420 protein-coding genes, 28 tRNA genes, 9 rRNA genes, 2 other RNA genes, 7 pseudogenes, 1 CRISPR repeat array and 1 riboswitch (1 of these 468 only partly in view) are annotated in these 461,373 nt (G+C 41.8%); of the genes and pseudogenes, 74 read left to right on the top strand and 392 right to left on the bottom strand.

What is annotated here, in order from left to right; all coding sequences use genetic code 11:
• The 3 genes from FGK98_RS02385 to FGK98_RS02370 all read right to left on the bottom strand — a co-directional run.
• Positions 1 to 43, bottom strand: the start of a protein-coding gene (locus FGK98_RS02385; RefSeq protein ID WP_138099870.1) for a TIGR00341 family protein. 1,007 nt of this gene lie to the left of the window's left edge; only the first 43 of its 1,050 coding nucleotides appear in the window; the start codon lies at positions 41 to 43; its stop codon lies off the left edge, out of view.
• 469 nt (positions 44 to 512) lie between these two features.
• On the bottom strand, positions 513 to 1,487 hold the full coding sequence (locus FGK98_RS02375) for a HAMP domain-containing histidine kinase (protein ID WP_138099868.1): 975 nt from the start codon (positions 1,485 to 1,487) through the stop codon (positions 513 to 515).
• Positions 1,480 to 2,157 carry a response regulator transcription factor gene (locus FGK98_RS02370; RefSeq protein WP_138099867.1) on the bottom strand — a complete coding sequence of 226 codons (678 nt, stop codon included), beginning with the start codon at positions 2,155 to 2,157 and terminating at the stop codon, positions 1,480 to 1,482. Before FGK98_RS02370 ends, FGK98_RS02375 begins: the two co-directional genes overlap by 8 nt.
• 413 nt (positions 2,158 to 2,570) lie before the next feature.
• Between FGK98_RS02370 and FGK98_RS02365 the strand changes: the two genes are divergently transcribed.
• The 4 genes from FGK98_RS02365 (at position 2,571) to FGK98_RS02350 (ending at position 5,917) form a co-directional block, all read left to right on the top strand.
• On the top strand, positions 2,571 to 3,140 hold the full coding sequence (locus FGK98_RS02365; protein WP_049549829.1) for a TetR/AcrR family transcriptional regulator: 570 nt from the start codon (positions 2,571 to 2,573) through the stop codon (positions 3,138 to 3,140).
• An 85-nt stretch (positions 3,141 to 3,225) separates the two neighbouring features.
• On the top strand, positions 3,226 to 4,002 hold the full coding sequence (locus FGK98_RS02360) for a ferredoxin reductase domain-containing protein (RefSeq protein WP_138099866.1): 777 nt from the start codon (positions 3,226 to 3,228) through the stop codon (positions 4,000 to 4,002).
• A 127-nt stretch (positions 4,003 to 4,129) separates the two neighbouring features.
• Complete coding sequence (locus FGK98_RS02355) at positions 4,130 to 5,203, top strand: DUF2974 domain-containing protein (RefSeq protein WP_138099865.1); 1,074 nt, start codon at positions 4,130 to 4,132, stop codon at positions 5,201 to 5,203.
• 84 nt (positions 5,204 to 5,287) lie between these two features.
• On the top strand, positions 5,288 to 5,917 hold the full coding sequence (locus FGK98_RS02350; protein ID WP_138099864.1) for an MBL fold metallo-hydrolase: 630 nt from the start codon (positions 5,288 to 5,290) through the stop codon (positions 5,915 to 5,917).
• A 38-nt stretch (positions 5,918 to 5,955) separates the two neighbouring features.
• Here FGK98_RS02350 and FGK98_RS02345 read toward each other — a convergent pair whose 3' ends face one another.
• Entirely contained in the window at positions 5,956 to 7,848 is a 1,893-nt protein-coding gene (locus FGK98_RS02345) for a M13 family metallopeptidase (protein ID WP_138099863.1), read from the bottom strand.
• A 170-nt stretch (positions 7,849 to 8,018) separates the two neighbouring features.
• On the opposite strand from FGK98_RS02345, the gene FGK98_RS02340 reads away from it, so the two are divergent.
• The 6 genes from FGK98_RS02340 (at position 8,019) to FGK98_RS10030 (ending at position 12,677) form a co-directional block, all read left to right on the top strand.
• The gene (locus FGK98_RS02340; RefSeq protein WP_138099862.1) at positions 8,019 to 8,741 is read left to right on the top strand and encodes a metal ABC transporter ATP-binding protein; all 723 of its coding nucleotides are present in this window, start codon (positions 8,019 to 8,021) and stop codon (positions 8,739 to 8,741) included.
• On the top strand, positions 8,738 to 9,586 hold the full coding sequence (locus FGK98_RS02335) for a metal ABC transporter permease (RefSeq protein WP_138099861.1): 849 nt from the start codon (positions 8,738 to 8,740) through the stop codon (positions 9,584 to 9,586). Before FGK98_RS02340 ends, FGK98_RS02335 begins: the two co-directional genes overlap by 4 nt.
• 26 nt (positions 9,587 to 9,612) lie before the next feature.
• Positions 9,613 to 10,545, top strand: coding sequence for a metal ABC transporter substrate-binding protein (locus FGK98_RS02330; protein WP_138099860.1), 933 nt, complete (start codon positions 9,613 to 9,615; stop codon positions 10,543 to 10,545).
• Between the two features lie 382 nt (positions 10,546 to 10,927).
• The gene (tpx, locus tag FGK98_RS02325) at positions 10,928 to 11,422 is read left to right on the top strand and encodes a thiol peroxidase (protein WP_000206539.1); all 495 of its coding nucleotides are present in this window, start codon (positions 10,928 to 10,930) and stop codon (positions 11,420 to 11,422) included.
• An 83-nt stretch (positions 11,423 to 11,505) separates the two neighbouring features.
• Positions 11,506 to 12,156, top strand: coding sequence for a metal-dependent transcriptional regulator (locus tag FGK98_RS02320; RefSeq protein WP_138099859.1), 651 nt, complete (start codon positions 11,506 to 11,508; stop codon positions 12,154 to 12,156).
• A 107-nt stretch (positions 12,157 to 12,263) separates the two neighbouring features.
• Positions 12,264 to 12,677, top strand: a complete 414-nt coding sequence (locus FGK98_RS10030) for a hypothetical protein (protein ID WP_138099858.1) — start codon at positions 12,264 to 12,266, stop codon at positions 12,675 to 12,677.
• A 31-nt stretch (positions 12,678 to 12,708) separates the two neighbouring features.
• Here FGK98_RS10030 and dtd read toward each other — a convergent pair whose 3' ends face one another.
• From dtd to FGK98_RS02205, 22 genes are all read right to left on the bottom strand, one after another.
• Entirely contained in the window at positions 12,709 to 13,152 is a 444-nt protein-coding gene (dtd, locus tag FGK98_RS02310; protein WP_138099857.1) for a D-aminoacyl-tRNA deacylase, read from the bottom strand.
• Positions 13,153 to 13,170: 18 nt separating this feature from the next.
• The gene (locus tag FGK98_RS02305) at positions 13,171 to 15,387 is read right to left on the bottom strand and encodes a RelA/SpoT family protein (RefSeq protein ID WP_138099856.1); all 2,217 of its coding nucleotides are present in this window, start codon (positions 15,385 to 15,387) and stop codon (positions 13,171 to 13,173) included.
• A gap of 143 nt (positions 15,388 to 15,530) precedes the next feature.
• Positions 15,531 to 16,661 (bottom strand): ABC transporter ATP-binding protein, encoded by a 1,131-nt coding sequence (locus FGK98_RS02300; RefSeq protein ID WP_000229945.1) that lies wholly within the window; start codon positions 16,659 to 16,661, stop codon positions 15,531 to 15,533.
• Between the two features lie 113 nt (positions 16,662 to 16,774).
• On the bottom strand, positions 16,775 to 17,644 hold the full coding sequence (locus FGK98_RS02295) for a helix-turn-helix domain-containing protein (RefSeq protein ID WP_131200839.1): 870 nt from the start codon (positions 17,642 to 17,644) through the stop codon (positions 16,775 to 16,777).
• 3 nt (positions 17,645 to 17,647) lie between these two features.
• Positions 17,648 to 18,034: a Mini-ribonuclease 3 gene (locus tag FGK98_RS02290; protein ID WP_138099855.1), complete on the bottom strand. Its 387-nt coding sequence runs from the start codon at positions 18,032 to 18,034 to the stop codon at positions 17,648 to 17,650.
• On the bottom strand, positions 18,027 to 19,370 hold the full coding sequence (gene cysS, locus FGK98_RS02285; protein ID WP_138099854.1) for a cysteine--tRNA ligase: 1,344 nt from the start codon (positions 19,368 to 19,370) through the stop codon (positions 18,027 to 18,029). Before cysS ends, FGK98_RS02290 begins: the two co-directional genes overlap by 8 nt.
• Positions 19,371 to 19,387: 17 nt before the next feature.
• Positions 19,388 to 19,909 carry a dihydrofolate reductase family protein gene (locus FGK98_RS02280; RefSeq protein ID WP_138099853.1) on the bottom strand — a complete coding sequence of 174 codons (522 nt, stop codon included), beginning with the start codon at positions 19,907 to 19,909 and terminating at the stop codon, positions 19,388 to 19,390.
• 8 nt (positions 19,910 to 19,917) lie between these two features.
• On the bottom strand, positions 19,918 to 20,682 hold the full coding sequence (locus FGK98_RS02275; protein ID WP_138099852.1) for a nucleoside phosphorylase: 765 nt from the start codon (positions 20,680 to 20,682) through the stop codon (positions 19,918 to 19,920).
• Between the two features lie 4 nt (positions 20,683 to 20,686).
• On the bottom strand, positions 20,687 to 21,553 hold the full coding sequence (locus tag FGK98_RS02270; protein WP_138099851.1) for a GNAT family N-acetyltransferase: 867 nt from the start codon (positions 21,551 to 21,553) through the stop codon (positions 20,687 to 20,689).
• Positions 21,554 to 21,564: 11 nt separating this feature from the next.
• A complete protein-coding gene (cysE, locus tag FGK98_RS02265; protein WP_138099850.1) occupies positions 21,565 to 22,182 on the bottom strand; it encodes a serine O-acetyltransferase in 618 nt (205 codons plus the stop codon).
• 15 nt (positions 22,183 to 22,197) lie between these two features.
• Positions 22,198 to 24,411 (bottom strand): polyribonucleotide nucleotidyltransferase, encoded by a 2,214-nt coding sequence (pnp, locus tag FGK98_RS02260; RefSeq protein ID WP_138099849.1) that lies wholly within the window; start codon positions 24,409 to 24,411, stop codon positions 22,198 to 22,200.
• A 545-nt stretch (positions 24,412 to 24,956) separates the two neighbouring features.
• Entirely contained in the window at positions 24,957 to 25,823 is an 867-nt protein-coding gene (metF, locus tag FGK98_RS02255; RefSeq protein WP_138099848.1) for a methylenetetrahydrofolate reductase [NAD(P)H], read from the bottom strand.
• A 94-nt stretch (positions 25,824 to 25,917) separates the two neighbouring features.
• On the bottom strand, positions 25,918 to 28,167 hold the full coding sequence (gene metE / locus FGK98_RS02250) for a 5-methyltetrahydropteroyltriglutamate--homocysteine S-methyltransferase (protein ID WP_138099847.1): 2,250 nt from the start codon (positions 28,165 to 28,167) through the stop codon (positions 25,918 to 25,920).
• A 244-nt stretch (positions 28,168 to 28,411) separates the two neighbouring features.
• Positions 28,412 to 28,774 carry a TIGR02328 family protein gene (locus FGK98_RS02245; protein ID WP_138099846.1) on the bottom strand — a complete coding sequence of 121 codons (363 nt, stop codon included), beginning with the start codon at positions 28,772 to 28,774 and terminating at the stop codon, positions 28,412 to 28,414.
• On the bottom strand, positions 28,758 to 29,162 hold the full coding sequence (locus FGK98_RS02240) for a YbgA family protein (protein WP_138099845.1): 405 nt from the start codon (positions 29,160 to 29,162) through the stop codon (positions 28,758 to 28,760). Before FGK98_RS02240 ends, FGK98_RS02245 begins: the two co-directional genes overlap by 17 nt.
• 152 nt (positions 29,163 to 29,314) lie before the next feature.
• Positions 29,315 to 30,400, bottom strand: coding sequence for a HigA family addiction module antitoxin (locus tag FGK98_RS02235; RefSeq protein ID WP_138099844.1), 1,086 nt, complete (start codon positions 30,398 to 30,400; stop codon positions 29,315 to 29,317).
• Entirely contained in the window at positions 30,393 to 30,731 is a 339-nt protein-coding gene (locus FGK98_RS02230; RefSeq protein ID WP_000767874.1) for a type II toxin-antitoxin system RelE/ParE family toxin, read from the bottom strand. The genes FGK98_RS02235 and FGK98_RS02230 overlap by 8 nt, the downstream gene beginning before the upstream one ends.
• Before the next feature lie 134 nt (positions 30,732 to 30,865).
• A complete protein-coding gene (locus FGK98_RS02225) occupies positions 30,866 to 31,870 on the bottom strand; it encodes a hypothetical protein (RefSeq protein WP_000048910.1) in 1,005 nt (334 codons plus the stop codon).
• Complete coding sequence (locus FGK98_RS02220; RefSeq protein ID WP_138099843.1) at positions 31,863 to 32,492, bottom strand: hypothetical protein; 630 nt, start codon at positions 32,490 to 32,492, stop codon at positions 31,863 to 31,865. The genes FGK98_RS02225 and FGK98_RS02220 overlap by 8 nt, the downstream gene beginning before the upstream one ends.
• 21 nt (positions 32,493 to 32,513) lie before the next feature.
• On the bottom strand, positions 32,514 to 33,737 hold the full coding sequence (locus FGK98_RS02215; RefSeq protein WP_138099842.1) for a restriction endonuclease subunit S: 1,224 nt from the start codon (positions 33,735 to 33,737) through the stop codon (positions 32,514 to 32,516).
• On the bottom strand, positions 33,730 to 35,334 hold the full coding sequence (locus tag FGK98_RS02210) for an HsdM family class I SAM-dependent methyltransferase (RefSeq protein ID WP_138099841.1): 1,605 nt from the start codon (positions 35,332 to 35,334) through the stop codon (positions 33,730 to 33,732). Before FGK98_RS02210 ends, FGK98_RS02215 begins: the two co-directional genes overlap by 8 nt.
• Positions 35,334 to 38,396 carry a type I restriction endonuclease gene (locus FGK98_RS02205; RefSeq protein ID WP_138099840.1) on the bottom strand — a complete coding sequence of 1,021 codons (3,063 nt, stop codon included), beginning with the start codon at positions 38,394 to 38,396 and terminating at the stop codon, positions 35,334 to 35,336. Before FGK98_RS02205 ends, FGK98_RS02210 begins: the two co-directional genes overlap by 1 nt.
• Positions 38,397 to 38,628: 232 nt before the next feature.
• On the opposite strand from FGK98_RS02205, the gene FGK98_RS02200 reads away from it, so the two are divergent.
• Positions 38,629 to 39,246: a TVP38/TMEM64 family protein gene (locus FGK98_RS02200; protein WP_138099839.1), complete on the top strand. Its 618-nt coding sequence runs from the start codon at positions 38,629 to 38,631 to the stop codon at positions 39,244 to 39,246.
• A 46-nt stretch (positions 39,247 to 39,292) separates the two neighbouring features.
• Here FGK98_RS02200 and scrK read toward each other — a convergent pair whose 3' ends face one another.
• Both scrK and FGK98_RS02190 read right to left on the bottom strand, forming a co-directional pair.
• Complete coding sequence (gene scrK, locus FGK98_RS02195) at positions 39,293 to 40,180, bottom strand: fructokinase ScrK (protein ID WP_138099838.1); 888 nt, start codon at positions 40,178 to 40,180, stop codon at positions 39,293 to 39,295.
• Between the two features lie 157 nt (positions 40,181 to 40,337).
• The gene (locus FGK98_RS02190) at positions 40,338 to 42,287 is read right to left on the bottom strand and encodes a sucrose-specific PTS transporter subunit IIBC (RefSeq protein ID WP_138099837.1); all 1,950 of its coding nucleotides are present in this window, start codon (positions 42,285 to 42,287) and stop codon (positions 40,338 to 40,340) included.
• Positions 42,288 to 42,665: 378 nt separating this feature from the next.
• Between FGK98_RS02190 and FGK98_RS02185 the strand changes: the two genes are divergently transcribed.
• Both FGK98_RS02185 and FGK98_RS02180 read left to right on the top strand, forming a co-directional pair.
• Complete coding sequence (locus FGK98_RS02185) at positions 42,666 to 44,120, top strand: sucrose-6-phosphate hydrolase (RefSeq protein WP_138099836.1); 1,455 nt, start codon at positions 42,666 to 42,668, stop codon at positions 44,118 to 44,120.
• Entirely contained in the window at positions 44,101 to 45,066 is a 966-nt protein-coding gene (locus FGK98_RS02180) for a LacI family DNA-binding transcriptional regulator (protein WP_138099835.1), read from the top strand. The genes FGK98_RS02185 and FGK98_RS02180 overlap by 20 nt, the downstream gene beginning before the upstream one ends.
• Positions 45,067 to 45,100: 34 nt before the next feature.
• Here the strand turns inward: FGK98_RS02180 and FGK98_RS02175 are convergent.
• The 35 genes and pseudogenes from FGK98_RS02175 to FGK98_RS02000 all read right to left on the bottom strand — a co-directional run.
• A pseudogene (locus tag FGK98_RS02175) lies at positions 45,101 to 45,331 on the bottom strand (hydroxymethylglutaryl-CoA reductase, degradative); the annotation flags it as partial.
• A 656-nt stretch (positions 45,332 to 45,987) separates the two neighbouring features.
• A CRISPR array of direct repeats spans positions 45,988 to 47,300; the repeat unit is 28 nt; unit sequence GGATCACCCCCGCGAGTGCGGGAAAAAC.
• A gap of 23 nt (positions 47,301 to 47,323) precedes the next feature.
• The gene (gene cas2e / locus FGK98_RS02160; protein ID WP_138099833.1) at positions 47,324 to 48,226 is read right to left on the bottom strand and encodes a type I-E CRISPR-associated endoribonuclease Cas2e; all 903 of its coding nucleotides are present in this window, start codon (positions 48,224 to 48,226) and stop codon (positions 47,324 to 47,326) included.
• 1 nt (position 48,227) lies between these two features.
• Positions 48,228 to 49,169 (bottom strand): type I-E CRISPR-associated endonuclease Cas1e, encoded by a 942-nt coding sequence (gene cas1e, locus FGK98_RS02155; protein ID WP_138099832.1) that lies wholly within the window; start codon positions 49,167 to 49,169, stop codon positions 48,228 to 48,230.
• Positions 49,163 to 49,810 carry a type I-E CRISPR-associated protein Cas6/Cse3/CasE gene (cas6e, locus tag FGK98_RS02150; RefSeq protein ID WP_125449331.1) on the bottom strand — a complete coding sequence of 216 codons (648 nt, stop codon included), beginning with the start codon at positions 49,808 to 49,810 and terminating at the stop codon, positions 49,163 to 49,165. Before cas6e ends, cas1e begins: the two co-directional genes overlap by 7 nt.
• 4 nt (positions 49,811 to 49,814) lie before the next feature.
• Positions 49,815 to 50,534 carry a type I-E CRISPR-associated protein Cas5/CasD gene (gene cas5e / locus FGK98_RS02145; protein ID WP_138099831.1) on the bottom strand — a complete coding sequence of 240 codons (720 nt, stop codon included), beginning with the start codon at positions 50,532 to 50,534 and terminating at the stop codon, positions 49,815 to 49,817.
• A gap of 9 nt (positions 50,535 to 50,543) precedes the next feature.
• Complete coding sequence (cas7e, locus tag FGK98_RS02140) at positions 50,544 to 51,617, bottom strand: type I-E CRISPR-associated protein Cas7/Cse4/CasC (RefSeq protein ID WP_000210567.1); 1,074 nt, start codon at positions 51,615 to 51,617, stop codon at positions 50,544 to 50,546.
• A complete protein-coding gene (casB, locus tag FGK98_RS02135; RefSeq protein WP_138099830.1) occupies positions 51,607 to 52,200 on the bottom strand; it encodes a type I-E CRISPR-associated protein Cse2/CasB in 594 nt (197 codons plus the stop codon). Before casB ends, cas7e begins: the two co-directional genes overlap by 11 nt.
• A gap of 9 nt (positions 52,201 to 52,209) precedes the next feature.
• Positions 52,210 to 53,877, bottom strand: a complete 1,668-nt coding sequence (locus FGK98_RS02130) for a type I-E CRISPR-associated protein Cse1/CasA (protein WP_138099829.1) — start codon at positions 53,875 to 53,877, stop codon at positions 52,210 to 52,212.
• Complete coding sequence (cas3, locus tag FGK98_RS02125) at positions 53,864 to 56,644, bottom strand: CRISPR-associated helicase Cas3' (RefSeq protein WP_138099828.1); 2,781 nt, start codon at positions 56,642 to 56,644, stop codon at positions 53,864 to 53,866. Before cas3 ends, FGK98_RS02130 begins: the two co-directional genes overlap by 14 nt.
• A gap of 482 nt (positions 56,645 to 57,126) precedes the next feature.
• The gene (locus FGK98_RS02120) at positions 57,127 to 58,401 is read right to left on the bottom strand and encodes a hydroxymethylglutaryl-CoA reductase, degradative (protein ID WP_138099827.1); all 1,275 of its coding nucleotides are present in this window, start codon (positions 58,399 to 58,401) and stop codon (positions 57,127 to 57,129) included.
• Positions 58,401 to 59,573, bottom strand: coding sequence for a hydroxymethylglutaryl-CoA synthase (locus FGK98_RS02115; RefSeq protein ID WP_138099826.1), 1,173 nt, complete (start codon positions 59,571 to 59,573; stop codon positions 58,401 to 58,403). Before FGK98_RS02115 ends, FGK98_RS02120 begins: the two co-directional genes overlap by 1 nt.
• A gap of 118 nt (positions 59,574 to 59,691) precedes the next feature.
• Complete coding sequence (locus tag FGK98_RS02110; RefSeq protein ID WP_138099825.1) at positions 59,692 to 60,147, bottom strand: threonine/serine exporter family protein; 456 nt, start codon at positions 60,145 to 60,147, stop codon at positions 59,692 to 59,694.
• 1 nt (position 60,148) lies between these two features.
• The gene (locus tag FGK98_RS02105; RefSeq protein ID WP_000344542.1) at positions 60,149 to 60,907 is read right to left on the bottom strand and encodes a threonine/serine exporter family protein; all 759 of its coding nucleotides are present in this window, start codon (positions 60,905 to 60,907) and stop codon (positions 60,149 to 60,151) included.
• 87 nt (positions 60,908 to 60,994) lie between these two features.
• Positions 60,995 to 62,878: a Stk1 family PASTA domain-containing Ser/Thr kinase gene (pknB, locus tag FGK98_RS02100; RefSeq protein WP_138099824.1), complete on the bottom strand. Its 1,884-nt coding sequence runs from the start codon at positions 62,876 to 62,878 to the stop codon at positions 60,995 to 60,997.
• Positions 62,875 to 63,615: a Stp1/IreP family PP2C-type Ser/Thr phosphatase gene (locus tag FGK98_RS02095; protein ID WP_000401537.1), complete on the bottom strand. Its 741-nt coding sequence runs from the start codon at positions 63,613 to 63,615 to the stop codon at positions 62,875 to 62,877. Before FGK98_RS02095 ends, pknB begins: the two co-directional genes overlap by 4 nt.
• 15 nt (positions 63,616 to 63,630) lie before the next feature.
• Positions 63,631 to 64,944, bottom strand: coding sequence for a 16S rRNA (cytosine(967)-C(5))-methyltransferase RsmB (gene rsmB / locus FGK98_RS02090; RefSeq protein ID WP_171011099.1), 1,314 nt, complete (start codon positions 64,942 to 64,944; stop codon positions 63,631 to 63,633).
• Complete coding sequence (gene fmt / locus FGK98_RS02085; protein WP_138099822.1) at positions 64,937 to 65,872, bottom strand: methionyl-tRNA formyltransferase; 936 nt, start codon at positions 65,870 to 65,872, stop codon at positions 64,937 to 64,939. Before fmt ends, rsmB begins: the two co-directional genes overlap by 8 nt.
• Positions 65,873 to 65,884: 12 nt before the next feature.
• On the bottom strand, positions 65,885 to 68,281 hold the full coding sequence (locus FGK98_RS02080) for a primosomal protein N' (protein ID WP_138099821.1): 2,397 nt from the start codon (positions 68,279 to 68,281) through the stop codon (positions 65,885 to 65,887).
• A 65-nt stretch (positions 68,282 to 68,346) separates the two neighbouring features.
• On the bottom strand, positions 68,347 to 68,661 hold the full coding sequence (gene rpoZ, locus FGK98_RS02075) for a DNA-directed RNA polymerase subunit omega (RefSeq protein ID WP_002875802.1): 315 nt from the start codon (positions 68,659 to 68,661) through the stop codon (positions 68,347 to 68,349).
• A 24-nt stretch (positions 68,662 to 68,685) separates the two neighbouring features.
• Positions 68,686 to 69,312: a guanylate kinase gene (gene gmk, locus FGK98_RS02070; RefSeq protein WP_049521923.1), complete on the bottom strand. Its 627-nt coding sequence runs from the start codon at positions 69,310 to 69,312 to the stop codon at positions 68,686 to 68,688.
• Positions 69,313 to 69,446: 134 nt separating this feature from the next.
• Positions 69,447 to 71,060, bottom strand: coding sequence for a ribonuclease Y (locus FGK98_RS02065; protein WP_138099820.1), 1,614 nt, complete (start codon positions 71,058 to 71,060; stop codon positions 69,447 to 69,449).
• A gap of 127 nt (positions 71,061 to 71,187) precedes the next feature.
• Complete coding sequence (locus FGK98_RS09890) at positions 71,188 to 71,703, bottom strand: hypothetical protein (RefSeq protein WP_206750892.1); 516 nt, start codon at positions 71,701 to 71,703, stop codon at positions 71,188 to 71,190.
• Positions 71,669 to 72,847, bottom strand: coding sequence for a P-loop NTPase fold protein (locus tag FGK98_RS09885; protein ID WP_241993319.1), 1,179 nt, complete (start codon positions 72,845 to 72,847; stop codon positions 71,669 to 71,671). Before FGK98_RS09885 ends, FGK98_RS09890 begins: the two co-directional genes overlap by 35 nt.
• 201 nt (positions 72,848 to 73,048) lie before the next feature.
• On the bottom strand, positions 73,049 to 73,303 hold the full coding sequence (locus tag FGK98_RS02055; protein WP_138099819.1) for a Txe/YoeB family addiction module toxin: 255 nt from the start codon (positions 73,301 to 73,303) through the stop codon (positions 73,049 to 73,051).
• A 3-nt stretch (positions 73,304 to 73,306) separates the two neighbouring features.
• Positions 73,307 to 73,561, bottom strand: a complete 255-nt coding sequence (locus FGK98_RS02050; RefSeq protein WP_025171799.1) for a type II toxin-antitoxin system Phd/YefM family antitoxin — start codon at positions 73,559 to 73,561, stop codon at positions 73,307 to 73,309.
• Positions 73,562 to 73,693: 132 nt separating this feature from the next.
• On the bottom strand, positions 73,694 to 74,791 hold the full coding sequence (locus FGK98_RS02045; protein WP_138099818.1) for a nucleotidyltransferase: 1,098 nt from the start codon (positions 74,789 to 74,791) through the stop codon (positions 73,694 to 73,696).
• Between the two features lie 9 nt (positions 74,792 to 74,800).
• Positions 74,801 to 75,541 carry a class I SAM-dependent DNA methyltransferase gene (locus FGK98_RS02040; RefSeq protein WP_277871339.1) on the bottom strand — a complete coding sequence of 247 codons (741 nt, stop codon included), beginning with the start codon at positions 75,539 to 75,541 and terminating at the stop codon, positions 74,801 to 74,803.
• Between the two features lie 207 nt (positions 75,542 to 75,748).
• Positions 75,749 to 76,102 (bottom strand): ribosome silencing factor, encoded by a 354-nt coding sequence (gene rsfS, locus FGK98_RS02035; protein ID WP_138099816.1) that lies wholly within the window; start codon positions 76,100 to 76,102, stop codon positions 75,749 to 75,751.
• Complete coding sequence (gene yqeK, locus FGK98_RS02030; protein WP_138099815.1) at positions 76,103 to 76,696, bottom strand: bis(5'-nucleosyl)-tetraphosphatase (symmetrical) YqeK; 594 nt, start codon at positions 76,694 to 76,696, stop codon at positions 76,103 to 76,105. It abuts the gene before it with no gap.
• A complete protein-coding gene (locus tag FGK98_RS02025; protein WP_000963695.1) occupies positions 76,696 to 77,325 on the bottom strand; it encodes a nicotinate-nucleotide adenylyltransferase in 630 nt (209 codons plus the stop codon). Before FGK98_RS02025 ends, yqeK begins: the two co-directional genes overlap by 1 nt.
• Positions 77,326 to 77,376: 51 nt before the next feature.
• Complete coding sequence (gene yhbY, locus FGK98_RS02020) at positions 77,377 to 77,688, bottom strand: ribosome assembly RNA-binding protein YhbY (protein WP_000060169.1); 312 nt, start codon at positions 77,686 to 77,688, stop codon at positions 77,377 to 77,379.
• 214 nt (positions 77,689 to 77,902) lie between these two features.
• Positions 77,903 to 79,009 (bottom strand): ribosome biogenesis GTPase YqeH, encoded by a 1,107-nt coding sequence (gene yqeH, locus FGK98_RS02015; protein WP_138099814.1) that lies wholly within the window; start codon positions 79,007 to 79,009, stop codon positions 77,903 to 77,905.
• A 2-nt stretch (positions 79,010 to 79,011) separates the two neighbouring features.
• Positions 79,012 to 79,539, bottom strand: coding sequence for a YqeG family HAD IIIA-type phosphatase (locus FGK98_RS02010; protein WP_138099813.1), 528 nt, complete (start codon positions 79,537 to 79,539; stop codon positions 79,012 to 79,014).
• Positions 79,540 to 79,556: 17 nt separating this feature from the next.
• On the bottom strand, positions 79,557 to 80,465 hold the full coding sequence (locus FGK98_RS02005; RefSeq protein ID WP_000899717.1) for a magnesium transporter CorA family protein: 909 nt from the start codon (positions 80,463 to 80,465) through the stop codon (positions 79,557 to 79,559).
• Between the two features lie 57 nt (positions 80,466 to 80,522).
• Positions 80,523 to 81,083 (bottom strand): mechanosensitive ion channel family protein, encoded by a 561-nt coding sequence (locus FGK98_RS02000; protein ID WP_138099812.1) that lies wholly within the window; start codon positions 81,081 to 81,083, stop codon positions 80,523 to 80,525.
• Between the two features lie 150 nt (positions 81,084 to 81,233).
• Between FGK98_RS02000 and sstT the strand changes: the two genes are divergently transcribed.
• Positions 81,234 to 82,439: a serine/threonine transporter SstT gene (sstT, locus tag FGK98_RS01995; RefSeq protein ID WP_138099811.1), complete on the top strand. Its 1,206-nt coding sequence runs from the start codon at positions 81,234 to 81,236 to the stop codon at positions 82,437 to 82,439.
• 67 nt (positions 82,440 to 82,506) lie between these two features.
• The gene (locus FGK98_RS01990; RefSeq protein WP_138099810.1) at positions 82,507 to 83,460 is read left to right on the top strand and encodes an aromatic acid exporter family protein; all 954 of its coding nucleotides are present in this window, start codon (positions 82,507 to 82,509) and stop codon (positions 83,458 to 83,460) included.
• 478 nt (positions 83,461 to 83,938) lie between these two features.
• On the opposite strand, the gene FGK98_RS01985 is transcribed toward FGK98_RS01990, so the two are convergent.
• On the bottom strand, positions 83,939 to 85,483 hold the full coding sequence (locus FGK98_RS01985; protein ID WP_138099809.1) for a peptide chain release factor 3: 1,545 nt from the start codon (positions 85,481 to 85,483) through the stop codon (positions 83,939 to 83,941).
• Positions 85,484 to 85,625: 142 nt separating this feature from the next.
• On the bottom strand, positions 85,626 to 86,318 hold the full coding sequence (locus tag FGK98_RS01980; RefSeq protein WP_138099808.1) for a YwaF family protein: 693 nt from the start codon (positions 86,316 to 86,318) through the stop codon (positions 85,626 to 85,628).
• A 165-nt stretch (positions 86,319 to 86,483) separates the two neighbouring features.
• On the opposite strand from FGK98_RS01980, the gene gatC reads away from it, so the two are divergent.
• The 6 genes from gatC to nusB all read left to right on the top strand — a co-directional run bounded on the left by gatC (position 86,484) and on the right by nusB (position 91,209).
• Positions 86,484 to 86,786 (top strand): Asp-tRNA(Asn)/Glu-tRNA(Gln) amidotransferase subunit GatC, encoded by a 303-nt coding sequence (gene gatC / locus FGK98_RS01975; protein WP_138099807.1) that lies wholly within the window; start codon positions 86,484 to 86,486, stop codon positions 86,784 to 86,786.
• Positions 86,786 to 88,252, top strand: a complete 1,467-nt coding sequence (gatA, locus tag FGK98_RS01970) for an Asp-tRNA(Asn)/Glu-tRNA(Gln) amidotransferase subunit GatA (RefSeq protein ID WP_138099806.1) — start codon at positions 86,786 to 86,788, stop codon at positions 88,250 to 88,252. Before gatC ends, gatA begins: the two co-directional genes overlap by 1 nt.
• Positions 88,252 to 89,694, top strand: a complete 1,443-nt coding sequence (gene gatB / locus FGK98_RS01965; RefSeq protein WP_138099805.1) for an Asp-tRNA(Asn)/Glu-tRNA(Gln) amidotransferase subunit GatB — start codon at positions 88,252 to 88,254, stop codon at positions 89,692 to 89,694. Before gatA ends, gatB begins: the two co-directional genes overlap by 1 nt.
• A 128-nt stretch (positions 89,695 to 89,822) precedes the next feature.
• Positions 89,823 to 90,383, top strand: coding sequence for an elongation factor P (gene efp, locus FGK98_RS01960; protein ID WP_000568642.1), 561 nt, complete (start codon positions 89,823 to 89,825; stop codon positions 90,381 to 90,383).
• 21 nt (positions 90,384 to 90,404) lie between these two features.
• Positions 90,405 to 90,794: an Asp23/Gls24 family envelope stress response protein gene (locus tag FGK98_RS01955; RefSeq protein WP_084945541.1), complete on the top strand. Its 390-nt coding sequence runs from the start codon at positions 90,405 to 90,407 to the stop codon at positions 90,792 to 90,794.
• Positions 90,787 to 91,209 carry a transcription antitermination factor NusB gene (gene nusB, locus FGK98_RS01950; RefSeq protein WP_084945542.1) on the top strand — a complete coding sequence of 141 codons (423 nt, stop codon included), beginning with the start codon at positions 90,787 to 90,789 and terminating at the stop codon, positions 91,207 to 91,209. Before FGK98_RS01955 ends, nusB begins: the two co-directional genes overlap by 8 nt.
• Before the next feature lie 49 nt (positions 91,210 to 91,258).
• Here nusB and FGK98_RS01945 read toward each other — a convergent pair.
• The 14 genes and pseudogenes from FGK98_RS01945 to FGK98_RS01880 all read right to left on the bottom strand — a co-directional run bounded on the left by FGK98_RS01945 (position 91,259) and on the right by FGK98_RS01880 (position 102,698).
• Positions 91,259 to 91,973, bottom strand: a pseudogene (locus FGK98_RS01945) (CPBP family intramembrane glutamic endopeptidase).
• Positions 91,974 to 92,128: 155 nt separating this feature from the next.
• A complete protein-coding gene (locus FGK98_RS01940; RefSeq protein WP_138099804.1) occupies positions 92,129 to 92,896 on the bottom strand; it encodes an acetyl-CoA carboxylase carboxyl transferase subunit alpha in 768 nt (255 codons plus the stop codon).
• Complete coding sequence (gene accD / locus FGK98_RS01935) at positions 92,893 to 93,759, bottom strand: acetyl-CoA carboxylase, carboxyltransferase subunit beta (RefSeq protein WP_138099803.1); 867 nt, start codon at positions 93,757 to 93,759, stop codon at positions 92,893 to 92,895. The genes FGK98_RS01940 and accD overlap by 4 nt, the downstream gene beginning before the upstream one ends.
• Positions 93,760 to 93,794: 35 nt before the next feature.
• Positions 93,795 to 95,162, bottom strand: coding sequence for an acetyl-CoA carboxylase biotin carboxylase subunit (accC, locus tag FGK98_RS01930; protein ID WP_138099802.1), 1,368 nt, complete (start codon positions 95,160 to 95,162; stop codon positions 93,795 to 93,797).
• Between the two features lie 11 nt (positions 95,163 to 95,173).
• On the bottom strand, positions 95,174 to 95,596 hold the full coding sequence (fabZ, locus tag FGK98_RS01925; RefSeq protein ID WP_000565515.1) for a 3-hydroxyacyl-ACP dehydratase FabZ: 423 nt from the start codon (positions 95,594 to 95,596) through the stop codon (positions 95,174 to 95,176).
• Complete coding sequence (gene accB, locus FGK98_RS01920) at positions 95,593 to 96,081, bottom strand: acetyl-CoA carboxylase biotin carboxyl carrier protein (protein ID WP_138099801.1); 489 nt, start codon at positions 96,079 to 96,081, stop codon at positions 95,593 to 95,595. Before accB ends, fabZ begins: the two co-directional genes overlap by 4 nt.
• A gap of 2 nt (positions 96,082 to 96,083) precedes the next feature.
• A complete protein-coding gene (gene fabF / locus FGK98_RS01915) occupies positions 96,084 to 97,319 on the bottom strand; it encodes a beta-ketoacyl-ACP synthase II (protein ID WP_138099800.1) in 1,236 nt (411 codons plus the stop codon).
• Between the two features lie 28 nt (positions 97,320 to 97,347).
• Positions 97,348 to 98,079 (bottom strand): 3-oxoacyl-[acyl-carrier-protein] reductase, encoded by a 732-nt coding sequence (fabG, locus tag FGK98_RS01910; protein WP_138099799.1) that lies wholly within the window; start codon positions 98,077 to 98,079, stop codon positions 97,348 to 97,350.
• 45 nt (positions 98,080 to 98,124) lie between these two features.
• Positions 98,125 to 99,045 (bottom strand): ACP S-malonyltransferase, encoded by a 921-nt coding sequence (gene fabD, locus FGK98_RS01905; protein WP_138099798.1) that lies wholly within the window; start codon positions 99,043 to 99,045, stop codon positions 98,125 to 98,127.
• Positions 99,038 to 100,012, bottom strand: coding sequence for an enoyl-[acyl-carrier-protein] reductase FabK (fabK, locus tag FGK98_RS01900; RefSeq protein WP_125827468.1), 975 nt, complete (start codon positions 100,010 to 100,012; stop codon positions 99,038 to 99,040). The genes fabD and fabK overlap by 8 nt, the downstream gene beginning before the upstream one ends.
• 119 nt (positions 100,013 to 100,131) lie before the next feature.
• Complete coding sequence (locus tag FGK98_RS01895; protein WP_000257839.1) at positions 100,132 to 100,356, bottom strand: acyl carrier protein; 225 nt, start codon at positions 100,354 to 100,356, stop codon at positions 100,132 to 100,134.
• Positions 100,357 to 100,412: 56 nt separating this feature from the next.
• Complete coding sequence (locus FGK98_RS01890; protein ID WP_138099797.1) at positions 100,413 to 101,387, bottom strand: beta-ketoacyl-ACP synthase III; 975 nt, start codon at positions 101,385 to 101,387, stop codon at positions 100,413 to 100,415.
• On the bottom strand, positions 101,387 to 101,821 hold the full coding sequence (gene fabT / locus FGK98_RS01885; protein WP_138099796.1) for a fatty acid biosynthesis transcriptional regulator FabT: 435 nt from the start codon (positions 101,819 to 101,821) through the stop codon (positions 101,387 to 101,389). The genes FGK98_RS01890 and fabT overlap by 1 nt, the downstream gene beginning before the upstream one ends.
• A 91-nt stretch (positions 101,822 to 101,912) precedes the next feature.
• Positions 101,913 to 102,698 (bottom strand): enoyl-CoA hydratase, encoded by a 786-nt coding sequence (locus FGK98_RS01880; protein WP_138099795.1) that lies wholly within the window; start codon positions 102,696 to 102,698, stop codon positions 101,913 to 101,915.
• A gap of 276 nt (positions 102,699 to 102,974) precedes the next feature.
• Between FGK98_RS01880 and FGK98_RS01875 the strand changes: the two genes are divergently transcribed.
• From FGK98_RS01875 to serS, 3 genes are all read left to right on the top strand, one after another.
• Entirely contained in the window at positions 102,975 to 104,339 is a 1,365-nt protein-coding gene (locus tag FGK98_RS01875; protein WP_138099794.1) for an aspartate kinase, read from the top strand.
• 2 nt (positions 104,340 to 104,341) lie between these two features.
• Positions 104,342 to 104,713, top strand: coding sequence for a DUF956 family protein (locus tag FGK98_RS01870; protein ID WP_138099793.1), 372 nt, complete (start codon positions 104,342 to 104,344; stop codon positions 104,711 to 104,713).
• 213 nt (positions 104,714 to 104,926) lie between these two features.
• Positions 104,927 to 106,201, top strand: coding sequence for a serine--tRNA ligase (serS, locus tag FGK98_RS01865; protein ID WP_138099792.1), 1,275 nt, complete (start codon positions 104,927 to 104,929; stop codon positions 106,199 to 106,201).
• Positions 106,202 to 106,226: 25 nt separating this feature from the next.
• Here the strand turns inward: serS and FGK98_RS01860 are convergent, their stop codons facing one another.
• The 6 genes from FGK98_RS01860 to zapA form a co-directional block, all read right to left on the bottom strand.
• Positions 106,227 to 107,126, bottom strand: coding sequence for a TDT family transporter (locus FGK98_RS01860; protein ID WP_038804096.1), 900 nt, complete (start codon positions 107,124 to 107,126; stop codon positions 106,227 to 106,229).
• 108 nt (positions 107,127 to 107,234) lie between these two features.
• Positions 107,235 to 107,783, bottom strand: a complete 549-nt coding sequence (locus tag FGK98_RS01855) for a carboxymuconolactone decarboxylase family protein (protein ID WP_000196657.1) — start codon at positions 107,781 to 107,783, stop codon at positions 107,235 to 107,237.
• Between the two features lie 130 nt (positions 107,784 to 107,913).
• Entirely contained in the window at positions 107,914 to 109,236 is a 1,323-nt protein-coding gene (locus FGK98_RS01850) for an alanine/glycine:cation symporter family protein (RefSeq protein WP_138099791.1), read from the bottom strand.
• An 89-nt stretch (positions 109,237 to 109,325) separates the two neighbouring features.
• A riboswitch (glycine riboswitch) is annotated at positions 109,326 to 109,414 on the bottom strand.
• A gap of 165 nt (positions 109,415 to 109,579) precedes the next feature.
• Positions 109,580 to 111,916, bottom strand: coding sequence for an endonuclease MutS2 (locus FGK98_RS01845; protein WP_138099790.1), 2,337 nt, complete (start codon positions 111,914 to 111,916; stop codon positions 109,580 to 109,582).
• Between the two features lie 113 nt (positions 111,917 to 112,029).
• Positions 112,030 to 112,578 (bottom strand): CvpA family protein, encoded by a 549-nt coding sequence (locus tag FGK98_RS01840; RefSeq protein ID WP_138099789.1) that lies wholly within the window; start codon positions 112,576 to 112,578, stop codon positions 112,030 to 112,032.
• Positions 112,575 to 112,877, bottom strand: a complete 303-nt coding sequence (zapA, locus tag FGK98_RS01835) for a cell division protein ZapA (protein WP_138099788.1) — start codon at positions 112,875 to 112,877, stop codon at positions 112,575 to 112,577. Before zapA ends, FGK98_RS01840 begins: the two co-directional genes overlap by 4 nt.
• A gap of 86 nt (positions 112,878 to 112,963) precedes the next feature.
• On the opposite strand from zapA, the gene rnhC reads away from it, so the two are divergent.
• The 3 genes from rnhC to recD2 all read left to right on the top strand — a co-directional run bounded on the left by rnhC (position 112,964) and on the right by recD2 (position 116,979).
• Positions 112,964 to 113,845 (top strand): ribonuclease HIII, encoded by an 882-nt coding sequence (gene rnhC, locus FGK98_RS01830; RefSeq protein WP_138099787.1) that lies wholly within the window; start codon positions 112,964 to 112,966, stop codon positions 113,843 to 113,845.
• Positions 113,846 to 113,848: 3 nt separating this feature from the next.
• On the top strand, positions 113,849 to 114,463 hold the full coding sequence (gene lepB, locus FGK98_RS01825; protein WP_138099786.1) for a signal peptidase I: 615 nt from the start codon (positions 113,849 to 113,851) through the stop codon (positions 114,461 to 114,463).
• 149 nt (positions 114,464 to 114,612) lie between these two features.
• Positions 114,613 to 116,979: an SF1B family DNA helicase RecD2 gene (gene recD2 / locus FGK98_RS01820; RefSeq protein ID WP_138099785.1), complete on the top strand. Its 2,367-nt coding sequence runs from the start codon at positions 114,613 to 114,615 to the stop codon at positions 116,977 to 116,979.
• Positions 116,980 to 117,026: 47 nt separating this feature from the next.
• Here recD2 and tig read toward each other — a convergent pair whose 3' ends face one another.
• The 17 genes from tig to FGK98_RS01730 all read right to left on the bottom strand — a co-directional run bounded on the left by tig (position 117,027) and on the right by FGK98_RS01730 (position 132,895).
• On the bottom strand, positions 117,027 to 118,310 hold the full coding sequence (gene tig / locus FGK98_RS01815; protein WP_138099784.1) for a trigger factor: 1,284 nt from the start codon (positions 118,308 to 118,310) through the stop codon (positions 117,027 to 117,029).
• Positions 118,311 to 118,402: 92 nt separating this feature from the next.
• Positions 118,403 to 119,059 carry a DNA alkylation repair protein gene (locus tag FGK98_RS01810; protein WP_138099783.1) on the bottom strand — a complete coding sequence of 219 codons (657 nt, stop codon included), beginning with the start codon at positions 119,057 to 119,059 and terminating at the stop codon, positions 118,403 to 118,405.
• The gene (locus tag FGK98_RS01805) at positions 119,060 to 119,692 is read right to left on the bottom strand and encodes a response regulator transcription factor (protein ID WP_138099782.1); all 633 of its coding nucleotides are present in this window, start codon (positions 119,690 to 119,692) and stop codon (positions 119,060 to 119,062) included.
• A gap of 10 nt (positions 119,693 to 119,702) precedes the next feature.
• Positions 119,703 to 120,701, bottom strand: coding sequence for a sensor histidine kinase (locus FGK98_RS01800; RefSeq protein WP_138099781.1), 999 nt, complete (start codon positions 120,699 to 120,701; stop codon positions 119,703 to 119,705).
• A complete protein-coding gene (liaF, locus tag FGK98_RS01795) occupies positions 120,698 to 121,396 on the bottom strand; it encodes a cell wall-active antibiotics response protein LiaF (RefSeq protein ID WP_138099780.1) in 699 nt (232 codons plus the stop codon). Before liaF ends, FGK98_RS01800 begins: the two co-directional genes overlap by 4 nt.
• A 118-nt stretch (positions 121,397 to 121,514) precedes the next feature.
• Positions 121,515 to 122,516 (bottom strand): type 2 isopentenyl-diphosphate Delta-isomerase, encoded by a 1,002-nt coding sequence (gene fni, locus FGK98_RS01790; RefSeq protein ID WP_138099779.1) that lies wholly within the window; start codon positions 122,514 to 122,516, stop codon positions 121,515 to 121,517.
• Entirely contained in the window at positions 122,500 to 123,507 is a 1,008-nt protein-coding gene (locus tag FGK98_RS01785; protein ID WP_138099778.1) for a phosphomevalonate kinase, read from the bottom strand. The genes fni and FGK98_RS01785 overlap by 17 nt, the downstream gene beginning before the upstream one ends.
• Positions 123,494 to 124,447 (bottom strand): diphosphomevalonate decarboxylase, encoded by a 954-nt coding sequence (gene mvaD / locus FGK98_RS01780; RefSeq protein ID WP_138099777.1) that lies wholly within the window; start codon positions 124,445 to 124,447, stop codon positions 123,494 to 123,496. The genes FGK98_RS01785 and mvaD overlap by 14 nt, the downstream gene beginning before the upstream one ends.
• Positions 124,429 to 125,307 (bottom strand): mevalonate kinase, encoded by an 879-nt coding sequence (gene mvk / locus FGK98_RS01775; protein WP_138099776.1) that lies wholly within the window; start codon positions 125,305 to 125,307, stop codon positions 124,429 to 124,431. Before mvk ends, mvaD begins: the two co-directional genes overlap by 19 nt.
• Positions 125,308 to 125,535: 228 nt before the next feature.
• A complete protein-coding gene (gene cbpF, locus FGK98_RS01765) occupies positions 125,536 to 126,564 on the bottom strand; it encodes a choline-binding protein CbpF (RefSeq protein WP_138099775.1) in 1,029 nt (342 codons plus the stop codon).
• Between the two features lie 98 nt (positions 126,565 to 126,662).
• Positions 126,663 to 127,352, bottom strand: a complete 690-nt coding sequence (locus FGK98_RS01760; RefSeq protein ID WP_000517997.1) for a response regulator transcription factor — start codon at positions 127,350 to 127,352, stop codon at positions 126,663 to 126,665.
• A gap of 11 nt (positions 127,353 to 127,363) precedes the next feature.
• Positions 127,364 to 128,788 carry an NADP-dependent phosphogluconate dehydrogenase gene (gndA, locus tag FGK98_RS01755; protein ID WP_138099774.1) on the bottom strand — a complete coding sequence of 475 codons (1,425 nt, stop codon included), beginning with the start codon at positions 128,786 to 128,788 and terminating at the stop codon, positions 127,364 to 127,366.
• 75 nt (positions 128,789 to 128,863) lie between these two features.
• Positions 128,864 to 130,312, bottom strand: a complete 1,449-nt coding sequence (gene mapZ / locus FGK98_RS01750) for a cell division site-positioning protein MapZ (RefSeq protein WP_138099773.1) — start codon at positions 130,310 to 130,312, stop codon at positions 128,864 to 128,866.
• Between the two features lie 12 nt (positions 130,313 to 130,324).
• Positions 130,325 to 131,482 (bottom strand): THUMP domain-containing class I SAM-dependent RNA methyltransferase, encoded by a 1,158-nt coding sequence (locus FGK98_RS01745; RefSeq protein ID WP_138099772.1) that lies wholly within the window; start codon positions 131,480 to 131,482, stop codon positions 130,325 to 130,327.
• 84 nt (positions 131,483 to 131,566) lie between these two features.
• Positions 131,567 to 131,948, bottom strand: an RNA gene (gene rnpB / locus FGK98_RS01740) — RNase P RNA component class B.
• Positions 131,949 to 131,968: 20 nt separating this feature from the next.
• The gene (gene gpsB, locus FGK98_RS01735; RefSeq protein WP_000146526.1) at positions 131,969 to 132,298 is read right to left on the bottom strand and encodes a cell division regulator GpsB; all 330 of its coding nucleotides are present in this window, start codon (positions 132,296 to 132,298) and stop codon (positions 131,969 to 131,971) included.
• 69 nt (positions 132,299 to 132,367) lie between these two features.
• The gene (locus FGK98_RS01730) at positions 132,368 to 132,895 is read right to left on the bottom strand and encodes a DUF1273 domain-containing protein (protein ID WP_138099771.1); all 528 of its coding nucleotides are present in this window, start codon (positions 132,893 to 132,895) and stop codon (positions 132,368 to 132,370) included.
• A gap of 66 nt (positions 132,896 to 132,961) precedes the next feature.
• Here FGK98_RS01730 and recU point away from each other — a divergent pair, with 66 nt between their 5' ends.
• Together recU and pbp1a are read left to right on the top strand one after the other, a co-directional pair.
• Entirely contained in the window at positions 132,962 to 133,558 is a 597-nt protein-coding gene (gene recU, locus FGK98_RS01725; RefSeq protein ID WP_093586733.1) for a Holliday junction resolvase RecU, read from the top strand.
• A complete protein-coding gene (gene pbp1a / locus FGK98_RS01720; RefSeq protein WP_138099770.1) occupies positions 133,555 to 135,702 on the top strand; it encodes a penicillin-binding protein PBP1A in 2,148 nt (715 codons plus the stop codon). Before recU ends, pbp1a begins: the two co-directional genes overlap by 4 nt.
• A 173-nt stretch (positions 135,703 to 135,875) precedes the next feature.
• Here the strand turns inward: pbp1a and FGK98_RS01715 are convergent, their stop codons facing one another.
• From FGK98_RS01715 to FGK98_RS01615, 20 genes are all read right to left on the bottom strand, one after another.
• Entirely contained in the window at positions 135,876 to 144,200 is an 8,325-nt protein-coding gene (locus FGK98_RS01715; RefSeq protein ID WP_138099769.1) for an SIALI-17 repeat-containing surface protein, read from the bottom strand.
• Between the two features lie 173 nt (positions 144,201 to 144,373).
• Positions 144,374 to 150,916, bottom strand: a complete 6,543-nt coding sequence (locus tag FGK98_RS01710; RefSeq protein WP_138099768.1) for a SpGH101 family endo-alpha-N-acetylgalactosaminidase — start codon at positions 150,914 to 150,916, stop codon at positions 144,374 to 144,376.
• 342 nt (positions 150,917 to 151,258) lie between these two features.
• Complete coding sequence (locus tag FGK98_RS01700) at positions 151,259 to 153,241, bottom strand: peptide ABC transporter substrate-binding protein (protein WP_138099766.1); 1,983 nt, start codon at positions 153,239 to 153,241, stop codon at positions 151,259 to 151,261.
• 176 nt (positions 153,242 to 153,417) lie between these two features.
• The gene (locus FGK98_RS01695) at positions 153,418 to 154,446 is read right to left on the bottom strand and encodes an acyltransferase family protein (protein WP_138099765.1); all 1,029 of its coding nucleotides are present in this window, start codon (positions 154,444 to 154,446) and stop codon (positions 153,418 to 153,420) included.
• Complete coding sequence (glf, locus tag FGK98_RS01690; RefSeq protein WP_138099764.1) at positions 154,433 to 155,542, bottom strand: UDP-galactopyranose mutase; 1,110 nt, start codon at positions 155,540 to 155,542, stop codon at positions 154,433 to 154,435. The genes FGK98_RS01695 and glf overlap by 14 nt, the downstream gene beginning before the upstream one ends.
• A gap of 14 nt (positions 155,543 to 155,556) precedes the next feature.
• On the bottom strand, positions 155,557 to 156,555 hold the full coding sequence (locus tag FGK98_RS01685) for an acyltransferase (RefSeq protein ID WP_138099763.1): 999 nt from the start codon (positions 156,553 to 156,555) through the stop codon (positions 155,557 to 155,559).
• 1 nt (position 156,556) lies between these two features.
• A complete protein-coding gene (locus FGK98_RS01680; RefSeq protein WP_138099762.1) occupies positions 156,557 to 157,972 on the bottom strand; it encodes a flippase in 1,416 nt (471 codons plus the stop codon).
• Positions 157,973 to 158,076: 104 nt separating this feature from the next.
• On the bottom strand, positions 158,077 to 159,093 hold the full coding sequence (locus tag FGK98_RS01675; protein ID WP_138099761.1) for a glycosyltransferase family 2 protein: 1,017 nt from the start codon (positions 159,091 to 159,093) through the stop codon (positions 158,077 to 158,079).
• The gene (locus tag FGK98_RS01670; RefSeq protein WP_138099760.1) at positions 159,086 to 160,189 is read right to left on the bottom strand and encodes a glycosyltransferase family 4 protein; all 1,104 of its coding nucleotides are present in this window, start codon (positions 160,187 to 160,189) and stop codon (positions 159,086 to 159,088) included. The genes FGK98_RS01675 and FGK98_RS01670 overlap by 8 nt, the downstream gene beginning before the upstream one ends.
• A 15-nt stretch (positions 160,190 to 160,204) precedes the next feature.
• Entirely contained in the window at positions 160,205 to 161,005 is an 801-nt protein-coding gene (locus FGK98_RS01665; protein ID WP_138099759.1) for a LicD family protein, read from the bottom strand.
• A 136-nt stretch (positions 161,006 to 161,141) separates the two neighbouring features.
• Complete coding sequence (locus FGK98_RS01660) at positions 161,142 to 162,320, bottom strand: polymerase (protein ID WP_138099758.1); 1,179 nt, start codon at positions 162,318 to 162,320, stop codon at positions 161,142 to 161,144.
• A 19-nt stretch (positions 162,321 to 162,339) separates the two neighbouring features.
• A complete protein-coding gene (locus tag FGK98_RS01655) occupies positions 162,340 to 163,146 on the bottom strand; it encodes a DUF4422 domain-containing protein (protein WP_455164703.1) in 807 nt (268 codons plus the stop codon).
• Complete coding sequence (locus FGK98_RS01650) at positions 163,133 to 164,500, bottom strand: sugar transferase (protein ID WP_138099756.1); 1,368 nt, start codon at positions 164,498 to 164,500, stop codon at positions 163,133 to 163,135. Before FGK98_RS01650 ends, FGK98_RS01655 begins: the two co-directional genes overlap by 14 nt.
• Before the next feature lie 21 nt (positions 164,501 to 164,521).
• The gene (locus FGK98_RS01645) at positions 164,522 to 165,205 is read right to left on the bottom strand and encodes a tyrosine-protein kinase (RefSeq protein WP_138099755.1); all 684 of its coding nucleotides are present in this window, start codon (positions 165,203 to 165,205) and stop codon (positions 164,522 to 164,524) included.
• Between the two features lie 9 nt (positions 165,206 to 165,214).
• Positions 165,215 to 165,907, bottom strand: coding sequence for a capsular polysaccharide biosynthesis protein CpsC (gene cpsC, locus FGK98_RS01640; RefSeq protein WP_138099754.1), 693 nt, complete (start codon positions 165,905 to 165,907; stop codon positions 165,215 to 165,217).
• An 8-nt stretch (positions 165,908 to 165,915) separates the two neighbouring features.
• A complete protein-coding gene (gene cps4B, locus FGK98_RS01635) occupies positions 165,916 to 166,647 on the bottom strand; it encodes a capsular polysaccharide biosynthesis protein Cps4B (protein ID WP_138099753.1) in 732 nt (243 codons plus the stop codon).
• Between the two features lies 1 nt (position 166,648).
• Positions 166,649 to 168,094: a capsular polysaccharide--peptidoglycan transferase Cps4A gene (gene cps4A, locus FGK98_RS01630; protein ID WP_138099752.1), complete on the bottom strand. Its 1,446-nt coding sequence runs from the start codon at positions 168,092 to 168,094 to the stop codon at positions 166,649 to 166,651.
• 189 nt (positions 168,095 to 168,283) lie between these two features.
• Positions 168,284 to 170,242 (bottom strand): peptide ABC transporter substrate-binding protein, encoded by a 1,959-nt coding sequence (locus FGK98_RS01625; RefSeq protein ID WP_138099751.1) that lies wholly within the window; start codon positions 170,240 to 170,242, stop codon positions 168,284 to 168,286.
• 149 nt (positions 170,243 to 170,391) lie between these two features.
• Positions 170,392 to 172,359: a peptide ABC transporter substrate-binding protein gene (locus tag FGK98_RS01620; protein WP_138099750.1), complete on the bottom strand. Its 1,968-nt coding sequence runs from the start codon at positions 172,357 to 172,359 to the stop codon at positions 170,392 to 170,394.
• 168 nt (positions 172,360 to 172,527) lie between these two features.
• Positions 172,528 to 174,138 carry a glycoside hydrolase family 13 protein gene (locus FGK98_RS01615; RefSeq protein WP_138099749.1) on the bottom strand — a complete coding sequence of 537 codons (1,611 nt, stop codon included), beginning with the start codon at positions 174,136 to 174,138 and terminating at the stop codon, positions 172,528 to 172,530.
• Positions 174,139 to 174,290: 152 nt separating this feature from the next.
• On the opposite strand from FGK98_RS01615, the gene FGK98_RS01610 reads away from it, so the two are divergent.
• Positions 174,291 to 175,775, top strand: coding sequence for a DUF1846 domain-containing protein (locus FGK98_RS01610; protein WP_138099748.1), 1,485 nt, complete (start codon positions 174,291 to 174,293; stop codon positions 175,773 to 175,775).
• 132 nt (positions 175,776 to 175,907) lie between these two features.
• On the opposite strand, the gene FGK98_RS01605 is transcribed toward FGK98_RS01610, so the two are convergent.
• The 5 genes from FGK98_RS01605 to FGK98_RS01585 are packed head-to-tail and all read right to left on the bottom strand — an operon-like array spanning position 175,908 to position 179,836.
• Entirely contained in the window at positions 175,908 to 176,939 is a 1,032-nt protein-coding gene (locus FGK98_RS01605; RefSeq protein WP_138099747.1) for a sensor histidine kinase, read from the bottom strand.
• Positions 176,906 to 177,604, bottom strand: a complete 699-nt coding sequence (locus FGK98_RS01600) for a response regulator transcription factor (protein ID WP_138099746.1) — start codon at positions 177,602 to 177,604, stop codon at positions 176,906 to 176,908. Before FGK98_RS01600 ends, FGK98_RS01605 begins: the two co-directional genes overlap by 34 nt.
• A 12-nt stretch (positions 177,605 to 177,616) precedes the next feature.
• The gene (locus FGK98_RS01595; protein WP_138099745.1) at positions 177,617 to 178,339 is read right to left on the bottom strand and encodes a lantibiotic ABC transporter permease; all 723 of its coding nucleotides are present in this window, start codon (positions 178,337 to 178,339) and stop codon (positions 177,617 to 177,619) included.
• Positions 178,339 to 179,127, bottom strand: a complete 789-nt coding sequence (locus FGK98_RS01590) for a lantibiotic ABC transporter permease (protein ID WP_138099744.1) — start codon at positions 179,125 to 179,127, stop codon at positions 178,339 to 178,341. The genes FGK98_RS01595 and FGK98_RS01590 overlap by 1 nt, the downstream gene beginning before the upstream one ends.
• Before the next feature lies 1 nt (position 179,128).
• Positions 179,129 to 179,836, bottom strand: a complete 708-nt coding sequence (locus FGK98_RS01585; protein ID WP_138099743.1) for an ABC transporter ATP-binding protein — start codon at positions 179,834 to 179,836, stop codon at positions 179,129 to 179,131.
• A 276-nt stretch (positions 179,837 to 180,112) separates the two neighbouring features.
• Between FGK98_RS01585 and FGK98_RS01580 the strand changes: the two genes are divergently transcribed.
• On the top strand, positions 180,113 to 180,595 hold the full coding sequence (locus tag FGK98_RS01580; RefSeq protein WP_138099742.1) for an S-ribosylhomocysteine lyase: 483 nt from the start codon (positions 180,113 to 180,115) through the stop codon (positions 180,593 to 180,595).
• Positions 180,596 to 180,651: 56 nt separating this feature from the next.
• On the opposite strand, the gene FGK98_RS01575 is transcribed toward FGK98_RS01580, so the two are convergent.
• Both FGK98_RS01575 and pflB read right to left on the bottom strand, forming a co-directional pair.
• Entirely contained in the window at positions 180,652 to 182,757 is a 2,106-nt protein-coding gene (locus FGK98_RS01575) for an ATP-dependent Clp protease ATP-binding subunit (protein ID WP_138099741.1), read from the bottom strand.
• A gap of 394 nt (positions 182,758 to 183,151) precedes the next feature.
• The gene (gene pflB / locus FGK98_RS01570; protein WP_138101019.1) at positions 183,152 to 185,467 is read right to left on the bottom strand and encodes a formate C-acetyltransferase; all 2,316 of its coding nucleotides are present in this window, start codon (positions 185,465 to 185,467) and stop codon (positions 183,152 to 183,154) included.
• A gap of 236 nt (positions 185,468 to 185,703) precedes the next feature.
• On the opposite strand from pflB, the gene dinB reads away from it, so the two are divergent.
• Entirely contained in the window at positions 185,704 to 186,765 is a 1,062-nt protein-coding gene (gene dinB / locus FGK98_RS01565; RefSeq protein WP_138099740.1) for a DNA polymerase IV, read from the top strand.
• A 33-nt stretch (positions 186,766 to 186,798) separates the two neighbouring features.
• Here the strand turns inward: dinB and FGK98_RS01560 are convergent, their stop codons facing one another.
• Together FGK98_RS01560 and FGK98_RS01555 are read right to left on the bottom strand one after the other, a co-directional pair.
• Positions 186,799 to 187,644 (bottom strand): undecaprenyl-diphosphate phosphatase, encoded by an 846-nt coding sequence (locus tag FGK98_RS01560; protein WP_138099739.1) that lies wholly within the window; start codon positions 187,642 to 187,644, stop codon positions 186,799 to 186,801.
• Positions 187,645 to 187,705: 61 nt separating this feature from the next.
• Positions 187,706 to 189,595: a DUF2207 domain-containing protein gene (locus FGK98_RS01555; protein ID WP_138099738.1), complete on the bottom strand. Its 1,890-nt coding sequence runs from the start codon at positions 189,593 to 189,595 to the stop codon at positions 187,706 to 187,708.
• A 133-nt stretch (positions 189,596 to 189,728) separates the two neighbouring features.
• On the opposite strand from FGK98_RS01555, the gene FGK98_RS01550 reads away from it, so the two are divergent.
• Together FGK98_RS01550 and FGK98_RS01545 are read left to right on the top strand one after the other, a co-directional pair.
• On the top strand, positions 189,729 to 191,291 hold the full coding sequence (locus FGK98_RS01550) for an ABC transporter substrate-binding protein/permease (protein ID WP_138099737.1): 1,563 nt from the start codon (positions 189,729 to 189,731) through the stop codon (positions 191,289 to 191,291).
• On the top strand, positions 191,291 to 192,031 hold the full coding sequence (locus FGK98_RS01545; protein ID WP_138099736.1) for an amino acid ABC transporter ATP-binding protein: 741 nt from the start codon (positions 191,291 to 191,293) through the stop codon (positions 192,029 to 192,031). The genes FGK98_RS01550 and FGK98_RS01545 overlap by 1 nt, the downstream gene beginning before the upstream one ends.
• Positions 192,032 to 192,125: 94 nt before the next feature.
• Here the strand turns inward: FGK98_RS01545 and FGK98_RS01540 are convergent, their stop codons facing one another.
• The 24 genes from FGK98_RS01540 to FGK98_RS01420 form a co-directional block, all read right to left on the bottom strand.
• Positions 192,126 to 192,341, bottom strand: a complete 216-nt coding sequence (locus tag FGK98_RS01540; protein ID WP_001130035.1) for a capsule biosynthesis transcriptional regulator — start codon at positions 192,339 to 192,341, stop codon at positions 192,126 to 192,128.
• Between the two features lie 102 nt (positions 192,342 to 192,443).
• Positions 192,444 to 193,340, bottom strand: coding sequence for an SPFH domain-containing protein (locus tag FGK98_RS01535; protein ID WP_084974060.1), 897 nt, complete (start codon positions 193,338 to 193,340; stop codon positions 192,444 to 192,446).
• A 77-nt stretch (positions 193,341 to 193,417) separates the two neighbouring features.
• Positions 193,418 to 194,668, bottom strand: a complete 1,251-nt coding sequence (ilvA, locus tag FGK98_RS01530) for a threonine ammonia-lyase IlvA (RefSeq protein ID WP_138099735.1) — start codon at positions 194,666 to 194,668, stop codon at positions 193,418 to 193,420.
• A gap of 78 nt (positions 194,669 to 194,746) precedes the next feature.
• A complete protein-coding gene (gene ilvC / locus FGK98_RS01525) occupies positions 194,747 to 195,769 on the bottom strand; it encodes a ketol-acid reductoisomerase (protein WP_138099734.1) in 1,023 nt (340 codons plus the stop codon).
• A 91-nt stretch (positions 195,770 to 195,860) separates the two neighbouring features.
• The gene (ilvN, locus tag FGK98_RS01520) at positions 195,861 to 196,337 is read right to left on the bottom strand and encodes an acetolactate synthase small subunit (protein WP_125398613.1); all 477 of its coding nucleotides are present in this window, start codon (positions 196,335 to 196,337) and stop codon (positions 195,861 to 195,863) included.
• Positions 196,330 to 198,030, bottom strand: coding sequence for an acetolactate synthase large subunit (locus tag FGK98_RS01515; protein WP_138099733.1), 1,701 nt, complete (start codon positions 198,028 to 198,030; stop codon positions 196,330 to 196,332). Before FGK98_RS01515 ends, ilvN begins: the two co-directional genes overlap by 8 nt.
• Before the next feature lie 264 nt (positions 198,031 to 198,294).
• Positions 198,295 to 200,376, bottom strand: a complete 2,082-nt coding sequence (fusA, locus tag FGK98_RS01510; RefSeq protein WP_138099732.1) for an elongation factor G — start codon at positions 200,374 to 200,376, stop codon at positions 198,295 to 198,297.
• Between the two features lie 315 nt (positions 200,377 to 200,691).
• The gene (gene rpsG / locus FGK98_RS01505; protein ID WP_000087873.1) at positions 200,692 to 201,162 is read right to left on the bottom strand and encodes a 30S ribosomal protein S7; all 471 of its coding nucleotides are present in this window, start codon (positions 201,160 to 201,162) and stop codon (positions 200,692 to 200,694) included.
• Between the two features lie 19 nt (positions 201,163 to 201,181).
• Entirely contained in the window at positions 201,182 to 201,595 is a 414-nt protein-coding gene (gene rpsL / locus FGK98_RS01500) for a 30S ribosomal protein S12 (protein ID WP_001142332.1), read from the bottom strand.
• Positions 201,596 to 201,913: 318 nt separating this feature from the next.
• Positions 201,914 to 202,513: a response regulator transcription factor gene (locus FGK98_RS01490; RefSeq protein ID WP_138099731.1), complete on the bottom strand. Its 600-nt coding sequence runs from the start codon at positions 202,511 to 202,513 to the stop codon at positions 201,914 to 201,916.
• Between the two features lies 1 nt (position 202,514).
• Positions 202,515 to 203,612, bottom strand: a complete 1,098-nt coding sequence (locus tag FGK98_RS01485) for a sensor histidine kinase (protein WP_138099730.1) — start codon at positions 203,610 to 203,612, stop codon at positions 202,515 to 202,517.
• Between the two features lie 4 nt (positions 203,613 to 203,616).
• On the bottom strand, positions 203,617 to 204,351 hold the full coding sequence (locus FGK98_RS01480) for an ABC transporter permease (RefSeq protein WP_138099729.1): 735 nt from the start codon (positions 204,349 to 204,351) through the stop codon (positions 203,617 to 203,619).
• A gap of 12 nt (positions 204,352 to 204,363) precedes the next feature.
• Positions 204,364 to 205,239, bottom strand: coding sequence for an ABC transporter ATP-binding protein (locus tag FGK98_RS01475; RefSeq protein WP_138099728.1), 876 nt, complete (start codon positions 205,237 to 205,239; stop codon positions 204,364 to 204,366).
• Positions 205,226 to 205,420 carry a hypothetical protein gene (locus FGK98_RS01470; protein ID WP_138099727.1) on the bottom strand — a complete coding sequence of 65 codons (195 nt, stop codon included), beginning with the start codon at positions 205,418 to 205,420 and terminating at the stop codon, positions 205,226 to 205,228. Before FGK98_RS01470 ends, FGK98_RS01475 begins: the two co-directional genes overlap by 14 nt.
• Positions 205,417 to 205,623 carry a hypothetical protein gene (locus FGK98_RS01465; protein WP_000390738.1) on the bottom strand — a complete coding sequence of 69 codons (207 nt, stop codon included), beginning with the start codon at positions 205,621 to 205,623 and terminating at the stop codon, positions 205,417 to 205,419. Before FGK98_RS01465 ends, FGK98_RS01470 begins: the two co-directional genes overlap by 4 nt.
• 124 nt (positions 205,624 to 205,747) lie before the next feature.
• Entirely contained in the window at positions 205,748 to 207,412 is a 1,665-nt protein-coding gene (locus FGK98_RS01460) for a DAK2 domain-containing protein (RefSeq protein WP_138099726.1), read from the bottom strand.
• Positions 207,413 to 207,414: 2 nt separating this feature from the next.
• The gene (locus FGK98_RS01455) at positions 207,415 to 207,780 is read right to left on the bottom strand and encodes an Asp23/Gls24 family envelope stress response protein (protein WP_000216441.1); all 366 of its coding nucleotides are present in this window, start codon (positions 207,778 to 207,780) and stop codon (positions 207,415 to 207,417) included.
• A gap of 152 nt (positions 207,781 to 207,932) precedes the next feature.
• Complete coding sequence (rpmB, locus tag FGK98_RS01450) at positions 207,933 to 208,121, bottom strand: 50S ribosomal protein L28 (protein WP_001140948.1); 189 nt, start codon at positions 208,119 to 208,121, stop codon at positions 207,933 to 207,935.
• 105 nt (positions 208,122 to 208,226) lie between these two features.
• Complete coding sequence (locus FGK98_RS01445) at positions 208,227 to 208,901, bottom strand: LiaF transmembrane domain-containing protein (protein WP_138099725.1); 675 nt, start codon at positions 208,899 to 208,901, stop codon at positions 208,227 to 208,229.
• Between the two features lie 5 nt (positions 208,902 to 208,906).
• Positions 208,907 to 209,353 carry a LytTR family DNA-binding domain-containing protein gene (locus FGK98_RS01440; protein ID WP_000776591.1) on the bottom strand — a complete coding sequence of 149 codons (447 nt, stop codon included), beginning with the start codon at positions 209,351 to 209,353 and terminating at the stop codon, positions 208,907 to 208,909.
• A gap of 113 nt (positions 209,354 to 209,466) precedes the next feature.
• The gene (locus FGK98_RS01435; protein WP_138099724.1) at positions 209,467 to 209,970 is read right to left on the bottom strand and encodes a phosphatase PAP2 family protein; all 504 of its coding nucleotides are present in this window, start codon (positions 209,968 to 209,970) and stop codon (positions 209,467 to 209,469) included.
• Positions 209,971 to 210,067: 97 nt separating this feature from the next.
• Positions 210,068 to 211,828, bottom strand: coding sequence for an ABC transporter ATP-binding protein (locus tag FGK98_RS01430; protein ID WP_138099723.1), 1,761 nt, complete (start codon positions 211,826 to 211,828; stop codon positions 210,068 to 210,070).
• Positions 211,818 to 213,587, bottom strand: a complete 1,770-nt coding sequence (locus FGK98_RS01425; RefSeq protein ID WP_138099722.1) for an ABC transporter ATP-binding protein — start codon at positions 213,585 to 213,587, stop codon at positions 211,818 to 211,820. The genes FGK98_RS01430 and FGK98_RS01425 overlap by 11 nt, the downstream gene beginning before the upstream one ends.
• Positions 213,571 to 214,032: a MarR family winged helix-turn-helix transcriptional regulator gene (locus FGK98_RS01420; RefSeq protein WP_138099721.1), complete on the bottom strand. Its 462-nt coding sequence runs from the start codon at positions 214,030 to 214,032 to the stop codon at positions 213,571 to 213,573. Before FGK98_RS01420 ends, FGK98_RS01425 begins: the two co-directional genes overlap by 17 nt.
• A gap of 213 nt (positions 214,033 to 214,245) precedes the next feature.
• Here FGK98_RS01420 and FGK98_RS01415 point away from each other — a divergent pair, with 213 nt between their 5' ends.
• Complete coding sequence (locus tag FGK98_RS01415; RefSeq protein ID WP_138099720.1) at positions 214,246 to 214,923, top strand: DUF308 domain-containing protein; 678 nt, start codon at positions 214,246 to 214,248, stop codon at positions 214,921 to 214,923.
• Positions 214,924 to 214,970: 47 nt separating this feature from the next.
• On the opposite strand, the gene FGK98_RS01410 is transcribed toward FGK98_RS01415, so the two are convergent.
• A complete protein-coding gene (locus FGK98_RS01410) occupies positions 214,971 to 215,687 on the bottom strand; it encodes a YebC/PmpR family DNA-binding transcriptional regulator (RefSeq protein ID WP_125827836.1) in 717 nt (238 codons plus the stop codon).
• A 102-nt stretch (positions 215,688 to 215,789) separates the two neighbouring features.
• A complete protein-coding gene (locus tag FGK98_RS01405) occupies positions 215,790 to 217,154 on the bottom strand; it encodes an MATE family efflux transporter (protein ID WP_138099719.1) in 1,365 nt (454 codons plus the stop codon).
• Between the two features lie 109 nt (positions 217,155 to 217,263).
• Between FGK98_RS01405 and FGK98_RS01400 the strand changes: the two genes are divergently transcribed.
• A complete protein-coding gene (locus FGK98_RS01400; RefSeq protein ID WP_138099718.1) occupies positions 217,264 to 217,818 on the top strand; it encodes a GNAT family N-acetyltransferase in 555 nt (184 codons plus the stop codon).
• A gap of 56 nt (positions 217,819 to 217,874) precedes the next feature.
• Here FGK98_RS01400 and recA read toward each other — a convergent pair whose 3' ends face one another.
• The 8 genes from recA to rpoB all read right to left on the bottom strand — a co-directional run bounded on the left by recA (position 217,875) and on the right by rpoB (position 230,711).
• Positions 217,875 to 219,023 (bottom strand): recombinase RecA, encoded by a 1,149-nt coding sequence (gene recA, locus FGK98_RS01395; RefSeq protein ID WP_138099717.1) that lies wholly within the window; start codon positions 219,021 to 219,023, stop codon positions 217,875 to 217,877.
• A 54-nt stretch (positions 219,024 to 219,077) separates the two neighbouring features.
• Positions 219,078 to 220,334, bottom strand: coding sequence for a competence/damage-inducible protein A (locus tag FGK98_RS01390; protein WP_138099716.1), 1,257 nt, complete (start codon positions 220,332 to 220,334; stop codon positions 219,078 to 219,080).
• A gap of 73 nt (positions 220,335 to 220,407) precedes the next feature.
• Positions 220,408 to 221,442: a glycopolymer--peptidoglycan transferase LytR gene (gene lytR, locus FGK98_RS01385; protein WP_138099715.1), complete on the bottom strand. Its 1,035-nt coding sequence runs from the start codon at positions 221,440 to 221,442 to the stop codon at positions 220,408 to 220,410.
• 4 nt (positions 221,443 to 221,446) lie between these two features.
• Complete coding sequence (locus tag FGK98_RS01380) at positions 221,447 to 221,968, bottom strand: GNAT family N-acetyltransferase (protein WP_138099714.1); 522 nt, start codon at positions 221,966 to 221,968, stop codon at positions 221,447 to 221,449.
• Positions 221,958 to 222,401, bottom strand: a complete 444-nt coding sequence (gene tsaE, locus FGK98_RS01375; protein WP_138099713.1) for a tRNA (adenosine(37)-N6)-threonylcarbamoyltransferase complex ATPase subunit type 1 TsaE — start codon at positions 222,399 to 222,401, stop codon at positions 221,958 to 221,960. Before tsaE ends, FGK98_RS01380 begins: the two co-directional genes overlap by 11 nt.
• 103 nt (positions 222,402 to 222,504) lie before the next feature.
• Positions 222,505 to 223,125: a hypothetical protein gene (locus FGK98_RS01370; protein WP_455164708.1), complete on the bottom strand. Its 621-nt coding sequence runs from the start codon at positions 223,123 to 223,125 to the stop codon at positions 222,505 to 222,507.
• A gap of 285 nt (positions 223,126 to 223,410) precedes the next feature.
• Complete coding sequence (gene rpoC, locus FGK98_RS01365; protein WP_171011097.1) at positions 223,411 to 227,076, bottom strand: DNA-directed RNA polymerase subunit beta'; 3,666 nt, start codon at positions 227,074 to 227,076, stop codon at positions 223,411 to 223,413.
• Positions 227,077 to 227,108: 32 nt separating this feature from the next.
• On the bottom strand, positions 227,109 to 230,711 hold the full coding sequence (rpoB, locus tag FGK98_RS01360) for a DNA-directed RNA polymerase subunit beta (protein ID WP_138099711.1): 3,603 nt from the start codon (positions 230,709 to 230,711) through the stop codon (positions 227,109 to 227,111).
• A gap of 442 nt (positions 230,712 to 231,153) precedes the next feature.
• Here rpoB and FGK98_RS01355 point away from each other — a divergent pair, with 442 nt between their 5' ends.
• Complete coding sequence (locus FGK98_RS01355) at positions 231,154 to 234,864, top strand: pullulanase (protein WP_138099710.1); 3,711 nt, start codon at positions 231,154 to 231,156, stop codon at positions 234,862 to 234,864.
• 388 nt (positions 234,865 to 235,252) lie between these two features.
• Positions 235,253 to 236,270, top strand: a pseudogene (locus tag FGK98_RS01345) (IS30 family transposase).
• A gap of 37 nt (positions 236,271 to 236,307) precedes the next feature.
• Here FGK98_RS01345 and FGK98_RS01340 read toward each other — a convergent pair.
• The 19 genes from FGK98_RS01340 to pbp2a all read right to left on the bottom strand — a co-directional run bounded on the left by FGK98_RS01340 (position 236,308) and on the right by pbp2a (position 246,155).
• Positions 236,308 to 236,381 (bottom strand) — tRNA-Pro (locus FGK98_RS01340).
• 16 nt (positions 236,382 to 236,397) lie between these two features.
• Positions 236,398 to 236,471 (bottom strand) — tRNA-Arg (locus FGK98_RS01335).
• 11 nt (positions 236,472 to 236,482) lie between these two features.
• Positions 236,483 to 236,568: transfer RNA gene (locus FGK98_RS01330), tRNA-Leu, on the bottom strand.
• A 7-nt stretch (positions 236,569 to 236,575) separates the two neighbouring features.
• Positions 236,576 to 236,647: transfer RNA gene (locus FGK98_RS01325), tRNA-Gly, on the bottom strand.
• A gap of 21 nt (positions 236,648 to 236,668) precedes the next feature.
• A tRNA-Thr gene (locus tag FGK98_RS01320) sits at positions 236,669 to 236,741 on the bottom strand.
• A gap of 12 nt (positions 236,742 to 236,753) precedes the next feature.
• A tRNA-Leu gene (locus tag FGK98_RS01315) sits at positions 236,754 to 236,835 on the bottom strand.
• Positions 236,836 to 236,840: 5 nt separating this feature from the next.
• Positions 236,841 to 236,913: transfer RNA gene (locus tag FGK98_RS01310), tRNA-Lys, on the bottom strand.
• Between the two features lie 22 nt (positions 236,914 to 236,935).
• A tRNA-Asp gene (locus FGK98_RS01305) sits at positions 236,936 to 237,008 on the bottom strand.
• Positions 237,009 to 237,010: 2 nt separating this feature from the next.
• Positions 237,011 to 237,083 (bottom strand) — tRNA-Val (locus FGK98_RS01300).
• A gap of 29 nt (positions 237,084 to 237,112) precedes the next feature.
• Positions 237,113 to 237,228, bottom strand: a 5S ribosomal RNA gene (gene rrf, locus FGK98_RS01295).
• Positions 237,229 to 237,304: 76 nt separating this feature from the next.
• Positions 237,305 to 240,206: ribosomal RNA gene (locus FGK98_RS01290) — 23S ribosomal RNA — on the bottom strand.
• 129 nt (positions 240,207 to 240,335) lie between these two features.
• Positions 240,336 to 240,408, bottom strand: a tRNA-Ala gene (locus tag FGK98_RS01285).
• Between the two features lie 51 nt (positions 240,409 to 240,459).
• Positions 240,460 to 242,008 (bottom strand): 16S ribosomal RNA (locus FGK98_RS01280).
• Together the 16S, 23S and 5S rRNA genes with 11 tRNA genes alongside form the textbook arrangement of a ribosomal RNA operon.
• Positions 242,009 to 242,240: 232 nt before the next feature.
• A tRNA-Glu gene (locus tag FGK98_RS01275) sits at positions 242,241 to 242,312 on the bottom strand.
• A 68-nt stretch (positions 242,313 to 242,380) separates the two neighbouring features.
• Entirely contained in the window at positions 242,381 to 242,854 is a 474-nt protein-coding gene (locus FGK98_RS01270) for a sigma-70 family RNA polymerase sigma factor (protein ID WP_138099569.1), read from the bottom strand.
• Between the two features lie 120 nt (positions 242,855 to 242,974).
• Positions 242,975 to 243,511 (bottom strand): transcription termination/antitermination protein NusG, encoded by a 537-nt coding sequence (gene nusG, locus FGK98_RS01265; protein WP_000376728.1) that lies wholly within the window; start codon positions 243,509 to 243,511, stop codon positions 242,975 to 242,977.
• Between the two features lie 57 nt (positions 243,512 to 243,568).
• Positions 243,569 to 243,745: a preprotein translocase subunit SecE gene (gene secE, locus FGK98_RS01260; RefSeq protein ID WP_000505776.1), complete on the bottom strand. Its 177-nt coding sequence runs from the start codon at positions 243,743 to 243,745 to the stop codon at positions 243,569 to 243,571.
• Between the two features lie 9 nt (positions 243,746 to 243,754).
• The gene (gene rpmG / locus FGK98_RS01255; RefSeq protein ID WP_001809375.1) at positions 243,755 to 243,907 is read right to left on the bottom strand and encodes a 50S ribosomal protein L33; all 153 of its coding nucleotides are present in this window, start codon (positions 243,905 to 243,907) and stop codon (positions 243,755 to 243,757) included.
• A gap of 52 nt (positions 243,908 to 243,959) precedes the next feature.
• Positions 243,960 to 246,155, bottom strand: a complete 2,196-nt coding sequence (pbp2a, locus tag FGK98_RS01250; RefSeq protein ID WP_138099709.1) for a penicillin-binding protein PBP2A — start codon at positions 246,153 to 246,155, stop codon at positions 243,960 to 243,962.
• 86 nt (positions 246,156 to 246,241) lie between these two features.
• On the opposite strand from pbp2a, the gene FGK98_RS01245 reads away from it, so the two are divergent.
• Complete coding sequence (locus FGK98_RS01245) at positions 246,242 to 247,117, top strand: RluA family pseudouridine synthase (RefSeq protein WP_138099708.1); 876 nt, start codon at positions 246,242 to 246,244, stop codon at positions 247,115 to 247,117.
• 78 nt (positions 247,118 to 247,195) lie between these two features.
• Here the strand turns inward: FGK98_RS01245 and gap are convergent, their stop codons facing one another.
• From gap to tgt, 24 genes are all read right to left on the bottom strand, one after another.
• Positions 247,196 to 248,206, bottom strand: coding sequence for a type I glyceraldehyde-3-phosphate dehydrogenase (gap, locus tag FGK98_RS01240; RefSeq protein WP_138099707.1), 1,011 nt, complete (start codon positions 248,204 to 248,206; stop codon positions 247,196 to 247,198).
• A 319-nt stretch (positions 248,207 to 248,525) separates the two neighbouring features.
• Positions 248,526 to 251,177 (bottom strand): bifunctional acetaldehyde-CoA/alcohol dehydrogenase, encoded by a 2,652-nt coding sequence (adhE, locus tag FGK98_RS01235; RefSeq protein ID WP_138099706.1) that lies wholly within the window; start codon positions 251,175 to 251,177, stop codon positions 248,526 to 248,528.
• Positions 251,178 to 251,491: 314 nt separating this feature from the next.
• On the bottom strand, positions 251,492 to 251,905 hold the full coding sequence (locus FGK98_RS01230; RefSeq protein WP_138099705.1) for an MORN repeat-containing protein: 414 nt from the start codon (positions 251,903 to 251,905) through the stop codon (positions 251,492 to 251,494).
• Positions 251,892 to 252,335: a low molecular weight protein-tyrosine-phosphatase gene (locus FGK98_RS01225; RefSeq protein ID WP_138099704.1), complete on the bottom strand. Its 444-nt coding sequence runs from the start codon at positions 252,333 to 252,335 to the stop codon at positions 251,892 to 251,894. Before FGK98_RS01225 ends, FGK98_RS01230 begins: the two co-directional genes overlap by 14 nt.
• 48 nt (positions 252,336 to 252,383) lie before the next feature.
• The gene (gene yajC, locus FGK98_RS01220; protein WP_138099703.1) at positions 252,384 to 252,704 is read right to left on the bottom strand and encodes a preprotein translocase subunit YajC; all 321 of its coding nucleotides are present in this window, start codon (positions 252,702 to 252,704) and stop codon (positions 252,384 to 252,386) included.
• 118 nt (positions 252,705 to 252,822) lie between these two features.
• A complete protein-coding gene (gene tkt / locus FGK98_RS01215) occupies positions 252,823 to 254,799 on the bottom strand; it encodes a transketolase (RefSeq protein WP_138099702.1) in 1,977 nt (658 codons plus the stop codon).
• Between the two features lie 117 nt (positions 254,800 to 254,916).
• A complete protein-coding gene (locus tag FGK98_RS01210) occupies positions 254,917 to 255,540 on the bottom strand; it encodes a ribonuclease P (protein ID WP_138099701.1) in 624 nt (207 codons plus the stop codon).
• A gap of 50 nt (positions 255,541 to 255,590) precedes the next feature.
• Complete coding sequence (gene jag / locus FGK98_RS01205; protein ID WP_138099700.1) at positions 255,591 to 256,580, bottom strand: RNA-binding cell elongation regulator Jag/EloR; 990 nt, start codon at positions 256,578 to 256,580, stop codon at positions 255,591 to 255,593.
• Positions 256,581 to 256,597: 17 nt separating this feature from the next.
• On the bottom strand, positions 256,598 to 257,410 hold the full coding sequence (locus FGK98_RS01200; protein ID WP_000728102.1) for a YidC/Oxa1 family membrane protein insertase: 813 nt from the start codon (positions 257,408 to 257,410) through the stop codon (positions 256,598 to 256,600).
• The gene (gene rnpA, locus FGK98_RS01195; protein ID WP_138099699.1) at positions 257,385 to 257,756 is read right to left on the bottom strand and encodes a ribonuclease P protein component; all 372 of its coding nucleotides are present in this window, start codon (positions 257,754 to 257,756) and stop codon (positions 257,385 to 257,387) included. Before rnpA ends, FGK98_RS01200 begins: the two co-directional genes overlap by 26 nt.
• Before the next feature lie 159 nt (positions 257,757 to 257,915).
• Positions 257,916 to 259,106: an acetate kinase gene (locus FGK98_RS01190; protein ID WP_084925120.1), complete on the bottom strand. Its 1,191-nt coding sequence runs from the start codon at positions 259,104 to 259,106 to the stop codon at positions 257,916 to 257,918.
• A gap of 49 nt (positions 259,107 to 259,155) precedes the next feature.
• Positions 259,156 to 260,109, bottom strand: a complete 954-nt coding sequence (locus FGK98_RS01185; RefSeq protein ID WP_001008566.1) for a class I SAM-dependent methyltransferase — start codon at positions 260,107 to 260,109, stop codon at positions 259,156 to 259,158.
• Positions 260,110 to 260,167: 58 nt separating this feature from the next.
• A complete protein-coding gene (locus FGK98_RS01180; RefSeq protein WP_000679771.1) occupies positions 260,168 to 260,758 on the bottom strand; it encodes a class I SAM-dependent methyltransferase in 591 nt (196 codons plus the stop codon).
• A 32-nt stretch (positions 260,759 to 260,790) separates the two neighbouring features.
• Positions 260,791 to 261,204, bottom strand: coding sequence for a competence type IV pilus minor pilin ComGG (comGG, locus tag FGK98_RS01175; RefSeq protein WP_138099698.1), 414 nt, complete (start codon positions 261,202 to 261,204; stop codon positions 260,791 to 260,793).
• Positions 261,182 to 261,643, bottom strand: a complete 462-nt coding sequence (comGF, locus tag FGK98_RS01170; RefSeq protein ID WP_000531552.1) for a competence type IV pilus minor pilin ComGF — start codon at positions 261,641 to 261,643, stop codon at positions 261,182 to 261,184. Before comGF ends, comGG begins: the two co-directional genes overlap by 23 nt.
• On the bottom strand, positions 261,606 to 261,908 hold the full coding sequence (gene comGE, locus FGK98_RS01165; RefSeq protein WP_000413373.1) for a competence type IV pilus minor pilin ComGE: 303 nt from the start codon (positions 261,906 to 261,908) through the stop codon (positions 261,606 to 261,608). The genes comGF and comGE overlap by 38 nt, the downstream gene beginning before the upstream one ends.
• Positions 261,871 to 262,305, bottom strand: a complete 435-nt coding sequence (gene comGD, locus FGK98_RS01160; RefSeq protein ID WP_038805743.1) for a competence type IV pilus minor pilin ComGD — start codon at positions 262,303 to 262,305, stop codon at positions 261,871 to 261,873. Before comGD ends, comGE begins: the two co-directional genes overlap by 38 nt.
• On the bottom strand, positions 262,268 to 262,591 hold the full coding sequence (comGC, locus tag FGK98_RS01155; RefSeq protein ID WP_038805744.1) for a competence type IV pilus major pilin ComGC: 324 nt from the start codon (positions 262,589 to 262,591) through the stop codon (positions 262,268 to 262,270). Before comGC ends, comGD begins: the two co-directional genes overlap by 38 nt.
• Before the next feature lies 1 nt (position 262,592).
• Positions 262,593 to 263,609 (bottom strand): competence type IV pilus assembly protein ComGB, encoded by a 1,017-nt coding sequence (gene comGB / locus FGK98_RS01150; protein ID WP_138101016.1) that lies wholly within the window; start codon positions 263,607 to 263,609, stop codon positions 262,593 to 262,595.
• The gene (gene comGA / locus FGK98_RS01145; protein WP_138099697.1) at positions 263,557 to 264,498 is read right to left on the bottom strand and encodes a competence type IV pilus ATPase ComGA; all 942 of its coding nucleotides are present in this window, start codon (positions 264,496 to 264,498) and stop codon (positions 263,557 to 263,559) included. Before comGA ends, comGB begins: the two co-directional genes overlap by 53 nt.
• 61 nt (positions 264,499 to 264,559) lie before the next feature.
• Positions 264,560 to 264,925, bottom strand: a complete 366-nt coding sequence (locus tag FGK98_RS01140; RefSeq protein WP_000286399.1) for a DUF1033 family protein — start codon at positions 264,923 to 264,925, stop codon at positions 264,560 to 264,562.
• Between the two features lie 148 nt (positions 264,926 to 265,073).
• Positions 265,074 to 266,225 carry an N-acetylglucosamine-6-phosphate deacetylase gene (nagA, locus tag FGK98_RS01135; RefSeq protein ID WP_138099696.1) on the bottom strand — a complete coding sequence of 384 codons (1,152 nt, stop codon included), beginning with the start codon at positions 266,223 to 266,225 and terminating at the stop codon, positions 265,074 to 265,076.
• A 140-nt stretch (positions 266,226 to 266,365) separates the two neighbouring features.
• Positions 266,366 to 268,183 (bottom strand): acyltransferase family protein, encoded by a 1,818-nt coding sequence (locus FGK98_RS01130; RefSeq protein WP_138099695.1) that lies wholly within the window; start codon positions 268,181 to 268,183, stop codon positions 266,366 to 266,368.
• Between the two features lie 134 nt (positions 268,184 to 268,317).
• A complete protein-coding gene (gene tgt, locus FGK98_RS01125; protein ID WP_001285237.1) occupies positions 268,318 to 269,460 on the bottom strand; it encodes a tRNA guanosine(34) transglycosylase Tgt in 1,143 nt (380 codons plus the stop codon).
• 115 nt (positions 269,461 to 269,575) lie between these two features.
• On the opposite strand from tgt, the gene FGK98_RS01120 reads away from it, so the two are divergent.
• Complete coding sequence (locus FGK98_RS01120) at positions 269,576 to 270,433, top strand: DUF975 family protein (protein WP_138099694.1); 858 nt, start codon at positions 269,576 to 269,578, stop codon at positions 270,431 to 270,433.
• 40 nt (positions 270,434 to 270,473) lie between these two features.
• On the opposite strand, the gene FGK98_RS01115 is transcribed toward FGK98_RS01120, so the two are convergent.
• The 31 genes from FGK98_RS01115 to FGK98_RS00960 form a co-directional block, all read right to left on the bottom strand.
• Complete coding sequence (locus FGK98_RS01115; protein ID WP_138099693.1) at positions 270,474 to 270,836, bottom strand: DUF1304 domain-containing protein; 363 nt, start codon at positions 270,834 to 270,836, stop codon at positions 270,474 to 270,476.
• Positions 270,837 to 270,846: 10 nt separating this feature from the next.
• Positions 270,847 to 271,272, bottom strand: coding sequence for a MarR family winged helix-turn-helix transcriptional regulator (locus FGK98_RS01110; RefSeq protein WP_000723483.1), 426 nt, complete (start codon positions 271,270 to 271,272; stop codon positions 270,847 to 270,849).
• A gap of 158 nt (positions 271,273 to 271,430) precedes the next feature.
• Positions 271,431 to 272,294, bottom strand: a complete 864-nt coding sequence (locus FGK98_RS01105; RefSeq protein WP_138099692.1) for a DUF2262 domain-containing protein — start codon at positions 272,292 to 272,294, stop codon at positions 271,431 to 271,433.
• Positions 272,295 to 272,443: 149 nt separating this feature from the next.
• Positions 272,444 to 273,535, bottom strand: coding sequence for a LysM peptidoglycan-binding domain-containing protein (locus FGK98_RS01100; RefSeq protein ID WP_138099691.1), 1,092 nt, complete (start codon positions 273,533 to 273,535; stop codon positions 272,444 to 272,446).
• Between the two features lie 161 nt (positions 273,536 to 273,696).
• Positions 273,697 to 274,320: an HAD family hydrolase gene (locus FGK98_RS01095; RefSeq protein ID WP_138099690.1), complete on the bottom strand. Its 624-nt coding sequence runs from the start codon at positions 274,318 to 274,320 to the stop codon at positions 273,697 to 273,699.
• Positions 274,321 to 274,323: 3 nt separating this feature from the next.
• Positions 274,324 to 275,604, bottom strand: a complete 1,281-nt coding sequence (locus tag FGK98_RS01090; protein ID WP_138099689.1) for an MATE family efflux transporter — start codon at positions 275,602 to 275,604, stop codon at positions 274,324 to 274,326.
• Positions 275,605 to 275,664: 60 nt separating this feature from the next.
• Positions 275,665 to 277,149, bottom strand: coding sequence for a threonine synthase (gene thrC / locus FGK98_RS01085; RefSeq protein WP_138099688.1), 1,485 nt, complete (start codon positions 277,147 to 277,149; stop codon positions 275,665 to 275,667).
• A gap of 74 nt (positions 277,150 to 277,223) precedes the next feature.
• The gene (locus tag FGK98_RS01080; RefSeq protein ID WP_138099687.1) at positions 277,224 to 278,501 is read right to left on the bottom strand and encodes a gamma-glutamylcysteine synthetase; all 1,278 of its coding nucleotides are present in this window, start codon (positions 278,499 to 278,501) and stop codon (positions 277,224 to 277,226) included.
• Positions 278,502 to 278,681: 180 nt separating this feature from the next.
• A tRNA-Leu gene (locus tag FGK98_RS01075) sits at positions 278,682 to 278,765 on the bottom strand.
• Between the two features lie 9 nt (positions 278,766 to 278,774).
• Positions 278,775 to 278,846 (bottom strand) — tRNA-Gln (locus FGK98_RS01070).
• Between the two features lie 13 nt (positions 278,847 to 278,859).
• Positions 278,860 to 278,932: transfer RNA gene (locus tag FGK98_RS01065), tRNA-His, on the bottom strand.
• A 14-nt stretch (positions 278,933 to 278,946) separates the two neighbouring features.
• Positions 278,947 to 279,017 (bottom strand) — tRNA-Trp (locus tag FGK98_RS01060).
• Between the two features lie 5 nt (positions 279,018 to 279,022).
• Positions 279,023 to 279,103, bottom strand: a tRNA-Tyr gene (locus FGK98_RS01055).
• 17 nt (positions 279,104 to 279,120) lie between these two features.
• A tRNA-Phe gene (locus FGK98_RS01050) sits at positions 279,121 to 279,193 on the bottom strand.
• A gap of 3 nt (positions 279,194 to 279,196) precedes the next feature.
• Positions 279,197 to 279,270: transfer RNA gene (locus tag FGK98_RS01045), tRNA-Met, on the bottom strand.
• Between the two features lie 12 nt (positions 279,271 to 279,282).
• Positions 279,283 to 279,372: transfer RNA gene (locus FGK98_RS01040), tRNA-Ser, on the bottom strand.
• Positions 279,373 to 279,377: 5 nt separating this feature from the next.
• Positions 279,378 to 279,449, bottom strand: a tRNA-Glu gene (locus FGK98_RS01035).
• 11 nt (positions 279,450 to 279,460) lie between these two features.
• Positions 279,461 to 279,534 (bottom strand) — tRNA-Ile (locus FGK98_RS01030).
• Between the two features lie 33 nt (positions 279,535 to 279,567).
• A tRNA-Gly gene (locus FGK98_RS01025) sits at positions 279,568 to 279,638 on the bottom strand.
• A gap of 5 nt (positions 279,639 to 279,643) precedes the next feature.
• A tRNA-Val gene (locus tag FGK98_RS01020) sits at positions 279,644 to 279,716 on the bottom strand.
• Positions 279,717 to 279,745: 29 nt separating this feature from the next.
• Positions 279,746 to 279,861 (bottom strand): 5S ribosomal RNA (gene rrf / locus FGK98_RS01015).
• Between the two features lie 76 nt (positions 279,862 to 279,937).
• Positions 279,938 to 282,839 (bottom strand): 23S ribosomal RNA (locus FGK98_RS01010).
• A 129-nt stretch (positions 282,840 to 282,968) separates the two neighbouring features.
• A tRNA-Ala gene (locus FGK98_RS01005) sits at positions 282,969 to 283,041 on the bottom strand.
• Between the two features lie 51 nt (positions 283,042 to 283,092).
• Positions 283,093 to 284,641, bottom strand: a 16S ribosomal RNA gene (locus FGK98_RS01000).
• A 234-nt stretch (positions 284,642 to 284,875) separates the two neighbouring features.
• Positions 284,876 to 284,947 (bottom strand) — tRNA-Glu (locus FGK98_RS00990).
• Positions 284,948 to 285,062: 115 nt separating this feature from the next.
• Positions 285,063 to 285,497, bottom strand: coding sequence for a cytidine deaminase family protein (locus tag FGK98_RS00985; protein WP_138099686.1), 435 nt, complete (start codon positions 285,495 to 285,497; stop codon positions 285,063 to 285,065).
• 12 nt (positions 285,498 to 285,509) lie between these two features.
• Complete coding sequence (gene gltX, locus FGK98_RS00980; RefSeq protein ID WP_138099685.1) at positions 285,510 to 286,970, bottom strand: glutamate--tRNA ligase; 1,461 nt, start codon at positions 286,968 to 286,970, stop codon at positions 285,510 to 285,512.
• A gap of 127 nt (positions 286,971 to 287,097) precedes the next feature.
• Positions 287,098 to 288,447, bottom strand: coding sequence for a glucose-6-phosphate isomerase (locus FGK98_RS00975; protein ID WP_000018246.1), 1,350 nt, complete (start codon positions 288,445 to 288,447; stop codon positions 287,098 to 287,100).
• A 167-nt stretch (positions 288,448 to 288,614) separates the two neighbouring features.
• Positions 288,615 to 289,304, bottom strand: coding sequence for a gamma-glutamyl-gamma-aminobutyrate hydrolase family protein (locus tag FGK98_RS00970; RefSeq protein ID WP_138099684.1), 690 nt, complete (start codon positions 289,302 to 289,304; stop codon positions 288,615 to 288,617).
• Positions 289,305 to 289,443: 139 nt separating this feature from the next.
• On the bottom strand, positions 289,444 to 291,210 hold the full coding sequence (locus FGK98_RS00965; protein WP_138099683.1) for an ABC transporter ATP-binding protein: 1,767 nt from the start codon (positions 291,208 to 291,210) through the stop codon (positions 289,444 to 289,446).
• A 1-nt stretch (position 291,211) separates the two neighbouring features.
• The gene (locus FGK98_RS00960) at positions 291,212 to 292,918 is read right to left on the bottom strand and encodes an ABC transporter ATP-binding protein (RefSeq protein ID WP_138099682.1); all 1,707 of its coding nucleotides are present in this window, start codon (positions 292,916 to 292,918) and stop codon (positions 291,212 to 291,214) included.
• Positions 292,919 to 293,124: 206 nt separating this feature from the next.
• Here FGK98_RS00960 and FGK98_RS00955 point away from each other — a divergent pair, with 206 nt between their 5' ends.
• Entirely contained in the window at positions 293,125 to 294,141 is a 1,017-nt protein-coding gene (locus FGK98_RS00955; protein WP_138099681.1) for an NAD(P)H-dependent glycerol-3-phosphate dehydrogenase, read from the top strand.
• Between the two features lie 21 nt (positions 294,142 to 294,162).
• Positions 294,163 to 295,062: a UTP--glucose-1-phosphate uridylyltransferase GalU gene (gene galU / locus FGK98_RS00950; protein ID WP_138099680.1), complete on the top strand. Its 900-nt coding sequence runs from the start codon at positions 294,163 to 294,165 to the stop codon at positions 295,060 to 295,062.
• A 198-nt stretch (positions 295,063 to 295,260) separates the two neighbouring features.
• Here galU and FGK98_RS00945 read toward each other — a convergent pair whose 3' ends face one another.
• From FGK98_RS00945 to pbp1b, 6 genes are all read right to left on the bottom strand, one after another.
• Complete coding sequence (locus FGK98_RS00945; RefSeq protein WP_138099679.1) at positions 295,261 to 295,941, bottom strand: rhomboid family intramembrane serine protease; 681 nt, start codon at positions 295,939 to 295,941, stop codon at positions 295,261 to 295,263.
• Complete coding sequence (locus tag FGK98_RS00940; protein ID WP_138099678.1) at positions 295,925 to 296,464, bottom strand: 5-formyltetrahydrofolate cyclo-ligase; 540 nt, start codon at positions 296,462 to 296,464, stop codon at positions 295,925 to 295,927. The genes FGK98_RS00945 and FGK98_RS00940 overlap by 17 nt, the downstream gene beginning before the upstream one ends.
• Positions 296,465 to 296,475: 11 nt before the next feature.
• Positions 296,476 to 297,606 carry an N-acetyldiaminopimelate deacetylase gene (locus FGK98_RS00935; RefSeq protein ID WP_138099677.1) on the bottom strand — a complete coding sequence of 377 codons (1,131 nt, stop codon included), beginning with the start codon at positions 297,604 to 297,606 and terminating at the stop codon, positions 296,476 to 296,478.
• A 61-nt stretch (positions 297,607 to 297,667) separates the two neighbouring features.
• Positions 297,668 to 298,366 (bottom strand): 2,3,4,5-tetrahydropyridine-2,6-dicarboxylate N-acetyltransferase, encoded by a 699-nt coding sequence (gene dapD / locus FGK98_RS00930; protein ID WP_138099676.1) that lies wholly within the window; start codon positions 298,364 to 298,366, stop codon positions 297,668 to 297,670.
• Between the two features lie 85 nt (positions 298,367 to 298,451).
• On the bottom strand, positions 298,452 to 299,360 hold the full coding sequence (locus FGK98_RS00925; RefSeq protein ID WP_138099675.1) for a DMT family transporter: 909 nt from the start codon (positions 299,358 to 299,360) through the stop codon (positions 298,452 to 298,454).
• A 76-nt stretch (positions 299,361 to 299,436) separates the two neighbouring features.
• The gene (gene pbp1b / locus FGK98_RS00920) at positions 299,437 to 301,884 is read right to left on the bottom strand and encodes a penicillin-binding protein PBP1B (RefSeq protein WP_241993318.1); all 2,448 of its coding nucleotides are present in this window, start codon (positions 301,882 to 301,884) and stop codon (positions 299,437 to 299,439) included.
• 140 nt (positions 301,885 to 302,024) lie between these two features.
• Here pbp1b and tyrS point away from each other — a divergent pair, with 140 nt between their 5' ends.
• Complete coding sequence (gene tyrS / locus FGK98_RS00915; protein ID WP_138099674.1) at positions 302,025 to 303,281, top strand: tyrosine--tRNA ligase; 1,257 nt, start codon at positions 302,025 to 302,027, stop codon at positions 303,279 to 303,281.
• Positions 303,282 to 303,358: 77 nt separating this feature from the next.
• On the opposite strand, the gene FGK98_RS00910 is transcribed toward tyrS, so the two are convergent.
• Together FGK98_RS00910 and FGK98_RS00905 are read right to left on the bottom strand one after the other, a co-directional pair.
• A complete protein-coding gene (locus tag FGK98_RS00910) occupies positions 303,359 to 305,419 on the bottom strand; it encodes a heavy metal translocating P-type ATPase (RefSeq protein ID WP_138099673.1) in 2,061 nt (686 codons plus the stop codon).
• Between the two features lies 1 nt (position 305,420).
• Entirely contained in the window at positions 305,421 to 305,699 is a 279-nt protein-coding gene (locus FGK98_RS00905) for a DUF6110 family protein (protein WP_000910903.1), read from the bottom strand.
• 151 nt (positions 305,700 to 305,850) lie between these two features.
• Here FGK98_RS00905 and FGK98_RS00900 point away from each other — a divergent pair, with 151 nt between their 5' ends.
• Entirely contained in the window at positions 305,851 to 306,699 is an 849-nt protein-coding gene (locus FGK98_RS00900) for a putative RNA methyltransferase (protein WP_138099672.1), read from the top strand.
• 69 nt (positions 306,700 to 306,768) lie between these two features.
• Here the strand turns inward: FGK98_RS00900 and glgP are convergent, their stop codons facing one another.
• Together glgP and malQ are read right to left on the bottom strand one after the other, a co-directional pair.
• Complete coding sequence (gene glgP, locus FGK98_RS00895) at positions 306,769 to 309,027, bottom strand: glycogen/starch/alpha-glucan family phosphorylase (RefSeq protein WP_138099671.1); 2,259 nt, start codon at positions 309,025 to 309,027, stop codon at positions 306,769 to 306,771.
• A 22-nt stretch (positions 309,028 to 309,049) separates the two neighbouring features.
• Positions 309,050 to 310,567 carry a 4-alpha-glucanotransferase gene (malQ, locus tag FGK98_RS00890; protein WP_138099670.1) on the bottom strand — a complete coding sequence of 506 codons (1,518 nt, stop codon included), beginning with the start codon at positions 310,565 to 310,567 and terminating at the stop codon, positions 309,050 to 309,052.
• Between the two features lie 476 nt (positions 310,568 to 311,043).
• On the opposite strand from malQ, the gene FGK98_RS00885 reads away from it, so the two are divergent.
• From FGK98_RS00885 to FGK98_RS00865, 5 genes are all read left to right on the top strand, one after another.
• A complete protein-coding gene (locus FGK98_RS00885) occupies positions 311,044 to 312,315 on the top strand; it encodes an extracellular solute-binding protein (protein WP_138099669.1) in 1,272 nt (423 codons plus the stop codon).
• Between the two features lie 124 nt (positions 312,316 to 312,439).
• Positions 312,440 to 313,732: a carbohydrate ABC transporter permease gene (locus tag FGK98_RS00880; protein ID WP_171011096.1), complete on the top strand. Its 1,293-nt coding sequence runs from the start codon at positions 312,440 to 312,442 to the stop codon at positions 313,730 to 313,732.
• A gap of 1 nt (position 313,733) precedes the next feature.
• Complete coding sequence (locus FGK98_RS00875) at positions 313,734 to 314,576, top strand: sugar ABC transporter permease (protein WP_138099667.1); 843 nt, start codon at positions 313,734 to 313,736, stop codon at positions 314,574 to 314,576.
• Positions 314,577 to 314,827: 251 nt separating this feature from the next.
• Positions 314,828 to 315,628, top strand: a complete 801-nt coding sequence (locus FGK98_RS00870; RefSeq protein ID WP_138099666.1) for a DUF1189 domain-containing protein — start codon at positions 314,828 to 314,830, stop codon at positions 315,626 to 315,628.
• A 9-nt stretch (positions 315,629 to 315,637) separates the two neighbouring features.
• Positions 315,638 to 316,624: a LacI family DNA-binding transcriptional regulator gene (locus FGK98_RS00865; protein WP_138099665.1), complete on the top strand. Its 987-nt coding sequence runs from the start codon at positions 315,638 to 315,640 to the stop codon at positions 316,622 to 316,624.
• A 30-nt stretch (positions 316,625 to 316,654) separates the two neighbouring features.
• Here FGK98_RS00865 and FGK98_RS00860 read toward each other — a convergent pair whose 3' ends face one another.
• The 14 genes from FGK98_RS00860 to FGK98_RS00790 form a co-directional block, all read right to left on the bottom strand.
• A complete protein-coding gene (locus FGK98_RS00860; RefSeq protein WP_138099664.1) occupies positions 316,655 to 317,596 on the bottom strand; it encodes a YitT family protein in 942 nt (313 codons plus the stop codon).
• Positions 317,597 to 317,618: 22 nt separating this feature from the next.
• On the bottom strand, positions 317,619 to 319,385 hold the full coding sequence (gene aspS / locus FGK98_RS00855) for an aspartate--tRNA ligase (RefSeq protein ID WP_138099663.1): 1,767 nt from the start codon (positions 319,383 to 319,385) through the stop codon (positions 317,619 to 317,621).
• 151 nt (positions 319,386 to 319,536) lie between these two features.
• A complete protein-coding gene (locus FGK98_RS00850; RefSeq protein WP_138099662.1) occupies positions 319,537 to 319,755 on the bottom strand; it encodes a hypothetical protein in 219 nt (72 codons plus the stop codon).
• 17 nt (positions 319,756 to 319,772) lie between these two features.
• Positions 319,773 to 320,414, bottom strand: a complete 642-nt coding sequence (locus FGK98_RS00845; RefSeq protein WP_138099661.1) for a CPBP family intramembrane glutamic endopeptidase — start codon at positions 320,412 to 320,414, stop codon at positions 319,773 to 319,775.
• Between the two features lie 9 nt (positions 320,415 to 320,423).
• Positions 320,424 to 321,122, bottom strand: a complete 699-nt coding sequence (locus tag FGK98_RS00840) for an ABC transporter permease (protein WP_138099660.1) — start codon at positions 321,120 to 321,122, stop codon at positions 320,424 to 320,426.
• Positions 321,115 to 321,939 (bottom strand): ABC transporter ATP-binding protein, encoded by an 825-nt coding sequence (locus FGK98_RS00835; RefSeq protein ID WP_138099659.1) that lies wholly within the window; start codon positions 321,937 to 321,939, stop codon positions 321,115 to 321,117. The genes FGK98_RS00840 and FGK98_RS00835 overlap by 8 nt, the downstream gene beginning before the upstream one ends.
• Positions 321,940 to 321,949: 10 nt before the next feature.
• Entirely contained in the window at positions 321,950 to 322,684 is a 735-nt protein-coding gene (locus tag FGK98_RS00830; protein ID WP_171011095.1) for a DUF3169 family protein, read from the bottom strand.
• Between the two features lie 18 nt (positions 322,685 to 322,702).
• The gene (locus FGK98_RS00825) at positions 322,703 to 323,053 is read right to left on the bottom strand and encodes a PspC domain-containing protein (protein ID WP_138099657.1); all 351 of its coding nucleotides are present in this window, start codon (positions 323,051 to 323,053) and stop codon (positions 322,703 to 322,705) included.
• Complete coding sequence (locus FGK98_RS00820) at positions 323,050 to 323,253, bottom strand: hypothetical protein (protein ID WP_138099656.1); 204 nt, start codon at positions 323,251 to 323,253, stop codon at positions 323,050 to 323,052. Before FGK98_RS00820 ends, FGK98_RS00825 begins: the two co-directional genes overlap by 4 nt.
• Complete coding sequence (locus tag FGK98_RS00815) at positions 323,253 to 323,456, bottom strand: helix-turn-helix transcriptional regulator (protein WP_084945484.1); 204 nt, start codon at positions 323,454 to 323,456, stop codon at positions 323,253 to 323,255. Before FGK98_RS00815 ends, FGK98_RS00820 begins: the two co-directional genes overlap by 1 nt.
• Positions 323,457 to 323,599: 143 nt before the next feature.
• Entirely contained in the window at positions 323,600 to 324,880 is a 1,281-nt protein-coding gene (hisS, locus tag FGK98_RS00805) for a histidine--tRNA ligase (RefSeq protein ID WP_138099655.1), read from the bottom strand.
• 76 nt (positions 324,881 to 324,956) lie between these two features.
• A complete protein-coding gene (locus tag FGK98_RS00800) occupies positions 324,957 to 326,204 on the bottom strand; it encodes an MFS transporter (RefSeq protein WP_138099654.1) in 1,248 nt (415 codons plus the stop codon).
• Positions 326,205 to 326,424: 220 nt separating this feature from the next.
• Positions 326,425 to 327,696, bottom strand: coding sequence for an MFS transporter (locus FGK98_RS00795; protein ID WP_138099653.1), 1,272 nt, complete (start codon positions 327,694 to 327,696; stop codon positions 326,425 to 326,427).
• Positions 327,697 to 327,729: 33 nt separating this feature from the next.
• Positions 327,730 to 328,581 (bottom strand): helix-turn-helix domain-containing protein, encoded by an 852-nt coding sequence (locus FGK98_RS00790; protein WP_138099652.1) that lies wholly within the window; start codon positions 328,579 to 328,581, stop codon positions 327,730 to 327,732.
• A gap of 122 nt (positions 328,582 to 328,703) precedes the next feature.
• Here FGK98_RS00790 and FGK98_RS00785 point away from each other — a divergent pair, with 122 nt between their 5' ends.
• Entirely contained in the window at positions 328,704 to 329,045 is a 342-nt protein-coding gene (locus FGK98_RS00785; RefSeq protein ID WP_001204052.1) for a metal-sulfur cluster assembly factor, read from the top strand.
• A 166-nt stretch (positions 329,046 to 329,211) separates the two neighbouring features.
• On the opposite strand, the gene ilvD is transcribed toward FGK98_RS00785, so the two are convergent.
• The gene (ilvD, locus tag FGK98_RS00780) at positions 329,212 to 330,915 is read right to left on the bottom strand and encodes a dihydroxy-acid dehydratase (protein WP_138099651.1); all 1,704 of its coding nucleotides are present in this window, start codon (positions 330,913 to 330,915) and stop codon (positions 329,212 to 329,214) included.
• A gap of 220 nt (positions 330,916 to 331,135) precedes the next feature.
• On the opposite strand from ilvD, the gene rpmF reads away from it, so the two are divergent.
• Together rpmF and rpmG (FGK98_RS00770) are read left to right on the top strand one after the other, a co-directional pair.
• Positions 331,136 to 331,318 (top strand): 50S ribosomal protein L32, encoded by a 183-nt coding sequence (gene rpmF, locus FGK98_RS00775; RefSeq protein WP_000290417.1) that lies wholly within the window; start codon positions 331,136 to 331,138, stop codon positions 331,316 to 331,318.
• Between the two features lie 15 nt (positions 331,319 to 331,333).
• A complete protein-coding gene (gene rpmG / locus FGK98_RS00770; protein ID WP_001265622.1) occupies positions 331,334 to 331,483 on the top strand; it encodes a 50S ribosomal protein L33 in 150 nt (49 codons plus the stop codon).
• Positions 331,484 to 331,561: 78 nt separating this feature from the next.
• Here rpmG (FGK98_RS00770) and FGK98_RS10025 read toward each other — a convergent pair whose 3' ends face one another.
• Entirely contained in the window at positions 331,562 to 331,747 is a 186-nt protein-coding gene (locus tag FGK98_RS10025) for a FanG protein (RefSeq protein ID WP_117280643.1), read from the bottom strand.
• Between the two features lie 28 nt (positions 331,748 to 331,775).
• On the opposite strand from FGK98_RS10025, the gene FGK98_RS00760 reads away from it, so the two are divergent.
• The 11 genes from FGK98_RS00760 (at position 331,776) to FGK98_RS00710 (ending at position 340,313) form a co-directional block, all read left to right on the top strand.
• Complete coding sequence (locus tag FGK98_RS00760) at positions 331,776 to 332,390, top strand: CadD family cadmium resistance transporter (protein WP_006152989.1); 615 nt, start codon at positions 331,776 to 331,778, stop codon at positions 332,388 to 332,390.
• A gap of 11 nt (positions 332,391 to 332,401) precedes the next feature.
• Positions 332,402 to 332,740: a Cd(II)/Zn(II)-sensing metalloregulatory transcriptional regulator CadX gene (gene cadX, locus FGK98_RS00755; protein ID WP_000711085.1), complete on the top strand. Its 339-nt coding sequence runs from the start codon at positions 332,402 to 332,404 to the stop codon at positions 332,738 to 332,740.
• 50 nt (positions 332,741 to 332,790) lie between these two features.
• Positions 332,791 to 334,206 (top strand): helix-turn-helix domain-containing protein, encoded by a 1,416-nt coding sequence (locus FGK98_RS00750; protein ID WP_171011093.1) that lies wholly within the window; start codon positions 332,791 to 332,793, stop codon positions 334,204 to 334,206.
• A gap of 318 nt (positions 334,207 to 334,524) precedes the next feature.
• Positions 334,525 to 334,974 (top strand): RNA polymerase sigma factor, encoded by a 450-nt coding sequence (locus tag FGK98_RS00745; RefSeq protein WP_117280649.1) that lies wholly within the window; start codon positions 334,525 to 334,527, stop codon positions 334,972 to 334,974.
• Between the two features lie 200 nt (positions 334,975 to 335,174).
• Positions 335,175 to 335,495 (top strand): hypothetical protein, encoded by a 321-nt coding sequence (locus FGK98_RS00740; protein ID WP_000874693.1) that lies wholly within the window; start codon positions 335,175 to 335,177, stop codon positions 335,493 to 335,495.
• Positions 335,495 to 336,595, top strand: a complete 1,101-nt coding sequence (locus FGK98_RS00735; protein WP_138099649.1) for a type IV secretion system DNA-binding domain-containing protein — start codon at positions 335,495 to 335,497, stop codon at positions 336,593 to 336,595. Before FGK98_RS00740 ends, FGK98_RS00735 begins: the two co-directional genes overlap by 1 nt.
• Positions 336,592 to 337,197 (top strand): hypothetical protein, encoded by a 606-nt coding sequence (locus tag FGK98_RS00730; protein ID WP_000182709.1) that lies wholly within the window; start codon positions 336,592 to 336,594, stop codon positions 337,195 to 337,197. Before FGK98_RS00735 ends, FGK98_RS00730 begins: the two co-directional genes overlap by 4 nt.
• 205 nt (positions 337,198 to 337,402) lie before the next feature.
• The gene (locus tag FGK98_RS00725; protein WP_138099648.1) at positions 337,403 to 338,008 is read left to right on the top strand and encodes a replication protein; all 606 of its coding nucleotides are present in this window, start codon (positions 337,403 to 337,405) and stop codon (positions 338,006 to 338,008) included.
• Entirely contained in the window at positions 338,001 to 338,249 is a 249-nt protein-coding gene (locus tag FGK98_RS00720; protein WP_084871079.1) for a MerR family transcriptional regulator, read from the top strand. The genes FGK98_RS00725 and FGK98_RS00720 overlap by 8 nt, the downstream gene beginning before the upstream one ends.
• Before the next feature lie 89 nt (positions 338,250 to 338,338).
• Positions 338,339 to 339,604, top strand: coding sequence for a tyrosine-type recombinase/integrase (locus FGK98_RS00715; protein ID WP_138099647.1), 1,266 nt, complete (start codon positions 338,339 to 338,341; stop codon positions 339,602 to 339,604).
• Positions 339,605 to 339,794: 190 nt separating this feature from the next.
• A complete protein-coding gene (locus FGK98_RS00710) occupies positions 339,795 to 340,313 on the top strand; it encodes an HXXEE domain-containing protein (RefSeq protein WP_138099646.1) in 519 nt (172 codons plus the stop codon).
• A 131-nt stretch (positions 340,314 to 340,444) separates the two neighbouring features.
• Here FGK98_RS00710 and rpsD read toward each other — a convergent pair whose 3' ends face one another.
• The 10 genes and pseudogenes from rpsD to FGK98_RS00665 form a co-directional block, all read right to left on the bottom strand.
• Complete coding sequence (gene rpsD / locus FGK98_RS00705; RefSeq protein WP_138099645.1) at positions 340,445 to 341,056, bottom strand: 30S ribosomal protein S4; 612 nt, start codon at positions 341,054 to 341,056, stop codon at positions 340,445 to 340,447.
• A gap of 194 nt (positions 341,057 to 341,250) precedes the next feature.
• Positions 341,251 to 342,303 carry a sensor histidine kinase gene (locus FGK98_RS00700; protein WP_138099644.1) on the bottom strand — a complete coding sequence of 351 codons (1,053 nt, stop codon included), beginning with the start codon at positions 342,301 to 342,303 and terminating at the stop codon, positions 341,251 to 341,253.
• Positions 342,300 to 342,998 (bottom strand): response regulator transcription factor, encoded by a 699-nt coding sequence (locus tag FGK98_RS00695; RefSeq protein ID WP_138099643.1) that lies wholly within the window; start codon positions 342,996 to 342,998, stop codon positions 342,300 to 342,302. The genes FGK98_RS00700 and FGK98_RS00695 overlap by 4 nt, the downstream gene beginning before the upstream one ends.
• Before the next feature lie 123 nt (positions 342,999 to 343,121).
• Positions 343,122 to 343,244 (bottom strand): annotated as a pseudogene (locus FGK98_RS10245) (LPXTG cell wall anchor domain-containing protein); the annotation flags it as partial.
• Between the two features lie 198 nt (positions 343,245 to 343,442).
• A pseudogene (locus FGK98_RS00690) lies at positions 343,443 to 344,375 on the bottom strand (SSURE domain-containing protein); the annotation flags it as partial.
• Between the two features lie 156 nt (positions 344,376 to 344,531).
• The gene (locus FGK98_RS00685; protein WP_038806509.1) at positions 344,532 to 345,197 is read right to left on the bottom strand and encodes a potassium channel family protein; all 666 of its coding nucleotides are present in this window, start codon (positions 345,195 to 345,197) and stop codon (positions 344,532 to 344,534) included.
• Positions 345,198 to 345,210: 13 nt separating this feature from the next.
• Complete coding sequence (locus tag FGK98_RS00680) at positions 345,211 to 346,590, bottom strand: TrkH family potassium uptake protein (protein ID WP_138099641.1); 1,380 nt, start codon at positions 346,588 to 346,590, stop codon at positions 345,211 to 345,213.
• A 33-nt stretch (positions 346,591 to 346,623) separates the two neighbouring features.
• The gene (locus tag FGK98_RS00675) at positions 346,624 to 347,388 is read right to left on the bottom strand and encodes a nucleoside phosphorylase (RefSeq protein ID WP_138099640.1); all 765 of its coding nucleotides are present in this window, start codon (positions 347,386 to 347,388) and stop codon (positions 346,624 to 346,626) included.
• Positions 347,389 to 347,513: 125 nt separating this feature from the next.
• Complete coding sequence (locus FGK98_RS00670) at positions 347,514 to 348,749, bottom strand: carbohydrate-binding domain-containing protein (RefSeq protein ID WP_138099639.1); 1,236 nt, start codon at positions 348,747 to 348,749, stop codon at positions 347,514 to 347,516.
• A gap of 268 nt (positions 348,750 to 349,017) precedes the next feature.
• Positions 349,018 to 349,581 (bottom strand): sugar O-acetyltransferase, encoded by a 564-nt coding sequence (locus FGK98_RS00665; RefSeq protein WP_138099638.1) that lies wholly within the window; start codon positions 349,579 to 349,581, stop codon positions 349,018 to 349,020.
• Positions 349,582 to 349,768: 187 nt separating this feature from the next.
• Between FGK98_RS00665 and FGK98_RS00660 the strand changes: the two genes are divergently transcribed.
• Genes FGK98_RS00660 through FGK98_RS00650 form a run of 3 tightly spaced genes read left to right on the top strand, consistent with a single transcriptional unit; the run spans position 349,769 to position 352,039 of the window.
• Entirely contained in the window at positions 349,769 to 350,077 is a 309-nt protein-coding gene (locus FGK98_RS00660) for a rhodanese-like domain-containing protein (RefSeq protein WP_045616666.1), read from the top strand.
• Between the two features lie 20 nt (positions 350,078 to 350,097).
• Entirely contained in the window at positions 350,098 to 351,753 is a 1,656-nt protein-coding gene (locus FGK98_RS00655; protein WP_138099637.1) for an FAD-dependent oxidoreductase, read from the top strand.
• Positions 351,743 to 352,039: a rhodanese-like domain-containing protein gene (locus FGK98_RS00650; protein ID WP_138099636.1), complete on the top strand. Its 297-nt coding sequence runs from the start codon at positions 351,743 to 351,745 to the stop codon at positions 352,037 to 352,039. Before FGK98_RS00655 ends, FGK98_RS00650 begins: the two co-directional genes overlap by 11 nt.
• A 40-nt stretch (positions 352,040 to 352,079) precedes the next feature.
• On the opposite strand, the gene FGK98_RS00645 is transcribed toward FGK98_RS00650, so the two are convergent.
• The 13 genes from FGK98_RS00645 to FGK98_RS00575 form a co-directional block, all read right to left on the bottom strand.
• Entirely contained in the window at positions 352,080 to 352,568 is a 489-nt protein-coding gene (locus FGK98_RS00645) for a prolyl-tRNA synthetase associated domain-containing protein (protein WP_138099635.1), read from the bottom strand.
• A gap of 132 nt (positions 352,569 to 352,700) precedes the next feature.
• Entirely contained in the window at positions 352,701 to 352,979 is a 279-nt protein-coding gene (locus tag FGK98_RS00640) for a hypothetical protein (protein ID WP_138099634.1), read from the bottom strand.
• 31 nt (positions 352,980 to 353,010) lie between these two features.
• Positions 353,011 to 354,324, bottom strand: a complete 1,314-nt coding sequence (locus FGK98_RS00635) for a DUF6630 family protein (protein ID WP_138099633.1) — start codon at positions 354,322 to 354,324, stop codon at positions 353,011 to 353,013.
• Positions 354,325 to 354,377: 53 nt separating this feature from the next.
• The gene (locus FGK98_RS00630) at positions 354,378 to 354,635 is read right to left on the bottom strand and encodes a metal-sensitive transcriptional regulator (RefSeq protein ID WP_138099632.1); all 258 of its coding nucleotides are present in this window, start codon (positions 354,633 to 354,635) and stop codon (positions 354,378 to 354,380) included.
• A gap of 449 nt (positions 354,636 to 355,084) precedes the next feature.
• Positions 355,085 to 355,939, bottom strand: coding sequence for a VOC family protein (locus FGK98_RS00620; RefSeq protein WP_138099631.1), 855 nt, complete (start codon positions 355,937 to 355,939; stop codon positions 355,085 to 355,087).
• Positions 355,940 to 356,045: 106 nt separating this feature from the next.
• Positions 356,046 to 357,083 carry an aldose epimerase family protein gene (locus tag FGK98_RS00615; RefSeq protein ID WP_138099630.1) on the bottom strand — a complete coding sequence of 346 codons (1,038 nt, stop codon included), beginning with the start codon at positions 357,081 to 357,083 and terminating at the stop codon, positions 356,046 to 356,048.
• A gap of 146 nt (positions 357,084 to 357,229) precedes the next feature.
• Complete coding sequence (gene lacD, locus FGK98_RS00610) at positions 357,230 to 358,225, bottom strand: tagatose-bisphosphate aldolase (protein WP_138099629.1); 996 nt, start codon at positions 358,223 to 358,225, stop codon at positions 357,230 to 357,232.
• Positions 358,226 to 358,235: 10 nt separating this feature from the next.
• Positions 358,236 to 359,402, bottom strand: a complete 1,167-nt coding sequence (locus tag FGK98_RS00605) for an SIS domain-containing protein (RefSeq protein ID WP_138099628.1) — start codon at positions 359,400 to 359,402, stop codon at positions 358,236 to 358,238.
• 271 nt (positions 359,403 to 359,673) lie between these two features.
• Positions 359,674 to 360,078, bottom strand: a complete 405-nt coding sequence (locus tag FGK98_RS00595) for a PTS sugar transporter subunit IIA (protein ID WP_138099626.1) — start codon at positions 360,076 to 360,078, stop codon at positions 359,674 to 359,676.
• Positions 360,079 to 360,081: 3 nt separating this feature from the next.
• Complete coding sequence (locus FGK98_RS00590; protein ID WP_000185283.1) at positions 360,082 to 360,903, bottom strand: PTS system mannose/fructose/sorbose family transporter subunit IID; 822 nt, start codon at positions 360,901 to 360,903, stop codon at positions 360,082 to 360,084.
• Positions 360,890 to 361,795: a PTS mannose/fructose/sorbose/N-acetylgalactosamine transporter subunit IIC gene (locus FGK98_RS00585; RefSeq protein WP_138099625.1), complete on the bottom strand. Its 906-nt coding sequence runs from the start codon at positions 361,793 to 361,795 to the stop codon at positions 360,890 to 360,892. Before FGK98_RS00585 ends, FGK98_RS00590 begins: the two co-directional genes overlap by 14 nt.
• A gap of 26 nt (positions 361,796 to 361,821) precedes the next feature.
• Positions 361,822 to 362,298 carry a PTS sugar transporter subunit IIB gene (locus FGK98_RS00580; RefSeq protein ID WP_000156962.1) on the bottom strand — a complete coding sequence of 159 codons (477 nt, stop codon included), beginning with the start codon at positions 362,296 to 362,298 and terminating at the stop codon, positions 361,822 to 361,824.
• Positions 362,295 to 364,082: a glycoside hydrolase family 35 protein gene (locus tag FGK98_RS00575; protein WP_138099624.1), complete on the bottom strand. Its 1,788-nt coding sequence runs from the start codon at positions 364,080 to 364,082 to the stop codon at positions 362,295 to 362,297. Before FGK98_RS00575 ends, FGK98_RS00580 begins: the two co-directional genes overlap by 4 nt.
• A 316-nt stretch (positions 364,083 to 364,398) precedes the next feature.
• On the opposite strand from FGK98_RS00575, the gene FGK98_RS00570 reads away from it, so the two are divergent.
• Both FGK98_RS00570 and strH read left to right on the top strand, forming a co-directional pair.
• Positions 364,399 to 365,115, top strand: coding sequence for a GntR family transcriptional regulator (locus FGK98_RS00570; protein WP_138099623.1), 717 nt, complete (start codon positions 364,399 to 364,401; stop codon positions 365,113 to 365,115).
• A gap of 302 nt (positions 365,116 to 365,417) precedes the next feature.
• The gene (gene strH / locus FGK98_RS00565) at positions 365,418 to 369,428 is read left to right on the top strand and encodes an LPXTG-anchored beta-N-acetylhexosaminidase StrH (protein ID WP_138099622.1); all 4,011 of its coding nucleotides are present in this window, start codon (positions 365,418 to 365,420) and stop codon (positions 369,426 to 369,428) included.
• Between the two features lie 57 nt (positions 369,429 to 369,485).
• Here the strand turns inward: strH and purB are convergent, their stop codons facing one another.
• The 25 genes from purB to FGK98_RS00430 form a co-directional block, all read right to left on the bottom strand.
• Positions 369,486 to 370,784, bottom strand: a complete 1,299-nt coding sequence (purB, locus tag FGK98_RS00560) for an adenylosuccinate lyase (protein ID WP_138099621.1) — start codon at positions 370,782 to 370,784, stop codon at positions 369,486 to 369,488.
• Positions 370,781 to 371,593: a hypothetical protein gene (locus tag FGK98_RS00555; RefSeq protein WP_138099620.1), complete on the bottom strand. Its 813-nt coding sequence runs from the start codon at positions 371,591 to 371,593 to the stop codon at positions 370,781 to 370,783. The genes purB and FGK98_RS00555 overlap by 4 nt, the downstream gene beginning before the upstream one ends.
• Positions 371,586 to 372,521, bottom strand: a complete 936-nt coding sequence (locus tag FGK98_RS00550) for a hypothetical protein (protein ID WP_138099619.1) — start codon at positions 372,519 to 372,521, stop codon at positions 371,586 to 371,588. The genes FGK98_RS00555 and FGK98_RS00550 overlap by 8 nt, the downstream gene beginning before the upstream one ends.
• Positions 372,522 to 372,604: 83 nt before the next feature.
• Complete coding sequence (locus FGK98_RS00545; RefSeq protein ID WP_138099618.1) at positions 372,605 to 372,832, bottom strand: phosphoribosylaminoimidazole carboxylase; 228 nt, start codon at positions 372,830 to 372,832, stop codon at positions 372,605 to 372,607.
• Between the two features lie 9 nt (positions 372,833 to 372,841).
• Entirely contained in the window at positions 372,842 to 373,933 is a 1,092-nt protein-coding gene (gene purK / locus FGK98_RS00540; RefSeq protein WP_241993317.1) for a 5-(carboxyamino)imidazole ribonucleotide synthase, read from the bottom strand.
• Positions 373,920 to 374,408, bottom strand: coding sequence for a 5-(carboxyamino)imidazole ribonucleotide mutase (gene purE / locus FGK98_RS00535; RefSeq protein ID WP_138099616.1), 489 nt, complete (start codon positions 374,406 to 374,408; stop codon positions 373,920 to 373,922). The genes purK and purE overlap by 14 nt, the downstream gene beginning before the upstream one ends.
• 188 nt (positions 374,409 to 374,596) lie before the next feature.
• On the bottom strand, positions 374,597 to 375,862 hold the full coding sequence (purD, locus tag FGK98_RS00530) for a phosphoribosylamine--glycine ligase (protein ID WP_138099615.1): 1,266 nt from the start codon (positions 375,860 to 375,862) through the stop codon (positions 374,597 to 374,599).
• 121 nt (positions 375,863 to 375,983) lie between these two features.
• On the bottom strand, positions 375,984 to 377,531 hold the full coding sequence (gene purH / locus FGK98_RS00525) for a bifunctional phosphoribosylaminoimidazolecarboxamide formyltransferase/IMP cyclohydrolase (protein WP_138099614.1): 1,548 nt from the start codon (positions 377,529 to 377,531) through the stop codon (positions 375,984 to 375,986).
• Between the two features lie 200 nt (positions 377,532 to 377,731).
• Positions 377,732 to 378,277, bottom strand: a complete 546-nt coding sequence (gene purN, locus FGK98_RS00520; protein WP_138099613.1) for a phosphoribosylglycinamide formyltransferase — start codon at positions 378,275 to 378,277, stop codon at positions 377,732 to 377,734.
• On the bottom strand, positions 378,274 to 379,296 hold the full coding sequence (purM, locus tag FGK98_RS00515) for a phosphoribosylformylglycinamidine cyclo-ligase (RefSeq protein ID WP_138099612.1): 1,023 nt from the start codon (positions 379,294 to 379,296) through the stop codon (positions 378,274 to 378,276). The genes purN and purM overlap by 4 nt, the downstream gene beginning before the upstream one ends.
• A 318-nt stretch (positions 379,297 to 379,614) precedes the next feature.
• Positions 379,615 to 381,057: an amidophosphoribosyltransferase gene (purF, locus tag FGK98_RS00505; RefSeq protein WP_138099611.1), complete on the bottom strand. Its 1,443-nt coding sequence runs from the start codon at positions 381,055 to 381,057 to the stop codon at positions 379,615 to 379,617.
• 304 nt (positions 381,058 to 381,361) lie between these two features.
• Entirely contained in the window at positions 381,362 to 385,087 is a 3,726-nt protein-coding gene (locus FGK98_RS00500; protein ID WP_138099610.1) for a phosphoribosylformylglycinamidine synthase, read from the bottom strand.
• Positions 385,088 to 385,143: 56 nt separating this feature from the next.
• Entirely contained in the window at positions 385,144 to 385,851 is a 708-nt protein-coding gene (gene purC, locus FGK98_RS00495; RefSeq protein ID WP_171011092.1) for a phosphoribosylaminoimidazolesuccinocarboxamide synthase, read from the bottom strand.
• A 168-nt stretch (positions 385,852 to 386,019) separates the two neighbouring features.
• Positions 386,020 to 387,369: a competence pheromone export protein ComB gene (comB, locus tag FGK98_RS00490; RefSeq protein WP_138099608.1), complete on the bottom strand. Its 1,350-nt coding sequence runs from the start codon at positions 387,367 to 387,369 to the stop codon at positions 386,020 to 386,022.
• Between the two features lie 12 nt (positions 387,370 to 387,381).
• Complete coding sequence (comA, locus tag FGK98_RS00485) at positions 387,382 to 389,535, bottom strand: peptide cleavage/export ABC transporter ComA (RefSeq protein WP_138099607.1); 2,154 nt, start codon at positions 389,533 to 389,535, stop codon at positions 387,382 to 387,384.
• Between the two features lie 163 nt (positions 389,536 to 389,698).
• On the bottom strand, positions 389,699 to 389,893 hold the full coding sequence (locus FGK98_RS00480; protein ID WP_138099606.1) for a hypothetical protein: 195 nt from the start codon (positions 389,891 to 389,893) through the stop codon (positions 389,699 to 389,701).
• 324 nt (positions 389,894 to 390,217) lie between these two features.
• Positions 390,218 to 390,427 carry a bacteriocin immunity protein gene (locus tag FGK98_RS00470; protein WP_138099604.1) on the bottom strand — a complete coding sequence of 70 codons (210 nt, stop codon included), beginning with the start codon at positions 390,425 to 390,427 and terminating at the stop codon, positions 390,218 to 390,220.
• A gap of 24 nt (positions 390,428 to 390,451) precedes the next feature.
• Positions 390,452 to 390,640 carry a hypothetical protein gene (locus FGK98_RS00465; RefSeq protein ID WP_138099603.1) on the bottom strand — a complete coding sequence of 63 codons (189 nt, stop codon included), beginning with the start codon at positions 390,638 to 390,640 and terminating at the stop codon, positions 390,452 to 390,454.
• Positions 390,641 to 390,711: 71 nt separating this feature from the next.
• Complete coding sequence (locus FGK98_RS10020) at positions 390,712 to 390,936, bottom strand: bacteriocin immunity protein (RefSeq protein WP_138099602.1); 225 nt, start codon at positions 390,934 to 390,936, stop codon at positions 390,712 to 390,714.
• Between the two features lie 3 nt (positions 390,937 to 390,939).
• Positions 390,940 to 391,122 (bottom strand): Blp family class II bacteriocin, encoded by a 183-nt coding sequence (locus tag FGK98_RS00455; RefSeq protein WP_000808857.1) that lies wholly within the window; start codon positions 391,120 to 391,122, stop codon positions 390,940 to 390,942.
• Positions 391,123 to 391,146: 24 nt separating this feature from the next.
• The gene (locus tag FGK98_RS00450) at positions 391,147 to 391,338 is read right to left on the bottom strand and encodes a class IIb bacteriocin, lactobin A/cerein 7B family (RefSeq protein WP_138099601.1); all 192 of its coding nucleotides are present in this window, start codon (positions 391,336 to 391,338) and stop codon (positions 391,147 to 391,149) included.
• A 453-nt stretch (positions 391,339 to 391,791) separates the two neighbouring features.
• The gene (locus tag FGK98_RS00445; protein WP_138099600.1) at positions 391,792 to 392,028 is read right to left on the bottom strand and encodes an acyl carrier protein; all 237 of its coding nucleotides are present in this window, start codon (positions 392,026 to 392,028) and stop codon (positions 391,792 to 391,794) included.
• Positions 392,029 to 392,032: 4 nt separating this feature from the next.
• The gene (gene plsX / locus FGK98_RS00440; protein ID WP_138099599.1) at positions 392,033 to 393,025 is read right to left on the bottom strand and encodes a phosphate acyltransferase PlsX; all 993 of its coding nucleotides are present in this window, start codon (positions 393,023 to 393,025) and stop codon (positions 392,033 to 392,035) included.
• Entirely contained in the window at positions 393,022 to 393,792 is a 771-nt protein-coding gene (recO, locus tag FGK98_RS00435) for a DNA repair protein RecO (RefSeq protein WP_138099598.1), read from the bottom strand. The genes plsX and recO overlap by 4 nt, the downstream gene beginning before the upstream one ends.
• Positions 393,789 to 394,958, bottom strand: a complete 1,170-nt coding sequence (locus tag FGK98_RS00430; RefSeq protein WP_138099597.1) for a pyridoxal phosphate-dependent aminotransferase — start codon at positions 394,956 to 394,958, stop codon at positions 393,789 to 393,791. Before FGK98_RS00430 ends, recO begins: the two co-directional genes overlap by 4 nt.
• 150 nt (positions 394,959 to 395,108) lie before the next feature.
• Between FGK98_RS00430 and FGK98_RS00425 the strand changes: the two genes are divergently transcribed.
• Positions 395,109 to 396,119, top strand: a complete 1,011-nt coding sequence (locus FGK98_RS00425) for a YeiH family protein (protein WP_138099596.1) — start codon at positions 395,109 to 395,111, stop codon at positions 396,117 to 396,119.
• 27 nt (positions 396,120 to 396,146) lie between these two features.
• Here the strand turns inward: FGK98_RS00425 and FGK98_RS00420 are convergent, their stop codons facing one another.
• The 54 genes from FGK98_RS00420 to FGK98_RS00150 all read right to left on the bottom strand — a co-directional run bounded on the left by FGK98_RS00420 (position 396,147) and on the right by FGK98_RS00150 (position 433,812).
• Positions 396,147 to 396,584: a CoA-binding protein gene (locus FGK98_RS00420; RefSeq protein WP_138099595.1), complete on the bottom strand. Its 438-nt coding sequence runs from the start codon at positions 396,582 to 396,584 to the stop codon at positions 396,147 to 396,149.
• Positions 396,585 to 396,704: 120 nt separating this feature from the next.
• Positions 396,705 to 397,673 (bottom strand): ribose-phosphate diphosphokinase, encoded by a 969-nt coding sequence (locus tag FGK98_RS00415; protein ID WP_084933666.1) that lies wholly within the window; start codon positions 397,671 to 397,673, stop codon positions 396,705 to 396,707.
• 214 nt (positions 397,674 to 397,887) lie between these two features.
• Positions 397,888 to 398,382: a beta-class carbonic anhydrase gene (locus tag FGK98_RS00410; protein ID WP_042768894.1), complete on the bottom strand. Its 495-nt coding sequence runs from the start codon at positions 398,380 to 398,382 to the stop codon at positions 397,888 to 397,890.
• Between the two features lie 72 nt (positions 398,383 to 398,454).
• Positions 398,455 to 399,816 (bottom strand): DNA repair protein RadA, encoded by a 1,362-nt coding sequence (gene radA / locus FGK98_RS00405; protein ID WP_138099593.1) that lies wholly within the window; start codon positions 399,814 to 399,816, stop codon positions 398,455 to 398,457.
• Positions 399,817 to 399,829: 13 nt separating this feature from the next.
• Complete coding sequence (locus tag FGK98_RS00400) at positions 399,830 to 400,387, bottom strand: histidine phosphatase family protein (protein ID WP_171011091.1); 558 nt, start codon at positions 400,385 to 400,387, stop codon at positions 399,830 to 399,832.
• On the bottom strand, positions 400,347 to 400,790 hold the full coding sequence (locus tag FGK98_RS00395) for a dUTP diphosphatase (RefSeq protein WP_084880021.1): 444 nt from the start codon (positions 400,788 to 400,790) through the stop codon (positions 400,347 to 400,349). Before FGK98_RS00395 ends, FGK98_RS00400 begins: the two co-directional genes overlap by 41 nt.
• Positions 400,791 to 401,075: 285 nt before the next feature.
• Complete coding sequence (locus FGK98_RS00390; protein WP_138099591.1) at positions 401,076 to 402,041, bottom strand: N-acetylmuramoyl-L-alanine amidase family protein; 966 nt, start codon at positions 402,039 to 402,041, stop codon at positions 401,076 to 401,078.
• Between the two features lie 2 nt (positions 402,042 to 402,043).
• Positions 402,044 to 402,376, bottom strand: a complete 333-nt coding sequence (locus FGK98_RS00385) for a phage holin (RefSeq protein WP_007518800.1) — start codon at positions 402,374 to 402,376, stop codon at positions 402,044 to 402,046.
• Positions 402,377 to 402,379: 3 nt separating this feature from the next.
• Positions 402,380 to 402,679: a hypothetical protein gene (locus tag FGK98_RS00380; protein WP_001810279.1), complete on the bottom strand. Its 300-nt coding sequence runs from the start codon at positions 402,677 to 402,679 to the stop codon at positions 402,380 to 402,382.
• Positions 402,680 to 402,690: 11 nt separating this feature from the next.
• Complete coding sequence (locus tag FGK98_RS00375) at positions 402,691 to 403,296, bottom strand: DUF1366 domain-containing protein (RefSeq protein ID WP_007518796.1); 606 nt, start codon at positions 403,294 to 403,296, stop codon at positions 402,691 to 402,693.
• A 9-nt stretch (positions 403,297 to 403,305) separates the two neighbouring features.
• Positions 403,306 to 405,348: a DUF859 family phage minor structural protein gene (locus FGK98_RS00370; RefSeq protein ID WP_138099590.1), complete on the bottom strand. Its 2,043-nt coding sequence runs from the start codon at positions 405,346 to 405,348 to the stop codon at positions 403,306 to 403,308.
• Between the two features lie 10 nt (positions 405,349 to 405,358).
• Positions 405,359 to 408,106: a collagen-like triple helix repeat-containing protein gene (locus FGK98_RS09950; protein WP_197733253.1), complete on the bottom strand. Its 2,748-nt coding sequence runs from the start codon at positions 408,104 to 408,106 to the stop codon at positions 405,359 to 405,361.
• A gap of 8 nt (positions 408,107 to 408,114) precedes the next feature.
• Positions 408,115 to 408,456, bottom strand: coding sequence for a hypothetical protein (locus FGK98_RS00355; protein WP_138099589.1), 342 nt, complete (start codon positions 408,454 to 408,456; stop codon positions 408,115 to 408,117).
• A 9-nt stretch (positions 408,457 to 408,465) separates the two neighbouring features.
• Positions 408,466 to 411,642, bottom strand: a complete 3,177-nt coding sequence (locus FGK98_RS00350) for a hypothetical protein (RefSeq protein WP_138099588.1) — start codon at positions 411,640 to 411,642, stop codon at positions 408,466 to 408,468.
• Positions 411,643 to 411,655: 13 nt separating this feature from the next.
• Positions 411,656 to 411,949: a Gp15 family bacteriophage protein gene (locus FGK98_RS00345; RefSeq protein WP_239682736.1), complete on the bottom strand. Its 294-nt coding sequence runs from the start codon at positions 411,947 to 411,949 to the stop codon at positions 411,656 to 411,658.
• A gap of 34 nt (positions 411,950 to 411,983) precedes the next feature.
• Entirely contained in the window at positions 411,984 to 412,286 is a 303-nt protein-coding gene (locus FGK98_RS00340; protein WP_084911549.1) for a hypothetical protein, read from the bottom strand.
• A complete protein-coding gene (locus FGK98_RS00335; protein WP_138099587.1) occupies positions 412,286 to 412,483 on the bottom strand; it encodes a hypothetical protein in 198 nt (65 codons plus the stop codon). The genes FGK98_RS00340 and FGK98_RS00335 overlap by 1 nt, the downstream gene beginning before the upstream one ends.
• 41 nt (positions 412,484 to 412,524) lie before the next feature.
• Entirely contained in the window at positions 412,525 to 412,968 is a 444-nt protein-coding gene (locus FGK98_RS00330; protein WP_138099586.1) for a phage tail tube protein, read from the bottom strand.
• The gene (locus tag FGK98_RS00325; RefSeq protein ID WP_138099585.1) at positions 412,968 to 413,372 is read right to left on the bottom strand and encodes a phage tail terminator protein; all 405 of its coding nucleotides are present in this window, start codon (positions 413,370 to 413,372) and stop codon (positions 412,968 to 412,970) included. The genes FGK98_RS00330 and FGK98_RS00325 overlap by 1 nt, the downstream gene beginning before the upstream one ends.
• A 2-nt stretch (positions 413,373 to 413,374) precedes the next feature.
• On the bottom strand, positions 413,375 to 413,755 hold the full coding sequence (locus FGK98_RS00320; RefSeq protein ID WP_138099584.1) for a hypothetical protein: 381 nt from the start codon (positions 413,753 to 413,755) through the stop codon (positions 413,375 to 413,377).
• Positions 413,756 to 413,759: 4 nt separating this feature from the next.
• The gene (locus tag FGK98_RS00315; protein ID WP_138099583.1) at positions 413,760 to 414,098 is read right to left on the bottom strand and encodes a hypothetical protein; all 339 of its coding nucleotides are present in this window, start codon (positions 414,096 to 414,098) and stop codon (positions 413,760 to 413,762) included.
• Positions 414,098 to 414,472: a head-tail connector protein gene (locus tag FGK98_RS00310; protein WP_138099582.1), complete on the bottom strand. Its 375-nt coding sequence runs from the start codon at positions 414,470 to 414,472 to the stop codon at positions 414,098 to 414,100. Before FGK98_RS00310 ends, FGK98_RS00315 begins: the two co-directional genes overlap by 1 nt.
• A 5-nt stretch (positions 414,473 to 414,477) precedes the next feature.
• Positions 414,478 to 414,693, bottom strand: coding sequence for a hypothetical protein (locus tag FGK98_RS00305; RefSeq protein WP_138099581.1), 216 nt, complete (start codon positions 414,691 to 414,693; stop codon positions 414,478 to 414,480).
• An 18-nt stretch (positions 414,694 to 414,711) separates the two neighbouring features.
• On the bottom strand, positions 414,712 to 415,611 hold the full coding sequence (locus tag FGK98_RS00300; RefSeq protein WP_007518769.1) for a hypothetical protein: 900 nt from the start codon (positions 415,609 to 415,611) through the stop codon (positions 414,712 to 414,714).
• A gap of 19 nt (positions 415,612 to 415,630) precedes the next feature.
• Positions 415,631 to 416,215: a hypothetical protein gene (locus tag FGK98_RS00295; protein WP_084911563.1), complete on the bottom strand. Its 585-nt coding sequence runs from the start codon at positions 416,213 to 416,215 to the stop codon at positions 415,631 to 415,633.
• 214 nt (positions 416,216 to 416,429) lie between these two features.
• Positions 416,430 to 416,681: a DUF6275 family protein gene (locus FGK98_RS00290; protein ID WP_084911565.1), complete on the bottom strand. Its 252-nt coding sequence runs from the start codon at positions 416,679 to 416,681 to the stop codon at positions 416,430 to 416,432.
• Between the two features lie 2 nt (positions 416,682 to 416,683).
• On the bottom strand, positions 416,684 to 416,947 hold the full coding sequence (locus FGK98_RS00285; protein WP_084911568.1) for a hypothetical protein: 264 nt from the start codon (positions 416,945 to 416,947) through the stop codon (positions 416,684 to 416,686).
• A 53-nt stretch (positions 416,948 to 417,000) separates the two neighbouring features.
• A complete protein-coding gene (locus tag FGK98_RS00280; RefSeq protein ID WP_084911570.1) occupies positions 417,001 to 417,258 on the bottom strand; it encodes a peptidase in 258 nt (85 codons plus the stop codon).
• A gap of 2 nt (positions 417,259 to 417,260) precedes the next feature.
• The gene (locus FGK98_RS00275) at positions 417,261 to 419,030 is read right to left on the bottom strand and encodes a phage minor capsid protein (protein ID WP_084911572.1); all 1,770 of its coding nucleotides are present in this window, start codon (positions 419,028 to 419,030) and stop codon (positions 417,261 to 417,263) included.
• A gap of 131 nt (positions 419,031 to 419,161) precedes the next feature.
• Positions 419,162 to 420,703 (bottom strand): capsid protein, encoded by a 1,542-nt coding sequence (locus FGK98_RS00265; RefSeq protein WP_241993315.1) that lies wholly within the window; start codon positions 420,701 to 420,703, stop codon positions 419,162 to 419,164.
• A gap of 31 nt (positions 420,704 to 420,734) precedes the next feature.
• Positions 420,735 to 422,075 carry a terminase gene (locus tag FGK98_RS00260; protein ID WP_084911575.1) on the bottom strand — a complete coding sequence of 447 codons (1,341 nt, stop codon included), beginning with the start codon at positions 422,073 to 422,075 and terminating at the stop codon, positions 420,735 to 420,737.
• Positions 422,059 to 422,556, bottom strand: a complete 498-nt coding sequence (locus FGK98_RS00255; protein WP_084911577.1) for a terminase small subunit — start codon at positions 422,554 to 422,556, stop codon at positions 422,059 to 422,061. Before FGK98_RS00255 ends, FGK98_RS00260 begins: the two co-directional genes overlap by 17 nt.
• A gap of 339 nt (positions 422,557 to 422,895) precedes the next feature.
• A complete protein-coding gene (locus FGK98_RS00250; protein ID WP_049479278.1) occupies positions 422,896 to 423,255 on the bottom strand; it encodes a DUF1492 domain-containing protein in 360 nt (119 codons plus the stop codon).
• 129 nt (positions 423,256 to 423,384) lie between these two features.
• Positions 423,385 to 423,651: a DUF3310 domain-containing protein gene (locus FGK98_RS00245; protein ID WP_049493552.1), complete on the bottom strand. Its 267-nt coding sequence runs from the start codon at positions 423,649 to 423,651 to the stop codon at positions 423,385 to 423,387.
• Positions 423,648 to 424,055 carry a YopX family protein gene (locus FGK98_RS00240; RefSeq protein ID WP_084911578.1) on the bottom strand — a complete coding sequence of 136 codons (408 nt, stop codon included), beginning with the start codon at positions 424,053 to 424,055 and terminating at the stop codon, positions 423,648 to 423,650. Before FGK98_RS00240 ends, FGK98_RS00245 begins: the two co-directional genes overlap by 4 nt.
• A gap of 22 nt (positions 424,056 to 424,077) precedes the next feature.
• The gene (locus FGK98_RS00235) at positions 424,078 to 424,752 is read right to left on the bottom strand and encodes a DNA methyltransferase (RefSeq protein ID WP_049493549.1); all 675 of its coding nucleotides are present in this window, start codon (positions 424,750 to 424,752) and stop codon (positions 424,078 to 424,080) included.
• Positions 424,749 to 424,904, bottom strand: coding sequence for a DUF7204 family protein (locus FGK98_RS09880; protein ID WP_171011090.1), 156 nt, complete (start codon positions 424,902 to 424,904; stop codon positions 424,749 to 424,751). Before FGK98_RS09880 ends, FGK98_RS00235 begins: the two co-directional genes overlap by 4 nt.
• A gap of 379 nt (positions 424,905 to 425,283) precedes the next feature.
• Entirely contained in the window at positions 425,284 to 426,684 is a 1,401-nt protein-coding gene (locus tag FGK98_RS00230; protein WP_132974055.1) for a virulence-associated E family protein, read from the bottom strand.
• Complete coding sequence (locus tag FGK98_RS00225; protein WP_138099579.1) at positions 426,668 to 427,495, bottom strand: bifunctional DNA primase/polymerase; 828 nt, start codon at positions 427,493 to 427,495, stop codon at positions 426,668 to 426,670. Before FGK98_RS00225 ends, FGK98_RS00230 begins: the two co-directional genes overlap by 17 nt.
• A gap of 11 nt (positions 427,496 to 427,506) precedes the next feature.
• Positions 427,507 to 427,899, bottom strand: a complete 393-nt coding sequence (ssb, locus tag FGK98_RS00220; protein ID WP_007518739.1) for a single-stranded DNA-binding protein — start codon at positions 427,897 to 427,899, stop codon at positions 427,507 to 427,509.
• The gene (locus FGK98_RS00215) at positions 427,899 to 428,189 is read right to left on the bottom strand and encodes a hypothetical protein (protein WP_138099578.1); all 291 of its coding nucleotides are present in this window, start codon (positions 428,187 to 428,189) and stop codon (positions 427,899 to 427,901) included. The genes ssb and FGK98_RS00215 overlap by 1 nt, the downstream gene beginning before the upstream one ends.
• Entirely contained in the window at positions 428,189 to 428,899 is a 711-nt protein-coding gene (locus FGK98_RS00210; protein ID WP_132974049.1) for an ERF family protein, read from the bottom strand. The genes FGK98_RS00215 and FGK98_RS00210 overlap by 1 nt, the downstream gene beginning before the upstream one ends.
• Before the next feature lie 11 nt (positions 428,900 to 428,910).
• A complete protein-coding gene (locus tag FGK98_RS00205) occupies positions 428,911 to 429,225 on the bottom strand; it encodes a hypothetical protein (protein WP_084911785.1) in 315 nt (104 codons plus the stop codon).
• 11 nt (positions 429,226 to 429,236) lie between these two features.
• Positions 429,237 to 429,452, bottom strand: a complete 216-nt coding sequence (locus FGK98_RS00200) for a hypothetical protein (RefSeq protein WP_138099577.1) — start codon at positions 429,450 to 429,452, stop codon at positions 429,237 to 429,239.
• A gap of 10 nt (positions 429,453 to 429,462) precedes the next feature.
• Positions 429,463 to 430,638, bottom strand: coding sequence for a DEAD/DEAH box helicase family protein (locus FGK98_RS00195; RefSeq protein WP_084911788.1), 1,176 nt, complete (start codon positions 430,636 to 430,638; stop codon positions 429,463 to 429,465).
• On the bottom strand, positions 430,607 to 431,074 hold the full coding sequence (locus FGK98_RS00190; RefSeq protein WP_138099576.1) for a hypothetical protein: 468 nt from the start codon (positions 431,072 to 431,074) through the stop codon (positions 430,607 to 430,609). Before FGK98_RS00190 ends, FGK98_RS00195 begins: the two co-directional genes overlap by 32 nt.
• Positions 431,074 to 431,433 carry a hypothetical protein gene (locus FGK98_RS00185; RefSeq protein ID WP_007518727.1) on the bottom strand — a complete coding sequence of 120 codons (360 nt, stop codon included), beginning with the start codon at positions 431,431 to 431,433 and terminating at the stop codon, positions 431,074 to 431,076. The genes FGK98_RS00190 and FGK98_RS00185 overlap by 1 nt, the downstream gene beginning before the upstream one ends.
• Positions 431,433 to 431,912, bottom strand: a complete 480-nt coding sequence (locus tag FGK98_RS00180; RefSeq protein WP_138099575.1) for a siphovirus Gp157 family protein — start codon at positions 431,910 to 431,912, stop codon at positions 431,433 to 431,435. The genes FGK98_RS00185 and FGK98_RS00180 overlap by 1 nt, the downstream gene beginning before the upstream one ends.
• The gene (locus tag FGK98_RS00175; protein WP_138099574.1) at positions 431,905 to 432,627 is read right to left on the bottom strand and encodes an HNH endonuclease signature motif containing protein; all 723 of its coding nucleotides are present in this window, start codon (positions 432,625 to 432,627) and stop codon (positions 431,905 to 431,907) included. The genes FGK98_RS00180 and FGK98_RS00175 overlap by 8 nt, the downstream gene beginning before the upstream one ends.
• Positions 432,628 to 432,640: 13 nt before the next feature.
• On the bottom strand, positions 432,641 to 432,871 hold the full coding sequence (locus FGK98_RS00170; protein ID WP_000252079.1) for a hypothetical protein: 231 nt from the start codon (positions 432,869 to 432,871) through the stop codon (positions 432,641 to 432,643).
• On the bottom strand, positions 432,853 to 433,086 hold the full coding sequence (locus tag FGK98_RS00165; RefSeq protein ID WP_138099573.1) for a hypothetical protein: 234 nt from the start codon (positions 433,084 to 433,086) through the stop codon (positions 432,853 to 432,855). Before FGK98_RS00165 ends, FGK98_RS00170 begins: the two co-directional genes overlap by 19 nt.
• Entirely contained in the window at positions 433,083 to 433,277 is a 195-nt protein-coding gene (locus tag FGK98_RS00160) for a hypothetical protein (protein WP_049479656.1), read from the bottom strand. The genes FGK98_RS00165 and FGK98_RS00160 overlap by 4 nt, the downstream gene beginning before the upstream one ends.
• Entirely contained in the window at positions 433,274 to 433,546 is a 273-nt protein-coding gene (locus FGK98_RS00155; protein ID WP_049479657.1) for a hypothetical protein, read from the bottom strand. The genes FGK98_RS00160 and FGK98_RS00155 overlap by 4 nt, the downstream gene beginning before the upstream one ends.
• 74 nt (positions 433,547 to 433,620) lie before the next feature.
• Positions 433,621 to 433,812 (bottom strand): DNA-binding protein, encoded by a 192-nt coding sequence (locus FGK98_RS00150; protein WP_001112858.1) that lies wholly within the window; start codon positions 433,810 to 433,812, stop codon positions 433,621 to 433,623.
• 296 nt (positions 433,813 to 434,108) lie between these two features.
• Here FGK98_RS00150 and FGK98_RS00145 point away from each other — a divergent pair, with 296 nt between their 5' ends.
• The 4 genes from FGK98_RS00145 to FGK98_RS00130 all read left to right on the top strand — a co-directional run bounded on the left by FGK98_RS00145 (position 434,109) and on the right by FGK98_RS00130 (position 437,325).
• Complete coding sequence (locus FGK98_RS00145) at positions 434,109 to 434,492, top strand: helix-turn-helix domain-containing protein (RefSeq protein ID WP_049479658.1); 384 nt, start codon at positions 434,109 to 434,111, stop codon at positions 434,490 to 434,492.
• A 2-nt stretch (positions 434,493 to 434,494) separates the two neighbouring features.
• The gene (locus tag FGK98_RS00140) at positions 434,495 to 435,253 is read left to right on the top strand and encodes an ImmA/IrrE family metallo-endopeptidase (protein WP_049493523.1); all 759 of its coding nucleotides are present in this window, start codon (positions 434,495 to 434,497) and stop codon (positions 435,251 to 435,253) included.
• A 134-nt stretch (positions 435,254 to 435,387) separates the two neighbouring features.
• Positions 435,388 to 436,059, top strand: a complete 672-nt coding sequence (locus tag FGK98_RS00135) for a zinc ribbon domain-containing protein (RefSeq protein WP_084912048.1) — start codon at positions 435,388 to 435,390, stop codon at positions 436,057 to 436,059.
• A 123-nt stretch (positions 436,060 to 436,182) separates the two neighbouring features.
• Positions 436,183 to 437,325, top strand: a complete 1,143-nt coding sequence (locus FGK98_RS00130) for a tyrosine-type recombinase/integrase (protein ID WP_084912050.1) — start codon at positions 436,183 to 436,185, stop codon at positions 437,323 to 437,325.
• An 82-nt stretch (positions 437,326 to 437,407) separates the two neighbouring features.
• On the opposite strand, the gene ffs is transcribed toward FGK98_RS00130, so the two are convergent.
• From ffs to comW, 4 genes are all read right to left on the bottom strand, one after another.
• Positions 437,408 to 437,502, bottom strand: an RNA gene (gene ffs / locus FGK98_RS00125) — signal recognition particle sRNA small type.
• A gap of 32 nt (positions 437,503 to 437,534) precedes the next feature.
• Positions 437,535 to 438,002 (bottom strand): tRNA adenosine(34) deaminase TadA, encoded by a 468-nt coding sequence (gene tadA, locus FGK98_RS00120; protein WP_138099572.1) that lies wholly within the window; start codon positions 438,000 to 438,002, stop codon positions 437,535 to 437,537.
• Positions 438,003 to 438,202: 200 nt separating this feature from the next.
• The gene (locus FGK98_RS00115) at positions 438,203 to 439,489 is read right to left on the bottom strand and encodes an adenylosuccinate synthase (RefSeq protein ID WP_138099571.1); all 1,287 of its coding nucleotides are present in this window, start codon (positions 439,487 to 439,489) and stop codon (positions 438,203 to 438,205) included.
• Between the two features lie 244 nt (positions 439,490 to 439,733).
• Positions 439,734 to 439,967 carry a sigma(X)-activator ComW gene (comW, locus tag FGK98_RS10015; protein WP_138099570.1) on the bottom strand — a complete coding sequence of 78 codons (234 nt, stop codon included), beginning with the start codon at positions 439,965 to 439,967 and terminating at the stop codon, positions 439,734 to 439,736.
• A 292-nt stretch (positions 439,968 to 440,259) separates the two neighbouring features.
• On the opposite strand from comW, the pseudogene FGK98_RS00105 reads away from it, so the two are divergent.
• Positions 440,260 to 440,756 (top strand): annotated as a pseudogene (locus FGK98_RS00105) (IS630 transposase-related protein); the annotation flags it as partial.
• 102 nt (positions 440,757 to 440,858) lie between these two features.
• Here FGK98_RS00105 and tnpA read toward each other — a convergent pair.
• From tnpA to dnaA, 21 genes and pseudogenes are all read right to left on the bottom strand, one after another.
• A pseudogene (gene tnpA, locus FGK98_RS00100) lies at positions 440,859 to 441,106 on the bottom strand (IS200/IS605 family transposase); the annotation flags it as partial.
• Positions 441,107 to 441,294: 188 nt separating this feature from the next.
• A tRNA-Asn gene (locus tag FGK98_RS00095) sits at positions 441,295 to 441,368 on the bottom strand.
• 5 nt (positions 441,369 to 441,373) lie between these two features.
• Positions 441,374 to 441,489: ribosomal RNA gene (gene rrf, locus FGK98_RS00090) — 5S ribosomal RNA — on the bottom strand.
• 76 nt (positions 441,490 to 441,565) lie between these two features.
• Positions 441,566 to 444,467 (bottom strand): 23S ribosomal RNA (locus FGK98_RS00085).
• 129 nt (positions 444,468 to 444,596) lie between these two features.
• Positions 444,597 to 444,669, bottom strand: a tRNA-Ala gene (locus FGK98_RS00080).
• A 51-nt stretch (positions 444,670 to 444,720) separates the two neighbouring features.
• Positions 444,721 to 446,269: ribosomal RNA gene (locus FGK98_RS00075) — 16S ribosomal RNA — on the bottom strand.
• Positions 446,270 to 446,501: 232 nt separating this feature from the next.
• Positions 446,502 to 446,573: transfer RNA gene (locus FGK98_RS00070), tRNA-Glu, on the bottom strand.
• Between the two features lie 68 nt (positions 446,574 to 446,641).
• Complete coding sequence (locus FGK98_RS00065) at positions 446,642 to 447,115, bottom strand: sigma-70 family RNA polymerase sigma factor (RefSeq protein ID WP_138099569.1); 474 nt, start codon at positions 447,113 to 447,115, stop codon at positions 446,642 to 446,644.
• Between the two features lie 120 nt (positions 447,116 to 447,235).
• Positions 447,236 to 449,194 (bottom strand): ATP-dependent zinc metalloprotease FtsH, encoded by a 1,959-nt coding sequence (gene ftsH / locus FGK98_RS00060; RefSeq protein WP_138099568.1) that lies wholly within the window; start codon positions 449,192 to 449,194, stop codon positions 447,236 to 447,238.
• A gap of 15 nt (positions 449,195 to 449,209) precedes the next feature.
• A complete protein-coding gene (gene hpt / locus FGK98_RS00055; protein WP_138099567.1) occupies positions 449,210 to 449,752 on the bottom strand; it encodes a hypoxanthine phosphoribosyltransferase in 543 nt (180 codons plus the stop codon).
• Positions 449,753 to 449,756: 4 nt separating this feature from the next.
• Complete coding sequence (gene tilS, locus FGK98_RS00050; protein WP_138099566.1) at positions 449,757 to 451,034, bottom strand: tRNA lysidine(34) synthetase TilS; 1,278 nt, start codon at positions 451,032 to 451,034, stop codon at positions 449,757 to 449,759.
• Entirely contained in the window at positions 451,031 to 452,302 is a 1,272-nt protein-coding gene (locus FGK98_RS00045) for a serine hydrolase (RefSeq protein WP_138099565.1), read from the bottom strand. Before FGK98_RS00045 ends, tilS begins: the two co-directional genes overlap by 4 nt.
• Positions 452,295 to 452,417, bottom strand: a complete 123-nt coding sequence (locus FGK98_RS10140; protein ID WP_000429345.1) for an SP_0009 family protein — start codon at positions 452,415 to 452,417, stop codon at positions 452,295 to 452,297. The genes FGK98_RS00045 and FGK98_RS10140 overlap by 8 nt, the downstream gene beginning before the upstream one ends.
• A 4-nt stretch (positions 452,418 to 452,421) precedes the next feature.
• Positions 452,422 to 452,790 (bottom strand): septum formation initiator family protein, encoded by a 369-nt coding sequence (locus FGK98_RS00040; RefSeq protein WP_138099564.1) that lies wholly within the window; start codon positions 452,788 to 452,790, stop codon positions 452,422 to 452,424.
• Positions 452,783 to 453,049: an RNA-binding S4 domain-containing protein gene (locus FGK98_RS00035; protein ID WP_001234973.1), complete on the bottom strand. Its 267-nt coding sequence runs from the start codon at positions 453,047 to 453,049 to the stop codon at positions 452,783 to 452,785. The genes FGK98_RS00040 and FGK98_RS00035 overlap by 8 nt, the downstream gene beginning before the upstream one ends.
• Before the next feature lie 57 nt (positions 453,050 to 453,106).
• Complete coding sequence (gene mfd, locus FGK98_RS00030; RefSeq protein ID WP_138099563.1) at positions 453,107 to 456,610, bottom strand: transcription-repair coupling factor; 3,504 nt, start codon at positions 456,608 to 456,610, stop codon at positions 453,107 to 453,109.
• Positions 456,611 to 457,180 carry an aminoacyl-tRNA hydrolase gene (gene pth, locus FGK98_RS00025; RefSeq protein ID WP_138099562.1) on the bottom strand — a complete coding sequence of 190 codons (570 nt, stop codon included), beginning with the start codon at positions 457,178 to 457,180 and terminating at the stop codon, positions 456,611 to 456,613.
• A 72-nt stretch (positions 457,181 to 457,252) separates the two neighbouring features.
• Entirely contained in the window at positions 457,253 to 458,368 is a 1,116-nt protein-coding gene (gene ychF, locus FGK98_RS00020) for a redox-regulated ATPase YchF (protein ID WP_001218700.1), read from the bottom strand.
• Positions 458,369 to 458,452: 84 nt separating this feature from the next.
• The gene (locus tag FGK98_RS00015; protein WP_000285183.1) at positions 458,453 to 458,647 is read right to left on the bottom strand and encodes a DUF951 domain-containing protein; all 195 of its coding nucleotides are present in this window, start codon (positions 458,645 to 458,647) and stop codon (positions 458,453 to 458,455) included.
• Between the two features lie 68 nt (positions 458,648 to 458,715).
• On the bottom strand, positions 458,716 to 459,852 hold the full coding sequence (gene dnaN / locus FGK98_RS00010; protein ID WP_138099561.1) for a DNA polymerase III subunit beta: 1,137 nt from the start codon (positions 459,850 to 459,852) through the stop codon (positions 458,716 to 458,718).
• 159 nt (positions 459,853 to 460,011) lie between these two features.
• Positions 460,012 to 461,373, bottom strand: a 1,362-nt coding sequence (gene dnaA / locus FGK98_RS00005) for a chromosomal replication initiator protein DnaA (RefSeq protein ID WP_241993314.1), incomplete at its 5' end; no start/stop codon positions are given.

Here is a 461,373-nt window from a genome sequence, read left to right as displayed (position 1 = left end):
ATAATTTCTCACGGTATTCACGTGTTGAATAGTTTCCGGTCATCGGTTACTCCTTTTATTTCATATAATCTTATTTCTGCATGGATGATGGTAGAAGGACTTCTGTCCAATCTTACGTATTTTTAATCCTCGCCTGTTATTCTTTTGAAAATTATCCTTTAAGTATCCGTCAGTCCATCCTTAACATTATATCAAAAATTTTACAGTCTTTCTCTGAAGAAATCTATCAATTTAATAGATATGTAAAGCAAGAAATTTTAGATTCCTTATCCGAAGAATAAAAAACGTTTTGAGTTGAAAAGTATTAAACTTTTTCACACATCTCCTCTTTCTCATTTTTAAATTTTATCAGAAATATTACTGTTATATCGTACAGTTATCTTACATTTAAAATAGTAATCTTACATTTTTGTGAGGAAACCATATTTCTACTAGATAAAACAATTTACTAGAATATATAGTTAAAGATAAAAAAGCCCAGTTGTTTTATCCTGGGCTCTTATCCACTCTTCTCACTCAAGGACTAGATTCACTTGAGCAAACTGAATCCGCACTGTCGTTCCTTTCCCGACCTCAGACTCGATACGAATTTGATGGCCAAGTTCTTCAGAGATTTTCTTGGATAGGTAGAGTCCAAGCCCAGATGACTGCTGGGTTAAACGCCCATTGTAGCCTGAAAAGCCACGTTCAAAGACTCGGAGTACATCACTGTTTTTAATACCGATTCCCGTATCCTTGATACAGAGCTCTTGATTCTCCATATAGATTTCCAAACCACCTTCCTTGGTGTATTTAAGGCTGTTTGAAAGGATTTGTTCAATGACTACTAACAACCATTTCTTATCGGTCACGATTGTTTGATCAAGGTCATGCAGATTGACAGTCAAACCTTTTTGAATAAAGAAAAGTGCGTACTTGCGAACCATCTCCTTGACCAAGTCCTCCACTTGGACCTGTTCAAATACCAAGTCATCGTGAAAACTCTCTAAACGTAAGTACTGCAAAACCAGATTGGTATAGGAGTCAATCTTGAAAATTTCCTGTTCCAGTTGCTGCTTGACCTCACGATCAGAGACTTCTGCTACTAAAAGGCGACTAGCAGCAATGGGCGTCTTAATCTGATGGACCCACAAAGTATAGTAATCAAGCAAATCCGTCAGCTTGCTTTGGGCTTCCGACTTCTTTTGATACAATTCAGACTCCCGCTCTTCGAGTTTCTCTGCCAACGCACATTCCAGAGGAGACTTGGGATTTCTCTCAGCATAGAGAACTGCCTGTCGGTAAACCTGAGCTTCTGCAAACATGTCCCAAGCCAAAAATAAGAAAGTCAAAAAACTACTGAGCAGCAAAAAATAAAGAAAATAAGATCCTAGACTAGCAAACAGAAATTGAAAGAGAAGGATAAGAAACCCTAGAGAAAAAATATAGGCAAAAATGCGACTGCGAGAGCGCAGATAGGCTAAAAAAAATGGTTTCCAATCAAGCATGTTTCAGTCCGTATCCTATCCCTTTCTTGGTTTCGATAAAGCCAGCTAATCCTTGTTCCTCAAGCTTTTTGCGCAAACGAGCAACATTGACAGACAGGGTATTGTCGTCGATAAAAAAGTCGCTGTTCCAGAGTTCCCGCATCAGGTCATCACGCGCCACGATATTGCCAGCATGCTCAAACAAGACTCGCAAAATTTGAAATTCATTCTTAGTTAAGCTCAGGACTTCACCCTGATAGTGCAGGTCCATAGACTTGGTATTGAGGATAACACCTGCATACTCTAGCAAACTTTCATCTCGTCCAAACTCATAGGAACGGCGCAGTAATCCCTGAACCTTAGCCAAAAGAACCTGCTGGTCAAAAGGCTTGGTCACAAAGTCATCCGCCCCCATATTGATCGCCATGACAATATCCATAGCCTGATCTCTCGAAGACAGAAACATGATCGGTACCTTGGAAATCTTGCGAATCTCCTGGCACCAGTGATAACCATTAAACAGAGGCAGACCAATATCCATGAGGACCAGATGAGGTTCCGACTGGACAAATAAACTCAACACTTGCATAAAGTCTTCTACCAAAACGACCTCAAAGCCCCACTCTGAGAGCAGTTTCCCCACTTGTTGCCGAATGACTTGGTCATCTTCTACTAGTAAAATCTTGTGCATGCGCTCCTCCTTTACTCTTGTTCAAAATATCAAATACCTTAATAAAAAATCTATGGATTAGTATCCCTACTGTTTATCAACCTATTTTTCAAATCCAAATTCGGAAACGAAAGCTAAATAGAGAACAACCCCACTGATATCATACCTTATTTTTAACTATAGTTCCAGCCTTATCCTATTTTTCCCTTTTTGTACTCATTTAGCCAATATTTCTTTTACCCATCTGATAGTCTTAAAAATTAACCATCTAGTTGGAGTAAACGCCTTATAAGCTTATGTTACTCCTCTGTTCATAAAAGTAATCACTTTAAACAACTAGATCTAGCTTTCTTATTGACAGACCAGTTAGGATTTGTTAGAATATGAATGAATGAACGAATAAATTTATTCATTCATTAAATAAAGGAGGTTAAATCATATTGGACAAAAAACAATCTTTAAAGACAGCAGCCTATGAAGTTTTTTCGAAAAAAGGTTACAAGGCAACAGGTATTTCAGAAATTGCTAGGCAAGCTGGTGTTGCAGTTGGTTCTTTTTATAACTATTACGAGAGTAAAGAAGCCATTTTTCTAGACATCTATATAGATGAAAACAACCGTGTTCGCCAAGCTATGATCGAAGAACTGGATTGGGAAATTGACATGATCGACCTCATTGGTCAACTATTTGCTCAGTCCAGAACTCTCGTTTCTTCCAATAAAATCCTTGCAGAATGGTACAATCCTGCCATCGCAGATGAGTTGCACAGCTACTATTCCTCGGAAGAAGGCAAAGTCGCGAATCCTTTTCATCAGTTTCTAGTTAAAACTTTTACAAATCGTATGCAGGCTGAAGGGTACTCGCCAGAAAAGATTCAAGATATTTTACAGGTTTATAATCTGTTTTACTATATGGATATGCATATCACGGAAAAAGATTTTCCAGATATTGGCAAAACTGTCGAAATACTTGCAACCAACTTCATTAAAGGAGTTCTAAAATAAAGAATGGATTTCTTTATTTTTTGGAAAAATATGAATGAATTTGTTTTTAGTTCATTCATAAAATTGAGAACAGGAGTCATAAAAAATGAAAAGAGGTAAAAAAATGTTTATTATCATTCTATCAACACTTGGATTACTAGCCCTTATAACTTGGGGTGGCATCGCCTATCTTGGACGAAGTCAGACATTATCAATAAAATCCATCGAAAACCCCGACGGAGATCTGTATTTAATTCATATCACAAAGCCGAGTCATCAAACCTGGAAAGCGGGGGCTTATGCTAAGTTTACACTCCCGGATACGTCGTCCGCTTCTAGGAAAAACGAAGCTAAGGGTGAGCAGACCAGTCGATGGCTAACTATTGCCTCCACACCTGATGAAGATGAAATCCTCATTTTAACGCATAATAGTGGTAGCCACTTTAAGGAAACTTTGACACATTTACCGGCTGGCAGTGAGATTGAGATGAGTTGGTTGGATTCCTCTTTAACCATTAAAGATACGAATCAGCCACTAGTTTGCTTTGCATCTGATGTTGGTATTTCTGCTCTACGTCCCCTTATCAAAGAATCGGCTGGTAAATGTCCGATTGTTTTCAACCATTTTGACAAAGGAGTTACTATTTTCGATAATGAGATGAAGGAACTGGCTCAAAAGACATCAAATTTTACTTATAAAACTAGCGATGATTCTTCTCAAAGTCAAGAATTTTTAAAACGTGCTATTGATGAATACGGCAATCAAGCCAGCTATCTCATCACAGGTCAGCCTGATGATGTAAATGAGATGAAGAATTTTTTAAAGGAAAATGGGATTGATAGCAAAAACATACAAGTAAGCTCGTTTAGAGGTTTGAAATAAAAGCAATCTGTCTTCTGTATATCTGAATCAATCCCTAACTACTAGGTCATTATGCAGAGCGACTAAACAAGCCTACTAGCTAATTCTATGTAAATGTGGTAGGATAAACATAGAGAAAGGAGTTTTTATGGCCAATATTTTTGACTACTTGAATGATGTAGCATACGATTCCTTTTATGACCTTCCCGTGAACGAGTTAGATATTCTTGCCTTGACTGAATTAACCTATCTTCCTTTTGATGATTTAGTCGCTCAAGAACCAAAGCGTCTCATAGATCTAGCACCTCAAATCCCTAGAGAAACGACTATGCTGACCAATAAGAACCGCCTCCAGTTGTTGGATCAACTCTCTCAACACAAACGGTTTAAAAATTGCAAGCTCTCAAACTTTATCAATGATATCGATCCTGAATTGCAAAAACAGTTTGCAGCTATGACTTATCGTATCAGTCTCGATACTTATTTACTTGTTTTTCGTGGGACGGATGACAGTATCATCGGTTGGAAAGAAGATTTCCACATGACCTATATGAAAGAAATTCCAGCTCAAAAACACGCCCTTCAGTATTTACAGGACTTTTTTGCTCAACATCCTAACCAAAAGGTTATCCTAGCAGGACACTCAAAAGGGGGCAATTTAGCTGTCTATGCTGCTAGTCAACTCGACCCACTTTTACAAAAAAACATTGTCGCCGTCTATACTTTTGATGCGCCTGGTCTTCACAAGGAACTGACCGAAACAGCTAGCTATCAAAACATGATGGAAAGAACAAAAGTATTTGTCCCACAAGGTTCTATCATCGGAATGATGCTGGAAATCCCTGATAAGAAAATAGTCGTTCGAAGCACTGCCCTAGGTGGTCTTGCCCAGCACGACACCTTTAGTTGGCAAGTTGAAGACAAACACTTTGTCCAACTGGATGAGACCAATAGTGATAGTCAGCAAATCGATACTACTTTCAAGGAATGGGTTGAGACGGTCCCTGATACGGAACTGGAGCTCTACTTCGACCTCTTTTTTGGAATCATTCTTGATGCAGGCATCTCCTCTATCAACGATCTTTCTTCCTTCAAGGTCATTGAACACATTCACCATCTCTTTGTCCAAGCTCAAACCCTCACTCCCGAAGAAAGAGAAACCATGGGACGCCTAACCCAACTCTTGATCGACACCCGCTACCAAGCTTGGAAAAATCGTTAAGGTAGGAAAAATACCTTCTGATAGCCTAAGCCCTCTCTTCTGTGTTATACTGATATCAGTACATTCTTTGAGATTGGAGCCATTATGAAAATCCATAAAACCGTGAATCCCGTTGCCTATGAAAACACCTATTACCTAGAAGGAGACCAACACTTGATTGTGGTTGACCCTGGTAGCCATTGGGAAGCTATCCGCAAGACCATCGAGAAAATCAACAAACCAGTCTGTGCGATTCTCCTGACCCACACCCACTATGACCATATTATGACTCTTGACTTAGTCAGAGATACTTTTGGAAATTCACCAGTCTACGTCGCAGAAAGTGAAGCCAGCTGGCTTTACACTCCAGTCGACAATCTCTCTGGCCTCCCACGACACGACGATATGGAGGATGTCGTCTGCAAACCAGCTGAGCATACCTATGTCTTTCATGAGGAATACCAGATCGAAGAATTCCGTTTTACAGTATTGCCAACACCTGGTCACTCTATCGGTGGTGTTTCTATAGTCTTTCCTGACGCCCATCTAGTCTTGACCGGAGATGCTCTTTTCCGCGAAACCATCGGACGGACAGACCTTCCTACAGGTAGCATGGAACAACTTCTCCATAGTGTCCAGACTCAACTCTTCACTCTTCCTAACTACGATGTCTATCCAGGGCATGGTCCAGCTACAACCATCGCTCACGAAAAGACCTTTAATCCCTTTTTCTAGCAAGCAAAAAACCAAGGATTTTCTCCTTGGTTTTTGTCTTACCAAATAATCACACGATCCTCGGGTGCACGCCACATGCCATCGCCTTCTTTGACATCATAAGTTGTAAAGAAGTCATCGAAGTTTGGTACTTGGACATTGACACGGAGTTTGGCAGGCGCGTGCACATCAACACTAGCCATGAGTTTCATCAACTCCGGACGACCTTTCATACGCCAGATACGAGCAAAGTTGTGGAAGAATTCTTCAGCAGAGAAGTCTGGTTCTCTCTTGGCAGCTTCAAGGGCTGCAGCAATCCCTCCCAAGTCCGCAACGTTTTCTGATACGGTTAGTTTCCCGTTGATCCTTGCGCCGTAAGATTCTTGGCCATCAAACTGGTCAATGACCTTTTGTGTTTTTTCTTTAAAGGCAGCATAGTCGCTTTCTGTCCACCAATCCTTGAGGCTACCATTTTCATCAAAGGAAGCGCCATTTGTATCAAAGGCATGAGAAATCTCGTGGGCAATAACCGCACCAATTCCACCGTAGTTGGCTGAGGACGACTGATGCAAGTCATAGAATGGAGCCTGTAAAATAGCCGCTGGGAAGACAATCAAGTTCTTCTGAGGATTATAGTAGGCATTAACCATGTGAGCAGGCATGCCCCACTCCTTGTAGTCAACCGGTTGGTTCCACTTGCTCCAGCTGTGCTTGATTTCCACACGCGCAAAGGCTAGGGCATTCTCAAAGAGACTGGCAGTTTCGTCCACTACTTTGTCCTTATAGCGTTCTGGCAATTCCTCTGGATAACCGATATAAGGCTTGATGACATTGAGTTTGACAATGGCCTTGTCACGCGTTTCAGGTGTGAGCCAATCGTTTTTAGCCAAGCGTTCCTTATAAACGTCAATCATGGTCGCTACTTTTTTCTCTACGTCTGCCTTAGCTTCTGGAGAGAATTTTTCATGCGCATACCAGAGACCCAGAGCCTGCTTAAAAGGACCTTGGGCCAAGTGATAAGCCGCCTTGACCTTGTCCTGAGCTTCTGGCACACCTGAAAGAGCACGACCATAAGCACCTGACAAGATACGAATCTCGTCTGTGAGATAGCTTGTTGAGAGATTGACCACACCCAAAATCAAGGTTGCTTTGAGTAGAGGCCACGCTTCTTCACTATAGAATTGATCTGCTGCTTGCCAGAAACGTTCCTCATCTACGATAATCTTGTCAGGCACTTGCCCAAGAACAGCTTGGAAGAAGTCATCTAGAGGTAGGGCAGGGGCGAATTTCTTGAAATCTTCATAAGCATATGGATGGTAGAGTTTGGCATATTCTGAACTTTCTTCGTTAGAAAGCACCACAGCTGCAATACGACGGTCCAATTCCAATCGTTTCTCTAGTAAGTCTGCAATTTCCTCATCTGAAAAATCATAGGCTTTGAGAAGTTTCGTAGTACTTTCCTTCCAAAGAGTCAAGAGTTCCTCACGTTGAGGATGGTCTTCAGCATAGTAAGTCGTATCTGGCAAAATCGTCCCTGGTGCACTGGCCCAGAGAACATTGGTTCTGGCATCCATAAAGTCTGGTGATACACCAAATGGAAGGAAGTTTGGCTTACCAGCTAGTTCAAATTCTGCCAGTTTGCTGGTAAAATCTGCAAAGCTCTCCAAATCTTGGTATTCCTTGAGTAGAGGAAGGACAGCCTTGATCCCATCTGCTTCTCTCTTATCAAAATCACGTACCATGCGATGGTACTTAACAAAGTTGGCTAGGATAGTATCCTCTGGAACCTCTTCACCTGCCAACCACTTGTCCGTAGTTGCTAGCATCAACTCTTCAATTTCCTCGTCAAGGTCAATAAAACCACCTGTTCGTGATTTATCAGCTGGAATCACAGCTGTTTTTTCCCATTCGCCATTGATTGCATCATAAAAATCGTCTTGATAACGTGTCATCTTGTTCTCGCTTTCATATTTTCACTTATTCCTAGCTTAGCAAAAAAATCTAGGGAATGCAATCAAAAATAAATTTCTTGTATCTTTCATTTTATTGTTATTTTATTAAAAATTAACTTGACTTAATTTTTTTTTTAATGTATATTAAAAGGCAGGAGGAAAACAACTGTATGATACGTATCGAAAACCTCAGTGTCTCCTACAAAGAAACGTTGGCACTAAAGGATATTTCACTAGTGCTCCAAGGACCGACGATTACCGGAATTATTGGTCCAAACGGTGCTGGAAAATCAACTTTATTAAAAGGTATGTTGGGAATTATCCCACATGAAGGTCAGGCCTTTCTCGACGACAAAGAAGTCAAGAAATCTTTACATCGAGTTGCCTATGTCGAGCAAAAAATCCATATCGACTACAATTTCCCTATCAAGGTCAAGGAATGTGTCTCACTGGGACTCTATCCATCTATCCCGCTTTTTCACACTTTAAAGGCCAGCCACTGGAAAAAAGTGGCGGAGGCACTTGAAATCGTTGGACTTTCAGACTATGCTGATCGCCAAATCAGCCAGCTCTCAGGTGGTCAATTTCAACGTGTGTTGATTGCCCGCTGTTTAGTGCAGGAAGCTGACTACATCTTTCTAGATGAGCCATTTGTCGGGATTGATTCGGTTAGTGAAGAGATTATCATGAACACACTGAGAGACCTTAAAAAAGCTGGGAAAACAGTTCTCATTGTCCATCATGACCTCAGCAAAGTCCCCCATTATTTCGATCAAGTTTTGCTTCTCAATCGAGAATTAATAGACCTTGGTCCGACTAAAGAAACCTTTACCGAAGCCAATCTTAAGAAGGCCTACGGTAGCAAACTCTTTTTCAATGGAGGTGACCTATGATAGCAGAATTTATCGATGGATTGCAACATTTCCATTTCCTACAAAACGCCTTGATAACAGCTATAGTCATCGGAGTGGTTGCTGGAGCCGTGGGATGTTTTATCATCCTACGTGGGATGTCTCTCATGGGAGATGCTATCTCTCATGCAGTTTTGCCCGGCGTAGCCCTTTCCTTTATCCTGGGAATTGATTTCTTTATTGGAGCTATCATCTTTGGTTTGATGGCTTCCATCATCATTACCTACATCAAGGGAAACTCTATCATCAAGAGTGACACTGCCATTGGTATTACCTTTTCATCTTTCTTAGCCCTAGGTGTCATCTTGATTAGTGTTGCCAAGAGTTCGACAGACCTCTTCCATATCCTTTTCGGGAATATCCTCGCTGTCCAAGACATGGACATGTGGATTACTATTGGTGTGGGCGCAGTCATTCTTTTGATTATCGGGATTTTCTTTAAACAACTATTGATTACATCCTTTGACGAGCTCCTGGCTAAAGCCATGGGAATGCCCGTTAATTTCTACCACTATCTGCTCATGGTGCTCTTGACCCTTGTGTCAGTCACTTCCATGCAAAGTGTTGGAACCATTCTTATCGTGGCCATGTTGATCACCCCAGCTGCGACGGCTTACCTTTATGCTAATAGCCTAAAGTGCATGATTTTTCTTTCATCAGGCCTAGGGGCTCTGGCTTCTGTTGTAGGGCTCTTTATCGGCTATAGTTTCAATCTCGCAGCAGGATCCAGCATCGTGCTCACATCCGCCAGCTTCTTTCTAATCAGTTTCTTTATCTCTCCTAAGCAACGATACTTGAAACTGAAAAACAAAAAAATCATTAAATAACGGGGAAACCCTTCTGGAGGAATCTAATGAAAAAATTAGGTACTTTGCTTGTTCTTTTTCTTTCTATCATTGGATTAGCTGCCTGTGCTAGCGGGAAAAAAGATACAGCATCTACAAACCAAAAACTAAAGGTTGTAGCGACTAACTCAATCATCGCTGATATTACCAAAAATATCGCTGGTGACAAGATTGATCTTCACAGTATCGTTCCTGTTGGTCAAGATCCACACGAATACGAACCACTTCCTGAAGACGTTAAGAAAACTTCTCAAGCTGATTTGATTTTCTATAACGGTATCAACCTTGAAACTGGTGGCAATGCTTGGTTTACAAAATTGGTCGAAAATGCCAAGAAAACTGAAAACAAAGACTACTTTGCAGTCAGCGAAGGCGTTGATGTTATCTACCTTGAAGGCCAAAACGAGAAAGGCAAAGAAGACCCACACGCTTGGCTCAACCTTGAAAATGGGATGATTTATGCTAAAAATATCGCTAAACAGCTGATCGCTAAGGATCCTAGCAACAAGGAATTCTACGAAAAAAATCTCAAAGACTATACTGAAAAACTAGACAAACTAGACAAGGAAGCCAAAGAGAAATTTAACAATATCCCTGCTGAAAAGAAACTCATCGTAACCAGCGAAGGATGCTTCAAATACTTCTCTAAAGCCTACGGTGTCCCAAGTGCCTACATCTGGGAAATCAACACGGAAGAAGAAGGTACACCTGACCAAATCAAGACCTTGGTTGAAAAACTTCGCCAAACAAAAGTTCCATCACTCTTTGTTGAATCAAGTGTCGATGACCGTCCAATGAAGACTGTTTCACAAGACACAAATATCCCAATCTACGCACAAATCTTTACTGACTCAATCGCTGAAGAAGGTAAAGAAGGTGACAGCTACTACAACATGATGAAATACAACCTTGATAAGATTGCTGAAGGTTTGTCTAAGTAATCTAGCCATTCAACTATCTTATCCTAGATTATAAACTTGCTTTATCGTTCTTTTTGTTTCTGCTTTGATAGCTCAATCATTATACATGTAAACGAGATCAAATTTTAACAGATATTTCTTTCCGTAGTGGTATCCTAGATAAGAACTCTGTACTTATCTAGGACGAAATTTTTGAGACGTTAGGCTCAAAAATTAGGGATGAAATTCCGAAGGAAGTTGCTTCCGTCCGCACTACTTAAAAGAAATATCATAATAAAACTAAAATTTAAAAAACGTCGTTCTCACATGAACTGGCGTTTTTTTTGTTTTCATTTTCCAGTCAAATCATTGGAAAAATCTGATAATTCTCGGTAGAATAAAAGAAAAAAGAATGGAGTAGTTTATGACCACTTTTCTCGGAAATCCTGTAACCTTTACAGGTAAACAACTGCAAGTCGGAGACAAGGCACTTGACTTTTCTCTCACTACAACAGATCTCTCTAAAAAAACGCTAGCCGACTTTGACGGAAAGAAAAAAGTCTTGAGTGTTGTCCCTTCTATCGATACTGGCATCTGCTCAACGCAAACACGTCGATTCAACCAAGAACTAGCCAACCTTGACAACACCGTCGTTCTTACTGTTTCTATGGACCTACCTTTTGCCCAAGGACGCTGGTGTGGAGCTGAGGGTCTTGACAATGCCATCATGCTTTCAGACTACTTCGACCATTCTTTCGGACGTGACTATGCCCTCTTGATCAACGAATGGCATCTCCTTGCACGTGCCGTCTTTGTTCTCGATACTGACAACGTCATCCGTTACGTAGAATACGTTGACAACATTAACACGGAACCAGACTTTGAAGCTGCCATTGCTGCAGTGAAAGAACTGGACTAAAATCAAAGCCATTATGGCAGAAGGCTAGAGAAATCTAGCTTTTTTTGATATACTAGATGGAGAGAAAAGACAAGAGGGAACGAATGACGCCAAATAAAGAAGACTACCTAAAATGTATTTATGAAATCGGTACGGAAATGCAAAAAATCACCAATAAAGAAATTGCTGCCCGTATGCAGGTCTCTCCACCTGCTGTAACAGAGATGATCAAACGCATGAAAAGTGAAAATCTCATCCTCAAGGACAAGGAGAACGGCTATCTATTGACAGATATTGGCCTCAAACTGGTCTCTGAGCTCTATCGTAAACACCGGTTGATTGAAGTCTTTCTAGTTCACCATCTGGACTATACTAGCGATCAGATCCACGAAGAAGCTGAGGTCCTAGAGCACACTGTCTCTGACCTCTTTGTGGAGAGATTGGATAAACTGCTTGGCTTCCCTCAAACCTGTCCCCACGGTGGAACCATCCCAGCCAAGGGAGAGCTCTTGGTTGAGATCAACAACCTACCACTAGCAGAGACCAAGGAAGCTGGAACCTACCTCCTGACTCGGGTTCATGATAGCTTTGATCTGCTCAAATACTTAGAAAAGCATGAAATTCATATCGGTGACCAACTCCAAGTCAAACAGTTTGATAATTTTTCCAATACTTTTACACTGGTCAACAAGGGTGAAGACCTCCAAGTTGGTATCGATATCGCCAAACAACTCTATGTCGAAAAAATCAGTTAACCCCTTATTCCTGAAAGAAGTTCCTTTCAGGAATTTTTTATTATTTTAGTTGTAAGTCCCATTCGTTTGGTGTAAAATGAAGATAGATAAAAGAGGGAGGTCTTCCTATGAAAAAGCTCTTTAGACTACACTTCACAGCCATTGCACTCAGCGATTTGCTACTGTTGGTAACTTTCAGACCCCGATACGAACTTTCTTTGGAGAGAGGCCTGATTTTTTGCTTCATTTTCATCCTTGCTCAGGGACTACTGCTGTCTCGCTTGGTCTTCCGACTCAAAAAACATTTCTCAGAGATTTATCCTCAGATGAACAAAAAAATTCGCCTTTACTACTTAGAGATTCTCTCCGTTGATCTTCTATTATTTGTCTTTTTAGCCATCACTGGCCCTCAATATTTCTACTCTCTTACTCCAGTCTTTACTTCCTGTCATTCTACTTTTTATTATATAATGGCTAGCCACATAAGAGAAAACTATCCAGACTTTTACGACAAACATATCTCTTTCTGGGAGTGTCTATAAACAAAAACCAAGCCAGCTGGGCTTGGTTTTCTTATCTATTTTTAGTATCAAGGATAATGGTGACTGGTCCGTCATTGACCAGCTCAACCTGCATATCTGCTCCAAAGATGCCTGTCTGAACGGGCACTTCCTGAGCTAGCTTTTGGTTGAAAGTGTCATAGAAGGCAGTTGCCATATCCGGCTTGGCTGCACCTGTAAAGGCTGGACGATTGCCTTTCTTAGTGTCCGCAAAGAGGGTAAACTGAGAAATAGAAAGAATTGCGCCCTCAATATCCTTAACAGACAGATTCATCTTGCCTTCTGCATCAGAAAAAATTCGCATGTTGACGAGCTTTCGGACAGCATAGTCCAGATCTTCCTCTTGGTCCTCTGGTCCTACTCCGACCAACAATAAGAGCCCCTGATTGATTTTTCCCTGAACCTGACCTTCAATACTCACTTGAGCTTTCTTAACTCGTTGAACGACGATTTTCATAAAAATCCTTTCTAGATCTTAGCCATTGGTCCGTTTGACAGAGTAGACCTCTGGCACACTCTTAATCTTATCCACGACTGTGGTCAGTGTAGAGAGGTTGGAAATACCAAAGGAGACATGGATATTGGCAAATTTCATATCCTTGGTTGGTTGGGCGTTAACGGTTGAGATATTCTTAGTTGTATTGGAAAGAACTTGCAGAACATCATTTAAGAGACCTGTACGGTTGAGGCCGTAGATATCGATGTGGGCAATATATTCCTTGCTTGAGAATTGATCTTCCCATTCCACATCAAGGAGACGTTGCTCGTAGTTTTCTTGGGCGCGAAGGTTCATACAGTCCACACGGTGAATGGCTACACCACGACCCTTGGTAATATAGCCAACAATGTCATCACCAGGAACGGGATTACAACACTTGGCAATCCGAACTAGGAGACCTGAGGCGCCTTCAATCACCACCCCACCCTCATGCTTGACCTTGAGGGTTTCTTTGTTTTCAACCTTAACCTCGCCACCTTTGACAAGCTCTTCTGCCTCAGCCCTAGCTTTGGCACGTTCCTCCTCACGGCGTTCCTTTTCAGTCAGACGGTTAAAGACGGTAATAGCACTGATTTCTCCAAAACCGATAGCAGCAAAGAGGGAGTCTTCTGTCTTGTAGCTGGTCTTTTGAAGGACTTGGTCCATGTGCCGCTTGTCCATATACTTATTAGCTACATAGCCATTCTCTTGGAGTTGATTAATCAGCAGTTCGCGTCCCTTATTAACAGACAATTCCTTGTCTTGATTTTTAAAGAACTGACGAATCTTGTTGCGTGCCTTGCTGGTCTTAACCATGTTGAGCCAGTCACGACTCGGGCCAAAAGAGTTGGGGTTGGTTACAATTTCGACCTGATCCCCAGTTTTAAGCTTGGTTGTCAGAGGAACCATACGGCCATTGACCTTAGCACCAGTTGCTTTTTCACCGACCTTCGTATGGATTTCATAGGCAAAGTCGATCGGACCTGAATCTTTTGGAAGGGAGCGAACTGCACCATCTGGGGTAAAGACGTAAATCTCCTCCGCCAGATACTCTTCCTTAACAGACTCGACAAATTCCTTGGCATCGTCAGCCTGGTCTTGTAATTCCATCATTTCCTTGATCCAGTTCATACCAATCGCAGACTCTTTGCTGTTGACCTGCCCTTTGATTCCTTTCTTATAGGCCCAGTGAGCTGCTACCCCGTACTCAGCCACCTCGTGCATTTCCTTGGTACGAATCTGGAATTCAATCGGCCCTTTTGGTCCATAGACAGTCGTATGGATAGACTGGTATCCATTGGCCTTACGATTGGCGATATAGTCTTTGAAGCGACCTGGCATAGGTTTCCAAAGTTCATGCACATAACCCAGCATGGCGTAAACATCACTCTGGGTATCTAAGATACAGCGAATGGCAATCAGGTCATAGATTTCCTCGAAGCGTTTCTTCTTATCCTGCATCTTGCGATAGATAGAGTAGATATGCTTGGGACGGCCATAGATTTTCCCTTTTAGATTGCGTTCGGAAGTGTAGTCCTCTAACTTTGTCACGACTTCATCGACCAAAGCCTCTCGCTCTCTGCGTTTTTCCTTCATCATGTGAGTGATCTTGTAAAACTCAGTTGGATTGAGATAGCGGAAGGACAAGTCTTCTAACTCCCACTTGACGCTAGAAATACCCAGACGATGAGCAAGTGGTGCATAGATTTCCATAGTTTCTCTTGAAATGCGTTCCTGCTTGTCTTTTCGTAGGTGGTTAAGCGTTCTCATGTTATGCAAGCGGTCAGATAGTTTAACCAAGATAACGCGGATATCCTCAGACATGGCCATGAGCATCTTGCGGTGGTTTTCCGCTAATTGCTCCTCAATCGATTTGTACTCAACCTTACCAAGCTTGGTCACCCCATCAACGATAATCCGAACATCATGACCAAACTCCCGCTCCAAATCATCCAGTGTCGCCTCTGTGTCCTCAACCACGTCATGCAAAAAACCACAGGCAACAGTTACAGCATCCAGCTTGAGCTTAGCCAGAATCCCTGCCACCTGAATGGGATGAATAATATAGGGCTCGCCAGATTTACGGTATTGACCACTATGGCATTCAACTGCGTAATTCAAGGCTTTATGTACAAATGCAACATCTTCTTTCGATAAATATTTTTGCGTTAAAGCGACAACCTCATCGCCCGACAAATTCACTTCTTTCGGCATCTATTTTCTCCAATTCTTCCTACCATTTTATCACTTTTTTAAGAATATTAAAACTAGAAAAGCCTGTTTTCATGCCTAGCCTAAGCAATTAAAAGAAAAACACTGCAAGAGAGACTCTGCAGTGCTTTGTTATTTTATTTATCTTAGTAAACTGTTTTTTCAGTTTCTACATCGAAGAAGTGTGCTTTGTTCAAGTCGAATCCAAGTTCAACCGTTGCACCTGTTTGCAAGTAGTCACGAGCATCCACTTTTGCAACAAATTCATCTTTACCAACTTGGCAGTAAAGGTGAGATTCTGAACCAAGCAATTCTGATACTGAAATAGTAGCTTTGACAACTGATTCTGGGAATGTTTCAAGGAAAGCAGGTTCTGCATTCACATCTTCTGGACGAATACCGAAGATCAATTCTTTTCCTTCGTAGCCTTTTTCACGAAGAACTTTCAAAGCACCTTCTGGAACTTTCAAGCGGAAACCGTCAGAAACAATTTCGCTACCAACCAATTTCACGTTGATGAAGTTCATAGCTGGGCTTCCGATGAATCCTGCAACGAACTTGTTAACTGGGTTTTTGTAAACTTCTTGAGGTGTACCGATTTGTTCAACACGTCCGATAGTACCTGTACCAGCAGGGTTCTTAGTTGCTGACATGATAACGATACGGTCAGCAAGAGTCATTGCTTCTGTTTGGTCGTGAGTTACGTAGATAGTTGTAGCTCCGATACGGCGGTGGATTTTCGCAATTTCAGCACGCATAGATACACGAAGTTTGGCATCCAAGTTTGACAAAGGTTCGTCCATCAAGAATACTTTTGCATCACGGACGATGGCACGACCCATGGCAACACGTTGACGTTGACCACCTGAAAGGTCAGCAGGTTTACGATCCAAGAATTCTTTCAAACCAAGGATTGCTGCTGCTTCTTGCACACGTTTATCGATGTCTTCCTTGCTGTATTTACGCAATTTCAAACCGAAAGCCATGTTGTCATACACAGTCATGTGTGGATAAAGAGCGTAGTTTTGGAATACCATAGCGATGTCACGGTCTTTTGGAGCTACGTCATTGACAACCACGCCATCGATAGATGCAGTACCTTCTGTGATGTCTTCAAGACCAGCAATCATACGAAGAGTTGTTGATTTACCACATCCTGAAGGACCTACGAAAACGATAAATTCTTTGTCTTTGATGTCCAAGTTGAAGTCTTCAACTGAGTAGTGTTCGCTGTTTGGATATTTTTTGTAGATGTTTTTAAGATTTAATTCTACCATCGAGGTGAACTCCTTCTGTCTTTTGATAGTTTTATTATAGATGAAAACGCTTTACATTTCTATGGCAAGGTGACCAAAAAAATTAAAAAGTTCTGTGCAACTTGCACAAAACTTTAGAGAATATCTGGTAAAATCAACTGATAACACAAGGTGAGATCCGTCAACTCCTTCAACTGAAGTCCTGTCAATTCTTCCCATTTGTCAATCTTGTATTGAAGAGAATTGCGATGCAGATATAGTTGCTGGGCTGTTTTAGTTAAGACAGCACTATTTTCCCAAAGGGAGAGAATGATTTCCTGAATCTGATCCTGATCCAAGATCATCTGGTGCAGGCATTCTTTAATGACCCTCAGGTCCACTAGTCTTTCTCCCATACTCCAAAGATAGAGCTGTGAAAAAGCATGAACACCTTGGTGACCCTGACGCCACCAAGTCTTAAACAAGTCTCGCTCTGCTTTGATCAAGTCTGATAGGGCTTGAGGGCCTGTCTGAAACCACACCTGCCCCAACATGATAGACAGACGAAGACCAAAGTCATACTCAACTGCTTCAATCGTATCAGATAAAATTGATCGTACAGAGGTGTACTTATCTTGTTGAAGCACGAAAACATAATCCTGAGCCCCGACCTGTAGCACTGTTTGGCAGTTGGGAAAAAGAGTCCGCATCATGTCTAGCCAAGAGGATAGATTTTCCTGTTGGAAATAGGAAAGATGGCAATAAGCCAGCTGAATCTTTTTGAAAGCTTGCGGTGCCTGCCCCTTCCCCTCAATCAGATAGGGATACCAAGGATTGAGTGAACGAGCCTGCTCCTGCTGAGTCAAAAGGGCAACCAGCTGCTTTTCACGCTCGCTGAGCCCAGCTTCCTCCAGTAAAATCCACTGCTGAGAGGCTAAAGGGAGAGTGAGATAGCCTGGTTTCTCTACTGGCTGATCTGAAATCTGAGCCTCAGGAAACCAGTCCTGTAGTTCTTTTGCAATCATATCCTAGCCCTCCACTTTTTGGATGCACCAAGCAATTATGGTCTCTAGACGCTCCACATTTTCAGTCAGATGGAGATAGCCCATCACTGCTTCAAAACCTGTAGACATGCGGTAAGTCACCACATCCGCATTTTTAGCCTTTGTATGACTATTGGTATTGCGACCTCGTTTGTAGATTTCTTCTTCTTTTTCCGTCAGGACTTGCTCCTCCAACATGAGGGCAATCAAGTGAGCTTGAGCCTTGGCAGATACATACTTAGTCGCCTCTTGGTGGAGTTTATTGGGCTTGGTCATGCCTTTAAGGATGAGATGGCGACGGATATACATGGAATAAACTGCATCTCCCTCAAAAGCTAGCGCAATCCCGTTAATGAGATTGACATCAATCACGAGTCCACCTCACTCCATCCTTGGTGTCAAGGAGCTTAATTCCTTGAGCCGCCAATTGGTCACGGATTTGGTCTGCTGTCGCAAAGTCACGATTAGCACGCGCTTCTTGGCGCTTTTGAATCAAGGCTTCAATGTCTGCATCCAAAACTTCCTCAACAAAGACAATCCCAAAGACCTCTAACATGGCCGCAAGAGCTTGCTTAACATTTGCATCATAGTTGCCAGAGTTGATCCACTTGGCCATTTCAAAGACAACTGTGATACCGTTGGCAGAGTTGAAATCCTCATCCATAGCAACTACAAACTTATCTTTAAAGGCTTGTAATTCTTGGGTATCCACCGTTCCTGTAAATAGTTGCTCATAAGTATTCTTTAGATACTTGAGATTGGTCTCGGCATCCCGCACTGCTTTTTCCGTAAAGTTGATAGGTTTACGGTAGTGTTGAGTCGCAAAAAAGAAACGAAGCACTTGCCCATCAATGGTCTTAAGGGCATCGTGTACAGTTATAAAGTTGCCCAAGGACTTAGACATCTTGACATTGTCGATGTTGACAAAACCATTGTGCATCCAGTAGTTGGCGAAAGTCTTGCCTGTTTTTGCTTCTGACTGGGCAATTTCATTGGTATGGTGAGGAAACTCAAGGTCGGCTCCACCACCGTGGATATCAATGGTATCACCTAGAATCTCTGTTGACATGACTGAACACTCGATATGCCAGCCCGGACGACCAGGTCCCCAAGGACTGTCCCAAGAAATCTCGCCTGGCTTGGCAGCTTTCCAAAGGGCAAAGTCTACAGGATTTTCCTTGCGAGCCGTTTCTTCATCGGTACGACCTGAAGCACCCAGCTCCAAATCTTCCAAGGTTTTATTGGCCAACTTAGCATAGTTGTGAGATTTTTCCACGCGGAAATAGACATCCCCCTGGCTCTCATAGGCATAACCTTTTTCAATCAAGTCTTCCACAAAACGAATGATGTCAGCCATAAACTCCACTACACGCGGATGGCGAGTCGCAGGCTTGACACCCAAGGCAGTCACGTCCTCACGAAAGGCCGCGATATACTTGTCCGCAATCTCCTGAGGCGTGATGCCTTCTTCCCTTGCGCGATTGATAATCTTATCATCCACATCCGTGAAATTGGAAATATAGGCAACTTCGTAGCCACGGTATTCAAAGTAGCGACGAATGGTATCAAAGGCTACTGTTGAGCGGGCATTGCCGACATGGATATAGTTGTATACAGTTGGCCCACAAACATACATCTTGACCTTGCCGTCCTCGATTGGGACAAATTCTCGCAAATCACGAGACATGGTGTCGTAAATTTTAATCATGCGGTCCACTCCCTTCTCTATTTCTGACTTTTTCGGCTGAAAACCAGCTCTGCAAAAGGGCCAAATTGTCTGAGGCTATCCAGTTGGTAAAAGCGCTGCCCTTCCTCTTGGGTAAAGAGGGAAACCCCCTTTCCTAGGATAAGGGGCGCTATCTGAATAATGAGGTGGTCGAAAAGATCCGCATCCAAGAGCGGTCCTACCAAGGAATTACCACCAACCACAAAGACATTTTTACCTTTGTCAATCTGGTGAACAAAGTCCACCACATCCCCAGCTACTGGCTGATAATTGCTGACAGGCAGGTGCCTATCATGCGTAAAGACATAGTTTTCCGTAGCTTGATAAAAACTTTCTACATCTTGCAAATCTTGGATTTCCTCAAAGGTCCGCTTGCCCATGATGGTGATATCCATTTGCCTGTAAAAGTCATCATAGCCTGTATCCTCTACAGAACCAAGCTGATGCAGCCAGTCTATCCTGTGCTGGCTGTCTGCCAAGTAGCCATCCATGGTGATACAGCCGTAAAAATATACTGCCATTCTTGTAGTTACCTTTCTAGTTCCTTTGCTATTGTCAAAGCGATAGTGAAAAAAGTCATGGCATCAGCTGTCCGCTCTTCTTGGCGGGCATCCCAGGTTCGGTTATGATGATCCACATAGTCAGCTGTGTAGAAGAACTGATAGACCTTGGTCTTGCGAAATTGACTCCAAGCCATGATAGCTGAAGCTTCCATGTCCACCACTTGGGCTACAGCAGCCAAGCGACGCTTGACCTTATCAGGCGTTTCTCGATAAAAGGCATCAGTCATCCAAGACTTGGTGCGGATATGCTCAATGCAAGATTTGTTCAAAGCTTCTTCCATGGTTAAGAGCAAAGTTTCGTCATAAGCTATCTCATCACTTGCAGGAGCGTAATGGTAACTTGTACCTTCATCACGTAGAGCTGAACTTGGTAGGATAATCTTATCTGCCTGAATAGACTGATCTAGAACTCCGCAAGAACCCAAAATAATAAAGTTCTTAAATCCTCTTGCTTTGAGTTCTTCTAAGAGTCCAACAACCATCGGGGCTCCAATCGTAGCTATAGCAACGGCTACCTTACTCCCATCTTTTTCATAGATATACCATGGAAGTTTGCCATTTAGATTGGTTAAATATCCACCTTCGTAAACATTTTCAAACTGCTTTACTCGTTCAACGATTTCTCCATTAAAAGATAAAATAATTGTGTCACAGATTTCTCCACCACCACGAATACTTCGATCAGTTGGTTCGATAACAGCAGGTACATTTTCGAATTCTTCTAATAGCATTTTTCTATTCTTTCTCATTCAGATAAACTACCTGAGTCTGTTTGACAAAGCCAATTTTTTCATACAAGCGCTTGGCACCTACATTGCTATCTTCCACAGCAATCTGAAATTCCTTATCATTTTGCTCAATTAGTTGGTTGACAAGGGATTTTGCTAAATAGCTTCCATAGCCTTTTCCACGTTCAGGTTCCGATATTGCTAAACCGTAGAAGTAATTCGTATCGCTCGATAAATCAATGGTGCAAGTTCCAATGACCTGACCGTTTTTTAATAAAATATATAGGCGACTTTCTGGATCTTTCAGAGCTTCAGCGACATATCTATCCACAACTTCTCTCGATTCATGTTCCTCTGAAAATACCTGAAATTTCAACTGACTAATTTGATCTTGATACGAACTATCTGCTAACAAAACTTCAAGATTGGAAAGCTTTTCTAACAGATAAGGCCTTCTATCCTTACCTAACCAAGTTTCTGTATCCTCGTCCTCGACCAATCCCCAGTTGCTGACAAAATCAGGATAACGGTCTAGAAAAATACGTTCTGTCTGAAAAGTGACTGACCGAATGGGGAAAGAAGCCGTTTCTTTCTCAAAACTAGTAAACAATGCACGCGCAATCCCCTGACGGCGATGATCTGGATGAACCAGTATCGTCACTTCCACATCTTGGTCATCTGCATAGACAGTTAATAAACCAAGAAGTTCGCCTTTTTCATAATAAAGGAAAAAGGCGGGCATGTTTGGGTCAAAATTAAGCATGTTAGAAAGATAGGGATCACGATAGGTAGCGTCATAGGCTTGGCAACAGTTAATTAGTTTTTTCGCCTCAGATAACTCCTCTTGGCTTAACTTGTTTCTTGCTTGAATCATATGGCTATCCTCTACAAACCAGACGATCTGTGGCTGGCTTCACGGGCATGCTCTAGCTTGTCTAGATAGTATTTCCGTTTCTCCTCTACCTCGTGAATGGTCGGCTCATCCTTCTGTCCATGAACTCGGACAATTTTAGCAGGAATTCCGACAACTGTCACATCACTAGGAACATCTGCCACAACAACTGCTGCTGCACCGACTTTGGCATTTTCACCGATTTCCACCGGTCCGATAACTTGGGCATGAGCCGATATGAGAGCTCCCTTACGAACGGTCGGATGGCGTTTGCCACAGTCTTTCCCTGTTCCCCCAAGAGTCACCCCATGATAGAGAAGAACTCCCTTCTCAACAATCGCTGTCTCTCCAATCACCAAGCCAGAACCATGGTCGATAAAGACACCTGAGTCTATCTGGGCACCCGGATGAATCTCAATCTGGGTCCAAAAGCGCCAAAACTGACTGTGCATACGAGCCAGGAGTTTGAAGCCATGATTCCAGAGAAAATGCGAGAGACGGTGGGCAGCCAAGGCCTTGACACCTGGATAGGTCAGTAGAACCTCCAAACTGTTGCGTGCCGCTGGATCATTTTCTTTTACAATATCAATGGTTTCGCGCCACCATCCCATACATTTCTCCTTTTCTTATTCTGAATCTTTTGGTGTTTCTGTAAATTCTTTCTTAGGTTTGTGGTCCTTGTGATGACGTGGACGGTGAGGTCGCTCAGATTTTTCGCCTTTTTCATCATGCTCAGGTTTTGGCGGACGAGGAAGAAGCGCCTTCATAGAGGCATCGATACGGCCTTTTTCATCAATCTTGATAACCTTAACATCGACTTCATCACCGATAGCTACCAAGTCCTCGACACGGTTGGTACGAGTCCAAGCCATTTCAGAAATGTGCACAAGTGCATCTGTCTTATCAAAGAGGTTGACAAAGGCACCAAATTTCTCGATACGAACAACCTTAGCATGGTAAACTTCATCAACTTTGGCTTCACGAACCAAGCCAGCAATGATTTCTTTGGTACGGTTAATGGCATCTTGGTCGCTAGAGTAGATGGACACATTACCTTCTTCGTCAATATCGATTTTAACGCCTGTTTCAGCGATAATCTTGTCGATAGTTTCTCCACCTTTACCGATGACAATCTTAATCTTGTCCACATCAATCTTGATGGTATCAATTTTCGGTGCAGTTGGAGCCAATTCTGGACGAACTTCTGGAATGGTTGCTTCAATCACATCAAGGATTTCAAAACGGGCTTTCTTGGCTTGGGCAAGAGCTTCTGTCAAGATTTCTGCAGTAATCCCTTGGATCTTGATATCCATTTGAAGGGCTGTAATCCCGTCACGAGTACCAGCAACCTTAAAGTCCATGTCTCCAAAGTGGTCTTCCAAACCTTGGATATCTGTCAATACTGTGTAGTTGTTTCCATCTGAGATAAGTCCCATAGCAATACCAGCTACTGGCGCCTTGATTGGCACACCACCAGCCATAAGGGCAAGCGTTCCCGCACAGATAGAGGCTTGAGATGAAGAACCGTTTGATTCCAAGACTTCTGCTACCAAACGGATAGCGTATGGGAATTCTTCCAAACTTGGCAAGACTTGAGCAAGGGCACGCTCACCGAGAGCACCGTGACCAATTTCACGACGACCTGGTGCACCGTAACGACCCGTTTCCCCTACAGAGTATTGAGGGAAGTTGTAGTGGTGCATAAAGCGTTTCTTGTACTCTGGATCCAAACCATCAATGATTTGAGTTTCACCCATTGGGGCCAAGGTCAAGACTGAAAGAGCCTGAGTTTGTCCACGAGTAAAGAGACCGGAACCGTGCACACGAGGAAGGAAGTCAACCTGCGCATCTAAAGGACGGATTTCATCGACCTTACGACCGTCAGGACGAACCTTGTCTTCTGTGATCAAACGGCGCACTTCAGCGTGTTCCATTTGTTCCAAAATTTCAGCCACATCACGCATGATACGGTCACATTCTTCGTGGTCTGCATATTTTTCTTCGTAAACTGCGGTTACGTGGTCTTTGACTGCTTGAGTTGCAGCTTCACGAGCCAATTTTTCTTCTACTTGAACCGCTTTTTGGAGGTCGCTGTTGTAGGCTGCGATGATTTCAGCCTGCAAGTCAGCATCCACATGAAGCAGTTCCACTTCTGCTTTTTCTTTACCGACAGCAGCAACGATTTCATCTTGGAAGGCAATCAATTCTTTAACGGCTTCATGTCCTTTAAGAAGGGCTTCCAACATGATTTCTTCTGACAATTCTTTGGCACCAGACTCTACCATGTTGATGGCGTGCTTGGTACCAGCTACTGTCAATTCAAGAAGAGATTGCTCTGCTTGTTCTTGAGTAGGGTTGATGATGATTTGACCATCGACATAGCCCACTTGTACCCCAGCGATTGGTCCGTCAAATGGAATATCTGAGATAGACAATGCCAAAGATGAACCGAACATGGCTGCCATTGGTGCAGAGGCATTTTCATCATAAGAAAGCACAGTGTTGATCACTTGCACTTCATTACGGAAACCTTCCGCAAACATAGGACGAATTGGACGGTCAATCAAACGCGCTGTCAAAGTTGCATCAGTTGAAGGACGTCCTTCACGTTTCATAAAGCCACCAGGAAACTTCCCAGCCGCATACATTTTTTCTTCGTAGTTTACTTGAAGTGGGAAGAAATCCCCAGTTGCCATCTTCTTAGACATAACGGCAGCAGTCAAGACAGTTGACTCACCGTAACGCACGACAACAGAGCCATTTGCTTGCTTAGCAACCTGGCCAGTCTCTACAACCAACTCACGACCCGCAAAAGTCGTTTGAAACACTTGTTTTGTCATTAAAATCCCCTTTGGATTGATGAAATTATACGCCTTGCCTACAAAGATCAAGATATTTTGGACGGTTCGGCTTGCCGAACATTTCTGTAGAAAAATAGGAAGGTGACGCCGCACTCGATGAGTGCTAGGAAGCTTATCTTTTTTCCTAAGAAATGAGGCCAAAATTCAATTAAGTATCTTTTTGATCTTTCCCTGAAATAGTGCGGACGGGAGGTAAAATTATCCAGTGGGTGATTTTAGAAATCCAGTGGAATTTCATCCCTAATTTTTGAGCCAAATGTCTCAAAAATCCCGTCTTAGATAATAACATTGTTATCATCTAAGATACCACTATAGCGTGAAATATCTTTTAATACTCACTTCGTTCGTATTTTTTATAGACACCTATTATCAGGTTTTAATAAAAAACTTCTATAACTTCAATACCCTCATCTTTGTATCAAGTACGTACAGAGTCTATTTTATCATATTTTTCTTAAAAAGTGCGGGCTTTTCTATTAAAAAGGAACCATCCCCCTCGCTTGAGAAGAATGGTTTGCTTTTTATTACCCTAAAGACTGATGATTAAACAAGGCATTGGTTGCTTGGTGGATGTATTTCGCTGTTTCAGCATTGTTCATGGTGTAGAGATGCACACCTGCGACATCCTGAGTGACCAAGTCCACGATTTGATCCACTGCGTAGGCAAGTCCTGCTGCTCTGAGCGACTCAGGGTCATGCTCATACTTGTCTAAGATGGCCTTAAATTTACGTGGAAGGTGGATATTCTCACACGTTTTCAAGAGACGAAGCGCTTGGTTACGGTTAAGAATAGGCATGATTCCCGCATGAATGGGAACATCAATACCTGCCAAGGTACACTTATCTTGGAAATCATAGAAACGCTCATTATCAAAGAAAAGTTGAGTTACGAGACTTGAGCAACCTGCATCCACTTTCTTCTTGAGATTTTGAATATCTGAGATTTGGTTTGGTGAGTCTGGGTGCCCTTCTGGATAGCAAGCTCCTACAATATCAAAATGCGGCGCTTGTTCCTTGATGAACTCAATCAAGTCCGTTGCGTAGTGGAAATCCTTTTGCGGTTCCACATCAGGAATGATGTCCCCACGTAGAGCCAAGATTTTTCGCACACCAACCTTGTCCAAGTCCGCAAGTGTCTCTGCAACCTTCTCCTTGGTCAGATAGATAGCTGGCAAGTGGGCAATAGTTGGAATCGCCAAGTCATTCTGGATAAAGTCAGCCAAACGAACCGTTGTTTCCTTGATATTAAATTTATTATTGCTGGCAGTCACACTGATAAAGTGCGGTGTCAACTCCCGCATATCCTGCAAGGCTGAAATAATTTTATCATTACCCACTGCTGGGTTTGGAGGGAACACTTCAAATGAAAGTGACGGCGTTTGGCGTGACATAGTCATTATCCTTTTCTTTTTGATTTCATTATTGCTGAGCCAGCTAGGGCCAAGCTGTTCCTTGATCAGTCAGGGTCAAGAGAGAAATCGAATCTTACAATTTCTCACGCGCAGCTTTAGCTGCTTCAACAAGGCGGATCAAGCTTTCTTTTGTTTCTGGGATACCACGTGTTTTCAAACCACAGTCAGGGTTAATCCAAACTTTCTTGCTTGGTACTTTGGCAAGGATGGCTTCGATGGTGTGGTCGATTTCGCCTTCGTTTGGCACACGAGGTGAGTGGATATCGTAAACCCCAGGTCCCACTTCTGTTTGGAAGTTTTTCGCTTTTAGTTCATCCAAGATTTCAAGGTTTGAACGGCTGGCTTCAAAGGAAATAACGTCCGCATCCATGTTGTCGATAGCTGGGATGATATCTGTAAATTCTGAGTAACACATGTGAGTGTGGATTTGTGTGTCTGGCGCTACTGTTGAGTGTACCAAGCGAAAGGCTGGAATAGCCCAGTCAAGGTAGTCTTCGTACCAGTCGCTACGACGGAGTGGCAATTTCTCACGAAGAGCAGCCTCGTCGATTTGAATGATTTTCACACCTGCAGCTTCAAGGTCAAGAACTTCATCCTTGATGGCAAGAGCGATTTGAAGAGTTGAGTCCTTGATAGAGATGTCTTCACGTGGGAATGACCAGTTAAGGATGGTAACCGGTCCAGTCAACATACCTTTGACAGGTTTGTCAGTACGGCTTTGAGCGTAGCTAGACCATTTGACAGTGATTGGGTTGAGACGAGTCACATCACCCCAGATGATTGGTGGTTTCACCCCACGCATACCGTATGATTGTACCCAACCATTCTTAGAGAAGAGGTAGCCAGAAAGGTTTTGACCGAAGTACTCAACCATGTCGTTACGCTCGAACTCACCATGTACCAGTACGTCAAATCCTACTTCTTCTTGCCATTTGATCCATTCGTCGATAGTTTCAGCAAGAAATGCATCGTATTCTTCTTGTGACAGTTCACCCTTACGGTAAGCCAAACGTTTGGCACGAACTTCCTTAGTTTGAGGGAATGAACCGATAGTTGTTGTTGGAAGGGCTGGAAGTTTGAAGGTTTCTTCTTGGATCGCTTCACGTTCTGCAAAGGCTGGTAAACGAGTGTAGTCTGCATCTGTCAATCCAGCGATACGCGCACGAAGTTCAGCATTTTCACCCACACGCTCAGTCGCAAAGAGAGCTTTGTTAGCAGCAAGAGCTTCTGCACCTTGACCGTTGCGAATAGCATCCAAGTCACGAATTTCATCTAATTTTTCAACTGCGAAAGCAAAGTGGTTCAAGATAGCTGGTTCAAATTCTTCGTTAGCAGTTGTAAATGGCACATGAAGAAGTGAGCATGAGCTTGTCAATACGATGTTTTCAGCTGGAATTTGCTCAAGAATAGCCAAGCTCTTTTCGTAGTTGTTACGCCAAATGTTTTTACCATTGACAATACCTGCATAAAGAGTCTTGTCAGCTGGGAAGCCACCTTTAACGAGTTCAAGAGTTTTCTTACCTTCAACGAAGTCCAAACCGATGGCATCTACTGGCAAGTTCACAAGGTCAGAGTAGACGTCACGCACATCACCGAAGTATGTTTGAAGCAAGACTTCAAGACCTTTTTTATCAGCCAAGAGTTTATTGTAGAGGTTCAAGAAGAGAGCTTTTTCTTCAGCTGTCAAGTCTTTGACAAGAGCCGCTTCGTCGAGTTGGATGCGAGTCGCACCAAGTTCCGCCAATTTAGCAAAAACTTCTTGGTAAGCAGCTACTAAGCTGTCTACGAAGTCTTCTGCTTTCACGCCTTCTTCAAAGTCTGATAATTGAAGGAAAGTGAATGGACCTACAAGAACTGGACGAGTGTTCAATCCAAGTTCTTTTGCTTCTTGAAACTCATCAAAGATCTTGTGACCTGCAAGTTTAACTTGAGTGTCTTTTTCAAATTTAGGAACGATGTAGTGGTAGTTGGTGTTGAACCATTTCTTCATTGGAAGGGCACGAACATCCCCTTTTTCTCCTTGGTAACCACGACCCAAAGCAAAGTAACGCTCAAGGTCAGACAAGTCCAAGTTTTGAACGGATGCAGGTACCACGTTGAAAAGGAAAGCTGCATCTAAGAAGTTGTCATAGTGAGAAAAGTCATTTGATGGAATTTCAGTGATGCCCTTTTCTTTGACAATGTTCCAGTGTTTAGCACGCAATTCTTTAGCCGTAGCCAAGAGTTCTTTTTCTGAGATTTCTTTTCTAAAGTATTTTTCAGTTGTAAATTTTAATTCGCGGAATTCACCCAAACGAGGGAAACCGATGATCGTAGTTGACATGATGTGTCCTCCAAAATTTGTTGTTGAAACTATCTTAACAGAAAAGAAACTGTCTGTATAATTGTAAATAATTAGGCTTTGATATAGTTTGAAACTATATCACTTTTTTGAACAAAAGAAAAAGACTTGAGACCAGTGTCTCAAATCCTTTGTATAGCTTGTTTAGTGGCTGTATTTTAGTTAGAATGCTCAAACGAGCTATTGATGATTCTCATCAGTGACTATGACTTGCTATTAGAAAAGACTATAGGTCTATCCCCTTCTCTCGGAGATTTGCCAGACACTCCTCATAGTATCTTGCATCATGTTCGCTATAGATAGGATTCCCCAACTTTTCCTCAGGCAAGTCTTCATAAGCTGGACAAATTTTACCTCGGTAGTTTTTATCCAGCCACTCTGGACTGACCTTATAGCCTCGGTTAGCCATCTCCTTCATGATCAAGTCATGGTAGGCATAGAGACGATAGGGCGAATGGGTAAAGACATAGTCCACTGTCGCATGCTTTCTACCCCAGCCATTGCCACGCAGGGCGCAACACTCCCGATGTTGCCCCAAAAGTTGAGGACGGGGAAGGTGTGAAATCAAAGCCTCATGCCAAAGTCTCATGGGCGTCTCCTTTCAGTAAAGTCGAATGTTGCAAGTAGGTATTGGGATAGCGATCCAGCAAGTCTCGAGTCTTAGCGATCAAGTCTTTCTTAGAAGTTTGACCAAAGCGGTAGCGATCCAGCAAGAGCATATAGTCCTTGCACTCAACATCTGTCGCTTTCTTTTTGAAATAGCCCCAAATATGCTGAAAGGCATTGCAAACCTGACCCCTGTGTTCTGGGATTTGACAGGCACGGTCGATTAGTTCTTGAACATGACTTACCTCCACCACTTCATTCTTGAGATATTGGCGAATCTCATTGTAAATATTGCTGGAATGGCTCAAAACAAGGTATTTATTTCTAGCCCAGAGTTGTTGACACTGGGATTTTTGATTAGTTTGTTCCATGTTTCTCTTTACTTTCTATCAGTTTCCAGGAAATATGGAAACAAAATTGTATCTTGGTCTTATTTCAAAAAATAAGCGAATTATGAGCGAATAAAGAAGCTATCATTACTAACTGTATGGAACATTTTCATCTTCTACAAATTTCCATAGATTCAAGAAACAAAGTAATAATTTTCTTTTAATTCACGAAAACGGTCAAAACTGAGAATACCCTCATTTTGTAGTCTGCCTAAAACGACGCTAGGATGAATATCTATCTCCTCTGCAAAACGTATGATATCCGACTTATCAAAGTTTCCTTTTTCAACAAAAGCCTGATAGTCTTCTGATCTTATTAAAAGATCTTTTGCAAACTGATCTGCCTCTTCCTCAGAAAGTCGGTAGGATTCGCTATTTCCATCATCAGATGAAAAATCATTCTCCAGAATATGTCCTATCTCATGGAAAAGTGAGAACCAGAAAATATCTGATGCTTTGTTTCGATCCGTGAGTAAAAGCAAGGCACTGCCATTACTGAATTTTTTAGTTGCTCCATTCAGATTGGCATTTGGCAAAGCAGGTAGACCGACTAAAACAACACCACAATCAAGTAAGATATCGTACAAGCGCTGTGGAAAGATTTCTGGGTCCTGTCTGGTCAACTCTCTCAAGGCAGGCAAGCTTTTCTCTAACTTTCTGCGATTGAGCTTGATAGTTGTTGTATCACGTGCTTTTTTAGATGCCAACTCCAGCATGATATTGGAGTTGACTATACTTTTAGTCGTAAACTCACGCGTATTCCGATAGCTGACTAGATGGTTAAACGATGTAAGGTTTTCTAGACTTGCCACACCTAAAATCTTGCGAAGCTCGACAATCTTTTCCTTCAAACTATAGCGTTTTTCTGGAACGTAGCCTTTTTCCTTAAAATACTTGAAATCAATCATCTCACCGATTTCTTTCTCGCTACCTTCTTCAAGCTCTCTTTCCTCTGCGATCTCAGCCACTTTTACATCATAAGCATTTTGAAGATTGAGCCAAGTTTGCATGGAAACTCCGCTTAGCTTGGCTAACTTATGAGCCGTTTCTTTACTAATGGACTCCTCAGCATTGACGATCTTGCTGACAGTCTTTGCTGAAACTCCCAAACGCTCCGCAAATTCTTTCTGCGTTACGTTATAATCTTCAATCAACTCTTCAACATACTGACCTGGATGAAAAGCAATCAGGTCTTTGTATTCAACAATTTTATTACTCATAGTGATTGCTGACCTCCTCTATTTTTAGGATTTCGATTTCAATAGGATTTGGAAACACCTTTTCTAGGTCCTCCTCACGAAAACCGACAATCAACCGATAGGAACTTTTCCGACCATCTATATCCAAAGCAAACTGTCCCTGTCTCTTTCCCTTGAGTTGGTGAAAGTGGTACTTAGGAAAAGCTGTCACACTAGCCAAAGAATCTGCCACTTCCAAAAAGTTAATCAGCTGATGCAACTTTACAGCAACCTTATCCGAAAAATCCTTTTTCGCCTGTCTTAGCTCTGTGCACTGCTTTTTAACAGTTTTGTTTGTATAGATAAGCTTCATAAGTCCCTTTCTGTCAAATTAAATTACCTTTTTGGTAATTTAATTATAACATAAATAAAAAATAAAAGCCAGCCAAAGGTTGATTTGGCTGGGATTAATTTGATAGAAAACCACTGCTAATATCGATTTAAAAATCAATCAAAATACGGAAGTTCGATCTGGTTATTGAGAATTTTTTCTACAATTTGGTTATTTAGTAAAGCCACAAATATTCTAATCTGGTTTCCTGAGACGGTAAGTTTATCATTTTCATATTTTGGAATGTCTTCCAAAGTATATTTGTTATTTTCATCTTCAACATGATCTTGCAAACTATTTATAGCCAACAATAATTTCTCACCCGTTATTTGATTAATCATTTTATTACCATGACCACTATAAAATGATAGTGATTTCGATAAAGCCTCATTATCAGTAACAACATTCATTATTGAATCAATATTATCAATTTGAACTTCAATTTTATCAGTTGTTAACAAAAATTTATTTTGATCACTGCTGTTAAATCGATTTAAAACTTTTTTAGCATAGTCATTTATATGAGCATAGAGTTGAAATTGTTTATCAACTTTAAAAGTATCATAAACATTTATTGAAAAAGTAGTATCATTTTCTTTAGAAATCATACAAATAAAACTTGACATAGGTAATTCTATGCTATCTTTAATTTCATGAGTAATCATATCAATTCCATTATTAACACCAGTTCGTTTTTTAAAACCTAAAAATAATTTATCTTTCACCAATAATTTATTTAAATTTAAAGGCGTAATTAAAATGATTTCTTCTTTATCCTTCAAAAAATAGTATAAAACAAGATTTGGTTTGAATCCATTTTGAGAATTTGAAAACTCAATATCATCAATACTCTTCAATCTGCTTTCTGGCTCTGAGTAATCAATATCAAAAAAATCAATCAGCTTATAATAAGGACTTCCTGCAGTCAATTTTTCAATTGAAAAGCTCTTTGGATTATCAAAAATTCCTAAATCACTTATCTCTTTTAATTTATCATTATTTGGAAATTCTATATTCTTCTGTATATTCTCTAATTCATTATCTGCAGTATTTAAATACTTCACAACAATTTCATCTTCTTTTACTTGAGCTAAAACAACTCTTTTTAACACTTTACTCATCTCCAATTTCCTCACCGACAATACCTAGATTACTATCTGTAACTGTTCCTAAATAAACAAAATTTATATTTTTACCTAATAATTTTTTTAAATCTTGTTTTTGAATAAATAGTAGTAAATCTTGATTACCTTTCTTTCCTACAATCAACGAATAGCCAAAGACCATTAGGGGGACATTAACAAACAGTTCATTTGAGTTCCAGAAAAAATAACCTAAAATTATTTGAATCAGTAACACCCCAACAATTCCTGTTATAGGAGCTTCAGGAACTGAAATTGTTGTAACTACTGGTAATAAAACTCCTAAAATAAATTCCCTACTTCCATTATTATAGGAGTATCCTAACCGACCCTCTTCTGAGTTAATTCTCAAATAGCTCCTGCTCTCTGAAATCTTACGCTTTACATAGAATAATGAACTTAATGAGCATAAAGATAATATAATTAGAAAAATGAAGGCTATCTTTTTTGTAGTTACCAACATTTGAAAATCGGGAAATATTTTTCCATTTGTCTCTACATATTGAACATACATAATTATAATAAGAAATAAATAGCTTAATAAAAACGATGAGATAAAGTATGCTAATTTAAACTTTTTGCTAACATTATCATTAAACATTTAAACTACCTCCTATTATTCCTACTCCACCTTCACCTGTCCATTCATCAGCATTGGCAAGAGCCAATCGCGCAGTTGGGTGAGTTCTTGGTTTTGTTTTTGAACATTTTTCATTTGTTCAAGTAAGTTATCAATGATTGAATTAAATTTCAACAGAACATTTTGGGGAGGAAGTGAAATAACCATATCAGTAAGAACTGATTGAGAAATGTTTTTCATGATAGTCCCTGCTGATTGATTTTTTAATACTTCTTCAACATTTTTTAAGTAGCAGAAAATCAAATTTTTATAAATCAAATCATTAACTTCTGATGCAATAATAAATCCAGAATATACAGTTTTTGCTTCAAGTTCTGACACTAAGCGTGTAGCTCCTGGGATACCACTTCTTGTGATTAAAATCATTCTCTCATTAACAATAAAATTTGTTGATTTATCATTCTCTAAAAATATTTCATCTAAGTCTGCTTGGTTGATAAATATTGTTGATGATGAGATATTTCTAACATTAATGATTTTAACCTTTTCACTTCCACTAGAAATTTTTTCATAGTTAATACCATTTTTAAATTGTGCCAAATCCCCCAACTTCTCCACTCCCCACCCTTCTGGGATTTCGCGTTTGAGTTCTGGGTGATAGACCATCTTTTCGCCTGATGATTTATAGGGTTTGCCATTCTGGTCTGGGAAATCAAACTGGACAAACCAGTAGTCATAGAGGGTCTTAGCCATGGCTTCCAACTCTTGGTTGATTTGGTTGTTGGTTTGGATTTTTTTGTCTAAAGCACCCAAAATATCTGTTATTTGATTTTGTTGTTGGATTGAAGGAACATTCGGTATCTTAGTATCTCTTAAATTATCGTTATATAATCTTTTTATGGTACTTCCATTTGTGGTAATAAAAGGATTTGTCTGTAAAAAATAATAAAGAAACTGATTTGTTACCTTTGATTCATCATTTTCTATCCATACTATATTGGAATCCTGAAAATAAGAATCTTCTCCATCAAATATTACTGTTTTCCCAATTGTTCCAGCAGCAGAAATTAAAATATCACCTTTTTTAGGATATGAATATTTTTCTTTGTATTCACGATAAATCTTTTCATCAATATAGACTGTCGGAGTAGCACCGAACGTTGAGATTTTATAAAAAGGGATTCCTGAAAATTCATTTGTCTGAGATTTCAATATTCTCTTACACATTGAAATTTTTCCAATCTCCCCTAGCCTTATACTACTCATACTTGATCCCCTTCATCTGCTCTTCAATCTCCTGCTCCAGTGCATGCGATTGCTGGAAGAGGTCTGAGAGTTTGTTTTGAAAGGCGGTCATCTTGGCTTCAAACTCTTCTGCTGTGATATCTACATAGTCGATCTTGATGTCAAAGTATTGACCTGCGCTGAGAGAGTAGTTTTTCTCCTTGATATCCTCATAAGAGACCGTGACAGAAAAGTCTTCGACGGCTTCTTTCTTGATAAAGGTCTCGACGACTTTCTGCTCTTCCTCAGGAGAGAGCACGGTCTTTTGGTTCTTGCCCTCCTTGACCTTGGTTCCGAGGCTTGAGGCATCGATGAGGACGACATCTCCCTTGTTTTTCTTATCGATAAATAGGATGGAAACGTTGGTACCTGTTGTCGCAAAGATATTAGACGGCATAGAAACGACACCTGCCAGCATTTGATTGTCCACCAGGTGTTGGCGGATAGTCTTGTCAATCCCTGACTGGGCAGTGATAAAACCTGTCGGCAAGACAACAGCTGCCTGACCATCTGGTTTCAGGGAGTAGATGATATGCTGGACAAATAGCTCATAGATCGCCATCTTGTCCTTAGACTTGGCTGGAACCTTTGGCACCCCTGCAAAGAAACGCTCACTGGCTTCTGGCAAGGTCTCCACTTGGTCACGCCACTCTGAAAAGTCCAGCTTGAAAGGAGGGTTAGACACGATATAGTCCATTTTTTCAGGATGACGATTGGCGATGATAGTATTTCCCTGTACGATATTATGAATGGAGTGCTGTAGTCCATTCAAGATCAGATTGAGACGGAGGAGATTGGATGACTTTTGCGAGATATCCTGACTATAAACAGTGGTCTTATTCACACCGATACGACTAGCCAGATTCATCAGCAAGGTTCCAGAACCAGCAGATGGGTCATAGATGCGCACGTTTGATGGCTGGTCATTTCCTACCAAGATATCCGCGATAATCTTAGCTACAGAGTGAGGCGTATAGTACTCGGCATACTTGCCACCTCCATCTTTATTGTAGTCCTTGATCATATACTCAAAGAGAGTCGAGAAAAAGTCGAAGCCTTGTGAAAAGATATCTTCGTCAAACTTGACACGAGCAAGGAGATTGATGATAGATTTTGCCACTTCGTTGCGCTTACTGCTATCTGATATGGTATCTGTAATCAAACGCTCATCAAAGAGACGAATAGATATGTCGCCGTCTGTATGCACAGAGAAGATATCGTTATTGTCAATGGCTATCTGGTTGAGGGTATTTTCAAAAGTTTCGTAGAAAGTCGGCTCATTTTGCTGACGGTGGAGGGTTTCGATCAACTGGTCTGGCTTGAGCCAAGCGGTGCTGGTACCGATATCCTCCAAGAGCCAGTCGTAGTCTTCCTCACTCATAGCCAACAAGTTTTCATAGGTGTTGGACTCATCTAGGATCTTGGCTTGATACAAAAACTTGTCATTTAAAAATTTGTAGAGGAAGGACTGGGTGAGGAGTTTGTACTCACCCGCTTCTCCTCCTAGTCCCGCGTGGGTAAAGACAGCTTTCAAATCATCTACCAAGTCTTTGACTTGGGCTTTGTATGTTTCATTCATTAGTGTTGGTATTCCTCTTCATATCCTTCAAATAGTGACTCGACGATATAATTAAAATCCTCTCTTGTCAAACTACTTGCAGATTCGTTAGTTTTCATTTCAATCCGAGCTTCTTCTCGAATCATTTTCTTGAGAAAGTCCTCGTTATCGAGTACTCCTTGATTTTGACCGATTTTACGGTCTAGTCTGACTTTAGAACCCTTGATGACATGGTAAATAGCAGGAAAATCACTGACCATAGTCGAGTTGGTCACGTGCTTGTAGGAACGAGCTGCCATCTCATCTCCGTTAAAGTTCATGGTTAGGCGTCTCATACGAGTATGATAGTCCTCCACAGACTTAAAGAGTTCTTCATAGTCTTTTTGCGTTTCCTTGATATTTTCCATGGTAAAGCCTTCTTGGCCATGGATCAAGTGTTTCTTCATGATGCGCTGGAATTCCTCATAGAGGGAGACCCACTCAGGATCCTTTTCATCACGTTGTTTTTTAATCCCACCTGCCACTCGACGTTTCAAATCTTCCAGGTCATTGGCTGCTAGACGAAGTTCTTCTTCTGCAATCTTGACAAAGCTGAAGCTGGTCTCAGACATAGCCAAGTTTAAAAGGGTTCGGCTTGAAAACTCATCTGGTTTGTCAATCAAGGACAAGGTTAGTAAGCGTCTGGAGAGGATATTGAGCAGAGTTGCGATCTGAGCAATATCAATCTGTTGGAGCAGATGTTCATAGCCTAATAAACGAGCGATATTGTAGTACTGCTTGATAGACTCTAGGGCTTTACGAAGGTCATTTAACTCCTTTCTATCCTTAATATCATTGATAACTTGAGAAAAAAACTCTAGATTAGAGGTTGGATAGTCCATGAGAATGCGCTCTGTCTTGCTGAGTTCCTGAGAAATTTCCTCAGCTGGCACAAATAGAGAACCAAAGACATCTTCCCCATTTTCTCCAGTCAGAGTAATGTCGTATTCTTGATTTAACTCCTCTAGATAGGCGCGGTTGGTCTTGTCGAACTCCTTTGAGATGTCTGCAAAGTCAATAACATAACCAAAGATATAGTCCTTGTATGGACGATTGACACGAGTCAAGGTCTGAAGGAGATTGTGGGCCTTGATCTTGCGCCCTAGATAGAGGCGCTTGAGACGAGGGGCATCAAAACCTGTCAGGAGCATGGAGTATACGATGATCAGATCAATCTTACCTTCCTTATAGGCATCTACCTTGTCCTTCTTCTCTTCCTTGTCTCCCTCATCATGGAGGATAAGAGCGGAGGTCAAGTTGGTTGTTCCAGCTTTGCGTCGTTCTACTAACTGCTTTTCAAGCTGACGAGCCTGCTTGGAAGAATCACAGACAATCATGCCCCCGATGGTCTGGTCATCAAAGACCAAATCACGCGCTCGATTAAAATCTTCAATGATAAAATCAAGCATGGGCTCTACATAATGAGGATGAGCAAAGATATCTTCCTTGGACAGATCGCCTCGTTGAATTTCTTCATTGATAGATCTGAGATTATCTTTATAAGAAGTCTCAATATCTTCTCGCATCAGGCGTAGGGTAAAGCCGTCATCAATGGACTGGTTGTAGTAGTATTTATGGATGTAGTCTCCAAAAATATCTCGCGTCGTCGCATGACTTTCCTTAGTCTTGCCATCTTTCTTATAGGTGATGAGGGGCGTTCCCGTCAAAGCAATCTTGATAGCATTGGTATCTGCATGATAGAGATTTGGCAGGTAGGAGCCTCGTTCATTGTATGAACGGTGGGCTTCATCAATAAAGTAGATATTTTGACGATTGAGGTCATAGCCCGAGCGGTCAGTCAGGTCTGAATCATCCTTAAACTTCTGGATATTAACCACAGCTACGTCATAGCCGTCTTGTTTTTGATTCAGTTCTTGTGGGTTATTGATGCGCTTAACCTTGAGTCCTCGTTTGGTGAATTCCTTAAAGGCCTGGTCAGCTAGGTCTAAACGGTCCACGACAAAGTAAAACTGAGGTACAATCCCTTGTTTTGAAAAATAATGAGTTAAATAGCGGATATTGAAATATGCCAAGGCAGTCTTACCTGAACCTTGTGTATGCCAGATAACCCCTTTCTTGATACCTTTTGCAATTGTTTCTTCGATAGCACGTGTTGCAAAATACTGAGGATAGCGCATGACGTGCTTTTGCAATTGCATCTGCCCGTCCTTGCTTTCTTCTTCGACATAGACCAGACCAAAACGAAGCATAAAGAGCAGACGTTCCTTCTGGTACAAAGAAGACAGAAAGGCATTGCAAGGTGTATCAGGGTTTAGGTTTGTTGTAAACTCTGGCTGAGATTTGAGGGCAAAGCGCTTCATATCTTCTAGGACAAAGTCGATTTGGTCCTCGGTTAGCATGGCAAGGGAATGAAGGAAATCTTCTTCTCTTTCTTCCTTGAAAGCATTAAATTTTGTTTTTGAATAGGCATTTGAACCATAGTAAGAACCTTGCTTCTGTTGCCCCTGTCCGCTGATGTAGGACAAGTTATCAGAAAGGGCAATGAGCTGGGTAATGTTGTTAAAACGACGGAATTTACGGTTTTCAAATCGGTATCTGGTTCTGTCCTGCTCTGACTGGATGCCTGTCTTACCATCTCGGATAGCATTGGGCTGTTTAACTTCGATATAAGAAAGGGGCAGGCCATTGATAAAGATGACAATATCTGGACGGAACTCATCCTGACCATTTTGACAGGTTACTTCAAGTGCCAGATGGAAGGTGTTTGCTTCTGGGTGTTCCCAATCAATATATACGGTATTTTCCTGACCTTGTATTCGTTTAAAGAAAGAACGTCCCAGATCATTTTGGTCTAGTTCCAACTTGATATTAGCCAGTTCTCTCTCAAAGTCATCCTCTGTCAAGTAGTTGTTAAATTTTAAAAATTGCTCCTTAAAAACAGATACAAGAATATTGGTATCTGGATCTCTTTCTATCATTTCTTTGCTGTTTCGAGGCAGATAAGTATAACCCAGGCGCATGAGATGCAAGGCCGCTGGGATCTGAACTCTCGTTAATTCAGAAAAATCTTTTCTTTTTGCCATAAAAAACCTTCCTTTGTTGTTAGAACAGGCTATTTTGTTATCTATTTTACTTTAGCTGTTCCAACCGTGCTATGTCCCTATTTACCCTTTTCTTACAGGTTCACTATCCTCATTATTATATCATATTCCCTTCAAAAAACCTTATGCTCACCAAACTTCACCCCAATAATCTAAATAGTTTTTCTTCCCAAAATATGGTATAGTAGTATCATACTATCTATGAGGAGTTTACATGTCACAGGATAAGCAAATGAAAGCTGTTTCTCCCCTTCTGCAGCAAGTCATCAATATCTCATCTATCGTCGGGGGAGTCGGCACCTTGATTTTCTGTATTTGGGCCTATCAGGCAGGAGTGTTACAATCCAAGGAAACCCTATCGACCTTTATCCAGCAAGCTGGGGTTTGGGGACCGCCACTCTTTATCTTTTTACAGATCCTACAAACCGTTGTTCCGATCATTCCGGGAGCTTTGACCTCAGTGGCTGGGGTCTTTATTTACGGTCACATCATCGGAACCATCTATAACTATATCGGCATCGTGATTGGCTGTGCCATTATCTTTTACCTTGTGCGCCTCTACGGAGCTGCCTTTGTCCAGTCCGTCGTCAGCAAGCGCACCTATGATAAGTACATCGGTTGGCTCGATAAGGGCAATCGCTTCGATCGTTTCTTTATCTTTATGATGATCTGGCCAGTTAGCCCAGCTGATTTTCTCTGCATGCTGGCAGCACTGACCAAGATGACCTTCAAGCGCTATATGATTATTATCATTTTGACCAAACCCTTTACCCTAGTGGTTTATACTTATGGTTTGACCTATATTATTGATTTCTTCTGGCAGATGTTTTGAGAATAGAAAAATCCGTTTGGAAAACCAAACGGATGTTTTGTTTGTTTTATTTTGCGACACTCTTAGCAAGGACAAAGTTCCCAAGTGTGGCGGAACCATTGCCTGCGACTGCTGGAGTCACGATGTAGTCACGCACGTCTGGTACTGGTAGATAGCCGTTGAGAAGAGCTGTGAATTTTTCACGCACACGGTCCAGCATGTGTTGTTGGGCCATGACTCCACCACCAAAGACGATGACATCTGGTCGGAAAGTCACTGTCGCGTTGACAGCAGCTTGAGCGATATAGTAGGCTTGGACGTCCCAGACAGAGTTGTTGAGTTCGATGTTTTCACCTCTAATACCTGTACGAGCTTCCAAACTTGGACCAGCAGCAAAGCCTTCCAAACAGCCCTTGTGGAAAGGACAAACACCGTTAAACTCTTTCTCCTCGTCCATTGGGTGTTTGGCTACATAGTAGTGCCCCATCTCAGGATGACCTACACCACCGATAAACTCACCACGTTGGATAACACCTGCACCGATTCCTGTACCGATTGTGTAGTAGACCAAGTTCTCGATACGGCCGCCAGCATTGTTACGGGCAACGACTTCACCATAGGCAGAGCTGTTTACGTCTGTGGTGAAATACATGGGCACATTAAGGGCACGACGAAGGGCACCAAGCAAGTCGACATTTGCCCAGTGAGGTTTTGGAGTAGTGGTGATAAAACCGTAAGTTTTAGAATTTTTGTCGATATCAATAGGACCAAATGAACCGATGGCAAGTCCTGCAAGGTTATCGAATTTTGAGAAGAACTCAATGGTTTTATCGATAGTCTCGATAGGAGTTGTTGTAGGAAATTGTGTTTTCTCTACAATGTTAAAATTTTCATCTCCGACAGCACAGACAAACTTTGTACCGCCTGCTTCTAAGCTTCCGTATAATTTTGTCATGATAAACCTCTTATCTTTGTTTTCTCTATTATATCACATTTTGAAGAGCTACATTTCTCTATATTTTAGATTTTCCTCTGTAAATCTTACCATCTAACAAAAACGAACAAACCTGACATTTGTTCGTTTTGTTTTTGGATTTGATTCTTGAAGAGGATTAGGCTTTCACTTCGATGATCGCGTCGCCCTTGACAACTGAACCACTTGCGACTGGTGTCACAGAAGCATAGTCTGCCGTGTTGGTTACGATAACCATTGTTGTGTCGTCAAGACCTGCAGCAGCGATTTTGTTTGAGTCAAAGGTTCCGAGAATGTCACCAGCTTTGACCTTGTCGCCTTGAGCAACTTTTGCTTCAAAGCCTTCACCGTTCATAGACACAGTGTCAATACCAACGTGGATCAAGATTTCAGCTCCCTTGGCTGTCTTCAAACCAAAGGCGTGACCTGTTGGAAATGCGATAGATACTTCTGCATCAGCTGGTGCGTAAACCACGCCTTGGCTTGGTTTTACAGCGATCCCTTGTCCCATTGCACCACTTGAAAAGACTGGGTCATTCACATCAGCAAGCGCTACGACATCACCAACGATAGGAGTTTGGATTGTTTCGTTTTTGTTAGTTACAGATTCTTCAGATACTGACGCTTCAGCTGTTGCTTCAACCTTAGTTTCAGCTACACTTGCAGCCGCTACTGTTGCGGCCTCATCAGCAAATACACCTGCCGCTTTTGTTTTACCATAGAAATAAGTCAAAGCAAAGGCTGCAGCAAAGGAAATGAGTTCTGCAATCACATACATAGGGATTGATCCTGCCTTAATGGAAAGGAATCCGATAAAGCCAGCTGCTCCCAAAGAAACTGCAATGACATGAGTTAATCCTGCCACAAAGGCACCAACTGCTGAACCAGCAAGAGCACAGAAGAATGGGAATTTGTATTTCAAGTTTACCCCAAAGAGAGCAGGCTCAGTGATACCAAGGAAGGCTGAAACAGCTGCTGAACCTGACAAGCCTTTAGTTTTAGCATTTTTAGTCAAGAAGTAGATAGCAAGTGTGGCTGCACCTTGTGCCACGTTTGCCATTGAGGCAACAACAAAGATATAGTCACCAAATCCAGTACCGTTATTATTGTAAGCTGATAGCAACTGTGTTTCAATCGCAGGGAATGATTGGTGAAGACCAGTCATAACGATCAATGAGTAGGTTCCACCAAAGAGACCCATACCAAAGGCACCTGTAGTATTGTATAGCCATACAATCGCATTGGTAATCGCATCAGATACTACCAACATCACAGGACCGATAACTGTAAAAGTTAGGAATCCTGTAATCATAACAGACAAAAGCGGTGTGAAAGTAAAGTCAACTGCAGATGGCAATTTCTTGTGGAAGAATTTTTCCAGAGTCGCCAATAACCAGACAGCCACAAGAACTGGAATAACTTGGTAAGCATAGTTTGTTTGTGTAACATGGTAACCTAAAATATCCCAAAAAGCTTCTTTACCACCCAAATCTGGAGTGGTCATGATCATACCAATAGCTGCACCAAGGAATTGGTTTGCTCCAAAGCGTTTAGCTGCTGAAATACCTACCAAAACAGGCAAGAACATAAATGGAGCTGCAGACATCAATTGAACCATAGCTGAGAAGCCTTTGATTGCAGGGTACATATCTTCAATTGATTGAGGTCCAAACAAATCTGGCGATGTCAAGAAGTTACGCAATGCCATCAAAAGACCACCTGCAACCAGAGCAGGAATGATTGGAACAAAGATATCTGACAAGAGCTTAATCAAATCCATCAAAGGATTGAACTTTTTATCTTTATTAGCAATCTCTTTCAAATCATCTGTTGAAGCTTCTTTCAAACCTGTTTTTTTGATGATTTCTGCGTAGACAAAGTTAACGTCACCGGGACCAATAATAATTTGATATTGTCCGTTTGTGCTAAATGTACCTTTCACATCAGCATTATTATCTAAAGCTGCTTGATTCACTTTTGATTCGTCTTTTAATACAAGACGAAGACGAGTGGCACAATGCGCTGCAGCTACTAGATTATCTTTTCCAACAGCCTCTATGACCTCGGAAGCTACTTTATTATAATCCATAGCAATAATCTCCTTATATAAAATTTTGTAAAGTGTTTGAAAGCGATTTTATCCGCCCTACGACTATTATTTTATCATGTTTCTAAAATATGTCAAGCGTTTTGCAGAAATTTTTATTTTCTTTCTCTTGCTTAGGATCGTTTATGGTAGTTTTTGAGTGGGTTCTGTCATTTTCTCATAAAAATATCCTTATATTAGAGGGTTCAAAGCTTTTATTTTTCATTTTTTTTCATCTTTTCGTGAAAATCAGCTGAATTTTTTCTTTTATTTTATGATAATCGTTTGACATTTTTTTGCTATTTTTTAACATAAAAGACTTGCTTTTTTGGCCGAAAACGTTTACTATTAAGATAGTAGAACTTTAGGAGGAAAGATAAAATGGAATGGACAACAGAGCGTCGCTACAGACGCTATGAAGATTGGACAGATAATGAAATCAAGCAAATCAAGGAAAAGATGGCACAATCTCCATGGCATACTCATTACCATGCCGAGCCTAAAATGGGGCTTCTCAATGATCCGAATGGATTTTCTTACTTTGATGGCAAATGGATTCTCTTTTACCAGAATTTCCCCTTTGGTGCAGCTCATGGTTTGAAGTCTTGGGTGCAGCTTGAAAGTGATGATCTGGTGCACTTTACAGAAACTGGAGTCAAAATTTTGCCAGATACTCCATTAGATAGCCACGGTGCCTACTCTGGATCCGCCATGCAGTTTGGCGATCAGTTGTTCCTATTCTATACAGGGAATGTCCGTGATGAAAACTGGATTCGTCACCCATACCAGGTTGGTGCTCTTTTGGGAAAAGATGGTAAGATTACCAAGATTGATAAGATCTTGATTGACCAACCAGCAGACTCTACCGACCACTTCCGTGACCCGCAAATTTTTAACTTCAAGGGCCAATACTATGCTATCGTGGGTGGTCAGGACTTGGAGAAAAAAGGCTTTGTTCGTCTCTACAAGGCTATTGATAATGACTACACCAACTGGCAGGAGATTGGTGACCTAGACTTTGCTAACGACCGTACTGCCTATATGATGGAATGTCCAAATCTGGTCTTTATCGGTGAACAACCTGTCCTTCTCTACTGCCCACAGGGATTGGACAAACAAGTTCTGGATTATGACAATATCTATCCAAACATGTACAAAATCGGGGCATCCTTTGATCCTGAAAAGGCGCAAATGGCAGATGTGTCACCCCTTCACAACCTAGACTACGGTTTTGAAGCCTATGCGACTCAAGCCTTTAACGCTCCAGACGGACGTGCTCTGGCAGTTAGCTGGCTTGGGCTACCAGATGTAGCCTACCCATCTGATCGTTTTGACCACCAAGGAACTTTCTCATTGGTCAAGGAACTCACTATCAAAGATGGCAAACTCTACCAATACCCTGTCGCAGCTATCAAGGACCTTCGTGTCTTTGAAGAACCCTTTTCAAATCGTGCTCAAACGAATAACAGCTATGAACTGGAGCTCAACTTGGAAGCCAATAGCCAGAGCGAGATTGTCTTACTTGCTGATAAAGAAGGAAAAGGACTTTCAATCAACTTTGACCTTGCAAATGGTCAAGTGACAGTGGATCGTAGCCAAGCTGGTGAACAGTATGCCCAAGAATTTGGTACGACTCGTTCTTGCCCAATCGACAAGCAAGCTACTACTGCTAACATCTTCATCGACAACTCAGTCTTTGAAATTTTCATCAACAAAGGAGAAAAAGTATTTTCTGGTCGCGTCTTTCCGCGTGCAGACCAAAATGGTATCCTGATCAAGTCTGGAAAGCCAACCGGAACCTACTATGAATTAGATTATGGTCGCAAAACTGACTGATGTCGCCAAACTTGCTGGCGTCAGCCCCACTACCGTTTCACGGGTTATCAATAAAAAAGGTTATCTGTCTGAAAAAACCATTCTCAAGGTCAATGAAGCCATGCGAGAACTAGGCTACAAGCCCAATAATCTGGCTCGAAGTCTCCAAGGAAAATCTGCCAAGTTGATTGGACTCATTTTCCCAAACATTAGTCATGTCTTTTATGCTGAGTTGATTGACAAGCTGGAACACCAGCTCTTCAAGAATGGCTACAAGACCATCATCTGTAACAGCGAACACGATTCTGAAAAAGAACGTGAGTACATTGAAATGCTGGAGGCCAATCAGGTGGACGGTATCATTTCTGGAAGTCACAACTTGGGAATCGAAGACTACAATCGTGTGACAGCCCCAATCATTTCCTTTGACCGAAACTTGTCTCCAGACATTCCTGTTGTCTCCTCTGACAACTACGGTGGCGGGGTTCTCGCTGCCCAAACCTTGGTCAAGACCGGTGCCCAGTCTATCATCATGATTACAGGGAACGACAATTCCAACTCGCCTACTGGACTGCGTCATGCTGGCTTTGCCTCTGTTCTCCCAAAAGCTCCTATTATCAATGTTTCGAGTGACTTTTCTCCCGTCAGAAAGGAAATGGAAATCAAGAATATCTTGACCCATCAGAAACCAGATGCTATCTTTGCTTCAGATGATCTGACAGCTATCCTAGTTATCAAAATCGCCCAGGAACTGGGAATCTCTGTTCCTGAAGAGCTCAAAGTCATCGGCTATGACGGGACTTACTTTATCGAGAACTACTATCCTCACCTGACAACGATTAAGCAACCTATGAAAGAGATTGCCCAACTCACTGTTGATCTCCTCTTGCAAAAGATCGAAGGCAAGGAAGTTGCGACAACTGGTTACTTCTTACCAGTCACCCTATTGTCTGGAAAAAGTATATAAGTACAAAAAACTCAGACTGATTCGTCTGAGTTTTTTATGTTCTGAAGTTTTCTAGATAGCGCTGGGCTGTCTCTAAGTTAAAGGTTTTCTCTGCGATAAGGCGCTCAACGAGGGGAGCAACTTCAGATTCACTAGCACCAGCTAGGAGAGCTAAGGATTTGGCCTGCAACTTCATGTGGCCTTGCTGGATGCCCGTACTCACCAAGGCTTTGAGGGCCGCAAAGTTTTGTGCCAGTTCGATAGAAACGATAATTTGAGCTAAGGATTTTAGTCTCGTTTTTCCAATCAAAAAATGTTGAGCATTTAGTTCTGAAACTCTCTAAGACAACAGATGCAAGACAAATTTTCTTATACTCTGCTACAAGTTTTTTACCCAACTGATGTTATTGTTACCAAATGTCTCCATGATGACTTCATTCGATTTACTTGTCTTTTCCTTTGTTATGTAAGATATCTTCATTGACACAAAATATGCTTTTTTCCTATAAAAAACACTCCTATCTCTAATTTACCAGTTTTCAATAGGGATATTTTCTTATATCTCATTTTATGTAGTCAATCCCCCGCGTGTGCGGGAAAAACTCACCTTGCCATAAGCATGGGTAAGCATGCTCCCGGGATCACCCCCGCGTGTGCGGGAAAAACCAACACGACTGAGGCAGAAACTCTGTACTCTGTAGGATCACCCCCGCGTATGCGGGAAAAACCAAGGTTTCTATTTCAACGGTCAGAAGCGAATGGGATCAATCCCACGTCTGCGGGAAAAACTAAAGGCTGGGTTAAAAATCGTGAAACATGGTAGGAGCACCCCCGCTTCTGCGGGAAAAACTTGTTTCATCAATTTTAGTGCCAGCAACAGTGAGGATCACCCCGCATATGCGGGAAAAACATTCTCCTTTTTTATTGTTTATTTTGAATCAAGGGATCACCCCCGCTTCTGCGGGAAAAACTTGAAGGAATTGAACTTGCAACCTAAAGGTGTGGGATCACCCCCGCTTCTGCGGGAAAAACAACTCAAATTGTAACTACATATTATAGATTCTGGGATCACCCCCGCATGTGCGGGAAAAACCGGTACATCTTATGCTCCTCAACGAAAACCTTAGGATCACCCCCGCGTGTGCGGGAAAAACGCTTCCTGAGCAAGCCAACTACTTGCACCAGCGGGATCACCCCCGTATGTGCGGGAAAAGCTTACGAGCGACTACAAAGCCCTCAGTCGGATCAGGATCACCCCCGCGAGTGCGGGAAAAACTATCCACGACTGTCGAAGTAGAACCATGATTTGGGATCACCCCCGCGAGTGCGGGAAAAACCGAACGTACTACGCTTTTGTGTTTGATGCTGTAGGATCACCCCCGCGAGTGCGGGAAAAACTTCGGGGTATGGTAACATTTGATGAAATGATTAGGATCACCCCCGCGAGTGCGGGAAAAACTGTCGCATGACTGGTATGATGTCGTAGGTTTTAGGATCACCCCCGCGAGTGCGGGAAAAACCAATTAGCATGTGCTGATATAAAATCTACGATTGGGATCACCCCCGCGAGTGCGGGAAAAACGTTCTGAAAAGCCAACCAGCACCACGTTTCTTAGGATCACCCCCGCGAGTGCGGGAAAAACTTTAAATTCAACGTTACCATCTTTGTCCTTTTGGGATCACCCCCGCGAGTGCGGGAAAAACCCCCACTTTTATGTAAGTGGTTCAGCCAATCCAGGATCACCCCCGCGAGTGCGGGAAAAACTAAATACTACTTTGCCCATTGATAAGTTGCTCAAGGATCACCCCCGCGAGTGCGGGAAAAACTGAAATTTCTATGTCAGAAACATCTGGTAGGGGGGATCACCCCCGCGAGTGCGGGAAAAACGGCATTTGCACTAGCTTTGCCAATTCTCGCCTAGGATCACCCCCGCGAGTGCGGGAAAAACGCCAGAGTGATGTGCCTGTCCAGATGTTTGATAGGATCACCCCCGCGAGTGCGGGAAAAACGGCTATCTTGGCGCGTGGGATCTTTGCAATGTAGGATCACCCCCGCGAGTGCGGGAAAAACGTAACGGGCAATGTTACGGGCTAGTCGCCTTGTAGGATCACCCCCGCGAGTGCGGGAAAAACATAGAGCGTATTGTCTTCGGTGTCTTCGGGACAGGATCACCCCCGCGAGTGCGGGAAAAACAACGTTTAGAACCCCACTAGCTCCCTCAGTCCAGGATCACCCCCGCGAGTGCGGGAAAAACACTAAAAGATCCCATTGAAATCGCTAATCCCGATTGATTCTATCCAAAAATTTATTCACTTTTGTTGATAACTGATAGATTAACTTAGCGTCCGGTAAAGCTCTATGAGGAACTACCTCTTCAATTCCATATTCCTTAAGAGCTGTCTGTAATTGATAGTTAGCCAGAAATAGTTTTTCACTCTTGACAAATTTCTTTAAATCATGAGTTTTATTTGATAATAAAGGCAAGCCCAACTTGTTAAGCTCATTGTTAATAAACTTAACATCAAAATTGATACCATAGCCAACTAAAGCTGATTCACCTATAAAAAGCAAAAAATCGGAAAGTACTTCTTTTAAATTTCGACCATTTTGTTCTAATAGAGCCTGAGAAATTCCCGTTAATTTAGAAATCTTCGTAGGCAAGATTCCGTCATGTTTGATAAGAGCATTAAACTCTTCTGTAGTGGATGGAGTAACCTTAAGTGCCCCAATTTCTATAATGGTATGTTCATTCTCATCTAAACCATCCGTCTCAATATCAATCACAATATAGGAACTCTGTGGTTTTGAAGAAACTTCTGAATGACGGCCAAAACGCTTGATCCGTCTAAACTTAGCAGCATCACTGTATCCAAAACTGGATATTTTCCCATCGCTGTCTGTTTGGCTAGGTAATAGAATTAATGGGATTCCATCATAGTCTAGTACACTCCGCTGAGCATTTACGGTATCAAATTGATAGCCAATTTCATTTCTAAAGGCGTAACTAATTGTAGCCTCACCTTTTCCAACATTCGCCTTAATACGATCCCATAACTTTTCACGAACCCTAGTATTGATATTTCCAACGTAAACCCCTGTAGCAATTTCTTGCATCCACTTGGTTAAATCCCCTTTTAAAGACGGCGGAACATTTTTTAAAGTTAAAACAGTCAGTGGCATATTATAAATTCTCCGTATAACTAACTCCATGTTTAACAAGTTTATCCTTATCATCCCATAAAGAAAGCGTATCAATCACTAACTCTTCTTCATCATCTATTTCAAATAGATATTGAATGTCAGTAACTATCCGAGCCATTAACTTGCCATCTACGAAGGAATCTCTTGTTTTCAATCGAGCAACCTTACCAATATCATCATCCTCAGTATAGTTAGCTGCAATTTCAAAAGCTAAGGGAATAGTCAATTCAGCTTTATATAAGTCCGCAATATCATAAATAAAGGATAAATCATGGCCGGTATGTACAAAACCAAGACCTGGAGAAACACCTAGCGCTACCACTATACTGTACACCAAACCGTAAAGTGCTACATTAGCTGCGGATAGCGCCTGATTCACTACCGTCCCTCCTTCAAAATCATCGGGTCTGTAGTCCCTTTTATCCCAAGGAACCTTGAATTTTTCAGATTGCATCCTATATGCTTTTCTCACCCTAGCTCCTTCACGACCCCGTAGTTGCTGCATTGTTAATGTGGTGACATCTTCACCAGGAAATCGCATTTGATACATTTTACGGGCAACAGCTAAACGCGACCGAGAATTTGAAACCAGCTTAGCCTGTCTCTCTAAGAATTTTGTTGAATGTGCTAAGGATCTTCCATGAGCATACTGACGAACACCTCGCTCACCAACCCAAACCATACTGGTTCCAGCATCTCCTATCAACTCTACAGCACGATGGCTAATATCAGTACCCGGTCCTAACAATAATACACCAATCATAGCAACAGGTATTCTAACTGTTCCGTTGCTATCAAGCACTGTAATAGCGCTATCCACACGATTTATCTTTGCGTGTTCTACGTAAATAAAACTGACACGATCGCTTATTTTAGGAAGTTCTCGCAGAGATGTTTTCTTCGTTCCACTTTTTTTTACCATGATTCATTTCCCAATGGAATAACGGTCATTAAACCAAAACCGTATGCTTTTTTCTTTCCCATTCCTTCAGTCAAAAGCTTCTTAAAAAGATCTGCATCACTAACTGTTAAGATCCCTTCATAAACAACCTTTATCAATCGGATAGGTTTAACAGCTTTTTTAAACACCTCATAACCACGTTCAACGATTGAAAAATCTTCTTTTATCAGTGAAAATCCATTTTTGTCAGAGCGGTCTATTAGATAATTCATCTGATATTCACTCGTAACATGAGGTTTTACAATACCTCTTTTAAGATTATCTGGTGATACTAAGGAAATAACTGGATTAAGCACCACTCGAAATTTCATTCGGCTACCAGTATAGATATTATCTAAAAATTGTTGATAATCCTTAGTTTGAGCACTACCAGAAACCCCGTATTTTTCTAATCGTTGTAAATCAGGTTTATTTTCACTAACAATAATCAGGTAATCTTTATCTTGGATACGATCTATACGCCATAATTTCCTTGTTCGAATAGATTGTTCCATTTCTTCTGGAAAACTCTCTTCTACCCAAGCATGGTAAGCGCCTATATGTGTTAAGCGCCTAATCTTTCGGCGATTGGTCCGATCAATTTCTACTCTTGAGATATACATACCATCAATCTCCTATACTCTTAAAAACATCATGTGCCGTATTTTTATCTCGAAACGAATTCCGAACTTGAACCAGTTCTCTAGTTTCATACCTATAGCCAAACCTTCTCCCCTTTTGTGAAAAAGACTTGACAACATCTTGTCTCAGTTGATAAATACCTCTATCGGTTAAATGTCTATCAGAATAGATTTCTAAAGTTACGGCATCCATAAGCTTTCTCTTCATAAACCATGGTGAAGCTTGCCACTCAAGAGTTCTCAAACTTTCAACTGCTCCAATATCAGTCTCACCTAAGATAAAATCTGCAGTCAACGGCAGAGCCCTTCTTCCCATAAATGGTTGAAAATAGGGATTTCTCAAAGCTTGTAAAATCATTTCCAAAAACTGCTCATTATTATGAGAAAGAGCCACTACAAAAACAGCATCTTCTAAATAATAACGATTCGTGACATAATTTCGTTCAAACTTTCCTTTTTCTGTATACTTTTGTGCAATATGAAAATCTCTGAGTAAATTTCCTTGTTGATCCACTCGAACTGCAAAATCCAGCTCGTTTAACCGAGTAATTTTTTCATCATCGTCTCGACGATGTCCTAGACTTGAAGCAATCAACCCAATAACAGAACTCTTAGAAGGATAAAAATCCGTATGTCTTGTTTCGAAATGTGAACTTGTCCCCCAAGATTGCAAAGGGCCAGCAAATTTCAACAAAATAGTCTTCATGCCATTCACCTATTTTTTGAGGACTTGTCCTAAGGTTTCCGAAAAATCTTTTAATAATTCTGAAACTGAATATTTTTCCTCACCTATTTGTTTTAAACTCTCATTCTCATCCAAAGTCACATAGAAAGTCAAAAGTGGTTTATTCACGAATTTTTCAACTCTTGTATACTCTTTAGACAGTTTTTCAATAGATTTTGCCACATAACCATCTGTTGATTTAACTGGTTCTTCAAAAGCACTGACAAGATTAACAGGACGATCATCACGCAAAGAAACGATTAGAGCCTGCGGTAAAGTTTGATTGGCAAAGGTATTCACTTTTCCTGTTGGGAGTGAATTTGCAAATGCTTCGATGAATAAATTCAAACTGTTCTTTAAGGATTTCTCATCCTCTAGTTGTTTTGATAATTCATGAATCGCAACATTGGCATAACGATAGAGCGTAGAAGAGTTAAATTCGATGGTTCCCAGCATACCTGCACCTGCATTATCCTCTGGAGCTAAATCATCAATAGCAGTAAAGAAATCAAATTCAGTTTGTACAGCATGTGTTGAAATAGCATGGGCAACTTGAGAGGAAGCATCCTCGTTTAGAGTTGGATCTTCAGCTACCATTCGACCGAACATAGCAACATCAATGGCTGGATTTGAGTTAGCTAGTTTTTGAAGTTCTTTTTTATCAGTCAGATTTTCATAGGCCGCTTGAGCTAATTTCTCAGCTTGTCTATCCCCCATAAAGTAAAGCGCCTTGACTTCACCTTTTTTCTTAATTCCAGTAGCTATCAAGACTGTATCTGCTTTGGTTAGTGCATCTTCAAAACTGATAGAATTATCTAGTTCTACAATTTTACCTGCAACATATCTTACAATGTCTTTTGTTCGGACACCGACATTAGACTGTTCTCCATAAGTATTAAAATAGTCTCTTATAGCTCTCTTCCAAGCTTGAGAACTCACGCGCGATCTTTTTACACCCCCGTACTGAGCGGTCTTTGGGCTACCTGTATCATCTCTATTCATATTTGAAGGTGGCAAGGTTTGTATAGCATGAATATCTAAAAATAAGCGTTGGTTAGTTGTCATTGTGTTTTTCTCCTTTGATTTGTTTATAATATGATCTTGCCCAATTTAGGCGAAGATTTTCTTGTACATTTTTTAAAAACCAATACAAGTCCTCAGCTAACTTAGCATAATCAACCTTTGTAGCAGGAGACTTTGTTTTGAGTAACATCATCATGTGGCGTAAATGGTAGATCAACTCTTCAAAAGTTGATGATGTAATCATAACATTGAACCTTCTGTCAATGGCTGTCGTATCATCTCCTTTTCGAAGTTGACTAAGAGCAGAACCGATATTTTGATAAGTATCGGGCTCATCTAACATCACACCAGTTGAAGTTCCCTGTTGATGTAAGGCGTAAAATTGGATAGCTGTATAAATTGCTAACTCCTCATAGCTAGGCTGCTGGTATGGATTAACAAACTCCTCTGGTAAATGCTCAAATAAAATCGGCCAGATATCTGTTGCATCGCTCAAGGGTTTACCCAACGTTTTTCTAATTTTTGCCAGTGCAGCTTTACTCGATGGTGACTCCAACTCATAACTCAATTGTCTAATAATTCTTTTTGTGACAGAACCAACTGTCTGTTTGGATTGTTCCAACATACACACCTCCTATTTTAATTGTTGATGAAGCAAATATTCAAATGAATTATAGGCAGTTGCAATATTTTTTATTCGACCATCTTTTTCAATACCGAGGTAGTCCCTCGTTCCTCCTTGACCTAAGATGCTCTTTGCTTCAGCTTTAACCATTTTTTTCAGTAAGTCTCTCCATTCTTTGATTTTAGGATCCTTTTCATCATCTGGTAGGATACTGGATAACCATTCACGAAAAGGGTGATCGATTTTGAAATAGAGCATTTCAACCATCTGATTAGTATAATTGTTGTTTGAGATATTCCTGATTTCTTTTAGATCCTCTATATAGCGTTTATATACTTTAGAAATGACAGCTTTTGTTTCTTCCACCACCTCATTAATACGTGGTACCCAACCACTCTCATTAAAATCAGCCAAAACTAAATCATTGATAAGTATAGAGTCAATAACTTCATCAGTTGGAACCCTTGAACGAGGATCCCCATCGTCCTGCATACTAATGGAAATAATATTAAATAATCTATTTCCTATTGTGTCACCTATATCTCCTAGCCAATCAATAATTCCCGGTCTTCTAAAGTGCCCTGTTCTATCTTCTACTGCTAGCAAACCAAAAGACCGCCACAACGATTGATTCAAGAGATGTTTCCTAGGAGTATAGCTATCTTTATTTTCTCCTGTAGTATTATACTTCCATGTTGTCATTGGCTCTAAAAAATTGTCCTGATGATTGATATCGGGTAATTTTACAATCTCAAAAAAGAAAGGCTTATTTAAATCATATTCTGGATCAATATAAATCCCTCTGCTCCAAATCGTATACAGATTAGCTAAATTTGTACATTCACTACCAAACAAATAGCGATCAATATTATCAGAACTAGCAAATTCCCAACAGGGACATTGAATACTTTCTAAATTACCATAGTCATAGAATGGCAAGATACAATTTAGTAACAGCGTTTCAAATAAAGAAGTTCCCTGTATAAAAACTGCACCGATATCAAACAACCAGCCTTTTGAGGCTTTATATTTTTCTTTTCCAAAAATAACTTTATCGGATAATCCTGAGTACCCTTGAAAAGTTAAAAGCCATCGTGTAAGTTCGGAAGGAGTCAGTTGTTCTTTATTTTTACTATTCTTTGGAGAAAATAAGGCTAACTTATTCCCACTCTCTGAAATCGTTCTATTGATATTTTTCCCAGAGATACTGCTTGCTTTTACTTTACTAATTTTGTCTGCTGCAATATCCTCTTTTCTAACTTGAAAAAATGGATATTCCTCATCAAATAAGTAAAAGCGATCCCGCCATTTTTCTAGGTAATGACTAACAATGTCTGGGAACTTACCACTTTCCCAAAGATCTATCCATGTATCATATAAATCATCCTGATAGTCAGCAATATCAGATTCTTCCACAGGCTCAATTTGTTTAAACCGCTCATCTACTGCCAGATACTCATAGACATTACCATCTGCATCAAAGCGTGAAAAGACAGTATGTAACACAGCCAGCAAAACTCGCAGCACAGCAAAATCTTGCGTTTTTGTATCTCCTGCTAAATCTTTGTACTGATGAGCATTTATAAACAATTCCTGCAAGGAAACTTCTTTTGTTGTTCCTTTTTCATCATAAACGACAGAAATCCAGGGTTCATCTAGCAAATTAAATCGACTCATTCTTATTCAACCTCTCCGTTGTAATTCCATATTTTTTATCATATAAGAGTTTAAACCCATTGAGAATAAACTCATTGTTTTCATCAAAAACAATCCCGAGAGCTCCTTTTAACCACGATGAATTTCGCCATTGACTTAAATAGCTGTTGTTATACCTTTCAAGCTCTTCAATAGTTTGATCGATATTATAGCCCTTGGATAAACTCATCGGAAGTTGTAAAGTATTTTGTGCTACTTTTTTAGCGACCGAAGGATCATCAATATTCTGAGATATATCTTGATTTTCAATAAATAAGCTATAGCCATCAGACATTTTCTTTAAAGCAATCACTTCAATTGTATCTTCAATATCACGAACCTGGGCATTAGATTTTTCTTCACTATCGTTTGGATGCAGGTTCTTCAACCAGCCAATCAAACTATTGTTTCTATGTCTCGATATTTTTAAGATAGGATCATCGATACGATATGTTCTTGCCCTTGTTTCCTTATTTTTAATCGTGACATCATGCTCCGTCTTAGCATCTAAATATTTTTGCTGAAATTCCTGACTTGAAAACTCAATTGTAAAATCTGAACTATAAACTTTCTGGACTAATGGTGAAATATCATCTGGTAATCTCATGATATCTGGTAAAAAGTGCTGAGTTCTGGCCAACAGATAATCACTATAAACAAAACTACTTCCTTCTTCAAAAACCAACTCTTCGGAAGTTCCTAAAATGTAAAACCTAGCTATTTCATGCTTTTGAGGCCGCTCTATTTGGTGTCGATGAAGTCGTCCAATACGTTGTATTAGCAAGTCCATAGGCGCCAGATCACTTATCATCACATCGAAATCAATATCCAAGGATTGCTCAATCACCTGAGTTCCAATGATAACTTTCTTATGTGGACGTTCTACATTTTTTCCGATTTGTTGTAATAATTCTTTCTCTTTTTGGATTCTTTCGGTCGCAATAAAACTAGAATGAAGCAATTCCACCATATCATCTCCAAAAATTTCCGAAAAGTTTCTTGCCAACTCTTGGGATCTTCTCACTGTATTAACAATAATTCCAACTACGCCACCGCCCTCAAGGCCATCTTTAACGGTTTCCAATAACTGCTCTTCTTGTAAACGAATGATGTGAATGTCTTTTATGTTTTGCTTATTGAATGTTGTAACTTGATGAATCTCTGAGCCATCATTATAAGTGATTAAAGGATAAGCGTCTGTCTCTAATTGGTCCGTATTTTCAATATCTCGCCATTTAATCCCCATCCCAGCCATATAGCTTTTAAGTATATTTTCTCTTTGTTGAGAAGGTAATGTCGCTGACAAAATGACTACTGGAACGCCATAGGCTCCCATCCATTTTATCGCCTCCATCAAATATTGACTCATATAAGCATCATAGGCGTGAACTTCATCAATAATAACAACCTTTTTACTAAAACCTAGATGACGTAAAGCTAAATGTTTTTGTTTCAATGCTAACATTAAGAACTGGTCAACAGTCCCCACTACAAAATCATCTAAAGCCGAAGTCTTTCTCCCAGAAAACCATTCATTAATGATAACACTACCATTTTCTACATCGTCAAAATTAAATGTACTAGCTTTAAGTTTTAAAAAATCTTCATTCAGAGCTGCTTTCCCGTGTACCAACTGAATAGATAGTATGTCTTCAGAATCATCTTTTAAACTTTCAACCCATTTTTCAATACGATTAAAAATCCCATTCGATGTCGCTTGAGTTGGTAAACCAAAAAAAAGACCGCTTCTTCCCGTCTTAGTAGCTAACTGCTCTGCTGTAATCAATGAAGCTTCTGTCTTCCCTAACCCCATTGGTGCTTCTAGAACTACAATCCCAGGTTTAGATATTTGAGCAGTAACATGAGATAAGATTGATTGAACATTATTAGGTTCAAATCCAAATCTTTCCTTATAGAGACTATCTGGTTTTGAGATATATTTAGCTTGCCACAAACTAGTTTTTTTCCACCTTTCAAACCCATCTTGAAGGCGTCTTGACTTATCTACCACCTCTTTTTCATTGACACTCAATAAAGGAAAGTAGTGCTCATTACTAGCAATCCAGTCAGCCATAATCAGCAATCCTGATAAGATAACTTGAGCTGGCTGTTTAATTTTAGGAAGCTCTCTCACAGAGTCAAACCCCAACTCATCTATAGCACAGTTGAAGATTTCTTTTTGAACCAAATCCCAGTTCTTATGGATAGCACTCTCCTTACTTTCATTTTGAAAATAGTTTGAAAGATAGCTCCCTTGATTTTTTACATCCTCGATCGTATCAATCGGTCGTCCATGGTGTCCACCAATAATAGTCGAAATATCCTCTTGAACACCATAACTAGAAAGCAAATATTGACCTGCAAGGCTATGATGGCTCTTTTTCGGTGATGATAGTTGAAGTGAACTAATTTTAGTAAATCCTGACTGCTCCAATTTTTCTAATAGTTGAATATCCAAATCATCTGAATTAGCAAATCCTCTTTGAGTTTGAAAGGCTGGAGTTGCTTTCCCGATATCATGAACAGCAGCTAAAAATTGTGCAACTCGTTTCCCTAAATCTCCATCATATGTTACTGAATCCAGAGAATCCTCAATCAGTTTTTTTTGTCCCTCACTTAACCAATGCTCCCAGAGAAGTCCAGTTATATTTTTTGTGTCTTCTAGATGCTGAGACAAGGGTAACCAAAAAAATCTACCATTTTCTTCCTTTTTCTTAGCCCAAAGCGTATCGGACTTTTTCTTAAACATGATTCATCCCCTCTACATCCCATTCTATATACTTCCATTTTATACCTAAAAGTTTTAAAAGACAACAACAAACATGGAAGGGGTTACAAAAAGATGCTATTTTCTAAAGTAGTGTAAACATAAGAATGGGGAAATCATTTTTAGAGGAGTTTTAAAACATTACTAGAATGCTCTTTATTACTATAAAACCATTCACCATATAATTGCTTCACTTCCATACCCTAAAGTAAGAAATGGATGATTTTTCCCTTGAATTAACTGCAAAGGATTGTATTGTTGAAAAACGACTATATTAGTTATGAGGCATAATAACAAGGAAAGTAATAATCATAATGGGTACATTCTCTGTGATACAATTATCAAAAAAGAGAGAATAATGTAATCCTCTCTTGTTCATCGTTATATGTGAGACTTTTCAATTGACAATAAACTTGTTTTCCTTATGTTTCATTTTTTGAGACTAATACCACGGTTTCAACTGGTTAAGACCGCAAAACTTTTAAAAATTGCTGGGCTGTCTCTAAGTTAAAGGTTTTATCTGCGATGAGGCGCTCAACTAGGGGAGCAACTTCAGACTCACTAGCACCAGCTAGGAGAGCTAGGGATTTGGCCTGCAACTTCATGTGACCTTGCTGGATGCCCGTACTGACCAAAGCTTTCAGAGCCGCAAAGTTTTGTGCTAGTCCGATAGACACGATAATTTGAGCTAATTCTTTGGCAGAAGGATTTCCCAGTAGTTCGTGACTAAGAGCTACTCGGGGATTGAGACCGATAGAGCCACCCTTGGTCGCTACAGGCATAGGTAGGGTCATCTCACCAACCAATTCTTCTCTTTCCATGTCCAGCTTCCATTGACTAAGACCTCGATAGCGTCCATCTCGACTGGCAAAGGCATGAGCCCCTGCTTCGATGGCACGCCAATCATTACCCGTGGCGATTAAAATAGCATCGATACCATTAAAAATCCCTTTATTGTGAGTAGCCGCTCGGTAAGGATCAGCCTGCGCAAACTGGCTGGCCAAAGCTATCTTCTCTGCAATTTCTCTGGCTTCATCCTTTTGTCGACTCAAGTAACGAAAGGCAATTCGACAGCTGGCAGTCACCAGAGAATCTGTTGCGTAATTGGATAGGATTCCCATGAGACTCTGTCCCTGACTGAGTTCTTCTAAGACTGGCTTCAAGGCTTCAAGCATGGTATTGAGCATATTGGCCCCCATGGCTTCCTGAGTATCGATATGGAGATAGACGACGAGAAAGTCTGTTTCTCCCTTGATCTGCTCTACATGCAAATCACGCGCCCCACCTCCTCGTTTAACGATAGAAGGATAGGCTTGATTGGCAAGTTCCAAGAGTTCGGCTTTCTTACTGGCAATCTTCACTTGCGCTTGTTCAGGATCAGCAACTTGATAAAGGGCTACCTGACCAATCATCTGGCGCTGATGAACCTGAGCAGTAAAACCGCCTGCTCGCTTGATGATTTTGCTGGCATAGCTAGCCGCTGCAACCACTGAGGGTTCTTCTGTCACATAAGGAACTGTATAATCCTGACCATTCACCAAAAGTTCTGGAATGATGGAATAAGGCAGAGAAAAAGTTCCTACCACATTCTCACTCAGCTGGTCTGCGACAGACAAGCTGACTTGTTCATCCTGCTCCAGACTGGTTTGCTTTTCAGGACTAAGGAGCGCCTGAGCTCGCAACAACTCAAGGCGCTCATGGTATGATTTTTTAGAAAATCCATTCCAACTTATCTTCATTATTTTTCAACCTTGCTATAACGGCGTTGGTGGTCGACAATCTCCACCAAGGCATAGTCTTGATTCTCAAAACCTGCAAATTGGGCTGAACCAGATTCATCCAACTGCACCTCTTCAAAGAAGACTTTTTCATAGTCTGCAACGGATAGGACTGTCCGTTGCTTGAGTTTGCTCAAGCGCTCTTTGTCGAGATAGGCCTCATAGCCTTCAACCAATTCACCACTAAAGAACTCTGAAACAGCTCCACTTCCGTAACTGTAAAGGGCAATTTTATCGCCAGCCTTCAAATTCTCTGCATTTTCCAAAAGGGAAAGGAGGCCGAGGAAGAGGGAACCTGTATAGATATTCCCAATCATCTGACTATAGAGAATTGATTTGTCAAAGTTTTCTTGCAAACTATCCTGTTTTTCTTGAGATAAGGTCTTGTCCATCATCTTGCGCAAGCCTTTTAGGGCCAGCTTAGGATAAGGCAAGTGAAAACAGATGGCTGCAAAGTCACCCATGGTCCAATCGTAGCGCTTCTTGTATTCGTCCCAAGTCGTTGTTAGACTGTCCAGATACTGCTGGGTTGAATAAACACCATTGACATAAGGGGTGCTTGAATAATTTGGTCGCCAGAAATCCATGATGTCTCGAGTTTGAGCAACATTATCATTGTTAAAGGCCATGGTACGCGGATTTTGCGTAATCAACATCGCCACACTCCCAGCTCCCTGAGTTGGTTCACCTGGAGTCCCTACACCATACTTGGCAATATCGCTGGCGATGACCAAGATCTTAGACTCTGGAGAATTTTCCACATGCAACTTGGCATAATGGAGGGCAGCTGTTGCTCCATAACAGGCTTCTTTGATTTCAAAGCTACGAGCGAAAGGCTGGATACCTAATAGGCCGTGAACAAAAACCGCTGCTGCCTTACTCTGGTCAACCCCTGACTCGGTCGCCACAATAACCATGTCGATTTCTTCTTTTTCCTTATCTGTGAGGATAGAGTTGCTTGCACTGGCAGCTAATGTGACAACATCCTCAGTCAATGGTGCAATGCTAATTTCGTTTAATAAGAGACCCTTACTATATTTATCCGGATCAACTCCTCTTGCTTCTGCTAGGTCTTGTAATTTCAAGACATATTGACTGGTCGCAAAACCAATCTTATCAATACCGATTGTCATATTTACCTCTGTTTTTTCATTCATTGTAAAAAATCGTTCTATTCTATTTTATCACAAATAGGAACAAATGAGAGAAAAAAGACTTGATTCACCAAATCAAGCCTTTTCTTTGACAGCCTTAGGAGGAGATTCCTCGCTGTTTTCGGATATAGTAATAAAGTTTTAAAATCACCGTTCCACTCGCCATCCCGATAGAAATAACGAGAGCCAACATAACCACTAAAGTTGCACTGGCAAGGGCATGGCTGTAATCGCCTGTCACAAAGAAGGCAGTCGTCCGATAGGAAAGATAACCTGGTACCAGGGGGGCAAGAATAGCCAAGACAAAAACCACTGCTGGTGTCTTATAGATGATACTTAAAATCTGGCTGATACAAGAACCTACCACCGCCGCGATAAAGGTCGCAACAATAACATTGGTCGGTTCTTTGAGCACGAGATAGAGGAGCCAGACACCCATTCCCAGAACACCACCAGGTAGGAGCATAGAGCGTTGAACATTCAGTACGATTAGAAAGGTGATAATGGCGAGTAAACTCGCCACTGCTTGGAGTAAAATACTTGTTAGAGTCATCTTATGTCATCAAAACCAGGGCGACAGAAGTGCCGGCCCCTAAAGCGAGGGTAATGAGCAAAGATTCAAACATCTTGCTCATACCAGAGTTGATATGATTGGTCATGATATCCCGTACCGCATTTGTCAGAGCAATCCCTGGAACAAAGGGCATGACCGCTCCTGCTATAATCAGGTCTGCCGTCGAAGGAAAGCCTGTATAGCGGGCCCAGAACTGGGCGATCAATCCGAAAACAAAGGCACCCGCAAAGGCCGTTACAAAAGGAATGCGGACAAACTTCTCGACGTAGAGAGAGAAGGCAAATCCAAATAAAGTTGCAATAGCTGCACCAAAAGCGTCATAAACATTGCCCCCAAACATAATCGAGAAGAAAGGGGCACTGAGGGTCGCTGCTACAGTCACTTGGAACTTTGTATAAGGAAGGGCTTGATTACCAATTTCTTTGAGCTTTTTAAAGGCTGTCGAGAGATCAATCTGCCCGCCCACAAGCTCCCGTGATACTTGGTTGACATCGCAAACTTTTTCAATGTTATAAGAGGATGAGGTCACCCGTTTCATCCGAGAAATATTGGTATTTTCAATAGAAAAGAAAATAGCAGCGGGCATGGCAAGCACATTACAGTCCATAATCCCTTGTGAATGGGCAATACGAATCATGGTATCCTCAACCCGATGAATCTCCGAACCACTTTTCAAGAGAATGGTTCCAGCTAACATAATTACATCAATGACGGCATTCAACTCTCTTGATTCGTCCATTTTCTCCTCCTTTTTTCTACTCCCTATATTTTATCACAAAATCTTGTTAAAAAAAATCTTTGTCATGATTTCATGACAAAGATTGGGTTAATTTCGTTCATTGCTTGACGTTCTACTGCCATCTGAAGAATCCGTTGTAGAGTTGCTACCTTGATTGTTACTCTGAGAAGGCGTCGTGTCTGTTCCTGGATTTCTGTGTTGAGACGAACTTGAGGAAGAAGGAAGTGGTTTTGGTTTATAAATCGAAATCTTAACACGTGTTTTATTGAGATCTACCTTTTCTCCAGGTTTAGGGTCCTGACTAACAACGGTTCCTGCAGTAGTTCCTTCAGGAGCAGTCGATACTTCCACAACTTCGATATTGGCCTCTTTTACACCAACAATTTGAATCAAATTATTTTTCGTAAATTCGAGACTGGAGCCAATGTAACTTGGCATGGAAACGCTGGTTACTTTCTTAGCGACTGTCAAAACAATACTGGTTGCCTTGGTCAAATCATACGTACTTCCTGCAGCTGGGGTTTGTCTAATAACTGTGCCCGGATCGCTCTCACTTGTTTCTTCTTCCTCAATTTTGATAAGATTTTCCGGAACCTTTTTCTCTTTGAGCTCTGCGACAACATCTGAAGACCTGCGTCCTACATAGTTACTTAGTTGAAAGGATTGCTTGCCTGATGATACAATCAAGTTGACCTTGGTCCCTTCTTTTCGACCGCCGCCAGCTTCTGGATCGGTTCGAATAACGCGTCCTTCCGCTACTGTATCACTAGCTTCCGATTTCTCTTCACCAGCTTCAAACTTGGCCTTTTTAAGGGCTTCTTTTGCCTCTGCTACTGTCTGTCCCGATACATTTGGAATAGCAATAGTCGCTGGAGTTCGGGAGAAGATCCAAATCAAAGAGGCTGCAACTAGCAAGGCACTGGCTAGTAAAATCATGTAGCGAGCTTTAAACTTCCGTTTTTTCGCTGGTTTTGGTACAGGTGCTTCATCTACCACCTGCTGAGTCTGCTGTTTTGATTGAGGTCGATCTAATTGTGGCTTAGCCTTCGGAATAGAAGTCAGAGTGCTTTGTGGAACCTTAGGCAAGGTCTTGGTATCAACCTTGCTTGCCTCATCGAAGACTAGCTTTGGTTCTCTCCTACGATTGTGAGACAAACAACTCGACAAGTCTACATACATTTCCGAAACAGACTGATAGCGATCCGTCAATTTCTTAGCTGTTGCCTTGATAACGACATTTTCCAAAGCTTGCGGTACTGCTGGATTCTCAGCAATAACAGATGGGAGTGGTTTTTGGAAATGCTGGAGGGCAATAGTCACGGCACTATCCCCATCATAAGGGATATGTCCAGTCAACATTTCATAGAAAATAATCCCCATAGCATAGATGTCACTCTGCACAGTTGCCTTGGAACCACGGGCCTGCTCAGGTGAGAGATAGTGGACTGAACCGAGCATGGAGTTGGTCTGTGTCAGACTGGTCTCTGCAAAAGCCACGGCAATCCCAAAGTCTGTAACTTTGGCAGTTCCATCTGGTGTCAAGAGGATATTTTGAGGTTTCAAATCTCGGTGGATAATCCCTCTCGTATGCGCCAGACGCATCGCCAAGAGAATCTGTCCCATAATACGGACGGCTTCTTCATTTGAGAGAGGGGAGTGTTCTTTGATATAACGTTTGAGGTCAAGCCCTGCCACATACTCCATAGCTAGATACTGCTGACCGTCTTCCTCACCGATATCTGTTATTCGAACGATATGGGGATGATCCAGATCCGCCATGGCTCTCGCTTCACGTTGAAAACGTGCCACAGCAATCGGATCTGTCTGATAGTTAGTCCTCAGGACCTTAACCGCCACTTCTTCCCCGTCTAGGATCAAATCCTTGGCCAAGTAAACATCCGCCATGCCTCCTCGACCAATCTGTTTGACAATTCGATATCGTCCGGCAAAAATCTTGCCGATCTGGATCATTCTACTTCCTCCTCATTCATGTGAACAAGGGCAACCGTGATATTGTCTAAACCACCTGCATTGTTGGCAAAACGAATCAAAGTTGCCGCCTTGTCTGCCAAGGAAATATCACTCGTTACAATATCGTAGATATCGCTTCCTGAGATCATATTGGTCAAGCCGTCACTGTTGAGCAAGAGGTAGTCTCCTGGCTCTAGGCTAACCATGCCAAAATCTGGTTGAATTTCATCTTTTTGCCCAATGGATTGGGTAATGATATTTTTCTGCGGATGAACTTCTGCCTCCTCTGGAGTTAGCTGACCAGCCTTTAGCAGAGCATTAACCAAAGAATGATCACTTGTGAGCTGGCGATAATCTTCACCACGGATCAAACCGATACGAGAATCACCAATATGGGCATAAATAGCTTGATTTCCAATAATGGCTACTGCTTCAAGCGTTGTTCCCATCCCCTTATAGGCTTCGTCTTTCCCCATCTGATGAATTTTTTGATTTTCAAGTTCCAGATAGTGGGCAAACCATTCACGGATCTCATTGACGGTGTCGATTTGGGTATCAACCCAAGCCACGCCCAGATCTGTCACCGCCATCTCACTAGCGATATTGCCTGCACGGTGTCCTCCCATCCCATCAGCCAAGAGGATCATGGTGCGTCCTGCTCGGTTGACAAAGTGATTGACATAGTCTTGGTTATTTGTTCGTTTCTGACCAACATCTGTTAATAATGCTATTTCCATTGTGTCAGTTCCTTCCTAATCAGATATCTTGCGGAATTGGCTGATAAAGAATCCATCACTTCCGTACAATTCAGGAGTGATCAAGATACAGCCGTCCTTCAAAATATCCTTGCATTCATGTTCTAGTTTAACCTGCTCAAACTCGGGGTGACTTTCTAAAAATGCCTCAACGACGTGAAAGTTCTCCTCTGAGACGATAGTGCAGGTACTATACGTTATTATACCACCTTTTCGTAAGGTTTGACAAACACTACCTAGTATTTCTAGCTGAATTTGCTGTAATGATGCGAAATCCGCCGTTTCTTTATTGTATTTGATATCTGGTTTGCGGCGCAAAAGACCAATTCCAGAACAAGGAGCATCTACTAAAATCTTGTCAAAAGAGTCTTTTTCAAAAAACTCATGCACTTTTCTGGCATCCAATTTTTTCGTTTGCACTCTATCCGCCACACCCAGACGTTGGGCATTTTCTTGGATCAAGTCCAACTTGTGATCATAAAGATCCAAAGCCGTCACCTTACCGGATGTGAGGTAAGAAGCTATATGGGCTGTTTTTCCACCCGGAGCCGCACAGGCATCTAGAACCTGCTCATCGCCTTGCAGATCAAGAGTGGGAGCAACCAGTTGACTGGACTCGTCTTGGATGGTAATGGCTCCCTCTGAAAACAAATCATGTCCCGCAAAGTGTCCCTGCTCCTTGACCAAACCAGAAGCGGCCAAAGGTGAATCACTCGCCTCTAACACGGCCTTGATTTCCTCTTTTCGGCTCAAGTCGGTCACTCGGATGCTGGCTTTGTTACGCACCAATAGGCTGTCAAAGATGGCTTGGGCTCGCTCTTCGCCATATTCTTCCTTGAGCTTAGACACCAACCAGACTGGGAGAGAATAAGCAATGGAATCACGCTTGTTTTTGCGTTTGATAGTTGCAATATCTGGCCACCCTTCTCGCAAGATACGACGAAGGACAGCATTGACCAATTTTTCACTGCCTTTTTTACGAGCTTTTGCCAATTCTACCGCTTCATTTACGACGGCATGATCAGGTACCTTGTCTAGGTACTGGAGTTGGTAGGCGCTCATAAGAAGCAGGATATAGAGCCAGTTATCTAGCTTGTCTCGGTCTTCTATAAAGTGGGACAAGTACCATTCTAAGGTGAGTTTGCGGGCTACCGTTCCGTAGACAATCTCTGTCACCAAGCCCTTGTCTGAAGCTAAAAGTTTGCACCCCTTGAGATATTTGTTTAAGGCAATATTCGAATAGGCTTGATTAACAAAAACATCCTCTAACACTGTTAGAGCTAGATTTCTAGCCGTTTCTACTTTAGTCACCAAATCGTTCTCCTACAGTCAAAGTCCGTCCAACACCGTTGAGGAAGGAAGCAATATCCATCTTAGGCTTGCCTGCTGGCTGCACTTGTTTGAGAGATAGAGCTCCTTCAGCCGTTGCGACGATCAATTCTTTCTTGCCAATAGAGAGGAGCTCACCTGGATTTCCCTGACCTTCTACTGGTAGGGCTTCATAAATCTTAAAGCGGTCGCCTTTGAGAAAAGTATGGGCAACTGGCCATGGGTTCATTCCACGGATTTGGTTGAAGAGTTGGCGATTGGTCTTGGTCCAGTCCAGCTTTTCTTCCTCTGGCTTGATATTTGGCGAGAAAGTGACCTGACTTGGATCCTGAGGCACAGGTTTGATCTCCCCAGCAATATAGGCAGGTAAGGTATCCAAAAGCAAATCACGACCAACGATCGCCAATTTTTCAAACAAGGTACCAACATTGTCCTCATCTGTGATGGGAATACTGCGACGGGAAATCATATCTCCTGCATCCATTTCCTTGACCATTTCCATAATAGTCACACCAGCTTCCTCATCCCCTTGAATCAAGGCATAATGAATGGGGGCGCCACCACGGTGTTTGGGGAGAAGGGAAGCGTGAACGTTGACCGCAAAATCCATGCTATCAAGAAGTTTACTTGGGAGAAACTGCCCAAAAGCAGCGGTCACAATCCCATCCGCTCCTAAATTCATAATAGCTTCCAGCTCTGGGCTTCCAGATAATTTTTCAGGTTGGTAGATAGGGAGACCCGCTTCTTTGGCGGCCTGCTTGACTGGAGTTTCTTGGATAACTTTTTTACGGCCGACAGCGCGGTCTGGCTGGGTCACAACAGCTAGGATCTCGTAACGATCATCTGATAACAACCCCTTCAAAACTGTTGCTGAAAAGTCGGGAGTCCCCATAAAGATTAGTTTTGTCATTTCTTCTCCTTCTTATAAAAATTGCTGCGGTTCATGATCAATGCTGAGACGAAGCTCGCTATTTTCACGTTCTTGAGTCAAGGCCAAAACCTGATTGAGGGTTGGACCCAGCTCATCTTCTAAACGGTATTTAATCAAAATCTGGTAATGATAAAGGTTGTGGGTACGGGCAATGGGTTTTGGCGTTGGTCCAAGGATTTTACTAGTTTCCGATAAACCTGAGCGCAAAATTCCCATGACCTCATAGGCACGTTTGACAACCTCTTCTTCTTTCTTGTGAGAGAGGGTAATCCCAATAGTGAAATAATAAGGCGGATAACCGAGTTGGCGCCTGATGCCCATTTCATAGGCATAAAAACCTTCATAGTCCTGATCTTTTGCAAATCGAATGGCATAGTGCTCAGGATTGTAAGACTGGATCAAGACCTGACCTGCTTTCTCCGCTCGACCTGCACGGCCAGCCACCTGGGTCAAGAGTTGGAAGGTTCTCTCAGAAGAACGGAAATCAGGCAAATTCAAGGCCGTATCCGCATTAAGAACTCCGACTAGGGTCACATTGGGAAAATCCAAGCCCTTGGCAATCATCTGAGTTCCCAGCAAGATATCCGCTTCCCCTCGCCCAAACTGGTCAAGAAGAGCTTGGTGACTGCCTTTTCTACGGGTCGTATCCACATCCATCCGCAGAATGCGAGCCTGAGGAAAGAGTTCTGCTAGCTCATCATATGCTTTCTGAGTCCCTGTCCCGTAGTAACGAATACTGCTGCTCTGACAGTTGGGACAGACATGAGGAATTCCCTTAGAAAAGCCACAGTAATGGCAATTCATGGTCTTTGTATCCATATGGAGAGTCAGAGAAATATCACAGTTGGGACAAGTATCCACAGTCCCACACTCCCTACACATAACAAAGCTAGAATAGCCCCGACGGTTGAGCATGAGGACTGCCTGCTCTTTTTTATCCAGTCGGTCTTGGATAGCTTCTAGCAAAGGAGGGGTGAAGTTTGATGTCTCATTTTGTCCGATATAGTCCCGAAAGTCAATCACTTGAACCTCTGGAATCGTAGCCATAGGATTGGCTCGTTGGGTTAGACGTAAGTGGTGGTAGACACCTTTTCCAGCCCTCGCACGGCTTTCTAAGCTCGGTGTGGCAGACCCAAGTACGAGAGCTGCTTGATTGTACTGGGCCCGTAGAATGGCGACCTCTCTAGCATGATAACGCGGATTGCTGTCTTGCTTGTAACTGGCTTCATGTTCTTCATCAATAATCATGACACCCAGATTTTTCAGAGGAGCAAAGATGGCCGATCTGGCCCCAACCACAACTTGAGCATCTCCACGCTCAACCTTGCGCCATTCATCGTACTTCTCACCATTAGACAAGCCTGAATGAAGGATGGCCACTTTCTCGCCGAAACGAGAAATAAAGCGCTCGGTCATCTGAGGTGTCAGAGAAATCTCAGGTACCAGCAAAATGGCTGTCTTGCCCTTGTCCAAGGTTCCTTGGATAATCTGCAAATAAACCTCTGTTTTCCCACTTCCTGTAATCCCTTGAAGGAGGAAAGGAGGTTGCTGACTGCCAATAGCACTGATAACAGCATCGCGAGCTTGTCTTTGCTCTGGGTTCAGCTCCAAAGGTCTACTTACTTCAATGCCTTCGAAATAAGCAGCTGAACGTTGCACTTCCTTTTGAACTAGGGTTAGCGCTCCTTGATCCACAAAAAAGTTGACTTGCTCCCTCGAATAAGACTCTAGCAAGCTAGCCAGAGGAGCACTTTCCGCATGAGCAAGCAGATAGTCTCTCAGCTCTGCCTTTTTCTTAGCACGCGCAGAAATCTCAATACCTTCCAACTGTTCAACATGGACCTCATACCAAGACTGGGTCTTGACCTTCTTTTGATCGACAGCCTGGTACTCTAAGCGGAGCAGACCTTTTCTGGTCAAGCGCATCATTTCTGCCTGCTTGGCTAAATCTAGAGAAGAAAAGGCTAGCGAATCTTCAGAACCAAACAAGCGCTCTCTGTCTGCCTGACTTAGGCCTTCTAAAGGATAGAGAATCTTATCATAACTGGAGTTTAAAAATCCTGGAAGCATGGCTTTTAGGATGGAGATTTTGTAAGAAAAGACAGACTTACGTAGCTCCTCAGCTAGCCAGAGTTGCTCCTGAGTCAAGACGGGAGAAAAGTCCAGCACTTCTGCAATCTCTTTCAAGTCCTGATCTGCCATCTCTTCATCCGACTGGGACTCCAAGCCTAGCACAATCCCTTGGATCAAACGATTGCCTTTACCAAAAGGAACGTGAACCCGCATACCGACTTCTAGCATGTCTACAAATTCCTCAGGGACCTTGTAGCTATAGGGCTGGTCCGTCTGCATCAGGGGAACATCCACTATAATCTTTGCGATAGCCATCTTCTCACCTCCTCCTTGTCAGTAAATTCTTGCAATAGAAAAAATAAGATTGAGTCCCCCCAACCTTAAATTTTTTCACCATCTTCTTTTTCTTTAGCAATTTGCTCTTTGATTTTCTTTTCTTCTTCTTCTCTGCGGCGTTTTTCTTCTTCGATACGGAGACGAACCGCTTCACGTTTTCCTTCTGGATCTGGGTGAATGGTTACATTTCCAGACTCGATTTCTTCCAAAGCGCGAAGAGTTGATTTTTCAGACTTAAACTCTTGAGTTGCTGGCGCACCTGCTTCTAGTTCGTGGGCACGCTTTGCTTCCAAGATTACGAGTGAATATTTTGATGGTACCTTGTCGAGCAAGGTATCAATAGAGGGTTTTAACATCATTTGCTTGTACCTGTTTCCTATAGTTTATCGAGTAGTTGGAGATTTTGGCAACATCTCCTGGTAGTGACCAATGACACGGTCCACACGGAAGTGTTCTGCTTCGATCACACGCTTGACACGTTCAGCGGCGAGGGGCACCTGATCGTTGACAATGGCATAATCATACTCACGCATGAGGGCAATTTCTTCCTTGGCTTTTTCGATTCGTTGGGCAATCACTTCAGCGCTATCTGTTCCACGACCTACCAAACGATCTTGTAATTCATCCAAATCTGGTGGTGTTAGGAAGATAAAGACAGCATCTGGAACCTTTTTCTTAACCTGAAGAGCTCCCTGCACTTCAATCTCCAGAAAGACATCGATTCCCTTATCTAGGGTTTCGTTGACATAGGTCAGAGGAGTTCCATAGTAGTTACCGACATATTCTGCATATTCCAACATCTGACCTTGACGGATCAGCTCTTCAAACTCTTCACGAGTACGGAAGAAATAGTCCACTCCGTCCACTTCACCAGGACGTTGCGCACGCGTCGTCATCGATACAGAGTATTGAAATTGATTCTCAGAATTCTCAAAAATCTCTCTTCTAACCGTCCCTTTCCCAACTCCTGAAGGACCAGAAAAAACGATTAGCAAGCCTCGGTCTGCCATTATGTCTCCTTTAGTTAGTCTGTGAAATAAAGTAAAATTTCTCTCGGATACTGATGATAGCGTCAGTTATCCTTCTACAGTCTTTCTATCTAGTGTAACAAAAAAGCAGTAATATTTCAACTGCTCTTTCTTATTTATTTAGCATAATCTACTGCACGAAGTTCGCGGATCACGGTTACCTTGATATTTCCTGGGTAATCGAGATTGTTTTCAATTTTCTCACGAACTTTGTGAGCCAAGATTGTGACTTTGTCGTCTTTGATTTGTCCTGGATTTACCATGATACGGATTTCACGTCCTGCTTGAAGGGCAAAGCTATTTTGCACTCCTTCAAAGCCATTGGCGATTTCTTCCAAATCATGGAGACGTTTGATGTAGCTTTCAAGAGATTCACTACGAGCACCTGGACGCGCTGCACTCAAGGCATCTGCTGCAGCAACAATTACTGCAATGACACTTTCGGCTTCGACATCCCCGTGGTGGCTAGCAATCGTATTCACCACAACTGGGTGTTCCTTGTACTTACGAGCCAACTCTGTACCAATCTCAACGTGGCTACCTTCAACCTCGCGGTCAATAGCTTTCCCTATGTCATGAAGGAATCCAGCACGACGGGCAAGAGCTGCATTTTCACCAAGTTCACTGGCGATGATACCAGATAACTTAGCAACCTCAATCGAATGACGCAAGACATTTTGTCCATAAGAAGTACGGAACTGCAAGCGTCCCATGATCTTCATCAAGTCTGGATGAAGGTTTGGCGCACCAATCTCATAGGCAGCAGCCTCACCGTATTCACGGATCTTATTGTCAATCTCCTGACGGTTTTTCTCCACCAACTCCTCGATACGAGCTGGGTGGATACGTCCATCCTTGAGCAACATTTCCATGGTCATACGAGCAATTTCACGACGAATCGGATCAAATCCTGACAAGGTTACCACTTCTGGTGTGTCGTCGATGATAACATCTACCCCTGTCAAACTTTCAAAGGTACGAATATTGCGTCCTTCACGACCGATAATGCGTCCCTTCATGGTATCGTCTGGTAGATGAACTGTAGAGTTTGTTGACTCCGCTACATACTCACCAGCGATACGCTGCATAGCCTGAGCCAAGATATCTTTCGCAATCTTGTCTGAACGCTCCTTCACTTCTTGCTCAGCCTCGCGAATGCGGCTAGCAATTTCCTTGGTCAAGTTTTCCTCTGTCTGAGCCAAGATAATATCTCGAGCCTCAGTTTGAGAAAGGGAGCCGATACGTTCAAGTTCAGCTTCTTTTTGTCTTTCGACTTCCTCTAATTGCTCTTCACGTGCATCAAGGTTTTTTGCTCTATCAGAAATACTTTGTTCTTTTTGTTCAAGTGTTTTTTCTTTGTTCGTCAAATTGTCGTCTTTGCGGTCAAGGCTCGTAGCTCTCTCCGTCAAACGACTTTCAATTTGCTTGAGCTCCTGACGTTCTGACTTAAATTCAGCGTCCACTTCTTCACGGTATTTTCTGGCTTCCTCTTTGGCCTCCAATAGTGCTTCTTTTTTAAGAGACTTGCTTTCGCTCTTGGCTTCATTTAGCAATAAATCCGCTTCGCGCTCAGCTTGTCCTCGTAAATTAGTTGCTTCTTGTTCAGCATTTAGAAGCATCAACTCTGCAGCCTCTTGAGATGATTTCATCTTAGCTGAGATGCTGACATATCCAATGACTAAACCAATGATGACGGCAAAAACAACAATCGCAATTGTCATGATTTCCATGTTTTTACCTCAATTTATTTGTTTATCCGAATGACATACATTCTTTAATATTCTATCATAAAAAAACAATTTTCACAAACCCAAATTGAAGAGTTTTGTGTGAATTTTGGACAAAAAGATTTCTAGTTCAGCTATCACTTAATACTAATTTATCTATTGGAATTTGATTAATTGTAATTTGCCCTTTTGATTCCAAAGGTAGATATTTTTTTATAAAGTTTTGATATTCTGGATCTTCTAATCTCTCTATGTTATTAATTCGATAATCATCTTTTATATTCTTGTCTAAAACATCATAGTATATTTCAACTAGACGCTCCTCTATTTCATAACTAGAATGATTATAGTTACTATAAAATACCTTCTTAGTTTTTTTTGATAAAAATAAATTTCTTAGCCCTATCTTCCATAAACACGATAAAAGTTGAGAAAGATAGGCCTTTTTCTTATTACATAATTTTCCATCTACGTTCGAAAAACCATATGAAATTGCTATAAGATCCTCAATATTAAAATCTACAATCTTTGCTAACATTTCAAAATGAAAATATCCGTCAAACTCAAATAACTTGTCATACTTATCTATCCCATTAAGATACATATAACATTCAAAAAAGAATACTATCAGTTTCTTCCCAACCATTCATCCAATTGATAATGTAGTCTGCTTTCTTCTTATTATTAGTTATATTTGAAAGTTCTTCTAATGACTTCTGGAACTCTCTTAAACTTGGTTTTTTTATTCCTGAATTATTATTTTTATCTTGTACAACTCTTTCATCTATATCTACATAATAAATTTTAAAAATGAATGATAGAATAAGCCCAAGGTAATCATTCTTCAACTTACTTTTTTCCAAAATGTTATTTATGACCACTTCTGTAGATACCATTTGATATTGATTTAGCTTAAATTTATTATCAATTAGATTTTTCTTTGTTGATTTTATTTCCTCACTATTTAAAATTACAATAATTTTAAATCTTTTATTCTCAGAAAGATAGTCAATATAACCCAATAAATCATTATAATCTGAAGGGTTATCTGATGTTTCTGCATACGAAACCCGTTCAAAATCATCAAAAATAATGATAGAATCTCGCTTCATCAAATCCGTTCCAACTGTTTTAAAGAACCATTTAAAAACTCCTCCAACAAGTGGAATAAAGTCCAAATTTCCAAGTATGGATTGTTTTTCTATTTCATTGATCAATATTTTCTCGGCTTGCTCTCTTGTTTTTATCCCAAAGCAGGAAATATAGTAGATTTCTTTCTTCTTGTAAATTTGATTTTCAAAAAACGTCTTTATAAAAAATGTTTTCCCACTTCCCCAAGAACCATCCAACCAGAAGACATTATGAATAGAATCTGAACTATTTAAAAACTCCACCAGATGAGTTTGATAAGGATAGTCATCCAAGTCATATTCTGGAAATAGCTCTGGGTCCAGTTTCTTATAATTAACTTTTTTAAAAATTATGTCTAAAAACCAGAATAGTATTGTTGGTATAGTCAGTGCTAACAATATTATTACACGATTCACATACAAAATCGAAATAATATCTTTTAAAAAATTATAATTAGATACAAATTTATAGATAGGTAAAACAAAGCGTTTAAATTGTTCAATCTCAAGTGCAAGATACAGTACCCACATACTAGCTATAAATATTTTGTACCACTCAACAACTCTAACATTACTACTCCATGATGGCCTTTTCAATAAATATTTCAATGGCTTGAAATTCAGAAAAAAATTAAGAATCCTCGTCATTATATTTTTCATATATACCCCTTTTAATCTATATTATCATGATTATACCACAAAATAAGAGTCATAAAGCGGATTCAAGGGACAAGAATCTAGTTATTATACTAAAAATTTTCACTGATTTTTTAACTTAGGAAGTCTATCATTTTCCAAAGACTTTATCTTCAATTTGCTATCTAAAATTTCTAAAATAAAAAAGCCCACTTTTCAGTAGACTTAGTAATGATCTTTGAAGGACAAGAAAGCCACGCTATCCCCATCTATCATATAAATCAAGCGATTTTCTGCATCAATGCGCCGTGACCAGGCTCCTTGATAGTCATATTTGAGTGGCTCTGGTTTCCCCATTCCTACAAAAGGATCGCGTTGAATATCTTTGATTAATTTATTGATTCTTTTTAGTGTTTTCTTATCTTGGTTTTGCCAATAGCAATAATCCGCCCAGGAATCTTCTGTAAATTTGAGCAGCATTTCTCACTCCTCAATCACATGTACCTGAGTGCCTCCAGCACGAACTTGAGCCATTCCTCGCAAGACCTTGTCAGAAAGTTCCTTGTTCTGAGCGATTCTCAGGGTTTCTTGAATACTGTCCCATTCGCTCTTTGAAAGAACTACAATGTCCTCATCTGGATTTTTATTAACCACCGTCAAAGGTTCAAATTCATCGTTTACCTTTTTCATGTAGTCTTTTAAATGATTTCGAAATGTTGAGTAAAGAACTGCTTCCATAACCATACCTCGTTTTACCTCTTTTCCACTATTATACACAAAAAGAAAGAAATTGTCAGGAACTTGTACAAGATTTTTCTTTTCTATCTATTTATTCGAAAATCTTCTAAAAAAGCCTACCTTTCAGTAGACTTAGTTTGTTTCTATTCTAATGGGCACTCTGCCGAAATTCTGCTCTGCGATACTTGGCTGTCCTAGTTGGTAAATCTGGTCTGCTTTTTGGGTCATGGCATCCCAAGGTTCTTTGCCAATTCGGCTGACTAGAGAGACCTGCCCTTTCAGAGACTTGAGGTGTTGCCTGCCTTTTTCGGTAAAACCGAGAACATGAATACCTTCTGGCAGATCACTTTCTCTAGCCTGCACCAAGATATAGGTCAAGAGGCGTCTGACACGCGCCTTGGTGTAACGTTTGGTCGCAACCGCCTCGACCAATTCTTCCACAGACTGGGCTGTTTTGATAGCTTCCTTGATACGCACTGCCATTTCTTGATTGACCTGATAGATGGTGGTTAGGTCTGGATTTGAAAAGATTTGATAGCGGAGTAAGGGATAATAGTCATTCCAGCTCACCTTACTGGACCGCTCAAAGAGGGCAACAGAAGGCATAAAGCGTTCTAAGAAATCTTGGTCCCTCTGGTGCTGACGGAGGGCTGTCGCCGAGGAAAAGTCCGCGTCTTTGTCCACAGAATGGTAACCTGCGCCTTGACGTTTAATTGGATGAAGCTTGATGTTTCGTCCTGCAACTGCCTTAGCATAGGCCAAAGCAAGGACATGATTGGGCGTATCACCCGAAAAATCAAGACCTGCAAATTCCTTCCACATGGCTTGGGTTTTCTGAGGATAGGAGAGAGAATCAGGCAGATTATCCACAAATTTCTCCATCTCAGCACCTTGCTCTGTGAATAAGTCAGTGATTTTTTGATAATCCAGAACTTCTTCTGTTCCAAAAGCCAGCCTATCAATGCCCAACCGAGCCAAGATATCCACAGCTCCTTGACCAAAGAAATCTGCTGCCTGAACACTGACTGAAAAGGGCAATTCCACTACCAGATCCGCTCCATTTTCCAGTGCCATCTGAGCCCGTGTCCACTTGTCCACGATAGCAGGTTCTCCACGCTGCATGAAATTCCCTGACATGGCAACGATTTTCAGCCCCTTCGCCTGATCAAGCAGGTATTTGTGCCCATTATGAAAAGGATTGAACTCCGCGATAATACCTGTGATGGTCATGATGTTCTCCTACTTCTGCGCGACAAAAAACCAACGGGTGCTAGTTTCTGTCGGCTCCTTGTCCTCAAAGTCCGCATAGAGTTTGAAGGACTTGAATCCAGCCTGTTCCAGCAAAATATCATAGGTCAAGACTTCGTATGTACGCTCCTCGTGTACCTCATCGTGGCGACTAAAGGAACCATCGGCCTCCTTGATAAAGAAAGTCAACTCATGCACGATAGAGTGAGGTGCTGCGTCCTCATAGGTATCCCAGAGCATGGCGAAGTCTTCTGCATTTTCATGGTAGGAATAGCCTGGAAAAACTTCATCTGTCTGGTAGGTCGAATGCACATCAAAGATAAATACACCATCTTCGTTGAGGACATTATATACTTCCTTAAAGACGTCTCCTACCTCCACCTCATCCTGCATGTAGCAGATAGAGTCAGAGTAGCAAGTCACAAAATCATATTTACCAGCCTTGGACAAATTCAACATATTGCCTTCAATAAAATCAATCTTTTGCTTAGCTGATGTCGCTCTCTTTTCAGCAATTTTCAGCATATCCGCGCTCAAGTCAAGTCCTGTCACATCAAAACCAGCCTGAGAAAAGCGGACAGACTGGATACCTGTTCCACAAGCCAATTCCAAAAGCTTCTTTCTCTCCTTGGTCTTAGGCAAATTACGAAGCGAAAAATCCGTCCATTTATCGTATAAACTATCATCCATCACAGCATCGTAAACAGCCGCAAAGGTTTCATATGTCGCCATAATTAATATACAAAGAGCGTTAAAAGCTAAGAGAAAATAGGAAACTTTCTGCCGTATCATCAGATACAAGGGAAGGTTATCTTTTTCTCACAGCTTTTAGCTCGTGTTCAGTTTCAACATCAACCAAACACGGCGCCCTTTACCTTTCTATCAATTTTCTTCTAAAATAAGCAAAGAAACCCAGTTGACTGCAACTGAGTTCATCTACTAGGCCAAGGCTTCTGAAATATCTACAGAAACAGCCTCATGCCATAGTTTTTCAAGGTTATAGTGGGCACGCATTTCTTCTGAGAAGATATGCACAACGACACCGCCGAGGTCCAGCAAGACCCAGCCTCCAGCTGCATCGCCTTCAACATGGCTACCTTTAAAGCCAGCTTCAGCTACTTTTTCACGGATATTATCAGCGATAGCGTCCAACTGACGGCTATTCATCGAGCTAGTGATGACAAAGTAGTCCGTCACGCTGGTCAAATCTTGTACGTCAAGTGCGAGGATATCTTCCGCGCGTTTCTCATCAGCCGCTTTCACGACTAGTTCTAGTAATTCTTTTTCGTTCATTTAGTCCTCTTTCAAATAGTGCACAAAGGCGTTATAGGTTTCAAGGGTTTGGGGATAGATGGGGAATCCCTGATGAGCTAAATGCTCCACAGTTCGTGCCGTTTCGTAGGCCACTGCCTTATTGAGCGATAAACTTGCAATCTCACGCGCCACATCCACTCCCGGAAATGCTCGGTTATGCTCGATATAGTCTGCGACATAGATAACCTTGTCTAGGTCGCTCATCTGGTCAGCCCCGACCGTATGGATTTCAATAGCCCGCAGGATCTCAGAATCTTTCAAATTCAAATCTTCCTGAATCTTGTAGATGCCAACCATGCCATGCCAGACATTATTGCCCCAGTTTTTGAGGTCAGGGTCTAGCTGGTAACGGTCAATCAAATCCAGAAATTCCTGATCTGACAACTTTTTAGCATAATCATGAAGAAGGCCTGCTAGACCAGCTTTCTCGGCATCGACTCCGAATCGCTTCGCTAGCTCTATAGCTGCACGCTCCACACCTAGACAGTGGGTTAAGCGTTTTTCAGGTAGAAGCTCTGCCATTTTTTCCAACAAAGCCTCACGGGAGCAGTTGATATAGTCTTGATAGGCCATCAGTAAAGCCCCTCCTTCTCAATGTAGTCAAGCACTGGCTGAGGTAGGAGAAAGTTGGGTTTCCGACCTTGGGCAATGAAGTCACGCACCATGCTGGACGAGATGTCCATGAGAGGCACATCCACCCAGATAACTGGATAGGAAGTCCCTGCCTTGTAGCGTGGGCGCTGAACTCCAACAAACTGAACCATGTCAACCAGTTCATCAATTCGGTACCACTTGGGCAGATAGTCCACCATATCAGCTCCGATGATGAAGTAATAATCCGTATCTGGATGTTGCTCTGTCAAAATCTTCATGGTGTCGTAGGTGTAAGAAATACCCTTGCGCTCTAGCTCAATAGTTTCAATGGCTAGTCCTTCAATCCCCTCAATCGCCAACTCAAGCATCTTGAGACGGTGGTGTTCAGGGATGGTTTCTTTTTTATCTACGTGAGGGGGTTGGTATTCAGGCATGAGCAGGACCTGGTCCAGTCCTAACTGTTGTCGTACTTGGTCCGCCACAACAAGATGGGCATGGTGAACGGGGTTAAAATTCCCCCCTAAAATCCCAACTTGTTTGCGTTTTTTCTCCTTGATTTCTGGCTCCAACTCTACCTTGGTAAAGGGAGTCAATAATTCGATTGCCATAGGCTAGTCTCCTTTAATTCTCTGTAAAAACAGTTTCTTGGAGTTTCGGTCTTAGATTTCTTTGACTTTCTTGGAAATCTTGCGGTTTTCTTTCTTGCTGGATTGTTTAAATAAGATCAAGATGCGTCCGATTTTTTGGACTGTATCCACACCGATTTCTTCTTCCAAAATTTCAGCTACTTCGTGGATGTTTTCATCTGTGTTTTGTAAGAGAGTAACCTTGATCAATTCACGCGCGTCAAGAGCTTGACGGACGCTGGTCTTGATTTGGTCGTTGAGACCATTTTTTCCAATTTGAATGATGGGTTTGAGGGTGTGTGCCTGGCTGTTGAGGAAGGCACGTTGTTTTGATGTTAATGACATAATCTTTCTTCCTTGTTTTTTGATAGTTATTTTAGGTGGTGAGGGACGGTCGGAACTAATTTTCCAAAGATCTCATCTTTGCAAAATGGATTTCCTGACCTCACAATTGAGCCTAGGTCTCAATTGTGCCCCTTGCCAATCAAGAGATTGGCAATCACACCGCGGCAATAACTATCTTTTTATGAGCTCACTTTGTTCGCTCAGTGATTTTATTTTAAATTATTGCTTTTCGTGTGACGACGGCGACGCCTTCTGGTGCCCAGACGGCGACTTTGGCAGTGCCTGTTACTCGGATCCAGCCTAGTCCTGAGATGACTAGGTCAGTCTTGTCCTTGATATTAAATACATGCTGGACTAGTTTTGGAAAATCTTCTTTTTCCTTACTATTTGGTGGTGTGAGGAGAGTTCCGAGGTGCTTGTCGTAAAAGGCAGTTGCTCCTTCTAGCTTGGTACGGTGGAGTTTGAGTTCATTGTCAAAGAAAGCAGTAAATCCTTGCTTTTCACCTGCAATGAAGTCAAAGCGTCCTAAACCACCTAGAAACAGGGTTTGTTCAGGGTTAAGTTGATAGGTTTTGGGCTTGATTTCCTTTTTAGGACTGACATACTTGAGGTTTTTAGCCGTCAAGTAGTGGGCCATCTGGTGGCGATGGATAATCCCCGGCGTATCATAGATATAAGATCCGTCGTCAAGCGGAATCTCAATCTTGTCCAAGGTTGTCCCTGGGAAACGCGAAGTCGTGATGACATTCTGATCACCCGTTATTTCTTGGATAATAGCGTTGATAAGGGTTGACTTTCCAACGTTGGTCACCCCAACTACGTATACATCACGGCCCTTGCGGTAGTGTTCAATCTTGTCAATGACTTCCTTGATGGCATGTTTATTTTGCGCCGAAGTTAGGACGACATCGACAGGACGAAGTCCTTCTTCGTGGGCACGTTCCATGAGCCACTGGCTAATCTTGCCAGCCTTTACGGACTTAGGTAGAATATCTTTTTTATTTCCAACCAAGAGGACATCATTGCCCGACACAAAACGTGGCAAACCTGGGATGACAGAGCCATTAAAGTCAAAGATATCAATGACATTGACCACCAAGGCATCACTGTCTCCCACCTCGTGCAAGAGCTTGAGGAAGTCATCGTCTGTCAACTGAACATCTGTAATTTCATTGTAATGGCGGAGACGGAAACAGCGTTGGCAATAAACTTCACCAGTCTCCAAACCTTTTTCAAGTGCTGACTGGGGTGTAAATCCAAAACCAGCCTTATCTGTCGTCTGAATGGTTGCTCCACAACCAATACAGAGAATTTCTTCCATAGTTAAATTCCTTTTTTATATGTAATTGGTCCGTACTTTTCCGTTATTTTTCGCATGACACGGCGCTCGCGAGCTCGGTTAATCTGTGTTTTGATCGAGTCGTGTTGGACCAAGGGTTTGACCAAGATTGAGCGAATTCCTGCACGATGCGCTGCACGAATATCCGTCATGAGTTGGTCGCCGACCATGACCACTTCATTTTTCTCATAGTGGAATTCCTTCATGGCACGGTAAATCCCAAAGGTGAAGGGCTTCAAGGCCCAATAAACGTAGTCAATCCCAAACTTTTCAACTGCTCGTTGAACCCGTTTTTTGGTATTATTTGAGACCACGATGACACGAATACCTGCGTCACGAAGGTCATGTAGCCATTGCTTCATCTCTGGCGTTCCATCAGGGTTATTCCAAGCAATGAGGGTATTGTCCAAATCGACCAAAACAGCCTTGATTCCCTGCGCCTGCAGGCTTGGGACTGTCAGATCATAGACTGCTTCCACAGCAAAATCTGGCATATAGTTTTCAATTGCCATTCTGGCTCCTTTTCTTTTTAATTTCTAGCAATTTTCTTTAAACATTGGGCTAAGACTGCCCATAAAATTAGACTAGCTATCAAAATATAAATCCAAGCATTCGGTTCATCTGTAAACGGTAAAGGGACATTCATTCCGAAGAATCCTGTAATAACCGCAAGGATAGCCAGCAAGACTGAGATAATTGTCAAAGTTGTCAAATTATCATTCAAATTATTATTTAGGATGTTGTTGTAAGAGGCTGAGAGTTGTTGCAAAACTTGAGAAATCAAGTCTGTCATCGAAACCAACTGATGGGCTTCAATCATGGCATCGTCAAACTGCTCTCTTTCTACCTCATTAAGATTGCGATAAAGAGCATGCCCTTGGATGTGTTCCAAGAGGAGACGATTTTGTTTGGCAGCAGCTGTCAAGTAAACCATACCAGTTTCCAAGTCAGAGAGGGCAAAAAGATTTTTTTTAGTTGTTTTTTGACGAAGAAGTGCACTGATTTCATCCTTACTTTTATCCATCTCTTCAATAACTGGATAATAAGCATTGCTAATAATCTCTAAACTGGCAAAAAGAAATTTGTAGATTGAAATAATTTCATGGCTTTCAAGATAGGTCGCCATGCGTTTAATCACATAAGTATTCTTGTGATTGCTGATAGTGATCAACCGTTGTTTTTCAACGATAAAGGTCATCGGAATCGCTTCATAGTATTCCTTGTCTTTTTCTAAATCAAGAACATTATAAATGAAGGTTACCGTCCCCGTTTCACGGTTATAATCCATGTGGGCTCGTTCATTTCTATCTAGAGCATACTCAATGGTTTCCTTGTCCAATCCATAGACGTCAGAAAGATCTTCCATGTTTTTAATCTTGTCCACATCAAGGTCTATCCAGGTACAATCATGACCTAGTTTTTTCTCTACAAATAGCATACTCTCTCCTTTGCCAAACTCTTTCTATTGTACCACAAATCTGCCAAAATAGCAGACTTACTCTGGGCGGGAAAAGTTGCTGACAACAGTGATATTTCGGTTGGGAACAAAGTGAAGAGCTTGGTCATCGCTGCGAAGTTGGGTCGTACGGATTCCTACACTGACAACCTTGCCAGATACGGTAATCGGTCCATTTGTGAGAACCACTTCGTCGCCCACATCGATCTGGCGTTCAAAGAGGATGAAAAAGCCATTGATGACATCAGATAGAAAACCTTGTGCTCCCATACCGATAGCCACTCCAGCAATCCCTGCCCCAGCAAGGAGGCTGGAAACTGGCAAACCTAAAATGGACAAGATACAGTAGATTAAAAAGAAATAAAGGCTATAGTTAAAGATATTCTCAAGCAAACGAGAAATGGTTTTTTGTCTGCCAGCATCTCGATTGGAAAATTTAAGTGAGGGCTTGACAATCTTTCGTACAGTCGCGTGAAGCATCTTTTTAGCTATATAAAATAGCAGAAACAAAATCAAAAGAGAAATCAGTTTGGTCAAGAGATTCTCTAATAGACTTGTTACATCCAATTTATCAAGATAACGTTGAAAAAATTCTTGCATACAAAACTCCTTTCTAGTATTATACCACAAATCATCCCGTTCAATTCCCTCATAAATATTCCAATATTCCCCCAAACTCAAATAAAAAGACTTGCCTCAACGGCATATTTATACTATAATCATAAACAATACATTTTGAAGGAGACTATTATGAAAAGAATTATTCGAGCCTGGAACAAGGCCAGCCTCATCAAACGTATCCTAATCGGCATGCTTCTTGGAGCCTCTCTAGGGCTACTTTTTCCTAGTCTGTCAGGGCTCGGCATTCTCGGTGACCTATTCGTTGGGGGTCTGAAAGCCATCGCTCCTGTCTTGGTCTTTACCCTCGTCGCAAATGCCCTCTCACAACATCAAAAAGGGCAAGATACCAATATGAAGACCGTTATTTTTCTCTATCTACTCGGTACCTTTGCAGCTGCCTTGATTGCCGTACTGGCTAGTTTTCTCTTCCCCGTCCAGATTACTCTCAGCAGTGCGAGCACAGAGATTGCCCCACCAGATGGCATCGGTCAAGTTCTCAGCAACCTCCTACTGAATCTCGTGGACAATCCCCTCAATGCCATCGTCCAAGCTAATTATATCGGGATCCTATCCTGGGCTGTTGTCTTTGGACTTGCTATGAGAGAAGCTAGCAAAAACAGCAAGGAATTGCTCAAAACCATGGCTGGTGTAACTTCCAAGATTGTGGAGTGGATTATCAATTTGGCACCTTTCGGAATTATGGGCTTGGTCTTCAAGACCATCTCTGATAAAGGAATTACCAGCCTTGCTAACTACGGAATTTTGCTAGGGCTCTTGATTGCAACTATGGCTTTTGTGGCCCTTTTCATCAATCCCCTCATTGCCTTTTTCTTTATGAGAAAAAATCCTTATCCCCTTGTTTTTAAATGTTTGCGTGTCAGTGGAATTACAGCTTTCTTTACTCGTAGTTCTGCCGCTAATATCCCTGTCAACATGAAACTCTGCCAAGATCTAGGACTCAATCCAGATACCTACTCTGTTTCTATCCCCCTTGGCTCCACTATTAACATGGCTGGCGCTGCCGTAACCATTAACATTCTGACTCTAGCTGCAGTCAATACGCTAGGAATCTCTGTCGACTTTGGTACAGCTTTTGTGCTCAGTGTAGTGGCTGCTATTTCTGCCTGCGGAGCTTCTGGAATCGCTGGTGGATCACTCCTCCTCATTCCCGTCGCTTGTAGTCTCTTTGGGATTTCAAATGACGTTGCTATGCAGGTAGTCGGAGTTGGTTTTGTCATCGGTGTCGTCCAAGACTCCTGTGAAACTGCCCTGAACTCTTCTACCGACGTTCTCTTTACAGCAGTGGCTGAGTACGCGTCGGCACGTAAAAAATAGATTTTTTAAGACAAGTCTTCCAAGTCTTGTCTTTTATACTCTTATTCTAGTATTATAGGAAATTCTCATGTCTATCACCCAACGTACGACAAAACTGATCTTAGCGACCTGCCTCGCTTGTTTTCTAGCTTATTTTTTAGATTTATCATCAGCGGTTTCAGCTGGAATTATCTCCCTCTTAAGCCTATCCGACACGCGCAGAAGCACACTGAAATTGGCACGTAACCGCCTCTTTTCCATGCTCCTAGCGCTCGCTATCGGTGTTCTAGCCTTTCAGCTGACAGGCTTTCACATCTGGAGCCTAGGCCTCTATCTGGCTCTCTATGTCCCTCTTGCTTACAAAATGGGCTGGGAAATCGGCATCACCCCTAGCAGTGTCTTGGTCAGTCATCTTTTGGTACAAGAGTCTACCTCTCCAGAGCTCTTGCTTAATGAAGTGTTCCTCTTTCTCATCGGGACAAGCTTTGCTCTATTGGTCAATCTTTATATGCCCTCTCGTGAGAAAGCCATCCAAAGCTACCACCTTCAGGTCGAAGAAAAGTTAAAAGATATCCTCCTTCGCTTTAAGTACTATCTGTCAAGGGGAGACGGACGCAATCAAGCCCAACTCGTTGACGAATTAGACAGCCTCCTCGATGAAGCCCTCAAGCTGGTCTATTTGGATCACTCAAATCACCTCTTTCACCAGACGGACTACCATATCCACTACTTTGAGATGAGGCAACAGCAAAGTCGTATCCTGCGAAATATGGCCCAGCAGATCAATACCTGTCACCTAGCTGCTAGTGAGAGCTTGATCTTGGCCCAACTCTTTTCTAAGATTGCTACCCAGCTAAGCCAAACCAATCCTGCTCATGACTTACTTGATGACATCGAACGCTATCTGCAAGTCTTCCGCAATCGGAGTCTCCCTAAAACACGTGAGGAGTTTGAGACCCGTGCCACCCTCCTGCAGCTACTACGCGAAGCCGAAACCTTCATTCAGGTCAAGGTCGATTTTTATCAGAAATATGGAAACTAGAAAAACCTCAGAAGAATTCATGTAACATGATTTCTCTGAGGTTTTTAATTTACCTTTGACTTCAATTACCTTCACTAGGAAAAGTCCACGAATCGATATTATTCGCGGACTTTTCCTAGTGAAGCGTTTAGGTAAGCAGATTTTTACACTACGACACGAAGTTTGGCAAATCGATTATATTTGCCAAACGTAGTTAGTAAGGCAGTTAGCTAGACCACTCACTACCCGTTACGACGTAAAGTTTTACGAATCGATATTATTCGTAAAACTTTACTAGTGGAGCGCCTAGCCAAGTTCCATAGAACTTGGCGTTAGTTACTTAGATTGTTACACAATCATCAAAATTCAGTTTCCTACGACACGAAGAGGCGAAAACGATTATTTTTCGCCGATGAGTTAGTAAGGCAGTTAGCTAGTTCGCCAAATAGCGACTAGCGTCCAACAATTAGGAACTTTAGTTCCAATTGTTGGTGCTGAGTTACATCTTCTCTTCCAACTCTACATCTGGGTACTTATCCGCAAACCAGCGGAGGGCAAAGTCGTTTTCAAAGAGGAAGACAGGTTGGTCGAAGCGATCCTTGGCCAAGATGTTTCGACTTGAAGACATGCGTTCGTCTAGGTCCTCTGGCTTGATCCAACGGACTGTCTTTTTACCCATTGGAGTCATAACAACTTCAGCGTTATACTCGCCTTCCATGCGGTGCTTGAAGACTTCAAACTGGAGTTGTCCGACTGCGCCTAGCATGTACTCGCCTGTTTGGTAATTCTTATAAAGCTGGATGGCTCCTTCTTGTACCAACTGCTCCATGCCCTTGTGGAAGGATTTTTGTTTCATGACATTCTTAGGCGAAACCTTCATAAAAATCTCTGGAGTAAAGGTTGGCAGTGGTTCAAATTCAAACTTGTTTTTTCCAACCGTCAAGGTATCCCCAACCTGATAAGTACCTGTATCGTAAACCCCGATGATATCTCCAGCTACGGCATTGGTGACATTCTCACGACTTTCCGCCATAAACTGAGTAACATTAGACAGCTTGGCACCCTTACCAGTACGAGGCAGGTTGACACTCATACCACGTTCAAATTCACCCGAAACGATACGGACAAAGGCGATGCGGTCGCGGTGACGAGGGTCCATGTTGGCTTGAATTTTAAAGACAAAGCCTGAGAAATCCTTGTCGTAAGGATCCACAATTTCACCGTCTATTTTCTTGTGTCCATGTGGCTCTGGCGCAAACTTGAGGAAAGTCTCAAGGAAGGTCTGCACACCAAAGTTAGTGAGAGCTGACCCAAAGAATACCGGAGTCAAATCACCTGCAAGAATGGCTTCCTCTGAGAATTCATTTCCTGCTTCATTTAAAAGTTCAATATCATCTTTGACTTGCTCATAGAAAGGATTGCTCACAAAAAGTTTGTCGCCATCTTCTAGGCTGGCAAAACGTTCATCCCCTTTATAGAGTTCCAAGCGTTGATTATAGAGGTCATAGAGACCTTCAAAGGCTTTCCCCATCCCGATTGGCCAGTTCATCGGATAACTCGCAATACCTAGAACTTCTTCTAGTTCTTGCAAGAGGTCCAGTGGCTCACGACCATCACGGTCCAACTTGTTCATAAAGGTAAAGACTGGAATGCCACGGTGTTTAACAACTTCAAACAATTTCTTGGTTTGGGCCTCGATACCCTTGGCAGAATCCACCACCATGACCGCAGCATCCACCGCCATCAAGGTACGATAGGTATCTTCTGAGAAGTCCTCGTGTCCTGGTGTGTCTAGGATATTGACACGTTTGCCGTCGTAGTCAAATTGCATCACAGATGAAGTTACCGAAATCCCACGTTGTTTCTCAATATCCATCCAGTCAGACTTGGCAAAAGTCCCTGTCTTCTTCCCTTTTACAGTACCAGCCTCACGAATCTCGCCCCCAAAGTAGAGCAACTGCTCAGTGATGGTTGTTTTCCCCGCGTCCGGGTGGGAAATGATGGCAAAGGTACGGCGTTTCTTAATTTCTTCTTGAATAGTCATATCTTCTCTCTCTTTTTTTAGGATAATAGTGAATGCTATATTTTATTTTATATTTTTACATCGGAATATTCCAATCCTTTCAACTCTCCATTATATCGGATTTTGGGGAGTTTTTCAATTGCTCATCTGATGAAAAGGCAAGCTAGAGCACAGATTGCGCCTGATTTCTCTTTTTCCACCGTTTCTTGAACAAGATATCAAAGAGAAGCAAAGCTAGAGAAAGAATAACCGACACAAGGAGGTACTTTATCCATAGAGGAGCATTCGGGATAAACGGTGTATCTCTTAAGAGGCCATAATTTCCACCAGTCACCTGATTAACCCCAACTAGAAAGAGATTGAGAACAAAGGTGTAGGCTACTATCATATATTTCTTGAGCAGGCTCTTGTCATAGTGATTCATCAAGTAGACCAAGGAATTGACCAAAAGGGCATAGTGCCCAATCAAAAATGAAAAACTAGTGATATGGGGGAAGTCATAGGGGTCAAAAACCGGATAAACCAAGGCAAAGACCGCTCCACTTACTCCTAAGAGGGCAAAATATTGCTTGCTCCGCCATTTATCTGGTAAGAAAACCACTGCAAACATAGCCAAACGGCAATGATAAAATGGAAGGCTATTAGAAAATGGAATCTCCAAACCAACATACCAGCTATATAGGGCTAGCAACTGGAGGATCTGAATCCCCTTAAACAAGCGGACAAATTTCGGATTCTTGTGATAAGCAAGTGCTCCATAAATACAAAGTACTAAGAGAAACATCATAACCCCATACCAAAAGAGTGAAATGGGAGGAGGAACCGTTTGAAATCTGGTGATAAATTGATGGAACATATTTCTATCCTAACTCTTATTTTTTCTATTCTCTAGTTTAACCATTATAGCGAATTAAAAGCGATTTTTCAATTTCTATTTCTTTTTAGTTCGGCTCCCTTATTTATAGGAAAATATGGTAAAATAGAACAGACTAAAAATCATCATTTCACGAAAGGATGCAAGATGAAAATTACGCAAGAAGAGGTAACACACGTTGCCAATCTTTCAAAATTAAAATTCTCTGAAGAAGAAACTGCCGCCTTTGCGACAACCTTGTCTAAGATTGTTGACATGGTTGAATTGCTAAGCGAAGTCGACACAACTGGTGTCGCACCTACTACAACCATGGCTGACCGTAAGACCGTACTCCGCCCTGATGTGGCCGAAGAAGGAACAGACCGTGATTGCTTGTTTAAAAACGTACCTGAAAAAGATAACTACTATATCAAGGTACCAGCTATCCTAGATGATGGAGGAGATGCCTAATGACTTTTAATAACAAAACCATTGAAGACTTGCACAACCTCCTTGTCTCTAAGGAAATTTCTGCAACTGAATTGACACAAGCAACGCTTGAAGATATCAAATCTCGCGAGACGGCTATCAATGCTTTTATTACCATCGCTGAAGAGCAAGCCCTCGCTCAAGCTAAGGCTATTGATGAAGCTGGAATTGATGTGGATAATGTCCTTTCAGGAATTCCGCTGGCCGTTAAAGATAATATCTCTACAGATGGTATCCTGACAACTGCAGCCTCAAAAATGCTCTACAACTACGAGCCTATCTTTGATGCGACAGCCGTTTCCAATGCCAAAACTAAAGGTATGATTGTTGTTGGGAAAACTAACATGGACGAATTTGCCATGGGTGGATCAGGTGAAACTTCTCACTATGGTGCCACTAAAAATGCTTGGGACCACAGCAAGGTTCCTGGTGGTTCATCAAGTGGTTCTGCCGCAGCTGTAGCCTCAGGACAAGTCCGCTTGTCACTTGGTTCTGATACTGGTGGTTCTATCCGCCAACCTGCTGCCTTCAACGGGATTGTTGGTCTCAAACCAACCTACGGAACGGTTTCACGTTTCGGTCTCATTGCTTTCGGTAGCTCACTAGACCAGATCGGACCTTTTGCACCAACTGTTAAGGAGAATGCCCTCTTGCTCAACGCTATTGCCAGCGAAGATGCAAAAGACTCTACTTCTGCTCCTGTCCGCATTGCCGACTTTACTTCCAAAATCGGTCAAGACATCAAGGGCATGAAAATCGCTTTGCCTAAAGAATACCTTGGTGAAGGAATTGACCCAGAGGTTAAGGAAACAATCTTGAACGCGGCCAAACACTTCGAGAAACTTGGCGCTATTGTCGAAGAAGTCAGCCTTCCCCACTCTAAATACGGTGTTGCCGTTTACTACATCATTGCTTCATCAGAAGCTTCATCAAACTTGCAACGCTTTGACGGTATCCGTTACGGCTACCGCGCAGAGGATGCAAGCAACCTTGATGAAATCTATGTAAACAGCCGCAGTCAAGGTTTCGGTGAAGAAGTGAAACGTCGTATCATGCTAGGTACTTTCAGTCTTTCATCAGGTTACTACGATGCCTACTACAAGAAGGCTGGACAAGTCCGTACCCTCATCATCCAAGATTTTGAAAAAGTCTTTGCGGATTACGACTTGATTTTGGGACCAACTGCTCCAAGCGTTGCCTATGATTTGGACTCCCTCAACCATGACCCCGTTGCCATGTACTTGGCTGACCTTTTGACCATCCCAGTCAACTTGGCAGGTCTTCCAGGGATTTCGATTCCTGCTGGATTTTCTCAAGGTCTACCTGTCGGTCTCCAATTGATTGGTCCTAAATACTCTGAGGAGACCATTTACCAAGCTGCCGCTGCTTTTGAAGCAACAACAGACTACCACAAACAACAACCCGTGATTTTTGGAGGTGACAACTAATGAACTTTGAAACAGTTATTGGACTTGAAGTCCACGTAGAGCTCAACACCAATTCAAAAATCTTCTCACCAACTTCTGCCCACTTCGGAAATGACCAAAACGCCAACACCAACGTGATTGACTGGTCTTTCCCAGGAGTTCTGCCAGTTCTCAATAAAGGTGTTGTTGATGCCGGTATCAAAGCTGCTCTTGCCCTCAACATGGACATCCACAAGCACATGCACTTTGACCGCAAGAACTACTTCTATCCTGATAATCCAAAAGCCTACCAAATTTCCCAGTTTGATGAGCCAATCGGTTATAACGGCTGGATTGAAGTGGAGCTAGAAGACGGTACGACCAAGAAAATCGGTATCGAACGTGCCCACCTAGAAGAAGACGCTGGTAAAAACACCCACGGTACAGATGGCTACTCTTATGTTGACCTCAACCGCCAGGGAGTTCCCTTGATTGAGATTGTATCTGAGGCCGATATGCGTTCACCTGAAGAAGCCTACGCTTATCTGACAGCCCTCAAGGAAGTCATCCAGTACGCTGGTATATCTGACGTTAAGATGGAAGAAGGTTCCATGCGTGTGGATGCCAATATCTCTCTTCGTCCTTATGGTCAAGAGAAATTCGGTACCAAGACTGAGTTGAAAAACCTCAATTCCTTCTCAAACGTTCGCAAGGGTCTCGAATACGAAGTCCAACGTCAAGCTGAAATCCTTCGCTCAGGTGGCCAAATCCGCCAAGAAACACGCCGTTACGATGAAACTAACAAAGCAACCATCCTCATGCGTGTCAAGGAAGGAGCTGCAGACTACCGCTACTTCCCAGAACCAGACCTACCCCTCTTTGAAATCTCAGATGAGTGGATCGGAGAAATGCGTACAGAGTTGCCAGAGTTTCCAAAGGAACGCCGTGCGCGCTACGTATCTGACCTTGGCTTGTCAGACTACGATGCTAGCCAGTTGACTGCAAACAAAGTCACTTCTGACTTCTTTGAAAAAGCTGTTGCCCTCGGTGGTGATGCCAAACAAGTCTCTAACTGGCTCCAAGGTGAAGTCGCTCAATTCTTGAACGCAGAAGGCAAAACTCTCGAACAAATCGAATTGACACCAGAAAACTTGGTTGAAATGATTGCCATCATCGAAGACGGCACTATCTCATCTAAGATTGCCAAAAAAGTCTTTGTCCACCTGGCTAAAAATGGTGGTGGCGCGCGTGAATACGTGGAAAAAGCAGGCTTGGTGCAAATCTCTGATCCAGATGTTCTGATTCCAATCATCCACCAAGTCTTTGCGGATAACGAAGCTGCCGTTGCCGACTTCAAGTCAGGCAAACGCAACGCAGACAAGGCCTTCACAGGATTCCTTATGAAGGCAACCAAAGGCCAAGCCAACCCACAAGTTGCCCTTAAACTGCTTACACAGGAATTGGCCAAGTTGAAAGAAAACTAGATAGAAAAAAACCAGCCCTAAGGTTGGTTTTTTCTTCTCTACCAACTCCCAATAACTATTTTGGCTTTATTTCCAGAGTATTTTATGGTAAAATGAAGAGTAATAATATTTATTAAAGAGGTAAAAACATGATTGAAGCAAGTAAATTAAAAGCTGGTATGACATTTGAAACTGCAGACGGAAAATTGATCCGCGTTTTGGAAGCTAGCCACCACAAACCAGGTAAAGGAAACACGATTATGCGTATGAAATTGCGTGATGTCCGTACTGGTTCTACATTTGACACAAGCTACCGTCCAGAGGAAAAATTTGAACAAGCCATCATCGAGACTGTTCCAGCTCAATACTTGTACAAAATGGATGACACAGCCTACTTCATGAATACAGAAACTTACGACCAATACGAAATCCCTGTAGTCAACGTTGAAAACGAATTGCTTTACATCCTTGAAAACTCAGAAGTGAAAATCCAATTCTACGGAACTGAAGTGATCGGTGTTACGGTTCCTACTACTGTCGAATTGACAGTTGCAGAAACTCAACCGTCTATCAAAGGCGCTACTGTAACAGGTTCTGGTAAGCCTGCAACTATGGAAACTGGACTTGTCGTAAACGTTCCAGACTTCATCGAGGCAGGGCAAAAGCTCGTTATCAACACTGCAGAAGGAACTTACGTTTCTCGTGCCTAATCTCTAGAAAGAGGTCATTCTATGGGAATTGAAGAACAACTAGGCGAAATCGTTATCGCCCCACGTGTACTTGAAAAAATCATTGCTATCGCAACAGCTAAAGTTGACGGTGTCCACTCTTTTTCAAACAAATCAGTATCTGACACCCTTTCAAAACTTTCTCTTGGTCGCGGTGTTTATCTACGAAATGTTGATGAAAAACTAACAGTGGACATCTACCTCTATCTTGAGTACGGGGTAAAGGTACCAAAAGTCGCTATGGCTATTCAAAAAGCTGTCAAAGATGCTGTTTACAATATGGCTGATGTGGAATTAGATATTGTTAATATCCATGTTACAGGTATCGTTCCAGATAAAACACCAAAACCTGACTTGAAAGACTTGTTTGATGAGGACTTCCTCAATGACTAGTCCACTATTAGAATCTAGACGTGAGCTCCGTAAATGCGCTTTTCAAGCTCTTATGAGTCTTGAGTTTAGTACAGATACCCAAACTGCTTGTCGTTTCGCCTACACACACGATCGGGAAGATTCGGATGTGCAACTTCCAGCCTTTTTGACAGAGCTCGTTTCTGGTGTTCAGGCTAAAAAGGAAGAACTAGACAAGCAAATCACACAGCATTTAAAAGCAGGTTGGACCATTGAACGTTTAACGCTCGTGGAGAGAAACCTCCTTCGCTTGGGAGTCTTTGAAATCACTTCATTTGACACCCCTCAGCTAGTTGCTGTTAATGAAGCTATCGAGCTTGCAAAGAACTTCTCAGATCAAAAGTCTGCCCGTTTTATCAATGGACTGCTCAGCCAGTTTGTAACAGAAGAACAGTGAATAGAAAAAGTGTTTGATATTTGTCAAACACTTTTTTCGTTGCCTTCCACTATCTAAAAAAGTGGTAATAGACATAATTATAAACAAAAATCCAGATGGGTTTTGCATAAATGAGAAAGTTGAAAAAACTATGGCACAGGATTGTGATTTTTAGATTCTTTGTCCAACGGTAGACTAGGGCAAAGAAAAGACCTGAAAAACTATAAACCATCAAACTGATGGGACCGCGATGGGACAATACCAAATGACTGAGCCCAAATATAAGAGATGATAAGATGACATCCAAATAGTATTTGGATTTAGGGAAGAAAGTATTCATAAAATAGCCTCTATGAACTACCTCCTCCAATATAGGCCCCAAAATGACAATTGAAAGAAATGAGAAGCAAGTCGTTAAAATAGTAGATTCCCCACTGAAGGATAGGACTGAAAGAAGGTCTTCAAAGATATAGTGATTATTAATGAAGCGACTAAACTGTAAGTAAAAAGCACTTAACAACTGACGGACAAAATAAGCAGCCACTAGACTAACTACAAGGTAACAGAATCTGGATTTCTTCGAGCCCTTTTTCTCAAAAATATAGAGTATTTTTTTCTTTTTAAGCCAATAGATAAATAGTCCTAAAAGAGATAATTGCTCTACTGCTACAATAATAGAATAGCCATCCATACCCCAGACAAACATCTTAGCCAGATAAAGACTACTGAAATCTAGTAGATAAATTGAGTAATGTATAGGTTCCCAAATGACCTAGTTTTTTCATACTTACTCCTAAAAATCCTTGTTGACTTTTTTTAACAGTATACATATTTTTTTGATTATTTTAGCATTTATTTCTTCAACAGTCAATTGTTAATCCTGAAATGTATTTTATAGAATCCAAAAAGCTAGAACCATTTCTTAGCTCTAGCTTTCTTTTTAATATTTTCTAAAGCGTTGGTAACGTTCTTCGAGGAGCTGTTCCAAGGCTAAGCCTCCCAAGCGGTCAAGCTCTGCACGCAATTCATTTTTTACACGAGCTTGCAGTTCCTTACTGGAAAGCCCTGCTTCTGAGATTACCTTGTCAACGATACCCATTTCGAGGAGTTCGTGAGAAGTGATTTTCATCAACTCTGCCGCTTCCATAGCACGACTTCCATCCTTCCATAGGATAGAGGCAAAGCCTTCTGGACTGAGCACGGCATAGATCGAATTTTCCAGCATCCAGACGCGGTCAGCAACGGCTAGTGCTAGGGCACCTCCAGACCCTCCTTCACCGATAATAATGGCGATGATTGGAACCTTGAGGTCGCTCATTTCCATCAGGTTTCGAGCGATTGCTTCCCCTTGTCCACGTTCCTCAGCTCCAACACCTGGGTAAGCTCCCGCCGTATTGATAAAGGTCACAACTGGACGACCAAACTTTTCTGCCTGTTTCATCAAGCGAAGAGCCTTGCGATAGCCTTCTGGATGGGGTTGCCCAAAATTTCGTTTGAGGTTATCATGAAGACTCTTCCCCTTTTGGATACCGACGACTGTTACTGCTTGGTCACCTAACCAGCCAATTCCGCCAATGACCGCACCATCATCTCTGAAAGAGCGGTCTCCATGCAATTCGATAAATTCATCGAAGATGCCATTGGCAAAATCAAGGGCGGTCAAGCGACTTTGCTCGCGTGCCTCTCTGACTATTTTTGCAATATTCATCCGCGACTTCCTCCATGCAATCTCACTAATTTAGCAATTGTTTCTGGTAGTTCTCTACGTTTGACAATTGCATCAACAAATCCATGTTCAAGCAAAAATTCTGCTTTTTGGAAATCATCTGGCAAGGTCTCACGAACTGTATTTTCGATAACACGACGTCCTGCAAAACCAACCAAACTTTGGGGCTCTGCTAGAATAATGTCGCCTTCCATAGCAAAAGAAGCTGTCACACCACCTGTTGTCGGATCCGTCAAAATCGTCAGGTAAAAAAGTCCTGCCTTGGAATGACCTTGAACTGCTGCAGAAATCTTAGCCATCTGCATCAAGCTCATAATCCCTTCTTGCATACGAGCACCGCCAGAAGCCGTAAAAAGTACAACTGGCAACTTTTCAACTGTCGCATATTCAAACAAGCGCGTGATTTTTTCACCCACAACGGTTCCCATCGACGCCATGATAAAGTTGGAATCCATGATCCCAAGGGCAACTTTTTGCCCCATGATGCTAGCTGTGCCAGTCAGGACAGCTTCATCCAGTCCAGTTTTTTCACGCATGCTAGCCAGTTTTTTCTGGTAACCAGGAAAGTTCAAGTGATCTTGAGTTTCAATACCTGTAAACATCTCCACAAAGCTGTCAGAATCAATTGTCAGAGCCAAGCGCTCTTGGGCTGAAATACGGAAAGTATAGCTACAATAGGGACAAATGCGCTCACTCCCAAGGTCCTTTTGGTAAATGGTGTGTTTACATCCGGGACACTTGGAGAAGAGTTCATCAGGAACCTCAGGCTTAGCTTGCGGTTTCTCCTTTACGGAACGATTAGGATTGATCCGAATATACTTATCTTTTTTACTAAATAGAGCCATAAATCCCCCTTTTAGTTCTCATACTCTTTGAAAGTCTATTCTTTTTCTTGATATTGTGGCAAGAAAGTTTCCATCAGGAAGGAAGTATCGTAGTCACCAGCAATAACACGACGGTCTGAAATCAGATCCAATTGGAAATCTGCATTGGTTTGTACTCCTTCAATCTCAAGCTCATATAGTGCTCGTTGCATCTTCATAAGAGCGTCAAAACGATTCTCCCCATGAACAATGATTTTGGCAATCATACTATCATAGTAAGGAGGAATGGTATAGCCTGGATAAACTGCTGAGTCCACGCGCAAGCCAACTCCACCACTTGGTAGATAGAGATTGGTAATTTTACCTGGGCTTGGAGCAAAGTTAAATGCTGGATTTTCTGCATTGATCCTGCACTCGATAGCATGACCTCGTAGGACGATATCTTCTTGTTTGAAAGGTAAAGGTTGCCCGGCTGCAATGCGAATCTGTTCCTTCACGATATCAACACCTGAAACAAACTCTGTGACTGGGTGCTCCACTTGCACACGAGTATTCATTTCCATGAAGTAGAAATTGCCACTCGCTTCATCGAGAAGAAATTCAATCGTCCCTGCATTTTCATAGCCAACAGACTCTGCTGCACGAACGGCTGCAGCACCAATTTCATTACGAAGTGTTTTGCCAATCGCAATGGACGGACTTTCTTCTAAGACCTTTTGGTTATTCCGTTGAAGTGAACAATCCCGTTCACCAAGATGGACAACATGACCCTCTTGGTCCGCAAGGATCTGAACTTCGATATGACGAGCTGGATAAATCACACGCTCAAGATACATAGCGCCATTTCCAAAGTTGGCCTTGGCTTCACTGGATGCTGTCTCAAAAGCTGCGACCAAGTCTTCTGCCTTTTCAACCTTACGAATTCCTTTTCCACCACCGCCTGCCGATGCCTTTAGCATGACTGGATAGCCAATTTTTTCTGCAACCGCAAGTGCCTCTTCAGCCGTGTGAACTTCACCATCAGATCCTGGGATAACTGGAACTCCAGCCTTGATCATTTGCTCACGCGCATTGATCTTATCTCCCATGGTATCCATTACAGCCCCAGAAGGACCGATAAACTTAATCCCCACTTCATCACACATCGTGGCAAACTTGGAGTTTTCGCTAAGAAAACCAAAACCTGGGTGGATGGCTTCTGCTTCTGTCAAGACTGCAGCAGATAAAATAGCGTTGATATTGAGATAAGATTCTGTCGCCTTACCAGGTCCGATACAGATAGCTTCATCCGCTATGAGTGTGTGAAGAGCTTCCTTATCAGCAGTTGAATAAACTGCTACGGTTGCAATGCCCAATTCACGCGCAGCTCGAATAATGCGAACCGCAATCTCACCACGGTTGGCAATCAAAATTTTACGAAACATGGAGAACCTCCTTAGTTTCCAATTGCAAAGGTAAGAGTACCACTCGCTGCAAGCTTACCATCTACTTCAGCCTTTGCTTCAACCACGGCAATCGTACCACGACGTTTAACAAAAGTAGCCGTCATAACTAATTGGTCACCTGGTACAACTTGCTTCTTGAACTTAACCTTGTCCATGCCAGCGTAGAAGACCAGTTTCCCTTTATTTTCAGGTTTGGACAATTCCAAGACACCCGCGGTCTGGGCCAATGCTTCCATGATAAGAACACCTGGCATGACTGGGTATTGTGGAAAATGACCATTGAAGAAAGGTTCGTTGATGGTCACATTTTTAATGGCAACAATAGTATCCTCGCTCACTTCCAAGACACGATCCACTAGGAGCATGGGGTAGCGATGAGGTAGAGCTTCTTTGATTCCTTGAATATCGATCATTTGATACGTACCAATCCTTTACCGAACTCAACCATTTCTTCATTTGAAACGAGAATTTCTGTCACCACACCATCCTTAGGTGCAGGAATCTCATTCATGACCTTCATGGCTTCGATGATCACCAAAGTCTGGCCTTTTTTAACACTGTCTCCAACTGTGACGAAGGCAGGTTTATCTGGTCCAGCAGCCAAGTAAGCCACCCCTACAAGTGGGCTCTCAACAACATCACCCTCCGGAGCAACCGTCGTTTCAGCTGGTACTGGAGCTTCTTCCACTGCACTCTCTACTGGAGTTGAAGGGGTAGAAACTACTGTACTTGCCGCTACTGCAGTTGGTGCTGGAACAACTTGAGCTGGAGCTTCAGAAGCCATTCTTGCTTCATTCTTACTGAACTGCAATTCGTCCGCTCCGTTTTTATAAGAAAATTCTCTCAAACTTGATTGGTCAAATTGAGCCATCAAGTCCTTGATCTCATTTAAATTCATAATTATTTATTCTCCCAACGTTTGAAAGCAAGAACCGCATTGTGTCCACCAAAACCAAAAGTATTTGAAATAGCATAAGGGATTTCTTGCTCCAAGCCTTGTCCATAAACGACATTCGCTTCGATATAGTCTGACAACTCGCTTGTTCCAGCTGTTTTTGGCACAAAGTTATGGCGCATTGCTTCGATTGTAGCGATTGCTTCTACCGCTCCTGCAGCTCCAAGCAAGTGTCCTGTAAATGACTTGGTGGAAGATACAGGTACTTCTTTACCAAGAACAGCTACGATCGCACCACTTTCACCTTTTTCATTAGCAGGAGTTGAAGTTCCGTGAGCATTGACATAAGCCACTTGCTCTGGAGAAATCTCTGCCTCTTCCAAAGCCAACTTAATTGCCTTGATGGCACCTTGACCTTCTGGATGTGGAGAAGTCATGTGGTAGGCATCACAAGTATTGCCGTAGCCAACTACTTCAGCCAAGATCGTTGCTCCACGTTTTTCAGCATGTTCAAGGCTTTCAAGCACCAACATACCAGAACCTTCTCCCATGACAAAACCATTACGGTCTTTATCAAATGGAATAGAAGCACGAGTTGGATCTTCTGTCGTAGAAAGAGCTGTCAGAGCTTGGAAACCAGCAATGGCAAATGGAGTGATAGAAGCTTCTGATCCGCCAACTAACATGACATCTTGGAAGCCAAACTTGATAGAGCGGAAAGCATCTCCAATGGCATCATTTGATGAGGCACAAGCTGTATTGATTGATTTACAGATACCGTTTGCTCCGAAGCGCATAGCAACATTTCCTGAAGCCATATTTGGCAAAGCTTTTGGAAGAGTCATTGGCTTAACGCGTTTTGGACCTTTCTCATGCAATCGAATGACTTGATCTTCGATTTCCTTGATACCACCGATACCAGAAGCAACGATGACACCAAAACGGTCTTTATCGATTGCTTCTACATCAAGATTGGCATTTGTCACCGCTTCTTGAGCTGCATACAAGGCATACAAAGAATAGTTGTCAAAACGGTTAGTATCTTTTTTGACAAAGTATTTATCAAATGGGAAATCTTGAACTTCTGCCGCATTGTGCACAGCAAAATCGCTGTGGTCAAACTTAGTGATTTCTCCAATTCCAATCTTCCCAGTTTGCAAACTGTTCCAAAATTCTTCTGGAGTATTTCCGATAGGAGAGGTCAATCCGTAACCTGTTACTACAACTCGATTTAGTTTCATCTGTCTTACCTATATCTTTCCTTATTTTTTACATGCTAAGTCCGCCATCAACAGCGAGAACTTGTCCAGTCAAATAATCCTGTCCAGCCAGGAACACTGTAGCATCTGCAATATGTTCTGCTTGACCGAAATGTTTCATTGGGATTTGGGCCAATGTCGCTTCCTTGACCTTATCAGACAAAACAGCAGTCATATCTGACTCGATCATCCCTGGTGCAAGAGCATTTACGCGCACATTACGATTGGCAACTTCACGTGCAACTGACTTGGTAAAACCAATCAAACCTGCTTTAGAAGCTGCATAGTTAGCTTGTCCGATATTTCCCATCAAACCGACCACACTAGACATGTTGATAATCGCACCTTCACGTGCCTTGATCATCTGTTTCAAGACTGCTTGCGTCATGTTGAAGGCACCTGTCAAATTGATCTTAATCACTTTTTCAAAGTCTTCTTCGGTCATCTTGAGCATAAGCGTATCTTGAGTGATCCCAGCATTATTGACTAAGACATCGACAGAACCGAGTTCTGCAATCGCTTGATCTATCATACGCTTGGCATCTGCAAAGTCTGAAACATCACCTGATATCGGTACTACTTTGACACCGTAGTTTGAAAACTCAGCCAGCAATTCTTCTGAGATTGCTCCGCGGCTATTCAAGACTACATTCGCACCTAGTTTAGCAAATTTGTGAGCAATGGCAAGTCCGATACCACGACTTGAACCTGTTACAAAGACATTTTTGTTTGTAAGTTGCATTCTATTTCTCCTGTTTCCTGTTGTATTTTGTGGGAGAAGGGATCATTAGTTTCCTAACAAAGCATCCAAGCTTGCTTGGTCTTCAACGTTAGCTAGCTGAGCTGTTTTATCGATTTTTTTGACAAAGCCTGATAGGACTTTTCCAGGGCCGATTTCAATAAAATTGGTCACACCAGCATCCTGCATCACAGCAATACTTTCATAAAAACGAACAGGTTCTTTCACCTGACGCGTCAAAAGCTCTTGGATTCGATCTTTTTCCATAACAGCAGCTTCCGTATTGCCGACTAGTGGGCAAGTAAAATCAGAGAAACTCACTCCATCAAGAGCTTCAGCTAGTTGCTGACTGGCTGGCTCAAGAAGGGCTGTATGGAAAGGACCCGACACATTTAGGGGGATCAATCGTTTAGCTCCTGCTTCCTGCAAGAGTTCAACTGCGCGGTCAACTGCAACCACCTCACCACCGATGACGATTTGGCTTGGGGTGTTGTAGTTGGCTGGAGTCACTACTCCAACTTTAGAGGCTGTTTCACAAGCTTCCTCAATCACTTCAACTGGAGTATTAAGAACGGCAACCATCTTTCCAGAGCCTGCAGGTGCAGCCTCTTCCATATAAGCACCACGCTTAGCAACCAAGGCAACTGCATCTTCAAAGTCCAAGGCACCACTTGCTACAAGAGCAGAATATTCTCCGAGAGACAATCCTGCTACCATATCTGGCTGGTAGCCCTTTTCTTTCAATAGTCGGTAAATAGCAACAGAAGTCGCTAAAATAGCTGGTTGCGTATAGCGAGTCTGGTTTAACTTAGTTTCTTCCTTATCAATCAAGTCACGAAGGTCATAACCCAAAACCTGACTGGCTTGGTCAATTGTTTCCTTGACGATAGGGTAGCTATCATAGAGATCACGTCCCATCCCTAGATACTGAGCACCTTGACCCGCAAATAGAAAGGCTGTTTTAGTCATTTCTTACAACTCCTGCCCAACGAGAGGCTTCTTCTTGAATTTTTTTGGCTGCGCCATAGTATAGATCTTTTAGAATTTCTTCGACGGTTTCCTCTTTAGAAACCAAACCAGCGATCTGACCTGCCATGACAGATCCACCTTCTACATCTCCATGAACAACGGCTTTAGCAAGAGCACCAGCTCCCATTTGTTCAAAGATTTCTAAATCTGGATTTTCTTGTTTAAAGGCATCTTTTTCAGCCTGCTCAAAGTCACGTGTCAACTGGTTTTTAATAGCACGAACAGCATGTCCAAAGTGTTGAGCGGAAATTGTCGTATCGATATCACGCGCTTTTAAGATTTTTTCTTTATATTTTGGATGGGCATTAGATTCCTTAGCTACTACGAAACGTGTACCAACTTGAACGGCCTCAGCACCAAGCATAAAGCCTGCAGCGACACCTTCACCGTCCGCAATTCCTCCAGCTGCGATAACTGGAATTGAAACAGCTGCAGCAACTTGGCGAACCAGGGTCATAGTTGTTAATTTACCAATGTGTCCACCGGCTTCCATTCCCTCTGCAATAACTGCATCTGCACCGATTTTTTCCATGCGTTTTGCCAAAGCAACACTTGGAACAACAGGAATAACTGTAATTCCTGCATCATGGAAACGAGCCATGTATTTACTTGGATTTCCTGCACCAGTTGTAACCACCTTGACCCCTTCTTCAATCACGAGATCAACGATGTCTTCTACAAATGGAGACAGGAGCATAATGTTAACACCAAAAGGTTTATCCGTAAGTGATTTGATTTTATCGATATTAGCCTTTACGACCTCTTTAGGTGCATTCCCACCACCGATGATCCCTAGACCACCAGCTTTAGAAACAGCTCCGGCCAAGTCGCCATCAGCAACCCATGCCATTCCTCCTTGGAAGATAGGATAATCAATGTTCAATAATTCTGTAATACGTGTTTTCATAGTGCCTCCATCAGTCCTTGCTTACGTAATAGTTCGATTGGTGTATTATTTGAGTTTCAAACTATTACCTAAACAAGAGGGAGTGGGTTTCCCCAACTCCTTCTATATCTTATTCGTTTTTATTTTGTTTTCTCTTCAACGTAGGCAACCAAGTCACCAACTGTTTTCAAGTTATCTTCTGCTTCAATTTGGATGTCAAAAGCATCTTCGATTTCAGAGATTACTTGGAACAAGTCCAAAGAATCTGCATCCAAATCATCAAAAGTAGATTCAAGTGTTACTTCTGATGCATCTTTCCCAAGTTCTTCAACGATAATTTCTTGTACTTTTTCAAATACTGCCATGATAGGACTCCTTTAAAATATAAAAATTTATAACAATGTGTTTATCACATGATTACCTAGATTGTAAGAATGAGCGTGCCCCAGGTCAAGCCTCCACCGAAGCCTGATAGGAGAATCGTCTGGCTGCCATCTAAACGAATCTTGCCATTCTCCACACACTCTGAGAGCAAAATCGGGATACTTGCTGCACTGGTATTTCCATACTCCATCATATTGGCAGGAAGCTTGTCTCGGTCTACACCGATTTTCTTAGCCATCTTATCCAAAATGCGGATATTTGCCTGATGAAGCAAGAGATAATCCAATTCCGATGCTGCGATTGGACCATTTTCAATGGTTTCTTTGATCGATCTAGCAACATCTCGATTTGCAAAATCAAAAACTGCTCGTCCATCCATCTTCAAAAAAGCAGGAACTGCTTCTTGATCTGAGAAAGGAGAAGCCAAAGCCGTTTGACCATAGGTCAAACACTCGCTCCGAGAGCCATCTGTATAGAGACTTTCCACAAGGAAGTGCCGTGTTTCGCTCGCTTCCAAGAGAACCCCACCAGCACCATCCCCAAAGAGAACGGCTGTCGAACGATCTGACCAATCAACTGCCTTGGATAAGGTCTCAGCCCCGATAACAATCCCTTTTTTGAACTGTCCAGATGTCAGAAACTTCTCAGCAGTTGAAAGTGCAAAGATAAAACCACTGCAGGCAGCTGTAAGATCAAAAGCAAAGGCTCTGTCAGCACCAATATTGGCCTGAACTCGCGCTGCCGTAGAGGGCATCATTGAGTCAGGTGTAATTGTCGCTACAATGATAAAATCAATCTGCTCAGCTTCTATGCTCGCCTTAGCCAGTAAGCTCTTGGCTACTTCTGTCGCCAAATCACTCGTTGACTCCGTTTTTGAAATATGTCTCTGTTTAATTCCTGTACGACTTGAAATCCACTCATCGCTTGTATCCATGATTTGAGCCAAGTCTTGATTGGTGACCACTTGCTCGGGTACATAATGAGCAACCTGGCTTATTTTAGCAAAAGCCATTATTTCAAATCCTCCAAAAATTGGTAAAGGTTAGTCAAGCCCTTGCCCATAACCTCCATTTCCTCAGGACTCATCCCGTCGATAATTTTTTCGACCATAGCCTTGTGGAAACGTTTATGAAGGCGGTGAACTAAACGACCTTTCTTTGTCAAATGTAGATAGACCACACGACGGTCTTGGTCAGAACGGATACGTTCAATATAACCCTTTCTTTCTAGGTTATTCAAGCTCGTCGTAACTGTCCCTAAGGTTACCATCAGTTCTTTGGAAACCTTACTAGGAGTCACCTCAGGGAATTTTCCAATCACATCGATTGTGTGCATTTCTTTGATGGAGATGTCTTTGAATCGACTACCTCGCAAGCTAACCTCCTCAATCACAAGGACATTATTAAAAATGGATGTTAAATAATCATTTACTCGTTGGTAGTCCAAACTTTTCCCCTCCTCTTCAAAAAAACTTTTACAATCAAAACATTTGATATAGAAAGTATAACAGACTTCAAAGTTTTGTGCAAGTATTTTTTTACTTTCCTGAAAATTTTGGTCGTCTTCTTTCTGAATGAGCCCGAACTCCTTCTTTGAAATCTTCGGTTTGAGCCAAGGATTCTTGCAACTTCAACTCCAATTTAGCATAATCTTGCCAATCCTTAAATTGACTTTCCCAAACCAGCTTTTTAATCGCTGCATAGGAATTAGCTGAACCACGTCTGAGTTTTTTTAGAACTTGGTCTCGTGTTTTTTCCAGCTTATCTGCCTCACAGACTCGATAAACCACGCCCCACTCCAGAGCTTTTTCCGCTGTCAAGGCTTCTCCTGTCATGGCAAGCTGGGCTGCTCTTGTCACTCCTATACTACGACTTAGGAGATGAATACCTCCTGCATCGGGAGCCAAGCCAACCCCGACAAAGGCCTGAATGAACTTGGCCTTATCTGTTGCTATACAGAAATCAACCGCTACTGCCATATTTGCCGCAGCTCCTGCAACGGCTCCATCTACCTCCATCAAAACAGGTTTGGGTATTTGCTTGATCTTAAAGGAAATTATATTGACCAACTCTGCGATTTTTGTCAGTGAAGGAATATCATCCTCATCCACCGCCCGCTTCATCTCGACCAGGTCTCCCCCCACTGAAAAGACCTTCCCATTAGCATTTATCAAGATATACTGTACAGCTTGTTCCTGCTCTGCCAAGGTCAAAGCTTCTAAGATTTCCTCACACATTGGGATGTGGAAACCATTTGCCACTTCAGGACGATTCAGAGTAATAATAGCTAGATCATCTACGATCTGGTATAGGATATGATTCATAGCTTCTCCTTTTGTATGAACATAAAATTATTTTATTATCAAAGTATACTTTTTTTTGGATAAAGAGGCAAGAAAAAACCAATCGAAAGTGTCTCAGCCGATTATTTCACCTTCGTTTATGAATTTGAGAAAAATTGACTTTCTTACTTTTAATCTTTTATCGATTCCCAGAATAAATTAACATTTACTTCTATTAAAATAGGAAGATGTTTTCTTCATTGAAAAAAGCCCCTCTTTCTGCTATAATCGTATAAAATACTTACTTGAGGAGTCCCTATGAAGGTTGTAAAGTTTGGTGGAAGCTCTCTTGCCTCTGCTAGTCAGTTAGAAAAAGTTTTAAACATCGTTAAAAGCGATAAAGAGCGCCGTTTTGTGGTTGTTTCTGCACCGGGTAAACGCAATGCTGAGGATACCAAGGTTACAGATGCCTTGATCAAATACTATCGTGACCATGTGGCTGGCAATGACATCAGCACTAGCCAAAATTGGATTATCGACCGCTATGCAGCTATGGTGAGCGAACTAGGCTTAAAACCAACTGTTTTAGAAAAAATTTCTAAAAGTATCCGTACTCTAGCGACTCTTCCTATTGAAGATAATGACTTTCTCTATGACACTTTCCTAGCGGCTGGAGAAAACAACAACGCCAAACTTATCGCGGCCTACTTTAACCAAAATGGCATCGATGCGCGCTATGTTCACCCTAGAGAAGCGGGAATTATCGTGACAAGCGAACCTGGAAATGCTCGCATCATTCCATCTAGTTATGACAAGATTGAAGGCTTGGCTGACAGCAATGAGGTCCTTGTTATTCCTGGTTTCTTTGGGGTTACTAAGGAAGATCAAATTTGTACCTTCTCACGTGGTGGATCCGACATAACAGGTTCCATTATCGCTGCGGGTGTCAAAGCTGATCTCTACGAAAACTTTACGGATGTTGATGGTATCTTTGCTGCCCATCCTGGTATCATTCACCAACCGCACTCTATCCCTGAATTGACCTACCGTGAGATGCGGGAATTGGCCTATGCAGGTTTCTCAGTCCTTCACGATGAAGCCCTGCTCCCTGCCTACCGTGGGAAAATTCCTCTGGTTATCAAAAATACCAATAACCCTGACCATCCGGGCACTCGTATCGTTCTAAAACACAGTAGTGATAAATTCCCAGTTGTGGGAATTGCTGGTGACTCAGGCTTTGTCAGCATCAACATGTCGAAATACCTCATGAACCGCGAGGTCGGATTTGGTCGCAAGGTTCTGCAAATCCTTGAAGACCTCAACATCGGTTGGGAACATATGCCAACTGGTATCGACGATCTTTCAATCATTCTCCGTTCTCGCGAACTAACTCCTATCAAGGAAGAAGAAATCCTGCGTCAGTTGGTTCAAAAGGCTGAAGTAGACCATGCAGAAATTGAACATGACCTTTCGATCATTATGATTGTCGGAGAAAAAATGAAGAGTCATATCGGAGTAACTGCTACTGCGACACGAGCTCTATCTGAAAACAAGATTAACATCCAAATGATGTCACAAGGCTCTAATGAAGTTTCTATTATGTTTGTTGTCAATAAAGACCAAGAAAAAGCAGCTATCAAGGCTCTCTACCATGCCTTTTTCGGTGAAAGTAAGGAAGATTAATCATGGCCCAATCTCTCAATAAAGTCATTGACCTCCAAACCACTGGAACATCTTATCTCTCTATCTCTGGAAAAGTTGGAAAATTTCTAGTCGGGGATCAAGCCTTGGAGTTTTATCCTGATGTCAATGTCGAACAATATATCCAAATCCCTTGGTCTAGCGTCAATCAAATCGGAGCCAACGTAAGTGGACGAAAAATCAGCCGTCACTTTGAAGTCTTCACCGATCAAGGTAAATTCCTCTTTGCCTCAAAAGACTCTGGGGCTATCCTCAAAATCGCTCGGGAAAAATTAGGAAACGAAAAGGTTGTCAAACTTCCTACGCTAATCCAGACCATTGGACAAAAACTGAAGAATCTATTTGCAAAAAAGTAGAAACTTTAGTATAATCATAGCAACGGATAAGTAGGTTATCCTCTTCTTTCAGAAAGTCTGCGGTTGCTGCGAGCAGATAGAGGAGATAAGTGAAATTCTACCGTTGCTTACAACAAAATACACAATCAAGTGCACACCTGTGAAGTTGGATGGAACCGTGGCCCTGCCACTCCAACGCTTTGTTAGGTGTGCTTTTTTCATAAAGGAGTTCTTATGTTAGATATCAAACGTATTCGTACAGACTTTGATGCCGTCGCTGAAAAATTGGCTACACGTGGTGTAGATGCTGCTATCCTTAACGAGATGAAAGAAATCGACGCTAAACGTCGTGATATCTTGGTCAAGGTTGAAAATCTCAAGGCAGAACGCAACACTGTTTCTGCTGAGATTGCCCAAGCCAAGCGCAACAAGGAAAATGCCGATGACAAAATTGCTGCTATGCAAACCCTATCTGCTGAAGTAAAAGCCTTGGATACTGAATTAGCGGAAATCGATGCTAAGTTGACAGAATTCACCACTACTCTTCCAAACATCCCAGCTGACAGCGTTCCTGTTGGTGCTGACGAAGATGACAATGTGGAAGTTCGCCGTTGGGGTACTCCACGCGAGTTTGACTTCGAGCCAAAAGCTCACTGGGACCTTGGTGAAGACCTTGGAATCCTTGACTGGGAACGTGGTGGTAAAGTGACTGGAGCTCGTTTCCTCTTCTATAAAGGTCTTGGCGCTCGTTTGGAACGTGCTATCTACAACTTTATGTTGGATGAACATGGCAAGGAAGGCTATACCGAAGTCATCACACCTTACATGGTTAACCACGACTCTATGTTTGGTACTGGTCAATATCCAAAATTCAAGGAAGATACTTTTGAACTCAGCGATACTAACTTTGTATTGATTCCAACAGCTGAGGTGCCTCTTACAAACTACTACCGTGATGAAATCCTCGATGGCAAGGATCTTCCAATCTACTTTACGGCTATGAGTCCATCATTCCGTTCTGAAGCGGGTTCTGCTGGTCGTGATACACGTGGCTTGATCCGTTTGCACCAATTCCACAAGGTTGAAATGGTCAAATTTGCCAAACCAGAAGAATCATATGAAGAATTAGAAAAAATGACAGCCAACGCTGAAAATATTCTTCAAAAGCTTAATCTTCCATACCGTGTGGTCGCGCTCTCTACTGGAGATATGGGCTTCTCAGCTGCCAAGACTTACGATTTGGAAGTTTGGATTCCAGCACAAAATACCTACCGTGAAATCTCAAGCTGTTCAAATACAGAAGATTTCCAAGCTCGTCGTGCTCAAATCCGTTACCGTGATGAAGCCGATGGCAAGGTTAAACTCCTTCACACCTTGAACGGTTCTGGACTTGCAGTTGGACGTACGGTGGCTGCTATTCTTGAAAACTACCAAAATGCAGATGGTTCTGTAACTATTCCAGAAGCACTTCGTCCATACATGGGTGGAGCTGAAGTTATCAAACCATAAAAAATAAGGCCTAGCTAGATAATAGCTAGACCTTTTTTCGTAACCAAATCAGATAACCACTCAAGACAAAGAGTAAAATAGTGAGGCATATAACCGTTTCAGCAAACACCAGATAATCCAGAAATGGAAGTTTCAAAATTCCCTGAGCCATCTTGAGCGAGGTAGCTGTGATAATGGTTGGGAAGGTGAGGGCTGAGAAGGCTGGTTGAAAGCCTTGTTTTAAAATATTAGGCAAGCGAGTCAAAACGAAGAAAAAGAAAGATTGAGACGCCAAAATCATGACGATTAAGAGCCATGTTGGCAAGCTTGCCCCTCCAACTCGAACTAGTGAGGCCAAGAGTAGGGAAAAGGGAGCACAATAGATTCCTTCCTGTCCAAGCAAGGCTACTGGGAGTGGAGTTTTCTTTAAATCCCTATAAATAAGGGGATAAAGATAGAAAGTCAAGACAAAACCAAAACTCAAGGTCGTATTGGCAATTTCAACGATGCCTACCAGAGGATAGGTCAAGGCAGCTACTGCTATCCCCACATAGAGCACCGTCCAGCTAGGAGTCGCATTGACTCTCTTGCCTGGACAGGCAAATTTAATGGTAAAGTAAGTGATTAAAGCGAGGTCCAAGAGAAAGGAAAACCACCAGAGCCCTTGTGATATCAAAGGAAGATGAGGGAACAAACGAAAGACATAGGTCGATAAAATCATCCCCGCCATAGGAAAGGTAGCTATACCAGATAAAAGAGGGGGCTTGGTCAATTCTTTCTTGGTTTCTTCCCAATTAAAAAGATGAAGAATCAGAAAGAAAATCCATAAGACCAATCCAGTCAAACTAAATAGGTGCGAAAGAACAGGCCAAGTATCCGCAATCAAGTTTCCTGCACCTGCCAAACCTAACAAACAACCAGAAAATACCAAGGGGAGTTTTTTCATGGCAACCTCCGTTAATCATATTATTATCAGTATAGCATAAAAGCCTTTAAAATAGCATAGAAAAATGAAGACTGGATAAATCAGCCTTCATTTTATTTATGATTCGAACTAGGCATAAGGTTGCAATTCTGGATTAATGGGCGTATTGGCTAGGTTGTTGGCATAGTTGCAAAGGCTGGCTAAGCTGACACCGAGAACCACGTCCAAGGCATTTTGTTGTGTATAGCCGGCTTCTAAGAATTCAGCCAAGGCTTCATCTCCTACACGACCCTTGGTATTGATGACCGCCAAGGTAAACTTAGCTAGAGTATCTAGTTTTGGATCTGTCTCGATTGGAGTACGGTTGCGGAGGGCTTGGAGAAGATCATCATTCATCTGGATTTGTTTGATCGAAAAGGCGGTGTGACCTGCAACGCAGAAAGCACAACCATTAGTTACAGCTGCCGTGATTTGCACCACTTCCCTCTCAACTGGGGTTAGGCTATTGCGGCGGTTGATGGCTCCGACAGTTCGATAGGCTTCTAGGGCGGTAGGAGCATTGGCCAAGAGACCGATCAGATTGGGAATATAGCCATTGTTATCTTTTTGTACTGTTTCCAGAACTTCTTTCACTTCTGCTGGTGCTGATTCTACTGTATGGATGGTAAATCTTGTCATAAGAAACCTCTTTTCATTTTATTGACATTTAGTCTATCATAGAATTTCTTCTTTGGATAATATATATTTTCAATTGCCATGATAGGAAATGTTTATGAAATGAAAAAATCACACTAAAAGTGTGATTGGATTAGTTCTTAAAATACTTCTTAGTCTCAGCAACAACTACTGGCGACAAAACCAAAAGAGCAATCAAGTTAGGCAAGGCCATCAAGGCATTGACGATATCTGCAATAATCCAGACCATGTCCAACTCGATAAAACCTCCCAACAAGACCATGAGTACAAAGACCACTCGATAAAGCCAGATAAAACGAACGCCAAAGAGAAACTCGAAACAGCGCTCTCCGTAGTAATTCCAGCCGAGAATTGTCGTAAAGGCAAAGAGGACCAGAAATATGGTCAAAAGAGCAGGCCCAAAATGTGAAAAAACTGTTGAAAAGGCTGACTGAGTAAGCGCTACTCCGTTCAAATCACCACTCCAAACACCAGTTACCAAGATGGTCAAACCTGTCAGAGTACAGATAATGAGGGTGTCAATAAAGGTTCCTGTCATGGAAATCAAGCCTTGCTCAACAGGCTCATTTGTCTTAGCCGCAGCAGCTGCAATCGGAGCTGAACCAAGACCAGATTCGTTAGAAAAGACTCCTCTCGCCACACCATTTTGAATCGCAGTACGGATAGTCGCACCAGCAAATCCTCCTACTGCAGCTACAGGGCTGAAAGCAGAGGTAAAGATTAGGGCAAGAGTGGCTGGAATTTTCTCGATATTAAAGAGAATAACTGTAAGAGTTCCCAAAATATAGACAATAGCCATAAAAGGAACAACTGCTGTTGAAACCTTGGAAATGGATTTGAGGCCACCAAAGACTGCAATCGCTACAAAAACAGACAAAACGAGAGCTGTGATAGCTGGTTCAACTTGAGCTGTATTTTGAATGGATTCTGTAATCGAATTGACTTGGGTGAAGGTACCAATCCCTAGAAGAGCTACCAATACACCCGCTAGGGCAAAGAAGATAGCAAGGGGGCGCCACTTTTCCCCCATTCCCAAAAGGATGTAGTGCATGGGCCCTCCAGCTACAGCGCCGTTTGCATCCTTGCTACGGTATTTGATAGCCAGTAAACCTTCTGCATACTTGGTTGCCATCCCAAAGAAGGCAGCCATCCACATCCAAAAGAGAGCGCCTGGTCCCCCAACCTTAATGGCTGTCGCGACCCCGATGATATTTCCCGTACCAACAGTGGCTGCTAGAGCCGTACAGAGAGCAGCAAAGCTCGACACATCACCGTGCCCCTTATCCTTGGTAAAGATCAACTGAAAGGCCTTAGGAAGACGAGCCACCTGCAAAAGGCTTAGTCGGATGGTCAAATAGATACCCGTTCCGACCAATAAGATCAAGAGGGGAGGCCCCCAAACGAAAGCATCAAGCGCTTTTAGCAATTCTAACATATCCTACTCCTATCCTTCAACCCCAAAAGAAAGAGCACATGCAAGATACATGTACTCTGGAATGCTTAGATAAATGCCTAAAAGCGGTCTATCTTAGCTCTGTCCTTTTACCTGAGAGTTTGAGCAGTTGCCTGCCTTGCCCCTTCGGTGCCTTTACGGTCTCTCCAGAGTTCCGTCCATTTACAGTCATGGAAAACAAACTTTTCTCCATTTCTATTAAACTTCATTCGGTGTTGGTATTTTATTTTTTATTATTTTATAAGAAAAGTTAGCTTTTGTCAATATATTTTTTGAAAAAGATGGATTTTCACTTCTTTTTCAAATAAAGAGAAGCACTCTTTTTCTAACCTTTAAAGGTCACAATGGTTGCGCCACTGCCTCCAGCATTCTGTGGGGCATAGCCAAAACTCTTGACATGCTTGTTTCTTTGTAGGTATTTGGTGACGCCCTCACGGATGACTCCCGTTCCGATACCATGGATGATATCGACTTGCGCCATGTTATTGAGCAGGGCTTGGTCGATAAAGGCGTCCAGCTCATTCATAGCCTCTTCGTACCGTTTGCCTCGGAGATCCAGTCTTGCTTGCGGGCCACGGCCAGAAGCACGTTTCACGACATTAACTTGTTTTTTCTTGACTGGGGCTTCTTGTTGGGCCTGAACAAGGTCAAATTCTTTCTCTTCCAAGGTCATCTTGATCAAACCGACTTGGGCTTCCCAACGGCCGTCCTTAAGCTGATTGGTCAAGGTTCCACGTTGGCCATAACTGAGAACCACGATATCATCTCCAACCTTTGGAGCTCGTTTTTTCTTGGCTTTTTGAAGGACCTTGTTTTTAGACAAGTCGACTTTTTCAGGGGCCAGTTTTTTCAGCTCAGCCTTGGCTTCAATGATTTCATGGGGCTTGAGCTGAGACTTACTGTGAAGATTTTTCAGTATCTGATCACTCTCACTTAGCGCTAGTTCCACAATTTCAGCAGCTTGTTCACGCGCCTTGTTGAGCTCAGTTTCCTTTTCACGATTTAGTTCATTGTAGAGTTTTTTGAGCGCTCGGTTCATCTTAAGGTTTTCTTGCTCCACCTCACGGATATTGTCCAAGCGTTTACGACTTTCCAGTGTTTGCTCTTCCAATTGTTCAATGATGCGGTTGACATCATTATCTTGGTTGACCTGCTGACTGGCATCCCCGACGATGACATCTGACAGTCCTAGGCGTTTGGCAATTTCAAAGGCATTACTTCGACCAGGAACTCCCTGCATGAAGCAATAGGTCGGACGCAAGCTGGCTGTATCAAACTCCATGCTGGCATTTTGCACAAAGGCTGTCTCGATACCATAAGCCTTGAGTTCTGGATAGTGGGTCGTCGCCATAGTCTTGACCTGACGTAAACGAAGATCCTCCAAAATGGCCATGGCAAGGGCTGCTCCTTCCTGCGGATCGGTACCTGCGCCAAGCTCATCTAGTAATAAAAGTGAGTGTTGGTTGACCTTGCCCAGAATATCTACGATATTGGTCATGTGACTGGAGAAGGTAGACAAGCTTTGCTCGATAGACTGCTCATCCCCAATATCTGCGAAGATTTCTTCGAAAATACCGACACGGCTTCCCTTGTCTGCTAAAATGGGCAAGCCTGACTGGGCCATAAGTTGAGTCAAGCCCAAGGTTTTGAGCATGATGGTCTTCCCACCCGTATTGGGACCTGTAATGACAATGGCCGTTAATTCCTTACCGAAGTGTACATCGTTTGCGACTGCATTTTTAACCAAAGGATGGCGAACATGAAGGAGTTGAATTTCTTGATTCTCTGAAAGTTGAGGAACGACTGCTTGTCTTTCTTGAATGAAACGCACCTTGGCACGAATCAGATCCAGATGGCCGATAATCCAAGCGTCATTAGCAATCTCTGCCGCATGAGGGCGGACGCGTTCTGAGAGCTCCTGTAGGATACGAATCATCTCATAGCGTTCGTCTGCTCGCAAACTAGCGATTTCTTCGCTCAGTTTCACGACCTCACGTGGCTCGATATAGACCGTGTTTCCGCTGGCAGAGATGTCATGAACAACACCCGCAATCTTGTTACGATAGGTGTTCTTGACAGGTAAAACCTGACGGCCATTTCTGCTAGCAATGATTCCTTCGGTCAACATCTGCGCTTTTTGTTTAAGTAAGTCTTGCAAGACATCTCGAACTTGACTCTCGCTATCATGGATTTTCCGACGGATACGTGCTAATTCTTCGCTGGCGAAATTTTCGATAAAACCTGCGTCATTTAGGGCTTGGAGACTCCCTTGCAAGTGTGGAAAATCATGCAGTTTTTCAAACCATCTCGCCAACTGTTCCAAGCGTACGTTTTCGAGATTGGCATAAAAACTTTGCAACTCTCTGCTAGCAAGCAAGACCCGTTTGAGGAGTAGGAACTCCTCGATATTGAGATCCGCCCCCATCTCCAGACGCTTGCAGACAGCTGAGATTTCACGTGTCGCTAGGATGGTAAAGTGAGGCTGTTCCACAAATAGGGCTTGCATTTCCTCCATCTCTGTAAAGGCTTGTTTAATCTTATCCGCTTTGGCAGTTGGAGCCAAGCCTTTTAACTCCTCTAGCCCTTGTTCTGTCAAGATATGAGGTTCAAACAAGGCTTTTATTTTATTAAATTCTAAGGTTTCTAGTATTTTTGTATTCATATTCTTTCCTTGTGTATTTGTTTACAAGATTGTAGTGCCTAGAGATTTTTGGCCTTTACTTAAGCCTAGTCGTCCAATCTGTAAACAAAGGGCTAGGAAAACTCCCGCCCTTTTTATCCGATTAAATTTGTCACCCAGAGTTGTTTGATAAAGTTTGTCGTAAAAGGGACACTTTGGATGATATGCTTGGCTACTACGCTCTTTTCAAGGGGATTTTGCACAGCTGGCATAGGCACAGTTGCAAGAATGGTTAGAGCCATTTGCAAGGCAAATAAGGTTACCAATAGCGACAATAGGCCTGCTCCGATACGGAACCATTTGACATCGAGCTTTTTAGTTGGAATCAAGTGTAGGAACAAACCGATAAAACGTCCGATACTGTAACAAATTCCGAAAACTAGAAGGTAGGCGAGACCCGCATAAAAGACCTTGTCTAGCTGAAAAAGCTGGTCTGAAGGGAAGAAAAAGGTGCCCTGTCCTTCCTGAGGATTGGCATAAGGGACAAGCAAGTGGAAGTGATCTCCCAGTGATTTATAAAACTGTCCAGCAACAAAGGCTGAAATCACTGCCACGAGAAAATAATAAACTTGCAGCACCAAACCTCTACGGTAGCCGATGTAAAAGCCCCAAGCAAGAACCAGCAAGAGAAGGATTGAAATCATAGGGAATCCTCAATCTTGCTCTGCTCTTGCTTAACAGCCACTAACTTATTTCGAAGGTCTTTAAGCTCCTGCTCCTTATCGTCAAACTCAATCTCACGACTAAGCTGCGTCGATAGGCTGTTAATCGCTAAAAGAAGGGCAATCGTTTCATCATCTGCCCCAGGCATTTGGTCTTTAATTGCTTGGTATTTTTCAGTCGCAACCTTGGCAATTTCCTCCATAAAGAGGTTTTCATGCTCGGTTGTCAAGGTTAATGTCTTTTTCCCGAATGTAAACTTATATCGATTTAGATTTGCCATAAAATTCACCTCACGATATTATACCAAATTTCGCTAATTTTGTCAGTTTTTACCAATTCCCTTGCTTTTATGGTACAATAGAGACTATGGCAAGTATCACACTCACACCAAGTGAACAAGAAATTCAGAGCTTTTTAAGTCAGTATCAGAAGGCTCTCAGTCCTAGTAACAATCCCTATATCCGCTACTTTTTGCGCCTGCCTCAAGCAACGATTTCCATCTATACTTCTGGAAAAGTCCTCCTGCAAGGCGAAGCTGCTGAGCAGTACGCCAGTTTCTTTGGCTACCAAGTTCAACAAGAAAAGAGCGGACAAGATTTTCCTATGATTGGGACTGACGAGGTGGGAAATGGTTCCTACTTTGGTGGGCTAGCTGTCGTGGCTTCCTTCGTGATACCAGACCAGCATGACTTCTTGCTAAAACTCGGAGTGGGAGATTCAAAGACCCTGACAGACCAAAAGATTCGTCAGATCGCCCCTATCCTCAAGGAAAAGATCCAGCATCAAGCACTGCTTCTCTCACCGAGCAAGTATAATGAAGTTATCGGAGAGCGTTACAATGCCGTTTCTGTAAAGGTTGCCCTTCACAATCAGGCTATCTTTCTTCTTCTCCAAAAAGGAGTCCAGCCAGAAAAAATCGTGATTGATGCTTTTACAAGTCCTAAAAACTATGACAAATACTTGACGCAAGAAGCCAACCGTTTCCCAAACAAGATTAGCTTGGAAGAAAAAGCCGAGGGAAAATACATGGCTGTTGCGGTTAGCTCCGTCATCGCGCGTGATCTCTTCCTCGAAAACTTGGAAAATCTCGGACGAGAACTAGGCTATCAACTGCCAAGTGGCGCTGGAACTGCATCTGATAAGGTTGCTAGCAAAATCCTTCAAGCCTATGGTATGAAAGGGCTCAACTTCTGTGCCAAACTACATTTTAAAAATACTGAAAAAGCTAAAGCACTGCTAGAAAGGTAAGTTATGAATTATTTTAAAACATTTCTAAAAGAGTGGGGACTTTCGTTCCTTATCGTTATAGTAGTTGGTCTCAGTCGCCTCTTTCTCTGGACCAATGTCCGCGTGGAAGGACACTCTATGGATCCGACCCTAGCTGATGGAGAGATTCTCTTTGTCGTCAAACACCTCCCTATTAACCGCTTTGATATTGTAGTTGCCCATGAGGATGATGGAAATAAAGACATCGTTAAACGCGTCATTGGCATGCCTGGTGATACCATTCGCTACGAAAACGACAAGCTCTTTATCAACAATCAAGAAACCGATGAACCTTACCTAGCAGACTACCTCCAACAGTTTAAAAATGATAAACTACAAAGCGCCTATTCAGGGAAAGGCTTTGAAGGGGATAAGGGTGTTTATTTTAGAAGTCTAGCTCAGAAGGCTCAGGCCTTTACTGTCGATGTAAATTTCAACACCAGCTTCAGCTTTACAGTACCTGAAGGTGAGTACCTCCTCCTTGGAGATGACCGTTTGGTTTCTAGCGACAGTCGCCATGTTGGAACCTTTAAGGCCAGTCAAATCAAAGGGGAAGCCAAATTCCGTTTCTGGCCACTCAACCGTATCGGAATCTTTTAAAACCAGCAACCAGATGCTGTGATAGTCTTTTTGAGTTAGCCTTTTAGGATTAGATTGCAACTTGGCGATATCTTGTACCAAGCCCCAAATCCAAGGAAAGCCTAACTGAGAGCTCTATCCCAGCTCTTTTTCTATCAAAAAGGAAACCTATGGAAGTTTATTTTTCAGGCACCATTGAACGCATTATTTTTGAAAATGTCAGTAATTTTTATCGCATCCTCCTCCTAGATATCCAAGATACCAATGCGGAGGACTTTGATGATTTTGAAATCATCGTTACAGGAACCATGGCGGATGTGATTGAGGGCGAAGACTACACTTTTTGGGGGCAAATCGTTCAGCACTCCAAGTATGGTGAACAGCTACAAATCAGTCGTTACGAGCGAGCAAAACCCACTAGCAAGGGCTTGGTCAAGTATTTTTCCAGCAGTCATTTTAAGGGAATCGGTCTCAAAACTGCCCAGAAAATCGTTGATACCTATGGCGAAAATACCATAGACGAAATTCTGGAGCATCCTGAAAAGCTGGAAAGCATTGCTGGACTCTCTGCCAAAAACCGTGAGGCTTTTGTCTCTACCCTCCGTCTCAACTATGGGACAGAAATGGTCTTGGCAAAACTTGCCAACTACGGCATTCCTAATAAACTAGCCTTTCAGATTCAAGACTTTTACAAGGAAGAAACGCTGGATATTGTCGAAAACTATCCCTATCAACTGGTTGAAGATATCAAGGGCTTGGGCTTTACCATTGCTGACCAATTAGCCGCCGAACTAGGCATCGAAAGCCAAGCTCCCGAGCGCTTTCGTGCAGGTCTTGTCCACAGTCTCTTTCAAGGTTGTATGGATACGGGTGATACCTATATGGAAGCCCGTGATTTGCTGGAGCAGACCCTGACCCTCCTCGAGTCTTCCCGTCCCGTGGAACTGGATCCCAGCCAAGTTGCTCAAGAACTTTCCTACCTAATTGAAGAAGACAAGGTTCAGCAGATTGACACTAAAATCTTTGATAATAGCCTCTTTTTCGCTGAAGAAGGCATCCGCAGTCACTTGGTTCGTATCCTTGAAAAAGGAAAGAAAAAGAACTATGATTTAGAAATCATTCAAAAGCATATCGCTAGTGTTGAGGAAGAACTGGGTATCCAATACGATAGCATCCAAAAACAGGCTATCTGTGATGCCATCCAGAACAAGGTCTTTATTCTAACAGGTGGACCTGGTACTGGTAAGACGACTGTTATCAATGGGATTATCGCTGTCTATGCCATCTTAGAAGGACTTGACCTCAGGAAAAAAAGCAACCTGCCCATTCTTCTTGCTGCACCAACTGGTCGAGCAGCTCGTCGCATGAATGAATTAACAGGCTTGCCTAGCGCGACCATACACCGCCACTTGGGAATGACGGGTGACGATGATACCAGCCATCTGGAAGATTATCTTGATGCCGATTTTGTCATTGTAGATGAGTTTTCCATGGTGGATACTTGGCTAGCCAACGAACTTTTCTCCAACATCTCCTCAAACAGTAAAATCCTCATCGTGGGTGATAGCGACCAGCTACCTTCTGTCAGTCCTGGACAAGTCCTAGCTGACCTTCTCCAGATACCTCTGATTCCGCAGACTCGCTTGGAAAAGATTTATCGTCAGAGTGAGGAATCAACTATCGTCACCTTGGCTAGCCAGATTCGACAAGGCATCTTGCCAGCAGACTTCACTCAGAAAAAGGCAGACCGCTCCTACTTTGAAATCATGAGTAGCCATATCCCTGCAACCATTGAGAAAATTCTTGGCGCCGCCCTCAGAAGTGGCATCCCAGCTCGCGATATTCAAGTTCTGGCGCCTATGTATCGAGGAACTGCTGGTATTGATGCCATCAACCAACTCATGCAAGATCTGCTCAATCCTCCACAAAAAGACCAAGTGAGCTTTGAAGCAACTCAGTGTCACTATCGAACTAGAGACAAGGTCATTCACCTAGTCAACGACGCTGAAGTCAATGTCTTTAATGGAGACCTAGGCTACATCACAGATTTGATTTCTGGAAAATACACCGAGTCCAAACAAGACGAGATCATGATTAATTTTGATGGCAATGAGGTCATCTATCCACGAAACGAGTGGTACAAGATTCGACTGGCCTATGCCATGAGTATCCACAAGTCGCAGGGAAGTGAGTTTCCCGTTGTCATCCTACCCATCACCAGTGCTAGCAAGCGCATGTTGGAACGCAATCTCATCTATACGGCTATTACACGGGCTAAGAGCAAGCTCATCCTACTAGGTGAATTACAGGCCTTTGACTATGCAGTCAAACATATCGGAACTGCCCGTAAGACCTATCTGATTGAACGCTTTAAAGATCTGGTCGATTCGATCGACCAAACCAGCCCAGCTCCTAGCGAAACAACAAATCAAGAGGATTCTCCTCTATCCTACATTCTCACTGAGGAAAACTGGTCTAGTATCCCAGCCATGATTGGGATTACAGACGCAGATCTCAAAGAGATTTTTGGAAAATAGACCATCAGAAAACCCACCAAATCAGGTGGGCTTTTTATCTTTTAAGATTATTTTACTGTTGCTGTGCTTGTGATCAATTCAACAGCTTTTTTGATTGCGATATCGTGTTTCAACATATCAGCTGAAAGCAAGTTTTGAACTTGTGCCACTTCCATGTTGTAATCTGCAGCCAATTGCTCGATTTCTTTTTGGATTTCTTCTTCAGAAGCGTCAAATCCTTCAGCCTTGGCAACTGCTTCGATTACAAGGTTAGTCTTAGTACGTGACTCAGCTTCTGCTTCGTATTGTTTGTGAAGGTCTTCTTGAGTAGTTCCAGTGATTTGGAAGTACATGTCAGGGTTGATACCTTGACGTTGCAAGTTTCCAAGGAATTCGTTTACTGAGCGGTGAACTTCTTCGTGGATCATTTCTTCTGGAAGTTCTACGATTTCAGCGTTTTCTACAGCTTTATCGATTGCTGCACCTTCTACTGCATCTTTGTATGCTTCTTCTTTAGCAGCAGCCAATTCCTTGCGGTATTTTTCTTTCAGTTCAGCAAGTGTTTCCACTTCTTCGTCGATATCTTTTGCAAGTTCATCGTCAAGAGCTGGAACTTCTTTAGCTTTGACTTCGTGGATAGTTGTTACGAATTTAGCTTCTTTACCTGCAAGGTCTTCTGCTTGGTAATCTTCTGGGAATGTTACGATAACATCAACAGTTTCGCCAGCTGAGTGTCCAACCAATTGGTCTTCGAAACCAGGGATGAATTGACCTGAACCAAGTCCAAGTGAGAAGTTTTCACCTTTTCCGCCATCAAATTCAACACCGTCGATAGAACCAACGAAGTCAATGACAACAGTGTCACCATTTTCAGCAGCAGCTTCCTTGATAACCAATTCAGCCAAGTTGTTGCGTTCACGTTCGATACGTTCTTCAACGTCAGCGTCTGTTACTTCTTTTTCTACATCTACTGATACTTCAAGGTTTTTGTAGTCACCCAATTTTACTTCAGGTTTTGTCACGACTTCAGCTGTGATAACCCAGTCTTGACCTTTTTCCATTGAAGTCACGTCAATTTTTGGTTGCGCAACCACTTCAAGACCAGCTTCTTTTACAGCTGCTTCATAAGCGTTTGGCAAAAGAGCGTTCAAAACATCTTGGTAAAGTGTTTCTTCACCAAATTTTTTGTCGAAGATAGGACGTGGAAGGTGACCTTTACGGAAACCTGGAACGTTAAGAGTTTTCTTTACTGAGTTGAAGACACGGTCCAATTCTGGTTTGATTTGGTCTTGAGAGATAGTGAAAGTCAAGACACCACGGTTTGTTTCTTTGTTTTCAAATGATACAGACATTCTGTCATTTCTCCTTAAAATTTTTTAAATACAGTCTATTATAACATAAACAGGCGACTTTTTTCAAGTCATGAACGCGCTTTTCAATGATGCTAAAGGTACTTGCTGGCTTCCTGGATACTGAGTTCAGCCATTCTTTCCTTGTTTTTTTCGATGAAGCTTGCTACCCAGTCTGGATTGGTTTTGGAGTAGTCTCTTAGAGCCCAGCCAATGGCTTTATTGATAAAAAATTCGGTCTGGTCCAGATTATTGAGTAGGATCTTTTCCATTAGTTGAACATCCGTTTTTTCTTTTCTTAGGAGCTGGTGGTCAATAGCAACGCGTCTCAGCCAGATATTGTCTGATAGACTCCATTGGAGAATTCTTTCTTCAAGTTCTGGCTTGTCATATACCAAACTTCCTACTACTCGATCTAGGATGTCCACCGTATCCCACCAGGACTTGGTCACGACCAGACGCTCAAGCTTAGGCAAATCCTCCTTCGTTAGATAAGACTGCATAGCTTTCAAATAGTTGGCAGCCACATATTGGTATTCTCTAGGCTCCTTTTTCCAGCAAGTGTCTACAAAATCCCAATCGATGATCTTTGTTTTTTTCTCACTTGGAAAATACTTTTTATAGAGTGCATTTCTTTCAGGACCTGCAACGCCTAGAAAGGGAAATTGATGGCGCATATAGGCTTCCATGGGAGTGGCTTTTTCTGGATTTTTTGCCGCATCCAACTCCATAAGTAAATCTGCAAGACTCATCTAAAAGTCCTCCTGCCTCATCAAGTGGTGCTTAAAGGCATAGACTGCAGCCTGGGTGCGATCGCTGACCTCAAGCTTGGCTAGGATATTGGACACATGAGTCTTGACCGTCTTGAGAGAGATGAAGAGTTCATCTGCGATGCGCTGATTTTCATAGCCCTTGGCGATGAGTTGGAGCACGTCTCGTTCACGCGCAGTCAAATCCTCATGAAGCTCCATATGATTGCGGTGGTATTCGACCTTCTTGCTGACCTCTTGCTCAATAGCCAGCTCTCCAGCGGTAACCTTACGAACAGCGTGGAGCAGTTCGTCTGCACTTGAAGTCTTGAGCATATAGCCCCTAGCCCCAGCATTTAAGACAGGCATGATTTTTTCATTGTCTAGGTAAGAGGTCACAATCAAAATCTTGGCTTCAGGCCATTCTTTGAGGATAGCCAAGGTTGCATCAATCCCATTCATCTCAGGCATGACGATATCCATGACAATGACATCTGGGCGCAATTCCAAGGCCAAGGAAATCCCTTGAACACCGTTGGCCGCCTCGCCCACAACTTCTACATCGTCTTGGAGGTCAAAGTAGCTTTTCAAGCCCAATCGGACCATTTCATGGTCATCTACCAGTAAAATTTTCATCTATACTCCTTTATGATTCCTTGTCTAGCAGGGGAATACGGATATCGACCGCCAGTCCTTGCTTAGGTGCCGTCAAGAGTTGAACAGTCCCTGCCATATCCTCGACCCGCTCCTTAATATTTCTCAGTCCATAACTCAAGTCGTCTAAGCTCCCTAACTGGAAACCAATCCCATTGTCCACCACCTTTAGCTGCAATTCAACATCTGTCTGATAGAGATAGACATCCAAACAAGATGCCTGGGCATGGCGGAGGGTATTACTGAACAACTCCTGCAGAATACGGAAGATATGCTCCTCGATTTTCTTAGGCAATTTCGTCACATTTTGCTTGAGACTTACCTTGAGTTCACTTTTGTCCTCAAGCTCTTTTAAGAGGATTTGAATTCCCTCAATCAGACTCTTCTGCTCCAGCTCAACTGGTCGCAAATGCAAGAGCAAAACCCGCAAATCCTTCTGGGCTGTTTCTAATATGGCTGCGACACTTTGCAACTGGGTCTGCATCTTTTCTCTATCAAGCTTCAAGGCCTGCTGACTGACACCTGATAAAATCATATGGGCCGCAAACAACTCCTGACTAACCGTATCATGTAAGTCACGTGCTATTCGCTTCCGTTCTTTCTCGATGATTGCTTCTTCCTTGACTAGGCTTTGATTTTCAGCCTTTTGAACAGCTTCTGTCAAGAGATTGAGCTTGCCAGATAAGAACTTGAAACTCGCATCCAAGTCTGGATCTGCAAAAGAAACTACTTCTTTCCCTGCTAATAAGCGCTTGAGATTGACCTGCATTTTTCTGCGAGAAATTTCTTCCATCACGCGCCAAAAGAGGACAAAAAAGAAGGTCACGGAAAGGCTAAATACCAAAATTAAGAAGATTAACTTTTCTGTTTTCTCAATATCTTGTAGCAAATAGGACAAATCAAGATTTAAAATGTCAAGTAGACTATTGGTCAAAAAGAGGATAAAGAGGAGAGAAGTCAGGCCGATTAACAGATACGATTGCTTTTTCATCCTCTGACCACCTCCACATCTCCAATCATACTGGTTAGGAAAATTTTGACGCTCTTGTTACTCTTGAGGTAGTCCCTGGTTTCCTGATGATAGTGTTCATTACGAAGGGCTCGCTTGGGTTGATGGAGGAAAGATAAATCTCCATAGAGACAGTTGACACTGAGACTGATTTCCACATCTACAGGCACGATAATCCTAGTCGTCCCAACCATCTTACGGAGAATGATGACATTGTCATGATTGGTTAGGATAACTCTTTCTAAATGAATGGTGTCCTTACCCATGAGGCGAAAGAGATTAATATCGTCAAACTGACAGGTCTGGTGACTAGAGAAATGATGGAGATTGCCAAACCAAGGATTCCGTTCATTTTTAACCGTCACCACCTCTTCAAAGACCAAGTCGGTCTCCTCTCTTTCTTGATTCATCATCGGATAGAGAAGAAAGAGGCTGTATATGACCGCTACAAAGATCGCTAGAATCACAAAGGGATTGAGCATGACGATGAAAAAGAAAAGAATAGTCGCTACAAGGAGGAAAACGTTATTTCCCTCCTTGCCTGTATAATAGCGTAGCAGGAGCAAAAAGAGGAATAGAATCAGCAGAAAACGCGAAAAATGCTCTGATACCATCAAAATCAGAGCTCCTGTCAACAGACAAGCTTCTATAAACAAAAAGATTTGAAATTTTTTCATAGCTGTATCCTCTCTTTTCTATTTTATCACAATTCAAAAAAGTTACCTCAGTCTGAGGATGGAAAAAAGCGGTTGACAAAGAGATACAAAAAAGGTCGGGATTCTTGTCCCGACCTCTCTACATCTGATCTTTAGCTTCTTTGAGTTTTCCATATAGAATGTAGTCTACTTTTTGCAGATCAGCTATGGTGGCACAATTAAGGGCGCACATGATCAAACGTAGATCTTCTTTCCAGCCTTGGATGATGCTAATCACTTCCTCGACTGAGTAGGTTTCAACCAACTCCAGAACGGTTCGTGACAATCCCACAGCCTTGGCTCCAAAGACCAAGCTCTTAATCATATCAAGCGGGTTCCGAACACCTCCACTGGCCAAGAGTTCGACCTTATCTTTCCAGTCTTGGGCGTTGATAAGGGCTTGCATAGTAGACTGCCCCCATTGATTAAGGTAATCACGCTGACCACTGCGACGGTTTTCGATATAGGCAAAGCTGGTTCCACCACGACCTGATAGGTCAAAGATTCGAACACCCAGTTCATAGGCTCTCTCGATGGTCTTAGCATCCAGGCCAAAACCGACTTCTTTTAAAACAAGAGGAACAGGGATGCGCTTACTGTAATCTGCTAGATGCGATTGCCAGCTTCTGAACGCTCTTTCTCCTTCGGGCATGAGTAATTCTTGCATGACATTGACATGCACTTGTAAAAGGAGAGGATTCATCGCTTGCACAGTTTGTAGTCCCAACTCAACAGATTTGTCCAATCCAATATTGGTCCCAAGGAGGAGATTTGGATGGCTAGATTTGACAGAAAAAGAGGCATCTGTTGGATCTTTGAGGGCTGCGCTATAAGAACCCGTCACAAACAAAATCCCACAGGTTTCTGCTACCTGAGCTAGCTTTTGATTGATTTCTTTTCCCTTATCGCTTCCACCCGTCATGGCATTGATATAAAAAGGAAAGTCCCACTTGCGCCCTGCAAATTCTGTAGACAAATCAATCTCATCTAGGTCATAGAGCGGTAGCGAGGAGTGGATTAACTCGACCTCATCAAAGCTATTATAAGAACTTCTCTGCTCAAGGGCATAGCGGATATGCTCATCCTTACGATTTGTCGTCATGTCCTATCCTTTCTTGATATAAGAGCTCAATCCCCAGATTGGCCCAACAGTTTTTTAGGGTTTCAGTTGATTGCTCATCAAAACTCAAGGCAATGCCACAGTCGCCACCACCAGCGCCACTGCTCTTGGCAGCGGCTTGCAAACCTTGACTGGCCATTTTTAACTCTCTAAGCGAAGGCGTGTAAATATCTGTGCTCAAGCCTTCTAAAAGTTGGCTGGCTGTTTCCACCTGCTCGATAATTTTTTCTGACTTCCCCTGCTCCAAGGCTTCTACCAAAGTAACCACTGTTTCTTTTGAGGAAGTTAAAAAATTCTGGTCTATATTTTGTTTGATTTGATGGACCATATCACTAGACACAGCTACTTCCTTGGTCCATCCCACTAGGAAATCACATTCTAGGGCTGGTGGCACTTGTGAGATAGAAAAGCCCCAATCACGCTCCAAAACTGTAGCCAAGTTTTCTTCTTCCAACCAAGCAGCCACCTTCTGGCGATCAAATGACTGGTAGAGAACCAAATCCTCTGCCACGATACAGGCAAGGTCTCCCATGGAACCATTGTCTCCTCTCTTGAGCAAGACAGCACTGGCTAACTTGAACAATAGACCCTGATCAATCGAAAAATCATACAGAGCCAGCAGAGCCTTGACAACCAAGACAACAACGCTACCGCTAGAGCCTAGACCAAACTTTTTCCCTTCTCGTTCCATTTTGCCACGGATTTCCAAAGAAAAAGGTCGCAAGGTCTGACCACGATCAGCGAGGAAGTCATTCATCAAAGCAATTGTTTCTTGAATCAAGCTGTAGGCAGGATTTGGCGTCAAGTCCACTGCGAAATCAAACATATCTGAATAGATACGGTAACTATCAGAAAAGGCAATCTCAGCCTTCATATAGATAGGAATGGCCTTTATCAAGGCCAACTGTCCTGGTTCTAAAATAGCATATTCACCTGCCCAATAGAGTTTTCCGCAAGTTTTAACAGCAATCATCTTGACTCAAATCCTTTGTTTTTGACACAATCAAGCGATAGCGTTGACCGAAGATTTCTGAGAGGTGTTCCAAGTCTTTCTCTAGACAAAGAACCTTGATATTGGGACCAGCATCCATGGTAAAGTAGCAGGCTTCCCCTTGCTTGCGGAGCTGGCGAACAAAATCCATGGCATCATAAGTCGCATCCGTTAGATAAGAAAAGGCTGGCGATGCTGTTTTCGTCGTAGCGTGCATAGCAAGGGCATTTTTCTCCGTTAATTCCCCAACCTTGGCAAAGTCATTTTCTTTGAGATAAACCAGCATCTCCTGATAGTCTTTTTCAGACTGACGCACCCAGTCATCAAAGGTCGTCGAGGTTTCCACACAGAGTTTCATCCCATCACGGCTAGAGATTGGTTTTTTCTTGTCTTCTAGCACCAACATAATCATAGCTAGTTTCAAGTCAGTCTCTACAGGGTAAATTTCCCCACTATCCTTATCCCAGGCACCTAGTGGTCCATAAAAACTACGAGAGGAAGAACCTGAGGCAAACTTAGCCTCCTGCGCCAACTGACTTCGATCCAAACCAAGCTGGAAATAAGCATTGCAAGCCTTGACCAAGGCGGACAAACCACTGGAACTTGAGGACAAACCCGCTGCGGTCGGCATGTTGTTTTGGGTATCGATACGAACAAAGCCCTCACCTGCTGGACGGTAGCGGTCAATGATCTTGCTCATCTTGGCATGCTCCGCCTCATTTTGGAGGTGACCATTGATATAGAAGGCATCAGCCGTCGCATGGGCTGGTAGAGGAGATAAGGTCGTCTCTGTGTACATGTTTTCCAAAGTCAGAGAGATGCTGCTAGTAGCAGGAACCATCTCTTTTTCTTTTTTCTTTCCCCAATATTTGATAATGGCAATATTTGCGTAGGAACATACTGTTACAGGCTTTCGATCCATGTCTGAACAGCTCCTTTCTCTTCTAATCGTTTTGCTAGTTCTTCTGCTTGGTCCAGATTGGCTACCAAGGCTATGATACAACCTCCTAGCCCACCACCACTCATCTTGGCGCCCAGAGCACCGTCGCTCAGAGCCGTTTCAACGAGGGAATCTGCCTCAGGGCTACTAACACCAATTTCTTTCAGATGTAAATGCGCCTGACTGAAGATTTGTCCCAGTTTTTCAGCATCTTTTTGTCTAATCGCATCTTCTGCCTGCTTGGTCAATTCTCCCAAGGCATGCAAAAACGGTAGGGCATCCTTCCCCTTGCTTTGAACCACTTGGATGGCTTCACGAGTGTGACCATACACGCCCGTATCTGCAATGACCAAATAGGCGGATAGTTCCATCTTAAGCTCTGTAAATCCAACGTTTTTAATAAAGCGAATAGGTTGATCACTGAGACAGGTCTTGGCATCCAAACCACTCGGATTCATATGGGCAATCATCTCAGCCCGATTGACCAAGATCTCCAAAACATCATGAGGCAGTTCAGCTTGATAGTAGTCAAAAACAGCTCGAATGGCTGCTATGCTGATAGCTGCTGACGAACCCATCCCTCGTTTTTCAGGGATAGCCGAGTCAATCTGACAACGAATACAAGCATCCTTGATATTTAGATGCTCAAGCGAAGCGTACACTGCCATAGACAAGGTATCCTCCTCATAAAGACGCCATGGACTTTCAGCTGGGACCACCTTACAAGTCACCTCCACCTCTAAGAGAGGCAGGGAAATGGCAGGGTAACCGTAAACAACAGCGTGCTCTCCTATTAAAATAATCTTACTATGTGCCTGACCGACACCAACTTCTTTTGTCATTTTTTCCTTTTACTAGACGAAAAGACCGTCTCATACTCAATGAAAATCAAAAAGCAAACTAGGAAGCTAGCCGCAGGCTGTACTTGAGTACGGTAAGGCGACGCTGACGTGGTTTGAATTTGATTTTCGAAGAGTATTATTTTTTCATACAAGTATTTATTCTCTCCTATCTATTTTATTATATTTTCACAAAAAAAGCGATTGTTTCCCTCACAATCGTCTCTTTCATTATTGAACCCATTCGCCATTATAGTTGACGTAGTAGCCATCTACAGCGGTATTCACTGCTAAGGCACCTGAGTTATAGGCGTAGTACCATTTCCCTCCGACCTGGAACCAGCCTGTTTTCATATCACCATTACTTGCATGTAGGTAATACCAAGTTGAACCGTCTTGATACCAGCCAGTTGCCATAACTCCTGATGAACGGAGGTAGTACCACTTATTACCGACATAAGCCCAACCTGTCTTCATATCTCCATTTTGAGCATCTAGATAATACCAAGTTGAACCGTCTTGATACCAGCCAGTCGCCATAGCTCCTGATGAACGAAGGTAGTACCACTTGTTGCCAAGTTGTTTCCAACCCCTTTGCATTGCAGCGGTTGTTGGATCTAGATAATACCATGGAGCAGCTTTTAGCTTATCTTCATCATATGTAAGAGGAAAATCCTTAACCCAACCACGTGCTAGCTCCCCAACAGTCAATCTGTTGATGCGAGAATCAAAGCCACCATCCTTCAGTAAATAATACCAGTGCCCCTCATCATAAACCCAACCAGTTTTTAAGGTGTGATAGCTACGCTGATCTTCAAAATAATAGACTCGTTTCTCTGCTGGACTATCATATTGTTCCCCATGATGCTTGTTGACATTTGTAGCTGTTTTTGCTTCTAAGACTTGCTTGCCAACAAACTCTTGTAGTACCCCATCTTGACCAAAGTAAAACCAATCTGGTCTAAGAGCAATCTCTTGCCTTGGAGAAGGACCAATCGTAACTCCTTTGTGTGGAGCAGGTATATATTGCCAGCCGACAACCATCTCTCCATTTAGAGGATCAAAATAATAGTACTTACCATCAATCACTCGCCAGTAGGTTTCTTTGAGTTCCCCCTTCTTGTAGTAGGTTCTACCATTTTCTTGGACAAATTGCCAGCCTTCTGAATCAGCATCATCCGCCAATACTACACTTGTCGCTAGCAAACCAAAGAAAAAGACTGCTAATGCAATTTGCATCAATTTTTTTATTGTTTTCATTAGACGTATCCTCCATAACTGATTGTAGCAAAGACCTGACTGCATGTCAATATATAGAAATCCCTCAAAAAAAGCAGTTCACAACTGCAACTGCTTTTCTATTCTTGCATGGTGTAACCAACACCACGCACGGTTTTAATGTAGCTTTTTTGACCTTTTACATCAAGCTTGCTACGTAGATAACGGATATAAACATCCACGATATTAGTCTCTGTCGCACTTTCGTACTTCCAAACACTTTCCAATAACTGCTCACGAGTCAAGACTTTCTTGCTTCCCATGAGAGTAGCCAAGAGGTCATACTCACGGCGCGTCAGAGCAATCATCTCCTCGCCACGATAAACGGTATGATGTTCTACATCCATACGTAGGTTGCGGTAAGATGTTGGAACCTTCATCTGACTACAGTGTTGGTCAATGAAGTCCCGACCTCGAAAAATCGCTGAAATACGAGCCACCAGATTATCAATAATCACTGGCTTATAGATGTAAGAAACGGCGAAGCGCTGGATTGTCTCAATCTGGTCTTGCAATTCTTCGCGATGGTCCAAGACCATGATCACTGAGGCTGGTTTAGTCCGACTCAGCTTGTCTGCAAAATCCTGGGCTGTCATATCCCCCAGATGAGCATTCAGTAAAATCAAGTCATAGTCCGTCTGGAGAGCCATGGAGAGGGCTTTTTGCCCTTCATCTACCAGATCAACACGGTATTGCTCTTTTTGGAGTTCCAGACTGAGAAAATGAGCGAGATTTCGTTCTTTCTCAAGTAATAAAATCCGTTTCCCCATGGCAGACCTACTTATTTTTCGTCATACCAAGAGTAGTGGAATGTTCCTTCTTTGTCTTTACGTTGGTAAGTGTGGGCACCAAAGTAGTCACGTTGTGCTTGGATCAAGTTAGCTGGGAGGTCAGCTGAACGGTAGCTATCAAAGTAAGTAATGGCTGCTGAGAAAGTTGGCACTGGCACACCAGCTTGAACCGCAAGAGCTACGATATCACGCACTGCTTGTTGGTACTGAGCAGTGACATCCAAGAAGTATTCATCCAAGAGAAGGTTGGCAAGATCTGCATCACGGTTGTAAGCATCAGTGATCTTCTGCAAGAAACGTGAACGGATGATACAACCATCACGCCAGATAGAGGCGATGTCCGCAAATGGCAAGTTCCAGTTGTTTTCTTTAGAAGCCACACGCAATTGCGCAAAACCTTGTGCGTATGAGATAATTTTTGAGAAGTAAAGGGCTTGACGGATCTTTTCAATCAACTCAGCCTTGTCTCCTTCAAACTTGAAGGCAGCTGGTTTTGGAAGCACCTTGCTAGCATGTACACGCTCTTCTTTATAAGTAGAGATATAGCGGGCAAATACGGATTCAGTGATGAGTGACAATGGTACACCAAGATCAAGTGATGATTGACTAGTCCATTTACCAGTTCCCTTGTTGCCTGCAGCATCAAGGATGTAGTCTACGATTGGTCCATCTTGGCCTTCATCGTCTTTACGGCTCAAGATATCAGCTGTGATTTCGATTAGGTAGCTGTCCAATTCACCCTTATTCCACTCAGTAAAGATTTCAGCCATGTCTTCTGCAGAAAGACCGAGCAAGTGTTGCATGAGATCATAGCTTTCTGCGATCAATTGCATGTCACCATACTCGATACCGTTGTGGACCATTTTTACATAGTGACCAGCCCCATCAGGACCGATATATGTCACACATGGTTTGCCATCTTCTGGTGCTTTAGCTGAGATTTCTTCGAGAACATCAGCAACCAATTCGTAAGCTTCTTTTTGTCCACCAGGCATGATAGAAGGACCTTCAAGGGCACCTTTTTCACCACCAGAAACCCCTGTACCGATAAAGTTGATACCAGAGTTTGCCAATTCTTCATTACGACGGATAGTATCTTTGTAGAAAGTATTTCCTCCGTCAATCAAGATATCACCCTTATCAAGGTGTGGAAGAAGGGCTTGGATAGTAGCATCTGTACCAGGTCCAGCTTGAACCATGAGCATGATACGACGAGGTTTTTCGATAGATTGAACGAAAGACTCTACATCGTAGCTTGGTACAAAGTTCTTTTCTGGATGGCAAGCAATCACGTCTTCTGTTTTTTCTTTGCTACGGTTGTAAATGGCAACTGTATAACCACGAGATTCGATATTTAGGGCAAGGTTACGACCCATTACGGCCATACCTACGACACCAAAGTTAGCTTTTGTCATGTGACACTCCTCTTGTTTAATATGTTTTATTTTATCATTTTTACCTATGAAAGGAAAGAATTTTGTAACGGACTCCTAGTAGTCCAAGTCATCTGCGTGACCAGCTCCATTACCAACAAAGTATCCAGTCTTACAGTTGAGGGTGAAGAGATAGGTTCCATCTGGTTTGTAGAGGTTGTAATAACCATTTCCGTTTACGATATTGACACGTTCTAGGATATATTGATTGCCAGTGATATAGCCACGAGCACGTGATGTTGCTAGGATTTGTTCCAAAACACCATCAGCAAAATTCCAGGCAGGGTTGTTGCTATCGTCTACAGCGGATTGGTTGTACGGTACACGACTAGCACTTCTTTGAAGATTGACACCATCGCTAGACAAACCTCCACTTTCTGGTCTGCTGGCAGGTGCTGAACTTGATGAAGCAGACGAACTGCTCGTACTGCTATCAGTCGTTGTACTTGAACTTTCCTGACTACTGCTACTTGAACTTGAACTAGAGGCGCTTGTTTGCTGGCTCTTACCAAGGCTAATGGCCTTATCTAACAGTTTATCTAGCTCTGTATTTCCTGTTTTAATTTCTGTAAATTTAGCATCTGCCTTGACCTTTGCATTAGTATCCAAGACACCGTCAGTAATTGCTGGAGTTTCAAACTGATTATTCACTTCTTGCACAGCCTTGATTTGAGCTTCTAAACTATCATACTTAGACTTGGCCAGAGTGTGCTCTCGGCTACCTTCGAGTTTATCTAGTTGAGCCTTGAGTCGGTCCAACTTGTCAAACCGACTATTTTTCAAAGCCGTTTTATTAGCATCTGTATAAAAAGCATCGTAGAGGGCATTAAACTCTTGTAGGGCTGTTTGTGTTTCTTGATTACTAGAAGAAGACTGGGAAGACTGGATGGCTTGGTTGGAGCGATTTACTTGACGATAGATATAGTAACTACCTGCCAAGATAAGGGCTGCTGCCAAGGCTGAACCGATAACAAACACGCGCTTCTTTTTAGAATTAGAAACTGTTTCTGGTTCTGCCTGAGCTGAGCGTGAAAGTAGAGCTGTCTCTTCCTCTTCTTTCTCATCAGCAATCTCTGCTGGCTCTTGCTTTTCCAACACAAGCGGTTCCAAGTCTTGATTTTCCTCTCCCAAAGGAGGCAAAATCACATCCGAGCTTGTAGTTTCAGCTGAGTCTGATACCGTTTCTTCTGAAACTGTCTCGGGCTCCTCTACGATTGGTGCCGACTCTTCAGTGATTTCTGGAACTTCCTGTGTCAATTCTTCTTGAGCCTGAGCTTCCTGCAGTTCTTCTTTTTTAAATTGACGTGTTTCAAACTTATCGGCTTCGATTTCCTCGCGGTGCTGTTTGATGTATTTATCCAAGATATTGTCTTCAGGCAATACTCCAGCCTCAACCTCTTCATTCTTACGAATTGCTTGACCAACAGTCAAATCTTTTGCTTCGTCAAAGTCGAATTGTGGCTCTTGCTGTTCTTTTTTATGACGATCATGTCTTTCCTTGCTCATGAGTTTACCTTTCTATTTTATCTCTTGGCGTTTCACACGCTGACCAAAGTATTGATACAAATCCACTTTCAAGGTCCCGTTATAGAGTTTTCGTTTTTTATCTGCTGGACTTCCGTACTTACTTTCAAAAGCTTCGTCACTCGTCAGGATAAACTTACTCCAGGTTTTCAGTGGTGCAAAGACCTGTCCCATCTCAGCATAAAGTTTCGTAACTCCTACATCATCGGACAAGCGCTCCCCATATGGTGGATTGGAAATGATGACACCATTTATCTTGTCTGAACGCAAGTCCTGTACCCGCATTTGCTTAAAGGTGATATCACCTGCCACGCCTGCTGCTTGAGCATTGGCCTTAGCAATCTCAACCATCCGAGCATCAATATCACAGCCCATAATATCCAGCTCAAGTTCACGATCGATTTTCTTAGCAGCCTCTGTGCGAACTTCCTGGATTAACCGATCGCTGACCCAGTTCCATTCCTCAAAAGCAAAGGAACGGCGAAGCCCAGGGGCCATCTTTTTAGCTATCATAGCCGCCTCAATACAGAAAGTTCCTGAACCACAGGTCGGATCAATCAAAGGCTTGTCTGGATACCAGTTAGAGAGTTGTAAAATGGCTGCTGCCATATTCTCCTTGATAGGTGCTCCACCCTTTTCCGTACGATAACCACGCTTAAAGAGGCTAGAACCTGTCGTGTCAATCATGACAGTCGCCATATCTTTAAGGATGGACACCTCTATCTTAAACTCGGGACCAGTTTCCATCAAGGGAACCCCTTCTGGACGGGCATAGTGCTTTTGCAGTTTCTTCACAACAGCCTTCTTGGAAATCGCCTGAACACTAGGCTCATTATGAAGTTTAGACTTGACACATTTGGCCTTTGAGATAGGGAACCGCGCTCCAAGTGGGAGATAGTTTTCCCAATCTAGGGCAAAAACTCCTTGAAAGAGCTCTTCGAAGGTCTTTGCAGGAAAGCTTCCCACTACAATCTTGATGCGATCGGCCGCCCGAAGCCAAAGATTGGTCTCGATGATTGCCTTCACATCTCCTTGAAAACGGACACGGCCATTTTCAACCTGGCAGTCATAACCGAGCTCTCGCACCTCGCGTCCAACAACAGCCTCAAGACCCGCTGCAGCAGTTGCGATTAAATTAAATTCTTTTTTCATTTTACAGTCTTGCAAGACCTTTCTTTTGTTCACTTTAAAAAATGAGGTTGAGAAAGATTTCTCAGCCCCAACCTATATGCAATTTTCTATAAGCCATGTTTTGTTCCAGAAGTGACTAGGACCACTTCCTTCGATAATCATCTGTCTACTGCTAACAGCCTATAACCGATAGCAGTCAGAGTACTACGTTCGTTTCCGTGCACTCCATGCCCCGACCAAAATTTGGGTTGCTAGCTTGAGGGGTTTACCGCGTTCCACTCTCTCTGTTTCCAGAGAGACTCCGTCACTGTGGCACTTTCAAGCCTACTCTGACCTATCCGAAGACTTAGCCATTTCGACTGCCGTAACGATTTCTCGTCCCTAGGCTTATGGTTTCGCCTAGCACAAACACTACAGGCATCACAGCCTGTGCTAGCATGGACTTTCCTCATGAGAAGTCTCGCTTCTCACGCGATTATCCAAAAATTGCATCTAATAGACACCTGATTATAACTCAGAATTGTCTACGATTTGCTTACCGAATACTTCTTTTTCAAGTCGATTCAATCGTTTCAAAATATCAAAATTTGTCATTGGAGTAGAACTTGTTACTTCGATAGAACTTTGTTGAGTAGAACTTGCCTGTGGCTTGTTAGACAATTCCTCCTTCAAATCGGCAATCTCCTGACGAAGAGATTTGACCAAAGCTGCGTAAGTCTCATAATCCTTGATCACATCATCTAGGAACTCGTCTACCTCTGCCTTACTATATCCGCGAACTTCACGTCCAAACTCTTGTTCAAAAATATCTTTTGCTGAAAAAATAATACTTGCCATTTCTCTCTCCATTCTTGATTGCTATTCTTATTATATAAAAAAAGACAAACAAAAATCAAGGTCAAAGCCTCATTTTTCGGAAAAATTTTCCACTATTTCGTTCAGATCCTCAAATGTTAATCTTTTTGTAACATAGCCTTCTTGATTTTTCATCATCTGGTAAAAATACTGTAACTTGGTTTCATTTTCTTCGTCATAAAAGAGATAGCACCCTTCCGTATTTTCCAGCAGAAATTTCTGATAATCGCGTAATTGTCCCTTGTGCTCATACTGTAGATAGGCGTATTTGACAAAATCAACCTGCTTGAACTCACTGAGTTTGATTTGATTGGCCTCATTCCAGTTACTACCATGGGTTTCAAAGGCAAAAATGGTCGCCAGCTGAAATCCATAGTCTGCTTTCATATCCTGTGCCACTTCCAGCACCCAGTACTCAAAGCCCAGAGTCCCTGTAAAAACAAGCCAGGTCACCCCTTCTTCTGCTAGACGTTCTAGGTCTCTCCGAATAGCTGTCTTGATAATATCAACGCGAATATCCTTGTCATTAAAAAGACCAAGGTCGAAGGCTGAATAGCCTAAAATCAAGGCTGTTGTCATTTTTAACCCTTTCTTTGTAAATTTATGATATAATAAAGTGATGTTATTGTACCAATAAGGAGAATTATGGTCAACTATCCACATAAACTTTCATCACAGAAGAGACAAGCACCCCCGTCACAAACTAAAAATTTCGCAAATCGGGGAATGTCTTTTGAAAAGATGATCAACGCTACGAACGACTACTATTTGTCACATGGGTTAGCAGTGATTCACAAGAAACCGACACCCATCCAAATCGTACGTGTCGACTATCCCCAAAGAAGTCGAGCCAAGATCGTTGAAGCCTACTTTAGACAAGCCTCAACTACTGACTATTCAGGGGTTTATGATGGATACTACATCGACTTTGAAGCAAAGGAAACCAGGCAAAAACATGCGATTCCGATGAAGAATTTCCATCTTCACCAGATCCAGCATATGGAACAAGTTCTTGCCCAGCAAGGAATCTGCTTTGTCCTCCTTCACTTTTCTTCTCAGCAAGAAACCTACTTATTGCCGGCCATTGATTTGATTCGTTTCTATCATCAAGATAGAGGACAAAAGTCAATGCCACTTGGATATATTCGAGAAAATGGATATAGGATTGAGCCTGGTGCCTTTCCACAGATTCCCTATCTCGAAGTTATCAAAGAACATTTACTAGGTGGTAAAATAAGATGAACAAACAAACTTTCCTGCGAATAGTTAAGTATGTCAGTATCTGCCTCTTAACTGTATTTATCGCAGCTATTATGCTAGGTGGAGGCCTCTTTCTCTACTATGTAAGCAAGGCTCCAGCCCTATCCGAAAGCAAATTAGTCGCTACAACGTCTAGTAAGATCTATGACAGCAAAAATGAACTTATCGCTGATCTGGGTTCTGAGCGCCGTGTCAATGCACAGGCTAATGAAATCCCTACGGAACTGGTCAATGCAATTGTCTCTATTGAAGATCATCGTTTCTTCAGTCACCGAGGAGTAGATACGATTCGTATCCTAGGCGCCACTCTACGAAATCTTCGTGGTGGCGGAGGACTCCAAGGTGCTTCAACTTTGACACAGCAGTTGATTAAATTAACCTATTTCTCAACGTCAACATCTGACCAGACACTTTCACGTAAGGCACAGGAAGCTTGGCTAGCCGTTCAGCTAGAACAAAAAGCGACCAAACAAGAGATCTTGACCTACTACATCAACAAGGTCTATATGTCCAACGGTAACTACGGAATGCAGACAGCTGCTCAAAGTTACTATGGCAAAGACCTCAAAGATTTGAGTATTCCTCAATTGGCCCTCCTTGCCGGAATGCCTCAGGCTCCAAACCAGTATGATCCATACTCGCATCCGGAAGCCGCCCAAGAACGACGCAATCTCGTCCTTTCTGAGATGAAGGGACAAGGTTACATTACAGCCGAACAATACGAAAAAGCGATTAATACTCCCATTACAGATGGACTTCAAAGCCTAAAATCGGCTAACAGTTATCCTCCATACATGGATAATTACCTCAAAGAGGTGATTGACCAAGTTGAACAGGAAACAGGTTACAACCTTTTAACTACGGGTATGGAAGTCTACACAAACGTTGATTCTAAGGTCCAACAACGTCTCTGGGATATTTACAATACGGACGAGTATGTCAACTATCCAGATGATGAGTTACAGGTGGCCTCTACTATCGTTGATGTCACAAACGGGAAAGTCATTGCCCAATTAGGTGCTCGCCACCAATCAAGTAATGTTTCCTTTGGAATAAACCAGGCTGTAGAAACTAACCGTGACTGGGGTTCTACCATGAAGCCTATTACAGACTATGCTCCTGCTTTGGAATACGGCGTTTATGACTCAACTGCTTCAATTGTTCACGATAATCCTTATAATTACCCTGGAACCTCTACCCCTGTCTATAACTGGGATAAGAGTTACTTTGGAAACATAACACTCCAGTATGCTCTCCAGCAATCACGGAATGTGCCGGCTGTAGAAACGCTAGAGAAAGTAGGACTTGATCGTGCCAAGACGTTTCTAAATGGACTCGGTATTGACTACCCAAGCATACACTATGCTAATGCTATTTCAAGTAATACAACTGAATCTGACAAAAAGTATGGAGCAAGCAGCGAAAAGATGGCTGCTGCTTACGCGGCTTTTGCTAACGGTGGTATCTACCGCAAACCGATGTATATCAACAAAATTGTCTTCAGTGATGGTAGTTCAAAAGAGTTTTCTGATTCAGGAACACGCGCTATGAAAGAAACAACTGCCTACATGATGACAGAGATGATGAAAACAGTTCTGACCTACGGAACAGGACGTGGAGCCTACCTTTCATGGCTACCACAAGCTGGTAAGACTGGAACATCAAACTATACAGATGATGAAATCGAGAAATACATCAAGAACTCTGGTTATGTAGCTCCTGACGAAATGTTTGTTGGCTATACTCGTAAATATTCAATGGCTGTCTGGACCGGTTACTCTAACCGACTTACTCCTATCGTGGGTGATGGCTTCTACGTTGCAGCTAAGGTCTACCGTTCTATGATGACCTACCTCTCAACAGATGACCATCCAGGGGATTGGACCATGCCTGAAGGCCTTTACAGAAGCGGAGAATTTGTCTTTAAGAATGGAGCACGCAATACGTGGACCCCTTCATCTTCTACCCAACAAAGTTCTACATCTGAAAGTTCTAGCTCAACATCTGAGAGTTCTAGTACACAAGCAAGTACAACAACTCCAAACACAAGTCAAACGCAGACGATTCCTCAACAATCAGGAACTGCACCTGCTGAGCAAAATCAACCAAGTCAATCGCAACAATAAGTAAAATCCTGAGAAGTAAAATTCTCAGGATTTTTATTCTTTATAGCACACTAGTTTATCCCAACAGCACCATAACTTTTTTAATAGTTTCTCTAACTATTATAGAGGTTATAGAGCTCGCTTTTCACTTCCTCTCAATACTAAAATGTGTCAAAAACAAAGGTAATCAAAAGCTATTCCTTTTTCCCTTTTGCGATAAAAATAGCAGATAGGGCTAGACTTACGCCTGCTAGGAAGAGAGCTGTGTCAGATTTGCTTTCACCTGTTGCCGGAAGCTCCTTCTGATCATCATGTTTAACTTCTGGAGTCTTAGTATCAGCGAGTGGACTTAAGTTCAATTTGTACTCTGGTTTTTCAACTGTCGGTGCTGGTTGGTCTCCGGCTGTTCCAAGCGGACCTGTGTACTCTGGTACTTCATGTACTGCTGCTTCTACCGCGTTCACACCACCTGTAAACTCTAGTTTCTCAACTATCGGTGCTGGCTGATCTCCTGCTGTACCAAGCGGACCTGTGTACTCTGGTACTTCATGTACTGCTGCTTCTACCGCGTTCACACCACCTGTAAACTCTAGTTTCTCAACTGTCGGTGCTGGTTGGTCTCCTGCTGTACCAAATGGACCTGTGTACTCCGGTACTTCATGTACTGCTGCTTCTACCGCGTTCACACCACCTGTAAACTCTAGTTTCTCAACTGTCGGTGCTGGCTGATCTCCTGCTGTACCAAGTGAACCTGTGTACTCTGGTACTTCATGCACTGCTGCCTCAGCCGCATTGACACCACCTGTGAATTCAGGAACCTCCAGAACTGGTGGTTGTTCTTCACCCTTACTTGATTGAACCGATTCTTCTGTTAATTCTTGATGGAAGCTTGCCAATTCATAAAACTCAGCCTTGCCACCTTCCCAGACTAATTTGACGTCTAGAAGAGAGCCACCATTTCGGATAGCGAAGGTTTGGAGACTAGATGTAATGGCACCGAGGTCTGTCCAACTGTCTTGACCATCCTTGAGTGTTCTAGCAAGAATGCGTGCTTTCGCTCCTTCAGGAAGACTAGAGACAAGACGAAGATGGTTGGCATTAGTTGGCTCAGACAAGTGATACACCAACTCTCCCTTGTCTTTTTCAGACTTATAGCTGGTCAAGACTTTGCCGTCTACAAGATTGTTGTAGAGGTTGCCTTGGCTTTCTCCACCGTTTCCTTCTACTGTTGGATCATTGATTGGTTTGACAAATTCACCATCGTTGATGACCAATTCTGTAAAGCCTACAAAACGAGCATCATAGTCTGCAGTATAGAGAACACGGAGATAGTTAGCTTTGACTAGTGTCGTCAATTCACCTTCGATGTAACGATTTCCTGGCATCTTAGAATCATGTGTCCAACCATCTGTCAATGAATCATCGTGTTGGCTATTGGCCACACCATCTCCTACTGTCACGACATCTGTCCAAGTTTTACCGTCTTGGCTGACTTGGATCTTACCATCACGAAGGTAGTTTTGAGTTCCGTCTTGGATGTAGGCTCTAATCTTCTTGATAGTGCGTTCGCTACCAAGTTTCAAGGTCACGTGGCCATCTTTATGGGCATAGTCTGAAAACTCAACGAAGTTGTTGTAAACACCGTCAAACAATTGATCTAGATTGTTCAGTTTACGAACATCATTGCTGCCGTATGCTGGGTGAATTCCCATTGAAGTTGATTCCAATTTTGTTGGTTGCACTTCTTTAGTCGTCACAAGAAGAGAAGTGGCTGTCACAGCTTGTTCCTGATCTGTTTTGTTGACCAGACGCACATAACGTACTAAGTGGGTTGCCACAGATCTATCAGTCAACTGGCTAGCTGGCGTCCATTCTTGCGCATTTGCAGAGTACTCAAGGCTAAGAGCAGGGTTGGCCTGACCTTGGAGCTGGATGCTCTTGACCTGATGGATACGGTCAAGCTTCATACCTAGATAGCTATTCGCAGGGAGTTTGGTTCCAGCTGGAATTTGAAGCTCGTAACGTCCTAAACTATCCACTACTGGCGTTTCCTTCAAGGCATCGACGTTGGTGTCCGTTAACTCACTGCTTCCAGAGCGTGTCTCAACAGAGAAGTCTTGGATACGCCACCAGAGGTCAAGAGCCTTGGTATTGCGCACTCGAATGTATCGAGCATTGATAGCTCTGGTCACTTCCTTGGTTTGTTCTCCTGATAGGCGATCCAACTCTTGCCATGCAGTTCCATCTGTAGAGTACTCAAGTACACCTGCTGCAAGTTTATCACCCGTTCCTTGGCGAAGTCGAACTTTAGTGACTGACTTGACTTCACCGAGGTCAAGCTGTGCCCAGGCATCTACTGGAGTTGTATTGCTACCGTCAGCATTTGCCATCATGGCTTCTGTATTGTCCTTGCCATCAGTGATTTGACGAGCTGAGGTATTTAGTTTATAAACTAAGTTTGAGCTAAGACTAACTGTCGTTGCTTGTTGGCTACGAGCTTTTTCAACTGGCCGGTTGACTGCAATTTCCTGAACTGCAAACCAAGTATTTTCACGATCTGCTGTCGCAATCATGCGAACTGCCTTGGCCTTGATATTGAGATTTTCAAACTTAAGAAGGGATTCATTTCCGACATAGCTTGGCTCTTTCAAGGTTACCCAGTTGTCATTTTCATCTTGATACTGTACTTCTGCCTTACTAAAGGTATCACGTGGATTTGCCTGCGTTCCCATAGCAAAAGTCAAAGTTTGAATCGCTACCGGCTTGTTGAACTTCATACCAATATAATCACCTGTCTTGATGCTGTTTGGTGATTTAATAATCGCATGGGTTGCCAAGTCGCCATCCGTTACTTCTGCCAAACCACCTTCTACACCTGTTCGATTGGTGATAAAGGTGCTGATGATTTGATCTGGATGCAAGACTTTTTGAACTTCAGACGCCAGAACTTCTTTCAGGGATAGGATAAATGGACGAATATGTTGAACACCCAATTCAGCCTTTTCCATATGGTCTACATAATGGAAGGTATGAGTTTGAGACTGTTCGTAGAACTTCAAGCCTTTATAGTAGCTGTCCCAAAGTTTGGCTGCATCGTTTGTAGCCATGGCTTCAGTTCCTGTAAGGAAGGCATCGAGAGCATTCATTTGATCGATTGCATTATCCAACCAATAGTGAATTTGCGCAACCATTTTTTTATCGCCTGATGCTTTATAGAGTTCAGCAGCTTCTTTAATCTTGGCAAATTCAGCTCGCAAGGCTGCACGCTCGGCAGTCACATCCTGACCTGCTTTGAGCTTGGTCATGAAGTCTGTTAATTTTGGAGCCAAGTCTACCGATTCTTCTAGTTTGACGACACGATTATCCATGTTTTGGTTAATCATGTGCTTACCAAGTTCGCGGAAGGCTGCTGATACCTTGCTATCTTCAAAATGACCATTTTCTACAAAGTTGAAGGCAATATCATTGATTTTCTTAGCTTCTTCTTCTGATTTCCACTGTTTCCATGAGTATTGAGCTCCTGAAAAGAGGGCAATCTTAGATGGTTCAGACTGTTGCATTGGGTTCAACATGATACCAGATAGCAAGCTAGGATCTACATTCGGATGAAGGAATTTCTCTCCACCACCTAAAATCAAGTGTTGTTTAGAGTTGTCTGTCACCGGCCAGTTCACCCAAAGTGATACTGGACGATAAGTCTTCCCACCTGCAGTTAGATTCTTCTTAAGTGTTGAGAGGAAGCTTTCAGAGACTTCACCCCAAATCTTACCACCAGTCAAGGTCATGGATGTTGAACTTGGGAGATTTTCATTCAGAGACTTCAACTCATCCTCACGTCCATTGCCCCAATACTGACCAGGAACAAAGATCATTTCTTTGCGAAGACCACTGTAGGTTCCCTGCATTTCTGTCAACCAATTGGTCATATCTCGCATCAAGCGGTTGTAGCTATTGTAGCCTCCGACTGGGCTTGGCGCATCATCTGCTAGAATACCAAACTCACGGACACCCACTTTCATCAACTGGGTAAATTTGGCTTTGATGGTAGCCAGGTCTTCTTGGTAGTCCGCTTCATTTCCAAAGCGGATACGGTTGTTCATGAATGGATGGATGGTCCATACATAACGAGTTTTGTTTTGATTTCCGACGCGAGCGAGTTCTCGGATTTCAGCTAGTTTTTCTTCTGGATAGAGTTCACGCCATTTCTTGTTGTGGTATGGATCATCTTTTGGTGCAAAGAAGTATTGAGTCAATTTCAAATCGCCACCAAATCGCATCAATTCTGCACGATCTGCATTTGACCATGGGTTTCCATAGTAACCTTCGATGAAACCACGGTTCTTGATTTCAGCGTAATCTTCCACCGTCACATTGCGAAGAACTGGAACTTGACTTTCCTTGAGCATATGTTTCAAGGTTGTCAAGCCATAGAAGACCGCATCTGTATCTTTCCCGACGATAGAAATCGAGTTATCCTTAATGGTCAAGGCATAGGCATCAATCTTGTCAAAGAGACCTGCTGAAACGTTGGACAAGTTTTGTTCTGCTTGTGAACCTTGTCCATGCACTCCAAGATAGATATTGGTTGCACCTGCAACTGCAGATTTACCAGTTGTATAAGATACTTGATTATCCTGCAAGACACTCTTCAAGCGATTGCGAGTATAGATATCGAGTTGATCCCCCATAACCAGATTGACTTGCTTACGAAGAGCCGTAACACCTTCGCCATAGGTCACTTTTTGTGGAGTTGGGAAGATCTTGTACTCTTTCTTAAGATAGTCATTGCTCTTGCTAGCAGCTGCAATGCTGTCTTCGCTAGCTGGTTTGCTTGCAGTGAACTGATCTGCCAATTCAACTGTTCCATCGCCGGTTTGGTCTACTTCTGGTTTGTTAGGAGTAGATGGTGGTTGAGGCTGACTTGGTTCAGGTGTTTCTTGTCCTTCTTTGGCAGGTTTCAATAGATGAACTTCAGCTGCACTTGCAAAACCACCAACGCCTTCCAATACTTTCAACTCAATCTTGTTGGTATCTACCGCCGCAAAGTTGACTGTTTTTTCTTGGGCGTTGTTGTCCCAGCTTCCTTCTGAAACCTTGACCATTTGGCCATCTTTTTGTGCGTAGATTTCGTAGCGCGTCACGACACCATTTCCACCACCTGGGCGTGGAAGATAAGTCAAGCCATTGACTTTTTCTGCTTCTTTCAAGGTCATAGTAAGGGTGTATGGCGCAGTGTCACCAGTCCATTTAGTATGCCAGAAGGTATTTGGATCATTGTCAAAAGCCTTTTCAACAGCTCCTTCAGTCGCGTTTCCTGGAAGTTGCTGACTGCTTGCGGTTGCAGTAAACTTATCATTTGAAATCAAACGAGGATTTACAAATGGTTTGTCTGACAACTCTGCACTATGCAAGATTCCTTTGAAACCACCGATTCTTTCAAGCGGTAGTACCAAGCTATTGTGGGCAAAGCGAGGGTGGGCTGGATTTGCAATACGCTCAATCTTTTCACCATCCACATAAACTTCCGTTAATTGTGGTTTGGTTACGATGGAGATTTGATAACGTTTGTTCTTTTCAAGTTTTTTCTTGAACTGGATATGGAACTGTTCAAATTGATAAGCAAGGTAGCCGTCTTTATCAGCTAGATAGATACGGTTGTCTCCACTTGTTGAGAAGGTTTGTTCACCGTCACCAGTGACAGTCACATCAAACTTCAAGACATGACTTGGACCAACATCACCAACCAAGCCTTCGATGCTGCTGTCTTTCTCAAATGCCAATCCTTGCTCGCTTGTCTTCACCTTCTTACTTGCATAGTTCTTCACTGTTTCAGGATTGATAGTAAACAAATCACTTTGATCAATCGCTCTATCAGGATTTGACTGTGGTGCATAAGGGCTAGTTGGTAGGGTACGTTCTGCAAAGGTCGCAGCTGCACGATCAGATCCCCAAGTACGTTCTGCAGTAGTTTGCATGCTCTTGAAGAAGCGTTTAAAGATATCATAAGAGGTCAAACCGGTCTCATGAAGGTCGATATTGTCATTCCAAACTGCGTGCCCGCCACCAATAATGCTTGGATGAGAAGCTGCTAGAAGCGGACCTCCACCTGTTCTGAAATCATTCGGTGTCCAGCTATTGTACTGACGTTCGTAGTTAGCATAGTCTCCATAAGCTGCTTGACTATTGCTTCCACTTGGTACACTATAGGTAGGCACATCCGTGATGTTGATAATCTTGGCTCCCTGAGCAATGGCTTCATGAGGTCGTTGCCAATGAATACTCCAAATATCAACTTCTACTCCGTTCCAATCAACAGGAGTGTTCCCACGTTTCGCACTGAGCGAGCCCCAGATACGAGGTGTATAGCCTTTAGACTTGATATATTGGATCAAGTCATTGACATAGCGACGGTAGCTTTCTCTGCTGCCATAGTATTCATCCGTTCCGATATGAACAGTGGATACACCATGCAAAGGAGCATCTGGTCCATCTAGGAGTTTGTCATAGACGGATTTGACAAATTTAAGAGTTTCTTCATACTTAGTATCCAAGTCTAGCATGGCAACTCGTTCGACATTGTGCTTGCCCGCGTAATCGCTCAAACTACCTTGATACATGAGGTCTGGACGAACTTTAACAAATGAAAGTGCGTGTCCTGGTGTATCAATTTCTGGTACTAGGTTGATATGAAGAGCCTTGGCCAATTTAATCAGATTTTGCATTTCTTCCTTGGTATAATGCTCATCTGATGTCAATTTCTGCCCATTCTTACCGACAATATCTGTCTCTAAACGGAAACCAGTCTTGGCATGTTCAAGTACATACTTGAGTTGTTCTTCTGGAGTTAAATTCTTACCTACCAAGTGTTCCTTGAGGAAGATATAGTTATCATTAAGGTGCAACTGCAAGTCGTTCATCTTGTAGTAGGCCATGTTGAGCATGATGTCTACAAGGGTGTCATAAGGGATAAATTTACGACCTGTGTCCAGCATAAAGCCACGGTGGCTGAAACTTGGGAAATCGCGAATTTCGCCATTTTGTAGGTCTGTTTCTCCCATTTGAAGAAGAGTACGAGTTGCGTAAAACGCTCCTGTGTTCGTTGCAGCTTCGATGGTAATCACATCATCTTGGATAGTGATGCCGTAGCCTTCTTTACCATAGCCCTTATTTTCAACCTTTTTAAACTCGATTCGTTTTTGAGCCTGTTTGTCACCTGTTGCAAGTTCCAATCCACGGCTTGCAAGGTCTGTCTGGTAGAAGCTTGCAGCCTGATCAAAGCCTGAATCTCCTGTCGCAAGAACTGTATCTGAAGTGATAGAAGATTGACCTTCTTTTCCATACCATTGTTGAACAGCTGGTGCTACTTTTGGTTTTACACCCACACCCTCGTCCTGATGTAGCCCCTTGATGACTACTTCAAATTCCTTAGTGAAAGTATGGCTGTCTTTGATTTGTTGCACCATAACCTTAACGCGTTGATCTGTCAGAGGTTTATGGATACGATTTTGAAGGTCAATTACACCTTGTTTATTGCTTCCGATGAGGCTGACTTCCCCTGGTAGACTAGGCAAGACAAGAGACTGTCCATCTTCTGCTACTATTAGTTCTGTTACTTGGCGGATATCCGTTACCTTGCTTGTATCAGGAATATTTGAATAGGCTCGAATTTCTTGGATTCCAACGTTTCTCCAGTTCATGGTTCCCGCTTGGTAATCATTGACCTCAAGTTTGAGATACTTAGCTTTGATACTGTCAGCTAGGTCTACTTTATCGTCTAAAACTGGATCTCCAGTCTTGGTATGAGCTAGTTTCCATTGTTTTTCTCCATTAGCGCCCACGTCTTCTTGACCTGCATAGTAGAGACTCCAAGATTTGATATTGGGGTCATTTTGCCCATTACGAAGACGACGATCCCAGTCAATTTCAACATGTTTAATCAAGGTAGTCTTTGGCAGAGTTAGTTCAAAAGTTGGTTTTGGTACATCTTTGTCTGTGGCCCAACGAGTATTGTCATCTCCGTCGATAGCCTTATCTGCAGTAAAGTTGGTACCAGTCTCATGGTTGCTTGCCTGAGCAGTAGCACCTTCGAGATGATTCACATCTTCTCTATCTTCTATTTGCTTTTCAGCTGGTTTTGGTGCAGGTGTAGCAGTTTCAGCTGGTTTATTGTCAGGTTTTGCTATCTCTGCTGGCTTTGGAACTACAGGACTTGTCTCAGTTTTTGCCTCTTTGCTTGATGGAGGATTGGTTCCTTTGTCAGTCGCTGGAGTCTCCCCATGACTTGCTTCTGTTGCAGATTCTGCATCCGCCTTTTCAAGCGCAGCGGCTAAATCATCAGGTAACTTATCCAGTGCTTGAACATGGGTGATGCTTCCCTCTGATTCTGAAGGTGTTGCTGTTTCTGCTGCCTGAACCATATTGGCTCCAAAGATACTAGCACCAATCATGACTGAAGCTGCACCAATTGCAAATTTGCGGATACTATAGTGACAGCGTTTCTCAAAAAAGTGTTTGGCCATATTTCTCCTATTTCCTTTCATACGCTTATACTAGTAAGCGTTATCATTTCTCCTTTTAAAAAGGAGAGAACCAAGAGGTCCTCTCCGGGTGTTTGATTCATTTTCCGACTCTGATTTCTATAGAGTTCGAGTCATTTATCCAAACAAGGTAAGTATAGTATAGAATAGAATATCTATTCTTTTTTACTTTTAGCGGCATAGAGGGCTGCTGACAATGCTAGGCTGATTCCTGCTAGGAAGAGGGCTGTATCAGACTGGTCTTCTCCTGTTTCTGGGAGTGTCTTTTTGCTTTCTTCATTTTTCAGAGTATCTTTGATTTCTGATGTCTTTGTATCAGCTAGTGGAGCTGGTGTCAACTTATACTCTGGTTTCTCAACAGTTGGTGCTGGTTCATCACCTGCTGTACCTAGTGGGCCTGTGTACTCTGATTTTTCATGTAGGGCTGGCTCAACTCCATTAACACCACCAGTGTATTCTGGCAATTCGTGTACCAAGGCTTCAACTGCATTGACTCCTCCCATGAACTCAGGTAGGTCATGTACAGCTGCTTCAACCGCATTAACGCCGCCCTTGAACTCAGGGACTTCATGTACAGCTGCTTCTACTGCATTGACGCCTCCCATGAACTTAGGGACTTCATGTACAGCTGCTTCAACCTCATTAACTCCGCCCTTGAACTCAGGGACTTCATGTACAGCTGCTTCAACCGCATTAACTCCGCCCTTGAACTCAAGGACTTCATGTACAGCTGCTTCTGCTGCATTGACGCCACCTTTGAACTCAGGTACAGCAAAAACTGGTGGTTGTTCTTCACCCTTGCTACTTGTTGGAGCGTCTGGTTTCGTAGCAGAATCTTTTAATTGATTGAGATAATCTGCAAAGTATTTCACCATTCTTTCCGTCAAGAGATGGTTATCCGTCGCATATTTCATGCTCGCCTGAACTCCAGCCACTTCCTCTTGATTTTCTTTGTCTGTCAATTTTTGAGCCTTAGCTAAAGCTGCTTCATATCCTGACAAGTCAAGCGGTGTCTCTGCTACCTGTGGACGGGTAAAGATGAGTTCCGCTGCAGATTGGTATTTATCTCCACCGTCTCCGTAAGTCTTTGTTCCCGTAAGGACGATTTTCTTAGCCTTGATTGTCTTACCAAAGTTAATGTCTTTTGGCTTATTGTTATCAGGCCAGTCCGTTGCAGTAAAAGTGTGCTCCTTGCCAGACTCATCTGTTACAACCAGTTTCACATCTCTCAAGTTACCGTTTGAACCTGAACCACGTGGTACATAACGAAGTCCTGTAATTTCAGTAGGCTCTTTCAAGACCATAGTTGCAGGCTTGCCTACATCTCCTCCATCCCAAGATGTATGCCATAGGCTAGATGCATTACCATCAAAGGCATTTTCCAAGCCTTCACCAGCTTGAGCAGGCGCATCCAAACTTTCAAAGTCTTCTGCTACCAAGGCTGTTTTCTTTTGAACCAAAGCATTCTTCAAAGCTTCAATCTTGGCAATCTCTGCACGTGCTTCTTCAACACTGATATCATCATCGGCCTGACTAAGGTTAAAGACCGCCTCCTTCAAAGCATCCATAGACTCTTTGGTGTAGTTAGTCATGGCTACAGTTGGCAAGTAGTTCTTCAGAGCATTTTCTGTCAACATCTTACCTGTTAGGGTAATTTCTTCGATTTGAAGATTGTCCATCATGAAGTCGTTATAACCACGGAAGTTGGCATTTCCACCAGAATCACCACGAGTATTGCTTGCATTTCCAGTTGAATAGATACCTACCCAAGTATCGCCTGTTTCTGCACCTGTCACGAGGAAGGTTGCCCTCTTGGCTTTCTTAGAATCCGTCCAGGTATTTGGCAACTCATGCATTTCCAAGTTGCTTGCTTTCGTACCACGGCTGCCAGATTGGAATTCTCCCTTACCAACTACAAAGGCGTAGGTATTGTCAGAACCTGCTTCGTATTCAAAGGTTACACGGTAGGTCTTACCAGCTTCAAAGCGGAAGTTTTGTGGGATAGTTTGGTAAACCAAGTTACGACGGCTAACCAGTCCATTGGTCTTGAGTGACCAATTTCCATCGATAACATCATCAACTTTCTTGCCGTTCCAACCACGCTGTGTATATGGATCATGCTTTTCAGACAAGTGAGTGCGGTTGTCTTCAACACCTTCGACACCGCCCACTACGAATGGGAAGATACCCTGAGCAACATTTTCAAAGTCTTGTTTGAAGGTGCCTTTACCTGTATCATGGTTTTCTCCGTACATGCTTGAATTATTTTCAAAGGTACGAATTTCATCAAAGTAAGTTGCTTCATCACCAGCTTCGCGACTCAAAGTAAGAGTAACATTTGATACGTCAGATCCAGTTGTAAAGAAAGCGTACATGTTTTGGAAGTAACTTGTATTGTCAACTGTCGCATTGTCACGACGTGTATTGTGAGCGTAGGCCTTAACATAGTTGAGAGCGAGAGACTTATTGGTATAAGTAGTCACTTCTTTTTCACCAGTGTTTACAGTGATGCTCGCCTTGGCATTACTACGATTATCGACACCTACATAAACGGCATACTTGGTATTTGGTTTCAAACCAGTTAATTTCTGAGTGAGACTAACTTTTTCTTTGTTTCCTTGAATACGAAGCATATCGTTTGCCCCTTGAGACTTGACAATTTCTGCCTTAGAAGCATCGCCCGAAATATTCCAATGCTTCAAGGTTCCGCTATTAAATCCTTGGTCATAGATGTGCATGCCTTCGCTCCATGACATTTCAGGATTGCTTTGTTTCGAACGGTAAAGTACGTATGGTTGATTAGCTAGAAGGTCTAGGCTAATCTTACCATCTGTTACAGTGAGTTCCTGCTCTTCTGTCTTACCTTGGTCAGTTAGCTTGTAAAGGTAAACCTTGCTCTTTGCCCAATCGCTCGGAAGGGTCCAAGTTGTTGCACCAGCCTGCGTATTGAAGTAGTACATTTTTTCCTTATCAGTAGGAAGTTTCTTACCATTCGCATCCCAGTTCCAAGGAGTCAAGTAAGCTGAACCATCTTGGATCACACGTCCGTTGAGAGTTACTGTACGTTCACGGTATTGTGGGCTATTGACATCATTTGACTTACGAGTCACAACCACTTTATTCTTGTCAGCATCTACCAATTCCACTCGCATTTCTGGAGTCCATTTATAGGTACTACCATTATCGGTCATGGTTACTGGCGTACCATTTTCCCATTTACTTACAGTGAAGTGTTGGAAGTACTTAGTCATGACATCATGGGTAAACAAGTTGGTTACATAGCCATTGTAGTCGCTTCGTCCTTGCCATCCTTCAAAGTCCTTCATGCTATAGCCACCTAGAAGTGGGTAGTCTGCAGCACCTCCGTAACTTCTGTAGTCCCCTACCCAAGCATCTTTTTGGTGGTTACGGATAAAGCGCGTGATGGCACTGTTGATACCTTTATTGGTGTAGCCACCGTAGGTCAAGTCAGCTGCCCAGTGATGGAAGGTAGAGTCGTACTCACCACCATGGCCCCACTCAATCGCAAAGCGCCAGCCTTGTTTGTTAATCTCTTTAGCGAGAACGTGAGTAGCCCAGGCACCGTTGTCACCTGATTGGCCATTTCCCCAAACGTCCACATAGATAAAGTCGAGACCTTCACCAAGTTTATTCTTCAAATCTTCCCAACGTGCCAAACGACCATGAGCCAAGTCATAAGCTGCATCAATGTTGATACCTTGGTCTAGCCAGTTCCAACCATAACTATAGCTACCATCTGGATTCTTGCGAAGAATTTTTTCATTGAAGTATTTAGACTCTGGATAGGTTTCAGAAGCGTTAACGTGAATACCAAGATAAGCTCCGTACTTCTTAGCCTTCTCAATCAGGGTCTTGAAATCTTCGACACCACCGATACGTTTACCAATATCAGCATAGTTCAAATGACCAGAGTCATGTCCCTCACTACCATATCCTTTAAGGAGAACACCTTGTCCAAGACCATCTGTATGGAGATTAATCTTCTTGATACCATCTAGAGTCATGAGGAATGGGTTTTGTGCTTGAGAACCAAAGTTCATCGCGATACGATAAGCTGTGATATCCTTGACTTTTTCCCAACCTTGAGGGTTGTTCATGATGCTACGATAAGCAATGGCTCCATCCTGCCAATCGACTTTGTTATCCGCATTGGCATCTTCAGTGATAACAACTTTAGCACTTGGAAGTTCCTTGGTGTATTCTGGGAAGACAATGCCCTTATAAGCTTTTTCCCATTGCCATTCAGAACTATGAATTCCTACATAGTTGGCATTTCCGACTGTTTCTTTGTAAGCTGTTAAGCGAGTCCAGTCATAAGAACCACCACCGTAGCTGTTTTGAGAGTTGCTCCAGACCCCTGCAGCAAGCTTATCTGTAGAAACAAATCCATACATGTAACCCTTAGCCAAATCCTTCATTGGATTGGTTACATCAATATGATCATCCCCGCTGACATGGGTATTGTTTGACATGGTTGCCCCATCAAACTTAGCACCAGCTTGGTCACTTGAAACAGATACCAAAGCATTGCCAAGGAAACTAATAGAAGAAAGCAGTTTTCTTTCATCATCAATCTTTTGACCTGGAGTGACTTGATTATGGTTGACAATCTTGGTCACATCAAAGTGCAACTGATTGTCCACAACTTGCAAACGAACTGTCATTTCCGCATTGATAAGATTAGCATCATCGCGAAGCTTCATCAAGTACTCTGCTGTTGTCTCATTGATTTTTTTGTAGGTAACTTCAGGTGTGACTTCGTGTTTGTTGATAAATACTTTATTGAATTGTTGGACTTGTCCTGGCAAGGTATGCCCGTTCAAACTGTATTCTTTAATACGTGGGAAGGCTTGGTCAATCACTGCTTTGAGGACCTTAGACTGAATAGTGTCATAAGTCACCTTGCTATCATCAACTTCAGGACCTGTTTCTTTTTCAGCAGGGGTATCCTCTGTTTTTACCCCCTCTTGGTTATCCGTCTTAACACTAACAACTGTTCGCTCATCACCATAGGAGCCCGCCTTGAGAAGAATTTTCTTCTCATTTTTAAGATGGTCATTGACCGCAGCTGGTAGAGTTACTGTATCAAAGAGCTTCACATCATTATTCGTTGCATTGAGCTGACCATCTGACTTGAGAGTGATAGAAAGACGGTTTACAGAACCTGATTCTGGTGCTGCTACACGGTTGCCCTTATACCAGGTGCTATCGGTTGGAGATTTATACTCCCAGAACCAGCCGTCCTTGTCATAACCAACAAAAACATTGTTCTTGGTGTCTTTAAATTTCAAGAAGACACCAAAGCGTGATTTGCCCTTTTCAGAATCATCTTTGAAGGTTAGATCAACAGTCGCATTTCCATTAGCATCAACGGTCAATCCTTGTTTTTCAAACAAGGCTGGTTTATCGCCATTGTCGTTCTGTGCAGTTGAGGATAGTTGGTTGTAGCGGACACCTTTTTCTTCTCGGATAGTGACTGTTCCCTGTTGTTCTTTTTTCTCTACCGTTTGCCATTCAGCTGTCACTTTTTCAGGTGTTTCAGGTTTAGCAGCTGGTTTGTCCTCTTTTGGTTTGTCTTCAGCTGGTTTTTCTTTCTCTTCCAAGTCTGCTGGTTTGACACTTGAAATTCCCTTCATGTGATCTTGGATCCATTTCAATTGAGCAGGTGAGAAGAGAATACCACCACTACGTTGGCCAACAACTCCATTTTGATGAACACCGACGAGTTTTCCTTCTGTATCAAAGATACCACCACCGCTAGCACCTGGATGGCTACCTTGATAACCGATCCCTTTTACGCCCTCACCGTAGGATTCGACTAATTCAACAGTTGTATTGAGGACTGGTGATAATTTTCCAGTTGGGTAGCCAAAGACATGCAATTTATCTCCAACCTTTTTCACTGCAGGTTTTTCAGTCACTTCTGCTGGAGCATTTTCCAGAACTGTTCGCAATCGAACAAGAGCCAAATCATTCTTGTAGCCTTTTAGGAAACCTTCACGATCCCAGTGAATAATGTCTTTTTTACTAAATTTAACATCTGGTAGTCCTGGATAGGAAATACTGTAGATATCCCCTTCACCATTATCATTGTCAACGACCTTGCGATTATTCCCATCTGGAACGTCTTTTATAAAGTTATGTGAAACAGTTAAAACAAGATTTTCGCCAATGACAATCCCACTACCTTCACCTGATGGTGTCTTGATTTTGACAGTTGCTCCGTAGTTTAATTCACCATTCTTTGTTTTAGCTACATCTTCTGGAACGAGATTCTCAGTATCCTTAGCTAATTGATCCTTGTCAACTTCTTTCCCTTTATCTTCAGCCTTATCTAATTTGCCCTCTAAGCCTTCTGGTAACTTATCTGAACCAGATGATTTTTCTTTTTCAAGTGCTAATAGTTCTTCTTCTGTCTTAGGTCCATCTGTAACTTCTGGAGACCCTTGGTCTTCTCCCACCTTAGGCGCTTCAAAATCATGCCCATCATTCTCTTTTGCTGTTGCAAGAGCAGTAGCTAAATCCGCTGGTAAATTCGCTGTGGAGCCAGACTGCACGCTATCTGCAAGAACCGGACTTGTCCCAAAGAATGCAGCTCCAATCATAACAGAAGCAACACCTAATGAAAATTTTCGAATGCTATATTTACAACGTTTTTCAAATAATCCTTTATTCATAAATTCCTAAATCCTTTCATTTTTGAGTAAGCGTTTACATTTCTTTTTTAAAAAATACTCCTTCCTCTGAAAGTGCAATGCTTAACCATGATAAATAAAAAATAATTGTGCTTTTAATATAACAAATAATAGCTAAGAAAGCAATAGGAAACAAGTAAAATTAAGGAAAATTTTCTCTATTCTGACAAAAAGAGGCTCCAAATTTTGAACTGTACCCCAAAAGTTAGACAGAAAAAAATCTAACTTTTGGGGATCAGTACATCTAGAATCTTTCTTTACAAATGTAAAAAAGGATTCAGCATTCAAGAGAAATACTAAATCCTTTCTTATATTTTGCAACAGTTATTTCACATGTTTTGCGAGATCTTCTTGGGCCTTTTTATTAGACTCTTCTTTTTCTTTCAACCATTTTTCTTGGGCTTTTTGATATTCTTCTGTTGTTACTGGCTTATCTTGTAAATCTAGGTATTTATACAAGAGGGCTTCGCTCGTACCCTTGTTACCTGAGTAAGCAAACGGAAGAGTAAATGGCACCATCTTAGACAACATTGGACGACCAGTTTTAGAAGTTGTTGGGATGAGCAAGGCACTGTCGGTCAACCAAGCTTGGGCAGCAGCATATTTTTCATAACGTTTTGAGATATTAGAAACTTCTTCTCCTGCTTCGACAACCATTTTCTCGTAATCTTCCAAACCAACCTGCTTAGCCGCAGCATTATTGGTTCCAGAGTCAAATCCTAGGTAAGTCTTCGTATTTTCTCCGACAGATGGCTTGATGATATCAAGGTAGGTAGATGGGTCCGCAAAGTCTGGAGACCAACCAACGTTATCTGAGATATCCCAGTCCTCACCAGCAGCAGTCTCGGCAAAGTAAGTGATGTTCAATACATCATCTTTTTGAAGTTGTTGGATATCCACAACTACATTATCTGTTCCCAAAGTTGCTTCAAGTGACTGTTTCAAAGATTGCACACGTTGAACTTTTGTTGTATTTGTTTGGTCCACAGGCATATCCAAGTGGATTGGGAATTTCACACCTTCTGCTTGAAGAGCTGTCTTAGCCTTGGCGAATTCTGCTTTGGCCTTATCTGCGTTATAGAGTCCATCTTGGGCATCAGCTAAATTTACATCCTTCCACTCGTCTCCATAAGTCACCAATTTTTCTTTGACCAACTCACCAAAGTTTTTGCCATCTGCTTGCACAAATGTAGGTGGGACAAACAAGTTACGAAGCAGTTTAGTCGCACCACTTGCACCGTTTACTTGGGAGGCATAGGCAGTTCTATCAAAACCAAAAGCAAGAGCTTGACGGAAATCTTTGTTTAGAAGAGCTTTCTTGGTTGATGTTTTTTCTTCATCCGTTGTCTTAGAAGTATACTTATAAGACTGGCGATCAATATTCGTACCTACTAAATAAGTAGTCGAATCCTGTTGAGTATAAACGATGTTATCTTTAAATGATTTCTCAATCTCTGGGTAGCTAGCGCTTGTTGGGAAGAGACGTGCCATAGTAAAGCTTCCATCCTTGAAGGCTTCAGCTGGTTTGTTGGTATCTTGACCATCCCAGAATGATAATTTAACCTTATCGATATGGACATTGTCCTTATCCCAGTAGTTAGGATTTTTCGCAAATTCAACAGAAGATTTGGCTACAATTGATTTGAGTAAGAATGGTCCATTATAGAGAATACTACTAGGATCTGTCCCTTTGGCAAAATCATCCCCTTTAGAGTTCAAAAACTCTTCGTTAACTGGAGCCATTACCCCCATTGTTGTCTTAGAATTCCAGAAGCTTTCTGGTTTGTTCAAAGTGTACTGAACTGTCTGATCATCCAGAGCCTTAATTCCTACTTGTGAGAAATCTTTGATTTCCCCTTTTACATAGGCGTCCAATCCTTTGATTGATTCTTGAACTAAATAAAGACCATCAGATTTTTTATCAGCAGCATATTTAAGTCCTGTTACAAAGTCTTGAGCTTTGACTGCCGCGTATTCTTCACCTTCAGAAGTATACCATTTTGCATCCTTACGGATAGTATAAGTGTAAGTCAATCCATCCTTGGATACAGACCAATCCTCAGCCATAGACGGCACAAAGTTCCCGTAGCGATCATTTTCTAGCAAACCATCAACCACGTTACTGGTAATATCTGCTGTCGCAGCCTTACCAGTTGTCAAATAGTTCAGGTTATCAGGGTCTGTTTCATAAATGTATGAGAATGTCTTCTCTCCTTTAGCGCTCGAACCTGATCCAGAACATGCAGCTAAAGTAGTCGCCGCAAATAATGTCACGCCCGCAAGGGCAAATAGTTTTGAACTTTTCATCATTTTCTCCTTTAAAACTTTCTCTCCATTATAGACTCTTTTCAAAAAGATGTCAACAGAATTTTCAGAATTTTTGTGTTAATTTGGTATATTCTGAAAAAACAAAAAGGAGAAGACAGTGATTGTCCTCTCCAGATGTTAGCTGGCAAAGAGCCACATTATAAAGCCAAAATAATTTATTTTAATTTAATATACTTCTGTGGTAATAAAACAATATTCAAAAATGGAATTTTTTTCAATATATAAGTTGCTAGTATGGATAAATACCAGCCTAAGACAATCCCAACAACAACGTGAAGAAAAACTGAGTTTATTCCCACTTTCAACATTAGAATCCGAATCATGCTACAAATTGGTGCATGAAGAATATAGATACCTAAACTATCTTTCCCGTATTTAGTGAAATATAGGAAAGTTTTAGGAAAATTTTTCTCCATTTTAGGAAAAATCACAAAAGCAGCTAATACACAGACAATAAAAGCAATCCCCCACAAACCTGGGTTACTATAGCTTACATAATCCTTCTTAGACCCTACTTCATAAAACAAGAACCAAGCGAACATATAAATAAAATCAAATAGCACAAAGAAAAAAAGAAATTTTTTCAAATTAATTTTATTAAAATAAATTTCACTCAACACACTACCAAGAAAGAAGCAAATCCCCCAAACCAGCGTTCTCTGAATAATATAAATATCTGTTTGAACAAATAGGGTTAAACAATAAGCAAAAATACTTATCAAAAGTAAAATTCTACGATTTTTGATAAAAATAGATACTAATCCATAGATTATCAAAATCGACCAGAGTATATATAAATACCACGAAACCCCAAGAGGATCTTTATAGATATTTAGCAAATCAGATATGGTTGTAGGAACACGAACAGATGCCCCTGCAACTTTTTGAAGACCAAAGTGAATGATCGAATAGAAAATATATGGCAGACCAAAAACAATTGTCTTCTTTTTAGCATATTGCCAGAACTCTTTCAAATCAGATATGGGTTTGAAAAAGTATCCTGATAAGGCAAAAAATACTGGTATATGAAATATGTAGACTTGTGCTACCAACAATGATAGTATGTTGTTTGCTGTGAGAAATTTTTCCGATTGATACAGTCCAAGCAACACATGTCCTACTAAGACTAAAAATATGGAAAAGCCTTTTCCAAAATCTATCCAATTGATTCTACTTTTTGTCATATCCTAACTCTTTCTCCACAACTTCAAGCGCTCGTTCAATCACCACATGCATATCGTAATATTTATAATCTGCTAAGCGCCCACAAAAGATAACTTTATCATTCTGCGCTGCTTCCTCTTGATACTTAGCAAACATAGCATTATTTTTCTCATCGTTGATCGGATAGTAGGGCTCATCCCCACGTTTCCAATCAGCCGGATATTCACGCGTGATAACTGTCTTTGGTTGCGTTCCATATTCGAAATGCTTGTGTTCGATGATACGAGTATAAGGAATCTCACGCTCTGTATAGTTCACTACAGCATTTCCTTGATAATTTTCCTCGTCTAAGGTTTCATGTTCAAAACGAAGGCTACGGTATTCTAACTCTCCGTGTTTGTAGTCAAAATATTGGTCGATCATTCCTGTAAAGACAACTTTGTTAGCAGATGCTTCCAACTCTTCACGGTGAGCAAAGAAATCAACACCAAGCTCAACTTCAACGTCTTTAAGCATATTTTCGATAATCACATTATAACCACCAATAGGAATTCCTTGGTAACGGTCGTTAAAATAGTTATTATCAAATGTTAGACGAACTGGAAGGCGTTTAATGATAAATGGAGGAAGTTCCGTTGCTGAGCGCCCCCACTGCTTTTCAGTATAGCCCTTGATCAACTTTTCATAGATATCCGGACCAATCAACTTGATAGCTTGTTCTTCCAGATTTTTCGGCTCAACATCCTTCATATGAGCCGTTTGCTCAGCAATCTTATTCTTCACTTCTTGTGGAGTTTTTGTGCCCCACATAGCATAGAAGGTATTCATATTGAAAGGAAGATTATAAAGACTTCCTTTGTAGTTTGCGACAGGTGAGTTGATATAGTTGTTAAATTCAGCGAATTGATTGACATAATCCCAAACTTTTTTATTAGACGTATGGAAGATATGGGCACCATATTTATGGACATTGATACCTTCTACATTTTCACAGTAGATGTTCCCTCCAATGTGATCGCGTTTATCAATCACTTTTACTTTTTTTCCACATTTTGTAGCTTCGTGAGCAAAAATAGCTCCAGACAAACCAGCTCCAACGATTAAATAGTCGTACATATTAAATCTCCTATTTATAATTTAACGATTCGATTGAAATAAGGAATTTTCATTAACATTCCAACAATAATAAAACTAACACTTAAAGTAAATATAGCAAAAAGTAAATATGATCCTACGAAACCAAAACCAAATAGTTTTTCCCATACCTTCATAATATATGTGTGTATTATAAAAACTCCCATAGTTTGATTAGAAAGGGAAACGATACATCCGCTCCGTTTTTCATTTAAAGTAAGCGTGAGTATAGTTAGAAAAATTCCCAAGCTTACAACTTTTACAAATAAAATATCATAAAAATATTCAGCAAAAAGATTATGGTATGCAGTCTTCGCTATGAAAAATAATATTAAAGGCGAAATCAAGAATAAAAGTACTACAACTACTTTCATCCATCTCTTAAACCTATTTTTGATAATATCTATATCAAAGTGAGCTATAAAACCACCTAAAAGATAATAGAAAAGCCAAGTCCATAATCTAAAGGTTTGTAGAACATATGTTTGAATTGGCATTTCAAGTACAATATTGGTCAACTCAAAAATCAGACCAATAACTACCAATAAAGATATACTGTATAAATAACTTCTTTTTGAATTTAGAATTTTTTTCAAAATCGGCAAACATATATAAATGATCATTAAGGCTCCGAAAAACCAAAACTGAAAAAAATAACCTTTTTGTATTAAAGAACCTACAATTTTTTTAATTAAGTTCTCTGTAAAGTCTCTTTTAAACAGCCAGACGATAAAGGTCCATGACGACACTGTTATTAGAATCCATTTTACTTTCTGCAGTATGTAAGAATAGGTAATCTCTCTCTTTCCTAACAATAAATAACCATTGACCATAAAAAATAGAGGGATAGAATAGGTTCCTAAGTAATATAAATATGTCAAAAGATTCCATGAACCTGTCTCTTTAAACCCACCCATCGTTGTATGAAGTAGAACAACTCCAACACATGCAAGTACTTTTAATAGATCTAAATTAATATTTCGATATTTGCGCATTCTAATTTTTCCTAATCATTTGTTTTAATTCTGTCACATCTACCACTTTCAGAGATAGAATCAAAAAAAGGTAAATGATTCCACCAAGCACCACAAACACTAAAACATTTATGGTTGGTGAAAACTGTATAAATGTTTTTGAGCCAAGCAAAATACCATACATGATAGCTGATGCTAGAATAATTTTTGTCATAGATCCAATGATTGAAACTTCCTTTAAGTATTTACGAGTAAAGAACAATTGAATTGCCCATACTAGCGCTTCTGTTAAAACAGAGACAATAGCTGCTCCGATATAACCAAGTTTAGGAAGGAATAGCAGGTTCAAACCTACACTGATAATTGCGGGAGCTGTTGTTGAAACCATAAATTCCTTATTTTTACTGTGTGGAATCAAAATTTGAATTCCCATAATATTGGTCCAACCGATAAAGAACATGCGGAAAATCATAATGGCAATTGCATAACGTGCATCTTGAAAGTCTTGCCCAAGGAAAAATTGAACAAAATCATCATTGACAATTAACATTCCGGATATAATAGGAAAAATAACTAAATTATAAATCAAGAAAGCCATCTCATGCATCTTATTGACTGCTCTATGATCTCCTGTTGCCAATAAGTTAGCTACTCGAGGCAACATAACACTTCCTAATGATGTTACCAAGGTTAATAGAATATTCACCAATTTAAGCGCCTGATCATAGATCCCTACATCATTTGTAGAAGCTAGGGCTCCTAGCATGGTACGATCTAAGGTAACATACAAAGAAATAGCTACTTGAGGAAGAAACAATAATATAACGGGTTTCAAATGATGCTTAGCATATTCTAAATCAAAATGAGGTCTACCAATAAACTCACGAGCAGGCAACCACATACTTAGCTGCCCCAAGAGTTCAAATATGGTTAGCAAAAAGACATAGAGGTACAGGTCATCCGCAGATTTGACAAAGAGGAAGATAGAGATTACACCAACGAGTTTGACTGTGATATTTCGAACAGTAATCTTTCGAAAATCCTCTAGCCCTTGAAAAAGCCAGGATATATCTAATCCTTTAGAAACCAAAGCCAAGCCTAGAATGTAGGCTACTGGATTTTGCATAAAGGGAAGAGTTAGACAAAGAAGACCATACAAGGTTAGAGAAAGGACTGTTGCACCTAATTGCAGAGAGTAGATTCCCCAAAAGTTTTTTTCAATTTCCTTGCGATGCCCTGAAATGACCTTGGTCCCATAGTTAGCAACCCCTAGCGTTGCTAAGAGGATAAAATAAGTAACGATGGAGTTAAAATAACCATATGTCCCTAGATCATTCGAAGAAAAGACCCGTGTCACATAGGGAGTCGTAATAATCGGAAGTATAATTACCAACAATTGATAAGAAAGATTGTAGGCGTAGTTTTTTAGTACTTTCATACCTGCACTCTCCTCTTGAACACAGTCTGAAACGTTATATTTAATTCATCCATGAATTTCCTCAGAAGAAATTGATGCTTTATTTCGCTCCCTGGCATATTTCATCAAAATCCCTTCTCTTGAAATTCTTTTTCTAGACTATTTGCTTTTCTTTTAACTAGATTTTTAATAACAATGTTAAAAAGATACTTTGTTTTATAATTGATGTAAAGTAAATTAGAAGTCTTTGTATCCGTTTCAAATTTGAATTTGAAACCATTTTTTTCTGCATACGAAAACAGGTTATATACTTTTTCAAGCTCATTATTCATAACATACAACATGTTTTGCATATTAACCAGATACTGCAAAGAGTCACTGACAACCTTCTCTAATTCCGTATTTTTTACATGGATTTCTTTATATAAGTCTAAGATTCTTTTAGTTACTCTCTCATGGTGATCGGCTCTCTTTTTCATCACAGCAATATTCATACTCTGATCAGCTCTACCCAAGAAGTACTGATAAATATCCAACTTATAATAAATGTAATTTTCTACAAATTGAAGTGGGAGCATTGTATACTCTTGGTCGACATAAAATGTATTTTCACTAATCGTAATAGCATTATCCTTCAAGATACTTGTTTTATAGACCAGAGCATGCATAGGTGTCCACTTAGTAGGGATACCTCTCGTCTCTTGATTTGGGAACAGATAAGAAGAGAACTCCTTAAGCACCGTACTATTATTATATACATGCTGCTCTGTATAGTCAGAAATAACTAAATCAGTGTTAATCTCTCTTAATTTATCCAATAAGCTTTCAAATTCTGGAACATTGATCCAATCATCCCCATCAATGACTTTAAAATATTTTCCATTTGCTTCTTTAATCCCACGATTAATTGTTGAGCCATGGCCTCCATTTTCTTTTGTGATAATTCTTAAATCTAAATTGCTGCCTTCCATTAAATTCTCAACAACTTGTACAGAATTATCAGTACTTCCATCATTAATGATTAACACTTCAAAATCACTGTAATAGTCAGGATTTACAGCTTTAAATGATTCTATACATTTACCAATATAGTTTTCAATATTATAGGTTGGCACAGTAATCGTCAGTATTTTGTTAGACATTTTTTCCCCCTGATACTTCTTCTATCAAATCTATCCACTGATGTATAATTCGGTCTTTATTAAATTTTTCCATGTTATCTTTGGCATGAGATGAAAAACGATTTCTTAGCTCCTTACCATTCATTAGTTCTAATAATCTATTAGACATCTCTTCTACATCATAACAATCGATCAGATAACCATTAACCCTATCTTCAACAATCTCATTAGGTCCTGTCGGACAACTGAAACTAACAATAGGAAGATTGTATTGCTGAGCTTCTAACAATACCAAGGGTAAACCCTCGTAACGAGAAGTCATGACGTAAATCCCTTTATCCCCATATATTAGATCCTGATTTTTTTCTAGTCCTTTAATGAACAATTTATCCTGCAAATCGTTTTCCTTGATTAGTTCCCGGATTTTGTCTACTTCATCTTGATTGCCAGAACCGTAGATTTCCCAAGTCCATTCAGACCTTTTAGCTAACACTTTTTTCGCGACTTGAACAAGATAATCATATCCTTTTTGATAATCAAAACGACCAACTGTTACAATCTTAGTTGACTCATCGTTATAAGTCACATTAGATAGATCATCTTCTTTCCAATTATAAATATAAGCAGTCTTTGTCTCAGAAATACCGTATTGTTTTATGTAATTTCTACGATCTTCTTGCGTGAGAGTAATAATCTTATTTGCAAATTTTGCCCCAACATATCTTTGGAACTTCTTAACTTTAGTATCAATATCAACTATTGAGTTTGTGTGGTCACAAGAAATAAATTTTGTTTTTAAACCAAGAGTACTTACTACACCTACTGTATTCATACTCATTCCGATACCAAAAACAATATCGATACCTTGCTCTGTCAAATAACTCCTTAGTAACATAACAGCGGAAAGAAAATTCTTACCCATAGAAATTTTTTTATGTGATAAATTTCTATATTTAACTGAATCTTTTACTGGAAAAAAATTTGTTTCTGTGGAAATCATGGATAGTAAATGCACTTCATACATTTCTGATAGTTCATTCGAAAGGCTGGTTGCTACTTTCAGGCCTCCATCCGTTCTATCAATACTCCATTTCACAATACATATTTTTTTTGACAATTTTTATCCTACCCTTCACTCTGCACCGCCTACTGATATAAGTTCTATATTATGTGCTACTCTATCTTCTACTGGTGGTAATTTCATGTAATCACCGTAGATTTCGCTTAAATATTCCTTGTACTTTGTCGGACAGTTTATCATCGTATCATCAAAAATAAGAGAAACAGGTTCTTTAAAATACTCTCTCGGAACTATTTCCCTCTCCCTATATCTACCTAGAACATTCCCAACGTAACGAGAAGTTTTAAAATCATATTTCTGAATAAGTTTATGCAGACTCTTTACTAAGACATCTTTTGGAAGTAGCTTTTGGATTCTTAGCGTTTTAGATATTTTAACTATAAGATTCTCTACGGTTCCGCGATCTTTGTCTTCAAGCTGGTCCAAAACTGATATTTTACAAAGCATTCTTTGAAACAACACTCTAGAACTATGTAATTTAGCTGCAAAACTCCCCTTTTCTGGATAACCATCTAGAGGAAAAATATCGATAAAGACATTGCTTTCCAAATTTGCAAATTTAACAATCACATTTTTATCGACCAATTGAGTTATATCGAGATTTAGAGGATTATTGACTATCTTTAAATAGCTTGGTAATAAACGTGGAGCTACTTTTTTAAACTTTTCATAATCTTCCCTCGGCATGCCAATATCAATATCATCATCCCAAGGGATAAATCCTTTGTGACGTACTGCTCCAAGCAATGTTCCCCCTAGAGCATAGTAGGTCAAATTATTTTCTTCACAAATATTAATAAATTCTTTCAAGATAGACAGAATCTTGTTTTGAATAATTTTGATATCCGACATACTTTTCTCCTCTGTAAAAACGATACAATTCGATATATAATAGTACTCCTGTTCAGTATTCTCTTAAATCTGTAGCTGACTAATACTACTTAATTTCCCATTATATTATTTTTTCAAACGAATCATTCTCTAACATTTAATCTCTTTCGCTGGAAGATTGATAATCAGAATATATTAAACTTCCTATCAAAATCCAAAATATATTGTACTGAAGGTACAAATTCAAATCATCAATTATTGAATGGAAACTCATCAATATCAAAATAAAAGTAAGAACCCATTGACGTCTCTTAATAACTTTAAACAAAGTTAAGGTTAACAGTATAATCATCAATACTAGGATTAGCAAACCGTATTTTTGTAAAATTTGCATATACAAATTATCCACATATAGATACGTCTGATAAATTTTTACTCCCTCTGTAGTGAGACCATTCCCAGTCCATTCAACTTGTCGGCCAAACAAACCAAAGCCATATAGCTGCAGAGATTTATTCGTCAAATATATACGATTACCTAACATGTAGTTTAATTCATAAAGAAAATTATTAACAAAAACATTAGTTGAATTGAGATAAGTAAATGAAATCCAAAAACTCACTAGTGCATTTACAATAAAGGTAAATTTAAAAATACTAAACATACGTCCTAATTTAGAGAAAAGATCAGGAAACCACTTTATTAATAAATTGCAAATCAACAGTATACAGGAACTATAAAATGTCAAACGAGAATCAGTCTGTTCATATACCCAATAAACAGATAAAGCTAGCAAGAACAACTGCCAATAATAGATTCTATTTTGCTTTAAATAAAATACAATAGCAACTACATTCATTAGCAGAGCCGACGGAAATAAAGCATATCTAAAGCCCAAATAGTTACGGACTCTCCCAGAAATCTCTAAATAATTAGGTATAACTCCCAATTTAGCACTTATTATAACAAACAATAACAAGCATACACTTGTCACTAAAGCAATTTTCGCTACATTTTTAAACGGAATATCACGTAAAGCATAAATAAACAATATACCTACTGCGATATTAGAATTGATAGTGCCCATTTCCCCTATAATAAAGTAAAGTAAAATTGTAGCAAATAATCCAATGAGTGTTTTGTAATCATACTTTCTTTTAAATGACTCTTTTGTAAACAAAAGAAAGAGTAAAGTAGCTACCACTATTTTATAAACTTCTTTAGGTAAATATTGAGCATAAAAAGTCACACTTAATATTGAAATAATTAAAAATATCCCTAACGCAACAAGAGCTAAAATTTCTGGCAAATACTTTATTTTTACTATTAATTTCATTCTTATTGTTCATCCCTATCTAAAAACTCTGACCATACTTCTTTCCAAAAAATTTTGCCATTAAGAAGGATTTCCCTTTTTCAAACAAATCCACCTTTTCCATATACATAAATGGAAGCTCTTTTGGCTTAATGTCCTTATGTTTCAACCACACATTAAATAATAATTCACTAACACGACCGAATAGCCTAGCTTCAAACGGTGTTAACTGGGATACATCTATTTGCTCATACATCTTGTCTAAAATAGGAAATAACCAAGAAAAATACTGATTTGCCAAATCTTTTTTCATAATAAACATATTGAACATGTAACCACTACGTTGCTTCATGACCTTATCAAAGGCCGTTAAATATTCTGGGCTTAACTCTTTAATTACATCACGAGAAATATGAAGATGATTTCCATCCAAGGTGTGAGCATAGTGAGAATAGAGTGTTTCAATATAATATCGCCTCTTCTTAGGAACCAGAACATCATTTGTCAAAAGAAGATTATCTAAATCATCTCGAGATAAAATAACTTCATCCATACTGATATAATCTGAATATCTTTGTGATCTTTTGGTAAAATAACGGCGATAGTGTACCAAACCTAGATAATCACAGTCTAAGTTCTTCCACGCCCAGTAAAGTCCTGTTAATTCACAATAATATGGATTTAAAGATGAAATATTATCACCAGTATTATCTCCAATAAAACCGATATCTGATTTTCCTTCTCTCCCAACATGTATTGGAAGATAAAGAGTATTATCGTGAGGCATTCTAGCCTTCTTGTGTGTTGCTACAATGACTTTTACATCTATCAATCTACTTCGCTCCATCTCTCATAAATACAACTTTAACTGTCTTCAATAAAATTTCAATGTCTTTCCAGATTGTCCAACCGTCTATATAGGCCACATCTAATTTGACAACCTCATCGAAATTCTTGATCTCACTTCGTCCGCTAATCTGCCATAACCCTGTTATACCAGGTTTAAAACTTAGACGACGTTTTTGTTCTGGGGTATAGTGCTCATATTCATCCACTGTTGGTGGTCGTGTACCAACCAAACTCATATCTCCCTTTAGAACATTATAAAACTGTGGCAGCTCGTCCAAGCTAGTCTTCCGTATAAAGCGACCAATTTTCGTGATACGTGGGTCATCATCCACCTTAAACATTCCACCCTGCATGGTATTTTGTTCCATGAGTTCTCTTTTTTTCGCCTCGGCATCTACACACATAGAGCGAAACTTGTAAAAAGTGAAGTGGCGCCCATTTTTTCCTATACGCGTCTGAGCAAAAATAGCAGAGCCCCCATCCTTTCGAATCAAAGGAACCAGTACAACACTGACTAGACCACATAGTATCAGCCCTACCAATGCACCCACGATATCAATAATCCGCTTAGCAATCACGTGGCTCGTCTTATAAAATGTTGTAGAAAAAGTCACAACGTTTAATCCTGCCATCTCACGAATTTGCTTGTTACGTGCCAAACTACGATCAAAAGCATTTAGATTGACTGTTACATCAATTCCCATCGTTTCAAACTGAGAGACAAGCTCTCCAATATTGTATTTTTCACTCGGAAGATTGATAAAGACTTCATCGACTACCTCATGAGTCGCAAAGTCTACTATCTCCTCCTCTGCTACTACCTTTAAAGAATTATGCTGAAAGTCTGGTTTATCTAAGACACTGACGGCTACCAACTCCCCAACAACCTCATTTGATTCTATTAATCTATCCAGTACCTTTTCGACACGAGAAGTTGCTGTAAGTAGGAGAATCTTCTTACTTCCTTTAAAATTGGGATAAGCTCGCTTCCAATACCACTTGATAAATAGGTTTAGCACATAGACTAAAAGAGCATGTAATGTGAGGAAGTAAATCATGCCTCGTCTGGAAATACTAAATCGATCTTCTAAGAAAAAATTAGAAATACTAATCGCTAGCGCAAAGAATAGGATATACTTCAATGTCTGGACAAGTTCAATCAAATATCCCCTTTTAAAGAAATCTTGTCCATAATCACTGATATAAAAGACAAAATAATGGAGGATATAAAGTGCAATAGCTGTTGTTGAAACAATCTCCGTTTCCCTCACAGCGCTAAGCAGATAAGTCAATAAAATAACAAGAAAACTCTGGATTATGGCCAATGAAGGCTTTACTACTTTTCCATTCATCTCTATCCCCCAACCTATTTTTTATTTTTTTCCGTAATCTCCATAATTTCCATAAGAACCGTATTTGTCCACTGAAGTATCGAATCTATTCAACACAACTCCTAAAAACGGCTTCCCAGTTTGTTCCAACTGTTCCTTCGCTTTTTGAATATCCCGTCGATTTGTTTTACCTGCTGCTGTCACTAAAATAGAGGCATCGCATTTTCGCGTAATGATAGCCGCATCAATCACAACACCGACAGGAGCAGTATCTACAATGATATAGTCAAAATATTTACGCAAGGTTTCAAGCATTGTACTGAAATTCTTACTTTGAAGAAGAGCTGTCGGATTTGGTGACACAGAGCCAGCCTGAATGACAAAGAGATTTTCGATATTGGTATCACAAAGCCCCTGTGACAGGTCTGTAGTCCCTGATAAAAATTCTGTCAGACCTGTAATTTTATCCCTTGCTTTAAAGACACCTGACATAACAGAATTGCGAATATCTCCATCAATCAGCAGCGTTTTGTAACCTGCACGCGCAAAAGCCCAAGCGATATTGGTGGAAGTCGTTGATTTTCCTTCTCCTGATTTCACAGAAGTGATAGAAAATACTTTCAAATCATCTCCACTTAACTGTAGGTTCGTGCACAAAGCATTATAATACTCCTCTGCCTTTTTTACAAGATCCAATTTTGCCTGTGAGATTTCTAACGTTGGCATAACTTCCTCCTATTTCATTTTGTCCAAATCTGGAACGACCCCTAGAAGTGGAATTTGCAGTACATCTTCGACATCTTCAGGACGTTTCACACGGGTGTCGAGCAACTCAATCAAAAGAACAGCAATTACTGTTACGACTGCTCCTCCAAGAAAACCTAACAAGGAATTGCGTTGAACATTTGGAGATGAGGGAGTCGTAGCTGGTCGCGCTTCTTCAAGTGTCGTTACATCAGATACTCGCGTTACAGCGATAATCTTTTCTGCAGCAACTTCTCGTAGAGAATTAGCGATGCGACTGGCTTCCTCTGGTTGTTTATCCTTGACAGAGATTGAGACGATACGAGTGTCAGCTGGTACAGTCACTTGAACTTTACTAGCTAACGTTTTTGATGGCATATCCAATTTCAAATTTGTCGCTACTTTTTCCAATACATCCTGCGAAAGGATAATTTCACGGTAGTCTTTTACCAGATAAGATCCTGCCTGCAAGTCCTGATTTGTCAGCCCCGGCTTGTCTCCTTGATTACGGTTGACTACGTAAATACGCGTGGTACTCGTATATTCTGGCTTAACAATAAGAGTGCTATATGCAAAAGCTCCCGCACCTGTCACAAGTGCCACTAATAAAATCATTAGCTTGCGTTTCCACAAGGTTTTAAGTAATTGAAATACATCGATTTCTATCGTGTTTTGTTCTTTCATCATTTCTCCTAAATTAGTTGATCCATTATAATTTTTCGAGGGTTGTCTATAAAAAGTTCCTGAGCCTTCGCTTCTCCGTATTTTTGGGAAACAAGGTCATATGCTTCTGCCATATGAGGAGGTCTACCGTCTAGATTGTGCATATCACTTGCAATGACATGAACCAAATCCTGCTCTAAAAAATACTGAGCTCTTTTTTTCATGAATTTATAACGTTCTCCAAAAAGTTTGGGTTTGAGGACATGTGAACTATTTACTTGCGTGTAACAGCCCATATCGATCAGTTCTCGAACGCGTTTTTCATTATTTTCAAGAGCATCATAGCGCTCAATGTGGGCAATGACTGGAGTAATTCCCAACATCAAGATCTTGCTCAAGGCACTATGAATATCGCGATAAGGGGTGTTCATACTAAACTCTATCAAGGCATAACGACTATCATTAAGAGTTGGAACCCGCTTTTTTTCCAGCTTATCCAGAACATCTGGTGTGTAGTAAATTTCAGCCCCATAAGCAATGACCAAGTCACTCGCCACTTCCTTAGCTATTTCCCGAACCTGTAGAAAGTTTTCTGCTATCTTCTCTTCCGGAGTTTCAAACATGCCCTTGCGACGATGAGAGGTAGAGACAATGGTTCGCACCCCCTGCCTGTAGGCTTCTGTCAAGAGAGCCTTGCTTTCCTCTCTTGACTTGGGGCCATCATCTACATCAAAGACAATGTGCGAATGAATATCAATCATTTCATTTTCCCTCCAACACGTCTTGAATAGCAGCTTTGACAGATGCAAGGCTACTGTCGTCAATTTCCATCATGTAAAGGTTACTATCTGGCATCGCATAGGAAGGAAGATCCATCCGTCCTGTACCTTTCAAGTCTTGCGAATTCACTTTGTAAGTTCCACCACTTTCTAACTGAGCATTGACCAAATTCATCATGGTCTCAAGTGGCATATTTGTTTGGATAGAATCTTGCAAGCTATCAATGATCGTACTATAATTTTTCAGTGCTTCGGTTGACGTTAATTTTTGAAGGATAGCCACAATCACCTTTTGTTGATTGCGCCCGCGATCACGATCGCCATCTGCTAGGGAGTAGCGCTCACGAACAAAACCGAGAGCCTGTTCTGAATCAAGATGAACATTGCCTGCAGGGTAATACTTTCCATTCGTATGGGCAGTAAATTCTTGATCATTATAAACATCAATTCCACCCAACAAATCAATCAATTTCAAAAACGAAGTGAAGTTCAATCGCACATAGTAATTGATATCCACTCCATAGAGATTTTCTAAGGTGTGAATGGACGAATCAACTCCATAAATGCCCGCATGAGTCAATTTATCTTTTTGATTATTTCCACCATCTGCGATTGGTACATAGGCATCACGCGGCGTTGTAGTCAAGAGGATTTTCTTGGTATCTCGATTGACAGTCATCAGGATATTGACGTCTGAACGCGACACCGAACTAATAGGACCATAGGTGTCAATTCCACTAACATAGATATTGAAAGACTGACTCTTTGAAGTTTTAGGAGCTTCTACTTTTTTGGTGAATCCCTTGGTATAAATCTTTTTAATCTTTGACGCGTAGTCTGGATACTCTGACTCGATGATATTTTCAAAGACACTATTTAAGACAATGGCTTTGGTATCTCCTGCAATCAGACTCTTGTAAGCCGCCAAGTAAGACGAACTCTGGTCGACCGTCAAATCGGTATTCTGACTTGATTTGATATCAGCTAGTAGTTTTTGGATGTTTTCATTATCAGTCCCAGTCGGTGCTGTCACACTCGTCAGTTGCGTAACATTCCCAATCTCACTATCTGCTAAAACAGCGACACTGATCGAATATTCTGAGTAATTAGAAGTCGCATTTAAACGATTGGTCAGTCCAACAAACTGCTGTACTGCAAAGAGCGACACAGAGCTGACAAGGATAGAGAACACCAACAGAAAAATAGTAAATTTTTCAGCTTTTTTATAGATAATCAAGAGTAGCCCTACTAAGGCAACTAGTAGGACTAACGCAGTTGCCGCTAGATTAAGATATCTAAAAGCAAGGATATGGTATTTAAAAATCAAAAACAATAAAAAGCCAGCCAACAATAGATAAACAGCTAACAAGGCTATGTTAACGCTTCGCTTTACTCTCCCCGAGCGAGATCTCTTTGAACGTTTCGTCATGACACTCCCCTATACTATAATAATTAAAGTAATTATATCACAAAAGTAAGGTAAATTCCATTTATTCCCACAATTCTCAGCGTTTTCATTCATTTTTTCTTAGCTATATTTCGAAGTGACCGTTTTCATTATTTAGGGGCTTGAGCAAACAAAAATAAGGTCCCTTGCAAGAGACCTTATTTCAACTTTTTATTTGATATGATTTTCAAATTCTTTTTGACTTTGTTCGATGGCTTTTTTTCTTTCTTCTTCCCACTTAGTCTTGGCTTCATCAAATTGTTTCTTGGTAACAGGATCTTTTTGTAGTCTCATGTACTTGTAGTTGTTTCCATCACCTTTTATTCCCACTAGAGAGTAGGCACGTGTGAATGGAGTTACTTTGGTTACAGAGGCTGTACCACCATTTGACATAGCAGACATGACTAGAGAATTGTCAATCATCCAAGCTTGAGCTTCAGCGTATTTTTCATAACGCTTAGCGACGTCTTGATTCTCAGCATCTGCTTCTTTTAGAAGTTTTGTATAGGTATCTAATCCTAGACTCTTGATCAATTCTTGATCTTCCTTAGCATCTAGACCGAAAATTTTGAGATAAAAACCATCTTCGGCATTAAATGGATCCAGATAAGTTGACGGATCTTGATAATCACCAACCCAGCCATCAAAGTTCAAATCGTAATCACGAGCTGCTGGATTTGGTGCTAGGAAAGCGACATTCCCAAAGTCATCCGTTGAAAGCTGTTGAACATCAATGACGATATTCTCAGAACCTAATACTGTTTCAAGTGTCTGTTTAAGTGAATTCATACCCGAAACCGCATTTTTATTGGTTTGATCAACTGGGACATCCAAATGGATCGGGAAGGTAACCCCTTGGGCTTCCAATTCCTTTTTAGCTTCCGCAAATTTTGCTTGGGCCTTTTCCTTGTTGAAGTAACCGTCTTGGGCATCCGCCAAGTTGATTCCTGACCACTCAGTTCCGTAGTTCACAAGCTTTGAAGCTGTTACTTCTCCAAAGGTCTTATCTCCCACCTGGACAAAAGTAGGGGGAACAAGGGTATTTCGAAGGGTCTTACTTGCCGCTTCTTGACCGTTAGATTGGGCAGAGTAGGTCGTACGATCGATGGCAAAGTTCAAGGCCTGACGGAAATTCTTATTTAAAATCGCTGTTTGAGTTGAGTTCTTTTGTTGATCTGATGTTTTTGCAGTATGGTTATAGGCTTTACGGTTAACGTTAAAGTTGAAGTACCAAGAAGTCTTGTCTTGTAAGCTATAAACGATATTGTCTTGGTATTTTTCTTTCGTCTTGGCATAGCTCGAGCTATTTGGATAGACTCCCGCAAGCGTATAGGCGCCACTTTCAAAGTTTCGAATGGTCATCTCCTGATCAGAGCCATCAAAATATGCTAATTTAACTTTCTCAATAGTTACCTTGTCATGATCATAGTAGTTAGGATTCTTCACATACTCGATGGAAGATTTTGATGTGAAATCTTTTAACAAGTAAGGCCCATTGTAAAGAATGCTATTTGGCGTCAAGGTTCCAAATTCTTTGTCCTTTGACTTCAAGAACTCTTCGTTAGCTGGGAAAAGGATACTGTTAGTTGTCTTTGAGTTCCAGTAGGGCTCTGGTCGAGTCAAAGTGTACTCAACCGTATAGTCATCCAAGGCTTTCACACCAACTGTTGTGAAGTCATTGGTCGCACCTGTCACATAGTCATTCAATCCCTTGATAGAGTTTTGGATGAGATCCATGGCTTGCCCCTTGTTGTCCGCAGCATACTTAATCCCAGTGACAAAGTCTTGGGCTTTAACTGGAGCGTACTCTTCTCCATCAGCAGTATACCACTTGGCATCTTTTCTGAGTTTATAGGTATAGGTCAAACTATCTGCCGAAACTGACCAGTCTTCAGCTAGAGCTGGCGTTAGATTTCCATAGCTATCATTTTCTAGCAAACCATCCACAAGATTAGTAATCACGGAAGTGTTATCTGCATAATAGTCTAAAAGATAGTTAAATGTCGTTGGATTCGCACTAAATGTTGATGAGAAAGTGCTTGTATCAGTATTTGACTGTCCACAAGCTGTCAGTAAAATCCCTGTAGCTAGGACAAGACCCGTTCCGATGAGTCTTTTTTTCATGTTCATCCTTTACTCCTTTATGTCACTTTTTATAACATAACCATATTTTATCAAATTTATCCTAAATTGTAAAGTTCCTAGTTTTACGACGACTGATGTCTCAAAACCAGAAAAAGGAAGTACAGATTTTCTGCAACTTCCTTTTCTTTTATAGACTATTTAACGTGTTTTTCTAGCTCTTTTTGGTATTTGGCATTTGTTTCAATCTTTTCTTTCTGCCATTTCTTGAGAGCTTCTTCGTATTCTTTTGTAGTCACGACATCATTTTGCAATTCCAAACCTTTGAACACAAATGGATCTCCCTTAATTCCGACTTGAGAGTATGCTTTTGTGAATGGTACAGTACGGCTAACAGTTGGAGAACCACCTGAAGAGGCAACTGGGATCAAGAGCGAGCTATCAGATACCCAAGCTTGAGCTTTAGCATATTTCTCATAACGCTTATTGAGATCGCTTGTTTCAGCTGCGGCATCATCCAAGAGTTTCTTGTATTTGTCTAGACCAACTTGAGCCATCACTTCTGGATCTTTTCCGCGAGTGATACCCAAGTGTTTAAGGGCAGAGCCCTTCTTAGCATCAAGAATGTTTAGGTAGGTAGCTGGGTCTTGATAGTCTGGTCCCCAACCAGTTCCATTCAGGTCATAGTCTTTTTGTGCTGGAACCTTAGCTTGAGAAGTAATGCTCATTTTCTCATTATCGGTCATTTGAAGGACATCGACAATGACATTCTCCGTACCAAGTGTTGATTCGATAGACTGCTTGAGTGAGTTAGTTTGTTGAACAGCAATGACATCGGTCTGTTCAACTGGAACATCCAAACGGATTGGGAAGGTCACACCCTTAGCCTGCAATTCTTCCTTAGCTTTAGCAAAGGCTGCCTTGGCTTTTTCAGGACTGTAAAGCGTATCCTTACCATCTGTAAGGGCTACATCTTTCCATTGGTCTCCATAAGAAACCAACTCTGCCTGTGCCAACTCTCCAAATGTCTTTTCACCTACTTGAACGTAGTCATGAGGAACTAGACTATTACGGATAATTTTGTCCGCACCTTCTTCACCATTCAACTGAGCCGTATAAGCGTGACGATCAAGGGCAAAGTTCAAGGCCTGACGGAAGTTCTTGTTGAGAAGAGCTTCTTTTGTTGATGTTTTTTGAGCCTCGTCGGTTTTGGCTGTTTTATTGTAAGACTGGCGGTTTACGTTAACAGTGAGGTAGTAGCTTGTAGCTTCTTGTGGACTGTAGACAATCTTATCTCCGTACTCTTTCTTAGTTGACTCAAAGTTTGAGCTTGTTGGGAAGAGACGAGCTGTTGTATAGGCACCTTGTGTAAAGCTACGAATCAAGGATTCTTGGTCGGAACCATCATAGAAGGTTAGCTTGATGTTGTCAATCTTAACATTGTCCTTGTCCCAATAGTTTGGATTCTTTTCATACTCGATGACTGATTTTGAAGTCAATGATTTCAAAAGATAAGGGCCGTTATAAAGAATACTTGATGGTGTTGGTGCACCGTAGTCGCTCCCTTTAGAATTCAAGAATTCTTCATTAACTGGAAGCATGGTAGCAGTTGTAACTTTAGAGTTCCAGAAACTTTCTGGTTTGTTGAGCGTATATTCAACCGTGTAATCGTCAACAGCTTTCACTCCTACAGTAGAAAAGTCATTGCTTTCACCACTGATGTAGGCAGCCAAACCTTTGATAGAATCTTGAAGAAGAGAGAGGCCGTCTGATTTGCCATCAGCTGCGTGTTTCAGACCAGTAACAAAGTCCTGAGCCTTGACTTCAGCATACTCTTCCCCCTCAGAAGTATACCATTTGACTCCCTTACGAAGTTTGTAGGTATAGGTCAAGCCATCTTTAGAAACGGACCAGTCTTCTGCAAGTGATGGAATTAAATTTCCATACTTATCATTTTCCAAAAGGCCATCGACAACGTTGGCTATAACGTCAGAAGTTGAGCTCTTGCTCGTCACGCTGTAGTCCAAAGATGATGGATCCATAGCATAGACATAAGAAAATGTCTTGGGAGCATCAGCCTTTTTTTCGCTTTGCCCACAAGCGGTTAACAGAAGGGCCGCACTCAAGACAGCACCTGCTCCTAAGAGCCACTTTTTCGATCTCATAAGTAATCTCCTTTAAGATAGTGTTTCCACCATTATACCCTATTTTTTCATAAAAGCAAGGACTTTTGGATGATTTTTTAGAAAATTCTAACAAATATTTTTTTAAGATTTTTCTACACAATTTTTAGTAAAAAACCTCAAGCTTCAAAAGCTTGAGGTTTGCTCATTTTAGTCAGTCATTTCCACACAGAAGGCATCCCATGGAGCCAAGACCTGTTTCTCAAGTGCTTCTTTAGCCGCGGTGTTTTCAATCAAGACAGATTTAACTTTTCCTTCTATTGAAAAGTTTTGTTTTTCATTGGACAAATTAGCCACAACTAGGAAGCGGCGATCGCCGTCCTTACGGATATAGGCAAAGACCTTATCAGCCGTATCAAGCAATTCAAAATCAGCTCGAATCAGCCAACTATTCTCCTTACGGATTTGAACGAGTTTTTGATAAGTATAGAAAATAGAATCTGGATTTGCCAGAGCTTCTTGAACGTTGATTTTTTCGTAGTTTGGATTAACTGCCAACCAAGGTTTACCTGTTGAGAAGCCAGCATTTTTGCTTTCATCCCATTGCATCGGAGTGCGGGCATTGTCCCGACCAATGACACGGATGCTGTCCATAATCTCCTCTAGCGAAACGCCTTTTTCAAGAGCCTCACGCGCATAGTTGAGGGATTCAATATCTTCTACTTGATCCAGTGTTTCAAACGGATAGTTTGTCATCCCAATCTCCTCACCCTGGTAGATATAAGGTGTCCCTCTCATGAGATGAAGCAGGATTGCAAAGGCTTTAGCAGATTTTTCACGGTATTCTTGGTCATTTCCCCAGATAGAGACAATACGAGGGAGGTCATGATTGTTCCAGAAGAGGGAATTCCATCCGTCTTCAACTCCTAACTCTGTCTGCCATTTGTTGAAAATTTCTTTCAACTTACTGATATTCAGTTCTTTTTGATAGTGCCATTTAGGTTGCCCTTCCTGATACTGAAGACAGATGTGCTCAAACTGGAAGACCATAGACAATTCTTGGCCCTTTGGATCAGAGTAAAGCTTGGCAATTTCTGGCGTCGCCCCCCAAGTCTCTCCTACTGTCAAGAGATCTTTATCCCCAAAGGTCGCTTGGTTCATCTCCTTGAGATAGGGATGAAGCATAGGCCCGTTATTGACTACTTTCTCATCAGGAATCTTACCAATCATATCAATGACATCCATACGGAAACCGCCAATCCCTTTATCAATCCAGAAGTTCATCATCTCATAAATTTTCTGGCGGAGTTTTTCATTTTCCCAGTTGAGATCGGGCTGTTTCTTACTGAAAAAGTGAAGATAGTATTGACCTGACTTTTCATCGTATTCCCAAGCAGACCCACTAAAGATAGAGTCTAGATTGTTAGGCTCATTCCGCCAGATATAGTAGTCTCGCTCGGGGCTGTCAGGGTTTTCACAGGCCTCGACAAACCAAGCATGCTCATCCGAGGTATGATTGACCACCAAGTCCATGATGATACGGATATCATGCTTCTTAGCTTCTGCGATCAGTTCATCCATATCCTCCATAGTTCCAAAAATAGCCGCAATCGCTTGATAATCAGCAATATCATAGCCATTATCATCCATAGGGCTGTCATAAACGGGTGAAAGCCAAATCGCTGTAATCCCTAGCTTGGCTAGATAGTCTAACTTACTCGTAATTCCTGGCAAATCGCCAATTCCATCTCCATTACTATCCATAAAGCTCTTAGGATAGACTTGATAGACTACGGCATTGTGCCACCATTTTTCTTGCATCTGTTTACCTCAATATTTTAATAATCTATAATCTATGATAGCGCTTTTTAAAACTTTGTGCAAGCGTTCGCCTAATCTTTTTGATTTCTTTTTTAGCTCCGTAGTTTCCTAATTCCCATTTTTTTTATATAATAGAGGTCAGAGGTAAAAAAATGAAAAAACAAGCTTTTAGTTCTGAACAATATTTAAATCTACAGCGCGACCACATTTTGGAGCGCATTAACCAATTTGACGGCAAGCTTTACCTAGAGTTTGGTGGCAAAATGTTAGAAGATTTCCACGCTGCTCGTGTATTGCCTGGCTATGAACCTGACAACAAAATCAAGCTCTTGCAGGAGTTGAAGGAGCAAGTTGAGGTTGTGATTGCTATTAACGCTAGTAATATCGAGCATTCCAAAGCACGTGGCGACCTAGGCATTTCTTATGACCAAGAAGTTCTTCGTTTGATTGATAAATTTAATGAACTGGGAATCTTTGTCGGCTCTGTTGTCATTACACAATACGCAGGTCAACCCGCTGCAGATGCCTTCCGTAACCAGCTCGAGAAAAACGGAATTGATTCTTATCTTCATTATCCAATCAAAGGATATCCAACGGATATGGATCACATTATTTCACCTGAGGGAATGGGGAAAAACGACTACATCAAAACCAGTCGCAACTTAATTGTCGTAACCGCTCCTGGACCTGGTTCTGGAAAATTGGCAACTTGTATGTCCAATATGTACCACGACCAAATCAACGGTATCAAATCTGGTTACGCTAAGTTTGAAACCTTCCCAGTCTGGAACCTTCCCCTTCATCATCCAGTTAACTTGGCCTACGAGGCTGCTACAGCAGACCTAGATGATGTCAACATGATTGACCCCTTCCATCTCCAAACCTACGGAGAAACCACAGTCAACTACAACCGTGATATCGAAATTTTCCCAGTGCTCAAGCGCATGTTAGAGCGCATTCTCGGTGAGTCTCCATACGCTTCGCCGACAGATATGGGTGTCAACATGGTTGGTTTTGCTATTACTGATAATGAGGCTGCTATCGAAGCTTCTAAACAAGAAATCATCCGCCGTTACTATCAAACCGTTCTTGATTTCAAAGCCGAAAAAGTTGGGGAATCTGCTGTCAAGAAAATCGAGTTGCTCATGAACGACCTCGGCATCACACCTGCAGACCGTAAAGTTGCTGTCGCCGCTCGTCAAAAAGCAGAAGAAACTGGCGGTCCTGCCCTAGCTCTCGAATTGCCATCAGGCGACATTGTCACTGGTAAAAACTCCGAACTCTTTGGTCCTACAGCGGCTGCCTTGATCAACGCCATCAAGAAATCTGCTAACATCGCTAAAGAAGTGAAATTGATTGAACCTGAAGTCGTCAAACCAATCCAAGGCCTTAAAATCAATCATCTCGGTAGCCGTAATCCGCGCCTGCATTCAAATGAAATTCTCATTGCCCTTGCCATTACAGCCATGGAAAATCCTGATGCTGCGCGCGCAATGAAAGAACTTGGTAACCTCAAAGGAAGCGAAGCCCACTCAACCATCATCTTGACCGATGAAGACAAGAACGTCCTTCGTAAACTCGGTATCAACGTGACCTTTGACCCTTACTACCAATACGATCGCTTGTATCGCAAGTAAATAAACGAGGCTGGATAAAACTCAATTTGGGTAAAAATCCAGTAAATCTTTACATGATAAAAGATAAAACGCATAATATCAAGGCTTTTGAACACTTGATATTATGCGTTTTTATGATTTTTTCATCCTCATTTATTTCAATGAAATTGCCAACTCAACACAGGCTCCTCCTTGGTCTGGATTGAGCAGGGTCAGACGACCACCATGCAAGAGAGCGACCTGCTTAGAAAAGGCTAAGCCGATACCATGATGGGGATTAGCTGAATTGCGGCTTTGGTCACTCTGGTAAAAGAGCTGTTCCGCTCCCAGCAGCATCTCCTTTGAAAATGCAGGGCCGTTGTTCCAGATAGCAAAAACCAACTGATCCTGCTGCACTGATACCGTCAGCTTCACTTCCTTTTGATCCGGGTCAGCATGTTCAAGCGCATTCAGTAAAATATTGATCAAAGCTCGCTTGAGATAGTCCAAATGAACTGACAAAATCAGACCAGGCTCACAATCTTCTTGGAGAGAAAAACGATAGCTTTCCTGTTTGCTGAACAGTGCCCAATCGTCCTGGAGATCAGCCAAAAAGTCCTCTAAGGAAAGCTGACTGAACTGATTAGAATCAATCTGAAAAGTCTTAGCGTAATCAATCAAAGAGCCACAATACTCTTCCATCTTGTGACTGGCCTGCAAAATCTCAGCAGCATAGTCTGCCTGCGGCTGGCTCAACTGCGCCAACTCCAAGAGCTCAGCATTCCCCTTAATCACAGTTAGGGGCGTCTTCAAATCGTGCGATGTCGCTGATAGCTGTAAAATCAACTCCTGATTATGCCGCTGCTCTTTTTCTAGAAGACGAGCATTTTCTTGGTGGCTGCTTCGTAAATCGCTGTAGACTTCTAGCATCTCCTCAATCCGAAAAAGCTGACTTTGATTTTCTTCTAAAAGCTTCTCGCTCTTTAGCATTTTTATTTCCCTGTCGATTTTTCGGAGCAATTTCAAAATATGATAAAAAGTAATCAGCAGTAAGCTCCCTGCCCAAAAGAACAAGGTGAAAAGGACATAATCGCTGCCTTGTGTAAATTCATAGCCGATAAGCACAAAAATCAAAACATGAAAAAAGACGATTTTTAAACTGGTTGTCCAGACTAGGCTTTTGAAATTTCGGGTTCTAATTGCCATCTATAGCCTACTCCTCTCACTGTTGCGATTGCTTGCAGCCCTTCTTGTTTGCATTTTTGGCGAATCTGATATACATATTCTGAGATGGAGCGAAGCTGTGTTTCTGAACTTTCTGGGTAAAGTAAGGTATGCAGGCGTTCAGCTGAAAAGGTCTGCTTGGGATTGCTAGCTAGTAAATGCAGCAATTTAAACTCTCGCTCTGAAAATTTCAAGACTTTACCAAAACAGGCCACTTCATAGCGCTCTGGATAAAATTGGCAAGAAGCAACTTCAGAATAGCGCTCCTCCCGTCTTTCCTCCCGCCGAATATGCGCTCTGACACGCGCCAGCAATTCTTTGGTTCCAAAAGGTTTGACAATATAGTCATCTGCTCCGCGAAAGAGCCCTTCCACCTTGTCCGCCTCCAACTCCTTAGCCGTCAGAAATATGATTGGGCAAGAAAGATGAGGACGAATGTAGGAACACAGCTCAAAACCATTAACAGGCTCCATCATCACATCCAGCAGAATCAAGTCATATCCGACAAAATGTGTCAGCTCTAGCTCTTCTATCCAATCAAGCGTCGTCACATCATAAGCATCGAGCTCTAGGACGTTTTTCACCAGTTTCAAAATGCTCCGGTCGTCATCAACCACCAAAATACGATACTGTCTCATATTTTCCATTATAGCATACCTCTAGCGAACATCTTGTTTCAAGGTTAAGAATATAGCAGAGCTCCAAACCAAAGCTAACCAGAACAGCTGTATTCCCAACCCTGATAAATCTATTGAATGCTGAAGCCCTTCATAGTCAAAAAGATTTAGCGTAGCCAGATCGGGCAGGTATTTTGCTTCCTGGATAAAAGTTGCCAATAAACGGCTGAGTCCAATCAGGAGAGGAAAGAGCACCGACATCGGCACAACCCAAGATTGAAATAGCAAAGCGAGGCCCGCAGTTAAAAAAGCCAGAAAAATATTGCTGAGAAGACCAAAAGAGCTGTAATAGAAGAATTTCCCCAGTAAGGACCAGCTAAAGTCTAGGTCAAAACGAGCCAGCATAACAAGGAAACAGCTGCCTATCATGACACTGTAGAGAAACAAGAGCAGCAAGGTCAGAAAAAGGAATTTCCCAGCCAACCAAGCCTTTCTATTTGATACGGTTAGAAAATTCGTTCGCATCCCAGACTTGACAAACTCTTGGGCAAAATAGAGAGAAGTGAAGATGACGATGACAGGCTGCGCCAGATAGAGGGCATGCAAAACCTCGCTCAGAGCCTTCGTCTGACCAACTGCTGTCTGACTGTAGTCAAGATTCATCAGAAAAAATGGAACAGCTACCATAGCCACCAAGGCTGCACCAAGAGCGAGATAGTAAGAACGGAACTTAATCCATTCACTTCTAAGCAGAGCTTTTATCATCAGTAGCGCCCTCCTAAATCCGTCTTCAAAAAGCGCAGAGAAGTCATGCCGCCGATGATTAGTATCCATGCGCCAAGTATCAACAGCCCTTGCAAGGGATTGTTGACATATTGGGAAGTTGGCGTTGCAGTAAACAACTCTCCTGCTGGCTGTGGCAAATAAGCTCCCCAACTCGTGTGAGATGCCAGGTAGTTTCCTAGATTATAGATCTGTGGCACGAGAAAAAGCAGAGGAACTAACATGGTCCGAGCCAATAAACCTAACAAAAACGAAAGAATTCCCAATAGGGTTAGAGATAAGGTTTTCCACAAAATCAGACTCCAAGCAGCCTGATTGAGCAGAATCGGATTAAGCCCTTCCTTTCCTAAAGCCAGATGCATGACCATATAACTAAAGTAAATCGATAAAAAGCTAGTGGTAAGAGAAAAGCAAGCAAAGGTCATGAGTTTTCCGACAAGCAGCTTCAGGCGGTTATTACAGGATAAAAGACTGGTTCTCAAGCTATGAGACTGAAATTCCATAGCCCCCAAAATTCCAGCTAAGATGACCAAAACCATGCCCGCCATAGAAGCCCCATTGAGGCCTAGATACTCCAGTGGGTCAATGGCTTCTGCGAGGCCGGGAACAGTCTCAGGTGTGGCATCCAAGCCGACAGATAAATACTGTCGACCCTCCAGCCAGGATACGGCAGGCACCAAGAGTAGGATGAATGCCATACTCACTCTGAAAGCCTTGGTTGAGCGGATTTTCAACCATTCTGAATGCAATAAGGACATCGTTTCTTTCATCTTAAACCTCCTCTGTCAAATCAAAGAAGAGATCTTCTAGACTGTCTGAATCTTGCAGTACCTCTTCCAATTGTCCCTGCTCAATAATTCGCCCATGATGAATCAAGACTACATCATCTGTCACCATTTGCACCTCTGATAGGATATGAGAAGATAGAAGTACCGTTTTCCCTAAATCAGCCTGCTGACGGATGAACTTTCTAAACCACTTAATCCCACTTGGATCCAGTCCATTAGTCGGCTCATCTAATATAAGAAACTGAGGATCACCCAGCAAAGCTGCAGCCAAACCCAAGCGCTGACCTTCCCCCAGAGACAGGCTTGATAAGAGGTCCTTTCTCTTATGAGCAATTCCAGTCATCTCCAAAACCTCATCAATCCGAGGCTTGGGAATAGCATTGCTCGCCGCAATAATTCGCAGGTGATCATAGACCTTACGATTTGGCAAACCGCCAATGCCATCAAAGGCTGCACCTACCGTTCTGAGTGGATAGGTCATTGACTGATAGGTTTGTCCATCAAAAGTCGCAGTCCCTGCTGTCGCCCGATCTAATCCCAAGAGAATCCTCAAGGTCGAACTTTTCCCTGCACCATTTGGGCCTAGAAAAGCTGTAATCCGACCGCTTCTAGCTGTAAAAGAAATATCTTCTAAAATCTGCTTGCTGCCATGCTTTTTGCAGACTCCTTCTATTTTCACCATATGTTCCATACTGAACTCCTTTATCTTTATTTTCTCCAGTATACCCAATCTAGTTCAGAATTAGTTCAGAGATTAAGCAGAAATTCTAAAAGTTGATCCCACCTTTCAAAAGTCGCTCTAACTTCATTAGAAAGAACTCAGTTTTTCTTTTCCTTTACCCCATTCTTTCTTTATAATTCTGCGAGTTTTGTATGGAGACTTTGTTATACCAAAAAGTCATTTATTAAACTCCATCAAGAGCAGGCTTTATGATATAATGAAAGAAGAAAACTGAAAGGAACGACCATGTCAAAAGAAGTTATTGTTGAAAGTTTTGAACTTGACCACACCATTGTCAAAGCACCCTATGTTCGCTTGATTGGGGAAGAAACAGGGCCAAAGGGAGATGTCATCTCCAACTTTGATATTCGCTTGGTGCAACCAAATGAAGACTCTATCCCTACCGCTGGCCTTCACACTATCGAACACCTCTTAGCCAAACTCATCCGTTCCCGCATTGACGGTATGATTGACTGTTCACCCTTTGGCTGCCGGACAGGCTTCCACATGATTATGTGGGGTCACCATACCAGTGCTGAAATCGCGGCTGTTATCAAGGATTCGCTCAAAGAAATTGCTGAAACCACTACTTGGGAAGATGTCCCAGGGACAAGCATCGAATCTTGCGGAAACTACAAGGACCACAGCCTCTTTTCTGCTAAAGAATGGGCGAAACTCATCTTGGAACAAGGAATCTCAGATGATGCCTTTGAGCGCCATATCATCTAAACACAAAAAGGAACCAGCTTTTTAGCTAGTTCCTTATTTTTTCTCAAAATCTTAAGTTAGGCTTTTTCACGAATGACCAAGACGCCATCTTCCATATCTGCTTCCAGATGTTTGGCATCTAGATGATCCAAATGGAAGTCCGTCACCTTATCACGGATTTGTTGTTCAACTACACGACGGAGAGGACGAACACCCATGACTTCGTCATAACCTTCTTCTGTGATAAAGTCCTTAGCTGCTTGGCTGACCTCCAAATCAATGTCTTTCTTAGCCAAGGTTTGGTTGACCTCAGCCAACATCAAGTCCACAATCTTAGAAAGATCTTCCTTAGTTAAGTGTGAGAACTCGATAACAGCGTTAAAGCGGTTAAGGAACTCTGGACGGAAGAATGGTTTCAAACGATCCATCAATTCTGGTTTATCCGCATCTTCTGTCAAGTTGGCTTCATAGCCAAATCCAGCGTTTGATGTCGCGATAATGACAGTGTTCTTGAAGTTCACTGTATTTCCTTGACCATCAGTTAAACGACCATCATCTAGGACTTGGAGGAGAAGGGTGATTACTTGAGGATCAGCCTTTTCAATTTCGTCCAAGAGAATGATAGAGTATGGATTGCGACGAACACGTTCTGTCAAGGTATTGCTGTTGTCATCATATCCTACATAACCGGCTGTTGTACCGATCAGCTTAGATACAGCTGTGCGGTCACTGTATTCAGACATATCCAAGCGGATGATCGCATCCTTGGTTCCAAACATATCCAGTGCCAATTGCTTAGCAAGTTCTGTCTTACCAACTCCAGTAGGCCCTACAAATAGGAAGCTACCGATTGGGCGATTGCCTTCATCAAAACCAGCACGGTTACGACGGATAGCACGAGCTACAGCTTCAACCGCCTTATCTTGGCCGATTACCTTGTGTTCCAAGCGATGGGCCATATCTTTTAGGCGTTCGATATCAGATGCCCCCATTTGAGACACTGGGATACCAGTCATACGCTCTACGGACTCGGCCACATCATTGACAGTGGCAGTCACTTTCATGTCTTCTGTGTGGTTTTCGACTTTTTTCTCTAATTCTGCAATGCGTGTTTTAGCATTGAGAGCTGCTTCAAAATCTTCTGCCTCCACTGCCTTTTCTTGCTTGTCTTTTTCTGCCTCAATCTCCCGTTCAACAGCATGCACATCTGTTACAGGATGTTGAGCTGCCAAGTGAGCTGCCGTTACATCGACAAGGTCGATAGCCTTATCAGGCAAACTACGTTGAGGAATGTATTGGATCGAATAATCCACTGCTGCTTTCAAGACCTCGTCTGGCAAGATGACATTGTGGTGTTGTTGATAGAGATCACGGATTCCTTGAAGGATTTTGAAAGTATCTTCAGCCGAAGGAGCATTGACCTTGACTTCGTTGAAACGACGAGCAAGAGCTGCATTCTTCAAGATAGTGTTGCGGTATTCATCCTGAGTTGTCGCTCCAATAACGGTCAACTCACCACGGGAAAGAGCTGGCTTGAGAATATCTGCGAGCCCCTTAGAGCCACTATCACCACCAGTGCTACCAGCACCAAGAATTTGGTGAATTTCATCAAAGAAGAGGATAATATTTCCTGCTTCTTTCACTTCGTTGACTAGATTTTGCACATTTTCTTCAAAGCTACCACGGTATTGAGTACCAGCCTCGAGACCTGAGATATCAATGGAAATGATTTCCTTGTTCTTAATAGCAGCTGGAACATCTCCGTTCACAATGGCTTGCGCTAGGCCTTCGACAACTGCTGTCTTACCAACACCTGCATCTCCTACTAGAACAGGATTGTTCTTGGTACGACGTGAGAGGATTTCAGATGTTTCTTGAATTTCCTTGTTTCGTCCGATTACAGGATCCAACTTGCCCTCACGAGCTTCCGCTGTCAAGTTACGGCCCAGTTTAGCAAGGACGCCGTCTTGTTTCATACCTGAAGCATGTTGTTGCATTTGCGCATCAGATTCTGCATTTCCTGGTAATTTCCCAGTTGCACGATACTGAACAAATTCCTCAGGTGTCACTTCTCGTCCATTAATCAAGTAGCGACGGTTTTCAGAACTGTACCCTCGCATACCACCCATCAATTGATTAAATAAATCATCCATGTTGTTAAAGTTATTAAAGTTGTTGTTCATATTTTTTACCTCATTTATTGTTTATGATTTGCGATCTCTGATATTGACTATCTTTGACCTTTGTTTTAAAAAATTTAGACTAGCTATCTGACTACTCTACGTATAATTTCTGGTTTTTCTTTTTTAAATAAGCCTTTTATCATCTTCTTTTCAAAGTCTGTTAGATTAAACATAGGCCTCACCCCTTTCTCGGGATTCTATACCTCATTCTCAAAGACTAATTCGTTGAAAATGAGCCTTTTAAGGAATTCATTTTCCTTATGTTTCTACTATATCACATTGGTCAGTAAAAGTCAATAACTTTTTGACCAAATTTGACTAATTTTTTTAAAATTTTTCAAGGACGCAAAAAGCCAGTCATATCGACTGGCCTTCTTATTATTCTAATTGAATATTAGCTCAATGCATCATCCATTGAAAGAACTTCGTGGAAGACACGTTGTGTCAATTCAGTTTTTTGTTCTGGTGTGAGGTATTTAGTGTTTACACAGTATCCAGAGATACGTACGATAACGTCTTCACCTGACATGATCTTTTCGTAAACATCGTTCAAGTCCATAACGTTCAAGTTAACGTGTTGTCCACCATTTTCGAAGTAACCATCAAGGATTGTTACCAAGTTATCAACTTGTTCGTCACGAGTCTTACCAAGAGCACGTGGTGATACTTGAGTTGTCAATGAGATACCGTCAGCCGCATAACTAAAGTCAAGACTCGCAAGTGAGTTCAAGTTTTGCAACCATCCACCTTTAGCTTTGTTAGATGGGTTAGCACCTGGTGAGAAGAATTCAAGTTTAGACAAGTTCACAGAACCATCTTCGTTGAGGTATACACCTTTGTGGACTGGTGAGTTACCAGTTTGTTTAGAGTAAGCAACGTTAGATGTGATTGTCAAAAGTGATACTGTAGCTTCTGCGTCTTTGTATAGTTTGTGGCTACGTAGACGAGTTGTATAAGCTTCGATCAACCATTCTGCCAATTCGTTTGAACGTGGGTCATCTTCACCCCAACGTGGGTATTCACCGATTGTTTCGTAATCGTAGATGTAGCCATTTTCGTCACGGATTGGTTTAACTGTAGCGTACTTGATAGCTGACAATGTATCAACTGTATTCGCAAATCCACAGATACCGAATCCCATGTTAGCGCGTTGTTTAGTTGGCAAGAAGGCCATTTGAACAGCTTCGTAGTTGTACTTGTCAGTCATGTAGTGGATGATGTTCAAAGCATCTACGTAAGTGTCAGTCAACCAGTCAAGAGATTTTTCGAAGTTGGCTTTAACTGATTCAAATTCGAGAACTTCGTCACGGATTGGTTCGATGTCAAATACTTTGTAGTCTTTGTGAACATCGTCGTAACCACCATTCAAACCAGTAAGAAGGGCTTTCAACACGTTTACGCGAGCACCGAAGTACTGGATGTTGTGGCGTTGTTCTTCGTTTTCTGGGTCAAGTGGTGACACACAGCATGAGATACAGCTCATCTCTCCGTATCCGTCTTTAGCCATTGTAGTTACACCTTCGTATTGGATAGAAGAGTGTTTGTGGCTCATATGCATACAGTAGCGACGGAAGTTGTATGGCAATTTGTCAGTCCAAAGAACTGTCAAGTTTGGCTCTGGAGAGTTACCGATGTTATCAAGAGTGTTCAAGAAACGATAGTCCATCTTAGTAACACGGTGACGACCGTCGTTACCCATACCAGCCATAGAAGTTGTGATGAAGGTTGGGTCACCTGAGTATAATTGGTCATATGCTTTTGTACGAGCAAATTTAACTGTACGAAGTTTCATAACGAAATCATCAACGAATTCTTGGATTTCTGATTCAGTAAATGTACCACGAGCAAGGTCACGTTCTGCAAAGATGTCCAACACGATTGGCACACGACCTAGAGATGTAGCAGCACCGTTGATTACACGGCAGACAGCCATGAAGGCGATATTAACCCATTGGATTGCTTCTTTAACGTTCATCGCTGGTTTGCGAACATCAACTCCGTAAAGATCACCCAAGCGAACAACTTGTTGCAATGCTTGGTATTGAAGGTTGATTTCTTCACGAAGACGGATTGTTTCTTCATCAATTTCTTCGACCGAGTTCCAGTCGTTTACTTTTTCTTGCATCAAGTAGTCTGCACCATAAAGAGCAAGACGTGCGTAAACACCGATGATACGTCCACGTGAGTATGCATCTGGAAGACCAGTTACAGTGTGAGCGTGGCGAGCACGACGGATGTTTGAAGTGTAGGCACGGAAGATACCGTCGTTCACTGTTGTTACGTATTTAGTGAAGATTTCGTGAACAGCTGGATCTGGTTCGTATCCATTTTCTTTCAAAGTAGTTTCAGCCATACGGATACCACCTTTTGGCATGAAGTTCAATTTGAAGAGTTCATCATTTTGGATACCGAAGATCACTTCGTTTTCTTTGTCGATAAATCCAGCAGGAATATCAGCAATAGATGTTGGACGAGTGTCCATTGGGAAACGAGTTTCTTCGTAGTGAGCCTTAGTTTCTTCTACAATCTTTTTGATGTGAAGTGAACGTTCTGTTGGTCCAGCAAGGAAACTTTCATCACCATCATAAGGTGTGTAGTTAGCTTGAACGAAGCGAGAAACGCTTGCTTTTTCTTTCCAATCTACGCCTTTGAAGCCTTCCCAAGCTTTGTCAAAAATGTCTTGTGCTTCAACAACTGTCTTAACAACCATGTTAATGTCCTCATTTTTCTTTCTAGCAACAGCCATCTGTTACAATCATGAGTCAAGTATACCATACAGTAACCGATTTCAACAAGCGAAAAAAGCCTTTTTTATTACTTTCTTTTCTAATACAGTCTGTTATTTAACACGATCTGTATTATATATTTGAAAGTAGGATTATCCTTTTCCATTTTTTCAGAAAAAAGAGTATAATGAATAGAAAACGACACTAGAAAGGAAACCAAATGCTCATATTTCCATTGATTAATGATTTGTCCAGAAAAATCATCCATATCGACATGGATGCCTTTTTTGCTGCGGTGGAAATAAGAGACAATCCTAAGTTAAAAGGAAAGCCTGTCATCATTGGGAGCGACCCTAGACAAACAGGCGGACGGGGAGTTGTTTCCACTTGTAGCTACGAGGCACGAGCCTTTGGTATTCACTCTGCCATGAGTTCTAAAGAAGCTTATGAGCGTTGTCCCCAAGCCGTTTTTATCTCCGGAAATTATGAAAAGTATAAGGCAGTGGGTCTTCAGATTCGAGCTATTTTTAAACGTTATACTGATTTGATTGAACCTATGAGTATTGACGAAGCCTACTTGGATGTAACTGAAAACAAACTCGGTATCAAGTCAGCAGTTAAAATAGCTCGCCTCATTCAACAAGATATCTGGCAGGAACTGCACCTGACTGCTTCTGCTGGCGTTTCCTACAATAAATTTCTAGCTAAAATGGCCAGCGATTACCAAAAGCCACATGGTTTGACAGTGTTTCTACCTGACCAAGCCCAAGAATTTCTTAAACAGATGGATATTGCCAAATTCCATGGTGTAGGTAAGAAAACAGTGGAAAGACTTCATAAAATGGGCATTTATACTGGCGCAGACTTACTCAACGTTTCTGAAGTTACTTTAATCGATCGCTTTGGCAGACTCGGTTTTGATCTTTATCGAAAAGCTCGGGGTATTCACAATTCTCCAGTCAAGTCCGATCGCATTCGTAAGTCCATCGGCAAGGAGAAAACCTATGGTAAGATTCTCCAAGATGAAGAGGACATCAAAAAAGAGCTAACTCTTCTCTCTGAAAAGGTAGCTCTCAATCTCAGCCAACAAGACAAAACTGGAAAAATCATTATCCTAAAGATTCGTTATACTGACTTCTCCACTCTGACTAGACGAAAAAGCCTCCCACAAGCTACACAGGATGCTAGTCAGATTTCTCAAACTGCCCTTCAACTCTACGAAGAAGTAGCTGAAAAAGAAAAAGGCATTCGTTTGCTAGGAGTCACAGTAACAGGATTTTAAAAAGCTTGAAGGAAGATTCCCTCAAGCTTTTTCTTATACAAATAAACGCACAAAACTATAAAGCAACAAAACACTACCAAGTACAATACGGTATTTTCCAAAGAGTGTAAAGTCGTGCTTCTTCACATAGCTGGTCAAGAAACGAATAGCAACCATGCTGACCGCAAAGGCTACTCCCATGGCTACAAGAAGTAAGAATAGTTGACCAAAACTCAAAAGCTGACCTGCCTTAACAAATTTGAAAATCTTTAAAGCACTAGCTCCGAACATAACGGGAATCCCGAGGTAAAAGGTAAACTCCGTTACAACAGAACGACTCGTTCCATTCAACAAACCACCGACGATAGTGGCACCTGAACGACTTGTTCCTGGGAAAAGGGCAAGGACTTGGAAGAGTCCGATGTAAAGGGCTGTTTTATAAGGCAACTTGTCTAACTCAGTTACTGTTGGTTCAATGGCCTGCGCCTTATTTCGTTTTTCAAGATAGATAAAGGCAACCCCATAGATAATCAGCATGATAGCAACCGAAACCATGTTATGGAAATTGGCATCAAACCAATCATCCAGTTTAAAGACCAATAGCAAAGGCAAGGTCGCAACGAGAACTTTTGACCACAATTGCCAAGTTCGACGAACTTCGGCCTTGTTTTTACCAGGTTTGAAGGGATTGAGCTTGTTAAAGTAAATGACCATAACCGCTAAAATAGCACCGAGCTGAATGACAACATTAAACATGGACATGAAGGCTTCATTTTGGTCCTTGTATTGTACAAATTCTTCAACCAAGATCAAGTGTCCAGTACTTGATATAGGCAACCATTCTGTAATTCCTTCAACAATCCCGAAGAAGATGGATTTTAAAATTTCAATAAGATACATAGATTACTCCTTTTTCTGTCCTCTATTATAGCATAATTTCGGATGTTGCGATAGATTTTTTCTAGAAGGCGCCGATGCTTCCACCACCTCCGCCTCCTGAGAATCCTCCACCAGAACTTCCACTTCCAGAAGATACGGAGTAGCTACTTGCTGTGTTTGCAATACTAGCATAGTGACTCATTTGAGCAGTTGAATGATAAAACATACTGTGCCAGCCATAAGCTACGTAAAGATTGATATCTGGGTTCTCAACTTGAATCTGATAAGATTTCATCAAATGACTCACCTTGTCCGCATAACCAAATAAAGTAGCATAGACAAGGAGACGATTCCAAAGAACAATACTCTCTAATTCTGCCTTATCTAGATGAGCGATATCGCGAAGCATGTTTTCAAAACTAGTCCAAAGATAGTATGCTTCTAGTCCTTCCTCATTTAAAACACCATCACGAGTATCAAATCGGGTCGTCCAATAATAGACGGCAACTAACATCAAGCTCACAAACCCAAGGATAGGAAGTGGCAGAGAAAGGTACCCGTGAGCATCCAAACTATACAAGAACCAGCCAAAACCAACAAAAGCAGGTAGAAGCGTAGAGACGCCTATCATCAATCGCAAGATTTTTTCTCCATTACTCAGTGGACGATAATAATCTGGAAGGTGCAAAGAGGAAACCCGTTTTCTCACCCCATCCTGCATCTGCTTCAGAGCTTGCTCGAAAGACGACTTAAGCTTACGTCCCGTTTCCTGAATCCGTTTTTCATCAGCTGCTTTTGCACCTTGGTAAAGACTAGTTGACACTTGGTAATCTGCAAACAAATCTGAAACAAGCACTTCTTCTCTTCCTGAAAAGGCTAAATTAAGGCAATCTTTTTCAAAACTTGCCAATCCTTTTTCTTTTACGACTTTTAAACGGACCTCATCTCCATTTGAGATGATTGAAACATTTCCACGGTCAATCACATCCAATAAAGTTGCCTGAACGAGTTGATCAAAGGTGAACTTCCCGCCTCCCTTGGTCAAGGGACTGACTTCCTCTAAAGAAGTGGAGTAAACAGCTTCCGATAAAACCATCGGTTCTAAGTCCATTGGCGGTTCATAGAGACGGTGATTTTTAGCATATTTCTTCGATGGAGAGGTTTTTCTTCTGTAAATGCAGTAGAAAATAACACTAAAGACTAAGGAAAGCGAGAGTAGCAAAGGGATGATCCACATAACCAGAGCTTTGCTCTGAGCTTTTTCAGCAGTAATGGATTCCTCAATTTTTTCAAATTCTGCTAAACGATTGCCTTTCAATCCCTGATCCAAAGCTGTTTCGAAATCTTTTCTAGGCCAATAGGCATGCAATTCAACCCCACGCTGACGAGGTAGGTTCTGTAAATGAACACGATAATCACCATCTATCTTTTCTACCTTGCCCTCTGTAAAGAGTTTCCCTGTATGAAAGAACAATTTTTCTGCTCCATTAAAGCCCGTTACTCGAAACTCAAAATTTTCGATAGGTTCTGAACTATCCGTCAGGGGCTGCCAATTAAGTTCCGCGATATCATCATATAGAAATAGGAGATTTTTTAGTTGCCATGTGATTACCACTTCAACGGTATCCCCCTCTTGGCCTGGATTATACACTTTTACAGTATAACCTTCCGATTCTTCTATCACTTCACTATTGACATTCTCAATGGCACTAGCATTTTTCCATACCTGAATCTTCGGACTGGAATCTATTTCAAAGCCCTTTGGCATCTTACCAGCACGGCCAAGTCCTACTAGTTGTCCATTAAAGTCTTCATCAAAATGATAGACTACTTTCTCCCTATATTCTGCCGTATTATCTGCATGAATATACAAATCACCTTGATAAGAGCGAATCTTGAAATCAACCGCAAAAACAGAGAGTGGTAAAATACAAAACAAGCTAAATAAAAGCAAGAAAAAAGTCTTTTTCACAACACAATCCCCCTTTTTATCTTTGCTATCATTATATCATTTTTTATAAGTAAAGGCTTACTTGTATTGAAAATCTCACTATTTTTCGATACAATAGAGAGAAGTCATTTTTAGACTAGAAATAGGAGAAAACATGAAAAAATTATGCTTATCTATCCTTGCTAGCCTAGCCCTTACACTGGGACTAGTTAGCCAGGTCCAAGCTGACGAATATTTACGCATCGGGATGGAGGCAGCTTACGCCCCTTTCAACTGGACCCAAGACGACGATAGTAACGGCGCCGTCAAAATCGACGGTACCAACCAATATGCCAATGGCTACGATGTCCAAATCGCTAAAAAGATTGCCAAAGACCTAGGCAAGGAACCTTTAGTCGTTAAAACCAAGTGGGAAGGACTTGTTCCAGCCCTTACTTCTGGCAAAATCGATATGATCATTGCAGGTATGAGCCCAACGGCTGAACGTAAACAAGAAATTGCCTTTTCAAGCAGTTACTATACTAGTGAACCTGTTCTATTGGTCAAGAAGGACTCTGTCTATGCCAATGCCAAATCTTTAAACGACTTTAGCGGAGCAAAAATCACGTCTCAACAAGGCGTTTACCTTTATGACTTGATTTCCCAAATCCCTGGTGCCAAGAAAGAAACAGCCATGGGGGATTTTGCTCAGATGCGCCAAGCACTTGAAGCAGGTGTCATTGACGCCTATGTTTCAGAACGCCCTGAAGCCCTGACCGCTGAATCTGCCAACTCCAAATTCAAGATGATCCAACTTGACAAGGGCTTTGAAACCGGAGAAGAAGACACTGCTATTGCAATTGGTCTTCGCAAGGACGATAGTCGCATCAGCCAAATCAATGCCAGCATCGAAACCATTTCTAAGGACGAACAAGTAGCTCTCATGGATCGGATGATTAAAGAGCAACCAGTGGAGGCGACAACAACAGAGGAAGAAAGTAGTTTCTTTAGCCAAGTCGCTAAAATTCTTTCTGAAAACTGGCAACAACTCTTGCGTGGTGCTGGTATCACACTCTTGATCTCCATTATCGGGACCATCGCAGGGCTTATTATCGGGCTTGCAATCGGAGTCTTCCGTACTGCTCCACTATCTGAAAACAAGGCCATCTATGGCTTGCAAAAACTACTTGGCTGGATCCTCAATGTCTATATTGAAATTTTCCGTGGTACACCAATGATTGTTCAATCTATGGTTATCTACTATGGTACAGCACAAGCCTTTGGAATCAATCTCGATCGCACACTTGCAGCCATCTTCATCGTTTCAATCAACACTGGTGCCTATATGACAGAAATCGTCCGTGGAGGTATCCTAGCAGTTGATAAGGGACAGTTTGAAGCCGCAACTGCTCTTGGTATGACCCATAATCAGACAATGCGTAAGGTTGTCCTACCTCAGGTCGTTCGCAATATCCTGCCTGCAACTGGTAATGAGTTTGTCATCAATATCAAGGATACGTCTGTACTGAATGTTATCTCTGTTGTGGAACTCTACTTCTCTGGAAATACCGTGGCAACTCAAACTTATCAATACTTCCAGACATTTACAATCATCGCCGTGATTTACTTTGTCCTCACCTTCACAGTGACCCGTATTCTACGCTTCATCGAAAGACGCATGGACATGGATACCTACACTACAGGTGCTAATCAAATGCAAACGGAGGACTTGAAATAATGAATCAACCCATTCTTGAAATTAAACACCTCAAAAAATCCTATGGACAAAACGAAGTCTTAAAAGACATCTCTCTATCAGTCCACAAAGGAGAGGTTATCTCCATCATCGGGAGCTCAGGAAGCGGAAAATCAACCTTCCTACGTTCTATCAACCTACTTGAAACACCTACTGAGGGGGAAATTCTCTACCGAGGAGAAAACGTCCTTGCAAAAGGCTATGACCTTACTCACTATCGTGAAAAACTCGGTATGGTTTTTCAATCCTTCAACCTCTTTGAAAACCTCGATGTTCTCGAAAATACTATTGTCGCCCAAACGACTGTCCTCAAACGAGAACGCTCTGAAGCTGAAAAAATTGCCAAAGAAAATCTTGAAAAAGTTGGCATGGGGGAACGCTATTGGCAAGCCAAACCGAAACAACTCTCTGGGGGCCAGAAGCAACGTGTAGCCATCGCCCGCGCCCTCTCCATGAATCCTGATGCCATCCTCTTTGACGAACCAACATCTGCTCTGGATCCAGAAATGGTCGGTGAAGTCCTTAAAATCATGCAAGACCTGGCTCAGGAAGGATTGACCATGATTGTCGTAACCCACGAAATGGAGTTCGCCCGCGATGTCTCTCACCGTGTCATCTTTATGGATAAGGGCGTCATTGCTGAAGAAGGCAAGCCAGAAGACCTCTTCACGAACCCTAAAGAAGACCGGACAAAAGAGTTTCTTCAACGTTATCTCAAATAACAAACAAAGACTGCATAAAATTATGTAGTCTTTTTACTAACCCTTTGCAAAACAAAAGGCAGATCCATTTTAAGAATCTGCCTGTAAGCCTAGTTCAATCTTCAAATTTTTCATGATTCTTGTCATAAAAATCAATCAAACCTAGGGCTGTTTCAAATGAAATATTTTTCACTTTTGCACGACCTTGTGCCAAAGCAATAATTGACATTTCACGTGCATTTGTTTCCTTAGAGATACGGTAACCTGTGATTTTCTTATCACGAACCCAGCCAACAACTGATTCTACTTTTTCAAAGTTTGATTTAGCCATGTTCTTCTCCTATTTTGTTCTTTACGATACTGAAATATATCCATTCTTTAGGATTATCCACAAAAAAACATCTACTTATTGAAAACAAATAATAAATTGTTATTACTTAGCTTTTAAAGCTGATAATATGCTTGTTCGTATATCTTCAACTCCATCAGGATTTGCTGGTAGGAAGATAGTGTTATTGCCCTTATTGTCTGCGAAATTATTCAAAGTATCCAAATACTGATTTGTTAATAGAATGGACATAATCTGGGCTTCCGTGAGTTCAACATTGGCTCCTTTTAATTCTTGAATAGAATCAGCAAGTCCGTCAACAATAGCCTTACGCTGTTCTGCAATCCCTACCCCGTGTAGGCGATCTTTTTCTGCCTCTGCTTCTGCTGCGGTCACAATCTTAATCTTATCTGCTTCTGCAAGTTCTTGCGCAGCAACTCTCTTACGTTGGGCAGCATTGATTTCGTTCATTGATTGTTTTACTTCGGCGTCAGGCTCAACCTTCGTAATCAGTGTTTTGACGATGATATACCCATATGTAGACATTTCTTCTGCTACTTGTTTTTGAACTTCTAATGCAATTTCATCTTTTTTCTCAAATAGTTCATCCAAGGTCAATTTCGGTACAGACGAACGCAAGGCATCCTCGATATAGGATTTGATTTGAGCTTCTGGTCTCATTAATTTATAGTAAGCATCTGTGACATTGTTCTCATTCACTCGATACTGAGTCGCCACATTCATGGTCACAAATACATTATCTTGTGTTTTTGTTTCCACGACGATCTCACTTTGCAATAGACGCAACTGCACCCTGGCTGCAATTCTATCAATTCCAAAAGGTGCTCGTACATGAATACCACTATTACTCAACTTTTGGTATTTACCAAAACGCTCGATAATAGCGACAGACTGTTGTCGTACCACATACACAGAGCTGACAATAATCGCTGATGCAATCAGCACTAGAATAAAGAGAACAAGTAAAACATGTAAAACCATGGGAATCTCCCCCTTTCGTCACCATCATTATAGCATCATTATAGGAAATTGGCAAATAATATGATAGCAAATTTATTTTAGACTAGCATATTATATAAAGTCTCATTTCCGTTCAGATTGATATAAGACGGGTCGAACTTTTCCATCCGATGAATCAAGCCAGCATAATCATGCTTATCAGCGAGAGCAATCCCAATCAAGACCGGCCCTGTCCCCTTGCTGGCCCGTTTGATATACTCAAAACGAGTGATGTCATCATACGGTCCCAAGATGTCATTTACAAACTCACGAAGAGCCCCTGGACGTTGTGGGAAATTAACTACAAAGTAATGCTTGATGCCATCGTAAATCAAGGCACGTTCTTCCATTTCTGGCATGCGGTTGATATCGTTATTTCCCCCAGAAATGATGCAGCAAATTGTCTTGCCTTTGATATAGTCTGATAGGACTTCCAAGGCTGCAATGCTGGCCGCTCCAGCAGGTTCAGCGACAATTCCTTGCTTAGAATAAAGATCAATCAAGGTCTCAGAAATCAAGCCTTCATCCACTCCAATAAGAGTTTCAACATTCTTACGAGTTGCTTCATAGGTCAACTGCCCAACTTTCTGCACAGCTATTCCATCAGCAAATTTGTCAATTTCTTTGAGTTTAACTGGTCCTCCAGCTTCAAAGGCTGCCTTCATCGAACGGGCACCATTGGCTTCTACACCAATTACTTCGATAGCGGGATTTGTTTCTTTGATGTAAGTTGAAACCCCTGCAATCAGTCCGCCACCACCTACCGGCACTAGTACTGTATCAAAATCAATAGACTCTTTACGGGCTTCTTCAAGAATTTCATAGGCTACAGTCCCTTGACCAGCTTGAACATGGATATCATCAAAAGGATCGATAAAGGTTCTATTTTCTGAAACAGTGAATTCTTGGGCCGCCTTAGCCGAAGCGTCAAAAGTATCTCCGACCAACTTGATGGTCACGAAATCTCCACCAAAAAAGCGAACCTGTCCAATCTTTTGTTGAGGTGTTGTAATAGGCATAAAGATTGTTGCAGGAATCTTCATCTCATTACAAGTATAGGCAACACCCTGAGCGTGATTCCCCGCTGATGCACAGACCACACCACGCTCACGTTCTTCTCTTGTCAATTGTGAAATAGCGTAATAAGCTCCACGAATTTTAAAAGAACGAACTCGTTGCGCATTTTCCTTTTTCAGATAGATCTTAGCTCCATACTTTTCTGATAAATAATGATCATATTCCAGTGGTGTATTGACTACTACACCACTTAAAACTTTGTGGGCTTTCACCACATCTTTTGCACTTAGCATGTCTCCTCCTCAAATACTTTACAAGGTAAAAAGCGAGTTAGGTACCCCCCAACTCGCCTTCTGTTTTTATTCTAAGAATTAGTTATAGATTTTGAAAGCATCGTCGTCGTTTTTACCAACGAATGGCATTGCTTTACGCAGTTCAGCACCAACTTTTTCAATTTCAAGGTTAGCTGCTTGTTCACGGTAAGCAGTAAGTTTTGGACGACCAGCCTTGTAGTCATTTACAAAGTCATTTGCAAATTTACCATTTTGGATGTCTGCCAAAACAGCTTTCATGTTTTCTTTAACTTGCTCAGTAATCACACGTGGACCTGATACATAGTCACCGTATTCAGCAGTGTTTGAAATAGATTGACGCATTTTCTTGAATCCACCTTCATAGATCAAGTCAACGATCAATTTCATTTCATGAAGAACTTCAAAATAAGCCAATTCTGGGGCATAGCCTGCTTCTGTCAAGACTTCAAAACCTGCTTCGATAAGGGCAGTCAAACCACCACAAAGTACAGCTTGTTCACCAAACAAATCTTCTTCTGTTTCTTCTTTGTAAGTTGTTTCAAGCAAACCTACACGAGCTGCTCCAACCCCTTTACACCAGTCCATGGCAATATTTTTCGCATTCCCTGTAGCGTCTTGGTAAACTGCATAAAGAGCTGGAACACCAAAACCTTCTTCGTAAGTACGACGTACCAAGTGACCTGGTCCTTTAGGAGCACACATGAAGACATCTACATCTGCAGGAACTTTGATAAATTCAAAGTGGATGTTGAAACCATGGGCAAATCCAACTGCATTTCCAGCTTCCAAGTTTGGAGCGATTTCTGCTTCGTACAATTCTTGTTGGATTTCGTCTGGTGCCAAAATCATGATGACATCAGCCAATTTAGTCGCTTCTGCTACTGTGTAAGTGTCAAATCCATCTTCTTTTGCTTTGTCAAAAGATTTACCTGAACGCACACCGATGATGACATCACGACCTGAATCACGCAAGTTTTGCGCATGCGCATGTCCTTGTGAACCATAACCTATTACGGCGATTTTTTTACCGTCAAGCGCTGCTACTTTAACATCTTTTTCGTATTCCATTTGAACTGCCATAGTTTTTCTCTCTTTTCTATTATTTATTGCCTTTTAGGCTGGTTTAACAAATTTAAGTTATTTTTTTATACTCAATGAAAATCAAAGAGCATTAGTCGCGGGTAAATCCAGTTGCACCTGTTCGAGCAATATTTCTAATTCCATAAGGACGGATTACTCGCAAGAGTGCCTCACTCTTTTCAGCATTCCCAGTCATCTGGATCGTAATCGAGCTTGGAGCCACATCCACCACCGTTGCACGGAAAGGTTGAATAATAGCCAAGATTTCTGCACGCTTTTCAGCAGGTGCAGACACCTTCACCAAGATAACTTCTCTTTCCAAGTGTGGTTTATCTGTAATATCCCGAATGCGAATCACATCGATCTGACGGTTGAGTTGCTTGATGATTTGCTCGACCTCATCATGTGAAGCCACATCAATAATGATGGTAATCCTTGATACATCAGGATTCTCTGTCGCACCAACTGAGATACTCTCAATGTTGACTTGACGACGTGAAAGGACACCTGTAAAGCGATTGAGGACTCCTGAACGATTTTGTAGTTTTGCTGTTAACATTCTACGCATGGAACTTCACCCCCAACATCTCATGATTGCTCTTACCGGCTGGTACCATTGGCAAAACCTGCTCCTTACGGGAAATATCCACCTCGATAAACATCGGCACATCCTCCAGAATGACTTCTAAATCCTTCTCTATCGTCTCTGGATTATCAAATTTATAGTTTTTGATACCGTAGGCCTGTGCCATCAGCTGGAAGTCAGGGAGAGTGTCAAAGACTGACTCTGAAGTTCTACCGTCATAGAAGGATTCTTGCCACTGACGAACCATTCCTAGGGAGTGGTTATTCAGCATCACGACCTTAATGGGTACCTTGTAGATATTTAGGATGGCTAGTTCTTGGTTGGTCATTTGGAAGCCACCGTCACCGACAAAAAGAACTACTTCTTTTTCTGGATTGGCAATCTTAGCTCCGATTGCTGCAGGAACACCGAATCCCATGGTACCCAAACCACCTGAAGTGACTAATTGACGTTCATTTTGATATGGGTAATACTGGGCTGTCCACATTTGATGTTGACCAACGTCAGTAACGACAATAGCATCCCCATTCGTCAACTCACCGATGCGTTCAATGACTGCCTGCGGTTGAACCACACGTTCTTTCTTATCATAAGAACGAACGCGGTTCTTGTCCTTGGTGACTTTGTCAATCCACTTTTCAGTATTGTTATGAACAGTTGGTTCTGCCAGTAGCATCTGTAAGGCTTTCTTAGCGTCCCCAACCACTGGAATATCTGCACTGATAATCTTACCAATCTCTGCTGGATCAATATCGATATGAGCAACCTTGGCATTTTTAGCAAAAGTCTTAGGATTTCCAGTCAGGCGGTCATCGAAACGGCAACCAATACTAATCATAAAGTCCGCTTCGGTCATGGCAATGTTGGCTGCGAAAGAACCGTGCATACCTCCCATACCAAGGAAGAGTGGATGGCTAGTTGCAATAGTACCTTGACCCAAAAGACTGGTCACAACTGGAATTTGATAGCGTTCAGCAAATTCATTCAATTCTTTTGAAGCTTCTGCATAGCTGATACCACCACCTGCCAACAAAACAGGTTTCTTAGCCTTAGACAATTGTTTCAAGATTTTCTTGATTTGCATGTCGTTCGGTTCGATCGTAGGTTGATAACTCGGTAAATGCACTTCTGGTGAATAGATGAAGTCTGTCTCTAAGGCGGATACATCCTTAGGCAAGTCAATCACGACTGGACCTGGACGACCTGTGGTCGCGATATGGACAGCTTCCGTAATGATACGAGGAATATCAGCTGTCTCACGGACTTGGTAATTGTACTTGGTAATGGGCATGGTAATACCGACAATATCCGCCTCCTGAAAGGCATCCTTCCCAATTCCCGCTCGAGCAACCTGACCTGTAAAGACCAAAAGGGGAACGCTATCGCTCATGGCATCCGCAATCCCTGTAATGGCATTTGTTGCTCCTGGTCCGCTAGTGACGACGGCAACACCCAACTTTCCAGTTGATTTGGCATAGCCTTCAGCTTCGTGCAAGCATCCTTGCTCATGGCGACCTAGAATGTGGCGAATGCCTTTGAAATTATAAATCGCATCATATAAAGGCAAGACAGCCCCACCAGGATAACCAAATATGGTATCAATTCCTAAATCACGGAGTGTTTCCAAAACTAGGTCCGACCCCGTCTTAGGAGCGTCTAAACTGATTTTCTCCATTGTTCCCCTTTCTCTTCTCTTAAAAATAGCTTGTTACTATCATACCATTTTTTCAAAAATTTTCAAGACAAAAGAAACAATTTTCTGAATTTTCTATCTAAGCGTGTTTTTATGAATGTTTTTCCTATTTTTATAAATATGAATAGGGAATTGAACGATCTTATTACTTCCAAATTTAATTTAGAGTATATTTTTCTAATCTTCTTTGATATAGAACATAAAAAAGGAAGCCACCAAGTGACTTCCTTCTAGAGCGAGGACTGATTAGTCTTCACCTTTGTTTTTCTTAATGATTTCTTCTTGTACTGACTTAGGTACATCTTCGTAGTGGTCAAATACCATCATGAAAGTACCACGTCCTTGAGATGCTGAACGAAGAACAGTTGCGTAACCGAACATTTCAGCAAGTGGAACGTAAGCACGAACGATTTGGCTGTTACCGTGTGCTTCCATACCATCAACACGTCCACGACGAGCAGTTACGTGACCCATAACATCACCAAGGTTTTCTTCAGGAACAGTGATGGTTACAAGCATCATTGGCTCAAGGATAGCTGGTTGTGCTGATTTAGCAGCTTCTTTAAGGGCAAGTGAAGCCGCGATCTTGAAGGCAGTTTCAGATGAGTCGACATCGTGGTATGAACCATCGTAAAGCTTAGCTTTAACGTCAACCATTGGGTAACCTGCAAGAACACCGTTAGCCATAGATTCTACCAAACCTTTTTCAACCGCTGGGATAAATTCACGAGGAACCACACCACCGACGATTGCGTTCTCGAATTCGAATCCTTTACCTTCTTCGTTTGGACTAAACTCAATCCATACATCACCGAATTGACCTTTACCACCAGACTGACGTTTGAAGAATCCACGTGCTTGAGTAGAAGCGCGGAATGTTTCACGGTAAGATACTTGAGGAGCACCTACGTTCGCTTCAACTTTGAACTCACGACGCATACGGTCAACAAGGACGTCAAGGTGAAGTTCACCCATACCTGAGATAACTGTTTCACCAGTTTCAACGTTTGTTTCAACGCGGAATGTTGGATCTTCTTCCGCCAATTTTTGAAGGGCAATACCCATCTTATCTTGGTCAGCTTTAGATTTTGGCTCAACCATCAACTGGATAACTGGTTCTGGAACGTGGATTGACTCAAGGATGATTTTAGCTTTTTCATCTGTCAATGAATCACCAGTAGTTGTATCCTTCAAACCAATAGCAGCTGCAATATCACCAGCATAAACGGTTTCGATTTCTTGACGACTATTGGCATGCAATTGCACAAGACGTCCGATACGTTCACGTTTACCTTTAGAAGTGTTCATTACGTAAGAACCTGATTGAAGCACACCTGAGTAAACACGGAAGAATGTCAAGCGGCCTACAAATGGGTCTGTTGCAATCTTGAAGGCAAGAGCTGCGAATGGCTCTTCGTCAGATGCTGGACGAGTTTCTTCTTCGTCTGTATCTGGGTTGATACCTTTGATTGCTGGGATGTCAAGTGGGCTTGGAAGGTAGTCGATAACCGCATCAAGCATCAATTGAACACCTTTGTTCTTGAAGGCAGAACCACACAATACTGGGAAGAATTCAACGTTGATAGTCGCTTTACGGATACCAGCTTTCAATTCTTCGTTAGTGATTTCTTCACCTTCGAGGTATTTCATCATCAAGTCTTCGTCAGTTTCAGCAACTGCTTCGATCAATTTTTCACGGTATTCTTGAGCTTGGTCAAGGTATTCAGCTGGAATATCTTCTTCAAGGATATCTGTACCAAGGTCGTTAGTATAGATTTCAGCTTTCATCTTGATCAAGTCGATGATACCACGGAAGTCATCTTCAGCACCGATTGGCAATTGGATTGGGTGTGCGTTTGCTTGAAGACGGTCGTGAAGTGTGCTTACAGAGTAAAGGAAGTCAGCACCGATTTTGTCCATTTTGTTGGCAAATACGATACGTGGAACTCCGTACTCAGTTGCTTGACGCCAAACTGTTTCAGTTTGAGGCTCAACACCTGATTGTGAGTCAAGAACGGTAACCGCACCATCCAATACACGAAGAGAACGTTGTACTTCGATTGTGAAGTCCACGTGTCCTGGTGTGTCGATGATGTTTACGCGGTGATTGTTCCATTGAGCTGTTGTCGCAGCAGATGTGATAGTGATACCACGTTCTTGCTCTTGCTCCATCCAGTCCATTTGTGACGCACCTTCGTGAGTTTCACCGATTTTGTGGATTTTACCAGTGTAGTAAAGAATACGCTCAGTAGTTGTTGTTTTACCGGCATCGACGTGAGCCATGATACCGATATTACGAGTTTTTTCAAGTGAAAATTCGCGTGCCATGAGGTTTGTTTCTCCTATTTATTTTAATTTCTATTCTATTATAACACGATTTTAATAAAAACGGATAGGCAGGACCTACCCGTTCTCAATGTTTATCTTGTTTTTGTTGGTTTCAACTTGTATACAAGTTGAATTGAACTCGGGCTAGAGTTAGCTAGCTGAGTTGAACTCAATTGAACTCGGGCTAAAGTTAATTAGCCAATTTGAGCCGGAACGGGATGCTGTATGAAAAAGATAAACTTCCTTGTATTCGTCGAATACTGCGTCAGTTTCCTATTTTCACCTTGCATCCTTACCGTTCCTAGCATCATGATTTTACCAACGGAAGTGTGCGAAGGCACGGTTAGCTTCAGCCATACGGTGAGTGTCTTCACGTTTCTTAACTGCTGCACCTGTGTTGTTCGCAGCATCCAAGATTTCTTTTGCAAGACGGTCTTGCATTGTGTGTTCACCACGAAGGCGAGCGATGGTTACCAACCAACGAAGTCCAAGTGTTGTACGACGTTCTGGACGAACTTCAACTGGGACTTGGTAGTTAGATCCACCAACACGACGTGCACGTACTTCAAGTACAGGCATGATGTTTTCCATAGCTGTTTCAAATACTTCAAGTGCATCGTTACCAGTAGCTTCTTTGATTTGCTCAAAAGCACCGTAAACGATTGAAGCAGCTGTACCACGTTTACCGTCAAGCATAACGCGGTTGATAAGACGAGTAACTAGTTGTGAATTGTAAAGCGGATCTGGCAATACATCACGTTTTGGAGCTCTATTTTTACGACTCATTTCTCTTTATCCCCTTTCCTTATGCTTTTGGACGTTTAGTACCGTATTTAGAACGGCCTTGTTTACGATCGTTAACACCTGCAGTATCAAGTGCACCACGGACGATATGGTAACGTACCCCCGGAAGGTCTTTTACACGTCCACCACGAAGAAGCACCACGCTGTGCTCTTGCAAGTTGTGTCCGATACCTGGGATGTAGGCAGTAACTTCGATAAGGTTGCTCAAACGTACACGAGCGAATTTACGAAGGGCAGAGTTAGGTTTTTTAGGTGTCATTGTTCCCACACGAGTTGCAACACCACGTTTTTGTGGTGAAGAAACGTTTGTTTGAACTTTTTTATGACTGTTGTAACCAACGTTCAAAGCTGGTGATTTAGATTTTTCTACTTTTGATTTACGCGGTTTGCGAACCAATTGGTTAATTGTAGGCATCTACATTCTCCTGTGTTTTTTTATTTTTGGTGATGATACACTTGGTGACAGCTACCATCTGTGTGTACTTTTGCAACATTTGTCAGCACGTCCCTGTACACTTTTGAGAGACCAAAAGTAAAAAGTACCGTCTATTATTGTAACACAATTTTTCCTTCATTGTCAAGATATTTTTCATTTTTATTCTGATCTTTTAACTCTTTGACACTAGCTTTCACCGCTTTTCTAAACCAGAAAAGGAGGCGATTTACCTCCTCCTTTCTAGTATGGATTTCCTTTGATTCAAGTTATCGTTTCGGAATTTTTTAACCCTTCTTATCAAAGCCAACCAGATTCTTTTGCAATGTTGGCTACCTCTGTTCGATTACCAGCATCTAGTTTCGAAAGAATATTGGTGACATAGTTTCGGACGGTTCCATTTGATAGATAAAGCTGATCTGCGATCTCTTGGTTAGACAAACCCTGAGCAATTCCCTTTAAGACAGCAATCTCTTGCTCTGTTAACGGGTTAGGATGCGTCATCACCACTTCCATCAATTCAGGTGAATACTCCTTGCGTCCTTCGAGAACAGTATGCAAGGTTTGCATGAGATCTGCAATGCTCCTTTCTTTCAAGACATATGCATCTACTCCAGCCTTGATTGCACGTTCAAAATAGCCAGGGCGCTTGAAGGTCGTCACGACGACTACCTTAGTTTCTAGCTTTTGTACTCGTATCCACTCCAAGACTTCAAGGCCAGTCTTAACAGGCATTTCTACGTCAAGAATTGCGATATCTACTGTCTCTTTTTCTAAAAGTTGGATTGCTTCTTGGCCATCCTTGGCTTGTATGACGGACTCCACATCTGGTTGAAAGGTAAGCAACTGGCACATAGCATCTCGCAACATACTTTGATCTTCTGCAACAAGTAGTTTCATCTTAGTTTCTCTCCTTATAAGCTAGTCGAACCTGCACTTCCGTCGGATGTTTCTGACTGATTACCTTTACTTCTCCTGAAAATGGAAGGACACGATCGCGGACTGTATGAAGTTCATCCCCTTTTAGAGAAGCAAAGCCACAGCCATCATCTCTCACTGTTAGAATGAGTTCCTTCTCAGTTCGTTCTAATTTTAAGTAGGCTTTGGATGCTTTGGCATGTTTGATGATGTTGGTCACTAACTCAAGCAAAATCATGGAGGCCGTTGATTCTAATTCCTGAGTTAGGCTAGCTGTATCTAGTTGGTGATTGATTTCTGTTTCAATTCCTGCAATTTCCAGCATTTTTTTAACAGTCGTAAATTCAGAAGCAAGGGTTCTGGTTTTAAGATTTTCGATAATTGTACGAACTTCATTCATGGATTCTTTACTGATCTGATGAATTTCTTTTAATTCTTTTTCCACTTGAGGATAGGCCTGCATTTGGAGAAGCTGGAGTGCAAGGTCCGTCTTCACACTCAGCATGGCAAAAGTATGGCCTAGACTGTCATGAAGATCCTGGCCGATACGACTGCGTTCGTTTTCAGCCAAGAAAAGATTGAGCTTGGCATTTTGTTTCATCTTTTCTTCTTTTATGTCCTCCGACAATCGAATTCGATAAAGACCAAAGGTCATTGCATCGGAAAAGATAAAGGTCACCAAGAAAAAGAGTAGCTGCCAGGGACTAACATGATTGACCATATAGATTCCGGTCAGAATAAATGGTTGCAGGACAATAAAACTGACAAAACGCCAAGAGTGAAAAGAAATCTCATCCAGCTCATAAATAAGGAGATTGGATAAATAAAAGATAAACCATGTGAAACCTGAACTTAGCCAAACAGATGTATAAAAAATGTAGACAAGCATGGACCACCATGCTAGCCACTGCACGGTGCGATTCTGACTGATTAAAACCGAATAGAAGGCAAGTACAAATAGTAGGGTCCATAGCAAGGTTAAAAGCGGGTAATCTCCAACGATGACACCCGCTATAGGAAAGATGATAAACACTATTGAAATATGAAACATATAATGAATGTTTTTAAATTTTTCCAACATAGATTTATTTTACCTCAATCCGTTTTTTCAGTTGAATGACCAATACACCAAAGAAAACTGTATAACCTAGTACAACCAAGGCAGAAAGAATACTAAATTCATGGTGTTCCAAATAAGTAGAGACGACCTGCATCAGTTGATAGGTTGGAGTCAGCTTTCCAATAGATTGGAGCCATTCTGGGAAGGAATCCAAGGGGAACCACAGTCCACCTAGGACAGCCAAAGCAATATAGGCAATATTTCCAACAACCGTCATCAGTTGAGCACTGGGTAGCAAGCTCACCAAGACACCCATACTGATAAAGACCACGCTTCCGACCAGTAACATAACTCCGATCACCAACCAATCAAGCCAAGGCAGAGTCACTCCACGGACAAAATGACCAACCGAAAAGACAACAATAATTGATAACAAGAAAGTCAGTAGGGTGCTGAACAGTTTTGATACATAATATTCTACCATAGATACAGGAGAATGTTGAATCAATTTTTGCCAGTTGTTTGTCTTATCAGACTCGAGTGTGCTAGGGATACTGAAAAAAGCACTTGACATGATACTAAAGAGCGTCATGGCAAAGAGATAGGCTTGAAGAGCAATTTCTGGAATGTCTGATCCTGACATCATACCAGAGAAAATAAGGTAAAACACACTTGGAAGTCCGATGGATAGCAAGTAGTAGATGGCTTGCCGTTTCATCAGAATGATTTCTACTTTCATGAGACTTGTCATATTTTTCATCGTCAATCTCCTTTAGTCTTGAGTCGTTTCGAAGATACTGTCTAAGAGAGTTCGATTGCGAACTTCAATTTCTTCGATCATGCAGCCCTGTTCTTGCAAGACTTTCCATACCTGGCTGGCTTCTTTGGTTGTGAAGGAAAGAGCATTTTGCTTGATTTCAAGCTCTTGAACCTGGTCCAAAGTGCTGATAACTTCCTGATAAGTTAGAGGCACGGTAAAGTGTTTTTCCTGTTCTTCACCACGCATGGCATAAGGCGTCGTATCGCGAATCAATTCTCCCTTATGGAGCACCAAAATGCGGTCAGCCGTATGTTCTACCTCTTCGATATAGTGAGAAGAATAGACAATAGTGACACCATTTTTCTTTAATCGATTAACAATTTCCCAAAAATGCTGACGTGTCGACGTATCCATGGCAGCAGTTGGCTCGTCTAAAAATAGAATTTTCGGACGACCTATTAAAGCCAACACGAAAGAGAACAAACGTTTTTGCCCACCAGACAACTTGCCCGCTAGCTGATTTTTCTGCTTGTCTGAGAATCTCAGCAAGTCATCAATTTCTTTATCTGAAAGACTGTCGGGATAAAGTGACTTGAAAAATGATAGAAGTTCTTTCACTTTCAAGCTTTGAACAACTGCATTTTCTTGAGGTAAGACAGAAACAAGCTGTTTTAATCGAGGATCTGTTGGCGCAAAGCCTTGAATGGCGACCTGACCTGAGCTCACGAACTTGTCGCCCAAGAGGCAATCAATCAAGGTTGTTTTTCCTGCTCCGTTAGGCCCGATCAAGGCGACACATTCACCATCGTTGATTTCAAAAGAGATGTTCCGCAAGATCTCCTTGTCTTTTATTTTCTTACTCAATTTCTCAACTTTAATCACAGTCATGAGATTCTCCTTTCAACCACTTCATTCCCATAGGGAAAACAATGAAAATCATAAATCCAAAACCCCAAGCACCACGAATAAATTGGCGAAACAAGGTTTGGTCAAACCAACCAGTAAACATTTCCACTAACCATACCAAGAGTGACAGGCCGATAAAGAAATAGATGATTGCTTTTTTCATTCCTCAAACTCCTTTTTCACATCTCTGACCAATTTCAAACCTTCTCTGACAAGCCAAGACATCATTCCAAAGCCAGCAAAGAGCTCCCAAGGAAAATGGTAGAAACCCTCGTCCAATCCTGAAAACATGAGATAGGTCATCACTCCTGCTGCTACTAAACTCACTGCGACAATCATTTTATTTTTCATTTTTTCTTCCTCCAGTTTCTACTTCAATTATAATCTTTTGAAGTTAGCAGAGCTAGATGCTTCTGTCACTAGGAAATATGACAAATGTCATAAAAAAAGAAAGTTGAACAATCAACTTTCTTTTTAATCTATTAAATTTTTATTCCACACTGAAAATATATGGATATACAGGTTGTTGACCTTGGTGAATCTCAACTTCAACATCTTCAAATTCTTCTGCGATTTCTTGGGCGATTTGGTTAGCCAATTCTTCGCTTCCGTCTTCGCCGACATAGAAAGTCACGATTTCACTGTCTTCGTCTAGCATGTGCTTCAAAGTTTCAGTCAAGGTTTGGTGCATGTCAGGGTTTGACACAAGGATTTTGCCATCTACCATACCAAGATTGTCATTTTCATGAATTTCCAAGCCATCGATAGTTGTGTCGCGAACGGCAGTAGTTACACTTCCGCTGATGACATCACCGAGGGCTGCAGTCATACGTTCTTTGTTTTCTTCGATTGATTTGCTTGGGTCAAAGGCAAGCAGACTCGTCAATCCTTGAGGAAGAGTACGAGCTTCTACCACAACAGCTGGTTGATCTAACACCTCTGCGGCAGATTGAGCTGCCATGAAGATATTTTTGTTGTTTGGCAAGAAGATGATGTTGCGAGCATTGACTTGCTCAACAGCCTTGATAAAGTCCTCTGTCGAAGGATTCATGGTTTGTCCACCTTCAATGACATAATCCACACCTTGGGCACGGAAGATATCTGCCAATCCTTGACCTGCTACGACTGCGATAAGAGCATATTCCTTTTCTTCAGCTGGCTTGCTGACTTGAGCTTCTTTTTCTACTTGTGCTTCGTGTTGGTTGCGCATGTTGTCCACTTTGACCTTGACCAAGCTACCATATTTAAGTCCCTCTTGCATAACAAGACCTGGATCTTCTGTATGGACGTGAACTTTGACGATTTCATCATCGTTGACAACAAGTAGAGAATCCCCAAGGTCATTCAAGTAGTTACGGAATTCATCATAGTCAAAATCTTTGGCATAAGTTGGGCCTTGTTTAAGGGCAACCATGATTTCCGTACAGTAACCGAAGGTAATATCCTCAGTTGCCACATGCCCTGCTACAGACTTATGGTGCTCTGCATTGATCATTTCACCCATATTAGCTGGAGTTGCTACAAAGTCCTCAGACGCACTGTATTCACCAGTGAGTGCTGACAGGAAACCTTCGTAGATGAAGACCAAGCCTTGACCACCAGAGTCCACGACACCAACCTCTTTCAAGACTGGGAGCATATCAGGAGTCTTAGCCAGAGCTCTCTTAGCACCTTCTAAGGCTGCACGCATGACCTCGACAGCATCATCTGTCTCCTCAGCTTTTTTCTTAGCCCCAATGGCCGCACCACGAGAAACTGTCAAAATAGTTCCTTCGACTGGTTTCATAACTGCTTTATAAGCTACTTCGACACCAGATTGGAAAGCAAGGGCCAAATCTTGACCTGTTAACTCGTCTTTATCTTTGATAGCTTGAGAGAAGCCACGGAAAAGTTGAGACGTGATAACTCCTGAGTTTCCACGCGCACCCATCAAGAGCCCCTTAGCAAGAATACTCGCCACTTCTCCGACTGTAGAAGCTGGCTTGTCTGCTACTTCTTTGGCACCATTCTCGATGGTCATCCCCATGTTTGTCCCAGTATCTCCATCTGGAACTGGAAAGACGTTTAATGAATTGACATATTCAGCTTGCTTATTCAAACGAGTTGATGCAGCCTGCACCATTTCTTGAAATAAGCTGGTAGTAATTTTTGACACGATTATTCTCCTACAACTTTGATATTTTGAATGTAGACATTCACAGTCTGAGCAGTGATGCCTAGTTGGTTTTCCAAACTAAAACGAACACGCTCTTGGATGTTTTTTGAGACTTCACTAATCTTTGTTCCGTAGCTCAACACGGTATAAACATCAACTGCAATACTGCCATCTTCGGCGGCCTTCACGACAACACCTTTTGCATAATTTTCCTTACCAAGAAGGGCTTGGAAATTATCTTTGAGGGTATTTTTGCTAGCCATACCGACCACACCAAAAATCTCAGTTGCTGCACCACCTACAACGGTTGCAATCACTTCATCTGTCAGTTCGATTTGACCATCTTTTGTATTAATTTTTACAGTCATTTTTTTTACCTCAACTAGTTGATACTTTATTTTATCATATTTCATCCCAAGTGTAAAAGCAGAATGCTGTATTGGTAGATATTTACTCTATTTTTCAAATGGTTTTATCTCTAGAGCAAAAGAAAAAGACCAGTTAGGTCTTTTCATTTTTATTAAACGCGTTCAACTTTACCTGATTTCAAAGCACGAGCTGAAGCCCAAACTTTTTTAGGTTTACCATCGATAAGAACAGTAACTTTTTGAAGGTTTGGTTTTACGGCACGTTTTGTTTGGTTCATCGCGTGTGAACGGTTGTTTCCTGATACAGTCTTACGACCTGTAAAGTAACATACTTTAGCCATTGTATTTTCCTCCTATTAGATCTAATATAGCGGATGTGCTAGCACCACATACTGTACTATGTTATCACACTTTCTTGAATTTATCAAGAGAATTAAAAGATTTTTTTATTTGACGTAGACAACGCCAAGTTTACCAAAGGCGACTTCCCCACGGATAATCAAGGTTTTGTTTGTTGGTGCTACAGGAGCATCTGCCTTAGCTGCACCAAAGGATGTTTCCACTTTCAAATCGACACGCCAGTGTTGTGGAACATAGACAGTTGCATTACCAAAAGCCACTTCGATATTCAAAGTCGCAAAATCACCTAACATCTCTGCATTGTCATAGTAAATTTTTGCGTCTCCAAAAGCGACTTCCACCTGATCGTCTACAAGTTCTTGATCTTGTTTATAGAAGGTTCCACTACCAAAAGTGACTTCCTTATCCGTGATGACTGTTCGCTCACCGTTGTACCACCATTTTTTACCATACCAAAACTTACTTGAGTGAGTGAGATAGCCGACTCCTAGCACTGCTAGAATACTAGCCCAAAACAAAGACTGGTTTGGGATTGGTAAAATGTTATAAAAATGATTCGCAATCATTAAGGCTACTAGAGCGGTAAAAACTGCCGATGTCAGGTGACGACGAAGTAAAGCTTCAACTGATTGGTAGGCAAAAAAGGCGATACCTAGTAAAGGCCACATCTTGCCATCCAAAGAAGGAATTCCAAAATTCCCTTGCAGCAAGATCCAAGCTGCTAAAACCAATAAAACAATACCAAATGCTTTCTTTTTCATGTTTTTCACCTCATGTTTCTTAGATTTTCTTTTAGGAGGGATTGGTAATGTCGCGAGACATGAACCTCCTTGTGTGTCTGATAAAAGGAAATAGTGCCCGTTCCTGAAAAGGACTTATCCACTGAGTAAATCTGACGGATGTTTGCGATAGTTGACTTGGACACTCGACTAAAATAGCGAGGCAAGATGGACTCCAACTCATAAAGTTTGAGACGAACTTCATAGGCTTCCTTCTGGTTATGAGCGTAGATCTTGCTCCCTTCTGTTTCAAAGAAGAGAATTTCTGACAAGTCTAGATAATATTCACCTGTCCCCTTGTAAAAAGTCAACCTCGGAGCCTTTGACTCTTGCAAGAGCCGTTGCAAATCTGCAATTTCATCTGTCAAAGTGGGTGTCTTGATGACAATTTCAGTCTCCTCTAAATTGCCGTCAATCTCAATTCGTAACTTCATCACATCTCCTTTCTGACTCTACTATATCAAAGCTAAGTTAGGAATACAAGGGCAAAAAAGCAAGTGGTCAATTTGAAGCAGTAAGTGGTTGTAGGACTAGCTTAACTTACATGTCAGAATAGGAAGAAAAGGAATCCCCACACCAGACCACAAGCATAGCCAACCAAGACATCCTTGGGATAATGAACACCCCCTAAAACCCTCACCAACCCCAACAAAGCTGAAAAGAGCAAGCATGCCAATCCAACAGGTAGACTAGCATGTATACAGGCCATGGAGATGATGGTTGCCGAAAAAACATGGCGACTAGGCATCGACTGTCCCGAACTATCCTTGTCAAGCAAGGGACTGATGTTCCAAGTTTCGTAGGGGCGTGAGTGATTGATTTTCTTACGAAAAAGGGACAAAATTACAAAACCTGTGGCGGGGACAAGCAAATAAACCACAACTCGCTTCCCCAGCCCTAGCTGCATGTAAGTGGTGACTAGCAAGGTCAGATAGACCATAGGCATGGCGACTGTCATCAAACGATTGAAACTGCGTAGTAGAAATAAAAGGGTGGGACGACTGATTAGTCTGGAGCTGATATTTCGATACCATTCTTGATAATTTTTCATTTATAATTCTCATTCATTACCTTGTTTTTGTCTACTGGTGAGACATTTATCTTCTAGTATAGTGCAGAAAAAGAAGGCCGTCAAGCCTTCTTTTGATTTATTCTTCTGCTTCGTCTTCTGTAAACTGACTATTGTACAAGTCAGCGTAGAAGCCACCTTGCGCCATCAGTTCCTCGTGATTGCCTTGCTCGATGATATTCCCATCTTTCATAACCAAGATCAAATCTGCATTACGGATAGTTGACAAGCGGTGGGCAATGACAAAGGAAGTTCTTCCTTCCATCAAACGGTCCATGGCTTTTTGGATCAATTCCTCTGTCCGTGTGTCGACTGAGGATGTCGCCTCATCCAAAATCAAGAGCGGTGCGTCCTTGAGCAGGGCACGAGCAATGGTTAAGAGTTGTTTTTGTCCGACAGACAAGGTCACTGTATCGTCCAAGACGGTGTCGTAACCCTCTGGTAAGGTCATGATAAAGTGGTGGATTCCTACAGCCTTACTAGCTTCCATCATTCGCTCATCGCTGATACCTGTCTGATTATAGATCAGATTCTCTCGAATCGTTCCTTCAAAGAGCCAGGTATCCTGCAAGACCATTGAAAAAGCATCATGCACTTCCGAACGCTTCATGTCCTTAGTATCCACGCCATCGATACGGATATTTCCCTTATCAATCTCATAAAATTTCATCAAAAGATTGACAATAGTTGTCTTACCAGCTCCAGTCGGTCCGACAATAGCGACCTTTTGACCTGCACGAGCTGTCGCTGAGAAATCATGGATGATGGTGCGTTCTGGTGTATAACCAAAGGATACGCGATCAAAGACCACTTCTCCTCTCATGCCAGTCAATTGTCTTTCTTTATGAGATTCATCTTCCATTTCCTCTTCACCTAGAAACTCAAAGACACGCGTCATAGCTGCACTGGCTTGTTGCAAGCTCGTAATCCCTTGGGCAATTTGTGATAAGGGTTGTGAGAAGGTACGAACATAAACCATAAAGGCTACGATAATCCCGATACTGATATGCCCCTCTAGCGCTAAAGCAGCACCAACGACGATAACCAAAACATAACTAAAGTTTCCTACAAAGAACATGGCTGGCATCATAATACCAGAGATAAACTGAGATTTCCAGATACTGTCGTGCAAGTTTTGGTTTAAACCTGCGAATGTTTCTTTCGTGGCATCAACGGCATTATAGCTAGTCACCACATTATGACCAGAGTACATCTCTTCCACATAACCATTGACGGCTGCGAGGTTATTTTGTTGGGCTTTAAAGTAACCTTGTGACTTAGCCATAATGACAGAAACGGCCACAAATCCTAGCAAGGTTGAGACAACCGTTACTAGCGCCAAAATCCAGTTCATCCCAAACATGGTGATCAAAACAGCAATCAACAAGAAGCTAGCTGAAAGCACTGTCCCTAGACTTTGGTTGAGAGACTGCGCTGCTGTATCCACGTCATTGGTCACGCGCGAAAGGGTATCCCCTTGCGAATGACGGTCAAAATAGCCCAGTGGCAAGCGATTGATCTTCTCAGCAATAGCTGTCCGCAAACGTTTGGAGAAATGCTGAATGCTCGTTGAAAAGATATAAGCCTGTGTATAGTTAAGAATAATACCAATCACATACAAGATGACCAACAATCCAGCAATACTTGACACAGCTCCCAAGTCGATTCCTGTCATCAAGCCATCTGAAATCAAGTTGGTAATTTCCTTAATCTTAGTCGGTCCATAAACCGTGATGATACTAGAACATACAGCTGCGATAACCGCTACGAGTAGGGGAAGTTGGAGACCTGCTCGAAAAGGTCTAGAGTGTTTCCAAAAGGACGTTTTCTTATTTTCCATGTTCCAATTCCTCCTTCGATAGTTGTGAGTAGGCAATTTCTTGGTAGACTTCGTTGGTAGCTAGAAGTTCCTTGTGGGTGCCTTGTCCCACGACTTTACCTTGATCCAAAACCAAGATCAGGTCGGTATCCATGATGGTAGAAATCCGCTGCGCTACGATGAGCTTGGTCATGGATTTTGTTTTCTCAGCTAGCTCTTGGCGTAGGACACGATCTGTCTTGTAGTCCAAGGCTGAGAAAGAGTCATCGAAGATGAGAATCTCTGGTTTACGAGCCAAGGCGCGGGCGATAGCCAAGCGTTGTCTTTGACCTCCTGAGAAATTGGTCCCACCTTGGGCTACTTCAGAGGCTAGACCTGCTTCCTTATCCTCGATAAAGTTCTTAGATTGAGCCAATTCCAAAGCTTGCCACATGGCAGGTTCACTGAGAGGACTTTCTTGACTCTTACCAAAGTCTAAGTTTCCCTTAACATCTCCAGAAAAGAGCACCGCTTTTTGTGGAATATAGCCGACCTTATTACGCAGCTCTTCCAAGTTGTAATCTTGTACATCGACACCATCTACTAGGATTTGACCAGATGAGACATCATAAAAACGAGGTATTAGGTTGACTAGTGTAGATTTCCCAGATCCAGTTGATCCGATAAAAGCAACTGTTTGACCTGCTTCGGCTTTAAAAGTAACATGTTCCACAACTGCTTCTGAGTTTTGAGAGTAGCGGAAGGTTACGTCACGGAATTCCACTTGTCCTTGAACTGAAGGATCTGCAGCCTGTGCTTGACTCGGATTCTCAATAGAAGGATGCAAATCCAAAACTTGGTTGATACGTCCTGCGGAAACCAAGGTACGAGGAAGAACGATAAAGAGTGCACCCATGAGTAGGAATCCCATCACGACCTGCATGGCATAAGACATGAAGACCACCATATCACTAAAGAGTGGCAAACGGTTGGTCAAACTAGCATCGTTGATCAGATAGGCTCCAATCCAGTAAATAGCTAAGGTCAAACCGCTGGAAATCGCCATCATAATAGGATTCATAATCGCCATCAAACGGTTGACAAAAAGGTTGAGACGAGTCACCTCATCATTAGCTTCTTCAAATTTTTGATTCTGATAATCCTCAGCATTATAAGCACGAACAACCCGAATCCCAGTCAAACTTTCGCGAGTGATACTATTGAGTTTATCTGTTAATTTTTGGATGACAGATTGTTTTGGAAAGGCTAGAGTCATGAGAACAGTGGTCATCAAGACATTGACAATGACGGCCACCACTACTGCCCAGAGCCAGTATTCCGACTTCCCAAGGATTTTTCCAATGGCCCAGATGGCCATGATAGGCCCACGAGTCACTACCTGTAAGCCCATAGTAAAGAGCATCTGAACCTGCGTAATATCATTGGTCGTTCGAGTCAAAAGACTGGGGATTGAAAAACGTTTGATTTCCGTTTGCGAAAAATCTAGAACACGATTAAAAATATCTCTTCGCAAGTGAGTTGTGTAAGATGCTGCAACACGAGAAGCAAAAAAGCCAACTGTTACAGAAGACAGAAAGGCTAGGAGAGATAAGCCCATCATCTTGGCAGCAGGAGACCATAGTTGTCCTAACTCCGTACCCGGTGTTCCAATCAATTCTGTTATTTCTGAAATATAGGTCGGCACTTCTAACTCGAGATAGACCGAGAAACAAGTGAAAAGAACAGTGAGTAGGATCATCCCCCACTCTTTTCCTGTAATACGTTTAGCAAGTTTCTTCATTCTCTCCTCCTATTCTTTCTACATTAGCCTGTAGTTGTCCGAGAACTTCTTCAAAAATGGCTAGCTTTTCCTTTGAAATTCCTTCCAGTAGGCTACTGGCAATCCGATCAAAAAGCGCCTTAACTTCTTGCATCTGAGATCGTGATTTATCGGTCAAACGAACAAGTTTTGCTCGCTTATCACTTGGACTGGCCTCTAACTCGACCAGACCATTTTGTACCATACGCTTGACCAAGTTGCTAGCAACTGACTTGGTGATATTGAGTTCTTGTTCAATATCCTTGATAAGCGTTAATTCTTGATCATGCTCACGACGATCTAAAAATCGCAGGACCTGCCCTTGCGGTCCCCCCATAAATTCAATACCACAACGTTTGGCTTCTTTCTGCAACATCAGGTGGATCTGATACCCAAAACGTTTAAAAACCAACAACGATTTGTCCATGATTGCTCCCTTCTCATGATTTTATATAGTTCTCTGGAGAACTAATTAGTTTTCATGAGAACTATTTTACCACTTGCACAAAATATGTCAAGAAAAAAGTTTCCTTGAGAACTATCTTGGTCTGAATTGACATTAGTAGCTATTTTCTCTATAATAAGCACTAACTACTGTGGATTAATATCCATTCACACAAGGAAGGGAGAGAGCTTTCAAATGAAACCAGAGGAACAGAAAGTTTTAGGGATTTTGGCAACCATTTTTGGAGCCATCGCACTTTTAGGATCTTGGATTCCATTTAGTAATTATCTATCATTTTTCATCGCTATTGTCGCTTTAATCCTAGGGATTATCGGCCTTGTCGTCAACCTCAAAAAACGAAAAACAATGGCCATTATCGGAACGGCTCTGTCAATTTCTTCTATTGTACTATTCTTTACAACCCAGATACTGTACGCTAATATCTACAAAGATTTTGCCAGGGAATTTAACCGCTCTTACAGAGAGGCGAGTGCCTCCATTGACCGCGAAGAGGAAGGCGACTTGACAGATGATAGCAGCGATTTCTTCCCTGAAGAGGAGGAAGAGGATTCCTTCACTTGGACCCAAAAAGAGTTCGACGCCTTAATCGAAGGTGACCTTGACAACAAAGGAAAAGGTGGCACCAACTACAAGGATATCATCAAAAAACACGGACTACCAGATTCCGAATTTGATTCAATCATTGAGGGCTACGACACCAAGAGAATTACCTATATTGGCATTGATGATAAAATCAAGACCGTTACTCTGACCTTTGTAAAACAGGATAATGGTCAACTCTTACTAGTTCATAAAATAGCTGTAGGCCTAGGAGAAAGACAGCAGCAAAGAGATTCTGGAACCAGAGTCTAAGTTCCAATATAAAAAGCGAACAGCTAGTAGGTCTGTTCGCTTTTATATTAGAATCCATCTACATTGGTATAGATCTTTTGTACATCTTCGTCGTCTTCAAGGACGCTGTAAAGTTTTTCAAAGGTTTCAAGGTCATCCCCTGACAATTCAACTTCTGACTGAGGAATCATTTCCAATTCGGTAACTTGGAATTCTTGGATACCTGACTCACGAAGGGCAACGATAGCCTTATGAAGGTCAGTTGGAGCTGTGTAAACAGTGATTGTTCCATCTTCTGCTTCTACATCATCCACATCCACATCTGCTTCGAGCAAGAGTTCAAAGATGGCATCCGCATCTTCACCAGCAAATACGATAACCCCCTTGTTGTCAAAGAGATAAGAAACTGAACCTGAAGCTCCCATGTTTCCACCATTTTTACCAAAGGCTGCACGGACATTGGCTGCTGTACGGTTGACGTTTGAAGTCAGAGTATCAACGATCAACATAGAACCATTTGGTCCAAATCCTTCGTAACGTCCTTCTGTAAAGGTTTCGTCTGTGTTTCCTTTTGCTTTATCAATCGCTTTATCGATAACGTGTTTTGGCACTTGGGCTTGTTTGGCACGGTCGATAACGAATTTCAAAGCTGTGTTTGATTCTGGATCTGGATCACCTTTTTTAGCTGCTACATAGATTTCTACACCAAATTTTGCATATACTTTAGAGTTAGCTCCATCTTTAGCCGTTTTCTTAGCTACGATATTGGCCCATTTACGTCCCATTAGGAATCTCCTTTTTTCACATTTTAATCTTTCTTATTATAACACAAGTCCATCTGATTTTCACTAGAGGAAATGGATTTTCTTTCGTAAATCCAGCTAGAATTATCCTTTAGCTGCCAAGATTTCCTTACCTTCTTTTATCAAGGGGTGACGGAAAAGCGAGAAGTAAAGTTGGATGGTCATGGCAAGCCAGATAAGAGGTTCGCAAAGGATAACTCCCTTATAGCCTGCCCAAGGGATAATCAAAACCACAAAAGCAATTTTACCGATTAGTTCGATAAAACTAGATACCAGAGGCAGGATTTTTTGTCCCAAGCCCTGCAAGCAATTCCGATAAATTAGCAAGAGACTCAAAATCGGATAAAAGGCTGAACTGATCTGCAAGTAGAGGCTACCATTTTCTACTAAGTAACTATCCGTCGAACTGGCCAAGAAGGAAACCAAGGTCGAACTAGCAAAAAAGAGAAAGATACAGACAAAGCCTGCCCAGGACATGCTCAGGCGACTGCCGATTCGAAGACCTTGAACAATGCGGTCTGATCGCTTAGCGCCGAGATTCTGAGAGGCAAAGGTCGTCATAGCAGAAGAAATAGCCGTCATCGGAAGCAGAGCAAAGGCCATAATCCGTCGAGCTGCTGTTTGTGCACTGATAATCACGGCTCCAAAAGTATTGACAGAAGACTGTAAAATCACACTACCAATAGACACAATTGAACTCATTAAGCCCATAGCCAAACCTTGCTCCAAGAGATCCGCGTACAGACCCTTGTCCCATTTGAAATGTTTGAACTGTGGCAAGAGTTCTGGAACGCTCTTGCGAATATAATAAAAGCAAAGAACCGCTGATAATCCTTGTGAGATAATAGTAGCAAGTCCCGCAGATTGAACTCCCAGTTGTAGTTGCGTAATAAAATACAAATCGAGAAGCACATTGACCAGAGCAGAAAAAATCAAAAAGCCAAGCGCAGCCAGACTGTCACCAATAGACCGCAACAAGCCTGCAAAGAGATTATAGGCGAAGCTGACGCCTACACAGGTCACAATCATGGAAATATATTGATAGGACTGGGGAAGGATTTCCGCCGGAGTATCTAAGTATTGCAAGAGTGGATACAGGCCGACAAATCCCATCAGCATAACTAAAATACTTAGAAGCCCTCCTAAAATCCAGGTTGCAGCTACCGCTTCTTTGATTTTGGTAAAATTACGAGCCCCATAATAGCGAGCAATGACAATCCCCATGCCATTTCCAACACCAAGCGTAAAGCCTATAATCAAGTCAAAAATGGCTGTCGTCGCTCCTACTGCTGCCAAGGATTCTTGGCCAAGGAAACGCCCAACAATCAAGACGTCAGCTGTATTATAAAGCTGTTGAAAGATATTAGACAGCAAGATTGGATAGGCAAAGCTTAAAAGCGAAGGAAGGATTGGACCATTGACCAAATCCACTTTTCTTTTCTTATTCATAAGCCTATTATATCAACTTTCTGGAGGAGCGACAAGGATTGCTTGGTTTTCTTGAAATCAATTGCCTACCGAGAGACAATTTGCTATAATCAAGAAAAGGAGGTCATTTATGAGTTTGACCAGTCAATTAATAACCGATGTATTTCCCGATCTTGAAAAAGTTGAAAAATTAAATATTGAAGCCTTCCCCGAAGAGGAACGCGTTCCTTTATCCGAATTTTTACGCTATCAAGACCGAGACGATGCCCACTTTTTCGCCTTTTATAACCAAGAAGAGTTTGTTGGATTTGCTTTTTCTATTTCCAATCCAAAAGCTTTTTATATCAGTTTTTTTGCTATCATGCCTCACTTGCGAAGCCACGGGTACGGAAAGGAAATCATCGAAAAACTGACTGATTTTTACCAGCGAACCATGTTGCTGGAAGTCGAGCGATTAGATGAAGAATGCGATAACTTGGAACAGAGAAAAGCTCGTATGGACTTCTATCGACAAAATGGCTTTAAAACAGCCAATGCCTTCTTAGAGTACGAAGGTTTAAGTTTTGAAATCCTCTATCGTGGCGACCACTTTGACGAAGAAGCCTATCGTGACATCTTCCAGAAATTGCAAGATGAACATTACTTTGACTTTCATATCGAGCATCGTCGTTTCAGTGACCATTAGTTTTTTCATCCTAAATGAACATAAAAAGTAGCAGCTAGGAACTGCTACTTTTTATGTTATTCTTCAATTTCGATTCCAAGATCATCGCCAAGGTCAAGTGTTACTTCTTGGTTAGAAGTCGTCTCTGCTACTGGACTAACATCTGAGGTTTCTTCATCTTCAATCAAGCCATAATGAACACGGACTTGGTGGTCAATGGCATCAAAGATTTCCGGATGATCTGCCAAGTATTTCTTAGCATTTTCAGATCCTTGCCCGATTTTTTCACCCTTGTAAGAATACCATGCTCCGGCTTTTTGGATGATATCCAGGTCACTTGCAATCTTCAAGAGCTCACCAGTCTTAGAAATTCCTTCTCCGTACATGATTTCAACAAAGGCTTCCTTAAATGGTGGAGCCACCTTGTTTTTCACGACCTTGATCTTGGTTTCCTTACCGACATTGGTATCTTTTTGGTCACCAGTTCCCTTGATTTGTGTGCTTCCACGAACATCCAAACGGACTGAAGCATAGAATTTCAGAGCACGTCCACCGGGAGTTGTTTCTGGATTTCCAAACATCACCCCAACTTTTTCACGTAATTGGTTGATAAAGATAGCAATTGTTTTTGTCTTATTGATAGAAGCACCAAGTTTACGCATGGCCTGGCTCATCATACGAGCTTGAAGACCTACGTGGCTGTCTCCGATATCACCATCGATTTCTGCACGAGGCACAAGGGCCGCAACTGAGTCGATAACGACGAGGTCAACCGCACCTGAGTCGATCAATTTCCCTGCAATTTCAAGACCTTGCTCCCCTGAGTCTGGTTGTGACAAGAGCAATTCGTCAATGTTCACACCAAGTGCTGCTGCATAGGCTGGATCAAGGGCATGCTCCGCATCGATAAAGGCTGCGATACCGCCTTCCTTCTGCGCTTGCGCGACAGCGTGAAGGGCAACTGTTGTCTTACCAGATGACTCTGGTCCATAGATTTCGATGATACGTCCCTTAGGATAACCACCTGATCCAAGCGCAATATCAAGCGCCAAAGATCCTGAACTCATCACTTGAACTTTTTGTTCTGCGCGTTCACCCAAACGCATGATTGATCCCTTACCGAAATCTTTCTCAATCAATTTAAGAGCATCGTTCAAGGCTTTTTCACGATCAGCTCCAAATTTTTTACCGATTTCATCTAATTTTTTTGTTGGTTTTTTCGCCATTCTATTCTCCTATATTCTACTGATCCTTAGATCTTTCTACTATTATATCAAAAGTTAGTCACTTAATAAAGCCTTGCGAACTAGGTTAAAGGCATGCATAACCGCAATCTGACGCACATCTGCTCGGCTTCGTCCTGCGATATTAGCCTTGATAACCTCTGTCCCTTTTGCATGCGCCAAGCCGATAAAGACCGTCCCAGCTGGATGCCCCTCTAGGCTATCTGGTCCAGCCACACCCGTCAAACTGACTCCATAATCAGACTGAGTCTTGAGGCGTGCCTGCTCCGCCATTTTTCGAGCCGTAAACTCTGAAACGACACCATATTTTTTCAGCTCTTGCTCGGAAATATCCAGCATCTTGGACTTTTCTTCTAGGCTGTAGGTAACAAACCCTCCATTAAAGATAGCTGAAACACCTGAAAAATCTGCTAAAGTAGCCTGAAAGAGACCTGCCGTCAAGCTCTCTGCTGCAGTGATGGTCTTTCCGCACTTTTTCAACTCCTCCACGACTACACTTGCTAGACTGGTTTCTTCCCCATATCCATAACAGATGTCTCGCAGAGAAATTCCTTCAAAAGTCTGACGATCCAAAATTTGATCCTCCAAGATGTCCAAGGCTTGATCAGCCTTTTCTTGACTGACTGCTTTTGTGGACAAGCGCAAGGTCACCTCTCCTGTTTTGGCATAGGGAGCCAAGGTCGGATCCGTTTGCTGATCAATCAAATCCGCCAAAATAGTCACCAACTGGCTTTCACCAATCCCAAAGAAACGGAGTACTCGTGAATAGAGCTTAGCACCAGTCGTTAACTTGGGTAAGAGCTGATTTAAGACCATGGGTTTCAACTCACTAGGAGGTCCTGGAAGGACTACGTAGGTCACACCATCCACTTCCGACACCCCTCCGACAGCTAAACCTGTCTCATTTGGTAATGGAGTTGCTCCTTCCACAATTTGAGCTTGCCTCTCATTATTTGGAGTTCGCGCATAGTCTGGCCTTTGAGCAAAAAAGTGATCAAGTTTCTCCTGAGCTTGAGGATCAAATACCAAGGCTTTTCCCAAAAATTTTGCCAGCGTTTGTTTGGTTAAATCATCCTCAGTTGGCCCTAAGCCCCCTGTCAAAATGACTAGACTGCTACGCGAGCTCGCAATTTCTAGCAAGGACATAAGACGCGCTTCATTATCTCCCACAGCCGTTTGGAAGTAGACATCTACCCCGATTTCTGCTAGCTTTTCAGATAAGAACCGGGCGTTGGTATTGACGATTTGCCCTGTCAAAATTTCCGTTCCTACAGCAATAATTTCTGCTTTCATCTTTCCTCCTACCTATCTATTCGGATTCTTTTTGAAAAAATCGCAGGAAATTCCCACGATTTGATTCTTCATTTTATTCGGATTCTTCGCCTAAAGTATTTGTTGAAGGCGCTCTTCGACCATAAAGACTCTCATACAGAACAGCGTTAGTCTCCAACTCTGTCACATCTTCTCTCCCTAGGGAACGACGCAAGAGATTTTGCATTTCCAGCATATGCTCCGTCGTCACGATTTGATAAGAGATACCCTGCAATTCTTCACCTTCACCACGAAGTTGATGAGTTTCGATGTTTTTAAAGGAATCTTGGTAACCAAGTAGTTGTGGAATACTAGAGGCAGACAAATCAACATTCGTCTGCATATTATCACTAAGCGCTTTTAAGATAGCTTGATAATGACTGATACTATTCAAACTCAAGACTTTTTCTACGATTTTTTGAATGACTTCACGTTGACGTTTTTGACGACCATAGTCTCCTTCAGGGTCTTGATAACGCATCCGTGAATACACCAGGGCTTCCTCACCATTCAAAGTTTGTTCTCCAACACCAATGGAAATCTTATTAAACTCCTCCTGGTCAGCAATCGAAATCGGGAAACCGAGTGTATTGTTGACTGTGATGCCCCCAACTGCATCAACTAGCTGTTGGAGTCCTTGCATGTTGACCATCACATAACGATCGATATGGATGTTCATCATTTTTTGAATGGTTGAAATAGCCAACTCTGCACCACCATTTGCATAAGCCGCATTGAGTTTAGCTTCCTGAATTTGACCATTTCCAAGATCAATCTTGGTCAAAATATCCCGCTCTAAGCTCATCATGGTTGTTTTCTTGGTTTTTGGATTGACTGTCAAAAGAATCATAGAATCACTATTCCCCGCCCAAGGGTCTGTACGTTCTACATTTCCCGTATCCACCCCCATCAAGAGAATGGTCAAAGGCTCAGTCGCTTCGATAACGTTGGTTTCTTCACCAATCTTTTTATAAGTCTTTTCACTCAAGGTTGCTGTTCCTTGTTGGAAAATGGTGTAGCCGTAAATCCCTACACCTACCACTGTTACTGCTAGAAAAGCTAGTAGCATTCCGATTATTTTTTTTACCATCTTATCACTTATCTATCAGTCTACCCATCAGGCAAACGTCTAAAAATTTCCCTTCTTCTAAATAGGCTCCTCTTTCTTGTAAGCCTTCTGTAACAAATCCAAATTTTGAATAGAGGTGGATAGCTGCCTCGTTGCGCTTTTGTACACTGAGCTGCAAACGACGCAGAACTCCACTGGTTTTAGCCCACTCAATTCCCTCTTCAAGGAGTATGCTTCCTAAGCCATGATTCCAAAACTTCCTTTGGATGACCAAAAAGATATCCCCGATGTGACGAATCCGTATACGTTGCTCTGCCGTGATGTTCAAAACACCTGCAATTTCATCATTCAGGAGGGCTAGGAGAGTGATTTGGTTATCTGAAGTCGCTTGCTTTTCAATAAAAAGCGCCATTTCAGATTCTGTCATCAGGATACCATTTTCATCCAGACTGGTGAAATCTGTCTCCTGTCCAACTAAATCCAAAAATGCAACCAAAGCAGCTGCATCCTGAGCTTCAGCCTCACGAATACAAAGTTCATACTCCATCACGAAGCTCCTTGATTAGTTGTTCAGCCCGAGAACCATGAGCTGTAAATTGAAGGCAACGACCCTCAGCTTCTTTCAAAATTTCCAACTCTAAGTAAGAATCTGGTAAATCCTCACCCAAAAGATGTCCCCACTCGATAACGGTCACACCACCACCAAAGAGAAACTCATCCAAGTCAATGGAATCAGCATCCCCCTCAATCCGATAGACATCCAAGTGGTAGAGCGGAAGGCGACCCTCATACTCTCTCACGATAGTGTAAGTTGGACTTTTGATCATCTGACGAATACCCAATCCCTTGGCAAGACCCTTGGTAAAGGTTGTTTTACCAGCGCCCAGTTCTCCAGACAGGATCAAAACATCGTTTTTTTGGAGCAAGGTTCCTAGGCGTTCTCCCAGATTGATCAGCTCTTCTTCATTTTTTGTGTACATATTACTATTATACCAAAAAGTTTTCTTTTATGTAAATTTTCTTTACAAACTTACTATAACAACTTTGGTAAAATAAGGGATTTTTATTGATCAAAAAGTGTTTTTAAAAGAATATACACATAGCACTGACAAGTAAAATATCTCGGATCACATGACCGTAAAAGGAAAATTCTCTTCTCATGGATTTTGGAAATAAAAACCGAGCAAAAATGAAGCCCAAACCGACATAAAAGACAATGGATAAAACTGTCATTGGATTTCTCAAAAAGAGCAAGGTCGCCAGAACTGTCAGGACAACTGTTTTTTTCTTATTGAGAGTTGCTCCCAAATCTCGGCTGTATTTTTCAAACGGCAAAAAGACAAGTAAATCAATGCCAAACAAGAAAAAGAAGGAGGGCAAGAAAAGGTCTACCAACTCTTGCTGAAAAGCTGTCTGTGTCAAAATAGTCTCCGACAACACCAGACAGACACCGACTAGGTTTAAGACCAACAAAGTACTATAAAATAGTTTCACTTTTTTCTGACTGTTTATGATGCTATGAACATCCTGATTTTGGGTATAAAAGAAATTCATTCCCGCGCACAGACCTGATGCCAATACGATAAACACTAGAAAATAAGCGCTTGACTGCTTTAAGGTTAAGATGGCTCCCTTCCACAGCAAGCAACTACTCAGACTAATCTGGATCAAAGCCAGTAACAATAAGATGCGAATTGATTTTATCATTTTCAGTCCCCCTTCGTATACATGATTATACTCTGCAAGAAAGATAAAATCCCTCCCCTCTTCTCAAGTGTCCTATTTTAACGCTCAACTGACAAAAATGGAAAATTATTGGTGAGGATTATTTTTAAGTTCTGACAGACCTCTATCCGATATTTTTTTACTTTTTGAGAATGAACTAAAAAATGGTTAAAGCGATTTGAGAGATATTATGTCGTGCTCACCTAACCCCAATAGATAGAAGAGTAAAACAAAAGAGAACCCGAAGGCCCTCTTATTTGCTTTTTATTCTACTGTTTCTTCAACTTGGATTTCCACAGCTTCCTCTACTGGAGCATTTTCTGTCTCTTCTTGTTCTGGAGCCAGATAGGCTGCTTCATTGATTGCTTGTGGTTCAAGGTTACGGTAACGAGCCATACCAGTACCTGCTGGGATGATCTTACCGATGATAACATTTTCCTTGAGTCCAAGGAGATGGTCCTTCTTACCACGGATAGCCGCATCTGTAAGGACACGAGTTGTTTCCTGGAAGGAAGCCGCTGACAAGAAACTGTTGGTTTCAAGTGAGGCTTTGGTAATCCCCATAAGGACTGGACGACCAGTCGCTGGAACTCCACCTGCGATAAGAACATCTTTGTTGGCATCTGTAAAGTCGTTGATATCCATGAGGGTACCCATGAGGAGGTCTGTGTCCCCTGGATCCATGACACGGACTTTACGGATCATTTGACGAACCATTACCTCGATGTGCTTGTCACCGATTTCTACCCCTTGGCTACGGTAAACCTTTTGTACTTCACCGAGAAGGTAAGTTTCAACTGACAAGACATCACGAACTGCAAGGAGACGTTTTGGTTGGATAGAACCTTCTGTCAATGCTGCACCGCGAGAGACTTGGTCTCCAACTTCGACACGCATACGTGCTGTAAATGGAACGACATATTCACCTTCACCAGTTTCACCCTTAACAAAAACTTTCTTAGTACGAGTTGAAGCGTCTTCTTCGATGGCTGTAACCTCACCCTTGACCTCAGTGATGACCGCTTCCCCTTTCGGATTGCGGGCTTCAAAGATTTCTTGGACACGAGGAAGACCCTGAGTGATATCGGTATTTGAGGCAACCCCACCCGTGTGGAAGGTACGCATGGTAAGCTGTGTACCAGGTTCCCCGATAGATTGGGCAGCGATTGTACCAACTGCTTCCCCAACTTCAACCGCATCACCAGTCGCCAAGTTGATACCGTAACAGTGACGGCAGACACCATGACGAGTGTTACATGTAAATACGGAACGGATAGTGACTTCTTCCACACCAGCATTGACAATTTCACGCGCCTTGTCTTCTGTGATTAACTCATTTGGACCAATGATCACTGCGCCAGTTTCTGGGTGTTTAACAGTTTTCTTAGTATAACGACCGTTGAGACGTTCTTCGAGTGACTCGATCATCTCTTTTCCTTCTGCGATAGAACGGATCAAGAGACCACGGTCTGTTCCACAGTCGTCCTCACGGATGATAACGTCTTGGGCAACGTCAACCAAACGACGAGTAAGATAACCTGAGTCGGCTGTCTTAAGAGCCGTATCGGTCATACCTTTACGCGCACCGTGAGTTGAGAAGAACATTTCGAGTACTGACAAACCTTCGCGGAAGTTTGAAAGGATTGGCAATTCCATGATACGTCCGTTCGGAGCAGCCATCAGACCACGCATACCGGCAAGCTGTGAGAAGTTTGAGATGTTACCACGGGCTCCAGAGTCCATCATCATAACGATTGGGTTCTTCGGATCTTGGTTGGCAACCAAACGTTTCTCCAATTTTTCACGAGCTGCACGCCATTCAGCGGTAACTGCATTGTAGCGCTCGTCGTCTGTGATCATACCACGACGGAATTGTTTGGTGATTTGTTCTACACGTTTGTGTGACTCTTCAATGATTTCAGCCTTGTCCTCAACCACTGGGATATCGGCAATACCCACTGTCAATCCTGCAAGAGTTGAGTGGTGGTAACCGAGGTTCTTCATACGGTCAAGTAGGGCAGAAGTTTCTGTCGTACGGAAACGTTTGAAGATTTCAGCGATGATATTTCCAAGGTTTTTCTTCTTGAATGGGGGGTTAAGTTCAAGATTGCGAATAGCTTCCTTGATATCTCCACCTAGTGGCAAGAAGTACTTAGCTGGAACACCTTCTGTTAAGTTAGCATTGGTTGGTTCTTGCAAGTATGGTAGACCCTCTGGCATGATGTCGTTGAAGAGGATTTTACCAACTGTTGTAAGCAAGACTTTATGTTTTTGCTCTTCTGTCCAAGGCTTGTTGAGACTGTCTGTTGCGATACCAACACGTGAGTGGAGGTGAACATAACCATTACGGTAAGCCATAACCGCTTCGTCACGGTCTTTGAAGACCATTCCTTCACCTTCACGACCAGCTTCTTCCATGGTCAAGTAGTAGTTACCCAAAACCATGTCCTGAGATGGAGTAACAACTGGTTTCCCATCTTTCGGGTTCAAGATATGCTCAGCAGCTAGCATGAGGATACGAGCTTCCGCTTGGGCTTCTTCTGAAAGCGGTACGTGGATGGCCATTTGGTCCCCGTCAAAGTCGGCATTGTAGGCTTCACAGACAAGCGGGTGCAAGCGAAGGGCCTTACCATCAATCAAGACTGGCTCGAAGGCTTGGATCCCCAAACGGTGAAGGGTCGGTGCGCGGTTCAAAAGTACTGGGTGTTCTTTGATTACTTCTTCGAGGATATCCCAGATGCGTTCATCTCCACGTTCAACCAAGCGTTTAGCCGCTTTAACGTTTTGCACGATGTCCCGGGCAACGATTTCACGCATAACGAATGGTTTAAAGAGCTCAATAGCCATTTCACGTGGTACACCACATTGGTACATCTTAAGAGTTGGACCAACGGCGATAACGGAACGTCCTGAGAAGTCAACACGTTTACCGAGCAAGTTTTGACGGAAGCGTCCTTGTTTACCTTTGAGCATGTGGCTCAATGATTTGAGTGGACGGCTACCTGGTCCTGTAATCGGACGACCACGACGACCATTGTCAATTAAAGCGTCAACCGCTTCTTGAAGCATACGCTTCTCATTTTGAACGATGATGCCTGGTGCATTCAACTCAAGCAAACGAGCCAAACGGTTGTTACGGTTGATAACACGACGATAAAGGTCGTTCAAGTCAGATGAGGCAAAACGGCCACCATCCAACTGCAACATTGGACGAAGATCTGGTGGAATAACCGGAAGGATGTTGAGAATCATCCATTCAGGCTTGTTTCCAGACTTGTAAAAGGCATCCAAAACATCCAAACGACGGATGGCTTTGACACGTTTTTGTCCAGTAGCTGTTTTCAACTCTTCTTTGAGTTCAGCAATTTCTTTTTCAAGATCTACTTGTTTCAAGAGGTCTTGGATAGCTTCGGCACCCATCTTGGCAACAAATGATCCATAACCATACTCACGCAAGCGCTCACGGTATTCGCGCTCTGTCATGATAGATTTGTGCTCAAGTGGAGTATCCTTAGGATCAATCACCACATAAGCTGCAAAGTAGATAACTTCCTCGAGGGCACGAGGACTCATATCAAGGGTCAAGCCCATACGGCTTGGAATCCCCTTGAAATACCAGATGTGTGATACAGGAGCTTTCAACTCGATGTGCCCCATACGCTCACGACGAACTTTTGTACGCGTTACTTCAACCCCACAGCGGTCACAAACAATCCCTCTGTAACGAATGCGTTTGTACTTACCACAAGCACATTCCCAGTCCTTTGTAGGACCGAAGATGACTTCGTCAAAGAGTCCTTCACGTTCTGGTTTCAAGGTACGGTAATTGATTGTTTCAGGTTTTTTGACTTCTCCATAAGACCATGAACGGACTTTGCTTGGAGAAGCTAGGGTGATTTGCATACTTTTAAAACGATTTACATCAACCACTATTTCTTCCCTTTCTATTCTAAGTGAACTGCTTATTCTTGGTCAGCAGCTTCTTCTGTTGCTTCCGCTTTTGCAGTTTCTTCAGCTTCAAATGCTGCTTTTGCATCTTGGGCTGCTTTTTCGCGGGCTTTTTCAAGGTCATCTACGTGGATGACATCTTCGTCCATTCCTTCATCCAAGTCACGAAGTTCCACTTCTTGATCATCTTCGTCAAGGACACGCATGTCAAGACCAAGAGACTGCAATTCTTTTACAAGAACTCGGAAGGATTCTGGGACACCTGGTTTTGGAATTGGTTTTCCTTTTGTGATAGCTTCATAAGCTTTCAAACGTCCGTTGATATCGTCAGACTTGTAAGTCAAGATTTCTTGAAGGACATTTGACGCACCGTAGGCTTCAAGAGCCCAAACTTCCATCTCACCGAAACGTTGTCCACCAAACTGAGCTTTACCTCCGAGTGGTTGTTGGGTAACGGTTGAGTATGGTCCGACTGAACGCGCGTGCAATTTATCGTCAACCATGTGGTGGAGTTTGATCATGTACATGACTCCGACAGAAACACGGTTATCAAACGGTTCACCAGTACGTCCATCGTAAAGGATTGTTTTGGCATCGCTATCCATACCTGCTTCTTTGACAGTTGACCAAAGGTCTTCAGAACTTGCTCCGTCAAAGACTGGTGTCGCGATGTGGATACCAAGGGTACGAGCAGCCATACCAAGGTGGAGCTCCATAACCTGACCGATATTCATACGTGATGGCACCCCAAGTGGGTTCAACATGATATCGACTGGAGTTCCGTCTGGAAGGTAAGGCATGTCTTCTACAGGAACGATACGAGAGACAACCCCTTTGTTTCCGTGACGTCCGGCCATCTTATCTCCGACCTTGATCTTACGTTTTTGAGCGATGTAGACGCGAACCAGCATATTCACACCAGATTGCAACTCATCCCCATTTGCACGAGTAAAGATTTTGACATCACGAACGACACCATCAGCACCGTGAGGTACACGAAGAGAAGTATCACGAACTTCACGAGACTTGTCTCCAAAGATAGCGTGCAAGAGACGTTCTTCAGCTGAAAGGTCTTTCTCACCCTTAGGTGTTACTTTACCTACAAGAATGTCACCTTCTTTAACCTCAGCACCGATACGGATAATACCCATTTCGTCAAGGTCTTTAAGGGCATCTTCACCAACGTTTGGAATTTCACGAGTGATTTCTTCAGGCCCAAGCTTTGTATCGCGTGTTTCTGATTCGTATTCCTCGAGGTGGACAGATGTGTAGACATCGTCTTTCACCAAGCGTTCGCTCATGATAACGGCATCCTCGAAGTTGTAACCTTCCCAAGTCATATAGGCAACAATTGGGTTTTGTCCAAGCGCCATTTCCCCTTTTTCCATAGAAGGTCCATCAGCGATGAAATCACCTTTTTCAACGACATCACCAACTTTAACAAGCGTACGTTGGTTGTAGGCAGTACCTGAGTTTGAACGACGGAATTTTTGGATGTGATAAACGTCCAATGAACCATCTTCACGACGAACTTCTACCTTGTCAGCATCTGCGTAGGTAACTTTACCGTCATACTGAGCAATCACAGCAGCTCCTGAATCGTGGGCTGCTTGGTATTCCATACCAGTGCCAACGTAAGGTGCTTTTGGATCAATCAATGGCACAGCCTGACGTTGCATGTTGGCACCCATGAGGGCACGGTTGGAGTCATCGTTTTCCAAGAATGGAATACACGCAGTCGCAACGGCAACTACCTGTTTTGGTGACACGTCCATGTAGTCAACAACATTAGCAGGATACTCTTGGTTGACCCCTTGGTGACGTCCCATGACAACTTTCTCAGCAAAAGTACCATCTTCGTTCAGACGTGAGTTGGCCTGTGCTACAGTAAATTCATCTTCTTCATCGGCTGTCAACCAAACGATTTCGTTGGTCACAACACCTGTTTCACGGTCAACCTTACGGTATGGTGTTTGAACAAAGCCATACTTGTTCAAGTGTCCGTATGATGACAAGTTATTAATCAAACCGATGTTTGGTCCTTCAGGTGTCTCGATTGGACACATACGACCATAGTGAGTGTAGTGCACGTCACGGACTTCATATCCAGCACGGTCACGTGTCAAACCACCAGGTCCTAAGGCTGACAAACGGCGTTTGTGAGACAACTCAGAAAGCGGATTGTGTTGGTCCATGAACTGTGACAACTGTGATGAACCAAAGAATTCTTTGACTGCAGCTGTTACAGGACGGATGTTAATGATTTGTTGCGGTGTCAAAACTTCATTGTCCTGAACAGACATACGCTCACGGACGTTACGTTCCATACGAGAAAGTCCAAGACGAACTTGATTAGCAAGCAATTCACCAACTGCACGGATACGACGGTTTCCAAGGTGGTCGATATCATCCACACGTCCGATACCTTCAGCCAAGTTGAGGAAGTAGCTCATCTCAGCAAGGATATCTGCAGGAGTGACGATACGAACCTTGTCGTCTGGATTGGCATTCCCGATGATGGTTACAACACGGTCTGGATCCGTTGGTGCAACAACCTTGAATTTTTGAAGAACAACTGGCTCAGTCACAACAGCTGCATCATTTGGAATGTAGACAATCTTGTTCAAGTCGCCATCCAAGTGGTGCTCGATGCTTTCAATCACGCTACGAGTCATAACGGTTCCAGCTTCTACCAAGATTTCACCCGTTTCAGGATCTACCAATGGCTCAGCGATGGTTTGGTTGAGCAAGCGTGTTTTAATGTTCAATTTTTTATTAATCTTGTAACGACCAACGGCTGCCAAATCGTAGCGACGTGGGTCAAAGAAACGAGCCACAAGCAAGCTACGTGAGCTTTCAGCCGTCTTAGGCTCACCTGGACGAAGGCGTTCGTAGATTTCCTTCAAGGCTTCGTCTGTACGAGAGTCCATTGGGTTCTTGTGGATATCTTTTTCGACGGTATTGCGAACCAATTCGCTGTCACCAAAGATATCAAAGATCTCATCATCACCTGAGAAACCAAGCGCACGAACCAAGGTCGTAAATGGAATTTTACGAGTACGGTCAATACGAGTGTAGGCGATATCTTTTGAGTCGCTTTCGAGTTCCAACCAAGCTCCACGGTTAGGGATAACAGTTGAACCGTAGCCCACTTTACCGTTTTTATCTACTTTGTCGTTAAAGTAAACACCTGGTGAGCGGACCAACTGAGATACGATGATACGTTCACCACCATTGATGATGAAAGTACCCATTTCTGTCATGATTGGGAAATCACCAAAGAAAACTTCTTGGGTCTTGATTTCGCCTGTTTCTTTATTGATCAAGCGGAAGGTTACAAAAATGGGTGCTGAGTAGCTAGCATCATGGATACGAGCTTCTTCTAGCGTGTATTTTGGTTCCTTGATCTCATAGCCAACAAACTCCAACTCCATAGTGTCTGTGAAGTTTGAAATTGGCAATACATCTTCAAACACTTCCTTAAGACCATGGTCTAGGAAATCTTTGAATGAGTCAGTTTGAATTTCAATCAAATTTGGTAAGTCAAGAACTTCTTTGATTCTTGAAAAACTACGACGGGTACGATGTTTCCCGTATTGAACGTCATGTCCTGCCAAGATGATTCTCCTTTGTAAATAAAGTTCCAAGCCTGCTTCATCAGGCTATTGATTATCGTCAAATGGTTGTAAAACCCCTATCACCATGTCCTTCTGATGAATTTTCAGAATCTTTAAATCTTTATTACAAGAGCCCAAAAACCTGAAAAAAAGCACAAAAAGAGCAGCTAAATCCGACTTTTTCAGGAGATTTAACTGCTGTGAGTCTTGTCTGGACAATATTTCAGACAAAACCTACGACAAATGATTACTCTTATTATACCTTATTGGACAAGATTTTTCAAGGTTTTTTACTATTTTTCAAACAATCTTTTCCTATAAAATAGTTTAAAATTTCAAAGGAATGAAGCATAAAATTTTCTTTTAAAAAATAGGAAAACGCTTGCACTAATCTTTACCTCATGCTATACTGATAGGGAACAACTACATAAGGAGAATTGTGATGAAAAAGATCCCATCTCAAACTGAGAAAAAAATGATTTACGGTATTCGTTCCTTGAAAAATGGAACAGGTTCTGTCCTTATCGGTGCTAGCATTGTCCTATTTTCTACTGCAATGCCAACCATTTCAGCTAACGAAAACCTCCCTCAAGCTCAGGAAAATACTAGTGCTGTGACCAAGGCTCCTACCGAGACCAAAGCAAGTCAAACACAAGAGCAAAGCCCTATTTCTGAGCAAAACAATGCAAACGCTTCCCTTGATGCTAAAAAGGAAGCCCCAGCAACTGAAACTGCTCCAGGAGCTGAAACACCTAAAAGAGAAGAAGCTACTACAAGCCAGCCTAACAGCAAGAAAGAGAAAGTAGATACTCGCACTTCGACGCCAAATTCTGATCAAAAACCTCAAGCAGACACTAGTTCTGAAGAACCAATCGAAGACAACTACTTCCGCATCCATGTGAAAAAACTCCCTGAAGAAAACAAGGATTCTCAAGGCCTTTGGACTTGGGACGATGTTGAAAAACCTTCTGAAAACTGGCCCAATGGAGCAAAATCCTTCAAGGATGCTAAGAAAGATGACTATGGCTATTACCTAGACGTCAAACTCAAAAATGAGCAAGCCAAGAAAGTCAGCTTCCTCATCAATAATTCCAAAGGGGATAACCTGACAGGGGACCGTTCGGTAGAGCGCCTCTCTCCCAAAATGAACGAGGCTTGGCTAGATGAAAACTACAAGGTATACAACTACCGTCCTCAACCAGCAGGAACTGTCCGTGTCAACTACTACCGCACGGATGGCAACTATGACAAGAAATCTCTCTGGTATTGGGGCGATGTCAAAAACCCAAGCAGTGGAGAATGGCCTGACGGTACTGACTTTACGGCAACTGGAAAATACGGCCGTTACATTGATATCCCACTCAATGAAGCTGCAAGAGAACTTGGATTTTTATTACTAGACGAAAGTAAGAAAGGCGATGATGTGAAAATCAGAAAAGAAGATTATAAATTCACAGATCTAAAAAATCACAGTCAGATCTTCCTCAAGGATGATGACGAAACCATCTACACCAACCCCTACTATGTGCACGATATCCGCATGACTGGTGCCCAACACGTGGCTAAATCTCGTATCGAAAGCAGTTTTTCTACCCTCGTTGGAGCTAAGAAAAACGATATCCTCAAACACTCCAGCATCACTGATTACCAAGGGAATAAAGTAGCTATCACAGACGTGGAAGTGGATGAGGCAGGTAAAAAAGTGACCTATATCGGCGACTTCTCTGACACTCAACACCCTTACACTGTCAGCTACAATTCAGACCGCTTTACCACACGTTCAAGCTGGCGCCTCAAGGATGAGTCCTACAGATACGACGGCCCTCTCGGTGCAACCCTAAAAGAAGATGGCAAACGGGTCGACCTCACCCTCTGGTCTCCAAGTGCTGATAAGGTTTCCGTTGTCGTCTACGACAAGAAAGACCCTGAAAAAGTAGTCGGAACTGTCGCCCTTGAAAAAGGAGAAAAAGGAACCTGGAAACAAACTCTGGATGCAAACTCTGGTCTCGGTATCAGCAACTACACTGGCTACTACTACCACTACCAAATCGAGCGCCAAGGTAAAACCGTTCTCGTTCTTGACCCTTATGCCAAATCGTTAGCAGCTTGGAACAGCGACCTTGCAAAAACAGACGCTGCCCATAAAGTTGCTAAAGCTGCCTTTGTCGATCCAAGCAAACTAGGCCCACAAGACTTGACCTACGGTAAGATTCGCAACTTCAAATCGCGCGAAGATGCTGTCATCTATGAAGCCCATGTTCGTGACTTCACCTCAGATCCTGCAATCGCAAAAGACTTGACCAAGCCATTTGGTACCTTTGAAGCCTTTATCGAAAAACTAGACTATCTTAAAGATTTGGGTGTTACCCACATCCAACTTCTTCCCGTCTTGTCCTACTACTTTGTCAATGAATTGAAGAACCAAGAACGCTTGTCTGCTTATGCTTCAAGCAACAGCAACTACAACTGGGGATATGACCCTCAAAACTACTTCTCTTTGACTGGTATGTACTCTAGCAATCCTAAGGATCCAGAAAAACGAATCGCAGAATTCAAAAACCTCATCAACGAGATTCATAAACGTGGCATGGGGGCTATCTTGGATGTGGTCTACAACCATACTGCTAATCTCGATATCTTTGAAGACCTAGAGCCAAACTACTATCACTTTATGGACGCAGACGGAACTCCTCGTACTAACTTTGGAGGCGGTCGTTTGGGAACAACCCACTACATGTCTAAACGTGTCTTGGTAGACTCCATCAAGTATCTGGTTGAAACTTACAAAGTGGATGGTTTCCGTTTCGATATGATGGGAGATCATGATGCAGCTTCTATTGAAGAAGCTTACAAGGCTGCACGCGCCCTTAATCCAAATCTAATCATGTTAGGCGAAGGTTGGAAGACCTATGCTGGTGATGAAAATATGCCAACCCAACCTGCTGACCAGTCTTGGATGAAGAAAACCGATACTGTCGCTGTCTTTTCAGATGACATCCGTAACAACCTCAAGTCTGGTTATCCAAACGAAGGCCAACCTGCCTTTATCACAGGTGGAAAACGTGATATCAATACCATCTTTAAAAATCTCATTGCTCAACCAACTAACTTTGAAGCAGACAGTCCTGGAGATGTTATCCAGTATATCGCGGCCCATGATAACTTGACCCTCTTTGATATCATCGCTCAGTCTATCAAAAAAGACCCAAGCAAGGCGGAAAACTACGCTGAAATCCATCGTCGTTTGCGACTTGGAAATCTCATGGTCTTGACTGCTCAAGGAACACCGTTTATCCACTCTGGTCAGGAATATGGACGTACTAAACAATTCCTTGATCCAGCCTATAAGACTCCTGTTCCTGAAGATAAGGTTCCAAACAAGTCTCACTTGTTGCGTGACAAGGACGGCAAGCCATTTGTCTATCCTTACTTTATCCATGACTCTTACGACTCTAGTGATGCTATCAACAAGTTTGATTGGACTAAGGCTACAGATGGAAAAGCTTTCCCTGAAAATGTCAAGAGCCGTAACTATATGAAAGGGTTGATTGCCCTTCGTCAATCTACAGATGCCTTCCGACTCAAGAGTCTTCAAGATATCAAAGACCGTGTCCACCTCATCACTGTGCCAGGTCAAAATGGTGTTGAAAAAGAAGATGTGGTCATCGGCTACCAAATCACAGCTCCAAACGGCGATGTCTACGCTGTCTTTGTCAATGCGGATGATAAGGCTCGCGAATTTACTCTAGGAACTGCCTTTGCTCACTTGAGAAAGGCTGAAGTCCTGGCAGATGAAAATCAAGCAGGACCAGTAGGAATCGCTAAACCTCAAGGTCTTCAATGGACTGAAAAAGGGTTGCAATTGAACGCTCTTACTGCCGTTGTTCTCCGCTTGTCTCAAGGTGGTGCCATCGTCGCCCCAGCTGTGGAAGAAAAGCCAGAATTTGACCTTTCTAGCTTGGAAACCCAACAAGACCAAGCCCAAAACCTAGCAGCAAATCCTGAAACTCAAGAAACTGCTGCAGAGACTCTTTCTCACAAAGTCCTTCCAAACACAGGTACTGAGAACAAATCCCTTCTTGCCCTTGCTGGATTCAGCATCCTTGCCCTTCTCGGACTTGGATGGTTGATGAAAAACAAGAAAGAGAACTAATACTCAATGAAAATCAAAGAGTATACTAGGAAGCTAGCCGCAGGCTACTCAAAACACTGTTTTGAAATTGTGGATAGAACTGATATGGTTTAAAGAGATTTTCGAAGAATATAACCTAGCCCTCCTATAGAAAAACACCCCATGATTAGAAGACTCTTCTAGCCAATGGGGTGTTGTTTGCAGGCTCTACAATATTTGTAGTGGGTAAATCCCCTATAGATATTATGGAGCCTATTTTATTGTAGAAAAAAGTCCCAAAAGATCTATAATGAAAAGCGACCAAACCATCATTAGAAAGAATCGCCCTGTTGTAAAGTGAAGTGCAACACAAAAGACCTGTTCATCTGATATACTAGAGTTGTGAAAAACAGTATAAAGGAAGATGAACATGTCCACAAACTATTCTACCACAAATCAATCATACAAACACTTATCTGAAGCTGAGCGAGGAAATTGAAGCTTATTTAAGCGTAGGACTCAAACCTGCTGAGATTGCTCGTAGACTGGGGAGAAATCGCTCTACTATTACTCGTGAAATTAATCGTGGTTCCATAACACAAGTGAAAAAAGTAAATGGGCAGAAGTTCTATTACCAACACTATTATGCGGATGCTGCCCATAACCGTTATCGTCACGCTAGACAAGCCAGCTATTATCTAAAACTGGATTGTGTATCGGTTGACTTTCTGAGAGAATTTACAGAAGTAATGAGAGAGAAACCAAGGGTGAATAGCGTGGATACCTTTGTTCATACCTATAGACTCCAACATATAGATGCGGTTGTTCCTTCAACCAAGACGCTCTATAACTATATCCATCAAGGATTGTTAGAGATTAAGGTCATTGATTTGCCAAGAGCAGTGCGGATCCGTAAGAAATTTAACAAGCGTCCCTCTGCCAGGAAACATCTAGGAAAGTCAATTTAAGAAAGACCAGAAGAGATCAATAATCGCTCCCGTTTTGAAGATTGGGAAATCGATTCTGTTCTGGGTGGAAAGACAGTAGGAGAACCTTCGATTCTGACCTTGGTAGAACGACAAACACGCTATGCTGTCACAAAGAAACTCGTCGAAAAGAAAGCAGAGTATGACAATCAAGCAGTCTTAGAGTGTATGAAACTTTATCCCATTAAGTCCATAACTGCAGATAATGGAAAAGAATTTTCATCATTGAGTAAGATAGAGGGATTAGATGTTTATTTTGCACATGCCTATTCATCTTATGAACGAGGTACAAATGAGAATTTCAATGGATTATTAAGAGAGTTCATTCCAAAGGGATCCTCACTAAAAGAACTAAAGCCGACACTTTAAGAGGACTATACAAAGGCTATCAATGAAAGACCTAGACGAATCCATGGCTATCAGTCCGCAAAAAAGCTGTTTGAGCTAACTCAAACAGCCTGAAAGATCCTCACTTAAGCATCTTAGTCAATAAATCGAATCGGGAAGACAGGATTCGAACCTGCGACACCTTGGTCCCAAACCAAGTACTCTACCAAGCTGAGCTACTTCCCGAGTTAAATAGAAAAAATGCACCCTAGAGGAGTCGAACCTCTAACCGCCTGATTCGTAGTCAGGTACTCTATCCAGTTGAGCTAAGGGTGCCCATTATTATATGCCGAGGACCGGGATCGAACCGGTACGATCGTTTCCAATCGCAGGATTTTAAGTCCTGTGCGTCTGCCAGTTCCGCCACCCCGGCCTCTCTAAGCGAACGACGGGATTCGAACCCGCGACCCCCACCTTGGCAAGGTGGTGTTCTACCACTGAACTACGTTCGCATCGACCTCTTCTAGTTTTAATGCCGGCTACATGACTTGAACACGCGACCCTCTGATTACAAATCAGATGCTCTACCAACTGAGCTAAGCCGGCTGATTCCTATTATGCGGGTTAAGGGACTTGAACCCCCACGCCGTTAAGCGCCAGATCCTAAATCTGGTGCGTCTGCCAATTCCGCCAAACCCGCTAATATGACCCGTACTGGGCTCGAACCAGTGACCCATTGATTAAAAGTCAATTGCTCTACCAACTGAGCTAACGAGTCTAAAATAACTTCCGTTATCTTACGGTCCCGACGGGAATCGAACCCGCGATCTTCGCCGTGACAGGGCGACGTGATAACCGCTACACTACGGGACCTATGGGAGTTAACGGGATCGAACCGCTGACCCTCTGCTTGTAAGGCAGATGCTCTCCCAGCTGAGCTAAACTCCCAAAAAGGAAGTCTCTAAACTTCCTATTCTGCTAAGCGACTTCCATATCTCACAGGGGGCAACCCCCAACTACTTCCGGCGTTCTAGGGCTTAACTGCTGTGTTCGGCATGGGTACAGGTGTATCTCCTAGGCTATCGTCACTTAACTCTGAGTAATACCTACTCAAAATTGAATATCTATCAAATTACAAGTAAACCTCGCGCTTCGTATCCTCAGTTACTTTGGATAAGTCCTCGAGCTATTAGTATTAGTCCGCTACATGTGTCGCCACACTTCCACTTCTAACCTATCTACCTGATCATCTCTCAGGGCTCTTACTGATATAAAATCATGGGAAATCTCATCTTGAGGTGGGTTTCACACTTAGATGCTTTCAGCGTTTATCCCGTCCCTACATAGCTACCCAGCGATGCCTTTGGCAAGACAACTGGTACACCAGCGGTAAGTCCACTCTGGTCCTCTCGTACTAGGAGCAGATCCTCTCAAATTTCCTACGCCCGCGACGGATAGGGACCGAACTGTCTCACGACGTTCTGAACCCAGCTCGCGTGCCGCTTTAATGGGCGAACAGCCCAACCCTTGGGACCGACTACAGCCCCAGGATGCGACGAGCCGACATCGAGGTGCCAAACCTCCCCGTCGATGTGAACTCTTGGGGGAGATAAGCCTGTTATCCCCAGGGTAGCTTTTATCCGTTGAGCGATGGCCCTTCCATACGGAACCACCGGATCACTAAGCCCGACTTTCGTCCCTGCTCGAGTTGTAGCTCTCGCAGTCAAGCTCCCTTATACCTTTACACTCTGCGAATGATTTCCAACCATTCTGAGGGAACCTTTGGGCGCCTCCGTTACCTTTTAGGAGGCGACCGCCCCAGTCAAACTGCCCGTCAGACACTGTCTCCGATAGGGATAACCTATCTGGGTTAGAGTGGCCATAACACAAGGGTAGTATCCCAACAACGTCTCCTTCGAAACTGGCGTCCCGAAATCATAGACTCCTACCTATCCTGTACATGTGGTACAGACACTCAATATCAAACTGCAGTAAAGCTCCATGGGGTCTTTCCGTCCTGTCGCGGGTAACCTGCATCTTCACAGGTACTAAAATTTCACCGAGTCTCTCGTTGAGACAGTGCCCAAATCATTACGCCTTTCGTGCGGGTCGGAACTTACCCGACAAGGAATTTCGCTACCTTAGGACCGTTATAGTTACGGCCGCCGTTTACTGGGGCTTCAATTCATACCTTCGGATTACTCCTAAGCACTCCTCTTAACCTTCCAGCACCGGGCAGGCGTCACCCCCTATACATCATCTTACGATTTAGCAGAGAGCTGTGTTTTTGATAAACAGTTGCTTGGGCCTATTCACTGCGGCTGACATAAGTCAGCACCCCTTCTCCCGAAGTTACGGGGTCATTTTGCCGAGTTCCTTAACGAGAGTTCTCTCGCTCACCTGAGGCTACTCGCCTCGACTACCTGTGTCGGTTTGCGGTACGGGTAGAGTATGTTTAAACGCTAGAAGCTTTTCTTGGCAGTGTGACGTCACTAACTTCGCTACTAAACTTCGCTCCCCATCACAGCTCAATGTTACAGATATAAGCATTTGACTCATATCACACCTCACTGCTTAGACAGACTCTTCCAATCGTCTGCTTTAGTTAGCCTACTGCGTCCCTCCATCACTACATACTCTAGTACAGGAATATCAACCTGTTGTCCATCGGATACACCTTTCGGTCTCTCCTTAGGTCCCGACTAACCCAGGGCGGACGAGCCTTCCCCTGGAAACCTTAGTCTTACGGTGGACAGGATTCTCACCTGTCTTTCGCTACTCATACCGGCATTCTCACTTCTATGCGTTCCAGCACTCCTCACGGTATACCTTCATCACACATAGAACGCTCTCCTACCATACCTATAAAGGTATCCACAGCTTCGGTAAATTGTTTTAGCCCCGGTACATTTTCGGCGCAGGGTCACTCGACTAGTGAGCTATTACGCACTCTTTGAATGAATAGCTGCTTCTAAGCTAACATCCTAGTTGTCTGTGCAACCCCACATCCTTTTCCACTTAACAATTATTTTGGGACCTTAGCTGGTGGTCTGGGCTGTTTCCCTTTCGACTACGGATCTTAGCACTCGCAGTCTGACTGCCGACCATAATTCTTTGGCATTCGGAGTTTATCTGAGATTGGTAATCCGGGATGGACCCCTCACCCAAACAGTGCTCTACCTCCAAGAATCTCAATGTCGACGCTAGCCCTAAAGCTATTTCGGAGAGAACCAGCTATCTCCAAGTTCGTTTGGAATTTCTCCGCTACCCACAAGTCATCCAAGCACTTTTCAACGTGCCCTGGTTCGGTCCTCCAGTGCGTCTTACCGCACCTTCAACCTGCTCATGGGTAGGTCACATGGTTTCGGGTCTACGTCATGATACTAAGTCGCCCTATTCAGACTCGGTTTCCCTACGGCTCCGTCTCTTCAACTTAACCTCGCATCATAACGTAACTCGCCGGTTCATTCTACAAAAGGCACGCTCTCACCCATTAACGGGCTCGAACTTGTTGTAGGCACACGGTTTCAGGTTCTATTTCACTCCCCTCCCGGGGTGCTTTTCACCTTTCCCTCACGGTACTGGTTCACTATCGGTCACTAGGGAGTATTTAGGGTTGGGAGATGGTCCTCCCAGATTCCGACGGGATTTCACGTGTCCCGCCGTACTCAGGATACTGCTAGGTACAAAGACTATTTTAAATACGAGGCTATTACTCTCTTTGGCTGATCTTCCCAAATCATTCTTCTATAATCTTTGAGTCCACATTGCAGTCCTACAACCCCGAAGAGTAAACTCTTCGGTTTGCCCTCCTGCCGTTTCGCTCGCCGCTACTAAGGCAATCGCTTTTGCTTTCTCTTCCTGCAGCTACTTAGATGTTTCAGTTCACTGCGTCTTCCTCCTCACATCCTTAACAGATGTAGGTAACAGGTAGTACCTGTTGGGTTCCCCCATTCGGAAATCCCTGGATCATCGCTTACTTACAGCTACCCAAGGCATATCGTCGTTTGTCACGTCCTTCTTCGGCTCCTAGTGCCAAGGCATCCACCGTGCGCCCTTATTAACTTAACCTTATTAACCTAATTTTTTCAAAAATTAGAAAACTCATTAAATACTTACAGCGTTTCGGTTTATTTTCTTGTTACTATTTGATATAGATATTCAATTTTCAATGTGCATTACTTGGTGATCTCTCACCAATGGAGCCTAGCGGGATCGAACCGCTGACCTCCTGCGTGCAAAGCAGGCGCTCTCCCAGCTGAGCTAAGGCCCCACAAGACCTCTCAAGACTAAACAAGACCAATGTGCAGTTCCTTATCCTTAGAAAGGAGGTGATCCAGCCGCACCTTCCGATACGGCTACCTTGTTACGACTTCACCCCAATCATCTATCCCACCTTAGGCGGCTGGCTCCTAAAAGGTTACCTCACCGACTTCGGGTGTTACAAACTCTCGTGGTGTGACGGGCGGTGTGTACAAGGCCCGGGAACGTATTCACCGCGGCGTGCTGATCCGCGATTACTAGCGATTCCGACTTCATGTAGGCGAGTTGCAGCCTACAATCCGAACTGAGATTGGCTTTAAGAGATTAGCTTGCCGTCACCGGCTTGCGACTCGTTGTACCAACCATTGTAGCACGTGTGTAGCCCAGGTCATAAGGGGCATGATGATTTGACGTCATCCCCACCTTCCTCCGGTTTATTACCGGCAGTCTCGCTAGAGTGCCCAACTGAATGATGGCAACTAACAATAGGGGTTGCGCTCGTTGCGGGACTTAACCCAACATCTCACGACACGAGCTGACGACAACCATGCACCACCTGTCACCTCTGTCCCGAAGGAAAACTCTATCTCTAGAGCGGTCAGAGGGATGTCAAGACCTGGTAAGGTTCTTCGCGTTGCTTCGAATTAAACCACATGCTCCACCGCTTGTGCGGGCCCCCGTCAATTCCTTTGAGTTTCAACCTTGCGGTCGTACTCCCCAGGCGGAGTGCTTAATGCGTTAGCTGCGGCACTAAACCCCGGAAAGGGTCTAACACCTAGCACTCATCGTTTACGGCGTGGACTACCAGGGTATCTAATCCTGTTTGCTCCCCACGCTTTCGAGCCTCAGCGTCAGTTACAAGCCAGAGAGCCGCTTTCGCCACCGGTGTTCCTCCATATATCTACGCATTTCACCGCTACACATGGAATTCCACTCTCCCCTCTTGCACTCAAGTTAAACAGTTTCCAAAGCGTACTATGGTTAAGCCACAGCCTTTAACTTCAGACTTATCTAACCGCCTGCGCTCGCTTTACGCCCAATAAATCCGGACAACGCTCGGGACCTACGTATTACCGCGGCTGCTGGCACGTAGTTAGCCGTCCCTTTCTGGTAAGATACCGTCACAGTGTGAACTTTCCACTCTCACACTCGTTCTTCTCTTACAACAGAGCTTTACGATCCGAAAACCTTCTTCACTCACGCGGCGTTGCTCGGTCAGACTTCCGTCCATTGCCGAAGATTCCCTACTGCTGCCTCCCGTAGGAGTCTGGGCCGTGTCTCAGTCCCAGTGTGGCCGATCACCCTCTCAGGTCGGCTATGTATCGTCGCCTTGGTGAGCCGTTACCCCACCAACTAGCTAATACAACGCAGGTCCATCTGGTAGTGGTGCAGTTGCACCTTTTAACATCTTACCATGCAGTAAAATGTCTTATGCGGTATTAGCTATCGTTTCCAATAGTTATCCCCCGCTACCAGGCAGGTTACCTACGCGTTACTCACCCGTTCGCAACTCATCCGCTCGGTGCAAGCACCAAGCTTCAGCGTTCTACTTGCATGTATTAGGCACGCCGCCAGCGTTCGTCCTGAGCCAGGATCAAACTCTCATTAAAAGTTTGAGTTCTCACTCATTTCTGTCACTGACAGATTTATTGTTTTTTTTCATTGTTCAGTACTACAACCTTAGTTGTAGTGCCCTGCACATTGGTTCGTCTTGTTCAGTTTTCAAAGGTCTTTGTCACTCTTTCTCTCAAGCGACAACTATATTAGTATATCACAGCTGTTGACCTCTGTCAACACTTTTTTGAAACTTTTTTTACTTTTTTCGTCCCTGCGATACACCCATAGTCCGTACGGGATTCGAACCCGTGTTACCGCCGTGAAAAGGCGGTGTCTTAACCCCTTGACCAACGGACCTTGAGCTTTTCAACTCTTTCTATTATACCTACTTTTTCCCCTTTGTCAAGGGATTCTTTTGACTATTTTTACCTAAAATCACTGAATACGATACTTAATTCTCTCAGAAGGGATTTTCTACCTTTGAAACATTCTCCTCCCATTAGACGGTCAAGTTGTTCTTGTTTTTCTTTACTCTGACTTGCTCTGTAATTCTTTAGAAGCTCATGAAAGAGATAATAATCATCCAGTCTGAGTCCTTTTTCTCCTAGGCGATGACTGATTTCGCTTACCTCTTCATAGGGTTCCTTATCGAAACGGCGCTTGTGACTTTCCTGTTTGCGGATGTAGTCCAAGATACGATTTCGGAATTTGGTTTTAAAGCAGACATATAGTTGATGGCGCTCACCCTCTAGTAACTCTGGATGGTGGTCCACTAGCTCATACAGGCACATCATCCCCTCCTGATCCCAGTCCTCTTTCTCCCACAGATGTAAATGGTATTCTTTGCGGCACTTGTTTACAATCCCCTTACTTTCTTCATATAACTCTTTCAGATTCATAGACCTCTCCTTTCTGCCTTTAGTTTAGCAGAAAGAACCTAGTCTTTGATCTTCTTCTCCTCTTCTGTATTTCTCGTTGCCTCAACTGCATACAAAAAGAGAGGCATGGCCTCTCTGTGGTTATAATTCTGCAATTTGGTTTAGGTTTACTTCTGCAATCGTATCATTACCAAACATAGAGATAATCATCTTCACTTTGTTGTTATCAATTTCAGTAATTTTACCTGTGTAATCTGCAAAAGCGCCATCAATAATTCGGACTGTCTGGCCAACTTCAACGTCAATATCGAACTCTTGAACAGTTTGTCCCATTGAAACCAGAATATCACGGATTTCTTGTTCCAATAGTGGAGTTGGTTTTGATCTGTTACCGTGTGAACCGACGAATCCTGTTACGTTAGGTGTGTTTCGAACAACGAACCACGCTTCATCTGTCATGACCATTTCTACAAGGACATAACCCGGAAAGCGATTCTCTTCAATTTCTTTTTTCTTTCCATTTTTCTCAACTTGCACGGTTTGTGTTGGAATCTCAACTCGTAGAATATTATCCAACATGTTATACGTTTGTGCACGTTGCAATAGATTTTCTTTTACCTTATTTTCATAGCCAGAATAAGTTTGTAGAACAAACCATCCCTTGTCAAAACTATCCATGATATTTCCTTTCATACACATATAGAAGAAAGCTAGCAGAAGTTTTCCGCTTTTCTTCTAAAAAATGTTAATAAATCGAATCAAACCTGAAACAATCAACTGGTCAAAAATGTAAATGATGACCACAAAGAAGGCTGTGTATTCCATAATAGAGCGAAAATCTCTCCAGCTTTCTTTGCGAGTCGGCCATGTTGTTTCCTTAAGAAGTTTGAAGATATCCTTAATAAAACCCATCATTCTCTCCTATCTCGTCTCTCTATGTGTCGTATATTTTCCACAATGTTTACAAAATTTATTTACTTCTAGTCGTGTTGGCTTGGGGTTCCCACTAATTTTGATTGAGTAATTTCTTGAACCGCAAACTGCACAAGCTAGGCTTGCTTTTTTTAGTGCCATAACGCCTCCATCTTATCTATTATAACAAGAAACCTAGGCTTTGACAAGCCTCTTAACGAAAGAGATTGACGAAAGAGTCCCAGATTGTCTGGGCTTTTTCTTTTATCTTGGCATCCGAAATCGTACGCCCCGCTTCGTCTACAAGATTTTGAGCACGACTACGAATATCTTCTAGCAGATCCTTGGACTGGTTCGTCTCATTTTCAACGACCTGCTTTTTCGCATTTTCTGGTTCAATCCCATTTTGTTTATAAGCATTCTCAACTGTAAAAGTGCTACCTGGAGTGTATGGCAAAATGGTATTAGCCATACTTCTAAAGACATGGGCTGCTCCATTTGATGTCGAACCTGCCAGATAATGGTTTTCATCCGTCGTCGGGAAACCGAGCCAGTGGGTAATTACCACATCTGGAGTATAGCCAATCACCCACTGGTCACTAGTATATACTGAATTAAAAGCAGCCTCAGTAGTACCTGTCTTTCCAGCCATAACATAATCTGTTGGCGACGAACTAATTCCTGTACCATTGGTAAATGTTCCTAGCATCATGCTGGTCATTTTATCGGCTACCGACTTATCAATCACTCGTTTTTGGGAATTTTTATGACTCTTGATGACCTGGCCACTGGCATTTTCAATACGAGTGATAAAATGCGCTTCAGGCATCAGACCTTCATTAGCAAAGGTTGCATAGGCTTGCGCCATCTGGAGGGGATTCGTCTCTACGCCTCCACCGAGAGCGACTCCAAGAACTCGATCAACATTTTCCATATTCAGGCCAAATCTCTCCCCAGCGTCAAAAGCTTTGTCAATACCTAATGCATTTACAGTCGCAACTGCCGGTAAATTGAGTGATTCAGCCAAAGCCTGATACATAGGTACTTCTGGAGATGTCTTAATGCCCGCATAATTGTCCACTTGATAACTGTTGTACTGCATCGTATGATTATCCAGTTGCTTGTTCAAAGCCCATCCTGCTTCCACAGCTGGAGTGTAAACGACCAAAGGCTTAATCGTCGAGCCTGGACTGCGTTTAGACTGAGTTGCATAGTTAAAATTACGGAAGCCTGATTTGTCATCACCAGCTACGCGACCGACAACTCCACGTACTCCACCTGTTTTAGGCTCTAGAGCAACACTACCTGATTCCGCATGCGTTCCGTCTTCTGCCGTTGGAAATAGCGCAGTGTTTTCGTAAATAACCTGCATGTTGGCTTGGTAGTTCTGATCAAGTTGCGTATAGATTCGATAGCCATTGTTGACAATCTCTTCTTCTGTCAGATTATACTTGGAAACTGCTTCGTTGACAACTGCGTCAAAATAGGATGGGTAACGATAATCAGAAATCTTACCTTCATACTTATCTTGCAATTGAGAAGCCATATCTACTCCAGCTGCTTCAGTTTCTTGATTTTTATCAATATAGCCTGCCGCAACCATATTTTGTAGCACCGTATCCCTGCGGTTGGTCGAATCTTCAATGGAATTTAAAGGATTATACAACTCTGGCCCCTTGAGCATCCCAGCTAGAGTGGCTGCCTGATCAAGCGTTAATTGTGAAGCCGATACACCGAAATATTTCTTACTTGCATCTTCAACACCCCACACCCCATTTCCAAAGTAGGCGTTATTGAGATACATAGTAAGGATTTGCTCCTTGCTGTATTTCTTTGTCAACTCTAAGGCAAGGAAAAACTCCTTGGCCTTTCGTTCAACAGTTTGGTCCTGAGACAGATAGGCATTTTTTGCCAACTGTTGAGTGATGGTAGATCCACCTCCAGAACGACCTGCTGTGACGATAGCTAGAAAGAAACGACCGTAGTTAATCCCATCATTTTTATAGAAGGAACGGTCCTCTGTCGCGACGACAGCATTCTGCAAGTCTTTGCTGATATCTGTCAGCTCAACATAGGTTCCCTTTTGACCTGACAGGGCTCCTGCCTCTTTTTCTTCACGGTCAAAAATCAGAGTTCGCGTTTTCAAGGCATTTTGCAAATCATTGACATTGGTAGACTTGGCTATTGCAAATAGGTAGGTTCCTACTAACAAACCAGCACTTAACCCTAAAATGATGACGATCTTTGTCAGATGATAACGACGCCAAAATTTCCGAATTGGGCCTACTTGGGACAATTTTTTTCTATCGCTCCGTGAACGACGCATGCTAGTCGAATCAGGCTCCGCCGATTCACTCGTTTCTTTTTTAAAGAGAGAAAGAAACTTCTCAAATAATTTATCTAATTTCATGCGTTTATTTTATCATCTTCACCATAGGAACTCAAGAATTTAGCTACTCCCTATCCAAATAGGGCTTTTTTTGTTACAATATCTATATGCAATTCACATTTACATTACCCGAATCCTTGCCTCAAATGACGGTCAAACAATTCCTAGAGGAGCAACTCCTCATTCCTAGAAAGATTCGCCATTTTTTGAGAATAAAGAAGAACATCTTAATTAACCACGAAGAAGTTCACTGGAACGAGATGGTGAAGCCAGGGGATATTTGTCAATTGACTTTTGGCGAGGAAGATTATCCCACAAAGGAAATCCTTTGGGGCAATCCAGATTTCGTTCAAGAGATTTACCAAGACCAACATCTCATCGTTGTTAACAAACCCGAAGGCATGAAAACACACGGTAATCAACCAGATGAAATTGCCCTACTCAACCATGTCTCTGCCTACGTTGGTCACACTTGCTATGTTGTTCATCGTCTGGATATGGAAACAAGCGGTTTAGTGCTTTTTGCCAAAAATCCTTTTATCCTTCCTATTCTCAATCGTTTGTTGGAGAAAAAGGAAATCGCTCGTGAGTACTGGGCACTCGTAGAGGGGCAAGTAGGGAATAAAGAACTTATCTTCCGAGACAAAATTGGTCGTGATCGACACGATCGCAGAAAACGGGTAGTGGATCCTAAAAATGGTCAACATGCTGAAACTCATATCAGTCGATTAAAACAATTCCCAAATAAGACCTCCCTCGTGCGTTGCAAGCTAAAGACCGGTCGAACACATCAAATCCGTGTTCACCTTTCTCACCATAAGCACCCTATCCTAGGCGATCCTCTCTATAATAGTAAATCAAAGACAAGTCGGCTTATGCTCCACGCATTTCGACTTTCCTTTACCCATCCGCTTACTTTAGAGAAATTAAGCTTCACTGCTCTTTCTGATACATTTGAGAGAGAATTAAAAAAGAATGGATGACCGCTAAATCATCCATTTTGTTTTATCTAAAAATAGAAAAAGCAAGACCAACAGGTCTTGCTTTTATCAACTCATGAATTATTTAGCGATTTTCGCGAAGTATTCAAGAGTACGAACAAGTTGTGCAGTGTATGACATTTCGTTGTCGTACCATGATACAACTTTAACCAATTGTTTACCGTCAACATCAAGAACTTTAGTTTGAGTTGCGTCAAACAATGAACCGTAAGACATACCTACGATATCTGAAGATACGATTGGATCTTCTGTGTAACCGTATGATTCGTTTGAAGCTGCTTTCATAGCTGCGTTCACTTCATCAACAGTAACGTTCTTTTCAAGAACTGCTACCAATTCAGTAACTGATCCAGTTGGAGTTGGAACGCGTTGTGCAGATCCATCAAGTTTACCGTTCAATTCTGGGATTACAAGACCGATAGCTTTAGCAGCACCAGTTGAGTTAGGAACGATGTTTGCAGCACCAGCGCGAGCACGGCGAAGGTCACCACCACGGTGTGGTCCGTCAAGGATCATTTGGTCACCAGTGTAAGCGTGGATAGTAGTCATCAATCCTTCTACAACACCGAAGTTGTCTTGAAGAGCTTTAGCCATTGGAGCCAAGCAGTTTGTAGTACATGAAGCACCTGAGATAACTGTTTCAGTACCGTCAAGAACGTCGTGGTTAGTGTTAAATACAACTGTTTTAACGTCGTTTCCACCAGGAGCAGTGATAACAACTTTTTTAGCTCCACCAGCGTGCAAGTGTTTTTCAGCAGCTGCTTTCTTAGCGAAGAAACCAGTAGCTTCAAGAACGATTTCTACACCGTCGTTAGCCCAGTCGATTTGTTCTGGATCACGTTCTGCAGAAACTTTAACGAATTTACCGTTAACTTCGAATCCACCTTCTTTAACTTCTACAGTACCGTCGAAACGACCTTGAGTTGTGTCGTATTTCAACAAGTGTGCAAGCATAACTGGATCTGTAAGGTCGTTGATGCGAGTAACTTCAACACCTTCTACGTTTTGGATACGGCGGAAAGCAAGACGACCGATACGTCCGAAACCGTTAATACCAACTTTAACTACCATTAGTGATTTCCTCCTTATGAAAATCCTGAAAATTTTATTGTGAAAAGAGTAACTTGAATCACTACAAATCACCTTTCAACATTATTATTATATAACTATTTAAGTAGAATTGCAAGTACGGGCGTTGTTTTTTGCCTATACCTTGCTTATTTTTCTTTCTACTTTGAAACCTACTCTGCTGTCTTTCTTTGTCTACATAATCATTTCCCACTTTTCTTTTTCAAATGAAAAACGAAAATAGAAAATAGAAAACTATTTTCAATACTCCAGTTTCACAAAAAAGAGACAGGATTTCTCCTGCCTCTAGGCTGATAAACGATTATTTACGACGTCCTGGACGTTCTGCATAACCATAGTAAGCATCTGCCATGATTTCTTCCATGTCAGCTACCATTGGCAAGCGAGGGTTTGCAGGTGAACATTGGTCTTCATAAGCAAGCAAGGCAATTTCATGCAAGCTGTCTTTCCAAGCTTTTTCATCGATTCCAAAGCCTTTGAAGTTCATTGTGATTCCGACTGCTTCACCAAGATCGTAAACTGCTTTGGCATAAGCTTCAACCGCTTCTTCTGGAGTTGAGTGAGGCAAGCCAAGCATTTTCGCGATGTCTTGGAATTTCTCATCAGCTTTCCAGTAGTTGTACTTAGGCCATGTAGTTGTCTTAGATGGACGAGTACCGTTGTAACGGATAACGTATGGAAGCAAGATAGCATTTGTACGTCCGTGAACAGTATGGTGAACACCACCAATCTTGTGAGCCATTGAGTGGCTCATACCAAGGAAGGCATTGGCGAAGGCCATACCAGCCATTGTAGACGCATTATGCATTTTTTCACGTGCTTCTGGGTCAGCTGTCTTAACTGATTTTTCCAACCATTCAAAGACAAGTTTGATTGTTTGAAGCGCAATACCGTCTGTGTAGTCGTTGGCAAAGTTTGAAGTATAAGCTTCAGTCGCGTGAGTCAAGACGTCCATACCAGTGTCAGCTGCGATGAAGTCTGGAACTGATTCAACCAAAGCAGGGTCAACAATCGCAATAGTTGGTGTCAATGAGTAGTCAGCCAATGGGTATTTGCGGTTGTTTTTCTTATCAGAGATAACGGCAAATGGTGTTACTTCTGAACCTGTACCAGAAGTTGTTGGAATACCGATGTACTTCGCTTTCTTACCAAGTGATGGGAAGCGGAAGGCACGTTTACGGATATCCATGAATTTTTGAACCAAGTCACGGAAGTCGATTTCTGGTTGTTCGTAGAAGAGCCACATAACTTTCGCAGCGTCCATTGGAGAACCACCACCAAGAGCGATAATTGTATCTGGTTCAAATGCTTTCATCACTTCAGCACCACGTTCTACAGTTGTGATGTCTGGATCTGGTTCAACATCTGAGAAGACTTGAATAGTTACACGGTTGCTGCGTTTGTTCAATTGGTCAATAATGCGTTGAACAAAGCCAAGTTTTTCGATGGATTTGTCTGTAACAATCATAACGCGTTCAATATCTTCACATGTTTGAAGGTATTGGATAGAATTGCGTTCGAAGTAAATTTTTGAAGGAACTTTAAACCATTGCATATTATTTCTACGTTTCCCTACTTTCTTGATGTTTAGAAGGTTGATAGCGCTCACGTTATCACCAACTGAGTTGTGTCCGTATGAACCACATCCAAGTGTCAATGATGGGATGAAGGCATTGTATACGTCACCGATACCACCGAAAGTAGATGGAGAGTTCCAGATAATACGCATTGCTTTGATTTCTGTACCAAAGCGTTTAGCAAGAGCTTCGTCTTTTGTGTGGATAGCCGCTGAGTGACCAAGTCCGTTAAACTCAACCATTTGGCGAGCTTTTTTAAGACCGTCTTCTGTATCTTCAGCTTTTAGGACAGCGATGACTGGTGACAATTTTTCACGAGTCAATGGTTCTTTTGGTCCTACTTCTGCACATTCTGCAGCCAAGATGTTTGTTCCTTCTGGAACGCTAAATCCTGCTTGTTCTGCAATCCATGCAGCTGGTTTACCAACGATGTTTGCATTTAGTTTAGCGCCTGCACAGTTCTTGCTGTTTGCTTTAACGCCGAAACAGAATTCTTCAAGAAGTGCTTTTTCTTTTTTGTTTACAAAGTAAGTGTGGTATGATTTGAATTCTGCTACAAATTCGTCATACACTTCTTTATCAATGATAACCGCTTGTTCTGACGCACAGACCATACCATTATCAAATGATTTAGACATCACGATGTCATGAGCAGCTTGACGAAGGTCAGCTGATTTTTCTACATAAGCAGGAACGTTTCCGGCACCTACCCCAAGGGCTGGTTTCCCACATGAGTAAGCAGCCTTAACCATTGCATTACCACCAGTTGCAAGGATAGTTGCAATACCTTCGTGGTTCATAAGGGCGCCTGTAGCTTCCATAGATGGCTCTGTAATCCATTGAACACAGTTTTCAGGAGCTCCAGCTGCGATTGCCGCATCACGAACGATTTGCGCTGCGTGAGCAGAAGATTCTTGAGCTGATGGGTGGAAGGCAAACACGATTGGGTTACGTGTTTTCAAAGCAATCAAGGATTTGAAAATTGCTGTTGAAGTAGGGTTAGTTGTTGGAGTGACACCACAGACTACTCCGACAGGCTCTGCAATCTTAGTCAAGCCAGTAACAGGGTCATCTTCGATAACACCGACAGTTTTAACACCACGCATGTTATTGACAACATGTTCACAGGCAAAAAGGTTTTTTGTCGCCTTGTCTTCAAATACACCACGACCAGTTTCTTCAACTGCGTGTTGAGCAAGGATACCATGTGCATCAAGAGCCGCCACTGATGCTTTCGCTACGATATAATCAACCTGTTCTTGGTTTAACTTACGCATTTCATCAAGCGCAACCAAAGCTTTTTGCACTAGCCCGTCTACATGTTTTTCAGCAGCGAGTTGTTTTTGCTCAGGTGTTACAGTTTTTTTATCAGCCATTATAGTCCTCCAATGGTTTTTTGCTGAAAGGTTAGACGAAGACGTTTAACCTTTGTTAATTTTTTCACAAGTTTATTATAACTCTTTTTTTAGACTTTGTAAACAGTTTCATGTAGGTTTCACAAAGAAATTTTATTCATTTGTGAAATGTTTTTCAATATTGCAGTGCTACGGGATTTTACTCGATTGATTGTGAAATTGCGATGAAATTTTTTTTATTTCACAAAGTTTTTCTAGTTGATAGTTATTTACCGAATTCAAGCATAGAAAACGTTTTCTTTCCGGTTTTAAAAAATAGTCTCCTAACTTAGAGACTATTGTTTCTGTTGGAAAACACCTTGTTTAAAGCTTCCTTCATAGACAACTTCTTGCTCGGTCGTCAATTTTCCTTGACCTTCGGCCTGACCATTTACAAAATCGCCTTCGTATTTCCAGCCAGATTTGGACTGGAAGGTTCCTTTACCATTGAAAGCTCCATTATTGAACTCACCTGTGTATTGGTCACCATTTTCAAAGGTCATGGTCCCCTGACCATTCATCTTTCCTCTTACCAAGGTTCCATCATAAACAAGCGCACCATTATCAAGTGTCAGCACACCCTTTTTGGGTGTGTTTAGTAGAAAAACCGAAAGAGCACAGAGTACCATTACGACTACTGCAATTAGCTCTAACCTAGGGCGAGTCAGATAGACACGATACTTTTCGTAAAAATTCTTAAGATTTTCCATCTTCACTCTCCTTTTCTAAACGTTCTAGCCAGCTTTGACATCCACTTGTGATGCGAACATAGGTTTCCTCAAAATCTCCTGTATACCATGGATCTGGAACACTTTCAGACGCAAAAGCGTAAATCTTGTGCTCTTGTTCTTGAGGACACATTTGACGCAAATCTGAAACGTTTGAAGCATCCATACCGATAATATAATCAAACGACTCAAAGTCTTCTCTGCCAATCTGAAGCGATGTTTTGTCTTTGTCATAAGGAATCTGATACTGCTGGAAAATCCCTTGCGTTCCCTTATGAATCGGATTGCCGTGTTCCCAAGACGAAGTTGCACGACTCTCAATTTGGTAATCACTCGTCATGGACTTCATCACAAACTCTGCCATAGGGCTGCGACAGATATTTCCTAAGCACACAAATACTATTTTTTTCATCCCTTTTCCTCTCATCTCATAGAAAAACGGGAGTAATAGGATCCCGTTTTATTCTTCGATTGCTCCACTTTCGTCGATAACTGCTCCTTCTGGTGTCACAGCTTCTTTGAGTGGCAACACTGTCTTGATAGCAGCTAATTCAAAAGTCAAATAAACACCATCTACGTCTAGTACGATTGTGCGTTTCTCAGTATCGACTTCATCCACTGTTCCGTAGAGTCCACCGATTGTGATCACTTCATAGCCTTTTTGAAGCTTGTTCAAGCTTTCCATGCGCTTTTGAGCTTGTTTCTTTTGAGAACGTTGCATAAAGAACATCAAGGCAAACATACCTACAAGCATGATAAAAAAAGTAATATTTGGATCCATTGTTTTCTCCTTTGTATTTTACATAGGACTACTATATCAAATTTCAACTACTTTTACAAGGTTGTGCCTTGTTTTTATGCCAATTAAAAAATCAGAGTTTTCACTCTGATTTCTGCGATTATTTCAAGTTTTGAACTACTTTGACTAGATTTTCCACAGTAAATCCACACTCTGCCAGTACTTTTGGTGCTGGGGCAGATGCTCCAAAGGTATCAATACCAAGAACTGCACCATCAAGACCAACATATTTGTACCAGTTTTGAGTTGCTCCCATTTCGACTGCAACACGGCGACGAACTGCATTTGGAAGGATTTCTTCCTTGTAAGCTGCATCTTGTGCGTCAAAGACATCTGTAGATGGGCAGCTAACCACGCGCACCTTGCCACCTTGACTTGCCAATTCTTTAGCAGCTGCTACTGCTAGGTTAACTTCTGAACCAGTCGCAATCAATATGGTATCAAAGTCTGCTGCATTTTCATAGACAACATAGGCACCTTTTGCAACCTTGTCAAAGTCCGTTCCTTCTTCGACTGTCAAGTTTTGACGTGTCAAAACAAGGGCAGTTGGGGTTTTCTCACTTTTCACAGCTAGGTACCAAGCTGCTTGAGTTTCCCGCGCATCTGCTGGACGGAAAACATTCAGATTTGGCATGGCACGAAGACCTGCCAAGTGTTCGATTGGCTCGTGAGTTGGACCATCTTCACCAACTGCGATTGAATCGTGAGTAAAGACATAAGTCACAGGAAGTCCTTGCAAGGCCGACAAACGGACTGCTGCTTTCACATAGTCAGAGAAGACAAAGAAAGTACCACCGTATACACGAAGTCCACGATGAAGTGCCATCCCGTTCAAGATCGTTCCCATTGCAAATTCGCGGACACCAAACTGAATGTTGCGGTTCAAGCGATTGGCGTCATCTTGAAGTCCATCAGTCTTGATATAAGTCATGTTTGAGTGAGCGAGGTCAGCTGATCCACCTAGGAAAGTTGGCAACTTAGCTGCGATAACATTCAAAGCATCTTGGCTTGAATTACGAGTTGCTTGAGAGAAGCCATTTTCTAATACTGGGAAGTCTGCTGGAGTTACCTCAACTGGGTCGCGCCCGTCAATGATTGCTTCAACTTCTGCTGCAAGTTCTGGATATGCTTCTTTGTAGGCTTCAACTACTTTTGTCCAAGCTTCATAAGCTGATGCGCCACGATCTGCAACATTTTCTTTGAAATCTGCATAAACTTCAGCTGGGATTTCAAATGGTTCATAGTCCCAACCAAGAGCTTGACGAGTAGCCGCTGTTTCATCAGCTCCGAGTGGTGCGCCATGTACAGCATTTGTTCCCTGTTTGTTTGGAGAACCGTATCCAATCACGGTCTTCACTTCAATCAAAGATGGTTTGCCTGAAGCTTTAGCTGTTTCGATAGCAGCATGGATTGCTTCCAAGTCTGTTCCATCTTCAATTAAGGCTGTATGCCAACCATAAGCATTGTAACGGTCACGAACGCTTTCAGTGAAGGAATCCTTTGTCTCACCATCCAAGTTGATGTCATTTGAATCATAAAGGACAACCAACTTGTCAAGTTTTTGCAAACCTGCGTATGAAGCCGCCTCACTTGAGACACCTTCCATCAAGTCTCCATCTCCACAGATGACATAAGTATAATGATCAAAGATATTGTAGCCTTCGCGATTGTATTTTGCTGCTAGGAAACGTTCTGCCTGAGCAAAACCAGTAGCAGTTGAAATCCCTTGACCTAGAGGACCAGTTGTAGCGTCAACCCCTGCTGTATGGCCAAATTCTGGGTGGCCTGGCGTTTTGGAACCCCATTGACGGAAGTTCTTAACCTCATCCATGCTAACATCTTCAAAACCAGAAAGGTGAAGAAGGGCATAAAGCAACATAGAGCCATGACCTGCTGAGAGGATAAAGCGATCACGGTTAATCCAGTTTGGTTGAGCTGGATTGATACGGAGTTCCTTCGTAAATAGGCTATAAGCCATCGGAGCCGCCCCCATAACCACTCCTGGATGGCCTGAGTTAGCTTTGTTGATAGCGTCAATTCCTAGGAAACGAATTGCATTAACAGATAGATTTGACATAGAATTCCTTTCTATTTGAGGTGATTATTGAATCACACATTCTATTTTACTATTATATGAAAAAATACATAGAATAGCAATCAAACAACTTAACATAAAACGACTCACCTAATCCTTCTAGATCCTTGTCGCTTCATAGTAAGGCAGCAAGCATTCATAGACTTCTTCTAATTTTTCTAAAATCGCTTCCAATGTTTGATTTTCAATAAAAGAAACATCCGACTTGACCAGAACTTTACGGATTTCCTGATTGCGCACCTTCTCGCGTAAGAGAAGGCGATTTTCTTCATTAGCTTCTACCTTTTGACTTTGACCATCGATGTATGCTAGATAATAGATCCCTTCTACTGGTGGAATATCTAAAATCTTAGCTTGTTTGCTCAGTGTCTGCTCATCTTTCTTGCGCTCGATGAAACTGACTTCTAAGGAAATCCCAAAATCTGAGGGTTCCCCATACAAACGCAGCGCCAACATGGGTTCTGTTACCTGCCCCTCTCTCTGCAAATAGGTCCAGAAATGCGGTCGCAAGCGCTGAGCTTGATTCATCCACTGACTGGTCTGTTGCAGTTGCCATTCTGGATGCTTTTCTTGGAAGGCCTTGGCTAAGTTCGTAAAAGCCTTGCGAGCCTCCTGCCCTTTGTGGCGCAATTCCAGCATCTTTTCTCGCTCATCTCCAGCCTTATCTGGATTACGGTACTGGATTCCCGCATAAGATAGATAGTTCTTGATTGCTTCCATCATCTGTTTCTTCTCCCTTTTCTAACAAAAAATCAGGACAAGCCTGATTTTGTTTATTCCGTATCTACGACAACATAGCGATTTGGCTCATCGCCCTCAGAATAGCTAGTCACGCCATCCATGCGTGAAATAATGCGATGGATAATCTTGCGTTCGCTATTAGACATTGGATCTGTTTGTTGGCTACGACCCTCCTCCAAAACGCGATTCGCCAATTTTTGAGCGTAGGTTTGCAACACTTCTGCACGATGTTCAACGTAATCATTGACGTTGATTGTAATATAAAAAGTTCTTGAATAACGATTGTAGAGGTAGTTTTGCGCCAAAAGCTGAAGTGCTTTCAATACTTTTCCGTGGTAGCCGATAATACGACCTGGTTCATTTGTGTCAATTTGAAGATTGATGGTGCGGCGATTGTAGTCGCTTGAAATCGTCCCTTCAACATCCATATCGTCCACAATGGTTTGAACATAGTTAACCACTTGAGTTGCTACTTGTTCGATGTCATAACTCGGCTCCACCTTCAAACCTAGATCTTCCAAAGACTGGCTTTCTACCGATTCTGACATAGATGCAAATTCTTCACACTCTGCTGGGTCTTCCACTCCAGCATCTCCTGTCTGCAATCCATTTAAAATCGCGATGTGACCTGTTTCTTCTAAAATCGTGCTAGCATGTTTCTCATTTTTCAAGATTTCAGCCTTGATTTCATCAGAAACACCCTGACCTTCCTCTTCTATTTTTTTGATCGCCTCAACAACATGACCAAGATCAACTGTCGCCTCTGTTACTGTCTTAACAGGTTCGTTTTGTTCATTGATCTCTTTCGGAACACCTTTTACAGCTTGTTGATTGGCCTTAATCACAGTCGTCTCACTAATCGCCTCAATATCAACTTGAGCTGGTTTTTTCCCAAATAAGCCTAAAAAACCTTTCTTCTCTTTGGACACGACCTTGATGTGAGTCTTCATTCTCGGAATACCTAACTCTTTCAATCCTTTCTGGATTGCTTCTTCAACAGTTGAACCTGTAAATAATACCATTATCAGATTCCTCCTTATTATTTCGTTTTCTGAGCCTTTTTCTTGGCTTTTCTTTTTCTATTTTCCAAATCTTTTTTAGCTTGTACTTCCGCCTCACGCGCTGCAATAATCTTAAAAGGATTATTTAAGAAGTAGGTTTGCAAAACTTGATAAGCATTGGATACTGCCCAGTACAAGGCTACGCCACTAGGTGAAGAGATGGCAAAGATAAAGATCAGTACAGGCATCCCGTACATCATCCCTGTCATAGCTCCACTTCTTTCAGGTAAAGCCTTATTCGATAACCAACTACTTAAGAAGGTAAAGACTGCCGCCAAAATCGGAAGGATAAAGCTTGTGTCTACTCCCCCAAGGTTCACCCACAAAAAATGCCCTGTTTTCAAAAAGTCTACTCGAGTCAAGGCTTGGAAGAGAGCCAAGAGAACCGGCATTTGAATCAAAATCGGCCAGAGAGAAGAAGAGTGTTTGACCCCTAATTCTTTATAGACCTTCCGCATCTCCTGATCCAGCTTGGTTCTACTTTCCATATCACGACCTGGATATTGTTCTTGCAGAGCCTTGATGCGTGGTTGAGCCTCTTGCATTTTTCTAGAGGCCACCATCTGAGTCTGAAAGACTGGCAATAGAATCGTACGAATCAGGATCGTAAAGAGGATAATCCCCACTCCGATACTAACGTCAAAGGACAAGAAGCGGATGATTTCAGCAAAAAAATAGACAAATTTACTCCATATATCTGTAGAATCTGCTGCAACATCGCTTGTCCCACAGGCTGTCATGACAAATAAGGACAAGCCCAGCAAACTAGTCAACTGTAGTTTCTTTTTCACTCCTAATTCCTTCCCGGTAAATCTTTGATAACTTTAATACGTGGAGTAGATTTTTCTCCATTTCTGCATAATCCAAGCCTTCAACCCCTTTTCGAGCAATCACGACAAAATCAACGTTATCAGCTAACTGCTCCCTTACACTTAGCAAAATGTGTCGAATCCGTCTTTTAATTTGATTTCTAGTGACTGCATTCCCTAATTTCTTACTGACGGACAGGCCTACTCGAAAATGACTTTTCTGATTTTCCAATTGGTAGACAACAAATTTACGATTAGCAAAACTTGTTCCATCCATGAAAATAGCCTTAAAATCTTTCTCTCTTTTTACACGAAAGCTTTTCTTCAAAACTCCACTCCATCTATTAAATTACTACTATTATACCATAAATTTCAAAAAAGCCAATAATGACAAGGTTTTAGACTGTTTTAACAACAAAAAGTTGGGAAAATTTATCTCCCAACTCCTTTTTATTGTATCTTATCTTGTAATTTTATTCAGTTCATCTTACTTTTTCAAGCGTTCAACATCACGAGCGATAACCAATTCTTCATCAGTTGGGATAACCAAGACACGAACTTTAGCAGCTTCTGTTGAGATATCACCTGTCGCTCCAAAGACATTCTTTTCAGGATCCACATCACAGCCAAACCAAGAAATGCCTTCAATAACCATCTGACGAATCGTTACAGAATTTTCTCCAATTCCAGCTGTAAAGATAATGGCATCTGCACCGTTCAAAACTGCCAAATACTGACCAATATACTTTTGGATACGATCCACAAAAATCTCATTTGCCAGCTGCGCTTTCTCATCACCCGCACGCATAGCTTCGTGAATATCACGCATATCGCTTGATCTCTCAGAAACACCCAAAAGTCCTGACTCACGATTGAGAATTCGACTGATATCCTCTGGTGTATTAAAGTCATCTGTATGTTGCATTAAATAGGGGATAATTGCCGGATCAATATCACCTGTACGAGTCCCCATCATAATACCACCAAGTGGAGTGAAGCCCATGGATGTATCAACAGACTGACCGCCTTTGACAGCTGTAATAGAAGCACCATTACCAATATGGCAGGTAATCAATTTCAACTCTTCTAGGGGGCGACCTAAAATTTTCGCTGCTTCTCCTGCTACAAACTGATGACTTGTCCCGTGGGCTCCATACTTACGAACTTTATTTTCAGTATAGTATTTGTTTGGAAGAGGGTAACGATAAGCTTTCTCTGGCATTGTTGTATGGAATGATGTATCAAAAACAACAACGCTGGTAATATCTGGAAGCAATTCCTTAAATGCGCGAATTCCTGCTGCGTTGGCTGGATTGTGAAGAGGAGCTAAAAGTCCCAACTCTTCAACCTTTTCCAAAACATCTCCCTCTACCAAGGTTGACTCTTTGAAATATTCACCACCAGCCACAACACGGTGCCCAACACCAGTTATTTCATCATAACCTTTGATGATGTCAAAACGAATCAGATCATCTAATAAAATTTTAACAGCTTGTGTGTGATCTTCAATATCAAGAATTTGTTGTTCAGAACGGCCGTCGAATTTTACAGTTGAGATAGAGTCCTTCAAGCCAATACGTTCAATCAAGCCTTTCGCTAATACTATTTCTTCTGGCATTTGGTAAAGTTGCCATTTCAAACTCGAGCTTCCTGCATTGATTGCAATTGTTTTAGTCATAACATGATACCTCTTTTAAGCGTTTTCAACTATTATAACAAAATTTACCTTACATTTCAGTACCTTTGCTCCATTTTTGAAAATTTTCTTTGAATTTCATTAATGCAGCTGGATCTTGCAGACTGGTCAAAGGATAGACAAAGGGTTCTATTTCCTTGTCTCTTTTCTTCTGTAAGACAAAAATACTTTTAGCTTGGCTTGCAGTTGAGAAAATATCCTCTGGCAGAGCGATGATAGCAGCCAGACTCACTTCGTCTTTGAGCCAACCTTTTAACAAATCACTTTGAGGACTGGTCAACAAGTCGCTCGGAGCTAAAAAAATAGCATAGCCATCTGACTTGAGATACTTGAGACCTTGCTCCATCAGCAAATGATGGGCATAGGTATGTTCTTGGCTAGAAGCCACTTGATAGCGTGAAGCGATGGCATCGTCTGGGTAATAGCCGACAGGCAAGTCGCTAATGACCACATCGCTTTCTTTAAGCATTTGCGGACGAACGGCATCACCCTGAACAAAACCAGCCTGCAAACCAATCACATCTGCCATACTAGCCGCCAAATCAATCAGCAAGTCATCCACTTCAATTCCCAAGTAATCTACTTTTTTAGCAAGAGATATCAAGAAAGTAGCACCCAGAATTCCCATTCCAGAACCCATTTCGAGGATGCTAATTTCCTCTTGTTCAAACAACTCTTCCACAACAAGTACCAAGAGGAGGGCAATGGCATCCGGCGTAAACTGGTGATTGGCCTGTAAAGGCTCAGTTTGTCCTGCCTTCATCAAGAGAAACTGATAGGTCTTGAGCCACTCTTCCTTGCGAAGCGCTAAGCGTTTAAGAGCTTGATTGTTCTCCTTTACCTGCTCTAGCTTGGTCTCACCATCCAGGTAGATACTATTTTGCTCTACCAAGGCATCATAAAAGTTGGTCACCAGATCACTCTGGATGACTTGGACATTCTCTAATAAATACGTATAAGCTTGTTCTATTTTTTCAAAATTCATATTCCTATCTTATCAAAATTCCCCTATTTTTTCCATCTGAAGAGAAAAAACCACTGCTTTAGTGAGCGAGTGATTTTTGGGCTACAGTCAAAAAGAGCTCTGCGTAATTTCCTTGAAATAGGTCTTCAGCGCTATAGAGAATCTGACTATGCACAGATGAAAAACCATGCTCAATTAGCTGTTTTTCCAACTCAGCTAAATCAAAACCATGGTGGTTGGTATCTGTCTTGACAAAATCAGCAATGAGGACCTGTCCATTCTCCCTAAGATGATGGTGAAACATGGCAAGAGTCGCATCTAGATCAGGCATATGATGAAGAACCCGACTGACAATAATCAGGTCAAATTGTTGCTCCAAGGGATTTGCCAGTAAATCTTGCTCCAAAAACTGGATATTCTTGATGTCTTGCTGATTTGCTTTCAAACGGGCTTGCTCCAGCATTTTCTCCGAAATGTCCACAAGGGTAACCGACCTGGCCTGCTTGGCTAGAGGCAAGGCTAATAGGCCTGTCCCACCACCGAAATCCAGTATTTCCTTGTCTGATAGAAGAGCAATCTGTTTTTCAACTGCTTGACAAACCAAGTTTGCAAGAAAGATGTTTTTGGGCGAATCAAAGGTTTCTGCTTTGTGATTAAAATCGTGTTTCATGCTTTTAGTTTAACACAAAGAAGTTGAATTGCCTAGGAATTGCCTTTCTTATCTGCCTTATGGTCTGTTTCTTTCTGATTGGTTTGTTGACTTGAGTTGGTAGATAATTGTTCCTTAGGGTCCGTTTTCTTTTCCTTGGGTTTCATCGAAGGAAAGAGAAATTCATAGTTGCTCCTATTCATTCGAACACTTGTTGCAAAACCTGTTTTGGTATTTTGATAAGTGACTTTTCCTAGGTTAAAGACTCGTTCCCCACTTTCTTGCTCAGCCTTATCTTTGCTTCGTTTGGCCATGGCAAAAGCGACCAACTTTTCTTTGTTTAGGGTAAAGCCTTTGTGATGGGCAACTTGACGATTCAAATAAAACTGTAGCAAAAGGCTAAAAATGGCTGCCATGGTGACTGCATATAAAAGAACACCTGCCTTAACTTTTTGCTTTTTCCACACGATAGATGAACTCCCTTTCTAAGCCTTTTTGAAATTGGAAACGAAAACGAATCAGTTGATTTTCCTCTGTGATCTGAGCTGATTTGAGGCCATAAACCATTGGCTGGTAACCTCGACCACTGCTATCGGTTTTCCGAAAATCATCTGATTTGGACTTACCCATAGCGATATCCTTGCCGTCTTGTTTCAGATAGAGGTGATTGTCCTCCACCTTTTTAAACTGCGAACGCTCTAACTCAGCCTCTAGCTGGTCCACAAATAAGAGCCACTCCTTTTGCTCGCTTTGTTGCTGGTAGCGCACTTCTGAAATAAGGAGCTGACTCATGGCTTGAAAGAGAAGCAAACCACCGCTAATGACGATAAGGGCAAGCAGAGATTCTAAAAGAGTAAAAGCTCTTACCTTACTGCTCTTTAAGATCCAACATTTTCTCTGACCCATGGTAGACCTCCAATCCTTTTTCGCTAGCAAAGACCTGAATCTCCACTCCATTGACTTTCACTTGATTTTGCCCCGTCTGCAAGGCCATCTTGGCTACTCGTAGAACTTCCTCTTTTTGCAAGATTTCCGCCTCTAACCGTCGATTTTGTTGGATTTGCCCCAAAAGGAGAGTCGCAATGCTGGCAAAGATAGCCAGAGCGACTACTGCTTCTAGTAAAATCACTGCCTTAATTTTTTGTTTCCTTAATGCGTTTAATTTTTCCATTTCCTAGATATAATTGATAGCGAATCGCTCCTTTGATGGTTTGAAATTCAACCTTAGCCAGGGACGAATTGCCCCCAGCCCGGTCAAAGTGAATCGTCTGTCCTGATGGTGCTTGAATCCCTTTGGGAACGATCAATTTTTGACTGCCATTGCTAATGGTCTGTCCGTCTAAGCTTAAACTTGTCTTTTGCTGACTAGCTACGCTACGTTTTTGGGTCTCCCGATAGAGTTCTTCAAACTCCATAAAGAAAATCTGCTCCTCTACCGCTGCAAAACTGGACTGGACTGAACCTGATAAAGCCAAAGCAATGATACTCACAAGTCCCAAAACCAATAGACTTTCAAACATGGTAAAGGCCTTAATCTGCAACAGTTTGACTTGTTTTTTGTTTATCATGGTATTCTTTATAGGCTTTAGCTTGCTCAGCAGTGATACGCCCGTCTGCTTGTAATTTGCTGAGGCTGACATCATCATTTTTATCCAAACGATAGAGTTCTGCCTGACTTTCCACGACCTTGACAACAGCAGCTTTTCCTTTGTCATCTACGGCATCCTTTTGCTTGGTCAAGTTGGGCACAAAGAGCAAGAGAAGAACACTGATGATTAACAGGACCACTAACATCTCTACCAAAGTAAAAGCTTGAACCTTGGCTTTTTTTAAATTTGTCATGAGTTTTTTCATTTTAAAAATTTACCTCCATATTTTGATACATGGGCATGAGCATTGCCGCATAAAGTAAAACGATAATTAGGGCCACAAAGATAAAAACCAGTGGCTGCACCAGATTCATGGTGCGGTTGACTCGGGTAAAAAAGGCTTCCCAAGTTTTTTCAGCATAGATTTCCAACTCACTCCCCAGCTTGGATTTGACTTCCCCATACTCAATGATGAGACTCAACTCCTTTTTAAAGAAGGGATAGGTCGCTATGGTTTGAGAAAATTCACGGCCATTTTGTAGGGCTTGAGCCAGATCTTGACCGATTTCTTTAAAGAGTTGGGAACCTTGTTCCTTCATGATTTGAAAAATCTGCGTCAGCTCCATTCCCTGTGAAATCATATTGCCCCATTCACGCGCGTAATAGGCCGTCAGATAGGTCTGGACAAAGATTCCCAGAAAGGGAAACCGTGCCATCATCGAAAAGACGCGCATTTTGGAACTTCTTTTGTAGAAAGTAAGGGCTAAAAGGGCAAGTATGGAAACAAACCCTACCATGCCTAGAAAAATTTGTGGCAGATTGCCGATGATTTGGGTAGCAATATTGCTACTGTCCAGTTGAGGCAGCAAATAATTCCTCAACCCCAGCATGATTAGCAGGAGAAATCCCAGCAAAATCAGGGGATAAGTCGCCACTTCGATTAATTTTTTCTTGACCTTAGCCAGATTGTCTAGATACTCTTCTATCTTTCCCAAACTAAGATGGAGATTCCCGTGCACCTCAGCTAGGGATAGCTGGGTCACAATGGCACTTGAAAAGCCCAAACTGTCCATCATTTCCGAGAAGGATTTTCCCTGAGACAAGCCTTGGTGCATCTGGGCCACATAGTTCTTTTCCAGCAGAGCACTTCTGCCCAAGAAAGAAATAATTTCCACCAAATGAAAGCCACTGGAGAAGAGATTGTTAAACAGGGTGATGATTTTCTTTTGCTTAGCTGTAGCTAATTTTTTCCGTTTCAGCCTGAAGACTTGTGATATGTCCATCTTTAAGAAGCTGGTCAATCTGCTCATTCCAGCTAGTTGGCTGGTGTTCTTGATAGTCTTTGTTTGCAAAGTCAACGATTCCTCCTCCCCCGATTAATCTCTGGTAGCAGACTCCTTGCAGGACAACTGCTAGTTCCTCCTCCGTCACACCCAACTCCAGAAGGCGTTCATAAACACCTCGGATACTCTTGGCATGAATGGTTGAAAAGACCGTCGCCCCTGTCAAACTGGCTCTAACTACTGCTCGCGCTGTCTCGCTATCCCGAATTTCACCGATAATCAAGAGATCAGGACGATGCCGGAGAGACAGTTTGATCAGATTTTCATAGCTCAAGCCAATCGCCTCATTCAACTGCAATTGCAACATCTCTTCTTGCTTGATCTCGACAGGGTCTTCGATGGACATAACCTGCTGTCCCTTAAAAAGGGATTTGGCCAATTCGTGCATCAGCGTCGTCTTGCCACTTCCGACTGGACCTGCAAATAGATAGAGTCCTCTTTGCCTGTACTGCTTGCCCAGTTCTCCAATATCCTGAAACCAGAAATGCAGATCCTGCTCCTCATCGTGTAACAAACGAATGACCAAACTCTCATGTCCCCGATAATCTCCCACGGTGGACAAACGCAGTGAAGAAACCTTTTCGTCATACTGATAATCACAAGAACCCAGCTGACTGCGACGCTTTTCTCCTACATTCATCCCAGCCACAAACTTGAAATGACTAATCACAGCAGCTAAAACATTAAACTCATAGGAGTCAACTAAACACCTCTCATCACCAATTCGCATATGAAGTTCATAAGTAGCTTCCTTGGGAATGAAATAGATATCCTGAGCTCCTTTTTTCTTAGCAGTAGCAATAATTTTCTGTGCAATTTCTTGTACCATACCGCCCTCCTTATCTAACTATTCGCAAAAAAATAAAAAAAGCAACTTAAAAAGTTACTTTTTATCTCCATTTCATACGGCAAGAACGGTGTTTTTCTTGACCTGTTTGTTTTTCATAACCTGGACGTAGCTTTTCATCGGGGATGACTTGCTCATCCTGTAAAAGTGCCAAAGAATGGTACTGCTGCAAATACTCATCGCACTCATCACACCAGCGTTGGTCAGCAGGATCCCAAAAAATAGTCATCAAATCGCTCCGACTCTTATAAAGAGGATTCTTCTTTTCCAGCTCAAACCAGCATGATTTATAATATTTTAGAGCATCATAATACTTGTCAAAAGATTGACTCATGATGACATCTTCTTCCCAACCTTCTATGAACCACCACGGTTCAAAATCCCCATACATTTCTATAACACGATACATTTTCACTACTTCCTTTGTACCGTATATTATAACGAATTTTCTAGAACAATGAAAGGATTTTGCTTCATTATAGAACAATCCTCTAGCTTTCTGAAGATATCTATGAATAGAAAAGCAAAGGCTGAGTCATCACAGCCTCTGCTTTTTATTATGCTTGATAACGTTTCACACCATCTAGGTAGGTTGCTACCAATTCCAAATCTTTATCTAGTACGATAAAGTCAGCGTCGTAACCTTCACGGATTTGACCACAGACATCATCGATGTGAACAGATTTAGCTGGGTTGAGGCTCGCCATCATGACCGCTTCATGTGGATTCGCAATTCCCCATTCGACCACATTCTTCAAACCATCTTTGAGTTTGAGGATAGAACCTGCCAAGTTTCCAGTAGATTTGAGGCGAGCAGTTCCATTTGCAACGACAACTGGGAATTCTCCCAACATGTAGTCGCCGTCTTCCAAGCCACCAGCTGTCATACAGTCTGTGATGAGAGCAATATTTTCTGTTCCTTTTTGTTTGAGCAAAATATCACAGGCCTTTGGATCCACGTGGTGGCCATCACAAATCAATTCTGCGTAAGTATGTGGCAACTCATACATGGCACCAACCATACCGAGCTCACGGTGAGTCAACCCACGCATGCCATTGTAGGCATGCACCCAAACACTTGCTCCAGCGTCGACTGCTTTTTTAGCTTCATCAAAAGTCGCATTTGAGTGCCCAAGAGCCACCGTCACTCCTTCACCCGTAATCGTACGAACAAAGTCTTCTACACCTTCACGCTCTGGCGCAAGGGCAATTTTATTAAGCAAGCCATTTGCTGCTTTTTGCCAAGCACGAAACTCATCCATACGAGGATCTTTCATGTAGGCAGGGTTTTGAGCTCCCTTGTATTTCTCTGTGAAATAAGGCCCTTCAAAATAGATTCCCCGAATCTTAGCTCCACTTGCTTCCTGATAACGAGCACCGATATTTTCTGTTACCGCAAGCAATTGCTCATAAGATGAGGTCAAAGTTGTTGGCAAGAAACTCGTTACTCCCATGCTGAGGAGCCCTTCACTCATAGTATGAAGGGTGCCTTCGATATTATTATCCATGACATCCACACCGCCAAATCCATGAATGTGCGTATCCACAAGCCCTGGCGCAATGCTGTATCCTGTATAGTCAATGACGTCAGCGCCTTCAGGAATCTCTTCTACATGCTTTCCAAACTTACCATCCACAAGTTCCAAGTAGCCGCCACGACGAACTCCGTGTGGGTAGAAAAACTGATCCGCTTTAATATAATTAGGCATAATGATAACCTCCTTGATAGATTGTTTCTAGAATTTATTATGTCAATTACATTATAAACCTTTCTTTTTCATTTGTAAATGGTATAGACCTCTTTTCTGGAGATATTTTAAAAGAGCTGGATATCTCCAACTCTTTGATTTTATTTTGATTTCACAGGCTGTTCTTGAGCGGCCTTAACAGCAGCTGCAATTGTTTCTGCGTATAACTTAGCACCTTCTTCAATCATGTTGCTATCATTTCCAAAGTGGACTTGGTCGGTTCCAGCCCAGATTTCAGGGTGCTCCTTAGCAACCTTATTCCAGTCGGCGATGCTCACGTAAGGATTCTTTTCAGCTAATTCCCGTGCATAAGCCGCATACTGCTCAACTGATTTGTAAGTCTCCTTGCTCTTGTCACCTTCATAAGGAGTTACAAGAATCAGATGGTGGCCTTTGGGGAGGTTTTTAACTATCGTATCTAAGTCATCTTTGTAATTCTCTGGTCCGTTTACACCCGTTGCAATGACAACTGTTTTTAGAAGTACCTTGTTCTGGCTGTTATTGAGCATGATGTCATTGGCTTGCTTGGTCGTCCGACTAACCTGAGCGTTGATATTTGCTTCAGGAAGGGCCTCTTGTAAGGCTGTATTAGCACGCAAGGCTACCGAATCTCCAATCAGACTCGTTCCCTCAGAAATTCCAAGTCGGCTAGCCTCTGCTTGCTCAGCAAGAGTTTTTGTTTGTCCTATATTGGTCTGTGCTTGCTTGAAACCATTGACCATCAAGTCTGTCTCAAAAGCTCCAACTTGGGGAGCCACAGTTATGATAACCAAGGTAATCAAAGTAAGAATGGAAACACCACTAGCACTAATCGGTTTAATATGAGGTAGTCGACTAATCTTCCGTATTAAAGGATTGGTCTTACCGGCAATCAATGGCTCAATAATATAGAAGGATAGGATAGCAAAGAAATAAGAAAAGATGATTGTCAGAATAACAGCAGGCAGATTACTCATCAACTGAGAAAAGATAATATAAAAAGGCCAGTGGAAGAGATAAACCGCGTAGCTAGTATCCGCTAAAAATGTAATTATCCGAGGTTCTTGTATCTCAGGCGTTTTCTCATGCAAGACACGCGCAGCAAAAATCATGGTCACTGCCGCTAAACTTGCTAGCAAGAAGCCAAATAAGTACGCAAACAGGTAGGTGAACTTGACAAAGAAAGTCAAGAGCACTAGCACCAAAAGCCCCGCAGTAAACACCAATAGATTCTGACGAAGATTCCACGTCCGATCAAATTGCTTTACTAAATCGCTCGTCTGACGAACACCCACAACTGTCGCCAAAATGCTTCCTAAAAAGAAGGGATAGACATGAGTCAAACTTGAAAAGTAGACAGATGAATAGGAACTAGCCATTAGACTACCAATAAACATGGAGAAAAAGCTAATGATAAAAGCTCCAGCAGAAAGGAGAAAGACCATCCCTCTCAACTGACTACTAGATTTTGATCGTTTAGATAAGAACCAGACAGCCAATCCCCAAAGGATGTAGTAGTGAACCTCAACAGCCAAACTCCAATTATGAACAAAGAGGTGGGGAATGAACTGAGATTCGTAACTTCCCCCTGTTAACATTTCATAGAAGTTGGTCATAAAACCGAGAACTCCAGCAATCTGACCACCAATTCCAGCAACATAGTCTTGACGAACCAAGAAAGTAAAAGGCATGGTCACTAAAACCATCAGCACCACAGGTGGCACGATACGATAAAACCGTCTCTTAAAAAAGCCCAGCAAATCAATCTGACGTGCCTTCCCAAATTCTTCTAAAAGGAGGGAAGTGATCAAAAATCCTGAAAAAGTAAAAAAGACATCTACCCCAAAGAATCCTCCAGGAAAGATCGTTTGAAAGAAGTGGTACAAAAGCACCAAAAGTAAACCTGTAATCCTAATCAAGGAAAACCATTTAATACGCATACGAGTCTATTCTCCATTAAATTAGGAAGTAAAACACCACCTAATTTCCATTCCATTATACTCCCTATTCTATCAAAAAAAGAAGAAAAATCCTACGAGAAAACGTAGGATTTTTAGCTTATATCAATTCCGTTTTAGAAATTACGTCCTGACTTGTTGTAGCCATATTTTTCCACAAAATACTCACGAAATTCCAAGAGATTGTCATCCATGATGGCTTGACGGACCTGCTTCATCAGATTGAGCAAGAAGTAGAGATTGTGGTAGCTAGTCAAGCGGATACCGAAGGTTTCGTCAGCCTTGAGCAAGTGGCGAAGGTAGGCGCGTGTATAGTTCTTACATGTGTAGCAATCACACTCAGGATCCAGTGGCGTAAAGTCCTCAGCGAACTGGGCATTCTTGACAACCAAACGACCTTGGCTGGTCATACAAGTCCCGTTACGAGCGATACGAGTTGGCAAGACACAGTCAAACATATCCACCCCACGAATGACCCCATCAATCAAGCTATCTGGGGCTCCCACTCCCATCAAATAGCGAGGTTTGTTTTCAGGAAGGAGTTGAGTTGTGAAGTCCAAGACTGCATTCATCTCTTCATGGGTTTCTCCAACGGCTAGTCCACCGATAGAGTACCCTGGAAAGTCCATGCTAACAAGATCATGAGCTGACTGACGACGAAGGTCTTCAAATCCTGCCCCCTGCACAATCCCAAACAAGCCTTGGTCATGTGGACGACGGTGAGCCTTCAAACCACGCTCAGCCCAACGGCTAGTACGTTCAATTGATTTCTTAACGTAGTCGTAAGGTTGGTAAAACTGAGGACATTCGTCAAAGGACATCATGATGTCTGAACCTAGATTATTCTGAATAGAAATGGCCTTTTCTGGTGATAGGAACATCTTGGAACCATTGAGATGGTTTTTAAAGGTTACTCCTTCTTCTGTGATATTTCTGCTATCTGCTAGGGAATAAACCTGAAAACCACCACTATCCGTCAAGATTGGCTGGTCCCAGTTCATGAACTTGTGGAGCCCTCCTGCGCGTGCGATGAGTTCGTCTCCTGGACGGAGCCACAGATGATAAGTATTAGACAGGATAATCCCTGAACCCATCTCCTTCAACTCCTCTGGTGACTGTGTCTTGACAGTAGCTTGGGTCCCAACTGGCATAAACATAGGCGTTGGGAAGGTACCATGGGGAGTGATGATTTCTCCCAAACGAGCTCCTGTGTGTTTTTCTTTCTTAATCAAACGGTATTTGATTGGTGAATCTGACATTTTTTCCTCCGAAGCTGGGAAAAACAGTCCCAGTTCATACTTTGTGCCCAAAGGCATACTGTATGATTTTATCAAAAAAAGCTGGAACTGTCACGAACTATGGTATAATGAGAGAATGAAATACCCAAAAATTGATTTAAAAAACATCCGTCTGCAGACTAGGCAATTTCAGGCTGAAAATCCCCGCCTCTTTCTTGTCTATCTCCTTCCTAGTATGCTGGTCATCTTATCAGGCTTTCTCAACCCCTTGGCTCGTCTCCAAGAAAGTGTTTTAGAGCAATCCTTTTTCAGCATGCTGGCGCAAGTGCTCCAAACCTATCTCTTCCCACTAGTGGTTTCTTTTGTGAGCACGATTTTTCTAGCAGGTGCTGCTTTTGCGACACTCCGACTCTTCAAGGATCCTGATACGGAACTCTCAGTAAAATCAAGCCTGACCCTCTTTGCTGAAGAGCGCTTCTCACAAACCTTTCTAACCCTGCTCCTCAAACGTTTCTATCTTTTTTTATGGAGTATTCCAAACTTAGTAGGCGTTTATTTTCTCTTTTATAGCAATCTCTTGGCTCGGAGATTTGTCGCCTTACATCCTGAATTTCCAAAACTAAACCTCTCATCAGTTGAAACGGAGCAGTTCCTTATGACCTTTGGACTCTACTTTTTCGCGAGTCTCATCTTGATGATTGTAGGCAATCTCCTCTACGTACCGCAACATTATGCCTACTCGCAGGTAGAATTCCTCCTCTGCGACACTCTGGATTTAGGACAGGCTAAACCAAGCCAAATCCTTAAAACCAGCCGTTTCTTGATGAAGGGTTATAAATTCCAGCGTTTTGTCCTCGACTTACAACTACTCCCTTGGTACTTCCTCAACTGGATCACCTTTGGAATTGCTAGCTTTTCACTCCTTCCCTATATCCAAAACAATCACATCTTCTTTTACAGAGCCCTACTAGCCCGTAAACGTCGAAATGGATAAGAGCATACAAAAACCAGCGTCCTGAAAGACGCTGGTTTTCTTATTTCAAAAGTAAAATACTCAGCAGAGTCAAAATAGCGGGTCCACCTTGCTTCAGAATAATCTTCTTGTCTGCTGTCAGAGAACCGTAGGTCGCTGCACCAAGCACAAATAAAACAAAGATGCTCACAATTTCCAAACTTTGCGAAAAATAAATCCCATACAAGAGAAAGACACCCAGCAAAGCATTATAAATCCCTTGATTTTTAAATAGTGAGGTGACAGAGGGTCGAGTCAACTCTTCCTTGTCCATATTAAAGACTCGGCTGGTTGCATCTGATTGGGTTGCCATACTCTCCAAATAAAAGATATAAAAATGTTCGAGGGCAACAAGGGTTGCTAAAATAGTAGTAATGATTGACATCGTTTTCTCCTTAAAATTCTATTTTTTCTAGACCTGACACTAGTTTCGTCAGTAAAGTTGTTAGCTCTTTCTGCTCGGTTGTCGATAAGATGCTCTCCATCTGTTCCTTCACTCGCAAATGATGTTTAGGCGGACTGACTAAGAGTTGATTCTTGGCTTCTTGGGTTAATTCAACTAAGACTTCTCGTTGATTGGCCGGATTACGCTTGCGACTGACATAGCCCTCTGACTCTAGTATCTTAAAATGACGGGTCAAGGCCGCCTGGTCGATTTGCAACTTCTCCTGAACGGCAATCTGGTTGCAGGGTGACTGCTGCAGTAAAAACTGCAAGATTTGATAGCGGGTCAAACTAATTCCCAATTGTTTCTCAAAAAGTTGAGTGATCATCTGATCTGTTAAATGGAGCTGGTACAGTAAGTCGTTAATTTTTTTCATTTCTACCTCCTTGCGTAAACTTGATTTATCAACTATTGACTTATCAAGTATATTACAGAAAGATTAAAAACGCAACTATTTTGCTTACTCACGAAAAATAGCCTCTTGGTTTCAACCCCAAAAGGCTATTATTTCTATGTTCTAGATAAAATCCAGCACTAACCTACCAAATCTGCTCGAAGGATTTCTCCCTCTTTATCAATGACAACTTCGATGGCATGGCCTGCAAAAATTTCCTCGCTATCATCATAGTAGAGGGTCAATTCCCCGTCTTCGTTGATCGATAGTTCACTCAAGGAAAGAGAGTTGGTAAAATACTCTTCTGTTAACTCCACATCATTTTCATCTGAATCTATCCAGTCTTGAGCTGTTTCCCACAGTTCTTTGACAATATAGTCTTTAATCCGAGTATCTTGAACTTGGAAAGTTCCCATAAATTTCTTTAGATCATCAAAAGAACTTGGAGGGAGACTTTCATCTGCACTCGCAGCAAAGATAGCATGAATCTTACCACCCTCGTAAGTGATAAATCCTTCAAACCAAGAATAGGCTCTGTTTAAGGTGAATTCGCCAATATCGTCTTGAATGATGACCGGTTTTTGATAGGTTTCAATCAAGGTCTCTAACCTAGAGTCTGAGGATTGGTCATCTAGGTATTCCAGCAAGTGGTAGCAGTTATTAGCTACTTCTGACATATATGGCTCTAACTCCATGAAGGGGCGTTTTTGACATTTGATATGATGAATTTTGTAGGGTTCAAAACTAAAGCCCCATCTCTTTTCTTCAAATTCCTCAGGAGTCAATACCCATTCCAAACGTCCCTCACGTTCAGAGAATTCCTGGGTTGCAACATTGACACTAGCATTAAAATGAACGGACGGCATTTTACAACCATCTTTTAAAGAAGCGGCCCCAGTTACGTTTTGGAGGGTAAAAATCAAGAATTCGACAATTTCACCACAAAATTCCTCTTCAAAATCATCTCTTGTTTTCTCAAATGGAGTTTTTAATCGATTTGTCATTCACTTCATCCTTTCTCTCTATGCTTAAAAGCGTTAGTATAGTTTTGTATTCGCTTACATTTTAACATGTTTTAGATTTTATTTCACTTATTAATACTATTTTACACAAAAAGAAGCTACACTTTTAAATGTATAGCTTCTTATTATTCTTAATTCATAGATACGTGAACGTGGTCATAGTGGTTTTCAGTTACGCTACCACGGTCTGGCATTAGATTCCACGTGTAGGCTGGTCCATATTTACTATCATATGGAGCGTAGAAACGTTGTTTCCAGATGATATAGTTGATACCACGGCTAGCCATATTTTGGACTGCATATTCTGCAATTTGATCTCCGAGTGCTGAACTCACTGGAACCATAAAGTCGATGGCCAAACCTTTACCATGGTCCCCACTGTCACCAGGACGGTAGCCACTAAAAGATGTAATCCCAAACAAGTTGGCGATTTCTTCTTTAAAGGCTGCCGTTTGTGGTTGAAGACCAGCATTCTCAGACTTAGCTACAGCAAGTCCTGCATAGTCAGGAGCCGCTGGAGCTGAATAAGTTCTTGAAGGAGTTTGGCTTTGCTCTGCTTGATAAGTCGAAGTTGCAGTGTCAGAAGTTGCTGTTGATGCTGCTATTTCTTCTGTTGCACTTGTTCCTCTTGTATCAGCAGGCGTTTCTGTTGCTGGAGTCGTTTCAGCTGTTTCTTCAGCTACAGGTGTTTCTGTAGATAGTGTCTCTTCAACAACTGTCGCTGTCTCAGAAACTTCTGAACTTGGTGCTACTTCTGCTGTTTTTGCAGTCTCTGTTGCAGTTGGAGCTCCCTCAATTGGTTGAGAAAGGTCTTCTACTTGAACTGTTTGTTCATCGACTGTCACTTGATTGGTCGTCAAATCAGCTGTCGCAGTCGTCACTTCTTCACTAGCATCTGCTTGAGGAGTTTGGATTTCAACTTCCGTTACTTCTTCTGCCTCATTGACAGTTGTAGTGAGGACAGTATCTGGGAAAATCAAGTCCATATTGGTGATTTTGTTCAAATTAGCAAGAACCGTCACGTCTACTCCCAAAGCTTCTGCAATGGTGCTCAAAGTATCACCATACTGTACTGTATAGCTTGTTTTGTTGTCCGTTTTAGTCAAATCGTTTTTGATTTGCTCAACGGTACGTGCTGTCCATGCAATTTCTTCCGCTTGAGTTGCCAATGCTGGCGCAAAAGACAAGGCTACTGTTGAGGCTAAAATAATTCTTTTCTTCATTCTTTCCTATTCCTTTCAAATAAATACCTGTCTATCATATCACAAAAAAAGCAGAAAAAAAGCCCTCTCGGGCCTATTTAATAGAACTGTCTATTCCTTGTAACAAACTAGATCAGTTGAAATAGTTTGTTAGGTTTCTGTTACGCAGCTGACACAATTTTTTATTCCCCAGCTTCAAAAATGTAGGGAATATCTGCCAATGCTTGAATCCTCTGATTCCCTTCATAAGACGACTCTAAAAAGTTAATGCTTTGAATTCCGCTATTCTGGGCAAATTCCACATCCAAAGTCCGGTCCCCTATATAATAGGTGTTCTCAGGATTCAGCTGATACTTGTCTAGAAGATATATAGCCGCTTCTGGACTGGGCTTGCGCGCAAAACCACTCTGATTAGTTAAAATTTCTGTGAAATAACATTCCAAACCCAAGTCTCTTAGAATGGTAAAGGCATTGTCTCCTTTATGGGTATAAACAAACTGCAGAATCCCTGCTTCATCTGTCCAAGCCAACACTTCACGCGCACCTGGCATCAAAACTACCTGGGCATTCTTCTCAGCCAGACTCTGGGCACGCACCTGATTGAGCACTTCCGCATCCAGTTTTCGCTCTGCTGCCACCTGCTCCAGCAAATCCTGCACCGAATACTGGAGGATAAACTCTCTCACTTTCTCCTTGTCATAAGTAATAGAAAACTGACCAAAGGTTTCCTCAATCCCTGACAAAATCGCTTCGTAAGAGTCCAATAAGGTTCCATCTAAATCCCAAATAAAGACTGTTTTTTGCATTTCCTATCCTTTCAAGCTCATATAACTTTGGTAACGGTAGCGTAGAAATAACCATCGAAAACCATTGTCCAACAACGTTCCAGCCCAAATACCAGGTAAGCCCCAACCAAGAACAATCCCCATCAGATAGGCTGTCCCAATGCGGATACACCACATCCCGATACTTGTAGCATAAAAGGGGAGGCGAGCATTTCCCAAGCCCTGCCAAACCGCCGTATAAATAACTGTCCCTGTTGTCATAGGAGTTCCTAGTAGGGAAAAGAGCGTCACGAGGACACTGGCCTCAACCGCTACAGGATCGGTCGTATAGAGATGAGTCAGTGGTATTCCCAAGGCATAGATGCTGAGTGTCAAGGCCAACATAAGGACGAAAGAAAGCCAAAAGGTTTGTTTGCTTACCTCGTCTACTCTTTTCCAGTCATTCTCTCCAACTGCTCGAGCCACCTGCATGACCGTTGCCGTAGCGACGCCAAAGGCAGGCATGTAGTTAAACTGGGTCAAGACTTCTCCGACTGCATTTCCAGCTACTGCCTCCGTCCCAAAAGAAACAACTAAGGCAATGATAACGACATCTCCAGCTCTCATCATAAGGCGCTCTCCAGCTGCTGGTATAGCCAAAGTCAACAAATCCTTATCTAGACCAAAAGACGGCTTCTCACAAGGCAGTTTTAATTGCGACCATAAAATCACAAGACCAACCAAGCGAGACAGAATAGTCCCCCATGCAACACCAGCTATCCCCATATCAAGAACAAAAATAGCTAGACTTGAAAAGAGAATATTCAAGGCATTGGATAAAAAACTAACATAGAGGGGTAGACGTGGATTATGCGTTGCACGAATCAAAGCCCCTAAACTGGTCATCAACCCCAAAAGAACAATCGAACCACCCACTAAAGAAAGGTAGAGTCCACCACTCTCGGCCACATCCTGCTCAGTTCCCAAGAGCCCTATCATCTCTTGCCCAGCAAAGATGGCTAAGGCGCCTAAAAGTGCACTCAGAAATAGGGTTATCTTGAGAGCCTCTGTCACGTTATAAGACAACTTGGACTGATCTTTCTGCCCCAAACTTTTTGAAATAACACTGGAAATAGCAGCTCCCAGCGCAATAAAAATAGCTTGATAAATCGTGATAATATTGCTAGCCACTGAAACACCCGAAATAGCGATCAAGCCCAAGTGGGCGACCAAATAACTGTCCACCATCCCCATGAGCATCTGCAAAAAGTTTTCGCCCATAGCTGGCAAGGCTATGTTGAGAATGTCTTTATTTCTCTTAAACAATCTGTCCTCCTGATGAAAAGAAACTCAGTTGGTTTCCCAACCGAGTTCACTTCCTCTGTCTTAAAGTCCTAGATAAGCCTCAACCGCTACTTGCATGTCAGCCGCTGCCACTGTTGTCTTGTGACGAACTGGAGCCGTTTCAAGGCCATCCACTGCTGGTGGCACTGCCACTCCTGAAATGTCATGTAATTGAGCCAAGGCTTCAAAGTCAGTCAAGCCTGCTTTTCCTGTTACAGCTTCTACTGCAACCACTGGGAACTTGTATGGACTAGCTGTTGAAGCAATCACGGTCTTTGTTACATCGCCAGTAGCCGCTTGGTATTTTTTATAAACTGCTGAGGCAACCGCCGTATGAGGGTCCTCGATATAAGAATCTGACTCATAAACACGCTTGATTTCTGCTGCCGTTTCTTCCTCCGTCGCATACTCAGCTGCAAAGAGGTCCAGGATCTCTGCATCAAAATCAGTCAACTCATATTGTCCTCGCGTGTTCAAGGCATTCATAAGTTCAGCTGTCTTTTCAGCATTATTTCCCAAAAGATGGAAAATCAAGCGCTCCAAGTTTGAGGATACAAGGATATCCATAGATGGGCTAGTAGTTACCTTAAACTCACGTTTCTTGTCATAGACACGTGTTTTAAAGAAGTCTGTCAAGACATTATTGTCATTTGAAGCACAGATCAATTTGCCGACTGGTAGGCCGATTTGTTTCGCATAAAAGGCAGCCAAGATATTACCGAAGTTTCCAGTTGGTACTGTGAAGTTGACTTTTTCACCAGCCACAATCTCACCAGTCTTGACCAACTGCGCATAAGCATAGACATAATAAACAACCTGTGGTACCAAACGACCAATGTTCATAGAGTTAGCTGACGAAAACTGTAGCTTATTAGCAAGCAACTTTTCACGAAGTTCCACATCGTTAAACATGTGCTTCACATTTGTTTGCGCATCGTCAAAGTTACCGTCTATAGCGATAACATGAGTGTTATCACCAGTCTGAGTAGTCATTTGCAACTCTTGTACCTTGCTGACACCATCCTTTGGATAAAAGACGATAATCTCAGTGCCAGGAACATCTGCAAAGCCTGCCATAGCCGCTTTCCCAGTATCACCAGATGTCGCTGTCAAAATGACAATCTTGTTCTCCAAACCATGCTTTTTAGCGGCCGTCGTCATAAAGTATGGCAAGATAGACAAGGCCATATCCTTAAAGGCAATAGTTGACCCGTGGAAAAGTTCCAAGTTGTATTGACCATCAAGCTTGACCAAAGGGGTAATAGCTGGAGTATCAAATTTACTGTCGTAGGCATTGGTGATACAGTGGTCCAACTCTTCGGAAGTAAAGTCATCCAAGAAGGCTGACAAAACCAGCTTAGCCACTTCCTGATAAGAAGCATCTTTTAATGTGCTAAAATCCAAATCGACCTTTGGATAAGTAACTGGGGTAAAGAGACCGCCGTCCGTCGCCAAACCTTGCAAAATAGCTTGGCTAGCAGTTACTCTATTATTCGCATCACGCGTTGATTGATAAACTAATGTCATAATCTCTATCCTTTATCTATAGTCCATTCCATTATATCATGATTTTTCAGAAAATTCTCCCTTTATAAGAGAAATTATAGGCCCAATTCTTCTTTCAAAGACTGTAAATAGGTCATTTCTTGCTTACCTCTCTTATCCAAACCTTCCTCAGCTAGAAGGAGTAAGACTTTTGAAAACTCGACAATTGCAGTTTCTTCCTCATCTGTGAGCCTTTTCTTAGAAAATTGTCGCCTCAATGACTTATAATCACGACCAAATGTGGTAAAAAATGGTGCAGATTGCAAGTAAGCTTCTAACTTGTCTAAATTGAGCAACAAACCCAAATGAAAAGCCGTCGCAGAAAAGGTACGATTCAAGGGTTGCGTACAGACACTACGAAACTCAATAGTACCTCGAGTTGTCAAATCTTGGTACTGGTAACTACGGTGTGTCTGAAAGTCCTTTTCCTGAGGATAAAGAAGAATCTCTTTTCCATCAAGGGCGAAGGCGTGAATTTCTGGAGTTCCTAAGTAATCTTTTGCTCGAATTGGATAAAAATAATAGGTTTCGCCATCACGTTCCGCAGTAAAGATTGCAGAATGATCTAGATAATCAAAAAAATCATTATCGTCTTTGAAGAGTCTGGCATTGACACCTACATTTTCAGGATAAATCCCGTGCATGGACTCTTCCCAAAAAATATCCCTTGAAATCTTAGTATCCCAATCTTCTCCTGAAAACTCAGAATTGGCAAACAAATAAGCTTTTGCAGCTTCGATCTGAGTAAATGCGTTGATAACACGCAAATAGTTAGACTTTGAAACATCTAATTGAACTTGGCTTCCACAGATAAAAGCACCGTATTGCGGGTAATCATGTAAATCTGACCCTAGAACAGTTCTACTCAACTTCAAATAGTTCATTAACATTTGATAGCGTGCATAAGCAACCGGTTGATTCTCATTCTTCTCCCAGTATGGATGGATTCCAGAGCCAACTATGGCATGATTTACTTCCCCAAGTTTTTTCTGAATCAAATCCATGTAGTCTCTAAAACGCTCTTCAACCTCTTGGATGGATTTAGCCCTACCAAAGGCAAACTCGATAGTTGTATAGGAGACTTCAAACAAGATAGTATCCTGACTTACAGGATCTAGCAACTGAATTGGATTCCCAAAGTCATCTACTTTTTCGATACTAAAATCCAGAACGGATGGTAAATACCGAAAGAGATCCTTTACAACTTCACTATCTGTAGCTTTACCCTCTAAATTTACAATAGGATATTCTAACTCAATTCCCACAAATAAATCAGGCTTCTCTTTTATATTTTCTAAGTAGCGCTTCTTAAGCAAGTCAACAGAACGAGACATCAAACACCAACACTTTCATAATCAAAATAAATTGTGAATAAGTAATATTATACCAAAAAACAAGCCAAAAAATGAGAATATCACACAAAAATAATTATTGAACCATTATCACAACTTAAAATAGATAGAATTCAGAAGGAAATAAAAAAACAAGGCTCGAAAACCTTGTCTTTATTACTATACCGGCGGCCGGGGTCGAACCGGCACGTCCTTGCGGACACTGGATTTTGAGTCCAGCGCGTCTGCCAATTCCGCCACGCCGGCAAATAGTAACTGGGGTAGCTGGATTCGAACCAACGCATGAGGGAGTCAAAGTCCCTTGCCTTACCGCTTGGCTATACCCCAATAATATAAAATAGGCGAGTGATGGGGATCGAACCCACGCATGCCAGAGCCACAATCTGGTGTGTTAACCACTTCACCACACCCGCCATCATCTTATTAACACGGGCAGTAGGAATTGAACCCACACTGAAGGTTTTGGAGACCTTAGTTCTACCTTTAAACTATGCCCGTATCTATGGAAGGGGAGGGATTCGAACCCCCGAACCCGAAGGAGCGGATTTACAGTCCGCCGCGTTTAGCCTCTTCGCTACCCTTCCAGATTATCTACAAAATATGGCGCGAGACGGAATCGAACCGCCGACACATGGAGCTTCAATCCATTGCTCTACCAACTGAGCTACCGAGCCAAATTGCGGGAGCAGGATTTGAACCTACGACCTTCGGGTTATGAGCCCGACGAGCTACCGAGCTGCTCCATCCCGCGTTAATAATAAAAAGGAGGATGTGGGATTCGAACCCACGCACGCTTTTACACGCCTGACGGTTTTCAAGACCGTTCCCTTCAGCCAGACTTGGGTAATCCTCCAAAAATAGTCCGTACGGGATTCGAACCCGTGTTACCGCCGTGAAAAGGCGGTGTCTTAACCCCTTGACCAACGGACCATATTCCTAAATGGGCACGAGTGGACTCGAACCACCGACCTCACGCTTATCAGGCGTGCGCTCTAACCACCTGAGCTACGCGCCCAAGTTAAAAAACTTGGTATTGAACAAAGTTCAAAGCGGGTGACGAGAATCGAACTCGCGACAACAGCTTGGAAGGCTGTAGTTTTACCACTAAACTACACCCGCTAAAATGGGAGTTAACGGGATCGAACCGCTGACCCTCTGCTTGTAAGGCAGATGCTCTCCCAGCTGAGCTAAACTCCCAAAAAGGAAGTCTCTAAACTTCCTATTCTGCTAAGCGACTTCCATATCTCACAGGGGGCAACCCCCAACTACTTCCGGCGTTCTAGGGCTTAACTGCTGTGTTCGGCATGGGTACAGGTGTATCTCCTAGGCTATCGTCACTTAACTCTGAGTAATACCTACTCAAAATTGAATATCTATCAAATTACAAGTAAACCTCGCGCTTCGTATCCTCAGTTACTTTGGATAAGTCCTCGAGCTATTAGTATTAGTCCGCTACATGTGTCGCCACACTTCCACTTCTAACCTATCTACCTGATCATCTCTCAGGGCTCTTACTGATATAAAATCATGGGAAATCTCATCTTGAGGTGGGTTTCACACTTAGATGCTTTCAGCGTTTATCCCGTCCCTACATAGCTACCCAGCGATGCCTTTGGCAAGACAACTGGTACACCAGCGGTAAGTCCACTCTGGTCCTCTCGTACTAGGAGCAGATCCTCTCAAATTTCCTACGCCCGCGACGGATAGGGACCGAACTGTCTCACGACGTTCTGAACCCAGCTCGCGTGCCGCTTTAATGGGCGAACAGCCCAACCCTTGGGACCGACTACAGCCCCAGGATGCGACGAGCCGACATCGAGGTGCCAAACCTCCCCGTCGATGTGAACTCTTGGGGGAGATAAGCCTGTTATCCCCAGGGTAGCTTTTATCCGTTGAGCGATGGCCCTTCCATACGGAACCACCGGATCACTAAGCCCGACTTTCGTCCCTGCTCGAGTTGTAGCTCTCGCAGTCAAGCTCCCTTATACCTTTACACTCTGCGAATGATTTCCAACCATTCTGAGGGAACCTTTGGGCGCCTCCGTTACCTTTTAGGAGGCGACCGCCCCAGTCAAACTGCCCGTCAGACACTGTCTCCGATAGGGATAACCTATCTGGGTTAGAGTGGCCATAACACAAGGGTAGTATCCCAACAACGTCTCCTTCGAAACTGGCGTCCCGAAATCATAGACTCCTACCTATCCTGTACATGTGGTACAGACACTCAATATCAAACTGCAGTAAAGCTCCATGGGGTCTTTCCGTCCTGTCGCGGGTAACCTGCATCTTCACAGGTACTAAAATTTCACCGAGTCTCTCGTTGAGACAGTGCCCAAATCATTACGCCTTTCGTGCGGGTCGGAACTTACCCGACAAGGAATTTCGCTACCTTAGGACCGTTATAGTTACGGCCGCCGTTTACTGGGGCTTCAATTCATACCTTCGGATTACTCCTAAGCACTCCTCTTAACCTTCCAGCACCGGGCAGGCGTCACCCCCTATACATCATCTTACGATTTAGCAGAGAGCTGTGTTTTTGATAAACAGTTGCTTGGGCCTATTCACTGCGGCTGACATAAGTCAGCACCCCTTCTCCCGAAGTTACGGGGTCATTTTGCCGAGTTCCTTAACGAGAGTTCTCTCGCTCACCTGAGGCTACTCGCCTCGACTACCTGTGTCGGTTTGCGGTACGGGTAGAGTATGTTTAAACGCTAGAAGCTTTTCTTGGCAGTGTGACGTCACTAACTTCGCTACTAAACTTCGCTCCCCATCACAGCTCAATGTTACAGATATAAGCATTTGACTCATATCACACCTCACTGCTTAGACAGACTCTTCCAATCGTCTGCTTTAGTTAGCCTACTGCGTCCCTCCATCACTACATACTCTAGTACAGGAATATCAACCTGTTGTCCATCGGATACACCTTTCGGTCTCTCCTTAGGTCCCGACTAACCCAGGGCGGACGAGCCTTCCCCTGGAAACCTTAGTCTTACGGTGGACAGGATTCTCACCTGTCTTTCGCTACTCATACCGGCATTCTCACTTCTATGCGTTCCAGCACTCCTCACGGTATACCTTCATCACACATAGAACGCTCTCCTACCATACCTATAAAGGTATCCACAGCTTCGGTAAATTGTTTTAGCCCCGGTACATTTTCGGCGCAGGGTCACTCGACTAGTGAGCTATTACGCACTCTTTGAATGAATAGCTGCTTCTAAGCTAACATCCTAGTTGTCTGTGCAACCCCACATCCTTTTCCACTTAACAATTATTTTGGGACCTTAGCTGGTGGTCTGGGCTGTTTCCCTTTCGACTACGGATCTTAGCACTCGCAGTCTGACTGCCGACCATAATTCTTTGGCATTCGGAGTTTATCTGAGATTGGTAATCCGGGATGGACCCCTCACCCAAACAGTGCTCTACCTCCAAGAATCTCAATGTCGACGCTAGCCCTAAAGCTATTTCGGAGAGAACCAGCTATCTCCAAGTTCGTTTGGAATTTCTCCGCTACCCACAAGTCATCCAAGCACTTTTCAACGTGCCCTGGTTCGGTCCTCCAGTGCGTCTTACCGCACCTTCAACCTGCTCATGGGTAGGTCACATGGTTTCGGGTCTACGTCATGATACTAAGTCGCCCTATTCAGACTCGGTTTCCCTACGGCTCCGTCTCTTCAACTTAACCTCGCATCATAACGTAACTCGCCGGTTCATTCTACAAAAGGCACGCTCTCACCCATTAACGGGCTCGAACTTGTTGTAGGCACACGGTTTCAGGTTCTATTTCACTCCCCTCCCGGGGTGCTTTTCACCTTTCCCTCACGGTACTGGTTCACTATCGGTCACTAGGGAGTATTTAGGGTTGGGAGATGGTCCTCCCAGATTCCGACGGGATTTCACGTGTCCCGCCGTACTCAGGATACTGCTAGGTACAAAGACTATTTTAAATACGAGGCTATTACTCTCTTTGGCTGATCTTCCCAAATCATTCTTCTATAATCTTTGAGTCCACATTGCAGTCCTACAACCCCGAAGAGTAAACTCTTCGGTTTGCCCTCCTGCCGTTTCGCTCGCCGCTACTAAGGCAATCGCTTTTGCTTTCTCTTCCTGCAGCTACTTAGATGTTTCAGTTCACTGCGTCTTCCTCCTCACATCCTTAACAGATGTAGGTAACAGGTAGTACCTGTTGGGTTCCCCCATTCGGAAATCCCTGGATCATCGCTTACTTACAGCTACCCAAGGCATATCGTCGTTTGTCACGTCCTTCTTCGGCTCCTAGTGCCAAGGCATCCACCGTGCGCCCTTATTAACTTAACCTTATTAACCTAATTTTTTCAAAAATTAGAAAACTCATTAAATACTTACAGCGTTTCGGTTTATTTTCTTGTTACTATTTGATATAGATATTCAATTTTCAATGTGCATTACTTGGTGATCTCTCACCAATGGAGCCTAGCGGGATCGAACCGCTGACCTCCTGCGTGCAAAGCAGGCGCTCTCCCAGCTGAGCTAAGGCCCCACAAGACCTCTCAAGACTAAACAAGACCAATGTGCAGTTCCTTATCCTTAGAAAGGAGGTGATCCAGCCGCACCTTCCGATACGGCTACCTTGTTACGACTTCACCCCAATCATCTATCCCACCTTAGGCGGCTGGCTCCTAAAAGGTTACCTCACCGACTTCGGGTGTTACAAACTCTCGTGGTGTGACGGGCGGTGTGTACAAGGCCCGGGAACGTATTCACCGCGGCGTGCTGATCCGCGATTACTAGCGATTCCGACTTCATGTAGGCGAGTTGCAGCCTACAATCCGAACTGAGATTGGCTTTAAGAGATTAGCTTGCCGTCACCGGCTTGCGACTCGTTGTACCAACCATTGTAGCACGTGTGTAGCCCAGGTCATAAGGGGCATGATGATTTGACGTCATCCCCACCTTCCTCCGGTTTATTACCGGCAGTCTCGCTAGAGTGCCCAACTGAATGATGGCAACTAACAATAGGGGTTGCGCTCGTTGCGGGACTTAACCCAACATCTCACGACACGAGCTGACGACAACCATGCACCACCTGTCACCTCTGTCCCGAAGGAAAACTCTATCTCTAGAGCGGTCAGAGGGATGTCAAGACCTGGTAAGGTTCTTCGCGTTGCTTCGAATTAAACCACATGCTCCACCGCTTGTGCGGGCCCCCGTCAATTCCTTTGAGTTTCAACCTTGCGGTCGTACTCCCCAGGCGGAGTGCTTAATGCGTTAGCTGCGGCACTAAACCCCGGAAAGGGTCTAACACCTAGCACTCATCGTTTACGGCGTGGACTACCAGGGTATCTAATCCTGTTTGCTCCCCACGCTTTCGAGCCTCAGCGTCAGTTACAAGCCAGAGAGCCGCTTTCGCCACCGGTGTTCCTCCATATATCTACGCATTTCACCGCTACACATGGAATTCCACTCTCCCCTCTTGCACTCAAGTTAAACAGTTTCCAAAGCGTACTATGGTTAAGCCACAGCCTTTAACTTCAGACTTATCTAACCGCCTGCGCTCGCTTTACGCCCAATAAATCCGGACAACGCTCGGGACCTACGTATTACCGCGGCTGCTGGCACGTAGTTAGCCGTCCCTTTCTGGTAAGATACCGTCACAGTGTGAACTTTCCACTCTCACACTCGTTCTTCTCTTACAACAGAGCTTTACGATCCGAAAACCTTCTTCACTCACGCGGCGTTGCTCGGTCAGACTTCCGTCCATTGCCGAAGATTCCCTACTGCTGCCTCCCGTAGGAGTCTGGGCCGTGTCTCAGTCCCAGTGTGGCCGATCACCCTCTCAGGTCGGCTATGTATCGTCGCCTTGGTGAGCCGTTACCCCACCAACTAGCTAATACAACGCAGGTCCATCTGGTAGTGGTGCAGTTGCACCTTTTAACATCTTACCATGCAGTAAAATGTCTTATGCGGTATTAGCTATCGTTTCCAATAGTTATCCCCCGCTACCAGGCAGGTTACCTACGCGTTACTCACCCGTTCGCAACTCATCCGCTCGGTGCAAGCACCAAGCTTCAGCGTTCTACTTGCATGTATTAGGCACGCCGCCAGCGTTCGTCCTGAGCCAGGATCAAACTCTCATTAAAAGTTTGAGTTCTCACTCATTTCTGTCACTGACAGATTTATTGTTTTTTTTCATTGTTCAGTACTACAACCTTAGTTGTAGTGCCCTGCACATTGGTTCGTCTTGTTCAGTTTTCAAAGGTCTTTGTCACTCAATCCCTCTCAAGCGACAACTATATTAGTATATCACAGCTGTTCACCGATGTCAACACTTTTTTGAAACTTTTTTTACTTTTTTCATCCCTGCGATATACCCATAGTCCGTACGGGATTCGAACCCGTGTTACCGCCGTGAAAAGGCGGTGTCTTAACCCCTTGACCAACGGACCTTGAGTTTTTCAACTCTTTCTATTATACCTACTTTTTCAACTTTGTCAAGAACTTTTTTCCTCTTTATCGAAATTCTGAAAAGATTAGGGAAAGAGCCAGTTAAACTGACTCCTTCTATTTATCTTGCCAATTAGTCGCACGTTCCTCTCCCCACCAGTAAGGGATCAACTCGGCAACTTTGATTGTTTTTCTTGTTTCGTAGTTCATCATGAACTCTGCTTCTTTATTTTCAGCATTCAGTTCTAAGAGGAATTCTCTGCATGCGCCACAGGGCATACCTGAACTTTCACCGTAGGGTGGCTTATCTCGAAAGGCCAGGATTTTCTTAACTTTAGTTTGTCCTGAAAATTGATACATATTGAAGAGAGCCGCTCGTTCTGCACAGAGATGAAAAACGCCACAAGTACCCTCCATACAAAATCCTGTGAATATTTGACCATCTTCTGCTTCTACCGCAGCAACGACATGGTTAGCATAAACAAAGTCAGAAACTTCGTGGGGATTGTATAATATTCGTGCTTCTTCATACATCTTTTCCCATGTATCCATTGGTAGTCCTTTCTATTTAGAAATCTCTTTCAGTATATTTTCGATATGCTGGATTGACTTCTCGCGTCCGAGTAAGAAAATGGTATCTGGTAATTCTGGTCCGTGCATTTCACCAGATACAGCAATTCGAATAGGCATGAAGAGATTTTTCCCTTTAATACCTGTTTCTTTTTGGACTGCTTTGATTTGTGGGAAGATATTTTCTGTCACAAATTCTTCATCTGTCATTGCTTCTAGTTTCGCTTTGAAGGCTTCTAGAACAACCGGAACGGTTTCTCCTGCCATGACCTCGCGTTCAGCGTCTGTCAACTCTGGGAAATCTGAGAAGAAAAGATCTGTCAATGAAACGATTTCGTCCACTGACTTCATTTGTGGCTTGTAGAGTTCTACCATTTTTTCAGATTTGTCAGTCAAACGTCCTGCTTCTTCTAAGTATGGTTTAGCCATTTCAAAGATAGTAGCAAAATCTGCTCTCTTGATGTAGTCGTTACTCATCCAGTCTAGTTTCTTCTGGTCGAAGGCTGCTGGAGACTTGCTGAGGCGGTTTTCATCAAAGAGTTTAATCAATTCCTCACGAGAGAAAATTTCATCTTCGCCACCTGGGTTCCAACCAAGAAGAGCGATAAAGTTAAAGACTGCTTCTGGCAAATAGCCTTTTTTACGATAATCTTCGATAAATTGGAGGGTGTTGGTATCGCGTTTAGACAACTTTTTACCCGTTTCAGAGTTGATAATCAAGGTCATGTGACCGAATTCTGGAGCTTCCCATCCAAGCGCTTCATATACCATAAGCTGTTTTGGAGTATTGGCAATATGGTCATCACCACGGATAACATGAGAAATCTGCATATCGTGGTCATCAATCACAACGGCAAAGTTATAAGTTGGGTAACCGTCTTTCTTTTGGATTACCCAGTCACCACCGATATTGCCACCTTCAAACTCGATATCACCTTTGACCATATCATGCCACTTGTAGATACCAGACTCATTAACTGCCAAACGAACCGTCGGGATAATACCTGCTGCTTCACGTTCTGCGATATAAGCTGCTTTTTCTTCTTCGCTCATACCAAGGTATTCGTTAATGTAACGAGGTGTTTCGCCAGCTGCTTCTTGACGTTCGCGTTCAGCTGCCAACTCTTCTTCTGTAACGTAAGATTTGTAAGCCTTGCCTTCAGCTAACAATTGGTCGATGTATTTTTGATAGAGTTCCAAACGCTCAGACTGGCGGTAATTTTCATGTGTTTCTGGACTTTCATCCCAGTCCATGCCTAACCAACGAAGGTTTTCAAGCTGTGAACGCTCACCATCTTCGACATGGCGTTTTCGGTCAGTATCTTCAATACGGATGATAAAAGTTCCACCATGATGGCGTGCGTAGAGGTAGTTAAACAATGCTGTACGGGCATTTCCGATGTGTAAAAGTCCTGTTGGACTTGGTGCGTAGCGTACGCGGATATCTTTTGACATAGTTTCTCCTATAAAGTCTCTAGGCGTCTGCCTTTTTGCTTTCTATATTATATCACAAGTCTCGCCTGAGTCCAATTCCTACGGATAAAGAGAGTAAAAAGAGTGGGCAAGCCACTCTTTTCTTCTATTATAGACGTGCGTTAAGCTCTTTACTCAATTCTTCAAATCCTGGTTTTCCAAGAAGGGCAAACATGTTACGTTTGTAGGCTTCAACACCTGGTTGGTCAAATGGGTTGATGGCATTCAAGTAACCTGAAAGGGCGATTGCCAACTCGAAGAAGTAGATAGTGTAGCCAAGAGTGAAGGCATCTTGCTCTGGAAGAGTAACGTACATGTTTGGTACATCACCGTCTGTGTGGGCAAGAAGAACACCGTCAGTTGCTTTTTTGTTTACAAAGTCAACGTCTTTTCCTTGAAGGTAACCAAGTCCGTCAAGGTCTTCTTCCAAAGTAGGAATGATCACGTTCTTGCGCGGTTTGTCAACACGGACAACTGTTTCAAACATGATACGAGTTCCCTCTTGGATAAATTGACCCAATGAGTGCAAGTCAGTTGAGAAGTTAGCTGAAGTTGGGTAGATCCCTTTTTGGTCTTTCCCTTCTGATTCACCAGCCAATTGTTTCCACCATTCTGAGAAGTATTGAAGTGATGGTTCGTAGTTTACCAAGATCTCAGTAGCGTAGCCTTTACGGTAAAGGATATTACGTACTGCTGCATATTGGTAAGCTTCATTTTCAGAAATCTTGTCTGAAGTGTAGTCTTTACGAGCTGCGTTGGCACCTTCCATAAGAGCTTTGATGTCTGCACCTGATGCTGCGATTGGAAGCAAACCAACTGCTGTCAATACTGAGAAACGTCCACCGATGTCATCTGGAACCACAAATGTTTCCCAACCGTTAGCATCTGCTTCAACCTTAACAGCACCTTTTTGGCGGTCAGTTGTTGCATAGATACGTTTGTTGGCTTCTTCTTGACCGTATTTCTTAACCAAGAGTTCTTTGAAGACACGGAAAGCGATGGCTGGTTCTGTTGTTGTGCCTGATTTAGAAATCACGTTTACTGAGAAGTCTTTGTCAGCTACGTACTCTACCAAGTCAGCAAGGTAAGTAGATGAGATTGAGTTTCCTGCGTAAAGGATTTGTGGAGCTTTGCGTTCTTCTTTTGTTTGCAAGTTAGCAAAGTGGTGATTCAAGAAGTCGATGGCTGCTTTAGCACCAAGATAAGATCCACCGATACCGATCACAACCAAGACATCGCTATCTGACTTGATTTGCTCAGCAGCTTTCAAGATGCGGTCGAATTCTTCGCGGTCGTAATTTTCAGGAAGGTCCAGCCAACCCAAAAAGTCGCTACCAGCACCAGTTCCTTTGCGGATCAATTCGTCTGCAGCTGTTACTTGTGCTTGCATGTATTCCACTTCATGTGGGGCAACAAATTTGTCTAAAACTTTTGAATAATCAAATTTAATATGTGACATGATAATCCTCCAAAATTTCTTCTTTTCTATCATAACGCTTACCTTCGATTTTTTCAAGCTTTTTTATTGAATTTGCCCAATTTTTATCAGAATTCAAACGTTTGCGTAAATTTGCTAAAATACAAAAATCTGAAAGGACGAATAAAAACGGCTAGAGACTCTAACCGTTACAATTCATTTAATAAATACTCAAATAGTTCTAAATTGCCGTCTTCTTCATTGACCAGAAACTCTGGGTGCCACTGCAAGCCGATGATACGATGCTCATCGATAGACTCAATCGCTTCGATGGTCTGGTCTCTTGGATCAATAGCAGTCACACGGAAATTAGGTGCTAGATCTTTGATACTTTGACGATGGACTGAGTTGACCTGACTTTCTTTGCCAAACAACTTAGCCACCACGCTTCCTTCTACTGTCTCAATAGAATGAGAGGTTCCAAAAGGCAAACCTTGCCAGTGACCTTCAATTTCTTGGTGAAGAGTGCCACCAAAAGCAACATTGACCAGCTGAACCCCACGGCAGATTGCCAAAATGGGCTTATTCTGATGAAGTGCTTCTCTCAAGAGTGCCAATTCAAATTCATCACGGACTAGATTGTAATCGTCGCTCTCAATGGTCTTTTTCTCTCCATAAAACTGAGGATGGACATTTTGCCCACCTGTCAAGATGAGTTTGTCGATCATTTCCACATAATCGCGCACAATGGACTCATCCCCTACAGGAATCACTAAAGGGAGACCACCGACTTGACGAATGCTCTCTGCAAATTTACAGGATACAGATGAGTGAATGTTTTTCCCTTCTGCATCTACAGGACATAGATTTGCAGCAACTCCTACAACCGTTCTAGCCATGATGTGTCTCCTTTCGATTTTCTTGCGACAGTCTTATCTTATCACTCCAACCCTTTCCTGTCTAATATGTTTTTTTAAAGACCGTGATAAGTATTTTTTATGGACAAGAAAAAGTTGCCCAATGAGGACAACTTCTTTTTTATTCGAAGACAAATTGATTGTGATACAGTTCCGAGTAGAAGCCTCCGAGTTTGAGCAACTCGTGATGATTTCCACGTTCAATGACCTCTCCATCTTTGAGGACAATAATCTGATCGGCATTGAGGATGGTCTTGAGGCGATGGGCAATCACAAAACTGGTTCGTCCTGCAACAACTGCCTCCATAGCATGCTGAATCTTGCTTTCTGTTACGGTATCGACATTGGAAGTCGCTTCATCTAAGATTAGGACTTGAGGATCTGTCATCAAGGTTCGAGCGATGGAAATCAATTGTTTCTGACCAGTTGAGAAGATGTTTTGCTCATCATCAATAAGGGTATCATACTTATCAGGCAAGCTTTCGATATAGTCATGGATATGAGTTGCCTTAGCAGCTGCTTCGACCATTTCCTGACTGGCATCTGGCACACCAAAGCGGATATTGTCCCGAATCGTTCCACTAAACAAGACCGAATCCTGCAAGACAATACCGACTTTGCTCCGCAGGCTATCCAAGTCGTAGTCACGGATGTCTTTGCCATCAAAGCAAATGCTACCTGCATCCACATCATAGAAACGATTGATGAGGTTCATGATGGTCGTTTTCCCTGAACCAGTCGGACCTACAACTGCTATCATCTGCCCTTTAGGAGCTGAAATGCTAACATCTTTTAAAATCGGCTTGTCTGGCACATAAGAGAAATCAATATGACTAATTTCAACACCTTCTCGTAATTCCGTAAAGGCTGTTGCATTTTGCGGACGGATTTCTTCTTCTGCATCAAACATTTCTTGGATACGATCCGCCCCAGTAAAGGCCAACTGGAGGCTTCCCCAACTCGCAGCCACCTGGATAATCGGCTGGTAGTACTGCTGAGAAAATTGGGTAAACATAACAATCAAACCTAGGGCTGTCGTTGTTTCGATACTTGGATCGTTCAGCAAGATCGCCGAACCTGCAAAAATGACGATGGCCGTATTGACCAAGCTCATCCCATTCATAACGGGAAAGAGGATACCTGAGAATATTCTCCCCTTAAAGGTCGCCTTGCGCACGCGCTCATTTCGCTCCACAAAGCCTGCTACGATGTCGTTTTGAATTCCTTGTACAATAACAGCTTTCTGTCCAGAAATACTCTCGTCCATATAGGCATTGAGTTTTCCGACTTCTTGTTGCTGGATGTTGGTGTACTTGCGAGCCATTTTTACAATAAAAACCAGCATGAGAAAGGCTACTGGTGTACTGGCAATGGTAATTAACGCCAGCGTCACATTTTTTGAAAACATGACAAAAATCAAGCCGATGTAAAGAGCAATATTGCTCATAACTTGGACCAAACTTTCATTGAAAGCCTGAAGGATATTGTCCAAGTCACTAGTGAAGCGTGAAAGGATATCGCCATCTTGATGGCGGTCAAAGAAAGAAACAGTCAAACGCGAAAGCTTGCCAAAGAGGCCCTTACGCATCTCATTTGTCGACTCAGAAATAATACGGGTCATCAAAATCATGTAAATCAAACTGGACACAACCAAGACCAGCACAACCATGGCTAGATTCAGCATCAGAGCTGACAAACTTTGCCAGGCTAGTTCTGAGGTCCCATTTTGATAAGCCAGAACCAGATTAGCGAGCTCCGTGACTGCTTGGCCTGAAAAAACAGGAAAGAGGGCTTGGGCAATTGTCGCCACCGCAACCATCAAAATCACAATGACAAAGGAGAACTTGTAAACTTTAAAATAATTCCAGAAAAATCGAACTGTTTTCATTTTATTCCTCCTTTCCCTTTTGTGTTTCGTAGATTTCACGGTAGACAGCATTGTTAGCTACCAAGTCTGCATGCCTTCCTTCTCCAATCAATCGCCCTTGGTCCAATACCAAAATCTTGTCTGCATGGACGACTGAACTGATTTTTTGAGCGATGATAATGGTTGTTGTCCCTTTCAGGTCTTTGTTCAAAGCTTCCTGCACAAGTCTTTCTGACTTGGCATCCAAGGCCGAAGTCGAATCGTCAAAAATTAGGATACGGGGATTGCTGACAATCCCACGGGCAATCGACATCCGTTGTTTTTGCCCACCAGAAAAGTTGGTGCCACGTTCTTCGACCTGACTCTCAAATTTGTTTTCCATGCGGCCGATAAATTCGCTGGCTTGAGCGATTCGTGCTGCACGTTCCAGTTCGGACACGCTGGCATTGCCTTTTCCTTGACGAAGATTATCTGCAATGGTCCCACTAAAGAGAATAGCACGTTGCAAGACGATGGAAACCGTTTTACGCAAGGTTCCCTCGCTGACGTCTCGAATATCCTTGCCACCAATCTTAATAGAGCCCTTCTGTGGATCAAACAGTCGTGGAATTAGCTGAGCAAGGGTGGACTTACCTGCCCCAGTCGCTCCAACCACACCGACCATCTGACCTGGTGAGACTTCAAAACTTACATTCTTAAGCATGGGTTCTTCATCGGTAGGGTAAGTGAAGGTCACATTTTCAAAAGAGAGACTTCCTTCTAACTCTTCATCTGGAAGATCCTTAAAAGTCATCGCTGGCTCGGTATCTAGCACTTCTCGAATTCGCATCATAGAAATCATACCACGACTGACTGTATTCCCCAAAAAACCTATCATGACAATGGTGAAAATAATCTGACTGAGATAGTTAACAAAAGATGCAAGGGAACCAACGACAGACGAATCGGATTGAGCCATTCCACCAACCAGCCAGATTGAAAGAAAAACTGCTCCATATCCGACTAACATCATAAAGGGCTGCATTACAGAAAAAGCATAACCGATGTAGAGATTTTGACCCAGAAGCTCATCTGAAACCTCAGTAAACTTGTTAAATTGCTCTTTTTCTTGCACAAAGGATTTAACCACACGCACACCACGTAGATTTTCCTTGGCGATGGCATTAATTCGTTCAAGAAGGGTTTGAAACTTGGCAAAGCGCGGCCCCATCATCCCCATCATGATACCTGTAAGCGCAAAAATCAGCACTACCATAAGGACAATTACCCACCAAAGCGAAGGCAGGGTGTGAACCGCTAAGATAAAGGAACCGATAAAAAGCAAAGGAAGACGGAAAAGGATTTGGAAAACCATCATCACCATATTCTGAATTTGGTTAATATCGTTGGTCATACGGACTACTAAATTCCCAGCGTTAAACTGCTCAATGTTGGCATAAGAAAAGGTTTGGATCTTACGAAAAGCATCTTCCCGAAGATCCGAAGATACCCCCTGAGCGATATAGGCAGCAAGAATAACATTGACACCACCTGCAACCAGACCTACGAGGGCTACTCCTATCAACCATGCCCCAATACTATAAATAGCCTCATGTCGGCCAGCCAGTAAAGCCTCTAAAACCTCCTGCAAGTATCGTGGTTGCAAGAGAGAACTGGCAACCATTAGACCTGTCATAACCAAAGAGGCCAAGGCATACCATTTATAAGGTTTTATTTTTTGAATCAGCATACTTCCTCCTAATCAGATAGACAAAAGGGAGTGACGAAATTCGCCAGCTCCTCTCATTCTTTCATGTTGATGCTATTCTAGCAAAAAAGAGGAATCTTGTCAAAGGCGTTTTCTTATTATAAATTAGTGCGCTTTCACTCACAAGTAATGCATGAAAAGAATTTTTATGATAAAATGAAAGGAAGAACTCTTACAAGGAGGAGAAGATGAAGAAACAAACCATCGCTGTCTTGGGTCCTGGTTCTTGGGGAACTGCCCTTTCGCAGGTCCTAAACGACAATGGACACGAGGTTCGAATTTGGGGAAATATTCCTGACCAAATCGATGAAATCAATAACCAGCATACAAACAAACGCTATTTCAAAGATATCCTACTTGACGAAAACATCAAGGCCTACCATGACTTGGGAGAAACATTAAAGGATGTGGATGCTGTTTTATTTGTTGTCCCAACAAAAGTAACGAGACTGGTTGCCCAACAAGTAGCAAAGGTACTCGACCACAAGGTTGTCATCATGCATGCCTCCAAAGGCTTGGAACCAGATAGTCACAAACGTCTATCAACTATTCTTGAAGAGGAAATTCCAGCTGACCTCCGTAGTGAAGTCGTCGTTGTTTCAGGGCCTAGTCACGCTGAGGAAACCATTGTTCGTGATATTACCTTGATCACCGCAGCGTCTAAAGTTCTTGAAACTGCCCAGTACGTCCAAAATCTCTTTAGCAATCACTACTTCCGCCTCTATACCAATACGGATGTTATCGGAGTTGAAACCGCTGGTGCTCTTAAAAACATCATTGCAGTTGGTGCAGGTGCATTACATGGCCTAGGATTTGGCGACAATGCCAAGGCAGCCATCATCGCTCGAGGATTAGCAGAAATCACCCGACTAGGGGTCGCTCTTGGAGCCAATCCTCTAACTTATAGCGGGCTTTCTGGAGTCGGTGATTTGATTGTAACTGGTACATCTGTCCACTCTCGTAACTGGAGAGCCGGTGATGCTCTAGGTCGTGGAGAATCCCTAACAGACATCGAAGCCAACATGGGCATGGTCATTGAAGGCATTTCAACGACTCGAGCGGCTTACGAATTGGCTCAGGAATTGGGTGTCTACATGCCAATCACACAGGCCATCTACCGAGTTATCTATGAAGGTGTCAACATCAAAGAAGCAATCAATGACATCATGAACAATGAATTTAAAGCAGAAAACGAATGGTCTTAGACCCTTATAGAAAGGAACATTATGAAACAAAAAGTCAGAAAAGCAGTCATCCCTGCCGCTGGATTGGGAACTCGTTTCCTCCCTGCAACCAAAGCCTTGGCCAAGGAAATGTTGCCAATCGTAGACAAACCAACCATCCAGTTTATCGTTGAAGAAGCTCTCAAGTCTGGAATCGAAGATATCTTGGTTGTTACAGGTAAGTCAAAACGTTCCATCGAGGACCACTTTGATTCAAACTTCGAATTGGAATACAACCTCAAAGAAAAAGGGAAAACAGATCTTTTGAAGCTAGTTGATGAGACAACTGGCATGCGTCTGCATTTTATCCGTCAAACTCATCCACGCGGGCTCGGAGATGCTGTTTTGCAAGCCAAGGCTTTCGTCGGAAATGAACCTTTTGTCGTTATGCTTGGTGATGACTTGATGGATATCACCAACGAAAAGGCTGTTCCACTTACCAAACAACTCATAGATGACTATGAGCGTACCCACGCTTCCACTATCGCTGTCATGCCAGTCCCTCATGACGAAGTATCTGCCTATGGCGTTATTGCTCCGCAAGGCGAAGGAAAAGACGGCCTTTACAGTGTTGAAACCTTTGTTGAAAAACCTACTCCTGAGGATGCTCCTAGCGACCTTGCTATCATCGGACGTTACCTTCTCACACCTGAAATTTTCCAAATCCTCGAAAACCAAACTCCAGGTGCAGGTAATGAAATCCAGCTTACAGATGCAATCGACACCCTTAACAAAACACAGCGTGTTTTCGCTCGTGAATTCAAGGGCGCTCGTTATGATGTTGGAGACAAGTTTGGCTTTATGAAAACATCTATTGATTACGCACTAAGACACCCTCAAGTCAAAGACGACTTGAAAGACTACCTCATTCAACTCGGAAAAGAGTTAGCTGGGGGGGAATAAAAAACACCTTATATACAATAAAGAGGCTGGGACAAAAGTCTAACCTTAAATATAAAAAGCGAACAAAACGAGTTTTCTGACACTCAGAATTCTGTCTTGTTCGCTTTTTTGTCTAATCTATCGATTTTTAAAATTTATAATAAAGAATTCCTAAAATCAAAATCTTTTTGTCCCAGGCTCTTTTTAACTATTCCATCCCTACACATAACTCATTCCTTTGTAGAAAAGGAAAACGGCTAGTGCGATAAAAAGTAGGGTTGCTCCGATTCGCTGGCTAGTACTGTACATCCTTCTCTCCCATTTGACTGGAAAGATGACTGCTAGAAAGGCCCCTCCTACTGCGCCACCAATATGCCCTGCTAGACTGATTCCTGGAATTAGAATACTTCCAATGATATTTATCACGAAAAGCATCAGGTAGGATTGCCCTAACTGCTGGATATAGGGGCTGCGAGTCGCATAGCGCAAAACAATAATCGCAGCAAATAGTCCGTAAAGAGAAGTGGATGCTCCTGCTGCTAGGACTTTCGGTGTGAAAGCAAACACAAAGAGATTGCCCATCATTCCTGATAAGAGATAGAGAAAGAAGAACTGCTTAGAGCTGAAAATCTCCTCCACCTGTCGTCCAAGAAAGTAGAGAGAAAGCATATTGACAATGAAATGCTCCCAACCTATATGCACAAAAATAGCTGAAAAAAGGCGCCACATCTGTTCTGGAAACAGGCGAATGATCGGTCCATACATAGCTCCAAACTGAAAAATAGTTTTTACCCGATCAAAGTTGATGCCTGTAGTAATCAACATCAAGAGAAATACCAAAGCTGTTACTAGGAGGAAAAAACTAGTAACAGGGTAACGTTTGTCAAAAATTTCCTTCATAGATTAGCACCTCCTGAACGGGAATATCATGGTCTTCCGAGTTGAAATTCTGGATTTGACAAGGATAGATTGTACTCATGCTATGACCAGCAAAATTCTCCAAATAGCGGTCGTAATAGCCTCCGCCATATCCAATTCGATAGCCCTCTGTCGTAAAAGCCAAGCCCGGAACATGAATCAAATCAATCCGAGAGGTATCCACCAATTCCAAGTCCCCTTGGGGTTCCAGTAAACCAAAGGAAGTTTTTTTCAACTGCTGTGGATTGTAGACCACAAACTCCATGCGCCCCTTGGGATAGGTTTTAGGTATCAAAACCTTTTTGCCGTCCTTCAGCGCTTGGTCAATCAGTCCCTGCGTTTGAAACTCATGCGGAAAAGAGAGGTAGGTTGCGATGACCTTAGCTTCTTGGTAAAAAGGATGATTCAAAAATTGTTCTGTTAAAGCTTGATCCATAGCAATTTTTTGCTTCTGAGGAATGGCCTTCATTTCTTGCAAGACTTGCTTGCGCAATTCCGATTTCATAGACAACACCTCTACTCTGCTGCCTTCTTTTGAAGAAAGCTAGAGACCGCATCCACCCCAATGGCTAAGGCTTCTTCCTTGGGACTCATCTGAGGATGGTGGAGGGCGTAAGGACTATCGATACCTAGCCAAAACATAACGCCATCTACCTTCGAAAGGAGATAGCCAAAGTCCTCACCAGTCATAGCAGGCTCGATATCAATCAACTCGATTCCTTCTTTTTCTTCAAAGAATGTCATCAGTTCACGCGCCAAGGCTGGATTGTTCTCCACTGGCAGGTAACCTCCTTGTTTGAGTTCGATTTCGACTTCCATCCCAAAAGCTGCCGCAACTCCTTCTGCGACAGTTTTCACTCTCTTTTGCACCAAAAGGCTCATCTCCTGAGTCAAGGCTCGAATGGTTCCGTGTAAAAAGGCTGTGTCTGTAATGACATTGTTGGTTGTTCCAGCTTGGAACACTCCAAAGGTCACCACTGCTCCCTCGATTGGATTGACATTACGGCTGACAACTGACTGTACTTGGGTCACAAAGTAACTAGCAGCCACCAAGGCATCATTGGCCTCATGCGGAAAAGCAGAGTGCCCGCCTTTTCCTTTGAAACGAATCTTAACTTCGCAAGTCCCTGCAAAGAGAGTGTGTGTATTGGTCGCAATCTGGCCGACTTTCAAATCCGGACGAACATGGAGTCCATAAAACTGGTCTGGTAGCCAGTCCCCAAAAGCACCGTCCTCATACATGAGCATACCACCCGCTTCATTTTCTTCAGCAGGTTGAAACAAAAAAAGCAGATTATTCTTTGGTTGCTCCTCAAGAGCACGCTCGAGACAGCCCAAGGCAATGGTCATGTGAAAATCATGGCCACAGGCATGCATACGACCTTGGTGTTGAGAGGCGAAAGGCAGGCCTGTTTGTTCAAGGATAGGGAGTCCATCAATATCTGTCCGCCAACCAATGGTGCGCTCAGGCTGGCTTCCCTGCAAATAGACCAAGATCCCTGTCCGCCAAGTACGAACTTGAACAAAGTTCTTGCCCGCAGTCAATTTCTCAATGACACCTAATAAATAGGCCTGAGTCTTGAACTCCTCCAAGCCAATCTCTGGAATCTGGTGCAAATCTCGTCTGGTCTGAATCAAATCTAACATCTATCGATCCTCCTTTTGATAGAAGAAAGAGGCTGGAAGAAGTATCCGCCTCTTTTTATTTTTACAAGGTACGAAGCGCATCTTCTAGCGCTGTTTTTTGTTGGGTTTGGCTATCGATTTCTTTGATAATACGAGCCGGAACGCCTGCTACCACTACATTTTCTGGGACATCTTGAGTCACGATAGCTCCTGCAGCGACAACTGAACCACTACCGATTTGGACACCTTCGATGACCACTGCATTGGCTCCGATGAGAACATTGTCCCCAACACGGACTGGATCGGCACTAGCTGGTTCAATCACACCTGCCAAAACTGCACCTGCACCAACGTGGCTGTTCTTCCCCACGATGGCACGACCACCAAGGATAGCCCCCATATCAATCATGGTTCCTGCTCCGATTTCTGCTCCGATATTGATAACAGCTCCCATCATGATAACAGCATTGTCACCAATTTCCACTTGGTCGCGGATAATAGCACCTGGCTCGATACGAGCGTTAATGTCACGTTTGTCTAGCAAGGGAACTGCCGAATTACGAGCATCTTGCTCGACAACATAATCTTGATTTTCTACCAAACCTTCGAGAAGCGGAGCAATATCCTTCCAATCTCCAAAAAGAACATTGCCTAGTTTGACAACAGAGCTAGGGACTTCAGAAGTCAGCTCCCCTTCAAAAGTAACCTTTACACTTGTTTTCTTCTCAGCATTGGCGATAAATTGGATGATTTCTTGGGCATTCATTTTTGTGGCAGTCATAGGCGCCTCCTGGTTCATTATAATGATACCTATTCTACCAAAAAAGGCTTCAAATTTGAAGCCTTAAGCACTCGAACAGAACATTTTACCTTTCCTTCGTTTCCTCAATTGATAAGAAAACCATTGGAACGATAATCAAAATCATAGCCAAAGCTAGAAAACCATCCAAAACCATACCTAGAAATAGCACACTTAACAATGCGGAGGATAAAGGTTCGCTGGCACTCACAACTGACACAACTAACGGTGAGACGAGTAGCACAGCCTTCATCGAAAGGAAAAAAGCAAAAGCCGTTCCAAACACAGCAATAGTAAAACAAATCAAAAAACTCGTCACATCAAGTTGAAAGGTAATCTGATGAACAGGATAAAGAAAATTACTAAAAACACCTGCTAGCAACATCCCCCAACCAACGGTTGGCACAAAACCATAGTCACGTGCAAAACGCTGAGGCAGGATAACGTTGAACATGACCCCTACAGCACTGAGTAGCCCTGTCACCAAAGCCAGGGGCGTCATTGATAGCTTGGATAAATCCCCTTTTGTAGCCATCAAAAAAACACCTAGCATGGCAATCAAAACATAGAGAATGGCTGTGATAGAAGCCTTCTTTTGATAGACGATACGATTATAAAACAAGATAAAAACTGGACTGATGAATTGCAAAATCGTTGCCGTCGTCGCATTCGAATACTCAACACAGAGATAGAAGAAAAACTGCACAGAAAAAATCCCCAGAATAGCGTAGGCGAAAAAGGGTAAATAGTTTTTCTTATTTCGCCAAATGTCCAATAATTGAAAGCGCAACTGAAAGGCAGATAAAAGCAAGACCAAGCTACCTGCCAAAAGCAAACGCATAGAGGTAATCCAACCAGACGACACCTGATAATGCGCGAAAAAATACTCACCTAAGATTCCACAAATTCCCCAAATCAGACCTGACAACAGTGAATATAGAGTTCCCTTAAAAATCTTCTTTTGATACTTATTCATTCCCTTATTGTAACACGAAATAGAAAAAGAAAAAAGTAGCTAAGAGAAGAAAAATTGCCTCTTGCTACTTTTTTTATTATCGATTAAATAGACGGAAACGACCCGACGAATCACTTTGAGTGTTGTTGTTCGAATTTGCCCCTGAACTACTACTTGAACTTGGGAGAGTTGGGGTAGGAAGAGTGGGTAAACTTCCTAAAATGCTTTTCCAAGCATTTTGATAATCGGCATCGCTCCCTCCGATAGCAAAGCGGTAAGTAGTTACTGGCGCCCCTTCTTTAGTAGTCCAATAGCTCGTTACTGTAGAACCTGAAACGGTGACTTCTTTGCCATTGATTGTGACCTTGCCAGGTTTTTCTCCTGTCGATTTGAGGACTTGAGACTTGGTCACGCTTGGGTCTAGACTAAAGCGCTCATTCCCCCAAATGCCAGGTTCGGCTTGCTGGATAGCATTGACCAAGTGGGCCATATAGTTGGCATTGCGGTAGTGGCCTGCTCCTTTGGCTAGCGGTCGGTTATCATCGTGACCTAACCAGCCCCCTAGAGTCAAGCGTGGCGTAGAAAGCATGAGCCACATATTTTCATCTTCATTGGTCGTACCAGTCTTTCCAATCCAGTCAGCACGAGCCAGACTTGGATTGATAGAGGCCAAATCAGTCTGAAAGCTTGACGTAACTCGAGATGAGATCACCTCGCGAAGCAAACTCTGCATGATGGTCGCTGTCGCTTTTGAATAAACTTGGACAGGTTGACTTTTGTGCTCATAAATCACTTGCCCCGTCGTCGATTCAATCTTGGAAATCATATGTTTCTTGTGGTAGACCCCATTATTAGCCAAGGTCTGATAACCATTGGTATGCTGGGCGACTGTAACATCAATCCCCCCACCCATCGGTAAACTTTCAATCCCATATTCTGGGATTTCATAACCCATTTTTTCCATATAACCCTTGACATCAACACCCTTCTCTCGAAGCGTACGATAAGTCCAGTAGGCTGGGATGTTCCATGAATAGTTGAGGGCTTCTCCCAAGGTCATCATCCCTGTACCAGGACTATTGACATACATGATAGGATTGCCGTTTGAAAAGTTTGTCGGATAGTTAGACAAGATACTTGCACTTCCCATCAAACCTTGGTCAATCGCGATACCATAGGCCAGTATAGGCTTAGTGGTTGAAGCTGGAGAACGTTTGGTATCGATAGCATGATTGTTCTGATTTTCTTGATAATTACGACCACCAACAAATCCAAGAATGGCTCCTGTTTGGTTGTCCATGAGGACATTCCCTACTTCAGGCTGGCCTGTCGAATCATCTAACAAACTGCCGTAGTTAGCAACTGCATTTTGCATAGCATTGTGGACATTTTTATTAATAGTCGTGGTGATCTTATAGCCACCATTCTCGATTTCCTTCGTCGCTAGATCGCGGTAAGCTTTCTGGATAGATTCATTTTTTTGCTCTTGAGCAGAAACATTATCTCTCTGGATGAGGTAGTCGTACATGCGATCAGTAGCTTCTGCGAGGGTTGCATAGTAGAGATAGTCGCGCGAAGTACCACTGACACTACCTGATGGTAGAAAGGCTTGCTTGAAGTCATAATCCTTGTACTTGTCGTAATCTTCCTGACTCAGAGCTCCTGTCCGATACATATTGTAGAGGACATCCTTGGCACGCTTGATTCCCAAAGCTATATCCTCATCGCTCTTCATACTGCCGTCAGATTCATAAGGGGAATAACTAATCGGGCTTTGCGGCAAGCCTGCTATAAAAGCCGCTTGAGGTACAGTCAAGTCCGAAGCATCAACACCAAAAATTCCTTCTGCAGCTTGCTGGGCACCTGCAATGTTTTGTCCCTTATGATTGCGACCGAAAGGAGCAATATTCAGATAGGTTGTCAGAATTTCGTCCTTGCTCATGACACGCTCCAAGGCAAGAGCATCTACAATTTCTGTCGCCTTACGAGCCAAAGTCGGAGCATCTCCAACCACTTGTTGCTTGATAATCTGCTGGGTCAAGGTCGAACCACCACTGGACGATCCTAGCCCGACAAAGGTCCCCAGAGTCGCACGAATAACAGCCTTGGGCACAACTCCCTTGTGCTCATTGAAATGCTCGTCCTCTGTCGCAATGATAGCCTTCTTGAGATTATCTGAGATAGCATCCGAAGCAACTGACGTGCGCAATAGATCTCCCTCAATCGAAGCAATGGAACTCCCATCAGCATAGGTAATTTCTGAGATGGAGGGAATGTCCTTCACTTGTTTGACCAATTCCTCTGTTTGAGGCACCTTGGCCTTGTCAAATAGAGCAACCCCATAGCCCATGGCCACTCCAGCACCCAAAAGACCTCCGATAAAGGCTAGGATAAAGAGGGTATTAAAGGTTACTTTAAAGCCATTCAAAATCTTGGCAAGGATAGAGGGTACTCTAAATCTGCCTAAGACACTTGAATCTGCGGCTTTTTTTCTTGATTTGTTTTGGTTTGTTACCGTTTTTGATTCATTGTTTCTTTTTTTCATGAATGTCCTCACTTTCTCTATTATACCATAAAAGGTAAACTTTCAATAAAATAGCCACTTTCTTCCCTATTCCACTAGGCTATTGCCTAAGTTTGTGATACAATAGGTAGAAACAATATTTTAAAAAGGAGAAAAGACATATGCACATTTTTGATGAGCTAAAAGAGCGTGGTTTGATTTTTCAAACGACTGATGAAGAAGCTTTGCGTAAAGCCCTAGAAGAAGGTCAAGTTTCTTATTATACTGGCTACGATCCAACTGCTGACAGCCTTCACCTCGGTCACCTTGTCGCAATCTTGACAAGTCGTCGTTTGCAACTAGCAGGTCACAAACCTTATGCGCTCGTTGGCGGTGCTACTGGTCTCATCGGAGATCCGTCCTTCAAAGATGCTGAGCGTAGTCTCCAAACAAAAGACACAGTAGATGGCTGGGTCAAGTCTATCCAAGGACAACTTTCTCGTTTTCTTGACTTTGAAAATGGTGAAAATAAAGCTGTCATGGTCAACAACTACGACTGGTTTGGCAGCATCAGCTTCATTGACTTCCTCCGTGATGTCGGAAAATACTTCACTGTCAACTACATGATGAGTAAGGAGTCTGTGAAAAAACGGATCGAGACAGGGATTTCTTACACAGAGTTTGCTTACCAAATCATGCAAGGGTACGACTTCTTTGTCCTTAACCAAGAGCACAACGTAACGCTACAAATCGGTGGTTCTGACCAGTGGGGAAATATGACCGCAGGTACCGAATTGCTTCGTCGGAAGGCTGACAAGACTGGTCACGTGATCACTGTGCCACTCATCACAGACGCAACTGGTAAGAAATTTGGTAAATCAGAAGGAAACGCAGTCTGGCTCAATCCTGAAAAGACTTCCCCATACGAAATGTACCAATTCTGGATGAACGTCATGGATGCTGACGCCGTTCGCTTCTTGAAAATCTTTACTTTCTTGTCACTGGATGAGATCGAAGACATCCGTAAACAGTTTGAAGTGGCGCCACACGAACGCTTGGCTCAGAAAGTCTTGGCTCGTGAAGTCGTGACACTTGTTCACGGCGAAGAAGCCTACAAGGAAGCCCTCAATATCACAGAGCAACTCTTTGCAGGAAACATCAAAAACCTTTCTGTCAAAGAACTCAAACAAGGACTTCGTGGAGTGCCAAACTACCAAGTACAAGTAGACGAAAACCACAATATCGTAGAAATCCTCGTATCTTCTGGTGTAGTCAACTCAAAACGCCAAGCCCGTGAAGATGTTCAAAATGGAGCCATCTACGTCAACGGCGACCGCATCCAAGACCTTGACTATGTCTTAAGCGACGCAGACAAGCTCGAAAACGAACTGACTGTTATCCGTCGTGGGAAGAAAAAATACTTTGTATTGACTTACTAAATTGTTCAATATTTACCTATAAACAAAGGAGTTAACCTCGAGAAAGGTAACTCCTTTTTGCTGTGAATAGTCCCCACCTATCCCTTAATAGACAGGCTACGCAGTACAATGCGTAAGGTTGTTAGATTATGTAAGATAGAGAGATTTGAAGGACTGAGCCAGTTAAACAAGCCAAAGCCAATCAAACTACTATTTACGACAACGGTATCTTGAATATTCTTCTTAATGAGTGTTTGCAAAGATGATGATAGCGAATCCAACTCTTGGAAGAAATCCAAACGATTATCTAACAATAAGATATCACTCATCTGCTTAGAAATATCTGCACTCTCATTCATCACCACACCGATATCTGATAGGGTTAGAGCCGCTGAGTCATTCAATCCATCTCCAACCATCAAAATAGTGTGACCTGCTTTCTGCAGTTCCTCTACTAACTCAAATTTCCCATCAGGTTTCAAGTCTGTATATACCTGATCAAAGGGCAAATCTTTGACTAACTCCTCTGTCCTAACCGAGGTATCCCCTGTTGCCAGAATCAATTTTTTCCCCTGTGCCTTAAGTTTATCCAAGGCTGTTTTTGCTTCTTTTCTCAAAGGAGTATGAATGCAGAACATTCCAATCAATTCATTCTGATAAGCCAAGAATAAGATATTGTAGTGACTCTTGTACTCTTCAATTAAAGCATTTTGTTCTGAACTGATATGAATCTGCTCATCCTGCATCAAGACATAATTCCCAATAAGAACTGGTTGGCCATCTATATGAGATTTGATCCCCTTGCTTGCGATATATTGGAGTTTCCCATGCATTTCCTCATGTTCAATCCCCTCTATCTCAGCTTGCTTGACGATGGCATTAGCAATAGGATGATAAATGTGTTCCTCAAGACAGGCACTGATTCTGAGAATATCTTCCTCACTATAGTCCCCAAAAGGTAACACCTTGTCAACTATCGGATAGCTAGTTGTGATTGTTCCCGTCTTATCAAACAAGAAAGTATCAACTTCCAGATATTTCTCCAAAACATCTCCATCCTTAATCACCATTTCACGGTTCAACCCCTCCTTGATAGCTGTCAAATAAGCTACAGGAGTAGAGATTTTCAAAGCGCAGGAGAAATCGACCAATAGGAAAGAAATAGCCTTAGAAAAAGAACCTGTCAATAGGTAAGTCAGCCCAGCCCCCAAGAAATTATATTTGACGACCTTGTCCGCCATTTTGATGAAATAGCGTTGTTTCGTTTTCTTGTTTTCTTCAGATTTCTTCATCAACTCAATCAGTTGTAAAATCCGGCTGTTCATCTGATTATCGGTTACACGAATGCGTAACTCTCCAGTTTCTAATACTGTATTTGCACAAACCAAATCAGACTCTCTTTTTTCAACTGGAAAACTCTCTCCCGTCAAGGAACTTTCGTTGACCATACCTAAACCTGAAACTACTTGTCCATCAAACAGAATTTCATTTCCTTGAGATAAGACCAAAACATCTCCTATTTGAACATCGGAACTCTTGATACTAACAACCGTATCGCCCTGTACTAGGAATACATCGCTCTCTTTTGCAAGAAGACTCTGTTCTAAATCTGTTGCAGTTTTTTTCAAGGACCACTGATCTAAATGATTCCCCAAATCAAGCATAAACATGATGTTGCTAGCAGTCTTGGATTGATTCATGAACAAGGACAATAAAATCGCCGAGCAGTCCAAGACTTCCATCGTTAGTTCCTTACGCGCTAGTGTTTGACAGGCTTCTCTAATATAGCCAAAAGCCTGATAACAAGTCCATATATAGCGAATAGGATACGGCACAAAACTACGAAAAAGTACACGCTTAACCGCTGCACCTGAAACAATAGAATAAGCACTCTCTTCTCTACGAATGGGAAGAGTCATCAACTCAGAAACTTTCCCTTTATCAATTCTTTTTAAAAAGGCTTCTGCATTGTCTAATACGGAGAAGCCTTCTTTTATACGTAGAGTAAAGTGCTGTTGATCCATGTAAAACTGGATAGACTCAATTCCCTTTTCATCTCTCGCCAAGGAACGAAGATAGTCTTGAATATCCAAGGTAAGTGAAAAAGAAGATGATAGTCGGATATGTTGATATCCTCTATATAGCACTTTAAAAGACATATTATTCTCCTATCAGGCTATCTAATTGTTCTTCTTTTTTCTCTTGCTCGTACAAATATTTGGCATCTTGCAAGACATCGTCTCCATGTTGCTTCACAACAGAAACAGACGCATCTAGCTCGTCCTTCAATTTGTAAGCCTTAGCCAAGGCTTTAGAATAACCTTTTTTAGCTTCCTTACTTGCTAAGATTTTCAAACCAAGGGTTCCAAATGCAACACCACCTAAAAAGAGTGATGATTTTTTCGCAACTTTTGCGACGCTTAATACTTCTTTTAACATACTTATTTCCTCCTTATCATTATTATATAGCAATTTAGATATAAAAGCAATTTCATTCTATAAATTGGAGAATTAATTTTATTTCTACTGAATCTCCCATCTACTTATTCCTAAGGTTGCTTTCATTTGCCTCTTTTGATACACTTAAACTATGAATACAAATCTCAAACCCAAACTTCAGCGTTTTGCGTCTGCGACTGCCTTTTCCTGTCCTATCTGTCAAGAAAATCTCACCTTGGTAGAGTCTAGCCTCAAGTGTAGCAACCGCCATTCTTTTGATTTGGCAAAATTCGGCTATGTCAATCTGGCACCGCAAATCAAACAATCCACCAACTACGACAAGGAAAATTTTCAAAACCGTCAACAAATCCTAGAAGCTGGTTTTTATCAAACTATTTTAGAAACCATCTCAGACCTGCTTACAAATTCTAAAACTAACCAAACAATTTTAGATATCGGCTGTGGCGAGGGATTCTACTCTCGTAAACTCCAAGAAAGTCACTCTGACAAAACCTTCTATGCCTTTGATATTTCTAAAGATTCCATCCAAATCGCTGCTAAGAGCGAACCAAACTGGGCAGTCAATTGGTTTGTTGGTGATCTAGCTCGTCTTCCTATAAAAGACGCTAGTATGGATATCCTGCTCGATATCTTCTCGCCTGCCAATTATAGAGAATTTCGCCGCGTTCTATCCCAAAACGGTATCTTAATCAAGGTCATCCCAACCGAAAATCACCTCAAGGAAATTCGTCAGAAGATACAAGACCAGCTGACAAAGAAGGACTATTCCAACCAAGATATCAAGGAACATTTCCAAGAACACTTTACCATCCTATCTAGCAAAACTGCCTCTCTGACTAAGGCAATCACAGCAGAGCAGCTCCAAGCCCTACTCAGTATGACTCCGCTACTCTTTCATGTCAACCAGACCAAGATTAACTGGAGCCAACTGACCGAGATTACCATCGAAGCAGAGATTCTGGTCGGAAAAGCACTGTAAATTAGTTTAAATATGAAAAAACGCACCTTTTCAGGATGCGTTTTGTTTTACAATCTAATGTAATGAATCTTAGTTCAAGTGCCAGATGTCTTCGTTGTACTGAGCAATTGTACGGTCAGATGAGAAGAATCCTGCTTTGGCAATGTTGACGATGACTTTATCCAACCATGCGTCACGGTTTTCGTAGTCAGCAAGCATTTGCTCTTTCACCTTGATGTAGTCTTCCAAGTCAAGGAGAGTCATGAACCAGTCTTTGTTGATCAATTCGTTGTAAAGACGTTCCAAGCGTTCTTTCTTACCTACTGCAAGAACAGCGTCGCTGACGATGAAGTCAACCAATGGTTTGATAGCTTCACGAGCATAGAATTCGCTTGATTTGTATGCTGCTTTTGCATAAAGGTCGATAACAGTTTCTGAATCTTCACCAAAGATGTAGATGTTTTCGTCGCCAACCAACTCAGCGATTTCCACATTAGCACCATCCATAGTACCAAGAGTCAAAGCTCCGTTCAACATGAATTTCATGTTACCAGTACCTGAAGCTTCTTTAGATGCAAGTGAAATTTGTTCAGAGATATCACATGCTGGAATCAAGAAGCTTGCTGCAGTAACGTTGTAGTTTTCAACCATAACTACTTGCAAGTGTGGAGCTACTGCTGGGTCGTTAGCAATCACTTCAGACAAGCAAAGGATCAAGTGGATGATGTCTTGAGCGATTGTGTAGGCAGGAGCTGCTTTACCACCAAAGAATACTGTGATAGGACGAGCAGGGATGTTCCCAGCCTTGATATCAAGGTATTTGTGGATCACATACAAAGCATTCATTTGTTGACGTTTGTACTCGTGAAGGCGTTTGATTTGGATGTCAAAGATAGAGTTTGGATTGATTTCAACACCTTGGTGATCTTTCAAGTGACGAGCCAATTTACGTTTGTTGTGAGCTTTGATGCTTTCCAATTTTTCTTTGACAACTGCTTTGTCTTCATAAGACAAGAGTTTTTCAAGCTCATCTGCTTCATGGTGCCAACCGTGACCAAGAATCTCATCCAAGTAGTGAGACAAGCGTGGGTTAGCATGCATGAGCCAACGACGGAAAGTGATACCGTTTGTTTTGTTGTTGAATTTTTCTGGGTAAATGTCGTAGAAGGCTTTTAACTCAGAGTTCTTCAAGATTTCAGTGTGGAGTGCTGCAACCCCGTTAACGCTGTATCCATAGTGGATATCCATGTGAGCCATGTGAACACGTCCGCTCTCGTCGATGATTTGAACAGCTGGGTCTTTGTATTCTGCCTTCACACGACGGTCCAATTCTTCAATGATTGGTACCAAGTGAGGAACCACTTCTTCCAAGAATTCAAGAGGCCATTTTTCAAGGGCTTCAGCAAGGATTGTGTGGTTAGTGTAGGCAGTCATGCTACGAACGATTGAGATTGCTTCGTCAAGCTCGATACCGCGTGCAGTCAAAAGGCGGATCAATTCAGGGATCACCATTGATGGGTGCGTATCGTTGATTTGTACAACTGCGTAGTCCGCAAGGTCATGCAAGTTGCTTCCTTTTTCGATTGCTTCATCGATGATCAATTGTGCACCGTTTGAAACCATGAAGTATTGTTGGAAGATACGGAGCAATTCACCTTGACGGTCACTATCATCTGGATACAAGAAGAGAGTCAAGTTGCGAGCGATGTCTGTCTTGTCAAAGCTGATACCATCTTCGATGATAGAAGAATCAACTGAATCCAAGTCAAACAAACGCAAACGGTTTTTAGTCGCTGTTTTGTAACCAGGCACATCGATATCGTAAAGAGTAGATGTCAATGTAAAGTGTGCAAATGGCACTTGGTAGCTACGGCTTGAGCGTACCAACCAGTTTTGCTCTGTCAACCAAGCGTTAGGAATCGTTTCTTGTTGGTTGTTCTTAAGAACTTGTTGGAAAAGACCGTAGTGGTAGTTCAAACCAACACCATCACCGTTTAAACCAAGTGTAGCGATTGAGTCGATAAAGCAGGCTGCCAAACGTCCCAATCCACCATTTCCTAGAGATGGTTCCAATTCTACTTCTTCAACTTCGATCAAATCTTTACCAGCATCAGCAAGTTCTTTTTTCACATCGTCGTAAAGACCAAGGTTGATCAAGTTGTTTGACAAGAGTTTACCAATCAAGAACTCAGCTGAGATGTAGTAAACTTTCTTCTTGCCAGTGTTGACTGGTTTTTGACTGCTAGCAAGCTTGCTGTAGTTGAGAAGAGCAAGGTAAAGCTCTTCGTTACTACATTCCGCGATGGTTTTATTGTAACGTTTTTGTACAAATTCGTTTAATGGTAACATTTTTGTGTCTCCTGATAATGTCTTATTTCTTTAATTCTACCATATTTTCATTGATTCGGCGATAAATTGTAGTCAAGTCAAGTAAGTTTTCCTCGACAGCTGGTGTCAATTGATCTTCAGTCATACGCCAAGACCAGTTTCCGCCAAGAGTAGATGGGTAGTTCATGCGAGCCGCCTCATCCAATTCTAGCAAATCTTGCATAGTTGCAATAGCCATGAAGCTCACTGATGAAAAGACTGTACGAAGCATCGCGTGTGGCACTGTTTCATACTCTTTACGATTCGTGTAGCGGGCCATGTACTCACGAGTTGGATCGTCAATCTCATTACGGTACCAACCAAGGACCGTATTGTTATCATGTGTTCCTGTGTACATAACAGAGTTAGCAGGTGCCAAGTGTGGGCTATCGATACTTTCGTCTTCTGGATTGAAGGCAAATTGAAGAATCTTCATCCCTGGGAAACCAGTACGTTCACGCAACTCGATAACCTCATCTGTCATGAAACCAAGGTCTTCTGCGATGATGTTCAGCTCACCAAGTTCTTCCTTAACGGCTGCGAAAAGTTTGTAGCCTGGACCTTTCACCCATTTACCAGGGGCCGCTGTATCGGAACCAGCAGGGATTTCCCAGTAAGATTCAAAGCCACGGAAGTGGTCAATACGAACAATATCGTAGATTTTGAAGCTTTCACGCAAGCGTTCAACCCACCATTTGTAACCGTCTTTGTCCATTGCTTCCCAGTCATAGATTGGGTTCCCCCAAAGCTGACCAGTTGCAGAAAACTCATCTGGTGGACATCCAGCGATGCAAGTCGCCTTGCCACTAGCATCTGTCTTGAAGAGGTGTGGATTTGCCCACATGTCACTTGAATCTTCAGCGACGTAAATCGGCATGTCCCCAACGATTTCGATGTGGTTGTCGTTAGCGTAGGCTTTCAATTTCAACCATTGTTGGAAGAAGAAGTATTGAGTTACACGATGGTAGACCAACTTGTCTGCCAATTTCTCACGGTAGCTTTCAAGTGCTGAAGCTTTACGAGCACGAGCATCTGCATCTGGCCATTCTGTCCATGCTAGATTGTCAAAATGCTCTTTAATCGCCATATACTCAGCAAAGAGTTCAAGCCATGCTTGGTTATCTTGAGCAAATTTCTCAAACGCTTTGACATCTCCCACTTCCAAGAAACGTTTGACCGCCTTTTCCAAAAGAGGACGACGTGCATAATAGATCTTAGCATAATCAACTTCTGCTGGATTGCTACCAAAGTCAATACCTTCAAGATCGCTAGCTTCCAACAAGCCTTGCTCTACCAAGATGTCAAGGTCGATAAAATGCGTGTTCCCAGCGAAAGCTGAGAATGATTGGTAAGGAGAATCTCCATAACTAGTTGTTCCTAGAGGAAGGATTTGCCAGTAACGTTGCTTGGTACGAACCAAGAAATCAACGAAATCATAGGCGCTTTGGCCAAATGATCCAATCCCATAAGCTCCTGGAAGAGAAGAGATGTGCATCAACACACCACTTTGACGTTTTTTCATAATAGCACCTCATGTGTTTGTAATAAAACGCTGCGCAAATCAAAGCGCAAACGTTTGCGTCAGTTTAAGTATAACGTATTTCAAAAACAAATGCAAGCGGTTTTAGAAACTTTTTTTGATTTCTTTTTCTTTGAATGAATCTTGGTTCCACTGTTATTTTATGAAACGAACACTTTTCCTATAAAGTTTTGCTTATTTAAGATAGTTGAAATTAAAAACAGCCTCATTTTTGCTCAGAAATCAGCCTAATCAATGCAATCGTTTCCCTTAGACATTTTCAAAGCGAGAAAAACTAAAAGTTGAAGTTTTTTCCTATATAAAGGCATTGATAAAAATTTGAAACCTTAAAATTTTTTTAAAATTTTTTCTAAAAACGCTTGCAACCGTTTTCTGATTGTGCTATACTAGTCCCATAAAAGAAAACGTTTGCGTTTTCTCATTAAATTATTTTTGTTATTCTTTAGGAGGAATACACTATGTCATCTAAATTCATGAAGAGCGCTGCTGTGCTCGGAACTGCTACTCTTGCTAGCTTACTTTTGGTAGCTTGCGGAAGCAAAACTGCTGATAAAGCAGCTGATACTAGCTCATCTGAAGCAAAAGAAATCACTTTCTACGTTGAAGATCAATACAAAGCCTACGCTGAAAAAGTTGCTGCAGCTTATGAAAAAGAATCAGGAACAAAAGTTAACATCAAATCTGGTGACCAAATGGGTGGTCTTGACAAACTTTCTCTTGACAACCAATCAGGTCAAGCTGCTGACGTTATGATGGCTCCATACGACCGTGTAGGTAGCCTTGGTACTGACGGACAACTTTCAGAAGTGAAATTGAGCGACGGCGCTAAAACAGATGATAAAACTAAATCTCTTGTAACAGCTGCTGATGGTAAAGTCTATGGTGCTCCAGCTGTTATCGAATCACTCGTTTTGTACTATAACAAAGATTTGCTGAAAGAAGCTCCTAAAACATTTGCTGATTTGGAAAACCTTGCTAAAGACAGCAAATACGCTTTCGCTGGTGAAGATGGCAAAACTACTGCCTTCCTAGCCGACTGGACAAACTTCTACTACGCATACGGACTCCTTGCTGGTAACGGCGGTTACGTATTTGGACAAAACGGTAAAGATCCTAAAGATATTGGTCTTGCAAACGACGGTGCTATTGCAGGTATCAACTACGCTAAATCTTGGTACGAAAAATGGCCTAAAGGTATGCAAGATACTGAAGGTGCTGGAAACTTGATCCAAACTCAATTCCAAGAAGGTAAAACAGCTGCTATCATTGACGGCCCTTGGAAAGCTCAAGCATTCAAAGATGCTAAAGTAAACTACGGAGTTTCAACTATCCCAACTCTTCCAAACGGAAAAGACTACTCAGCATTCGGTGGTGGTAAAGCTTGGATCATCCCATCAAGCACTAAGAACCTTGAAGCTGCACAAAAATTTGTAGACTTCCTTGTTTCAACTGAACAACAAAAAGCATTCTACGATGCAACTAACGAAATCCCAGCTAACACTGAAGCTCGTTCATACGCTGAAGGTAAAAACGATGAGTTGACTACATCTGTTATCAAACAGTTCAAGAACGCTCAACCAATGCCAAACATCTCACAAATGTCAGCTGTTTGGGACCCAGCTAAAACAATGCTCTTTGACGCTGTAAGTGGTAAGAAAGATGCTAAGACAGCTGCTAACGATGCTGTAACATTGATCAAAGAAACAATCAAACAAAAATTTGGTGAATAAAAAATTTGTTCAAGGGGGGTGGAAGTGAAATCCCCCTTTGAATGTATAGATACACTTCTTATCAGATACACGTATCTTGCGGTTGAATTCGAGTTTTATCTCACATCCTATGAAAGGAGTAATCATGGAAAAACAACAGCCTAGCAAAGCAGCCTTGCTGTCTATCATTCCTGGGTTAGGACAGATTTACAATAAACAAAAAGCCAAAGGTTTTATCTTCCTTGGTGTAACCATTGTATTTGTCCTTTATTTCCTAGCACTTGCATCCCCTGAATTAAGCAATCTCATCACTCTTGGTGACAAGCCAGGTCGTGATAATTCACTTTTCATGCTGATTCGTGGTGCCTTCCATTTAATCTTTGTAGTCGTTTATGTGCTCTTTTATTTCTCAAATATTAAAGATGCACATACAATCGCAAAACGTATTAACAATGGAATTCCTGTCCCACGTACTTTTAAAGATATGATCAAAGGTATTTATGAGAATGGTTTCCCTTACCTCTTGATCATTCCATCTTATATTGCAATGACATTTGCAATTATCTTCCCAGTTATCGTAACCTTGATGATTGCCTTTACCAACTATGACTTCCAACACTTGCCACCAAACAAATTGTTGGACTGGGTTGGTTTGACTAACTTCACAAACATCTGGAGCTTAAGTACCTTCCGTTCAGCCTTTGGTTCCGTTCTTTCATGGACCATCATCTGGGCCTTGTCTGCTTCTACTTTGCAGATTGTGATTGGTATCTTCACAGCTATCATTGCTAACCAACCATTTATCAAAGGAAAACGTATCTTTGGTGTTATTTTCCTTCTTCCTTGGGCTGTTCCAGCCTTCATCACTATCTTGACATTCTCAAACATGTTTAACGATAGTGTCGGAGCGATTAATACTCAAGTATTGCCTATCTTGGCTAAGGTCCTTCCTTTCCTTGACGGAGCTCTTATCCCTTGGAAAACAGACCCAACTTGGACGAAGATTGCCTTAATCATGATGCAAGGTTGGCTTGGATTCCCGTACATCTACGTTTTGACCTTGGGTATCTTGCAGTCTATTCCTAACGACCTCTACGAAGCTGCTTACATCGATGGTGCCAATGCTTGGCAAAAATTCCGCAACATCACTTTCCCTATGATTTTGGCTGTTGCGGCACCAACATTGATCAGCCAATACACCTTTAACTTTAACAACTTCTCTATCATGTACCTCTTCAACGGCGGAGGTCCTGGTAGCGTTGGTGGTGGAGCCGGTTCAACTGATATCTTGATCTCATGGATTTATCGTTTGACAACAGGTACATCTCCTCAATACTCTATGGCGGCAGCTGTTACCTTGATTATCTCAATCATTGTCATCTCTATCTCTATGATCGCATTCAAGAAACTACACGCATTTGATATGGAGGACGTCTAAGATGAATAACTCAATCAAACTCAAACGTAGACTGACTCAAACCCTTACTTACCTCTACTTGATTGGCCTATCAATTGTCATTATCTATCCACTTTTGATTACCATCATGTCAGCCTTCAAGACTGGTAACGTCGCAGCCTTTAAATTAGATAGTAACATTGACTTTAGCTTTGCCAACTTCCAAGGGCTCTTCACTGAAACCTTGTACGGTACTTGGTATCTCAATACCTTGATTATCGCCTTGATTACCATGGCTGTTCAAACAAGTATCATTGTACTTGCAGGTTATGCCTACAGTCGTTACAACTTCTTGGCTCGTAAGCAAAGTTTGGTCTTCTTCTTGATTATCCAAATGGTGCCAACTATGGCCGCTTTGACAGCCTTCTTCGTTATGGCGCTTATGTTGAACGCCCTTAACCACAGCTGGTTCCTCATCTTCCTCTACGTCGGTGGAGGTATTCCGATGAATGCTTGGCTCATGAAAGGTTACTTTGATACCGTGCCAATGTCTCTTGACGAATCTGCGAAACTAGATGGTGCAGGACACTTCCGTCGCTTCTGGCAAATCGTTCTCCCTCTTGTTCGCCCAATGGTGGCTGTACAAGCTCTCTGGGCCTTCATGGGACCTTTCGGGGACTACATCCTCTCTAGTTTCTTGCTTCGTGAGAAAGAATACTTTACTGTTGCCGTTGGTCTCCAAACCTTCGTTAGCAATGTGAAAAACATGAAGATCGCCTACTTCTCAGCAGGTGCTATCCTCATCGCCCTTCCAATCTGTATTCTCTTCTTCTTCCTACAAAAGAACTTTGTTTCAGGACTTACAAGTGGTGGCGACAAGGGATAATCTATCCCCGCCACCCTTTTTCATTTTATACTCTTCGAAAATCAAATTCAAACCACGTCAGCTTCACCTTGCCGTACTCAAGTACAGCCTACGGCTAGCTTCCCAGTTTGCTCTTTGATTTTCATTGAGTATTAGCGATTGTTACTGTAAATAATATTCTTTCAACAAGCAATTTATCTACTAGACTTGAAATAAAGTATATTTCTCTATATAATATTACTCATATAGAAAACACTCTTAGAAAGATGCCTATGCTTCCATATCCATTCTCGTATTTTACTAGTATCTGGGGATTTCGTAAGCCCCTGTCAAAACGTTTCGGACTCAACTGGTTTCAACTCCTCTTTACTAGCATTTTCCTCATCAGCTTGTCTATGGTTCCAATTGCTATTCAAAACAGCTCACAGGAAACCTATCCGCTGGATACTTTTATTGATAATGTCTACACTCCCCTGACGGATGAAGCGATCATGGACTTGTCAAAGAATGCGCAGATAGTAGATGGAAAACTGAGCTATTCTGGAACTAAAAATCGGCAAGCTTCTCTTCTGATTGGTCCAAGTCCAAGCAAGGAATTGCCAAAGGATTTGCAACTTCATTTTGATACTGAAGAACTCGTCATCAGCAAGGAAAACAAGGAATTGACCCGCATTCGCTACCACGCGATTCAAACGGAGAGTTTCCAGAGTAAGGAAGCTTTAACCCAGGCTATTTCTAAAGACTGGTACCAACAGAACCGTATCTATATCAGTCTCTTTCTCGTCCTTGGTGCTAGCTTCCTCTTTGGATTGAATTTCTTCATTGTCTCCCTTGGAGCTAGTCTTCTCCTTTATATCACCAAAAAATCACGCCTCTTTTCATTTAGGAGCTTTAAAGAGTGCTACCACTTTATCTTGAACTGTTTAGGATTTCCCACTCTGATTACACTTATTTTGGGACTTTTTGGCCAAAATATGACAACCCTTATCACTGTACAAAACATTCTTTTTGTTCTTTATCTGGTCACTATTTTTTACAAGACACATTTCCGTGATCCAGATTATCATAAATAGGAGATTTTTATGCCCGTTACGATTAAAGATGTGGCTAAGGCTGCAGGTGTCTCACCTTCAACCGTAACCCGCGTTATTCAAAACAAATCAACAATTAGTGATGAAACCAAAAAACGAGTTCGCAAGGCTATGAAGGAACTCAACTACCATCCCAATCTCAATGCTCGTAGCTTGGTGAGTAGCTATACTCAGGTTATCGGTTTGGTATTGCCTGACGACTCAGATGCCTTCTACCAAAATCCTTTCTTCCCATCTGTCCTACGAGGGATCGCCCAAGTCGCATCTGAAAACCACTATGCTATTCAGATCGCAACTGGTAAAGATGAGAAGGAACGTCTCAATGCTATTTCTCAGATGGTTTATGGCAAGCGTGTTGACGGTTTGATTTTCCTCTACGCTGAAGAAGAAGACCCTCTGGTCAAACTAGTAGCCGATGAGCAGTTCCCTTTCCTCATCCTCGGAAAATCCACTTCACCCTTCATTCCTCTTGTTGATAATGACAATGTCCAAGCCGGCTTTGATGCGACAGAGTATTTCATCAAAAAAGGATGCAAACGAATTGCCTTCATCGGAGGTACAAAGCGACTCTTCGTAACACAAGACCGTCTAACGGGCTATGAGTCCGCACTCAAACAACACCAACTTCCGATTGATACCAACTTAACCTACTTTGCAAATGAATTTCTAGAAGAAAAAGGTTATCAGTTCAGTGAACTCCTGTTCAATCACGATCCGCAGATTGACGCTATTATCACAACCGATAGTCTCCTTGCAGAAGGAGTTTGTGACTATATCAGTAAGCATCAGCTAAAAGTTCCTGTCTTGAGTTTCGACTCTGTCAATCCTCGACTTGATCTTGTAGCTTATGTGGATATCAATAGTCTGGAACTTGGGCGGACATCATTTGAAACAATTTTGCAGATTATCAATGATGCGAAAAATAATAGACAGATTTGTTACCGTCAGTTGATTGCCCACAAAATTATCGAAAAATAAAAACCAGCTCCAAAGCTGGTTTTTGCATGTCTAATTGTCCGTTTCTACGAATCGTCCTAGGATATGGACATTTTCAGATACAGAGACAAAGGCTGTCGGATCAACCTGTTTCATGATGTGTTTAAAATCATTAAACTCTGCTCGTGTGATAACCGTAATCAAGACTGCTTTTCTCTCATGATTATAGGTTCCTTCTGCATCGTGGATCATGGTAGCTCCTCGGTGCAATTTTTTATGGATTTTTTCGATTACCTTGTCAGGATTACTGGTCACAATCATGGCCTGCATCCGCTTTTGCTTGGTAAAGACCGCATCTGTCACACGACTGGATACAAAAATGGTAATCATGGAGTAGAGGGCGTATTTCCAACCGAAGGTTAACCCAGCAATTAACATGATAGTCCCATTGACCAAGAAAGAAATACTGCCGACATTTCTCCCCGTTTTCTTGCGAATGGTGAGGCTGACAATATCTGTACCTCCACTGGAAATACTATTGCGCAAAGCAAAGCCGATTCCCAAGCCCATGACAACACCCCCAAAGAGAGCATTGATGATGGGATCCTCTGTCAGCGTCACAACGGGCACAAACTGGATAAAAAGGGAACTCATGGATACCGTGATAAAGGTAAAGACCGTAAACTTATGTCCAATCTGATACCAAGCCAAAATCATCAGTGGGATATTAATGGCATAAAAGGTCAGCGATATCGGAATGTAAAAACCAAACCAGTGATGACTCAAGGCAGAGATAATCTGTGCCAGACCCGTCGCGCCACTGGAGTAAACGTGTCCTGGTTGAAAAAAGAAATTGACTGCTACTGCTGACAAAAAGCCATAGACCAGAGAAGCCGAGATTTTCTCATCATATTTTTCCCGAGAGATACTTTGTAAAACTCGTAAGATTTTTATCTGATAAGCAAAGCGGCGCAGATAATAGCGCCACCGCTTAATTCGTTTTGCTTGTTTCATCTTTTTTTATTAAGTAAGAATCCTAAAAAAGTATCACTTTGCTATTTTCTTCCTGCACTCGTAAGCTGAGTTCCTCTAGTTGTTTGAGAGCGACTGTTGATGGAGCTTGTGTCATTGGGTCGGTTGCCTTATTGTTCTTAGGAAAGGCAATGACTTCACGAATATTTTCTTCTCCTGCAAGCAACATGACAAAACGGTCAAGACCAATAGCCAAACCACCGTGTGGTGGGAAACCATAGTCCATGGCTTCAAGAAGGAAACCAAACTGGTCATTTGCTTCTTCAGCTGAGAAACCAAGAGCCTTAAACATACGTTCTTGAAGGTCTTTTTGGTTGATACGAAGACTACCACCACCAAGTTCATAACCGTTCAAGACGATGTCATAAGCAATGGCACGAACTTTAGCTAAATCACCTTCTAATTCGTGAGCTGTCTCTTCCTGAGGAAGTGTGAATGGATGGTGGGCGCTCATGTAACGGCCTTCTTCTTCAGACCATTCAAACATCGGCCAGTCAACAACCCAAAGGAAGTTGAATTTGTCACTATCAATCAAACCCAGCTCTTTGGCGATACGACCACGAAGGGCACCAAGGGTTGCATTAGCCACGTCAAGTGTATCCGCTACAAAGAGAATCAAGTCTTTATCTTCAAGACTAAGAGCTGCGGTCAGCTCTGCTTGAATGCCAGTCAAAAACTTAGCAACTGGTCCGTTCAATTCTCCATCAACAACCTTAACCCAAGCAAGACCCTTAGCACCGTACTGCTTAGCTACTTCGGTCATCTTGTCGATATCTTTACGCGAATAGTTGTCCGCAGCCCCTTTAACAACAATGGCTTTAACTGCTGGTGCTTCTGAAAAGACTTTGAAGTCAACACCTTTGACAACTTCTGTCAAGTCCTGAAGCAACATGTCAAAACGGGTATCTGGTTTATCAGAACCGTAAAGAGCCATGGCGTCATCGTATTTCATACGAGGGAATGGTAGCGTTACTTCGATGCCTTTGGTTTCTTTCATCACGCGCGCAATCAAGCCTTCTGTGATATCTTGGATTTCTTGCTCCGTAAGGAATGAAGTTTCCAAGTCGACCTGGGTAAACTCAGGCTGACGGTCTCCACGCAAGTCCTCGTCACGGAAACATTTAACGATTTGGTAATAACGGTCAAAACCAGCATTCATCAAGAGCTGCTTAGTAATCTGTGGACTTTGAGGAAGAGCGTAGAAATGGCCTTTATTAACACGAGACGGCACCAAATAGTCACGCGCCCCTTCTGGCGTTGACTTAGAAAGGAAGGGTGTTTCCACATCGATAAATTCCAACTCATCCAAGTAGTTGCGGATAGAGTGGGTTACTTTAGCACGAAGTTTGAGGTTTTCCAACATCTCTGGACGGCGAAGGTCAAGGTAACGGTAGCGGAGACGCGTATCGTCATTAGCCTCAATGCCATCCTTAATCTCAAAAGGTGTTGTTTTAGCTGTATTGAGTACAGTAAGGGCTGTCACATTCAATTCAACGGCACCAGTCGCTAATTTATCATTTGCTTGCTCGCGTGAAGCAACCTGACCCGTCACCTCGATGACAAATTCGCTACGAAGGCTTTCTGCTGTTGCCATGACTTCTGCTGAAACTTTTTCTGGATTAATAACCAGCTGCATGATTCCTTCACGGTCACGAAGATCGATAAAGATCAATCCGCCCAAATCACGACGACGAGCAACCCAGCCTTTCAAGGTAATTTCTTGTCCGATGTGTTCCTCGCGAACACGACCAGCATACATACTACGTTTCATGTTTTCTCTCCTCTTTTATTCTGTTACTATTTTACCATAAAAGCGCAGGCTCTTCATGAAAATCAGCAGAAAAGTTTGATTGTCTGTAAAAATCAAAAAGAACAGCTAAAAAATCCGATGAAAACGTCATCGGATTCTCTGATTATGATTCCTAACCTTTTTTACGCTTTTCAGCAATCTCGGCTGCCTTTTTAGGTAGAACAATCTCCGTCGCATAAGCCGTCGCAAAGCGCATGATTCCTGCAATAGGTGCAAAAATCACCGCTAGATTGTTGTAAAAGAAATCGCCTTTAAAGGCATAGGCAAGGCCCCCGATAATAAAGAAGAGAACGACTGCCTGTATCACTGCTAATAAAATTACTCGTTTCATGTGACCTCCTGACTCTATTATAGCATGAGTATCATCAAAAAGCCGATTAAATTATTCAAAGCGTGTAAAGAAATGCTATAAAGAAGGCCTTTCCTATTGATATAAGCCAAACCCAAACTCAATCCCAGACTAGCATAAACTAAAAACTGTTGCAAAGTCCCTGGAAAATGAATCAAGGCAAAGATAATACTAGATATTAAAAGAAAAACCAGAGTTTGTTTACTATTGTCCTGCTTAGGAAAGAGATAACGTGCCAACATTCCTCTAAAGATGAGTTCTTCCGTCAGAGGAGCAAAAATCACCACCATAAAGAAACCAAAGACAGGCTGAGCCACCGTCAGTTGAGATACGATTTGTTGATTGGTCGATGGGTCGTCTGGCAAAAAGAACTGGGCTGTAATAGCCACTAGCAAAACTAGAGTGGGCAACCAGATATAACGATTAAAAGCAGTCGTCTGGATGCTAACCTTTTCTGTCTGATACCACCTGTAAACTCCATAAACATAGGCCCCTGACAGGGCGATATAAAGTGGCAAAACTCCAAAGATTGAAGCCCCTAGTCCAAGTGCTGACAACGCCATACTCTGAACTAGACCATAACCAAAGAAAAAGGATAGAACAGCTAGCAGAAACCAGCCAAGATTTTTAAGTATTTTCATAAAGATCTCCTATCTTACTTTATAGCTATTTTTCAATACAAAGAGATTTGCTAATCCTAGTAAAAGGATCCATACTAGTAAAAGACCAAGATTTCCCAAAGACAACTCTCCTCCACCTTCTTTTAATAGACCTACCAAAGGACCGATAAAAGAATAGTCCAACACTTTTTGAATCGTATCATTTTGAAGAGCAATCATGGGTAAAAAAGAGACGATAAACATAGGAAAGATACTATAAACTTGCGCTTTAGACTGAGTATCTGACACTGCACCGATTAGAAGGTTGAGAAAAATAACACTAATAGTTGCTAAAACCAAATAGATAACATAGGCCAATAAGTAACCTGATACATCCACTTTAAGATAGATTGGTAGTGAAATCATTCCAAGTAACATAATCAACATAGGGAGAACGAGCATACTGAAAGTATATTCTGTTGCTGTCACACCACTTAGGATGAGTGATTTAAGATTGCGCTTTTCCTTATCCTCTGCTATCATAATCGATACCATATAACCACTTCCCATGCTCAAGACCATCGTCAAACTCATAGAAAGGAGAAACGTACTCAATTCTCCATTCTTATTTAAGAATGCATTATATAGAACAGTCGCTCCAAAAGGCATCAATAGAGTCGCCAACAAAGTTGAATTGCTGATAAGAACTTGTAATCTTAACCATAGTAGGGCATTTAATTTTCTAAACATCTAACTTTTCTCCTGTCAATCTGATAAAGATTTCTTCTAAAGTTGGCTCACAAGAATGAATAGCAATCAGATCTGTCGCATCCAGATGAGGCAATTCTTCAAAAGGAACCACTCGTTCGCGTCCATCTTGATAGTTTAAACGAACCTTTTTATCCACATGGTACTTCTGGATAATATCTTGCGGACTTCCATACTCTATTAAATTACCCTTATTTAAAAGAGAGAGGCGATCGCAAAGCAAGGTTGCTTCATTCATATCGTGGGTTGTTAAAAAGATAGTTGTCCCAGCCTGTTTCAATTCTTGTAAAAGAGCATGAATTGATTTTGAGGTGGTTGGATCAAGACCACTTGTTGGCTCATCTAGAAAGAGAATTTTGGGAGCATTTAAAAGAGCACGAGCCAAGAACATTCGCTGTTTCATACCTGTAGATAGTTTTTCAGCGATAACATCTTTAGCGTCTACCAATCCAACCTGTTGGAGCACCTGCTCCACTCTATCTGACTTGAGGCCGTATAACTTAGCATAGATGAGAAGATTTTTGTAAAGACTCATCTTTTCATAAAAACCACTACTATCACTGACAATCCCGATTTGTTCCAGATCATTTGAAGTCAAATTTTGAGAAAACTTCCCTAAGAGAACCGTCTCCCCCTGATCTGCAGCTAACTGACCCGTCAGAATATTGATCATAGTTGTTTTACCTGAACCTGAAGGTCCTAGGAAGCCAAAAATTTCACCCTCTTGAATCTCGAAAGAAATCTGATGCAGAGCTTTCTTGCTTCCAAAACTTTTGCTTACATTTTCAACACGAATCATAGGAACTCCTTTATTTGAAATAGCGTTTTACCATAGGTAACTGCATCATATTGATATAAACATGGATAGCTCCAACAAGCAAGAAGGCTAGTAGCTGAATCTCTCCTGTCAGTAAGGAAAAGAGATCAATTAGAAAGTAGAGACCTGGCAAGACATAATTATTTAATTGGAATAAAATCCGAAAACTCTGTTCTAAATTAGCCTGGCGTTCCCCTTCATCGTAAGAATTTATAAAGTCCATGACATCCTTTGGTGTAGAGAAAAATGCCAAATCAAACTGACGAACAATCGCAATGGTTTTATAAAGATATTTTTGAACACTGAAAATCAGCACTAATGCTAAAAAAGAAAGAGATAAGGTTAGAAAGCTTTTATTTAGTATAATCGCTTCACTTCCTGAAATGAATAGAGCCAATAAAATCGCTAGGGTTGCAATATTAAAGGCAATGGTTCCAAACTCAAGATTCCGATACATTTGAACATAATAGGTTTCATTCAGATCATCATCCATTTCATCTTGGTACAAGGAGTGAAATTTTCTGCTTTTCTTTAAGAAATTGAAAGTCAAAAGAATGCTAATAAAACCTAACAGTAAACAAATAGCTGATATCCATGGTATCAAGGGTTTTACATCTAAAACGATACCGTGGGATTCGGCACGTGCCTCAAACATCCCTACAAAACCGCCCAAGAAACCTCCAAAGACAACAGACATTAAAAATAACAACCCACGTTTCTTTTTCATATTCATCCTCTTTCTAAACTAAACCAATCCAACTAACCACTGACCAAGGGCTTTACCTGATTCATAAATTGCTGTCAAACCCTCTGTCCCAAGTGATACTAAAATCAAACAAACAGCAAACAAGAGAATAGCATGGTTTCTTGCTTTTTTCGCCCCTTCTCCTAAAGGATCTCTCCCAAGCCAGCCTGCTAGATAAGCATATAGGATGACTGTTAAAATCCCAAACTCTGTTGACGAAAGAAACAGCAAAATGGCTACTAAACGGATGACGTTAGTCTTGACATTAAAATAATTTCCTAAACCTGCACAGACACCTGCAAGTTCTTTGTTCTCAGTATCTACTTGAAAACCTGCTAAAAATTCTTTCATGATTCTTCTCCTCTTACACCTTCTAAACCTTTTGATTTCTTTTCAATCCAGTCAACGACTGGGATAAGAGCAAAGTAGGCCCAAGTAAATTGGTCGCTGTAATAGAGATCAAACCATCCTAGATTTGTTCCAATTAGTAGACACACGCTGACTAATAGAGCTATGGCAACTACATAATAGATCACTTTATACTTGTTCATCACTCGTCCTCCTCCAAGCGAAATACCGATTCGACTGTTTCGTTGAAAATCTGGGATATTTTCAAAGCAATTACAATGGACGGGGTGTATTCGTCCCGTTCTAATAGACTGATGGTCTGCCTGGAAACCCCTGCTAGTTTGGCTAGTTCGGTTTGATTGAGACCATCGCGAGCCCGAAGCTCTTTTAGACGATTTTTCAGCATAACCTTCTCCTTTACTCTTAATTTGATTTCATTGTAACACATCTTTTTCTTTTTGACAAGCATATTTGTCAAAAAGTTTATAATTTTTGTCATTTTGCAAAAGAAAAAGGTCAGGAGTAGGTTCCTGACCAGTTTTTCTACTATTAAAAGCCTAATTTTTCAAAGATTTCTGAGAAGTTTTGGCTGATAGCATCAAGTGACACTTGAACTTCTTCTCGAGTTTGGTTGTTCTTAACTGTCACTTGTCCGCTTTCGACTTCGCTCTCTCCGAGAGTGATGAGGGTCTTAGCCGCAAAGACATCGGCTGACTTGAACTGAGCTTTGAGTTTACGGTTGAGGTAATCACGTTCTGCTTTGAATCCTTGTTGGCGAAGGGCTTGTACCAATTCCAAGGCCTTAACATTTGCTCCTTCACCCAAGACTGCGATATAGACATCTAGGGCGTTTTCAATAGGGAGGGACACACCTTGTTTTTCAAGAATGAGAAGCAGGCGCTCTACACCAAGTCCAAAACCAAATCCAGCAGTTTCTGGGCCTCCAAAGTAGGCAACTAAGCCATCGTAGCGGCCACCTGCACAGACGGTCAAGTCATTGCCCTCGATTTCTGTGATGAACTCGAAAATCGTGTGGTTGTAGTAGTCCAGACCACGCACCATATTGGTATCGATGATGTAATCTACTCCAAGATTTTCCAACATCTGACGCACAGCATCAAAGTGAGCTTGGCTTTCTTCATCAAGGAAATCCAAGATAGACGGCGCATTCTCTACTGCCTCCTTGTCTTCTTTCTCCTTAGAGTCCAAGACACGAAGAGGATTTTCCTCCAAGCGACGTTGGCTATCCTTAGACAAGGTCTCCTTGAGCGGTGTCAAATAGTCGATCAAGGCTTGACGGTAAGCCGCACGACTCTCAGGATTTCCAAGAGTGTTGAGGTGTAGTTTGACACCTTGGATGCCGATTTCTTTCAAGAAATGAGCTGCCATAGCGATGGTTTCCACATCGGTAGCTGGATTGCTTGAGCCAAAACACTCAACACCAATCTGGTGGAACTGACGCAAACGACCTGCCTGTGGACGCTCATAACGGAACATAGGGCCCATGTAATAGAACTTACTTGGCTTTTGCACTTCTGGGGCAAAAAGTTTATTTTCCACATAGGAACGGACAACGGGCGCAGTTCCTTCTGGACGAAGGGTGATATGGCGGTCACCCTTGTCATAGAAATCGTACATTTCCTTGGTTACGATATCGGTTGTATCTCCGACAGAGCGACTGATAACCTCGTAATGCTCAAAAATAGGCGTACGCACTTCCGCATAGTTATAGCGCTTGAAAATTTCACGGGCAAAGCCCTCAACGTACTGCCATTTAGCAGACTCAGCAGGTAAAATATCCTGCGTTCCTTTTGGTTTTTGTAATTTCATAGGGAATCCTCTTTAAACTTAATAGTCTTATTTTACCATAAATAGAGGGATTAAAACAGTGAGAAAAAATTAGGATTTAAATATCATTTTTGAGATTAAGAATTGTCAAAAAAATAGCTAGCAAGGAAAAACCAACAAATAGCATCCAAGTCAACTGTATATTCCATACGGCTACAAGTGAAAAACAGGCTGTACCAAGAGGTACTGATAAGGTAAACAATAAACCTAAAAAATTACTGGTACGAGCTAGAACCTCTGGAGCTAGATTTTTCATGAGCATGGTACTAATCTTTGGGGACACTTTACCAGACACATACAGAGTTGAAAAGAGGAATAGCAAACCAAGCACGACTTGATTGAATACATTCGCCAGACCAACTAAACTAAGTCCTACGGTCGCCCACATCATCAATCTAGGCAAGGACTGCTTCCCAAAATAATCATTGCCCGTAAGGCTACTGATGATGATTGCTACTAAAACACAGACTTGATTGATAAATAGTGCCTCTGTGTAAGAAAAATTCAAGAGTGAATGGCTCAAAAAGAAGATGTTATAAATGCCTCCCAAAGCACCACCCAAGGCATTGATAAGCAAGACAGCAAAGAGCATAAAACCAAAGTTTTTCTGTCCACTTTTAAGAAAAACGAGACGTAAATTTCGGTAAATCGATAGAAACTGATCTTTGATAGAGAGAGTCTCATTTTTCAGTAATTCACCATCAGGAGATGAAATTGACAGGCTTAATTTGCTTTTTCCTAAAAAGAGAATAGCAGCTGATACTAGGAAAAAGCAGGCATTGATTCCCGCAACGAGAGAAAAATTATTGACCGATAGACCTAAGAGCCAGACTCCGAAAGCTTGACCACCAATAGCTGAAATATAGGTGATAAACTGGGAAAAAGAATAAGCCTCCATCAAATCATTTTCAGCTACCTTTTCCTTAATAAGAGGCATGCGCAAACCACCAGCAAAATCACTGATTATATCACTGATAACATTGATCAAACACAGACTAGAAAAAGCAAAGAGACTGCCTTGACCAAGCAACAGAGCTACTAGGAAAAAGAGAAGAGCCTGAAACAAACCGCTGTAAGTCATCCATTTGACCTTGTCCCTCGTGTAATCTGCCCGAATCCCTACAAAAACTGTAAAGAGAGTCGGAAGAATCATCACAATATTCGCCATAGCAACCGCAAAAGAGGCTTGTGGCAAGGTCGATGCATAGACAATAAATACCAAGTTAAAAATAGAAGCACCAAAAGCATTGAAGAAGCGTGACAAAGTCAACAGTCGATAAGCTTGATTTTTGAACAATAGTTTCATAGGTAATCTCCCTTCTTGTTCTAATCCCTATATGAAGTATGACTATAGTATAGCACTTAAAAATTTTAGAGGAAAAACTTTTGAATATATGCAACACACAAAATAAGCAAAAAAACGATAGATCTTCTTTAATGACCTGAGAGAGGTCCAGAGTTCTATCGCTTCAAATTTTAAATCATACTTCTTTAGTAATAAAAAATGAATCTTATCTAAATATAGATTACTCTAATCTTAGTATTCTAAAAATTTTAGGCAACATTATAGTTATATATATTAGGAGGGTTACTCCCCCAAATATGAATATCAACCCTCCATTCACTTCTTTTTGAAAAAGATAAGTGAATACTATGGTACCTATCGGCATGATAGATGTATTTAGTGCAAATAAAGTACTCATTACTCTGCCTAAAAATTTTGTTTCGATGGTACTTTGAAGGTAAGTCATCACAATAATATTTAAAACAACAAGATTAAACGCTATGATTCCCATAAATATACTACCAAGAAAAGAAATAATAATTTGAGAGTTAGCTGATGCAAATGTGATGCCTAAACCAATAATAGCCATAGTTAAGAGAACAAGTGGCATAGTTATCTTACTCGAGAGTAAGATGTTGTTTTCTTTCTTATCTGGCAATAGTGACATTGAAATACTGGCTAAAAGCATTCCTACTGCGGTCATAGTTTCAAGCATCCCTACTGTCGAGTTATCTAACAGAAGTTGCTCTTTTAATACAAAGGGCACCCCAATACTGATAGATGTGTAGAAAAAATTGAGGATAACACTTATAAGAATAATGTATTTTACAATTTGATTTTCTTTAAGAAATTGAATGGTTTCTTTGATTCCATGCAGAGGATTTTCACAATTCGTAGCCTTGTTCTCTTGCTCGTTATATTCATAGTAAAATTTCATACTAAGTAGAACTCCTAAAGAGAGGAGGTTTGCAAAGATTTCAATTAGAATAAAACCTGCAAAACCTAACCAACCATAAAAAATGACTCCAATAGCTGGAGAAAGCATGGCTGCAATTGCAATGGCAGTCTGTGTAACAGAACTTAATCTTTGAATTTTTTTATCATTTACTAATTCATGAATTGAGGCTGAATAACAAGTATCACTTATATTTACTGTAATAGAGTGAAGTATTACAAACGGAATTACTAGGTATAAGATACTCGAAGAATCCATAAGAAAATAAAAAGCATAGAACAAAAGAAAGGTAAAAATTCTAAAGATGAAATTATATATCAAAATTTTCTTGTGTGGGTATCTATCTACTAGATTACCAATGGGAACTAAGAAAATCAAACTGACTAAAGGATAAATAATCATATTAATCCCAAAACTCATTGCAGATTTTGTTTGATCCAGTAGCATCAAACCTAAAGCAAAATTGAAAGATTTCCCGCTCAAAGAGCCAATGAAATTGCTAATAAAATCTTTTATAATTTGCTTATTTGAGATACGGTCACTAATTATATTTTTCATTTACATTCCCCCCTCTTCTTAATTTACAGATATTTAACAATCAGTCGTTTTTCTATAGTATTCGGCAGATTTGTTACAGCCAAGCATCTCAAAAATACGGACAGCATCTTCCATCTTTTTTTGTCCTTCCTTGACTCTACCTTGCTTGCTATCAAGGAGACCTTCCGCCCACAAATAGACAATTCGGAAATAGGTTTCATTTTCCTTGTAGAAATGCTCTTCGATAACACGCTTAAAATAATAGGCATTGGTAAATTCTTCACACTCAATGCTGGCTAAAAAGCCATTCAATAGTATGGTATGAAAAAGGTTTCGGTTCCCCTTCGTCTCCATTAGAAAATCGGATTTGCGTACCATCTCTCTAACATACCTAGTGAAAAGAGAAACAGATAAGAGAGGTGAACTGACTGAGAACAAATTGAGTTCATAGTTCCCCCAAATCTCGGTAGAAAACAAATAATCATGAAGGACTTTCGCTTCCTCTGCTGTTAACTCTACCCTTTCATCCATGCCCTTCATATAAGACTTGATAATAATGGCATTTAGAATATGTTTCTGTTTGTTTTGAGAATGGGCATGCTTTTGATACTCCTTACGATACAAGTCCTCAAGAGGAGCTATATTCTTTGGATCCAAGACATCTAGGATTTCTTTTCTCAACTCAGAATCTGTATCATAGTGAAAACCTCTAGCCAGAAAGAGGATTTCCTCCACACTGGCAGATATATTTTCTAGGGCAGACAGAAACTTTTCCACTGAAAGCTCACTCTGACCTGTTTCAAAACGGGACAACATAGACGGCGAAAATTGTCCCCCAGTTGCTTGTCTTAATGAGATATTTCTTGACTCTCGTAATTGTCTAAAGACATTTCCAAGGTTCTCCATCGTGTTCTCCCTGATTCAGTATTTTCTTCATTTTATCATATTTTTCAGAAAATTCATCAAAAACTTGCCAAATTGTCAGAATTATGAGAAAATAGAGGATATTTATCAGGTGGAGGGACGTAATGAGAGACGATATCAAAATCAATGACCGCGCTTTGGCCTTACAAGACCAAATTATCGAGAAACTAGAGAAGGTTTTTGATACAGATGTGGAATTGGATGTTTACAATCTAGGATTGATTTATGAAATCAATCTGGATGAAACGGGTCTCTGTAAGATTGTCATGACCTTCACCGACACCGCCTGTGATTGCGCTGAAAGCCTGCCTATCGAAATCGTCGCAGGTCTGAAACAAATCGAGGGTATCGAAGATGTCAAGGTTGAAGTTACTTGGTCGCCCGCTTGGAAAATTACACGAATCAGTCGCTACGGCCGCATCGCCCTTGGACTGCCACCTCGCTAAGCAGGCAAATTACTTTTGAAGATGAAAAGAAGCAAGCCGAAGTTGGCTTGCTTTTTGATACTCAATGAAAATCGAAGAGCAAACTAGGAAACTAGCCGCAAGCTGTACTTTAGTACGGTAAGGCGACGTTGACGTGGTTTGAATTTGATTTTCGAAGAGTATGAGTTTATTTTTTACCTGACTTGTCCATATTCCAAAAGTCTGTCACGGCTCCGCGTGAAGCAGATGATACGATGTGAGCATATTTACCAAGGACACCACGGCTATAGAGTGGTGGCAAGGTTGTTTCTGCCTTACGTTTTTCAAGTTCTTCTTCGGATACGGCCATGGAAATTTCTTTGGTATCTTGGTCAACCGTAACGATATCACCTGTACGTAGGTAGGCAATCGGTCCACCATCCTGAGCTTCCGGAGCGATATGTCCAACAACCAGACCATAAGTACCACCAGAGAAACGGCCATCCGTCAAGAGGGCAACCTTATCTCCCTGGCCTTTACCAACGATCATGGATGAAAGTGACAGCATCTCAGGCATACCAGGACCACCTTTAGGTCCAACGAAACGAACAACGACTACATCGCCATCAACGATTTCATCTGTCAGAACGGCCTGGATAGCATCTTCTTCTGAGTCAAAGACCTTAGCTGGACCAACGTGACGACGCACTTTAACACCTGATACCTTGGCAACCGCACCGTCAGGGGCAAGGTTCCCGTTCAAGATGATAAGCGGACCATCTGCACGTTTTGGATTTTCCAGTGGCATGATGACTTTTTGACCTGGCGTGAGGTCTGCAAAGTCAGCCAAGTTCTCAGCAACAGTCTTACCAGTACATGTGATACGGTCTCCGTGAAGGAAACCATTTGCCAACAAGTACTTCATAACCGCAGGGACACCACCGACTTCGTAGAGGTCTTGGAAGACATACTGACCAGAAGGTTTCAAGTCGGCCAAGTGAGGCACACGTTCTTGGATCGTATTGAAGTCCTCAAGTGACAAGTCAACATTGGCAGCATGGGCAATGGCAAGCAAGTGAAGAGTGGCATTTGTAGAACCACCCAGAGCCATAGTTACAGTGATAGCATCTTCAAAGGCTTCACGAGTCAAGATATCTGATGGTTTGAGACCAAGCTCCAGCATCTTGACAACAGCACGTCCTGCTGCTTCGATATCTTCTTTCTTGTCAGCTGATTCAGCTGGGTGAGATGAAGATCCTGGCAAACTCATACCTAGAACTTCAATAGCAGTCGCCATGGTATTAGCAGTGTACATACCACCACAGCCACCAGGGCCCGGGCAGGCATTACATTCGAGACGCTTCACGTCCTCAGCTGTCATATCACCGTGGTTCCATTTTCCGATTCCTTCAAATACCGAAACCAAGTCAATGTCTTTGCCATCAAGATTTCCCGGTGCAATAGTTCCACCATAGGCAAAAATAGCTGGGATATTCATGTTGGCAATGGCAATCATGGAACCAGGCATGTTCTTGTCACAGCCACCGATAGCGACGAATGCATCCACGTTGTGACCACCCATCGCCGCCTCTATTGAGTCTGCAATGATATCACGAGATGTTAGAGAGAAACGCATACCAGGCGTTCCCATAGCAATCCCGTCCGCTACCGTGATAGTCCCAAACTGAACAGGCCAAGCACCTGCTGATTTGACACCTTCTTTGGCCAATTTCCCGAAATCATGCAAGTGGATGTTACATGGTGTATTTTCCGCCCAAGTCGAAATCACTCCCACAATCGGTGTTTCAAAGTCCTTATCTGTCATTCCAGTGGCACGAAGCATGGCACGGTTTGGTGATTTTACCATACTGTCATAAATGCTACTGCGGTGACGTGTATCTAATTCTGTCATCTTATCCCTCCCATTTCAGTTTTTACCATTATAGCACAATTTCCGCATGAAGAACAGAATAAAATTCTTGAATTTTCAGAAAATTTCGATTAATAGATTCTAATTTTTTCATCTTTTTTTGTCAAGTAACTTTACTTTACAAAAAAAATGTGTTATCCTAGTATGGTTGATGAAAATCAGTAGATTGAATCGAATTTAAATACCTAAAGGAGAAATCAAAATGGCAGTACCTGCACGTCGCACTTCAAAAGCGAAGAAAAACAAACGTCGTACACACTACAAAGTAACAGCTCCATCTGTAAACTTTGACGAAACTACTGGAGATTACTCACGTTCTCACCGCGTATCACTTAAAGGATACTACAAAGGACGTAAGATCGCTAAAGCTGCATCAGCTGAATAATAGAAGGGAGATACCATGCGCGTAAATATTACACTTGAACACAAAGAATCTGGTGAACGCTTGTACCTTACTTCTAAAAACAAACGTAACACTCCAGACCGTCTTCAATTGAAGAAATACTCACCAAAACTTCGCAAACACGTTGTGTTTACAGAGGTTAAGTAAGGGTTTCAGTACACGTCAATAGACGTCAAAATATTGATTTTAAGCGATTTTTGATTTTTTGAAACTCATTATATCGCACTACAAATCAATAAAAACTCTACCTTTTACTCTACCTTTTTTAGATAAATATATCATCTGGATATTGAAGTTAAGCCCTGCTATCATTTCGATGGCAGGGCTTTTTAATGTTTGGTACACTACCTTCTTATCTATATTTTGATGGAGCTGAAGTTGACATCTACAAAGTTTAATGTTAAAATACATTCAAAAATATATTTGAATGAGGTGTTTTATGGTTCAAAATGTTGTTACTTCAATAATCCTGTATTCTGGGACAGCCGTAGACTTACTTATTATCCTAATGTTATTTTTTGCCAAAAGAAAAAGCAGAAAAGACATCATTAATATCTATTTAGGACAATTTCTAGGCTCTGTTAGTCTAATATTGCTAAGTTTACTTTTTGCATTTGTCTTAAATTATATTCCTAGTAAAGAGATTTTAGGTTTGCTCGGTTTGATTCCAATTTTCCTAGGACTCAAAGTTTTGCTTTTAGGAGATTCTGATGGAGAAGCTATTGCAAAAGATGGTTTGCGCAAAGATGATAAAAACCTGATTTTTCTAGTCGCTATGATTACTTTTGCAAGCTGTGGTGCTGACAATATTGGTGTTTTTGTCCCATATTTTATTACCTTAAATTTAGCGAATTTGATAGTGGCTTTACTTACTTTTCTAGTCATGATTTATCTCTTGGTTTTTTCTGCCCAAAAATTGGCACAAGTCCCTTCTGTTGGAGAAACTTTGGAAAAATATAGCAGATGGTTTATTGCCGTTGTTTATTTAGGATTGGGGATGTATATCCTGATTGAAAACAACAGCTTTGACATGCTAAGGACTGTGTTCGGCTAGGAGAAAAAATTATGAAAAAAGATAGTATATGCCAAGTGAATATTATAAATCAACAAAATGTTACAACCGCAACGAACTACCTTGAAAAGGAAAAAGTTCAAAAATCACTTCGAATTTTATCAAAGTTTACCGATAATAAACAGATAAATATCATCTTTTATCTCCTTGCTGTTGAAGAACTCTGTGTCTGTGATATAGCCTGTTTACTAAATCTCAGTATGGCATCTGCCTCCCACCATCTTCGTAAACTAGCCAATCAAAACATCTTGGATACTAGAAGAGAGGGGAAAATTATATATTATTTTATAAAAGATGAGGAAATCAGAGATTTTTTTAATCAACTAGGATAACAACTATTTTTACTACTTTCTACTTTTCCATGATTATAGGGGGATTATACATGAAATTTTTTGAAGAAAATTATTCACAAGAAATACCTACTCGTATCAAAAATTTAAGAAAAAAATACAATATTACACAAAGCGAACTAGGCAATGCAGGTCAAGTTAGTCAAGTTGAAAGTGGTAAGCGACCAATTACGAGTTCGATGTTAGTTTATTTAAATGCTCTAACCGCTTCGAGCTATACGTATATCGTTTTTGGAGAGTTAGATGAGTTTATTGAGAATCTGTTTCATTATTTTTTCAGTTCTATTTTATATAGAGATTTAGAGGCTGTAGATGAAAAACTATATTCTTTCATGAGTGATGATTTAATTTCAATCCAATCAAGTTGTCTAAGTATTGCCAAGACATTTGCAAATTTCAATATTCAAAGAAAAAGATTTATGATTTCTACTGAAACTGAAATGGATACTTTTCACAAGAAAGATGACATTGACGTATGGGTTGGTGGAAAAAGTTATAACCCCGCTAGAAGTTTTAGAACCCGTACCATCAATGAATTGACTGTCATTGATTTTGAAGAAATGTTTGATATTCTTTGGTTGATGTTAGGGGATAATTTAATTAAATCATTTGAAGTTAATGTCTGTGGTATCCTATTTGAATTAGGCGGAAATGACATACCCTCAACATTTAGGCAAGAAAACATTGATCCTCTCATCAATCAATGGTGGTATGATAATGTTTCGACAGAAATTATCCCTAATCTAATAAAAAAACTCAAAGAAAATCCCTTGTTTAATATCGGATTTATGGTAAATGATATATTAGAAAGAATGTATAAAGAGAATATTCCAAAATCTTACCTTACATCCGTCCCGTTAGTTATTTCTCAAAAAGGAAGAACAACCTCTTCGTTTAGTATGACTGGTGGTCAACAAATAGATGGAGTGAAATTCAAACAGATATCTGAGGACTATATGAAATTACTCAGTCAAGGTAAGGATATCACAGATTTATATCAAAAATATTCTAAAGAAGAGTTGGCAAATCTAGGCATTAATATTTATCAATCCAATGATATAGAAAGGACTGAGGAAAGAACTTTTGATGAAATTATCAGTTGGGTTTCCAACCCTTATGCAACAAGACCAATTCAAGAAAGGCACACTATTCAATTAGAGCCAACAAGATTTTCACTAGAGGATAAGAAACGTATTGAAAAAATTGCCTCTCAGGGAATAAACGACATCGACCTTGTTGATTTAGTTGAACTCTATGATATCAATTTAGATAATACAAATGTCACTCGCTATATTGAGGGATTATTGACGAATAATACACAAGTAACATACTATTTCCAAGAACAATTAAACGAGGAATTACTCGCAATGGCTTCGGCTTTAGATAGAGTTCAACAAGCATTTATTAAACTATTAAGCGAAGGAGAGATACGCAAATTTGCTCTTTAAAAACTAGGTGAATCGCCTAGTTTTTTTTGCGCTTCGTTTTACAAATTAGTCTATTGAAGTAAAAAAAGAAGTAAAAAATAAAAGAACATTATGCCTTATACTGAATATATCAAGAAAAACTCTTGATAAAAATTTTAATAGTCCAAATTGATGGCCATCAAAGGACAGATTGAAATAAATATGATGATATGACGATAAAGGTCATGTCTTGCATAGAATTGTTTCGCTGTTTCTTTGTTGTGCCTTTTAGCATACTCAGCGTTCAATATTTGCTCATTTTGTTTCCTTCTGTCCAAGGACGGAAAGGAGCTCATCATTATGAGCAATAAAGTCAAAGAACGCCGTGAGCGTAAAATCGAAGAAGCTATTAAAGCTAAAAATTGGGACGAAGTAACCCGTTTGCTTCAACAAGAACAAAGTAACGCAGAACGCCGTGATCGTTACCACCATAAACGAAGCATGGAAGAATACATATCTCGTAATGACGGAAAACGGCGTGAACGCTATGAAGTAGTTGCAAGTTCTGATTTGAATCCTGAGGAAGCTTTAATTCTAGAAGAGTTAAGACAAGCTATTCGTGAAGCTAAAGCAGCCCTATCAGAAATTGACAGTAAGATTGTTGAAATGATAGCGGAACAAGGTTCAAGCTATAAAGAAACGGCTCGCTATATCACTGAACATTATAAGAAAATGAGTGATGTAACTGTTAAATCCCATTATTGTAAAGCGCTAAAAAAATTAGCTCCTTTATTAAAAGCTTACCGCTAATCCCTCAAATCCAGTGACAGAGTCACTGGATTTTTTGTAAAAAAAATTAAAAATTCAACAAATAACTTTGCGTTTAGCTGTCTCATTCTCCTTAGTAATGAGGAGGTGGTCAGATAACCTAAAAAACAAAGTCCAGCTCATGACCCAAACCGAGCCTGTCGCATACACACTATCTCTTATTCATAAGGAGGATTTGCCCTATGGCGTTCAAAATGAAAACCACAAAAGGTGGTTATACAACTACATTGGCTGATAAAATTATCAGTCAAAAACAACCGATTTACTCACTTAGTACCGAACTTGAACCACAACAACGGTTTGAAGAAGGAAAACCGACTGGAGAAATCGTAGCCTATAAAGCATGGTTTGTGCAGGAAGGGCAAGACCCTTTCCAAGTGAAATTTGAAGATACGATTGAACTTCCAGCTTTTCAATCTATGATTCAATTTGACACCCTACAAGCGTGTGAAGTAAAATATAACGTTTACTTCAAAGCAAATGGTATCAAGGAGGTTCGGTAATGACTTCACAATCTCGTGATGTGCTGAACCAATCTTACCTGCAATCTTACCTGCTCCAGAGCCTAAACATGGCTCTGGGGGCTTTAATGCAGGGAGAAACTAGCTACACCAATTCTTTTAATATTGTCATTCAAGAAGACGGCTTTGTTTTTGTCCCTCGTCTGCCATGTGCCTATATCCTTGATGATGACTTGTACAAGAAAATCTTTCTGATTGCCAATGCTTCACTTTATCCACAATTCACGCTCCTAAAACAAAATGCTACCTATTTTGTCCCTCTAGAAACGGATGACTTACACATTCAACGTGGTTTATTCTTCCCTTGGCAAAGAGGAATTTCAGAACGTTTAGCGATTCCTGATTTGGATAAGTTTTCAGCCAGATTACCACATGGGAAAATCCCTATCATGAAGCACTTTGAACTCAACCTGGAAAGGATAAACCATTGGGCTATAGCAGGTTCGTCGGGTTCTGGGAAATCGTACGCTCTCACTTACTTTTTGAGTGTACTGAAGCATATGTCTGACTTAATTATCATTGACCCTAAATTCGATACACCAAGTCGTTGGGCAAGAGAAAATCAAATTGCGGTTATCCATCCTGTCGAAAATCGTTCAAAATCTGATTTTGTTTCACAGGTCAATGAACAATTAAGTCAGTGCACAAACCTCATTCAGAAACGACAAGCTATTTTGTATGATAACCCCAATCATCAATTTACTCATCTAACCATTGTTATTGATGAAGTCCTAGCTTTATCCGAGGGAGTCAATAAGAATATCAAAGAAGCCTTTTTCTCCCTACTCTCTCAGATTGCCTTACTAGGACGTGCTACCAAAATCCATCTGTTTTTGGTAAGCCAGCGTTTTGACCACAATACTATTCCAATTTCCGTTAGGGAACAGCTAAACGTAGTGTTGCAAATTGGAAATATCAATCAGAAAACTACTCAATTTTTATTTCCAGACCTAGACCCAGAGGGTATTGTTATTCCAATAGGACATGGGACAGGTATCATTCGAGTTATCGATAATGAACATCCCTACCAAGTTCTGCCCTTACTCTGTCCAACCTACTACACTAAACGAGGTATTCTATGACCAATAAAACCTACTTTATGAGAAGTTTTAATCTCATACTATATTTATTTCTATTTGCACCTATCTGTTCTGCATTTGGCTGGTTATTCAATTATCTTTCCGTTCAATTAACAAATATCACGTTTGTCAATTTAGATACGGTCAAAAGTATTACGGATATCATTAGTTCCGTTTGTCATGGATTTGCACTTATTTCTCTTCTACTTGCCTTATTTTTGGTAGGATTAGAAATAATACAACGGTTGAAAACAGATAGTCTTTGGAACTATATCCAATCTGTCTATCACACTTTTCTGTTGCGACACTTCCTGTTTCAGCGTGAACGAGTACAGAAGATAAGCAATCTTGAACATCAGACGGTTACTACTATCAACCCAATCCATAACGGATTTAACCGAGCTGTTCGTAAGTGTATCGTAGATATACGAAAAGATACCATCACTATTTTTCTAAAAGTCCCTAGAGACCAACAAGGGCAAAAAATCCTAAAAGAGATGGAAGCACAATTAAAAGAAGAAATCGTCAGCCAACACGCAGACTATTATTTCTCCTCTCCTATTCGAGTTCGTAACCAATTGTGGTTCACTGGACAAAAACGTTAATCCCTTGGGGCTGTGGCTTGCGTTAAGCAAAAGCCAGACAGCCCCTTTTTATATTCTTTTCTATCATGACCTATTGGGGTGACTACGACCCCCAATAGGTCAATAATCAATAATCACAAAAAATTCAATTTTTTCAAAAAAACTTTGCATACGACCTGTCATTTCTCCTTAGTAATAGAACCCAAAAGAAATGAGGTAACTGCCTATGGCAAAAGAACAGCGCTCAACCAAATGGACGTTTCTCTTCTATGAGGAAAGCGCACCAGAGAACTACTTGAATATATTAGAGGAACTCCATATTCCGTTTATTCTTAGTCCTTGGCACGATAAGGACTTTAATAGACAGACGGGAGAGTTCAAGAAATCGCACAAACACGGTGCTTTCTTCTTTGATTCACTGAAAAGCTATTCACAAGTATCAAATATCATCAGTGACAAACTAAACGGTCCAGCACATGTGGAGGTAGTTATGTCTCCCACTGGTTTATTTGACTACTTTACCCATGCGGAAAATCCAGATAAGACCCCCTACAACATTGAGGATATTGAAGTCGGTTGCGGCTTTAATTTAGAAAAATTCTTGATGGAGATGAACTCCTCGGATTTTATACATGAAGTAGTTGATATTATCGAAGAGAACGACTTTACCGAATTTGAAGAATTGGTCTGGTATGCCCGAGCAAACAATACCAATTTACTATCTCTAATCATTGAACGTACGTATTTCTTCGCCAAGTACCTAGATTCACGACGATATAATCCTAATCGACTCCATAATTCAAACACAGAGGAGAAAAAAAATAATGAATAACGAAAAATTAGAACAAATTGAACAATCATTGCAAACACTTATCAAACTCATTCAAATCAAAGAACAGAACATACCACCAAAGATAGTACAACAGAGAGAATTGCTAAAACAGCTAAATATCTCTCCAAACACACTAAAAACATGGGAACGAAAAGGATTAAAAAGATTAGAACCTCCAATTGAGGGAACACGAACTGTCTTCTATTTACTAGATGATGTTATTAACTTCTTACAATCCTAATATTGAAAATTTGTGCTAAAATAGTTTTATCTAAAAGAAAGAGTGATAACTATTTTAGCCTACTTCAATATCCCTGAAGAAAGGCAAACATGGAAACTGAAACAATTATCCATAATGGCAAAAAGGTCATTAAAAAAATCAAAAAAGATAAATCCATTTCGTATACGCTCAAAGGAGCATTTCTCGGTAAAGATGTTAAAACTGGCAAACAAGTCACAACAACTATTACTGCAAAAACACTTAAGCAGCTTGATAGAGAAGTTATTCAAGCTCGCTTAGACTTTGAAAGAAATGGATTTACTCGAAAAGAGAATGTGTCTATTAATACGCTGGAATATTTAGCCGAAGCTTGGTTTCAAGCTTATCAAACTTGGGTTAGTTCACATAATACATTAAATAGGGTAAGGGGTTACCTAGATAATTATATTATCCCTAAATTCGGAGATTACAAACCAGATAAAATTGAATCTGCGGATATTCAGCTATGGTTAAATGACCTAGCAAAGAAATCAAAAAAATCAGTTGAATCAGGTGTAAAGCGTGCAAATAAAGGATGTGCAAAAGATTTCGGTGCTGTTATTCATAAGTTGAAAGATATTTTTGACTATGGCATTACTAACTATGATCTGACTGCTAATCCCGTAAATGCTATCAAGATTCCACCAAAGCCAAAGTCTAGTAAGAAACGTATCATGGTTTTACATGATGATAGTCTTGCTAGGTGGCTTAACTATCTTGAAAGCTTAGATAATAGTAGAGCCAATCGACGGTTTAAGCTGATTTGTAATACACTCTTAGCTTCAGCCTTGCGCATAAATGAGTTATTAGCATTGACAATTGATGATTTGAACTTTGAAGAATCCTCTATTAGTGTCAATAAAACATTACTTTGGAAAACAGCTAACAAAAAGACCGGAACAAAAGGGAAAGTTATCTGTAAAGCAACACCCAAAACTGATGCAGGCAATCGCTCTATTCCAGTTCCTTTGTCTATACTTGAGGAACTTCGAGATTTTCACAATGAAATGAACGAGTATCTCGAATTGCACAACAGACATAGAACAAAACTGATTTTCCCTACAATCTATGGGAACTATATGTGTGATAGAAACGAGAGAACAACTCTTAAGAAAAGGTTAGTAGGTCTTGGATTACCAAACTATGGTTTCCATTTATTCCGACATACTCATGCTTCAATGTTGCTCAACGCTGGCACAAATTGGAAAGAACTCCAAGTCAGAATGGGACATAAATCAATTTCAACTACAATGGATACTTACGCTGAATTAGCACCACAACGAAAGTTAGAAGCTGTGGGTATTTATCTTGAAAAGATTGCTGAACTAACGCAATAACTACTCTACCATTCACTCTACCTTTTATTATGTAGCATTCTAAAAACATTGATGTACCAACGTTTCTAACAGCTAAAATAGAAATTATTTAACTCTTACAGAAGTTAAGTAAGCATACCTAACTCAAAACGCCTTACTGGGCGTTTTTTGCTTTATTGGCTGGCAGTCTTTAGCTTTTCAGGAGAGATTTATGGCATTTTATCTTTGGATGTTTCCTCTACTTTTTATCTTTCACGATATGGAAGAAATTATCGGTCTTGTCCCTTGGATTCATCTCAACGAAACCTTGCTGGCCCAAAAGGCTCCAACTATTCTCAAAATCCACAAAGAAATGACAACAGAGGGATTTGCCCTCACTGTTTTTGAAGAGTTTATTCTTGTCTTATCCATCACTTTATTAGCGTATTTTAGTCAATCTAGAACGCTCGAACTAGTTTGGTTAGGGGGATTTGTAGCCTTTGCGCTTCATCTCTTGCTCCATGTCGGACAATCACTCCTTCTTCGCAAGTATATTCCTGCTCTGATTACTTCTACCATTTGTTTTCCTGTCAGTGCTTATTTGATTACAGACGTCGTACATTTATGGCAGGTTTCGACTAGCGAATTTTCCCTATTTTCACTGGTCGGTTCAGACATTGTCGTCATCAATCTCCTCTTTGCTCTCTGGCTTGGGAGAAAGTATTCCATCTGGCTTGCCCATTACCATTAACAAAAGTTCCTTGCAATTTCAATTTGCAGGGAATTTTTTATCCCCCTTCACAGTTAAGAAGTGTTCTATAGTTTTTTAAGACAAAGCAAAAAGCCCACTGTTGTAGGCTTTCTGTAAGATATTTTTTAAAATTAAAGCATTTTGTTGTAGAATTCAACGACAAGTGCTTCATTGATTTCTGGGTTGATTTCGTCGCGTTCTGGCAAGCGAGTCAATGAACCTTCCAATTTTTCAGCGTCGAATGATACGAATGCTGGACGTCCAAGAGTAGCTTCTACTGCTTCAAGGATTGCTGGAACTTTCAATGATTTCTCACGAACTGAGATCACTTGACCTGGAGTTACGCGGTATGATGGGATATCAACGCGTTTTCCGTCAACAAGGATGTGACCGTGGTTTACGAATTGACGAGCTTGACGACGAGTAGTCGCAAGACCAAGACGGTAAACAACGTTATCCAAACGACGTTCCAAAAGAAGCATGAAGTTGAAACCTAGGATTCCGCCTTTGATTTTTGTAGCTTGTACGAACAAGTTACGGAATTGTTTTTCACCTACACCGTAAGTGAAACGAAGTTTTTGTTTTTCAGCCAATTGCAAACCGTATTCTGACAATTTAGAACGGTTGTTTGGTCCATGTTGTCCTGGTACGTAGTTACGACGTGACAATTCTTTACCTGTACCTGTAAGTGAAAGGCCAAGGCGACGAGCTTGTTTCCAAGATGGTCCTGTATAACGTGACATATGTATGTCCTCCTAAAAATAAAAATATTTTGGCGGAAATAGTCACTTAGAAAGCCCTGATTCGTGCAGATGCCCTTCGCCTAAACAGCCAAGGTTACTTGTCATAAGACACCTGTTGACGAGCTTCATGCTTTCCTGCTGCTATTTCACACAAAGGCTATTGTACCATGAATAGCTAGATTTGTAAAGGGGTTTTAAGCTTTATTTTCATTGCCAGAGAGGTTGAGAACGAGGGTAAAGGTGCTTCCTAGGCCGTACTGGCTGCTGACTGTGATTTCCCCACCCAATTGATGGGCCAATTCACGCGCAATCGCAAGACCAAGACCATGCCCACCTGTCTTCATGTTACGCGAAGTTTCGACACGATAAAGGCGTTTAAAAATATTTTCCAAATCCTCTGGGGCAATGCCCTGACCCTCATCGGTCACACTGATTGAAAGCTGGCTACTCTCCAGCTTAGCTACCACCTCCAGCTTGGTTCCTGGAGCAGAGTATTTAAAAGCATTATTGACCAGATTCACCAAGATACGAGAAAGCTTGGCATAATCTCCCTCAATCCGAGCAGACTCCGGGATTACCTGCAAGTGAACATCTCGCTCCTCACGCTCAATCAAGAACTGAAATTCACTCATGCACTCAATCAAGAGCTGGTCCAGAAAAATGCTGTCTTTGCTGGCAGTTTTCACCTGAGTTTTAGCTGTGTTTAGTGTCAAAAAATTCAACTCCTCAACCAGTTTATTGAGTCTTTCCGTCTGGCGTCCAATGGTTGCTAGATAATGGGCTTGTTCTCCTTCCTTGATAACCCCATCCAAAATCCCTTCTACCGTCGCTTGAATCGAAGTGATGGGGGTCTTGATATCATGCGATAGCTGGGCAATCATCAAACCCTTTTCTCGTTCGCTTTCTTCCAAGGAATCAAAGGTCGCCTGCAAATCATGGGACATTTCATTGAAAGCTTGGCCTAATTGCTGAAATTCCACAGGACCTTGAACCTCCAGATTTGATGGAAAATCCTTGTCTGCTACCCGCTTAGCATGTTCCTTGAGTTTGTCCAATGAAGTAAAAACCGGCGATAGGAGAAAGAGACTAATCCCAGCACCGACAAAACTAGCCATGAGAGTCATCCCCACTAGGAAATAAATCTCTCTTTCTTCAATTAACATTCGCTGGATGGCCCAAAAAACCACGATAATCGTTAGAAGTGTTGAAATGATGTACCCCACTAAAATGTAACTTTTTAATTTCATTGACTACCTCGTGCTTTCTCAATTTTGTAGCCCAAGCCCCAAACAGTTTTGATGGTGGGTGTTTCTGAACTAGCATGTTTAGCCAACTCCTGTCGCAGAGCATGAATATGAACATTCAAGGTATTGGTATCATCCACGTAGTCTTCTTGCCAGACCTTTTCATAGAGGTCTGTCTTAGAGAAAACTCGCTCTGGATTGCTGGCTAGAAGCCATAGAAGTTCGAAGGATTTGACTGTCAAATCAAGCGCCACATCTCCGACTTGAACCTCATGGCTAGCGTGATTCATCCGTAAATCCCCGAGACTGATAACTTCTGTCTCACCTCCACGATGAAGGCGCCGCAAGATATTGTGGACGCGCAAAACCAGTTCACGAGGGCTAAAGGGCTTGGCAATAAAGTCATCTGCCCCCAAGCTCAGGCCGTAAATCTTGTCCTGCTCACTGGTCTTAGCCGTGATAAAGAGAAAAGGCTGATCCGGAGATTGATACTGGACCTCACTAATCAAATCATAACCATCCATCCGAGGCATCATGATGTCTGTAATAATCAAATCAATCGGTTTTCGCTTGAAAATTTCTAAGGCCTCTACTCCATCATGGGCCACCAAAACCTGATACCCTGCCTGAACCAGATAACGTTGATGAATATCTGTGATTTCCACCTCGTCGTCAACGAGTAAAATTGTCTTTCCCATCTGTCTCTCCTTTGAAAAAAACAGTGCTATACCACAATAGTATAACACTATTTTAATCTCTTTACGAACATTCTAAACGATATCTGGATTTTTCAAATCCTAGATAGAAAGTCTGTAGCTAGACTAGTCATTCTCCTCTTTTTTAGCTTTCAAACCGAGGCCACCTAGCAGTCCAGCCAAGGCGAGTCCAAAGAATCCAAGAGTAGCCATTGATGTTTGAGCTTCACCAGTATATGGAAGCATGTCTTTTTGGTCTTTCATTTGATCGGCCATCATTGGATTTGACGCCTTGTTAGTAGCTGCCATCTTGCCTTCATCAGACATTTTGCTTGAGGCTGCTGGAGCTTGGTCTTGTTTCATGCTTGGTGTTGCCATAGGCTGGCTAGCATTCATGGTTTTATCCTGCTCTTTGTTAGGCATCATCTTATCCTGACTAGCAGCTGGCACTTTAGATTTCATCTCATTGAGGGACTTATACCCATTCAAGTTCACTGTCAATTCTTTAGTCGCTACGAGGTTAGTCAAATCAGGCTTGCCGTCTTTTGCACCGTACACCTTGATAGTAGCTTTATAGCTTTGCGTACCATTTTGTTTCAAGAGGTCAAGCAGCTCTTTATCAGATTTTCCTTGGGTGCCTGCCAAGTCTACTTCGTAGAAGTAAAGGCCTTTGCCCAATTTCTCTACTGGTGGGAGAGCAGGATTTTTAGCTGTTCCGTTGTCGGACCACGGAGCCTTATCGGATGCTTTCAAGATAAGACGAGTCAACATACCGTCACCAGCGAAGAATTCGTATGGAATGACTTGGTTAACACCAGCTGTAAATGGTCCTGGGAAATTGGCTTTGTCAAGGTAGCTAGCTGGGACATCTACTGTATCTTTGGTGTTGTCGGCCACTCCTTTTTGCACTTCAGCTGGAGTGGTCGCTGGTTGCGCTTCACTGGCTTCACGGTCTTGTCCAGAAACTGTAGACGCAGGACTTTCCACAGGTTTAACTGCATCTTCTGTTTGTTTCTTAGAGTCAGGTTGTGCTTGCACTTCTTCTTTTGGTGCCACTACTGGCTCTTTAGCAGTTGCGTCCACTTTTTCTGAAGAGCTTGTAGTATCCAAGCTTGCTTTAGGTGCTGAGTCTGCTTGTTCTGAAGGAAGAGCTACATCGACTGCTTTTTTGAGAACCTCTGCTGGTAAGTCGCTCTTTTCACTCACCGAAGCAACATCTGGCACGACTTGGGCAGGAGTCGGATTGACGACATCAGCACGAGCAGAACTTGGTTGACCGACTAGGACAAAGAAGCCACTAGCCACAACAACTGAAGCAACACCGACACTGAGACGGCGAATAGACCAACGAGTATATCTCTGATTTGTATTGAATTTCATAGGATTCTCCTTAGAGTTTTCTTTTTTTGATGACTCTAGTATAATCTCCTAAAATTAAAAAGGATTAAGAAAAAGTTAAAATTTTTCTTAAATCCCTCTTATAAAATACTTATATTGACTCGTTAATCATTTGGAAAGAGAGTAACTCTTCCTCTCCTACTCACTCAGTTCAGCTAGGGTATCCAAATGTTGGTTATTAATGACTGCCATGATGTAGGCATCTGCCTGCAAGAGATCATTAGGTCCGAATTGAACATCCAGAGGAGCGTTTTCGTAGGCACGAAAACCAAGTACGTTGAGGTTGTATCGCCCACGTAGATCTAACTGACTGAGGCTTTTACCTACCCATGATTGAGGGATTTTCATCTCGACGATCGAAACATTCTTGTCCAGCTGAAAGACATCCACGCTGTTATGAAAGAGGATGGTCTGTGCCAATGAGCGCCCCATCTCAAACTCTGGTGAGATGACTGCGTCCGCGCCAATTTTTTCTAGAACCTTTTTAGCTGTATGGCTTTTGACCTTGGCAATGACGGTTGGCACTCCTAGACTCTTGCAGTGCATAACCGCGAGAACACTGGACTCCAGATTTTCCCCCGTTGCGACAACTACGGTATCACAGGTGTCAATCCCCGCTGATAGAAGGAGTTCTTCATCAGTGATATCTCCAACTACCCCACGCGCCAGCACAGGTTCAAATTGATTAATGCGTTCCTCGTGGTCATCAATAGCAATGATATTCATGTCATGCTTGGCTAGGGCAGCCAAAACACTGCTCCCAAAAATTCCCAAGCCTAAAATTCCAATTGTCCGATCTGACATCGTTTTTCCTTTCTTATCCGATAGTGATATCTGCTTTCATATAGTGAATCGTATCTTTCTTGTCTGGCTGGTATTCCGCTACACTGACCAGTAGTGTCAAGGGACCAATACGGCCAATAAACATCAACAACATAACGATACTGAGGGCTAACTTACCTAACTCCGGTGTTAAATTTGCCGTTACCCCAACAGTTGCAAGTGCTGAAATAGTCTCAAACATGAGGTAGATAAAGCGCGGAGTTCCTTCTGCGGTTACCCCTAGTAGAATCAAGCCCAGCAAGAAGGTCAGCAAGAAGATAATAAAGACACTGAAAGATTTTTGCACGGTTCGGGGTTCAATGGTCCTCCGAGCTACATTGGCATGAGGCAAACCCAATAATTCACTGCGAGCAAAGACCAACAAGACAAAGAAGGTCGTAATCTTGAGCCCCCCTGCTGTCCCTCCAGGTGCCCCGCCCAGAAACATCTGCAAAATGTAGATCAGTAAGGTAACTGGTCGAGCCTGGGTGTAGTCAATGGAAGCAAAGCCTGCCGTTCTCATGCTGACAGTCTGGAAGAAACTAACCAGCAGTTTCTCTGGGACGCTGAGATTTCCAATCGTCCCAGGATTGTTCCACTCAATTAAGAGAGTCGATACTGTTCCAAAGAGCAAAATTCCCGCCGTTAGAAAGAGAACCAGCTTGGTATGGAAACGCAGGCGTCGTTTTTTCTTTTTCCAAAACTGAGTCGCTAGATCAAACCAGACCATAAATCCTAGACCACCCGTGATAATCAAGCCTGCAATCACTAGATTGATCAAGGGGTCCGTTTGAAAGGCTAGCAAACTCGTACTTCCAAAATTATCAAATCCAGCATTGCAGAAAGCTGAAACAGCCAAAAAGATAGAGGTTAAAATCCCTCGCCCAAAGCCAAATTCAGGAATAAAGCGGAAACTCAAGAGAAAGGCACCGAGCCCTTCCACCAGAAAAGTCGTCAGAAAGATTGAACGGATGAAATCCTTTAGAGACTGGGTTTCTCCATAACTAAAACTTTCTTGAATAGTCTCACGGCCACGAAGACTGAGCTTTTGCTTGCCTTGGATATAAAAGATTCCGATAAAGGTCATGAGCCCCAAACCACCGATCTGGATCAAAATCATACAGATCAACTGGCCCCAGATATTGTAAGTAGAGGCTACCGGCTGGGTAAAGAGCCCTGTCACACAGACCATAGACACAGTCGTAAAGAGATGGTCAAAGTAGGTCGCTTGTGACGTTTCTGCTTGCACAAAGGGGAGGCTTAAAAGGAGCGAGCCCAAGAAGATTACTAAGGCAAAACTTAAAAAGATGCGACGGGCTGGCGATAAACGTCCCAATGTCGTCTTGATTTTTTCCAAAAAAGATTTGAATAACATAGCTACATTCTACCATAAAAACAGTAAGAACACTCACATGTGGTGCACAATGGCAAGACAGAGTTCGAGTGCCTTATCAAAAGCTTCTGCGCCCCAGTCACGACTGTCGTAGTTATCTAGATCCGCTAAGGAATCTGCGGTAAAGAGCAACTCTCCCCAGACAACCCCACGTAGCTGGGCTACTGCCGCAAGAGCAGAGCACTCCATCTCCACAACAGCACAGCCTTCTTCCTTGCGATAGGCAACCTTTTCAGCCGTCTCTCGATAAAAACCATCTGTCGTCCAGGTCATGACCTCCTCGTAAGGAATGCCTCTTTGTTCCAAGACTTGCTCAATGGCATAGATAGCCTCAATCTGCATCTCCATATAACGAGAAGGCGCTGCATAGTGGTAGCTGGTCCCCTCATCTCGCAGAGCGCGAACAGGGACGAGAAAGGCATTTTCCTCTATATCGGCTAGGACTCCACAAGTACCAGTGGAAATGATTTGCTCCACACCATAGCCAATCAACCAATCCATAAACTGGGTCGCTGGGGCTGAGCCTACGGGCGCCTGGGCTAGACAGATTTCCTCGCCCTTGTAGTTGAGGACGTAGACTGGATAAGTCTTGGTGGCCGAAACGAACTCACCAACACAATCCGCCCCTACTTCCTGAGCATAGCGGTCAATCTCTTCCTCCAAAAACGCATAGATGCACTTCTTTGGCAACTTTAAGTCCAATCCCTCGTGATTTGGCATAAGGACGGCCTGAGGATTGTCATCAAACTCTAAAATGGGAATCGCATGTTTCTGAATCATAGCCCACCTCCTCTAATTTTGTACTATTGTATCAAAAGCTGACGGAGTGTCAAGGAGTTACCTTTACATTTCCTCTAATAACAACACAAAAGTCTCCCTTCTCTTTCGAGAAAGGAGATTCTTTTTTATCCTTGTCCGCCAGGGGCTGGACCGCCGCCTTGAGGGCCTCCATTTGGTCCACCGCCACCAGGCATAGAATTGACGATTTCCGTTTGTTTTTCGCCGTTGAGATAGATATCTCCACCTGTGTAGGCCGCAGTTCCATCAAAGTCAAAACCTGTTTGACCTGTCATTTTAATGATTCCTCCAGTAACCGTCACGTTCCCGTTTGAGTCGATTGGGTCTGTGTCCCCTTGACCGACTTCTACTGTCAGGTTCCCACCGTTCATGGTGAAGAAGATTTCACTTTGTTGGGCGTTTTTATTAGCCGCGTTGACTCCATCATCTGTTGAATAGATGGTAATGTCCCCACCGTTGATAGTGATTGACTTACCTTCAAGTCCTTCGGTGGAATTCTTGACTGTGTAGGTCCCACTATCGATGACAAGGTCTCCAGAAGCGTGGATGCCATCATCCCCTGCTGTAACGGTGATGTTGTTGTTAGATAGGTACATGGTTCCGACTGAAGTATCCTCGTCATTGTCCACCTTGACTCCATCTTCTTTAGCATCGATGGTCATGGTTGTACCAGTGATATTGAGTTCATCATTTACATTAAAGGCATCGCCAACCGCTGTGATGTTATAGGTTCCACCTGTGATGTGGAGGGTGTCGTTAGCCTTAATACCATTATTTTTCTTACCTTCTACATTAAGAGTGCCTTTCCCGTTGATGGTTAAATCCACCTTAGAAAATAAGGCTGCGTCGGCTTTTTCGTCGCTGTTCGAGCTTGAGTCAGAGAGACTGTTGGTTGTTCCTTCTGCTAGAGTCAGGTAGACATGACCAGCTGATGTAGCAGATATCACTGCATTGGTGTTGGTCATGGTGACACCTTTTAAGACTAGCTGAACATCTGCCGACTCATCTGCCTCGACCTTGATCTGCACTCCATCAGACTGACCTGAAATCACATAGGTTCCAGATTTTGTGATGGTTACTGTTGAGCCAGAGACTGTCACGCCATCTCCAGAGACGTTTGCAGATGAGCCAGATAGCTCGATCTTAGAAGCTGTGCTTTCATTATAGGAAGTATCATAGTCCTTCTCTGTGAAATAGGAAGATGGATTTGTTTTGGTTGAAGTTGTTCTTGCATTATTTGTAGTTGCATTGGTATTGGATGTAGTTGTTGACTGGGCACATGCTGCCATCAGCACCATTGCTGTTAGACTCGTTGCGAGTAGGATCCATTTTTTTGATTTCATACCTTTTTCCTCTCCTTCGTATGATATAGCTAGACAGTCTACAGAAGATTCCTGAAACAAAACTAAAACTTTTCTGAGAGTTTCCTTAAATTTAGTTTCGCCTAGTATTTTTTTGAAAAGGCTACTAGAAACAATTTAAGAATACTAAAATACAGTTAATAGTTTTTAAAACCAACATCCCCCAGTGCCATGTCTCCCTAACCAAAAAGAAGAAAAATTTATAAGACTAAGGTAAAGATTACAAAAAGAACAGCCCCAGCTGTTCTTTTTAATTTTCTTTCACAGGGATTTCCTTGATAACTCGCGCAGGATTGCCACCTAGGACAACATTGTCTCCAAAGGATTTGGTAATCACAGCTCCTGCTCCCGCCACTACGTTATTTCCCAGTGTCACTCCAGGAAGAACAATGACACCACCACCAGCCCAGAAATTGTCACCGATGGTGATGGGCTTGCCGTATTCGATCCCTGAATTGCGCTCATGCGGATCCAGTGGATGGAGTGGGGTTAAGAACTGACAGTTGGGACCAATCATAGCATTGTCACCAATCCGAATCGGGCAAACATCCAGCATGGTCAAGTTCCAATTGGAGTAGAAATTTTCCCCGAGATGGATATTAATTCCATAATCAACCACCAGGCGTGGATTGACATAGAGATTTTGCCCAGTTGAACCAAACCAACTTTTGATAATCTCCGCCCCTTTCAAGGGATCTAACTCCTGGTTGAAGTCTGTCTGCTTCTGACGTGCTGTCTGAGCCAAGCCCCGCAACTCAGGATCAAACGGATGATAGGGTTCTCCCGCTATCATTTTCTGGTATTCACTGGTCATCTTATCACCTCACACTTACTTTGACGCCATCATATCAAAAAGGCTTTGAAAGGTCAAGAATAAGCTGGTCTAGGACTTCTTTCTAGACTCTCGAAACCATTCCCCATCCCAACTCAAAACAACTTGCTTGACAAAAGCTTAACTTCATGGTTTAATATACCCCATAAGGGTATATTTGGAGGTGCCTATGTTTCACTTATTATTTACAAAAATTGACAGTATTTCTACCAGCGAGTTAGAAGCTAAACTCAGAGAACCGATTCAGCTACTGGATGTTCGGACGCCTACGGAATTCCATAGAGGTCATATCAAAAATGCCAAGAATGTCCCTCTATCCGAAATCGGATCTTATACACCAGCGACAAAAGAAACACTTTATGTCATTTGTCATTCTGGTGTGCGCAGTAAGATGGCTGCGAAGAAGTTAAAGAAAAAAGGCTACGATGTCATCAATGTCCGAGGCGGTATGAGTGCTTGGACAGGCAAGGTCATCTAGATTTATAAAGGAGAGAGTCAATGAAAATTATCATTGTCGGGGGAGTTGCAGGCGGAATGTCAGCAGCAACCCGTCTCAGACGTCTCATGGAAGACGCTGAAATCACTATTTTTGAGAAAGGTCTCTTTGTTTCCTTTGCAAACTGCGGACTTCCTTACTATGTTTCAGGAGAAATTGCAAACCGTGATAGTTTATTGGTCCAAACTCCTGAAAGTCTCAAGGCCCGATTTAATCTCGATGTGCGCCCATTTCATGAAGTCATCCAGATTTCGCCAGAAGAACACACTGTGACAGTGCGACACGATGGACAGGAATTCACAGAAAGCTATGACAAGTTGATCCTCTCCCCAGGAGCTAAACCATTTGTTCCTGCCATTGAGGGTTTGGCAGAAACTAAGAATACCTATACGCTCCGCAATGTTCCCGATCTCGATGAAATTATGGCAGCCTTGGACAATCATCCAACAGAAGCTGTCGTTATCGGTGCAGGCTTTATCGGGCTTGAAATGGCTGAAAATCTGGCCAAACGTGGATTGCAAGTTACTATCGTTGAGAAAGCGCCCCATGTCTTGCCACCATTAGATCACGAAATGGCGGCCTTTGTCCAAGCAGAATTGCTGGCAAACGGTGTTCGCGTTATCACTTCTCAGTCTGCGACTCGATTTGAAGACCAAGGAAAAGTCATCATTCTCGAAAACGGTCAAGAGATCACTTCTGACCTCACCATCCTTTCTGTTGGTGTTGAACCTGAAAATGGACTGGCTAAAGCTGCGGAGATTGAACTGGGACTCCGTGGTGGGATTCTGGTCGATGAACATTACGAAACCAGTCAAAAAGATATTTTTGCAGTTGGGGATGCCATCGTCGTCAAGCAAGAGATTACGGGCCAAGATGCCCTCATCTCTCTAGCTTCTCCTGCCAATCGTCAAGGACGACAAGTAGCGGATGTCATCGCAGGACTCGGTCGTACCAACAAGGGCAGTATCGGTACTGCCATCGTTCGTGCCTTTGATATGACAGCTGCTTCGACTGGTCTCAGCGAACGTATCCTTGTCATGAATCAACTTCCTTACAAGGCCCTTCATGTCAGTGGGAAAGACCACGCTGGTTATTATCCAGGCGCTACTGATATGACCTTGAAGCTTCTCTTTGAACCAACCACTGGAAAAATCTATGGTGCCCAAGGAGTTGGGAAGAAAGGTGTTGACAAGCGAATTGATATCCTAGCAACTGCTATCAAGGGAAATCTCACCGTCTTTGACTTACCAGAATTGGAGTTCACCTATGCGCCACCATTTGGCTCCGCTAAGGATCCCGTCAACATGCTGGGCTACGCGGCCTTGAACCTAATCGAAGGTTTAAGCGACAATATTCAATGGTACCAGCTCGAAGACGAACTGGCTACTGGTAAGAAATTCTTAGATGTACGGACAAGTGGCGAATTCCAGAGTGGTCGACTCAGAGTCGATACCATCCACATCCCCCTAAACGAACTACGAGAACGCTTGGACGAACTGGACAAGAATCAAGCCTACATCGTTAGCTGCCATAGCGGTTTGCGCAGCTATATCGCAGAGCGTATCCTCAAACAAGCAGGATTTACCGTCCAAAACCTTGACGGCGCTTATTCACTGTACAAAATGGCTAACCCAGAAGGAGTAGAATATGGTAACTAATATCAGCATGGCTAACTTTTATGAAAAATATCAAAATGAAAAACTAGATCTTATCGATGTACGTGAAGTACATGAATTCCAAGCAGGACATGCACCAGGTGCCAAAAATCTTCCGTTAAGTACCTTGGAGCAAGACTACAAAGAACTCAAACCGGACCATGAATACCATGTCATATGCCAAGGTGGAGTGCGTTCTGCCTCTGCCTGTCAATTTCTCAGCGCCCAAGGCCTCACCGTTACCAATGTAGAAGGTGGTATGAATGCTTGGCCTGGTCAAGTAGAATAAGTAAAAAACCGATTAAGAAACTTAATCGGTTTTTTCGTTTTTACAACTCAATGATATGGAACTCGTAACCAATGGCTTCTAGGAATTTGAGTATATCTGTCGTGTCCAAAAAAAGGGTTTTCTCGTTGGTATTGGGGTGGAAACTCATCCGTTTTTCCGACGTGATTTCTTTGTCGAAATAAACTTGAATATCCTTGTCAGTATTGTTCAGCAAGCCAAATGGAGAAACAACACCTGCTGGTAACATCATTTTTTCAAACAAGCTCTCAGAGGAAGCCATACGGATTCTATTGGCTCCTACCAAGTCTTTCAAGAGGTCCATATCCAAACGTTTCTTATCATCCATAATCACGAGACAATAGGCTGTTTTCTTTTTGTTGGTGAGAAACATGGTTTTGGTACGGACACCTTCGATTCCTTCGATAAAACTATCTGCCTGCTCCGTCGTTAAGGCTGGATCGTGCTCCACGATTTCAAAAGGAATATCTAGCCCATTTAGCATTTCTACTACTTTTTCGTATGCTTCCATTTGCTGGCCTCCTTTAACTTGTCTTGCCACCTTTAATTATACAACAACAATGGGTTTTCTTCCAATTTGTATCCAAGCATCTCTAGGTTTCTTTCATTTTCATACAAGTTGTCTTAGACGGAACCCCAACTGTTAAGATGGGCATGGTTTCCAGCCAGTAAGCATATCTTTTCTTTCCACCGCATAGCCACAAGGTATATACGCGACTTGTCCGATAGATGCGTCTAGTTTAAATGCTTCAGCTAGGGAAATGAGGCGTGCATCCTCTCCAGTGTGGTCATCTGAACACAAAAATTGCCACATGCCATCCTCTTCATCGTGGGAGATAAAGGTGATCGGATTTTTCCCAGCCAAGACATGGTGACAAACTATACAGGCTGTGTTGGGTGCATCCTTAAATGCAAAAATCATCTTGAACTCCCTCCTTGAAATACACTAGCAATTACATATTTTTTGCATAGCCGAAACGCTGATTGATTGTGTGACTCAAGGTGATTAATTTTTCCAGAATATCCCTCTTGCAGATAAATAGCACATAACTATCACTATTAATATCCATACAAGCAAGACAGAAATCGTGTCCAGCCCATCTTTCGTCCAAAATTTTACACCAAGTAGGGATGTCATCACCCTCGTCGAACCAATTCTCCTCCAAATCAAGAGTTTGTTTAGCTGCCAGAGGTGCTAGTTGGTACAGAAATTCGTCCTTATCTGTCTTCCAGTCTAACTCAATGACTGCATCCACAGCAAGCAGTTCATCAGCAATAGCAAGCCATTTTATCGTGGCTTCATTGGCTTCTTCTCCTATACCCCGCACGTCATATCTCTCTGCATACTGCTTGAAATAGGCTTTCGGTGATTCAAAACAGGAGGTCAAACGAGATCGTACCTCACTATCATCTGTTAGCAATTGGGTTATTTCCTGATAGATTGCGATATTTTTCTGCTCATCTGTCCGCATATCTAGTACAATTTCCCAGTCTTCTAGCTCTGATGTGACTCTGTTCTCCAAATATGCCCAAAGCATGTCTTGAGTTTCTTTCTTGCTCAGCCCATTTTTTTCGTAGATTACATTCTCATTGATCCGTTCAGCATCGGCAACACTGATCTCAAAATGAAAACCGTCCGAATCTTCATCCTGACAAACCTGTACAAAATCCGATACAAGCTGACTCCCCTCTAGTTTAACTGGTTGCTGAGGTATTAAAATGAGAAAATCCCTATCACCATCTTGTACAGCTGCCAGTTGCTGCCATACTTCCTCAAGTTCAAAGCCATTTTGTTCCTTCTCACCATCATCTAGCACCCAATCCGCAAAGATTCCTCCGGAAATACTCGCAAAATCTGCTCCCTCATCTCCATCTAGATAAGGCTGATCACTTGTAACAGGGGTCATCACTTTGACTACCTTTTCAGCCTCTTTTTGAATCCAAACTTGTCTAAAGAAATGGGCAACAACGCTAGGCAAAATCAAGACAGGCAGACAAATAAGAGTCCCTGCAAGTGCGAGACCCTTATATCGATTTTTTGTGGGACTCCCTTCTGATAGCTGATTTAGAAAGTCCGCTACTTGATTGAACAGTTCTCCTCTAGTGCCCCAGAATAGGGACAAGCATTCCACACCAAGTAGTACAAGCCAGATAAACGCCATTCGCTTCGCTGCCTGACTACAGATCTCCATTTTGGTTTGTATAGGAATAGCTTCTGCTTCAGGAACACTCTGAAACCATTTTTCTGCTCGTTCTTCTTTTGTCATCTTTCCCCTCCTGTGATTTACTTTCTTATCTTGTTCTATCACATAGAGAACTACTATTTTCGTTTGATAAGGTATTGAACAGCCTTTTCTAAGCGTTCTTTTTGAGCTCCAGGGTCGTCTAGTGGTTGGTTGATGCAGGCTGTGAGATTCTCGGTAATGATCATCTCAATCACACGCTCCACACTCGAACGAACCGCTGTCAACTGGGTAATGATATCTGCACAATCACGCTCTTCTTCTATCATTTTTTGGATACCACGTAACTGGCCTTCTGAGCGTTTAAGCCGTGTAATATACTTTGAGTTTGTCATTGATTTATCCTTGGTCACTTTTTCTTCATTATATCTCTAATGGACTCCTTTGTCAAAGTTCTCGTTCCCTCTTTATCTATAGAATCTTACCCTGCTATCGCTTTCATGGTATAATAGAATGACAAATACTATTAGAATCTATGCTCGTAGCAATACGAGCCATTCTTAGAATGGACCAGCCTATGAACTCTATCTATGGCCCTTGCGAAGCCTACTTACCCACTATCTTGCAGACCTTTGTCCAAGATATAGAAAAAGCTGCTACAAACTTCAAAGAGGAAAAATCCTTGTCAGCTACAAAAAACAGGTGATTACCTTTACAGTTTGGCTATAATGGTTTCACTCTTTATCATTCCATAAAAAGCGAACAAGTCTCTATTCTAAAAACAGAATACGAGCTTGTCCGCCTTTTTCTATGTCTCTAAAATAAATGACGTATTTTCCTCGTCTCATCGTGCCAAGCGAATGCGTGTCACAATCCCGTCTGGGTCTACAAGATCCACTTCACTCGAATGTAACCACTTGATCGGAGCTTCTAGCTCTTGTGCTTGCTTAACGATGTTCAAGAGTTCTTCCTTGCTTTCGACCTCAAGGGCGTAGTAGGCCAAGCCTGGCAAGCCTTGCTCACGCGGAGCCAGACCTTTTCCAGCCCATTCGTTGACAGCCAGGTGGTGATGGTACTGACCTGCCGCTATCCAACTAGCACTAGGAATACTAAATTTATCTTCCAGCCCCAACACCTTTTGATAAAACTGACTTGCCGCGTGGCTATCCTTAACCGATAGATGGATATGTCCCATTCTCGTCCCTTCGGCTAGGGAAAAGGGCTCTGCCTTTTCCCCCAACTCATAGATGTCCTGTGCCGCAAGAGCCTCGGTCACACCAATAATACGACCGTCTTCTCGAATATCCCATGAAGAAACTGGCTTATCACGGTAAAGTTCAATGCCATTTCCTTCCAAATCCTCTAGATAAATAGCCTCGCTGTATCCATGATCTGCACCCCCAACCAGAGGAATCCGCAAGTCACTTAGGTGCTTCAAGACATCTGCCAAGGCTTTTCGTGTCGGCAACAAAATCGCCAGATGGTAGAGCCCATAATGCTCCCTTACTTCCCCAGCTTTTTCTGTCTCAATCAAGTGGACCAAGGCTTTTTTACCAAGTCCCAAAATCGCTTCTGTCTCTGTTTGAGATAAAATCTCCAAGCCAATAATCTGGTGATAAAAAGCCGTTTGACTTGCCAAATCCTTGACATTTAAAACCACTTCTGCTAGGTAAATGTGGCTTTGGTATGCATAAGTCATAAGGTATCTCCTCTTGTTGTAACTTTATCGATTACATCAATTATACACTAATGAGATAAAATGTCAATGAAGACAACTCAAAAGAGCTGGAAACCAGCTCTTCTTTTTATTTAACAACAAGCTCGTAGCGAGTTTTACTAGTAAAGGTTTGCCCTGCTTTGAGAATAACTTGGTCTTTAAGGTCACTGTGAATGGCATCTGGTAAGACCTGCGCTTCAAGGGCAATCCCATTGTGTTGTACCATTGGCTGACCAGCTATGATGACACTCTCATCCACAAAGTTTGCTGAGTAGACCACAAAGCAAGGGGCCTCTGTCTTGAAAAGTAGGAAGCGACCTGAGTTTTGGTCATAAAGGAAACCAGCATTGTCATGACCTGTAGGAAGGGCAAATGGGTGATCCAAACCAGATACCAACTGGATTTGCTCATCTTCCTCTGCAAAGATATCCTTGAGCAAAGCACCATTGTAGATGTGTTTCACTGCATCACGATCAGCATCTGGAGTCTTAGCTGGAACACCGTCGGGAGCGATTGGGTAAATGCCCTCCGTATTTAGTTGGAAGACATGGCGGTCAATTGTCTGCGTGAAATCACCAGACAAGTTGAAGTAGCTGTGATTAGTTGGATTGACAAGCGTATCCTGATCTGTCGTCACCTTATAGCTGACTTCGTAGGCACCAGTTTCTTCCAAGTGATAGCTGATCCAAATCTTGAGATTACCAGGGAATCCCCCTGTCCCGTCTGTACGCTCTGTGTAGAGAGTCAAGCCATGGTCGCTCACCTCAACCAGTTCAAACAAGTTCGCATCCCAACCTGTTGAACCACCGTGGTTACAGTTGCTAGCGTTGTTGACTTCAAGATTATAGGTCTGGCCATTGAGCTCAAATGTTGCACCTGCAATACGGCCCGCTACAGGACCTACACTTGCTCCATGCTTGGGACTATTGCCTATATAGCTAGCAAAGTCATCAAAGCCCAAGATAACATTGGCAAAATTACCAGCCTTGTCAGGTGTGACATAGCGTAAGATGGTCGCACCATAAGTCATGACTTCAAGCTGGTAGCCGCCGTCAGTCTCAAAGCGATAGGCCAAGACATCCTTGCCCTCGTGATTTCCAAATACACGCTCTGTGTATGCTTTCATTCTTCTCTCCTTTGATCCATTTCTCTTAAGTAAACAAACCATAGAAAGTGTATTCACCATCTATGGTTGTAGTTTCTATTTTCAGAATCCTTTGTCAGAAAACCTTAAGTATCTTCTTAACAAAAGGGAATTCTTCTATTCTTGTTTTATGCTTCTACTCGTTCAGTCCATGAAGTCGCTGTTGTTTGAAGAACCTTGTTGAGTTCGTCAATGTTCTCAAAACCAGTTGTGCGAAGCCATTCACGAGCTGCTGCTTCACCGTCTTTGATGTAGGCTTCAACTGATCCTGCCCATGTTGCACGGCCACAAAGAACTCCGTTGAAGTTTGCGCCTGATTCGTGGGCAAAGACAAGCGTTTCTTGGAAGAGTTTAGCTGACACACCTGCACTCAAATAGATGTATGGTAAGTTCGTTGCCTCATCTTGTGCTTTGAAGAAGGCTGCTGCTTCTTCGCGAGTATGGACGATTTCACCATCACCAAAGCCTTCAACGTATTTCACATTGACTGGAACTTCAACTTTCAAAACATCAATATTGAAGCGTGGGTCTGAGAAGACCTTCATCGCACCGATAACCTTGTGTGGTTTCACTTTTGCGTATTCTGCAGAGCCTGCGTCAGCGATTTTTTCATCGTAAGCCAAGATTTCAAGGAAGAATGGAATGTCTTCCGCCACACACTCTGAACCGATGCGTTCGATGTAGGCTTGTTTTTGTTGGTTGAGTTCATCAGAACTATCTACGTCATAGTAAAGCAAGAACTTAACAGCGTCTGCGCCTTGTTCCTTGATGCGTTTTGCAGACCAAACATCCAAGCAGTCAGGCAAGCGTTTAGTGCTAGCTGTGTCGTAGCCAGTTTTCTCATAAGCTAGGAGAAGACCAGCATTAGCATCAAGCGCTTTTGTAGCTGGAAGTCCATACTCTGGGTCAAGAAGCATAGAGGATGCGTATTTTGTCAATTCATCTGCAACCAAGACTTTGAGTTCTTCCATTTGAGCGACTGTTGGTTCTTCCGTTTGGTATTGGGCCATGAGGCGTTTCAAAGCGCCACGTTGGTCAAAGGCAAGAGCTGAGATAATGCCGTTCTCGTCAGAGAGTTTTTGCAAGCAAGCTACTTTATTCGGACTTAATTGTAATTTACTCATAGATACTTCCTTATTTTTGATAGTCATGAATGATAACACCTTGTACCACACGGTTTACTGTACCTGTAGGAGACGGTGTATCTGGTTTGTTTTCCACTTTGAGCGAAGTCAAAAGGGCAAAGAGTTGGGCATAAATGATGTAAGGGAAGACACGGTAAATATCATTCAAGACTCCACCGCAGCCAAGAGCTACTTCTTTGACATTTTCAAGACCAAAGGCTTGATCACTCAAAAGTACGACACGACGAGCAATCTGGTCACCAGCAACTTCACGAACCAAGTCCAAGTCATACTTGCGAGTGTGGTCTGTCGTTGTACCAAATACCAAAACAACTGTATCTTGATTAATCAATGATTTTGGACCATGGCGGAAGCCAACTGGGCTTTCATACATGGTCGCCACTTGACCAGCTGTTAATTCCAAAATCTTCAACTGAGCTTCATGAGCAAGACCGAAGAAAGGACCTGCACCCAGATAGATGACACGGTTAAAGTCGAGGTCAACCAACTCTTTGACATCTGCTGCATTGTCTAGGACCTTACGGGCAAGGCTAGCCACAACTTCAAAACGTTCAGCTTTAACAGCAAATTCTGTAGGGTCAAACACCAAGAGTGCTGTCAACATCATGGACGTAAAGCTAGAAGTCATGGCAAATCCAGCGTCATTAGAGGCAGCTGGTTGCAAGAGCAAAAGATTGCGGTCATCACCATGCGCTTGAAGAGCCAATTTCCCTTCAGCAGCACATGTAATGGTCACTTGATAGAGGTCATCAACCAAGGCTTTAGCCAGATCAACAGTCGCTACACTTTCAGGCGAATTCCCACTACGAGCAAAGGATACAAGGACAGTTGCCACATCTTTTTTCAGATAGGTTTCTGGATTGGCTACAATATCTGTTGTCGCAATGGCATTGAAGTTCCATTTGCGTTCGTCATAAACTTCCTTAAAGTATGGTACCAAGGTATCTCCCACATAAGCAGAAGTACCAGCACCCGTCAAGATGACCTTGATATAATCATGTTTATCAGCGATACCTTGCAGAAAGGCTGCAATTTCTTCACGTTTCGCTTGATAGGCTTCAAAAGCCTCTTTCCATACATCAGGCTGTTGGTAGATTTCACGAGTCGTAATTTCTGCACCCAGTTCAAGTAATTCTTCTTTTGTGTAATTTAGCATAGAGTTCCTCTAATCTATTATTGTTTCATTCCTATTGAAAATATGGGAATGGGATTTACTCCCATTCCCATGTATATTCTATACAAGCTGTTCTAACGAATTTAGCCGTTGTCACATCGTATACTCAATGAAAATCAAAGAGCAAACTAGGAAGCTAGCCGCAGGCTGCTCAAAGCACTGCTTTGAGGTTGCCGGATAAGACTGACGAAGTCAGTAACATCTATACGGCAAGGCGACGCTGACGTGGTTTGAATTTGATTTTCGAAGAGTATTATTCATCTTCGTCATCATCGAAGCCTGCTAACAAATCATTGACTTTCACAATGCTTTCTGCAGCACGGCTCTTATAGTCCGCATCTGTGCCTGTAAGGCTCGCATTGATAAATTCAATCACCATCGGAAGATTCATCCCTGCGTAGAGTTCAATGTCGCGACCTTCCATAATCAAGCGGCTCACCACGTTACATGGTGTTCCACCGAGAAGATCCGCAAAGACTAGGAAATCATCTAAACCTTCGATAGCAGCTTCAAATTTTGCAGTAAATTCTTCTGGGCCATCTTCTGGAAGAAGAGCCACTGCATGAATGTTGTCTTGTGGACCCATGATCATTTCCGTGCTACCTTTAAGTTCTTCACAAAAACGACCATGACTCACCAAAATTAACGATTTCACCATAAATTATGCGCCCATTCCAAGCAAGAATTTACCGATGAATGAAAGACCTACTGCAAGAACGATAATGATACCGATCGCTTTAGTAGAGTTCATACCTTTCTTACCAAGCAACCAGAAGATGAAGGCAGTAAAGATTGCTGGAAGCAAGCGTGGGAAGATTGAGTTCAAGATATCTTGGAAGTCAATCAATTTTTCACCGATTGGCAATTTGTAAGAAATGTCAAAGTTGATCATTGTTGCTACAAGAGCACCCATCATGAAGACACCAAGTACAGATGCAGCGTCAATCAAAGCTGTCAAAGTACTTTGCATGTTGTTGATAAGGTTAACCCCTTCTTTGTAGGCAAATTCCAACTGTTTCCAACGGAAGATGTCATAAGCAACTGCAACTGCGATCCAAAGGAAGATACCCCATGGTTGGCCAGCGATAGCCATAGTTGCTGCGATAGATCCCATGATAGCAGGTACAAGTGAACCAAAGATTGTGTCTCCAAGAGGAGCGAATGGTCCCATCAAACCTGTCTTGATACCGTTAACGGCATCTTTTGAACCTACACCATCTTTTTCTTCCATGGCAAGGTCAAAACCAGCGATAATGGTGTGGAAGAATGGAGAAGTATTGAAGAATTGAGTATGAACTTTCATCATTTCTTTCAATTCAGGAGTTCCATCCCCATACATTTTACGCAATTGAGGCAAGATCATGTAAAGGTAACCAGAAGCTTGCATACGCTCATAGTTCCAACCTAATTGGAAAGTAAACAAGCTACGTTTGTTGATTTGATTAAAATCTTCTTTTGTAAGTTTGTAATTAGAATTCGTCATCTTCGATTTCCCCACTTTCTGATGGTGTAGAAGGTGCTGCTACAGCTACTTTTTGGCTATTTTTGAAGTGAAGCACTGCAAGGAAGATACCTACGATAGAGATACCAATCATAGACAAACCTTTAAAGTTGTTGACAAAAGCAATTTTTTCAGCCACATCTTTAGGTAGAGTACCTACGATACCAGCAACTGCGCCACCAAGACCTGTTACATATGAGTAAAGAACAGTCAACATAGCTGTCAAACCGAATCCCATTGCAAGGTAGTGAAGGTTACGTTTAACTGGAAGGTAACGAAGCAAGATTGCAAATCCGAGACCTGGAAGCATACGTCCTGCAAGTGTCAAACCGTCTGCAATCCATTGGTATTCTTTAACAAGGTTTACAACACCTTGTACGAATTCTCCACCAAAAGCAAGGGCGAAGAATACTGGAAGGGCACGTGAAAGAGCCCAAGGAATCGCACCAAGTAGGTAGTTGCGTTCAATACCTTTATAGTCAAAGCGTTCGATTGCAGCATCCACACGGTGAGCGAAGAAAGTAGTTGTCATACGTCCAAGAACGTCGAAGTATGTCAAGAGAGCTGCTACTGGCACAGCGATTGTTGTAATCGCAAGTGCTGTATCAATTCCTTGTGAAACAGAGAAGGCTGTCGCAAGAACCGCACCAGAAGTTGCGTCAATACGAGAAGCACCACCAAAGGTACCTACCCCAAGTACGAATAACTGCAAGCTACCACCGATAAACAAACCAGTAGTCAAATCTCCCATGACTAAACCGGTAATGAAACCAGCGAATACAGGGGAACCTGCAGATGAAACGATTGTCAACTCATCACAGATTTGATAAGCTGAGTACAAAGTGAGAAGTAAAATTTGCCACCATTGTATCATAACAATGACCTCCTAAAAATTTTTTCCTATTTTAATAAACTCAAAAAGTCTGATACGGGATCGTTTGGAACCATTTGAGCAGTGAGTTTAACACCTTTTTCTGCCAGTTTGTGGAAGTCTTCCACATCCTTATCTACCACGTTGATAGAACGTGTGATAGGGCGAGTTTCTGGTGTTTGAGACATATTGCCGACATTGAGTGTTTCAAGCGGAACACCTGCTTCAACCAAACCAAGGAAACGGTCTGGTTTACGTGCAACGATAAAGAGACGTTGGCTATCGTATTTACCAGCAAGGATATTCGCTGCCGCTTTTTCAACCGGCAAGATACTAAGTTTCACACCTGGTGGTGTAGCAAGTTTCAAGCCACTCTTTTCAATATCGTTGTTAACGACTTCGTCGTCTACAACCATAATGCGCGAAACGTTTAGTTTCCCTGCCCAAAGATTGGCTACTTGACCGTGGATCAAACGTCCATCGATACGGCATCCTACAATTGTCATAAGTTTTCCCCCTTTATGTGTTTTAGTGTAGGTTTACGAGTTAAATGAATCTCTTCTTTATATTCACCTTCAGTTTCAAAGATGATGATGCGGTTAGCACCTTCCTTGAGATAGCTATGAGGGATATAAAGTGAGAGGGTCGGGCCGACATTCCAGAAACGTCCTAGGTGACGCCCGTTGACAAAGGCAACTCCCTTACCAAACTCAGATAGATCTAAGTAAGTATCTTTTGGATCTTCGACTGTAAAGTCATATGCGTAAAAGGCTGGTTGTCCTTTTGTCCATCCTTTTGAAAAATCAATTTTCTCAGGATTATCCAATGGAAGTGGATATTGTTTCCAATTTAACATGAAGTGTAGATCCTTGCAGACACCTGTGCGAATTCCTTTACGTTGCGTATCTGCCAAGAACTTATGTCCATAGTTGACACGCCCCATATTTTCGATCAAGATGTCAATCTCTGAAAAGCCTTCTCGATTTCCCTGACAGTAGATATCTTCACCAATTTCTGTCTGGTATTGAGTGGCGATCCATTGCCCATCTACATAGAGTTGAGCTCGGTCACGTCCATCGATGATACGGAGACGTTCCTCTTCCGCATCCCAACTTGCTTCGGTACGATAAAGAAGGTAGCCATAACTTTGACCAAGTTCTTCCATCGCTTTTGGATAGAGACTTTCAGTTGGGCTTGCCAGGCTATCCAGGGTTTCAAACAAGGAAACTTTTTCGACTAGTGGAATGGATTCCATTTCCATGCTTTCCTTGTAAAGCGGTTCCAACTGTGGATACTCTGGGAAGTGTGTTGCCATCATCTTCTTGACTGCCAGGTATTTAGCAGTTGGATTTCCTTCTTCATCCAGAAGGGCATCATAATCGTAAGATGTAACTTGTGGCAAATCTAGAGTTCCTCGAGCCGAGCAACCATTCATGAAACCAAAGTTTGTTCCACCATGGAACATATAAAGGTTGATGGAGCCTTGCTCTAACACCTCTCGAACAGCTTCTGCCAACTCTTTTGGATCACGCGTGATGATGGGTTCTTTCCAACGGTTGAACCAGCCATCCCAGAACTCCATACACATGAGTGGCCATTTCTTGCCATACTCATCGAAGAATTCCTGCATCTGTGAAAAGTTGTAAGGAGCCTTAGAACCGAAGTTTCCTGTCACAAAGAGATCATCTTCAATCAAGGTTCCGGCTTTCAGAGTAGCCCTCCAAGGGCCATCTGAAGTAAAGAGTGGGCAATCAATCCCTCGGTCTTCCATCAATTTTCGAATCGCTCTCAGATAAGACTTATCCTCACCATATGAGCCGTACTCGTTTTCAACTTGCATCATGAGAATGTTCCCACCATTGTCCAACAAGCGAGGCACAAGCCTTGGTAATAATTGGTCATAATAGCGAGCAACCGCCTCGATGTAGGCCGAGTCGGACGAGCGGATTCGCATGTCCTTGGTCAAGAGCCAAGCCGGTAAACCACCGAACTCCCACTCAGCACAGATAAATGGGGACGGACGTACAATGGCATAGAGACCCAAATCTTGTGCTATTTGAAGAAATCTCTCCAAATTCCTGGCACCTTCAAAATCAAATTCCCCTTCAACGGGTTCATGTAAATTCCATGCTACATAAGTCTCGACTGTATTAAAGCCAAGCGCCTTTAAGTTGTAGAGGGAATGATACCAATCCTCTGCTGGAATCCTAAAATAATGAATGGCGCCGGATAAAATCTTGAACGGTTCACCGTCTAAGTAGAAATCGTCCTCAATTTTAAATCTTGTCATGTTACTACCTCTGACTAATTAAGTTTGCGCTTTCATTTGTTATAATATTAACTATAATCAAATCTCGTGCATTTGTCAATAGGTTTTAGAAAATTCTTTAAAATTTTTCTATTTTTTTACTTATTTTTTACCAAAATTATCTAAAAAATAGCATGAAATGAGGGAGTTTGCACGACCTCTGTTTCGATGACGCTTTTATATATGTGCAAAATAATATTTTTAATGTATTATGTTATTTTTTCATCTAAATGCTACTATTTTCTTTGTGTTTGTGGTAAAATCAAAGAAGGAGAAAGAAAAAAATCGAGGTGAAATTATGGCTATTCCAAAATACCAATATATTAAAGACGAACTCAAGAATAAAATCATCTCAGGTCAATTTGCGAGTGGAGACAAATTTTATACTGAAGCAGAATTGATCGCCATGTATGATGTGAGTTCTATTACCGTCGTACGCGCTTTGAACGACCTTGCCAAAGATGGCTATATTGTCCGTCAGCAAGGAAAAGGGACATTTGTATCACGCGCTCGTAAGCACAAACTCGTTGAATTTTCAGATGTCGAAATTTTTGAAACAAAAGATGATAAGGTAACCGTCCTTTCTATCGAACGTGGAAATAAGCTTGAATATTTGGAAAAACTTGGTTTGCGTGGAGACCAGTTCTACTACAAGATCGAACGAATTCGTCAAAGTAATGACGTAACTTATATCTACCACACCTCTTATATTCCCGAACAATATATCAATGCCAACTATCCAAATCTTGACTACTATAGTTCTATCTATACACGGTTCAAGTTGGACTACCACATCCACATGACTGATGAGCATTTTGAGGAAATCAATGAGATTACATTCCCAACCCCAGAGCACGCTGCTTCTGTATTAGGAATCGATACACAATTCCCAACAGTCTTCCAAACCAAGACAACCAAGCTAGAAGCTACTGGTCAAGTTCTGGCCTATAGCGAAACTTATAAGCGAGCAGATTACTACAAGATTAAATTTATCTCAAGTAATCGAGGCCGATAAGAAAAACCTGAGCTTAGACTCGGGTTTTTCTATATCTATTATAGCATGCACCATTTAGTATGAACATACGATAAAAGGTAAATCTATAATTAGTAGCGTTTTTACTAAAAACAAGTAAAATAGTCAGAAAAATTTTCTGCTAGAGCAGATTTGCTAGGAAAAACAGCTTCCTAATCTTATAATTTCCTCCATTTATTATAGTTCTTTCATAAAGCCGCTTGACTTTTTATATCTTAGATAATAAAATAAAAACAGTTTTGTGCAAACGCTATCATACAATATAATAACAGGGAGGTTTTATCATGAAACTAGAAAAGAAACAGCGTTTCTCCATTCGTAAGTACGCGATTGGAGCAGCTTCTGTGCTCATAGGATTTACTTTCGGCACTCAAGCCGTATCTGCCGACAGCGTCACTCCAACACCAGAAAATCCAAGCGTGGCTCAAACCGCTCAGGGAGAACCACTGGCTGCTGAAACATCGACTGAAAGCAAGCTTGAAGAAAGAGTTGAAGCAAAAACCGAGGAGGAGAAGGATGCTTCAGCTACAATCGCTCCAACAGTCGAAAAAACTGAATCCCCAGTAGTTGCAGAGAAAGTTGACGAGACTCCAGTCAATGAAAAAACTATTCCTGCTTCAGAAGAAAACTCAGAACCAGTAAAAATTGACGAAGAAAAGAAAAATGATCCATCAACGCCTGCAACAACGGCTCCGAGCACTGAACGAGCAGCTCAAGTAAATGAAAAACTGGCAAAACGAAAAATGATCTCAATCGATGCTGGACGCAAGTACTTCTCACCTGAGCAACTCAAAGAAATCATCGACAAAGCCAAACATTACGGCTATACTGACCTTCATTTACTAGTTGGAAACGATGGCATGCGTTTCATGCTGGATGACATGACAATCAAAGCCAATGGCAAAACCTATGCAAGTGATGATGTCAAACGTGCGCTCAAAAATGGAACTGATGCCTACTATAAGGATCCAAACGGCAACCACTTAACAGAGAGCCAGATGACGGACTTGATTAACTATGCCAAAGATAAAGGTATCGGACTAATCCCAACAGTCAACAGCCCTGGCCACATGGATGCGATTTTGAATGCTATGAAAGAACTTGGTATTGAGAAGCCAAACTTTACCTACTTTGATAAGGAATCTGCTCGTACCGTTGACCTTGATAACAAAGAAGCAGTTGCATTTACCAAGGCTCTGATTGACAAGTATGCTGCTTACTTCGCTGGCAAATCTGACATCTTTAACATCGGACTCGACGAGTATGCCAACGATGCTACAAATGCCAAGGGATGGAGCGTTCTTCAGGCTGATAAATACTATCCAAATGAAGGCTACCCTGTAGGAGGATATGAGAAATTTATCACCTACGCCAATGACCTTGCTCGTATCGTCAAATCTCACAGCCTCAAACCAATGGCCTTCAACGATGGTATCTACTACAATAGCGACACTAGCTTTGGAACTTTTGACAAAGACATCATCGTTTCTATGTGGACTGGTGGATGGGGCGGATACGACGTCGCTTCTTCTAAACTTCTAGTTGAAAAAGGCCACCAAATTCTTAATACCAACGATGCTTGGTACTACGTTCTCGGACGAAATGCCGATGGTCAAGGCTGGTACAACCTCGACCAAGGACTCAATGGTATCAAGAACACTCCAATCACTTCTGTACCAAAATCTGATGGGGCTGACATTCCATTCATCGGTGGTATGGTGGCTGCTTGGGCGGATGAACCATCTGCACGCTATTCACCATCACGCCTCTTCAAACTCATGCGTAGCTTCGCAAATGCCAATGCTGAATACTTCGCAGCTGACTATGAGTCTGCTGAGCAAGCTCTGAAAGAAGTTCCAACAGACCTTAACCGCTATACTGCAGAAAGTGTCGCAGCTGTAAAAAAAGCTGAAAAAGCCATTCGCTCGCTCGATAGCAACCTCAGCCGTGCCCAACAAGACACCATTGACCAAGCAATCGCGAAACTCCAAGAAGCTGTTAGCAATTTGACCTTCACACCAGAAGCTCAAAAAGAAGAAGACGCGAAACGCGAAGTTGAAAAACTTGCCAAGAACAAGGTAATTTCTATCGATGCTGGACGTAAGTACTTCTCAGCTGAACAACTCAAACGTATCATTGATAAAGCTAGTGAACTTGGATATTCTGATGTGCATCTCCTCCTAGGAAATGATGGACTTCGCTTCCTACTTGATGACATGACCATCACAGCTAACGGAAAAACTTATGCAAGTGATGATGTCAAAAAGGCCATCACCGAAGGAACAAAAGCTTACTACGACGATCCAAACGGAACCACTCTTAGCCAGGCTGAAATCACTGAATTGATCGAGTACGGAAAATCAAAAGGGATTGGACTCATACCAGCGATCAACAGCCCAGGTCACATGGATGCCATGCTTGTCGCTATGGAAAAATTAGGTATCGCAAACCCTCAAGCTAATTTTGATAAAGTCTCCAAAACAACCATGGACCTTGAAAACGAAGAAGCAATGAACTTTACAAAAGCCCTTATCGGCAAGTACATGGACTTCTTTGCAGGCAAGACTAAGATCTTCAACTACGGCACAGACGAATACGCCAATGATGCTACCAACGCCCAAGGCTGGTACTACCTCAAATGGTATGGACTCTATGGCAAGTTTGCTGAATATGCCAACACTCTTGCTGCCATGGCTAAAGAAAGAGGCCTTCAACCAATGGCCTTCAACGATGGTTTCTACTACGAGGACAAGGACGATGTTGAGTTTGATAAGGATGTCATCATCTCTTACTGGTCTAAAGGATGGTGGGGCTACAACCTTGCATCTCCTCAGTACCTTGCAAGTAAAGGCTATAAATTCCTTAATACCAACGGAGACTGGTACTACATTCTCGGTCAAAAACCAGAAGATGGTGGAGGCTTCCTCAAAAAAGCTCTCGAAAATACCGAGAAAACTCCATTTAATCAACTAGCATCAACTAAATACCCTGAAGTTGACCTTCCTACTATTGGTAGTATGCTTGCTATCTGGGCAGATAGACCAAGTGCCGAGTATAAGGAAGAAGAAATCTTTGAACTCATGACCGCCTTTGCAGACCACAACAAAGACTACTTCCGCGCTAACTACAATGCCCTCCGCGAGGAGCTTGCTCAAATCCCTGCAAACTTGGATGGATACAGCAAGGAAAGCTTGGACGCCTTAAATGCAGTTAAAGAAGCTCTCAACTACAACCTCAACCGTAATAAACAAGCCGAGTTAGACGCTCTTGTAGCCAAGCTCAAAGCAGCCCGCCTAGGCCTCAAACCATCAGCAACCCACTCAGGAAGCCTCGATGAAAACGAACTAGCTGCCAATGTTGAAACCAAACCGGAACTCATCACAAGAGCAGAAAAGATTCCTTTTGAGGTTATCAAAAAAGAAAATCCGAAACTCCCAGCTAAGCAAGAAAAGATTGTCACACCAGGTGTAGATGGCGAACGCACTCATTACATCTCTGTCCTTACTGAAAATGGTAAACAAACAGAAACTGTTCTAGATAGCCAAGTAACCAAAGAACCTGTGACCCAAGTGATTGAAGTCGGTGCCCCTATTACTCACAAAGGAGATGAAAGTGGCCTTGCTCCAGCTGCCGAAGCGAAACCGAGACTGGATATCCAAGAGGAAGAGATTCCGTTCACTACTGTGACACGTGAAAATCCACTCTTACTCAAAGGGAAGACTCAAGTTGTTACTAAAGGCGTTAACGGTCGTCGCAGTCATTACTACTCTGTGAGCACTACTGCTGACGGTAAGGAAGTAAAAACTCTTGTAGATAGTCTTGTGACTCAAGAAGCAGTAACCCAAGTTATTGAAGTCGGAACACTTGTAACCCATGTAGGGGATGAACACGGTCTTGCTCCAGCCGCAGAAACAAAACCGAGACTGGACATCCAAGAGGAAGAAATTCCATTCACTACTGTGACACGTGAAAATCCTCAATTGCCAAAAGGACAAACGCAAGTTGTTACTAAAGGCGCTAACGGCCACCGTACTGCCTTCTACTCTGTAAGCACTACTGCTGATGGCAAAGAAGAAAGAACACTTGTCAATAGCGTAGTAACACAGGAAGCAGTCGCTCAAGTCGTTGAAGTCGGCACTGCCGTTGAGAAAGCTGAGCAAACTGCACCAACTACTGTCAAAGCAGATGAAAAACAACTCCCTGCAACAGGAAGTCAAGACTCTGCAGGCTTGGTCGCAGCAGGACTCATGGCGACTCTAACAGCCTACGGACTAACTAAGAGAAAAGAAGATTAAGATTCTTCTAAGAGAATACGAAAAAGCGAGATTGAATCTCGCTTTTTGTTGTTATGATTAGTCACCGAGTCCGATACGTTCAAAGATATCATCCACTCGTTTGGTGTAGTATGCAGGGTTGAAGATTTCATCAATTTCATCTTGAGTGAGACGTGAAGTTACTTCTGGATCTGCTTCGAGAAGTGGTTTGAAGTCCACTTGATTGTCCCAAGAGTAGGCTGTTTTGGGTTGAACAAGGTCGTAAGCTTGCTCACGGGTCATACCTTTCTCGATCAAGGTCAACATAGCACGTTGGCTAAAGATAAGACCAAACGTAGAGTTCATGTTGCGGACCATGTTTTCTGGGAAGACTGTCAAGTTCTTGACGATATTTCCAAAACGGTTGAGCATGTAGTCGATCAAGATGGTCGTATCTGGTGTGATGATGCGCTCAGCTGATGAGTGAGAGATATCACGTTCGTGCCAAAGAGCTACGTTCTCATAAGCTGTCACCATATGACCACGGATAACACGCGCCAGACCTGTCATGTTTTCAGAACCGATAGGGTTGCGTTTGTGAGGCATAGCAGATGAACCTTTTTGCCCCTTGGCAAAGAATTCTTCCACTTCGCGTTGTTCAGATTTTTGCAGACCACGAATCTCAGTCGCCATACGCTCGATAGAAGTCGCGATGCTGGCAAGAACTGCAAAGTACTCAGCGTGAAGGTCACGAGGAAGGACCTGTGTAGAGATTTCTTGAGCATGGATACCAAGCTTATCGCAGACGTATTTTTCAACGAATGGTGGGATGTTGGCAAAGTTCCCAACCGCACCAGAAATTTTACCAGCTTCAACGCCAGCAGCCGCATGCTCGAAACGCTCGATGTTACGTTTCATTTCGCTGTACCAAGTGGCCAATTTAAGACCAAAAGTTGTTGGCTCAGCGTGCACACCGTGGGTACGACCCATCATGATGGTGAACTTGTGCTCCTTAGCCTTTTCAGCGATGATATTGGTGAAGTTTTCAAGGTCACGACGGATGATGTCATTGGCCTGCTTGTAAAGGTACCCGTAGGCCGTATCCACCACGTCAGTAGAAGTCAGACCATAGTGGACCCACTTGCGCTCTTCGCCAAGCGTCTCAGAAACCGCACGCGTGAAAGCCACCACATCGTGACGCGTCTCCTGCTCAATCTCCAAAATACGGTCGATGTCAAAGTCCGCCTTCTCGCGAATCAAAGCCACATCTTCCTTAGGGATTTCCCCCAATTCAGCCCATGCCTCGTCAGCTAAGATTTCTACCTCAAGCCAAGCACGGTATTTATTTTCTTCACTCCAAATGTTCGCCATCTCAGGGCGAGAGTAACGGTTGATCATGTTGTTTCCTCCTTAAATAATTCTTTTACGATATATCCTCTTTTTAAAGTTTCTTCCGTTGTCTTCCTATATATTCTTTTATCATTATATTTTTTTATATTTTTCTTTTCAAAATATTTCTCCAATTCTTTATAAGAATCTGAACTTTTTTCAAATTCTCTATTAAAACATTGAAGTTCCCCATCTTCTCTTTTCGCAACTGAGATAGTGTCTGTTTCTATTTCTCCAAAAAATGATTTATATGTAATTTTGAGTTTCAAATTTTTTAGATCTACATGACTCACCCCTGTAACTTTAATATAAAACACACTATTCTCACCTTTATTGATAATCTTTTCTCTAAATTTTTTGTCTTTGTCTAGTGTTTTGCCATCAACTTCCGCTTTTACATCCGTAATGAACGCAAGTCCCAATCCTACATTCTCTACATCTAGTGGAAAAATCACAAACTGATCATCAGAACTATTAGAGTTACAGATCTCATAGTCTAAAACTGCAGTCCTTTGCTTCTGATCAATAATTCGATATGGGTAAACACCTATTGAAATACGATACCTCAAGTAAGGTCTATGACTATTAAATAAATCAATTTTTGATTGTTTTTTTTGCTCAGTCAATGTCAAATTAATACCTAAAATAGTCACAACTGCACCAATTATAGCACCAATTATAGTACTAATCAGACTTGACCAAAATTCCATATTTAATCTAAATATTTTTAAAACAAAATCTTGGGTATCAATACAAAACAAAATTATGATTGCTATAATAATTATGATTGCTATAGTCAAGAAATACTTTTTACTCATTTTCTCCCGCAATATCTTCAATCAATCTTCTACGTTCTTCCTGAAATATATATTTTTTATATAAACTACTTTCTTTTAGCTTTTGATAAAATGCTTCTTGATTAATTTCTACTCCACTATTTTCTAATTTCTTTATTATAGCATCAAAAGAATCTGCTTTATCTATCATTTCCAATAAATTAGGATTTACTATAAATACTTCTTCGCCTGAACAACTTTTTTCAATCAACCCTAAAATATTATGTGGAAAAATACAATCTAAAAATATTACCTCTTTATACTTATCTTTAAAACCTTCAATTCCAATCTCATCACAAAATCGTTTAATCTTTTTTGTTTCGAGATACATACATTCTGGGGACTTATTTGTAAAAGCAACTATTATATATGAAATATCATCTTTTTCAGAAAATATTTCCTGTGCAATATCTTTACTTCTAGATGTTGATACACAAGGAATTTTCGATTGAAAAGGAGCTTTATCTTGTACAATATGTAAAATACTTAGTACTTTTAAATACATATCATAATAAGAGTAATTGTATGTAGCTTTATAATTTTTTATCTTCTCAATTATAGTAGAAATATCGCCAGATATACCATAAGTGGCAAAATTTTCAAAATTTTCTTTTAAATGTTTTAATATTAGTTTAAAATTTTCGTATTCGTTTTCATTCCACTCTTCCAGAGTATTATAACCCAAATCATTTTCTAAACCCTTAAATAAATTAAATCTTGCTTTTTCACCTCCAATAAAAATAAAGTCATTAAAGCCCTTATATGTTTTTTTATCTATCCCTCGAAATACCAACCTTTTCCTTAATGAATAATATACAGCTTCAACCAACTTCTTTTTATTTCCAGTAATTTTTCTTTTTTCATTATCATAACTTCCATCACTAGCTAATTTGTATGTTACATACTTCATTTTAACTACTAACACCCTTTCAAAAGTAATAGATTTCCTAACAAAGATAAAACAGCAAATCTTATAATTTATGTCCTGTCTTACTACTCAAACTCCTCTTTTCCAATAAACACAGATGGGTAGTGATTGAGTGTATTCAAATCTGTATCCAATGGTAAATCATAAATTGCTAAATAGTTTTCAGGATATTGAGCAATTAGCTCTTCATATTTAGCTTGTATCTTATCTTGGTCAGCACTAGCAAACAAGACTTCGACAACTGCTCCAGTCTTATCCTTTTCAACAAATGCATTTACGATTATTTGAATCATAGATTTCTCCTAAAAATCAATCCCTTCCCCAAACTCCTCAACCTCATCTGGCACATCACTAAACAAAGTCACATGTCCCATCTTGCGATTGTGCTTTGCTTCTATTTTACCATACATGTGGAGGTGGGCGCTTGGATTTTCTGTGACATATTTTTCAGCGGCCTCGACATGCTGGCCGAGGACATTGAGCATAACAGCAGGCGCATGTAGTTTGATGGCTGGCAATGGTGCTCCCAGAACACCCAAGATATGGGTATCAAACTGGGAGAAGTCACAGGCTTCAATCGAGTAGTGTCCTGAGTTATGTGGGCGTGGGGCAATCTCATTGACGATGATATCATCGGCCGTCGCAAACATTTCCACACAAAGAGTTCCAGACAGGTTAAGCTGTTCAGCGATTCGCACTGCCATGGCTTTGGCTTTTTCGGCTAGGCTTTCTGAAATGCGAGCTGGGACAATGGTCTTCGAAAGAATATTGTTGCGATGGATATTTTCCTGAACTGGGAAAACCGTCACATCCTTGCCATTTCCTGACACGATGATGGAAATTTCAAGATCAAAGTTGACAAATTCTTCCAAAACGCAGTTTGCTGAGTCAGCTAGCGCATAGGCTTCTTCCATGTCTTCTGCTGAGCGAATGACCTTTTGCCCATGTCCGTCGTAGCCACCAGTCGCCGTTTTGAGGACATAGTTTTTCGACAGGTCCATATCTGCCAAATCTTGGCTAGAAGTTACGACCTTGTAAGGTGCAACAGTGACTTGGGCCTTGTTTGAGAGGAAGTCCTTTTCAAAGATGCGATTTTGGGAAATGCGGAGCAGATCTGTCCCTTGAGGGAGTTGCCCATCCTTGACAACCGCATCCAATCCGTCGGCATCGACATTTTCAAACTCATAGGTGAGGATATCGCAACGTTCCGCCAACTGACGAAGAGCATCCACATCGTTATAAGGTGCCACAATGATTTCCGCCACGCGAGAGGCCGGGCAATCAGCCGCAGGATCCAGCGCGATAACCTTGTGCCCCATGTAGATAGCAGAAATGGCCATCATCTGACCCAGCTGACCGCCACCGATAATTCCGATTGTTTTAGATGAGCTCATTTGTCGACTCCTCTGCGATTTTTCCTTGTTCTTCTGCAAAATCTGCCAAAACTGTCGCAATAGACTGGTCCTCGACAGAGAGGAGACGAAGGGCAAAGAGGGCAGCGTTAGTCGCTCCAGCTTCACCAATAGCCATAGTTGCAACTGGTACTCCTCCTGGCATCTGGACAATCGAGTAAAGAGAATCCACGCCACTAAGAGCACGTGATTTGACTGGTACACCAATGACAGGAAGGGTTGTTTTGGCAGCAACCATACCTGGCAAATGGGCTGCACCACCAGCACCAGCGATAATGATCTTGATACCGCGACTACGTGCTTCCTCCGCATGCTTGAACATGAGGTCTGGTGTACGGTGGGCGGAAACAACTTTCTTTTCGTAGGCTACACCGAAGCGGTCTAGGACTTCGGCTGTTTTTTGCATGGTGGTCCAGTCGGATTTTGAGCCCATGATGATGGAAATTACTGGTTTCATTTCTTCTCCTTTTTTAATAATCGTCTAATGTAGTGCGGACATAAGCGACCGCCTATGGCGTTCCATTACTAAAACTGGAGCCTAGGTCTCCAGTTTTCCGCTCCTAGTAGCAAAGCTACTAGGAGTTCCACTACTGCGACGATTATCCTATAGTGGCTCGCTTTCGCTCGCCATGGCAAATATGTCTGTTAATCTTTTATGGCCTTGCTTCCGATATCGGTTCGGTAGAAGAGGCCTTCTGTGTTTTGTTGGGCGAGTTCTTGGTAGATGGTGTCTTGGGCTTCTTTGACGGTGGCTGCTGTGGTGACGAGCATATAGACACGTCCACCGTTTGAGAGTAGTGCTCTGCTATTGTCCTCAAACTTAGCCCCTGCATAATAGGTGATGATGTCGCCTTCGGTCTTAGTTGGCAACTCGACACCCTTTGCATAATCTAGCGGGTAGCCCTTGGATGCGACAACCACACCCAGAGTCACACCCTTATTCGTCCACGTGATGTTTGGCTCCTTGCCATCGAGAATATCCGTGATATTTTGCGCAAAGTCAGACGTCAGGCGAGGCAGGATAATCTGTGTTTCGGGATCTCCAAATCGAGCGTTAAACTCTATAACCTTCGGACCGTCAGCAGTCAAAATAAGCCCCGCGTAAAGAATACCAAGATAAGGACGACCTTCTTTAATCATCCCTTCAAGAACTGGCTTGACAATAGTCTCAACCGCTGTGTCAACCACGCTCTGTGGCAAGTGAGGAACTGGCGCATAAGCTCCCATACCGCCCGTGTTAGGGCCCTTGTCGCCATCGTAAGCACGTTTGTGATCCTGAGCCGTCGGCATGATGTAGAACTTGTCCCCATTGACAAAGGCAAAGAGAGAGAACTCTTCCCCGTCAAGGAATTCCTCGATGACCACACGCGCGCCTGAATCACCGAATTTATTGTCCAAGAGCATCTCATGAGCAGCTTCTACTGCTTGCTCGACTGTCTCAGCAACGACAACACCTTTCCCAAGCGCCAATCCATCCGCCTTGACTACGATTGGGGCACCTTTTTCTTCGATATAGGCCTTGGCCTCCTCGAAATCTGAAAATGTACCATAGGTTGCTGTCGGAACGCCGTATTTGACCATAATTTCCTTAGCAAAATCCTTGGACCACTCTAGCTCAGCTGCAGCCCTTGTCGGACCAAAGGCCTTAAGCCCAGCTTGGTTAAAATCATCCACAATTCCAGCAGCAAGGGCATCATCTGGTCCAATGAAGGTCCAAGCAATATCGTTATCCTTTGCGAACTCTATTAACTTAGAATGTTCGGAAATAGAAATGTTTACCAATTCCAGACCATCCAGAGTCATTCCGTCATTTCCAGGAGCTACAAAGACTTTTTCAACGTCTTTTGACTCAAGCAACTTCTTAGCAATCGCATGTTCACGACCACCCGAACCGACAATTAACAGCTTCATCTCTCAACCTCTTTTGCGAATTATTTACTATCATTATATCACAAACGTTCGTTTTAATCTTGTTTCACTTAGCATTTTAAGCTAAAAAAAGGAAAGAAACTGTTTTCTTCCCTTTTGCTTCTTAATGTCTAAAATGTCTCACGCCTGTAAAGACCATGGTCAAGCCATATTTGTCAGCAGCCTCGATAGACTCTTGATCACGAACGGAGCCACCTGGCTGGATGATGGCCTTGATGCCTGCTTTAGCGATTTCTTCCACGTTATCGGCAAATGGGAAGAAGGCATCCGAAGCAAGAACCGCACCGTCCAGACGATCTTTAGCTTGGTCGATGGCAATACGAACAGAGGCCACACGGTTAGTTTGACCCGGACCAACACCAAGTGTCATGTGGTCATTGGTGATGATGATACCGTTGGATTTGACGTATTTGATAGCTTTCCAAGCGAACTCGAGGGCGGTTGCTTCTGTCTCGGTTGGCTGGCGTTTGGTCACCACTTGCCAGTCAGTTGGTCTTTCCTTGACCACGTCTTGGTTTTGCACGAGAAGTCCACCTACGACACCTGTGTATTCTGCTTCTACTTCGCTAGCATCTTGAGCGTCAAACGGCAACTCGAGGATACGCAAGTTTTTCTTTTTATTGGTCAAAATAGCTAGCGCCTCATCCGTATAGCTTGGCGCGATGATGATTTCAAGAAAAACGCCGTGCATCTTTTCAGCTGTCGCAGCATCCACCTCACGGTTGAGAACGACGATACCACCAAAGATAGACACTGGGTCAGATTCATAAGCGTAGTCCCAAGCAGTCTCGATGTCATCTGCCTGACCGATTCCACATGGGTTCATGTGTTTCAAAGCCACAACGGTTGGAAGGTCTTTGAAGTCACGGATGATCCGGATTGCAGCATCCGCATCACGGATATTGTTAAAGGATAATTCCTTACCGTTAAGCTGTTTCGCTGAAGCAATGGAGTAATCAGTCGGCAAAGCTTTTTGGTAGAAGTCCGCATCCTGTTGAGGATTTTCCCCATAGCGCATGGCTTGTTTGAGGTCATAGGTTAAAGTGAGTTTTTCAGGCTTGCTTTCGCCGACCTGAGCTGTAAAATACTCTGCAATCAAAGCATCATAAGCTGCTGTGTGACGGAAAACCTTAGCCGCCAAACGTTGACGCGTTTCATAAGTGGTTTCTCCGTTAGCTACCAATTCATCAAGCACCACTGCATAGTCCACAGGATCTACCACAACTGTTACGCTGGCATGGTTTTTGGCAGCTGAACGAAGCATAGAAGGCCCACCAATGTCAATATTTTCCACCGCATCTGCATACTCTACACCCGGTTTAAGGATAGTCTCTTTAAATGGATAGAGGTTTACCACAACAAGGTCAATGAGCTCGATTTGATTGTCTTTGGCTGCTTCCAAGTGACTATCCAAGTCACGACGAGCCAAAAGTCCGCCGTGTATATTTGGATGAAGAGTCTTAACACGACCATCCATCATCTCTGGAAAACCAGTCACATCATCGATGGCAATAGTCTCTACCCCAGCATTTTCAAGGGCGACCTTGGTTCCACCTGTTGAGATGATATCCCAACCAAGTTTTTTAAGTTCTTGGGCAAATTCAACAATACCCGCTTTGTCTGAGACGCTGATTAAGGCGCGTTTAGTCATGTTTTTTCCTTTCATTTTCAAACTCTCTACCTGCGCATTTTTCGATTCATAAAGTATAGGGAGACGATTACCACGACTCCCAAAATTACTGTCAGTAAAAATCTCCCCCAATAGGGAAACTCTGGGAAGAAAAAATTTACCAGTAAACGTAGAATGATTGCCAAGGTAATCAAGGCAAGTGTTTCCAACCATTTTTTCATTTACTTGTCCAACAATTCTCTAATGACCTCTGGATACAACTTGTACTCTGCTTCATGAATCCGAGCTTCAAAGCTTTCGATTGTGTCATCAGCCAGCCGCGGCACGCGCACTTGTTTGATAACCTTGCCTGTATCCACACCCGAGTCCACCCAGTGAATGGTAACACCACTCTCAGCAACACCAGCATTCCAAGCATCCTCAATCCCATGAGCTCCTGGAAATTCTGGCAGGTAGGCTGGATGGATATTGATGATTCGACCTTCATAAGCCACCAATAAGGTTGACCCAACGATTTTCATGTAGCCTGCTAGGCAAACCAAGTCAATCTGGTGCTCATCCAAGAGTTCGACAAGGGCTGCTTCAAAGTCTGCCTTGCTCTCAAACTCCTTGAGTTCAAAAGCATAGGACAGAACGCCGAGCTTGTCTGCACGCTCAAGCACATAGGCATCACGATGGTCTGAAAAGACAAACTCCACTGGAAATTCTTCGGCAATCACCTGAAAATTTGAGCCATTACCAGAGGCAAAAACCGCTATTTTTTTCATTTGATGATGACACTTTCGTTTTCTTTCTTGACGATGCGACCAATTTCATAGAATGGTTCATCCAACAATTCCTTGATCCGCTCGATATTTTCAGGCTTAACTGCCAGCATAAGCCCCACACCCATGTTGAAGATTTCAAACATTTCTTCGTGTTTGATCTGACCGTATTTCTCAAGAGCTTTGAAAATCGGAAGGACTGGAACTTTGTCTTCTTCGATTTCTGCTGCTAGATCGTCTGCAAACATGCGAGGGACATTCTCGATAAATCCACCACCTGTGATATGGGCAATGCCGTTGACCAAGCCTTCCTTGATAAGGGGTAAGACAGCCTGGACATAGATACGAGTCGGCTCAAGAAGAACTTCCTTGAGTTTCTTGCCTTCCAATTCTGGCAGGATTTCCTCACCTGTGTAGTCGGCAAAAACACGACGCACGAGTGAGTAGCCATTTGAGTGAATACCACTCGAAGCAAGTCCGAGCAGAACATCCCCTTCTGCCACTTTTGAGCCGTCGATGATTTGGGATTTTTCAGCCACACCGACCGCAAATCCAGCCAAATCATAGTCATCTTCGCCATACATACCAGGCATTTCAGCCGTTTCCCCACCGATGAGGGCAGCACCAGCCTGCACACAACCCTCTGCCACACCAGCTACGACTTGTTCTAGCTTAGCTGGTTCATTTTTACCAGTCGCCACATAATCGAGGAAATAGAGGGGCTCCGCACCTGCAGCGATGATATCATTGACACACATGGCTACACAGTCCTGCCCAATCGTATCATGCTTGTCATACTTGATGGCCAACATGAGCTTGGTCCCGACGCCATCAGTCCCTGAGATCAATACGGGCTCTTTGACACCTGTTTTTGAAAGGTCAAACATGCCACCAAAGCCACCTAGAGCTCCCATGACACCCGCACGCTCCGTACGCGCTACATGCTTTTTGATCCGTTCAACTACTTCATAACCCGCTTCAACATCCACACCCGACTGGGCGTACGCATTTTTATTTGCCATTTTATTTTTCCTTTTCTTTGAGAAGATTGCGACGTATTTTTAGATAAACAATTATTTTATACTCAATGAAAATCAAAAAGCAAACTAGTAAGCTAGCCGCAAGCTGTACTTGAGTACGGTAAGGCGACGCTGACGTGGTTTGAATTTGATTTTCGAAGAGTATTATCTAAAAATACTAGTCAGGGCTCTAGCTTTGGCCCCATAAGGCAAAGCGTCTACTGACAAATGCTTCAGCTTTTAGTCAGTAGTGAGACGTGGAGCGTACGCATTTTTATTTGCCATTTTATTTTTCCTTTTCTTTAATAGAGGATCTGTCGTCTATTTGTAAAAACTGGTCTTGTCACCCAAGCTTCTTCGATATTCTTCCTCATAATCGTAGAGAGGAGTTGGGTAGTCGCCGTCAAAGTAAGCGACGCAAAGCCCACCATTCGGCGCATCTGTTTCAATCCCGATAGAATCAATCAAGCCATCAATCGAAAGATAGGTCAGGCTATCCGCACCAATGATTTGGCAGGTTTCTTCCACCGTATGATTAGCAGCAATCAACTCCTGACGCGTCTGGATATCAATCCCGTAGAAGCATGGATAAGCTAGCGCAGGGCTCCCAATAGCAACGTGAACTTCTGTCGCACCTGCTTCTTTCAATAGCTGAACAATGCGGCGAGAGGTTGTCCCGCGGACAATGGAATCATCCACCATAACCACACGTTTGCCTTTGACAACGCCTGAAACGGCTGATAGCTTCATCCGCACCCCTTGCTCGCGCAATTCTTGAGTCGGTTGGATAAAAGTACGTTGAGTATATTGGTTTTTGATGAGACCCATTTCGTTTGGCAGACCTGATTCTTCCGCAAAGCCCATGGCTGCGCTGAGTGAGGAATTCGGCACACCGACTACGATATCCGCCTCATGCTTAAATTCACGGGCTAATTGGGCACCCATACGTTTCCGAGCCGTATGGACATTGACACCATGGATATTGGAGTCAGGACGGGCAAAGTAGATATACTCCATGGAGCAGATTGCCAGCTGGGTATCATTTGTGTAGCTATCATACTGGATGCCATTATCATCGATAATGACAATTTCCCCTGGCTTCACATCTCGAATCCACTCTGCTCGGATCACTTCAAAAGCACAGGTTTCAGAGGAAACCACGACTGCTCCATTAGCCATTTTCCCGATAGAAAGCGGACGGAAGCCGTTTGGGTCAAGGGCTGCAATCAGCTTATCCTCAAACATCAAGATGTAGGCGAAACCACCTTTGACCAGGCTGAGTGCTTCTTTGATTTTCCCCATCAAACTAGGATTATGACTCCGACGAATGAGGTGAGCCAAGATTTCCGAGTCCGAAGTTGAGCTGAAAATAGCGCCTCTTTGTTCCAATTCTTTCTTGAGCGATGATGCGTTGGTCAGGTTCCCATTATGAGCCAGTCCAAACTGCATATCATGAAAGCGAAAAATGAAAGGCTGGATATTATCCGCAGAAGCTTCTCCAGCAGTCGCATAACGCACATGCCCAATGGCAGCATTTCCTGTTAGTTTGTCCAATTTAGTAGGATTTTTGAAAACTTCTGATAAAAGCCCCATATCACGATGGCGCTTCAATTTCCCTTGGTCATTAGAGAGGATCCCTGCCCCCTCCTGACCACGGTGCTGAAGACTGTGGAGTCCAAAATAGGTCAATTTGGCAGCATCTGGATGCCCCCAGATACCGAAAACACCACATTCTTCATTAAGAGATTTTACTTCGTATGTCATTTTTTATACCTAATTTTTATTTGTGTATCATTCCTTTAGTAGTAGGGACGCTCTCAACTTTCTGTGATGACTTTCTAATTTTTTTATTGTCGTCATAAATGCTGACGAAAAAAACAGAAAGTCTATCAAGAAATTTTCTAGCTAGTATTTGAGCCAAAGTCTCAAATACTCCCTAACGACACTACTGCGGAATGATACTGTAGAAGCTCGTTTCACTCGCAAAACAAACCATTTGCAATCACCACGAACCAGATTCACATGACTTTCACATTACTGATACTATCTATTCGAAAATCTGCAAGTCTTACTTCCCAGTAAAGTATTTAACCGCTGACGCGAACAGATGCTGGTCTTTATTTCCTGGGATATTTTGGAAGAGACCGTCTTCATAACGTTCTGAATGCCCCATCTTACCGATGATTTGGCCATTCTTGCTGGTAATCCCTTCGATAGCATGGACAGAACCATTTGGATTGTACTTAGAGTCCATACTTGGTTTTCCGTCAAAGTCAACGTATTGGCTAAAGATTTGACCACTGTCACGGAGCTCCGCAAATTCCTCAGCCGTCACGACAAACTTCCCTTCACCGTGCGAAACAGGAATGGCGTGGATATCGCCCACTTGCACTCCAGCCAACCATGGCGAGTTGGTATTGGCAATCCGAGTTTCCACCATCTTGGCCACGTGTTGGTTGGCATCATTGTAGAAGAGAGTTGGGCTAGTACTAGTGGCATCTTCAAAGTTCCCGTATGGAAGAAGACCTGATTTGACCAAGGCCTGGAATCCATTACAGATACCGATAATCAAGCCACCGCGAGCGATAAAGTTATCAATGGCTGCACGCACTTTTTCATTGAGCAGGATATTGACGATAAACTTAGCTGAACCATCTGGCTCGTCCGCAGCTGAGAATCCACCTGCAAAGAAGAGGATGTTAGCCTTGCCAATATTGTCAACCATGGTTTCGACTGACTTGACAATAGCTTCTTCATTGAGTGTCACGAATGGTACCAAGTTGACCTCTGCACCTTCTTTTTCGAAGGCCTTGGCTGAGTCATATTCTGAGTTGGTTCCTGGGAAAACTGGAATGTAAACCACAGGTTTTTCAACCTTTTCTTTGGCTTTGATGATTACGTCAGAAGCGACAGCTGGTACTTCAGCCAGTTCTTTTGCTTGGGCAAATTCAGTTGGGTAAACTTCTTCCAGTTTTCCTTGGAAAGCACTGTCAAGCTTGTGTCCATCTAGCTTCACACCGTTGACAAGCAGTGTAAAGTCTGCTTTCGTTTGACCAATTTTTTCTACTCCAGCGATTTCTTCAGGGGAGGTGAAGATAAATCCGCCTAGCTGAGCTGTCAAAGAACTTTCAAGTTCAGATAGGGTTCCCTCTGCACCAATATGGTTCCCAAAAGTAGCAAGAGCCAAGCTTTCAAGGACACCACCATATTTAACAGCCGAAGCAGCTGTTACTTTGTGAGCCTTTTGAATGGTTTCAAACTTGGCAAAGTTAGACTTGATAAGATCAAAGTCAATCTCTTGTGCCAAGGCTTGACCTGGAATGTAGTAGATGTTTTCACCAGCAGTCTTGAACTCAGGTGAGAGAACTTGACGGCTATCTGCTGTTGTCACCCCAAAGGCAACCAAGGTTGGTGGCACCGTCAATTCTTCAAAGGTACCGGACATGGAGTCCTTACCACCGATAGATGGTAAGCCAAGTTGAATTTGAGCTTCGATAGAGCCTAGAAGAGCTGCTACTGGCTGACCAAAGCGCTCGGCTTGCTTGTCCATCCGCTCGAAGTACTCTTGGTAAGAGAAGCGAGCCTTGGACCAGTTTGCACCAGCAGCCACCAAACGAGCTGTCGCTTCGATAACCGCATAGGCAGCACCGTGGTAAGGTGACCATTCTGCTAGATAAGGGTTGAAACCTTGAGCCATGACAGACGCAGTATGAGTTACTCCATGTTGAACTGGCAATTTCTGTACAGATGCCTCAGTTGGTGTGAGTTGATAGCGACCACCAAGTGGGTGATTGACAGTCGAACGACCGACAGAGCTATCAAAGATAGTCTGCAAGCCTTTTTGACTCGCATGGTTGAGGTCAGATAGAACCGCAAGAGTATCTGCTTCGAGGGTTTCAGCACTTGTATTGCGCTCTTCTGGAAGCTTGATATCCTTGTCCACAACCTTGGCATCTACAACGACACGCACACCATTGGTATCAAGGAAACGGCGTTCCAAGTCGACGATTGTCTCACCATTCCAGTGCATGACTAGATTTGGTTTTTCAGTCACTGTCGCAACCACAACAGCATCAATGTTTTCTTTGTTACATTCCGCAACGAAGGTATCTACATCCTCAGGACGAACCACGACTGCCATCCGTTCTTGAGATTCAGAGATCGCAATTTCTGTGCCATTCAAACCTTGGTATTTAAGAGGAACCTTATTGAGGTCGATTTCAAGACCGTCTGCCAATTCACCGATGGCCACACAGACACCACCTGCACCAAAGTCGTTGGATTTCTTGATGAGACGAGTGACATCGCCATTACGGAAAAGACGTTGAATCTTTCGTTCTTCGATGGCATTCCCTTTTTGAACCTCAGCACCAGCAGTCTCTACAGACTCAACCGTTTGAACCTTAGAAGACCCTGTCGCACCACCGACACCATCACGTCCAGTCTTACCACCGAGAAGGATAATCACATCGCCCGCTTCAGGTTTTTCACGGACAACATTCTCTTTTGGAGCCGCACCGACAACAGCACCAAGCTCCATACGCTTAGCAACGAAACCTGGGTGGAAGTATTCACGAACATAGGTCGTCGCAAGACCGATCTGATTCCCGTATGAAGAATAACCATGAGCCGCTGTTTTAGAAATCACTTGTTGTGGCAATTTCCCAGCGCGAGTTTCCGAAATCGGTGCTGTAATATCACCAGCACCTGAGATACGCATAGCTTGGTAAACGTAGGAACGACCTGACAATGGGTCACGAATAGCACCACCGATACAAGTAGCCGCCCCACCAAATGGTTCAATTTCCGTTGGGTGGTTGTGGGTTTCGTTCTTGAACATGAGAAGCCATGGTTCTTTCACACCGTTGACATCTACTTCAATTTCAACCGAACAAGCATTGATCTCATCAGACACTTCCATGTCATCCAAACGTCCATTAGCACGCTCATAACGACCGAAAATAGTCGCCATATCCATCAAGGTTTGTGGTTTTTCAGAGCGTCCCAATTCCTCACGCATAGCGATATATTTGTCATAGGTTGCCTGTAATTGTTTTTGGAATTTAGATGCTGAAAAGTCGATATTCTTCAACTCAGTCTCAAAAGTCGTGTGACGGCAGTGGTCAGACCAGTAAGTGTCCAAAACCTTGAGCTCAGTTTCTGTTGGCACGCGCCCGATTGACTTGAAATAATCCTGGATAAAGAGCAAATCATCCACTTCCATAGCCATCCCTTGTTCAGCCTTGTAGCGAGCAAAGTCTTCTGCTGTATAGCTTTCAAAGAAAGTCAATTTTGGAATGGTCTTGTCTGACTCTGAAAATTCCTGCTTGGCAATCCCTGTTGTGATGTCCTTGAAACGTGAATCCACTGGATTGAGCAGGTAGTTCTTGACCGCGTCCAACTCAGACGCATCGATATCTTTATTAACCAAGTACAATTGTGCTGTATTAACCGTTACATCACTTGAGCTACCTAGCAAGAGCAAGGCTTCTTGTGAAGAAGCTGCACGCTGGTCAAACTGACCCGGCAAGCTTTCGATGGCAAAGAAAGCATAGTTAGCCAGATCCTTATGCACAGCCGTTTCGTCCAAGACATGGTCTGTCACCTGCTCAGAGAAGATATGCTTCTCGGCAGGCGCAAACAAGTCCTCTGACAAGTCAAAAACGTCATAAACTTGCACGATACGAATGCTTTTCAAGGTTGAAAGCCCCAAGTTGTGCTGGAGCTCTCTCACCAAACTCTCTGACTTGACCTGAAAATCAGCCTTTTTTTCAACAAAAATACGTTTATTCATCAATTCTTATTCCTTTATTTCAGCTCTTGCAATGTTCCCAAATGACCTTGAAGGTGCTATTTTAAACCTTGCAATTTCTCCCAGACAACTTCGTAAACGTCGGTTAGTTCACCTAGACCCCGACGGAAAACATCCTTGTCCATGTGGTTACCGTCAGCGTCCCAAAGTCGGCAGTTATCTGGTGAAAATTCGTCTGCCAAGATAATTTTGCCATCCTTGTCAAAACCAAATTCCAGTTTAAAGTCAATCAACTTAAGCCCAATCTCAGCAAACCAGACTTTCAAGAGTTCATTGATACGACGCGTCTCTTCCTTCAAATAGGCAATCTGCTGATCATCCGCAATATTTAGGAATTTCACGTGCTCATCATTGATAAAAGGATCATCCAAATCATCGTTTTTATAATAAAATTCAACGATTGGAGTCTCCAAGGCAATGCCCTCTTTCACACCAAAACGTTTTGAAAAAGAACCAGCCGTATAGTTGCGAAGAACGACTTCCAAAGGAATGATTTCCACCTTTTTATTGAGTTGTTCCGTATCTGAAAGCTTCTCCACAAAGTGAGTTGCCACACCAGTAGCATTTAACTTTTCAAAAATAAAAGATGAAATCTGATTATTCAAGACTCCCTTGCCTGCAATCTGCTCCTTCTTAACACCATTGAAAGCAGTCGCCTGGTCCTTGTAAGTTGAAATAATGAGATTTTCATCCTCAGTTGTATAGATATCCTTGGCTTTCCCCGAATAGATCAGTTTTTTTGACATTTTAAAGTTCGCCTTTCGTATTACTTGAGCATATTCTACCACAAAATAAACAAAAATTCAAGATTTTTACGAACCATTACCAAGATAGTACTTGTTGCGTAAAGAAAAAACTGCAAAACACCTTTGTCTTACAGTTTTTCAATCAGTTAGCTCAGAAAAAGACGAACATTATTCTCTGTTCAAAAATTGATCCCAATAATAGCGCAAATAACTTTTCTTTCCTGTGATTAGCGTCAAACGCCCTTCTGAACCATAGCGAAGTTTTTCTGCCTGCTCAGGAGTCAGACTGGTCTCCGCCTCTATTTTAAAGAAATTTCCCTTATCAGTCTTGGTAGCTGTCGCATCAATATTCGTAATAGCAGAAACAAGAACGAGCTCTTTGTTGGCATCTTTGCTTGTAGTGAAACGAACAGAATCACCGACCTTGAGCCTTGCAACATCTTTTGAACTGAGATAAGCTGTGAGTTTGGTTTTGCCTTCTTTTTCCAAGGCTGGGTAGAGTTGAGCGAGCAAGGTGCCTTCTGCAACCATGGTAGAATCACTGGTTTCAGGATTAAGGTGAAGCACCCCGTCCTCGCTTGCTGTAATTTTCCCCTTGTCCAGCAGACCTCCTTGGACTTTCTTACCCGACTCTGCTTCTAAAATTTTCTGCTCCAAAAGGGTTAATTCCTGTCCAACTTTAACTAGGTGCTGAGACTTGAGGGATTCAAGCTGACTATCCAATCCACTTGCGTAGGCTTGTTGAGCTCCAGAACCCGCATACTGCACACGATAAGTAGCTAAACTAGACTCTAGCTGGTCGATTTGTGCATCCACCTGTGCAATAACTTGCGATTTAGCTTGCGGATCTTCTCCACCTTGATTTTTATAGGTCTGATAAAATGAGTAGGCTGCATTTTGACTATCCAGTTGAGCTCCTGCTTCAATCGCCGACTTAGCTGTTTTATAATCTCGAATTTTATCCTGTGTTTGACTGATAAGATTGCCAATCTCGGCCTGGCTCTGACTTGCCGCCGCATTCTGCGAGGAGATGTTGGCATTTTGCTGCGAAACATTGCTCCTAAGACTACTAGCTTGGCTGAGATAGTCTCGAAACATCTCCTGATATCCAAACTTATCCGCCTCTGGAAATTGATCAGTTCCCTCTTTCAAACTGGATTGCAAATACCCTAACTGCTTTTTTTGATCCTTTAACATCTCCAACTGATTGGCGTATGCTTCAGCTTGAACAGCTTCCGCCCCTTGCTGGTACTGAACGAGTAGATCCCCCTGCTTGACTAGTTTGTTCTCTTCTAGATAATTAGCCACAATGCGTTGATTGCTTGTCGACTGGATGTTGGCAATGATCCGACTAGGTTCGACAGTGGCTCTGGTAAACAAACTAATCTCCTTCTCTGCAAAGACTGCAAATCCAAATAGAAACACGAGCAGAAGCGACATGGGTAAAATCACCCGACTGGAAAAATTATGATAACGACGATTATAAAACTCCGCACTTTCTAAAAATTCTGGTTTCATCTTCTCCTCTTTCTAGCTATTGACCAAATGGGCGTAAAATTCACCTCGGGCAAGCAAGGCTGCATGGTTGCCTTCTTCGACAATCTTGCCCTGATCCAAGACAACAACCTTCTCTGTCCGCTCAGCAATGGTCAAGCGGTGAGCAATGAAAATCAAGGTCTTGTCTAAAGCCATAAGATTATCCACAATCCGCTTTTCTGTCAAGATATCCAGACTGCTGGTCGCCTCGTCCAATATCAGAACAGGAGCATCCGTTAAAAGAGCACGCGCCAGAGCGATTCGCTGCCGTTGCCCACCAGAAATTCCAGCCCCATCCGAAGTCAACTCTGTCTGGTAATTCAATGGCATCCGCTCAATATCTTCCCGAATCTCAGCTAACTCGACTGCTCGCAGAACATCCTCCTGTGTCGTCCCTTCTTTGGCTCCAAGGAGAAGATTCTCCAAAATCGTTCCGTTAAAGACATAGGGCTGTTGAGGTAGATAGTTGATATACTGGCGCAAGGCTTTTTTATCAATCTGATTGAGATTGACACCACCCAGACTAATCTCTCCCTGACTAGGGTCGTAAAAATTAACCATCATCTTGGCCAAGGTAGTCTTGCCTGACCCTGAAATCCCGACAAAAGCTACCTTAGAACCTTGCGAAATCGTCAAATTGATATCCGACAAAACATCACGACCATAGCCATACTTATAGTGGACTTGCTTAAAGGTCATATCTCCCTTCATCATACTCAGATCTTCGACTGTTTTCTTCTCCTCAAACTCCGAAGCGACCAGATAAACCTCATTCAGACGGTTATTGGCAACCTGCGCTGTCTGAAGTTTGGTTTGCAGGTTTATGATATTTTCCAAAGGATTGGTAAAGTAAACAAGCAAAGTATTATAGGTAATCAATTGCCCCAAACTCATTTTTCCATCCATAACGAGTACTGCTCCCATCCAGAGAACGGCAACATTGAGCAGGAGCTGGGCAACTTTTTTCAGGGCCTTTTGCTGGCTTTCTGCCCGACTATAGGTAAAGGATTTTTTCAGATAAGCTACAAATTCCTTGTCAATCTTTTGGTAACGCTGGCTTTCACTGGTCAAAGACTTAATAGTCTCAATACCGTTGATGTCCTCGATGATAGAAGAGGACAGAACCGCATTGGCTTCCATAGTGTCCCGATTCATCTTTTCAAAAGGCTTCATAAAGGCAAAGATAATCACCGTATAAATAGGAAGTGCAAGCAGACTAATGAAAAAGAGCGTTATGTTTTGTGAAAACAAGACAAGCGAGATAATCAAAATCGTCGACACATCCAAAAAGATAGAAAGAATGGTCGACGCTAGCGCATCGATGATACTATTGGCGTCCGTAAAGCGAGACACGATTTCTCCTGTCCTGCGTGTCGCGAAAAATGACATCGGCAGGTGAAAAACATGCTTGATGTAGGACAAAATCACGTCAATTGACAACCGTTGCCCCAGAACAAGTAAAAGGTATTCCTGCGCATAAGACAAGATCTGCTGAAGGATATAGACGATGACCAGTCCTATTGAGATGATGCCCAAGGTCGAGCGCATCTGATCTGGCACATAGGTATCAATGATAGACTGTAGATAATAGGAGCCCACAATATTGATCAGAGTTACCAAGAGTGTCGCTAGGACGATATTGGTGATTAAGCCACGCTGTTTGAATAAGATTGGCAAGAAGGATAGGAGCCCCTGTTTTTTCTCCTTATGGGGTTTATAGTCTGGAGACGGAGCCATAAAGAGACTGACCCCTGTCCATTCTTGCGCAAATCGCTCACGGGAAATCTTGGTCAGCTTAACACCAGGATCTGGATCAGCGATATGGATCGTCTTCTTGTCCTGACCTGTCACCACATAATAGTGGAGCAATTTCCCTTCCTTGAGCACATGGGCCACAAAAGGGAAGGTCAAATCAGGCAGATCAAAGAGCGTCATATCTGCCTTGATAGCTCGCGTTTCAAAACCAATCTCCTCTGCTACCTTTACAAGACCCAAAGCCGTCGTCCCATCCATGGTCGTCTTAGCTAACTCTCGCAAGTGAGCCAAGGAGTAATAACTACCATAGTAGCCAAAGACCATGGCCAAGGAAGCCACGCCACAATCCATCTGATCCACCTGGGGACGATAGTGCCTTTTCCCAAATTTCATATTCATCTCCTTTTCCTAATAATCTCTTAAAAACTTTGTAAGATTATTTTAACCAAACAAGGAAGAAATAAGGGAATTATTTCTGAAAAAACAATATCCTCACCTGAACAGCACTTTTACCAAAGAAAATAGGCAGAACAAAAGTTCTGCCTAGAATATTCAATTACACAGATTTCTTACCTTCCCCACTTCTTTTGTGAATAGCGTATAAAACGATAAACGCAAACACAGGTGGCACCACATAACTATTTTCACTCATTGTTACCTGAAATCCAAGAGTTGCTAGTATCCCAAAGATGAAAATATTCATCAAAAATAGGAAAACAAATACAAGAATAGATTTTAAAATCTTATTCATTTTCGTCCTCATTTCCTTCTTTAGCCGTTATTTTCGGGATAGTATGGTATTTTACCGCTATGTAAATGATTAAAAGAAGTAGGGGATAAGAGAACAAGTCTGAAACCTCCATGAAATTTATACTACACTTTCCTGGTAATAGATTATAGTCCATTAAAACTTGAAGGATAGAAAGCACAATACGTACTAGTAAAAGCCCCCCTAATAACATCACTTCTTTTTTAACATACAGACACCTTCCTAACTAAATATAGATTATGGTTCATTGGTCTAACACTCCAAGATTGCTTTTATGCTGGATCTACAGAAATCAGACTCATATTGTCACCATTTGTTATCTTTTTCTTCACTTCTATAAAGTAAGATAAAGGTCATCAAGAATAATGAAATCGTAGGCACATCAAAATATTCAAACCATGTAGGTAGATGTATTTTGTTTACATCAGCTACAATTCTAATAATTAGATAAGCCATCGAGCTAAATAATACAGTAGTCTCTGGCCAAGCTTTTCGTAGTAATTGAACAACTTTCATCCCAAACTCCAATCTGATGGTCCATCAATTTCCTATCTTACTTTCTTTTGTTTTGTACTTGTATCCTACATAAAACAGACCAAGCAGAATTGGATAGGTTTCTGGATAAAACAAGGTATTGATCGGATTTTTCAAAATCAAATACGTTGCGATGTAGGTAATGAGTGATACGATAAAATATCCTTCAGCAAAACTTAATAAGATTTTTTTCATAGCAGACTCCTATTTGCCTGACAAGAAAGGCGGAAAAACTCCGTCATTTACATGCACAAAATCCTTTTCATTCAGATTGATCTTTTATAGTTTTGATTATTTTTCGTCAAATCCTTACAAAAAATACCAAAATAGCCCGAAGCAAGTAAACCAACTACAGTCCATTTCCAATCAAAGGATACTAATGAACCTGTACGAATTACATGAAGTACAAGATTGAGAGCTATAGCCAACAAAGGAACTATAGTGGCTAATTTGGGTAAGAGTGTATTGAGATTAAGGTTGTGATTGTTCATAATCTAACGCCCTCTGTACCCATTATAGACTCCCAATCCAAGTGTGCCTCCTGCTAAAGTAGCCGCTGCACCATAAGCTGCTACTGCTTTCCAGCCTACAAGTACTACCGTACCTATCGTTAATGTAATAACACCACCTTGAACCTCTTCAAGTTCTTGAAAAGATAATTCTTGAAATTGTTTCATTACTAAGCCTCCTTTCTAATCATATTAAGGTCGCAATGCTGTTCCAATAGCATATCCTGCTCCATAAAGAGCTCCTCCAATTGTAACCACAGCACCTGCTACTTTTCCTGCTAAAATAATTCCAGCTGCTGTAATAATCAATCCCCCATCCACATCCATCAACTCTTCTTCAGTAAGAGCTACAAAGTTCTGTTCCATTTTGTCAAAGTTTGTCATTTGTTTTCTCCTTCATTTTTATTTTTTTAGTTTATGGTTTCTAGGCTTTAAACCATTTAAAAAACCAGATTGGGTAAATTACTGAAATCATTTTTTCTCTCCTTCCTTTTCTTCTCACTTATCTATTCGAGAAGTGATTTAAAATGAACAGGTAAATTTCATTTATTTTAAATACCATTTGATAAACCATGGCAATAAGATTGGTAAATACATCGCGTAGTCTCCTTCCTTTTCCTCTTACCTATCTATTCGAAAAACAATTCGAAAATGAACAACTATTTTATTTTTATTTTAAAAACCACTTGATGTACCATGGATACAAGATTGGCATGTACATGAACGTTCCTCCTTTTTTCTTTCTCATCTCTTTATTCGCAATTTCTACAAAAATGTTTCAAATTTTTCCTTTTTCCTGCAAACAAAAAAACAACATGACTTGCATGTTGCTTTTTGCTATATCTTACCTTTAATAGTTCCGACCACATCTGCTACGCTTTGAAGTTGGTCGATTTCCTCATCGCTGATCTCGATACCAAATTCATCTTCTAGCGTTAGGACGAACTCCATCAAGTCTACTGAGTCTGCATCTAGGTCGTCTTTCAAACTCAAGGCTTCTGCCACGACAAAGTCTTCTCCCTGTCGCTCTTGGATAATGGTTACAACACGGTCAAAAATTTCTTTTTCTGTCATCTTTTTATTCTCCTGAAAATTCACGCGCAGTCTGAGCAACTACGTCTGTTTCGAGCATGGTACGAATCTGGCGAATCGTACTGTACACAGCCTTGGCATCACTGGAACCATGAGTCTTTACAACTGACGCCTTGACACCAAACAAGACTGCCCCTCCAACATCTGAATAGTTGAGCTGTGTCTTCAACCCCTTAAGACTATCCTTGAGAAGTAGAGCACCTAGCTTCGCTCGAAGTCCACCACCTGTAATAGCATTTTTAAGTAAGCCCATGATTCCCAAAGCGGTCCCTTCGATAGATTTGAGAACAGCGTTTCCCGTGAAACCATCTGTTACGACAACATCCGCAACGCCATTCATCAGATCACGCGCTTCCACATTTCCGACAAAGTTCAAACTTTCATCAGCTACTAGCAAGTCGTATGTTTCCTTGCGAAGGGGATCTCCCTTGCTGCTTTCTGTTCCATTGTTGAGCAAACCAACACGTGGTTTCGAAATTCCACGAACATTTTTCGCGTAGAAGGAACCTAGGACAGCATATTGATGCAGGTGTTGAGCTGTATTTTCCGCATTGGCACCGAGGTCTAGCATATCAAAACCCTTCCCATCTACAGTCGGCAAGGTCGACATAAGCCCAGGACGATCGATGTTCTTGATACGACCCACGATGAAGAATCCTGCTGCCAACAAGGCACCTGTGTTGCCTGCAGAGAGGACAGCGTCTGCTTCTCCCTCCTTGACTGCCTTGGCTGCCAATACCATGCTGGCATTTTTCTTCTTACGGATAGCTTTTGTCGGCTCATCGTCTGAGTTAATTTTCTCATCCGTATGGATAATGCTAACACGCTCTGTCGCTGTTAGATATTGCTTGATCTTGCTTTCATCTCCATAGAGTTGAATCTCAATATCTGAAAAGTCAGCTAGGGCTTGATTGACCCCCTCAACGATGGCTTGAGGTGCGTAATCGCCCCCCATAGCATCTACTGCAATTTTTTTCATTTGTCTTCCTCTTTTAGTAATTGTCCCCAGTCTGCTAGGGAATCAATAAATTTCTTTGATTTTAGGTGAATCCCAACGTACTCTTCATAGATTTGGTCTATAAACTTGCGCAAGTCTTGCTTGATTTCAGACTTGAGCGAAATGGTCTCCAAGGTCTCAAAATCAATGGCTTGAAATTGATTGAGAAGATAAGGGATATTGGGATTCAGATGGCAACGTCTCTCATCCTCATGATAATGCTCTGGACAGAGGCAGGCTTCATATTTAAAAGAAAAGTCAAAGGCCTGACCGACCCGATGGCAAAAGACACACTCATTAAAATTAAGGCTAAGCCCAAATCGGGTTAAGATTTGAATTTCAAAAATATTGGTTAAAACCTGATAATCCAAACCCGCTTCCATCAACTCTAGAGTCTTCCTCAAGAAAGCAAACAAGGGAGCATCCTGCTGATTGTCCTGCAAACTAGCATCTGCAAGGGCAGCAACATAGGTCGCATAGGCCATGACAAAGAGATCACTATTAATATTGGGAAAGGTCATCACCTCATGGTAGTCCTCGATGTAGCTAAGCCCGTCATCATTGATTCGCAAGAGAAATCGTGCTAACACCAAGGGCTGAATAACTGGAGCTAGTTTGGACTGGCCAGCGTGTTTGACGAAAAACATGCGCTTGCCCGCCTGCTCGGTAAAGATCTTGACTAGCTTGTCATCCTCACGAAAGTTACGATTGTAGAGCACCAAGCCTTGACTCGTTATAGACTGAATCATGCTTCTCTCATGTACTCCTCAAGTCGTTTCATTGCCTCTCTGATCGTTTCCATGCTGGCTGCATAAGACAGGCGAACATAGCCTTCTCCGTAACGCCCAAAGGCTGCACCAGGGATAAAGGCAACGGCCTTCTTATAGGCAAAATCCTTAAGAAAAGCAAAGGAGTCTTGATTGTAGCCCGCTGGAATCTTAGCAAAGATATAGAAGGCCCCGTCTGGTTTGATAATCTCAAAACCAAGAGCAGTCATCTTTTCGATGATATAATCTCGACGCTGAATGTATTCCTTCTTCATAGGCTCTGCGTCGTTTTTACCAGCGGTCAAAGCCTCCACTGCAGCATGTTGAGCCATAGTATTTGCGGCAGTAACCAAATATTGGTGACTCTTGATTAACTGAGATGTGAAAGCTGCAGGAGCAAAGATAAAGCCTAAACGCCAACCTGTCATAGCATGCGATTTAGACAAGCCATTGATAATAATAGCCTGGTCTCTCAGCATAGTTCCCAGAGATACATGGGCTTCGCCTGTATAGGTTAATTCTGAGTAAACCTCATCACAGACAACGAAAATCTCATACTTGCGTAAAACGTCTGCCAAGGCTTCCAACTGCTCCCGACTATAAGTAATTCCTGTCGGATTGGCTGGATAGTTGAGAATAACCGCTTTGAGCTTGTCCCCTTGCTCCAAAATGGCCTTTTCCAACATCTCAGGAGTCAAGACAAAACCATTTTCAGTTGTATCAATCTCGACAATCTCTGCCCCAACTAGATTGACAATCGGCTCATATCCTGGATAGGCAGGAGCTGGCAAGAGTACCTTGTCCCCCTCTTCCAAAATAGCCGTCAAAGTAGCAGATAAAGCCTCTGTCGCCCCAATTGTAACCAAGATTTCATTTTCAGGATTATAATCTAGCTGGTATTTTTCTTTTACAAAATCACTGGCTGCCTGGCGCAAGGTCAGTAAACCGCTCATCCCTGTATAGTAGGACTGGTTCTGGTCAATGGCTCGCTTAGCTGCCTCCTTGACATGATCTGGCGTTGTAAAGTCAGGCTCTCCCAAGGTCAAACGCAGAACTCCAGGGATCTCTGAAATTGCCTGATCAAACTGACGAATCAAGGACACTTGAATCTTATCTAATTGTTTATTAAAGCGCTTGGTTAAGTCCATAGATACCCCCTTGCTTACAGAACATAGTACTATTATACTACAAAAGCTCCCTGACCGCAAAATCCATCTGAAACCTGCATTTTTCACTTTCTGTTTTACTTTTCTTCTCAACAGGACTATAATAATAAGTGCTTATTTTCGGAGGTTTATATGTCATTTTTATCAAAAAATGGGGCAGGAATCTTAGCCTGCCTTGTCATTTCTATCGTGTCTTGGTACCTAGGAGGATTCTTTCCTGTCGTGGGAGCACCTGTCTTTGCTATTTTTGCGGGAATGCTCCTTCATCCTTTTCTCTCTTCCTACAAACAACTGGATGCTGGATTAACCTTTAGTTCAAAAAAATTGCTTCAATATGCCGTTATCTTGCTCGGTTTTGGTCTCAATATCTCGCAGGTCTTTGCAGTTGGCCAATCTTCGCTCCCTGTCATCCTGTCCACCATTTCAATAGCTTTGATTCTTGCCTACCTCTTCCAGCGTTTCTTTGCGCTAGACACAAAACTAGCTACCTTGATTGGAGTGGGATCTTCTATCTGTGGTGGCTCTGCCATTGCTGCGACAGCACCCGTTATCCATGCCAAGGAAAAAGAAGTAGCCCAAGCCATTTCCGTTATCTTTTTCTTCAATATCTTAGCGGCACTTATCTTTCCAACTCTAGGAACCTGGCTTCACCTATCCAATGAAGGCTTCGCCCTCTTTGCAGGAACTGCGGTCAATGATACTTCTTCTGTAACGGCCACAGCTAGTGCTTGGGACAGTCTCTACCAGACCAATACCCTTGAGTCTGCAACCATTGTTAAACTCACACGCACCCTTGCCATTATTCCTATCACGCTCTTTCTCTCCTACTGGCAAAGTCACCAGCAAAAAAACAGCCAGGGTTTCCAACTAAAAAAAGTCTTCCCACTTTTTATCCTTTATTTCATCCTAGCCTCTCTCTTAACGACTCTTCTCACCTCTCTCGGTGTGTCCAGTAGCTTCTTCACCCCTCTCAAACAACTCTCCAAATTTCTCATTATCATGGCCATGAGTGCCATCGGTCTCAAAACCAATCTGATTGGCATGGTTAGATCCAGTGGCAAATCTATTGTCCTTGGGGCCCTTTGCTGGATTGCCATCATCCTTACCAGCCTAGGCATGCAGGCATTGATTGGTATTTTTTAACACAAAAGGTAGCCTACTGGCTACCTTTTATTGTTCAAGAATTAAGCGTGTATGTTCTCTCTTGATACAGCGATTCATCACGATGTCATCGCATCCTCCAGCACGCAGGATTTTTTCTGCTTCTAGACTTTCAAGTCCTAGTTGTCCCCAAAAAATCTTGGCATCAGCCTTGAGAAAATCACGCGCCACATCTGGCAGAAACTCGCTGCGACGGTAAACATTGACAATATCTACAGGAAAAGGAATCTCAGCTAGACTGGCATAAGCCTTTTCTCCCAAAATTTCACCACCTTCAGCCTTGGGATTAACTGGAATGATTTTATAGCCTCGAGCCTGCATTTCCTTGGTCACTCGATTGCTGGTTGTCTCCTCACGTTCGGACAAGCCCACCACTGCTAACGTTTTACTGGTTGCCAGATACTGACGGACCACTCCATCACTTGGATTGATAAATTCTTGGCTCATAGAAATCCTCCTTTTTCATCAGTATAGCATATTTTGAAAAGGCTTGCAGATTTTGACTACAAAAAATCTCCTAGCAAGAAAAGAAACTTGCTAGGAGTTCTGTCTACTTCAAGTGAAAGATTAAATCTTTTTCTCAATGCTAAACAAAGGAGAAAGAGGGCGTTTTTCATGGATACGCACGATGGCATCTCCTAGAAGGTGGGCAATCGAAATTTGTTCAATCTTATCAATCAAACGCTCTTCTGGTAGGTAGATGGTATCCAAAACAACCAATTTTTTAATAGCTGATTTTTGGATATTATCCATAGCAGGACCAGAAAGTACTGGGTGCGTACAGCTTGCATATACTTCAACAGCACCCGCTTCAGCAAGAGCATCCGCTGCATGACAAATGGTTCCAGCTGTATCGATCATGTCGTCAATCAAGATACAAGTCTTACCTTCTACCTTACCGATAATGTTCATCACTTCACTGGTATTCATCTTGTCTACACTACGGCGTTTGTCAATAATCGCAATCGGAGTTTTCAAAAACTCTGCCAATTTACGAGCACGAGTCACCCCACCATGGTCTGGGCTGACAACCACGTAGTCAGAGCCAACCATGCCACGACGTTCAAAATAGTCCGCAATCAATGGAGCACCCATCAAGTGATCTACAGGAATATCAAAGAATCCCTGAATCTGTGCAGCGTGCAAATCAATCGTCAACAAACGATCCACTCCAGCCACTTCTAGCATATTGGCAACGAGTTTTGAAGTGATTGGCTCACGCGCTCTCGCTTTTCTATCCTGACGTGCGTAACCATAGTAAGGCATGACAACGTTGACAGATTCTGCACTTGCACGCTTCAAAGCATCTACCATAATCAAAATCTCAAGTAGATTATCATTTACTGGTGAACTAGTTGATTGTAGGATAAAGACGTGTTTTCCACGGATTGATTCTTCTATGTTGACTTGAATCTCCCCATCTGAAAATTGGCGAACAGTCGATTTCCCCAACTCTATCCCAATTTCTTGCGCCACACGCTCTGCCAATTCTCTATTAGAAGAAAGGGCAAACAGCTTTAAATCAGAAAAAGACATGATTTCCTCCGGTATTTATGTATCACTTGTTTTTTACACAACATTTTCCATCTACCATTGTAGCGCTTTTTCCTTTATTTTTCAATCAAAAATAAAACAAGAGCAAACATTTATACCCTTGTTTTTTTCTAATTTGTATTGGCTATATTAAAATTAAAACCGCTACATTTGAAGCATCGATCTTATGCTAGGATTAGAATTCTGCGAGATGAAGTTAGTATACTTCTCTCATACTCCCTGTATCCACATCGTAAACCGCACCTGAAATAGCCACATCATCAGGAATCAGTGGAGATTCTCGAAGCAACTGCATATCCTCTCTCACACTCTCTTCAACATCCTGGAATGGTAAAAAATCTTGATCAGACACATCAACCCCGAGCTCGTGTTTCAAATGTTCATGAAAACTTTCATTTTGAAAGGTTTGAGCTCCACAGTCTGTATGGTGAAGCACCACAATTTCACGTGTGCCCATTTGTTGCTGGGAGATCACCAGAGAACGAATCATATCCTCTGTCACTCGACCACCCGCATTCCGCAGGATATGGGCATCCCCAAGTGCCAAACCTAAAGCTTGTGCGACGTGTAGCCGCGAGTCCATGCAGGTCACGATAGCTACTCTGGTTTTTGGCTTAAGTGGCAGATTTAATTTCCCATGAAGGGCAACATAAGCCTGATTGGCTTGCATAAACTGTTCAAAATACGACACGATTTCCCCCTTAAAAATTTGATAACCAAATATTTCTCCTATCTTATCATTTTTGAGAGGATTTGTCACAGTTTAAGCAAAGACCATTTTCAAAACTTCCTGAATAGTCGTCACTCCGATTACCTGGATTTCCTTAGGTGGAGTAATGCCTGTCAAGGAATTCTTAGGTACATAAATCTTAGTAAAACCCAGTTTAGCAGCTTCATTGATGCGCTGTTCGATACGATTCACGCGTCGAATTTCTCCAGTCAAACCTAACTCTCCTACAAAGCATTCCTGAGGATTGGTTGGCTTGTCCTTGTAACTAGAGGCAATAGCCACTGCAACGGCTAAATCAATAGCAGGCTCATCTAATTTGACACCACCAGCAGATTTGAGATAGGCATCCTGATTTTGCAAGAGAAGCCCTGCTCGTTTTTCCAAAACAGCCATAATCAGACTTGCACGATTGAAATCAAGTCCTGTCGTCGTGCGTTTAGCATTTCCAAACATGGTTGGTGTTACCAAAGCCTGAACCTCCGCCAAAATCGGACGGGTCCCTTCCATGGTCACAACAATTGACGAGCCAGTAGCCCCATCCAAACGCTCCTCTAGGAAAACTTGACTCGGATTGAGCACCTCAACCAATCCGCCCGACTGCATCTCAAAAATCCCAATCTCATTAGTGGAGCCAAAACGGTTTTTGACTGCTCTCAAGATACGAAAGGTATGGTGACGTTCCCCTTCAAAGTAAAGTACCGTATCCACCATATGCTCCAACATACGAGGACCAGCCAGAGTGCCCTCCTTGGTCACATGCCCTACGATAAAGATGGCAATGTTATTAGTCTTTGCCAGCTGCATGAGCTCAGCTGTCACCTCTCGCACCTGAGACACCGATCCTTGTACCCCTGAAATCTCAGGAGACATGATAGTCTGGATGGAGTCAATGATGAGAAAGTCTGGCTGAATTCTTTCTACTTCTGCACGAACACTCTGCATATTGGTCTCTGCGTAGAGATAAAACTCGCTATCAATATCCCCCAAGCGCTCTGCACGGAGTTTAATCTGCTGGGCAGACTCCTCCCCACTGACATAGAGAACCGTACCCACTTGAGACAGCTGGGTTGAAACTTGTAGGAGAAGGGTTGATTTCCCGATTCCTGGATCCCCACCGATAAGGACGAGACTCCCTGGTACCACTCCACCTCCAAGTACACGGTTGAATTCCTCCATCTCCGTCTTGGTTCGATTGACGTTGATTGAAGTCACCTCAGCCAGTTTCATAGGCTTGGTTTTTTCACCTGTCAAGGACACACGCGCATTCTTAACCTCTGCAACCTCGATTTCTTCTATAAAAGAAGACCAAGACCCACAGTTGGGACAACGTCCTAGATACTTAGGTGAATTATATTCACAATTTTGACACACAAATGTCGCTTTTTTCTTTGCGATAATAAACCTCTTTCTAAATTTCTACCTCACACTCAATTACTTGGCAAAAATCAATCTTCTCATTTGGCACAAACTGACGTATTAGCATACGATGAGCTATAACAACTACAGTCTGATGTTCTCGATACTTAGCCATAGATTCTAGAAATCGAGACTTCATTTCCGCAGCTGTCTCATACTGAATAGGACTATTAGGAAGCAACTCCCCCTTGTTTTCTAAAAACAGACATCTAGCTCTTTCAAAGTTCTCTATACCTGTTTCATAAACCTGCCATTCGTGTAACAAAGGCTCTACCCTCAAGGAAAGGCCTGTAGCACAAGATACATAAAAAGCCGTTTCTAATGCTCGCGTCACTGCAGAAGACACCAGTATATCAGCTGAGCCAAGCAAAGGATTTTGGCAAAGTTCCTGAGCTTGTTGCCGTCCTTCCTTAGATAAAGGTGCTAAATCCATCCCAAAACCTGTATAAGAACGTTCCTCTAACTCACGGTAATCTGGCTCCCCGTGACGTACAAAGATGATTTCCATCCTAGTGTCCAGTCGATCCAAATCCACCAGTTCGCACGCCATCTGCCTCATCTCCATCTGCAATCAAAAATGGTGCAAAGACAGCCTGAACCACACGTTCTCCAACTTCGAGGACGACTTCCTGTTCAGTAATGTTTTTCATCTGAGCAAAGATATGGCCTTCATTCCCAGGATTTCCATAATAATCCCCATCAATGACCCCAACGGAGTTAATCAAAACCAAACCCTTCTTACGAGGATTTGAAGAACGATCATAAAGATAGAGAACTTCTGTCGGCTGCATATAAGCCTTTACTCCTGTTGGGACGAGAACAATCTCTCCCGGAGCAATCACAGTGCGTTCCGCAACCTTTAAGTCATAGCCAGCTGCATGAGCTGTCTCACGCTTCGGCAATAAATTTTCATCTGTAAAACTCGAAACCAATTCAAAACCACGAATTTTCATATTTTCTCTTTTCTATAATCATTTATTCTAGGCTATTTTATCTTATTTATTCGAAAAAAGCACGAAAAAAGAGCACACAACAGTTATAGGCGATACGATAATTTACACTGTTTCACAATACGTTGAAATTTAGAGCTTTAAAGCGAGGGCAAAGTTGATTTTTTGCATCATTTTACAGAGGTTTACGACATTTTTGCCCCTTTTTTGCCCCTTTTTGCAAACAAAAAAACCGCAAGCCTTAGCCTGCGGTCTAGTGTAATCTATTTTGAAATTCTTTCTGTTTTTTTATTTTTCTTCTTTTGGTTTGTCAATTATAGTGATAAGCCCGTCTGGTTCGGTTTTGAAAGCTGGATCTGTGTGAAGTTCACCGTTGGCTTTCAAATAGTACCAGCCATCACCAGATTTTATGAATTGCTTAGATAGCATATAGCCATCTTTTTCTTCCATGAAATACCAGGTTTCACGGTATTTCACCCAACCAGTGGCCATGCGCCCGTCTGATTTGAAGAAGTACCAGCGATGGTTGAGGAACATCCAGCCTGTGACCATTGCCCCACGCTTATCAAGATAGAACCAGTCTTTACCATCGTTGAACCAACGGTTGATTAGGCAGTATCCACGTTCATCAAAGTAGAACCACTCATTATTGATTTTCTTCCAGCGTTTTGTCGGATAAGAGCCATCTGACTCTTCCCACCACCAGCCGGTTTCATTACGTTTCCAGCCAGCTTCAGATAGACCACCTTCAATATCTTTCTTGAATTGCTCATGGCTAATGCCCCATTTTGCCAAGTAAGGGTATGGATCCACATGGTCAGAGTAGTTTCGAGGTTGATTGTATGTACAATACTGATGTGTCTTGATGCCTGCAAGGCTATCAGAGTCAAGAGTTTTAGGGATGCCTGCTTCATCAGCAAGGTTGCGCAGTAGTTCAACATAGAGCTTGTAATCGCGCATAAACTCTTCTTTTGTGCTATGACTTTCAATCAATTCTACTTGTCCATAGCCTTCAACGTTCCAGCCACCTCCTACATCGTAGGCTCCCATATCTGTGTACCAGGTCTGCATCACACGGCCGTTGCCGACAACGTGCGAGAAAAAGCCTGAATCAACAGGACGACGCATGTGGTAGTCTGCTTCATTTTGGGCAGTTGAATTTGGATTACCCGTTGAATGGGCGTGAATCTGACGATAGGGTTGTTCTCCAACTTGCGGTAAGTCAGTTCTTAGTCTACTTGTATCAATATCCATTATTATTCCCCTTTCCACGCATCATTCATCTGTTTGACTGCTGACTCAACGAATGTATCCAAGTCCTTATCAGTCATGCTGATATTGTACTTATTGAGTTCAGCACGGATTTTCGTACGGGCTTGTTCCAGCTTTTCCTCGCCCTTGAAGCCTGTCTCTTGAGCTACTTGCTCCACAGCGTTGACCGCGTTCTTAGCAAGGATTTCGACAATCTTGATGGTCTTTTCACCGCCTTTTTTAATCAAAAAATCCTTAATCGATTTGACCGCGATACCAGCCAAAACAGTCAAGATTCCAGTAGCTGAAGCGATAATGATTTCAGTAATTTGTTGCATGTGTTATTCTCCTTTTTCGATTTCTTCCATGCGATCGTTCATGCGGACCATTTCTTTTTGAATATCTCCGACCGCGTGAGTGATTGTGGTTAATTCTGTAGTAGTTTTTTCCAGGTGAGTCATCAAACGCTCTTCTCGTCTGTTAGAGTCGGCCTTTGATTGCTCGTGCAAATCCATAATCTTCTTCTCTCGCTTGTCCGAAGTCTTGATAAGATATCGAATGATAATAAAGAAAAGTAAGATAAACAAAATCGCCCAAGCTACCTGACTTTGAGCGATTTTTTCAGCTTCTTCAATTGGCATATAACCTCCTTTTACTCAATACGTGGCATGACCACGGTCAGCACACCTTGCTGAAGCATCTCAGCAAGAGCCTGTTCTTTCCAAGTGTAGCCCTCTGTGGCTTGCATTTGGAACTTGAAAATAGTCTTGGTTCCTTTTGGCCATTTCGGATTGGTGTCAAACGGATATGGCATAGCGACGATATCGCCGTTTCCATACCGTGTACTTTTAACAAGCGGTTTGATGAACTCAGCCACTTTGTTGTAAGCATAAGTAGGCATACCTCCGTTTTGAGAGATGGCTAAAGCGATGAGAACTTCAGTGATAGCTGATACTGCATCCAGATTTTCCTTGTTATCAGTTGCAGCCTGTTCTACCTTTGCCACATTCTCTTGGCTTTTCTGGATTTGCTCATTTACCTTGTTGAATTTTTCATTTTCAGCACGGTTTGGGAAATTCTCTTGATAAAGGGCCTCCAGAGCTAACTCAAAAAGCTCAGTATTGGACAAGCTGATTTTATCAGCCGGTAGCATGATAGGTACGATAGCACCATCTGAATTAACAAGTGTGACCTTTGTAGCGAATTCTTTGCCGCTTGCGTCAAATTCTTGGGACTTTGTCCCGTACTCTAATTTCATAGTTCCTCCTTAAATTTTGAAAGATACATTATCAAAGTTGAGCCAAGTGGCGTCAACGTTACCCTTGACGACTACGTTACCTCCTGGATAAATCCCGACAACGGCAGGGCCATAGTCATTGTTTAAAGCGGTTTTGAATAGCGTTGTGGATGGTCTGAAATTTTCAGGCAAAGTAAAGATAATTGACTCACGGGTAGTCTTTCCGCCTCTACAAGTCCCTTTTAAATAAACAATCCCGTCGAACGTTTTTGAAAACTGCACTTTTTCATACTCAGGATGATGGCGCCACCCATTTTGTAGGTTGGCATTTTGCCAAGGTGTGCTCTGAATGTCATCTTTGGTAGCAATCTCTTTCCATTGCGTTGGAGCCCATTTATTGGCATTGTTGTAGGTCCTAAAGAAAAACCTATTTGATGTTACCCCAGTGAAAAATTGAACGCCTTTCCAACTATCAAGCCAATAGTTTTGAAATAGTCCCCAATCATTACCAGTAGGGTTATCTGCGTATTTTCCATTTCTCCAACCAAATTCTGTCGCCTGCTTATTCCAAACATCATCCCATTGAGCGCTACCTCTACTTAAGCCACCATAAGCATTAGTCAGCTGATACTGCTGAATTGGCTTGTTATTCGAGTAGATATCGCCTAGAACATCTAATGAGCCTGGTTTCCCAAATTCTGCAACCTTACCAATGCCTATACGTCCGTTCTTATCATAGGACATTACTACGCTTTCAGTTGCAACAGTAGCTGAAAATTCAACGCTTGTAAACTTGTCCTCAAGCTTACCAATAATCACAAAGGATTTATTCGATGGATAATTCCCCGCCATGTTAGCAGCTGAGTTAGTCAATGTATGAACACTTGTAAAATTACCAGATGCACTACCATTATCATCCGTGAAATTCTCATTACCTATCTGAGCAACTTTGAAAGTTAAGGACATTACATTCCTTTGCTTTCCTGACTGCATTATAGGAGCTATTCGGGCATTTCTTAACACTTGCAATGTATTTGGATTGCCTCTAGTTCTAAGCGCGGAAAAACTAAAGGAAGGGGCATAATACTCGATCACGTTGATAGTAATATCTTTAGTATCTGATTGTTTGCCCCGACTATCGACAACATAAGCTCGAATGGTTGCCAAACCGCTAAAGTTCATGATACCAAAACTACCACCGTTTTTAGTTACGACCATTTTTCTATTAACAATTTCAGCTCGATATCCAGTTATGGTAGAACCATATGCGCCAGACGCATTGTTGAAGTTTACTTGGATATCTGAAATGATTTGTAAAAAATCATTTCCACCCAAAAGCCGTCTTGCGACCGTATTCATGTCAGTTAATGAAAGACCTGTGAAGGTAGGTTTTACACTGTCTGGGATTTTAAAGTGCCAGCCATTAGAGTACACATCGCTTCCAATTTGGGTAGACCCATTATATGTTCGAACACAGATGTCCATTAGCCCGGAACTAGATTTAGGTAAGTGTCGAGCAAGATCTAAAGATGGGGTAAAGGATACACTTGTCCCATGGTTCTTCCCTAGGTCAATCCATTCGCTTCCAAAAACTCTATACCAGACTTGATGAGTAAACGAGTTAACTTTTCGATTGAATATAACGGTATGAAGTGAGCCTAAATTTCGATTTCCTTCTAAGCTTGAAATTTGTGAAGACCTAGAAATTTTGTCGAATGTATAATTCGTCGAAATTGTAATGTTGCCATGAACTCCGTTATTGGGGTCAAAAGATGCCCAGACAGACATAGTCTTTGTCCCGTCACTGTCATGAGGGATTGTAACCTCTCCACTTGCGAGCGTTACCTCTTCTCCGGACGTATCGTAATCCGGGTGACTGCTATGAACACTTGCGCCATTTAACCAGACAGAAAGGTTACTGATATTTCCATAAGTCCATGTTCTATAAGCTCCATCGCGGTCGATAGTAGCCCGCCACCTTACTTTCGAAGAGTTATTAGTAATGTCCTGACTAACTTGTTCGACGTAAAGGTTCAAATGCAATGGGCCACTAGAATTGATAAATTTAGTCATTTTCCTCTTTTTAACCTCCTACATATCGAATAACATTCACATCTTTGTCAAGATAATACTGTTCTGTTCTAAAGCGTCCGATTTGAACTGACGCGGTGAAAATACCGTTGTCGATATGAATCACACCTTGCGAAATATACATTACTTCCTTACCTGCAGAAAACATAGAAATCCTATCATGACTGACTTTGATTGATGAACTAGCATCGTTCTTTCCAATGATGAGCCCCTCATTTGAAGCGCTCATATAGGTATCGATGAACTTTTTCATCTCCTTCAAGCCACCAAATTCTATTGATAAAAACTCAATTCTTCTGCCCGCTTCGATTAAATCAGATTCAGATTTTTTTTGGCTTTCTGCATTTGATTTTACAAAAGCATTATAGGCTTTTTCTAAATCACTGAACTGATCCATTGTCGCTTTAGCTTTTAATTCTACATCATGAAGTTGAGCTTTTTCAGCTAGAGCATTTAATTGCTCTTGAGTCAGTGATTGGTCAGCCTTGGAGTTGATGTCATTCTGGATATCTTCAGTAGCTTCTGAAAAGTCTGTAGAGACTGTTCCTACCTCTACTTTTGGAAAGGCAATCCAAACAGTAGCAGCGGTAAATATGTGTAAAATCAGCTCATTAGTTGCATTTGAGTTTTCTTTTTTCGTTAACTCAATGTCATAAAATTTCCAATCGGTGGTCAACGAGACACCTTCCACGGCGTTCCGATATCCTGCCCTAGCTTGAAAATTCGTATTATTGACAGTAGATTTTGCCCAAAAACTAAACCTAACAGCTTTATTTTTCATCTCGTCAACGGTGCCCAAACGTGTATCCCCACCGGTTCTAAACGTAACTTTTTGATTAGTCGCCTTACCGTTATAAGTAGATACAATTTTTAAAGTATTAGCTCCTCTGAATTTGATATTAGTATCTATGCTCAAAGTGAGCTGTCCTTGCGTTTGCTCCTGACTATCATCTAAAAAGTAAGTTGAGTATCGTTCTCTTAGACTACGTTTGAATAGTGAATTAAGAAAGAGATTTCTTCCACCAATCTCTACATTCTCAAAGAGAGCGGTCCACTTATACTGTGCAGGATTCTGACTGTCTGCCTCAGTGAAATCAGTGTAAGTACCTAAATAGCGCTTATTTGTGCTATCTGTTGTACTAAAACCATCACGACCGTCAGCAGAATTAGCCCAAGCTCTATGCAAGTATGGAGTGCGTCCGTCAGCTCCAGTTTTTCCTGGGATACCTTGGTCGCCTTTCGGGCCTTGCAAACCTTGGACACCAGGCACCCCCTGTTGCCCACGTTCCCCTTTTGGTCCAGGAGTCAGTTCAATTTTTTTTAGATCTTCTTTCGTTGCTACGTCTTTAGAGTTTATTGTGAGATTATCAATATTCATCACAACTTTGCCGTCACGTACGGAAACAATCTCTTGCAAACCATTCATGATTCGCAAACGTGCTAAATCCAGATCTCCAGCAGTTATATTTTTGGCATTTAACGTAATGTAATTACCAATTGCTGCAGAGACTTTTTTTGCTAGCAATTCATCCGTGGTTATCGTATTGACAATTTCTCCGACATTAGCGCTGTCTGCTTTTTTAACCCACGAACCTTCTACACGCTCCCACATTTCAACATAACCACCATTAGGTTTAAACCATATATCTCCATTTTTTGGTTTGGTAGGGCTTGATGTATCAAGGTACATACTACCTTGTTTAGTGATAAGTTCGTCCAAATACTCTATTTGACGTTGCATGGACCCCTTATATTTATAAGTACTTTGTGCAGCTCCAGCAGCATTTCCACTACTATGGGCAGATAAACCACCATCAAACGAAAGTTTGTAGGACAGCATTGGAATATCAAAATAGATATTTTCATCCCAGTGTACTGTAACCCAGTCACCGGATTCCATGGCCATATCACCACGCCAGGACAATGTATATGGATAAAAGTTAAAATCACGGTATTCATTGAAGACACGATCCAGAATTTCTTGTGTAACCCATGGATTTTTTAACTTCATGATATTACCTGTGGACAATCCTGATTTATACACAACCTTATCAGCAGACTTACACTCAATACCTTTCAACCTGTAAGGTATCTCGTCACGTTCTAATCCACCTGGCTTATACATATCTTTTGTGATATGTCTTGATGTTGTCTTTAGCTTGATAAAATCAAGCTTCCCATTACGATTAAATCTGACGAAACTTCCTGATAATTGCGCTAAATAAACTAACGCCTCACGATAACTTGTTTTTTCTAGTTTCTTCGCAACTTGATCATTTACTAATTGGATATTAGTATCTGTCGTGATACCTGTCAATCTCACGATTTCTGATAAAATATCCCTTGTATAAGCTGGATAAGTAAGCTGACTATCATAAGCACCAGACAATCTAACAAACTCGTCCTGTAGCTTAATTTTGGTCTTTTTATCATTACGATCTAGCTTGACCTCGGTAACAAAAAACTTGCCAAGTGGGACGGTTTTACCCGCAATTGCTACCGACATTGTTGCCGGCATCATTTCTTGCAGACCTTCAATAATCTCTTTAATTTCAATTTCTAGACTATTGATGTACCCACCACCAATTGTAAAATCATTACTATTACCGATGGAACTGTCGTAAGTAGCTGATGCAATTTTGGTTTTTGTGTATCTCTTACCATTTAAGTCAAAGTTAGCCTCAAACACGCGTAGATGGTTCTCTATTGCTTTGATATAATCTGATGTTACTTCTAGCATAATTCCTCCTACTGCTCGATAATAGATACAGATAAGCCGTTGTAATAGGTCACACCGTCACTTAGGCGCCCCATTACTGTCTCTGTGATAGTTCCACGGTAACCAGTGATAGACTGTCCTAAAATGTTTGCAGTAAAAAATCCTGCCACCAATTTAGACTTGATAAGATTTCTTTCTGATTCTGTGATAATTCCCCATTTGATGGAGAATGTACGTTTTTCTGCAATGACGTCACCCGTCATCAATCCACTAGCACTACGCCCTGTGGAAGATGACCAGATAATCTCATTATTGATACTGATTTCAACTGGAGAAGCAAGAGCTACTCCACCTACTGATATTTCACTCATGCATACCTCCTAAATCATGAGGGGGGATTCCCCTGTTTTAATTGCAATTTCATTGATTTTATCTACAATCTTCTTGGTGATTTTATCACCATCAATTGTCAAATCAAGAGCACGAACCGCTTGTAACAACTGTGTCAGTAAGGCTAGAACTTCTGGTCCACCGCCATTATTTGACAATTCCGCTGCACGACGTGCCATTTCAAGCATTTTATTTTCCGGAGCAACAATCTCACCGTAATGCTTGTTGTCACCAATCATGGCAATTTGTGGTGTATTGGCCTTAACAAAGCCACCTTGAGCAAGTCGAGGTAGTCCAATGTAACTAAATCCACCGATATTTACACCAGGTAATTTATTAATCACGCTAATAGCGCCATTGAGTAAGCTGATACCACTATTGATTGTGCTTTCTACCGTGCCAAGTACCCCGTTAATAACGCTACGTACAGCACCGCCAATGGCGCTTCCAACCATGGTTCCAACATGAGTAAACGTTGAGCGTATTTGCCCCCAAAGTCCGCTAAAGAACCCGATAATGCCCGAAAATGCATTCTTGACATTGTTATATGCTTCGCGGAATTTTGAAGAAAACCACCCTGGTATGCTAGCAAGAGCAGATTGAATATTACTCCACTTCCCTGCAAACCAACTTGCAATAGGATTGAAGATACCTGTTAAACCTGCCCACGCGCTGCGGAATTTGTCTTTGAACCAATCAGGAATAGAAGCAAGATTGCTTTTTAACTCATTGTAGCGTTGAGAAAACCAGGAACCAATACCGGTAAAGATAGCAACAATGGCATCCCAAGCTTGTTTAAACTTATCCTTGAACCATTGAACAACAGGTGCAAAAATGGTCTTAACAGATTCCCACCAACGGGTGAACTCTGCAATCATCGAATCGATGTCAATTCCAAGCGCGGCCAAGAGAGATTTGATAATACCGGAAAATAGATTTTTAATTCCGTTCCAAGCTAAATCCCAATCACCTGTAAAAACACCCGTTACAAAATCAATCAAACCAGATAGAGCTTGAGCAAGACCACTGATAATATCAGAGAGTGCCGCAATAGCATTGATCAACGTTGTACCGACAACTTCTACCAATCCACTAAGAATCTCCATGAATTTTTCGACATCTACATTCGAAACAAAGTCTTCCCAAGCAGCTTTGAAAAAATCAAAAAAACTACCTAAAAGCATAGAGAGATTATCGATAGCTGGTTTTACATGAGCGTCATAAACTTCCGAAAACTTTTCGCCTAATTTTGATAGAACTGGATTGAGGTAAGTATTCCACCCATCCAAAAAGCTTTTCATCAACTGACCAAAACCACTTGTCAAAGAGTCAATAAATGGTTTTGCTTTGTCATCGTACACACGTTTCAACGCATCACTAACATCATCTACCAGTGATTCTAAACTTTCAAAAACAGGAGCGATGCCATCTAATAATCCTGTCCAGGCTTTTACTAACTGTGGAACATTCGGAACTATTGCTTTTTCAATTCCTTTAGCAAAATCTCCTGCTATCTTACTGCCTAATTCGATTACTGTGCTACCAGCACTTAAAAACGCAGATACAATCGCACTGCCAATTCTAACAGCGCCAGAAGATGTGATGACATCGTAAAAACCATTTGAGAAAGCTTGAACGATATTACCAGCAACCTCAGCTACATTTCCTATGTTGGTAAATAGAGACACGAGAGCACTCTTAATACGCTCTTTTTGGCGCTCTAAGCCGTTAGCTATACTTTCGGCTATAAAGACTCCTATCCCGAGAGCAACAGTCCCTATCGAGCCAATAAACTGCCCTAGAGCATAAGCTATCTTATCAAGCATGGTTTGGAATGAAGCCACAACTTTTGGATCTGTAAAAATCTCTTGCAGTAATTCACCGATTCTTTTTAAAGCACTCTGAAGGCGTTCAACACCATCGAATCTAAATGAAGCATTGAAACCGTCCTGAAATAATTTGACGAGTTCAAGCAATCGTTTAAATAATCCATCGAACAGACCGTCTAATTGATTCCCACCTTCAGCAATTTTCCCCATATCGACTTCAGCGCCTTTAGGTGTTCCACCTCCTCCGCCGCCTGAACCACCAGGACTGCCTCCAGAATCTCCACCACCATCTCCGCTATCGGATGAGTCAGATAGTTTATTGATTTGGTCAAATCCCATGAGAGATTTCATTTCTTGAGCAGCTTTCTTAGCTGCTTTACCAGCTCCATCCGCAGCCTTTCCGGCTCCTTTGGCGGCTTTTCCTAAGTTGCCAGCTCCTCCTGCTGCACCATCAGAAGCCTCTCCTAAATTACCAACTGCATCAGCTGTCTCTTGGATACCGGAGCCTTTCATTGACTTCTTGCCAGTAAATAGCTCCGTCAATGCTTTAAAAGCATTACCTACTGTCAGCAATTTGCTGAGCAAAAAGTTAATAACTTTGATAACAGGGGTAAAAATGTTAATCAAGCCAACTCCGACGCTTGCCATAAAGCTTTCGAACTGTAGCTTCATAATCCTAACTTGGTTAGCCCAACTATCCGATGTCCTAGCGAAGTCGCCACTAGCCAATGAAAGCTTGTCTGTTACAAATGCGAACCGCAAAGCAACTTTTTCAGCCTCAGACATTTCTTGTGTCGTCTTTCCAAAGCCGTTAGCCATTGCATAGGCATCAAGTGCTGATTGAGTCATGACCACACCTAAATCTTTAAGTGTCTCTGTTTCACCAGTAAAGACTGATTTCAGCTTTGTGTAGGCTTCATCTTGACTAATATTATAAAAAGATGCCACATCGCCCGCTAAACTAGTTAAGGCTGTTGACATCTCGTAAGCTTTCTGTTCGTTAAAACCAAAAGCTTTAGTCATCGCACCGAATGTACCGGTGTATCGTTTTGCCATGGTCTCTGATAACCCAGAGGTATACATAGCTTGTTTTGCAAAGTCATCAACTTGCTTGCTCATGCGTGGGAAAGCAACGTCAACAACGTTTTGTACTTCGTTGAGATCTGAACCGAGCTTGATAGCTTGAGCTCCGAAATCAACAAGTTTCTTGATTGCAAATGCTCCTGCAAGCATCTTGGCAGCTTTCGTCGCCATTCCTTGCAAGCCACTCATCTGCCCTTTAAATTGTTTGTCGTTGACGACAAGGTCAAGACCAATCTGGCCAACTGTTTGTGCCAATAGCTATCACCTCCTACTTAGCCATCTCAACAAAGGCTTGTTTTAATTCTTCAAGAACTTGAGTCAAATCTTGTTCTGTTTTCTCTTTGGCAAGTTTCAATCTCCATTCGTTGCGAATACGGTGCTGTCCTTCTGAAAATACCTCTAGCATTTTAGGGTCATCTTCGCTTCGAATTTGGACAATTCGACCAAGCGGTGTTTCTCCGGACAAACCAGCTAAGAGAGCCTTGAACTCTTTCCACTTCATATTCTTAAATTCATTAGAGTATACAGATAAGCCATACTGTGTCCTGAGAGAACTGACGATTAAATCGAAATCCTCAAATAGGTCATAGTATGGCTCACTGTTCTCCCGCTTCTTCTTCTCCCATGACCAATGTCATTGCTGCTTCAATAACTGTAGTTAAATCAGCAAAATTCAAACGCATTTCATCAAGTGTTTTGCGACTATTTTCAGGGAAGATTAGCTCAAACATTTCCATCATTTTTTTTGCAGATGGAGTTCCTTCTTCATCACCGATAGTCTGCATCAGAGTCAGTACAGTTGTTGCATCTGTATTGACTTCAATTTCAGCATCTTTAATTTTCAATTTTGGATTTTCTTCAAAATTGAGTTTTTCTGTGATATCAATTACTTTTGACATTATTCAGTTTCCTTTTCTTCAGATAAAATATTGATCAGTACTTGACCAGTTCGATTTTCTTTGCTTGCCATAGCCTCGATTCGCTCTTTGGATTTACCGCTTAAATCAACAGTATCTCCAGCCTTGTATTCGATACCTGTATCGATATCAATAAAAGCTATGGTTGCTGTTGCGTTGGTTTCTTCAGCTTCAACCATATTTCCTCCTTAAAATAAAAAGAGGGTCGAAACCCTCTAAATTAACCTGCTGGCACCACTTCCGGTTTACCATTTGACATGACGTCAAATGACAATGGTGCAACACCAGTTGAATCCCCCGAGATAAAGTCCTTAAGATTGATAACCGCGTCTTTAAATTTGATTTTGGTTCCATCTGGGAAAGTCCATTGAAAGTCCGCTTCAGAATCACGACCATTTTTAAACGCAAGACCTGCGATGTAGTCGTTGCCTGCATCACCTACATTTCGTTTACCAGAAACGGAAATTGTAACTGACTTCGCAGTCATCAAACGACGTGTCCACCCTTTTTGGTCAAATGGTTTCCATTCTTCAACACCATTGTCAAATGATACTGAGAATGATTCCATGTCTGCAATATCAACAAGTGATTCAAGTCCTGCAGTTCCTTTATTTACTTGGAACTGGTTTTCATATACGGGGAATACCCCAGTTTTCTGAGCCATTAGTTGCCCTCTCTTTCGTAATATAAATCAAGCTCGATAACACGCTCATACACGTTATTATCATCTGTTCCTACATCCACAGGCTCGTTCTGTAACAAAGCGATCATCTTAATAGGTGTTTCACCGATAACAACCGATTCAGCCTCAAATAGACGATTGTAGAGGTACTGAGCACGCTTCTCAGTCTCATTCGCATTCTTGTTCCAGTGAATTAAGATGCTGATTGATTTGACATCATAGCTTGCCAGTGATCTGCCTCCGATTGCTACCCGAGGACCATCGATTGTCTTTCGTTGGTAAATTCCTATACTGTTTTCTTGCTTGTTATCGATCTTACCAATGTAGTAGTTGTTAGCTGCATTAAATGTTTTAATCCAGTCACGGACTTCAGCTAATGTAATCATGCTTAAACCCCCGTGATTTGTTTGTAAAGTCGCCCGTAGGCTTGTTTTATTTTGTGTGACTTCTTGCCACCATCAGCCCAATCCTCAAACCACTTTCCTTTTGCATGAGGGTTTTCTTTCGTCTGAAATTGATATTCAGGATGAAAGTACAATCGTCTTGCGTAAGGAGTGGAATGTACCAGGCTTACTACACCTTGGGATGAACGTGAGTAGTCTGGAGCCATTGCTTCGCCTTGCAACACGCCTTTATCAAATGGAACGACTTGTGCCTGCACAACTTCTGTATGCAGGTATTCAGCAGTCTGTTCCAGTGCTATGATTTGAGCCCTTTCCAGTTTGCGGATAGTGCCAAAATCTAGCTTTACTGTAGACTTCGCAAACATAGCATCACTCCAATCCGATATAGGTATAGTTGACAGTCCCATCTGGATTTCTAGCTTTCCGGCTGTCGGCAATCTTCCTGGCAATGCCAAATACAATTGCAGTCCCACCGCTCAATGTAGGCAAATACGGTGCAATATCACCAACGAAATAAGCTGACCCAGTAATTTGGACCAGCTTCTTCTGTTCGGTTAGGACTGTTTTGACACCGTCCTGATAATTGCATTTTAGATTTTCTCTAAACGCCTCCAAAGGTTCGCCATCTTCAGAAACTCCCTCTTGGTTGACTGTGACTGTGATTGGCGTCTGACAAAATTGAGGTAAGACAAGTTGTGGAAATTTCATCAAATAACCCTCCTCGTCAATCCTGTTTGCTTCAAAAGTTCATAGGTTTTGCGATAAATAACAACACCTTGTTCTGTAGCAATATTCCAATTTGATCCAAATTGCATTGACACACCATTAATGCTGTAGTTTGAAACTGTAGTAGCTATCAAATCAGCATTAACCTCCTCGAAATCAACAATCTGACAACAAGCCTTTCGAATAACTTCCTGCTGAAATGGTGTCAAATTGTCGAATCCAATGCCACGGATTCGGTTGAACGTAAGTATATCAATCTTGTCAGAAGCTGATTTAAGTTTGCTAGCCAGAACTTCTGAATCGGCAGAAATCACACCAACAAACGTCTTTTTGTAATAATCTGGACTAGCATACATGACTGTTACTCCTTAGCTCCTTTGAGCTTCTTGATTTCAGCATTAGCATTTTTCAAGTCAGCCAAAACTTTTTCGTACTCCTCTTTTGACACCTTGTCAACAGATTCACCATATTTTAATTCACCGTCTTCGTAAACTTCAAAGCCACGACCAACAAAATCATTGATCGCTGACTCATCGATATCATAGACGCGAGCGCCTTTAATTGCTTTTAATACCATATGCTACACCATCCTTTCTTACGCTGTCGCGTTGATAAAGATACCAGCTGCTTTATTCTTGATCAAAAATGCATCCATGTAGAAGCGAGATTGGAGTAAATAGTTGTCAGCTGTACGTGAGTCATGCCCTGGCGTAAATACTTTGATGTAAGAGTATTTTTCACGAGCAACTTCACAAGATGGGTGGATTAAGATGAAGTTCATTTGTTTCGCTTCATCTGTTGCGACACAACCATTTGTAAAGTTGTATTGTGATTTCATGCGAGCTGATTGCACTTGTTTGATTTTAACGTCATCAAGGCTATAGATAGAGCGTTTGACATCGCCATTTGAACCATTCACTCCTAGCACACGTTGGATGTCTTTAGCCTGTTTGAAGAGTTTGTTGACAGCTGGAGTGACGTACAAAATGCGGCCTTCAGACGGAACACCTGCTTCGTCCATTTTTTCCATGGCGTCATCAAATTTTTGCAAGATATTTTCTGCAGTCAATGTTGTAGTGTCGATAGTGGCACCGTTAGCAGTATACTTACCTGCTTCTGTGTAGAGTTTTGAGAACACGTAGCAATCTTTTTCAGGAATACCTTGTTCAGTTTCCAGAGTGTTTTGGACATTGGCAATAGAGACGACAAGGTTTGTTTCATCAACATCCATAGGATCGATTGCAAATTCGATGTCGCGATCATGTTCGAGTTTCTTTGGTTCCCAATCGTTTGAAATTGTTCCAGAATTAAAACCGATAGTTTGACGATTGTGGTCTTTGTAACCAGATACTGTGATGTTCGGCAACTTGATTGTTTGAGCATTGATAAATTTCACTTGCGGATTTGAGTTAAACAAATCTACAGACGCAAGTTCTTTTGCATATTTCTGATGCAAAGCTTGTTCGAATTGTTCTGCGTAGTTATAAACTGTCATAATTTAATTCTCCTTTTTCTTAAAGACCAAACGCTGCAGCAATGGCATCAGTTTGGTTAGTTTGTTGTGTTTTACCGGTAGATCCGATTTGTTGAAACCCAGTTGATTCTTCTTTATTTGGCTTCAGTGCAGGAACGTCTTCCAAAACTTTTGCGACAATAGCTTTGAAATCTTCTGGTTTCGATTCAAGTGTGAGAGTTGATGTATCAGCCAATTTCATCACATAAGGTAGTACACCAACAGGCAATCCTTCCTCGATTGCTGCTAATTGTAGATTTCGCTCTAAATTAGCTTGCAATGCACTTGCTTGTGCCTGCGTTAACTGTTGCTGTAGTGATGCGACATCTGGTGTTGCATCAGCTTTCTGCGACTTAAAAGCAGTAATAGCTTGAGCCATTTCTTCGCCGCTCAATCCTTGCTGCTTAAAGTAATTTTTTAGCACGGTGTCTTCAGCAACTTTTTGCTTGCCTTCGACAATGCTAGCGATTTTGTCATAGTCAATCTCAGGAGTGCTAGCTGGTTGAGTTTGGCTTGATGTGTCTTGTCCACCTGCAGAGCCGGTTCCTGTATCTGCATTATGGAAAAATAGTTTGCGTTTGAACATAGCGTTCTCCTTTCAGTTTTAAGGGTGTCTCCCTATTTCAGTTATTGTCACTGGTGTCTCCACGTAGTTTTCAGTCTTCGGACAAAAAGAAAACCGTACGGGATTCCATACGGTTAGAGTATAAGAAAAACTGCGTCGAATTCGAGGCGGTTTATAGCAATTTACAGTAATTTATAGCAGTCTATTCCTGCCAGTCAAGATGTTGGATCACCTCCTAATCTTTAATAGCACGATTTGAAACCTTGGCGTAAACATCCACATAAGTCTCTTTCTTGTCGCCGTTATGCGTGATTTCTGCATAATTTCCACAAGGTTCGCTTGATGTAATTGCGTTCGTACTAACAAGAACTTTCCAGTTTTGCAGGGTCTTGCTAAACCAAACTACAAAGCAGTCTTCTGCTTTAATTTCACGACCTGATAAGCGCGAAAATTCTTGTGATGCCAATTGTTTTGCTTTTTCTAACATTTTTATTCCTCCGTTTTTTCGTATGTTTCTGCAAAAATATCAGGCTTGCATGGATAAAACTCACCTTGAACTCCTTTAATAATATAATCACCTTCGGTTGCAATCATCAATCCTTCAAGTGTTTCTATCTTTAAAACTGGATTATTCAAATCAGCATAATCTACACGAACTGGATCCAATCCTAACTCTGACAATTTCAAAATTGATTCTTCCGTATCTACGAACTGAACCGCCTCAATGACTACTGGTTTCTTTCTGTATTTCATTTTTTCAATCCTTTCTGAGTACAAAAAAAGCACCTTATCGGCGCTCTGTGATATTAACAATCGTAAAATACATACTTCTCACGTTGCAGTCTACGTCTTTTCTCATCTGAATCATAGCCGTACTCATCTGCAAAATAATCGTATTGATCTTTGATACATTTGTCTAGTTTCGCTTCAAAGATATCGCTCTCTTCTTGTGGTCCATAGATAGCCGCTACAGGAAAAATCGGGGCTACTAAACGATATCCAAAGATGTCGCTGAATGTATCTGCTTTTTCTGCTACACGTAGATAGCTTTCGATAATCCGCATGACTACCTCTCCTTTAGTTTATTTATAACATAATTATAACTCTCAGGAAAAGTTTTTTCAAGTATTTCTCTGCGTTCATCATCAAATTGTGCCTCAAACACATGCGCAAAAAACTCGCTCTCGATATTTCCTTTTTTCTCCCAGTAAACGAGCGAGTGCGAATACTTACCTTGTATTCTACCTTCACTCAACGCTCCCAATATATCAGATGCCGAAGAGGCTTTATCGTTGATATGGATTGCATCGAAAATAGTATCATCAGATAAATTGATAAAGTCTTTACGTAGAAGTTGCAGTATTTTTTTATCCTTTGTGAATTCCCAACCCAGCTTCTCATCTATTTGGTGACCAAATTCATGGAAATAACCAGTACCAGGTCCGCGAGGGTCATCTACATCCTTATACATGTTCAGGAAGAGTTTTCCAGATTCATATCTTACAACTCCTGTTTCTGCAATAGTTGCAATCGCCGACTGATCGGCTAATCTTGCAAACAATTCTTGTCCAAGCTCTGTACCTCCCTTGAATTTTTTTCGAGTCGCATCGATATACATGTGTCGTGTCTCTGCAGCAATCTTCTTCGAAGCTACGCCACTAGTATCTCTAGGCAATCTCTGACGATTGATGAATTTCTTGTAATCACTATCACTTTCGAGTGAAAGCTCTTGGTATAATTTGTATCCTTTTTCTGCTTCAAAGTATTTCAGATTTTCTTCTGCATTAGACTTAAGTTTAGACCATTCTTCCGCCCTTGATGTGTACTTCTGAACATTGTCTTCATCGAGACTGAACTGCGATAATCTGCTAAAGCGTTTCTCCTGTCGCTTAGCATGCTGAACTTTGTTGTCCAGTAACTGTCTTTCCTTGATGTCGTCCAATTCCTGATTTGTAAATATTTTCTCTGGCTCGCTACTGATCCCAGGGAAATAAGTTGTATGCTTATCTTTGCAGTTAGGGTGATACAAACCAGCTGCCATTGCAGAACTTAACAATGGATATGGACCATCATCCGCACTGCCTCCTGACCAGACATCATCAATCAATACTTTACCTTCAAAAGGCATACACAGAGGACATGCATTCGATCGCTTGTTTAAGATAACAGTATGAATCCCCCACTCCTGGCGCTTGACTCCCTCACCCATTAGGTAGGCTCTTTTGGTTGCTGTTCGAATGGCCATATCGGCGTACGATACGATATTGACCATGGCCCCGTTACTGTACTGGATGCATGTGATACCCCGACTTAGAAAATCCTTGGTGGCCATATCCACTGACTGCTCATAAGTCTTAGCTCCTGTGTTAGCTGCTACCTGAGCATCAAATATTGTGCGCCTGTACTGGTCGTCTGTATACCGCAATACAGCATGCTCTGCCGTCTTCATATCATGCTCGACCGAGTTAAGTAACGCATTCAACTTTCGTTCGTTGATAGCAAAAAATGAAGCCCCTAGATTATCTTTTCCACTGTTAAATTCAAAACCGTTCTTGATAGCTTCCAGGATAGACATTTCCTCATCATCCATGCCTTGCCTATAGGCTTCTTGTATAGCTGTGGAAATCTTGCTATTGATATTGGCAAACTCTTTGCTATATTTTTTGGCATTATCTCGCTTAAATCGTTCAAGCTCTTTCAATTGAGCGACCTGCCATTGTTCCCATTCAAAACCTTCAGCAGTTTCCTCTGCCTTATGCCTTCCTAGATTTCTAATCATGGAATCAAGCAGATCGTTTTCAATTCGCTCAAATGCTTTAGATACATCATAAGCCATTGCAGTACACCTTAAAACCTTGCGCTTTAAAACTTCTCAATTGTCGTTTCAAAGCTGTTTTACTAGGCATTTTGAGGTTGAGCATATCCAACTTGTTGTTCTTCTCAACAGCATAGATACCGAACTCTACATTATCGCTCGCTATCTGTAGAAGTCCCTGCGCTTCCTTCTGACTCATGTGATAGATCCTCTGTCCTATCGTCACCGTCTTCAGCATCTTCAGCCTCCTTCTCTATCTCAAAATCGTTAGCAACTTCATTCAATGATGGCACGTTGACTTCTGTCACACCTTGCTCCACTTTGATTCTTGCCACTTCCTGGTCTTTCCATTCCTGGTCTTTTGAGTCACCGTATAATTCCTCAACGCTCGCTTCAATCGACATGATACCACCTGTCTTAGCCTTAGAAACTGTCTCAACCTGTGATTCAAAACTAGGGTTAGCATACTCACCAAACGGCACGTCGACCTTGACTTTCTGTAGCGGGTTTTTCTTAAGCACACTATCAGCATTCAAAACCATACTAATTAACTTTGGCAGGTAATCTTGCAGAGCTGTCACAATAGCATTGCGAGTATAGAGAGTTGCCTTTTCTTTCTCACGTTGTGCCTCAGCATTATCTAGCTTCTTGACATCGATACCGAGTGTTGATGGGCTAATGATACCTTGTAAAGCTAAATCAAGCGCAGTCACGTATGTACTCAAATAACTTTCGTGCGGGATATTAGCTTGTTGCAATGTGATTGTGTTCTTTGCATCCTCGCCCATTGCTGTCTCAACCTTAATAAAGCGATGGTCAAAAGGATTGCCCTTACTAATTTCGCCTGTGTAGGGATCTCTGGGAAGTAAGTTCTCAGGAATATACTCTCGTGATCGTCCAGAACGAAGAGCATCCATCCACTGACTCCAAGACTCATCCAAGCTATCAAAGGCATCTGTCTTACGATCATAGATAGATTGACCACGGCCTTTTACTTTAGGTGACGTGTAAATCTTAAACGGCAAGCACAAGATAACAGATTTATCGAACTCCACATCGACAAGGTTAGCGGTGTACTCTGTCGCGCTCATATCTAGCTCAGTTTCGCCCCTGTAGAGCTTATAAGTTAATGAGCCATATCCGTAGATTTCCTCGAGCAAATAGCTCCGTCTGTGTTCTGTGAAGTGCGTGCGGAAAATAACTTCTTTCAATCTTCCACGGTTGTAGATGCTTTCAATTCTATCTCCACCAACCCATTCAACAATAGGCAATGCTGTAAGTTCCGGATCAAATGAAATACGAAAAGCACCATCACCCATCACAAGACTATCTTTAATCGCCTCCTGCAGTTGATCGTGGAAGTTGCTATCTTCAGCAATCTCTTCCCACAAATCTCCTTGCGTTTCCTCGGCAAAGTCTAAATCATTCATATCGTGCAGCGTGATATCTACCAACCTATCAACGATGAGACCAGGTATTCCTGTGTGAATCTTTCTAATTTCTTGCCCAGGAGTACTTGTCGCTCCCCAAAAGTTGATGTTGCTATGTGGTAATTGCTTGTAGAGCTGGTCCAGTTCGTATGAGTCACCGCGATACCAAATTTGGTTCTTTGCTGCATTATCTTCAAACGTCATTGCCTCTGTAATTGTGATGACATTTGGCTGTGCCTGTTCCAGTTTGAGAAAGCTTCTCATACTCCTTCTGATCATATCCATTATTCCCACTTTATTTTTCCTTTCTTCCGATTATCTTCCTGTATGGCAACCATGCATACTGATTCGCATTGATTGTATGATCGTTTGCATCTTCTGGCTCATCTTTTCCTTCTTTCCACGCATACGTGTTTAGCTCTTTGATATGATTCGTACAATGACTTAACACATAGTAGCAACCTTGAGCTAACCAACCAATTTGGAAGTTGATCCGGTCAATAATCTTAGTTTTCTTATAAGCATTGTTAAAGATATACAGACAGCCGTATTGTCGCTTGTATTTGTTTAATTCTGTAATTGTTGCTTGGTCCGCACTATCAACAAATACATCACGCGCCAGCCCCCATTCACCACGGTTGCGCTCTAGGAAATTGATAAACTTGACCACCGTATCAGATGGTGCAATCGGTACATCAAGCTCAGCGTTGTTATAGACTTCCTCATCCAGCGTGTATAACTTTCCGTCATCTGATATCCCTTGGAAAATCATTGCAATTGTATCCGGACTACTTGCTGAGTAAGCTGTATCTAGTCCAGCTGTGAACCGCTGGAACGTGACCGTATTCTTTACAAAAGACTTACTCAACACATGTCTTTTACTATCAAAGTTAACGAAGACAATTCCTGTTGCTCGGCCACGTAGGCCAAGTATTTTATTTTTGTAGAGCTTAGTCCCAACTGGTGCAGCATCCTTTTTCTTCTGGATGGCTTCTGGTGTTAGTGATAGGTTGTCATTAAACGTAAAAAACCAGTAACGCCATTTAGGGTTAGCTGGTTCTGATAGGTCTCGCATAATTTCTTCCGGCACATCGCCTGCGTACTTTTTATACGGCCGTGCCTTGTTAATAAATTCTTTGTAGACCGGTAAATCAGGATTATCCGGATTGAGCGTTGCCATCAAATAATCATTACGTGTGGACAACTCACGAACAAACTCAATGTCAGCCGTGTTGACCTCATCAATATAGACACATCCATACTGTCCACCAAGAACCAGCTTCCATTTTTCCTTGTTGTCATATCCCAGTACATAAATAATTTTCCCCTCAAACTTGATGTGAGGAATCTTCGAATCTTTATCACCATTACCACAGTAGACGGCTGTTTTATGGATGTCTAAAATTCCGTTATCCTGATTGATGATATTCTTTTCAGCTACACCAACTGTCTTTGCTGCAATGATGTGAAACTTCTTCGAACTTTTGCTGACCGCTCGCATAAACTTGACACCAACACCAACCGTTGTTTTTCCAGCTGCCGTTGTACCTTCCAAAAAGTCAGCATCAACATTATTAAAGCTGTTGCAAAAGTCGATGTACTTTTGAGATAAAGGGAAGCTATTCGTCAAGTCCATCACCGCCCAACTGACTGACGATATCGTCAAACTTCTTAGTCTCGGTAACCGTTGCATTGATGTCTACTTTATCAGTCCACATTTGATGTCGTTTCCCTAGTAACTCCAAAGCTTTGTTCCTATCGCTGTTCTTTGTTGGATATTCGACAAGTTGAGGGATTTCATTGTAGACTTTTACAGACTTACCAGTCACGGGATCAGTCATCAACTCAGCTACTTTTGTCGTGACCACAATTGTCTCTTTTGCCTGACCTGATGCAATCTCTGACAACATCACAAGAATTTGTTTTTGAGTCAGGATTTTTTCATCCTGAATCTCATCCATTCTTTTTTTGATATATTCAGAAATGTCAACTTTTGTCAACAATCTTTGTCCTTGACTTCTAGCAGTCTTTTCACTATACCCTGCCTTAATAGCTGCATCTGTTGCATTCCCGCTGATGATGTACTCATCTGCGAATCGTCTTTGTCTTTCATTCAATTTTCCATCACCACCTTTTTAATAATTAAAAAAAGCCACTCGATGAGTGACTTAATGCAAGGCGACTACTACCTTGCGTGTTAATTAGAAATCAATTTGAAGTTTTCCTTTTTTTATTTTTTGTAGTCATTTAAAACCTCTGAGGGAATCAAACCCTCTAGCTTATAACTTACCTAGGATATAAGTAGCTACGCAATCATGCAAGGTCTAGTCGCTCCGCAACCATTTGTAAGTTAATGGGTGATATATTGACGCTCACCCCTTAATTCTTGATACTACCATTTTAACAGATTTTTAGAACCGCGCCGTCCCAAATAGTCCCATTTTGAACTTATGACATCAGATAACTTCTTCTAGGGCTAAAATTGCCTCATTCTTTAATCTGTAATAGGTTGTACGGCTCATTTTCAAGTCATAACAAATACTATCAGCTGTACCTTTATTGATATAAGTCATTCTCAGGATTGTTCTGTGCTTAGGATTTGTCAGCTTGTTAATCATCCGCCCTAATTCCATTTTACGATTGATAACAACATTAGTGTCCTTCTCGATTTCATCCTTCATCGTGATCAACTGAGCATATACATCATCAATCTTTCTTGTCTGCCCACCTTTTACTTTAGCTTCGGCCCACTTTGGACTTGAGAGCAGGCCAGCCTCAAGTTCGTTGATTTCGTCAATACGACTTTGGATATCCATGTCAAGGTTCTGCAATTCGCTTAAAAGCTCTTTAGCCTTCACTCTCTATCTCCTTTTATGATATAATAATAGTGTGTTAATTATAGCTGAGGCAGAGAGTGTCTTGGCTTTTTTTAATGCCATTATCATCTATGTTCTACAATGGTTTTTCCTCAATTGTGCCTGCTCGTTCTCTATCTCCTCAATAAGCCATTCAAGGTTCTTACGTGCCTTTTTCAAATCCTCAAGACCGTTTTTCTTCTGAAATCGCAGTTGATACTTCAAGGCATTTCCGAGATAAAAACCCTTTAATTGTTCTGGTGTCATGAAGTTTCTTAAAGCATCGATAGACTCCATACCGTATCTACCTTGATAGTGGCTTGGTTTATTTACGTTATCAATTATTTCTGGGTTCATTTGATAGCCTCCAAAAGTTCTGGATTCTCGTAGATGTTGCCGATGATTTCGAGGATATCAGCAATCTCTTTAGCATCCTCTTCAAATTCTTCTAAAACTGCACTATCTGCAATAAATTCAACCTTGCCTTTTTGTTCTACGTAAAAGCCTAGCGTGTTATGTCTCTTCATACACATAACATCTTTACCATTTGTAATAATATCCCCCTCAAAGATTTCCTTGTTATTTCTGTCAAAAAGACCTGTTGATTGCATGATGACTAGATTGTCAACGAAAACATAATCTGGACTAACAAAGACAGAGGATTGATCAACTACTACAACTTGTCCGCTTTCTGTTATTGCGAAAGTATCTTTAAATATCTCTTTATTTGTGGTATCCCACGCTCTAAATTTTGGTACCATACCAAATCCTCCTTTTCATCTTCTAAAGTAATTTTATTTGTTTTTCATAGTCATTGAGTCTCTGTTGAGCAAGGTTGAAGATGTCTTTGTCAAGCTCACAACCAACATATTCAAAACCTAACTCCTGACAAGCAATCAAGCTACTTGCTGAACCGACATGAGTATCAAGAATCTTATCTCCGGCTTTTGCGTAGTTTTGCAGCAACCAGAAATAAAGATTGATGGGTTTTTGGGTTGGATGAATTCTAACCTCATTCAAAGCCTTGTTTCCTTGCTGGATATGACCTTCGGATATTGACTTTCCTTGCATCATGCCATTCCACATATAGCGAAATAGTCGCGTGCTATCATGCAAACTGCAGTATGCTAGCTCGCAATCTGAGAAACTTGACTGGCCATTAACTTTATCCCAAACGATACGGCCAGAACCAAAAGAATAGTTGAAGTAGTTCACACCCCAAATGATTTGATTTTTTGAAACTCTAAATAACTCATCAAAATAATCTCTATTTGGAATTTTCCACTCTGATGTTTTACCATAAAGTCTATTGACACCAATCGGACTGATTTTGTTCCCATAAAATTTTCTTTGTTCTGGACCAGAAAAATATGGTGGATCTACAATAGCTAAATCAAAATAGTTATCAGGATATCTTTTCATGACATCCATACAATCTTCGTTGAGAAATAATTTCAAGTTCTCACCTCATCCATCTTAACTTTATACATTCGATTCCCTCGATACTTGCTTTCTAGCTGAGCCTTGCATTTGGTAGCATCACCCACTTTCTTAAAGAAGTGAGTTTCGTCTACCATGTTGTCAAAAAATAATGTTACTGTGTATGACATTTCTTCTCCTATACTTATTAAAAAATATTTTTATTTCGTGAATACTTTTTACACGGTTACAGGTTACATCACTTTTCAAAAAACATATTTTATAAAAAACAAGAATGCTGTTATATCAACGTTTATAGCACTTGCTATTTTTACTTATTAAATATTTTATATAAATGATGTAACCTTACTAATATACACCCTAAAACATCAGTAGTATCAACGGTTTAGGAGGGTTACATCACTTTTTTTAAAATTTTATCAAAAACAGCACTCAAACCATTGATATAACTGACTTTTCTTGCGGTTACATCAATGATGTAACCTGATGTAACCGAAGCACGATTTTTGATCATTTTTTGCCTAAAAGGTTACATCATTTTCACTAAGGTTACATCACTTCTGTTTGTATATTTTTTCTAAAATATGCACGTAGTGTCTTCCCTTTAACCTTCTTTATTTTGTATTCCCAATCCTGATTATTGTCCATAATCAACTTGATCTTCCTAGCAATCTTTTCACCTCTCGCGCTATCGATATCAAAGACATTCTTTAATATCTGTTTGGCAGACACACTCGATTGAAGCTTCACACCTTCATATATCAGGCCGGACTCATTGCGATAGCTACCGTCATTAAAGTAGCACCAGGTGTATTGATATTGCTGAGAAACTGAAAAGTCTTCCCACTCTTCTGGAACAAGCATTTCAAGATAATCATAGACCTGTGATTCTGCCTCATCTTTATAAGTGAATCGCTCCTTATAGACCGCAAGCTCATTTTCGAACTCATCATCAAAGGTAAGCATAAATCCTTTTTTGTAGATAGCCACTGCTTCACCCCAAAGCTGGAGCACATCATTCTCTGTCATATCAAAAGGTTTTACAAACTGCTGGCCTGCATCCACCAGAACAGGCAGAAAGCGCCGCTCACCAGTTTTGTCACCCAGGTATTCGATTTTATTACTAGTTCTAGCAATAACAAAGTTTTTCGGAAATTTCTCAGATCTGCGACCATAGGACCGACGGAAGGAAAGTTCCGTCTTGGTCACAAAAGCCTTGAGTTCGTCAAAAGTAGTCTTTCTGGAAGCGACCATCTCGTCGTCATTGACGATCAGCGATTTCAGCATAATCTCATAGTTATCTTTGTCCATAAAATCCTTAGCTGAATCTGTATACCAATCGACGGCTATTTTTTGCAAGAAAGTGGTCTTACCAGCACCTTGGCCACCGACAAGATCCAGTGTGTAGTCAAATTTAACCCATGGATTAAAAACCTTAGAGACTGCCCCAACAAAGAACATTACAGCTATTCTCTGGACATAGATACTGTCCTCAGCACCCAACCAAGTTTGAAATACCTGGGCAAGTCGTTCTTTATGATCCCATGACTCATAAGCATTTTCCATATATTCTTTAACCGGATTGTAGGTCTTTTCTGCAAAAAATGCTTCAATACCATCCCTTAATGCTCCAGCCTTGAAAACTGTCTTGAAGTGATTCTCCAAATATACGCTTAGGTAGGATTCAAAGGCTGAAGGTAGCTGACCCTTTCTCAACTGGATAGCATCCAGTTTGACATCCTCCACGATTTCGTGTTCACCAGTAAATTCATTGTGCCTGAGAAAGTCGTTTAGCTTGTTATCGCTCTTCATTGCAAGCAAAACATTTCTGGGACTGTCAGCCACAATAGATTCAATCTCAATCTGTTCACCTTCTTCGTTTAAGATTTTTTTCTTTCTGCGCGAAAATTGCTTGATTGAAATATTCGTAACATCACCTATTATGGCCACCCCCCCTCATGTGTTTCTTGATCATCGATTCGACAGTCCTACTTAATTCTTTGTGACTAAGAGGCTCTACCGAATTGTTATTGGCTGTTTCTGCTAGTTGCAGTATACAGTTCGGTTCTACTGATCTGCTCAAGAGCCCCCCTACAAATTTTGCAAGAGTGTCATTTCTGCTACCTTCATCACCAAACCCTAGGACAACCATTTCAAATAATTCGGTTGTCCTGTTTCGTTTACCAGCACCTTTGCTGATTTGATAGTAGATATTATCCAGATCGCTACCAGAGTTCTTTTTGTTGTATTCCTTCTTGATGGCCATTACAAGAGATCGACTAGCCGTGACCATAGTGCCACCCTCTTTAGATTTTTCTAAGTCCCAGGCATATTCTCCTTTTGGGGTCTTAGATGGAGCAACTAAAACATAGTTGTTTGGATGCGCCTTGATATCGACTCCAGGTAGAAAGCCTATCATTTGAGTCATATTTACATCTGGATGCTTAAAGTAAAAGATATGTTTGCCACCACTTGCAGTTCTTGCCTGCAGCGTTGGAGTTATCAAGTTCAGATGTTCCCAATTGGCCAAGCTCTCGTATCCGTTATGCTTACCGTGTAAGTCAATATCGATTACGAAGAATTTATCAGTCCGAACAGCAATGTTGCTATCCGGATACTGACTCCAAAAATCCTCAATTTCTTGCGCAGTCATAGCTGGTTTATCAGCAAATTTGATCATCGGTTGCTTATTCGAAGGACTAATAGGAATAACCGAAAATCCTTTTTTTTGATAAGCCAAGGCATGTTCTTTCATTCCCATTTAGTAACTCCTTAGAATGGTAAATCGTCGTCTTGAATATCCATCGGATTGTCATTCCCAAATGTATCATTCGAACTTTGTTGATTACGACTTTCCAACATTTGGAAATTCTCAGCCACGACCTCTGTCACGTAGACACGTTGTCCTTGCTGGTTATCGTAACTACGAGTCTGAATACGGCCTGTCACCCCGATAAGTGAGCCTTTTTTAGCCCAGTTTGCAAGATTTTCGGCTTGTTGGCGCCACATAACGCAGTTGATAAAGTCAGCCTCGCGTTCGCCATTTTGACTCTTGAATGTACGGTTTACTGCAAGAGTAAAAGTCGCAACTGCTACATTTTGCGGTGTATAGCGGAGTTCAGCATCACGGGTCATGCGCCCTACAAGTACAGCATTGTTAATCATTATTTTATTACCTCCAAAATTCTACTGAACGTACTCTCATGAAATGAGTATAATCCAGGGTTATTTCTCTTCAAAGGCTTGATAATTTTAGTAACAATTTCTTTTAAGGACATATCTGAAATTTCAAGCCAAAAGAAATCGTTCTTAGTGTAGTTGTAAACACAATCAATTTCTCCGTGCTTATAACATACACCCCAAATCTCACCTTGATGCTGATAAACTAGGATCTTATCATAATAAGCAATCTGTAATTCAATCGGACGTTTGCGCCCCAGTTCCGTATATCCCATTACTCAATGCCTCTCGCTTTCTTCGCATCTGCGATAATCTTCTGAGCTTCCTTCAATCGATCAGCTGGAATGCTTTCAGGTTTATCAACACCCATTTTATCGATGAACCATTTTCCAATTGTTGCAGCAGGACTCCCTGTAGCTTCAGCCATATTTTTGAGTTCTGTCCGAATAGCTTTAGCCTGTGCTCCCGTAATAGTTTTGGCTCCGTTACTTTTAGCTGGAGCATTGGCCGGTTGCTCTTGCTGGCTATTTGGTTTTTGAGCTGGTTTTTGCGACGTACGGCCTGCTTGGCTATTCTGATTATGATATTCATCCGTATCAGGATCCTTATTGTCATCGATCATAAAAAGTCCGTTTAGGGCGTATTTTCGGGCGTAGCTGGATGCAGCACCTGTAACTTGACTACCATCCATCCCTTTTTTGCTATCATCTTCTCTAGCATAGGCTGTAGTCCCAATAGTTTCACCAACCGCATAAAGAGTCGCAGTTGCTTCAACATAGTACCTGTCACCGATTTGTACAATTCCATCTTGTAAAACCAATACCGCATCATGTTCCTTCAGTATTGGCTTCAGCGCTTCTAAGATGTCCTCTGCGCTTCGATAGCTGTACTTCCCAAAACTGTTATACTGTCCTTTGGGAGCAACTAAACTCTGCTGGATGCTCTGTAAAGTGACAAAGATTGGGGATTGTTGTTTTGTTACCATACAGTTCCCCTTTATAAACTTCTCAATAGATCAAACAAATCAGGCTTAGTATTTTGACGCTCGATTTTTTGAACATCGCCACCATTTGGATAAGTAAGTTCAAATGTAGCCTTAACCCGAATAATCTCCAATCCGTGTACTTTGGCCAATGATTTTACCGCTGTTTTCTGTTCGAGATAAGAATTGTATGGCATTGTAAGAGCACCTCGAATATCGTCTACAAAACTGGCCTTGGTAGCTAATGAAGAACGATTGTTCTTGAGTTCATTTAAAAAGTGCCCGCTTTGTTTGTCACGCATTACAATATAATCACTTGAAAGTTTCATTTTGATTCTCCTTAAATTTGATAATCTTCTGGGTATTTTGGAGCAAGAGGTCTGTAATTAGAATCTGCTTTCTTTCCACATTTCTCGCATTCCATATTTGGGACCACGTTATTATGAAAGTTTGCGTCATCATATCCGCTATTAGTTTTCATGAAGCCACAATGTTCACATTCATATTCTGCTGTGAAATCTCTTCGGTATTGACTGATATTTTTTTTAATTCGCATTTGTTTCTCCTTAAAAATAAAATTCAATGACACGCACATCATGTTGTTGACGGCTGCCTGTTACTCGCCATAAAAGTTGGCGATAATCGTCATAATCTCCATCAGATGGATTAACGGGGTCTAAGACCACAATAGTTTTAAATTTATGCTGAAGGCCATCAACTCCTACACCCAAAACCTGGCTTGTAGCAACCACATTTGTCTGTTCAAGAGAGTCCTTCTTGTCTCCAGTCCAAATACCAATTTCCGGGTGCCGCTCTCTGATGACCTCTACAATCTGCTTGGATTTGCTAACTATCAACATTTCTGTCCTACTTGCTAGTAGAAGATCCAATTGAAGTAGCATTGGAGTATCTGCATTGACAGCCTTCAACTTCGGAAAGTCAACCTCAAATCCTGTCTGGATTAAATATCGTTCAAAAGTCTTTCGACCAAATGTTTGTTTGGCCATGGCGTACTTACCATCTTTTCCAACAATATTCAATTTCCTAAATTGTTCCAATTCGTTCGGGTTAGCTGTTAGACACCAGATAGGTTCAAAGACAACCTCAAATCCGTTGTTTTCTTCGGCTTCCTCAATAGTTTCTACTTCTTCCCAGCGGAAGAAGTTGGGCAGATTACTTACATAGCTTTCATAATCTCGGAAGTCATCCCACTCTTGCTTAGAATAGCTGAACTTGGAATACTTCATCTTGCCGTGAGCTAGTTGCCAGTTTTCCCTTTGATTAGGATCAGCCATTCCAAAAAATGTTTTTTCAAGCGGATAGAAGTTTTGCCCCTTCTTCCTGATCGGGGTTGCAGATAGTCCAACTGTATAGCCACGTTTGACCTTGCGATAGGCCTTCACGTTGGAATCGCTAGACATATTCTGCCACTCGTCAATAATGAACACATCGCACTCAATAGACTCACCGCTTGCAAGTCTGTTCTGCAATCTGCGGTCCGTCATGGTTTCTAATTCAAAATCAGTATTATAGCCTAAATTTTGATAGGTACTACTCCAGCCATCCAGAATGGCCAACCGATTATTGATAACCAGGACCTTTTTTGCTCCTTTGTGCTTTGCTATTTCAAAAGCACAGATGGTCTTACCACGCCCCCCGTATGCCTCAAGGAAAATCCCAGGGCAATTACGGTCGCTTCGTTTAACTGCTTCAGCTTGCCATTTGCGTAATTCGATTGCCAATGTCTACAATCACCTCCTCGATGTCATTACGTTGGGCATAGAAGAGCCCGAGCCTTGCTGCGGCCCTCACATCGTTGTGATGACTCTTGTCAAAGGTCCACAGCCCTAAAGCTTTTAATAAGTCGTTGGGTATATCTGTCTGATAGCCAGCATTTCGCTGGAGAACAGAGCCAGGAAAAAGAATTTGAAGCAAGGCGATATTCTCAAGAACCGAATTATCCTTTGATTTATCATTGTCACGCGCTTCGAACTTTTCAATGACTACGATATCAGGTTTTAAAAATCGGCCCACTTCTTCAAACCACTTGCGCGTACTCTCGATTTTGGCTGATGGTACAACCCAATGATCAACTAACTTTGCATTATCCAATAGTACGATCCCATGCGTACTTTTTGCCGCTTTGGCACTACCTGGATCAATAGCTAAAATTTTCATCAGACACCAACTTTCTCAGTCAGCACTCCTGGATAAAGGGCCGTGTTAAACCAATTTTGTTTGTTAACTTTTGCAAAGGCAAATAGCGCCTTAATTTCTTTTGCTTGTTTTTCGAATCTCCGAATATCTTCCTCGGATTCAAAAATAGGTTTTTCCTTGTATTTAGCGACTGTGACCAGTTTGTACTCCGGAGTAAATACCGGTTTTTCATTTCCCTGATCAAGATTTGTTTCATCCACCTTCACAAAACGAATCGCAACATCAAATAGAAATCCTTCAGTAACAAGTACTTCAATTGATTCCGGTCCAATCACAACTGCTAGTGAATCTGTTACTCGTGTTTTATTCATCAATTCCATTACTTAATCCTCAAACTTCTACTTTCTTGCAAGGTAGCACCCTTGACTTTCTTACCTGCATTCAGCAATTCCTTGATAGCATTTTTGTCAGGTTTTTTTGTAATTACAAAATATTTCTTAGGCAGCTGATCCTCATCAACAACTACTGAAGGTTGATTTTTTGCCAAATAAACGGTAAAAAGTAACCCCTTAACCTTGTCATGTCCGGTAATTTCAAAAGCTCCTTGTAAGCCAGTTTTAAGCCGCGTGATGTCATTTTCAATTGACTTGCATCGTGCAGTCAGACGATCAATCTCTTCTTTGAGCTGTTTCTTATCAGCTTCTTTATTTTTGATAACCTTGACCGTATTTTCGACTTTCTCCTCGAACTGATCAGTCCAATCAATCGAATCCAAGGTATCAGCTTTTGTTTCTTCGTCTAGCCCTTCCATGTCATTAATTTGTTTAAAAATCCCTGTTAGTTCGTATAAACTAGCCATTTTTTTCTACCTCTCTAATTTTGTTTGTAAGTTTTGTTAGTCCAATACCAGATTTAGTCAAATCAGCGTTGGACGTAAATAGATGATTTTGATTCATTCTAGCAATTTCGTTTTTAGATAAACATGCCAGGTTTGAAATATCATAGTTTGTTTTGTCACCATCCAGGAAAACGATTGAGTGCCCTTTTGGTATCGGACCAAAATTGTCCTGCCAGACCTTGCGATGCTTCAAAACCCATTGATTAGGTTCTCCAATTTTCTCTTTTGGGTACCCATCTGTTGTGTAGTTGATAGTTCCGACAGGAACATAATTCGGAGGTCTATTACCCTTTTTGAACTGCCCACTGTTTTTTGGCATATTGGGATACTTCTTCCCCTTATTGTGAGGGGTTTGACCTTTCTCGAATCTTCCCGTCAACCCACTATGTAGATTATTATTTCTTCGATAACTCTTGATCTGTTTCTCAGTCAGTGATAATCCGAATTTTCGGTTCATTTCATTTGCGACATCACGAGAAATCTTATTTTTTTGAATTGACACAAGATAATCATGTTGCTCCCTCGTCAGCAATCGACCTTGATAGATTTTCCCAACTGGTAATCCAAGGCGTTTGCGTACGCCGCCTATTTGAGTCTTGGTATAGCTTGTCCCAAATTTCTCATTTAGTAACCTGGTTACTTCGGGAGTTAATCGACCATGGCAAATTTCATGCATGTACTCCGTGTACTCATCCTTCCAGCAAAGCGATCGGGGCATTGACTTCACCTACCTTGTCTTTGAATTTTTCAGCATCTAGCGCCAACTGGCCAGCTTGTAGGATTTGACCCGAGATTGCGACCATCTGTTTTGATCGTTGAAGCTCGGTCTTTAATTCATCAGCAGTAAGATCCCTATCATCCAATGTTTCTAGTTGGGCAAAGAGAGTATTAGTTAAATCTGTCAATTTATTTCGGACCATTTCAAACTCCTTCTTCTACACCTTTTTGCAAGTCCTTCCGGAGGTTGCACATCATAAGTAAATTGCTTATCTGATTTCTCCAGGTTCATACGTGCAACATTGTTAGCTATTTGCTGACGCTCTTTTTGCTTCATTTCAGCGTGGTCATCCAGCGTATTTACTAGCGACCATAGACCGATTCCTACGATTGTTATCAGGTAAATGTATTCCATCATTTTACATTCTCCTTTTCCTTGTAGATTGCTACGATTTTTTCAAGATCAGCAATACGCTGATTGGCATTTTGAAGTTTTTCTTGTGTTTCAATCAGTGATTGATTTAGGTCCAGAGCGACCACTCTCCAGTCCAGATTGGTTTCTTCGACCTCTTCCGAAAAGTAGTTTTTAATTCTTGTTAGTAGGTTCATCCGACTGACCTCATTTTCTTGCTTTTCACCATTTCTTTTTTCCAATCTCGACTGCCTCTGTATTGCAGGTAGGCATCAAAACCTTTAATCGTGACAAGTTGGCCATCATTCCTAAGATGATTCTGTTGGCTAGGTAGCTTCTTCATCTCGCGTCTCATGTCTCCCGCTTGTCGCTTTGAGCATCCAAAGATGTGTTCTAATTCTTCATCATTAGCAGAGACTTTTTCAATGATCACATCTTTAATTCTTACAATTTCAACTGCTTCCATTTTTGCTCCTTTCGTGATATAATTCAGTTAGTTATTTTGATATGCGCCTGACTTCTGTTAGGTGCTTTTTTGTGCTACTCAATCCCATAATCTTCAATAACCTGAAGAATGAAACTGTTCGCTCGTGGACCTTTTGTCGTCCCACTTAGAATGTTTGTTACTTCCTGTCGCTTAAAGCCGTAAGCAACCGCTAGAGTTGTCTTTTTAATGCCTTTCTCTTTTAAGAAAGCATTAACCTTTTCACGACCGTTTGCGATATCTGGCATATGCGTTCCTCCTTTTTACACTTTATGTAAATAAGAAACAACTAAATTTTTAACTATTTTTCTGCATTACACTTGACAACTCACACCAAATTGGCTAAAATGAAAGCATAATAAAAACAATGATAAATCTATAAATACCGTTCGCCAAAACATTTTTATAATTTATTTTCTTAGTTGTTTTTTTAGTTATTTCTTACTTACAAAAAACATTTTACACCATTTGGGATAATTAGTCAATCTTTTTACACCAAATTTGTTAAATTTTTTTGTAATGTCTTAGAAAGGTTGATTTAACAATGTTTGAGACATTTGAAAAAATTAAAGAATTAGCAAAAAAGCGTGGAAAAGCTCTTGGGCAAGTCGAAGAAGACTTGGGTTATGGCAGAAATACACTGTATAAGATAAAAAACTCTACGCCAAATGCTGAGCGTATCGCAGAAATTGCTAACTACTTCAACGTATCCACCGATTATTTACTCGGACGGACAGATAATCCTGCTATTGCAAAGGATGACAAGGAAAATGCATATCTTGGTCCAGCTGAGACTGAACTTGTCGCAGCGTTCAGAAATCAGACCCAGAACATGACCGAGGAAGAAAAGGTTCGTTTTAATAAGGCGATTGAAAGCTTGATGGTAACTGCTAAAACCCTGATGGACGATGACAGTAAGTGGAGGTAATTATGGCTAGAGAAATTATTTCCCGTAGACAGTACATCCAACACTGGGATTACGCCGTCCCGGTGATCGAAGCAGTTTCTCGACAGAATAATATTCCACTTGAACAAGTTACTTTTCAGCACATTATCCGTTACTTTGAACAGACTTACAACCTTCATTTTATCTTCTTTGAAAAGGACCCGTTTCCTATGCTTCCTTCAGCCGGTCTACTTGGGTCTGAATACATTAGATATCGAGGGCTTGTCAATCATCCAGATGTTACCTACTTGGATGATATCATCTGTAAACACAATGACGGCTTTACCATTTATAGCAAAGAAAAAGAAAAGTACCTTGTTTATATCAATCAAACACATATCAAAAGACGGGTTATCTTTACCATTTTGCATGAATTAGCCCATATTGCAGCCCATTTTAGCACGGGCCGTTCTGATGAGGTCGCCCTCGCTTGCGCTAACAACTATCAGAGCAATCCGCTAGAAATAGAGGCTAACACCATGGCCTCTCTCTTTTACATCAATAATGAGCGCATGGTCTGGCACCTCAAAAACAAGCACTCATACGAGCAAATTAAACAAGCAAATACAATCAGCGATAACGCCCTTTTTAATCGATTAGTTGATTTTGTTCATTATCGGATATTGAGCTATGATGAATATTTGTTGGACGATCAACAGCAACGACGAGTAGCTATTGACCTCGTTACAAAATACAAACAAGGGAACAATATCTTACAACAATATTATGATATTGACGTGTAATGTTAAAAGCAGATGTGATAGCTGGTGCATTGTGGCAAGGTATTGAGAAAAATAAAAAACCATAACCTCGTCGGCTATGGATAAGAAAAAAAGAGTATAAAGGATTTTAAATAGTTATTATTTTGGAGGTTATTATGAAATTTTGTCCTGAATGTGGCAATCCAGTAGAGGGTTACAAGTTCTGTCCAAATTGCGGTTATTCTATCGCTAACCAAGAACCGACCGAACAACCTCAGCCGGTCAATAAACCGGCTTCTCCATCTCCTGCTCCACGAAGCAGAAAAACGGACAAAGTCGGACCACTTGAGATTGATAGATATAATCGTACCTATCGTATTCATGGAGCTCAAAAAGCAAAAGGTTCTTCTGGATTGGTCGGAGGAGCAATTAAAGGCTCGGTAAAAGCAGGGCTTGCAATGGGAACGATGGGATTGTCTTTGATACCGTCCTTGATCAAGAAAGATAAGAATGACACAGATTGGTATTCGTTCGAGGATTTAGTATCGTACGAATTGATTATCAATAATCAAACTGTTGTTTCTGGAGGAGTTGGTCAAGCATTGATTGCAGGCGCTATGTTTGGTGCGATTGGCGCTGTCGCAGGCGGTATTGTTGCGAAAAGAAAATCAACTTCTAAAATTTTAAACATGACAGTCCGTGTAACCTCAAATGACTTCACTAAACCAGTCGTATTTATTGACTTGATTAGAAAGTCAGTAAAGAACACTTCGAAAGAATACAAAGAAGCCGTCGAGAACGCTCAGCGAATCATGGGAGCATTGGACGTTATCGTTCATAATTCGTAAGTAAAAAACCCCCACACTCGCAAAGTTTGGCGACTCTGAGTGTGAGGAACTTACGTATAAGAAACAACCATTCAAAAGGTCGTTTTCTTATACCCATTTTAACAAAAAAGTGAGGTAAACGCAATGTGGATGGAAGAACTTCCCAACGGAAAATACAAATTTTTTGAGCGGTATAAAGATCCATATACTGAGAAATTAAAAAAAGTTTCAGTGACCATGGAGAAGAAAACTCCCCAGGCAAGAAATCAAGCTGCTATCTTGCTGCAGGAAAAGATAAAACAAAAGTTAGGAGAAAAACAACATTTTGTTTCTGATATAACTTTTGAAAAACTATATGAGGAATTCGAGGAGAATTGGAAACACGGTGTTAAAAATTCAACAGTCTATGCTTCAAAAAATGTAAAAAAAGAGATTTTAAAGCAGATAGAGGGCGACTACCTAGTTAGAAATATTGATAGACGTTTATTACAAAAAGTAATAGATCAACTATTACAAGACGGGAGATCTCATAACTATGTTTCTAAAATCAAGTTCAAGCTCAATCAGATAATGAAATTCGCTATCAGAATGAATTATATTGATACAAATGAAATGCTATTTGTTGAAACGCCTAGAAAAGTAATTACATCCGACGAACTCAGGAAGAAAAACACAAAATACTTAGACCAAAAAGAGTTTAAGTTATTCATCCAAAATTTAAAAGACGAGGCCCTATGTGATTATCGAATTACAAAGTATATCCGAATAGCTAAAGTTCTTTTTCTTACTGGCATGAGGTATGGAGAACTGGCAGCCTTAAACTACAAGGAGGATATAGATTTTTCTAAAAAGACTATTCACATCAAGCATACATACGATTTCAGACAAAAAGAGAGAACTACACCAAAGACAATCAAGTCCGATAGGGTTATAACAGCACCTCAAAAAGTGTTAGATATTATCAAAAAGCAAATAATAGAGAATGCGACAAATGGATTTGATACAGATTTTATTTTCATCAATACTCTAGGAGAACCAATAACAAATGCCAGGGTTATTTGTGCATTGAAAAGACATGGTCAAAAAATCGGCATAGAAAAAAATATAACTACACATACATTTAGACATTCTCACATATCCCTACTTGCTGAGCTAGGCATTCCTTTGACTGCCATCATGGATAGAGTAGGACATAGCGACTCAAAGACCACACTAGAGATTTATTCCCATGTCACTCAAAAAATGGTATCAGACATATCTAGTAAGTTAGAAAAGATAAAACTATAAATTATGCCCCTCGCCTGCCCCTTTTTATCATATAAGACAAACAAAAACCCTTTAAAGTGTTGATATTAAAGGGTTTTTAAATTGTACGAAAAAAGAGCACACAATTCACACTCGCTTAGGGCTGCTGGATTCCTCCCCTGACCCGCTTCACGCAGAACTGTTGCTCCACTATTTATTATACCACATTCCACTCTGTTTTGAAAGAGAAATTATTTTTTCCGTCGATTTCGGAAAAAGTCCTGCATAATCGCTGCACACTCACTCTCCAAAACTCCCGTTTCAACCTCTACACGATGATTGAGACGCTCATCTGTCAAAATATCGTACAAGCTCCCAGCTGCACCAAATTTCTGGTTTTTAGCCCCATAGACTACGTTTGGAATACGGGCAAGTCCAATCGCCCCACTACACATAACACATGGCTCAATAGTCACAAAAAGGGTACAATCCAGCAGACGCCAACTTTCTTCACTCACGTTCGCATTCTCTATGGCCATGATTTCTGCATGCATAACCGCCCGTTGCAACTCCTCGCGCGCATTATGCCCCCTACCAATGATTTCTCCATCCTTGACAATCACACAGCCAATTGGAATTTCATCGTGTTCTAGAGCAATTTCTGCCTCTTTCAAGGCTTCTCTCATGAAGCTTTCTTTTTCTTCAATTGTATAATTCATCAATTTTTCCTTTTCCTACTTGTCGATTCTATTATTATATCATGATTCCCAAGACAAAAAAAGCCACCCAATGGGGTGACTTAATAGGGAGATTATTATGAAAAAGAAAAGTTTAGGATATTTGTTACAACAAGTTAGGAGGTCTTCTTGTAACTGTCTATAGTATACCCTACCTGTCTTAAACTAATCTTAAAAATTTCTTATGACCAAACACTTTCTAAAATATTGGTTTGTTCACGACCAGGACCTACTGAGAATGTTGAGATGCGAACACCAACCAACTCACTTACACGACGAACATAGTTGCGTGCATTTTCAGGAAGGTCTTCTAAATTACGGACTCCAGTGATGTCTTCTGACCAACCTGGCAATTCCTCATAGATAGGCTTGCAACGTTTCAACTGCTCAAGGCTAGCTGGATAGTAGTCGATACGTTGTCCATCAAGATCATAGGCCACACAGATTTTCACTGTATCCAAACCACTCAAAACATCAACAGAGTTCAATGAAAGATTGGTAATACCAGATACACGACGACTATGGCGCATCACAACTGAGTCAAACCAACCCACACGACGTGGACGGCCAGTTGTTGTACCGTATTCATGACCTACTTCACGGATACGCTCTCCCACTTCATCAAACAATTCAGTTGGGAAAGGTCCGTCCCCTACACGACTCGTATAGGCTTTACAAACACCTACAACCTTGTCAATCTTACTTGGACCAACACCAGAACCGATTGTCACACCACCAGCGACAGGGTTTGACGAAGTAACAAATGGATAAGTACCTTGGTCAATATCCAACATAACACCTTGCGCACCTTCAAAAAGCACACGTTTACCATTATCAAGCGCATCATTTAAGATAACGGATGTATCTGTCACATACCGCTTGATTTGTTGGCCGTATTCATAGTACTCTTCAAAAATATCATCAATTGAAATAGGAGTATTGTCATACAATTTTTCAAACAGACGATTCTTTTCCGCAAGATTGCGTTCCAAGCGTTCACGGAAAATATCCTTATCCAAAAGATCAGCAATACGAATCCCAACACGAGCAGCTTTATCCATATAGGCTGGACCAATACCCTTGATAGTTGTCCCAATTTTATTATCGCCCTTAGCTTCTTCTTGTAGACGGTCTAATTCAATATGATATGGCAAAATGACATGCGCACGATCCGAAATACGCAAGTTATCAGTTGTCACACCTTCCTCATGAAGATAGCTCAACTCTTTTACTAGAGATTTAGGGTTTACAACCATCCCGTTCCCAATGACAGAAATCTTTTCAGGGAAGAAAATCCCAGATGGAATCAAGTGTAACTTAAATTTCTTGCCATCAATCACAATCGTGTGACCAGCATTATCACCACCTTGATAACGAGCAATCACTTCTGCATTAGCTGAAAGAAAATCTGTAATTTTCCCTTTACCTTCATCACCCCACTGGGTACCAACAACAACAACTGAAGTCATAGTAAAACTTTGTCTGAGCCGTGTGGCTCTTCCTTTCTCATATACATGGCAGGAGTCTCACCTGCAATTATATCTTACAATTTATTATAAGAAAAAAACACTATTTTATCAAGAAGAAACACTGGAAAAGATTTGGAATTTCTGTGAATTATAAAAATCAAAACCTTATATTTTAAATAAAATCTTTAAATTCACAAATTCAATACTGCTTATTGTTCGTGATAAATGATATATATGATCTTCACTAGTTTAAGAAAGATCCTTCTTTAAGGAATTTATCAAGATACAAGCGATATGCCGTCTGAAAATGATATAAATAAAAGTCCTTAACATTTGTAATTCTAAATCTTATCAAGTAATAAAGTAAAAAACGAAGATGAAGTGATTCCCATTCAGCACAACTCTGACCTAAAGAAGCATATTCTTGTTCAACAAGTTTCAAAAAGACAAATGCTCGATCATAAAATTTTTGAAGCATATAAAATATCCCTTTCTTATTATTAACACTAGTCTACCAAAAATATGGACTAAAATAGCTTCAAATCCTATAAAAGTAGAATTTAAAGCTAAACGAACTAAAAATAAAATATAGAGGCATTTATAGATGCAAAAATTAAGTTTTGAATTTTGAGAAGTTTACTTCATTTATAAAATCATAACCTAAATTGTCAAATTAAGCTAGACTTTTCGAGTAACTCAGAAAAACTTGGTAGGGTGATTGATATAGTAAAATGAACCAAAAATAGTACACAATGTGGTATAATATTATTATGGCATATTCAATAGATTTTCGTGAAAAAGTTCTCTGCTATTGTGAGCGAACAGGTAGTATAACAGAAGTATCACACGTTTTCCAAATCTCACGTAATACCATTTATGGCTGGTTAAAGCTGAAAGAGAAAACAGGAGAGCTTAAGCATCAAGTAAAAGGAACAAAACCAAGAAAGGTTGATAGAGATAGACTTAAAAACTATCTTACTGACAATCCAGACGCTTATTTGACTGAAATAGCTTCTGAATTTGGCTGTCATCCAACTACCATCCACTATGCTCTCAAAGCTATGGGCTACACTCGAAAAAAAAGAACCACACCTACTATGAACAAGGCACAGAAAAAGTAGCTTTATTTCTTAAAAGTTTTAATAGTTTAAAGCACTTAGCACCTGTTTATATTGACGAAACAGGATTCAATACTTATTTTTATCGAGAATATGGCCGCTCATTGAAAGGTCAGTTAATAAGAGGTAAAGTATCTGGAAGAAGATATCCTATCTGGATAAACTCCCTTAATGACATCAAGACTCCAATTTTGATCCAAATGAGTTTGAATAAAGTCTTTTTCTGTCTAGCTGAATTTTACAAATTGGGTTTTTAAATATCCCATAAAACTTGCAACGCTAATTCTAGGTAGAATACTTACTAACATATGTATGTGGTCTGGCATTAAGTGACCCTCGATAATTTCAACTCCTTTATAACTACACAAGCGATGAAATATTTCGCCTAAACTACTTCGATATTGATTATAGATAACTTTTCGTCTATACTTAGGGATGAACACAATGTGATAGAACAGTGCCACTTTGTGTGCGATAAACTATGAGCCTTTTGTGCCATATTTTCTCCTTTCGCTTTACAATTGGCTTGAACACCTTTATTGTATCGCGTTTGGAGTTTTCTTGGTATAACTTTCGACGCGCACCCGCATAGCGGGTGGTTTTTTTGTCTTGCACCTATCGGAGCGAGACGGACTAATAGTTAGTCACATAAGAAAAGAACACCACACAGGTGTTCTTTTTATCTGACTCCGCCAGTAGGACTCGAACCTACGACATCATGATTAACAGTCATGCGCTACTACCAACTGAGCTATGGCGGATAAAAGCTAAGCGACTTCCATATCTCACAGGGGGCAACCCCCAACTACTTCCGGCGTTCTAGGGCTTAACTGCTGTGTTCGGCATGGGTACAGGTGTATCTCCTAGGCTATCGTCACTTAACTCTGAGTAATACCTACTCAAAATTGAATATCTATCAAATTACAAGTAAACCTCGCGCTTCGTATCCTCAGTTACTTTGGATAAGTCCTCGAGCTATTAGTATTAGTCCGCTACATGTGTCGCCACACTTCCACTTCTAACCTATCTACCTGATCATCTCTCAGGGCTCTTACTGATATAAAATCATGGGAAATCTCATCTTGAGGTGGGTTTCACACTTAGATGCTTTCAGCGTTTATCCCGTCCCTACATAGCTACCCAGCGATGCCTTTGGCAAGACAACTGGTACACCAGCGGTAAGTCCACTCTGGTCCTCTCGTACTAGGAGCAGATCCTCTCAAATTTCCTACGCCCGCGACGGATAGGGACCGAACTGTCTCACGACGTTCTGAACCCAGCTCGCGTGCCGCTTTAATGGGCGAACAGCCCAACCCTTGGGACCGACTACAGCCCCAGGATGCGACGAGCCGACATCGAGGTGCCAAACCTCCCCGTCGATGTGAACTCTTGGGGGAGATAAGCCTGTTATCCCCAGGGTAGCTTTTATCCGTTGAGCGATGGCCCTTCCATACGGAACCACCGGATCACTAAGCCCGACTTTCGTCCCTGCTCGAGTTGTAGCTCTCGCAGTCAAGCTCCCTTATACCTTTACACTCTGCGAATGATTTCCAACCATTCTGAGGGAACCTTTGGGCGCCTCCGTTACCTTTTAGGAGGCGACCGCCCCAGTCAAACTGCCCGTCAGACACTGTCTCCGATAGGGATAACCTATCTGGGTTAGAGTGGCCATAACACAAGGGTAGTATCCCAACAACGTCTCCTTCGAAACTGGCGTCCCGAAATCATAGACTCCTACCTATCCTGTACATGTGGTACAGACACTCAATATCAAACTGCAGTAAAGCTCCATGGGGTCTTTCCGTCCTGTCGCGGGTAACCTGCATCTTCACAGGTACTAAAATTTCACCGAGTCTCTCGTTGAGACAGTGCCCAAATCATTACGCCTTTCGTGCGGGTCGGAACTTACCCGACAAGGAATTTCGCTACCTTAGGACCGTTATAGTTACGGCCGCCGTTTACTGGGGCTTCAATTCATACCTTCGGATTACTCCTAAGCACTCCTCTTAACCTTCCAGCACCGGGCAGGCGTCACCCCCTATACATCATCTTACGATTTAGCAGAGAGCTGTGTTTTTGATAAACAGTTGCTTGGGCCTATTCACTGCGGCTGACATAAGTCAGCACCCCTTCTCCCGAAGTTACGGGGTCATTTTGCCGAGTTCCTTAACGAGAGTTCTCTCGCTCACCTGAGGCTACTCGCCTCGACTACCTGTGTCGGTTTGCGGTACGGGTAGAGTATGTTTAAACGCTAGAAGCTTTTCTTGGCAGTGTGACGTCACTAACTTCGCTACTAAACTTCGCTCCCCATCACAGCTCAATGTTACAGATATAAGCATTTGACTCATATCACACCTCACTGCTTAGACAGACTCTTCCAATCGTCTGCTTTAGTTAGCCTACTGCGTCCCTCCATCACTACATACTCTAGTACAGGAATATCAACCTGTTGTCCATCGGATACACCTTTCGGTCTCTCCTTAGGTCCCGACTAACCCAGGGCGGACGAGCCTTCCCCTGGAAACCTTAGTCTTACGGTGGACAGGATTCTCACCTGTCTTTCGCTACTCATACCGGCATTCTCACTTCTATGCGTTCCAGCACTCCTCACGGTATACCTTCATCACACATAGAACGCTCTCCTACCATACCTATAAAGGTATCCACAGCTTCGGTAAATTGTTTTAGCCCCGGTACATTTTCGGCGCAGGGTCACTCGACTAGTGAGCTATTACGCACTCTTTGAATGAATAGCTGCTTCTAAGCTAACATCCTAGTTGTCTGTGCAACCCCACATCCTTTTCCACTTAACAATTATTTTGGGACCTTAGCTGGTGGTCTGGGCTGTTTCCCTTTCGACTACGGATCTTAGCACTCGCAGTCTGACTGCCGACCATAATTCTTTGGCATTCGGAGTTTATCTGAGATTGGTAATCCGGGATGGACCCCTCACCCAAACAGTGCTCTACCTCCAAGAATCTCAATGTCGACGCTAGCCCTAAAGCTATTTCGGAGAGAACCAGCTATCTCCAAGTTCGTTTGGAATTTCTCCGCTACCCACAAGTCATCCAAGCACTTTTCAACGTGCCCTGGTTCGGTCCTCCAGTGCGTCTTACCGCACCTTCAACCTGCTCATGGGTAGGTCACATGGTTTCGGGTCTACGTCATGATACTAAGTCGCCCTATTCAGACTCGGTTTCCCTACGGCTCCGTCTCTTCAACTTAACCTCGCATCATAACGTAACTCGCCGGTTCATTCTACAAAAGGCACGCTCTCACCCATTAACGGGCTCGAACTTGTTGTAGGCACACGGTTTCAGGTTCTATTTCACTCCCCTCCCGGGGTGCTTTTCACCTTTCCCTCACGGTACTGGTTCACTATCGGTCACTAGGGAGTATTTAGGGTTGGGAGATGGTCCTCCCAGATTCCGACGGGATTTCACGTGTCCCGCCGTACTCAGGATACTGCTAGGTACAAAGACTATTTTAAATACGAGGCTATTACTCTCTTTGGCTGATCTTCCCAAATCATTCTTCTATAATCTTTGAGTCCACATTGCAGTCCTACAACCCCGAAGAGTAAACTCTTCGGTTTGCCCTCCTGCCGTTTCGCTCGCCGCTACTAAGGCAATCGCTTTTGCTTTCTCTTCCTGCAGCTACTTAGATGTTTCAGTTCACTGCGTCTTCCTCCTCACATCCTTAACAGATGTAGGTAACAGGTAGTACCTGTTGGGTTCCCCCATTCGGAAATCCCTGGATCATCGCTTACTTACAGCTACCCAAGGCATATCGTCGTTTGTCACGTCCTTCTTCGGCTCCTAGTGCCAAGGCATCCACCGTGCGCCCTTATTAACTTAACCTTATTAACCTAATTTTTTCAAAAATTAGAAAACTCATTAAATACTTACAGCGTTTCGGTTTATTTTCTTGTTACTATTTGATATAGATATTCAATTTTCAATGTGCATTACTTGGTGATCTCTCACCAATGGAGCCTAGCGGGATCGAACCGCTGACCTCCTGCGTGCAAAGCAGGCGCTCTCCCAGCTGAGCTAAGGCCCCACAAGACCTCTCAAGACTAAACAAGACCAATGTGCAGTTCCTTATCCTTAGAAAGGAGGTGATCCAGCCGCACCTTCCGATACGGCTACCTTGTTACGACTTCACCCCAATCATCTATCCCACCTTAGGCGGCTGGCTCCTAAAAGGTTACCTCACCGACTTCGGGTGTTACAAACTCTCGTGGTGTGACGGGCGGTGTGTACAAGGCCCGGGAACGTATTCACCGCGGCGTGCTGATCCGCGATTACTAGCGATTCCGACTTCATGTAGGCGAGTTGCAGCCTACAATCCGAACTGAGATTGGCTTTAAGAGATTAGCTTGCCGTCACCGGCTTGCGACTCGTTGTACCAACCATTGTAGCACGTGTGTAGCCCAGGTCATAAGGGGCATGATGATTTGACGTCATCCCCACCTTCCTCCGGTTTATTACCGGCAGTCTCGCTAGAGTGCCCAACTGAATGATGGCAACTAACAATAGGGGTTGCGCTCGTTGCGGGACTTAACCCAACATCTCACGACACGAGCTGACGACAACCATGCACCACCTGTCACCTCTGTCCCGAAGGAAAACTCTATCTCTAGAGCGGTCAGAGGGATGTCAAGACCTGGTAAGGTTCTTCGCGTTGCTTCGAATTAAACCACATGCTCCACCGCTTGTGCGGGCCCCCGTCAATTCCTTTGAGTTTCAACCTTGCGGTCGTACTCCCCAGGCGGAGTGCTTAATGCGTTAGCTGCGGCACTAAACCCCGGAAAGGGTCTAACACCTAGCACTCATCGTTTACGGCGTGGACTACCAGGGTATCTAATCCTGTTTGCTCCCCACGCTTTCGAGCCTCAGCGTCAGTTACAAGCCAGAGAGCCGCTTTCGCCACCGGTGTTCCTCCATATATCTACGCATTTCACCGCTACACATGGAATTCCACTCTCCCCTCTTGCACTCAAGTTAAACAGTTTCCAAAGCGTACTATGGTTAAGCCACAGCCTTTAACTTCAGACTTATCTAACCGCCTGCGCTCGCTTTACGCCCAATAAATCCGGACAACGCTCGGGACCTACGTATTACCGCGGCTGCTGGCACGTAGTTAGCCGTCCCTTTCTGGTAAGATACCGTCACAGTGTGAACTTTCCACTCTCACACTCGTTCTTCTCTTACAACAGAGCTTTACGATCCGAAAACCTTCTTCACTCACGCGGCGTTGCTCGGTCAGACTTCCGTCCATTGCCGAAGATTCCCTACTGCTGCCTCCCGTAGGAGTCTGGGCCGTGTCTCAGTCCCAGTGTGGCCGATCACCCTCTCAGGTCGGCTATGTATCGTCGCCTTGGTGAGCCGTTACCCCACCAACTAGCTAATACAACGCAGGTCCATCTGGTAGTGGTGCAGTTGCACCTTTTAACATCTTACCATGCAGTAAAATGTCTTATGCGGTATTAGCTATCGTTTCCAATAGTTATCCCCCGCTACCAGGCAGGTTACCTACGCGTTACTCACCCGTTCGCAACTCATCCGCTCGGTGCAAGCACCAAGCTTCAGCGTTCTACTTGCATGTATTAGGCACGCCGCCAGCGTTCGTCCTGAGCCAGGATCAAACTCTCATTAAAAGTTTGAGTTCTCACTCATTTCTGTCACTGACAGATTTATTGTTTTTTTTCATTGTTCAGTACTACAACCTTAGTTGTAGTGCCCTGCACATTGGTTCGTCTTGTTCAGTTTTCAAAGGTCTTTGTCACTCTTTCTCTCAAGCGACAACTATATTAGTATATCACAGCTGTTGACCTCTGTCAACACTTTTTTGAAACTTTTTTTACTTTTTTCGTCCCTGCGATACACCCATAGTCCGTACGGGATTCGAACCCGTGTTACCGCCGTGAAAAGGCGGTGTCTTAACCCCTTGACCAACGGACCTTGAGCTTTTCAACTCTTTCTATTATACCTACTTTTTCCCCTTTGTCAAGGGATTCTTTTGACTATTTTTACCTAAAATCACTGAATACGATACTTAATTCTCTCAGAAGGGATTTTCTACCTTTGAAACATTCTCCTCCCATTAGACGGTCAAGTTGTTCTTGTTTTTCTTTACTCTGACTTGCTCTGTAATTCTTTAGAAGCTCATGAAAGAGATAATAATCATCCAGTCTGAGTCCTTTTTCTCCTAGGCGATGACTGATTTCGCTTACCTCTTCATAGGGTTCCTTATCGAAACGGCGCTTGTGACTTTCCTGTTTGCGGATGTAGTCCAAGATACGATTTCGGAATTTGGTTTTAAAGCAGACATATAGTTGATGGCGCTCACCCTCTAGTAACTCTGGATGGTGGTCCACTAGCTCATACAGGCACATCATCCCCTCCTGATCCCAGTCCTCTTTCTCCCACAGATGTAAATGGTATTCTTTGCGGCACTTGTTTACAATCCCCTTACTTTCTTCATATAACTCTTTCAGATTCATAGACCTCTCCTTTCTGCCTTTAGTTTAGCAGAAAGAACCTAGTCTTTGATCTTCTTCTCCTCTTCTGTATTTCTCGTTGCCTCAACTGCATACAAAAAGAGAGGCATGGCCTCTCTGCGATTATTTTTCTTCACTCATTTTTGATTTTACTTCATCATAAGATAGGGCATGGGATTCCTCTTCTATAGTCTCAGGCATTTTTCCTGTTTCGTAAAGAGATTTAATTTGTGTACTATCCAATGTTTCGTATTTCAACAATGCTTCTGCAATCAGTTTGTGGGTTTCACGATTTGATTGAATAATTTCAGCTGCTTTATTCCGTGCTTCATTTAATAATGAACGAACTTCCTCATCAATCTCATAGGCTGTTTGCTCTGAAATTGATTTTTGAGGACTTTGTGCACCAAACATAGCATGATTTCCTTCGTATTGAACTGGGCCAAGTTTTTCACTCATACCATATTCAGTGACCATTGCACGCGCCATCTGTGTAGCTTGTTCAAAGTCATTTGAAGCTCCTGTCGTTTGAACATTAAAGATAATTTCCTCAGCAACACGACCACCCATCAAACCTGCTAATTGCTCTTTCATATCTTCTTTGGAAAGAAGCATTTGATCTTCTTTAGGAAGTGCAATCATGTATCCGCCTGCACGTCCACGTGGTACAATGGTAACTTTATGAACAACACGGGCATTTGACAAGACTAAACCAACAATGGTATGTCCAGCCTCGTGGTAGGCAACCAATTCACGTTCTCTTTGTGATACTGTTTTGTCCTTCTTAGATGGTCCAGCAATCACTCTGTCCTCTGCCTCATCAATATCTGAAGCATCAATAATTGATTTGTTGCGACGGGCTGCAACCAAGGCTGCCTCGTTTAGAACATTTTCTAAGTCAGCTCCCACAAAGCCTGGGGTTTGTTGGGCCACTAATTTCAAATCAACATCGTCTGCTAAAGGTTTATTTTTAGCGTGAACTTTCAAGATTGCTTCACGACCTTTAACATCAGGGCGACCAACTAAGACTTTTCTATCAAAACGTCCTGGACGGAGAAGAGCTGGATCTAAAACATCTGAACGGTTCGTCGCAGCGATAACGATGATTCCTTCATTACCCTCAAAACCATCCATTTCAATTAAGAGCTGGTTCAAGGTTTGCTCACGTTCATCATTTCCTCCACCAAGGCCGACACCACGTTGGCGACCAACAGCATCAATTTCATCGATAAAGATAATGGCTGGTGCTGCTTTCTTTGCATCCTCAAAAAGAGAACGAACTCGACTTGCACCAACTCCGACAAACATTTCTACAAAGTCCGATCCTGAGATGCTAAAGAATGGAACGCCTGCTTCTCCGGCAACCGCCTTAGCAAGCAAAGTCTTACCTGTTCCCGGAGGACCCTCTAAAAGAACACCCGCAGGAATACGTGCACCAAGCTTTGTAAATCGTTTTGGATCTTTTAGGAATTCAACAACTTCGACTAATTCTTGTTTTTCTTCCTCGGCACCTGCAACATCTGAGAATCGTACCTTGATATCTTCTTTGTTAGCAGCCTTGGCCTTGCTACGTCCAAAACTCATTGGATTTCTACTATTATTTCCTCCCATATTTCCCATCATAGAGAATAGGAAGAACAAGAGAATAGCAAATGGCACAACAGAGACAAGGATATTGATCCACATACCGCTTGAACTCTCATGTTTAACTGTTACCTCAGCCTGATGTTCAGAAGCAAGTTTTTGCAATTCTGAAACTGTTGAATCCGACGGAAGAATGGTACTTGAGAATCTTTCTACTTTTGTGGCAGTAGGAGTGAAAAATTGAATCCCTGTTTCTTCTTTACTAGTCTTAGGATTTTTATAAACACCAGACACCTCAATGATGCTACCATTTGGCTGATAGGTTAATTCTTTTACATTGTCTGCTGTAATTTCTTTTACCAATTCTGTATAGTTAATTTTTTCACTTTTCCCAGCAGCATTTCCAGAGTAAAAATACTGGAATCCTGTTACAAGGAAGAAGATAATTAACAAGTATAGAAATGGATTTCTAACTAAACCATTATTTTGTTTTTTCATTAAAGAATGCTCTTTCTAATTTGAATAAACTTCCTCTTTCAACACTCCAACATAAGGAAGATTACGATAATTTTCTTTGTAGTCCAAACCATATCCTACTACAAACTCATTTGGAATAGTAAAGCAAGTATAATCTGCTTCGATTTCAACAATTCGTCCTTCTGGTTTATCCAACATGGTTGCAATCTTAACAGAAGCTGCTTCTCTTTCAATAAACATATCTCTTAAATTCTTTAAAGTTTGACCTGTATCGATGATATCTTCTACAAATAGAACATGTCTTCCTTTGATATCTTGAGTTACGTCTTGCTTGATATTGATCACACCACTGCTTGCAGTTCCACCATGGTAGCTAGATACCATCATGAAGTCCATCTCAATATGCGTATCAATATGTTTAATCAATTCAGCCATAAAAGGAATCGATCCTTTCAAAATTCCAACTAAAATTGGATTTTTCCCTTCATAATCTTTGGTCAACTGGGCACCTAGTTTTTTAGCTGCTTCTGTAATTTCATCATGTGAAACGAGGATTTTTTTAATATCGTGTTCTAACATCTTTTTACCTATCTATTTTTTCTATATAAAGTACAGTGTTCATTATATCATTTTTCGTGTTTTTACTCAAATCACTGGTCGCAATTCCTAAAATTGAGACAACTTCTCCAAATTGCTCAATAATAGGGGTTGTTTTTCTTTTTTTAATAGGGATTTTCAAATCTATAAATAAACGTCTCAGTTTCTTTCTGTGACCATTCAGGATAAGAACATCGCCAGGTTTTCGACATCTAATATATACAGGTGTTTCCCGTGAAACCATTATTTTTTGAACAGCGTCCCCTTCAATAGGGATGCCAAAGGAAAATAAATAGTCCTTATATCGAACTTGATTTTGATAGTGTAACACAAGTTCATCTTTCTTTTCATCAGCCTGAGGAATGATTTTGCAAACTCGAAAATTTTGATATTCTTTTATTAGTGCATAACCATTTTTCAGTGGGTGACGATACTGACTTTTAGTTGCTAAAATCTGTCGAACTTCTGCAAACTGAGCTTTCGTAAGATTTAAGTCTGGGAATTGATTGAGATAGTTCTGCAGTAAAACCCCTTGAGTTTGTTGTGAGTATGAAAAGAGCTCATTCAAATCTTCCACATCAATCTGTTCAGAGAGCTCTATTATGGCTACTTGGTAATCTGAAATTTCCCTTCCTAAATCTAAAATAGCGGATTTAAGACGAGGATTTTCTTTTTCAAGCTCTGGTAAATACCTATTTCGAATACGATTGCGAAAATAGGCATTTTCCTGATTTGTTTGATCCTCGAAATGAAAAATTGGTGGGAAGTCTGTTTTATGAAAATACAATAAGGGACGGATGATTTCAATATCATCAACTACTTGACTTTCTTTTATTCCTATTAAATGACGTAACCGACTTCCGCGAATGAATCGCATCAAAATCGTTTCAACCTGATCATCTGCATGGTGGGCAGTGACCAAGGCTGTCGCCCCAACCTCTTTCATGATTTTCCTAAAAAAATCATAACGAAACTCTCGAGCACGCGCTTCTGAAAAGTCTCCTGAAAAGCTTGTGATATAAATAGGAAGTCCAGCTACATCAGCTAACTTCCTTAGTTCATTTTCCTCCCAGTCAGACTCTCTTCTCTGCTTATGGTTAACATGTGCTAAAATCAGCTCAATTTCTAACTCATTTTGATAAGTAGACAATAGATGGAATAAAAACATCGAATCTAAGCCACCAGAAAGAGCTAATACAACCTTGGAATGGTTTTTAAAATATCCTTTCTGAAGAAAATGATTTAAAAAATCCTGCTCCCTCATTTTAGAACCTCATAGACATCCTTGGCTATCTTAGCAATAGTATCATAATCAGAATTTTTAGTGAAAATTGAAAGAACGAAAGGAGAGTCCGTATAAACAATGGCAGTGTCATGTTTAAACTCATCCGCATCTCCGATTTTATGAGCTACCTTAACCGAAACACCCTTGGAAATTCGTTGATTGTCAAAATTAGTCTTACTAAGAGACTCTAGGACAAAGCCATTCTGATTATAAATAGCTTCCATGACTTTTCCAGCCATTTTTGAAGAAGCTAATTTATCATTCACATCCCAATCTTCACCCATAATAGTGGACATTTTTTCTTTAAAAGCCCCGTCAGATTGATTGGTCACATAATAACCTAAAATATTATGAGCAACATTATCAGACTCTTTTGTTATCTTGGTAATTAACTGTTGGAGACTGTAATCTTTGTTATCTTCTTTTTTAGGTAAACTACCACTACCTTCTACTTTATAGGATCCAGGAAAGCTATTTACTTCTGGTACATACTTGAAGCTACTATCCAGTGTATAAGAACCTTGGTTTATCTTATCTTGAGCATAATAAAGGTAGGCCAGTTTCAAGATGCTAGCTGCATAGAGTTTGCTGTCTTCATTCACCCCAGCCTCTTTTCCTGTACTTAGTTGTTTAACATAAATAGAGTATTTTTCATTCTGATAGTTGCTTGATAACACTTCTTGAACCTTCTGGATACGATTGTCCTCTTCTGAGACGAATTCTTTTGATACCCACCCAACTTGATCAATATGAAGAAATTCTTGTCCCTCAGCAAAGATAGTTCTATCCACTGTTACGTGTTGATAAGGAGAGAGGGTAGAAGAAATTTCTTTAGCATCATAAGGGCTGTTATAGATAACAAACCCCGGTTCCAACCATACTTGTCTACTTTGAGTTTGAACATGACTTCGATCATAGACCAAACGCTTATCTGCAACGACAAACTGATGATTGTCTAATTTAAAAACAGGAACACCTTGTCTATTCAAACGCCACTCTACGATTTTAAAGGCGGTTTCAGGAGTTAATTTACCAGACTCCTTGACAAGGTCCTCATTAGCATAGACAGCTGTTTCTCCATATACCATTGGGGATTCCAGAGTTTCTTTATAGTAGAAGCCATAGTCAGACTCAGTTAGATAATAAATTTCTTGTGAAGAGTAAGGAAGCTGTTTTTCTGTGCTAACTACTCTTGAAGTTATGATAAAAACAGATAGTAGTGATAACACTACTAAGAACTTACGCATTCTTTCCTTCCCTTTCTTCTTGTAATCGTAATAAATGATTTTTAGTTGCTAATTCCTCTAGTTTTTCATCTGATAAACTTAAAAACTGCTCAACAACTTCTAATAAATTTTCCATGATATTACCTCGGAAGCAAATCAGGAATTGTGTAAATCGCTTCTCGTTTCTTTGAGTAATAGTACTTGGCGCGTGCATATTTTGCTACATAGTCTTCGTCTTTCAACTTTGCAGCAAAAGCGGATTCCTTATCCTTTTCATCACTGAGAGTTTGGTATTGCTCTTTCAACTCTGTCAATTGCTGACGACGTTGCAGTAACTGATTATAGCTTTGGACCAGATTGTAGGTTGGTAAAATAAACAATAAAATCATCAAAATCAGAACCCAACCCATAAAGCGATTCCTCTTTTTTCTTTCCTTCATCAGGTAACGACGACGTTGGTGTTCATTTTGAATAAAAGGATTGTTCATCTGTACAATATTTTTAGACATTTTCTTCTACCCGTGTTTCACTGATAATTTCATACATACCTGCTGCATCTTCTTTTTTTGTACTATCTTTCATCTCCAGTACTTTTACAAGCAACAACTTATTTCCAAAGCGAATTTCAACTTGGTCATCAACTTTCAAATCCGTTGAACTTTTGGCCAAGATTCCATTTACCTTGATTCTACCTTTATCTGCTACTTCCTTCGCGACTGTACGACGCTTAATAATTCGTGATACTTTTAAATACTTGTCTAATCTCATTTTTATTACCTCAAATTATTATTGTACCATTTTTATCCCTTTTATAGAAGAAAAACGTCAAAGAGAATTAGCTCCCTTTGATTCTTTTATCTCTAGTAAACTTTCTCCAAAAATCAGCAGACCTTCTAAAATTTCATAATCCTTCTTGTTTCGGACATCAAATACGACTTCCATTAGTCCTCTATTCTCCGCTATAGCTGCTTTTAAGTTCGTTGCAGATAGGGCTTTAAAGTAATCTTGAGCCAAAAACAATCGTTGAGTGATTTTTTCAAATTGAACTGTAATCTTATTTTCTTTTCTTTCTACACGTTCAACAAAGACCTTATCCAAGTATGATTTGACCAAGCCGATCTCTAAAAGATAGGCCACCACATCTGGATACTCACCAAAACGATCCATCAATTCTTCCTGTAATTCTTCATAGTTGACACGGTTGTCAATTTGACGAATTTTCTTGTAAATTTCAATTTTATGTCGTTGGTCAGAAATATAAGTATCAGGAAGATAAGCATCAATTTGTAAAATCAACTCAGCATTTCCTTTGGTTCTTGTATTCCCATTGCCGTTACGTTTAGCAATAGCTTCCTCTAATAACTGCGAATACAATTCAAAACCAACAGAATCAATGAAACCAGACTGCGATTTTCCTAATAGATTTCCTGCACCACGAATCGAAAGATCTCGCATAGCAATCTTAAATCCAGAGCCCAATTCCGTAAACCCTTTGATTGCCTCTAATCTCTTCTCAGAGACTTCACTAATTGATTTTTCTGGACGATACATGAGATAGGCATAAGCAATACGATTACTACGACCAACTCTTCCTCTTAACTGATACAAGGTTGACAAGCCCATATGATCTGCATTTTCGATAAATAAAGTATTGGCATTTGGAATATCAACTCCTGTCTCAATAATGGTAGTTGTCACCAAAATATCATACTGACCTTCAATAAAGTCCAGTAGAGTATTTTCTAACTGAATTTCACTCATTTGCCCATGAACATAACCAATCGAAGCCTCTGGAATCAACTCCTGTAATTCTGAAACCTTCTGATCAATTGTGTCAACTTTATTGTAAAGATAGTAAACTTGACCTCCACGGTCCATTTCACGTAAGACAGCATCACGAATCACACTATCATTCTTTTCCAAAACATAGGTCTGAACTGGATAGCGATTGGTTGGAGGAGTTTCAATAACAGACAAATCTCTGATTCCTAGCATAGACATATGAAGGGTACGAGGGATTGGTGTTGCAGTCAAGGTTAGAACATCTACTTGTTTTTTCAGTTCTTTCAAAGTTTCCTTATGCTTGACACCAAATCGCTGTTCCTCATCAATAATCATCAATCCCAAATCTGAAAACACAACATCTTTAGACAAAACACGATGGGTTCCAATCAAAATATCAACTTGACCATTCTTTAATTTTTCAAGTGTCTCTGCCTGCTCTTTTTTACTTCTAAAGCGACTCAGCACATCAATATTAACTGCAAAATTTTGAAATCGTTCCTTAAAATTCGTATAGTGTTGTTGTGCTAAAACCGTCGTTGGAACTAGAACAACAACCTGTTTGTGATCATTTACTGCCTTAAAGGCTGCACGCATTGCAACTTCAGTCTTCCCAAAACCAACATCCCCAACTAAAAGTCGATCCATGGGGTGAGAATCCTGCATATCTCTCTTAATTTCCTCAATACTACGAAGTTGATCATCCGTTTCAACATAAGGGAAGGCATCATCAAAAGCATGTTGGTCATCATCATCAGCTGAGAAAGCAAAACCCTTCAACTGACTACGTTCAGAATAGAGTTTGATTAAATCGTCAGCTATATCCTCTACCTGGTTCTTAACTTTTTGCTTGGCCTTTTTAAAATGACCGTCATTTAATTTATTAAGTTTTGGCGCTTTACCATCACTTGAAACATATTTGGACAGTAACTGAATCTGCTCTACTGGGATGGAGATTTGATCCCCATTTTGGTATTGAACACTGACATAATCACGGTGAATGCCTTTGATTTCAATTGTTTCGATTCCTAGATATTGACCAATTCCATGGATATGGTGAACAACGTAGTCCCCTTTTTCAAGTTCATTATAATCTTTTAAACGCTCTGCATTTGACGTATGTTGTCTTCGAAAACGACGTTTTAATTTCTTTTGAAAAATCTCATGTTCAGTAATCAAGAGAATTTTCTCATCCACAAAATGAAAACCATGTCTTAGACTACCCTCAATCAAGTTTACAGATTCTTTACAGATACTTGACTTATCTCTGAAATCCAATTTAATCTGATATTCCTCTAAAACATCCTCCAATGTTTTACTTCCCATTGAATTGCTAGACTGCAAGATAATAGTGTAGTCCATTTTTTTATATCGCTCAATTTCTTCTTTAAGAAAAGAAAATTGATTGAAAAACTCCTGCATAGGATATTGATTAAATTGATAAATGTGATCAAACTTGAGATTTCCTAAACCCTTTTGAAGATTAGAGAAAAAGGTCACTGGACTTTGTTTTTTATAGATTTTCTCAGTATCAGCAAAATACTGCATATCAGAAAATGATTTACTGTTTTGTAAATCTTCTGTAAAGTATTGTGCTAATTCTCTTTCAAAAACTTCATACTGATTCATCAATTTTTGATAATCATCAAAGAATACTGGTGTATCTTTTTCAATATAATCAAATACAGTCCATGTTTTATCGTAACATAAAGATAAAAACTTTCGACTATCTGAATGTACTTGTTTTTGATGAAAACTTGACAAAATCTCTTCCAAGTATGATTTTAAAATTGCTGATAAGGTCTTCGAAATTTGCTTTTCTAAAGCTGACTGACCTCTTAAATAGTCCCTTTCTTTTAAAAGCATGTCACTAGCTGGAAAGATAGTGAGTTCTGTCTGATTTTCTTTTGATAATTGTGTTTCTACTTCAAAAGTCCGAATTCCATCTACTTCATCACCAAAAAACTCGATTCGGAAAGGTTCTAACTGAGACATCTCAAAAATATCTAAAATATCTCCTCGAATACTAAACTCCCCTTGGGTCTGTACTTGAGTAACTTTGCGATAGCCTATTTCCTTTAATTTGTGAAGAAGGTCATGTTGGTCATATTCTTCACCAACTGCAATCCTTATAATACTTTCTTTAAATCTAGTCGGAGAAGGTAAAATCAATCGACTTGCTGCGATATTACAAACTAAAATCCCTTTCTTAGATGAATCAGTTAAAAAACGCAAGGCTTCAACTCGCGAAATGATTTTTTCTTGTGAAGACATCAAAAACTCTACCATAGGAGAGTCGTCTACCAAAAATGGATAGACAAATTCCTCTCCTAAGATAGAAAGAAGATCACTGATAATTCGTTCTGCTTCTCCATAAGTCGATGTTAATAACACAATCTTATTTTCTTTTTTTAGACTACTTGCAATTGCAAGAGCCTTGGTAGAAGTTGACAGACCTAGTATTAGTTGTCTTTTCTTATCTGTAAGATTTTGATGCCATTTTTTTATCTGATTATTTTCTGAGAATAAATCTAATAAAGTCACCATTTAGCCGTTATACCTCTGCATTGTTTTCTCAAAGTTTTTCTCTTGTAAATAGTAGTTTACAGCATCGTCAACCTTATCAATTGACTGTAAAATGCCTACATAGTCATCCTGATCAAACTTACTTAAAACATGGTGAACAACTGACATGCCTTTTTTAGGTCTGCCAATTCCTATTTTAACACGATTAAAGACCAGAGTACCAATATGTTGAATAATTGACTTGATACCATTATGACCACCTGCTGAGCCCTTTGCTCTTAAACGAATTTTCCCAACTTCCATGTCAAGATCGTCGTAAATAACGAGTAAATCTTCAACCTCCAAACCATAGTATGTCAATAAAGCATGAACCGCTTTTCCACTTTCATTCATAAATGTTGTTGGTTTGACGAGATAAATTTTTTCTCCATTAAAGAAAAAAGATGCTAGGTCAGCTTGAAATATCTTGTCATGTGTAAAGGTGACATTTTGTTTTTTGGCCAATTGGTCAATCAACATAAATCCAACGTTGTGCTTGGTTTCAAAATATTTATCCCCTGGATTTCCTAATCCAACAAGTAATTTAGTCATTTATTTTCCTTTCAAAAGCCAAAAGGGTTGGAATTTTTTTCCAACCTAATTGACACTATTTGTAAAATATTATTAGACATTAAAGCGGAATTCCATGATATCGCCATCTTGAACGATATATTCTTTTCCTTCTTCACGCAAGCGCCCAGCTTCTTTTACAGCCTTTTCAGATCCGTATTTCACTAAATCCTCATATGACATGGTTACTGCACGAATAAAGCCTTTTTCAAAGTCTGAGTGGATAATACCAGCTGCTTGAGGAGCTTTCATACCACGCTTAAAGGTCCAAGCACGGACTTCTTTTTCACCAGCTGTAAAATAAGTTCCAAGTCCAAGCAAGTGGTAAGCTGCACGAGTCAACTTGTCAACGCCTGATTCAGTCAAACCAAGTGCTTCAAGAAACTCTTGCTTATCCTCATCATCTAACTCAGAAATTTCTTCCTCAGCACGCGCAGAAATAACTACTACCTCTGCATTTTCTGTCGCTGCAAATTCACGAATTTGCTTAACATAATCGATAGAATCTGGATCTGAAACGACATCCTCATCCACATTAGCAACATAAAGAACTGGTTTAGTCGTCAAAAGGAAGAGACCTTTAACAACCTTTTGTTCCTCATCTGTGAATTCAATGGTACGAGCTGATTTCCCATCTTCAAGGACAGGTTTAATTTTTTGAAGAACGTTAAATTCTGCAACTGATTCCTTATCTTTTTGCGTACGTGCCATCTTTTCTACACGCGCATAGCGTTTATTAACTGATTCTAAGTCAGCAAGAATCAACTCCAGGTTAATGGTATCAATATCTGCAAGTGGATCCACAAAGGCGTCTTCACGTCCTTGCTCGCGCATAACATTTTCATCATCAAAAGCACGAACTACGTGAACAATCGCGTCCACTTCACGGATATTGGCCAAGAATTTATTTCCTAAACCTTCTCCTTTTGATGCTCCTTTTACAATCCCTGCAATATCTGTAAATTCAAATGTTGTTGGAACTGTCTTTTTAGGAGTGATCATTTCAGTTAGTTTTTGTAGGCGTTCATCTGGAACTTCTACCATTCCAACATTTGGATCAATAGTCGCAAATGGGTAGTTTGCTGCCTCTGCTCCTGCTTTTGTAATTGCATTAAAAAGGGTTGATTTCCCAACGTTTGGCAAACCAACGATACCTGCTGTTAAAGCCATAGTTTCTCATTCTCCGTTCTCATTTCAATCCCTAACATTATAACACAAAAAGGGAAAACTTGCTAACTCTCTAACTAAGGGTTCTTAGTCAATAATCTTATTCATTTTTCGTTCAAAATCATGGCGACTCATCATGACAAGGTGGTCGCAATTGCTACATTTGATTTTGATATCTGCCCCTACACGTGTAATTTCCCAACGATTGGCTTTTTTACCAGTTGATTTGATGGTGCAAGCATGTGGTTTTTTCATCTCAACAAAATTTCCAACTTGATACATAAATAATACTCTCCTTTTCTTTTTTGATTATATCATAAAAGAGGCGAGCTAGGCTCAACCTCTTTCACTTAATTTGTACGAACTGGTGTGATGAGCTGCATGAAGTCTTCGTCAGTATCTGCTGGCACAAGAGTAAATGGACGAACAGCTGAGATAAAGCTAATGGTCACTTTTTCGCTATTTAAAGCCTTGAGGGAATCAATTAAGTAAGTCGGGTTGAAACTAATGGTCAAATCATCCCCAGTCACCTGATCAGTATCGATTTCTTCGTTTACTTTACCAACTTCAGGAGAATGAACATGGGCGCTAACAACACCACCTTTAATTTCAAGCTTCACAGTACCATTTTGAGTCGCACTTGATAAGAGACGTGCGCGTTCCATTGATTGACGCAAATTAACAACATCAAAAGTAATTGTAGTATTAAAGTCAGTTGGAATCAAACGATCTGTATCAGGATAGTTTCCTTCTAGGAGACGAGTGTAGAAGCTAATATTTTCGCTTCTAAAGAGTATTTGATTATTGGCAAAGAAAATCTCCACTGTTTCAATATCGTCCGTAAAAACAGCTGAAAATTCGCGTAGAGAGCGACTAGGAATCACCACATCGAAATCATCACCATTTTTTTCAAGAGTCAATTTTTTCTGGCTAAGGCGATGAGAATCTGTCGCAACTGTTTTTAGTTCTTTATTTTGGTTCAATACGAAGTGGACACCTGTTAAGATTGGACGACTTTCTTGCGTACTTGCAGCAAAAGCTGTCTCATTGATAATTTTCTTGAGTAGTTTGGTTTCAAGAACCAAAGGTGTGCTTGCTGAAATTTCTTGGATTCGTGGGTACTGTTCGCTGTCTTTTCCTTTTAGGGTAATTTCTGATTTGCCACTTGTTAAGACAATTTGTTTTTGTTCAATCTCTTTGAAATCAAGCGTTACATCTGGAAGACTGGATACAACATTGATAAAGAAAGAGGCTTCAAGAAGAATCGAACCTAAGGAAGTAATCAAAAGACCAGCATCTTCATTTTTTTGAGAAATGAAATTTTCAATAGAGATTTGACCATTTGATCCAATTAAAGTAATTCCTTCATTGGTAACATCAATTTTAATTGTTGATAAAATTGGAATAGCATTTTTTGAGCTAATTGCTCGTTTTGTGGTATTTAAGGCTTGTAGAAATAAATTTTTATTGATTGAAAAATGAATCATGGATTCTCCTTTATTTATTTTTTAGTATTAGAAGGATAATAGAAATAATAGAGTGTGTGAATTCTGTGGAAAACTGATTTCTATTTAGTGACTTCAAGATTTTTAGCTTGTTTAAAAAATGTGGATAAAAAAGATAGAAAAACGAAAGTTATCCACAAGCTACTTAATTTTCTTTTTGATTGCTTCGATTTCTAAGCGTAAATTATCGTCTTCGTCAATCAAGGATTTAATTTTAGCATGGGCATGAATAACGGTGGTGTGATCCTTTCCGCCAAATTCTTTTCCGATTTTTGGAAGACTATTATCTGTCAGTTCTCTAGCTAGATACATAGCAACTTGACGCGCCAAAACTATGTTTTGAACTCGTCTCGTCCCCTTCATTTCTTTGACACTCACTCCATAAAAATTACCAACTTCAGTTTGAATTTTGTCAATTGGAATGACTAGCAGTTGGCTAACATCTTGTTTGCGAGCTCTAATAGCCTCGGCAGCAATATCAATAGTGATGTCTTTAATCTTCTTTACTTTGGCAATTAAAGTGATATCGTTAATTGCTCCTTCCAATTCTCGAACATTTGAATCAAATTGGCCAGCCAGATATTCTAGGGTATCACTCTGGAAATGGTAGTTTAAATGTTCCGTTTTACTTTGAAGAATGGCGATACGTGTCTCAAAGTCAGGAGGGGTGATATTTTGAGTCAATCCCCAGCTAAAGCGCGTGACAAGTCTTTCTTCAAGGCCTTCTAGGTGTTTAGGACTTCGGTCACTAGTCAGAACGATTTGTTTTTGATTGCTATGAAGAGCGTTGAAAGTATTGAAAAATTCTTCTTGAGTTGCAACCTTTTTGCCACTGAGAGATTGGATATCATCAATCAGTAAGAGATCAAGGCTTCGGTAAGTTTTTTTAAATTTTTCCATTTCCCCGAGCCTCAGATGCTCAAGAAAGTCGTTGATAAAACTTTCAGCAGGAATATACTTAACCCGAGCTTCAGGAATATTTTTTAGAATCTCATTTCCGATAGCGTTCAGTAAGTGGGTTTTCCCTAGTCCAGGACCACCATAAATGAAAAGGGGATTATAAGTCAAGGCGAGGTCTTCTGATACAGCTAGAGCAGCAGACTTAGCCCAGATATTCCCATCTCCTTGAATAAAGTTATCAAAGGTATATTTTTCCTTTAATCCTGTTTCAGAATATGGAATAGCAATATTGGCCTGTGAAGCAACATAATGATTGCTATTTTCAGAATCCATGACATAGGTTGAAGATTCTTCCTCAGGTTTTGTTAGGACAAATTGAGTTTTTATTTCAGTATCATAAACTTCAAAACCAGCGGCCACAATGATATCCTTGAGCTGTTTTTTCCAAACCATTTCCATTTCAGGTCTAGGTAAAAAGATAGTAGCTACATTTCCCTCCACTTTTATGAGTTCAGCAGGTATGGCATAGAAATCGTACATAGAACGTGTCAATCTTTCTTGAGCCAATTCCAAGATTTGATTCCAAAATTGTTTTTCTTTCAC

Source organism: Streptococcus australis (genome assembly GCF_901543175.1).
Taxonomy (GTDB): Bacteria; Bacillota; Bacilli; order Lactobacillales; family Streptococcaceae; genus Streptococcus; species Streptococcus australis_A.
Note: the sequence above shows the minus strand (reverse complement) of the source record. Positions and strands in the feature narration are given on the sequence as shown.

What these genes read in the sequence shown, in the direction of transcription:
- FGK98_RS02375 (WP_138099868.1), bottom strand. Translation starts at nt 1,487, where the DNA reads ATGCTTGATTGGAAACCATTTTTTTTAGCCTATCTGCGCTCTCGCAGT.
- FGK98_RS02370 (WP_138099867.1), bottom strand. Translation starts at nt 2,157, where the DNA reads ATGCACAAGATTTTACTAGTAGAAGATGACCAAGTCATTCGGCAACAA.
- FGK98_RS02360 (WP_138099866.1), top strand. Translation starts at nt 3,226, where the DNA reads ATGAAAAGAGGTAAAAAAATGTTTATTATCATTCTATCAACACTTGGA.
- FGK98_RS02355 (WP_138099865.1), top strand. Translation starts at nt 4,130, where the DNA reads ATGGCCAATATTTTTGACTACTTGAATGATGTAGCATACGATTCCTTT.
- FGK98_RS02350 (WP_138099864.1), top strand. Translation starts at nt 5,288, where the DNA reads ATGAAAATCCATAAAACCGTGAATCCCGTTGCCTATGAAAACACCTAT.
- FGK98_RS02345 (WP_138099863.1), bottom strand. Translation starts at nt 7,848, where the DNA reads ATGACACGTTATCAAGACGATTTTTATGATGCAATCAATGGCGAATGG.
- FGK98_RS02340 (WP_138099862.1), top strand. Translation starts at nt 8,019, where the DNA reads ATGATACGTATCGAAAACCTCAGTGTCTCCTACAAAGAAACGTTGGCA.
- FGK98_RS02335 (WP_138099861.1), top strand. Translation starts at nt 8,738, where the DNA reads ATGATAGCAGAATTTATCGATGGATTGCAACATTTCCATTTCCTACAA.
- FGK98_RS02330 (WP_138099860.1), top strand. Translation starts at nt 9,613, where the DNA reads ATGAAAAAATTAGGTACTTTGCTTGTTCTTTTTCTTTCTATCATTGGA.
- tpx (WP_000206539.1), top strand. Translation starts at nt 10,928, where the DNA reads ATGACCACTTTTCTCGGAAATCCTGTAACCTTTACAGGTAAACAACTG.
- FGK98_RS02320 (WP_138099859.1), top strand. Translation starts at nt 11,506, where the DNA reads ATGACGCCAAATAAAGAAGACTACCTAAAATGTATTTATGAAATCGGT.
- FGK98_RS10030 (WP_138099858.1), top strand. Translation starts at nt 12,264, where the DNA reads ATGAAAAAGCTCTTTAGACTACACTTCACAGCCATTGCACTCAGCGAT.
- dtd (WP_138099857.1), bottom strand. Translation starts at nt 13,152, where the DNA reads ATGAAAATCGTCGTTCAACGAGTTAAGAAAGCTCAAGTGAGTATTGAA.
- FGK98_RS02305 (WP_138099856.1), bottom strand. Translation starts at nt 15,387, where the DNA reads ATGCCGAAAGAAGTGAATTTGTCGGGCGATGAGGTTGTCGCTTTAACG.
- FGK98_RS02300 (WP_000229945.1), bottom strand. Translation starts at nt 16,661, where the DNA reads ATGGTAGAATTAAATCTTAAAAACATCTACAAAAAATATCCAAACAGC.
- FGK98_RS02295 (WP_131200839.1), bottom strand. Translation starts at nt 17,644, where the DNA reads ATGATTGCAAAAGAACTACAGGACTGGTTTCCTGAGGCTCAGATTTCA.
- cysS (WP_138099854.1), bottom strand. Translation starts at nt 19,370, where the DNA reads ATGATTAAAATTTACGACACCATGTCTCGTGATTTGCGAGAATTTGTC.
- FGK98_RS02280 (WP_138099853.1), bottom strand. Translation starts at nt 19,909, where the DNA reads ATGGCAGTATATTTTTACGGCTGTATCACCATGGATGGCTACTTGGCA.
- FGK98_RS02275 (WP_138099852.1), bottom strand. Translation starts at nt 20,682, where the DNA reads ATGCTATTAGAAGAATTCGAAAATGTACCTGCTGTTATCGAACCAACT.
- FGK98_RS02270 (WP_138099851.1), bottom strand. Translation starts at nt 21,553, where the DNA reads ATGATTCAAGCAAGAAACAAGTTAAGCCAAGAGGAGTTATCTGAGGCG.
- cysE (WP_138099850.1), bottom strand. Translation starts at nt 22,182, where the DNA reads ATGGGATGGTGGCGCGAAACCATTGATATTGTAAAAGAAAATGATCCA.
- pnp (WP_138099849.1), bottom strand. Translation starts at nt 24,411, where the DNA reads ATGACAAAACAAGTGTTTCAAACGACTTTTGCGGGTCGTGAGTTGGTT.
- metF (WP_138099848.1), bottom strand. Translation starts at nt 25,823, where the DNA reads ATGTCACGCCAAACGCCGTCACTTTCATTTGAAGTGTTCCCTCCAAAC.
- metE (WP_138099847.1), bottom strand. Translation starts at nt 28,167, where the DNA reads ATGTCAACTACGATCATCGGTTTCCCTCGTTTGGGTGAATTCCGCGAA.
- FGK98_RS02245 (WP_138099846.1), bottom strand. Translation starts at nt 28,774, where the DNA reads ATGAGACTTTGGCATGAGGCTTTGATTTCACACCTTCCCCGTCCTCAA.
- FGK98_RS02240 (WP_138099845.1), bottom strand. Translation starts at nt 29,162, where the DNA reads ATGGAACAAACTAATCAAAAATCCCAGTGTCAACAACTCTGGGCTAGA.
- FGK98_RS02235 (WP_138099844.1), bottom strand. Translation starts at nt 30,400, where the DNA reads ATGAGTAATAAAATTGTTGAATACAAAGACCTGATTGCTTTTCATCCA.
- FGK98_RS02230 (WP_000767874.1), bottom strand. Translation starts at nt 30,731, where the DNA reads ATGAAGCTTATCTATACAAACAAAACTGTTAAAAAGCAGTGCACAGAG.
- FGK98_RS02225 (WP_000048910.1), bottom strand. Translation starts at nt 31,870, where the DNA reads ATGAGTAAAGTGTTAAAAAGAGTTGTTTTAGCTCAAGTAAAAGAAGAT.
- FGK98_RS02220 (WP_138099843.1), bottom strand. Translation starts at nt 32,492, where the DNA reads ATGTTTAATGATAATGTTAGCAAAAAGTTTAAATTAGCATACTTTATC.
- FGK98_RS02215 (WP_138099842.1), bottom strand. Translation starts at nt 33,737, where the DNA reads ATGAGTAGTATAAGGCTAGGGGAGATTGGAAAAATTTCAATGTGTAAG.
- FGK98_RS02210 (WP_138099841.1), bottom strand. Translation starts at nt 35,334, where the DNA reads ATGAATGAAACATACAAAGCCCAAGTCAAAGACTTGGTAGATGATTTG.
- FGK98_RS02205 (WP_138099840.1), bottom strand. Translation starts at nt 38,396, where the DNA reads ATGGCAAAAAGAAAAGATTTTTCTGAATTAACGAGAGTTCAGATCCCA.
- FGK98_RS02200 (WP_138099839.1), top strand. Translation starts at nt 38,629, where the DNA reads ATGTCACAGGATAAGCAAATGAAAGCTGTTTCTCCCCTTCTGCAGCAA.
- scrK (WP_138099838.1), bottom strand. Translation starts at nt 40,180, where the DNA reads ATGACAAAATTATACGGAAGCTTAGAAGCAGGCGGTACAAAGTTTGTC.
- FGK98_RS02190 (WP_138099837.1), bottom strand. Translation starts at nt 42,287, where the DNA reads ATGGATTATAATAAAGTAGCTTCCGAGGTCATAGAGGCTGTTGGAAAA.
- FGK98_RS02185 (WP_138099836.1), top strand. Translation starts at nt 42,666, where the DNA reads ATGGAATGGACAACAGAGCGTCGCTACAGACGCTATGAAGATTGGACA.
- FGK98_RS02180 (WP_138099835.1), top strand. Translation starts at nt 44,101, where the DNA reads ATGGTCGCAAAACTGACTGATGTCGCCAAACTTGCTGGCGTCAGCCCC.
- cas2e (WP_138099833.1), bottom strand. Translation starts at nt 48,226, where the DNA reads ATGCCACTGACTGTTTTAACTTTAAAAAATGTTCCGCCGTCTTTAAAA.
- cas1e (WP_138099832.1), bottom strand. Translation starts at nt 49,169, where the DNA reads ATGGTAAAAAAAAGTGGAACGAAGAAAACATCTCTGCGAGAACTTCCT.
- cas6e (WP_125449331.1), bottom strand. Translation starts at nt 49,810, where the DNA reads ATGTATATCTCAAGAGTAGAAATTGATCGGACCAATCGCCGAAAGATT.
- cas5e (WP_138099831.1), bottom strand. Translation starts at nt 50,534, where the DNA reads ATGAAGACTATTTTGTTGAAATTTGCTGGCCCTTTGCAATCTTGGGGG.
- cas7e (WP_000210567.1), bottom strand. Translation starts at nt 51,617, where the DNA reads ATGACAACTAACCAACGCTTATTTTTAGATATTCATGCTATACAAACC.
- casB (WP_138099830.1), bottom strand. Translation starts at nt 52,200, where the DNA reads ATGTTGGAACAATCCAAACAGACAGTTGGTTCTGTCACAAAAAGAATT.
- FGK98_RS02130 (WP_138099829.1), bottom strand. Translation starts at nt 53,877, where the DNA reads ATGAGTCGATTTAATTTGCTAGATGAACCCTGGATTTCTGTCGTTTAT.
- cas3 (WP_138099828.1), bottom strand. Translation starts at nt 56,644, where the DNA reads ATGTTTAAGAAAAAGTCCGATACGCTTTGGGCTAAGAAAAAGGAAGAA.
- FGK98_RS02120 (WP_138099827.1), bottom strand. Translation starts at nt 58,401, where the DNA reads ATGAAGATAAGTTGGAATGGATTTTCTAAAAAATCATACCATGAGCGC.
- FGK98_RS02115 (WP_138099826.1), bottom strand. Translation starts at nt 59,573, where the DNA reads ATGACAATCGGTATTGATAAGATTGGTTTTGCGACCAGTCAATATGTC.
- FGK98_RS02110 (WP_138099825.1), bottom strand. Translation starts at nt 60,147, where the DNA reads ATGACTCTAACAAGTATTTTACTCCAAGCAGTGGCGAGTTTACTCGCC.
- FGK98_RS02105 (WP_000344542.1), bottom strand. Translation starts at nt 60,907, where the DNA reads ATGGACGAATCAAGAGAGTTGAATGCCGTCATTGATGTAATTATGTTA.
- pknB (WP_138099824.1), bottom strand. Translation starts at nt 62,878, where the DNA reads ATGATCCAGATCGGCAAGATTTTTGCCGGACGATATCGAATTGTCAAA.
- FGK98_RS02095 (WP_000401537.1), bottom strand. Translation starts at nt 63,615, where the DNA reads ATGGAAATAGCATTATTAACAGATGTTGGTCAGAAACGAACAAATAAC.
- fmt (WP_138099822.1), bottom strand. Translation starts at nt 65,872, where the DNA reads ATGACAAAACTAATCTTTATGGGGACTCCCGACTTTTCAGCAACAGTT.
- FGK98_RS02080 (WP_138099821.1), bottom strand. Translation starts at nt 68,281, where the DNA reads ATGGCTATCGCAAAGATTATAGTGGATGTTCCCCTGATGCAGACGGAC.
- rpoZ (WP_002875802.1), bottom strand. Translation starts at nt 68,661, where the DNA reads ATGATGTTAAAACCCTCTATTGATACCTTGCTCGACAAGGTACCATCA.
- gmk (WP_049521923.1), bottom strand. Translation starts at nt 69,312, where the DNA reads ATGGCAGACCGAGGCTTGCTAATCGTTTTTTCTGGTCCTTCAGGAGTT.
- FGK98_RS02065 (WP_138099820.1), bottom strand. Translation starts at nt 71,060, where the DNA reads ATGGAAATCATGACAATTGCGATTGTTGTTTTTGCCGTCATCATTGGT.
- FGK98_RS09890 (WP_206750892.1), bottom strand. Translation starts at nt 71,703, where the DNA reads ATGGTTGGGAAGAAACTGATAGTATTCTTTTTTGAATGTTATATGTAT.
- FGK98_RS09885 (WP_241993319.1), bottom strand. Translation starts at nt 72,847, where the DNA reads ATGAAAAATATAATGACGAGGATTCTTAATTTTTTTCTGAATTTCAAG.
- FGK98_RS02055 (WP_138099819.1), bottom strand. Translation starts at nt 73,303, where the DNA reads ATGCTGCTCAAATTTACAGAAGATTCCTGGGCGGATTATTGCTATTGG.
- FGK98_RS02050 (WP_025171799.1), bottom strand. Translation starts at nt 73,561, where the DNA reads ATGGAAGCAGTTCTTTACTCAACATTTCGAAATCATTTAAAAGACTAC.
- FGK98_RS02045 (WP_138099818.1), bottom strand. Translation starts at nt 74,791, where the DNA reads ATGACCATCACAGGTATTATCGCGGAGTTCAATCCTTTTCATAATGGG.
- FGK98_RS02040 (WP_277871339.1), bottom strand. Translation starts at nt 75,541, where the DNA reads ATGGCGACATATGAAACCTTTGCGGCTGTTTACGATGCTGTGATGGAT.
- rsfS (WP_138099816.1), bottom strand. Translation starts at nt 76,102, where the DNA reads ATGAACGAAAAAGAATTACTAGAACTAGTCGTGAAAGCGGCTGATGAG.
- yqeK (WP_138099815.1), bottom strand. Translation starts at nt 76,696, where the DNA reads ATGGCCTATCAAGACTATATCAACTGCTCCCGTGAGGCTTTGTTGGAA.
- FGK98_RS02025 (WP_000963695.1), bottom strand. Translation starts at nt 77,325, where the DNA reads ATGGCAATCGAATTATTGACTCCCTTTACCAAGGTAGAGTTGGAGCCA.
- yhbY (WP_000060169.1), bottom strand. Translation starts at nt 77,688, where the DNA reads ATGTCATTAACATCAAAACAACGTGCCTTCCTCAACAGCCAGGCACAC.
- yqeH (WP_138099814.1), bottom strand. Translation starts at nt 79,009, where the DNA reads ATGGAAGAAATTCTCTGTATTGGTTGTGGAGCAACCATTCAGACGACA.
- FGK98_RS02010 (WP_138099813.1), bottom strand. Translation starts at nt 79,539, where the DNA reads ATGGCAATTGAAAACTATATGCCAGATTTTGCTGTGGAAGCAGTCTAT.
- FGK98_RS02005 (WP_000899717.1), bottom strand. Translation starts at nt 80,465, where the DNA reads ATGCTATTTGTAGAGAAAAAACTAGGTCATGATTGTACCTGGATAGAC.
- FGK98_RS02000 (WP_138099812.1), bottom strand. Translation starts at nt 81,083, where the DNA reads ATGCAAGAATTTTTTCAACGTTATCTTGATAAATTGGATGTAACAAGT.
- sstT (WP_138099811.1), top strand. Translation starts at nt 81,234, where the DNA reads ATGAAAAGAATTATTCGAGCCTGGAACAAGGCCAGCCTCATCAAACGT.
- FGK98_RS01990 (WP_138099810.1), top strand. Translation starts at nt 82,507, where the DNA reads ATGTCTATCACCCAACGTACGACAAAACTGATCTTAGCGACCTGCCTC.
- FGK98_RS01985 (WP_138099809.1), bottom strand. Translation starts at nt 85,483, where the DNA reads ATGACTATTCAAGAAGAAATTAAGAAACGCCGTACCTTTGCCATCATT.
- FGK98_RS01980 (WP_138099808.1), bottom strand. Translation starts at nt 86,318, where the DNA reads ATGTTCCATCAATTTATCACCAGATTTCAAACGGTTCCTCCTCCCATT.
- gatC (WP_138099807.1), top strand. Translation starts at nt 86,484, where the DNA reads ATGAAAATTACGCAAGAAGAGGTAACACACGTTGCCAATCTTTCAAAA.
- gatA (WP_138099806.1), top strand. Translation starts at nt 86,786, where the DNA reads ATGACTTTTAATAACAAAACCATTGAAGACTTGCACAACCTCCTTGTC.
- gatB (WP_138099805.1), top strand. Translation starts at nt 88,252, where the DNA reads ATGAACTTTGAAACAGTTATTGGACTTGAAGTCCACGTAGAGCTCAAC.
- efp (WP_000568642.1), top strand. Translation starts at nt 89,823, where the DNA reads ATGATTGAAGCAAGTAAATTAAAAGCTGGTATGACATTTGAAACTGCA.
- FGK98_RS01955 (WP_084945541.1), top strand. Translation starts at nt 90,405, where the DNA reads ATGGGAATTGAAGAACAACTAGGCGAAATCGTTATCGCCCCACGTGTA.
- nusB (WP_084945542.1), top strand. Translation starts at nt 90,787, where the DNA reads ATGACTAGTCCACTATTAGAATCTAGACGTGAGCTCCGTAAATGCGCT.
- FGK98_RS01940 (WP_138099804.1), bottom strand. Translation starts at nt 92,896, where the DNA reads ATGAATATTGCAAAAATAGTCAGAGAGGCACGCGAGCAAAGTCGCTTG.
- accD (WP_138099803.1), bottom strand. Translation starts at nt 93,759, where the DNA reads ATGGCTCTATTTAGTAAAAAAGATAAGTATATTCGGATCAATCCTAAT.
- accC (WP_138099802.1), bottom strand. Translation starts at nt 95,162, where the DNA reads ATGTTTCGTAAAATTTTGATTGCCAACCGTGGTGAGATTGCGGTTCGC.
- fabZ (WP_000565515.1), bottom strand. Translation starts at nt 95,596, where the DNA reads ATGATCGATATTCAAGGAATCAAAGAAGCTCTACCTCATCGCTACCCC.
- accB (WP_138099801.1), bottom strand. Translation starts at nt 96,081, where the DNA reads ATGAATTTAAATGAGATCAAGGACTTGATGGCTCAATTTGACCAATCA.
- fabF (WP_138099800.1), bottom strand. Translation starts at nt 97,319, where the DNA reads ATGAAACTAAATCGAGTTGTAGTAACAGGTTACGGATTGACCTCTCCT.
- fabG (WP_138099799.1), bottom strand. Translation starts at nt 98,079, where the DNA reads ATGCAACTTACAAACAAAAATGTCTTTGTAACAGGTTCAAGTCGTGGT.
- fabD (WP_138099798.1), bottom strand. Translation starts at nt 99,045, where the DNA reads ATGACTAAAACAGCCTTTCTATTTGCGGGTCAAGGTGCTCAGTATCTA.
- fabK (WP_125827468.1), bottom strand. Translation starts at nt 100,012, where the DNA reads ATGAAAACACGTATTACAGAATTATTGAACATTGATTATCCTATCTTC.
- FGK98_RS01895 (WP_000257839.1), bottom strand. Translation starts at nt 100,356, where the DNA reads ATGGCAGTATTTGAAAAAGTACAAGAAATTATCGTTGAAGAACTTGGG.
- FGK98_RS01890 (WP_138099797.1), bottom strand. Translation starts at nt 101,387, where the DNA reads ATGGCTTTTGCTAAAATAAGCCAGGTTGCTCATTATGTACCCGAGCAA.
- FGK98_RS01880 (WP_138099795.1), bottom strand. Translation starts at nt 102,698, where the DNA reads ATGAATCATATCCTATACCAGATCGTAGATGATCTAGCTATTATTACT.
- FGK98_RS01875 (WP_138099794.1), top strand. Translation starts at nt 102,975, where the DNA reads ATGAAGGTTGTAAAGTTTGGTGGAAGCTCTCTTGCCTCTGCTAGTCAG.
- FGK98_RS01870 (WP_138099793.1), top strand. Translation starts at nt 104,342, where the DNA reads ATGGCCCAATCTCTCAATAAAGTCATTGACCTCCAAACCACTGGAACA.
- serS (WP_138099792.1), top strand. Translation starts at nt 104,927, where the DNA reads ATGTTAGATATCAAACGTATTCGTACAGACTTTGATGCCGTCGCTGAA.
- FGK98_RS01860 (WP_038804096.1), bottom strand. Translation starts at nt 107,126, where the DNA reads ATGAAAAAACTCCCCTTGGTATTTTCTGGTTGTTTGTTAGGTTTGGCA.
- FGK98_RS01855 (WP_000196657.1), bottom strand. Translation starts at nt 107,783, where the DNA reads ATGACAAGATTTACCATCCATACAGTAGAATCAGCACCAGCAGAAGTG.
- FGK98_RS01850 (WP_138099791.1), bottom strand. Translation starts at nt 109,236, where the DNA reads ATGTTAGAATTGCTAAAAGCGCTTGATGCTTTCGTTTGGGGGCCTCCC.
- FGK98_RS01845 (WP_138099790.1), bottom strand. Translation starts at nt 111,916, where the DNA reads ATGAATACAAAAATACTAGAAACCTTAGAATTTAATAAAATAAAAGCC.
- FGK98_RS01840 (WP_138099789.1), bottom strand. Translation starts at nt 112,578, where the DNA reads ATGATTTCAATCCTTCTCTTGCTGGTTCTTGCTTGGGGCTTTTACATC.
- zapA (WP_138099788.1), bottom strand. Translation starts at nt 112,877, where the DNA reads ATGGCAAATCTAAATCGATATAAGTTTACATTCGGGAAAAAGACATTA.
- rnhC (WP_138099787.1), top strand. Translation starts at nt 112,964, where the DNA reads ATGGCAAGTATCACACTCACACCAAGTGAACAAGAAATTCAGAGCTTT.
- lepB (WP_138099786.1), top strand. Translation starts at nt 113,849, where the DNA reads ATGAATTATTTTAAAACATTTCTAAAAGAGTGGGGACTTTCGTTCCTT.
- recD2 (WP_138099785.1), top strand. Translation starts at nt 114,613, where the DNA reads ATGGAAGTTTATTTTTCAGGCACCATTGAACGCATTATTTTTGAAAAT.
- tig (WP_138099784.1), bottom strand. Translation starts at nt 118,310, where the DNA reads ATGTCTGTATCATTTGAAAACAAAGAAACAAACCGTGGTGTCTTGACT.
- FGK98_RS01810 (WP_138099783.1), bottom strand. Translation starts at nt 119,059, where the DNA reads ATGAGTCTTGCAGATTTACTTATGGAGTTGGATGCGGCAAAAAATCCA.
- FGK98_RS01805 (WP_138099782.1), bottom strand. Translation starts at nt 119,692, where the DNA reads ATGAAAATTTTACTGGTAGATGACCATGAAATGGTCCGATTGGGCTTG.
- FGK98_RS01800 (WP_138099781.1), bottom strand. Translation starts at nt 120,701, where the DNA reads ATGAAAAAGCAATCGTATCTGTTAATCGGCCTGACTTCTCTCCTCTTT.
- liaF (WP_138099780.1), bottom strand. Translation starts at nt 121,396, where the DNA reads ATGAAAAAATTTCAAATCTTTTTGTTTATAGAAGCTTGTCTGTTGACA.
- fni (WP_138099779.1), bottom strand. Translation starts at nt 122,516, where the DNA reads ATGACGACAAATCGTAAGGATGAGCATATCCGCTATGCCCTTGAGCAG.
- FGK98_RS01785 (WP_138099778.1), bottom strand. Translation starts at nt 123,507, where the DNA reads ATGATTGCTGTTAAAACTTGCGGAAAACTCTATTGGGCAGGTGAATAT.
- mvaD (WP_138099777.1), bottom strand. Translation starts at nt 124,447, where the DNA reads ATGGATCGAAAGCCTGTAACAGTATGTTCCTACGCAAATATTGCCATT.
- mvk (WP_138099776.1), bottom strand. Translation starts at nt 125,307, where the DNA reads ATGACAAAAGAAGTTGGTGTCGGTCAGGCACATAGTAAGATTATTTTA.
- cbpF (WP_138099775.1), bottom strand. Translation starts at nt 126,564, where the DNA reads ATGAAAACAATAAAAAAATTGATGCAAATTGCATTAGCAGTCTTTTTC.
- FGK98_RS01760 (WP_000517997.1), bottom strand. Translation starts at nt 127,352, where the DNA reads ATGGGGAAACGGATTTTATTACTTGAGAAAGAACGAAATCTCGCTCAT.
- gndA (WP_138099774.1), bottom strand. Translation starts at nt 128,788, where the DNA reads ATGACAAAAGCTAACTTTGGTGTCGTAGGTATGGCCGTAATGGGTCGT.
- mapZ (WP_138099773.1), bottom strand. Translation starts at nt 130,312, where the DNA reads ATGAGCAAGGAAAGACATGATCGTCATAAAAAAGAACAGCAAGAGCCA.
- FGK98_RS01745 (WP_138099772.1), bottom strand. Translation starts at nt 131,482, where the DNA reads ATGAAAAAAGAATTTAATTTAATCGCAACTGCTGCAGCGGGTCTTGAG.
- gpsB (WP_000146526.1), bottom strand. Translation starts at nt 132,298, where the DNA reads ATGGCAAGTATTATTTTTTCAGCAAAAGATATTTTTGAACAAGAGTTT.
- FGK98_RS01730 (WP_138099771.1), bottom strand. Translation starts at nt 132,895, where the DNA reads ATGACAACAGCCTTGATTTTAGGCTATTCAGCCTTCGACCTTGGTCTT.
- recU (WP_093586733.1), top strand. Translation starts at nt 132,962, where the DNA reads ATGGTCAACTATCCACATAAACTTTCATCACAGAAGAGACAAGCACCC.
- pbp1a (WP_138099770.1), top strand. Translation starts at nt 133,555, where the DNA reads ATGAACAAACAAACTTTCCTGCGAATAGTTAAGTATGTCAGTATCTGC.
- FGK98_RS01715 (WP_138099769.1), bottom strand. Translation starts at nt 144,200, where the DNA reads ATGGCCAAACACTTTTTTGAGAAACGCTGTCACTATAGTATCCGCAAA.
- FGK98_RS01710 (WP_138099768.1), bottom strand. Translation starts at nt 150,916, where the DNA reads ATGAATAAAGGATTATTTGAAAAACGTTGTAAATATAGCATTCGAAAA.
- FGK98_RS01700 (WP_138099766.1), bottom strand. Translation starts at nt 153,241, where the DNA reads ATGAAAAGTTCAAAACTATTTGCCCTTGCGGGCGTGACATTATTTGCG.
- FGK98_RS01695 (WP_138099765.1), bottom strand. Translation starts at nt 154,446, where the DNA reads ATGACAAAAAGTAGAATCAATTGGATAGATTTTGGAAAAGGCTTTTCC.
- glf (WP_138099764.1), bottom strand. Translation starts at nt 155,542, where the DNA reads ATGTACGACTATTTAATCGTTGGAGCTGGTTTGTCTGGAGCTATTTTT.
- FGK98_RS01685 (WP_138099763.1), bottom strand. Translation starts at nt 156,555, where the DNA reads ATGCGCAAATATCGAAATATTAATTTAGATCTATTAAAAGTACTTGCA.
- FGK98_RS01680 (WP_138099762.1), bottom strand. Translation starts at nt 157,972, where the DNA reads ATGAAAGTACTAAAAAACTACGCCTACAATCTTTCTTATCAATTGTTG.
- FGK98_RS01675 (WP_138099761.1), bottom strand. Translation starts at nt 159,093, where the DNA reads ATGTCTAACAAAATACTGACGATTACTGTGCCAACCTATAATATTGAA.
- FGK98_RS01665 (WP_138099759.1), bottom strand. Translation starts at nt 161,005, where the DNA reads ATGTCGGATATCAAAATTATTCAAAACAAGATTCTGTCTATCTTGAAA.
- FGK98_RS01660 (WP_138099758.1), bottom strand. Translation starts at nt 162,320, where the DNA reads ATGAAATTAATAGTAAAAATAAAGTATTTGCCAGAAATTTTAGCTCTT.
- FGK98_RS01655 (WP_455164703.1), bottom strand. Translation starts at nt 163,146, where the DNA reads ATGGAGCGAAGTAGATTGATAGATGTAAAAGTCATTGTAGCAACACAC.
- FGK98_RS01650 (WP_138099756.1), bottom strand. Translation starts at nt 164,500, where the DNA reads ATGAATGGAAAAGTAGTAAAGCCTTCATTGGCCATAATCCAGAGTTTT.
- FGK98_RS01645 (WP_138099755.1), bottom strand. Translation starts at nt 165,205, where the DNA reads ATGCCAACGTTAGAAATCTCACAGGCAAAATTGGATCTTGTAAAAAAG.
- cpsC (WP_138099754.1), bottom strand. Translation starts at nt 165,907, where the DNA reads ATGAAAGAACAAAACACGATAGAAATCGATGTATTTCAATTACTTAAA.
- cps4B (WP_138099753.1), bottom strand. Translation starts at nt 166,647, where the DNA reads ATGATTGATATTCATTCGCACATTGTCTTTGATGTAGATGATGGCCCC.
- cps4A (WP_138099752.1), bottom strand. Translation starts at nt 168,094, where the DNA reads ATGACGAAACGTTCAAAGAGATCTCGCTCGGGGAGAGTAAAGCGAAGC.
- FGK98_RS01625 (WP_138099751.1), bottom strand. Translation starts at nt 170,242, where the DNA reads ATGAACATGAAAAAAAGACTCATCGGAACGGGTCTTGTCCTAGCTACA.
- FGK98_RS01620 (WP_138099750.1), bottom strand. Translation starts at nt 172,359, where the DNA reads ATGAGATCGAAAAAGTGGCTCTTAGGAGCAGGTGCTGTCTTGAGTGCG.
- FGK98_RS01615 (WP_138099749.1), bottom strand. Translation starts at nt 174,138, where the DNA reads ATGCAAGAAAAATGGTGGCACAATGCCGTAGTCTATCAAGTCTATCCT.
- FGK98_RS01610 (WP_138099748.1), top strand. Translation starts at nt 174,291, where the DNA reads ATGAAAAAACAAGCTTTTAGTTCTGAACAATATTTAAATCTACAGCGC.
- FGK98_RS01605 (WP_138099747.1), bottom strand. Translation starts at nt 176,939, where the DNA reads ATGGCAATTAGAACCCGAAATTTCAAAAGCCTAGTCTGGACAACCAGT.
- FGK98_RS01600 (WP_138099746.1), bottom strand. Translation starts at nt 177,604, where the DNA reads ATGGAAAATATGAGACAGTATCGTATTTTGGTGGTTGATGACGACCGG.
- FGK98_RS01595 (WP_138099745.1), bottom strand. Translation starts at nt 178,339, where the DNA reads ATGATAAAAGCTCTGCTTAGAAGTGAATGGATTAAGTTCCGTTCTTAC.
- FGK98_RS01590 (WP_138099744.1), bottom strand. Translation starts at nt 179,127, where the DNA reads ATGAAAGAAACGATGTCCTTATTGCATTCAGAATGGTTGAAAATCCGC.
- FGK98_RS01585 (WP_138099743.1), bottom strand. Translation starts at nt 179,836, where the DNA reads ATGGAACATATGGTGAAAATAGAAGGAGTCTGCAAAAAGCATGGCAGC.
- FGK98_RS01580 (WP_138099742.1), top strand. Translation starts at nt 180,113, where the DNA reads ATGTCAAAAGAAGTTATTGTTGAAAGTTTTGAACTTGACCACACCATT.
- FGK98_RS01575 (WP_138099741.1), bottom strand. Translation starts at nt 182,757, where the DNA reads ATGAACAACAACTTTAATAACTTTAACAACATGGATGATTTATTTAAT.
- pflB (WP_138101019.1), bottom strand. Translation starts at nt 185,467, where the DNA reads ATGGTTGTTAAGACAGTTGTTGAAGCACAAGACATTTTTGACAAAGCT.
- dinB (WP_138099740.1), top strand. Translation starts at nt 185,704, where the DNA reads ATGCTCATATTTCCATTGATTAATGATTTGTCCAGAAAAATCATCCAT.
- FGK98_RS01560 (WP_138099739.1), bottom strand. Translation starts at nt 187,644, where the DNA reads ATGTATCTTATTGAAATTTTAAAATCCATCTTCTTCGGGATTGTTGAA.
- FGK98_RS01550 (WP_138099737.1), top strand. Translation starts at nt 189,729, where the DNA reads ATGAAAAAATTATGCTTATCTATCCTTGCTAGCCTAGCCCTTACACTG.
- FGK98_RS01545 (WP_138099736.1), top strand. Translation starts at nt 191,291, where the DNA reads ATGAATCAACCCATTCTTGAAATTAAACACCTCAAAAAATCCTATGGA.
- FGK98_RS01540 (WP_001130035.1), bottom strand. Translation starts at nt 192,341, where the DNA reads ATGGCTAAATCAAACTTTGAAAAAGTAGAATCAGTTGTTGGCTGGGTT.
- FGK98_RS01535 (WP_084974060.1), bottom strand. Translation starts at nt 193,340, where the DNA reads ATGGTTTTACATGTTTTACTTGTTCTCTTTATTCTAGTGCTGATTGCA.
- ilvA (WP_138099735.1), bottom strand. Translation starts at nt 194,668, where the DNA reads ATGCTAAGTGCAAAAGATGTGGTGAAAGCCCACAAAGTTTTAAGTGGT.
- ilvC (WP_138099734.1), bottom strand. Translation starts at nt 195,769, where the DNA reads ATGGCAGTTCAAATGGAATACGAAAAAGATGTTAAAGTAGCAGCGCTT.
- ilvN (WP_125398613.1), bottom strand. Translation starts at nt 196,337, where the DNA reads ATGCGTAGAATGTTAACAGCAAAACTACAAAATCGTTCAGGAGTCCTC.
- FGK98_RS01515 (WP_138099733.1), bottom strand. Translation starts at nt 198,030, where the DNA reads ATGGAGAAAATCAGTTTAGACGCTCCTAAGACGGGGTCGGACCTAGTT.
- fusA (WP_138099732.1), bottom strand. Translation starts at nt 200,376, where the DNA reads ATGGCACGCGAATTTTCACTTGAAAAAACTCGTAATATCGGTATCATG.
- rpsG (WP_000087873.1), bottom strand. Translation starts at nt 201,162, where the DNA reads ATGAGTCGTAAAAATAGAGCTCCAAAACGTGATGTATTGCCAGATCCG.
- rpsL (WP_001142332.1), bottom strand. Translation starts at nt 201,595, where the DNA reads ATGCCTACAATTAACCAATTGGTTCGCAAACCGCGTAAATCAAAAGTA.
- FGK98_RS01490 (WP_138099731.1), bottom strand. Translation starts at nt 202,513, where the DNA reads ATGAAACTACTTGTTGCAGAAGATCAAAGTATGTTGCGAGATGCTATG.
- FGK98_RS01485 (WP_138099730.1), bottom strand. Translation starts at nt 203,612, where the DNA reads ATGTTGGAAAAATTTAAAAACATTCATTATATGTTTCATATTTCAATA.
- FGK98_RS01480 (WP_138099729.1), bottom strand. Translation starts at nt 204,351, where the DNA reads ATGAAAAATATGACAAGTCTCATGAAAGTAGAAATCATTCTGATGAAA.
- FGK98_RS01475 (WP_138099728.1), bottom strand. Translation starts at nt 205,239, where the DNA reads ATGACTGTGATTAAAGTTGAGAAATTGAGTAAGAAAATAAAAGACAAG.
- FGK98_RS01470 (WP_138099727.1), bottom strand. Translation starts at nt 205,420, where the DNA reads ATGAAAAAAGCAATCATCTATTTCTTTATCGGCCTGTCACTCTTGGTA.
- FGK98_RS01455 (WP_000216441.1), bottom strand. Translation starts at nt 207,780, where the DNA reads ATGACTGTAAAAATTAATACAAAAGATGGTCAAATCGAACTGACAGAT.
- rpmB (WP_001140948.1), bottom strand. Translation starts at nt 208,121, where the DNA reads ATGGCTAAAGTATGTTACTTTACAGGTCGTAAGACTGTATCAGGAAAC.
- FGK98_RS01445 (WP_138099725.1), bottom strand. Translation starts at nt 208,901, where the DNA reads ATGAAAAAGAAAGCATTTGGTATTGTTTTATTGGTTTTAGCAGCTTGG.
- FGK98_RS01440 (WP_000776591.1), bottom strand. Translation starts at nt 209,353, where the DNA reads ATGAAGTTACGAATTGAGATTGACGGCAATTTAGAGGAGACTGAAATT.
- FGK98_RS01435 (WP_138099724.1), bottom strand. Translation starts at nt 209,970, where the DNA reads ATGAAAAATTATCAAGAATGGTATCGAAATATCAGCTCCAGACTAATC.
- FGK98_RS01430 (WP_138099723.1), bottom strand. Translation starts at nt 211,828, where the DNA reads ATGGAAAATAAGAAAACGTCCTTTTGGAAACACTCTAGACCTTTTCGA.
- FGK98_RS01425 (WP_138099722.1), bottom strand. Translation starts at nt 213,587, where the DNA reads ATGAAGAAACTTGCTAAACGTATTACAGGAAAAGAGTGGGGGATGATC.
- FGK98_RS01420 (WP_138099721.1), bottom strand. Translation starts at nt 214,032, where the DNA reads ATGGACAAATCGTTGTTGGTTTTTAAACGTTTTGGGTATCAGATCCAC.
- FGK98_RS01415 (WP_138099720.1), top strand. Translation starts at nt 214,246, where the DNA reads ATGAAACCAGAGGAACAGAAAGTTTTAGGGATTTTGGCAACCATTTTT.
- FGK98_RS01410 (WP_125827836.1), bottom strand. Translation starts at nt 215,687, where the DNA reads ATGGGACGTAAATGGGCCAATATCGTAGCTAAGAAAACGGCTAAAGAT.
- FGK98_RS01405 (WP_138099719.1), bottom strand. Translation starts at nt 217,154, where the DNA reads ATGAATAAGAAAAGAAAAGTGGATTTGGTCAATGGTCCAATCCTTCCT.
- FGK98_RS01400 (WP_138099718.1), top strand. Translation starts at nt 217,264, where the DNA reads ATGAGTTTGACCAGTCAATTAATAACCGATGTATTTCCCGATCTTGAA.
- recA (WP_138099717.1), bottom strand. Translation starts at nt 219,023, where the DNA reads ATGGCGAAAAAACCAACAAAAAAATTAGATGAAATCGGTAAAAAATTT.
- FGK98_RS01390 (WP_138099716.1), bottom strand. Translation starts at nt 220,334, where the DNA reads ATGAAAGCAGAAATTATTGCTGTAGGAACGGAAATTTTGACAGGGCAA.
- lytR (WP_138099715.1), bottom strand. Translation starts at nt 221,442, where the DNA reads ATGGTAAAAAAAATAATCGGAATGCTACTAGCTTTTCTAGCAGTAACA.
- FGK98_RS01380 (WP_138099714.1), bottom strand. Translation starts at nt 221,968, where the DNA reads ATGGAGTATGAACTTTGTATTCGTGAGGCTGAAGCTCAGGATGCAGCT.
- tsaE (WP_138099713.1), bottom strand. Translation starts at nt 222,401, where the DNA reads ATGTACACAAAAAATGAAGAAGAGCTGATCAATCTGGGAGAACGCCTA.
- FGK98_RS01355 (WP_138099710.1), top strand. Translation starts at nt 231,154, where the DNA reads ATGAAAAAGATCCCATCTCAAACTGAGAAAAAAATGATTTACGGTATT.
- FGK98_RS01270 (WP_138099569.1), bottom strand. Translation starts at nt 242,854, where the DNA reads ATGAATCTGAAAGAGTTATATGAAGAAAGTAAGGGGATTGTAAACAAG.
- nusG (WP_000376728.1), bottom strand. Translation starts at nt 243,511, where the DNA reads ATGGATAGTTTTGACAAGGGATGGTTTGTTCTACAAACTTATTCTGGC.
- secE (WP_000505776.1), bottom strand. Translation starts at nt 243,745, where the DNA reads ATGGGTTTTATTAAGGATATCTTCAAACTTCTTAAGGAAACAACATGG.
- rpmG (WP_001809375.1), bottom strand. Translation starts at nt 243,907, where the DNA reads ATGGCACTAAAAAAAGCAAGCCTAGCTTGTGCAGTTTGCGGTTCAAGA.
- pbp2a (WP_138099709.1), bottom strand. Translation starts at nt 246,155, where the DNA reads ATGAAATTAGATAAATTATTTGAGAAGTTTCTTTCTCTCTTTAAAAAA.
- FGK98_RS01245 (WP_138099708.1), top strand. Translation starts at nt 246,242, where the DNA reads ATGCAATTCACATTTACATTACCCGAATCCTTGCCTCAAATGACGGTC.
- gap (WP_138099707.1), bottom strand. Translation starts at nt 248,206, where the DNA reads ATGGTAGTTAAAGTTGGTATTAACGGTTTCGGACGTATCGGTCGTCTT.
- adhE (WP_138099706.1), bottom strand. Translation starts at nt 251,177, where the DNA reads ATGGCTGATAAAAAAACTGTAACACCTGAGCAAAAACAACTCGCTGCT.
- FGK98_RS01230 (WP_138099705.1), bottom strand. Translation starts at nt 251,905, where the DNA reads ATGGAAAATCTTAAGAATTTTTACGAAAAGTATCGTGTCTATCTGACT.
- FGK98_RS01225 (WP_138099704.1), bottom strand. Translation starts at nt 252,335, where the DNA reads ATGAAAAAAATAGTATTTGTGTGCTTAGGAAATATCTGTCGCAGCCCT.
- yajC (WP_138099703.1), bottom strand. Translation starts at nt 252,704, where the DNA reads ATGGATCCAAATATTACTTTTTTTATCATGCTTGTAGGTATGTTTGCC.
- tkt (WP_138099702.1), bottom strand. Translation starts at nt 254,799, where the DNA reads ATGTCAAATCTATCTGTTAATGCAATTCGTTTCCTAGGAATTGACGCT.
- FGK98_RS01210 (WP_138099701.1), bottom strand. Translation starts at nt 255,540, where the DNA reads ATGATGGAAGCAATCAAGAACTATCTATCTTATGCGGGAATCCAGTAC.
- jag (WP_138099700.1), bottom strand. Translation starts at nt 256,580, where the DNA reads ATGGTATTATTTACAGGTTCAACTGTTGAAGAAGCAATCCAGAAAGGA.
- FGK98_RS01190 (WP_084925120.1), bottom strand. Translation starts at nt 259,106, where the DNA reads ATGACTAAAACAATTGCAATCAATGCAGGAAGCTCGAGTTTGAAATGG.
- FGK98_RS01185 (WP_001008566.1), bottom strand. Translation starts at nt 260,109, where the DNA reads ATGAATTTTGAAAAAATAGAACAAGCTTATACGTATTTATTAGAGAAT.
- FGK98_RS01180 (WP_000679771.1), bottom strand. Translation starts at nt 260,758, where the DNA reads ATGAAACACGATTTTAATCACAAAGCAGAAACCTTTGATTCGCCCAAA.
- comGF (WP_000531552.1), bottom strand. Translation starts at nt 261,643, where the DNA reads ATGGGTCAGAGAAAATGTTGGATCTTAAAGAGCAGTAAGGTAAGAGCT.
- comGE (WP_000413373.1), bottom strand. Translation starts at nt 261,908, where the DNA reads ATGGAAAAATTAAACGCATTAAGGAAACAAAAAATTAAGGCAGTGATT.
- comGD (WP_038805743.1), bottom strand. Translation starts at nt 262,305, where the DNA reads ATGATAAACAAAAAACAAGTCAAACTGTTGCAGATTAAGGCCTTTACC.
- comGC (WP_038805744.1), bottom strand. Translation starts at nt 262,591, where the DNA reads ATGAAAAAACTCATGACAAATTTAAAAAAAGCCAAGGTTCAAGCTTTT.
- comGB (WP_138101016.1), bottom strand. Translation starts at nt 263,609, where the DNA reads ATGGACATATCACAAGTCTTCAGGCTGAAACGGAAAAAATTAGCTACA.
- comGA (WP_138099697.1), bottom strand. Translation starts at nt 264,498, where the DNA reads ATGGTACAAGAAATTGCACAGAAAATTATTGCTACTGCTAAGAAAAAA.
- FGK98_RS01140 (WP_000286399.1), bottom strand. Translation starts at nt 264,925, where the DNA reads ATGTATCGTGTTATAGAAATGTATGGGGATTTTGAACCGTGGTGGTTC.
- nagA (WP_138099696.1), bottom strand. Translation starts at nt 266,225, where the DNA reads ATGCCTAATTATATTAAAGCGGATCAGTTTTTCTACCCACACGGAGTT.
- FGK98_RS01130 (WP_138099695.1), bottom strand. Translation starts at nt 268,183, where the DNA reads ATGCGTATTAAATGGTTTTCCTTGATTAGGATTACAGGTTTACTTTTG.
- tgt (WP_001285237.1), bottom strand. Translation starts at nt 269,460, where the DNA reads ATGTCAGATTCACCAATCAAATACCGTTTGATTAAGAAAGAAAAACAC.
- FGK98_RS01120 (WP_138099694.1), top strand. Translation starts at nt 269,576, where the DNA reads ATGAAATACCCAAAAATTGATTTAAAAAACATCCGTCTGCAGACTAGG.
- FGK98_RS01115 (WP_138099693.1), bottom strand. Translation starts at nt 270,836, where the DNA reads ATGTCAATCATTACTACTATTTTAGCAACCCTTGTTGCCCTCGAACAT.
- FGK98_RS01110 (WP_000723483.1), bottom strand. Translation starts at nt 271,272, where the DNA reads ATGAAAAAAATTAACGACTTACTGTACCAGCTCCATTTAACAGATCAG.
- FGK98_RS01105 (WP_138099692.1), bottom strand. Translation starts at nt 272,294, where the DNA reads ATGACAAATCGATTAAAAACTCCATTTGAGAAAACAAGAGATGATTTT.
- FGK98_RS01100 (WP_138099691.1), bottom strand. Translation starts at nt 273,535, where the DNA reads ATGAAGAAAAGAATTATTTTAGCCTCAACAGTAGCCTTGTCTTTTGCG.
- FGK98_RS01095 (WP_138099690.1), bottom strand. Translation starts at nt 274,320, where the DNA reads ATGCAAAAAACAGTCTTTATTTGGGATTTAGATGGAACCTTATTGGAC.
- thrC (WP_138099688.1), bottom strand. Translation starts at nt 277,149, where the DNA reads ATGACATTAGTTTATCAATCAACGCGTGATGCGAATAATAGAGTAACT.
- FGK98_RS01080 (WP_138099687.1), bottom strand. Translation starts at nt 278,501, where the DNA reads ATGTCTCGTTCTGTTGACTTGCTTAAGAAGCGCTACTTAGAAAATATA.
- FGK98_RS00985 (WP_138099686.1), bottom strand. Translation starts at nt 285,497, where the DNA reads ATGGATACATGGGAAAAGATGTATGAAGAAGCACGAATATTATACAAT.
- gltX (WP_138099685.1), bottom strand. Translation starts at nt 286,970, where the DNA reads ATGTCAAAAGATATCCGCGTACGCTACGCACCAAGTCCAACAGGACTT.
- FGK98_RS00975 (WP_000018246.1), bottom strand. Translation starts at nt 288,447, where the DNA reads ATGTCACATATTAAATTTGATTATTCAAAAGTTTTAGACAAATTTGTT.
- FGK98_RS00970 (WP_138099684.1), bottom strand. Translation starts at nt 289,304, where the DNA reads ATGGCTAGAACGGTTGTAGGAGTTGCTGCAAATCTATGTCCTGTAGAT.
- FGK98_RS00965 (WP_138099683.1), bottom strand. Translation starts at nt 291,210, where the DNA reads ATGAAAACAGTTCGATTTTTCTGGAATTATTTTAAAGTTTACAAGTTC.
- FGK98_RS00960 (WP_138099682.1), bottom strand. Translation starts at nt 292,918, where the DNA reads ATGCTGATTCAAAAAATAAAACCTTATAAATGGTATGCCTTGGCCTCT.
- FGK98_RS00955 (WP_138099681.1), top strand. Translation starts at nt 293,125, where the DNA reads ATGAAGAAACAAACCATCGCTGTCTTGGGTCCTGGTTCTTGGGGAACT.
- galU (WP_138099680.1), top strand. Translation starts at nt 294,163, where the DNA reads ATGAAACAAAAAGTCAGAAAAGCAGTCATCCCTGCCGCTGGATTGGGA.
- FGK98_RS00945 (WP_138099679.1), bottom strand. Translation starts at nt 295,941, where the DNA reads ATGAAGGAAATTTTTGACAAACGTTACCCTGTTACTAGTTTTTTCCTC.
- FGK98_RS00940 (WP_138099678.1), bottom strand. Translation starts at nt 296,464, where the DNA reads ATGAAATCGGAATTGCGCAAGCAAGTCTTGCAAGAAATGAAGGCCATT.
- FGK98_RS00935 (WP_138099677.1), bottom strand. Translation starts at nt 297,606, where the DNA reads ATGTTAGATTTGATTCAGACCAGACGAGATTTGCACCAGATTCCAGAG.
- dapD (WP_138099676.1), bottom strand. Translation starts at nt 298,366, where the DNA reads ATGACTGCCACAAAAATGAATGCCCAAGAAATCATCCAATTTATCGCC.
- FGK98_RS00925 (WP_138099675.1), bottom strand. Translation starts at nt 299,360, where the DNA reads ATGAATAAGTATCAAAAGAAGATTTTTAAGGGAACTCTATATTCACTG.
- pbp1b (WP_241993318.1), bottom strand. Translation starts at nt 301,884, where the DNA reads ATGAAAAAAAGAAACAATGAATCAAAAACGGTAACAAACCAAAACAAA.
- tyrS (WP_138099674.1), top strand. Translation starts at nt 302,025, where the DNA reads ATGCACATTTTTGATGAGCTAAAAGAGCGTGGTTTGATTTTTCAAACG.
- FGK98_RS00910 (WP_138099673.1), bottom strand. Translation starts at nt 305,419, where the DNA reads ATGTCTTTTAAAGTGCTATATAGAGGATATCAACATATCCGACTATCA.
- FGK98_RS00905 (WP_000910903.1), bottom strand. Translation starts at nt 305,699, where the DNA reads ATGTTAAAAGAAGTATTAAGCGTCGCAAAAGTTGCGAAAAAATCATCA.
- FGK98_RS00900 (WP_138099672.1), top strand. Translation starts at nt 305,851, where the DNA reads ATGAATACAAATCTCAAACCCAAACTTCAGCGTTTTGCGTCTGCGACT.
- glgP (WP_138099671.1), bottom strand. Translation starts at nt 309,027, where the DNA reads ATGTTACCATTAAACGAATTTGTACAAAAACGTTACAATAAAACCATC.
- malQ (WP_138099670.1), bottom strand. Translation starts at nt 310,567, where the DNA reads ATGAAAAAACGTCAAAGTGGTGTGTTGATGCACATCTCTTCTCTTCCA.
- FGK98_RS00885 (WP_138099669.1), top strand. Translation starts at nt 311,044, where the DNA reads ATGTCATCTAAATTCATGAAGAGCGCTGCTGTGCTCGGAACTGCTACT.
- FGK98_RS00880 (WP_171011096.1), top strand. Translation starts at nt 312,440, where the DNA reads ATGGAAAAACAACAGCCTAGCAAAGCAGCCTTGCTGTCTATCATTCCT.
- FGK98_RS00875 (WP_138099667.1), top strand. Translation starts at nt 313,734, where the DNA reads ATGAATAACTCAATCAAACTCAAACGTAGACTGACTCAAACCCTTACT.
- FGK98_RS00870 (WP_138099666.1), top strand. Translation starts at nt 314,828, where the DNA reads ATGCTTCCATATCCATTCTCGTATTTTACTAGTATCTGGGGATTTCGT.
- FGK98_RS00865 (WP_138099665.1), top strand. Translation starts at nt 315,638, where the DNA reads ATGCCCGTTACGATTAAAGATGTGGCTAAGGCTGCAGGTGTCTCACCT.
- FGK98_RS00860 (WP_138099664.1), bottom strand. Translation starts at nt 317,596, where the DNA reads ATGAAACAAGCAAAACGAATTAAGCGGTGGCGCTATTATCTGCGCCGC.
- aspS (WP_138099663.1), bottom strand. Translation starts at nt 319,385, where the DNA reads ATGAAACGTAGTATGTATGCTGGTCGTGTTCGCGAGGAACACATCGGA.
- FGK98_RS00850 (WP_138099662.1), bottom strand. Translation starts at nt 319,755, where the DNA reads ATGAAACGAGTAATTTTATTAGCAGTGATACAGGCAGTCGTTCTCTTC.
- FGK98_RS00845 (WP_138099661.1), bottom strand. Translation starts at nt 320,414, where the DNA reads ATGAAAATACTTAAAAATCTTGGCTGGTTTCTGCTAGCTGTTCTATCC.
- FGK98_RS00840 (WP_138099660.1), bottom strand. Translation starts at nt 321,122, where the DNA reads ATGTTTAGAAAATTAAATGCCCTACTATGGTTAAGATTACAAGTTCTT.
- FGK98_RS00835 (WP_138099659.1), bottom strand. Translation starts at nt 321,939, where the DNA reads ATGATTCGTGTTGAAAATGTAAGCAAAAGTTTTGGAAGCAAGAAAGCT.
- FGK98_RS00830 (WP_171011095.1), bottom strand. Translation starts at nt 322,684, where the DNA reads ATGAAAAAGAAACGTGGGTTGTTATTTTTAATGTCTGTTGTCTTTGGA.
- FGK98_RS00825 (WP_138099657.1), bottom strand. Translation starts at nt 323,053, where the DNA reads ATGAAAGAATTTTTAGCAGGTTTTCAAGTAGATACTGAGAACAAAGAA.
- FGK98_RS00820 (WP_138099656.1), bottom strand. Translation starts at nt 323,253, where the DNA reads ATGAACAAGTATAAAGTGATCTATTATGTAGTTGCCATAGCTCTATTA.
- FGK98_RS00815 (WP_084945484.1), bottom strand. Translation starts at nt 323,456, where the DNA reads ATGCTGAAAAATCGTCTAAAAGAGCTTCGGGCTCGCGATGGTCTCAAT.
- hisS (WP_138099655.1), bottom strand. Translation starts at nt 324,880, where the DNA reads ATGAAATTACAAAAACCAAAAGGAACGCAGGATATTTTACCTGCTGAG.
- FGK98_RS00800 (WP_138099654.1), bottom strand. Translation starts at nt 326,204, where the DNA reads ATGAAACTATTGTTCAAAAATCAAGCTTATCGACTGTTGACTTTGTCA.
- FGK98_RS00795 (WP_138099653.1), bottom strand. Translation starts at nt 327,696, where the DNA reads ATGAAAAATATAATTAGTGACCGTATCTCAAATAAGCAAATTATAAAA.
- FGK98_RS00790 (WP_138099652.1), bottom strand. Translation starts at nt 328,581, where the DNA reads ATGGAGAACCTTGGAAATGTCTTTAGACAATTACGAGAGTCAAGAAAT.
- FGK98_RS00785 (WP_001204052.1), top strand. Translation starts at nt 328,704, where the DNA reads ATGAGAGACGATATCAAAATCAATGACCGCGCTTTGGCCTTACAAGAC.
- ilvD (WP_138099651.1), bottom strand. Translation starts at nt 330,915, where the DNA reads ATGACAGAATTAGATACACGTCACCGCAGTAGCATTTATGACAGTATG.
- rpmF (WP_000290417.1), top strand. Translation starts at nt 331,136, where the DNA reads ATGGCAGTACCTGCACGTCGCACTTCAAAAGCGAAGAAAAACAAACGT.
- rpmG (WP_001265622.1), top strand. Translation starts at nt 331,334, where the DNA reads ATGCGCGTAAATATTACACTTGAACACAAAGAATCTGGTGAACGCTTG.
- FGK98_RS10025 (WP_117280643.1), bottom strand. Translation starts at nt 331,747, where the DNA reads ATGTATTTTAACATTAAACTTTGTAGATGTCAACTTCAGCTCCATCAA.
- FGK98_RS00760 (WP_006152989.1), top strand. Translation starts at nt 331,776, where the DNA reads ATGGTTCAAAATGTTGTTACTTCAATAATCCTGTATTCTGGGACAGCC.
- cadX (WP_000711085.1), top strand. Translation starts at nt 332,402, where the DNA reads ATGAAAAAAGATAGTATATGCCAAGTGAATATTATAAATCAACAAAAT.
- FGK98_RS00750 (WP_171011093.1), top strand. Translation starts at nt 332,791, where the DNA reads ATGAAATTTTTTGAAGAAAATTATTCACAAGAAATACCTACTCGTATC.
- FGK98_RS00745 (WP_117280649.1), top strand. Translation starts at nt 334,525, where the DNA reads ATGAGCAATAAAGTCAAAGAACGCCGTGAGCGTAAAATCGAAGAAGCT.
- FGK98_RS00740 (WP_000874693.1), top strand. Translation starts at nt 335,175, where the DNA reads ATGGCGTTCAAAATGAAAACCACAAAAGGTGGTTATACAACTACATTG.
- FGK98_RS00735 (WP_138099649.1), top strand. Translation starts at nt 335,495, where the DNA reads ATGACTTCACAATCTCGTGATGTGCTGAACCAATCTTACCTGCAATCT.
- FGK98_RS00730 (WP_000182709.1), top strand. Translation starts at nt 336,592, where the DNA reads ATGACCAATAAAACCTACTTTATGAGAAGTTTTAATCTCATACTATAT.
- FGK98_RS00725 (WP_138099648.1), top strand. Translation starts at nt 337,403, where the DNA reads ATGGCAAAAGAACAGCGCTCAACCAAATGGACGTTTCTCTTCTATGAG.
- FGK98_RS00720 (WP_084871079.1), top strand. Translation starts at nt 338,001, where the DNA reads ATGAATAACGAAAAATTAGAACAAATTGAACAATCATTGCAAACACTT.
- FGK98_RS00715 (WP_138099647.1), top strand. Translation starts at nt 338,339, where the DNA reads ATGGAAACTGAAACAATTATCCATAATGGCAAAAAGGTCATTAAAAAA.
- FGK98_RS00710 (WP_138099646.1), top strand. Translation starts at nt 339,795, where the DNA reads ATGGCATTTTATCTTTGGATGTTTCCTCTACTTTTTATCTTTCACGAT.
- rpsD (WP_138099645.1), bottom strand. Translation starts at nt 341,056, where the DNA reads ATGTCACGTTATACAGGACCATCTTGGAAACAAGCTCGTCGCCTTGGC.
- FGK98_RS00700 (WP_138099644.1), bottom strand. Translation starts at nt 342,303, where the DNA reads ATGAAATTAAAAAGTTACATTTTAGTGGGGTACATCATTTCAACACTT.
- FGK98_RS00695 (WP_138099643.1), bottom strand. Translation starts at nt 342,998, where the DNA reads ATGGGAAAGACAATTTTACTCGTTGACGACGAGGTGGAAATCACAGAT.
- FGK98_RS00685 (WP_038806509.1), bottom strand. Translation starts at nt 345,197, where the DNA reads ATGTCAGATCGGACAATTGGAATTTTAGGCTTGGGAATTTTTGGGAGC.
- FGK98_RS00680 (WP_138099641.1), bottom strand. Translation starts at nt 346,590, where the DNA reads ATGTTATTCAAATCTTTTTTGGAAAAAATCAAGACGACATTGGGACGT.
- FGK98_RS00675 (WP_138099640.1), bottom strand. Translation starts at nt 347,388, where the DNA reads ATGATTCAGAAACATGCGATTCCCATTTTAGAGTTTGATGACAATCCT.
- FGK98_RS00670 (WP_138099639.1), bottom strand. Translation starts at nt 348,749, where the DNA reads ATGAAATCAAAAAAATGGATCCTACTCGCAACGAGTCTAACAGCAATG.
- FGK98_RS00665 (WP_138099638.1), bottom strand. Translation starts at nt 349,581, where the DNA reads ATGACCAGTGAATACCAGAAAATGATAGCGGGAGAACCCTATCATCCG.
- FGK98_RS00660 (WP_045616666.1), top strand. Translation starts at nt 349,769, where the DNA reads ATGTTTCACTTATTATTTACAAAAATTGACAGTATTTCTACCAGCGAG.
- FGK98_RS00655 (WP_138099637.1), top strand. Translation starts at nt 350,098, where the DNA reads ATGAAAATTATCATTGTCGGGGGAGTTGCAGGCGGAATGTCAGCAGCA.
- FGK98_RS00650 (WP_138099636.1), top strand. Translation starts at nt 351,743, where the DNA reads ATGGTAACTAATATCAGCATGGCTAACTTTTATGAAAAATATCAAAAT.
- FGK98_RS00645 (WP_138099635.1), bottom strand. Translation starts at nt 352,568, where the DNA reads ATGGAAGCATACGAAAAAGTAGTAGAAATGCTAAATGGGCTAGATATT.
- FGK98_RS00640 (WP_138099634.1), bottom strand. Translation starts at nt 352,979, where the DNA reads ATGATTTTTGCATTTAAGGATGCACCCAACACAGCCTGTATAGTTTGT.
- FGK98_RS00635 (WP_138099633.1), bottom strand. Translation starts at nt 354,324, where the DNA reads ATGACAAAAGAAGAACGAGCAGAAAAATGGTTTCAGAGTGTTCCTGAA.
- FGK98_RS00630 (WP_138099632.1), bottom strand. Translation starts at nt 354,635, where the DNA reads ATGACAAACTCAAAGTATATTACACGGCTTAAACGCTCAGAAGGCCAG.
- FGK98_RS00620 (WP_138099631.1), bottom strand. Translation starts at nt 355,939, where the DNA reads ATGACTTATGCATACCAAAGCCACATTTACCTAGCAGAAGTGGTTTTA.
- FGK98_RS00615 (WP_138099630.1), bottom strand. Translation starts at nt 357,083, where the DNA reads ATGAAAGCATACACAGAGCGTGTATTTGGAAATCACGAGGGCAAGGAT.
- lacD (WP_138099629.1), bottom strand. Translation starts at nt 358,225, where the DNA reads ATGAGTAAATTACAATTAAGTCCGAATAAAGTAGCTTGCTTGCAAAAA.
- FGK98_RS00605 (WP_138099628.1), bottom strand. Translation starts at nt 359,402, where the DNA reads ATGCTAAATTACACAAAAGAAGAATTACTTGAACTGGGTGCAGAAATT.
- FGK98_RS00595 (WP_138099626.1), bottom strand. Translation starts at nt 360,078, where the DNA reads ATGGTGAAATCGTTAATTTTGGTGAGTCATGGTCGTTTTTGTGAAGAA.
- FGK98_RS00590 (WP_000185283.1), bottom strand. Translation starts at nt 360,903, where the DNA reads ATGACGAATTCTAATTACAAACTTACAAAAGAAGATTTTAATCAAATC.
- FGK98_RS00585 (WP_138099625.1), bottom strand. Translation starts at nt 361,795, where the DNA reads ATGATACAATGGTGGCAAATTTTACTTCTCACTTTGTACTCAGCTTAT.
- FGK98_RS00580 (WP_000156962.1), bottom strand. Translation starts at nt 362,298, where the DNA reads ATGACAATTGTAGGATGCCGTATCGATGGACGTTTGATCCACGGTCAA.
- FGK98_RS00575 (WP_138099624.1), bottom strand. Translation starts at nt 364,082, where the DNA reads ATGACAAGATTTAAAATTGAGGACGATTTCTACTTAGACGGTGAACCG.
- FGK98_RS00570 (WP_138099623.1), top strand. Translation starts at nt 364,399, where the DNA reads ATGGCTATTCCAAAATACCAATATATTAAAGACGAACTCAAGAATAAA.
- strH (WP_138099622.1), top strand. Translation starts at nt 365,418, where the DNA reads ATGAAACTAGAAAAGAAACAGCGTTTCTCCATTCGTAAGTACGCGATT.
- purB (WP_138099621.1), bottom strand. Translation starts at nt 370,784, where the DNA reads ATGATCAACCGTTACTCTCGCCCTGAGATGGCGAACATTTGGAGTGAA.
- FGK98_RS00555 (WP_138099620.1), bottom strand. Translation starts at nt 371,593, where the DNA reads ATGAGTAAAAAGTATTTCTTGACTATAGCAATCATAATTATTATAGCA.
- FGK98_RS00550 (WP_138099619.1), bottom strand. Translation starts at nt 372,521, where the DNA reads ATGAAGTATGTAACATACAAATTAGCTAGTGATGGAAGTTATGATAAT.
- FGK98_RS00545 (WP_138099618.1), bottom strand. Translation starts at nt 372,832, where the DNA reads ATGATTCAAATAATCGTAAATGCATTTGTTGAAAAGGATAAGACTGGA.
- purK (WP_241993317.1), bottom strand. Translation starts at nt 373,933, where the DNA reads ATGAGCTCATCTAAAACAATCGGAATTATCGGTGGCGGTCAGCTGGGT.
- purE (WP_138099616.1), bottom strand. Translation starts at nt 374,408, where the DNA reads ATGAAACCAGTAATTTCCATCATCATGGGCTCAAAATCCGACTGGACC.
- purD (WP_138099615.1), bottom strand. Translation starts at nt 375,862, where the DNA reads ATGAAGCTGTTAATTGTCGGTTCGGGTGGTCGTGAACATGCGATTGCT.
- purH (WP_138099614.1), bottom strand. Translation starts at nt 377,531, where the DNA reads ATGACTAAACGCGCCTTAATCAGCGTCTCAGACAAAGCGGGTATTGTT.
- purN (WP_138099613.1), bottom strand. Translation starts at nt 378,277, where the DNA reads ATGAAAAAAATAGCGGTTTTTGCCTCTGGTAATGGCTCAAATTTTCAG.
- purM (WP_138099612.1), bottom strand. Translation starts at nt 379,296, where the DNA reads ATGGCAAATAAAAATGCGTACGCCCAGTCGGGTGTGGATGTTGAAGCG.
- purF (WP_138099611.1), bottom strand. Translation starts at nt 381,057, where the DNA reads ATGACATACGAAGTAAAATCTCTTAATGAAGAATGTGGTGTTTTCGGT.
- FGK98_RS00500 (WP_138099610.1), bottom strand. Translation starts at nt 385,087, where the DNA reads ATGAATAAACGTATTTTTGTTGAAAAAAAGGCTGATTTTCAGGTCAAG.
- purC (WP_171011092.1), bottom strand. Translation starts at nt 385,851, where the DNA reads ATGTCAAAAAAACTGATCTATTCGGGGAAAGCCAAGGATATCTATACA.
- comB (WP_138099608.1), bottom strand. Translation starts at nt 387,369, where the DNA reads ATGAAACCAGAATTTTTAGAAAGTGCGGAGTTTTATAATCGTCGTTAT.
- comA (WP_138099607.1), bottom strand. Translation starts at nt 389,535, where the DNA reads ATGAAATTTGGGAAAAGGCACTATCGTCCCCAGGTGGATCAGATGGAT.
- FGK98_RS00480 (WP_138099606.1), bottom strand. Translation starts at nt 389,893, where the DNA reads ATGAATAAGATTTTAAAATCTATTCTTGTATTTGTTTTCCTATTTTTG.
- FGK98_RS00470 (WP_138099604.1), bottom strand. Translation starts at nt 390,427, where the DNA reads ATGAAAGTTGTTCAATTACTACGAAAAGCTTGGCCAGAGACTACTGTA.
- FGK98_RS00465 (WP_138099603.1), bottom strand. Translation starts at nt 390,640, where the DNA reads ATGAAAAAAATCTTATTAAGTTTTGCTGAAGGATATTTTATCGTATCA.
- FGK98_RS10020 (WP_138099602.1), bottom strand. Translation starts at nt 390,936, where the DNA reads ATGAACAATCACAACCTTAATCTCAATACACTCTTACCCAAATTAGCC.
- FGK98_RS00455 (WP_000808857.1), bottom strand. Translation starts at nt 391,122, where the DNA reads ATGAAACAATTTCAAGAATTATCTTTTCAAGAACTTGAAGAGGTTCAA.
- FGK98_RS00450 (WP_138099601.1), bottom strand. Translation starts at nt 391,338, where the DNA reads ATGACAAACTTTGACAAAATGGAACAGAACTTTGTAGCTCTTACTGAA.
- FGK98_RS00445 (WP_138099600.1), bottom strand. Translation starts at nt 392,028, where the DNA reads ATGACAGAAAAAGAAATTTTTGACCGTGTTGTAACCATTATCCAAGAG.
- plsX (WP_138099599.1), bottom strand. Translation starts at nt 393,025, where the DNA reads ATGAAAAAAATTGCAGTAGATGCTATGGGGGGCGATTACGCACCTCAA.
- recO (WP_138099598.1), bottom strand. Translation starts at nt 393,792, where the DNA reads ATGATTCAGTCTATAACGAGTCAAGGCTTGGTGCTCTACAATCGTAAC.
- FGK98_RS00430 (WP_138099597.1), bottom strand. Translation starts at nt 394,958, where the DNA reads ATGGACTTAACCAAGCGCTTTAATAAACAATTAGATAAGATTCAAGTG.
- FGK98_RS00425 (WP_138099596.1), top strand. Translation starts at nt 395,109, where the DNA reads ATGTCATTTTTATCAAAAAATGGGGCAGGAATCTTAGCCTGCCTTGTC.
- FGK98_RS00420 (WP_138099595.1), bottom strand. Translation starts at nt 396,584, where the DNA reads ATGAGCCAAGAATTTATCAATCCAAGTGATGGAGTGGTCCGTCAGTAT.
- FGK98_RS00415 (WP_084933666.1), bottom strand. Translation starts at nt 397,673, where the DNA reads ATGTCTTTTTCTGATTTAAAGCTGTTTGCCCTTTCTTCTAATAGAGAA.
- FGK98_RS00400 (WP_171011091.1), bottom strand. Translation starts at nt 400,387, where the DNA reads ATGGCGTGCGAACTGGTGGATTTGGATCGACTGGACACTAGGATGGAA.
- FGK98_RS00395 (WP_084880021.1), bottom strand. Translation starts at nt 400,790, where the DNA reads ATGAAAATTCGTGGTTTTGAATTGGTTTCGAGTTTTACAGATGAAAAT.
- FGK98_RS00390 (WP_138099591.1), bottom strand. Translation starts at nt 402,041, where the DNA reads ATGGATATTGATACAAGTAGACTAAGAACTGACTTACCGCAAGTTGGA.
- FGK98_RS00385 (WP_007518800.1), bottom strand. Translation starts at nt 402,376, where the DNA reads ATGCAACAAATTACTGAAATCATTATCGCTTCAGCTACTGGAATCTTG.
- FGK98_RS00380 (WP_001810279.1), bottom strand. Translation starts at nt 402,679, where the DNA reads ATGCCAATTGAAGAAGCTGAAAAAATCGCTCAAAGTCAGGTAGCTTGG.
- FGK98_RS00375 (WP_007518796.1), bottom strand. Translation starts at nt 403,296, where the DNA reads ATGAAATTAGAGTACGGGACAAAGTCCCAAGAATTTGACGCAAGCGGC.
- FGK98_RS00370 (WP_138099590.1), bottom strand. Translation starts at nt 405,348, where the DNA reads ATGACTAAATTTATCAATTCTAGTGGCCCATTGCATTTGAACCTTTAC.
- FGK98_RS09950 (WP_197733253.1), bottom strand. Translation starts at nt 408,106, where the DNA reads ATGCTAGAAGTAACATCAGATTATATCAAAGCAATAGAGAACCATCTA.
- FGK98_RS00355 (WP_138099589.1), bottom strand. Translation starts at nt 408,456, where the DNA reads ATGAGTGAAATATCAGTAGGTGGAGTAGCTCTTGCTTCTCCAGTTGAA.
- FGK98_RS00340 (WP_084911549.1), bottom strand. Translation starts at nt 412,286, where the DNA reads ATGTCAAAAGTAATTGATATCACAGAAAAACTCAATTTTGAAGAAAAT.
- FGK98_RS00335 (WP_138099587.1), bottom strand. Translation starts at nt 412,483, where the DNA reads ATGGTTGAAGCTGAAGAAACCAACGCAACAGCAACCATAGCTTTTATT.
- FGK98_RS00330 (WP_138099586.1), bottom strand. Translation starts at nt 412,968, where the DNA reads ATGGCTCAGAAAACTGGGGTATTCCCCGTATATGAAAACCAGTTCCAA.
- FGK98_RS00325 (WP_138099585.1), bottom strand. Translation starts at nt 413,372, where the DNA reads ATGATTACATTAGCTGAAGTCCGTGACTGGATTAAAACATTTAATGCA.
- FGK98_RS00320 (WP_138099584.1), bottom strand. Translation starts at nt 413,755, where the DNA reads ATGTTTGCGAAGTCTACAGTAAAGCTAGATTTTGGCACTATCCGCAAA.
- FGK98_RS00315 (WP_138099583.1), bottom strand. Translation starts at nt 414,098, where the DNA reads ATGAAATTTCCACAACTTGTCTTACCTCAATTTTGTCAGACGCCAATC.
- FGK98_RS00310 (WP_138099582.1), bottom strand. Translation starts at nt 414,472, where the DNA reads ATGTATGCTAGTCCAGATTATTACAAAAAGACGTTTGTTGGTGTGATT.
- FGK98_RS00305 (WP_138099581.1), bottom strand. Translation starts at nt 414,693, where the DNA reads ATGGTATTAAAAGCAATTAAAGGCGCTCGCGTCTATGATATCGATGAG.
- FGK98_RS00300 (WP_007518769.1), bottom strand. Translation starts at nt 415,611, where the DNA reads ATGACAGTTTATAACTACGCAGAACAATTCGAACAAGCTTTGCATCAG.
- FGK98_RS00295 (WP_084911563.1), bottom strand. Translation starts at nt 416,215, where the DNA reads ATGTTCAAACGCAAACTATTTTTCCATAATGCAGATACAGGAACCGGC.
- FGK98_RS00290 (WP_084911565.1), bottom strand. Translation starts at nt 416,681, where the DNA reads ATGTTAGAAAAAGCAAAACAATTGGCATCACAAGAATTTTCGCGCTTA.
- FGK98_RS00285 (WP_084911568.1), bottom strand. Translation starts at nt 416,947, where the DNA reads ATGAAATACAGAAAGAAACCAGTAGTCATTGAGGCGGTTCAGTTCGTA.
- FGK98_RS00280 (WP_084911570.1), bottom strand. Translation starts at nt 417,258, where the DNA reads ATGCGGATTATCGAAAGCTATCTACGTGTAGCAGAAAAAGCAGATACA.
- FGK98_RS00275 (WP_084911572.1), bottom strand. Translation starts at nt 419,030, where the DNA reads ATGGCTTATGATGTATCTAAAGCATTTGAGCGAATTGAAAACGATCTG.
- FGK98_RS00265 (WP_241993315.1), bottom strand. Translation starts at nt 420,703, where the DNA reads ATGAGAAGCTTTCTCAAACTGGAACAGGCACAGCCAAATGTCATCACA.
- FGK98_RS00260 (WP_084911575.1), bottom strand. Translation starts at nt 422,075, where the DNA reads ATGGACTTGACGAATAGCTTCCCTTTATCTCAAAAGTACATCGACTTT.
- FGK98_RS00250 (WP_049479278.1), bottom strand. Translation starts at nt 423,255, where the DNA reads ATGGATATCCAAAGTCGTATTGACGAAATCAACGAACTTGAGGCTGGC.
- FGK98_RS00245 (WP_049493552.1), bottom strand. Translation starts at nt 423,651, where the DNA reads ATGAACCCAGAAATAATTGATAACGTAAATAAACCAAGCCACTATCAA.
- FGK98_RS00240 (WP_084911578.1), bottom strand. Translation starts at nt 424,055, where the DNA reads ATGGTACCAAAATTTAGAGCGTGGGATACCACAAATAAAGAGATATTT.
- FGK98_RS09880 (WP_171011090.1), bottom strand. Translation starts at nt 424,904, where the DNA reads ATGTCATACACAGTAACATTATTTTTTGACAACATGGTAGACGAAACT.
- FGK98_RS00225 (WP_138099579.1), bottom strand. Translation starts at nt 427,495, where the DNA reads ATGGGAATGAAAGAACATGCCTTGGCTTATCAAAAAAAAGGATTTTCG.
- ssb (WP_007518739.1), bottom strand. Translation starts at nt 427,899, where the DNA reads ATGATTAACAATGCTGTACTTGTAGGGCGCATGACCCGTGATGCTGAA.
- FGK98_RS00215 (WP_138099578.1), bottom strand. Translation starts at nt 428,189, where the DNA reads ATGGGATATACGGAACTGGGGCGCAAACGTCCGATTGAATTACAGATT.
- FGK98_RS00210 (WP_132974049.1), bottom strand. Translation starts at nt 428,899, where the DNA reads ATGGTAACAAAACAACAATCCCCAATCTTTGTCACTTTACAGAGCATC.
- FGK98_RS00205 (WP_084911785.1), bottom strand. Translation starts at nt 429,225, where the DNA reads ATGAAACTTTCAAGTGATTATATTGTAATGCGTGACAAACAAAGCGGG.
- FGK98_RS00200 (WP_138099577.1), bottom strand. Translation starts at nt 429,452, where the DNA reads ATGCGAATTAAAAAAAATATCAGTCAATACCGAAGAGATTTCACAGCA.
- FGK98_RS00190 (WP_138099576.1), bottom strand. Translation starts at nt 431,074, where the DNA reads ATGAAAATTTTAGCTATTGATCCAGGTAGTGCCAAAGCGGCAAAAAGT.
- FGK98_RS00185 (WP_007518727.1), bottom strand. Translation starts at nt 431,433, where the DNA reads ATGGAATTGATGAATAAAACACGAGTAACAGATTCACTAGCAGTTGTG.
- FGK98_RS00180 (WP_138099575.1), bottom strand. Translation starts at nt 431,912, where the DNA reads ATGGCTAGTTTATACGAACTAACAGGGATTTTTAAACAAATTAATGAC.
- FGK98_RS00175 (WP_138099574.1), bottom strand. Translation starts at nt 432,627, where the DNA reads ATGCATGAAATTTGCCATGGTCGATTAACTCCCGAAGTAACCAGGTTA.
- FGK98_RS00170 (WP_000252079.1), bottom strand. Translation starts at nt 432,871, where the DNA reads ATGGTCCGAAATAAATTGACAGATTTAACTAATACTCTCTTTGCCCAA.
- FGK98_RS00165 (WP_138099573.1), bottom strand. Translation starts at nt 433,086, where the DNA reads ATGATGGAATACATTTACCTGATAACAATCGTAGGAATCGGTCTATGG.
- FGK98_RS00160 (WP_049479656.1), bottom strand. Translation starts at nt 433,277, where the DNA reads ATGAACCTACTAACAAGAATTAAAAACTACTTTTCGGAAGAGGTCGAA.
- FGK98_RS00155 (WP_049479657.1), bottom strand. Translation starts at nt 433,546, where the DNA reads ATGGAAGCAGTTGAAATTGTAAGAATTAAAGATGTGATCATTGAAAAA.
- FGK98_RS00150 (WP_001112858.1), bottom strand. Translation starts at nt 433,812, where the DNA reads ATGCCAGATATCGCAAACGGTCGTGAAAAGGTTAATGCTTTCTTAAAA.
- FGK98_RS00145 (WP_049479658.1), top strand. Translation starts at nt 434,109, where the DNA reads ATGTTTGAGACATTTGAAAAAATTAAAGAATTAGCAAAAAAGCGTGGA.
- FGK98_RS00140 (WP_049493523.1), top strand. Translation starts at nt 434,495, where the DNA reads ATGGCTAGAGAAATTATTTCCCGTAGACAGTACATCCAACACTGGGAT.
- FGK98_RS00135 (WP_084912048.1), top strand. Translation starts at nt 435,388, where the DNA reads ATGAAATTTTGTCCTGAATGTGGCAATCCAGTAGAGGGTTACAAGTTC.
- FGK98_RS00130 (WP_084912050.1), top strand. Translation starts at nt 436,183, where the DNA reads ATGTGGATGGAAGAACTTCCCAACGGAAAATACAAATTTTTTGAGCGG.
- tadA (WP_138099572.1), bottom strand. Translation starts at nt 438,002, where the DNA reads ATGAATTATACAATTGAAGAAAAAGAAAGCTTCATGAGAGAAGCCTTG.
- FGK98_RS00115 (WP_138099571.1), bottom strand. Translation starts at nt 439,489, where the DNA reads ATGACTTCAGTTGTTGTTGTTGGTACCCAGTGGGGTGATGAAGGTAAA.
- comW (WP_138099570.1), bottom strand. Translation starts at nt 439,967, where the DNA reads ATGCTTCAAAAATTTTATGATCGAGCATTTGTCTTTTTGAAACTTGTT.
- FGK98_RS00065 (WP_138099569.1), bottom strand. Translation starts at nt 447,115, where the DNA reads ATGAATCTGAAAGAGTTATATGAAGAAAGTAAGGGGATTGTAAACAAG.
- ftsH (WP_138099568.1), bottom strand. Translation starts at nt 449,194, where the DNA reads ATGAAAAAACAAAATAATGGTTTAGTTAGAAATCCATTTCTATACTTG.
- hpt (WP_138099567.1), bottom strand. Translation starts at nt 449,752, where the DNA reads ATGTTAGAACACGATATTAAAAAAATCCTCGTTTCACATGATGAAATT.
- tilS (WP_138099566.1), bottom strand. Translation starts at nt 451,034, where the DNA reads ATGAGGGAGCAGGATTTTTTAAATCATTTTCTTCAGAAAGGATATTTT.
- FGK98_RS00045 (WP_138099565.1), bottom strand. Translation starts at nt 452,302, where the DNA reads ATGCGTAAGTTCTTAGTAGTGTTATCACTACTATCTGTTTTTATCATA.
- FGK98_RS10140 (WP_000429345.1), bottom strand. Translation starts at nt 452,417, where the DNA reads ATGGAAAATTTATTAGAAGTTGTTGAGCAGTTTTTAAGTTTATCAGAT.
- FGK98_RS00040 (WP_138099564.1), bottom strand. Translation starts at nt 452,790, where the DNA reads ATGTCTAAAAATATTGTACAGATGAACAATCCTTTTATTCAAAATGAA.
- FGK98_RS00035 (WP_001234973.1), bottom strand. Translation starts at nt 453,049, where the DNA reads ATGAGATTAGACAAGTATTTAAAAGTATCACGAATTATTAAGCGTCGT.
- mfd (WP_138099563.1), bottom strand. Translation starts at nt 456,610, where the DNA reads ATGGTGACTTTATTAGATTTATTCTCAGAAAATAATCAGATAAAAAAA.
- pth (WP_138099562.1), bottom strand. Translation starts at nt 457,180, where the DNA reads ATGACTAAATTACTTGTTGGATTAGGAAATCCAGGGGATAAATATTTT.
- ychF (WP_001218700.1), bottom strand. Translation starts at nt 458,368, where the DNA reads ATGGCTTTAACAGCAGGTATCGTTGGTTTGCCAAACGTTGGGAAATCA.
- FGK98_RS00015 (WP_000285183.1), bottom strand. Translation starts at nt 458,647, where the DNA reads ATGTATCAAGTTGGAAATTTTGTTGAGATGAAAAAACCACATGCTTGC.
- dnaN (WP_138099561.1), bottom strand. Translation starts at nt 459,852, where the DNA reads ATGATTCATTTTTCAATCAATAAAAATTTATTTCTACAAGCCTTAAAT.